Here is a 461,373-nt window from a genome sequence, read left to right as displayed (position 1 = left end):
CCAGCGCGGTTTCGTCAATATGGGCGGCTTCGCGCTGGACCCGAACCGGCATCCGCTGATCGAGCACCCCAACCGCGGCAAGCGAAGCGTGGGCATCGACGTCTCCACGGCCGGCGGCCAGGAGGTGCTGTACGAGATCGCCAAGTCCGCCGACGTGTTCCTGACCAACTACCTGCCTGCCCAGCGGCAGAAGAACAAATTCGACGTCGAGCACATCCGCGCGGCGAACCCGAACATCATCTATGCGCGCGGCAGCGCGTACGGAGACAAGGGCGACGAACGCGACACCGGGGGTTTCGACGGAACCGCGTTCTGGACCCGAAGCGGTGTCGGGCACGCGTTGACACCGGAAGAGCTGGGCGGTGCGCTCCCGCAGGGCATCCCGGCGTTCGGGGATTCCATCGGCGGGATGAACATCGCGGGCGGCATTTCGGCGGCCCTGTTCCACCGGGAACGCACCGGCGAGGCGCTGGAGATCGACGTCTCGCTGCTGAGCACCGCGTGGTGGGCCGCGGGCGCCAGCGTGACCCAGGGCATGGAGACCGGGGAGACCATGCGATCGCTGATGCCAGGGGCGACCGCGTCGGTCAACCCGTTCATGGCCAACTACCAGACCTCCGACGGCGGCACCATCAACCTCTGCATCGTCAGCCCGACCGGCTACATCCGCGATGCCTTCGAGCATCTGGGCCTGCCCGAACTGGCCGACGATCCGCGGTTCCGCGATGTGCTGCCGCTGATCGAAAATGCCGAAGCCGGCGTGGAACTCATCGCCGCGGCGATCCGCAGCAAGCCATTCGAATACTGGCGTCAGCATCTCAAGACGATGAAGGGCCAGTGGGCGCCGTTCCAGAGCCTGGTCGATCTGGGTACCGACGAACAGGCCATCGCCAACGACATGATCACCGAGGTCGAAGGTGCCGACGGCAAGCCGTTCAAGGTGGTGCGTGGCCCGGTGCAGTTCAACCACGAACCGCTGCAGACCACGCGGGCGCCGCAGGCCTCCGAGCACACCGAACTGGTGCTGATGGAAATCGGCCTGGACTGGGACCGCATCGAGGAACTGAAGGACTCCGGCGCGATAGCCTGAGCCGGTCTCAGAACGGGATGGGCGTGTCGTCGAGGATGGCTTGTTCGTAGAGGTGGTCTTCGAGTTGCCAGGCCAGTACCCGGCGTTCGGCTCGTCGTTGGTTGATCCGTTCTCGATTGATGCCGCGTTCCTCGGCTACGCGCCGACTGTGCTCGGCGGTGCGAGTGTGTTTGCGGCGCGGCATCTTCAGACTACGTAGCGGGTTCGGTGCGGCGGCCTCATTGATGGCGGGCCTCCCTGTCGGAGTGCCCAGGCCGGGAAACCAATGTGCGCCCTCGGGTTTCGTGGTGTGCACTTCTCCGGTGGGCGTGCGCCACGCCACGGCGCCGTCGGGATGCTGGGTATCGTCCCAACCGTCGTGGAAAGTTTTGAGCAGATGATGAGACCTGCACAGGCACTTCAAGTTTGACGGATGGGTCGGCCCGGCGGGCCACGGTACGGTGTGGTCGATATCGCAGAACTCGGCGCGCACCCCGCAGCCGGGGAACCGGCACGTCAGATCCCGGGTCCGGACGAACTGCGCCAATGCCACCGACGGCCGATAACCCGGTTCGGCCACGGGCGCCGGGATGCTGACTTCTTTGACCGCGGCCCCCGCCGTGACCAGCTCGGTGACCTGATCGGCGGCCAGCAATCCCAACCCTGGGAGCAGTCCCGGCGCATGCGAGTCGCCGGCGAGGGTGGCCGGGGTGGCGATCACCTGGATCACGAAACGCCCCGCGGTGCGGGGCCGGGCCGGATCAGCGGCCGGGCATGCCGGATCGCCACATTGGCACATCAGTGCGGTCCCGGTGCCGATGGCCAGAATCGCATCGGAGCGGCGTTGGTCTTTCGTGCGCGGATCGTCGGCGCACACACTGTCGGCCATGGCGTCGAGCAGCGTGTCGAATGCGGCGCCTGCAGCGGCATCGACCCGGGCCCAGATATCGGACATCCCGCACGGTGCGGGTTCCACATCCACCCGCCGCTTGTCGCGGGCCTCTCTAGTGGTCCGCACCCCGACCGGATCGGCCCGGGCGATGACCTCATCGATCCGCTGCTCCTGCACCGGCCCCGACAATCGCATCCATGCGACGATCTGGGCGGCGATCCGAGCATCGACCATCGCCAACCGGTCTGGATCGTCGACCAGATCGGTGCGGTTGATCACCGTGGTGATCAACCGGTAGTCCACCTCCCCGGACGAATACACCACCGCCACCGCCGGCAGCCGGTCACGGAGCGCGACCGCCACCTTCAGCTGCGCATCGGCCCGCGCCGCGACACTCCCAAACCCACCGCGACCTCGGCGGCCATGCCGGCATACCCGTCGATCACCCAGTTCAGGCGCTCGGCGTCATCCCCGGGAGCACGGATTTCATACAGATCGGCGATCGCCTCCAACCGGCGCGCCCCCGCTGCGTTCTCCTCCCGTGCGGCGACCGACATCCGGTCCAATGCCTCACCCGCCGCGGACCGCTCCAGCGCAGATTCGAACATGTGTGCGATTTTACGGCGCCGGTCTGACACCCCGCGGCGGCAGAACCTGGCTCCCAGCCTCGGCGCTTAGGCAAGCTAGAAAGTAGCTCCACTAAGCGTCGAGGCGAGCACTGCGCCCGTCGGCCACTCGTGGCACCTTGTCGGCGACGGCGGTGTCCAGCACCAGCTCGGCCACCCGGTCGCGGTGCGCCTCGGCACTGCCGAGCAGGGCGGCATCGGTGGCCGCCCGCTTGAAGTACAGATGCGCCTGGTGTTCCCAGGTGAACCCGATCCCACCGTGCACCTGGATGGTGTCGGTGGCGATCCGGGTCAGCGCCGCCGAGGCCAGCGCCTGGGCGATACTGACCGCCAGCGCCGGATCGTCGGAGCCGTCGGTCAGCGCCCACGCCGCGTGGTACACCGCCGAGCGGGCATGTTCGAGGTCGACGAGTCCGTCGGCGAGCCGGTGCTTCACCGCCTGGAAGGACCCGATGGGCCGGCCGAACTGCAGCCGGGACTTGGCGTATTCCACCGAGAGATCGAGCAGATGCTGTGCGGCGCCGACCTGCTCGGCGGCCAACAACGCCGATCCGGCCTGCAGCGCATGGGTGATGACGCGGGCCGCGGTGTCCGGGCCGGCGATCAACCGGCCGGTCGCGGCATCGAGGGTGACGGTGGCCTGCGGCCGAGTGAGGTCCAGGGTCACCAGCGGCTCGCGGTGCACGCTCTCGGATGCCACCGCGTACAGCGCCACCCCGTCCGAACCCTTTGCCGCAACCAGGAATTCGTCCGCGTCGCCGTCGACGACGCGCTCGATACGGCCGGACAGTGCGTCGGTCCCGGTCACCGTCAGAGCGTCCGGATCGAACGCGCCTGCGCGCGACGGCACGGCGAACGCCGCGGTACGGGTACCCGCCACCAGCGCACCGAGCAGCTCGTCGCGTGCCGAACCGGGTTCGGCGGCCACCAGGGCCGGAATGGACAGGAAAACGGTGCCGAACAGCGGACCCGTCGCCAGGGCCGCGCCCAGTTCCTCCACCGCGATCGCCTGATCGACGAGGGTGCCACCGGCACCGCCGTCGGTCTCGGGAACGGACAGGGCGAGGACGCCCAGTTCAGAACCCAGGCGCTGCCACACCCTGCGGTCGAACCGCGGTTCGGACGCCATCAGGGTGCGGGCCGGCTGCTCCCCGAAGTTCTCGGCGCTGAATTTGCGTACCGCGGAACGTAACTGAGCCTGCTCGGAACTGAACTCGAATTCAGCCACGCGGGATCTCCTTCCACGCCATACCGGCATCGGCCCGCAGATCTCCGGGCAGTCCGAGGATCCGCTCGGCCAGGATGTTGCGCATCACCTCGGAGGTGCCGCCCTCGATGGTGTTGGCCTTGCTGCGCAGGAACCGCTGCTGAATCGGCCCGCGCCAATCCTCGGGATCGTCGCTCTCGTGCAGTCCGTAACCGTGATACAGAATGCCTTCGGGCCCAAGCAGATCCATGCACCACTGATAGATGTGCTGATTCAACTCGGCGCCCACCAGCTTGCCGATCGACCCCTCCGGCCCCGGGCCGCCGACGGTCGCGGTGGCCCGCGAGCGTGCGGCGGTCAGCCGCTGGGCCTCCGAACGCAGCCACAACTGGGTCAGCCGGTCGCGCAGCACCGGCGTGCGCAGGTCCGGCCGCGACGCCCACAGCGCGACGGCGTCGGCGATGGTGCCCGACCCCCGCCGGCTGCCGCTACCGCCCAGAGCGCTGCGTTCGTTCATCAGCGTGGTCATCGCGACGTTCCAGCCGCTGCCGACCGCACCGAGCCGGTGCGCGTCCGGGATGCGGGCGTCGGTGATGTACACCTCGTTGAACTCCGCCTGCCCCGTCAACTGGCGCAGCGGCCGGGTCTCGACGCCCGCGGCATGCATGTCCAGCACGAAGTAGGTCAGGCCCTTGTGCTTGGCCACATCGGGATCGGTTCGGGCCAGCAGCAGGCCCCATCTGGCCCGGTGCGCCAGCGACGTCCACACCTTCTGACCGTTGACCACCCACTCGTCCCCGTCGGGAACCGCGGAGGTGGCCAGCCCGGCCAGATCAGATCCCGCGCCGGGTTCGGAGAACAGCTGGCACCAGATGTCCTCGGTGGCGGCCAGCGGCCGCAACCAGGACCGCTTGAGTTCGTCGGACTGCGCGTGCTCGCGGATGGTCGGTGCCGCCATGCCGTACCCCATCGGGTTCAGGCCAAGGGGAATCGGGCCGCCCGCGCCCTGCAGGATGCCGTCCGCGACGGCCTGCAGTCCACGGGAGACGCCCAGGCCGCCGAGTCCCTCCGGGAAGTGCACCCAGGCCAGGCCGGCGTCGTAACACGCGGTGAGGAACTGCGGAATCGGTACCCGGGCCGGATCGTGCTCGGCCACCACCCGGTGGGCCAGCTCGGCGACCCGGTCCGCATCGGCGTTCGCGCTCATCAAGCCACCATAGGGAGCAGTGACCGACGTCACGGATGGGGGTGCCGCTTCGGCAATGGCAGGATGAGGCCATGCAGGTCACATCGAGCGCAACCGTCGCCACCCCGATCGAAACGGTGTGGGCCACGCTGACCGATCACGCGGGCATGGCGTCCTGGGCGCCGGGAATCACCGTCAGCCTGGGCCGGCCGGGCACCCCCGAACCCAACGGGCTCGGCGCCGTCCGCCGGATCAGCACCCCCGGGCCCGGGCCGGACATCGTCGAAGAGGTCACCGCCTTCGAGGCGCCGCACGTGTTCGGCTACAAGGCGCTGTCGGGTACGCCCTTCCCCGGCTACACCGGTGAGGTGCGGCTGACACCGTCGGGCACCGGGACGCGTATCGACTACACCATCGGTTCCACCGCGTCGTTCGGACTCGTCAAGATTCCGCTCGCGGGGATCGGCCAGGTGCTGCTGCGCCTGCTGGTGCGCGCCGCCGCTAAGGCGTGACCGGAAACTCCCTGTTGATGCTGTCCAGCAGGGCCGGATAGCGCTTCGCCTCGGGGTGACCGCTGGGTTTCCCACTGCTGACGACGGCCACCGCCAGGGCACGATCGGGGTCGGCCCACACCGCGATATCGGTCAGCCCGGTATGCCCGAACGCGCCCGCCGCGCCCCGGCCGAACGGGCCGAATCGCTTGGATCCGAGCATGTAGCCGGTGCCCCAGCGCATCGGCGCCAACCCGGTGGCAAGGTCGGGACGCAGCCGGCGCGCTTGCCGCGCCGCGTCGCGCAGTGTCTCGGGTTTCATGATGCGCACCCCGTCGAGTTCGCCGCCACGGCGCAGGATCTCGGCGAACCGGGACAACTCGTCGGCGGTGGACACGGTGTTCGACGACGGCACGACACCGGTGAGGAACTCGGGCGTGTTCGACAGCGGGATGATCTGCTGCGGCGTCCCGCCGACCGCGAGCTTGAACGCCCTGGCGATCGGCGCCGGGAGCGGCTTGCCGGTCACATGACTCGGCGCCACCAGCGAAACATCTTGGGCGGCAACACCGTAATTCGTCCACCGGAAGCGCAGCGGCGCGAGGATCTCGTCGTGCAGGATGTCCCGGATGCTGCGCCCGGTGGCCGCCGAGATGATCTCGCGCATCAGCGGGCCCCACGTCAATCCGTGGTAGATGTGCACCAGACCCGGCCGGTATACCGGCTTCATCTTGCTCAGCATCTCGCGGGCGTACTCGCTGTCGTCCATCCGCCGCAGATCGGGTTTCGGGCCGGTGGCGAACGGTATTCCCGCACTGTGGGTGATGACGTGCCGGATGGTGGTGCGGTCCTTGCCATGGCTGGTGTAGCCGGGCAGGTAGTCGCACACCCGATCCTCCAACGCGAAGCTGCCCCGCTCCACCAGCATGTGGGCGACGGTGACGGTGATCGCCTTGGCGGCCGAGTAGACGCAGAACGGGGTGTCGGTGCGGACCGGAATGCGTTCGCCGTCAACCGGATCCTCCGGGCCGTTGCCCCAGGCGTGGCCGATGGCACGGTTCAGCACCACGTTGCCCCGGTGCCGCACGCATACCTGGATCGCCGGGTGCATCCCGGCCTGATACCAGTGCCGTGCCTGATCCCAGATCCGTTCCACCGCTTGGGCATCGATACCGGAATGGTCTTCGGGGGCGCGGTCGGTGATCTCGTCCAGATCGCCCGGTACTTGGATGCGCCCCTCCCGCTTGGTCGCCGTGGTCATGATTGCCTCCGCAGGGTTGCCGAAAGATGGTGCTGCAAGGGCTGGCCCACCGCACCCATCCGCACGGTGTAGGTCAGTTCGTCGCCGTCCAGGTGGAACGAACGAGCAAGGGCCGTCACCTCTTTGGCCGATGCCGACCGGCCGATGGTCGTCGCGGTCAGCTCCATGTGCAGCGGCTCGGTGGTCAACGTGCCTTCCAGGACTTCCGCGATGCCGGTCGGATGGGCCAGCAGCCATTCGACCCGGCCGGGTTCGGGAACGCGGACGTAGCCGCTCTCGGCGTGCAGCGGACGGCCGTCGTCGGCGGCCTTGGTGCGCTGCGCATAGGTCAGGAACGGCTTACCGACATGGCCGAAGGTCACCGATTCCAGATAGTCGAACGAAGTGATGGTCGGGTATTCACCCGCACCGGGCCCGGACCAGGTGCCGAGCAGGGGAGCCAGAACGGCGATTCCGGGATGAAGGTCGGGCACCCTTGCCAGCGTACGGGCTGGTGTATCAATGCCTGTGTGAACAACCACGACGTCGCGCTCGTCGGTGACGCGGTGCGCCCGCATCCCGCCCGCCTGTCCAAGGCGCTCTATCCGGTGACGGGCGTGGCCATCGCCAGGTACGGCGATATGGATGCCAACGGGCACCTCAACAATCTGGCGCTCGAATCACTGCACGAGAACGCCCGGGCGGAGTTCAACGAGCGGGTGTTTCCCGGCCTCTACCGACCCGACACCCGCACCATGCGGCTGGTGACCGTCAACAACGTGGTGCACTTCCTGGCCGAGGTGCACTGGCCGGTGACCATCGAGACCGGGCTGGGTATCGGGCGGATCGGCCGAACATCGTTCGTGTCCTGCACGGCGCTGTTCGTCGGCGATTCCTGCGTCGGCCTGTGCGACACCGTCCTGGTGATGCTCGATGACGACGGCCCGACGCCGATCCCGAACGCGGCGCGCGACCTTCTGACCGCGAACCTGCTCTGAGGCCGCGGCCGCCGTTCGGGCGCAGAGGTTAGAGCGCGGCGTCGGCCACATCCAGCGCGGCGTCCAGGATCGCCAGGCCCGCGCGGACCTCGTCTTCGGTGACGTTGCACGGCGGCACCACGTGGATGCGGTTGAAGTTGGCGAACGGCAACAGGCCACCGGCCTTGCACGCCGCGATGACCGCGTTCATTGCCGGGCTGGAGCCGCCGTAGGGGGCCAGCGGCTCGCGGGTCTGCTGGTCGGCGACCAGTTCGACGGCCCAGAACACCCCGGCGCCCCGCACCTCACCGATGCTGGGGTGCTTGGCGGCCAGCTCGGCCAGACCCGGGGCGATGACCTCGGCCCCGATCCGGGCGGCGTTCTCCACCATGCCCTCCTCGGCCATGGCGTTGATGGTCGCCACCGCGGCCGCGGTCGCCAGCGGATGACCGGAGTAGGTCAACCCACCCGGGTAGGCGCGATGGGCGAACGTCTCGTAGATGGCCGGGTTGATCGCCACACCACCGAGCGGGACGTAACCGGAGTTGACGCCCTTGGCGAACGTCAGCAAGTCCGGCACCACGTCGAAGTGGTTGATGGAGAACCACTTTCCGCTGCGCCCGAAGCCGGCCATCACCTCGTCGGCGATGAACACGATGCCGTGCCGGTCGCAGAGTTCGCGCACCCCGGCGATGTAGCCCGGCGGCGGCACCATGATGCCTGCGGTGCCCGGGATCGACTCCAGGATGATCGCGGCGATGGTGGACGGACCCTCCAGCGCGATGAGCTGTTCGAGGTAGTCCAGGGCCCGCTGGGATTCCTCGGCTTCGGTGGTGGCATGGAACTGCGAGCGGTACAGGAACGGGCCGAAGAAGTGCACCACCCCGGCGTTGCCGTGGTCGTTGGGCCAGCGCCGGGGGTCACCGGTCAGGTTGATCGCGGTCTCGGTGCCGCCGTGGTACGCCCGGTACCGGGAGAGCACCTTGTAGCGGCCGGTGTGCAGCCGGGCCATCCGCACCGCGTGCTCGACGGCGTCGGCGCCGCCGTTGGTGAAGAAGATTCTGTCCAGCTCACCGGGGGTGCGCTCGGCGATCAGCCGGGCCGCCTCCGAGCGCGCCGCGTTGGCGTGCTGCGGCGCGACCGTACAGAGCTTGGCGGCCTGTGCGGCAATGGCGGCAACGACTTTCGGGTGCTGATGCCCGATATTGGTGTTCACCAACTGGCTGGAAAAGTCCAGCAGCCGGTTGCCGTCACCATCCCAGACATAGGAGCCCTGGGAGGCGGTGATCGTCATCGGGGCGATCTCGGCCTGGGCCGACCAGGAGTGGAACACATGTTTGCGATCCAGCTCGTAAGCGCGGGCGGCTTCGGCGCGGGCGTCCTGCACGGTGAGCCCGTTGGGCAGCGCGGTGGACTCTTCAATGATGGTCATATCGAGATTTTCTCACTTGCCCGATCGATTAGTTGGTGGGGAAGCCGAGGTTGATGCCGCCGTGGGAGGGATCGAGCCAACGGCTGGTGATGGCTTTGGCGCGGGTGAAGAAGTTGACGCCTTCGGTGCCGTGGGCGTGGCTGTCACCGAACAGGGAGGCCTTCCAGCCGCCGAAGCTGTAGTAGGCCATGGGGACCGGGATCGGCACGTTGATGCCGACCATGCCGACCTCGACCTCGTTCTGGAAGCGCCGGGCCGCGCCGCCGTCGTTGGTGAAGATGGCGGTGCCGTTGCCGTACGGGTTGGAATTGATCAGTTCCAGGGCTTGGTCGTAGGTGTCCACGCGCAGGACGGACAGCACGGGCCCGAAGATCTCGTCGGTGTAGACGCTCATCTCGGGGGTGACGTGGTCGAGCAGGGTGGGGCCCAGCCAGAAGCCGTCGGGGCCACCGTCGGCGGTGACGGTGCGTCCGTCGACGACGACTTTGGCGCCGTCGTTCTCGCCGGCGTCGATGTAGGAGGCGACCTTGTCGCGGTGGGCCTTGGTGACCAGCGGGCCCATGTCGGAGTCCTTGGTGCCGTCACCGATTTTGAGGCCGGTGGTGCGTTCGGTGATCTTGGCGACCAGATCGTCGGCGATCGGGCCGACGGCCACACACGCCGAGATCGCCATGCAGCGTTCGCCTGCGGAGCCGAAGCCGGCGTTGACCATGGCGTCGGCGGCCAGGTCGAGGTCGGCGTCGGGCAGGATGACGGCGTGGTTCTTGGCGCCGCCGAGGGCCTGGACGCGCTTACCCGCGGCGGTGCCGGTGGCATAGACGTACTGGGCGATCGGGGTGGACCCGACGAAGCTGATCGACTTGATCTTGGGGTTGGTCAGCAGTTCGTCGACGGCGGTCTTGTCGCCTTGCAGGACGTTGAACACGCCTTCCGGCAGGCCGGCCTCGGCCCACAGCTGGGCCATCCACAGTGCGGCGGAGGGGTCTTTCTCCGAGGGCTTGAGCACGACGGTGTTGCCTGTGGCGATGGCGAGGGGGAAGAACCACATCGGCACCATGGCCGGGAAGTTGAACGGGGAGATGATGGCGACCGGGCCCAGGGGCTGGCGGATGGAGTAGACGTCGACTTTGGTGGAGGCGTTTTCGGTGTAGCCGCCTTTGAGCAGGTGCGGGATGCCGCAGGCGAATTCGACGACCTCCAGGCCGCGGGACACCTCGCCGAGGGCGTCGGAGACGACCTTGCCGTGCTCGCTGGTGATGATTTCGGCGAGCTCACCTTTGCGGGCGTTGAGCAGTTCCCTGAAATTGAAGAGGAGTTGAGTCCGTTTCGCCAGTGAGGTGTCGCGCCAGGCCGGGAACGCGGCGGCGGCGGCATCGATGACGGCCTGCGCATCCTGGACGCTGGCCAGGGCGACCTGGCCGGTGACCTGACCGCTGGCCGGGTTGGTCACCGGCGCCGTCGCACCCGAGGTGCCTTCGAAGAACTTGCCGTCACGCCAGTGCTGAATGGTCGCAGTCATCGCGGGTGCGCTCACTTCCTGTTGAGGTTGCATCCAGTCTGTGGCCGGTCCGCCACCGTTCGTCGTTACAAAATGTCTCTCATATCGGCTACGCCGATACACTGTGTAAATGATCATCACGGTGGCCGACGTCGTCGGGCTACCGGTGTTGCAGCGCGGCCAGCCCGAGATTCTGAGTTCGCGCCGGTTCGACGAACCCATCCGCTGGGTGCACGTCAGCGATATGGCCGACCTGTCCGCCCTGGTCCAGGGCGGCGAACTGGTGCTGACCACCGGTGCCGCCCTGCGGGCGGACCCGCGCCGCTATCTGCACGGAATGGCGACCGCGGGAGTGCTCGGGGTGGTCGTCGAACTCGGCGGTGCCAACGTGGCGCCCGGGGTGGGCGAGATCGCCGAGGAGTTCGATCTCGCACTGGTGGCGCTGCACCGGCAGGTGCGTTTCGTCGAGGTGACCGAGACGGTGCACCGGATGATCGTCACCGATCAGTTCGACCGGGTGGACTTCGACCGCCGCGTGCACGAGACCTTCACCGACCTGAGCATGAAGCGCGCCTCGATGAGCGGCATCGTCGACGCCGCCGCGGCCATCCTGGACGAACCGGTGGTGCTGGAGGACCTGGCCCACCGGGTGCTGGCGGTCGCCGCGCGCGGGCACGCCGCCGAACTACTGCGGGACTGGGAGCGACGGTCGCGGCGCAGCGCCGGCATCGAGCACTGGGCCGTGACCGCGGTGGGGCCACGCACCGAGGAGTGGGGCCGGCTCATCGTGCCCCGGCGCCCCGGCGACGCGGCACGCACCCAGATGGTGCTGGAGCGCGCCGGGGTCGCGCTGGCCCTGCACCGGATGATCGAGCGTGACCGCTCCGGGTTGGCGCACCAGGCGCAGAGCGGACTCATCGACGACGTGCTGCGCAGCCGGATCACCGACGAACAGGAGGCCGCGGCCCGCGCGCATGCCCTGGGTCTGCGCTCGGCGACCCGCTATGTTCCCGCGACGGTGCGGGTGCAGCGACCCCTCGCCGCCGATCCCGTTGCCGGGCAACGGCGCAACGTCTCGTTGCTGGATACCGTCACGCATGCCGTCAACGCATCCGGGCACACCGGCCTGTTCTCGGTCCGGCGCGACGGTGAGATCGGGCTTGTGTTGTCGCTCAGTGTCACTCGTTCGACGGACACGGCACTGACAGCGCTCGGCACCGACCTCCGCCGTGAAATACGGCGGGTGGAAGGCATTTCCGGCATGGCGCTGGGAGTGGGGGAGCCCGTGGAGCGGGTCATCGATGCGGTCCACGGATTGGCCGAGGCCTCCCATATCGCCGACGTAGCGCTGTCCATGGGGGAGAAGCCGCGCCCGTTCTACCGGGCCGCCGACGTCCGGCTGCGGGGGCTGATCTCGTTGCTGCGCAGCGACCATCGGGTGCAGGCCTTCGCCGAAACCGAACTCCGCGGCCTGCTGACCGGTGATCCGTCGAACGTCGAGGTGCTGCGCGAGTACCTGCGGTCGGCCGGAAACAAGGCCGCGGTGGCCCAGCGCCTGCACATCAGCCGCCCGGCGCTCTACAAGCGGTTGGCCGCGATCGGCGACGCGCTCGGGGTCGAGCTCGACGACGGTGAATCGCGCACCTCCCTGCACGTCGCGTTGATGGTGCTGGACGCGCAGAAGCTCAGCCGCCCGGTGGGTTCCACCGTCGAGCCGATGCGCGCGGAGATCATCGATCCGTATACGTGAGGCCCGGGGTGCCGTTACGTTCGAGTCGTGACCGCGCTGAACCGGATCGTGACCTTCCGCATGACCGTCGCCGAATGGGTCGGCACTGCACTGCTGCTCGCGGCCCCTTACGTCGCCATCGGTGTGCTGTGGTCGATGTGGCACCTGGACCAGCTGTCGGCGTTGACCTTCGTGCGGTCGACGGTGACATGGCCGATCCTGTTGTTCGGCAACGGTTGTGCGTCATGACCAATCGCATCGTCATTCACCGGCGCGCCGGGCGCTGGGATCCGGCCGGTGCGGTGAGCATCGGCGACGCGATGGATTTCTGGGGATTCGCGGCCGGTGCGGCCAACGTGATCATGCAGCTGTCCTGGCCGGAGGTCGGCCATGGCGTGCTGGAGAGCACCGTCGACTCGGGCAACCTCCTCAAGCATCCGTGGAAACGGGCCCGCACCACTGCGAGCTACCTCGCGGTGGCGGTGTTCGGGACCGATGCCGACCGGGAGTCGTTCCGCACCGCCGTCGACGGTGCGCACCAGCGGGTCCGGTCCGGGCCGGGCAGCCCGGTCCGTTACCACGCGTTCGACCGCGATCTGCAGATGTGGGTCGCCGCATGCCTGTTCGTCGGGCTCGAGGACGTCTATCAACTGCTGCGCGGTGACATGACCCCGGACCAGGCCGAACAGTTCTACCGTTCGGCCTGGACGCTGGGCACCACGCTGCAGGTCACCGAGGCACAGTGGCCGGCCACCCGGGCGGCCTTCGACGAGTATTGGGCGCAGGCCTGCGAGCGTGTCGTCATCGACCCGCAGGTACGTGCCTATCTGCTCGACATGGTGCATCTGCGGATGATCAATCCGTTGCTGCGGTTGCCGTTTCGGCCGCTGTTGACGTTCCTCACGGCCGGTTTTCTGGCGCCGGTGTTCCGCGAGGCGATGGGATTGGGCTGGGGGCGCGGGCGGCAGGCGCTGTTCGAGACACTCTTCCGGCTGGTGGCGTTCGTCAACCGGTTCATCCCGCCGTTCCTGCGTCAAGGCGGCAGCCATCTGTTGCTGGCCGATGTGCGCCGGCGGGTCCGCGCCCGACGGCCGTTGATCTGAGGATGACGATGCAGCGAGTTCGTCAGGAGCTGGCCCGCCCGATCAGTGTCGGAGCGATGATCGAGACATTGATGTGGCTGGCGCTGCCCTATGTGGTCATCGGCCTGGTGGTGACGATCGCGCATCCCGACTATGTCCGTGCGCGGGAAACCCAGTTGCAGACCTGGTTTCCGGCGGGCTCGGATGTGCTCGCGTTCGGTGAGACGACGGTATGGTGGCCGCTAGTGCTGGTATCCGGTACGGGAGAGGACCACTGCGGTGCCCAATGACGATCTCGCCGATTTCGAACACTCCGACTTCACTCACGACGGCACCACCCGCACGATCTTCCGGAAGGGCACCGGGCCCGCCGTCATCGTGATCGCCGAGATCCCGGGCATCACGCCACGTGTGCTCGACTTCGCCCGCAAGGTCGCCGATATCGGCTGTACCGCGGTGCTGCCGCACCTGTTCGGTGAACCGGGGTTCGATCCCAATCAGAGCAGGCTGGCAGGCCTCACGGGTGCCGTGCGGGCGATGGTGCCCGCCTGCATCAGCAAGGAGTTCGTCGTCCTTGCCACCGGGCGCACGTCGCCGGTCATCAGCTGGCTGCGGGCGCTGGCCCGCGCCGAGCACGCCCGGTGCGGCGGCCCCGGCGTCGGGGCGGTCGGCATGTGCTTCACCGGCGGGTACGCGCTGGCGATGGCCGCCGACGATGTGCTGCTGGCGCCAGTGCTGTCCCAGCCGTCGATGCCGGCCGCGCTGACCGCGCGGCAGAAGCGATCCATCGACATTTCGCCCGAAGACCTGGCCGTGGTCAAACAGCGTTGCGCGGCGGGGCTGACGGTATTGGGCCTGCGCTTCAAATCCGACCGGCTGGTGCCGGCGGAACGGTTCGATTTCTTGCGCGAGCAGCTCGGGGATGCCTTCGTCGCCGTCGAACTCGAGGACGCCGACGCCAACCCGGATGCGCTGCTGGCACCGCACTCGGTGCTCACCGAACATCTCATCGACGAACCGGGCCAGCCCACCAGGGCCGCCTTGGACCAGGTGCTCGAACTGTTCCGGAGCCGGCTCCTGACGGTGTGACGATTGCGCCCGGCAGGAATCGCCGGGCGGCTTGGGCTGTTGTCGCCTATATGAATCACTGCGCTGGTGTGACGAGGGGCCGGGAGTCCGGGCACCGAGTGTGCTCACTCACAAATACCTTGTCAGGCGCATTGCTTAGGAGGACTATCTAGCCATGCTAACTGTTAAGCGATACGTGGAAGCGACGTTGCTGTCCTTGGTCGCGCTGGTGGCGATCGCAACCCCGACCGTGATCCTGCTGCAAGACGGATCGCACGCTCCGGTGCAGATCGTCTTCAACGACCCGCTGCCGGCCGGCGCCCGCTGAGCGAGTTGATGACATGCGCGCAATGCGAAGGTTTGCGGTATCAGTCTGTGCGGCAGCGGCTTTGGCCGCTCCGGCGGCCGTACTGAGCGGCGCAGGCGCAGCCGTGCCGACCGTGATGGCTGCACCGTCGGGTCACGGCGGTCCGGACGGGCACGGTGGCGGCGGAGGCTGCAGTGGCGGGCCCGGCTGGCATGGATGCGGCGGCTGGAACCCGCAACAAGGCGGTTTCGGTAGTGGCTGCTTCAACGGCATCTGTGGTGGCTGGGACGGCACCCGCGGCTGGGGCGGCTGACCGCTCAGGCCGACCGGCCGATATCCGGGTGCTGCTCATCCGGGTCGTCGTGCACCGTCGCCAGCCGCGGCGATTCCAGCAGGCAGATCTGATTGCCGCCGGCCTTACGCGCCTCGTACATGGCGTTGGTGGCGATGGTCACCAGTTCGTCGAGCACATCGTGCGAGGTGTACCGCGCCAGCGGACGCAGCGGCGTGCTGACCACACCCAGACTCGCCGTCAACCGGAACGGTGCGGACTTGATGGTCCCCAGGATGCGATCGGCCAGCGGGGACGGATCCTCGTGGGTGAACACATCGGCGATCAGGTATTCACAGTCCCCGAGGTGGCCGATCACCGCATCGCCGCGGACGGTCTCGCGCAGCCGTTGCCCGATGGCCACGCGGGCCCGGTTCCCGCCGGCCTTACCCGACATGGCCGTCAGCAGCGAGAAGCTGTCCAGGTTGGCGACGATGAGTACGAAGTACCGGTCGTCGTGCCGGCTGCGTGAGCCGATCAGGGTGGCCACCTCGTCGTAGAACGTCTGCCGGTTCAGCAGGCCGGTCAGCGGCTCGATACCACGGTGGCTCATCTCCGAACCCGCGATCTTGAGCGCCAGCTCGCAGGCGAAACCCACCGACAAGTTGATCGTCAACACCAAGGCGACGGACGAGACCGCCATGACGGGGTCCTCGACGAACAGGCGCCATCCCAGGGTGGCCAGGGTCGCCAGCTGCACGGCCCAGATGAAGGCAAGCAGCTGCCGTGAATGGAAGAAGGCCGTGTACGCGGTGGTCACCACGAACGCGGTCGAACCCACGAGCGCCAGTACCGGATTCGGCAGCGTCAGACATGCGGTCGCGATCAGCAGCGTCCCCAGCGTCACGCAGAACACCGACTGCCGCCAGGTGGGCCACTCCGACCGCAACCAGATGGCGGCCATCGTGCCGCAGCACAGGATGACCGCGGCCACCGCGGCCGGCCCGTATGCCACATGGTGTCTCGTGGTGGACACCGTCACGGGCATGGCGATGATGCCGAGACCGATGATGCTCCACGCCACCACCCGGCACGTCAGCGTCTGCAGATCCCGCGCGGCCAGAAACGCCGTCAGCCATTGGTAGTGATCGCCGCGATGTCGCCAGCGTCCAGGGGTGCGCATCAGACGCCGGACCGTGCCGGGCCGCAACACTGTGGCATCAGCGAACGGTACCAGCCCAGGGGGTCTGCGGACACCTCCGTTCGCACCTGAAATAGCCGGTTAGCCTCGCACTATGACAACGCAGTGGACGCCGGCACGGCTGGGCGATCTGACCGGTAAACGCATCATCGTGACGGGTGCGACCAATGGTGTGGGATTGGCGACGGCGACCACCTTGGCCCGTGCCGGAGCCCGGGTGATCCTGGCCGTGCGCAACACCGCACTCGGTGCGCAACGGGCCGCCGAGATGGGCGACAACGCCGCGGTGGCCGAGCTGAATCTGGCCGACCTGTCGTCGGTGCGAGCCTTCCCCGGCCGGCTCGACGACCTCGGTGTGGCTGAGATCGACATCCTGATCAACAACGCCGGCACCCTCACCCGGCAGCGGACCGACACCGTCGACGGTTTCGAGGCCACCCTCGCCACCAACCTGCTCGGGCCGTTCGCCTTGACCAATCTGCTGCTGGCCCGGGTGCGCAAGCAGATCATCAACGTGGGGTCCGAAGCGCACAAGTCGGCCGCCCTGCACCTGGACGAACTGCATCTGCGCAGCCGCCGATGGACGGTGATGGGCTCGTACGCGGCCTCGAAACTCGCGGTCATGCTGTGGGGCCTGGAACTCGATCGCAGGTTGCGCGCCGCCGGATCGCCCGTCGTCACGCACCTCACCCACCCCGGCTGGGTCGACTCGAACCTGCCCCAGGTGGCCGGCGGCCCGCTGATGGGCGTCGTGCAACGCGGGGTCAAACTGGTCGCCGGTGCGCTCGCCAACGACAAGGACGCCGGCGCGGCCACCACGCTGTACTGCATCAGCGAGCCGATCCCACCGGGCAGCTACGTCGGTGTGGACGGCCGTCTGGGCCTGCGTGGTGGTCCGGTGCTGACCGGCCGGTCGGCGCTGGCCTGCGACTACGCGGTCGCGGGCCGCATCGTGCAGTTCGCCGAACAGGAAACGGGCACCGAACTGGTGACCGCCGGCACGCGCTGATTGTTCGCCGGGGCATCACGACGCCGTCATATCCGCGTGTCATGGTGCCGACGTGACCGTGAAACCGGCACCCGGCCGACTCGTCGAACGGTTTCACCGATTCTGTGAGCGCGCCGTCGCGCGCCTGCCGCTCGGGCTCGACGGGGTGGTCGCCCCCACCTTCCTCGGCTTCGCGCTGATCAACGGTTTCACCTTCGGGTTGGATCTGGTGATTCTCACGGTGCTGCACAGCGGGTTCGGCGCACCGCTGCCGATCGCCCTGACCATCGGCTATGTGTCCGCGTTTGCGCTGAGCTACCTGTTGAATCGGACGCTGAACTTTCGTTCGCACGCCGTGGTGGGACCGCAGCTGGCCATCTACGTCGCGGTGGTCGCCGTCAACTACGGGGCTTTCATCGTCGCGCTGCCCACCGCGCTGGCGTCGTTCGGGCTCGAGTATCACCTGGCCCGGATCCTCGCAGGCGCCGGCGAGGCCGTGTTCATGTACTGCGCGATGCGGTGGTTGGTATTCCGCCGCTGAGGTGGCCCTCGGTTCTTTACGCTCGTCAGCATCTGGTCCCACCGCCGAGGAGATCGTTCATGACCACACACCACAACGCCGTCGGGCGCCGCCAGATGCTGGCCGGTGCGGGAATCGCCATGGGAGCCACCGCGATTGCGGCCTGCTCGGGCCACGCGGACAAGGCGGCCACCCCCGCGGCGGATGCGCCGGCGGGAACGTCGGCAGCGGACGGTCCTGCCGGGCCGCTCGCGAAGACGTCCCAGGTCCCGGTCGGCTCGGGGCTGATCGTGGACGGAGTGGTCCTGACCCAACCCACGGCCGGGGTGTTCAAAGGGCTCTCGTCGGTGTGCACGCACGCCGGTTGCGCGGTATCCGCCGTCGCCGACGGGAGGATCACCTGCCCGTGCCACGGCAGTGCGTTCGATCTGGACGGAGCCGTCCTCAAGGGCCCGGCGACCAAGCCGCTGGCCCCGGTCGCCGTGGCCGTGCACGGTCAGGACATCGTCAAGGGATAGTCACTACCGGGAACCCGATAGTCCCTGATTACGATCACCGCCTGTGGGAGACGACGAGGGAGTCACACAGCCGTGGTACGAGGAATCGTGGGCGGTGTACGCGGCAGGCGCAGGTGCGCTGGCGGTGATCGTCGTCCTGGTGTTCGCGGTGGTGCAGACCTCGCACAGTGCGATGAATCCGGGCCGCCCGCCCGAACCCCCGAGCGTCGACGCACCGGCGACTGCGCGGACCACCACCACGACGACCACCACCCGCACCCGCTCGACGACACCGTCGACCGCCGATATCAACCCGTCGGACTCCAGCACCGAGTCCACCACCACGACGACCACCGATGACTGGGTGCCCGGATTTCCCGAACTGACCGGTGGCACGTCGACTACGACGACCGACCCCTACGCGCCGAGCAGTACCCCGCCGCGGGCCGGGGCGATCTGACGGATCAGGACAGCGCGCTGCCCTTGCGCCACTGATCCCACGGCACGCTCCAGTCACCGTTCTGCGCCAGCAGTTGTTGCGGCGGACCGCCGGTGTGCTGGATCTCGACCACATCGCCGGGTACCGAGAAGTTGTAGAACCATTCGGCATTCTCGGAGCTCAGGTTCAGGCAGCCATGCGAGGTGTTGGTGTTGCCCTGCGCCCACACCGTGGCATTGAGCTGGTGCAGATAGATGCCGTCACCGCTGATCCGGGTGGCCCACGGGATGGTTTCGCGATAGCCCAGCCGGGAGTTGACCGGCAATCCGTAGGACGACGAGTCCATGATCACCGGGTTGGCCTTGTCCAGCACGGTGTACACCCCTGGCGGGGTCCAGAAGCTCAGCGTGGTGCCGCCGACGGTTTCGGTGCCGCCCCGGCCCATCGAGGTGGGCATGGTGCGCACCAGCTTGCCGTTGTCGAACACGCTGACCTGTTTGGTGTTGTCGTCGGCGACCGACACGTGCGCGTCGCCGATCTTGAACGACACCTTCTCGTCGTCCTGCCCGTAGACACCGTCGCCCAGCGGCACCCCGTAGATGTTGGCGTCGACGGTCACCGTGGTCCCCGGTGCGTAATAACGCTCGGGGCGCCAGTGCGCGGTCTGCTCGTCGACCCAGTTCCACGACCCCCGCACCGGTGGCGACGTGGTCACCACCATCTGGCGTTCGGCACGGGCGTGGTCGGTGATCGGCTCGTCGAACCGCGCGACGACGACGGTGCCGATCCCGTAGGTAGCACCGTCTTTCAGCGACGCATATCCGGTGGTGTTCAGGTAGACCGACGTCTGATAGCTGGGGGAGACCGTGGTGAAACTCGACGTTTCCGCGGCCGGCATCCCGGCGGGACCCCGGGAATGCACCGTCATGGTGTAGGTCCGGCCGTAACCGAGCTGGACCGCCGGCTTCCACGCGGTGCGGTCCGGGGTGAGGATGCCGGGCACCGCGGTGCCGTTCTCGTTGACCATCGACACCTCGGTGAGGGTGCCGGTGAGCGCGGTGACCCGAACCGGCCCCACCGGCAGCACGTCCGCCGCGCCCGCGGACGGCTCCACCCGGACCGTCGCCGGAACCGGTGCCGGCGGTGCGGCCGCCTCCGCCGCCAAGTCGTGCCCGGCGGCCAGGGTGCGGCAGCCGGCCTGGCATTCGGCGATCCGCGAGCTCTGCGTCACCCCGAGACCGGTGGCGACGATAAGGAACGCCGCAAACATCGCGGCGCGCACTCGGTGACGATCAAGACGCACGGGCTCTCCGGGGCAGAGGACGGAAGGGTCCGGGGTGCTGCACTGCACCGGCCGGAAGAAGCTCTCATACTAGAGGGCCCGGGCCCCCGATCACGCCCGACCGCTGATCTCCATGCTGTCCGTGTCGCGCGCCGCGAAGTTGATGCTCGTGTAACCGTTCGCCGGATTGCGTACGTAGTCGAGATATGGCTTGGCGTCGGCCATTTCGGTGTTGTCGGCGATCACCAGCGCGCCAGCGGACAACTTCGGCTCCAGCACCCGCAGCACCGGGAGGTAGAGCTCTTTCCAGCCGTCCATGAGTACGAGATCGACCGGACCGGCCACCTCGGCCAGCGTGCTGACCGCGTCGCCCTCCAGGACGGTGATGAGATCCGACAATCCCGTCTCGTCGAAGGTGCGCGACGCGGCGGCGATCTTGGCCGCGCTGAGTTCGGTGGTGATGACGCGCCCGGTGCCGTTGTCGCGTACCGCGGCCGCCAGGTGCACCGTCGACAGGCCGAAGGACATCCCGAATTCCACGATCGTGGCGGGCCGGGCGGCGCGCACCAAGGTGTAGAGCAGCCGGCCGGCGTCCGGGGTGATGGGCATGTAGATATCGCTGACCGCGTCGGCGCGTTCCTGGGCGGTGGCCTGCGGGTCGATCGCGCGGAAGCGGGCGTGGATACCGGCCCGCTGCGCGTCGGATTCGGCATACATCCGCTCCAATGCGGAGGTGACCCGGGCATCGTGCAATGTCGTCATGCCGGCGAACCTACGCGCGGCAACTGTGCGCTGGATTAGACCGACACCCGACGGTCTGCCACAATTGCAGGTGAGGGGAGTACTCCTACGCTGCGGTGTCGTCATCACGTCGTCTGTCATCAGAGGACCGGTGCCGTGGGTTGTGCCTTGACCGGCACGGCGGAAGAGACCTCGGCCGTTGAACGACGACCGGAGGCTCTTTTTTCATGAATGTGTCTGCACTCGAGTGGACCATCACGCTCAGCGTGACCATCGCGATCCTGCTCTTCGACGTGATCGTGATCGGGCGGCGCCCGCACGAACCGTCCAAGCGCGAGACGGCGACCTACCTGACCGTCTACGTCAGCCTTGCCGTGGCGTTCGGGCTGTGGACCTGGTTCTTCCACGGCAGCCAGTACGGCGTGGAGTTCTTCGCCGGCTGGCTCACCGAATACAGCCTGTCGGTGGACAACCTGTTCATCTTCTTGATCATCATGGCCAGCTTCAAGGTGCCAAGGATCTATCAACAGCAGGCGCTGCTCGTCGGCATCATCCTGGCGCTCATCTTCCGTGGCATCTTCATCGCGCTCGGCGCGGTGGCCATCGAACAGTTCTCCTGGGTGTTCTACCTCTTCGGCGCGTTCCTGGTGTACACGGCGATCAAACTGGTCCGCGACACCGAGCACGATGACGATGCCGACAACGGCGTGGTCCGGTTTGCGCAGAAGCACCTGAAGTTCACCGACAAGTGGGATGGCCTGCGCTTGTGGGTGAAAGACAACGGCAGCCGCCTGATGACCCCGATGTTCCTGGTGATCGTCGCGCTGGGCACCACCGACCTGTTGTTCGCCCTGGACTCCATCCCGGCGATCTACGGGCTGACCCGTGAGCCGTACCTGGTGTTCACCGCGAACGTGTTCGCGCTGATGGGTCTGCGCCAGCTGTACTTCCTGCTGGGCGATCTGCTCAAGCGGCTGGTGTACCTGTCTCAGGGCTTGGCGTTCATCCTGGGCTTCATCGGCGTGAAACTGCTGTTGCATGCCCTGCACGAGAACGAGGTGCCGTTCATCAACGGCGGTGAGTCGGTGCACGTGCCGGAGATCCCGACGCTGGCCAGCCTCGGCGTCATCGTCGTCACCCTGGTGATCACCACCGTGGCCAGCCTGTACAAGACGCGGTCCGACGCGAAGAAGGCCGCACCGGTCGCCGAATAGCTCAGTCCCGCACGAACCGGACGTTCTCGGTCAGCGGATTGCGGCCCACCCGCAAGTCGTTGGCCGGGAACGCCGGGTCCGGGTAGCCGATGGCCAACCCGCACAACACCCGCATCTCCTCCGGCAACCCGAGTTGTTCGCGCAGCACCTCGGGATAACCGGCGATGGACACCTGCACACATGACCCCAGGCCGCGGGCGGTCAGCGCCAGCAGCAGCGTCTGCAGGAACATCCCGACCCCCAAGCTGTCGACCAAACCCAGGTCGTGGTGCATGCACACGATGCCGGCCAGCGGGGCGCGGAAGAACTCCCAGTTGCGCAGCACGGCCAGGTGACGGGCTTCGGCGTCGTGACGGGCGATGCCCATCGATCCGTACACCAGGCCGCCGAGGTCGCGGCGGTAGTGCTCGAACTCCTCGGGCAGCTTGGGCACCTTGGGCGCCGACGACCGCGCCTGGGCGAGCAGTGCCTCGACCAGGCGGTCGCGCGCCGGCCCGGAGACGAACACCACCTGCCATGGCTGCACGTTGGAGTTGGACGGGGCGCGTATCGCCAGCGCAAGGGCCTCCTCGATCAGCTCCTGCGGTACGGGCTTGTCCCGCAGGAAAAGCCGGCTGGACCGGCGTCCGGTGATGGCGTCTTCGAGGTCGTGCATGGGGTCGATCCTGCACCGTCGAAGCCGTTTCCCGGGCAGATGACATCAAGAAAATCGCCGGCGCTCAGACGGTGGTGTTGACATAGCCGCCGTCGATGCGGACGTCGGCGCCGGTGATGTTGGCCGAACGGTCACTCGCCAGGAACAGCGCCAGGTCGGCCACCTCTTGAGCGGTGGTGGCCCGGCCGGTTGCGGCACGGGACACCACCGACTGCAGTACCTCTTGGGCCGATACGCCGCTGTCGCCGCTGAACTGCTCGCCGACGCCGCCCTCGGCCAGCCACAGCGGGGTCGACACCGGGCCGGGGCTGATGACGTTCACCCGGACACCTCGGGGACCGAACTCGGCCGACAGACCCTTGGCGAGATTCGCCAGCGCGGCCTTGGTGGCGCTGTAGTCGAGGATGGGGGAGTCGGGCTGCACCGCGTTGACCGAACCGATCATCACGATCGACCCGCCGTGCGCGAGCAGGTGCGGCAGCGCCGCACGGGTCACCCGAACCGCCGAGAGCAGGTTCACCTCGATGCTGGCCTGCCAATCCTGGTCGCTGACGGTGAGGAAGCCGCCCATGTGCGGGGTCACCGCGCCGGTGTTGTTCACCAGGATGTCGATGCCGCCCCGGTCGGCGGCCGCGGCCACGATCGCCTCGGCGCCTTCCGGGGTGGCCAGATCCGCCGCGACGAAGGTCGCCGATCCGGCGGCTTCGAGCGCCTGCAGTTCGGCGGAGTTGTGCCGGGCGCCGGCGATGACGTGCGCGCCGGCGTCGGCGAACGCCTGGCTGATGGCCAGGCCGATGCCCTTGCCGGCACCGGTGACGACGGCGATCTTGTTGTGCAGGTGCATGTCCATGCCCATAGCGTGCCCTGGCCGGCGCGGTGCTGCGTGAAACCGGTGATTAACACCACCCCAGCAAACTGACTGCGATACCATTTCGCCGGGTTCGGACGGCCGGACCGGATAGAGGTGGGTCGATGGCGAATTCCCGGTCCCGGCATCGCGCCCGGACGACGTCTCTGCTTGGCGGGGTGATCGGCTCGGCAGGCGTGGCTCTGGCCGGCGCCGCGCTGCTGAGCATCGCCCCGGCGGTGTCCACCGGACCCGCGCTGCTGGCAAACTCATCGGTGTACTACCTGCAGGGCACCAAGATCGGCGACACCACCAGCCATCCGGCGCCGTATGTCTTCACCACCGAGATGATGTCCGGTGCCGGTGAGACGGCACCGGATCCGGCCGACTTCCACTTCGTGGACTACCCGGCCACCATCGGGCCGTTCTCCAACGGCGGTTTCCGCGATCCGTCCTGGGGTGTCTCGGTGGGCCGGGGCATCGCCGCTCTCGGTGAGCAACCGCACAGCGGGGATACCGTGTTCGGCTTCTCGCAGGGCGCCGTCGTCGCCACCGCGTACAAGCGGGACCACTTGGCCAACGGCGTCAACTACGTGCTGGTGGAAAATCCGGCCCGGCCCAACGGCGGCATCTTCGAACGGTTCCACGGGCTCTACGTGCCGCTGCTCGACATCAACTTCAGCGGTGCGACCCCGGTGGTGCGCGAACCCGCCGACGGCAGCGGCACCACGGTGGACATCGCCCGGCAGTACGACGGGTGGGCCGACTTCCCCAAATATCCGCTGAACGTGGTGGCCACCGCGAACGCGGTGCTCGGGATCATCTATCTGCACGGCGGCACCCAGGACCTCGACGAGGACGCCGTCAAAGACATCGACAAGACCGACTCCAGGTACTACCAGCAGCACGGTGACACCACCTACTACCTGATCCCGACCAGGCAACTGCCACTGCTGATGCCGCTGAACGGCCTGCTCCCCAAATCGGTGCTGGCCAAACTGGACGCCCCGCTACGTGCGTTGGTGGAACTCGGTTACGACAGAAGCGATTACAGCAAGAGCACCCCGGCCCAACTGCTGCCGCCGATCGGCCACAGCACCGCGGCCGCCGCTGAGGCAGCAGTGCCCGCGCCGAAGCGATCGGCGGACCCGAAGCCGGCACCCGAGGCCACCGACGACACGCCGAAACCGGCCAGGACGTCGTTGCCGTCCAGGATCCGGCAATCGGGCGCGGCCATCACGGCCAGGCTGCGGTCACTCACCGGCAAGAAACCGGCCCCCGGAGCCAAGAAGCCCGAGCCGGCCACACCGGAAACCGGTGCCACGCATCCCGATCCGCCGGCATCCCAGCCCAAGACGCATGAGACGACGGCGTCGGATCCGGGCACGGACAAACCGGACGCCGCGTGAACTATCCGGCGCCGCAGCGGGATTGGACCCGCCGTTAAGCGTGTCGCCTAATCGGTAAAGGGCCCGTCTCGGTCCGTGCCTGATTACCGTGGGTCGGCATGTCCATCGCTGTACGCAAGGCCGTCGTCGGCGCCTCGATCGGCAACGCCGTCGAATGGTTCGATTTCGCGATCTACGGTTTTCTGGCCACTTTCATCGCCGCGCACTTCTTCCCGGCCGGCGACGACACCGCGGCCCTGCTCAACACTTTCGCCATCTTCGCCGCCGCCTTCTTCATGCGTCCGCTGGGTGGCTTGGTGTTCGGCCCGCTCGGCGACCGCGTCGGCAGGCAGAAGGTGCTGGCGGTCGTCATCCTGTTGATGTCCGGCGCGACGCTGCTGATCGGCCTGCTGCCGACCTACACCTCGATCGGGGTGGCCGCCCCGCTGTTGCTGCTCGGGCTGCGCTGCCTGCAGGGTTTCTCGGCCGGGGGCGAATACGGCGGCGGCGCGGTCTATCTCGCCGAGTACGCCGACCCGGCGCGCCGCGGTCTGACCGTGACGTTCATGGCCTGGTCCGGAGTGCTGGGATTTCTGCTCGGTTCCGTCACCGTCACCGTGTTGCAGGCGACGCTGCCGGCGGCCGCCATGGACAGCTACGGCTGGCGCATCCCGTTCCTGCTCGCGGCGCCGCTGGGCCTGGTCGGCCTGTACATCCGGTTGCGCTTGGACGACACCCCGGAGTTCACCGAACTCAGCGGCCGCGACGGCGTCTCGGGCCGGCCGCTGCGCGAGGCGCTCACCACGTCCTGGCGGCCGATCCTGCAAGTGATCGGCCTGTTCCTGATCTTCAATGTCGGCTACTACGTGGTGTTCACTTTTCTGCCGAGCTATCTCATCAAGACTCTGCACCACAGCAGGACGGCATCGTTCGTATCGATCACCCTGGCCAGTCTGGTGGCGCTGATCTTGATCCTGCCGCTGGCCGCGCTGTCGGACCGGATCGGGCGGCGTCCGCTGCTGATCGCCGGATCGTCGGCGTTCATCGTGCTGGCGTATCCGCTTTTCCTGCTGCTGAATTCGGGGTCGGTGGTCGCGGCGATCGGCGCGCATTGTGCCCTGGCCGCCATCGAGTCGGTGTATGTGTCGACGGCGGTGACCGCGGGGGTGGAACTGTTCGCCACCCGGGTGCGCTACAGCGGTTTCTCGGTGGGCTACAACGTGTGCGTGGCCCTGTTCGGCGGCACCACGCCCTACGTCGTGACGTGGCTGACCGCCGACGTCGGCAGCGTGCTCGCCCCGGCGGCCTATTTGATGGTCGCGGCGGCGCTGTCCCTGGGCGCGGTCCTCACGCTGCGCAGATAACCGCGCGATCGCCGGGCGGCCTGCCATGATGGGCCGATGGGTGTGCGGGCCAGGCCGACGGGGCCGTCCAAATCGGCACGGCCGACCAAAGCCGACGTCGCGCGACTGGCCAAGGTCTCGCCGGCGACGGTCAGCTATGTGCTCAACGACGTCAAAGGCCAGACCATCTCGGCGCAGACCCGGGCCGCCGTGCACGATGCGGCCCGCCAGCTCGGCTACCGGCCCAACCTCGCGGCCCGCAACCTGGCCCGCGGCGGCAGCGGGGTGGTGCTCTACGTGGTGCCACGGTTCTCTCTGGGTGAACTCCTGCTGGAGGTCGGCAGCCGGCTGACCACTGAACTGGGCCGGCACGGCATCGTGCTGTCGTTGCAATTCGAGACCGACGACGGCCGCAATGTCGTCGATGCCGTCGCCGATCTGAATCCGATCGCCGTCACCAGTGTCTTCCCGCTGAGCGGGGCGGCATTGGAAGCCGTTGTCGCAGCGGGTATTCCGCAGATCCACCTGGGTAGTACGCAGTTGCACGCAATGGGCGACCTGCATCTGAGCATCGGCCGGATGCGGGTGGCACACCTGGTGTCGCGCGGGCACCGCAAGCTGGCGTTCGCCTACGCCGAGGCCGCGGCGCTGCGCCCACTGGGCGACTACTGGCTGGCCGGGTTGCGGGTGGCCGCCACCGAGTTGCCCGACATCGAGATCGGTGCCGTCGCCGCCGACGGCAGCGACGCGGCGGCCGTGGTGCGCGGCTGGGTAGCGGCCGGGGTGACGGCGGTCTGCGCGCAGAGCGACGAGACCGCACTGGTGGTGTTGCACGGCATCAGGGAGGCCGGGCTGCGCTGCCCGCAGGACCTCGCCGTCATCGGCGTCGACGCGATCCCGCTGGGCGCGGTGAGCGGGCCGCCGCTGACCTCGGTGGGTCTGGACGCCAGGACGATCGTCCAGGTGTCGGTGGCGGCGATGATGTCCGAGCTCGGGTATCCCAGCGGGCGGGAGCCCAGCAGCGACGACGTCGCGCACCTGATCCAGCGGGCCTCCACCTGACCTTCATGCTTGCCCCGGGGTGCCGACCCGCGTAACTTACGCGAGTAAGTAACCGGCAGCCTCCGGAGAAGGTGAGTTATTTCAGTGACGGTCGACGCAAGCAAAGACGTGTACTTCGACCCGTACAACGTCGAGATCAACGCCAACCCGTACCCGGCGTTCGCCCGGCTGCGGGAGGAGGCGCCGCTGTACTACAACGAAGAGTTCGACTTCTACGCGCTGAGCCGGTTCGCCGATGTGAACAAGGCACTCATCGACCACGAGACGTTCAGCTCGGCCCGCGGCGCGATCATCGAACTCATCAAAGCTGATATCGAAATCCCCTCGGGTGCATTGATTTTCGAGGATCCGCCGATCCACACCACGCACCGCAAACTGCTCGCCAGGATGTTCACCCCGCGCAAGATCGCCGCCCTGGAACCTAAGATCCGGGAATTCTGCGCGCAGGCGCTCGACCCCCTGGTCGGCGCGGGCAAGCTCGATTTCATCACCGACTTCGGCGCCATCATGCCGATGCGGGTGATCAGCACCCTGCTCGGCATCCCCGAGGACGACCAGGAGATGATCCGCGACCACGGCAACGACCAGATGCGCACCGAGGCCGGTAAGCCGATGAAGGCCGCCAGCGAAGGGTTGATCGACGGATCGATCTTCGAGACCTATATCGACTGGCGTAAGGACAACCCGTCCGACGACATCATGACCGACCTGCTCAACGTCGAGTTCACCGATGAGCAGGGCGTGACCCGCAAGCTCACCCGCGAAGAGCTGCTGATCTACATCAACGTGGTCGCCGGCGCAGGCAACGAGACCACCACCCGGCTCATCGGCTGGGCGGCCAAGGTGCTCGCCGAGCATCCCGACCAGCGCCGCCAGTTGGTCGAGAACCCCGGCCTCATCCCGCAGGCGATCGAGGAACTGCTGCGCTTCGAACCGCCGGCGCCGCACGTGGCGCGGTACGTGACGCGCGACGTCGAGTACTACGGCCAGACGGTGCCCCAGGGTGCCGCGATGATGATGCTGATCGGCTCGGCCGTCCGCGACAGCCGCCAGTTCCCACCCGACGGTGAGATTTTCGACATCCACCGCGAACAGCGCCAGCATCTGGCGTTCAGTGTCGGCACCCACTTCTGCCTGGGCTCGGCATTGGCGCGCCTGGAAGGCCGGATCGCACTCGAGGAGATGCTCAAGCGTTTCCCGGAGTGGGAGGTCGACCTGCCGAACGCCAAGCTGTCGCCGACCTCCACGGTCCGCGGCTGGGATTCGATGCCGGTCCACATCCCGTGATGGCCGGTGCACCGGTTCGATCGGTCGGGTGACCGACGCCGAACCGAGCGCCTGACCGCGCTCTTAGGCGCGCGGCCCGCCGACCCCATAGGGTTGTGACGTGCTTGGCCATGCCCTGGTGGTGCTGTTCGCCTTGTGCGCCGCGATCTTCGCCGCCGTCGGCATCGTGGTGCGCCAGCGCGCCACCCTCGACGTCCCCCCGGAACACGGGGTGAGCACTGCCATGATCGCCACGTTGATGCGCCGTCCACTGTGGTGGGCCGGTACCGCCGCCGCTGTGGCGGGTTTCGTCTTCCAGGCGCTGGCGCTGGCGAACGGTTCGTTGTTGGTGGTGCAGCCGCTGCTGGTGTCGGCGCTGCTGTTCGCGCTGCCGCTGAGTGCACGGCTGGCGCACCGCAGGGTCACCCGCGGCGAGTGGTTGTGGGCGATCCTGCTGACGTTGGCACTGGCGGTGTTCATCCTGCTGGCGCATCCGCGCGCCAACGAGCCGCTCGCACCGGCCGGCCAGATCACGGTGGTGGTGGCGATCAGCCTGCTTCTCGTCGTCGGTTGTGTGGCGATCGCCGTGCGCAGGCCGGGCTGGCAACGCGCGGTGCTGTTGGCGGTCGGGGTCGGGGTGCTGTTCGGCATGGTCGCGGTGATGACCAAGGTGCTCACGCATCTGCTGGCCCGCGACAGCGTCGCCCAGGTGCTCGCCACCCCGGTGCCCTACGTCCTGGTGGCCCTGGGCGTGGTGGCCACGCTGCTGCAGCAGTCGGCGTTCCACGCCGGTTCCCTGCAGACCTCGGTGCCCACCATGATCGTGATCGAACCGCTGGCCGCCGTGCTGCTGGGTGCCTTCATCCTGGGTGAGACGCTCGATGCCAACGGCTGGGAGTCCATTGTGCTGACCGCCGCGGTGGTCGCGATGACCGCGGCGACCATTGCGCTCGGCCGTGACGAAGGGGCCTACGAGGCCCAGTTGGAAGCGCACAAGGCGCCCGTACGCAGTTAGCTGGGACTTTCCCGGCCATCGGCTGTCAAGTTCCTGGAAGCCAGGTCGCGGGCACCGCGGCGGTGTTCTTGCTCACAACCCCCTGGTAGCCGCCACGAGCGGGCATATCTTTAGTTTTGCTAACGTTGTTTGAGGCGCGGGTCGAAGAGCCCGGCAGACAACACCAAAATTAGCCACTGATCGAGAACATTCGGGGGTTCACCTATGACCAACGACTTGAGCGACGAGCGCTTCGAGCGCCGCCTGAGCCACCTTTCCGAGACCGACCCGCAGTTCGCGGCCGCCGCGCCCAGCGCGGAGGTGATCGCCGCCGTCGACAAGCCGGGGCTGCGCCTGCCCGCGGTCGTCAAGACCGTGTTGCAGGGCTACGGCGATCGTCCCGCGCTCGGCCAGCGCGCCGTCGAGTTCGTCACCGATCCGGTGACCGGGCGGACGACCGCCACGCTGCTCCCGCGCTTCGAGACCATCAGCCACCGGCAGCTCTGGGACCGCGTCCAAGCGGTCGCCAACGCGTGGCACGACCAGCCGGTCCGCGCCGGCGACCGGGTCGCCATCCTGGGCTTCACCAGCGTCGACTACACCACCGTGGACACCGCGCTGACCCAGTTGGGTGCCGTTTCCGTGCCGCTGCAGACCAGCGCGCAATTCGCGCAGTTGCAACCGATCGTTGCCGAGACCGAACCCGTCCTGATCGCGACGAGCATCGACTACCTCGCCGACGCCGTCGAACTCGCCGAGAGCGCCGCGACCACGCACCTGGTGGTCTTCGACTACCACCCCGAGGTAGACGATCAGCGTGAGGCCGTCGAGGCCGCGCGGGTCCGGCTGGGCGGACGGGTCGCGGTCGAGACGTTCGCCGACGTGCTGGACCGTGGTGCGGCCCTGCCCGATATCGAGGGTGTGGTCGCCGACACCGCGCCGGACGCCGACCCGCTGAGCCTGTTGATCTACACCTCCGGCAGCACCGGCGCCCCCAAGGGCGCGATGTACCTCGAGAGCAAGGTCGCCAACATCTGGCGCCCTGCCGCCAATGCGCACTGGGACGACAGCCAGGGCAAGGTGCCCTCGATCGTGCTGAGCTTCATGCCGATGAGCCACGTGATGGGCCGCGGCATCCTGTACGGCGCGCTGGCTTCCGGTGGCACCGTCAACTTCGCCGCCCGCGCCGACCTGTCCACCTTCCTGGACGACCTCGCGCTGACCCGCCCCACTCAGCTGAATTTCGTGCCGCGCATCTGGGACATGCTGTTCCAGGAATTCCAGAGCCGGATGAGCCACGGCGCCGACGAGGACACGGTACTGGCCGATATGCGGGAGAACCTGCTCGGCGGCCGCTATATCAGTGCCCTCACCGGCTCGGCGCCCATCTCGCCGGAACTGAAGGCCTGGGTCGAACGCCTGCTGGAGCAGCACCTGCTGGAGGGCTACGGTTCGACGGAGGCCGGCTCGGTCTTCGTGGACGGCCGGATCACCCGTCCGCCGGTGCTGGAGTACAAACTGGTCGACGTGCCCGAACTCGGGTACCGGCTCTCCGACGTCCCGCATCCGCGCGGCGAGCTGTTGGTGAAGTCCACCCAGCTGTTCCCCGGCTACTACAAGCGCCCGGAGATCACGGCGCAGATGTTCGACGAGGACGGTTTCTACCGCACCGGCGACATCGTCGCCGAGCTCGGCCCCGACGAGGTCCGCTACGTGGACCGCCGCAACAATGTGCTCAAGCTGGCCCAGGGCGAGTTCGTCACCGTCTCCAAGCTGGAGGCCGCGTTCAACAACAGCCCGCTGGTGCAGCAGATCTACATCTACGGCAACAGCTCGCGGCCCTACCTGCTGGCCGTGGTGGTACCCACCGATCCGAACGCGACCAAAGCGGCCATCGCCGCATCGCTTACGGACACTGCCAAGTCCGCCGACCTGCAGAGCTACGAGGTTCCCCGGGACTTCCTCATCGAGACAACGCCTTTCACCGTCGAGAACGGTCTGCTGACCGGTATCCGCAAGCTGGCCTGGCCCAAGCTCAAGGAGCGCTACGGAGCCGAGCTGGAGGAGCTGTACACCGAGTTGGCCGACGGCCAGGCCAACGAACTGCAGGCCTTGCGTCAGCACGGCGCCGACGCGCCGGTGCTCGAGACGGTCAGCCGGGCCGCGGTCGCGCTGTTGGGTGCGGCGAGCAGTGACGTCGCCGCAGATGCGCACTTCACCGATCTGGGTGGGGATTCGTTGTCGGCGTTGACCTTCGGCAATCTGTTGCAGGAGATCTTCGGTGTGGAGGTGCCGGTGTCGGTGATCGTCAGCCCGGCCTCGGATCTGCAGACGGTCGCCGATCACATCGAGACCCAGCGTGCCGGTGGCACCGGACGGCCCACCTTCGCGTCCATCCACGGTGCCGGAGCGAAGGAGGTGCACGCCGCCGATCTCACCCTGGACAAGTTCCTGGACGAGGCCACCCTCGCCGTTGCGCCGTCACTTCCCGGTCCGGCCAACGAGATTCGCACGGTGTTGCTGACCGGGTCGACCGGGTTCCTGGGCCGGTATCTGGCCCTGGAGTGGCTGGAGCGGATGGACCTGGTGGACGGCAAGCTGATCTGCCTGGTGCGGGCACGTAGTAATGAGGAGGCGAGGAGGCGTCTCGACAAGACCTTCGACACCGGTGACCCGAAGCTGCTCGCGCACTACCGGGAACTGGCCGCCGACCACCTAGAGGTCATCGCCGGCGACAAGGGCGAGGCGAATCTCGGCCTCGATCAAGATGTTTGGCAGCGGTTGGCCGACACCGTGGACCTCATCGTCGATCCGGCCGCGCTGGTCAACCACGTGCTGCCCTACAGCGAGCTGTTCGGTCCCAACGCACTGGGCACCGCCGAACTGATCCGCATCGCGCTGACCACCAAGATCAAGCCGTTCGCCTACGTGTCCACCATCGGCGTCGGCTGGGGTATCGAACCCGGCAAGTTCGTCGAGGACGCCGACATCCGGACCATCAGCGCCACCCGGATCGTCGACGAGACCTACGCCAACGGGTACGGCACCAGCAAGTGGGCCGGTGAAGTATTGCTGCGCGAAGCCCATGATCTGGCCGGGTTGCCGGTGTCGGTGTTCCGCTGCGACATGATCCTGGCCGACACCACCTACGCCGGCCAGCTGAACCTGCCGGACATGTTCACCCGGATGATGTTCAGCCTGGTGGCCACCGGCGTCGCACCGAAGTCGTTCAATCAGCTTGATGCTCAAGGGAATCGGCAACGCGCTCATTACGACGGACTGCCCGTGGAGTTCATCGCCGAAGCGATCTCCACCCTCGGTGCGCATATCGACGACGGGTTCGCGACGTATCACGTGATGAACCCCTACGACGACGGCATCAGCATGGACACCTTCGTCGACTGGCTGATCGAGGCCGGGTACAAGATCGAGCGGGTCGGTGACTACACCGACTGGCTGGACCGTTTCGAGACCACCCTGCGTGGCCTGCCGGACAAGCAGCGCCAAGCCTCGCTGCTGCCACTGCTGCACAACTACCAGCAGCCCGGCGTCCCGGTGAATGGGGCGATGGCCCCGACCGAGGTGTTCCGTGCGGCGGTGCAAGAGGCGAAAATCGGCCCGGACAAAGATATTCCGCATGTCACCGCGCCGGTGATCGTGAAGTACATCACCGATCTGCAGCTGCTCGGCCTGCTCTGAGGACAACAGCCTGGTCACCATGCACCCCCGTGGTGGCCAGGCTTTTCTCAGCGCATTGACAGCCACGGGCGGGAATTCGACGGCCCGCCCGCTCGTCGTTCTTAGTAGAGCCCAACGCCGCGCTCGCCCTGATTTGTATTGAAATACCACACGTTTTAGAGGTTTTGTGATGCCGAACGATACCCAAGACGAACGGCTCGAACGCCGCATCGCCGACTTGATCGCCAATGATCCGCAGTTCGCCGCGGCGCGCCCCGACCCGGCCGTCGGCAGGGCCGCGGAAGCCCCCGGGATCAGGCTCCCGCAGATCGTGCAGAGCGTGCTGACCGGCTACGCCGACAGGCCCGCCCTCGGGCAGCGCGCCGTCGAGTTCGTCACCGACCCGGCCACCGGCCGGACCGCCGCAGCGCTGCTTGCGCGCTTTGACACCGTCACCTACGGCGAACTGTGGGACCGGGTCCGCGCGGCGTCCGCCGCCCTGCATGCCGTCGGCCTGGAAGCCGGCGACCGGGTGGCCATCCTCGGATTCACCAGCGCCGACTACACCGTCATCGACACCGCGCTGGGCCAGATCGGTGCAGTTTCGGTTCCCCTGCAGTCCAGTTCGGCCGCGTCCGCACTGGCGCCGATCCTGGTGGAGACGGAGCCGCGCGTCATCGCCGCCAGCATCTCCTATCTCGACGAGGCCGTTGAGCTGGCACTCACCGGGCACGCACCCGAACGCGTCGTCGTGTTCGATTACCACCCCGAGGTCGACGACCAGCGCGAGGCGCTGGCTGCGGCCGCCGGGGCACTGATCCCGGCCGCGGTGACCATCGAGACCCTGTCCGAAGTGCTGGCACGAGGCGCCGATCTGCCGCAGGCGCCGGCGCCGAGCGCCGAGGACCCGAATCCGCTGGCGTTGCTCATCTACACCTCCGGCAGCACCGGCGCCCCCAAGGGCGCGATGTATCTGGAGAGCCAGGTCGCCTCCTTCTGGCAGCGCTCGAGCGAGTCCTGGTTCGGGCCGAGCGTCGCGTCCATCAACCTCAATTTCATGCCGATGAGCCACGTGATGGGTCGCGGCATCCTGTACAGCACCCTGGCCGCCGGTGGCACCTGCTACTTCGCTGCCCGGGCCGACCTGTCCACATTGCTGGACGATCTGGCGCTGTCCCGCCCCACCGAGCTGAACTTCGTGCCCAGGGTCTGGGAGATGCTCTACCAAGAGTTCCAGAGCCGCACCAGCCACGGAGCGGATGAGCAGACGGTGCTGGCCGATATGCGGGAGAACCTGCTCGGCGGCCGCTACGTGGACGCGATGACCGGCTCGGCGCCGATCACCGACGCCCTGAAGGCGTGGGTGGAGGACTTCCTCGGTATTCACCTGCGCGAGGGTTACGGCTCCACCGAGGCCGGCATGGTGTTCTTCGACGGCCGGGTGCAGCGCCCGCCGACCATCGACTACAAGCTGGTCGACGTCCCCGACCTCGGCTATTACCGCACCGACCAACCGCATCCGCGGGGCGAGCTTCTGGTCAAGACGGTCAACCTGTTCCCCGGCTACTACAAGCGGCCCGAAGTCACCGCGGGCGTGTTCGACGAGGACGGTTTCTACCGCACCGGCGATATCGTCGCCGAGCTCGGACCCGACCAGATCCGCTATGTGGACCGGCGCAACAACGTGCTGAAGCTGGCGCAGGGCGAATTCGTCACGCTGGCCAAGCTGGAAGCCGCATTCAGCAACAACAGCCCGCTGGTCCGCCAGATCTACGTCTACGGCAACAGCGCCCAGCCGTACCTGCTCGCCGTGGTGGTGCCGACCCCGGAAGCGTTGTCGCGCTTGGACACCGATGGCCTCAAACGGGCCATCGCCGAGTCGCTGCAGGATGTCGCCAAGACGCAGGATCTGCAGTCCTACGAGGTCCCGCGTGATTTCCTCATCGAGACCACCCCGTTCACGGTGGAGAACGGTCTGCTGACCGGTATCCGCAAGCTGGCCTGGCCCAAGCTCAAGGCACAGTACGGGCCCGCGCTGGAGGAGCTGTACACCGAGCTGGCCGACGTACAGGCCCGCGAACTGCGCGCGTTGCGGGCCGAGGGCGCCGACGCACCGGTGCTCGAGACGGTCAGCCGCGCCGCAGCCGCCCTTCTCGGCGCGTCGACCTCGGATGTGGCCCCGGACGCGCACTTCACCGATCTGGGTGGGGATTCGTTGTCGGCGTTGACCTTCGGCAATCTGTTGCAGGAGATCTTCGGTGTGGAGGTGCCGGTGTCGGTGATCGTCAGCCCGGCCTCGGATCTGCAGACGGTCGCCGATCACATCGAGACCCAGCGTGCCGGTGGGACCGGACGGCCCACCTTCGCCTCCGTGCATGGCCGGCACGCCGCCGAGGTCACCGCGAGCGAGCTCACCCTGGACAAGTTCCTGGACGCCGCGACTCTGGCTGCCGCCCCGGCACTTCCGAAGGTGAGCACCGAGATCCGTACGGTGTTGCTGACCGGTGCGACCGGGTTCCTGGGCCGGTATCTGGCCCTGGAGTGGCTGGAGCGGATGGACCTGGTGGACGGCAAGCTGATCTGCCTGGTGCGGGCACGTAGTAATGAGGAGGCGAGGAGGCGTCTCGACAAGACCTTCGACACCGGTGACCCGAAGCTGCTCGCGCACTACCGGGAACTGGCCGCCGACCACCTGGAGGTCATCGCCGGCGACAAGGGCGAGGCGGACCTGGGACTGGAGCGGGCCACCTGGCAGCGGCTGGCCGACACCGTGGACCTCATCGTCGATCCGGCCGCGCTGGTCAACCACGTGCTGCCCTACAGCGAGCTGTTCGGTCCCAACGCACTGGGCACCGCCGAACTGATCCGCATCGCGCTGACCACCAAGATCAAGCCGTTCATCTACGTCTCCACCATCGGCGTGGGCGACCAGATCGAACCCGGCAAGTTCGTCGAAGATGCCGACGTCCGGGTGATGAGCGCGGTGCGCGCGATCAACGACAACTACGCCAACGGGTACGGCACCAGCAAGTGGGCCGGTGAGGTGTTGCTGCGCGAAGCCCATGATCTGGCCGGGTTGCCGGTGTCGGTGTTCCGCTGCGACATGATCCTGGCCGACACCACCTACGCCGGTCAGCTGAACCTGCCGGACATGTTCACCCGGATGATGTTCAGCCTGGTGGCCACCGGGATCGCGCCGGAATCCTTCTACGCACTGGACGCCGACGGTGGTCGCCGGCAGTCGCACTACGACGGACTGCCCGTGGAGTTCATCGCCGAAGCCATCTCGACCCTCGGCGCGCATGTGCAGAGTGGCTTCGAGACCTACCACGTGATGAACCCCTACGACGACGGCATCAGCATGGACACCTTCGTCGACTGGCTGATCGACGCCGGGTACAAGATCGAGCGGGTCGGCGATTACCCGAACTGGTTGGCGCGCTTCGAGAGCACCCTGCGTGGCCTGCCGGACAAGCAGCGCCAAGCCTCGCTACTGCCACTGCTGCACAACTACCAGCACCCCGAGACCCCGGTGAACGGCTCTATCGCCCCGACCGAGGTGTTCCGTGCGGCGGTACAAGAGGCGAAAATCGGCCCGGACAAAGACATTCCGCATGTCACCGCGCCGGTGATCGAGAAGTACATCACCGATCTGCAGCTGCTCGGCCTGCTCTAGGCGTGCCAGGACGACCATCGGCTGACGTCGACGGTCACCACCGGACCGTCCAGCGCGATGCGCTCGTACTGCCGATACTTGACCCGCAACAACGCATAACCGATCGCCATCTGGTCACCGTGGGCATGGATCTCGGCGGTACCGTCGGCGCGCACCCACCACAGCTGTGCCCAGTCGTCGGCGTAATGGTCGACCAGCAGACTCACCCGCGGGTTGGCCTCGATATTGGCCAGCCGCCGCAACCGCTGGGTGGATTTACGTTTCGCGTCCACGGCGGTGTACACCGTGTCACCGCTGACCGCGAAAACCACCGGCACCAGGTGCGGGACGCCGTCGGAGACGGTGGCCAACACCGCGACGGGCGCCGCGGCGAACAACCCGGCCGGTTCGGTCATCGGGGCGACCGGGGCTGCGGCGCAACACTGATCGGCGATCGGGTGACGTTGATCCTGGGCTTGGAGGACGGCTCCGGCTCACTGCGCTGCCGGGGCGCCGGGGCGGACTCCGCCGGCGCAGGGGGCGGCGGCGGCGGGGGCGGTGGAGGCGGCGGTGGTGGTTCGGGGGCAGGCACCGACGTGGTGGTGGTCGTGGGCGTGGCGGACGGTGACGGGTCGACCTGGTCCGGGGCGTCCTGATCACCCGAGCCCGAGAACACCAGCAGCACGACCGACACCACGATGGCGATGGCCGCGGCGCCGACGGCGAGCAGGGCCAGCGTCGCCTTCTGGGTGCGATACCAGGGCGCCGGTGGAGGTTTGAATGTCCACGTTCCCGCATTGAATGCGTCGAACGGCCCGGGCTCGGGCTCGTGGCGGGCGGCTACCGGTTCGAATAGCCGCGGGTCGTCCCACACGCTGGCGTTATGTCCCACCCAGCTGGGGTGGTCGGCGCCGATCGCGCCGCCGGCATCGACCGGATCGGCGCCCTCGTCCACCCGGGAGTGTGCACCCCCTGGGGCCTCGCGTTCAGCCACACCCCAGATAGTAGGCGCCGACCTGCACAAACACCGAGTCCGGCCCGATCGGCACGCCGGGTCACCCGCCCGGGATGGGGCGTCCGGACATTCGGTGAAGGCCCGTCGCGGCCGCGAAAGCGCCGGTAGGGTCGGTGTGCGTTCATCGCGGCTTCATCGCGGCGAGCAGGTGCTGTCATCGTCACGTCACCGACCGGAAGTCTGTTCCACGGAGGGTTCGCGCATGAAGAAATCTGGTCTCCTGGCGACCACGGCCGCCACGTTCCTGACCGTCGCGCTGGTCGCCTCCTGCGCGCCGCCGGAGAACAAGGACGAGCACGGCGGTAACAAGGCGAGCAGCGCGACGTCGGCGGCCGATTTCGGTGGCATGGACGGCTTGATCGAGGCCGCCAAGAAGGAAGGCGAACTCAACGTCATCGCGCTACCGCCGGACTGGGCCAACTACGGCGCCATCATCGACGCGTTCACCGCCAAGTACGGCATCAAGGTGAACTCCGCGCAGCCGGGCGCCAACAGCCAGGAAGAGATCAATGCCGCCCAGCAACAGAAGGGCCGCAGCACCGCGCCCGACGTGTTCGACCTGGGGCAGTCGGTGGCCCTGGCCAACACCGGGGTGTTCGCGCCGTACAAGGTCGAGCACTTCGCCGAGATCTCGGATGACTTCAAGGACCCGAACGGGCAGTGGGTCAACGACTATGGCGGATACATGTCCATCGGATACGACTCCGCCAAGGTGGGTGTGATCGCCGGTGTGGACGACCTGCTCAAGCCGGAGCTCAAGGGCAAGGTGGCACTCAACGGAGACCCGACGCAGGCCGGCGCCGCGTTCTCCGGGGTGATGATGGTGTCCGTCTCGCAGGGCGGTTCACCGGACGACATCGCCCCCGGCGTCGAGTTCTTCGGCAAGCTGAACCAGGCGGGTAACTTCCTGCCCGTCGATCCCACCCCGGCGACCATCGCCGCCGGACAGACGCCGGTGGTGATCGATTGGGATTACCTGAACGTCGCGCAGTCCAAGAAGATGCCCTCCTGGAAGGTGATCATCCCGCACAACGCGGCCGTGGCCGGGTACTACTTCCAGGCCATCAACTCCGACGCTCCGCATCCGGCGGCGGCCCGCCTGTGGCAGGAATTCCTGTACAGCGACCAAGGGCAGAACCTCTACCTGGCCGGCGGTGCCCGGCCGGTGCGGGCGGACTCGATGGTCACCAAGGGCAGCATCGATCGGGCCGTCTACGGCACCCTGCCGCCGGTCGACGGCGCGGCCACCTTCGTCTCCGTGGACCAGAACAAGAAGGCCACCGAGTATCTGAAAGCCAACTGGGCCAAGGCGGTCGGCTGATCGACATGCGCCGCGTCCGCGAGGCGCTCCCGTTGCTGCCCTTCCTGGCGGTGGTGGGCGTGTTCCTGATCATCCCGACGGTGACGGTCCTGGTGAATGCCGTGGTCGTGGACGGCCGCTTCTCGCTGGCCCGGATCGCGACGCTGTTCACCGAGGCGCCGCTGGCGGCGTTGGGCCGCAGCCTGGTGTTGTCCGCCAGCACCGCGCTGATCGGCGCTGTCCTCGGGGCGGTGCTGGCCTGGCTGATCGTCGGCAGCGCGCAGAATTCGCTGCTGCGCAGGGCGGTCTTGTCGCTGTGCAGCGTGCTGGCCCAGTTCGGCGGTGTGGCACTGGCTTTCGCATTCCTGGCCACCATCGGTCTGAACGGCGTGCTGACGGTCTGGGCGCAGCAGATGTTCGGCTGGGATCTGGCAGGGTCGGGCTGGCTTTACGGGGTGCCCGGATTGATCCTGGTGTACTGCTATTTCCAGATCCCGTTGATGGTCATCGTGTTCCTGCCCGCGCTGGAAGGGTTGCGCGTGCAATGGCGGGAGGCCGCCGTCAGCCTCGGCGCCGGCCCGTGGCAGTACTGGCGGGAGGTGGGCATCCCGCTGCTCACCCCGGCCTTTCTCGGATCGGCGCTGTTGTTGTTCGCCAACGCGTTTGCCGCCTATGCCACCGCCGCCGCGCTGGTCAGCCAGGGCAGCCCCATCGTGCCGCTGCTGATCCGGGCGGCCCTGACCAGTGAGATCGTGCTGGGCCAATCCGGATTCGCCTACGCTCTGGCGCTGGAGATGATCGTCGTCGTCGCGGTGGTGATGGTGGCCTACAACGCCCTGGTACGTCGCACCGCGAGGTGGCTGCGATGACCAACAGGCTTGTGCGCGGCGGACTCTGGACACTGTTCGCGCTGTTCTTCCTCATCCCGCTGTACGCGATGGCGGATTTCTCCACCAGAGACCCCGGCGGTGGCGCACGCACGCTGCAAGCATGGCGCAGCCTGGTCACCGACGACGAACTGGTCACCGCGATCCTCACCTCGCTGCTGCTGGCGGTGCTGACGGTGGCGGCCATGCTCGCGCTGTTGGTGCCGACGATGATCTGGGTGCGGTTACGCACCCCGTGGGCCAGTGCACCGATCGGCTTCCTGTGCCTGCTGCCTTTGACGATTCCCGCGCTGGTGGTCGTCGTGGGTCTGCGCAACGTGTACCTGTGGGTGACCTACCTGCTGGGCGAATCCGCGTTGACGCTGACGTTCGTCTATATCGTGCTGGTGCTGCCGTTCGCATACCGCGCACTGGATGCGGCGCTGGCCGCGATCGACCTGACGACGCTCGCCGAGGCGGCCCGGTCACTGGGTGCCGGCTGGACCACCACCATCCTGCGGGTCATCGTGCCCAATGTGTGGTCGGGCATCGTCGCGGCGGCGTTCATCTCGATTGCCGTGGTGCTCGGTGAATACACGGTGGCGTCGCTTTCGGGCTACATGACGCTACCGGTGCAGATCGTGACGATCGGCAAGGCCGACGGACCGACATCGGTGGCTGCCTCGCTGGCCACCCTGATGTTCGGATTCGTTCTGCTGCTGATGCTTTCGCTGGTGACCAGAAGGGGGCGCCGAAGATGACGGCCGGTGTTGCGGTGGAACTACGTGAGCTGACCCGCCACTACGGGCAGGTGCGGGCGCTGGACGGGCTCACCTTGCGCATGGAGCCCGGTGAGCTCGTCGCGCTGCTCGGGCCGTCCGGGTGCGGGAAAACCACCGCGCTGCGGATCCTGGCCGGCCTCGACGAGGCGAGCGCGGGCACCGTGTGGGTGGACGGCCACGATATCAGCCGTGTTCCGGCCAACAGGCGCGATATGGGCATGGTGTTCCAGGCGTACAGCCTGTTTCCGCATCTGACGGTGCGGGACAACGTGGCTTTCGGGATGAAGATGCGCGGGGTGGCCAAACGGGACAGGGAGATCCGTGCCATGGAGTCGCTCGAACTGGTAGGGCTTTCGACGCAGTCCGGTCGGTATGCCACGGAGCTCTCCGGTGGTCAGCAGCAGCGGGTGGCCCTGGCGCGGGCCCTTGCGGTCCGGCCCAGGATGCTGTTGCTCGACGAGCCGCTGTCGGCGCTGGACGCCAAGGTGCGTACCCAGCTGCGCGACGAGATCCGCCGGGTGCAACAGGAAGTCGGCATCACCACACTGTTCGTCACCCACGATCAGGAGGAGGCCCTCGCCGTCGCCGACCGGGTCGGCGTGATTAATGCGGGGCGACTGGAGCAGCTGGCCGCGCCGGCCGAGCTGTACACCGCGCCGGCCACCCGGTTCGTCGCCGAGTTCGTCGGCCTGAGCAACCGCATTCCCGCGCAGGTGGCCGATGGGCAGGTGCGATTGTGGGACCGAAGCGTACCGGCACTGCCGGGTTCGGTCGCCGGCCCAGGAACGGCTCTGGTGCGGCCGGAGGCGGTGCGGCTCGCCGTGGACCCGGCGGGCCCGGCGACGGTGCAGTCGGTGTCCTTCCTCGGCGCGCTCTCAAGGGTTTTCGTCACCTTCGATGATGCTGCGGACGGGCCACCGCTCTACGCGCAGGTCGGCGGCGGGCCGTCGTTCGCAGTGGGGGAGCGGGTCCGGGTCGGAATCGAGTCGGCCGGGGTACTGGTGGTCTAGTTCAGGCTTGGGCCGGCGGTTCCCCGGTGATCTCGGCGATGGCCTCGTTGAGCCGATCCTGGTCCACCGCAATGGACTCGCTGGCCACCTCGGTGGCGTTGTGCAAGGCCTCGTTGAGCCGGTGCGACACCGTGTCGGCACCGAGCCGCAGCACGCCGTCGGCCAGATGGACGTCAACCAGATGGTGGTGACCATTGAGGGTGACCTCGACGGTATCGGATCCATCTGCGGCCGTGAATGATTCGTTCGCCATCTTCTGCAGCTGACCGTCCATCAGATCCTGCAGCCGGCCGGCCTGGCGAAGCACCGCGGCCACCTGCGGGTGCATATCGTCGGGCGGTTGCAGGCTCACTTGCTCTCCTTGTCCGGGGTATCGCGGCGCCGGCGCGCACCGATCACGGGCTCGGTCCACGGCCGGTCCTCGGTGTAGAGCTCCTCGTCGGGAGCGAGATTGGGATCGCGCTTCTTCTCCTTGCCCTGCTGGGCGCCGCCGTGCCCCATGCCGCCCATCCCGCCGCCCATGCCGCCCATCCCGGCACCCATGGCCGACGCCGGAATCCCGCCGGTTCCACCGCCGCGCGCGCCGCCGGGGGCGGGTGCCACGGTTTCGGCGCCGACGCTGGGCTGCAACGGCATCCCCCGCCCACCACCGGCGCCGGCACCGCCACCGGAGCCGCCGCCACCGGTACCGCCGGCGCTGCCCGTCGACGCCGGGCTGACACCCGGATCGTCGAGCCCCAGGTCGGGCATGCCCCCGGGTAACCCACCGCTCGGCAACCCACCTGCGCTCTGCCCGCCCTCGGCCGGGGATCCGCCACCGGCCGACGGGGTGCCGCCACCCTTGCCGGCCGGGCTGCCCCCGGAAGCCGGTGCGCCGCCGCCCAATCCGGACGGCGACTGGCCGCCCGACGTCGGATCCGAGCCCTGCGGGGCGGCGGGGGTGGACAGCGGTTGGGGCGCCCCGGCCGGTTGCCCGCCACCGCCGCCGCCCGGATTGCCGCCGCCACCGCCGGAGCCACTCGATGTGGTGCCACCCCCACCGCGTGACGCGAATTCCGGGTCGCGGACCTTCACCTGATCGAACGTCGCGTGCCCGGCGTAGTCCTGCCGCACCTCGTCGGACTTCTGCTGCAGCTTCACCATCTCGGCCTGAATCGCCTGCGCCTGCGCTTGCGCCCCCTTGGCGAGCAAGTCCGCGAGTATCTGCTTGGCGGCCTGGTACTTGGCGTAGACCACGGTGTGCTCGGTCACGGCAGTCTGATGCGCTCGGGCGACCTTCTCGGCCGCTTCGGCCAGCCTGCGCCAGGCCGCACCGAGGTCGGTGCACCACTGGCCGTAATCGTTGAGCCGCTGGTGGGCGGCATCGGCGGCGTCGCCTTCCCAGTTGTTGGTGTCCTGCTGCGGCCGGCCACCCTCGGCACTGTCGGCGGCCAGGCCCCATTGCACCGCAGCCACCCGCAACGCGGCCTCGCTGCCGCTGAGCAGCAGCGCATGGGTCTGTTCGATATCGCTGTATCCGCTGGCGTCCAGCGACTGGGGCACGGGCGGCGTATCCGGTAACGGCGGCAGCGGAGTCGACGGTGGGCGCACGGTGATGGCCTCGACCATCGCGTGCCGCTGCGGATCGTCGAGGGCGTCCTTGTACCGTTCGTCGACTTCGTCGTACGCGGTGGCGGCGGAATCCAGCATCTCACCGAGCCGCTGCCCCTCCGCCTCGGCGATCTTCTGATACTGCTGCAGCGCAGCGGCATTCGCGTTCAGGTTCGCGGCGGCCGCGATGGCCAGCGGCAGCTGATCCGGCGGCTCGGCCGCGACGTCGGGCTGGTACCAGAAGACGCCGCGCAGGGCGCCCGCCAGACCTCGCAGTTCGGAGGTGACGACCCTCGCTTCGGCTGTCATGCCGTCGCCTTCATGCGCCCTCCAGGGCCATCTGGTACCGGCTCTCCTCACGGGGATTGATCAGCCGGATGGGCAACTGCCGGTGCCGCGGGGTGCCGATGAAGTTGCTGCGCAGCACCACTCGCCCGACACCGGGATGCGGGCCGAGGTAGGTGGTGGCAGTCGGCCAGGTGACCTTGGCCTCCTTCCCGATCCGGGCGTTGATGAAGCCGGCGAATTCGCGGAACTGTGGGCCCAGTGTCACCACGCCGCCGGCGGCGGCGCTGCGGATCACGAACTGGGTGAACAACCGGGCGTCACCCAGATTGATGCTGACGTCCACGTCGTCGAACGGCATGTACACCGGGTAGCGGTCCGCGGTCTCGCCCACCAGGACGCCGGCGGATCCGATCGGCAGTTCATAGTGCCGGTCGGAGACCGGGCTCTTGCCCAGCAGCGCGGCCCGCTGACCACCGAACAGGCAGGAGAAGCCGCGTGGGGTGCTCGGATTGGCCAGCGTGGTGAGCAGCACCGTGGTGGTGGGTGCGGCGCCCGGCCGGATCCGCACCCGGGTGATGGTGTGATCGGCGCGGGCCGACCACCATGTGTTCGGGCCGCCCGGTGCCACGTATGCCGCGGTGAAGGTGCTGCGGCCCTTGATCGATGACCAGGATTCGCGCTCGAAGCTGATCTCGGTGGCGCGGTCGAAATCATCGAAGCTGCGCCCGCACCGGGCATCGATTCCGTGGCCGGCCAGCTGATCGGCGATCCGGGTGGTGGAGGCCACCAGGTAGCGGGCCAGTCCGGCGACCCCGGACTCGCGGCGTTGGGCGGGTCTGCGGGTGAGCTCGGGGTCGGCGCGCAACACAATCCAGGTTCGCCGGTTCGCCGGCGCGGGGTAGGGGCCCACCACCTGCTCGTAGAGCGCCACCAGACTGGCGGGTGCGCTCTTGCCCACCCGGTAGCCCGCCGACACGACATCGGCCTCCAATTCGGGACAGTGCGCCGCGACGAGTTGTTCGACCAGCCTGGTGTCCACCACATCGTCGGTGAAGGCCTGCCCTGCGACCAGCACGGTCGGCGTGAAAGCCCGGGGCACCAGTTCGATGGTCGCGATCAGTTCGTCGCCCTCCCACCGCACCGCGACGTGGTCGCCGGGTAGCACCGTCGCCCCGACATCGGGTTCCGACGGTGCCGGCGGCGCCACGGTGTGCCGCCGGCGCCAGGAGAACAACGCGGCGATCCATCCGGTGAGGCGACGGCCGCGGAGGGTGAGAGTGGTCGCGATCGACATCAGTGCGCCGAGGGTGATCCCGAGCCACAACAGGTTCATCGGGATCGACACCACGACGACGGCCGGTATCAGCACCGCCGCCCACACCAGGTGGCCGGTGCTGAACCGGAATCCGAACTGGCCGAAGAACTCCTTCATCGGCGCCTCAGCGCTCGGCGGGCCAGGGCGCCGATCCCGAGGATCAGCGCCACCGCGGTGCCGGTCAGCACCACGATGGTGATGGGTCTGCGGTCCGGCGGGGCGATGTAGACCGGCGGCGGCAGCTGCTTGACCCGGTAGGGCACCGCGTTGGGGCCGGCCGGGACGTCCCAGGTGAGCGCCGCGACCGGGTCGATGACGCCCGCGCCGACATAGTTGTCCACCCCACCACCGGGATGCCGGGCGGTCGCGGTGATCCGGTTCATGATCTGCGCCGGGGTGAGGTCGGGGAACCGCTGCCGCAACAGGGCCGCCAACCCGGACACATAGGCGGCCGCAAAGGAGGTGCCGGCGATCGGGATGGGCCCGTCCGCGCCGGCCAGCGCGTTGACCGGATTGCCGTCATAACCGAGCGCGGTGATGTTCTCCGCCGGTGCCGCGGCATCCAGCCACGGACCGGACACCGAGAAGCTGCTGGGTTGTCCGGTCTCGCCGATGCCGCCGACGGTGAGCACCAGCGGCGAGTACCAGGCGGGCGACACGATGGTCTGGACTTGTTTCCAGCCGCGCGGGTCGTCGGGCTGGTCGGCTTCCGGGGGCGGGTTCTGGGAGCAATCCTGGCCGGTGTTGCCCGCGGCGACCACGATCACCGCGCCCTTAATGTTGACGGCGTAGTTGATGGCCGCGCCCACACCGGATTCGTTGATCGGCCGGGTGACCTTGTAGCAGGCCGCCTCGCTGATGTTGATCACCTGCGCGCCCAGATTGGCCGCGTGCACGATGGACCGGGCCAGGCTGCGCAGCGAGCCCGCCGTCTGGGTGCTGTTCGGATCGTTGGGGTCGGTCCGGGAGCCGACCGGCTGGAAGTTGTCCGAGGTCTGGCGCAGCGACAGGATGCGGGCATCGGGTGCGATGCCGACGAATCCGTCGGTGGGAGCGCCCCTGCCGGCGATGATCGAGGCCGTCAGGGTGCCGTGCGAATCGCAGTCGGACATCCCGTTGCCGGCCTTGTCGACGAAGTCACCGCCCGGTTCGGCGGGCACCCGCGGTGAACCGTTGACCCCGGTGTCGATGACGGCCACCGTGATACCCGCCCCGGTGGCGAACTTCTGGGCGTCGGCGATCCGCAGATACTCGTTCGCCCACGGCTTGTCGGTGAAGTTCGGGTTCGGGAAGGTGATCGGCGCCGAGCACACGCGCCGCTGCTCGGTGGGCTGATCGGGCCCGGTCTCGTCGGGTGGCACCGCAGCCGGGTCGATCATCGGCGGCTCCACGGCGCCGGCCGGCGGAGCGGTGCCCACCAGCAGCGCGCAGGCGGCCAGCAGCGCGGCGATACGTCGCACGTTCCCACTCCCCCTTGCGATCCCCGGATGCGGATGTGCAGGCACAACCGCAGCAAAGCGAAGGCCCCGTGTAGGCGGCGTGTTCGCGCAACGTCAGCCTGCCAGACGAGTCCCGCGGGCGGCGTCAGAGCAATATTACGGGGGCGAAGAAGGGGTCAGCAGCGCTTTCTTGGCATGCCGTGAGGGCGCGTCAGGCGTCGAGATCCTGGGCGACCAGGTCCGCCACGGATGCCAGTGCCGCCGCATCGTCGGAGCTCACGGTCACCTGCGCGCCGTTGCCAGCGCCGAGGGTCATGATCATCAGGGCCGAGCCCGCGTCCACCGGCTCACCCCCGTCGACGGCGAGGGTGACCGGGACGCCGGCGTTGACGACGGCCTCGGCGATGATCGCGGCGGGCCGGGCATGCAGGCCGATGGCGGATCCGACGGTGACGGTCTTGCTGGGCATAACTGTTCTCCTTCTGGTGGGTGCGGGTCGATCAGGCGGAAACGGGGGTCTTGGCGAACTGTTTGGCGACCACGACGGCCACTGCGGCGATGGCGGTTCCGGCGGCCAGCGCGACCAGGAACCACACCAGGTGGCCGATCGCGAAGAACACGAAGATGCCGCCGTGCGGTGCCTTCAGGGTGACGTCGAAGGCCATGATGAGTGCTCCGGTGACGGCGCCGCCGGCCATCATCGACGGGATGACCCGCAGCGGATCGGCGGCAGCGAAGGGAATGGCGCCCTCGCTGATGAACGCGGCGCCGAGGAACCATGCGGCATTGCCGTTCTCCCGTTCCGGCTCGCTGAACAGCCCGGGCCGCAGGCGGGTGGCCAGCGCCATGGCCAGCGGGGGCACCATACCGGCGGCCATCACCGCGGCCATGATGCGCAACGATGCGACATCGGTGACGTTGAGGCCCGCGGTGGCGAAGGCGTAGGCGGCCTTGTTGACCGGCCCGCCCAGGTCGAAGCACATCATCAGGCCGAGGATCACCCCGAGCAGGATGACCGACGCGCCGGTCAAGCCGTTGAGCCAGTTGGTCAGTCCGGAGGTGATCGCGGCCAGCGGCCGGCCGAGCAGCATGAACATCAGCAGGCCGACGATCAGCGAGGCGAACAGCGGGATGATGACCACCGGCATCAGACCCCGGAACACCTGCGGCACATTGATCTTGCTGATCCACAGTGCCGCGAACCCGGCGATCAGGCCGCCGACGATGCCGCCGATGAAACCGCCGCCGACGAACACCGCGACCGCCCCTGCGGTGAATCCGGGTGCGATACCGGGCCGGTCGGCGATGGCGAAGCTGATGTAGCCGGCCAGCGCGGGAACCAGGAACATGAAGGCCAGGCCGCCGAGGGTGAACAACACCGCGCCGAGATACTGGGCGAACCCGCCGGCCGGCAGGCTGGCCAACGAGTTCTCGGTCGCGATGTGCGCGCCCAGCGAGTTCATCCCGAAGGACAACCCCTTCGCCCCGTCGGGGGCGTTCGCGATGTCGTAGCCGGCGAACAGGAAGCCCAGCGCGATCAGCAGACCGCCGGCGGCCACGAACGGGATCATGTAACTCACGCCGGTGAGCAGGATCTGGCGCAACCGGGTACCCCAGCCCAGACCGCCGGTCGACGAACCGGCGGCGGCGTCGGCCGCGGTGCCGGCGACCCGTGCGGCGTTGGGATCGGTTGCCGCCGAGACGGCTTCGGCGATCATCTTGTCGGGTTCGTTGATGGCCCGTTTCACACCCGATGCGATGACGGGTTTCCCGGCGAAGCGCGACTTGTCCTTGACCCCGACATCGGTGGCGAAGATGACGGCGTCGGCTGCCGCGATGGTGGCGGCCGACAGCGCGGTGCCACCCGAGGAGCCCTGGGTCTCGACGGCGAGCGTGATATCGGCCCGCTCGGCGGCTAATTTGAGGGCGTCGGCGGCCATATAGGTGTGCGCGATACCGGTGGGGCACGCGGTGACCGCGACGATGGAGGTGGACTTGGCGGGTACGGGCGGAACGGAGGCGGCGGCGGGACTGCCGGCGGGGGCCGGGTTCACCACGCCGTCGACGAGGGCCACCAGGTCACCCGCCGTCTTCGCCGCCCGCAGGGATTCCACGAACTCCTTGCGGACCAGCGCCCGGGCCAGGCTGGAGAGCAGTTTGAGATGCTCGGCGCCGCCGGAGTCCGGTGCGGCGATGAGGAAGACCAGGTCGGAGGGCCCGTCGGGGGCGCCGAAGTCGACCGCGGGGGAAAGCCGGGCGAACCCGATGGTGGGGGTGTCGACGAAGGCCGAGCGGCAATGCGGGATGGCGATCCCGCCGGGCAGGCCGGTGGCCGACTGACCCTCACGGGCCATGGCGGCGGTGACCAGGCCGTCGACATCGCTGGTGCGCCCGGCGCCGGCCAGCAGCGCGGCGATCCGGCTGATCACGGACTGGTTGCTGGTGCCGGCGTCGGTGTCCAACAGAACCAGATCGGTGGTGATGACCGGGGTTCCGGTATCGGTGGATGACATGAGGTGACCTTCTTGTGGTGGGGTTCAGGATCCGGCGATGGATGGTGAGAGCGTCTTCACTGCGACGGCGTCCAGGTTCAGCTGCGACGGCGTGGGCAGTGCGGAGCCGGGCAGCGCGGCCGCGGCACTGCCGTAGGCGACGGCCATCTGCAACCGCTGGGCCGGCGGCGCATCGGCGAGTGCGGCCCGCACATAGCCGGCCAGTGCGGAATCCCCTGCGCCGACCGTGCTGCGCGGGGTGGTCGGTGGCGGGGTGGCCAGCCAGCTGCCGTTCCCGTCGACCAGCACGGCTCCCGATGCGCCCAGGGTGACCAGGATGGCGGCCGCGCCGCGGTCGACGAGCTGGCGGGCGGCGGCCACTACCGGGCCGGTGTCGCCTTGGGCCACAGCATTTTCCAGTTCCTCGCCGGAGTATCCGGTGAGGCCGGCGAGCTCCTCGGCGTTCGGCTTTATCACGTCGGGCGCGGCGGTGCCGAAACCTTCGGCGAGTGCGGCCAGCGGTGCGTCGGAGGTGTCCACGGCGACCCGGCAGCCGTACCCGGACAACGCCGCCACCACGTCGGCGTACCAGTGGGTCGGAATGCCCGGGGGAAGCGAGCCCGACAGCACCACCCAGCTGGCCTCCTGGGCGGCTTGCAGGACGGTGTGGGTCAGCTGCTGCAGCGCACCGGCCTCGACGAGCGCGCCGGGCTCGTTGAGTTTGGTTGTGGTGCCGTCATTTTCGGTGATGGCGAGGTTGGTTCGCACCGCGCCGGTGATCGGCACGTTGCGGAACGGCACGCCCGCGGCCCGCAGCGCGGTGAGCATGGGATCGGCGTCGGAGGCCGGCAGTACGGCGATGGCAGCCACGCCGGCCAGGCCGAGGGCGCGGGCCACGTTGACACCCTTGCCGCCGGGTTCATCGGTGACCGACCCGACCCGGTGTACCGCGCCGCGGGTGAGCGGAGTGGAGAGCGTGACCGTGCGGTCGATGCTCGGATTGGGAGTGACGGTGACGATCACGGCGGGTCTCCTGCGAGGACGATCTCGATGCCGAGGCCGGCCAGTTCGGCGCGGTCGGCTTCGGCGATCTCGGTATCGGTGACCAGCGCGTCGACGCTGGCCAGGGGGGCAAAACTGACCAGCTCTTCACGTCCGATCTTGGACGAATCTGCAGCCACCACAACATAATTGGCGCTGCGGACCATTGCACGTTTGACCGCGGCCTCGTCGGGGTCCGGGGTGGACAGCCCGTGCCGGGCGCTGATGCCGTTGGTGCCGATGAACGCGATGTCCACCCGCAGGTTGTCCAGCACGTGCAGGGCGGGCTCACCCACCGCGGCCTGGGTGAGGCCGCGGACCCGCCCGCCGAGCAGTTGCAGCGTGACCGACGGGACGGCCGACAGCCGGGCGGCGACCGGTATCGAGTTGGTGACCACCACCAGCGCGCGATCGGTCGGGATGGCCGCGGCGATCCGGCTGGTGGTGGTGCCGGCGTCGAGCAGCACGCTCGATCCGGACAGTGGAAAGAACTCGGCGGCGGCCGTGGCGATCGCGTCCTTGTGGTCGGCCCTGGTGGTGTCGCGCTCGGTGACGTCCTGCTCGACGAGGTGCAGCGACCGTGCCGGCACCGCACCCCCGTGCACCCGCCGCACCAGACCGGCCTTGTCCAGGGCGGCCAGGTCGCGCCGGACGGTCTCGGTGGTGACGTCGTAGGCCTGCGCCAGCTCGGCCACGGACGCGCGGCCCTGCCGGATCACCAGGGTGGCGATCGCCTGCTGACGTTCTTCGGCGTACATGGCTCCGGTCTCGGTAGCTCGAGGTCTGCGTTCGGGTGGGTTATCCGGGTGCGACTCGGTGGGCAAATGTTGGTATGTGTTGTTTTACGCTTGTTTGTGTTGACTTGTCAACGATTTCTTGTAACCTGGCTCACATGAGTTCTTCATCTGTGACGGACACCGGTGTGAGAGTCCTGACCGGTGTCCCGGTAGTACCCGGCGTCGCGTACGCCCCGGTGATCCGTCCCGGCCGTAAACCCGTGATCGACCTCGGGGCCGATGCGCTGGGCGACGACGAGCGTCCGGCCGAGGCCGCCCGCTTCAGCGCCGCGGCGGCCGCCGTGGCCGACCGATTACGGGATCGGGCGGGGCGCGCGACCGGTGCGGCCGCCGAGGTGCTCGCCACCACAGCCGGGCTGGCGCAGGACCGAGCGTGGCTGGCCGCGGCCGAGAAACGCATCGCCGAGGGCATCCCCGCGGTACGTGCGGTGGCGGCGGCCGTCGACCAGTTCGTCGGGATGTTCACCCAGATCGGCGGGATGATGGCCGAGCGGGTCACCGATCTGCGAGATATCGGGGACCGGGTGATCGCCGAACTGGTGGGCCTGCCCGAGCCGGGGGTACCGCAACCCGACGTGCCGTCGATCCTGCTCGCCGAAGACCTCGCGCCGGCCGACACCGCCGGCCTGGATCCGTCCCTGGTGTTGGCGCTGGCCACCACGCTGGGCGGGCCCACCAGCCATACCGCCATCATCGCCCGCCAGCTCGGCATCCCCTGCATCGTCGCGATCCCCGGCCTCGACGATGTGCCCGCCGGAGTGCTGGTCCTCGTCGACGGGACCCGCGGCACCATCACGGTCTCGCCGGACGAAGCCACCGCCCGTGCCGAAGTGGCCCAGGCGCAGCGCGCCGCCGCGACCGCCGCCAACTGGTCCGGTCCCGGCGCCACCGCGGACGGCCACGCCGTCGCCGTGCTGGCCAACGTCCAGGACGGCGCCGCCGCGCGTGCGGCCCGGCAGACACCCGCCGAGGGTGTCGGGCTGTTCCGCACCGAGATGTGCTTTCTCAACACCGATTCCGAGCCGACCGTGGACGAGCAGGCGGCCATCTACGCCGAGGTGCTCGAGGCCTTCGCCGGCCACAAGGTCGTGGTCCGGACGCTGGATGCCGGATCGGACAAGCCGCTGAAATTCGCCGGGCATCCCGACGAGGCCAACCCCGCGCTCGGCGTGCGCGGCATCCGCATCGCCACCGGCAACCCCGGACTGCTGGAGCGCCAGCTGGCGGCCGTCGCCGCCGCGGCGCAGCGGACCGGCAACCCGCCCTGGGTGATGGCGCCGATGATCGCCACCGCCGAGGAGGCGAAGAGCTTCGCCGACAAGGCCCGCGCACACGGCCTGACGCCGGGAGTGATGATCGAGATCCCCGCCGCGGCGCTGCTGGCCGACCGGATCCTGGAGCATGTCGACTTCCTGTCGATCGGCACCAACGACCTGGCGCAGTACACGATGGCCGCCGACCGGATGTCGGCCGACCTGGCCACGCTCACCGACCCGTGGCAACCGGCGGTGCTTGCGCTGGTGGCGATGACGGTGAAAGCCGGTGCCGCCGCGGGTAAGCCGGTCGGTGTCTGCGGGGAAGCCGCGGCCGACCCGCTGCTGGCGTGTGTGCTCGCCGGCTTCGGCGTGACATCGCTGTCGGCGGCGGCGGCCGCCGTGCAGGGGGTGGGCGCCAAGCTGGGGCAGGTGACGCTGCAGCAGTGCCGGGCGGCCGCCGATGCGGTGCTGGGCACCGCCAGCGCCGCGCAAGCCCGCGCGGCGGCACTGGCCGTACTGGGTTAGACCGTCCCGGGGAATGAATCGGACTACAGTCCGGTTAATTGAAACATGCCTGCCATCACAGCCGATACGCTGACCTTGCCCCGGATCGCGGGGCCCAGTCCGACCGATACCGAGCGCCCGGTGCGCTCCGTCACCACCGGCCCCCGCGGGTTCGAGGGTGAGGGCTTCCCCGTCGTGCGCGCGTTCGCCGGGGTGAGCGCCGCCGACCTCGATCCGTTCATCCACATGGATCAGATGGGCGAGATCGAATACCAGCCCGGCGAACCCCGGGGCACCGACTGGCACCCGCACCGCGGCTTCGAGACCGTGACCTACATGATCGACGGTCGCTTCGCCCACCAGGATTCGCACGGCGGGGGTGGGTTGATCACCGACGGTGCGACCCAGTGGATGACCGCCGGCTCGGGCATCCTGCACATCGAGACGCCGCCGGCCGAACTCGTCGAGAGTGGCGGTGTCTTCCACGGCATCCAGCTGTGGGTGAATCTGCCCCGCGCGGACAAGTTCGCCACGCCGAAATACCAGGCCATCGAGGGTCGCGAGGTCAAGCTGTTGTCTTCGGCCGACGGCGGCGCGCTGCTGCGTGTCATCGCCGGTGAGGTCGACGGTCAGGCCGGCCCTGGTGGCACGCACACCCCGATCACGTTGGCACACGCCACCATTGCGCCCGGCGCCCGGCTGGATCTGCCCTGGGACCGGGGCTTCAACGCCTTGGTCTATGTGCTGTCCGGTCGCGGCACGGTGGGGCCGGTGAACCATCCGATCCAGCAGGGTCAGCTGACCGTGCTCGGGCCGGGCGACCGGATCACGGTGGCCGCGGACGGTACCCAGGATTCGAATCGCCCGGCCATGGAGGTTTTGCTGTTGGGCGGCAAGCCGATTCGCGAGCCGGTCTTCCACTACGGGCCGTTCGTGATGAACTCCAAGTCCGAGGTGATCGAGGCGCTGGAGGACTTCAATGCGGGCCGGTTCGGCACCGTGCCGCCCGACGCGCTGATGCCCTACCGGGCGGTCAGGGACGAGTGACGGGCCGGGCTGCGGGTTCGGGGTAGAGCAGCTCCAGCTCACCCAGATTGGCGGCCACGGCGACCAGCGGCAGCGCCGCGGACACCGCCAGCTCGCCGTCACCGGCTCCGGCCCGCAGCGCCCGCACGAAGTCATCACTGATCGGCGCCCCGAACGTCACCGACTCGACGCCGCGGAACCGTTCGCAGAGTGCGTCGCAGTGGGATTCGAGCACCGTGCGGACGTCCGGGTAGGCCTGCAGCGGAGGGGGCACCACGTCCGCGATCAGCTCGGCGGCCCCACGCAGCCGGGTGGCGCGGTTGGCCGACCGGATCACCGGAGCTCGCTGGTCGGTCAAGCCGCCGCTCTCCGAAAGATAGTGGCGCACTGTGTCATCCACGGTGCGTCCGGCGGAGAGCGCGGCGAATCCGAGGGTGCTGATCCGGTCGTCGGCCTCCTCGGAGGCGCCTCGTGTCACCCTCAACACCGCGGCTCTCATGTAGGCGACGCCCGCTTGGCGCGCGGCATCCAGGGACCTGGCCACCGCCGGGGCTGCGCCGCGCGGCCACAACAGCAGCGACACCACCACGCCGACCAGGGCGCCGATGATCACGTCCTCGACCCGGATCAGTCCGACCCGCCAGCCGATCGGGTGGATCAGATTGAAGATGATCACCACCATCATGGTGAATGCGGCCTGGCCGGCGATGAAGGACGCCACTTCCGGGACGAACGCCGATCCGAACGCCACCACCGGCAATGTCAGCCACATGACCAACGGATCCACCCCCATCAGGGCGATGAAGGCCGCGCCGAGGCCGAACCCGATCACCGTCCCGGTGACCGCGCGTACCACCCGGGTGCCGGTGGTCAGTGCGCTGCTGCGCAGCACCGACATTGCGCCCAGCACCACCCACAGCCCGTTCTGCAACGGGAACAGGTGCGTCACCCCGACCGCCAGCGCCAGGCCCAGTCCGGTGCGAACGCTGTTGCGTACCACCACCGCCCGGGTGGCGACGAACCCGGACGGAATGACGGCGATGGCCTCGGATTCCGAAAGTACCCGGGCGGCCGCCCCGGAATCCGGTAGTCGCCGGCCCAGCACGCGGGCCCAGACCGGCCGGGCGTCGGCATCGGCCGCCAGTCCGATCACCCGGCCGGTCGCCGACACGCATGCCGATATGGTCCTGCGCGTCAACAACTTCCGGCCGATCAGTACGGCGGCCGCGTCATCGGGTTCGCCGAGGATCTCCAGAATGTCCTCGCGGTAGCGGCTCTGCGCGATGAGCCGCTGCATGGCCAGCGCATGCGCCAGTGCGGCGCGGTGCGTTTCGCGTTCCGGCCCGCCGGTCTCCAGCACGGCGGCGGATTCGCGCAGTACCGCCACGATCGGTTCGCGCAGTTCGGCGAGCAGGACACCGGAGGATCCCTTGACCAGGTCGGACAGCCATTGCAGGTCGTCGATCACCCGGACCAGTGCGCGGCTGCCCGCGGTGAGCCCGACGGGGCGGAAGTCGGCGCCCAGAAAAATGGTGCGCAGCTTGTCCATCGCTTCTGTCACGTCGTCAGCGGAGGCGTCTCGATCCAGCCGGTCGGCCAGCGTGGCGCAGACCCGCGCCGCGTAGAGCCGCAATTCGTTGTGGTGGCGCGGCGGGAACAGGAACAGCGCGGCCGGCACGCACAATGCGAGCGCGATCACCCAGCCAAGCAGCCGGTCCGGGATGGGGCCCGGGGGCAGGCACAACGCCGGGACGAAGGTGAGCAGGGTCGAGCGCTGGCCCGCCGCCACGATCTCGCTGAGCACGCCGGCGAACATCACCGCCACGGCGACCACGAACATCACCGTCACGGCCAGCCATGGCACCGGCGCCACCACGGTGCCCAGGGTGATCAGGATGGCCCCGTTGACACCGAGGCCGGCGTAGGCCAGCGCGCGGGCGGGCCGGTTACCGGGGAAGTCCGCCAGGATCAGCAGGGCGACCGCACCGAGGATGGCGAACAGCGGTGTCTGCACGCCGCCGAAGCTGAACCCGGCCGCGGCGACCACCGGCAACATCAGCCCGGCGCGGACCGCCCGGCGCATCGCGTCGTACTCGGGGTCACGGGCATGCACCCGCTGCCACAGCGCGGCCGGGGTGAGCATGCCCGAGGATGTTAGACGGTCACGGGCGGTCGGGGATGCTGCCGAACATGCCTGAGTCCAGCCCATCGAGCAGTTTGTCCGACAGCCAGCGCAGGTTGTCGAAATCGCGGGGCAGCGAGGTTTGTTCGTAGCCGGTGAGCAGGTACACCGCGGCGATCGCGAACACGTGGGCCTGACGTTCGTGCGCCAGGATCTCCAGTGCCGATTCCTTCATGATGTCGAAACGCTGCTGGTCGACGGCCGCCTGAACCTCACCCACGGCCGGATCGATCGAGCTCCACACCCGGATTGCGGCCTCGGCGCCGTGCGGCAGGGCGAGCGCCTGCGCGACCAGGTTGTCGATTCTGCGCCGGGGGTCGCGTTCACCACGCGCGGCTTCGATGATCTGCGTGGTCGTCACCTGCATCCAGTGCCCGACGAGCGCTCGCGTGAAGGACGACCAGCTGGTGAAGTAGTGGTAGAACGAACCCGTCGTCACACCGAGCCGCTGGCACACCTCGGCGAGCTTGAGGCCGCCGTAACCGAGATCGGACAGGATGTCGATACCGGCCTCGAAATAGGAATCCCTCGACGCGACGCCTGCCATGGTTGGACACCTTAGTTCGCGCTGCCCTCCGATTTCGTCGAGATGCCCGGTCGCAGTGTCCTGAGCTACCGGCACCAACGTTTGCTGAATGTGGATTGTAGATAACCTCGGCGGGACGATGGTAGTAGTGAAGTGGGTAATCTGTGGCACAATTTGACTGTGCCGCATATAGCCAGCAGAGGACCGGGCCGCCCGCCTGCAGCAAAAGCTGCAGATACCCGCGAGCGAATCCTGCAGGCCGCCCGCGCGGTCTTCAGCGAACTCGGCTACGACGCGGCGACCTTTCAGGCGATCGCCATTCGCTCGGATCTCACCAGGCCCGCGATCAATCACTACTTCGAGAGCAAACGCGTTCTCTATCGTGAGGTGATCGAGCAGACCAACGCGATGGTGGTCGAGGCCGGGTTCGAGCGGGCGAAGGCTCAGCCTACGCTTCTGGCCAGGTTGTCGACGTTTTTCTCGGTGGTCATGCAGGCCGACAGCAAGGATCGTTCGGTGGCGGCCTTCCTGGTGACGTCGGTGCTGGAGTCTCAGCGCCATCCCGAACTCGCCCAGGAGCCGCACGACTCGCTGACCAGCTCCCGGGCCTTCGTGTCCTGGGCGGTCCAAGACGCGATCGACACTGGTGAGCTAACCACCGACGCCGACGTGGAGACGCTCGTCGAACTGCTCGTCGCGGTGATGTGGGGGATGGGCTTCTACGCCGGATACGTCGGCTCATACGAAGATCTGGAACGCGTCATGGAGAAGTTCGAACTACTTCTGGCAAACAAATTATGGGAGTTGCCGGAGTAACTACCGGCTGCGCCAGCACATAGCTAATCTAACTTGTTCGGTATCATGGCGGGGGACCGATCGCCCACCTCTGCTCGACCGAACGGAAGCCCCATGAGCTCACTGCGCACGCACGACGACAGCTGGGACATCGCCACCAGCGTCGGGACCACCGCCGTGATGGTGGCGGCGGCGCGCGCCGCCGAAACCGATCGTGACGATCCGCTGATCCGCGACCCCTACGCCAGGATGCTGGTGGACGGCACCGGCGGCGACGGGGTGTGGAACTTCATGCTCGACAAGGAGTTCGTCGCCAAGGCCGCCGAGATCGACGCCGAGGCGGCCGCGATCTTCGACCACATGGGCAGCTACCAGGCCGTCCGCACGAAGTTCTTCGACGAATTCTTTTCGGGGGCGGTGAGTGGGGGGGTGCGCCAGGTGGTGATCCTGGCGTCGGGACTGGACTCCCGCGCGTACCGGCTGGACTGGCCCGCCGGCACCACGGTGTTCGAGATCGACCAGCCGAAGGTCCTGGAGTACAAGGCCGAGGTGCTGGCCGACCACGGCGTGCAGCCGTCGGCGCAGCGCCATGCGGTGCCCGTCGACCTGCGCCATGACTGGCCGGCGGCACTGATCGGTGCGGGGTTCGATGTCACCGCACCGACGGCCTGGCTGGCCGAGGGGCTGCTGATGTATCTGCCCGCCGAGGCTCAGGACCGGCTGTTCACCCAGGTCACCGAGCTCAGTGCGGCGGGTAGCCGGATCGCCGCGGAGACGGCCCCAAACCAGGCCCAGGAGCGCCGCGCCGAGATGAAGGCGCGTTTCGATGCCATCAGGGAGAAGTTCGGCATGGCCGACACCCTCGATGTGGCCGAGTTGATGTACAACGACCCAGACCGCGCCGACGTCGCGGTCTGGCTGGCCGGGCACGGCTGGGACAGCTCGGCGGTGAAATCGGCCGATGAGATGCGCCGACTGGGCCGCTGGGCGCTGCCGAGCGGTCCCGACACCCCCAGCGATGACGCGTTTTCCTACTTCGTCACCGCGGTTCGCCGGTAAACGGGCGCGGCGGGGTCTTCTGACCGCCCAACCAAGTGGTTAGTATTCGGGGCATCCCTTAGGTGGAAGGACGCCCGCCCCGTGACCAGTACTGATACGACGCCGGAGACGCCGGTGGCGGCACCCGATATCCCGGCGATCGTCGCCGATGTCCGCAAGGCCTTCGCCACCGGCCGAACCCGCGATGTGCGCTGGCGCCAACAACAGCTGCTGGCCCTGCAGAGACTGGTGATCGACAACGAGCCGGCCATCGCCGCCGCGCTCGACGAGGACCTCGGCCGCCAGCCGTTCGAGGCATGGTTGGCCGATGTCGCCAGCGTGGCCGCCGAGGCCGGCGACGCCGCCAAGCACGTCGCCAAATGGACCCGCCGCAAACACCGCAGGCTGGAGTTCTCGCAGTTGCCGGGCCGCGGCTGGATCGAATACGAGCCGTTCGGCACGGTGTTGGTGATCGGGGCGTGGAACTTCCCGTTCGCCCTGACGCTGGGCCCGGCGGTGGGCGCGATCGCGGCGGGCAACGCCGTGGTGCTCAAACCTTCGGAGCTGGCACCGGCGTCGTCGGCGCTGATGGCCGAGTTGGTGCCGCGCTACCTGGACCCGCAAGCCGTGGTCGTCGTCGAGGGCGACGGTGCGGTCAGTCAGGCACTCATCGAGCAGGGCTTCGACAAGCTGTGTTTCACCGGCGGCACCGAGATCGGCCGCAAGGTGTATCAAAGTGCGGCAGCGCATCTGACGCCGGTCACCCTCGAGCTGGGCGGCAAGAGCCCGGTGATCGTCGCCGCCGACGCCGATATCGAGGTGGCCGCCAAGCGGATCGCGTGGACCAAGCTGATCAACTCCGGCCAGATCTGCATCGCCCCCGACTATGTGTTGGCCGACGCCAGCATCAAGGATCAACTGGTCGACCGGATCAAGCAGGCGGTGACGGCCTTCGAGGCCGAGGCCGGCGGTGGCAAGCGGATCGTGAACCGGCGCCACTTCGACCGGCTGGCGTCGGCGGTCGCGGTCACCACCGGTGATGTGGTGATCGGCGGGGGTTCCGACGCCGACGCGCTGGAGATCGACGCGACGGTCGTCGTCGACCCGGCGCTCGACGAGCCGCTGATGACCGACGAGATCTTCGGCCCCATCCTGCCCATCGTCACCGTCCAGAACCTGGACGAGGCAATCGATTTCGTCAACGCGCGGCCCAAACCGCTGGCGGCCTACCTGTTCACCAAGTCCAAGGCGACCCGGGAACGGGTGATCCGCGACGTGCCGGCCGGCGGCATGGTGGTCAACCACCTGATCTTCCACTTCGCCACCACCCGGCTGCCGTTCGGCGGCGTCGGGCCGTCCGGCATCGGCGCCTATCACGGGCGCTTCGGGTTCGAGGAGTTCAGCCACCGCAAGTCGGTGCTGACCAAGCCGACCCGGCCCGACCTGGCCAAGATGATCTATCCGCCCTACACCGAGAAGGCATGGAAACTGGCCCGCAGGATCTTCTGAGGCACGAAAAAGGGGGCACCCGCACGGGTGCCCCCCATTTCGGTTCGCGCTCAGTGGCTCTGATGCACGGTGGTGTCCACCTGCGGGGCCGTCGCGTGCGGCTGGATGTCGTAGATCCAGTCGTGGTGGGTGATGTCCGCCGAGGCCGGGGCGCCCAGGCCCAGCACGGCAGCCGTCAGTCCGCCGGCGATGATCGTGCCGATGCCCAGGTTCTTGATGTTCTTCATGATGGTGCTTCTCTCTTCTGGCGTCTCAGGTGCTTTTCGCGCCCTCTGATTGGTTTAAACGCACAGGTCAGCGAGGTAATCCCGATGGCGGTGATTGATCGGTGGTTGGCAGGAACCAGCGCTCGACCGACCCGGTCTATAGCGCTGGAACCGACTTCCGTATACAGAAGGTTGTCGTCCGACAGCCGGACAGAAAACCGTGGAGAGGAATCCCATGCCCGGAGTGCAGGATCGCGTCGTCGTCGTCACCGGAGCCGGTGGCGGACTGGGCCGTGAGTACGCCCTGACGTTGGCCCGTGAGGGCGCCAGCGTCGTCGTCAACGATCTCGGCGGTGCCCGGGACGGATCCGGCGCCGGACACAACATGGCCGACCAGGTCGTCGACGAGATCAAGGCTGCCGGTGGCCGTGCCGTCGCCAACTACGACAGCGTCGCCGAGCCTGAGGGCGCCGAGAACATCATCAAGACCGCCATCGATGAGTTCGGCAAGGTCGACGGTGTGGTGAGCAACGCCGGCATCCTGCGTGACGGCACCTTCCACAAGATGACCTTCGAGCAGTGGGATGCCGTGCTCAAGGTGCACCTCTACGGTGGTTACAACGTCATTCGCGCCGCATGGCCGCATTTCCGTGAGCAGAGCTTCGGCCGTGTCGTCGTCGCGACCTCGACCAGCGGTCTGTTCGGCAACTTCGGTCAGGCCAACTACGGCGCCGCCAAGCTCGGCCTGGTCGGCCTGATCAACACGCTGGCCCAGGAAGGCGCCAAGTACAACATCAAGACCAACGCGGTTGCGCCGATCGCGGCCACCCGGATGACGCAGGACATCCTGCCGCCCGAGGTGTTCGAGAAGCTGACCCCGGAATACGTCGCACCGGTGGTGGCGTACCTGATGACCGAGGAGCTGCCCGACACCGACTCGGTCTTCATCGTCGGCGGTGGCAAGGTGCAGCGCACCGCCCTGTTCCAGAACGAGGGCATCACCTTCACCGAGGTACCGTCGGTCGACGATATCGCCGCCAAGTGGGGTGAGATCACCGATCTGTCCGCAGCGCAGGCCGCGAGCTTCAAGCTCGGATGAAAGCGCTTGTCGCACAGTCTCTGACAGGTACCGACGGTCTGGCCTATATCGACGTCGCCGATCCCGGGGCTGCGGACTCGGTGATCATCGACGTCGGCGCGGCCGGCGTCTGCTTCCCGGACCTGCTGCTGTTGCGCGGCGAGTACCAGCTGCGCCTCGATCCGCCGTTCATTCCGGGGATGGAGGTGGCCGGCACCGTCCGTTCGGCGCCGGCATCGTCGGGTTTCGTTGTCGGTCAGCGGGTTTCGGCCATGTCCATGCTCGGCGGCTACGCCGAGCGGGTGGCCGTGGCGCCGTCGAGCGTGGTGCCCACCCCCGACGGTGTCGACGATGCGTCGGCGACGGCCCTGCTGGGCAACTACTACACCATGTACTTCGCTCTGCAACGCCGCGCGGCGTTGCGGGCCGGGGAGACGGTGCTGGTGCTCGGTTCGGCCGGCGGTATCGGCGTGGCGGCCATCCAGATCGCCAAGGCGCTCGGCGCCCGGGTGGTGGCGATGGTGCACCGGCCCGGTGCGCAGGATTTCGTGGCGGGCGTGGGCGCCGACGTGGTGCTGCCACTCGGCGACGGCTGGAAGCAGGCGGTGCTGGATGCCACCGACGGTCGCGGTGTCGATGTGGTGGTGGACCCGGTCGGCGGTGCGGCCTTCGATGACGCGATCCGGGTGCTGGCCCCCGAGGGGCGGCTGCTGGTCATCGGATTCGCTGCCGGACAGGGCATTCCGACGGTCAAGGTGAACAGGCTGTTGCTTCGCAACGTCAGCGTGGTCGGTGTCGGCTGGGGTGAGTTCCTACGGCACGAGCCGGCCGCGCAGGCCGAGGTCGGAGCCGGGCTGGCCGCGCTGGTGGCGGCCGGGCTGCGGCCGCCAGCTCCGGTCACCTACCCGTTGGCCGATGGTGCGACCGGTCTGCAGGCGCTGGCGGACGGCGAGATCAGGGGAAAGCTCGTCCTCGTTCCGTAGCCTGAAGCGGTGAGTACCCTCGGCGTCGTCCTGGTCGCGCTGGTGATCGCCGTGGGATTGGCCGGCATCGTGATCCCGATCCTGCCCGGCGGGCTGCTGGTGTTCGCGGCCATCCTGGTCTGGGCGGTGGTCGAACAGAGCACGGTGGGCTGGGTGACGCTGGGCATCGCCGCGGCATTGTTCGTGGCCGCGGAGGTGATCAAGTACACCTGGCCGGTGCGCCGGATGCGGCAGGCGCAGGTCGGTACGTGGAGCCTGGTGGCCGGGGCGATACTGGGCGTGATCGGGTTCTTCGTGGTGCCGGTGCTGGGTCTGGTGCTCGGCTTCATCCTCGGGGTGTATCTGGCCGAGTTGGCCAAACGCCGGGATCAGCGCCGCGCCTGGGCGTCCACCGTGCACGCCCTCAAAGGGGTGGCGCTGTCGGTCGGCGTGGAGTTCACCGGGGCGCTACTGGCCACCATCACCTGGCTCGTCGCGGTGCTCGCCTGGTGATTTCGGCTTGGGTTGGCGCCCCGATCACCCGATCAGGGCCGAGCGCAGCCTGGTGATCTGCTCCGGCGTCACCTCGGCGACATCCAGGAAGCCGGCAAGCGACCCGTACTTCTCGTCGCGTACCCGCCACGCCGCGTCCAGGTACTCCGCACGCACCCCGAGGACCTCGTCGGTCAGCCTGGCTTCGGCGAAGGTGAGCACCTCGGGCGTTTCGCCGGCACGGGCGCGCACCTGCTCGAGGATGCGTTCGCGCAGGGGGGCGATGGCGTCATTGCTGCGCAGGAAATCCGTCAGGATCGCGTCCCGGTCGACGCCGACGGCCTCCAGCACGGTCGCCACGGTGAATCCGGTGCGATCCTTGCCGGCGAAGCAGTGCGCCAGCACCGGCGCGCGGTCGGCGAGCAACGAGATCACCCGGCGTACGGCGGTCTGTGCACCCGGCAGGGCGGGGAACTCCTCGTAGACCTCGGCCATGTAGCGCTTGGCCGACTCCGCGACGTCCTCGTCGGCAGGGGACTCGGACATCACCCGCTGAAAGGTCGATTCGTGCGGGGCGTCCTGCTCGCTGTCGTCGTCGAAGTGGAACGGCAGCAGGTGGATCGACACACCGTCGGGCACATGCCCGCCACCGCGGCGCTCCACCTCACGGTGGGAGCGCAGATCGGCGACATCGGCGATGCCGAGTTCGACGAGTCGCCGGCCGCCGTCATCGGTGAGCCGGCTCAGTTCACTCGACCGGTACAGCAGGCCGGGACGGATCCCGGTCTGCTCGGCGACGTCGCGAAAGTTCCAGGCGCCCGACAGTTCCACGCCCTTACTTTGTCACAGCCGCCGCGAACGCCGATTTCTCGCGCCCGAGTTCGGCGCGGGCGATGGTGCGCATGTGCACCTCGTCGGGCCCGTCGAACAGGCGCATCGCGCGGTGCCAGGCATAGAGACGGGCCAGCGGGAAATCGTCGGACACTCCGGCGCCGCCATGCACCTGGATGGCCCGGTCGATCACGTCGCAGGCGATCTGCGGGGCCACCGACTTGATCTGCGACACCAGCACATGGGCGGCCTTGTTACCCTCCTGGTCGATCGTCCATGCCGCCTTTTCGCACAGCAGCCGGGCCTGATCGATCTCGTTGCGGGACTTGGCGATCTGCTCGCGCACCACCCCCTGCTCGGCCAGCGGCTTGCCGAACGCGATGCGCGACTGCACGCGGTCGATCATCAATGCCAACGCCCGTTCGGCCGCCCCGAGGGCACGCATGCAGTGATGGATCCGGCCCGGGCCCAACCGGGCTTGGGCGATCGCGAACCCGCTGCCCTCCTCGTGCAGCAGGTTCTCCACCGGCACGCGCACGTTGTCGAACACGATCTCGCAGTGCCCGTGCTGGTCCTGCCACCCGAACACCGGCAACGAGCGCTGGACGGTGACCCCGGCTGTATCAACGGGCACCAGGACCATCGACTGCTGCTGATGCGACGCGGCATCTGGATTGGTGCGGCCCATCACGATCAGCAGCTTGCAGCGCGGATCGGCGGCCCCGGTGATCCACCACTTGCGGCCATTGATGACGTAGTCCCCACCGTCGCGCAGCATGGTGGTCTCGATATTGCGGGCATCGCTGGAGGCCACCGCGGGCTCCGTCATCGCGAACGCGCTGCGGATCTCCCCGGCCAGCAACGGCTGCAGCCACTGCTTGCTCTGCGCCTCGGTGGCGAACAGGTGCAGGGTCTCCATGTTGCCGGTGTCCGGCGCGGCGCAGTTGAGCACCTCGGGCGCGATCTCCATGCTCCACCCGGACAGCTCGGCCAGCGGCGCGTACTCCAGGTTGGTCAAGCCCGACTCCGAGGGCAGGAACAGATTCCACAACCCGGCGGCCTTGGCCTTGACCTTGAGCTCTTCGACCACCGGCGGCACCGTGTGATCCTTGGGGCCCATCTGGTCGCGATAGGCGTGGTACGCGGCCTCGGCCGGGAAGACATTCTCGACCATGAAGTCGGAAAGCCGCTTGTGGTAATCAGCCGCCTTGGCAGACATCGCGAAGTCCATGACCGCCACGATAGGCCACTTGGTTAGACAAGTAGAAAGGAGGCATGAGCACAACGCCGCCCGGACCGCGCCCGCCGTTCCCGCCCTTCACTCCAGAAACAGCCGTGCAGAAGGTGCAGGCCGCAGAGGACGCCTGGAACACCCGCGACCCGGAGCGGGTGAGCTTGGCCTACACCCCCGACTCGCAGTGGCGTAACCGCGACCTGCACATCGTCGGTCGGGCCCAGATCGTCGAATTCCTCACCGCCAAGTGGGAGCGCGAACTCGACTACGTCTTGCGCAAGGGTCTGTGGTCGTTCAGCGAGGACCGGATCGCCGTGCGGTTCCAGTACGAGTGGCACGACACGCGCGGCCAGTGGCACCGCAGTTACGGCAACGAGTTGTGGCAGTTCGCGCCCGACGGGTTGATGGCTCGCCGGGAGGCCAGCATCAACGATGTGGCGATCGACGAATCGGAGCGCCGCTATTTCGGTCCGCGTCCGCAGTCCGAGTACAGCCAGGACTTTCCGTTGTTCTGACGGTCAGGGCGAGCAGACCCGACAGGACGGCCAACCCGATGACCGTCCCGGCCACCGCCGGCCAGCCCGCGGCGTCGAAGGCCAGGCCGCCGAGCCAGCCCAGCACGCTGGAGCCGGCGTAGTAGCAGAGGTTGTACAACGAGGACGCCTGCGCTTTGCCTTCGGCGGCGGCCGTTCCCACCCACCCGGACGCGATCGAGTGGGCCCCGAAGAAGCCGGCGGTGGCGAGCACCAGCCCGGCCAGCACGGCGAAGATGTTGTCGCTGAGGGTGATAGCGGTGCCCACGATCATGGTTGCGGTCGAGGCCAGCAGTACCGGGCGCCGGCCGAACCGGCTCGCCTCGGCACCGGCGCGTGCCGAGGCCCAGGTGCCGGCCAGGTAGGCCAGAAACACCAGGCTGACCAGGGTTTGCGGCAGGTGGAACGGTGCGGCCAGCAGCCGGAAGCCCAGGAAGTTGTACATCGCGACGAATCCACCCATCAACAGGAAGCCCTGGCCGAACAGCGCGAGCTGGCGGGGTGAACGCAGATTCGTGAGCAGTTTGCGGCCCAGATCGTGGCTGCGTGACGGCGTGAAGCCGCGGGCCCGCGGGGCCAGCCTGACGAATGCCGTTGCCGCCAAGGCGCATAACACGGCCACCGTCAGCACACCGGCCCGCCAGCCGGCGTACTGCGCGATCGGCCCGGTGATCAACCGCCCGGCCAGCCCGCCGATGGTGGTGCCGGCCACATATGTGCCCGCGGCCCGGGCGGCGTGACCGGACGCGATCTCCTCGGTCAGGTACGCGATGGCGACGGCGGGGACACCACCGAGCATCAGACCTTCGGCGAGTCTGCCGCCGAGCAGCAGTGGCGCCGACGGAGCGAACGGCACCAGCAGGCCGAGAACCGTTGCCGCGGAGACGGATACCGTCATCGCCTGGACCCGGCCGATCCGGTCGGCCAGTACCGACCACGGGATCACGCCGAGTGCCAGGCCGACGGTGGCGGCTGAGACGGTGAGTGCGGCATGCGCGGCGCCGGTGCCCAGGTCGGCGGCGATCAGCGGCAGGACGGCCTGGGGGGAGTACAGCTGCGCGAAGGTGGCGACACCGGCGCAGAACAGGGCGGCCAGCAGCCGGCGGTACTCCGCCGAGCCACGCGAATGCCCCTGCCAGGTAACGGGGTTTGCCAGCGAGGTCACTCAGACGACGGTAGGACGCCCGAACAGATGTGTCCAATGCATGAATCTAGGAGAGTTCATGACGATTCTGCATGACAAACCGGATCACCCGTTCGGCTGCCGGCGGCACCTCGCGGACTGCGCTCCAGGTGAGACCGATCTGCCGCTTGGCCGCGGGCTCGGTGAGCGGGATGTAGGCGGCGCCGGGTTCGGCGCGCTGCGCCCTGGGCACCGGGACGACCGCCACCCCGAAGCCGGCCGCCACCAGACCTTCCATGGTCGGGATCTCCATCGCCTCGAAGACGACGGACGGGTCGATGCCGGCCTGCACGCACAACTCGTCGGTGAGCTGGCGCAGCCCGAAGCCGGGCGCCAGGCCGACAAACGGTTCGGCACCCGCGTCGGACAACCGGATCCGGCTCCGCCGCGCGAAGGGGTGCGCACGGGGCACCGCCAGGCACAGCCGCTCCACGTAGAGCCCGCGCCAGGGCAATCCTTGCGGGCGGGGTGAGGTGATCGCGAGGTCGGCCTGCCCGTCGGCGAGCCGTTCGACGATCGCGTGGGCGGGGCCCTGGAACAGCTCGAACCGCACCCGCGGTGCCTCGGCCCGGAACCGCCGCAACAGATCCGGAACGAATCCGCCGGCCTGCGAATGCAGGAAAGCCAGCCGCACCAGCCCGGTTTCCGGATCCCGCAGTGCGGCGATCCGTTCGGTGGCCGAGCGTATTTCGGCAATGCTGCGGCGCGCGTGCTCCAGCAGGATGCGGCCGTAGGAGTTGAGCACCAGCCTGCGGTTGACCCGGTCGAACAGCGGTGCACCGATTCGAGACTCCAGCCTGGCCAGCGCCCGCGACAACGTCGGCTGGCTGATGCCGAGCTCGGCGGCGGCGTCGGTGACGTGTTCGGTCTCGGCCAGCACGACAAACCACGCCAGCTCGTCCACGTCCATGCGGTCGACTCTTCCGGCAACGGGAAGACAAACACGCCTTTTGGATCGGCGTGTCGAGGCTGGGACGCTGTGACAAGCTGGCTCGCATGCAGGACTCGGGACAGAAGGTCGCGGTGGTGGTCGGCGATGACCATCCGATGTTCCGGGATGGTGTGGTGCGTGCGCTGGTGGCCAGCGGATCGATCGACGTTGTCGCCGAGGCCGACGACGGTGTGGCCGCGCTGGCGGCCATCCGCACCCACAGACCCGCGGTGGCGCTGCTGGATTATCGGATGCCGCGAATGGACGGCTCCGAGGTTGCCGCTGCGGTGGTGCGCGACGAGCTGCCCACCCGGGTGCTGTTGATCTCGGCGCATGACGAATCGGCGATCGTCTACAAGGCCCTACAGGACGGCGCGGCCGGCTTCCTGTCCAAGGAATCGACCCGCAGCGAGCTGGTCAACGCGGTGCTCGAGTGCGCACGGGGGCGAGACGTCATCTCGCCGGCGCTGGCCTCGTCGCTGGCCGGCGAGATCCGCCGCCGCAACGAGCCCGACGCGCCGGCGCTGTCCGGCCGCGAGCGGGAGGTGCTGACCATGATCGCGCGCGGGCTGAGCATCCCCGCGATGGCCAAGGAGCTTTATCTGGCCCCGTCGACGGTCAAGACCCATGTGCAGCGGCTCTACGAGAAACTGGGCGTCGGTGACCGCGCCGCCGCCGTGGCGGAGGCGATGCGCCGCAAGCTGATCGACTGACGTGGCACGCATAGTCGACTTCTTCGCGGCCCAACCGGTCCGGGTGTCCGCGGTGCTGCGGCTCCCGCTGATCGCGCTCATCGCGGTGCTGGTGTGGATCTGGGAGGTCGATCACTGGCTCCCGGGCCTCTACGCGGCGGTGTTGGGCGGGTACGCGGTCGCGGCGGTGATATGGGTGCTGGCGGCGGTGCGCGGACCGCTGCCGCGCTGGGCGGACTGGGCGTCTACCGGCGTCGACGTGCTCGTCATCGTGGTGCTGTGTCTGGTGTCCGGCGGGGCGACCGCCGCACTGCTGCCGGTGTTCTTCCTGTTGCCCATCACGGTGGCGTTCCAGGACCGGCCGTGGCTGACCGGCATCATCGGAACGCTCACGGCCGCCGCATATCTGTCGGTGTGGATCGTCTACTCCAAACGCGACGACCGCATCGGCCTGCCCAACATGGTCTACACCCACTTCGGATTCCTGGTGTGGCTGGCGGTGGCCACCACCGCGTTATGTCTTGTGCTGTCCCGTCGTTCGGCCAGGGTCAAGGCGTTGCTGGAGGTGCGCCGCCAGTTGGTGTCCGAAGCGATGCAGGCCGACGAACGGCACAACCGCGAGGTGGCCGAGAGCTTGCACGACGGCCCGCTGCAGAATCTGCTGGCCGCCCGGATGGAGCTCGACGAGATCCGGGAAAGGATGCCCGATCCCGCACTTGACGCGGTACACGCCGCCCTGCAGGACACCGCAAAACAACTGCGCAACACGGTGACCGAACTGCACCCCCAGGTGCTTGCGCAGCTCGGCCTGACGGCCGGGGTGCGGGAATTGCTGCGCCAGTTCCAATCTCGTGTCCCGTGCGAGGTGCACGCAGATCTGGACGACGTCGGCAAGCCGGAATCGGAGGCGCTGATGTACCGGGCGGCCCGGGAACTGCTGGCCAACATCGGCAAGCATGCGCGCGCGAAAGTGGTCGACATCAGGCTGGCGTGTGTCGACGGCCGGGTGGTGCTGACGGTGGCCGACGACGGCGTCGGCTTCGATCCCGCCCTGGTGGCAGACCGGGTCGCTGCGGGCCATATCGGCCTGGGTTCGCTGCTGGTCCGGGTGGACGCAATGGGTGGGGTGATGGACGTCGAGTCCGCGCCGGGTCGCGGCACGACCGTCACGGTGACCTCGCCGCCAGGGCCCGGCGGGTAAACCTCTCGCTGGTGGGCGTTGCGCACCGGTAGCGTGCCTGCCATGAAGCTGCGGATCGCGCTGGGCGTCGTCATCGCGTTGGTCGCCGCGCTGCTGGTGAACTCGTACGTCGTGACCAGAACCGCACATGCTGCCGAACCCTTCGCCGGTGGACACGTGCTGGAATTGGACGGACCCGACCTCAATGTCCGAGAGTATGGTCCGCCCGGTGATCGCGCTGTCGTTCTGCTGCACGGCTATTCGGCATCCATCGAGTGGTGGCAAGCGGTGGCGCCGATGCTGGCGCACGGGCAGCGGGTGGTGGCGATTGATCTCGTCGGCCACGGTGGCTCCGAGGCGCCGATCGAAGCCGAGCCATACTCGCCGGCGGGACAGGCGCGGGCGGTCGCCAACGCCCTTGTCGCCTTGGGGGTTCGGCACGCCGTACTCATCGGCCATTCGATGGGTGGTGAGGTGGCCGCGGTGCTCGCGCAGGGGCATCCCGACCTGGTTGACCGGGTGGTGGTCTCCGACACCCCGGCGGCCGACGGCTTGGTCAGCATGCCGCTGCTGGGCAAGATGGTGTGCTGGCCGATGGTCGGGCCGGCGCTGGACAGGGCGCGCGGTGTCGACGCGATCACCGAGAGTTCGTTGCAGACCGGATTCGCTGCCGGTTATCCGGTGCCGCAGTTCGCATACCGCTCGCTGAAACGCCTGACACATGCCGGGGTCTGTGATTCGAAGGCCGGCACTCGTTCGCCGGTGTCGGAAATTCTGGCGGGCCTGGGTAAGCCGGTACTCGTGGTGTGGGGTGAGCGTGATGTGCTCACCCCGACGGCCCCCAATGTCACCCAATTCACCGCTGCAGGGTTGCCGCCGCACATCATCAGTGGATCCGGGCACAGCCCGATGGTGGAGAAACCCGACGAATTCTTCACCGCGATCAGGGAATTCGTGGCCTAGCCCGCTGCGGGGAAACTAAAGGCCGCGCGCGATGACCAAACGCTGAATCTGATTGGTGCCCTCGAAGATCTGGGTGATCTTGGCTTCGCGCATGTACCGCTCGGGACGGAAGTCACGGGTGTAGCCGACACCGCCGAACACCTGCACGGCGTCGGTGGTGACCTTCATGGCCGCATCCGTCGCGATCAGCTTGGCGACGCTGGCCTGCGTCGAATAGGGCAGCCCGAGGTCGCGCCGCCGCGCCGCATCGAGATACGTGGCGCGTGCGCTACCCACTGCGGCGGCCATATCGGCGAGCAGGAAACCCAGACCCTGGTGATCGATGATCTTGCGGCCGAACGTGGTTCGCTCTTGCGCGTACCGCACGGCCTCGTCGAGCGCGGCTTGGGCGATGCCGACGGCCACCGCGGCGATGCCGAGGCGCCCGGAATCCAGCGCCGAGAATGCGATGGACAGGCCCTGGCCTTCGGCGCCGATCAATCGGGCGGCCTCGATGCGGGCATTGTCGTAGAACGCCGAGGTGGTCGGCACCGCGTGCAGGCCCATCTTCTCCTCGGGCTTGCCGAAGCTCAGGCCGTCGAGGTCGCCGGGTACCAGAAAACACGAAATGCCTTTGCTGCCTTCACCGGTGCGGGCGAACAGCGTGTAGAAATCGGCCTTGCCGCCATGGGTGATCCACGCTTTGGAGCCGTTGAGCACGTAGTGCTCGCCGTCGCGCACGGCGGCGCACCGGAGCGCGGCGGCGTCGGAACCCGCCTGCGGCTCGGACAGGCTGTAAGCGCCGATCTGCGTTCCGGACAGCATGCCGGGCAGCCAGCGCTGCTTCTGCTCGTCCGTGCCGAACGTCAGCAGCGCGTGCGAGGACAGGCTGTGCACGCTGACGGCCACCCCGATCGCCGCCCACCGGGCCGCGATCTCTTCCAGCACCTGCAGGTACACCTCGTAGGGCTGCCCGCCGCCACCCCACTCCACCGGCTGGGGCAGGCTCAACAGCCCGGCCGCGCCGAGCTGTGCGAACACGCCCGCTGGGTAGGTCTCCGCCTTCTCGTGGCCGTCCACGAGCGGGTCGAGCACCTTGTCGGCGATCTCGCGGGTCAACGCGATGAGTTCGCGCGCTTCTTCTGAGGGCAGTAGGCGGTCGACGGGCACGGGGTCACCTCTCGAAAAATAGTACTCGGAGTGGTCCAGCAGTATCCACAAAGAGTACTGGACGGCTCCACGCAGTACCATTGGCGCATGTCCGACCTCGCTGACGGCCGTTTCGCGACCCGTCGGCGGACCAGACTGTTCGATGAACTGTTGACCCTGTTCCTCGCGGAGGGCTTCAGCCACTTCACGCTCGATGAGATCGCGTCGAGGCTGCGGTGCTCGAAATCCACCCTCTACACCCTGGCTGCCAGCAAGGACGAGCTGGTCAAGCGCGTCACCGTGCACTTTTTCAAGCGCGCCACCAACGCCGTCGAAACCGCCTTGGCGCAGAGCGGAGAACCCGGCGAACGGGTCTCGGCCTACCTCACCGCGGTCGGGGAGGAACTCGCCATCGCGTCCGACGTGTTCATGGCCGACCTGTCTGCCTTCGCGCCGGCCCGTGGCGTCTATGAAGCCAACACCGACGCGGCCGCGAAGCGGGTCCGGGAACTGATCGAGGATGGCGTCGGCGCGGGGGCGTTCCGCGCGGTGAATGCCGCATTCGCCGCCGATCTCATCGCCACGATGATGGTCCGCATCCAGCAGCGCGGTGTCGCCACGGCGACCGGCCTGCGCGATGCCGAGGCCTACACCGAGTTGGCGACCCTGCTCACCTACGGCTTACAGCGCTGACCCCCGACCGGCCGTCTGTCCGCCCGCGCTGATCACCAGAGCGGCCATCACGAAGGCGATTCCCAACATCTCTGGCACCGCCGGAACCTGGTGCAACACCAGGGCGCCGATCACGGCCGCCGTCGCCGGAAGCAGGGCGAGCAGCAGAGCGAATCTGGCTCGGCCCACCCGCGTGAGGACGACCTGATCGAAGGCATACGGCACCGCCGTCGACAGCACCCCGACGCCGAGCCCGAACAACCAGGTCCGGGGCTGCGCGAACACGGTTGCGTCGTCGAGCAGTTGGCCGCTCAGCAGCGGTACTGCCAGCACCGCCGCGGCCACCGCCATCCCGACCGCCAGCGAGTCCAGTCCGCCGCCCGCGTCGGCCACCCGCTTGCCGAGCAGGATGTAGCCGGCCCACAGCGCAGCGGCGACCAGTGCGAAGACGATCCCGAGCGGGTCGGCGCCGGTCTGGACCCCGGCCAGCAGTGCGACACCGGTAGCCACCATCGCCACCGCCAGGATGTCGCGCAGTCGCCGCGATCCCGTTGGGGCGAGCGAAGCGACGGGAGGGCGCAGCGTCGCGACCGCCACCGGCCCCAGGAACTCGACGGCCACCGCGGTGCCGAGCGGGATCCGGGCGATCGCCTCGAAGAAGGCGACATTCATCCCGACCGTCACGATGCCGAACCCGCCGGCCACCGCGATGCCGCGGCGCGTCCAGGCGTGCCGCCACGGACGGCGCCAGGCGAGGAGCACCAGCGCGGCCGCGGCGGCGCGCAGCCAGGCGACGGCCGCGGGATCGGTCGTCTCGAACAGGAAAACTCCGACCGCGGCACCGACGTACTGGGAGATGGCACCGACGATGAAGAACGCGGGCACCGACCAGGCGGGCACCCGCGTCACGGCATCACAGCGCGGCGAGGATGTCGTTCACTCGGTCTCGCGCGTCACCGAAGAGCATCTGGGTGTTGTCCCGGAAGAACAACGGGTTCTGCACGCCGGCATAGCCCGAGGCCATGGACCGCTTGAAGACGATGACGTTCTCGGCGTTCCACACCGTGAGTACCGGCATGCCGGCGATGGGGCTGCCCGGGTCCTCGGATGCGGCCGGGTTGACGGTGTCGTTGGCGCCGATGACCAGCACGACCGCGGTATCCGGGAAATCGTCGTTGATCTCGTCCATCTCCAGGACGATGTCGTAGGGCACCTTCGCCTCGGCCAGCAGCACGTTCATGTGCCCGGGCAGCCGGCCGGCGACGGGGTGAATGCCGAATCGGACGTTGACTCCGCGCTCGCGCAGCTTGCGGGTGAGGTCGGCCACGCCGTACTGAGCCTGGGCCACGGCCATGCCGTAGCCCGGGGTGATGATCACCGAGTCCGCCGAGGCGAGCAGCTCGGCCGCGCCCTCGGCGGTGATCTCGCGGTGCTCGCCGTAGTCCTTGTCCTCGGCGGGGCCCGCCTCGATCCCGAAGCCACCTGCGATCACCGAGATGAACGACCGGTTCATTGCCTTGCACATGATGTAGGACAGGTAGGCACCGGAGGAGCCCACCAGCGCACCGGTGATGATCAGCAGATCGTTGGACAGCAGGAAGCCGGATGCGGCTGCGGCCCAGCCGGAGTAGCTGTTGAGCATCGACACGACGACGGGCATATCGCCGCCGCCGATGGAGGCCACCAGGTGCCAGCCCAGCAGCAGGGCGAGCACGGTGACGACGATGAGCAGCCACAGTTGCGGCTCGATGACGAACCACACCGTCAGGGCGAAGAACAGCACGAGTGCGCCGATGTTGAGGAAGTTCTTGCCGGGCAGCATCAGCGGTGACGATTTGATCCGGGCCGACAGTTTCAGGTTGGCCACGATCGAGCCGGTGAAGGTGACCGCGCCGATGAAGACGCCGACGAACACCTCGGCGGAGTGGATGCCGAGCATGCCTTCGCCGGCCAGATGTGCGGCTTCGGCGCCCGCGGAGTCACCCTCCACATGCAGGTAGCCGTTCCAGCCGACCAGCACCGCGGCCAGACCGACGAAGCTGTGCAGCAGCGCGATCAGCTCGGGCATACCGGTCATCTCGACCACCCGGGCGCGCCACAGGCCGATCGCCGCGCCGATGGCCATGGCGCCGACCAGCAGCGCTAGACCCAGCGGCTCGATGCGGCGGTCCAGTGCCAGTGCAATGGTCGCGACCAGGGCCACGGCCATGCCGGCCATCCCGAAAGTGTTGCCCGCCTTGGATGTTTCGTGCTTGGACAACCCGGCCAACGCCAAGATGAACAGCAGGGCCGCGACGACGTAGGCCGACGTGGCAGCAGTCTCTATCGTGAACATGGAATCCATTCCGCGAGGTCTGAGGATGGTGAACTTTGCAGGCTCAGCTGCGGGAGAACATTCCGAGCATGCGACGCGTCACCGCGAAGCCACCGAAGACGTTGATGCTGGCCAGCAGAATGGCCACGCCGGCCAGCACGGTGATCGGCAGATCGCCGTGGCCGATCTGCAGCAGGGCGCCGACCACGATGATGCCCGAGATCGCGTTGGTCACCGACATCAGCGGCGTGTGCAGCGCATGGTGCACGTGGCCGATCACGTAATAGCCGATCACGATCGCCAGCGCGAACACCGTCAGGTGCACCTGCAGTGCGACCGGAGAGATCGCGATGAGGGCGAACAGCACCGCGGCCGCGGTGAAGCTCAGCCCCAGCCGGCGGCCCGTCGACATCGGGACCTTGGCCTTGGGCGCCTGTACGGGTGCGGCCGCGGCGGCAGCCGGCGCCGCGGACACCTGCACCGGTGGCGGTGGCCAGGTGATCTCACCGGCGCGCACTACGGTGACCGAGCGCTGCACCACGTCGTCCCAGTCGAGGGTGAGCCGGCCGTCCTTCTCCGGGGTCAGCAGCTTGAGCAGGTTCACCAGGTTGGTGCCGTAGAGCTGGGACGCCTGGGCCGGCAACCGGCCCGCCAGGTCGGTGTAGCCGATGATCTTCACCCCGTTGTCGGTGACGACGGCCTGATCCTTGACGGTGCCCTCGACGTTGCCGCCGTTGGCCGCGGCCATATCGACGATCACGCTGCCGGACTTCATCGCGGCCACCATGTCCGCGGTGATGATCCGCGGCGCGGGGCGGCCCGGGATCAGCGCGGTGGTGATGATGATGTCGACGTCGGCGGCCAGCTCGGCGTACAGCGCCGCCTCGCGGGCCTTGTAGTCCTCGCCCATCTCCTTGGCGTAGCCGGTGGCCGACACCTCGGACGCGGCGGGATCGACGGATACGTACTCCCCGCCCAGTGATTTGACCTGGTCGGCCACTTCCGGGCGCGGATCGGTGGCCCGCACGATCGCGCCGAGGCTGCCCGCGGCGCCGATGGCCGCCAGCCCGGCAACCCCGGCACCGACCACCAGCACCTTGGCAGGGGGCACCTTGCCCGCGGCGGTGACCTGGCCGGTGAAGAACCGGCCGAAGTTGTGTGCGGCCTCGATGACGGCGCGGTAGCCGGCGATGTTGGCCATCGACGACAGCACGTCCAGTGACTGGGCCCGGGAGATGCGCGGGACCGCATCCATGGCCAGCACGGTGATCGGGCGGGCCGACAGCTTCTCGACGAGCTCGGGGTTCAGTGCCGGCGAGATCAGGCTGACCAGTGTCGCGCCGTCGCGTAGCTCGGGGATCTCGGTGTCGCTCGGTGCGTTGACCTTCAGCACCACATCGGCGTCCCAGGGCCGGCCGATCTGCGCGCCCGCTTCGACATACGCATCGTCGGTGAAGCTGGAGGCGACTCCGGCACCGGACTCGACGACCACCGAATAGCCCAGCTTGATGATCTGCCCGACGGTTTGTGGTGTGCCGGCGACGCGCGTCTCACCCGGCGCAGACTCACGTGGAATCCCGATGATCATCGACAGTGGTCCAATCTTTGGGGGCCCAATCTCTGGGCATCCGACCTGTTGGTTGGCATGCATGAGTTTCGCATCTGCTTTGCCGTTCGGCGCGGGCCCCCCTCTGACGGTGAACGATTGTTCACAGCCAATCGCGCCTCTTGAACGATACGTACAGCGCAATCACCAAGATCACGATCAACGTGGAACTGGCGATGAAGCCGACCGTGGTGTTGATCCCCGGATACTCCACGTTCTGGCCGTAGAAGCCGGTGATGGCGGTCGGCACCGCGATGATTGCCGCCCAGCCGGTCAACTTCTTCATCACGGTGTTGAGCCGGGCGTCCTGGAGCGACAGATTGGTCTCGAACACCGTGGTGACCATGTCGCGCAGCGATTCGGTCCACTCCGAGGCCCGCAGCACGTGGTCGTACAGGTCGGCGTAGAGCGGATCCAGTTCCGGGGCGGTCTGGGAGTCCAGCCTGCGGTGCTGGATGGTGCTGACCACTTCGCGCATGGGCAGCACCACCCGGCGTAGCTGGACCAGGTCCTTGCGCATCCGGTAGGTGCGTCGCTGCAGTCCGCGCCGCGGACCGCTTGCGTCGAAGAGCTCGTCCTCCAGCGACTCGATGGCGTCGTCGAGGTCCTGTACCGCTTCGAAATGCCCGTCCACCACAACGTCGAGCAGGCCGTGCACCAGCGCGCCGACCCCGTGTTCCTGGCCGCCGAGCTCGTCGAACCGGCGTGACACCTCGTCGATGTCGAATTCGCCGGCACCGTCGGCGCCGATGGCGGGCAGCCGCACCGTGATGAGTCCGCGGGGCAGGACGAACGCGGAGATCCGCTGTTTGACGAGGGTCGCCGTGCTGTCGTCATCGGCCGCGATCGTGTCGACGGCATAGACGGTGAAGAAGGTGTGCGAGTGATAGACCGACGCCTTGGTGCGCTCCATCGGCGCGGTGGCATCCTCCACCGCCCAGATGTTCAGCCCCAGCTCGTCGGCGAGCTGGCGCAGGTCGTCGTGGTCGGGGTTGTAGATATCGGCCCATACCAGGGTGTCCTCGGCGGCCAGGCAGTCCGAGATCGCCGCGAAGGCGAACCCGTCGACGGGTTGGCCGGACCGCCAGATCCGGCCGTGCACCTCGGTCATGGCGGTCCCACCAGATTCCCGCGCCGGATGTTCTCCCGGCAGGTGGCGCGGTCCTGATGGGTTTCGGTGACGCACACCTGCACCTGCTGCTCGATACCCGGCGGGTACGTGGGGTCGGTGGCCGCGGGGGTGAGGTGCGGGACGGGGACGGTACCGGAGTAGATCGACCACATGGTGTCGCCGGTGCTGGGCAGCCGGGCGCAATAGGCCTTCTCGCCGCTGCTGTTCTGGCCCGCGGCACCCAGGGTGGCGCAGTCCGCACCGATGAGCACCACCGGCACGTTGGGCGCAGCGCTCGGATGCCCCGCCCGTTCGCGTTCACCCACCAGATACGCCGCGGCCGCCACACCCGAGGCGGCCAGCACGGCGAGGACGCCGACGGCCAGCCGGGTGCGGCCGCGACGGGGCTTGGGCTTGCGGTAGACGTGCGCGGGAACGGTGAGATCGACGGGTCCGCCGATACTGGCCCGCAGCGCCGAGGCGAATTCCGCGCAGCTGCGATAACGGTCCTCGGGCGACTTCGCCAGCGCCCGGGACAGTACCGGGTCCAGATCGGCCAGCTCGGGTCTGCGACCGGCGATCGGTGGCGGCGGGGCGGTGATGTGCTGGCTGATGACCGCCGCCGGGTTGTCCTGCAGATACGGCGGCGAGCCGGTCAGAAGCTCGAAAGCCGTTGCCGCCAAAGAATATTGATCGGCCCGGCCATCGATGTGGGTGCCCAGCAGCTGCTCGGGCGCGGCGTAGGCGACGGTGCCGACGGTCATGCTGGTCGCGGTCAGCCTGCTGGTGTCGCCCATCCGCCGCGCGATACCGAAATCGGCGAGCAGCACCCGCGGCCGCCCGGCGCCGATGTCGGTGAGCAGGATGTTCGCCGGTTTGATGTCCCGGTGTAGCAGCTTGCGCTGGTGTGCATAGTCGAGCGCCTCGGCGACGGCGCTGACGATGTGCACCACCTCGTCCGCGCTCAGATCGCCCCGCTCACGCAGCAGCTGGCCGGCGTCGGTGCCGTCCACGTACTCCATCGAGATCCACAGCTGCCCGTCGTGCTCACCACGGTCGTACACGCGGACGATCGCGGGGTGGATCAGGTCGGCGGCGTAGTCGGCCTCCCGGTCGAAGCGGGCCTGGTACTCGGTGTCGGCGCTGACGTCCTTGCGCAGCACCTTGATGGCATCGCGGCGGGGCAGTCGCGGATGTTGCGCGAGATAGACCTCGCCCATCCCCCCGGATCCGAGCAGGCGCACCACGGTGTAGCCGGCGAACTGCTCACCGGGCGCTATCGACAATGCTCGCCTCCTACCGTGCTCACCTCATTGTCGCCGAAGTGCGGCGTGCCAACACGCAGACTCCCGCAAGTCAGGCGATGCGGCTGGCCGCGGTCCTTAAAACTCTCTGTGAGCGCAGCTATTCACCCCGGGTTCACCCGACCGTATACAAGGTGCAGCGTGTTCACCGGACTGCTGTTGAGGACGCGCGCCGTCAACCCGCTTCGGTGCACAGAGAGTCCAGGTACCCCGTGTCGGTCTTCGTCGATATCACCCCGGCTGAGGTGGCCGGGCCTGCGCCGGCGCCCTCCGGTGGATCAGGGAAATGGGGCGCGGCGCTGATCCGCGTGGGCTTGCCGCTGCTGTCGGTGCTGGTGTTCTTCGGGGTGTGGCAACTGGTGGCCGCCGCCGGCATCTGGAATCAGACCTTCGTGCCGTATCCGAGCACGGTCTGGCGAGCCTTCGTCGACGTCTCCACCACCCACGACGGGACCCGCGGTTATGCCGGCTACCTGCTGTGGGAGCACCTGTACATGACGCTGCGGCGGGTGTTCGCCGGTGTGGTCATCGGGGTGGCGCTGGGCGTGCTGTTGGGCCTGCTGATGGGATCTCTCGGCTGGCTGCGCAGCGTGCTGGAACCGTGGCTGACGTTCCTGCGGGCGCTGCCGCCGCTGGCCTACTTCTTCCTGCTGGTGATCTGGCTGGGTATCGATGAGGCGCCCAAGATCACGCTGCTGGCCCTTGCCGCGCTGCCGCCGGCTGCGGTGGCCACCACGGCGGCCGTGGTGGCCGCACCGGTGGGCTTGCAGGAGGCGGCGCGAGCGCTGGGCGCCGGCCGGACCCAGGTGATCCGCGATGTGGTGGTGCCCTCGGCGCTGCCGGAGACGTTCACCGGAATCCGGCTGGCGGTGGGCATGGCCTACTCATCGGTGGTGGCCGCCGAACTGTTCAACGGCATCCCTGGAATCGGCGGATTGGTCAAGGACGCAAGCAATTACAACAACACCCCGGTCGTGCTGGTCGGGATTTTCGCCATCGGGTTCTCAGGTCTGGTCATCGATGGCGCACTGCGGGCCGCTGAGCGGCGGGCCGTTCCCTGGAGAGGAAAAATATGAGATTCACGTCGTTACTGGCGGTCGCGGCGGCCGCCGTCCTCTCGGCGGCCGGCCTTGCCGGGTGCGCGGTGGACCATTCCGGCCAGGACGCGCAGAAGCCGACCATTCGCGTTGCCTACCAGTCGTTCCCGAGTGGCGATCTGATCGTCAAGAACAGCAAGTGGCTGGAAGAGGCACTGCCCGGCTACAACATCAAGTGGACCAAGTTCGACTCGGGCGCGGACGTCAACACCGCCTTCATCGCCAAGGAAATCGATTTCGGTGCAATCGGTTCCAGCCCGGTGGCGCGCGGACTGTCCGCGCCACTGAACATTCCGTACAAGGTGGCATTCGTGCTGGACGTCGCCGGTGACAACGAGGCATTGATCGCCCGCAACGGCACCGGGGTCAACTCCATCGCCGACCTCAGGGGTAAGCGGGTGGCCACCCCGTTCGCGTCCACCGCGCACTACAGCTTGTTGGCGGCCCTGGCGCAGAACGGATTGAGCGCAGCCGATGTCCAGTTGATCGACCTGCAGCCGCAGGCCATCCTGGCGGCCTGGGACCGCGGTGACATCGCGGCCGCCTACACCTGGTTGCCCACGCTGGATCAGCTGCGCAAGACCGGGAAGGATCTGATCACCAGCCGCCAGCTGGCCAAGGACGGCAAGCCCACCCTGGACCTGGGCGTGGTGTCCGGTGAATTCGCCGCCGCCCACTCGGATGTGGTGGACGTGTGGCGCCACCAGGAGGCCCGTGCGCTCAACCTCATCAAGGATGATCCGACCGCGGCCGCGAAAGCCATCGCCTCCGAGATCGGCTTGCCCCCGGAAGATGTTGCGGGACAGTTGAAGCAGGGCGTGTACCTGACTCCGCAGGAGGTCGCCTCGCCGCAGTGGCTGGGCAGCGAAGGCAAGCCGGGCAACATCGCCGCCAACCTGGAGAGCGCGTCGGCGTTCCTGGCCGAGCAGAAGCAGATCCCGGCGGCCGCGCCGCTGAGCACGTTCTCCGACGCCATCTACACCAAGGGGTTGCCCGATGTCCTCGACAAGCAGTGACCTGGCCGGGCGGCTGCTGATCAAGAACGTCGAGCACCGCTACGGCAAGGGTTCGGGCGCCGTCACCGCGCTGGGCCCGGTGGACCTCGACGTCGATCCCGGCGCCTTCCTGGTGCTGGTGGGGGCGTCGGGTTGCGGGAAGAGCACCTTGCTGCGGCTGATCGCCGGCTTCGAATCACCCAGCGCGGGTGCGGTGCAGGTGGCCGGTGCGTCCCCGACGCCGGGGGTGACTTCCGGCGTGGTGTTCCAGCAGCCGCGGCTGTTCCCGTGGCGCACCGTCGGCGGCAACATCGATCTGGCGCTCAAGTACGCCAAGGTGCCGCGGGAGCGTCGGGCCGAGCGCCGTGCCCAACTGCTCGAACGCGTCGGGCTGGAGGGCACCGGCGACCGCAAGATCTGGGAGATCAGCGGTGGCCAGCAGCAGCGGGTGGCGATCGCCCGGGCGCTGGCCGCCGAGACGCCGCTGTTCCTGCTCGACGAGCCGTTCGCGGCGCTGGACGCGCTGACCCGCGAACGCCTGCAGGACGACGTCCGTCAGGTCAGCGCGGAATCCGGACGCACCACGGTGTTCGTCACACACAGTGCGGACGAGGCGGCGTTCCTCGGCTCGCGGATCGTGGTGCTGACCCGACGGCCCGGCAAGGTCGCGCTGGATCTGTCGTCGGAGCTGCCGCGCGCCGGCGTCGATGCGACGGAACTGCGGCGGTCACCGGAGTATCTGCGGCTTCGGACGGAAGTGAGCGATGCGGTGAAGGCTGCCGCGGCGTAGCCGCGAATCGAGCTGGAGCGGCGTAGCCGCGAATCGAGCTGGTGCGGCGTAGCCGCGAATCGAGCTGGAGCGGCCTGAACACCCAAACGAAAGAGGCACCCGCCGCGGCGGGTGCCTCTTTCGTAAGTCGGGGTCTAGACCGGCGGGTACGCCGGCGGCGGGTACACGCCGCGCAGACCCCAGGCCAGCCAGCTGAAGAAGAACTCGCCCTCGTCGCTGATGTCGTAGTCCGGATTCGGGTCCATCGGTGCCTCCCCAGCCTGGCTATTGCTTTTGCAAAGTCTAACGCGATTGGGCCAGGGTGTGAGACCCGATCCCGCCGATTGCCTAGACTGGCCAACCAGTTGATCGGTTCTCAGTTCGCCGGGTCTGCAGATAGTGAGTTGTGATGTCCACCGAGCCCACCACGGGGTCCACCACCAATGGGTCGTCCCGGCGGGAGGAGCTGCTGGCCGTCGCCGCCAAACTCTTCGCGGCCAGGGGATACCACGGCACCCGGATGGACGACGTCGCCGACGCCGTCGGCCTGAACAAGGCCACCGTGTATCACTACTACGCCAGCAAGTCGCTGATCCTCTGGGACATCTACAAGCGCACCGCGGATTTCACCGTGGACGCGCTGCACGACGACCCCAGCGCACCGGCCCGCGAGACCATCTACCACTTCACCCGGCGCCTGCTCACCGGCATCGCCAACGACCTGGAGGCGGCCGCAGTCTACTTCCAGGAGGGCCCCTACATCGGTGAATGGTTCACCGAAGAGCAAGTCGACTACATCCGCAAGGCCGAGGCGACCGTCTACGAGCATGTCCGTGACGTGATCGACCGGGGTATCGCCAGCGGCGAGTTCTACGACTGTGACTCCCATGTGCTGGCGCTGGGCTATATCGGCATGACGCTCGGGGCCTACCGGTGGCTGCGCCCGCACGGCCGCCGCACCGCCCAGGAGATCGCGGTGGAGTTCAGCACCGCGCTGCTGCGCGGGCTGATCCGTGACGAGACCGTGCGTAACGACGAGCCGCTCGGAGGTGCCAGCCATGAGTGAGCTGTTCGGGTTGGACGGCAAGGTCGCCGTGATCACCGGAGGTGGACGCGGGATCGGCGTGATGATCGCGCGCGGACTGTTGCAGGCCGGCGCCGCCAAGGTCTACCTGGCGGCGCGTAAGGCCGCCGAACTCGACGCGGTGGTGGCCGAATTGTCCCCGCTGGGCGCCGTGGAGGGCATCCCCGCCGATCTCGGCACGGCCGAGGGCGTCGCCGCGCTCGCCGATGCGGTGGCCGCCAAAGAGGACGCCGTGCACGTGCTGTTCAACAACGCGGGCGCCGCGTGGGGCGCGCCGTTTCCCGAGTTCCCCGAATCGGGTTTCGACAAGGTCTTCGACGTCAACGTCAAAGGGGTGTTTCTGCTGACCCGCGCGCTGGTGCCGCTGCTGAACGCTGCAGCCACCGAAGGGGATCCCGCGCGGGTCATCAACACCGGCAGCATCGACGGCTTTCTGGTGCCCGAGAGGGGCCGGGACAACTTCTCCTACAGCGCCAGCAAGGCCGCCGTGCACATGTTGACCAAGCACCTCGCCGGTGAGCTGGCGCCCAAGATCCTGGTGAATGCCATTGCGCCCGGCTTGTTCCCGTCCCGGATGACCAAGGTGATGCTGTCCGCCGGCGAAGAGGCTGTCGGGTCGTTGCTGCCGCTGGGCCGGGTCGGTCAACCCGACGACATGGCCGGGATCGCGGTCTTTCTGGCCAGCCGGGCCAGCGCATACATCACCGGTGCGGTCATCCCGGTCGACGGCGGCGTGAGCACCATCCGATGAAGTCGAACATTCTGTCCCGCCGGGACCTGGACTTCCTGCTCTACGAATGGCTTCGGGTCGAGGAGCTGACGGCGCGGCCGCGGTTCGCCGAGCATTCCCGCGAGACGTTCGACGGCGTGCTGGATCTGTGTGAGCAGTTGGCCGAACGGTATTTCGCCCCGCACAACAAGCTCAGCGATGCGCACGAACCGACTTTCGACGGCACCACGGTGACGGTCATCCCCGAGGTCGGTGAGGCGCTGCAGGCGTTCGCCAAGGCGGATCTGATCGGGATGGGCTTCGACGCCGAATTGGGCGGGGCGCAGCTGCCGACCACCGTGGCCCAAGCCGGGTTCGCCTGGATGTCGGCGGCCAATGTGAGCACCTCGGGTTACCTGATGCTGACCATCGCGAACGCCAACTTGATCACGAAGTTCGGTACCGCCGAACAGGTTTCGACGTGGGTCAAGCCCATGCTGGACGGCCGGTTCACCGGCACCATGGCGCTGTCGGAGACCCAGGCGGGGTCGTCGCTGGCCGATATCACCACCCGCGCCGAACCGCAGCCCGACGGCAGCTACCGGCTGTTCGGCACCAAGATGTGGATCTCCGGTGCCGAGCACGAGCTCACCGACAACATCGTCAACCTGGTGCTGGCCAAGATCCCCGGCGGACCGGCGGGTACCAAGGGCATCTCGCTGTTCATCGTGCCCAAGTTCCTGGTCGACGGCACCCGCAACGGCGTGGCGATCTCCGGGCTCAACCACAAGATGGGCCAGCGCGGGATCACCAATACGGTGCTCAATTTCGATGGCGCCGAAGGCTATCTGGTCGGCGAGCCGCACCAGGGCATCGTCTACATGTTCCACATGATGAACGAGGCCCGTCTCGGGGTTGGGATGGGTGCCGTCTCGCTCGGCTACACCGGCTACCTGAAGTCGCTGGAGTATGCGCGCGAGCGCCCACAGGGCAGGCTGGTCAAGGACCCGGCGGCGCCGCAGGTGCCGATCATCGAGCACGCCGACGTGAAGCGGATGCTGCTGGCGCAGAAGTCCTATGTGGAAGGCGCACTGGGGCTTGCGCTGTACTGCGCGAGGTTGGTCGACCTGGAGCAGACCGACCTGCTGGACATCCTCACCCCGATCGCCAAGAGCTGGCCGTCGCAATGGTGCCTGGAGGCCAACAACCTGGCCATTCAGGTGCTCGGCGGGTACGGCTACACCCGTGAGTACGACGTCGAACAGCACTACCGGGACAACCGGCTGAACCCGATCCACGAGGGCACCAACGGCATTCAGAGCCTGGACCTGTTGGGCCGTAAGGTGACCCAGCGCGGGGGTGCCGCCCTGGCGGCGCTGGGCGAACGAATCGCGGCGACGGTGGCGGCCGCCGGCGGTCATGAGTTCGGCGCCCAGCTGGACGCGGCGTGGCAGCGGTTGGTCGAGGTGACCGCGGGGATGTTCGCCTCGGATGACCTACCGGCCGCGATGGCCAACAGCGCCATCTACCTGGAGGCGTTCGGGCACATCGTGATCGCCTGGATCTGGCTGGAACAGTTCCTCGCGGCGCAGGGTAGGGACGGCGATTTCTACGACGGCAAGCGCCAGGCCGCCCGGTTCTTCTTCCGTTACGAATTGCCCAAGACCGCACCACAATTGGATCTACTGGCCAGCCTGGACCGCACCACCCTGGAGATGGCCGACACCTGGTTCTGACGGGTTGTGGCCGGCGGTCTTACGGCCGCCCACATGGGCGGGCAGACTGCTGTATCCGCGCAGATTTACCAGGCCCCGCCGTTGTGGGGGCGCGGCCAGGTGCAGATCCGGGAACGCCTCGAAGAGGGCCCGCAGCGCGGTGACTCCCTCGACACGAGCCAGCGCTGCGCCGAGGCAGGCATGAATGCCGGACGCGAACGCCAGATGGTCGCGGGCATTGGGCCGGCCGACGTCGAACCGGGTGGGGTCCGGGAACACTTCGGGGTCCCGGTTGGCGCCGCCAAGGAAGAGAGCGACCATGTCGCCCTTGGCAATTCGTCGCCCGGCGATCTCCATCTCGCATCCGGCGGTGCGCGCCGTCATCTGGACCGGGCTGTCGACCCGCAGGATCTCCTCGATCGCGGCGGGCCAGAGTTCGGGTTCGGCACGTAACCGGTTGAGCTGCTCGGGATTTTGCAGCAGCAGGACGATTCCGTTGCCGATCAGATTCACGGTCGTCTCGAAACCGGCCCCGATCAACAATGCGGCATTCGAGGTGAACTCCCGTGCGGTGAGGCTGTGGTCGGCGGCCAGTCGGGTGAAGGCGTTGTCGCCCGGGTCGCCGGCGCGTACCTGGTCGAATCGTTGGCGCAGCGTACGTTCGGCACCGGCCAGGCTGTCAATCGCATCGCGGTAGGTCTTCCACGGAATCCCGATGTCGAGCAGGGGCGCTCCGTGGTGCCCCCAGTCCAGCAGGTCGGTGTGGGTTTGCGCGGGCAGGTCGAGGATCTCGGCGATGATCTCCACCGGCAGTCTCGTCGCGAAATCCGCGATCAGGTCGGGCCGGGGCGACTTGGCGAGTCGATGGATGAGCTCGGTGGTCACCTCGAGGACCCGGGTGCTCAGCCGGTCGATGGCGCGCGGAGTGAAACTCTGCGACACCGACTGCCGGTAACGGGTGTGGTCCGGCGGATCCGCCACCACCATCGCGGGCGGCTCCACCGGGTTGGCCACGCCTGGGTCGGAGTGGGCGATCAGCGCCCTTAGCGGGCCGGGAAGTTCCATCCGGGTGGGGTCGGTGACACCAAAACGCCTGTCCCGGAGAATGTCCCGGCAAACGCCGTGATCGACGGTGGCCCACGTGAATCGCGTGCGCACCAGCGGGCCCCGAGCCCGGATCTGCTCAAGGAACGGGTAGGGATCCTGGCTGCGTCCGTGGTTGGCCAGCACTTGCGCCATCGGGTCGCCCCGGCGCGCCTGGATGGCCAGGAATGCACGTGGCACCCCGTTCAGTGCGAACCATCGTGACCACAGACCTACCCGCATCGCGACTCCTTCTCGTGAGACATGCGAGACAATGAGACGATCATTGTCTCAGTAGCTATGCTTCACCGTACGGCGCGGTGATCGCCGTGGCAAGGAGACGTAGCGTGACGACCAGCCGAACTGAAGAGTTCGTGCGCCGACTGGCCGCTCCCGACCCGGCGGTCTCCGCACTGCTGGAGAACCCGGACGACATCACCACCCGAATCTTGGCTGCCGCGCTGGAGCAGGCCGAGCTCGTCGGCATGCGCCGCTCCACCATGGAGGACGTCGCCCGGCGCAGTGGCGTCGGGCGGGCCACCGTGTACCGGAGATTCCCGACCAAGGCCGCACTCAACGACGCCATCGTGCTCTCGGAGGCCCGGCGCTTCGTGGCGGGCAACGCGCTCGCGCGTACCCAGGGCGACACCTTCGAGGAGCGCATGGTCCAGGACACCGTGTTCACCGTGACGTTCATCCGGGAGCACGCGCTGCTGAAGAAGCTGCTGCGGACCGAGCCCGAATCGATTCTGCCCAGTCTGACGGTCGACGCCGGCGCCATCGTCGATTTCGCCACGGACTTCACTGTCGAGTTGTTCCGTCGCGAGCTCTACGGCACCGGCACCATCACCAAAGCGCAGGAGCGACATCTGCGGACTGTCGCCGAATTGCAGACCCGACTCACCCTGTCGTTCATCGTCACCCCGCACACCTCGATCAAGCTCGCGACCATCGATGACACGCGCGCCTATGTGCGCGACTATCTGATGCCGATGGTGATGACGGCGCTCAAATCGGCTGAGAGTAACTAGAATTGGATGACTTGACGCACCGCCGTACCGTCGGCCAGCGCATCCATCCCGGCGTTGATCTGATCGAGTGAGATGGTCGAGGACACCAGGGCCTCCACCGGTAGCCGGCCGGCCCGCCACAACTCGACGAACCGGGGGATGTCGCGCGCCGGCACGGCCGAGCCGAGATAGCTGCCGATCAGCGAGCGACCCTGCGCCACCAATGCCAACGGCGACAGGCTGATTCGCGCATCAGGGCGGGGCAGGCCCACGGTGATGGTCTTCCCGCCCGGTGCGGTCAACGCGACCGCCGTTTCCAGCGCCGCCGGATGCCCGACGGCCTCGATCGCCACCTGAGCCGCGACGCCATGGGCCTCTTCGGGGGTGTACGTCTGGTGTGCGCCGAGTGTGCGCGCACGGTCCAACTTCTCGGGTAACCGGTCGACCGCGACGACGGTCACGTCGTCAAGCGCCAGCGCGGTGAGCATGGCCGCCATCCCGACGCCGCCCATGCCCACCACTGCCACCGTCTGGCCCGGCTTCGGCTGTCCCGCATTGAGAACCGCGCCGCCGCCGGTCAGCACCGCGCAGCCCAGCAATGCGGCCGGCACGGCCGGGACATCGGAGTCCACCGGTACCACCGAGCGGCGGTCCACCACGGCGTGCGTGGCGAACCCGGACACGCCGAGGTGGTGCAGCACGGCTTGCCCGTCGGGGCGTGCGAGCCGCACGCCTCCGCTGAGCAGGGTGCCCGCACCGTTGGCGGCGCTGCCGGGAAGGCACGGAGCCAACCCGTCCGTCGCGCAGGCAATGCAGTGTCCGCAGCGCGGCAGGAACGTCATCACCACCCGCTGGCCGATGACGAGATCAGAAGTGCCACCGATACTCTCGATGATCCCGGCCGCTTCGTGGCCGAGCAGCATCGGGACCGGGCGCACCCGATTGCCGTCCACCACCGACAGGTCCGAATGGCACAACCCGGCCGCCTCGATGCGGACCAGCAGTTCACCGTCGCCGGGGTCGGCAAGGTCGAGTTCGGTCACCTGCAGCGGTTGCGAGTCGGCGTAGGGGGCCGCGGCCCCGATGGTCTGCAGAACGGCACCACGAATCCTCATCCGTTCAGCCTGACAGACTGGCCGGCATGGAACTGACGAGTGCCGACTTTCCGGTGCACTGGCCGGTGCAGACCCGCTGGGCCGACAACGACATGTTCGGTCACCTCAACAACGCCGTGTACTACCAATTGTTCGACACGGCCATCAACGCCTGGATTGCCAAGGGCACCAGTGCAGACGCGATGGCGGCACCGTGGCTGGGCGTGGTGGCCGAGTCGAGCTGCCGGTACTTCGCCGAGCTCAAGTTTCCGGCCGATCTGGTGGTCGGGCTGGCGGTCACCAGGCTGGGCACCAGCAGCGTCACCTACCGCACCGCGTTGTTCGCCGCCGGGTCTGAATCGCGGCTCGCCGCGGTGCCCAATTCGCGGCTCGCCGCGGGGTCTGATTCGCGGCTCGCCGCGGTCGGCTCCTGGGTGCACGTCTACGTCGACCGCGATACCCGGCGGCCGATACAGATCCCCGCGGAGGTCAGGGAGCTACTCGCCAGCGCCGTAGTGTGACAGCCACTCACCGATCGCCGCGACCCCGTCGGAGAAGAAGATGCGGTAGGGGCGGTCGGCGACGTATCCCAGGTGCGGGGTGGCGATGACACCGGGCAGGGTGCGCAGCGGATGATCGGCCGGCAGCGGTTCGACGTCATACACGTCCAGACCCGCCCCGGCGATCGAACCGGAGCGCAGCGCCTCGATCAGCGCGGTCTCCTCGACTATCGGGCCTCGTGACGTGTTGACCAGCACGGCGGTCGGCTTCATGGCGGCGAGTTCGGCCGAACCGATCAGCCCACGGGTCCGGTCGCCGAGTTTCAGGTGCACCGTCAGCACGTCAGCGCAGCCGAAGAACTCGTCGCGCGGCGCATAGCGGGCGCCCGCGGCGGCCGCGGCTTCCGGTGTCATGTTCGTGCTCCACGCCACCACGTCCATGCCAAAGGCGGCCCCGATCCGCGCCACCCGTGGCCCGATACGGCCCAACCCCAGCACCCCGAGCACGCGCCCTTCGAGCTCGCGGCCCACCCCGATCTGCCAGCCGCCGTCGGCGACCGCCCGGCTCTCGGCGACCAGGTTGCGCGCCGTCGCGAGGATGAGCGCCCAGGTCAGCTCAACCGTCGAGGCCACCGATCCGCCCGTGTGGCTGACCTGGATACCCAGCTCCGCGGCCGCCGTCATGTCGATCGACGCGTTCGCGTTGCCGGTCGAGGCGATCAGCCGCAACCGGGGCAGCCGGGCCAGCACGTTGCGCGGCAAGGGGGTTCGTTCCCGCATCACGAACACCACGTCGAACGGTGCGAGCCGGTCTGCCAGCGCCCCCTCGTCGGACAGGTGGTCGTTGAAGACGGTCACCTGAGCGCGTGAGGTGACGGGCGACCAGTCGGCCATCTCCAGCGCGACGTTCTGGTAGTCGTCGAGGACGGCGACCCGGATCGGTGTGGTCATGGCCTTATAGAATCGCCCGATGCCACTTGTGAGCAAGACCATCGAGGTCACCGCCCCCGCCGACGCGATCATGGGGATCGTTGCCGACTTCGAGGCGTACCCGCAGTGGAACGAGGAGATCACCGGGTTGTGGATCCTGGCGCGTTACGAGGACGGCCGGCCCAGCCAGCTCCGGCTGGACACCAAGATCCAGGGCATGGACAGCACGTTCATCCAGGCGGTCTACTACCCCGCCGACTTCCAGATCCAGACCGTCCTGCAACAGGGCGACATCTTCGCCAAACAGGAGCAGTTGTTCGCGGCCGTCCCGATGGGTGACACCACCCTGCTCACCGTGGAGATGGACGTCGAGGTGTCGATGCCCGGTGTGCCCTCGCTCATGGTGAAGAAGATCGCCAACGATGCGCTGGACCACCTGGCCGACAACCTGAAGAAGCGCGCGGAATCGCTGGGCGCCTGACCTCGCCGAGATCGACGTTTGGCCTGTTTCCACTCGCACTAACCGGCCCGAAGGTGAGATTGGGCGAGGAGTGAGTCAGGTCCACAGCCCGAGCTCGTCGAGGCGGCCGGTCAATCGCCGTGCGCCGTCGGAGAACTGGCTGCGGGTCAGGCGCACCACCTCGTCCACGTCGCGCCGGCGCAGCGCCGTGACCAGTTCACGGTGATTGGCCACCGCGTCGGCTCCCCAGGACGGGTCGGCGGCGTAGAGATCGGGCGGCAGATAGCGTGCCGCGTGCAACAGGAACCAGGCCAGCTTGATCCGTCCCGCCGACCGGTTGAATGCGCGGTGAAAGGTGAACTCCGCCATCGAGATCGCCTCGGCATCGCCGACTCGTACGGCTTCTTCCAGCGCGTCGGTGAGAAGGGACAGCTCGTCGATGCCGGCATCGGTGATGCGACCGGCGGCGGATGCGGAGATCTCGGTCGCGATGGTGGCCTGCAGCCAGAAGATGTCGGCGATGTCGTCTCGGGTGAACGGTGACACCACATGACCGCGGTGCGGCTCCAGCTGCACCATGCCCTCACCGCGCAGGGTCCGCAACGCCTCCCGCACCGGCGTGATGCTGACCCCGAGCAGGGCGGCGGTCTCGTCCAGGCGCACGAAAGTGCCGGGACGCAGGGTGCCCAGCATGATAGCCGCCCTCAGATGGGCGGCCACTTCATCGGACAGCTGTTCGCGCCGGAGCGAACGAGGCTTGGCGGGTGCGTTCACGGTGCGGGCGAGCTGCCTTTCCAAAGTCGACGGTTTGTCCGGTGGCGGTTCTCGTCATAGTGTGACCGCGGCAACAATAGATTTGATCAAATATCACAAGCGCGCAACCCCACGACTGAAAAGGCACCCCGTTGACCCCTCAACCGCTGCCCACCGACCAGCCGTATCTCGCCCGTCAGCAGAACTGGAGCAACCAGCTGACCCGGCACGCGCTCATGCAACCGGAACAGACCGCGTTGCGCTATCTCGGCCACACCACCACCTGGGGTGAGCTGGATCGACGGGTCACGGCCCTGGCCGGCGCGCTGCAGCGGCGCGGGGTCGGCTTCGGCGACCGGGTGCTGATCCTGATGCTCAACCGCAGCGAGTTCATCGAGTCGTTTCTGGCCGCCAACCGGCTGGGCGCCATCGCGGTGCCGGTGAACTTCCGGATGACGCCGCCGGAGATCGCCTTCCTGGTCAGCGACTGCGCGGCCGCGGTGGTCATCACCGAACAGGTACTGGCACCGGTGGCCGCTGCGGTCCGTGGCCTGGACGAGACCCTGTCGACGGTGATCGTCGCGGGAGCCGGCACCGACGACGGGCTGCTGGGATACGAGGACCTCATCGATGAGCCCGGGTCGGCGCCCGACCCAGTGGACATCCCGAACGACTCGCCTGCCTTGATCATGTACACCTCGGGCACCACCGGCCGTCCCAAGGGCGCCGTGCTGACCCACACCAATATCGCCGGGCAGGCGCTGACCCACCTGTTCACCAACGGCGCCGACCTGAACAACGACATCGGGTTCATCGGTGTACCGCTGTTCCACATCGCCGGGATCGGCAACATGATCACCGGCCTGCTGCTCGGCAGGCCGACGGTGCTCTATCCGCTGGGTGCCTTCGACCCGGGCGCCCTGCTGGATGTGCTCGAGGCCGAGAAGGTTACCGGGATCTTCCTGGTCCCCGCACAGTGGCAGGCCGTCTGTGCCGCCCAGCGCGCCAAGCCGCGCAACGTGATGCTGCGCGTCTTGTCGTGGGGCGCGGCGCCGGCATCGGACACGTTGCTGCGCGACATGGCGCAGACGTTCCCCGGTACCAACATCCTGGCCGCCTTCGGGCAGACCGAGATGTCTCCGGTCACCTGTATGTTGTTGGGCCAGGACGCAATTCGAAAACTCGGCTCGGTCGGTCGAGTCATCCCCACGGTCTCGGCCCGGGTTGTCGACGAGGACATGAACGACGTCCCGCGTGGCCAGGTCGGTGAAATCGTCTACCGCGCACCGACGCTGATGGCCGGCTACTGGAACAACCCCCAAGCCACCGCGGAGGCGTTCGCGGGCGGCTGGTTCCACTCCGGTGACCTGGTACGTCAGGACGACGAGGGTTACGTATGGGTGGTAGATCGTAAAAAGGACATGATCATCTCCGGCGGCGAGAACATCTACTGCGCCGAGGTGGAGAACGTTCTGGCCGGTCACCCGGCCATTGCCGAGGTCGCCGTGATCGGCAGGCCGCATCACAAGTGGGGTGAGGTGCCCGTCGCGGTGGTGGCCCTGGACACGCTCAAGTCGGCGGCACTTTCGCTGGCCGAACTGCAGGATTTTCTCACCGAGAGGTTAGCCCGGTACAAGCACCCCAAGGCGCTGGAAATCGTCGACGCGCTGCCGCGAAACCCGTCCGGCAAAGTGCTCAAGACCGAACTGAGAACCCGGTTCGGCGCGGAAATTGCCGCGAGCGTTGATCAAACCGCCTCTGCGGCAACGATTTCTGCCCCGGCGTCGAGTTGATCGCTGGTCAGCATATGTTTGCTATCGGCTCGGGGGTCAATCCCGCGGATGCGATGCACGCCCGGTCTTTGATCGGGTACAGTCCTGTGGTCCGTCTTACTACCCGCGAGTAGGGAGATGGACATCACAGGTATGGGGACGGGGCCGGAATGGGGCAGGGAGGGGACGTGCAACACGTGATGCCGCTCCGTGGTGAGTTCGACGGGAGTACGCAACGGTGACGGCGGGCAACGGCCTGGTCGACTACGTCCGCGATCAGCTGGACAAGCCACTGGCCATGGTCGGGGGCTTCTTCAAGATGTGCGTGCTGACGGGCAAGGCGCTGCTCACCCGACCGTTCCAGTGGAAGGAATTCGTCCTTCAGAGCTGGTTCCTGATCCGGGTGGCATTCCTTCCCACCCTTGCGGTCTCCATCCCGCTGACCGTCCTCATCATCTTCACTCTCAACATCCTGCTGGCCGAGTTCGGCGCCGCCGACGTCTCCGGCGCGGGTGCGGCCCTGGGTGCGGTGACCCAGCTCGGACCGCTGGTGACCGTGCTGGTGGTCGCCGGTGCCGGTTCGACGGCCATCTGCGCCGACCTGGGCGCGCGGACCGTGCGTGAGGAGATCGACGCCATGGAGGTGCTGGGCATCGATCCGATCGAACGCCTGGTGGCACCCCGCGTGGTGGCCTCGACCTTCGTGGCCTTCCTGCTCAACGGCGCCGTCATCACCATCGGTCTGGTCGGCGGCTACTTCTTCGGTGTGTACATCCAGAACGTCAACGCCGGCGCCTACGTCTCGACGCTGACCCTGCTCACCGGTTTCCCGGAGGTGATGATCTCGGTCATCAAGGCGACCCTGTTCGGGCTGATCGCCGGACTGGTCGGCTGCTACCGAGGACTCACCGTGGCCGGTGGCTCCAAAGGTGTGGGCACCGCGGTGAACGAGACGCTGGTGCTCTGTGTGGTGGCGCTGTTCGCCGTCAACGTGGTGCTGACCACCATCGGTGTGCGATTCGGAACGACGACATGAGCACATCTGCGGTTCTGCGCACCCGGTTTCCCAGGACCTTCGGCCGCGCCACCGGATTCGCCGGTGCGCCGGGCCGGTTCCTGGACAGCATCGGGCACGTCGCCTGGTTCGTCGTCACCGCCGTCGGGCACATCCCGCACGCGTTCAAGAACTATCGCCGCGAGGCCCTGCGTCTGGTCGCTGAGATCGGGATGGGCACCGGAGCCATGGCCGTCATCGGCGGCACGGTGGCCATCATCGGTTTCGTCACCCTGTCGGCCGGCTCGCTGATCGCGATCCAGGGTTTCGCCTCCCTTGGCAACATCGGCGTCGAGGCGTTCACCGGGTTCTTCGCCGCCCTGGCCAACATCCGGGTCGTCGCACCGGTGGTCACCGGCCAGGCCATGGCCGCCACCGTGGGTGCAGGTGCCACCGCCGAACTCGGCGCCATGCGCATCAGCGAGGAGATCGACGCGCTGGAAGTCATGGGCATCAAGTCGATCTCGTATCTGGTGTCGACGCGGCTGATGGCCGGCGCGATCGTGATCATCCCGCTCTATGCCATGGCGATCCTGTTGTCGTTCCTGTCAGCGCAGTCGGTGACGACCTTGTTCTACGGCCAGTCCTCGGGCACCTACGACCATTACTTCCACACCTTCCTGCGGGTCGACGACGTCATGTGGTCGTTCCTGGAGGTCATCATCATGTCCATCATCGTCATGCTCAACCATTGCTACTTCGGCTATTTCGCCAGTGGCGGTGCGGTGGGCGTGGGCGAGGCTGTGGGGAGGTCGATGCGTACATCGCTGATCGCCATCGTGATGGTGGTGTTGCTGGCGTCGTTGGCGCTGTACGGCACCGACCCCAACTTCAACCTGACGGTGTAGCGAGATGACCGCAACCGAGAACAAGCCCAAGTCGCCGCCCTACAAGGTGGCTGGCCTCGTGCTGCTGCTCGTCGTCGCGGTGGTGCTCGGTTTGACCTGGGCGCAGTTCCGTGGGTATTTCGATGAGAAGGCCTCGCTGGTGGTGATGGCCGAGCGGGCCGGGTTGTCGATGGATCCGGGTTCGAAGGTGACGTTCAATGGGGTGCCGATCGGGCGGTTGAAGTCGGCGGGTGTGGTGACCGACGGCGAGGAGTCGCGGGCCAAGCTGCTGTTGGATGTGGAGCCGCAGTATCTGCACATGATTCCGGCGAATGTGGATGCCGAGTTGCGGGCGACGACGGTGTTCGGCAACAAGTACATTTCGTTCATTTCGCCGGCGAATCCGTCCTCGGACAAGTTGAAGCCGGGTGCGACGATCACCGCCAACAGCACCACGACCGAGTTCAATACGTTGTTCGAGACGATCATGGGGATTGCCCAGCAGTTGGATCCGGTGAAGTTGAATCAGACGTTGACCGCGGCGGCGCAGGCGTTGGACGGGTTGGGTGACAAGTTCGGTCAGTCGTTGGTCAATAGCAATGACATTTTGGGTGAGTTGAATGCGCGGATGCCGCAGATCCGTAGGGATACGCGGGGTTTGGCGGATTTGTCGACGGTGTATGCGGGTGCGGCTCCGGATTTGTTCGATGGTTTGAAGAGTGCGGTGACTACGGCGCGGACGTTGAATGCCGAGCGGGGCACGATTGATGCGGCGTTGATGTCGGCGGTGGGGTTCGGTAACAATGCCGGCGATGTGTTCGAGCGTGGTGGTCCGTATCTGGTGCGTGGTGCGCAGGATCTGCTTCCGACGAGCAAGCTGCTGGACTACTACAGCCCCGAATTGCTCTGCACCATCCGCAATTTCCACGACTCAGCGCCCAAACTGGCTGCCGCGCTTGGTGGTAACGGCTACTCGCTGCTGACCAATACCGAGCTGCTGGGCGCCGGGAACCCCTACGTGTTCCCGGACAACCTGCCCCGGATCAATGCCAGCGGCGGGCCGGAAGGCCGCCCGGGCTGCTGGCAGCCGATCACCCGGGACCTCTGGCCCATGCCGTATCTGGTGATGGACACCGGCGCCAGCATCGCGCCCTACAACCACTTCGAGCTCGGCCAGCCACTGGCCACCGAGTACGTCTGGGGCCGCCAAGTGGGGGAGAACACGATCAACCCATGAGCGACGTTTACGGAGCGAATCGACAAATGGCATGCGGGACCCGAGCCTGCGAGGGAACCGCATGAGTATCAAAGGCACGATATTCAAGCTCGGCGCGATCTCGGCGGTGCTGCTGGCCTTCACCGCGATCATCTTCGTGGTGTTCGCCCAGCTCCGATTCGACAAGACCACCGGGTACTCGGCGGTGTTCGACAACGTCAGCGGTCTGCGCACCGGCCAGTTCGTCCGTGCCTACGGTGTGGAGGTCGGCAAGGTCAAGGATGTGACGCTGATCGACGGCGGTGAGCACGTCCGCGTCGACTTCGCAGTGCAGAGTGATCTGCAGTTGTTCCAGGAGAGCACCGCCGCAATCCGCTACCTCGACCTGATCGGCAACCGGTACCTGGAACTGCGCCGCGGCGACAGTGACAAGATCCTGCCCGCGGGCGGCACCATCCCCCGCGAGCGCACCGAGCCGGCCCTTGACCTCGACGCCCTGGTCGGTGGGTTCCGCCCGCTGTTCAAATCGCTGGACCCCGACAAGGTCAACAACATCGCCAACTCGCTCATCACGATCTTCCAGGGCCAGGGCGGCACCATCAGCGACATCCTGGACCAGACAGCGGAACTGACCTCCGCACTGGCCAGCCGCGACCAGGCCATCGGTGAAGTGATCACCAATCTGAACACGGTCCTGGACACCACCGTCAAACATCAGAAGCAGTTCGACGACACGCTGAAGAACTTCGAGGCGCTCATCACCGGCCTGAAGAACCGGGCCGACCCGATCGCCTCCTCGGTCGCCGATATCAGCAATGCCGCCGGTTCTCTCGGAGATCTGCTCGCCGACAACCGGCCGCTGCTGCGCGACACGGTGGGCTATCTGGAGACCACGCAACAGCCGTTGATCGATCAGAAGGATGAGGTGAACAGCATCCTGCAGCAGATCCCCGCGTCGCTGAAGATCATCGGGCGCGCCGGTGGCCTCTACGGAGACTTCTTCAACTTCTACGTGTGTGACCTCTCGCTGAAGCTCAACGGCGCTCAGCCGGGCGGACCCGTCCGCACCGTCAAGGTGGTCACCCAGCCGTCGGGCAGGTGCACGCCGAAATGAGGACGATTCAAGGTTCGGACCGGGCCCGCAAGGGCGTGATGGGCGTGCTGATCGTCGCGCTGGTGATCGGCGTCGGCTCCAGTCTCACCAGCGTGCCGATGCTGTTTGCGGTGCCGACGTACTACGCGCAGTTCAACGACACCGGCGGGCTCAGCGTCGGGGACAAGGTGCGCATCGCCGGCGTCGACGTCGGCGATGTCACCAGCATGGACATCAAGGGCGACAAGGTCGAGATCGGCTACACCCTCGGCGGCCGGCAGATCGGTACCGAGAGCCGGGCCGCGATCCGCACCGATACCATCCTGGGCCGCAAAAACATTCAGGTGGAGCCCCGCGGCAACAAGATCCTCAAACCCCGCGGCTACCTGCCGGTGGAGCAGACTCAGACGCCGTATCAGATCTATGACGCGTTCCTCGACGTCACCCGCGCTTCGCAAGGCTGGGATACCAAGGCTGTCAAGCAGTCGCTGAACGTGCTCTCCGAAACCGTCGACCAGACCTCGCCACACCTGAAGGCGGCGCTGGAGGGCGTGCAGAAGTTCTCCGACACCCTCGGGCAACGCGATGACCAACTCAAGGCGCTGCTGGCCAATGCGGGCAAGATCGCCAGCGTGCTCGGTGACCGCAGCGGTCAGGTGAATGCCTTGCTGGTCAACGCGCAGACGCTGCTGGCGGCGGTGAACGAGCGCCGCCAGGCCGTCAGCATGTTGCTTGAGCGGATCTCGTCGGTGTCGCACCAGATCACCGGGCTGATCAACGACAACCCGAACCTCAACCACGTGCTCACCCAGCTGCAGACGGTCAGCGGCATCCTCAACGAGCGCAAGAACGACCTCGCCGACACCCTCAGCCTGGCAGGCAAGTTCATCATCTCGCTGGCCGAGGCGCTGGCCTCGGGCCCGTACTTCAAGGTGCTGCTGGCCAACCTGCTGCCGCCGACCCTGCTGCAGCCATTCGTGGACGCGGCATTCAAGAAGCGCGGTATCGATCCCGAGCAGTTCTGGCGCAACTCGGGTCTGCCGGCGTTCCGGTTCCCGGATCCCAACGGCACCAGATTCGAGAACGGTGCACCGCCGCCGGCGCCCACCCCGATCGAGGGCACCCCGGAGCATCCCGGTCCCGCGGTCGGCCCCGGATCCCCGTGCTCGTACACGCCGCCGGCCGACGGCCTGCCCCGGCCCGGCGACCCGCTGCCGTGCGCGCATCTGGACCAGGGGCCCTACGGTCCCGTTCCCGGCGGTTTCCCGCCACCCAATGTGGTGACGTCGCAGCCGAATCCGGACGGCATCGGCCCGAACCCGGGTGTCCCGTCGGCGGCCATCCCCGGCCAGGTGGCGCCCGACGTGCCGGGTACACCGGTACCGATCGCGCCGGGTCCGCCCGGTGCACGCACCGTGCCGGTGGGCCCGCCCGGACTGCCCACGGCGCCCGGCGACATTCCCGGCCGCGCCGTTCCCGCGCCGTTCTTGCCCGGACCGCCGCCGCCGGCGGGTCCCGGACCGCAGCTCTCCCCGGCGGGCACCGAGCCGCTGCCGGGTAACCCGCCGTTTCTTCCGCCCGGATCCCAGGGAGGTGCAGAGTAGATGTCGAGCGTCTTCAACATCCGAAACATCCAGTTGCCGCACCTCTCCCGGGCGGCGGTGATCCTCGGCGCCATCGTGCTGATCGTGGCCGTCGGCGCCGGTGTGGTGGGCTGGAACGTCTACAAGAAGCTCACCACCACCACGGTGACGGCGTACTTCCCCGAGGTGCTCGCGCTGTACCCCGGGGACAAGGTCCTCATCATGGGCGTGCAGGTCGGCAAGATCGATTCGATCACCACCGACGGCGACAAGATGAAGGTCGTCTTCCACCTGGCCAGCAAGTACAAGGTTCCGGAGAACGCGTCCGCATCGGTGCTGAACCCCAGCCTGGTGGCGTCCCGGGTGATCCAGCTGTCGCCGCCCTACACCGGCGGGCCGGCCATGGCCGACGGCGCGGTGATCCCGTTGGAGCGCACCCAGATTCCGGTCGAGTACGACGAATTGCGCAACCAGGTGACCCGGATCCTGGCCGACCTCGGTCCGTCCAAGGAACAGCCCAAGGGCCCGTTCGGCGACGTCATCGAGTCCTTCGCCGACGGCTTCGCAGGCAAGGGCGAGCAGTTCAACAAGACGATCCAGGGTCTGTCCGACGCCCTCAGCGCGTTGCACGAGGGTCGCGGTGACATCGTCACCGTGATCAAGAGCCTCGCGACATTCGTGAACGCGCTGTACAAGAACGATCAGCAGTTCGTCGAACTGAACAACAATCTGGCGCAGTTCACCAACTCGTTCACCAACACCGACCGTGAGGTCGCCACCGCGCTGCAGGACCTCAATCAGGTGCTGGGCACGACGCGGAAGTTCCTGGACGAGAACGCCAAACCGCTCACCACCGATATCAAGAACCTCTCGGATGTGACCACCGCGATCCTGCAACCGGAGCCGAGGAACGGTCTGGAGACCGGCCTGCACGCCTACCCGAACCTGGTGTCCAACGTGGTGAACATCGTGGCGCCCAACCAGGGTGGCATCGTGGCCGTCCCGGTGCTGCCCGGCGTCACCAACTTCTCGAACCCGCTGAACTTCATCTGCAGCACCATCCAGGCCGGCAGCCGGTTGGGCTACCAGGAGTCCGCCGAACTGTGTGCCCAGTACCTGGCACCGATCCTGGACGCCATCAAGTTCAACTTCCTGCCGTTCGGTGTGAACATGGCCAGTACCGCGATGACGCTGCCCAAGCAGATCGCGTACTCCGAACCGCGGCTGCAGCCGCCGCCGGGGTACAAGGACACCACGGTGCCCGGCATCTGGTCCCGCGACACCTTGTTCTCGCACGGCAACCATGAGCCGGGCTGGATCGTGGCCCCGGGCATGCAGGGCGTCGAGGTGCAGCCGTTCACCCAGAACATGCTGACCCCGGAGTCGTTGGGGGAGTTGATGGGTGGGCCGGACATCGTGGCGCCGCCCGCGCCGCCGGCCTTCGGGGTGCCGCCGGGCGGCAACCTGCCCGGCCCGCCGGATGCCTACAACGAGAGCTCTCCGCTACCGCCGCCGTGGTACCCGCAGCCGGGTCCGCCGCCGGTGCCCGCTCCGGGCGTGCTGCCCGGTGATCCGCTGGGGGCGATCGCGCCGGCGCCGCCGGCCGGTCCGGCCGCTGCTCCGGCTCCCGCCGGTCCGCCGCTGCCCGCCGAGGCCGGAGGGGGTCAGTAGATGAACCGCAATTGGAAACAGCTGGGCCGCCGCACGGCCACCCTGGCCGCGGCCGGGCTGGTACTGAGCTCGTGCTCGCAGTGGCGGGGCGTGGCCAACGTCGCGCTGCCCGGCGGACCCGGCACCCAGGACGGTCACTCGACCATCTACATCCAGATGCCGGAAACGTTGGCGCTCAACGCCAACAGCCGGGTCCGGGTGGCCGACGTGTTCGTCGGCCGGGTGCATGCCATCGAGCTGAAGAACTGGGTGCCCACCCTGACGGTGGACCTCGAGCCCGGTGTGAAGCTGCCGTCCAACGCGCTGGCCAAGATCGGCCAGACCAGCCTGCTGGGTTCCCAGCACGTCGAACTGGACAGCCCGCCGAACCCGTCGCCGACGCCGCTGCGCAACGGCGACATGATCCCGCTGAAGAACTCGTCGGCGTACCCGAGCATCGAGCGGACGCTGGCCAGCATCTCGGGAATCCTCACCGGCGGTGGTATCCCGAACATCGAGGTCATCCAGAACGAGGTCAACAACATCCTGACCGGCCGGGCCGATCAGATCAGGGAGTTCCTCAACCGCTTGGACACCTTCACCCAGGAGATGAACAAGCAGCGCGACGACATCACCCGCGCCATCGACTCCACCAACCGGCTGCTGACCGTCGTCGCCCAGCGCAACGACACGCTGGACCAGGTGCTGACCGAGTTCCCGCCGCTGATCCAGCATTTCGCCGACACCCGCGATCTGTTCGCCGATGCGGTGACCGCACTCGGCCGGGTCTCCGCGGCCGCCGATGACACGCTCAGCAATACGAACGCGAACCTGCACACCAACCTGCAGAACTTGCAGCGTCCGCTCAAGCAGCTGTCGAAGGCCTCGCCGTACCTGGTGGGCGCGCTGAAGCTGCTGCTGACGGTGCCGTTCAACATCGAGAACGTGCCGAAAGCCATTCGCGGCGACTACATCAACGCCTCTGCCACCATCGACCTGACGCTGTCCGCGGTGGACAACGGACTGTTGTCGGGCACCGGGGTGTCGGGCATGCTGCGGGCGCTGGAACAGGCCTGGGGCCGCGACCCGGCGACCATGATCCCGGATGTGCGCTTCACGCCGAACCCGCACAACGCGCCCGGCGGCCCGCTGGTCGAAAGGGGGGAGTGAGACATGTTGCTGACCCGCTTCATCAAGACGCAGCTGCTCGTCTTCGCCGTCCTGACCATCATCGGCCTGGTGGTGCTGTCGCTGGTCTATCTGCGTCTGCCCACCGCCGCAGGGATCGGGATGTACCGCCTCTACGCGGATCTGCCGAACTCGGCCGGTCTGTACGAGACGGCCAACGTCACCTACCGGGGCACCACCATCGGCAAGGTGCGCGACGTGCAGCCCACCCCCAAGGGCGCGCGGATCACCATGGACATCGACAACGACAAGAAGGTCCCGCTCGACGCGTCGGCCAACGTGCACTCGGTGTCGGCGGTCGGTGAACAGTTCCTGGACATCGTCTCGGAGAAGGACGAGGGCAAGTACTTCAGCACGGGGCAGACCATCACCAAGGGGTCCGTGCCTGCCGAGGTCGGACCCGCACTGGACGCCGCCGAGGCCGGCTTGGCCGCGCTGCCCAAGGAGAAGATCGGTCAGCTACTCGACGAGACCGCGAAAGCCGTTGGCGGACTGGGGCCCTCACTGCAGAGGCTGGTCGATTCCACTCAGGCACTGGCCGGTGACTTCAAGGACAACCTGCCCTCGGTGAACGATATCGTCGAGCATTCCGGGCCGATCGTCGACAGCCAGGTCAACTCCGGGGACGCGATCAACCGGTGGGCGGCCAACCTGAACACCATTACCAGTCAGACTGCAGAGCAGGACGGCGCGCTGCGCAGCGGGCTGCAGCAGGCGGCGCCGACCGCCGATCAGCTCAACGCGGTGTTCGGCGATGTGCGTGATGCGTTGCCGCAGACGCTGGCCAACCTCGAGGTCGTCATCGACATGCTCAAGCGGTACAACAAGAACGTCGAACAGGTGCTGGTGGTGCTGCCGCAGGGTGCATCCATCGCGCAGACCGCGACGATCTTCGCACCGCAGGGTCTGCTGCACTTCGGTCTCGGCATCAACTCGCCGCCGCCGTGTCTGACCGGGTTCCTGCCGGCTTCACAGTGGCGGTCACCGGCCGACACCACCACCCAGCCGATTCCGTCGGGCCTGTACTGCAAGATCCCGAAGGACGCACCGAACGCGGTGCGCGGTGCGCGTAACTATCCGTGTGCCGATGTCCCTGGCAAGCGGGCCGCGACGCCGTCCGAGTGCCGCAGCAACGAGCCGTACGTCCCGGCGGGCACCAACCCCTGGTACGGCGACCCGAACCAGATGGTCGACTGCCCGGCCCCGGCGGCACGCTGCAACCATCCGGTGAAGCCCGGCATGGTGATCCCGGCGCCGTCGATCAACAACGGGCTCAACCCGCTGGGCGCCAGTCAGTTACCGCCACCGCAGTCCACCGCCCCGACCAGTGACCCACTCACCCCGCCTGGCCAGGGCTCGGTCAGCTGCAGTGGACAGCAGCCCAACCCGTGCATCTACACTCCGGCAGCGGGACCGTCCGCGGTGTACAGCCCGTCGAGCGGCGAGGTGACCGGACCAGACGGCGTCAAGTACACCGTCAACAACTCGATGAAGCCAGGAGATAGCGGATGGAAGGAGATGCTGGCACCAGCCGGCTGAACCCCACCCCTGATGACGAAGATCCAATAGCGGAACCCGCCGAGGAGCAGCCGACACCGGTCGAGGACAGCCTTGCGACTCAGGCCCGCCCGGAACGTTTGGGCAGGGGCTGGGTGGCCGGCATCTGTGCAGGTCTGCTCGTGCTGACCGCGGGGCTGGCCGTGGTCGGCTATCTGGCGGTGCAGGCCAACGCCCGCAGCGCCGCGATCGGGCGCGACGACGCCGTCGCGCTGCAGGCCGCCAAGGACTGCGTGACCGCGACCCAGGCCCCGGACACCACCTCGATGGGCGCCAGCCAGGCCAAGATCATCGAATGCTCGACGGGGGACTTCGGCGCTCAGGCCGGCTTCTTCAGCGGCATGATGGTGGAGGCGTACCAGGCCGCCAACGTGACCGTTCAGGTGTCCGATCTGCGTGCCGCGGTGGAGCGCCACAACGACGACGGATCGGTCGACATCCTGGTGGCGGTGCGGACCAAGGTCACCAACTCGGCCGCCGCCGACCAGGAGCAGGGCTACCGGTTGCGGGTGACGATGCAGCGTGACGACGGCACGTACAAGATCGCCAACCTGGTCCAGGTGACGACGTGACGGCGGTGCTTGAGGTGAACATGGATACAGCAGGCTCCGACGGGGCGATCACCACCACGCCAGGGGCGCCGCTGGCGTCCTGGGGCAGCCGGGCCGGGGCGCTGGCGATCGATGTGCTGTTCGGGGTGGCGGTCGTCGCGGTCATGTTCGAACTTGCCTGGATCTCGCCCTGGATGAGTTGGCAGTGGTGGATCTACGCAACAGTCCTGGTGCTAGCCGGCGCGGCGGTGCTGGTGAATCGCTGGCTGTTGCCGGCCTGGACCGGCTGGTCACTGGGCCGGGCGGTCACCGGGATCCGGGTGGTCGGGCGCACCGGTGCGCGGGTGGGCACGATCCGGTTGATCGCCCGTGACCTCGCGCATCTGGTCGACACGGTCGCCGTGCTGCTCGGGTGGTTCTGGCCGCTGTGGGACCGGCGGCACCGGACCTTCGCCGATCTGCTGCTGCGCACCGAGGTTCGGCGCGTCCCCGCGCCGGCCCGGGATCTGCGCCGGCCGGTGGCGATCGGGCTGCTGGTGACGGTGCTGGTGTGCGCGGGCGCGGCCGGCCTGGGCTACGGCGCGGTGTATCGGCAGGATCGAGCGGTCGACGATGCGCGGCGGCAGATCTCCCAGGAAGGCCCGCGGATCGTCGAGCAGATGCTCAGCTATACGCCGGAGACGCTCAAGGACGATTTCGCGAGGGCACAGTCGCTGGCCACCGACGGCTACCGCGCTCAGCTTGTCGCACAGCAGAATTCGGTGCAGAAGGCGCCGATCGTGGCGAACGAGTATTGGACCGTGAACAGCGCGGTGACCCATATCGCCCCGACGACCGCCACCATGCTGATGGCAATGCAGGGTCAGCGCGGCGCCGACCCGAAGACGCTGAAGTTCATCACCGCGACGGTGCAGGTGGACTTCGACAAATCCGGCGGACAGTGGCGGGTGGCCAACCTCACCGTGATCACCCGTCCGCTACCGGGCGGCGGTGCCCGATGAGCCCGCGTCGCCAGATCGATCCCGGGGAGCCCGAATTCTTTGTGGCACCGGACAGCTCGCCGAAGCGGTGGGGCCTTCCGGTGGTCGCCGGAATCTGTGCGGTGTTGCTCGCCGCCGTCATCGGTGGGTGCACGTTCATGGTGATGGCGCACGAGTCGGACCGGCGCACCGAGGTCAGGGACGCCTCGGCGCTGGCATACGTGCGGGACTTCATGACGGTGTACACCACGATGGATCCGTTCCACGCCAACGATTACGCCGACCGGATCAAGGCCCAGGGCACCGGTGAATTCGTGAAATCGTTCACCGACAAGCAGAACGAGATCGTCATCCAGGTGGCCCGGGCCGAACCGACCACCGGGACGGTGCTGGCGGCCGGCGTGCAGCGGTGGAACGACAACGGCAGCGCCGACGTCCTGGTGGCGACGAAGATGAGCTCCAAGACACCGGACGGCAAGCAGACCATCGAGACCGGCAGCCGTTGGCTGGCAACGACTATTCAGGAAGGGCGCCAGTGGAAGATCAGCCGGCTGATTCAGGTGATCTGACCACCGGGTCGCAGGAGGGCCCGGCCGAGGTGCAGCCGACGGGCAAGGCGGCGCGGGTCGCGGCGGCCGAACCGGAATCCGCACCCGAACCCGAGGTGGACACCGACGGCGAGACCGAGCCGGACACCGGCGAGACCGGCGAACCGGTGCTGGTCGCGCACCGCACGGCGGGCCGGGCACTCAAGGCGGCGGCGGTGCTCGCCGCCGTGTTGTTCGTCGCCGCCGGTGCGTTCGCGGGCGCCACCGCGCAGCGGTATCTGTCCGACCGCGCCCTCGTGCACACCAAACTCGACATCGCGCGGACCGCGAGCAACGCCATCACCACGCTGTGGACCTACACGCCCGAGGACATGGAGTCGCTGCCCGACCGGGCCGAAAAGTACCTCGCCGGTGACTTCGCGGCCCAGTACCGCCAGTACATCGACGCGATCGTGGCGCCGAACAAACAGGCGCAGGTCTCCAACAGCACCCAGGTGCTCGGCGCGGCCATCGAGACGATCAACCCGGCGCAGGCCACCGCCCTGGTGTACACCAACTCGGTGGCGACCAGCCCGGTCACCAAGAACATCCCGTCGCTGCGGTATCTGTCCTACCGGCTCACGCTGCAGCACCGAGATTCGCAGTGGCTCATCACCGAGATGACGCCGGTCACCTCGCTGGATCTGACTCCGCGGCTATAGCCACCGGTGCGTCGCCGGTTAGCCTGGGCGACATGCCATCAGTACTTGTCACCGGCGCGGGCCGCGGGATCGGGCGCACCATCGCCGAAGATCTGGCCCGGCGCGGCTGGGATGTCACCGCCGGAGTGCGCTCTGCGGCGGACGCCGACGCCGTCCGTGCGGCGCACCCGCAGCGGATTTCGGCGGTGATCCTCGACGTCACCGACGACGACCACCTCGCCGCGCTCGATGATGCCTTGCCGCCCCGGCTGGACGCGGTGGTCAACAACGCCGGCATCGTGGTCGCCGGGCCGATGGAGAGCGTCACCACCGAACAGTGGCGAAAGCAGCTGGAAGTCAACGTGATCGGTCAGCTCGCGGTGACCAGGGCGGTGCTGCCCCGGCTGCGGCAGTCCGGTGGCCGGGTGTTGTTCATCTCCAGCGTCAACGGCCGGCTGTCCACCCCGCTCATCGGTGCCTACGCGGCGTCCAAGTTTGCCCTCGAGGCTGCCGCGGACGCACTGCGGATGGAGCTGGCGCCGTGGCGGATACCGGTGGTGCTGGTCGAGCCGGCGCAGACCGACACCGATATGTGGCGGACCGCCGACGCGATGGTGGCCGATGTGGAGGCGGAACTGTCTGTTGCACACCGTGATCTGTATGCCCGTCACGTTGCTGGAATGCGCAAGTCGGTGCCGGTTTCGCAACGGCTCGCGGTCCCCACCGAGTCGGTGGCCACGGTGGTGCACACCGCGCTGACCTCGACACGGCCCCGGGCGCGCTATGTTGTCGGGCTCGGTCCGAAGGCTCAGATCGGATTGCTGACCAATATCCCGTCCGCTTTGCGGGACCGGATCTTGCGGCTGGTCATGCGCCAACCCTGACCAAACGTCAACGCGCGCAACCCTTCGAGTGGACGAAAGTTCACCCGGCGGAAAACGGTTCCGGACCGTGATCCAGATGTTACGGTCCTGTGCGTCGGCTGGGGGCTGCGGGGGAAGGCATGCGCATGACGGGTAAACACCGCGTGGTGGGGGAGCGGGCCAAACGGCTGGCGGTGGTGGGGGCTGCCACCGCGACCGTCACCGCCCTGACGGTCGGAGCGGCCGCGCCGCAACCGCTGCCGGCCCGCCCGGAATTGCGTTTGGTGCACGACCAGCCGCTGAATCTGACGGCGTCGACAAGCTTGTTCCCGAAGCCCGGTGTGCTTCCGGATATCACTGGCGGCCTTGGTAATACGGCGTACAACTCCGCGCAGGACCTGTATGCCGCCATCGCGAAGGCACTGGTCGGGCGGGTGAGCGTGCCGGCCCTGACCGGCGGCCTGCACATCAACATCGGTGACGTGCTCAGCAAGATTCCGCTGGACCTGCTCGATCAGGTGCTGGGTGCGGTGAAGATCGATCTCGGGTCGCTGGTCGACGGCGCACTGGGACCGGTCGTCTCGGGCGCGCTGGTCGCGCTGCTGGACGCACTGAACATCACCGACGCCGGCGGCAACGTGTCGCTGAGCCGTCTGCTCGGGCTCATCGGGCTCGATGTGTCGAACATCGTCGATCTGGCAAACCTCGACATCGCCGGGGTCAACATCATCACACCGGGGCCCACCTTCGGTCTGCTGAAGATGCTTGGCGTGGATATCGGGTGGACGCCCGGCACCCCCAATGCGGTTGCCCAGGCCATCAATTCGACGCCGTACCTGGACATCAGCGGGGACAAGCTGTTCGACATCGTCTTCAAACAGGCGAGTGACGTCATCAGTGGACTCGGGCCCATCCTCGGTGCACCGCTGCAGCTGCTGGTGAACACGCTGCACGTGGTCACCGATGTGCTGCCGCTGGAGTTGCTCGACGTCACCGACGTGCGCATTCCGATCGTCGCCGGAATCGGGCTCGGTGCCTTCTCCACCGGTGCTTCGTACTCGAAGATTCTGGGCGAATTGGGATTCCAGCCGGGCGGTACGAGCTCAGGTGAGAATCCACTGGTCGGCGGTTTCACCATCCTGCCGATGGTGCTGCTGAACAACCTGGGCCGCGCCAACGGCGGTCTGTTGTCCCGGTTCTATCCGTTGGCCGACCTGCTCGGTATCGACGTACTCACCCCGGAGACGGCGGCCGTCCACAGCGGCGGAGTGCCGCTCCTCAACACCGGACTCTCGCTCGGCGGGGCGAATCTGCTGCCGATCAAGATCGATGCCACGGCCGAGTACCAGCCGTTCTCGGACTTCGCCGCCTGGCCGAATCCCTTATCGCTGGCCAACAACCTGCTGGCCGGGACGGTGGGTGCCACCTACATTCTGCGCGGCCTGACCTTGGACACCATCCTGGAACAGGTGGGTGACGAGGTCGGCAGCGTGGTGGGCAACGTCACGGCCGGAAATCCGTTGGCGCTCAACATCTATCTGACGCTACCGGCGAAGACGCTGCCGCTCCTGGAGCCGCTGTACCTGGCCGGCGACGTGCTCAACGCGGTGAGTTTCGGCACGTTGGGCACTTTGCCGATCCGGCTGGCCAACGCCCTGTCGCCGGCGCTCACGAGCCTGGTGAATCTCGGCTACACCGACGTGCAGCGCAACCCGGACGGCACGTACACCAGGACGCTGACCGATGCCGACACCCCGACGCCGTTCATGACGTTCCCGCACGTGAATCCGGGACAGGTCGTCAACGATGTGCTGAAGTCGCTGGCCACCGGATTCCAGAAGGAGTTCTTCAGCGGCCATCCGACGGCAGCGCCGCCGAACATCATCGACGAATTGGTCAAACTGGTGAAGGGAATCACCAGCGGCAGCTTCGCCAAGGAACTGACCAAGGCCGCCACCGACGCCGCGACGTCGGGATTGGCCGCGGCCGGAGCGCTGCCGACGGCCAATGCACGGACGCTGACGGTGTCGGCGACCACGGCCGACGAGGCTACCGCGAAGGGCAGCACCAAGGACGCGTCCACCGCGGTGTCCACCGGAAAGCACGCCGCGCCGGAGGAAACCCCGGTGCCAGAGGATTCCGGGACGGAGCCCCGGCACGCGTTGCCCGATGACGAAACCGCCGACAACACCGAGAAGGCTGACGACACCAAGAAGGCCGACGAGACCAAGAAGGCCGACGAGACCAAGAAGGCCGACGACACCAAGAAGGCCGACACCGCCACCAAGGCCGATGACACGAAGAAGGATGACACCACCAAGGCGGAAACACCTGCGGCGCAGGCGAATCCGAAGCCGGCGGCGAAGAAGCCGGACCCGCTGACCAAGGCGGTGCACGACATCACCCGCGCGTTCAGCCCGAAGAAGAAGCCGGCCGCGACCGCGCCGGCGGCCGGAACGCAGGCCAAGGCCGGTTCCGCCACGGCGAAGAAGGACTCCGCGGGGGAAGCGGCCTAGCGCAACGGTTTTCACCCGAACGCGAGCCACGCGGGTAACGCCCGTTCGCGCGAGTCGCACAGCACCTGATAGGTGTCGCAGGACCCCTTGGGCACACCGGCGCCGGCCCACATGCCGCCGGTGTCGCGGCGCAGCACGATGGACGACGAGCCGCCGCCGTCGAGCAGAATGGCGGTGTCACTGCCCAGCCCCCGGAACAGGTCCTGGACCTGGTCCGGGGTGTAACTGCCGCCCTGGAACACATACATCTCGTCGCGGCCGCGCGCGTACGCCAGGGCCGTGCGGGCCGCCGACGGCCCGGGATCGTTCATCTGACCGGTGTCGCCGGGGGCCAGCAGCCCCAGGCCGCTGACGGCGACGAAGCGGGTGCCCCGGCTCATCAGGTCGGTGATGACCGGCGTTGCGGCTTCGAAATCTGTTGTGGAGCCCGGACTTATCACGAACGGGATGCCCGAGACGGGCAGGATCATCGTCGACAGTGGCGTCCATATCTCGTTACCGCCGGACAGGCCCTGCTTGCCCGCGTAGGCGAGGGTGCCGGTGATGGCAGCGTTGGCCTTGCCCTGGCCACCGGTGTTGTCCACATAGGCGCCCAGTGGCGAGCTGCAGCCCGTCGTCTTCCACGATCCGCTGCGCTGCCCGCGGATGTCGAAGAAATTGGCGTTGACGACGATCGCGGGCCGGCCCAGGGCCTGCCATGCCGCGACGGGTGTATAGATTTCGGAGGCCTGCAGCAATCCTTCACCGGTGCGCGCACCGGGTGTGCGTTCGCAGCGCGACTGGTATCCGGCGTGCGAGTCGACGAGCAGCCGCGGGGTCAGCCGCTGGGAGGCCGCCTTGATGATCATCAGGTGGCCGCCGTTGCTCATCTCGTACCACTTGCCCGCGGCATCCAGCATCGGTGCCGGGAAACCGGCGCCGAAGTTGTAAACCAGGTACGAGCCACGGGTGTTGGCCACCGCGTTCGCCAACAGGGTGCGACCGTCGGCAGCCCGGGCGACCGGGGCACCTGTCGCCGTGGCAACTGCAGCGGTGACCGCCAGCGCCGCGACGACGACGGCGAACCGCAGGACACACCCGGTGGCTATCGGCACGGCGCACCCTCCTGGCAAACTTTGATGAGATGCTCAGGATAATCACAGCGGACTCACTGTCAACTTTCGTCACGGCCGGATAACGCTTCTGCCACAGCACAATCGCCGGGGAGCGTTGAAGGAGTTGCCAGTGGAATCCGGACCCGTGCGTCGAGCAGTGCTCGACGACGCTTCGTTGCTTTCAGTATATCGGGGATCCGGGCCGCTCATGAGGCCCCGATTTTTGTCCCATAATCGCTTCCCGCACCGTCGGAGATGACTGAAATGGGGGGAAGAAGTATGGCCTACACGTTGGCTCTTGGTGATGTCGACCAGACCTCGGCACCGGTTGTCGGGGCCAAGAGTGCGCGGCTGGGGGAGCTCTGTCACCTCGGGGTCCGGGTGCCGGCCGGGTTTTGCGTGACGGTCCAGGCATTCGAACGCTTCGTCAGCGCGGCGCCGTCGATCACCGACCGGCTCGACCAGCTGGCCTGCTTGGATGCCGAAGATCGCTACGGGATAAGCACTTTGAGCGCGCGTCTGCGCGAGACGCTGGAGAACGTGGACGTACCCGCCGATATCCAGGCGGCCATCGGTGCTGAACTGGACGGGCTCGGTGCGCAGCGTCCGTACGCGGTGCGCTCGAGTGCCACGGCAGAAGACCTGGCGACCTCGTCGTTCGCCGGTCAGCTCGACTCATACCTCGACGTCGTCGGTCACGCGGAGATCCTGCGCCATGTCAAGCGCTGCTGGGCGTCGATGTTCACCGAGCGGTCCATCACCTACCGACTGCGAAACGGGTTGGAGCACAAGGACAGCCAGATGGCGGTGCTCGTCCAGCAGATGGTGCCCGCGCAGGCAGCCGGCGTGCTGTTCACCGCCGACCCGGTGTCGGGCAACCGCAGGATGGCCTCGGTGGAAGCGGTGTTCGGCCTCGGCGAAGCCCTGGTCTCCGGCCGAGTGGACGCCGACCTGTACCGGGTGCGCGAACAAGAGGTGGTGGCCGAGACGATTGCCGCGCAGCCGGTCCTCACCGACGCACAGGTGCTGCGCCTCACCGAGCTGGGCCGCCGCATCGAGGCGGACCTGGGCCATCCGCAGGATATCGAATGGTGCCTTCTGGACGGGGACTTCCACATCGTCCAGACCAGGCCGATCACCACCTTGTTCCCGATCCCCGAGACCGACGATGGACGCAACCATGTCTACATCTGCGTCGGCCATCAGCAGATGATGACCGACGCGATGACACCGCTGGGTCTGTCGGTGTGGCAGTTGACAACTCGCCGGCCGATGGCAGAGGCCGGCGGCAGGCTTTTCGTCGATGTCACCGAGGCGCTGCAACGGCCCTCGACTCGTGCCGGGCTCGTCGACGGATTCCTGAGAGCGGATCCGCTGACCGGGGGTGCGCTGCAGAGCATTCTCGATCGCGGCGATTTCGTCCCGACGGTCCCCGACCACTGTCCCGGCGGCGCAATCCCGAGCGCGACCGAGTGCCCCATCGAAACCGATCCGGCCATCGTGACCGCGTTGATCCAACGCAACCAGGCCAGTGTCGAGGCCCTCGAACGCGATATCGAGCAATTGTCCGGACCGGCGCTGGTCGAATTCATCCTGTCGGACTTCACCGAACTGCAACGGGTGTTGTTCGCCCCCGAGAGCAATCAGGTGATCGTCGCCGGGATGGACGCAGCGCACTGGCTCAACGATCGATTGCAGGAATGGCTGGGCGAGAAGAACCCCGCCGACGCCCTCACCCAGTCGGTGCCGCACAACGTGACATCCGAGATGGGGCTGGCCCTGCTGGACGTGGCCGACACCATGCGGCCTCATCCCGACGTGGTGGCGCGGCTCGAGCAGTGCGAACGCGGCGACCGCGACCTGCTGGCAGCACTCGGTGATCTGCCGGGCGGACGTCAGGCGCGACAGGCGTTGCAGGATTACCTGGACCGATACGGCATGCGGTGCGTCGGCGAGATCGACATCACCAGAATGCGCTGGAGTGAACAACCGTCGGCTCTGGTGCCCGCGATTCTGGCCAACATCGACAACTTCGCACCGGGGGAGGCGCGCCGGCGCCTCGAACTGGGGCTCCGACAGGCCGAATCGAAGGAACGTGACGTGCTCGCGCGGTTGCGGACGCTGCCCGACGGGGAACGCAAAGCCGACGAGACCAAGGCGATGATCGACCGGGTGCGCACCTTCGCCGGGTACCGCGAGTATCCCAAGTACGGCATGGTCAGCCGGTACTTCATCTACAAGCGCGCCCTGCTTCGCGAGGCCGGGCGCCTGGTCGAGGCCGGGGTCCTGGGTGACCGCGACGACGTCTACTACCTGCGGCTGCAGGAATTCCACGAGGTCGTGCGCACCCACCGGGTGGACGAGGAGCTCATCGCCCAGCGGAAGGCGGCCTTCCGGTCCTACCAGTCGTTGCGTCCACCACGGGTGCTCACCTCGGACGGCGAGGGGGTCAGCGGCGCTTACCGGCGCGACGATCTGCCGCCCGGCGCGCTCGCCGGTCTGGCGGTCTCGGCCGGCACCGTGGAGGGTCGCGCCCGCGTCGTGGTGGACATCGCCTCGGCGCGGCTGGAGCCCGGTGACATCCTGGTCACCGCGTACACCGATCCCAGCTGGACGCCACTGTTCGTGGGCATCACCGCCCTGGTGACCGAGGTGGGCGGATTGATGACGCACGGCGCGGTGATCGCCCGCGAGTACGGACTACCCGCCGTGGTGGGGGTCCAGGACGCCACCACCCTGATCCGGGACGGACAACGGATCCGCGTCGCAGGCGGCGACGGATACGTCGAGCTGTTGTCCTAGCGGGACGGCCGCTACCGCGCCGGCGGTACCAAGGCCTGCCGGGCCGTGTCGAAGGGTCGTTGGTCGAGGCCGTCGGGAACGGTGACGGTCACCGGTACCAGACCGCCGGGGTGCTGCCGGCCGCACATCCGGCCAGCAGCACCGCCGCGGCGAGGCTGTGCACAACGTGGCGGCTATGCGGCCAGGCCGGCATGCATCTCCCACACCAGGATCTCGGCCTCGGTAGTGGCCGTGACCCGCTGGCCGCCGGTGGCCGTCAGCCGGACGGCGTCACCCTCGCCCAGTGCGCCCGCACCCTCCAGGGCGACCTCGCCCCGCGGTACGAACAGGTGCAGATACGGGGCCTGGGGCAGCTCGACCGATTCGCCGGGTTGCAGCCGGGCACCGTGCAGCGCCGCGAAGCGGTTCGCGATGGTGATGGCGGTGTCGTTGCGGCGCTCGGGCATGCCCGAGGCGATGGTGACCAGCCCGCCGCGCAACAGCTCGTCGTCCATCTCGAGCTGCTGATATCCCGGGGTGATGCCGGATTCGTCGGGGACCACCCACATCTGTACGAAATGCACAGGCTCGGAATGGGTTTCACCACCGGTCAGGTTCCAGGAGTCGTTCTTCTCGGAATGCAGGATGCCGCGTCCGGCCGACATCCGTTGTGCCAGTCCGGGATAGATGACACCGGAATGTCCGGTCGAGTCCTGGTGTACCAGCGAACCGCGTAGCACCCAGGTGACGATCTCCATATCGCGGTGCGGGTGGGTCTCGAATCCGGCGCCCGGCGCGACCCGGTCGTCGTTGTTGACCAGCAACAAACCGTGGTGGGTGTTGGCGGGGTCGTAGTGATCGCTGAACGAGAAGGAGTGTTTGGAATCCAGCCACGAGATCTTGGTGGCCGCGCGGTCGCCGGCGCGACGGATGTCGATGGTTGCGGTACTGCTCATCGGGTTCTCCTTGCGATTCGATGCCAGCCTAGGTGCCGGTACTGGACATCACAACTTAAATGATGTGTCATGTATTCCATGTGGCTGACGTCCGACCAGCAACGAATCTGGCGTGATTACCTGGCCATGAGCACCCGGCTGCAGGCTGCGATGAACCGCCAGCTGCAGGCCGACTGCGGGCTGTCCCTGGCCGATTACGGGGTGCTCGTCGCGCTCGACGAACAACCGGGCTGCCGGATGAACGAACTCGGTGACCGGCTCGGCTGGGAGCAGAGCCGGGTGTCCCACCAGCTGCGCCGGATGACCGACCGCGCCCTGGTGGCCCGGCACGGCGCCGACGACGATCGCCGCGGGGTCACCGTGGCGATCACCGCCGCCGGTCGCCGGGCGCTGGCCGCCGCCGCGCCGGCCCATGTCGCGCTGGTGCGCTCGGTGTTGTTCGACGGCGTCGGTGCGGCGCAGACCGCGGCCGTGGGCCGGTGGCTGGCCCGCGCCCTGGACCGCCTGGATCAGGCACACTGATCCGATGCCGTACGTCGGTGCCCTGGCCCGCGCCGAGCGGGAGACGTTCGCCGATCTGCTGGACGCACTTGCCCCCGCACAGTGGGACGCACCGAGCCTGTGCGCCGGCTGGACCGTTCGGGATGTGGTGGCCCACACCGTCGCGTACCTCGACCAGAGCCGAATGGCGCTGACCGTGAACATGTTCGCCAACCGGTGGAATATCGACCGGCTCAACGCGGACGCTGTCGCCGGCCACCGCCTGATAGCGCCGGCCCGGCTGGCCGAACTGATGCGGCAGCGGGCGCGGCCGACCGGGGTGGGCGCGTTGTACGGCGGCCGGGTGGCACTCATCGAATGCCTGATCCACCAGCAGGACATCCGCCGGCCGCTGCAGTTGCCCCGCGTCATCGACCCCGAGGCGCTGCGGGTTGCGCTCACCTACGCCAGGGTCAGCCCGGTGATCGGCGCGGCCCGCCGAACCCGCGGGGTGCGGTTGTCGGCGACCGATCTGGACTGGGCGGCAGGCCGGGGAGCGCAGGTGCGCGGCACCGCTGAGGCGCTGTTGCTGGCCATGACGGGCCGGGCCGCGCAGGTGAGCGGCGAACTGGCCGGGGACGGCGTGGCGCTGCTGCGTTGACCAGGCCTCACTGCAGGCGGACCAACTTCATCTCGGAGAGTCGCTGACGCATCGTGGCGACCCGCACGGTGAGCTCATCCCGGGTGCCGGCGCCCGCGGCGAGCAGCGCCTCGATCAGCTGCTCGTCATCCCGGGTCCCGTCGAGCAGCGGCAGCAGCAGACGGTCGGAAGCTTCGATGGGCACCGTCTCGTGCCACAGGTTGAACGTCGACGCGTCATCGGCATGCTTGGTGAGCTCGGCCGCCCGCCGCGCCGATTCGTCGATGCGCACCGCGGCGCCCACCGTCGCGTCGGGCAACACCGGATCCAGCCGGTAATGGGCCTGTCCCTGCGTGACCAGCACGCTGGTCAGGTCGTCGATGTGAGCGGCCAGATCGGCGCTCGGCGGCGTCCCCGCGGCGATGAGCCGATCGCTTACGGCCGTCACCAATTCCTCGTGGGACAACGTCCACGGCCAGCGCGCGGTCAACGCATCCAGTCCGGCCTTGATGGCCGGCGCATTGGTGAACAGCGTGGCGCCGTCGGCCTGCCGGAATTCCTGGCGCGAGGTGTCCAGCCGGGTGGGCCCGTCGATCGGCGGCACCGAGGCGGCCAGGTGCAGGCGGCGGAAGCGATCGGCGCCCGGGCTGTAGTCGATCTGCTGGGCGCGGTCGGCGGGCACGAACAGCGACTGCCGGAAGGTGCGATTGGTGACGAAGTCCAGGTACTGCTCCACCAACACCTGGGCGGTGACACCGTTGGCGGCCAGGTACTCGGCGACCCCGGGTCCGTGATTGGCCGGGATCATCACCTCCGGGCGCGCCTCGCCCAGGAAAGCCAGGCCATGTGCGTTCGAATGGGCGAGCACCTCGTAGAAGTAGCGGGGCGAGTTGAACGCCTCGAGCTCGTCGTGCAACAGGTAGGAGTCGCCGAAGCCGTCGTCGGAGGCGCGCCACTCGGCCAGGATGGCGGCCATCACCCCCGTCGGCGGCACCACTTCGGTCAGGAAGTCGGCCATCCCGCGGGCCTGGCGTACCTTCTCCGCCGGTGTCTGACTGCCACCGCTGGCCAGCATCATGGCGTCGCGCACCACCTCCTTGGACTTCCAGCCCGGATACACGTTGTAGCTGACGTAGGCGATGCCGTCGGCGGTCAGCGCGGCGCGGATCGCGGCCAGCAGCGCGTCGGCGACCTCGGCGGGCACCCAGCTGTACACCCCGTGGGCGATCACGTAGTCGAACCGGCCCAGGGCGGCGAGGTCCATCCGCGCGAGATCACCGGCGATGAGGGTCAGATTGTCGACGTCCAGCGCCTGTGCGCGGGCCCGGCCCAGGTCGATCTGCACCTGGGACAGGTCGACGCCGACCACCTCGGCGGCAGGCTGGGCGGCGGCGAACGGGATGATGTTGCCGCCTGCGGCGCAACCGATTTCGAGCACCCGGGCGGTCGCGACGGCCGGTGGCTCCAGACCGAACAGGTGCGCCACGGCCGCCAGCGTCCCCGGTGCGGACTGCGGAAAGGAATTCGAGACGTACGGCGTCCGGTCATAGTCGCCGCGAAGCGCGTCGATGGCGTCGGTCAAGGTGGCTCCTGTCTGTACCTGCGCAAAACTCCAGGCACGGTACGACGCCGAGGTGAACTCGAGGTGCTCTGGGAGGTCTGTCCCTACCCACCGGTGGATAGGGGTTAGTCTGCGCTCGTGGATATCAATGGAGCTAGTGCAATCGTCACCGGTGGCGCGTCGGGTATCGGCGCCGCCGCCGCACGTCAGCTGGCCGCCAAGGGCGCCAGGGTCGTGGTCGCCGACCTCAACGCCGAACGCGGACAGGAACTGGCGCACGAGATCGGCGGCGTCTTCGTCACCGTCGACGTCACCAACACCGACCAGATCATCGACGCCGTGAACACGGCCACCGATCTCGGCCCGCTGCGCGCCCTGGTGAACTCGGCCGGTATCGGCTGGGCCCAGCGCACCATCGGCAAGGACGGTCAGTTCGAGTCGGCGCACAACCTGGACGTGTACAAGAAGGTGCTGGCGATCAACCTGGTCGGCACGTTCGACGCCATCCGGCTGGCCGCCACCGCGATGAGCCGCAACGAGCTGACCGACACCGGCGAGCGTGGCGCGATCGTCAACCTCACCAGCGTCGCAGCCTTCGACGGGCAGATCGGCCAGGCCGCGTACTCGTCGTCCAAGGGCGGTGTCGTGGGCCTGACCCTGCCGGTCGCCCGGGACCTGTCGGCCGTCGGCATCCGCGTGAACACCGTGGCCCCCGGCTTGATCGACACCCCGATCTACGGGGAGGGTGAGGCGTCGGAAGCCTTTAAGGCCAAGCTCGGCGAGTCGGTGCTCTTCCCGCACCGCCTGGGCAAGCCGGAGGAACTGGCCTCGATGATCATCGAGCTGATCACCAACTCCTACATGAACGCCGAAGTGGTCCGTGTCGACGGCGGCATCCGGATGCCACCGAAGTAGTCACCCGCAAGCGAAAGGCCCCCGCGTTTGCGGGGGCCTTTTTGCGTGCGAGGGTTACCAGTCCGACTCGTCGAACCGGATCACGCCGCGAATGTTGTTGCCGTCCAGCATGTCCTGATAGCCGGAGTTGATGTCTTCGAGCTTGTAGGTGCGCGTGATCATGTCGTCGATGTTCAGCAGTCCCGCCTTGTACAGCGCGGTCAGTCGTGGGGTCTCCACATGGCTGCTGCCGCCGCCGAAGATGTTGCCCTTCAACGTCTTCTGCAGCATGGTGAACAGGAAGAGGTTCAGCTTCACGTCGGCGTCCATCATCGACCCCATCCCGGTGACCACACAGGTGCCGGTCTTGGCGGTCAGGATCATCGCCTCTTCGATGTACTCGCCCTTCATCTCCCCGACGGCGATGATGACCTTGTCGGCCATCAGGCCGAAGGTGGTGTCGATGACCGGTGCGATGGCCTCGGCCATGGACGGGTAGACGTGGGTGGCGCCGAATTTGATGGCCTGTTCGCGCTTCCATTCGTTCGGGTCGATCGCGATGACATGCTTGGCGCCCGAGATCACCGCGCCCTGCAGGGCGCTCATCCCGATACCGCCGACCCCGACGACGATGACGGTTTCGCCCGGCTTGACCTCGGCGACATTGGTGGCCGAACCGAATCCGGTCGGCACCGCGCAACCCATGATGGCCGCGGTCTCGAAGGGGATGTCCTTGTCGATCTTGACCACGGAATCCTTGTGCACCGTCATGTACGGGGCGAAGGTGCCCAGCAGGTTCATCGGAGACACCTCCCGCGCCCCGGCGTGGATGCGGCTGGTGCCATCGGCGATCGCCTTGCCGCCGAGCAGCAGGGCGCCGCGGTCACACAGCGAGCGGAAACCCTTCAGACACGGCGGGCAGACCCCACAGGCGGGGATGAACGCGAGGATGACGTGGTCGCCCTCCTCGATGCCGGTGACATTCTTGCCGACCTTGGTGACCACACCCGCACCTTCGTGCCCGCCCAGTGCGGGCAGACCGATCGGGGTGGCGCCGGTGGTGATGTGGTAGTCGGAGTGGCACATGCCGGCGGCATGCATCCTGATCTGGACCTCGTCGGCGACAGGGTCACCGAGGTCGATCTCGTCGATGGTGAACGGCGAATTGAGTTCCCACAGCAGGGCGCCCTTGGTCTTCATAAAATGCGATCATAGAACAGGTTCTAGATTTGTGGTCATCGACCCTGTGAACTGCACATTCATCGGCTTTACTGAATCGTTCCGGAATGTCGACGATGAATCCCGTGTGGTTCTGTGGTCTATCCGTCATGACTGAGATCAGCGCTCACATCGTGCCCAACCTCTGGTTCGACCGGCAGGCCGAGGAGGCCGCCGCGCACTACATCGCTGCCTTCGGCGGCAACGGCCGGATCGTCACCAAGATCGCCGCCCATCCGGCGTCGCCGTCCCCGCAGGACGTCCCGGTGGTGGTCGAGTTCGAACTCGCCGGTCAGCGATTCGTCGGGATCAACGGCGGACCGCAGTTCACCTTCTCCGAGGCCGTCTCGCTCGAGGTGCGGGTGACCGGCCAGGCCGAGCTCGACCGGCTGTGGGCCGCGCTCGTCGACGGTGGATCCGAACAGCCCTGCGGCTGGTTGAAGGACAAGTTCGGGCTGTCCTGGCAGATCACCCCGACCGAGTACTACGACCTGCTCGAAGAGAGTGACGCCGCATCCCAGGACCGACTGATGAACGCCGTGCTGTCGACGTTCGGCAAGTTCGACATCGCGGGGTTGCAGGCCGCCGCGCGCGGATAGCGCCCTCGAAAGTCGGGTTCAGTCACCGGATACGGCGCCGACCCTCAGAGCTGCGGGGGCAGCCCGAACGTCGCGAACAGCCGCGGCTCCATGAACGCCACCACATGAGAGATCCCGGCCGCGGTCACATCGAGGACATGCAGCTGGAACGCCTCGTGCACGCCGGTCTGCGGATTGCGCAGGTACATCGCCGCCGCGGGCTGGCCGTTGGCGGTAGTGGCGATGAATCGCATATCGCCGGCCCGCTCCGCGGGGCACTTGTGTTTCGACAGCAGGCCGATGGCCTCCGGCCCGCGGTACCAGGTGTCGAACGGAGGCATCTCCCAGATGGCCTCCTCGGTGAACAGCTGCACCAGCTTGTCGATGTCGTAGGCCTCGAACGCGGCAATATAGCGGCCGAGCTGCTCCTGCGCTTCTTGTGATTCCGGTGCCGCGAGCGTGTTGTCCTCATTGGGGCCGACCTCGTCCAGCTGAGCGCGGGCCCGCTGCAGCAGGCTGTTCACCGCGGCCGTCGATGAACCGATCGCATCGGCGACTTCGGCTGCGCGCCACTGCAACACATCGCGCAACACCAGTACCGCACGCTGCCGCGGGGACAGGTGCTGCAGTGCGGCGACGAACGCCAGCCGCACCGACTCCTTGGACTCCACCACCTCGGCGGTGTCCGGGAGCGGTTCCAGCCACGGCACCTCGTGGTGCTCGAGGATCTCGGTGGTGGGATCGGAACTGTCCGTGCCCAGCCCCGACGGCAGCGGCCGGCGCTGCTTGTTCTCGATGGCCGTCAGGCAGGTGTTGGTGGCGATGCGGTAGAGCCACGTACGGACCGAGGACTTGCCCTCGAAACCGCCATAGGACTTCCACGCCCGCAGGAAGGTCTCCTGTACCAGGTCCTCGGCGTCGTGCACCGAGCCCGTCATCCGGTAGCAGTGCGCCAGCAGCTCGCGCCGGTACTGCTGCGCGTCGGCGAGGAACGCGTCGGGGGAGTCCGCCTTCGCGGAATGGCTTCCGATTTCTGTGACGACGCTCACGACGGCGAGTTTACGCACCGGTACCGACAACGCGTCACCCCGTTACGCTCGTCGGGTGGTCACCACACGCACTGAAAGCAGTTTCGACGGCGTCGGGGGCACCCGCATCGTCTACGACGTCTGGACGCCCGACACCGGGCCGTCCGGCCCCAAAGGTCTGGTCGTGCTCTGTCACGGGTACGCCGAACACGCCCGTCGGTACAACCACGTGGCGCAGCGCTTCGGCGAAGCCGGATTGCTGACCTATGCCCTGGATCTGCGCGGGCACGGCCGCTCCGGGGGCAAACGCGTCTACCTTAAGGACATCGGCGAGTACACCGCCGATTTCCACCACCTGGTCGGGCTGGCCACCGCCGCGCACCCCGAACTCAAGCGGGTGGTGCTCGGGCACAGCATGGGCGGCGGCGTCGTCTTCTCCTACGGCGTCGAGCATCCCGACGACTACGCGGCAATGGTGCTGTCCGGTCCCGCGGTGTACGCCCAGGACGCGGTGTCCCCGGTGATGATCGCCGTTGCCAAGGTGGTCGGCAGCCTGCTGCCCGGCCTGCCGGTGGAGAACCTGCCCGCCGACGCCGTCTCGCGCGATCCGCAAGTGGTGGCGGCGTATGAGGCGGATCCGCTGGTGCACCACGGCAAGCTGCCCGCCGGTATCGCCAAGGCGCTGATCGGGGTGGGCGAGACCATGCCGCAGCGGGCATCCGCGCTGACCGCCCCGCTGCTGGTGGTACACGGCGGCCAGGACAAGCTGATCCCGGTGGCCGGCAGCGAGCGGTTGGTGGAATGTGTCGCCTCGGCCGACGTCAACCTCAAGGTGTACCCCGAGCTGTATCACGAGGTGTTCAACGAACCCGAGCGCGCCGTCGTGCTCGACGACGTGACGACCTGGATCGAGACCCGGTTGTGAGACGGCTGCTGTTGCTGGTGGCCGCACTGATGCTGGTCGCGGGTTGCTCGTCGCAGAGCAAGGCGCCGACCGGCTGGACCGACGAGGAGGTCAGCTTCGACGCCGACGGGCTGACGATCCACGGCACGTTCCGCCACCAGGGCAGCTCCGGTCCCGCCGCGCTGCTGATCTCCGAGAGCGGCCAGACCGACCGCAACGGCGACAACGCGGTGGCCGGCCCGGTGGGCAACATGCGCCAGCTCGCCGAATACCTGTCCGACCACGGCATCGCCACGCTGCGCTACGACAAGGTGGGCACCGGCAAGACCGGACTGGGCAAGTTCAAGGATCACCCGACCGAGGTGGGCAGCGCGGTCTACTCCACCGGCGCCCGCGCGGCCATCAGGTTCCTGGCCGGCCGGCCCGGCGTCGACACCGCGCGGCTGTCGGTATATGCGTTGGGCGAGGGCACCATTCACGCGATGAACCTGGCGGCGGACACCGCCCCCGATGCGCCGAAGATCCACGCTCTCGGGCTGTTCCAGCCGCTGTCGGGACGCTACCTGGACATCATCACCGGGCGGGTGCACGCCGACGTGGACGCCGCGGTCACCTCCGGTGCCAAGACCAGGGAGCAGGCCGACGCCGTCGTCGCGGCCTGGAACGCGGCGGTGGTCCAGGCCAGGACCCAGCACACCGCACCGGAGCAGCTGCCCGAGGGACTCTCGGCGATCCTCAACGCCAAGAACGTCAAGGCCGTGGTGGAGGCCGACGCCATCGACCCGATTGTGCTGGCCGGCAAGGTTCCCGCCGCCACCGCGGTGCTACTCACCTGCTCGGACGCCGACAACCAGGCCCGCTGCGGCGACGAACAGGCGCTTATCGCCGCGCTCAAACACACCGCGTTGACGGTGGTCCCGCTCACCGGCGTCAACCACGTACTGCGCGACGACCCGAGCGACAACGTCGCCAACTATGCGAAGAAGGCGCCATTATCCCACCAATTGACCGATGCGCTGAACACCTTCGTCACCAAATAGGCTGTCGGAGTGGACCGTTAACCTGGCGACCATGAGCGACAAGATGCTGGTCCGGATCGCGGCCCTGCTGCGCCAGGCCGAGGGCACCGACAACCCGCATGAAGCCGAGGCCTTCATGGCGGCCGCCCAGCGGTTGGCCACGGCGACCTCCATCGACCTGGCCCTGGCCCGCGCGCATTCCTCGGAACGCACCAGGGCGCAGATGCCCGAGCAACGCACCATCACCATCGGGCCGGCCGGCACCAAGGGCCTGCGCACCTATGTGCAACTGTTCGTGGTCATCGGTCTGGCCAACGACCTGAAATGCGATGTCGCGACCAACTCGACCTACGTGCACGCATACGGTTTCGCCGAGGACATCGACGCCACCCACGCCCTGTACGCCAGCCTGGTCACGCAGATGGTCAAGGCATCCGAGGCCTATATCGGCTCGGGTGCGCACCGCCCGACACCGACCATTACCGCGCGGCTGAATTTCCAGCTGGCCTTCGGCGCCCGGGTCGGTCAGCGGCTGGCCGAGGCCAAGGCCGACGCCGAACGCGAGGCGGATCGTCAGGACCGGCCCGGCACGGCGCTCGCCCTGCGCAACAAGGATCTTGAGCTGAAATCGTTCTACCGCGAGACGTCGTCGGCGCGCGGCACCTGGCGGGCCAGCAGCGCCTCGGCGGGTTACTCCTCGGCCGCCCGGCGGGCCGGTGACCGGGCCGGCAAGCGAGCCAGGCTGGGGCCCAGCCAGGAGTTGCCGGGCGGGCGCCGCCGACTGTCGCCGTGACCGATCGCGATACCCAGCGGGCGAAAGTGTATGCCGCCGAAGGGTTTGTCCGGACCATGTTCGACCGCGCCGCCCAGCGCGGCAGCGGTGCGGTGGACTTCTTCGGTACCGCGTTGACGTTGCCGCCCGAGGGCCGGTTCGGTTCGCTGGACGCGGTGCGCCGTTATGTCGAACAGGTGCTGGCGTTGCCCGCTGTGCGGCAGCGGTGGCCGCACGCCGGTCCGGTGGCGGTCCGGGCCCGGCGTGGACTGACCGCGGCACATTACGACGCCGACACCTCGACCATGGCCGTGCCGGAGCGCCACACCACCTGGGCGTTGCGGGAACTGGTGGTGCTGCACGAGCTCGCCCATCATCTGTGCACCGAGGGCGCACCGCACGGCAGCGAGTTCGTCACGACGTTCGGTGATCTGGCCGGTGCGGTGATGGGGCCGGAGGTGCAGCATGTACTGCGGGTGGTCTATGCGAAGGAAGGGGTGCGGTGATGGCTGATCCGGTGGCGGTCGACGCGTTGTTCGGTGAGTTGTTGCATACCGAGGACGACTCCTTGCGTGCGGCACGTGCATCCACGGTGGCGGAGTCGATGCCCGCGATCGAGGTGTCCGCGCAACACGGTCACCTGCTGGAGTTGCTGGTGCGGATCGCGGGCGCCCGGCGGGTGCTCGAAATCGGCACGCTGGCCGGTTATTCGACGATCTGTCTGGCCCGCGGCGCCGGCCCGCAGGGGCGGGTCGTCACGCTGGAATTCGACCCCAGGCACGCCGAGGTGGCACGCAGGAATCTGGACCGGGCCGGCGTGGCGGACCGGGTGCAGGTGATCGTCGGCGCGGCGCTGGACACCTTGCCAACGTTGGACGGTCCGTTCGACTTCTTCTTCATCGACGCCGACAAGGAGAACAACATCGCCTACATCGAGTGGGCACTGCAATTGGCGTCGCCCGGTGCCGTCGTCGTGGTGGACAACGTCACCAGAATGGGCCGGGTGCTGGAACCCGAACCCGGCGATGTCCAGGCGCGTGCGGTCCGCGACATGCTGGACATGATGGGACGCCATCCCCGGCTGGACACCGCTGCCATCCAGACCGTCGGCACCAAGGGCTGGGACGGGTTCGCCGTCGCCGTGGTCAAATAGACCTACTTGGCGCGCTGCGCCAGCCGGGCCGAGTCGTAGATCAGGATTGTCTTGCCCTGCAACTTGATCCAGCCGCGTTGGGCGAAATCGGACAGGGCCTTGTTCACCGTCTCGCGTGACGCGCCCACCAATTGGGCCAGCTCTTCCTGGGTGAGCTCATGGGTGACGTGCAGGACGTTGCCCTCCTGGCGGCCGAACCGCATGGCGATGTCGAGCAGCTGCTTGGCCACCCGGCCGGGCACGTCGGTGAAGATCAGGTCGGACAGCGCGCTGTTGGTGCGGCGCAGTCGCCGGGCCAGCACCCGCAGCAGTTGTTCGGCGATCTCGGGCCGGCCCAGTACCCAGGCGTGCAGCGCCTCCCGGTCCATCGTGACGGCGCGCAGCTCGGTCAGGGCGGTCACCGTGGAGGTCCGCGGACCCGGGTCGAACAGTGCGAGCTCACCGAACATGTCCGACGGGCCCATCACGGTGATCAGGCTTTCCCGGCCGTCCGCGGTGCGGCGCCCGATCTTCACCTTGCCTTCGACGATGATGTACAGCCGGTCGCCGGGCTCACCCTCGACGAACACGGCGTGCCCACGCGGGAACGAGACCTGCTGCAATTGCCCGATCAGGGCGGCGGCAGCATCGGGAGCAACGCCCTGGAAGATGCCGGACCGCGCAAGAACGTCATTCACCGAAGGCTCTTTCCGTGCATCTCAATGCTGTGTTGTTGTGGCCCATCTCTCGCTGTCACAGTACAGGAGATGCAGGCCACGCCATCGCTGGGCGCGGTGCGGCGAGCGTGCGCAAAATGCCCGCCGCCGGCGGCGTGTCGGTGTGCAGACCCGCACACTCGCGACCGGTGAGCTAACTGCAGACCGCGCCGACCGCCGCCGACCCCACCAGTTTGGTGTACTTGGCCAGCACGCCGGTCTTGTAGACCGGGGGCAGCGGCTCGAAACCGGCCTTGCGGGACTCGAATTCGGCCTCGTCGACCAACAGGTCCAAGGTGCCGTTGGCGACGTCGAGACGGATCCGGTCACCGTCGCGGACGAAGGCGATCGGCCCGCCGTCGACGGCCTCCGGCGCGATGTGCCCGACGCACAGGCCCGTCGTGCCACCGGAGAACCGCCCGTCGGTCATCAGCAGCACGTCCTTGCCCAGCCCGGCACCCTTGATGGCGCCGGTGATGGCCAGCATCTCGCGCATACCGGGACCGCCCTTGGGGCCCTCGTAACGGATGACGACGACGTCGCCGTGGGTGATGGTGCCGTCCTCGAGCGCATCCAGCGCCGCCCGCTCCCGCTCGAAAACCCGTGCGGTGCCCTCGAACACGTCGGAGTCGAAACCTGCGGACTTGACCACCGCACCCTCGGGCGCCAGCGATCCGTGCAGGATGGTGATGCCCCCGGTCGGGTGGATCGGGTTGTTCATGGCGCGGAGCACCTTGCCGTCGGGGTCCGGCGGCTCGATGTGCGCCAGGTTCTGGGCCATCGTCTCACCGGTGACGGTGAGGCAATCCCCGTGCAGCAGGCCGGCATCGAGCAGCGCGCGCATCACCACCGGCACGCCGCCGATCTCGTCGACGTGCTTCATCACGTAGGCGCCGAACGGTTTCACGTCGGCCAGGTGCGGGACCTTCTGCCCGACCCGGGTGAAGTCCGCCAGCGTCAGTTCGACCCCGGCCTCCCACGCGATGGCCAGCAGGTGCAGCACCGCGTTGGTGGAACCGCCGAACGCCATCACCACGGCGATGGCGTTCTCGAACGCCTCCTTGGTGAGGATGTCGCGGGTGGTGATCCCGCGGCGCAGCATCCCGACCACCGCTTCGCCGGAGCGGCGCGCGTACTCGTCGCGGCGCTTGTCGATGGCGACCGGAGATGCACTGCCCGGCAACGACATACCCAGTGCCTCGGCGGCCGAGGCCATGGTGTTGGCGGTGTACATGCCGCCGCAGGCGCCCTCACCCGGACAGATGGCGCGCTCGATGATGTCGACATCCGCACGCGACATCAGCCCGCGCGCACACGCCCCGACCGCCTCGAAGGCGTCGATGATGGTGACTTCCTTCTCCGAGCCGTCGGTCAGCTTGGCCAGGCCCGGCATGATCGAGCCGTTGTACAGGAAGACGCTTGCCAGGTTCAGCCGCGCAGCCGCCATCAGCATGCCGGGGATCGACTTGTCGCAGCCGGCCAGCAGCACCGATCCGTCGAGGCGCTCGGCCTGCATCACGGTCTCGACGCTGTCGGCGATGACCTCGCGGGACACCAGCGAGAAGTGCATGCCCTCGTGGCCCATCGAGATCCCGTCGGACACCGAGATGGTGCCGAACTCCAGCGGGTAGCCGCCGCCGGCGTGCACACCGGCCTTGACGGCCTGCGCCAGCCGCTGCAGGGACATGTTGCAGGGGGTGATCTCGTTCCACGACGAGCCGACACCGATCTGCGGTTTGGCCCAGTCGTCATCGCCCATCCCGACGGCGCGCAGCATGCCGCGGGCGGCGGTCTTCTCCAGGCCGTCGGTGACGTCGCGACTGCGGGGCTTGATGTCTGGGGCTGAGGACATGGGAGTAAGTATGCCTTCGGGGTCGTTACCGGCCCAAACCAAATTCGCATACCCCGCAGGGGTACCCGGTAGGGTGGTTGGCATGCGCGTTGTCCTCCCGGCGGTCCTGACCGCGGCCGCCTTGGCGCTGGGCGGCTGCGCCGGCAACGAGCCGGCCGCGCCCGCCTCGACCGGCCAGGCGCCGGTGATCACCGAGGCGCCCGCCGGCAGCAATGCCGAGGACACCGCATTCGGCACCAATCTGATGCAGCTCCAGCAGCAGGCCATCGAGCTGGCCGGGCTGGCCCCCAGCCGGGCGGCCGACGCCCGGCTGGTCACCCTGGCCGCGACCATCGCCGCCGGGCAGCAGAGCGAACGCGACACCGTCAAAGTGCTGTTGGTGCAGTGGAACGACGGTGCGGGGCCGCCCGCAGCGCCGAACCCGGCGGCGCCCGGCGCACTCGATCCGGCCACCGTCGGGCGGCTCGAGTCGCTACACGGCAAGGAGTTCGACACACTGTGGTTGCAGTCGATGCTCGGCCTGCACCGGGCCGTCATCGAGCTGGCCCAGACCGAGATCACCGGCGGGCACAACGTCGACGGCCAGACCCTGGCTCGCTCGATCGAGGCCACCCGTCAGGCACAGATACAGCAGATGCAGCAGATGGTGGGGTGACCAGTGGAAAATGTGAACGCCGGTGAGCACGGCTACTCGCCGCAGAAGGACAATTACGCCAAACGGCTGCGCCGGATCGAGGGGCAGGTCCGCGGCATCGCCAAGATGATCGATGACGACAAGTACTGCATCGACATCCTCACCCAGATCAGCGCCGTCAACAGTGCGCTGCAGTCCGTCGCCCTTGGCCTGCTGGATGAGCACCTGGGTCACTGCGTCACCCAGGCGGTCGCCGAGGGCGGGCAGCAGGCCGACGCCAAGCTCGCCGAGGCGTCGGCGGCCATCGCCCGGCTGGTCCGATCCTGAGCCAGGGCTGCGCAAACATCACAGTCGGTAACGCCGTACGCCCGGCCGGCGATTAAACCCCCAGGTCAGTGGCGTCGGCCGGGTGGAGAAGAGGGGTTCGCCCGGCCTCGCCAGGGCTAAAAGGGTCCTGGCGCTGTGCCACACTGGTCAGCAGAAATGTACTGGAGGTGACGCATGTCGCAGCGGACGAGACGTAGGCTCGCCAGCGCGATTTTGGCGACCGGAGTGGTCGCCGGATTCTGTATCGGCAGCCCGTCTGCCTGGGCGGATCCCGAGATCGCACCCGATCCCGGTGTCGTCGACGCCCCGCCCGCGCCGGCACCGCCGCCACCGCCTGATCCGTTCGCGTTCCCGCCGGCCCCGGCCGATCCGTTCGCGCCGCCACCCGTCGACCCGCTGGCCCCGCCGCCGGCCGACCCGCTGGCCGCGCCGCCCCCGGTCGACCCGTTCGCCCCGCCCGGTGTCATCCCGACGGGCACCCCGGCCGGACAGAACCCGCTGCCCTACACCGGCCAGCCGGTGTTCGCGCCGCCGACGTTCAACCCGACCAACGGATCCATCGCCGGTGCGGCCAAGCCGATCTACATCAACTTCGCCCGCCCGATCGCCGACCGCCAGATGGCGCAGGACGCGGTGCACATCTCGTCGGTGCCGCCGGTGCCCGGCCGGTTCTACTGGACCACCGACACCCAGCTGCGCTGGCGGCCGCTGGCCTTCTGGCCGGCGGGCACCGTCGTCAACATCGACGCCGGCGGCACCAAGTCCAGCTTCCGGGTGCCCGAGCAGCTCATCGCGACCGTCGACGACGCCACCCACCAGATGACCGTGACGCGTAACGGCAAGGTGGAGAAGACATTCCCGGTGTCGATGGGCCGACCCGACGGTAAGCACGAGACCAAGAACGGCACCTACTACGTGCTGGAGAAGTTCCCCGACATCATCATGGACTCCTCCACCTACGGTGTGCCGGTGAATTCGGCCGAGGGCTACAAGCTCAAGGTGCAGGATGCCGTGCGCATCGACAACAGCGGCATCTTCGTGCACAGCGCCCCGTGGTCCGTCGGTGACCAGGGCAAGCGCAACGTCAGCCACGGCTGCATCAACCTGAGCGCCGCGAACGCACAGTGGTTCTACGACAACTTCGGCAGCGGCGACCCCGTCGTGGTGAAGAACTCGAAGGGCACCTACAACGCCCCCGACGGTGCGTCCGACTGGCAGATGTTCTGACCTCTCGGCATCGCAAAATCCCCGCTTCCGGCGGGGATTTTGTGTTTTCCGGCGGGCGCCGACGGTAGGCCCAGAGGGAGTCCGGATGTCCAGAGACATTTGTGCGCGGCGGTCGACTCCGTACCGTCAATGCCCGACGCCCGCCGATGCGTTGCCGACGCCCTGATTTCCGATCGTGGTGTGCCGCAGCACCAGTCGTGGCTCCAGCACCACGTCGATGCGCTCGGTTCGGCCGCGGTCGAGCCGCTCGACCACGGCGGTGACGGCGCGCTGCGCCTGCTGCCCGGGTTCCTGACTGACCGACGTCATGTCGATGTGGGCCAGTCGTGCGAGCACGCTGTCGTCGTAGCCGGCGACGGCGATCTCGCCCGGCACATCCACGCCTGCGCGCAACAGTTGGTCGAGCAGGCCGATCGCGCTCTGGTCGTTGGCCGCGACGACCGCCGTCGGTCGCTGCGCCCGCTGGAGTAGGCCGTCGGCGGCCTGCATACCTGACCGCTCGGTGAGATCGCCCTCGATGACATCGATCTCGTCGGCAAGACCGTGCCGTTTCATGGCCCGCGTGTAACCCGTTCTGCGGTCGGCAGGGATGGTGCCGGGACCGCCGCCGAGATGACTGATTCGGCTGTGGCCCAACGCCACCAGGTGGTCGACCACCTTGCCGATACCGCGGCCGTCGGCGGTGCGCACCACGTCGACGTCCTGGCACGTCGTGCGCCGGCCCACAACGACGACCGGAGCGCGCGCGGCGAGTCCGGCCATGATCGCCTCGTCGAGTTCCGGGCCGAGCAGAATCAGGGCTTCGCACCGGAAGCTCAGCAGTGTCTCGACGACGGTCGGGGCAGCGTGGGTTGGCGTGACGGCGCCGAGCACCACCTCGTAGCCGTAACGGTCGGCTTCGGCGACGATGTGCTCGACCAGTTCGGCATGAAATGTGCTGCGAATGTTGGCCATCACGCCGATCAGATGGGTGCGTTTGGCCGTCATCATCGCGGCGGCACGGTTGACCCGGTAGCCGAGTTCATCGGCCGCGGCCAGCACCCGCGCCCGGGTGTCGGCGCTGGGACCGGCTGCATTGCGGAAGACCAAGGACACCAAGGCTTTGGAGACACCGACCCGGTCGGCGATGTCCTGCATGGTCGGGCGGTCGCTGGCGGGCACGCAATTCCTCCGGGGGCTTGACAACGCGTTGTGATGCCGCTCATAGTAACGGAACTAGACCGGTCAAATAGATCGGTTCAAAGAGTCGGATCTCCAGGAGTGAAAGCAGTGACGAAATCATCGATCGGGGTTGCCGTCATCGGCGGCGGAATGGCGGGACGCGCCCATGCCGCCGGCTACCGGACGGCGTCCACCCTCTTCGGCACCGACCGCCCGGACGTGCGACTGGTCGCCATCGCCGACACCAATCATGCCGTTGCCGACGACACGGCCACCCGATACGGCTACCAGCGCGCCGAGTATGACTGGCACGCCATCGCCGACGCACCCGACATCGACGCCGTCAGCGTCGTGGTGGCCAACCACCTGCACCGCGAGATCGTGGCGGGCCTGCTGGCGGCGGGCAAGCACGTGCTGTGCGAAAAGCCGCTGGCGCCCTCGCCGGCCGACGCCGAGGCGATGGTCGCCGACGCCCAGCGCAGCGACCGGGTGACCGCTGTCGGATACACCTACCGCCGCGCACCCGCCACCGAGCAGATCCGGCGCGAACTCGCCGCGGGTGCGCTGGGTGACCCGGTGCACTTCAACGGGCACTACTGGTGCGACTATGCCCTCGATCCCACTGCTCCGATCACCTGGCGGTTCCGCGGTGGCCCGGGCACCGGTGCCCTCGCCGACGTGGGCAGCCACCTGCTCGATCTGGCCGAGTTCGTCTGCGGACCCATCACCGAGGTCTCCGGCGCAGTGTTCAGCACGGTGATAGGGCACCGACCGGTGCCGGTCGGGGTCACCTACGGACACACCAAGGGTGAGGTCAGAGACGAACTCGCCCCGGTCGAGAACGAGGACATCGCCACCTTCACGGCACGTTTCGACAGCGGCGCGGTCGGCACCTTCTCCGCCAGTCGGGTGGCCTACGGGCTGCCGGACGGACTCGGGTTCGAATTGTTCGGCTCCGCCGGCTCCGCCGGCTCCGCCGGCTCCGCCGTCTTCGACCTCCACCGCGCCGGTGAGTACACCGTCAATGACCGCCGGGTCCTGATCGGTCCGGAGCATCCCTATATCCGCGGCGGGCTGCCGATGGATGCCGGCGGAGTCGGCCACGGCGTCGCCGATATGTTCGCGTTCCAGGCCCGCGCCTTTCTCGACCAGATCGCCGGCATCGATGTTCTGGGACCGCTGCCGGGCTTCGAGGTCGGCCTGCGGGGCCTGCGCGTCGTCGCCGCGATCGCCGAATCAGCCCGCGCCGGCGGCGAAACCGTCAAAGTCATTTAACAAGAAAGGGTTCAGCGATCATGAAGCTCGGTGTCTACACCGCCATCCTGCACGACCTACCACTGTCCGAGGCGCTGCAGGTCATCTCCTCGCTGGGTCTCACCGGTGCCGAGATCAACGCCGGCGGGTTCTTAGCCACCCCGCACCTGCCGGTCCGAGAGTTGCTCGCCGGCGAGGTGACCCCGGCCGCCTACCTCGCCGAGTTCGACGGCACCGGAGTGGACATCGCCGGCCTCAACTGCAACGGCAACCCGCTGCACCCCGACCCCGAGGTCGGCCCCGAGGATGCCGACGATCTGCGCAACGCCATCCGGGTGGCCGGACTGCTCGGGGTGAACCGGGTGGTCACCATGTCCGGCCTGCCCCAGGCGCACCCGGGTGGGCGCTGGCCGGCGTGGAACGTCAACACGTGGGACTCCGGTTACCTGGATTCGCTGGACTACCAGTGGGACGAGATCGCCGTGCCGTTCTGGTCCGAGATCGATGCCCTGGCAAGGGAGAACGGCGTCACGGTCGCCATCGAGATGCATCCGCAGAACCTGGTGTTCAACCCCCCGACCCTGCGCAGGCTGGTCGAGCGCGTCGGGGCCACGAATGTGGGCGCAGAGATGGACCCGTCACACCTGTTCTGGCAGGGCATCGACCCGGTCGCCGCGATCGAATGGCTCGGGCCCTTGGTGGTGCACGCTGCCGCAAAGGACACCCGGATCAACCCCAACTGCAGCGTCTACGGTGTCCTCGATGAGCGATTCACGCGTATACCGTTGCGTGACAACCCCACCGGCCTCGGCGGCCGGCACGTGGTGAACAAATGGCCCGAGGACTCGGCATGGGATTTCGTGGCCGTCGGGCAAGGGCACGATGCCGACTTCTGGTCGCGTTTCCTGCAGGCACTGGAGCGGGTCGACCCTGACATGTGGGTGAACATCGAACATGAGGACGTCGCGTTCGGACCGCTGGAGGGCCTGACGGTCGCCGCGGAAACCCTCAAGGCCGCCAACTCGGCGACCGTGAGCTGAGCGAAAGGATATGGCAATGAGGCCATTACGGATGTCGGTGGCGGTGTTGTTGGCGGCTGCCACGCTCGCGGCGTGCTCGGCGACCGGCGGCAAACCACGTGAGACCTCGGGTGGAATGTCGGCCGGTCGAGCCGACACTCCCCGGTTTACTGTCGCCATGGTCACCCATGGGCCGCCCGGGGACACGTTCTGGGATCTGATCCGCAAGGGTGCAGAGACGGCTGCCGAGAAAGACAACATCGAACTGAGGTACTCGGCGGAACTCCAGGGTCCTGACCAGGCCAACCTGGTCCAGAACGCGGTCGACAGCAAGGTCGACGCCATCGCGGTCACCCTGGCCCGGCCTGATGCGCTGAAATCTGCTGTGCAGCGGGCGGTCGGAGCCGGAATCCCGGTGGTGGCGCTCAACGCCGGCATCACTGCGTGGCGGGATGCCGGCGCCAAGGCGTACTTCGGCCAGGACGAGGAGATCTCCGGTGAGGCCGCGGGTAAACGGCTGGCCGAGGACGGAGCCAGAAAAGTGCTCTGCGTCATCCAGGATCAGGGCAATATCTCCCTCGAATCCCGTTGTGCGGGTGTGCGTAAGGGGTTCGGTGAGGCGGTGGAGACCCTGAACGTCAACGGCACCGACATGCCATCGGTGCAGTCGACCATCACCGCCAAGCTGCAGCAGGATCCGAGTGTGGATTACATCATGGCGCTGGGCGCCCCGATTGCGCTGACCGCCGTCGAGAGCGCTGCCAGTGCCGGTAGCACGGCCAAGATCGCCACCTTCGACACCAACGCGGCACTGGTGGACGCGATCAAAGGGGACAAGGTCCAGTGGGCCGTGGACCAACAGCCGTTTCTGCAGGGGTACCTCGCCGTCGACACACTGTGGCTGTACCTGAACAACGGCAATGTGATCGGGGGTGGGGAAGCCACCCTCACCGGGCCGGCTTTCATCGACAAGACGAACATCGACGCCGTCGCCGACTACGCGAGGAACGGGACCCGATGAAGATCGCCCTTGATCCGACGCCGTTCCACCACGACTATGACCTGCTCGAATTGCCGCGTGTGGTGGCCGAATTGGGCTTCGAGTACCTGCAGCTGACCCCGCACAAGGACTTCATCCCGTTCTACAACCATCCGCGTGCCGATGACGCCCTGGTCGCTGCGTTCGGCAAGGCCTGCGCCGACGCCGGTGTCGGGATCGCCTCGGTGCTGCCGGTGCTGCGGTGGTCCCACCCCGACCCCGACGCCCGCGAAGCGGCGGTACGCAACTGGAAGCGCGTCATCCAGATCACCGTCGACCTCGGCGTCAACGTCATCAACACCGAATTCTCGGGCCGCCCGGAAAAGGCCGAGGAATCCGAGCGCGCGTTCTTCCGGTCCATGGAGGAACTACTGCCGATCATCGAGCGCGAAGGCATCGACGTCCGCATCGACCCGCACCCCGACGATTTTGTCGAGGACGGCCTGGAAGCGGTACGGATCATCCGCGGGGTGAACTCCCCCAACATCGGGTTCGTCTTCGTCGCCAGCCACTGCTTTCATATGGGAGGCACGACGGGCTCGAACATGACCGAGATCATGCGCGCCGCCGGGGACAAGCTGCGGCTGGTGCACGTGGCCGACACCATGGACCACCACCGCAGCCATGGCCTGCGCTACATCACCAACCCGCCGGGCAACCCGGTGCGGGTGCACCAGCACCTCAAGATCGGCGACGGGGATGTCAACTGGGACGAATTCTTCGGCGGCCTGGCCGAACTCGGGTTCTACGACCGTGACGACACCGTCATGGTGTCATCGGTGTTCGCCGAGGACGAGACCGCGCACGAGGTCTCGGCCTACCAACTCAAGACCATGACCGAATACGTCGCCAAATTCCGCCGAGCGGGCTAGCTCCAGATGCGCACCCGCAGATCGGGTTCCAGGTACAGCTCGTCGGACTCGGCGACCTCGAAAGCGTCATAGAACGCATCGATGTTGCGGATGACGCCGTTGCAGCGGAACTCCGGCGGGGAATGCGGATCGGTGGCCAGCCGGCGGATCGCTTCGGCGTCGCGGGATTTCGTGCGCCACACCTGCGCCCAGCCGAACAGCACCCGCTGCACGCCGGACAGGCCGTCGATCACCGGAGCCTCCTTGCCGCCCAAGGAGAGCTCGTAGGCCAGCAACGCGATGGACAGCCCGCCCAAATCGCCGATGTTCTCGCCGACGGTGAACGCTCCGTTGACATGGTGACCGGCATCCAGCGCCCGTGGCGTGAACGACTCGTACTGCTCGATGAGAGCTTTTGTGCGCAGGCCGAATTCGGCGCGGTCGGCGTCGGTCCACCAATCCAGCAGGTTGCCGTCGCCGTCATACTTGGCGCCCTGATCGTCGAAGCCGTGCCCGATCTCATGGCCGATCACCGCGCCGATCCCGCCGTAGTTGGCGGCGTCGTCGGCGTCGGCGTCGAAGAACGGCGGTTGCAGGATGGCCGCCGGGAAGACGATCTCGTTCATGCCGGGGTTGTAGTAGGCGTTCACGGTCTGCGGGGTCATGAACCATTCGTCGCGGTCCACCGGGCCGCCCAGCTTGGCCAACTCGCGGTCGTACTCCACCGCATAGCCGCGCTGGTAGTTGCCGTACAGGTCGGCACGGTCGATGACCAGCGCCGAGTAATCCCGCCACCGGGCCGGATAGCCGATCTTCGGGGTGAACTTGTCCAGCTTGGCCAGCGCACGGTCCCGGGTCTCCGGGGTCATCCAGGCCAGATTGGTGATGCTGACCCGGTAGGCCTCCCGCAGGTTGGCCACCAGCTCATCCATCCGCGCCTTGGCGGTGGGCGGAAAGTGCTTGTCCACGTAGAGTTTTCCGACGGCATCGCCCATCAGATTCTCCACCAGGGCCACCCCGCGCTTCCACCGGTCGCGGATGGCCTCGGTGCCCGACAGCGTGCGGCCGTAGAAGTCGAAGTTCTCGGCCACCAGTGCGTCGGTCAGCAGCGAGGCCCGCGACGAGATGACCCGCCAGCGCAGCCACGCCTTCCAGTCCGCCAGCGGCTCGCCGGACCACAGTGCGGCGAACGCGGTCAAGAAGTCGGGTTGGCGCACCACCACCTCGGCCGGACTGACGCCCAGCGCACCGGCCCATCCCGGCCAGTCGAATCCCGGTGCCTCGGTTGGTAATTCGGCGAATTTGCGCAGATTGTAGGTGAGGTCGGCGTCGCGGCGCTTCACCACATCCCAATGCGCCGCGGCCACCTTCGTCTCCAGCGCGACGATGCGCGCCGCGGTGCCTGCATGGTCACCGTCCTGGTCCACCAGCGCCAGCATCCTTGCGATATGCGCGGGATAGGCGGCCAGGATCGCGGCATGCTGCGGATCCCGGTAGTACGACTCGTCGGGCAGGCTGAGCCCGGACTGCGAGAGGTGCAGCAGGTAGCGCGTCGAATCCTTGGAATCGGTGTCGACGTACACCCCGGTGCCACCGCTGACACCGGTGCGCTGCAACCCGGCCAGCACCGCCGCCAGCGAGTCCGCGTCGGCCGCGGCGTCGATCGGCGCCAGCTCGTCGAGCAGCGGGGCCAGCCCGCGCCGATCCACGGTCGCGGTGTCCATGAAGCTCGCGTACAGGTCACCTATGCGTTGCTGATCGCCGGCGCCACCGGACTCGGCGGACTCCAGGATGAGGTCGCGCACCTGCTCCTCGGCGCGGTCGGCCAGGGTGCGGAAAGCACCATCGGTGGCGCGGTCGGCGGGGATCTCGTAATCGGCCAGCCAGCGGCCGTTGACATGACCGAACAGGTCGTCCTGCGGGCGGACCTCGGTGTCGACGAAGCTGAGGTCGATGCCTGAAGAAATGGTTGACGTCACTCTCGCATCCTGCCAGAAGTCGGCCGGGCGCCTCCCGCGAAGACCGGCTGGATCAGCGGCAGCAATCGGGGCAGGTAGCCTCACGGCCATGCCTGACCAGCTCATCGAAGAGCCGCCGGCGCCGGCGCCCACCATCGGCCGCTACGGCATCGCCTCGGCGGTGCTCGCCGTGCTCGCGGTGGCAGCCGCCGTGCTGGCCGCGATGATCTGGTCGGGGCACCGCGGCGACGCCGGTGAGCTGGCGTACCGCACCCGCGTGCTGCAGACCGCCGCGGATTGGACCGGCGTGCTGGTCAACATGAACACCGACACCGTCGGCGGCAACCTGCAGAAGCTGCGCGACGGCACCGTCGGACAGCTCAACGTCGAATTCGACCAGACCGTCGAACCGTTCAAGCAGGTGGTGGCCAAGCTGCAGGCGCAGACCGTCGGGCAGGTGGAATCGGTGTCCATCGAGGCCCTGCACCACCAACCCGGCGCCGGCGACAAGCCCCCCGCCGACCAACCCGAGCTGGCGGCGGTGTCCTCGCGCACCGACACCGTGCTGGTGGTCGCGACCTCGGTCAGTCAGAACGCCGGCGGCAAACCGCAGACGGTGCGCTGGAATCTGCGCCTCGGCGTTTCCGATGTGGACGGCCGGCTGCTGATCTCCCGACTGGAGACCATCCGATGAGCAACCGGCTGCGCGTTGCGCTCTTCGACATCCTGGCCCCGCTCGCGGCCATCGCCGCGCTGCTCTATATCGGCGCCGCACTGGCGTGGCCGCTGTGGTGGGTGTCGGTGTGCTCGGTGCTGTGCGTGCTGATCGTCGAGGGTCTGGTGGTCAACGCGGTGCTGTTCCGCCGCGACGGGGTCACCCTGGGCACCGATGACGACGGCCCGGTGCTGCGGCTGGCGGTGGCCGCCGGCGCGGCGCTGACGCTGAGCGCGGCGGTCATCGTCGGCTACACCGGCTGGACGGTGCCCGACCGCAACCTGCACAACGACAGCGCAGAGGTGGTGGGCATCGCCAGCAGTGTCGCCGAGGCATCGGCGACGTTCACCCCGAGCAGCCCGAACGCGTCGATCGACCGCGCTGCGGCGTTGATGACACCGAATCGGGCCCAGTCCTACCGGACCGAGTTCGCCGCGGTGGCAAAGGATTTGACGAGCCGCAACGTCTCGGGTCAGGCCCAGACCATCTCCGCGGGCGTCGAGGCGATCGGCCCGTCCGATGCCAGCGTGGCGGTGGTGATGCGGGGCACGCAGAACGCACCAGGGAAGCCGGCCGACGTCGCGGTGCTGGCCCTGCGGGTGGTGCTGGCCAAGGATGGCGGCAAATGGCTGGTGGCCGACGTGACGCCGATCAACGCGCGCTGAGCCGCGGCGGGAACGTCAGCGGGCGTCGCGCTGGGCGCGGATCTTGGCGAACCGGTCCGAGAGCCGGCGCATCCGCACCATCATCGACGCCGTCGGGCAGTTGAGGCCGTCGAGCCATCCGGTGAACTCGTCGGCGGGTACGCCGATGCGTGACGCGAACTCGTGCGGTTTCAGTCCGGAACGCTCCAGCAAGAGCCGGACATGATGGGCCACTTCGGCGCGTTCGGTGGCCTCCAGATGGGCCCGGGCCTTGTCCAGCACCTCCGACAATGCGGCCGAAACACCGTAGGGCTGCGCGGTTTCGAGCACCTCTTCGACCTGGCGTGCGGTCCGGCCGAACGGGTCGCGTTTGATCGCGGTCGCGATGCGCTGCCACACCGACAGATCGTCGTTGTCCAGGGCGGCGCGGATCGCGGAGGTGGGCCAGAACTCCACCGGTCGGTCCCCGGTGGGCACCGATGCCTGCGTGGGCTTCGCGGCCACCGTCACCTCGTCTCCTCAAGCATCGCCACGGCGACGGACAGGCAAAGCTGCCGGACCGCGGACCAGTCGTTATCGGACGAAGTCAGTGCTTCGTCCGGGTTGTCCACCGGGCGCGGGTCGGCCAGACGCCTGATCAGCTGGGTGGCCACCCACTGCGACGGCGGGCGTGCTCCAGCGTAGTACCGGTCCATCGCGGCCAGCACCGCAGCCGCGTTCTGGGTGTCCATCGAGGTGGCCAGGCCGGCGAAATCGGCGTAGTCCTTGGCGCTGTTGCGGGTCATGATGAGGTACCCCTTGAGCCGCAACGTCTCGGCTCCGGTCGGGATCAGCAGCCGGTCACCGGTGGGCAGCGCCACGTTGGTGGTCTCCATCGGGCTGCTGCGTTCCATCTGGGACGGATTCTCCGCGGCGATGTCGAGCGCGTCCAGGGCGACGGCCAGCCGGCCCCGCCACATGGTGACCGGATGTACCGGCTTGGTCACCGACTGCGTGGTGGCGCCGGTGCCGCGGCCCGAACCCACCCCGGCGAACCGGCGTGCACCGGCGAGCTGGGCGACCCGGGGCCGGCAACCGCTGAACACCAGTGGATCGGCAACAATGATTGATTGCGGCGCAAGCGATTTGAGCTTGGCGGAGGACTTCATCACCACACGCAGATCGCCACCGGGGGTGACCAGGCCGGAGATGTCGTCCGGGATGAGCACCAGATCGCCGATGTCGATCTTGGGCAGCGGCTTCTCGAAGTCGACCGACGGCAGGATGCGGTCCAGCCACCCCGGCAGCCACCAGTTCCACTGGTCGAACATCGCCATCAGGGCGGGCACCAGCACCAGGCGCACCACCGTGGCGTCCACGGCGATGGCCGTCGCGCACGCGACGCCGAGCTGGGCCACCAACGGCATGCCCGCGAACGCGAAACCGATGAACACCGCGATCATGATCAGAGCCGCACTGGTGATGGTGCGGGCGCTGGTGCTCACGCCGTAGGCGACCGCGTCGCGGGTGTGATTGGTCTGCAGGAACCGCTCCCGGATCCGGGTGAGCAGAAAGATCTCGTAGTCCATCGACAAGCCGAAGGTCATGGCCAGCACCAGCGGCGGAATGGTGCTGTCCAGCGAGGCCAGCGGCGCGAACCCGAGGTCCTCCAGCCAGCCCCACTCGAACACCACCACCAGGCTGCCGTAGGCCGCGGCCACCGACAGCACCGTCATCAGCACGCCCTTGAAGGCCAGGAACACCGACCGGATCGAGATCAGCAGCATCACGAACGCGATGACGGCGACGAACAGGAAGACCCACGGCTGCATGGCCGACACCTGGTCGTCGAAATCCTTGATCAGGGCGGTGGGGCCGCCGACATCGACCCGCACACCGTCGGTCTGGAGCTTCGGCAATTCGGTACGCAGCCAGTCCACTGTCCGGCGCGCACCGAGATCCTCCGGGTCGACCGACAGCACCGCCGAGAGCAGGGCGTTGCGGTTGTCCTTGCCGAACACCGGCGGGGACACCGTCGCGACATCGGGTGCCTGGGTGATCCTGGTGCGGATCGCCTCCACCACGGCCGCCGACTGCGGCGCGTCGGCGTTTCCGTCCGGGAAGGTCACCAGGATCCGCACCGGACCCAGCGCCCCCGGCCCCAGCGCTTCGGCGGCTGCGTTCACGCCGCCGCGGATCTCGTGGCTCGGGTCGAACTGGCGCAACATGCTGTTGCCCAGCGACATCGCGAAAGCCGGTGCGGCCATGGTCAACAGCAGCATCGAGGCCAGCAGCGCGGACAGCCAGGGCCGGTGCATCACCCAGCCGGTCCACCTGGTCCAGAACCGGGACTGGGTGGTGGCCGGCCGGCGGGACCAGTGCAGCAGAGCCGACCGTTTGGCCGCGGCCCGGCCGAAGGTGGCCAGGACGGCGGGAGTGAGCGTCGTGGAAGTGAGCACCGCGATGGCGACCGCGAGAATCGCGCCGGTGGCCATCGAACGCAGCACCGGGGTGTTGATCAGGTAGATACCGGTGACCGAGGCGATCACGGTGAGGCCGGACAGCACCACCGCCAGACCCGAGGTGGCCATCGCGGCATCGGTGGCCTGGGCCGGATCCCGGCCGGCCCGTAGTTCCTCCCGGAACCGCATCAAGATGAACAGCGAATAGTCCACGGCCAGTGCGATACCGAACATCGACACCGTCGAGGTCACGAACACCGACATCGTCGTCACCGTCGACAACAGGAAGACGACGCCCATCGTGACCACGACGGTGCACACCGCGAGCACCATCGGCATGGCCGCGGCGGCCAGCGAGCCGAACACCGCCAGCAGCACGATGAGCACGACGGGCATGTTCCACTGCTCGGCCTGGGCGATGTCGTGTTTGGTGGCGGTCTGGGCCGCGGCGCCGAGCGCGCCCTGGCCGATGACGTACAGCCGGACCTTGCCGTCCTGAGTCTGTCCGGCCTGGTCACCGACGATGCCGACCTTGGTGCGCAGCTGTTTGGCGATGTCGACGGCGCCGCTGTTGTTGAAGTCCAGCTGCAGGGTGACCACGTAGGGGCGGTCCGGTGCGGGTGGCGGCTGGGCACCACGGGCGGCGGGTGATCCGGCCGGCGCGGCCGGCACCACCTTCACCCCGGGCACCTCGGCGCCGATGCGCTGCAATTCGGCGACGGCGGCGTTCATGTCCTCGAACGACGCATCCGCGCGCGGCACGGCGACCAGCGCCAGTGGCGACGCGCCCTGTTCGGGAAACTGCTGTTCGAGCTGGCGCTGGACATACAGCGACTGGGATCCGGAAACCTCGAAGCCGCCGCCGGTCAAATTGTCCGACTGGCTGACGGCGAGGTAGACAGAGGGCGCGAGCAACAGCAGCCACACGACAAACACTGCCCAGCGATATCTGCGCAGGCAGCCGCTCAAGCGCATCATGAACTGCTGGATGGCGAGCCTCCGCCTCTCTCCCCGCTCGTCTGGTAAGCCCGGAGCCTACCGCAGCAGCCTGTGTCCCGACCCGCCGTGAACGCAGCTGTGACCGGCCCGTGAGCATGTCGGTCTCCCGGCGCTGCCGCGCCGGCGCGGAGACGGTGACCCGACCTGCCGCATTCCGCACCAACGCTGTGACCTGGAAGTTTGCTGCGCCGATTTCTCGCGGTTCCGCGGGGATGGCATCATGGCCAGGGTTGTTTGCGGGTCGGGGACTCACCATGCTGCCGCAGGGCGGCTGAAACGGCTAACGAGCTGCCGGTCGGCACTGTCCGTCGACCGGTGCGGCGGTAGTCACCGTGAAGGAGTGACCCATGACGAGTACTTCCAGGGCGACGCGTTCGCTGCGGCGCGCATTGGCCGGCGCGTTCGCTGTAACTGCAGTCGGTGGTGCGGTGACGGTCGCATTGTGCACCCCGGCGGCTACCGCGGCGGCCGATCCGTGCGCCGCCAGCCAGATTGCCAAGACCATCGGCTCGGTGGCCAACTCGACGGGCAACTACCTCGACGCGCATCCCACCACCAACCAGGCGCTGACCACCATCGCGCAGATGCCGGCCGGGGCGCAGTCGCTGGCCGCGGCCAAGACCTATTTCGACGCCAACCCGCAAGCCGCCAAGGACATGCAGCAGCTGCAGCAGCCGCTGGTGTCGCTGTCCAGCCAGTGCCGGCTGCCGATCACGCTGCCGCAGCTGATGGGGCTCATGCAGGCGGCCCAGAACCAGGGTGCCGGCGCACTGCCGGGGCTCGCCCCTGGAGGTTTGCCGGCGGCCCCGGCGCCGGCCCAGTCCCTCGGCGCGGCCGGGACTCCGGCGGCCACCGCGCCGGTGACCGTCGCGCCGACTTCCGCGGGCGGATCGGGCACCGGACCACTGCCCGGACCCGCCACGGCGGCCACCCGCTAGCCGTTCCGGCCTCCCGATACCCCAAATTCAAGCGGTGCGACCTGCGTGTTTCCACTTTCTGAGGATTGGTTGTCAGCAAGCCGCGAAAGTCCATGGGGATTCTGCTTAGCTTCTTTGTGTCGGTAACCGTCCGCGGCTGCCGAACCCGCAGAACCTGGAGAATTCGGTAAGGAGCTTGACCATGTTGCTCTCGGCTCGTGCTGCTCGGCGCGCGGTTGCTGGCGCAGTAGGCACCGGCGCACTCGCCGGTGCAATGTTGTTCGGTGCCATCCCGTCGGCGCTTGCCGACGACCCGGCGAACAATCCGCCCAATTGCACCGCCGGCGACCTGGCTCAGGTGGCGGCGGGGGTGTCGGCAGGCACCTCGGCGTACCTGTTCACCCATCCGGACGTGAACTGGTTCTTCACCAGCCTCGAGGGCCTGCCCCGCGAAGAGGTTCGTGGCCAGGTCACCGATTACCTCGACAAGAACCCGCAGACCAAGGCGGACCTGACCGGTATCCGTCAACCGCTGGTGGATCTGAAGAACCGCTGCGGTGCGGCACCGGCGCCTGCCATACCGTAGGAAGCGTGCCTGGCGCGCTTGATTCAGTTTCCCCGGAGAGCACCGGTGGTCGCATGGTGCTCATGGTCGACGACGACCCGGACGTACGAACCTCGGTAGCCCGCGGGCTACGGCATTCGGGGTTCGACGTCCGTGTCGCGGCCAACGGCAAGGAAGCGCTGCGGCTGCTGTCCACCGAAGCGCATGACGCCCTGGTGCTGGACGTGCAGATGCCCGAACTCGACGGCGTCGCGGTCGTGACGGCGCTGCGCGCGCTGGGTAACGACATCCCGATCTGTGTGCTGTCGGCCCGCGACACGGTCAACGACCGGATCGCCGGGCTGGAGGCGGGGGCGGACGACTACCTCACCAAACCGTTCGATCTCGGCGAGCTGGTGGCGCGGCTGCACGCCTTGTTGCGCCGGGCCGGCCATTCGGACCGGCCGTCGGACACCATGACGGTGGGGCCGCTGACCATCGACACCGCGCGGCGGCTGGTCTACGTCGACGGTGACCGCGCCGATCTGACCAAGCGCGAATTCGATCTGCTGGCGGTGCTCGCCGAGAACGCCGGCGTGGTGCTGTCCCGGCAGCGGCTGTTGGAGCTGGTGTGGGGGTACGACTTCGACGTCGACACCAACGTCGCCGACGTGTTCGTCTCCTACTTGCGGCGCAAACTCGAACGGGACGGCCATCCGCGGGTGATCCACACGGTCCGCGGGATCGGTTACGTCCTGCGGGAGGAGGCGTAGCGCGTGCGGCTGCCCCGTTTCGGTCGGTCGGCATCGCTGCGCACCCGGGTGGCGGTGGCCTCCGCGGTCGCCGCCGCCGCCGTCGTCGCCGGGTTCACCATCTTGACCTCGGTGGTGCTGGCCAGTAACGACGATGCGCAACTGGACCGCCGCCTCGATTCCATCGTCGAGGCGAGCATGTTCCCCGAGCAGCTCTCCGATCCCAAACGCGGCGTGCTGACCACCGGCCGGTCGCTGTCCACCGGGCAGGTGGTGTTCCAGCGCGGCTTCCAGCTGCCGTCGCTGCCGCCGGGCACCGACACCGTGGCGGTCAACGGTGTGGACTACCGGGTGCGCACCATCAGGATGACCCAGCAGGCCGGTAATGTGCTGGTGTCCATCGGGATCCGCGCCGACAGCATCTTGCTGAACCGCGCCAGGATCCCGTTCTACACCGCGGTCGGGGTGTTCACCGTATTCGTCGCGGGCGGGCTGGGTTGGTTACTGGCCGGCCCGGCGGTGCGGCCGCTGCGCAGACTCACCGAGCAGACCACCCGCCTGGGCGGGGGCAACGAGCAGATGCCCGCGGTCACCGGCGCGCGCGAGGCCGAGGAACTCTCCGATGCGATGGCCGGGATGCTGCGCCGGCTGGACGCCGCGCAACAAGCCACCACGAATTCCCTTCAGGCGGCGCAGGATTTCGCCGCCAACGCCGCCCACGAGTTGCGTACCCCGCTGACCGCCATGCGCGCCGATCTGGACACGCTGCGCATCCACAACCTGCCCGACGAGGAGCGCGACGAGGTGGTGGCCGACCTGCTGCGGGCGCAGTTGCGGGTCGAGGCCACCATCACCGCGCTGGGTCAACTCGCGTCCGGTCAGCTGGCGCAGGCCGAGGACCGTGAGCCGATCGACGTCACCGATCTGCTCGACCGGGTGGCGCGGGAGAACATGCCCGCAGGCCGTGCCGTGCACATCGCGGTGGAGGCGGACGACGATCTGGGCACGGTGTGGGGCTGGCCGGGTGGACTGCGCTTGGCCGTGGACAATCTGGTACGCAACGCCGCAACCCACGGTGGTGCCAAACATGTTGTGCTGTCCGCACATCGCCGCGCCCACACGATGGACATCGTCGTCGACGACGACGGCGCGGGTGTGCCCGTCGATGAGCGGGACATCGTGCTGGGCCGGTTCGCCCGGGGCAGCAACGCCGCACCGGGAGGCTCGGGTCTGGGGCTGGCGCTGGTCACCCAGCAGGCCGAACTGCACGGCGGCGAACTGACTCTGTCGGACAGCCCGCTGGGCGGCCTGCGCGCCACCCTCACCATCGGCATCTCGGCGCCGGTGGACCCCGACGCCACCGTCCCGGTCAGGAGCGGGATGCAACCTTGGCGGCGGCGCGCCAGCCGAGTAGCAGGATGGCGGTCGTCAGGGATGCAACCACCACAAAGCTGACTGCGGTGCCTGCGGATGTCGCCTTGCGCAACAACATTCCGATGGCCACCGTGCACACCCAGATGACGATCCCGGTCGGTTTGATGGCGGTGGGCCGCTGCCAGCCGCGCGCCGCCAGCCAGCCGATGACGGTGCCGGTGAGGAACGGCCATGCCGTCTCGGCCACACCGTGCAGCGTCACCCCCTCGGCGTGGCTGCGCCGCCCGATGGCGCAGAACACGATGACGGCCACCGCGTCGGCCGTCGCGGCGGCCAGGACAGTGTTGCGTTTACTCACCCGGATAGTCCATCACATCGGAAACCAATGGGGCGACCCCGGTTTCGTCGCGGGGCGGGATACCGGGCCGCAGCGGCGCGGGCTTGCCGGCCATCAGCGCGTCGAAGACGTCGATGCTCGCGGTCTGGGCGGTCAGCCGGAACGAGGGAAAGACGAACGGTAGTCCGTTCGAGTGCAGCGGGTCGGGGCCGTCCATCACATGGAAATGCAGGTGCGGCGCATCGGAGTTGCCGGTATTGCCCAGGTTGCCGAGCACCTCGCCGCTCTTGAGTTGTTGTCCCGGTGCGACTTTCACGCTACCGGTCTTCAGGTGGGCATACAGTGCATAGTTTCCGTTGCCGAGGTCCTGCACCACATGGTTTCCGGCGTACTGGTCCAGCACCAGTCCGGCCGGTGCCTTGCCCGGTACCTGTTCGGGCAGCCCATCGAGGACGGCGACCACGGGCCCGTCGGCCACGGCGTGGATGTCGGCGCCGAAGTACGGGTAGCCGGCCAGTTTGGCGGGATCGCCGGCGACCAGCCGATTGCCGGCGTCGAGCCGGACGTAGTCGATGGCAAAGCGCTCGGCCGCCCACAGCTGCCCGTCGATCGGATTCAGCGCCATCCGGTGCGGGGTCATCTCGCAGCAACCGTTGGCGTCCAACCATTTCGGTCCGCGCAACGGTGGCGCGATCGCTATGGGTTTGCGGGTCTGCACCTGCACCGGGGCCACCGTCTCGGTCAACACCGCGGGCAGCAGCGGGGGGTCGGGCTGGGCGACCGTTACCGTTACGGCGTGCTCGAGTTCGGCCGGGACGTTACCGGACGCGACCGTGGCGTCGATCCACACCGCGACGGTCTGCGCCGGGCCGATGACCGTGGTCGGTTTCGCGCCTGCGCCCAGCACCCGGGTCCAGTGCGCCAGCGCGTCCGCCGACAGCGACAGCAGTGTCGCCCCGTTGCCCTGCACTTTGACCGTCTGCACCGTGGCGTCCTGGTTGAGCGTGTTGGTCAGCAGCAGTTCATAGGCCAGATGGGTGCGCCCGTCGGTGGCGGGTACCGGGACGGGCGCGGCCACCACCCGGGCCAGCAGCGGGGTGACCATCGGAGTGCCGGGCGCGGCGGCCGACGTCGGGGTGGTGACCGATCCGGTATCCCGCGACGAGCTGTCGCCGCCGGAGCAGCCGGCCGTCACCGCGATAGTGCTGAACAGGATTGCCGCCCAACGGTTCCGGTGCATCAGGCGTCCGGATGCCGCGGGTTCTCGGGATCGGATGTGAATGTCAGCTCCTGGTTCTGGCTGGGGGTGGAGTCACTGTCCGGGTCGATGTTCATCTCGGCGCGGAACATGACGAAGAAGACCACCCACCCGATCGCCGAGATGAAGATCCAGCTGACCAGGCGGTAGATCAGCATCGCCGAAATCGCCTGTGCCAGTGTCATTCCGCTGGAAACCAGACCGGGAACCAGGACCGCCTCCACCACCAGCAGCCCACCCGGCATCAGCGGGATGGAGCCGACGGCGCGGGCGGCGGCGTAGGCCACCGTCAGGCCCGCGAGCGACGGGTGACCGCCCGCGGCGTAGGCGGCGAACGCCAGGCACGCCACATCGGCGATCCAGTTGAACATCGACCAGCTGAACGCGTTGCTCAGGGCGCGGCGGCTGAGGCTGACCGACTCCAACTGGCACAACATCTTGCGCCAGCGGGCCAGGCCGGTGTCGACCGGCCGCCCGCGCACCGAGTTGAACCAGGACAACAGCCGCACGCCGATACCGTCGATCTGCTGCGGGTTGGCCGCCACCGTCTGCGCCAGCACGAGCAGCGCGATGAAGCCGCCCAGGGTGAAGATCAGCGACAGCGGGTTCCGGCTGGCGCCGAGCAGGAACGCCCCGCCCAGACCGAGCAGCGCAAGGCCCACCACCTGCAGCACCCCGGACATCACCAGCTGCCAGGACGCCACCACCGGGGACGCACCCCAGATGCGCTGCTGGCGGTAGACGAAGGTGGCCGACAGCACCGGGCCGCCGGGCAGCGTCGTCGACAATGCGTTCCCTGCGTAGAACGCGGTCTCCGAGCGCCACTGCCGGACTTCCACCCCGGCCGAGCGCAGCAGGGTGCGCTGAATTTGGGCGAAGCTGTGCATCGAGGCCATCGCCGCGGCCACGGCCGCCAGCACCCACCACCAGTTCGCCGACAGCAGGCTTTTCCAGGCTTTGGCCAGCTGATCCCACACCAGGACCAGCTCTGCGGTCAGCACCACCGCGGCGATCCCGATGACGGCCCAGCGCACCCACCAGTACTTGCCGCGGGAGCGGCCTTCCTGGTGGCGGGCGTCGTTGATCGGCGCGTCGTCGTGCGACACGCCTATCAGGGTAGTGGCCGATGTCGTGCGGAAACGCACGTTGGACGGGCGCGCCGCGCCGTTACGCTACCGGGCATGACGTTGTCGCCTGGTGCACTCACCGCAGATCCGCTCGCCGACGAGTCGGTGAGCCCGCTGATCCGCAAGGCCGCCGCCTGGTCGTGGCGGTTGCTGGTGATCGGCACGGCGGTGGTCGCGTTGCTGTGGGTGATCACCCATCTGGAGCTCATCTTCGTGCCTGTCGCGCTGGCCGCCATGCTGGCCGCGTTGCTGCTGCCCGCCGTGGACCTGCTGGTGTCACGCCGGGTGCCGCGCGGTGCAGCGGTGGCCACGGTGATCCTCGGGGCGATCGCCGTCGTCGGCGGCATCATGTCCTTCGTGGTGAGCCAATTCGTCACCGGCGCACCGGGTCTCGTCGAACAGGTGACGCGCAGCATCGACGGGCTGCGGATCTGGCTGATCGAGGGGCCCGCGCATCTGAGCAAGGATCAGATCGACCACGCCGGTGACTCGGTCATCACCGCGCTGCGGGAGAACCAGGCCAAACTGACCAGCGGGGCGCTGTCCACGGCGGGCACCATCACCGAGATCGTCACCGGCGCGCTGCTGGTGTTGTTCACCCTGATCTTCCTGCTCAACGGCGGCCGCGACATCTTCGCCTTCGTCACCAAGATCTTCCCGGTGACGGTGCGCGACCGGGTACGCGACGCCGGCCGGGCCGGATTCCGGTCCCTGATCGGCTATGTGCGCGCCACCTGCCTGGTGGCGCTCGTGGACGCGGTCGGTATCGGCACCGGTCTGGCCATCATGGGTGTGCCGCTGGCGCTCCCGCTGGCCTCACTGGTGTTCCTCGGTGCGTTCATCCCGCTGGTGGGTGCGGTGCTGACCGGCGGTATCGCGGTGATCGTCGCGCTCATCGCCAAGGGCTGGGTTTACGCCCTGATCACCCTCGGCCTGATCATCGCGGTACAGCAGCTGGAAGCCCATGTGCTGCAACCGATCGTGATGGGTCGCGCGGTGTCGGTGCATCCGCTGGCCGTGGTGTTGGCGATCGCGGGCGGAGGTGTGCTGGCCGGCATCATCGGTGCCCTGCTGGCGGTGCCCACCGTCGCGGTGCTCAACAGTGCGGTGCGGGTGCTGCTGGCGTCGGACCCGGACGCCGAGGAAGCCCTGCTCGCCGCGCAGACACCGGGAGCCGACCCCGACCCCGATTCCGGGGCCGGGGAGGAGCCTGTCTAGAGCCTGCCCTCGCGGCGCAGCAGGTCGGCGGCGCTGAGCCCGCCGCTGCGGCGGGTCGGGGCATCGTCGGTCGTGTCGCGCACCTTGGAGGTATCCAGCTTCTCGGTGGCATCGGCGTCCCGCTGCGCGGGAATGGCCGTCGTCGGCGCGTTACCGCTGGGATCGCCCATCGCGACCGTGGGCTGTGCCGACGGGCGCGGGGGCGCGCCGGCTGCCGGCGGCGTCCCTTGGCTGCCGCCACTACGCAGATCACCCAGCCATGATTCGATCTCCCGCTTGTCGCGCGGCTCGCTCCGGGAGGCACGCGGCTCCCCGCGCGGGACGCGCTCGGTCGGGTTGGCGCCGGCGTTCACCGCGTTGCGGGCGGCGTCGATGGCGACGGTGGCGGGGGAGTCGGGCTGCGCGGCGAACCGTGTCGTCGGCGGTTCCGGTGCGGGTGCCGTCGGGATCCGGGTGGTACCGGCGGCCGACGGTCCGGCCGGGCGCACCGGCGGGCGTCCACCCACCGGCGGTGCCGGGATGGCCGGATGCGTCGGATCGTGCACGGGCGGGGCGAGCATCGGCGCTCCGGCACCGACCAGGGCGGCCGGATCCGGTGCCGGACCGTCGGATTCGCGCAACGTGGGCCGCTTGCGCTCGTCGGGCAGTTCCACCTCGCCCAGGCCGATCCGTTCCTGCACCCGCTTCATCCATTGCGGTGCCCACCAGCAGTCGTCGCCCAGCAGCTTCATGATGGCGGGCACCAGGAACATCCGGATGACGGTGGCGTCCAGCAGCAGCGCGATGAGCAGGCCGAAGGCCAGGTACTTCATCACCACCAGGTCGGAGAACGCGAAGGCGGCAACCACCACCGCCAGCACCAGGGCGGCGCCGGTGATCAGGCGGCCGGTGGTGGCGGTGCCGATCCGGATGGCCTCGGCGGTGGACAGGCCGCGTTCGCGGGCCTCCACCATCCGGGACACCAGGAACACCTCGTAGTCGGTGGACAGACCCCAGATCACCGCGATGATCAGGCCGATCATCGGCGCCAAGAGCGGCTGTGGCGTGTAGTTGAACAGCCCGGAGCCGTGCCCGCCCTCGACGAACATCCAGGTCAGGATGCCCATCGTGGAACCCAACGTCAGCGCGCTCATCAACGCCGCCTTGATGGGTAGCACGATCGAACCGAACGCCAGGAACATCAGGATGGTCGTGGTGAGCACCAGGATCACCGCGATCAGCGGCAGTTTGTCGAACAGGGTCAGGATGCTGTCCTGCGCCAGCGCGGACGTGCCGCCCACCAACACCGTGGTGCCACGAGGTGGCGTCAGCGCCCGCAGTTCCTCGATCCTCTTGGGGGCGTCACCGCTGTTGACCAGCCCGTTCTGCAGTACCCGCACCGACGGGTCCTTGGACCCGCCCTCCTGCACCGAGCGTTCCTGCCACATCTTCGACGGGTTGTCGGTGCCGGAGAAACCGGACACCGTCTGGGCCTCGGCGCGGATCGCCGCGAGCTGCTGGTCGGTCACCGGTTCGCCGTTGTCGCTGCGGATCACCAGGGTGAGCGGTTCGGTACGGAAAGCGGAGAACTCCTTGTCGAACTGTTCCTGGGCACTACGGACCGGGTTGTCCGGCGGCAGGTACTTCTCACTGAGGCCGCCGAGTGCGAGCTGGCCGATGGGTATGACGAGCAACGTCATGACGATCAGGATGGGCGCGGCAAAGGCTATGGGCCGCTTCATCACCATATTGACCAGCCGGCCCCAGAAGCCTTTTTCCACCTCTTCGCGGGTCTTGGTCTTCTGGGTCTTCTCGATGAACCAGTCGATGATCTTGCGGGAGAACGGCCAGTTCGCCAGGAATGGCACCCGCAGCAGGGTGCGCACGCCGAGGGCGTCGACGTTGGTACCGAGGATCGCCAGCGTCGCGGGCAACACGCTGATCGACAGCAACGCGGCCAGTAGCACCGACGCGATGACCGCGTACGTGATGGATTTCAGGAAGCCGAGCGGGATGAGCAGTAGCGGCAGAATCGACGCCACGATGATCACCGAGGAGAACGCCACGGTGCGGCCCGACGTCATCACCGACCGTCGCACCGCGGCCTCGACGTCGTAGCCTTCGGCGAGTTCCTCCCGGAATCGGCTGACGATGAACAACCCGTAGTCGATGGCGATGCCGAAGCCCATCATCGTGACCACGGGTTGCGCGAAGTAGTGCACCGGCCCGAATTCGGCGGTGAGGCGCAGGATGCCGAGCGCGCCGCCGATGGTGAGGCCGCCGATGATGGCGGGCAGGGCCGCGGCGACGGCGCCGCCGAACACGAAGAACAGCACCACGGCCACCAGCGGGATGATGACTACCTCGGCTCGTTGCTGGTCGGTGCCGATGGTGCCGGTCAGTTCGCTGGCCAGCGGATTCAGGCCGGCGAGTTTGATATCGCCGCCATTGATCTTCTCGAGGTCGGGCTGAACGGTCTGGTAATTCTTCAGGATGGTGTCGTCGTCGTCGCCCTTGAGCGGGATGCTGACGAAGGTGTGGCGCAGATCCTGCGTCTTCATCTGGCTGACGGTCGGGTCGGTGGTGTCGGGGGCCTTCAGCCAGCCCACCCAACCGACGATCTGATCCGGGTGATCCTTGACCACCTGGTCCAGCTCGCCGACGACCTTCTTCTGCCAGTCCTTGTCGGTGACCTTCTTGTCGTCAGGCGGTGTCAGGATGGCGACCACGTGGCTGGTGCGGTCGCGGCCGTACACCTCGTCGCTGAGCAACGACGCCCGCACCGATTCGCTGCCCTCGTTGTAGAAACCGCTCTGGGTGACGTGCTGACCGAGGCTCGCCCCGAACACGCCGCCACCCAGGCACAGTGCGACCATGACACCGATCACTATGTATCGGAATCGGTACACCGTTCGACCCCACCAGGCGAACACGTCAGCTCCTTAATATGCTCTGGTCACGCTGCGCGCGCATCATCACTTCTGTTGTCTATAAGCGCGAGGTCAAAAGCGCGGACAGCGGCCGGAAGGGCTGCAGCCAAGCGCCCTGCTCGGGCAGCGAATCAAGGCCGATTCGCGGTAGCGGCTCCCGGAAGACACCTGCGATGTCCTCCAGGTCGACAAACTCCAAGGTATCCGACGCTAACGCCCAACTGGCATGTTCGCGAAATCCGAGGACTTGCACCGGCACGCCGTCGTGAGCTATCTCCTCCAGCGGTACGCGAAACGCCTGACCGTCGGCCGAGGCCACCGCCAGCCCGGCCAGTCCTTCGCTCCGGCGGAGCGCGATATGGCTGAGCATGTCGCTGTCGACATCACTGTCGTCGTCGATCTTCGGTTTGGCGAAAACCGCGAAACCCACGTTACGCAGTGCCTCCACCCATGGCCGGACGACATCGGCGCTACCAGGGGCAATGTTGGTGAAGACGGTGGCTTCGGGCACCAGCGCGATCGCCTGGTCGGCGTCCTCGACGGTCGTGGCCGAGGTGGCGGAGATGTCGGCGGTGCGCTGCAGCAGCCACCGGCCCAGGGCGTCGAACCGCGGCCGGTGCGCGGCGGTCGGCCGGCCACCGAGGATCGAACCCAGTCCCATGTCCAGGTTGGGTGCGTCCCAGACCAGTAGCACCTTGCGGATCGGCGGCGCGACGGTCTCCTCGGCGGCCACGCTGACCTCGGGCACTTCGGGAATGTCGGTGACCACGCTCATCACTGGTGTCCTTCGCTCATTCCGACGCCTTCAGGGTGCGTACCCAAATCAGCTCGGCGATATCGCGGCCCGCCTCAAGACCTTTGCCCTCGTATTTGGTCTCGGGCCGGCGGACCGAGATCGGCAACGATTCGGAGCCGTCGGCCCGGCGCAGCAGGGGCTGCGCATCCCCGACTTCGGCGATCTGCTCGGCATATTCGGCGTGGTCGGTGGCGGCGTGCAGAATGCCGCCCGGCACCAGCCGGTCGGCGATGAGCGCCACCGTCTCGGGCTGCAGCAGCCGGCGCTTGTGGTGGCGGGCCTTCGGCCACGGGTCGGGGAAGAACACCCGCACGCCGGTCAGCGACGCGGTGGGGAAGATGTGCTCGAGCACGTCCAGGCCGTCGCCGCGGATCAGCCTGATGTTCGGGACGTCATTGCGGGTGATCGCGCTCAGCAGCTGTGCCAGCCCGCGCCGGTAGACCTCCACGGCGACCACATCCAGGTGCGGCTCGTCGATCGCCATGGCCAGCGTGGAGATGCCGGTGCCGCAGCCGATCTCCAACACCACCGGTGCCTGCCTGCCGAACCACGCGCCGATGTCCCGGGTGAGCGGACGCCCGGCACCGTCGCGGGCTTCGGCGCCGAGTTCGGGCCAGCGCCGCTCCCACAGGTCCTGCTGGCTGCCGGTGAGGGTGGAACGCCGGGACCTGAAGCTGCTGACCCGCCGATGATGATGGGTGTTCTCCGGGCCGTTCTCGGGGGCGTCCGGCGAGCCGTTCGCCGCGCTCGCGCCCTGGGTGGCCGAATCCGCCGGCGGCGGACTACCGGCTTCCTGGCGCTGGGCATGCATCGGTACATCGTCGCTCATCGCGGCCCATCTACCTGCATCGTGGTGCAGATTGATACCCAACAGTTGCCTGGCGCACCGTGTGCGGAAAAACACCGTTCACGAGTACGTCGTCGCGGTGTCACCATTTGAAGTGGGCATTGGTGGCAGTGCGACGCGTGAGGTAAGGAGTCCGTCATTCTCGCCGAGGAATTGGCGGCGTTCGCCGCGCAGACCGGCGACACCCGGCTGGCCCCGGTGCTGCGCCGGCTGAACCGCCCGATCGGCGTGCGGATCGCCGGACGGCCCGGCACCGGACGCGCGACGGTGACGGCCGCGCTTCGCGCCGCCGGTGCGACGGTGACCGCCGGCCCGGCGGAGGTGACCGTGCTGGTGGTGGCCGAGACGATCAAGCCCGAGGACGTGGCCGACGGCGCAGACGCGGCGCTGATCGTGCTCAACAAGCGGGATCTGCTCGGACCGGCGGCGCCGCGGCAGCGTGCCGAGATCGCGCGGCGCACCGGTCGGCCGACGGTGTCGATGAACGCCCTGCTGGCCACCGCGGTGCTGGACGACGCGCTGGTCGGTGCCCTGCAGGCGATGGCCGCCCACCCGCCGGATCTGTCCTCGACCGACGCGGTGGCCGCGGGCCCGCACGTCGTCGATGCCTCGACCCGGGCCCGCCTGCTGGCCACCCTGGACCGGTTCGGGATCGGCCGGGTCGCCGCCGCGCTGCGTACCGGTGTCGATCCGGGCGCGCTGCCCGCACTGCTTCGCGAGCTCAGCGGTGTGGACGAGGTGCTCGCCGGCCTGGCCGCGGCGACGGCACCGGTCCGGTACCGACGCGTCGAGACCGCACTGACCGAGGTGCGCGCGCTGGCGGCGCAATCCGGCACCGACGCCCTGTGGGACTTGCTGGCCTGCGATGCGGTGGTGCTGGCGGTGATGTCGGCGGCTGCCGACGTGCTGCGCGCCGACGGACTGCCCGCCGGCAGTGTCGATGCGGTGCGGTGGAGCCGGTACGGCCGGGGGCCGCTGAACAACCTGCATCGCAGTTGCGCGCGGGCGCTGGTCCGGGGATCGCTGCGGCTGGCGGCGCGGACATGAATTCCGGGATGGCTTCGGAGGCGACGGGCGTACCGGACGGCGCCGCACCGGCGGTGATGCATCGCGACGTCGTGCTGGTCGCAGGCCCCTGGCTGGCCGGGGTGTCTGCGGTCGCCGCGGCGCTGCGGCGCGCGATGCCCGGTCGCACCTTCGCCGAACCCGCCGACCTGGCCCCCGGTCAGGCCCCCGCCGCGGTGGTGTTCGTCGTCTCCGCGGTGGCGCCGCTGACCGAGTCCGACGCCACCCTGCTGGACGGGGTCGCACGCAACACCGACCTGCTGATCGGTGTCGTGTCCAAGACCGATGTCCATCGGGACTGGCGCGACGTGCTCGACACCGACCGGGAAGTCCTGGCCGCCCGGTCGCCGCGCTATGCGCGGATGCCGTGGGTGGGCGTGGCGGCGGCGCCGGAGCAGGGTGCGCCAGCACTCGACGATCTGGTCGGCGTGTTGTCCGAGCGGCTGGCCGACGATGTACTCGATCGGCGAAATCGACTGCGCGCGTGGGAAACCCATCTGAGGGAGCGGATCGGCCGACTCGACGTCGCGGCACGGCCGGACGGCAAGACCGTCGCGCTCCGCGCCGAACGCGACGAGCTGCTGCGGTCCCGGCGGCTGGCCCGCTCCGAACAGAACATCGCCTTGCGCAGCCGGTTGCAGCAGGCGCGGGTGCAGTTGGCCTACTTCGCCCGCAATCGGTGCGCGTCGGTGCGCACCGAACTCTCCGAGGACGTCGCGGAATGGAACGGCAGGCGGGCCGACCGGTTGGTGGCCTATGTGCACCGGAGGTCTGCCGACGTCATGCAGGAGGTCGACGGGGGCATCACCGATCACCTGGCCGACGTCGCCGCCGAACTGGGGTTGTCGGTTGCCGACGTGCCGCCGCCCGATCCGGTGCCCGATCCCGGCGTGCCCGGACTGCGGTCCCGGCGTCTGGAGAACCGGCTGATGATGCTGCTGGGTGCCGGCTTCGGCCTGGGCGCCGCATTCGCGGTGAGCCGGCTGTTCGCCGGGCTGGCTCCCGGCCTGGCGGCACTCGGCGTGGTGATCGGCGCCGCGGCGGGACTGCTGCTGACGCTGTGGGTGTTCGGCATCCGTAGCGTCCTGCATGACCGTGCGGTGGTGGATCGCTGGGTCAGCGCAGTCACCGCCGGCCTGCGCGAAGCCGCCGAGCAACGTGTCGCGAGCCGGGTGCTGGTGGCCGAGGTGCAGTTCACCGGTGAGGCCGCGGCCCGGGACGAGCGGGAATCGGCGATGCTGGCCCGGCGAATCGGGGAGATCGACGCCGAACTGCGCGATTGTGCGGGCGTCGCGGCCCGGTCGGTGGCCGAAGGCCAGCGGGAACTGCCTCGGCTGCGGGCCGCGCTGGCAGCGGTTTGTGCCGATCTGAAATGTGGGTAATAGAAGACGTGCGCTTACTGGAGCATCTGAATCGTTCCTGTGAGTGATCGGACATTGTCCCGATTCACCACACGTATGTCACGCGAGTTAACCTCTCCATAGGGACGATCGTGACCTACCAGTTATCGCCGATATTACTGGCGCGTAACCTACGCAGGAGATATTAGATGACCTCAGCGACCATTCCCGGTCTGGACACTGCACCGACCAAACATCAGGGGCTGTTGGCCTGGGTTCAGGAGGTCGCGGAGCTGACTCAGCCCGACCGGGTGGTGTTCGCCGACGGCTCCGAGGAAGAGTACGAGCGTCTGGCTGCGCAGCTGGTCGAGGCCGGTACCTTCCAGAAGCTCAACCAGGAGAAGCAGCCGAACTCGTACCTGGCGCTGTCGGACCCGTCCGATGTCGCCCGCGTCGAATCCCGCACCTTCATCTGTTCCGAGCGTGAGGTCGACGCCGGTCCCACCAACAACTGGATGGATCCGGCCGAGATGCGGCCGTTGATGACCGATCTGTACCGGGGCTCGATGCGTGGTCGCACCATGTGGGTGGTGCCGTTCTGCATGGGTCCGCTGGACGCCGAAGATCCCAAGCTGGGCGTGGAGATCACCGACTCGGAGTACGTCGTCGTCTCGATGCGCACCATGACGCGGATGGGCCGGGCGGCGCTGGACAAGATCGGCGACGACGGCTTCTTCGTCAAGGCGCTGCACTCGCTCGGCGCCCCGCTGGAGGACGGCCAGCAGGATGTTCCGTGGCCGTGCAACGACACCAAATACATCACCCACTTCCCCGAGACCCGCGAGATCTGGAGCTACGGGTCCGGGTACGGCGGCAATGCGCTGCTGGGCAAGAAGTGCTATTCGCTGCGCATCGCCTCGGCGATGGCCCACGACGAGGGCTGGCTCGCCGAGCACATGCTGATCGTCAAGCTGATCTCACCGGAGAACAAGTCCTACTTCGTGGCCGCGGCGTTCCCGTCGGCCTGCGGTAAGACCAACCTGGCGATGCTGCAGCCCACCATCCCGGGCTGGCGTGCCGAGACCGTCGGCGACGATATCGCCTGGATGCGGTTCGGCAAGGACGGTCAGCTCTACGCGGTGAACCCCGAGTTCGGCTTCTTCGGCGTTGCGCCGGGCACCAACTGGGACTCCAACCCCAACGCCATGAAGACCATCGCTGCCGGCAACACCGTCTTCACCAATGTCGCCAAGACCGATGACGGCGACGTGTGGTGGGAGGGCCTGGAGGGCGAGCCCGATCACCTGATCGACTGGAAGGGTCAGGACTGGGTCCTGCGCGAGACGGAAACCAAAGCCGCGCACCCGAATTCGCGTTACTGCACGCCGATCTCGCAGTGCCCGACGCTGGCGCCGGAATGGGACGACCCGCAGGGTGTGCCGATCTCGGCGATCCTGTTCGGCGGCCGCCGCAAGACCACGGTGCCGTTGATCACCGAGGCCCGCGACTGGCAGCATGGCGTCTTCATCGGTGCCACGCTGGGTTCCGAGCAGACCGCCGCCGCCGAGGGCAAGGTCGGCACCGTGCGCCGCGACCCGATGGCGATGCTGCCCTTCCTGGGTTACAACGTCGGCGACTACTTCCAGCACTGGATCAACATCGGCAAGAACGCCGATGAGTCCAAGCTGCCGAAGGTGTTCTTCGTGAACTGGTTCCGCCGCGGCGCCGACGGCCGCTTCCTGTGGCCCGGATTCGGCGAGAACAGCCGCGTGCTGAAGTGGGCCATCGAGCGCATCGAGCACCAGGCCGACGGTAAGAGCACCCCGATCGGCATCGTCCCCACCGCGGCCGACCTCGACCTGTCCGGACTCGACGTGGATCCGGCTGACGTCGACGAGGCGCTGGCCGTGAATGCCGACGAGTGGCGGGCCGAACTGCCGCTGATCGAGGAGTGGTTCGAGTTCGTCGGCGAGAAGCTGCCGACCGGTATCAAGGACGAGTTCGACGCGCTCAAGACGCGACTGGCCGAATCGGACTGACGTACCCCAGTAGACGACACCGCCCCCGGCTCCAGAGCCGGGGGCGGTGTCGTATCGGTGGCGGCCTCAGACCGCACCGGTGACGTCACGCAACGTGGCGGCCAGGCCGGCTCGGTGCAGGGGCCGCAGCGCATACCAATAGAGCTGTCCGGCAAGGCCTTTCGGGGTGTAGACCGCTCGCTGGTGCACCCGGGTGCGATTCTCGCCGACGGGCTCCAGGCGCCACTCCAACCAGACTCCGCCCGGCGCGCGGGTCTGCGCGCGTAGTCGCAGGAACTGCGGTGCGGCCTTCTTCTCCACCCGCCACCGACCGTCGCCCGGTCCGAGGGGAAATGCGCGTGCGGCCTTGTCGATACGCTTTTCGACGGTGTTCCAGACTTCGTCGACGGGCACGGCGCACTCGGCGCTGCGCATATCGGTGTACAGCGCCCGCCCGGCCCAGCCGGGGTCCGATGGCAGCAGGTCCGACGGCGCCCCGGCCCAGGTGTTCTCGGGCTCGGCCGGGTCGGGTTGGCGCAGCGCCAGTTCCACCGCGTGCCGGTAACCGGTCGTGCCGCCGGGCGGCGCAGCGATGACCGCATCGATGTCATGTTCGCCCGCCACGGCATCGGTGCTCAGCGATTCGATGAGCGCGCGTCCGATGCCGAGCGGGACCGGTGTCACCAGACCGATCCACAGCCCCGCGAGTTTGGGTGTGAGCACCGGCAATACCAGGATGCGGCGGCGGCGCAGGCCGGCGACTTCGGCATAGATCTGCATCATCTCGCCGTAGCGCAACACATCGGGTCCGCCGATGTCATAGGTGCGGCTGTGCACGTCGGCGGTCGCGGCGCAGATCAGGTAGTGCAGCACATCGCGGACCGCGATCGGCTGGATGTGGTTGTTGACCCAGCGCGGCGTCGTCATCACCGGTAGCCGGTCGGACAGGTGCCTGATCATCTCGAAGGACGCCGACCCGGAACCGATCACCACCCCGGCCTGCAACACCACCGTGGGGACACCGGAGTCCAGCAGGATCTCCCCGACCTGGGTGCGCGACCGCAGGTGGGTGGACAGCTGCTCGGAATCGGCGTGCAGGCCACCGAGATACACGATGCGCCCCACCCCGGCGCGGGCCGCCGCGGCGGCGATATTGCGTGCGCTGCGCGCCTCTTTGTCGATGAATTCCCCGTGGCTGTCCATCGAGTGCACCAGGTAGTAGACGACGTCGACGTCGCGCATCGGCGCATCCAGGGTGTCGCGGTCGGTCAGGTCGCCCCGGAACACCTCGACATCGGCCGCCCATGGCACCGTGCTGATCTTGGCCGGATCGCGGACCAGCACCCGCACCCGGTGGCCGGCATCGACCAGGCGCGGCGCGAGCCGGCCGCCGATGTATCCGGTGGCCCCGGTGACGAGCACCCGAAGCGAGCCGTTGTCCGTCACGAGCCCTCCTGTCGGCCACCGACCGTGTCGTGCCCGTGGTGGTGCCTGAGTTCCACCGAACCTCCCAGATCAAACCGTTGCCCTGGTGATTCGGAGTCACCGGCCGGCCGGATGTCGCCGCGGCGCGACCACTGTGCGCGACGACGCGAATGTGGCAGGGACCACCACTTGACAGGTGTCAAACCCGGGGTCGTAGAGTCAGCCCATGCAGATCCGTGAAACCGCCCTCGCGACTCCTGACAAGCCGGCCGTCATCCTGTACCCGGCCGGCACCGTGGTCACATTCGGCGAGATGGAAGCGCGGGCCAACCAGCTTGCGCACTACTTCCGCCGGCACGGTCTGGTCGAGGGCGACGCGGTGGCGATCCTCATGGAGAACACCGAGCACATGCACACGATCATGTGGGCGGCACGCCGGTGCGGCCTCTACTACGTGCCGATCAGCACCCAACTGACCGCCGCCGAGGCGGCTTACATCGTCGACAACAGCGGTGCCAAGGCCATCGTCGGGTCCGCAGCGCTGCGCGGGGTGTGTGCCGGCCTGGCCGATCATCTGCCCGGTGGCCTGCCCGCGGTGCTGCTCAGTACCGCCGATGACCTGGATGGTTGGGCGCACTACCCCGACGTCGTCGCCGATCAGCCCGTGACGCCGATCGACGACGAGATCGAGGGCGACCTGTTGCAGTACTCCTCGGGCACCACCGGCCGCCCGAAAGGCATCAAGCGCGCGCTGCCGCATCTGCCGCCGTCGGAGGTGCCGGGGATGATGGCGATGCTCGTCGAATACTGGATGGGTCCGGACGCCGTCTACCTCAGCCCGGCGCCGCTGTATCACACCGCACCGTCGGTGTGGTCGCTGAACGCGCTGGCCTTCGGCCTGACGGTGGTGGTCATGGAGAAGTTCGACGCCCAGGGGGCGCTCGAGGCGATCGCCAAGCACAACGTCACGCACGGCCAGTTCGTGCCGGTGATGTTCACCCGGATGCTCAAGCTGCCCGCGTCCGTGCGGGAGTCCTACGACGTCTCCTCGCTCAAGCGCGTCATGCATGCCGCCGCGCCGTGTCCGGTGGAGATCAAGAAGCAGATGATCGACTGGTGGGGCCCGATCGTCGACGAGTACTACGCCTCGTCGGAAGCGATCGGCTCCACGCTGATCAGCGCCGAGGACTGGCTCACCCATCCCGGCTCGGTCGGCAAACCGATGCTCGGTGTCATCCACATCCTCGACGAGGACGGCAACGAGCTGCCGGCCGGGCAGGCCGGCGAGATCTACTTCGAGGGCGGCAACGACTTCGAATACCTCAACGATCCGGACAAGACGGCGTCCTCGCGCGACACCCACGGCTGGCTCACCGTCGGCGATATCGGCTACCTCGATGAGGACGGCTACCTCTACCTGACCGACCGGCGGCACCACATGATCATCTCGGGCGGGGTGAACATCTACCCGCAGGAAGCCGAGAACGTGCTCGTCACGCACCCGTTGGTGATGGATGCCGCGGTGTTCGGCATCCCCGACACCGAGATGGGCCAGAGTGTGAAGGGCGTGGTGCAGACCGTCGACCCCGAGGATGCCACCGAAGAGTTCGGACACGAGCTCCTCGAATGGCTGCGGGAGAAGCTGGCGCACTACAAGTGCCCGCGGTCGATCTCGTTCGAGGCGCAACTGCCGCGTACCGACACCGGCAAGCTCTACAAGCAGGAACTGATAAACAAATACTCGTGACCGAACTGGTACTGCCCGCAGGCATTCTCGTCGGTACCGGTGCGCCCGCGGATCATCTGGCCTTCACCCTCACCGAGCGTGCCTCCGATGACCCGCGGGTGGTCACCGTCGATTCGGTCGAGCGGGCGGTGGCCGAACTGACCGAACGCTGTGCGCGCTGGCCGCACGCGGCCGCGGTGTGCGACGACGTGCTGCGTGCCCTGGACCCCGCGGCCCCGGTCTTCGGTGGGGTGATCACCGAGTCGCTGGCGTATTCGACGCTGCAGGCGGGGCCGGAGTTCGCCCGTTGGCTCGCCGAACGCGGGCCGGCGACCCCGCCCGAGATCCCCGACCCGGTGCAGGTCGACCGCGACGGTGACACCCTGTTCGTCCGCTTCAACCGTCCGCAACGGCACAACGCGTTCACCACCGATGCGCGCGCCGGGCTGCTGGAGGCGCTCGAGGTGGCCCGGCTCGACGACGGGATCACCGAGGTGGTGCTTTCGGGCAATGGCCGATCCTTCTGCAGCGGTGGCGATCTCGCCGAGTTCGGCACGTTCGCCGATCCGGCCGGTGCGCATCTGGCCCGCACCCGGCACAGTCCCGCCCTGGCGCTCGCCGAGCTCACCGGACGGCTGGGGACGCGATGTCGTGCCGTCGTGCACGGTCAGGTACTGGGCAGCGGACTTGAGATGGCCGCCTACTGCGGGTGGGTGCGCTGCCACCGCGATGCCGTACTTGGACTGCCCGAACTCGCTTTGGGGCTGATCCCCGGTGCGGGCGGCACCGTCAGCATCACCCGGCGGATCGGCCGGTGGCGCACCGCCTACCTGGTGTTGTCCGGCCGTGTCATCGATGCCGGTACCGCGCGGGCGTGGGGGCTGGTCGACGAGGTCGACTAAACGACGTATAGGTGCGCAGTTGCGCACCTATGCGCCATACTGGGGGCATGGTCCTGCGGCATGGCGTCTTTGTGCGGCTCTACGCCGCCCAGGTGACCGCTCTCGCCGGGACCGGATTGCTGACCGTGGCGCTCGGACTGCTCGCCTTCGACCTGGCCGGTGGGGCCGCCGGTACCGTGCTGGGTACGGCGCTGGCCATCAAGATGATCGCGTATGTCGTTGCGGCGCCGGTGATGTCGGGGCTGACCGCCCGGCTGCCGCGAAAGGCGGTGCTGGTCGGCGCGGACATGGTGCGCGCGCTGGTGGCACTGCTGCTGCCGTGGGTGCACCAGGTGTGGCAGGTCTATCTGCTGGTGTTCGTGCTGCAGGCGGCGTCGGCGACGTTCACCCCGGCATTCCAGTCCGTCATCGCCGATGTGTTGACCGACGAGCGCGATTACACCCGCGCGCTGGCGCTGTCCCGGTTGGCCTATGACCTGGAGTCGCTGCTCAGCCCGCTGCTGGCCGCGGCATTGCTGACGGTGGTCGCCTATCACGGGCTCTTCGTGGGTACCGGCGCCGGTTTCCTGGTGTCGTTGACCTTGGTGTTCGGCACCGCGATCCCGCGGCAACCGACCGTCACCGCGGCCGCCCCGCTGCTCGGGCGCATCCTGGCCGGAACACGAATCATGTGGCGCACCAACGAATTACGGAGCTTGCTGGCGATGAACATGGCGGTGGCCGCGGCCACCGGGCTGGTGGTGGTGAACTCCGTGGTGTACGCCCGGGAGTTGCTCGGCGGCGGTAACGCGGATGTGGCGCTGCTGCTGGCCTGCTACGGGGCGGGCTCGATGGGACTGGCCCTGCTGATCCCGCGGCTGCTGGGCGCGCTGCCCGAGCGCACGGTGATGCTCACCGGCGCGGGGCTGGCCGCCGCCGGTCTGACGCTGACCGCCGGTGCGCTGATCAGCGGCCTGGCGGGTTGGACCGTGCTGGCCGTGTTGTGGACCGCGCTCGGCGCGGCCACGTCGATGGTCAACACCCCGGCAGGACGGGTGCTGCGGCGCAACGCCGGTGCCGATCGCACCGCGGTCTTCACCGCACAGTTCTCGCTGTCCCATGCGGGGTTCCTGATCACCTATCCGGTGGCGGGCTGGGTGGGCGCGACCGTCGATCAAGGTGCCGCCGCCGCGATTCTCGCTATCCTCGCTACATTCGCGGCGATCGCCGCCGTGCGGATCGTGCGGAAAGGCGGGACGGCCGATGGGCAGGGACCCAGTCTCGAAAGCGCCCAGCAGGTCGCCCAGTCTCGTTCATGAGGTTGCGCCCGACCGGGAACGGCTCGATGTCGCCAGCGAGACCTTCCGGATGCTGGCCGACCGCACCAGACTGCATCTGTTGTGGCTGTTGGCCGCCGGCGAGGCCGATGTCAGCGCGCTGGCGGAGGGGACCGGCGCGTCACGCACCTCGATCAGCCAGCACCTGGCCAAACTGCGGTTCGCCAGGCTGGTCGAGACGCGCAAGGACGGTCGCCGGGTGTTCTACCGGCTGCGGGACGGGCATCTGAGCCGCCTCGTGCAGGAAGGGCTCAACCACGCCGACCACCGGGTCACCGGGGAGCCCGCGCACCACTGACCTTCGTCACCCCGGCCGACCCCTAGAGTGCGAGTCGTGACTGCACACCTGCCGGGCGGCCCGTATTTCGACGACCTGCACGTGGGCCAGCTCTTCGACACCGCGCCCTCGATGACGCTGTCCGGTGGCGCGGCCGCAACACACCAGGCCATCCTGGGCGACCGGCTGCGGCTGGCCTTGGACGACGGCCTTGCCCTGGCGGTCACCGGGGAAACCGGGCCGCTGGCCCACCCCGCGCTGGTGTGCGATATCGCGATCGGTCAGTCCACCCTGGTCACCCAGCGGGTCAAAGCGAATCTGTTCTACCGCGGCTTGACCTTCCACCGCTTCCCGATGATCGGGGACACCCTGACCACCCACACCGAAGTGGTCGGCCTGCGGCAGAACACCGCCAAACCCGGGCGAGCCCCGACCGGCCTGGCCGCGCTGCGGATGACGACCGTCGACCAGACCGGCCGGTGCGTACTCGACTTCTACCGGTGCGCCATGCTGCCGTTGTCCCGCGAGGCGACCGAGACCGGACACGCCGACGACATGGCCGCCATCGGCGCCGGACAACCGGTCCCGCCGGATCCGACATCGGGCTGGGACCTGCGGGCCTTTCCCGGCACCGCATTCGACCCGGCGCTGGCGGGCACCGTCTTGACCAGCACCGCCGATGTGGTCTCCAGCGCTCCCGAGCTGGCCCGGCTGTCGCTGAACATCGCTGCCACCCACCATGATCGGCGCGTCGGAGGCCGGCGGCTGGTGTACGGCGGGCACACCATCGGCCTGGCCCTGGCACAGACCAGCCGCCTGCTGCCGGACCTGATCACCGTGCTGGGCTGGGAATCGTGTGACCACACCGGACCGGTGCACGAGGACGACACGCTGTACAGCGAGCTGCACATCGAGTCCGCCGAACCCGGCGCCGCGGGCACCCGGCTACGGCTGCGGTCGGTGGTGTTCGCGGTCGGCGAGCCGGATCGCGCGGTGCTGGACTGGCGTTTCACCGTCCTGCACGCGTGATCCGGCGCGCCGGGGCGCGGCCGCGGGGCAAGATGGCGGGATGACTCCTGTGGGCGCGCCGGCGCAGATCTGCGCACGTGCTCAGCAGCTCGCGGACCGGTTCGCGATGCGCACCGGCGTCGGCGTCGACGCCACCGAAGTGCTCACCGGCCGAGCGGCCCAGCGGGGCTGGGCGGCCGGCGGCCGAATCTCCGCCGGTGCCGCCACCCGGTTGCTGGGCGGCGCCGACGGTTGGTGCGGCCTCACCCTGGCCCGTGCGGACGATGTCGACGCGGTACCCGCACTGATCGGCGCCCAACTGGTCACCGAACCGTGGCAGGCGCTGCAGGCCTGGATCGATCGGCACGGTGTCGCCGAGGCCGTGGCGCGGGCCCGGCTGCTCGGTCTCCCGGCCGCGCTGCTCGGCGAGACCACCGCCGCGGCGCCCCGGATGCACCGGGTGGGGGAGCTTGGGATGCGGCCCTACGCCGATCTGCTGGTGGCCGACCTGTCGGCGATGTGGGCCGGCCCGCTGTGCGGGCAGCTCCTGGCGCGCGCCGGTGCCACCGTGGTCAAGGTGGAGAGCCCGCGTCGCCCGGACGGCACCCGGGCCGGGCCGGCCACATTCTACGACTGGATGAACGGCGGGAAGCTTTCCTATGCAGTGGATTTCGATGACACCGAAGCGTTGCTCGGGCTGCTGTCGGTGGCCGATGTGGTGATCGAGGCGTCCCGGCCGGCCGTACTGCGCCGGCGGGGTATCGGACCGGACACCGTCGCGGCGAGGGACGGCCGGGTGTGGCTGCGGATCACCGGGCACGGCAGTGACGGGGCGGCTGCGGACTGGGTGGCCTTCGGTGACGACGCGGCGGTTTCCGGCGCGCTGGTCGGATATGACGGCGGGGGGCCCGTTTTCATCGGTGACGCGATCGCCGATCCGCTGACGGGTTTGCAGGCCGCGGACGCGGTGACCGACTCACTGAGCCGGGGCGGGGGTGAACTCATCGACGTGTCGATGGCGGCGACGGCGGCGGCCTACGCCGGACTCGGGGGTGAGAGTCGTTGCGCTGCAGCACCACAACCCGATCTCCGCGCCGCGGAACTGGGCGCCGACAATGTCCGGGTACAGGCGATGGTGGAGGAAAGGCGGTCCGTGTCATGCTGATTCGGCGTGCAACCCTGCTGGACGGCAGTGTCGTCGACATCCGGGTCGATTCCCGGATCGATGAAGTGGCACCGGTGCTGGAACCCGCCGAAGGAGAACGAGTGCTCGACGCCGGGCTGGGACTGGTGATCCCCGGTCTGCACGACCACCACGTGCACGTGCATTCGGCTGCCGCCGCTGCGGATTCGGTGCGGGTGGGGGTCGGCGAGGTGCACGACCGCGACGATCTGGCCCGGGTGCTGACGGCGACCGAGGTGGGGGAGGACGGCTGGATCCGGGCGGTCGGCTATCACGAAGCGGTGGCCGGCTCGCTGGACCGGCACGTCCTGGACACCTTGTCGCCGCCGGTGCCCGTCCGCATCCAGCACCGGAGCGGAATTCTGTGGACGCTGAACTCCGCCGGTCTGGCCGCCGTCGGGCTGGACCACCATCCCGACGGCCGACTACGCAGTGCCGACCGGTCCTGGTCGGACTCGCTGAAACGGCGCGAGACCTCCGTCGACGATCTCAGTCGCCGGCTCAGTCGGTACGGCGTCACGGGGATCACCGATGCCACACCGGATCTCGACGTCACCGACATGGTGTTGCTGGCCGAGGTGCACCGCCGCGGCGGGCTGCGCCAGCGCATCTACCATCTGGCGCCCGGTAAGCGCATACTGCACGACGAGGACCTCGACCTGGGCGAGCTGACCGGCTGGATCGGGCGTCGGCACGACCAGGACGCGCCGGTGGCGCTGCACTGTGTGACGGCCGCCCAGCTGATCGTCAGCCTGGCCGCACTGGCCGACGCCGGTGTCCACCCGGGCGATCGGATCGAGCACGCGGCCGTGGTACCCGACGATCAACTCGAGGTGCTCGCCGCCCTCGGCGTCACCGTGGTGACCCAACCCAACTTCGTCGCCGAGCGCGGCGATCAATACCTCGCCGACATCCCGGCCGCCGAGCACCACCAGCTGTGGCGCCTGGCGTCGCTGCTGGAAGCCGGTGTGCCGGTGGCACTTTCCACCGATATGCCGTTCGGCGATGGTGATCCGTGGGCGGTGCTGCGTGCCGCGGTGCACCGCAGTACCGCCTCCGGTGCCGTGCTCGGCGCGCGGGAGCGGGTGAGTGCACGCACCGCGCTGGCGCTGTTCCTCGGCGGAGCGGACGAACCTACCCGGCCGCGCACGGTGGCTCCCGGTCAGCCCGGGGATCTGTGCGTGCTGACCGCTCCGCCCGAGGATGTGCTGCGTGATCTGGATGCAAAGCTGGTGGCGGCCACCATCATCGACGGACAGGTGGTCTACGGGAGGTGATTCTCAGCCGGTCTGGCGCTGCAGCGTGATGGAGGCGGGTTCGCCGTCGGCGCCGGCCAGCCCGCGGCCCTGGGCGGTCACCGCCAGCGCGGTGCGGTCGCCGCGGAACAGGTCGCGGGAGTACTCATACGGGGTGCCGTTCTGGTCGTGCGTCACGCGGGTGATGAGCAGCAGCGCAGCCTTGGGTTTGATGCCGAGCAGGGTGGCCTCGTCGCCGGTCGCGCTGACCGCTTCGATGCGTTCCACGGCGCGCCCGGCCGTCAGGCCGTACTGCGACTCCAGGATTTCGTAGAGTGAGCCGCGCAGCGGCTGCTCGAGCAGTCCGGGGACGGTGTCGGCCGGAAACTGGGCGTGCTCCAGCGAGATCGGAGAACCGTCGGCCAGTCGCACCCGCTGTATCTCGATGACGTAATCGGTCGGTCCCAGCTTGAGGGCGTGCTGTGTCGCGTGATCGGGCACGCCGATCTTCGTCGACAACACCCTGGTGCCCGCGACATAACCCTGGTGGGCGAGGAAGGCGGGGACCCCGACCACATCGGCGAGATTGCGCTCGACCTGGCCGTGGCTGATGAAGATGCCGCCGGCCCGGCCGATCACCCGGTGCACCAGGCCCGCCTCCTCCAGGGCGGCGAGCACCTGGCGCAGGCTGGACCGGCTGGTGCCGTACAGCTCGGCGAGGTCGCGTTCGCTGCCGAGTTTGGAGCCGGGTGTGCCGGCGTTGACGTCGGCGACGATGCGGCGCCGCAACTCTTCGCTGTGAGTTGCCACTGCGCCCCCTCGGTCAACAATCAGATCCCCGTAGACCTTATTGGTATACCCAATTCTAGCCGGAGGTATCTCAGAGTTCGGCGATCGCGAGGTGGGATTCGGGCAGAATCTGGCCGCCGTCCACCACCAGCGACTGCCCGGTGATGTAGGCCGCCTCGTCGGTCGCGAAGAACAGTGCCGCGTTGCCGATGTCGGCCGCCGAGCCGAGCCGGCCCGCGGGCACCGCAGACGCCATTTGGTCGAGGTATTCCTGGCCCATTTCGCCGAGACCGTCGGTGACGATGTTGCCGGGCAGCACCGCGTTGACGGTGATCTTCTTGGGGGCGAGCTCCATTGCAGCCGTGCGCAGGAAGCCCAGCTGGGCGGCCTTGCTGGCGCCGTAATGCGACCAGCCCGGGTAGCCGGTGATGGGTCCGGTGATCGAGGAGGTGATCACCACCCGCCCGTGTCCGCTGGCGGTCAGCGCGGCCAGGGCCGCCTGCACGATGTACACGGTGCCCTTGAAGTTCACCGCCAGTACCGCATCGATGTCCTCGGGGGTGAGGTCCTCCAGCCGGCCGGACGGGAAGATCCCGGCGTTGGCGCAGACGATGTCCACCCCGCCGTACCGCTGCACGGCCTCGGTGACCACCCGGCGGGAGTCCTCGGGAGCACAGACGTCGGCGCTGATCGCGCTGACCCGGCCCGGCGCCCCGGCCAGCGCGGCGACGGCGCGGTCCAGATCGTCCTGATTGCGGCCGGTGATCAGGACGTTGATCCCGGCGTTGGCGAGCGTTTCGGCGATTCCGCGGCCGATGCCCTTGCTGCCGCCGGTGACGATGGCGGTGCGGCCCTGTAGTGAGGTGAACATGGTGATGTGCCCTTCGTCTTCGATTCAGGCTGTCGGTTCCCGGTGTGCGTTCAGGTCACCGCGTGGCCATGTGAGCTCAGATACCGCTCGGCCAGCGCGCAGCTGCCCGCGGCGTAACTGATCGCCTTGCTGGCCGATTCGCGGGAATGGCTGTGGCTGCCCATCCACGCCAGCAGCAACAGCCGGCGCAGCAGCACGAACGAGGCGAGCATGTCCTCGTCGGCGGCCGCCAGGTCGCGGCGGGAGCGGTACCCACTCACCCACGCGTCCTGCCAGTCCGGCAATGCCGGATCATCCTCGATGAAGGACACGGCGGTGCCGAAATCGTAGAGATACCAACCGTATCCGCAGTCGTCGAAATCGATGACGGTGATCTGGTGCCCGGCCGAGGTGTCCACCAGGAGATTGGCGAGCCGCAGATCGGCGTGGATCAACCCGTACACCTGCGGCCCGGTGCCGTAGTCGGTCAGCCGTTGCCGCAGCAGGGCTTGGGCCTTGTCGAGCACGGACCGTTCGGCCGGGCCGACCCCTTCGGCGTCTTCCCAGCGGCCCCAGCGCGGTGACGCGCCCAGGCTGTGCTCCCAATCCCAGGCGAATCGGCCGAAGCTCGCGGGGCGCTGCCAGCTGCTGGCACGGTCGTGCAGCGCAGCGGTGATCCGGCCCAGGGTGTGGAAGTCTTGCCGGGTCAGAGCGCTCTCGTCGGGCTCCACCCCGCCGACCATCCCGAAACGCACGACATGGCGCGGGATTCCGTCGACCTCGACGGTGACCAGGCGGCGACCGTCCCGGGCCGGCAGCACGGTGGGCACCGTGACATCGCTGTCGGTGCGCAGTGCGGCCAGCCAGTCCAGCTCCGACTCGATCTCGTGCGGCCGGTGATAGTCCTGCCGGTGCACCCGAAGGATGGAATCGCCTGCGCGGTCGGTGACCAGATAGGTGGCGTTCTCCGACAGGTTCAGCAGCCGCAACGAAGCTTGCTCGGCGATGTCGTAGTGCGCCAGCGCGAGTTCTGCCACCGTGCGGTCATCGGCGATCACACCCATCAGCCGTGCTCCTGTCCTTCGATCCCGGCCAGCACGGCGGTGATGTGATCGCGGGCCACCGTCACATCGGCGGTCGTGCCGCCGATGTAGAGCCGGCCGGCCGCCCCGATCATCTGCACATCCACCACGGTAAGCCCGGGCGCGACCCGTTCGGCCTCGTTGGCCGCCACCGCCGCGAACAGCGCCGGGGTCATCTCATAGACCAGCAGCGACTGCCCGGGCAGGATCATCGATGCCTGCCGGTTGCGGTTCAGGATCACCGCGTGCTGGTCGGTGATGTCGGTGATGATGTCGTGGTAGAGCACCCGTGGACGGAGCTGGTCGGAGGCCTTGTTGGCGGTACCGGCCAGAATCGCCTGCCCGGCCCGGCGCACCTCGTCGAGGTCGGCCGAGTGGATCTCCAGCACACCGAATTGTCGTTCCACGTACAGGATTCCGGGTTGGATGCCGGGCACCTCACGCAGAGCCAGATCGATCACCCGCTCGATGGCCAGGGCGGGGGACACCTCGACGATGAGCGCGTGGTCCCCCGCGTAGGGCGGGTACCCGCGGGCCCTGGTCGGGGTGCCGAGGTAGGCGGCGAACTGCGGCTGCAGATCCTGCACCGGCAGATATACCCGGATCTGGGTGCGGATCCGCGTGCTCTGCTCTGCTCGGGTGGGCATGGTTACTTGCCGGCCACCGAGAAATGCGCCCCGAGCTCGTTGTGCGGACGCGGGATGACATGCAAGCTGACCAGCTCGCCGACCTGCGCGGCGGTCTCCGCGCCGGCCTCGGTGGCGGCCTTCACCGCGCCCACCTCGCCGGTGACGATGACGGCGACCAGACCGTCGCCGACCTGTTGGCGGTCGGTGATGGTGACGTTGGCAGCTTTGACCATCGCGTCGGCCGCGGCGAGTGCAGCCACGTAGCCCTTGGTTTCGATGAGTCCGATTGCATTGCTGGACATGATTTCTCTCTCCTTATTTGGTGGGGTTGGAATCGATGGAGCCGATGATGAGGGCATCGACGGGCGGTGGGGTGCCGGTGAACCAGCTCGAGGCCACCGATCCCTGGGCGATCAGGACCCGTTCGCCCACGCCGGTGCCCAGTACGTCGAAGGCGACCAAACGGGCGCCGCCGTCGACCTCGACCTCCAGGAAGGCGCCGGCCGGGATGCCGTCGACGCGGCGGGTGGACCAGACGTTGCCGGTCACGGTCGCGGTGATCATTTAGGCTCCTTCGTGATCGTGATTCCCAGTGCCCGGGCCTTCTCCCGGGCCAGCGGGGTCAGTACCGCGCGCCGGCCCAGGACGATGGTCCCGCCGTTCAGGTCGGCGATGTGGCGTTCGGTGACCGCCCCGCTGTCGACCCGGTGCACACCCGGTCCCGGTGCGGCCGGCGTTGCCGCGGCGAGCCGGAACCGCAATCTGCCGGTCTTCAGGTCCGCCCGATTCTTCGGATTCTCGAAGAGCCGCAACAGTTTCCGGACAAAACTGTCCAGGTCGGCGTCGGTGCTCAGGCGCACCGTCTCGGAGTGGATGCGGCCTTGCGCTGCACGGGGGCCGGTGGGCTGCACGCCGAGGTGTTCGGCGACCCCGGCCGGTGCGGCGGGGGCGGCGAGGCCGTTCACGGCTTCGCGTACCACCTCCCGCACCAGTGCGCGCAACTCGTCGCGGTCGATGCTCATGCCCGCGCCAAGGCATCGCGTGCCGCGTCGGCGGCTTGGCGTACGTCGGCCTCGGCGCCGGACAGGTACACCCGGCCGGTCGCGCCGATCATCCGGAAGTCGACGACCTTGATGTCGGCCGCCTTCTCGGCCTCGTTGGTGGCCAGGATCGCATACGACGCGGGTTGCACTTCGAGCACGAACAGCGATTCGCCGGTCAGCACCATCGAACCGATCTTGTTGCGGTTGATCAGGAACGCGTGCTGGTGGTCGATGCTGGAGATGATCCGGGACGCCAGAATGGTGGGCCGCACCGCGGCGCTGCCGTCCCCGCCGAGCGAGTCCAGCGCGGCTTCGGCGGCGGCCTGCACCGCACCGGTGTCGCCGTGGAACTCCAGATAGCCGAATTGCCGTTCCACCACCAGGATTCCGGCTTTGACCTCGGCGTGCTTGAGCGCCACATCGGTGACGCCCTCGATGTCCAGGCCGGGGGCCACCTCGATGATCTGGGCGGCCTGACCGGCGCGCGGCAGTGCACCTTTGATCCAGGTACCCAGGTAGGACATCGTCTGCGGTTGCAGTCGGTCGATGAAGATGAAGGAACGCAGTTCGGCCACGGAGCTACCTCTTGATCAGTTGTGCGAGTTCTTCGACGACCAGCGCGCGCAACTCGGCTCGCAGGACGTCCAGATTGGGGTCGGTCGAACGGGTGGGTGCCGGGTACGGGCGCCGGGCGGGCGGTGGCGTGCCGTCGCGGTCGTTGGACGCCCGGGGGTAGGCTGGGATCACGCCCGCCGGCGCCTGCCACGGGCTGATGCCCGTGAAATCACCCATGGCAACGCCCGGTTGGGCGTTGTAGGCGATGCGGGTCCAGTTGACCAGGTTCTTCGGCGCCAGGTTCTCTCCGATCGAACTGCGGCCCACGAAGCCGGTGCCGATGGTCATCGACGGCGCCAGGTTGGTCTCCAGTCCGGAGCTGCCGGTGCTGTTGCCGACGTTGACCGACACCCGTAGCACCGGTACCTGGGCGGCGAAATCGGTGATCACCGAGGCGTTCTCGCTGTGGATCGCCGCGGAGTGACCGGCCCCGCCGATGCGGACCACGGCCCGGGCGGCTCGGATGCCCCGCGCCGCGTCGGGGGCGGTGGTGATCCCCAGGACCGGGGACAGCTTCTCGTGGGCCAGCATCTCTTCGGCGACCACGTCGCCGAACGGGGCGATCAGCACCCGGGTCTTCGGGGTGACGCGCAGCCCGGCCTGCCCGGCGATCCAGGCGGCGTCGCGGCCGACGACATCGGTGTTGAGCCGGCCGTCGGCGAACATGTAGGCGCGCAGCCGCCGTGCACCGTCTTCGTCGAGGAGGTGGGCTCCGGCCCGGGTGAGCGCCGAGCGCAGCTTGTCGGCGATGGCGTCCTGGGCGATCAGCACGGATTCATTGGTGCACAACACCGAGTTGTCGAAGGCCTTGCTGTCGACGATGCGCTGGGCCGCCGCGGTGATGTCGGCGCTGGCCTCGACGAACACCGGCACATTGCCGGGCCCGACACCGAGGGCCGGGTTGCCCGAGGAGTACGCCGCGCGGACCACGCTGGTTCCGCCCGTGGCGACGATGACATCGGTGCGTTCATCGGCCATCAACGCCTGCACGAGTGGGATGGACGGCTCGTCGACCACCTGCACGACGCCGTCGGGTGCGCCCGCGGCGATCGCGGCCTGCGCGAGCACCCGGGCCGCGTCGGCCGAGCAGCGCTTGGCCCTCGGATGCGGGGCGATCACGACGGCGTTGCGCGTCATCAGCGCCAGGATGACCTTGAAGTACACCGTGGCAACGGGATTGGTGGTCGGTGTCAGTGCCAGCACCACCCCCGCGGGCCGGGGCAGCTCGACGATCTTGGCGGCGGTGTCGACGCGCGGTGACACGTAGTCGTCACCGCGATAATGGTCGAGAATGCCGCGGGAGCACGCCCGGTTCTTGATCACCTTGTCGGCCACCACCCCCATACCGGTCTCGGCGACCGCCTCTGCGGCGAACCGTTCGGCTTCGGCGTGGCCGGCTTCGGCCACCGCGTGGACGATGGCAGACACCGTCGCCGCGTCGTAGCCGGCGTAGGCCGCGGCGGCCCAGCGGGCGCGTTCCAGCATGTGGCCGGCCTGTGCGGTACTGGTCATCGGTTCTTCCCTCCGGTCACCGCGCGCTTGGCCCTACCCACCGCCACCTCGAGGCGGTCCAGCACGTCCTCGCACAGCTCACGGGACAGCAGCAGCCCCGGCTTGAACTGCAGCACACGAGGATCCAGTGTCGAGAAGATCGCCCACACCCCGATCTCATAGAGCTCGCGCATCACCAACTTGGCTCCTTCGGGATGATCGAACTCCAGTCCGATCACCACGCCGTTCTGCCGGATGCCGGTGAACCAGTCCGGATGGCCGGCCTGGATCCGGCGCAGGCCGTGACCGAAGAGGTCGGAAATGTAGTGCACCATCGAGCGCACCTCGGGCCGGGTGCAGATCTCCAGGGTCTTCATCGCGGCCACGCAACCGAGTTCGGCGCCACCGAAGGTGGAGATGTGACCGAAGCCATCCTGATCCAGCCACTGCGCCGCCCGGTCGCTCAGCAGTGCCGCGGTGATCGGATACATGCCACCCGACAACCCTTTTCCGGTCACCAGGATGTCGGGCTCGATACCGTGCTTGGTGATGCCCCACAGTTCACCGGTGCGCATCAGACCCGTCTGCACCTCGTCGGCGATGTACAGCGTGCCGTGTTTTTCGGCTGCGGCCTTGACCGCCTCCAGGTAACCCGGTGCCGGAAGCGGGAATCCGTAGGTCGCCGGGATGGTCTCCATGATCACCGCGGCCACGTCGCCGGGGGACAGCACCCGTTCCATCGCGTCGATGTCGTTGAACGGCACCTGCAGGAATTCGTCGGGGTTGTCGGACAGGAACAGTTTGGCGAAACGGTCGTCACCGGTGGCCACCGCGAGTCCGGTGTGGCCGTGGTAAGCCTTGACGATCGAGACGATCTTGCGGCGCTGGGTGGCGTGCCGGGCGCTCTTGAGCGCGATGTCGATCGCTTCACCGCCGCCGGACCCGAAGGCCACCTTCTTGATCGACGCGGGTGCGGTCTCCACCAGGCGCTGCGCCAGCGCCGTGCGGGCCACCGACGGGAAGTGGTGGTTGCCGACGTCGAAGTGCGCCATGCCCTCTGAGATCGCTTGTATCACTTCGGGATTGCGGTGGCCGATGTTGTAGGTCCCGCCGTTGAGATGCATGTCGATGAGCCGTCGCCCGCCCATGTCCCAGAGGAAGTACCCTTCGCGGCGGTCGATCACCAGGTCGACACCGGCGTCGGTCCAGAACTGTGTCTTGTCCGGATTCCAGAACGTCTTCGCGCGCTCGAGCACCTCGGTCTTCGACTCGAACGAGAATGTGCCGTAGTCGTACATGCGGCTCCTTCGCCGTCACTGGGAAGCTGTGACGGCGTCCACCGTAAAACGGTAGGACCAAATAAGTCAATGGATCGATTTGAGTCTTGCGTAGATCAATTGGTAGTGCCAATATACGAGGGGTTCCAGGTGTGGCGTGCGCCACACCAGCCTTGATCCGAATCGTGGAAGGTACGCCCCACTGATGACCGAAAACATCGCGCCGCCGACAAAAGCCGCAGGTAGCGGCGCTGGTGATGTCCAGCGGCTGAAACGCAACGCCGTCGGCACCATCGGCGTCATCTTCATGGCGGTGGCGACCGCCGCACCCATCACGGCAATGGTCGGCAACGTACCGATCGCCGTCGGCTTCGGAAACGGTTCACATGCGCCGGCCGGTTATATCGTCGCGACCGTCGTGCTCGGGCTGTTCGCCATCGGGTACGCGACCATGGCCAAACACATCACCGCCACCGGCGCGTTCTACGGCTACATCTCACACGGTCTCGGCCGCGTCATCGGGATGGCCAGCGGTCTGCTGATCACGATGGCCTACATCGTGTTCGAGGCCTCGCTGATCGGGATCTTCTCGTTCTTCTTCCAGAACCTGTTCGCGTCCCAGTTGCACATCCAGGTGCACTGGTTGATACCCGCCCTGCTCATGATGGTGCTGAACTGCATTCTCACCTACTTCGACGTCAACCTGACCGCCAAGGTGCTCGGGGTGTTCCTGGTGACCGAGATCGTCATGCTCGCCCTCGGTGCGCTGGCGGTTCTGTTCAAAGGCGGTGGACCCGAAGGCTTTGCGGTCGCCCAGACGCTCAATCCCATCGGTGCGTTCACTCCCGCGGCGGTAGCGGGCGCCAGCGCCGGTCTGGGTCTGTTCTTCGCCTTCTGGTCGTGGGTCGGGTTCGAATCCACCGCGATGTACGGCGAGGAATCCAAGGATCCCAAGCGCATCATCCCCCGGGCCACCATGATCAGCGTCATCGGCGTCGGTCTGTTCTATGTGTTCGTGTCGTGGATGGCCATCGCGGGCACGGGTCCGCAGCAGTCGGTGGAACTGGCGCAGAATCCGGACACCTCGTCGGAGATCTTCTTCGGGCCGGTGCGCGGTACCTACGGCGAGTGGGCCATCACGGTGTTCAACATCCTGTTGGTGACCGGATCGTTCGCGTGCGGCATGGCGTTCCACAACTGCGCGTCCCGGTATCTGTACGCGCTCGGCCGGGAAGGCCTGTCGCTGCGGCTGCAGAGGACCATCGGCGCCACGCACCCGACGCACGGATCGCCGCACGTCGCGTCGTTCGTGCAGACCGGCATCACCTTCGTGCTGATCCTGGCCTTCTTCTTCGCGGGCATGGACCCCTACGTGCACATGTACACGCTGCTGGCGATCCTGGGCACCATGGCCATCATGGTGGTGCAGTCGCTGTGCGCCTTCTCGGTCATCGCGTACTTCCACTTCCACAAGAACCACCCGTCCAGCGCGCACTGGTTCAAGACGTTCACCGCGCCACTGCTCGGTGGCATCGGGATGCTGTACGTCGTCTACCTGCTCTGGGAGCACAAGGACGCCGCGGCAGGGGCGGCGTCGGGCACGCTGCTGTTCAAGCTGACGCCGTGGATCGTGGTCGGGCTGTTCGTCCTGGGGGCGGCGCTGGCCACCTACTTCAAACTGCGCGACCCGCGTCGCTACGACCTGATCGGCCGGATCGTGTTCGAGGACAATCTCGTCCGCGATTAGCCCGAAGCGGTGAACGCCCGCCGCAGTGTCGCCACCTGGCTGTCGAAAAAGCCTTGCGACACTGCGGTTTTGGGCGCCAGTCCGTCGAAACCGTGGAACGCCCCGTCGATCACCTCGACATCCACCGGCACCCCGGCCGCGCGTAGCCGCCGGGCATACGCCAAATCCTCGTCGTGGAACAGGTCGAGGGTGCCGACGCCGATCCAGGCCGGGGGCAGGCCGGACAGGTCCGGATTGCGGGCGGGCACGGCGATCTCGGGGTCGGCCCCGCCCAGGTACGACCGCCAGCCGAAGGCGTTGCTGCCCTGGGTCCAGAGCCGGTGGCCGGGATCGTCGAACTCCGGCCCCACGGTCCGGTCGTCGAGCATGGGATACACCAGGACCTGTGCCGCCAGCGGTACCGCACCGCGGTCGCGGGCCAGCAGCGCCAGCGCCGCGGTCATCCCGCCACCCGCACTGGCGCCGCCGATGGCCACCCGCGCCGGATCGACCGTGGGCAGCTGTGCCAGCCACGCCAGCGCCGCATAGCAGTCCTCGAGGCCGGCCGGGTACGGGTTCTGCGGAGCCAGCCGGTACTGCACCGCCGCCACCGTCGCACCCAGTTCGGCGGCGAAACGCCGGCACAATCGGTCGTCCTGCGCCGGGTTGCCCAGCACGTATCCGCCGCCGTGCATCCACAGCAGCGCCGGGCCGGGCGTGCTCACGCGACGCGGACGGTGCAGCCGCACCGTGACCCCGGAGCTCAGCGTCAGCATCTCCACGCCGTCGGGCGCGGCCCGTCCCATCCGGCGGGACAGGTATTGCATCACCGGGGCGGTTCGCGACGTGACCAGCTGGCGCGGGAGGAAGCGCGCGACCCGGGCCAACTCGGGGTGGTACACGACAGCGGGTACTGGACTGGGCACCTGGCCAGTATTACGACAGATTCGTCTCGAAAGCTATCCGGTCGCCGCGATAGAGCGCGCGCACCGTTTCGATGGGCACCCCGTCGGTGTCCACGGAGCGCCGGTTGAGCAACAGCATCGGCATGGCCGTGGTGCTTTCCAGTAACGCGGCTTCGCGGGGTGAGGCCAGCGCGGTCTCGATACGTTCGGTGGCGGTGCCGAACTCCACACCGGTGGCCCGGATGGCCGCATACAGCGACGTGGCCGGGTCGAAGGTCTTACGCAGTGAGGTGAACCGTTTGGCCGGCAGATAGGTGCTCTCCAGCCCGATCCGGCGGCCGTCGGCCAGCAACACGCGTTCCAGATGCATGACGGTGCTGGCCGGGCTGATTTCCAACGCGGCCGCGAGTTCGGGCCCGGCGCGCTGGTCTGCCCAGCCCACCAGCAGACGCCCCGGCGTCCGGCCGCGTTCGGCGGCGCCCTCGGTATAGGACCGCAGCGACAGTGGCTGCACCAGTTTGGGCGCGGCCACCACGGTCCCACGGCCGCGCCGTTCGATCCGGCCCTCCACGAGCAGTTCGTGCAGCGCCTGCCGGACGGTCTCCCGGGCCACCCCGAACCGCACCGCCAATTCTCGTTCCGGTGGAACCGCATCGCCCTCGTGCAGGGACGCCAGGATCTCGTCCACACCGGTGCGCACCATGTGCGGTTTGGACGACGGGGAGGTCATCGCAGGACCACCCGCCGCGCCACCGCCAGCACATCGTCGATGGTGACACCCCGGCCGTCCGGGTCCTTGGCGGCGTCGTCGTAGCGGCGCAACCGCACCGCGTCCGGCCACCACGGATGGCGCACCAACGCGGCGTCGACGCCGGGGCCGCCTTGAACTTCCAGTGACCGCGCCGATACCAGCGACGGCGCATACGCCGGATCGGTGGCAGCCAGGTAGCGCTTGGCCGCCACGTGCGCACCGGCCAGCCAGCCGACGCGGGCGCCGAATCGCGGGGTCAGCCAGTCATGGGCCACTCGTTCGTGATCGGGCCCGCCGTCGATCAGTGGACTGTGCGCCAGGTCGTGCAGGGCCGCGGCGAGCACCAGTTCGTCGTCCGCGCCGTCATCGCGTGCCCTGGCGGCGGACTGCAGGGCATGGTCGAGCTCGTCGACCGATTCCTCGTCCCACACGCCACGCAGCGAGCGCAGCACGGTCTGCACTTCGTCGAGAACCCGCATGGCCCGAGCCTACCCTAGTTTGGTCTATACCAATTGTTCACTCAGTATTAGGCGGGCCAACATGATCAGGTCGGGCACAAGTCGTGGCGAGGGTTCATGGTCGGACACCATGCGCGTCACGATCATCGGAGGGGGCATCCTCGGCACCGCCCATGCCGTGGAAGCAATCCAGCGCGGACACACCGTCCTCCAGCTGGAGCGGGAGACCGAGGCCCGGGGCGCCACCGTGCGCAACTTCGGCCTGGTCTGGGTGTCCGGGCGGTCGACCGCCGAACTGGAGACCGCGCTGCGCTCGCGTGAATTGTGGGAAAAGCTCGGCGCCGAGATCCCCGGAATCGGATTCCGCGCGTCGGGTTCGATGACGCTGCTGCGCACCGACGCCGAAGTGCAGGTGGCCCGGGAGGCCGTCGACCGCGGCGATGCCGGCCACCGCGGGTTCACCCTGCTGGACCCCGGCCGGGTACGCGCCATGAACCCGGCGCTGCGCGGCAGCTTCCTGGGTGGCCTGCATTGCGCGCGCGATGCTGCCGTCGAATCCCGTCAGGCGTTGCCCGCCATCCGCGAATACCTCTACCGCACAGGGCGGTACACCTTCGTGGCCGGTGTCGAGGCCAGGTCGGTGGACAACCTGACGGTGCGTGACGACCGGGGTGAGCAGCACGGGGCCGATCTGGTGCTGGTGTGCACCGGCGCCGCACACGGCGGCCTGGTCCGTGAACTCGCCGGCGACCTGCCGGTGCGCCGGGTGCGATTGCAGATGATGCAGACCGACCCACTGGGGGAGCCGCTCACCACCGCCATCGCCGACGCGGACAGTTTTCGCTACTACCCCGGATTCGCCGGCCCGGCGCTGGATGCGCTGCGCCGCAATGAACCTCAGGAACCGGTGGCGGCCGGCGAACACATGCAACTGCTCTGTGTGCAGCGTCTGCACGGCGGCCTGACCATCGGCGACACCCACGAGTACGACGAACCGTTCGCCTTCGACGTGAGCGAGGCGCCGTACGCCTATCTGGCCGCGCGGGTGCAGGAATTCCTCGGGCGTCCCCTTCCCGCCATCCGGCGGCGCTGGGCCGGGGTTTACAGCCAGTGCACCGATCCGCACCAGCTGGTGTGCCGGACCTCGCCCGAGGACAACCTCTGGGTGGTCACCGGACCCGGTGGCCGTGGGATGACGCTGGGCCCCGCCATCGCCGAACAATCCGCCGATCTGATCGGTCTGTAGGGAGACGACATGTCAGACAATCCCATTCAAGTCGCCGTCCTCGACATGGCGGGCACCACCGTGGCCGACGACGGACTGGTGATCCGGGCCTTCGAGGCCGCCGCCACCGCGGCCGGGTTGCCCGCCGAGGGGGACGAACGCGACCGGGCGCGCCGGTATGTCCTGGACACCATGGGGCAGTCCAAGATCGTGGTGTTCCGCGCCCTGTTCGGCACCGAGGACCGCGCCCAGCAGGCCAACGCCGAGTTCGAACGGGCCTATGCCGAGCTGATCGACAACGGCCACGCCGCACCCATCGCCGGTGCGGCAGAGGCGATCACCGAGCTGCGGGCCGCCGGCATCAAGATCGCGTTGACGACCGGGTTCTCCGCCGCCACCCAAGCCAAGCTGCTCGCATCGCTGGGGTGGCAACAATTGGCCGACCTGACCCTGGCTCCGGGTGACGGCATCCGCAGCCGCCCCTATCCGGATCTGGTGCTGACCGCGCTGTTGCGGCTACAGGGCGACGGTGTCGACAACGTCGCGGTGCTCGGCGACACCAGCACCGACGTCGAGAGCGCCCTGCGTGCGGGTGCCGCGATCGCCGCGGGCACCCTCACCGGCGCGCACAGCGAGGAAGACCTCCGCGCCGCCGGGGCGACCCACGTGGTGGGTTCCGTCGTCGATTTCGCCGACCTGCTACTGACCACCCGCTGAAGAAGGAAACAATGAAACTCCGCAACACCTTTCGGGGCATCGCAGTCATGGTGGCCGTCACCGCCACCACGCTGACCGCTGCCTGTGGCGGCACCGGATCCGGCGGCTCCGGTGGTGGCGCCACCCTCACGGTGTACAGCGCCGACGGACTGGCCGGCTGGTACAAGGGCCGGTTCGCCGAGTTCACCAAGGACACCGGCATCGCGGTCAACCTGGTCGAGGCCGGCTCCGGTGAGGTGGTGTCCCGAGTCGAGAAGGAACAGTCCAATCCGCAGGCCGACCTGCTGGTCACGCTGCCACCATTCATCCAGAAGGCCGACAAGGCAGGGCTTCTGGTTCCGGGTGGCGTGGACACCAAAGGGATCGCCTCGGATCAGGTGGGGCCGGACGGACGCTACGTGCCGATCGTCGACAACGCACTGAGCTTCATCGTCAACCCGGGCGCCACCCCCGCGCCGACCTCCTGGGATGACCTGCTCAAGCCGGAATTCAAGGGCAAGCTGCAATATTCGACGCCCGGTCAGGCCGGCGACGGCACCGCCGTGCTGGTGTTGTTGCAGCACCTGCTCGGCAAGCCGGCCGCGCTGGACTACCTGACCAAGCTGCAGACCAACAATGTGGGACCGTCCTCGTCGACCGGCAAGCTGCAGCCCAAGGTGAGCAACGGGGAATTGTTGGTGGCCAATGGTGATGTGCAGATGAACCTCGGGTCCATCAAGGACGACGGTTCGAAGTTCACCATCTTCATCCCCGCGCACAACGGCACCCGGACCACGGTGTCACTGCCGTATGTCGCGGGTGTGGCCAAGGGTGCCCCGCACGCCGAGGACGCCAAAAAACTGCTGGCTTACCTGCTTTCCGACGAGGCGCAGAAAACCGTCGGGCCGGACGCGCTCGGGATCCCGGTGCGCGACACCGTGCGCACCGTCGCCGCGGGGACGCCCACTGATCCGAACACCCCGGCCGCGGTGCTCAAGGACGTCGAAGTCTGGGTGCCGGACTGGAATTCCGTGCTGGCCGACCTCGACGCCGACGTCGCGGCGTACCAGAAGGCGACCGGCAACTGAGATGGCCCAGACCAAGGTTGCACGGGATGCCGCCCGGCGTCAGGGGACCGCAGCCGAGGCGGGCACCCCGGCCATCGTCTTCGATCGGGTGGGGGTGAGTTACGGGCGCGGCGCCAAGGCCACCCACGCGTTGATCGACTTCAACCTGCGGGTCGCCGCCGGTGAGACGGTGGCACTGCTGGGGCCCAGCGGCTCCGGGAAGTCGACGGCGCTCAATGCGCTGGCCGGCTTCGTCCGGCCGACCTCCGGGGCGGTCCGGCTGGACGGCCGCGACGTCACCGATCTGCCGCCGGCCAAACGCGGTATCGGGGTGGTGCTGCAGTCCTATGCGCTGTTCCCGCACATGCGGGTGATCGACAACGTCGCGTTCGGGCTCAAGGCGAACCGGGTTCCGCGATCCGCGATCGGAAGCCGGGTGACCGAGGCACTGGACATGGTCGGCATGGCCGCGTACGGAAAGCGTTTGCCGCGTGAGCTTTCCGGCGGCCAGCAGCAGCGGGTCGCGATCGCCCGAGCGCTGGCGATCCGGCCCAGGGTGCTGCTGCTCGACGAACCGCTGGCCGCGCTCGACGCCCAGCTGCGCCAGTCCATGCTCGCCGAGCTGCAACAGCTCAAGGAATCGCTGCCTGATACCGCCATGCTGTACGTCACGCATGACCAGTCCGAGGCGCTGGCACTGGCCGACCGGATCGTGGTGATGAACAAGGCCCGCCTGATGGACGTCGACACCGCCGAGAATCTGTGGAAGCGGCCGCCGACCAGTTTCACCGCCGCGTTCTTGGGCGGCGCCAACCTCATTCCGTGCACGGTCGGCCGCGTCATCGGCACCTCGGCGCTGGTGACGGTGTCGCACAAAACGGTCAGTGCCGAGGCGCCGCAACCGGCCGTCGGCAAGATCGACTGGGCGCCGGGGGCGCCGGCCCTGCTGTGCATCCGCCCGCACGCCTTGCGCATCGTCTCGCTGGGGGATCAAGATGCATTGCGGGCCAGGGTGAACGCCGCGGTGTGGCGAGGCGCCACCACCCGGCTGGTGCTGGCCATCACCAGCATGCCCGACCAGCTCATCGAGATCGACGTGCCCGGGCACGCGCAATTCGCGGTGGGCACCGAAGTGGGCGTGCGGATTCCGCAGCCGGCCGGGGTGCTGGTCCGGGCCGGCTCGTGACCGCGGTTCGAGACCATGCCGTCGAGGCGCCGGCACCAGTTGCGCCGAAGCGAAGCCACGCGGCCTGGTGGGTGTTGCCGCCGCTGTCGGTGGTGCTACTGGCGGCGGTGTACCCGCTGCTGAGGGTGTTCGGCGAGTCCACCCGGGCGGGTAGCTGGCCAGAGGTGCTGGGGTCGGCACAGTTCCGGGACGCGTTGTGGCGCACGGTCGCCATCGCGGCCACCTCCACGCTGGGCTGCCTGGTGCTGGGCACCTTCCTGGCCACGGTGCTGGCGTTCGTGCCGTTCCCCGGCTCGGGTGTGGCGGGCCGGTTGATCGACACCGTGCTGTCCCTACCGTCATTCCTGATCACCTTGGCGTTCACCTTCCTCTATGGCACCGCGGGGGTGGTGAACGCGGCGCTCGGCACTTCGCTGAACTTCCTGTACACCCCCGCCGGGGTGATCGCCGCCGAGATCACTTTCTTCACCCCGTTCGTGGTGCGCCCGCTGTTGGCGGCTTTCGCGCTCATCCCGCAGGCCCAGTTGAATGTCGCGGCGAGCCTGGGTGCCACACCGTTGCGGGTGCTGCGTTCGGTGGTGCTGCCCGAGGCGTGGCCGGCGTTGATGGCCGGCGGCAGCCTGGTGCTGCTGTTGACGCTCAACGAGTTCGGCATCGTCCTGTTCACCGGCGCCAAGGGAGTCATCACGCTGCCGGTGCTGATCTACACCAGAGGCATCGTCACCTTCGACCTGCCCGGTGCCGCGGTGATCGCCACCGTGCAGGTGATGTTGTCTCTGGGCCTCTACACCGCCTATCGAATGTTCTTCGCCCGCATGACATCTCCTGGAAGGAGCGACGCCGATGCTGCTGTGGAGCCCGCGAAGTAGGGCGCTGGCGTTGACGGTGTTCGGTGTGGTGGTGCTGGTGGTGTTCGTCGCCCCGCTGGGCACCGTGTTGCTGGCCGGGCTGGCCGGCTCGTGGACCGGTGCGTTGCCCTCGAATCTGGGATTCGGCCGTTTCGGTACGGCGCTGGCGGGCGAGGATCTGGCCAGCCTGTCGGTCAGCTTGCAGACCGCATTCGTCGCCGGCGGTATCGCGTTGCTGCTCGGCACCTGGGCCGCGCTGGCGGCCCAGGATTGCCCGGGGTGGTTGCGCCGCCTCACCGATGCGGTGTTCCACCTTCCGATCGCGGTGCCGTCGGTGGCCATCGGTCTCGGCCTGCTGATCGCCTTCAACTCCCGGCCGCTGCTGCTGGGTGGGACGCGCTGGATCGTCATCCTGGCGCATGCGGTGCTGGTGCTGGCGTTCGCCTTCAGTTCGGTGTCTGCGGCCCTGGACCGGCTCGATCCGCGGTACCGGCAGGCCGCGGAATCCCTTGGCGCGGGACCGGTCCGGGTGCTGGTTGCGGTGACGCTGCCGATGCTGCTGCCCGCGCTGGGCGCGGCGGCCGGGCTGGCGGTGGCGTTGTCGATGGGCGAACTGGGCGCCACCGTCATGGTGTACCCGGCGACGTGGAAGACGTTGCCGGTGAGCATCTTCGGGCTCACCGACCGAGGTCAGGCGCTCCAGGCGGGCGCGTCGACCACCCTGCTTGCACTGGTGACGCTACTGGCGCTGCTGGTGCTCGGCCGGATCCGCGGCCGGGCCGCCGTCCGCTGACGCACCCATCACTTCAGCAGCGGGTCTCTCGGCAGGCCGAGGATGCGTTCGGCGATGGTGTTGCGGGTGATCTCCGACGTGCCGCCGGCGATCGTCATCGCCCGGTTGCCCAGATACGCCCGTGCCAGCGTGGCCTTGGCTCCCACCACGGCGGCCGGCCCGGCCAGCGCCATCCCCAGTTCCGTCAGCCGCTGGGTGTGCTCGGCCAGTAGGAGTTTGGTGACATTGCCCTCCGGACCCGGGCCGGCACCGACGATGGCACGGCTCACCCTGCGCAGATTCAGCAGCGGCAGGGTGTGTGCCTGCGCGATCACCGCGCCGGCTTCCCGCCAATACGCCGATGCCACCACCGGTGTTGCCGCATCGAGCAGTTCGACCACCTCACCGGGTGTGAAACCGGTGGGCGCCGAGGATCCGCCGCCGATCGAGATGCGCTCATTGCCCAGCGTCGCGCGCGCCACCAGCCAGCCCTTGTTCACCTCACCCACCACGTCGGCGTCGGGAACGAACACGTCGTCGAAGAACACCTCGTTGAAGTGGGCGTCTCCGGTCAGTCCCCGCAACGGGTTCACCGTCACGCCAGGAGCTTTCATATCGACGGCCATCATGGTGACACCGGCGTGCTTGGCCGCGGCGGGATCGGTCCGCACCGTCGCCAGGCCCCACTGACAGTGCTGGGCCAGGCTGGTCCACACCTTCTGGCCGGTGATCCGCCAGCCGCCGTCGACCTTTTTGGCCGACGTGCGGACCGCGGCGGCGTCGGAGCCCGCATCCGGCTCGGAGAACAGCTGGCACCACATCACTTCGCCGCGCAGCACCGGCTCCACCCAGCGTTCGCGTTGCTCGTCGGTGCCGGCCTGGGCGATGGTCAGCGTCACCCATCCGGTGATGCCCATATCGGCACGCTCGACGCCGGTGAACTCCTCTTCGATCACCAACTGCTCCAGCACGTCGGCTTGCCTGCCCCACGGTGCGGGCCAGTGCGGCACCAGGTACCCGGAGTCCACCAGGAAGTCGCGCCGCTGCTCGGGTGGCAGCGACCGCACGGTGGCGGCGGCTTCGGCTGCGGCGGGGCGGTACTGCTCGGCCTCGGGCGGCACACTGAACGACGCGGCGCGGGCAGTGCCGCTGCGTTGCGCGTCGACGATGTCGAGCAACGGGTCGGTGCCGTCGCCGAGCAGGGTGGCCAGGGTGCGGGCCCGGCGCAGATACAGATGCGCGTCGTGCTCCCAGGTGAAGCCGATACCGCCGTGCAACTGAATATTGTTCTGCGCGTTGAATATCTGCGCCCGGATCGCATGGGACGCCGCGATGGCCGCTGGGAACCAGGCGGCGTCCAGATCCTCGGTGCGGGCCGCCGCCCACGCGGCTGACGTCGTCTGCTCGGCCTCCACCAGCATGTTGGCGGCGTGGTGCTTGACGGCCTGGAAGGTGCCGATGGTGCGGCCGAACTGCTCGCGTACCTTCGCGTACTCGACGGCCATCTCCAGCGTCGCCCAGCTGGTTCCGGCGGCCTCGGCGGCGGCCAGGATGCGGAACACGGTGCGGGCCCGCCGGGCAGCGCCGCGCAGAACCCGGTCGGCGGGAATCTCGGCGCCGCGCATCGACACCGCCCCCACCGAACGCGTGGTGTCCAGGGGTTCCAGCGCGGTCACGGTCACCCCGGTGGCGACGGCGTCCACGATGACGAGGTCTTCCCCGGCGGCCAGCACCAGGATGTCGGCGTCCGGCGCGCCGAGCACCGCGGGCCATTCGGCGGTCGCGGTCTGGTTCTCGCCCATGGTGACGTTGATGTTCAGCCCGAGCGCCGCTACGAAGGTGCCGTCTGCCAGGCCGGGAACAAGTTGTGCGCGAACGGAATCGGGTGCGCAGCGGTCGATGACGACGGCGGCGGCGACGGTCGGCAGGAACGGCCCTGGCATGAGTTCGCGGCCGGCGACTTCGACCACCACGGCCAATTCGGCGAGCCCGAATCCCGATCCACCGAATTCCTCGGCCAGTGCCAGTCCATTCCAGCCCAGTTCTGCGCCCGCCGACCAGATGTCGGCGGAACGGGATCCCGGGCTTTCCAGCGTCGCGCGAGCGGCCGCCAGGCTGTGCAACCGCTGCAGCTGGCCGGCCGCGGCGGCGGCCAGATCACGATGGTCTTCGGTGATGGCCAAGGCCGACTTGCTCATGAGCAGCGAAGCTACCTGGCCGAATAGCACATAAAAAGTGACGCAGCTCACAAATTCGCATCGGTGTAGACAACTCGCTCAAGTTGTCGCTTGGGCTCGGTTGAGCGGGGGTACTCTCGCGCCATGACAGTGCCCAGCGCTCCACGGCATACCCGTCCGAGCGCGTGGAGCCGCGCCCGGTGGATGATCACCGCCAGCCCGGCCGACCGGATGCTCGCCATGACCGTGGCCTCGGCATCGATTCCGGTGGTCGGCAAGCATCTGGAGCCGTTGGGTGCACTCGCCGCGATGGGGGTGTGGGGTTTCCGGCACATGCCGGATTTCTTCGGTTCCTCGGCCAAGTCCTGGATGGCGCCGGGCAACGGCGCGATTCGCAGGTCGCAACGCGAGCAGACCAACACCATCGCCCAGGAGGCACTGCGCGGCGTGGTGCCCGCCGCCGACCTGGCCATCCAATGGCCGGCCCCGCAGCAGCTGCCTCCGCTGTGGAACACCACGGAGTACCGGCGCAGTGTGTACCGGACCTCGGTGCGGTACGGGGACAGTCCCACCCAGCTGATGGACGTGTGGCGGCCCAAGCAGTTGCCGTCCGAGCCCGCGCCGGTGCTGTTGTTCGTCCCGGGCGGGGCCTGGGTGCACGGCAGTCGGATGTTGCAGGGCTACGCCCTGATGGCGCACCTGGCCGCCCAAGGCTGGGTCTGCCTGTCCATCGACTACCGGGTAGCCCCGCATCATCGTTGGCCCCGCCACATTCACGATGTGAAGGCGGCCATCGCATGGGCGCGGGCCAACGTCGACAAGTTCGGTGGCGACCGCGACTTCGTCGCCGTCGCGGGATGCTCGGCCGGTGGACACCTGGCCGCGCTTGCCGGCCTGACGCCGAACGATCCGGAACTACAGGGCGACCTGCCCGACGGTTCGGACACCTCGGTGGACGCCGTCATCGGGATCTACGGGCGCTACGACTGGGAAGACCGGTCCACCGTCGAGCGTGACCGCTTCGTCGACTTCTTGGAACGCGTCGTGGTCAAGCGCAAGATCGACCGTCATCCCGAGATCTTCCGGCAGGCCTCCCCGATAGCGCAGATCCACCGGGACGCCCCGCCGTTCCTGGTCGTCCACGGCAGCGGCGACTCCGTCATCCCTGTCGAGCAGGCCCGCAGCTTCGTCGAGCGGCTACGCGCCGAGTCCGCCTCGCCGGTCAGCTACATCGAGCTGCCGGGCGCCGGTCACGCCTTCGATATGACCGACGGCGCCAGGACCGGGGCGGTGGCCACCGCAATCGGCTTGTTCCTCAACCAAATTCACCGAAACTCCGCGGCGCGACTGGACAAAGCAGTTATATAGACTCCTCACACGGGGAGGAACGCCGGTGAAGAGGCTCAGTGGGTGGGATGCGTTCCTGCTCTACACAGAAGCTCCGAATGTGCACATGCACACGTTGAAGATCGCGGTGATCGCGCTCGATGACCTCGGGGACCGCACATTCGGAGTCCACGACTTCCGCAACGTGCTGCACAGCAGGCTCTACAAGCTGGAGCCGTTCCGGTATCAGCTCGTCGACATCCCGTTCAAGTTCCACCACCCGATGTGGCGAGAGAACTGCGATGTCGACCTCGAGTACCACGTGCGGCCGTGGCGGGTGGCCGCCCCCGGCGGTCGACGGGAACTCGACGAGGCGATCGGGCAGATCGCCAGTACCCCCCTGGACCGCAGCCGCCCGCTGTGGGAGATGTATTTCGTCGAGGGCCTGGCGAACGGCAGGATCGCGGTGGTCGGCAAGATCCACCATGCCCTGGCCGACGGTGTCGCCTCGGCCAATCTGCTGGCCCGCGGCATGGATCTGCAGCAGGGACCGCAACGCGAACGCGACTCCTATGCCACCGACCCGGATCCGTCCCGCTCGGAACTGGTGCGCTCGGCGTTCACCGACCACCTGCGCCAGATCGGCCGGTTGCCCGGCTTGATGAAGTACACCGCCGACGGGGTCGGCCGGGTCCGGCGCAGCAGCCGCAAGCTCGGCCCGGAGTTGACCCGCCCGTTCACCCCGCCGCCCAGCTTCATGAATCACGTGCTCACCCCGGATCGCCGGTTCGCGACCGCCACGCTGGCCCTGGCCGACGTGAAGTCGACCGGAAAGGCGTTGGGTGCCACCATCAACGACATGGTGCTGGCCATGTCATCGGGTGCGTTGCGGGCGCTGCAACTGCAATACGAGGGCAAGGCCGACAGTCCCCTGCTGGCATCGGTGCCGATGAGCTTCGATTTCTCCCCGGACCGAATCTCCGGTAACCGGTTCAGCGGTGTGCTGATGGCGCTGCCGGTGGACGAGCCCGAACCCTTGGAGCGGGTGAAAAAGGCAAGTGCGGCAGCCAGACTCGCGAAAGAGGCGCACCACTTGATCGGTCCGGAGCTGGTGGCCCGCTGGGCGTCGTACATGCCGCCCGCGGCGGTCGAGGCGCTGTTCCGCAAGCTGTCGGACAAGGACGGCCAGAACAAGGTGCTCAACCTGAATATCTCCAACGTGCCCGGGCCACGGGAACGGGGCAAGGTCGGCGGCGCCACCGTCACCGAGATCTACTCGGTCGGTCCGCTCACCGCGGCCAGCGGGCTGAACATCACCGTGTGGAGCTACGTGGACCAGTTGAATATCTCGGTGCTCTCCGACACCGCGACCGTGCAGGACCCGCACGAAGTGACCGACGCCATGGTGGGCGAGTTCCGTGAGATCCGGCGTGCCGCGGGAATTTCGGCGGAGCTGACCATCATCGAGACCGCGATGGCGTGAGGCGAGACCGCCGAAACGCCGGGTATAGGCCAGAATGGCTGTCATGAAGCGGCGGACAGGGCAGTGCGTTGTGGGCGCGTCGATCGCGGCGACGCTGCTGGTGGCCGGCTGTTCGTACGGGCCGGGCAACTCCCCGCTGGCCGAGAGTTCGCCCGCCAAAGCCGATGCCAGCACCGGTCCGGCGGCGGTGTCCATCCTTCCCGGCGCCGCTCCGCTGGGAACGGCGCTGACGGCGAAGGGAGCGACCATCACGCCCCGGAGCGACAATCTGGCCGTGGTGCCGAGCCCCGGTGACGAACTGGAACTCGGCATCGAGGTGGCACTGACCGGCGTCACCGCCCCCATCGATGTCACGGGCCCGAACGGCGGTTTCCAGCTCTCGGTCAGCAGCGGCGAGCAGATTCCCACCTCGGCGCCCGCCGTGCTCACCTCACCGCCGCTGCAGTCCCCGGTGACGGCGGACGCGGACGGCTGGGTGTTCTTCCACGTCAAACCGGGGATGCTGCCGACCCAACTGCAGTTCACCGCCGCGCCGGCGGGTTACGGCCTGGTGCCACAGTCGATCGCGATCTGGATCATGCCGGCGAAGCTGCCCGGTGTGGGCCCGGCCGCGCCGCCTCCGCCGCCACCGGGTGCACCCGCTCCGCCCGACCCGGGCGGTGGGGGTGGCGGCATCCAGCCGCCCAGGCTGCCCGGGCCACCCCGACTCCCTCCGCCACCGCGGATGCCGGCACCGCCGCCGGTGCCCGCACCGCCTGCGGCGGTCTGTCGACACACGTCGCTGTGCTGACGGTGGAGCCCGCAGGCCTGCGTCGACGGGTCACGCCGTCGCGGTGACCGGGTGGTCCAGGTGTTTGGACCAGCCCGAAGCGCATCGCGCCGCGCACACCGCTGCCAGCACCCCGACCACCGTCAGCATGGCCGGGTAACTGAAATAGTGGGCCAGCACCGCCAGCACCGCGGGCAGCAGGAACCCGACGTAGGCCAGCGAGTAGTACACCCCGGAGATGCCGGCCAGCTCGTCGGGCTCGGCGATCCGCTGGATCTCCAAAAGCCCTGAGACGATGGCGATTCCATAGGCACTGCCCAGGAGCATCGCGACGAACAGCGCGATGATCGGGGATCGGGTGACCGCGGTGGCCACGGCCGCGAAGACCCCCGCGGCCATCAGCACCATGGACACCACGACCGCGCGGGCGCTGGAATGGTCGTCGAGCCGGCGTGCGATCGGCTGCACCGCCACGCCGCAAGCCAGGGTGAGCGCGGTCAGGCCCGAGGTGTACAGCAGTGCCCACGATCCGAGCCGGTCGACCACCAAAGCCGGCACGATCGCGTAGGCGATGGCCGCGGACCCGAAGATCCACGGCGCCATCGGCGCAACGACGTGCAGGAATCTGCGATGCCCCGCGGCGGGCACCCGCAGTCGTCGCAGCAGCGACGCTCCGCTGTCGTGGCGCTCGTCCCTGGTCTCCACCGTCCGGCGGGCCACCGCCCACAGCGCTGGCACGCACAGCAGGGCATGCACGATGTAGGTCAGCACCAGCGGGAGCGGGGCGAAGGCCGTCAACACCCCGGCGAACATCGGCCCGACCCCGAGCCCGAGCGACAGCCAGATGGAGGCCCGCCGTGCACCGGTGCCCGCCGCAACGGAATCATATGGTGGCCTTGATAATTCGGCGATCCACGCGGACCCGACCGCCATCGCGATACCGACCGCCAGGCCGCTGAGTAGCCGTCCGCCGAACAGGGCCGCGAACCCGGCGTGGTCACCGACGGCCAGGATGATGCTGCCCAGCGCCGAACTCACCAGTCCGGCGGCCATCACCGGCCTGCGCCCGTGTCGGTCGGACAAAGCCGAAGCCACCAGCAGTCCGGGCACCAGGCCCAGCACGTACGCGCCGAGCAGGATGTCGACGTCCACCCGGGTGTAACCGGCGTGCTGGGCGTAGGCGATCAGCAGCGGAGTGAACTGGTTGCCGCCCCACCCGATGCAGAAGACCGCCAGCGCGACAGCCGCCCACGGTTTCAGGTCGCGGCGCCTCACAGCACAACTCCGTACGTGGCCTGCAGATGGTCCTGCAGCAGCGCCTCGAAGGCGGGCAGGTCGCGCCGGCTGATGGCCTCGGCTAGCCGGCCGTGCTCGGCGATCATCCGGTCCGTGCGCGCGGCGTCGGCGCGGACGGCGTCGGCCATCATCCGGCGCTGGCGGTCGCCCAGTGAACAGTAGAACCGCTCGCCGATGGCGTTGCCGGCCGCCTCCACGATGCGGCGGTGGAAGGCATCGTCGGCGACGGCGAACCGATGCTCGTCACCCGCCGCGGCTTCCCGGCGCTGCAGCGCGATCAGGTCCGTCAGCTCGCCGAACAACGAATCGACGGCGGTCGAGGTCCGGCACAGCCTGCGCACCGCGGCAGATTCCAGCGCCAGTCGCATCTCCAGTAGGTCGATGGCCTCCCGGGGCGGCACCGGAACCACCACCGCGCCGCGACGGGGCAGCAGTTCCAGCAGGTCCTCGGCGGCCAGCCGCAGAAATGCCTCGTGCACCGGAGTGCGGCTCACTCCGAGGGCCGCGGCGACCTCGACCTCGCTGAGCAGCTGCCCACCGCGTACCGCGCCGGACAGGATCTGGTCCTTGGTGGCCTGGTAGGCACGCTGCCCGCTGGAGTCTCCGTCGCTCATGGAGAACCACGCTACCCGCCTTGCATGCAAGGTTGCATGCAAGATTGGTCACAGCGAAATCACGCCCGGGTGGCCCGGGCCCAATCCAGGAATCGCTCCACCGCCGACGCGGTGTAGTGCCCGCGTGCCGATCCGAAGATGTCGAAGGCATGCTGGGCGTACGGGATCTCCGAATAGATCACCGGCGCCTTCGACACCGCGCGCAGCTTCTCGACGAACTCGCGTGCCTCTTCGACGGGGATCAACGTGTCGTGCGTGCCGTGCAGGACGAAGAACGGCGGCGCGTCGGGACCGACATGGGCGATCGGCGAGGCGTCCAGGTACAGCTGCCGATTGTCGGTGAACGGCAGCTTGACGATCATCCGCTCCAGTACCGAGCCGAACTCCCGGCGGTCCGGGAATCCCTCGGTGACCCAGTCGTAGCGCCCGTAGATCGGCACCGCTCCGGCGACCGACGTGTCGGCGTCCTCGAAGCCCGGCTGATACGCCGGGAAGTTGGGCGTCAGCGCGGCCAGTGAGCACAGGTGTCCGCCGGCCGAACCGCCGGTGATGTAGACGGATTCCGGGTCGCCGCCGTAGTCGGCGATATTGGCCTTCACCCACGCCAGCGCCCGCTTCACGTCCACGATGTGCGCCGGCCAGGCATGCTTCGGGCTGATCCGGTAACCGATGGACACGCAGATCCAGCCGTGGTCGGCCAGTTGCGACATCAGCGGATACGCCTGCGGGCGGTTCATCCCGATCATCCACGCGCCACCGGGAACCTGCAGCAGCACCGGGGCTTTCGCGTCCCGGGGCAGATCCGGCCGCACCCAGATATCGGCGACGTTGGACCTGTATGGCCCGTAGCTCACCGTCTTCTCGACGAAGCGGCGCCGCGTCTGGCCGGTGGCGAACACGCCTCCCGGCCGGGGCGGCACCGGCGGGAACTCGGGGCCGAGCACCTCGTTCAGCGGATCCTCGAAGTACGGCCGCGACGCCGCCCCGCGGCGGTGCACCACCGTCAGCATCACCCACGAGATCACCTTGAGCAGCAACGAGATCCGCCCGCCGGCCGACCGATAGTCGCCGCGCACCGCATGCCACAGCGCGCCCAGCGCAGAACCGGCCAGCACCAGGGGAGCGTTCTCCTCGGTGGGCCAGCCGAACGCGAACACCACGATGGCCGGGAATCCGCGGCGGGTCAGGGGCTTGTAGGCATTGGTGGCATTGAGCGTTTCGGCGGCGGCGCCGAGCAGCATCGAACGTTTACCCAACGACCCGCTCCTGGAGTTCACGACGCGCGATCTTGCCGGTGTTGTTGCGTGGCAGTTCGTCGAGCAGCGTGATCTGCCGCGGCACCTTGTAGTTGGCCAGGTTTTCGCGCACGTACTGCTTGAGCTCATCGACGGTGATGGGCCCGGACGGCACCACAAAGGCGGCCAGTCGCTGCCCGTATTGCTCGTCGTCCACCCCGATCACCGCCGCTTCGGCCACCTCGGGATGGGCCACCAGGGTCTTCTCCACCTCGATCGGATACACGTTCTCCCCACCGGACACGATCATCTCGTCGTCGCGGCCGACCACGAACAGCCGGCCCGCCCGGTCCAGATACCCGATGTCGCCGGAATTCATGTAGCCGTCGTGGAAGTCCTTGGTCACACCGGAGGTGTAGCCGTCGAACTGGGTGGAATTGCGCACGTAGATGGTGCCGACCTCACCGGCGGGAAGCGGGCGCAGCTCGGGATCCAGAATGCGAATGTCGGTGCCCTCGGCCGGTTTTCCCGCGGTGTCCGGGGCGGCCCGCAGGTCGGCCGGGGTGGCGGTGGCGATCATGCCGGCCTCGGTGGCGTTGTAGTTGTTGTAGATGACATCGCCGAACTGATCCATGAACTTGGTGACGACGTCGGGGCGCATCCGGGAGCCCGATGCGGCGGCGAACCGCAGGGTCCGTGCGCTGTAGCGGTTGCGGATCTCGTCGGGCAGTTCGACGATGCGGTCGAACATCACCGGCACCACGCACAACCCGGTGGCCCGGTGGGTGTCGATCAGCGCCAGGGTGGCCTCCGGGTCGAACTTGCGCCGGGTGACGATGGTGCAGGCCATCGACGCCGCGAATGCCAGCTGGGAGAAACCCCAGGCGTGGAACATCGGCGCGACCACCACGACGGTTTCCTCGGTGCGCCACGGGGTGCGGTCCAGGATCGCCTTGAGAACTTCGGGGCCACCACCGGAATGCTTGGCGCCCTTGGGACTTCCGGTGGTCCCGGAGGTCAGCAGGATGACCTTGCTCTTCTGCTTGGCGCGCGCAGGCGTCTTGCCGACATGGTCGCGGGTCAACTTCTCCACGGTGAGGTCGGCGGCCGCGCTGTCGGTCCACGCGACGACGCGGGTGACTTCCGGTGCGTCCGCCAGGGCCCGGTCCACGGTCGGGGTGAACTCCTCGTCGTAGATGACGGCATCGACCTTTTCGCGCGTGACGACCTCGGCCATCGCCGGACCGGCGAACGAGGTGTTCAGCAGCAGCACATCGGCGCCGATCCGGTTGGCGGCGATCAGGGACTCGACGAACCCGCGGTGATTGCGGGCCATGATGCCGATCACCCCGGCAGATCCGATGGCCTGCAGGCCGGCCGCCAAAGCGTCTGCGCGCTGGTCGATTTCACGCCAGGTGAGCGCGCCGAGCTCATCGATCAGGCCCACCCGGTCCGGGCAGCGTTGCGCGGCGCCGGCGAACCCCGAGGTGATGCTCATATTCTCCCGGGCCATCGCCGCGGCGATGCGCAGGTACTTGTCCGGCCGTAGCGGGGCGATCACGCCGGCGCGGGCCATCGTGCCGAGCAGGCCGACGGTGCTGGTGACCGGATCCAGGAGTGCCACCGGGCGAGCGAAGCGACGGGGAATCTGCACGGTCAGCCGATGACCGGGAAGCGTCGTTCGGCGGCCAGGGAATCCAACGCCCGCTGCATGACGTGCCGGACGTGTGCGTCCACCTCGTCGATATCCGGGTGCTCGCCGAACTCCTTGTCGATGCGCACCGGCGGCAGCACTTCCATGACGATCTTGGACGGCAGTGGCACATTCATCGGCACCACCGCCGACAACCCGAACGGGAAGCCGAAGGACAGCGGCACGATCTTGGTGCGGGCCAACCGGGCGATCGGGCCGAGCCGCTTGGCCAGCCAGGTGCCGCGGGACAGGTACAGCTGGGTCTCCTGCCCGCCGATCCCGACCATCGGGACGATCGGCACGCCGGCGTTGATCGCCGCGCGCACGTAGCCCTGCCTACCGTCGAAGTCGATCTTGTTTGCCTCGCTGCTCGGACGGTAGACGTCGTAGTCGCCGCCGGGGAACACCACGACCACCCCGCCGGAGCGCAGCGCCTCATCGGCGTTCTCATGGCTGGCGAGGATGAAGCCCGTCTTCTTGAAGAAGTCACCGGTGGGACCGATCATCAACATGGCATGGCTGAGGGTGTACACCGGCCGGCCGTAGCCGAATCTCTCGTAGAAGTCCGCGGCAAAAATGGGCACATCCATGGGAAACATCCCGCCGGAGTGGTTGCACACCACCAGCGCGCCACCGGCCGGGAAGTTCTCCAGCCCGCGGACCTCCGACCGGTGGTAGGTCTTCAGGAACGGCCGCAGCCAACCCATCACCTTCTCGGTGAGGCCGGGGTCGAACTTGGTGATCTCCGTGGGTTCGATATCCGTCGAGCTCATCAGGATCCTCCGCTGCAGCCGATAGAAAATTAGAACGTGTTCTAGTTTTGCACGGACGTCATCCAAGGGTCAAAGACTTGCGGCGCAGATCACCCGTGGTCGTCCATGCTTCACGATAGAGAAATGACAGTGCACCCTGCCGGGTACTTGGCACGAATCGGCTTCGAAAGTTCACCCGTTCCGACACTGGACACCCTGCGCGAGATCGTGGCCGCGCACAATCGGTCCATCCCGTTCGAAAACCTCGACCCGCTGATGGGCATCCCGGTCCATGACCTGAGCGCCGAGGCGCTGACCGCCAAGCTGGTCGGGCGCCGCCGTGGCGGCTACTGCTACGAGAACAACGGCCTGCTGGGCTACGTCCTGGAGGACCTGGGTTATGGCGTGGACCGGTTGGCGGGGCGAGTGGTGTGGATGCGCCCGCCGGACGCGCCGCAGACCGGGGTCACCCACAATGTGCTGGCCGTGACCGTGCCCGGGGAGGACGGCCGATTCCTGGTCGACGTGGGGTTCGGCGGGCAGACGCTGTCCTCACCGATCCGGCTGGCGGCAGGCCCGCCGCAGCAGACCCGCCATGAGCCCTATCGGCTGGTGGACCACCCCGAAGGGTTACAGCTGCAGACCCAGATCGGCGGCGAGTGGCTGCCGCTTTACCAGTTCAGCCTGCGCCCGCAGCCGCTGATCGATCTGAGCATCGGCAGCTGGTACTCCTCGACCTTTCCGGAGGCGGTGTTCGTCGTCGGGCTGTCCGTCGCGCTGGTCACCGACGATGCGCGGTGGAATCTGCGGGGACGAAATCTGGCCATCCACGCCAACGGCGGCACCGAGAAGATCCGGCTGCAGTCCGCCGCCGAGGTGCTCGATCAGCTCACCGGCAGGTTCGGGATCGACCTGTCCGGCCTGGGTGATGTGGAGGCCCGGGTCAGCCAGGTGTTGGACAGCTGATCAGCACATCCCACGGATCGCCGGCCGACAGGACCGACCGGCCCAGGCGTCGCGCGTAGGACGCGGTGCTACCGAACTCGTCGCTCCAGCTTCGGGCACGCATGGTGGCCGACCACAATTGGTGTTCGATGGTGACACCGATGGCGCCGTGTAATTGGTGGGCGATGGTGGTCACCGGCGTGACCGCCCGCCCGACGGCCACCTTGGCCAGCGTCACCGCATAGTCGGCCGGTGGTGACCCGAAGCCGTAATCGGTCACCGCGACCACCGCAAGATCCGTTGCGGCCCTGGCTCGTTCGATCTCACCGGCCATCGCGGCAAGGGAATGCTGGACGGCCTGGAACTTGCTGAGCGGACGGCCGAACTGCACGCGTTGGCAGGTGTGCGCGACGGTGAGTTCCAGGGCTGCGTCGAACGCGCCGACGATCTGGACGCAGCGCGCCCACGCGCCGCGCCGGATCAGCTCATCACCGACGGAGCCGTCCAGTCGCCGCAGGCCGGTGCTGTCGTAACGGATGGTGGCGCGCGGTTCGCCCGCCACGTTGTGCCCGTCGGTGACGTCCGGGTCGTTCACCAGCCCCACCAGGATTCCGTCGGCGACGCGGTCGACCACCAGCACGGTCGCATCCCGGGCCCACGGCACCTCGGTCGCGGTCCCGCCGGTGCCGATCGCCACCGTCAGCGGTCCGCTGTCGGGCACGTCGATCCCGGCTTGGCCGGCCAGCCAGCCGGCCAGCAGATCGGTCTCGGCGATCGGAACGGCCGCGGCGTAGCGGGCCAGCCCGGCCAGCACCACGGCGGATTCGGCGGGGCCGGCATCCTGCTGGGTGGTCAGCCGGCTCAGGCCGGTCTCGTCCAGGTGTTGCCACAGTGCCGCATCGAAAACCTCAGGGAGTCTGCGCTTCCCGAAGTTCTCGTCGTAGGACCGGCGGCCGATGTCGTCCACCAGCTGGCGCAGTTCGTCGCTCATCGCGGTCCTCTGTTCTTCGCGCAGGCGCTCTTCACCGCACCCCCAGGCCGCGTGCGATCACACCGCGCAGCACCTCATTCGTCCCGCCGCGCAGGGTGAACATCGGCGAATGCAGCCGCGCGGTGGCCAGCACGGCCCGCAGCCCACCGGGATCGTCCACCGACTCCAGCAGGTCGGCGCACAGTTCCACCGACTCCTGCTCGAACCGGGTGCCCAGGTCCTTCACCAGGGCGGCGCGGGTGGCTGCGTCGCGTCCGGCGGCCAGGTCGCGGGCCACCGCCACCGACAGCTGGCGCAACGACATGGCCCGGCCCATCAGGTCGCCGACGGCGGCGGCGGTGCGGTCGTCGACATCGGGACCCAGCGCCCGGAGTACCCCGAAGATCAACACCGCGGTCGACAGGATCCGTTCGGGCCCACTGCGTTCGAAGCCGAGCTCGGCGGTCACCTGATGCCAGCCGTCGCCCACCTCGCCCAGCACATCACCGTCGGTGAGTGCCACATCCTCGAACGTGACCTCATTGAAGTGGTGGTGTCCGTCCAGCGTGATGATCGGGCTGATGCTCACGCCCGGCGCGTCCAGCATCACGATGAACTGGCTGAATCCGGCATGCCGGTGTTCGGGGTCCAGCGGGCTGGTGCGGGCCAGCACGATGGCGAAATGCGCGCGATGCCCGCCGCTGGTCCACACCTTCGTCCCGTTGAGCACCCAGCCATCGCCGGTGCGGGTGGCCTTGGTCGCGGTGGCCGCCAGATCCGATCCGGCACCGTGCTCACTCATACCGATCGCCGAATACAACCGGCCCGCCGCGATCTGCGGCAGCAGACGGCGGCGTTGCTCCTGCGAACCGTAGGACAGCAGCGACGGTGCCACCTGACGGTCGGCGAACCAGTGCGCGGCCACCGGAGCTCCCTGACCGAGCAGTTCCTCGGTCACCACGTAGCGGTGCAGGAAGCCACGTCCGTGTCCGCCGTATTCGGCCGGAATCGTCAGCCCCACGTAGCCGGCGTCGGCCAGTCGCGCACTGAAGCCGGCGTCCCAACTGGTCAGCCAGGAATCGATCTCGGGTTGCCAGCCATGGGTGGCCCGGTCAGAGGTGATGAACTGCCGGACCGCAGCCCGGAGCCCGGCCAGATCACCGTCGTTGGCGCACAGCGCATCGAATTCGCTCACTGGCAACGGAGTGTAGCCAACCCGGGTGCGCAGGAAATGTCATGTCGCCGGCCGGGACCGGTGAGCATACTCAGAAAGCGTGACCGCACCTGGACGAGACCGGCTTCGTGAACTGCTCGACGCGGTGGTGGACGAGGGCAATGCGGGCGTGGCGGGCATGGCCCGGGCCAGCTTCGCCTCCGAATTCCACTTCTCCCGGGAAGTCAGCCGGCTGACCGGGGAACCACCGGCGTCCATGCGCCGGCGCATCATGCTGGAACGTGCGGCGTGGCGGCTGCAGCGCGGTCAGGGGGTGGCCGCGGTCGCGGTGGACGAGGGCTGGTCCTCGCCCGAGGTGTTCTCCCGGGCGTTCCGCCGCGCGTTCGGTGTGCCACCGTCGGCGGCGGCCGAGGTCGGCTTCCGGTTGCCGGCCCCCAACGGGATGCACTTCCACCCACCCGCCTCGCTGTGGCTGGACGCCCCGGCCGGTACGGAGGCGCCCGCGGTGTCGGCGTTGATGGTCGCCCATGATGTGGCCGATACCGCCCACCTGATCACCCAAGCCGCTCGATTGACCGACGATCAATGGGCGCAACCGCTTTCGCCGGGCCAGGTGATCCTGCCGTGGGACGGCGAAGAGGACAGCGTGGGGGCGGTGCTCGGCGCGCTGGTGTGGAGCAAAGAGGTGTGGCTGGCCAGTATCGAGGGTTCCGACCTGCCTGAACGCCCCGGTCTGCGTCCCGCCGACGTGCTCGCGGCCGACCATGAAGATGTCGCCCGGCGCTGGACGGCGATGGTGCGTGACCACACCGTGCGCGGAAGTCTTGGCGACACCGTCATCGACGCGTTGTGTGATCCGCCCGAGTCCTTCCAGCTGTACGGAATCATCGCGCACGTGCTGACCTATGCGGCACACCGACGAGAACTGTTGCGTGCCATGCTCTCCCGGCTCGGGGTGAAAGCACGCACCGGTGACCCGTTGGACTGGATGAGAAGAGATTAGGGTGAAAACCGTTTACTACACCGCGTCCAGCCTGGACGGGTTCATCGTCGACGAACACGACAGCCTGGACTGGCTGATCACCCGCGACCATGACGCCGACGGTCCGTTCGGTTACCAGGCGTTCGCCAAATCCGTCGGAGCACTGGTGATGGGGTCGCAGACCTATCAGTGGATCGTGCGTAACCAGCCGGGCGACTGGATGTATGAGCAGCCGACCTGGGTGCTGACCAGCCGGCCGGGCATCGTGGTCGACGGGCATCCGGTCCGGGTGTTCGACGGCGATGTCAGCGCGCTGCACCCGCAACTTGTGGCGGCGGCCCGGGACCGCGATGTCTGGGTGGTCGGTGGCGGGGTGGTGGCCGCCCAGTTCGTCCGGGCCGGGCTGGTGGACGAGATGGTCGTGAGCTACGCCCCGTGCACCCTCGGGGCGGGCGCACCGGTGCTGCCGATGCGTTCGGAATGGCAGCTGACCGAATCCGCCGTCAACGGCGAGTTCATCTGTGCACGTTTGGTTCATCGCCGTAGCTAGCGGCCGGGCACACCGTAAACTCGCACGAATTCCCTTGACTTGATCAGGAATTCGAGCTGTTGGCCTACCTGGTGCAGTGGCTCGCCGTTGCCGGCCGACCGGCACAGCACCACCGCCCCCTCCAAGGCGGCGATGCACATCACGGCCAGCGAGGTGGCGTCGGCGGCGTCGAACCCGTCCTTGCGGAAGGTCTGAGTCAGGGAGGCTCGCCAGCGCGCGAAGATGTCCCCGGCGGCCGCGGCCAAGGCGGAGTCATCCTCGGTGGTGCTGATCGCCGCGGCCATCACCGGACAGCCCGCGGTGTAGGCGCTGCCGGAAAGTACCTGCTCCCAGAATGCGATGAACTGCCGGACCATGGCCATCCCGCCGCGGTCGGATGCGGCATCGATGACCTCGGCGATGGAGTTGCCCGCATAATCGAGCGCCTCGGTCAGCAGCTGGCTGCGGCCCTGCGGAAAGTGGTAGTACACCGAACCGCGCGGTGCGCCACTGCGCGCCAGCACCTCGTCGATGGTCACCCCGGCCGCTCCGCGCTCACGCAGCACGTCGACCGCGGTGACCAACATTGCGCGCCGGGTCGACCCGCGCTTGCGGGTCAGGCTGCCCGCGACGGACGCCACTGCACGTTTCGCGGGTCCAGGCGTGCTCGAACCCGATCGAAGGTACGGCGGGGCTCGCCCACCCGGTGCGTGAACCGGTGGCCGGCGACGTTGAGCTCGATGAGCAACATCGGATGCCTCCTATCTATGCCAATGAGCATAAAACGACCTCGGCTCCAAAATCGAGTCCTTTGTCCGATCAAATCCCTGGTGGAGTGTGAATATCAGGTGAACATACTGTCTAGACGGAAAGAGGGAACCGTTCAGGCGGGGAGGCAATTATGGTTTGCTACATAATTAGGACGCCGCCGGGCGGCGACAATTCTTCGTCCAGCACCGACCCGCGCAATTTCACGGGCGGTAGCCGCTGAGGCCGTTAGGCTCGCGATATGGGGCACTATCGGAGCAACGTGCGGGATATCGAATTCAACCTCTTCGAGGTGTACGAGCTCGAAAAGGTCTTGGCCACTGGTGAGTTCGGCGACCTGGATGGGGAGTCGGTCCGGCAGATGCTGGATGAGGCTGCCCGGCTGGCCGAAGGTCCGCTGGCCGAGGCGTTCGCCGAGACCGACCGTCACCCGCCGACCTTCGACCCGGACACGCACGTGGTCAGCATTCCCGAACCGTTCAAGAAATCCTTGCGGGCGTGGCATGCCGGCGAATGGTTCCGGATCGGCATGGAAGAAGGCATCGGCGGTATCCCCGGACCGGCCATGCTGTCCTGGGCGGTCAGCGAGTTCGCCCTGGGCGCCCAGCCTGCGGCCTTCATGTACCTCGCCGGGCCCGTGTTGGCGAACATCCTCTACAAGCTGGGCAATGAGCATCAGCGCGGCTGGGCTGTGCAGGCGATCGAACGGAGCTGGGGCGCCACCATGGTGCTCACCGAGCCCGACGCCGGCTCCGACGTGGGCGCCGGCCGGACCAAGGCCGTCCAGCAGGACGACGGCACCTGGCACCTGGACGGGGTCAAACGGTTCATCACCAACGGCGACGTCGATGACATGTTCGAGAACATCCTGCACATGGTGCTGGCCCGCCCCGTTGGCGCGGGGCCGGGCACCAAAGGCTTGTCGTTGTTCGTCGTGCCCAAGTTCTTCCCCGATGCGCAGACGGGTGCGCCGGGGGAACGCAACGGCGTGTTCGTGACCGGCCTCGAGCACAAGATGGGCCTGAAGGCGTCCGCGACCTGTGAGTTGACGTTCGGCCAGCACGGGGTGCCTGCGGTCGGCTGGCTGGTCGGTGACACCCACAGCGGTATCGCGCAGATGTTCAAGATCATCGAGTACGCCCGAATGATGGTGGGCACCAAAGCGATATCCACGTTGTCCACCGGATATCTGAACGCGCTGGACTACGCCAAGACCCGAATCCAGGGCGCCGACATGACCGACATGTCGAACAAGACCGCGCCGCGGGTGACCATCATCCATCACCCCGACGTGCGCCGGGCGTTGCTCACGCAGAAGTCCTACGCCGAGGGGCTGCGGGCGCTGTACCTGTTCACCGCCGCGCACCAGGACCCGGCCGCGGCGTCCATCGTCTCGGGTGCCGACGAGGCGATGGCAGAACGGGTCAACGACCTGTTGCTGCCGATCGTCAAAGGCGTCGGCTCCGAACGGGCCTACCAGTGTCTGACCGAATCTCTGCAGACCTTCGGTGGGTCCGGCTTCCTGCAGGACTACCCGATCGAGCAGTACATCCGCGACGCCAAGATCGACTCGCTCTACGAAGGCACCACCGCCATCCAGGCGCAGGACTTCTTCTTCCGCAAGATCGCCCGTGACCAGGGCGGAGCGCTATCCCATGTGGTCGGTCGCATGCAGGCGTTCCTGGACCGGGACACCGCCCGCCCCGAACTGGCCGCCGGTCGCGCGGCGCTGCGCGCGGCGCTGGAGAACGTGACGGCGATGGTCACCGCGATGACCGGGTATCTGATGGGCTCGCAACAGAATTCGCAAGAGCTCTATCGGGTGGGGCTGTCCTCGGTGCCTTTCCTGCTGGCCGTCGGCGACCTGGTGATCGGGTGGTTGCTGCTGGAGCACGCCGAGATCGCCTATGGCGCCGTGGATGACGCCGCCGATCGTGATCACGATTTCTATCTCGGCAAGATCGGCGCGGCGGACTTCTTCGCCCGCCACGTGCTGCCGCGGCTGGCCTCGGACCGGGCGCTCATCGAGACGATGGAGCTGGGCCCGATGGAGTTGCCCGAGGGGGCGTTTTAAGAGTTTCCGGCGTCCGGAGTGCCTCGCAGTGCCACCCACTATTGGGTGCACGGCAACATTGCGATGGGGGTGGAGATCGTGTCTGAGCCGCTGCGGGTGGATCCCGACGAGTTGGGTGTGGCCGCCGGGCAGCTGGAGGGACAGGCTGGTTCCGTCATTGCTGATCACGAGGCTGCGCACGACAAGGCTGCCGGTGTGGTGGGGCGTCCCGGTGCTCGGACTGTACTGAGTTGGTCATCCATCCGCCGGCGTATGCACAACGAATTCATGCGGCCTGGGCCGATTACAGTTCACCCATGGTGATCTCCAAGGTCATGGTTGGGACGCTGGCGACGGCAGTCCTGCTGGCGGCGTGTGCGAACGAGAACAATGGTGCCGCAACATCACCCAGCGCCACGACCGTCGCGACGTCACCCTCGCCCGTGCTCCCCGGTGTGCCCGCGTTCCTGCCGCAGCCCCCGGCCACTCGAGGGCAGCTTGATCTCATCGGTTACCTGACCGCCCCGGGGCCCGACGGCACGACCGTCGCCACGGTGTACTTCCACGCACCGGCGGTCACTGCGCAGATTCCGCCCGGAATGACCAGCCCGCCCTGCGATATCGCGCCCCGCGTCACGGGCACCGACACCGACCACGTCACCGTGGACGTCGACCTGACGTTCTCGGCGGGCTCGACCGCCGCCAACCGGATCATGGCCGACTGCTGGACCGGCGATGCGCACCAACCGGTCGTGCGCTCCTACGTGGTGGGCCCGGTGCGGGCCACCGCAAAGCTGTTCACCGGGACTCCGGCGCCGGGCATTCCGCTGCCCAGACTGACCGAACCGCCGCGCTAACCAGCGCTGTCATGGCTGCGACGACGCCGTGCGTGTTGTTCGGGACGGATGTGCGGCAATGGCCTGTGCGGTATGGCCGATCCAGAGGAAGAGCAGCAGCGGGATACCCCAGACGGTCAGGAAGCCCTGTAGTGAGACGGGGCCGGTCGGTGCGATGACCGCGGCGAGTAAGGCAACGTGCGCGGCGGCGGCGATGGCCGCGAGGTGTGCCGTCGAACGGCGCAGCACCCGATAACGATAAACCGCAATTGCGAAGCAGCCCAACGCCACTGCGGTCGGCACACCTGACATCGCGAGCAGCCCCATCGTAGCGTCGTAGAGAAGGGCGGTCACCTCGGCGCTGTGCGGCCGGTACAACATCAGGTTGAACGCGGTGAATCCGCTGAGGATCAGGGTCACCAGGCCGACGAGGCCGAGGCCGAAGCCCGTGGGCAACGTGGATGCCGTGGGCAGTCGCTGGCGCAGATGGGTCCAGACCGCGGCACCGAAGATGAGCCAGAGTCCGACGCCGATCGTATAGAGCACCTGGGTGGCCACCAGCCGATCGTGGTGGGCGCCGGCCCAGAGTGCGATGTCGGCACCGGCGGTGCCGGTCTGCGGCATGGCCCAGATGGGATAGACGGGGATGGCGGCCGCCGGGACGAGGACGCCCAGTGTGCCGGCCCACCGTGCCGCGCGTGCCGCCCCGCGATTTTGTTCGGTAGCCGTCCTGCGATCGACATCCATCGCCGTCCCCTCGCACTCGTTCCATCGGACAGATACTTACCATTGGTAAGACTGCAGCATGCGGCCGAACTTATCAATGGTCAGATGGGCCAGTAGGCTGCGCTCCCATGGCTACCGACCCGGCGAAGCGTTACCACCACGGCCAGCTGGTGCGGGCCGGCATCGATGGAGCAGTGCAAGAAGTGGAGACCGTCGGAGTCGCCGCGGTGAGCATGCGTCGCATCGCACGCCGTGCCGGGGTGTCACACGCCGCGCTGGCCTACACGTTCGGTGACAAGGCAGGCATCTTCACCGCGGTGGCCGGCGAGGGATTCCGGCTCGCGGCCCAGATGATCGGTTCCGCCGCGGACGGTCCCGATGGATTCGTGCGCGGGGGCCAGAGCTATATCGAGTTCGCGTTGAGCCACCGGGGCTACTTCGAGGTGATGTTCCGCCCCAACCTCTATCGCGGGGACGACGCCGAGCTGGTCGAAGCGAAGGCCGCGGCCTTCGGGGTGCTCTACGGCACCGCCCGGGCCAGCCTGCAGGCAGGCAATCCGAAAACCGTCACCGACGAGGAGGTGCGCGGTCTGGTGTTGGCAGGGTGGTCCGCCTCGCACGGATTTGCCACCCTCGCGTTGACCGCGAACCTCTCCGAACATCTCGATACCGATACCGAAACCCTTGCCGCACAAATACTTCACGGCATGATCACCATGGGGGAGCTGGCGCAGCGTGCGATTTCCCGGCCTCGGCCGACTTCCGGTGACGGCTAGCTGCGGTTGAGCGGATTCGCCGGTATACGAAAAGGCCTGCGTCCGAAACCACTTCGGACGCAGGCCTTTCCGCTGTTCGCCGAGTTTTACTCCGGGGTGTAGCCGAACGGCAGCAGCACGCTCTTGGCCTGGGTGTAGGCCTCGATGCCCTCCGGGCCGTTCTCCCGGCCGATACCCGAGTTCTTGTATCCGCCGAACGGTGCGCCCGGGTCGAAGGCGTACATGTTCACCGCGTAGGTACCGGTGCGGATCTGCGACGCGATCTCGATGGCCTTGGCGAAGTCGGTGGTGTACACGCTGCCGGCCAGCCCGTAGGGCGAGTCGTTGGCGATCCGGACCGCGTCCTCCTCGGTGTCGTAGGCGATGACCGCGAGCACCGGCCCGAAGATCTCCTCCTGAGCGATGGTCATCGAGTTGTCCACGTCGGCGAATACCGTCGGCTGTACGAACCAGCCCGAATCCAGGCCCTCGGGGCGCCCGCCCCCCGCGACGATCCGCGCGCCCTCCTCGACACCCTTCTTGATGTAGCCCTCGACCCGCTCGCGCTGCTTCTCACTGATCAGCGGCCCGATCATGGCGGCCGGATCATCGGGCAGACCGACCTGCATGGCACCGACGGCGGCGGCGAGTTTTTCGACGACCTCGTCGTAGCGTGACCGCGGCGCCAAGATGCGGGTCTGGCCCACGCAGGCCTGCCCGCAGTTCATCAGGCCGGAGAACACCAGCATCGGCAGGGTGGAGTCCAGGTCGGCGTCTTCCAGGATGATCGCCGCGGACTTGCCGCCGAGCTCCAGCGTGCACGGCTTCAGCTTCTCGGCGGCGATCTTGCCGATCTCCTTGCCCACGGCGCTGGACCCGGTGAAGGTGAACTTGTCCAGATCGTTGCTGTTGGTCAGCGCGCGCCCGGTCTCGGGGCCGCCGGGCACCACCGACAGCACGCCCTCGGGCAGGCCGGCCTCGGCGAACACCTCGGCGAACAGGTTGGTGGTCAGCGGAGTCTCGGCGGCCGGCTTGAGCACCACGGCGCAGCCCGCCAGTAGGGCCGGCCCCAGCTTGTTACAGGCCAGAAAGAACGGGACATTCCAGGCGATCACCGCGCCGACCACCCCGATCGGCTCCTTGACCACCAGGGTCTGGCCGTAGATGCCGTCGCGGATGTCCTTCCACGCGAACTTGTCGGCGGCACCGGCGTAGTACTGCAGCCCGGACACGCCCGCACCGAACTGCATCATGTCGATGATGGTCGGCGGTTGACCGGTTTCCAGCTTGAGCAGCTCCTTGAACTCGTCGGCCCGCTCGTTGACCAGTTCCACCGCCCTGGCGAGCACCGCCTGGCGCTCCTCGGGCGCCAGCCGCGGCCACGGGCCCTCGTCGAAAGCCTTGCGGGCGGCCGCGACGGCGGCGTTCACGTCGGCCTCGGCGGCCAGCGGAACTTGACCGACCTTCTGTCCGGTGGCGGGGGAGAAAACCTCGATGATCTCCGAGGTCGACGGTTCGACCCACTGGCCGCCGATGAACAGCTTGTCCCAGTCGGTGCGGGCCGCGGTGGAAGTGCTCTGTGTCATGGCCGTCACATTACCCAGTTCTCGGCGAAACGAGAACACGTTGCAGTTGACCTTCTCAGGACGGTCGCAACACCAGCACCAGATTGCTCACCGTGAATTCCCGCAGGACCGGCGTCGAGGTCATCCACCATGCCCATCTCGGGTGGTAGCGGGGAAATGCGGCGACCAGCGCCCCGGTCGACCGCGCCCACCTCAGCCCGTCGGCCGCCGATACCGCGAACAACGACGATCCGTAGTCGTTCTTCGGCCGGTGCCCGTGCTTGCGGGTGTAGCGACGCGCCGCCCGGGCCCCGCCCAGGTAGTGCGTCAGGCCCATCTCATGCCCACCGAACGGGCCCAGCCACACCGTGTAGGACAGCACCACCAGCCCCCCAGGCCGGGTCACCCGCAACATCTCGTTGCCCAGCCGCCACGGGTGGGCAACGTGTTCGGCCACATTGGACGACAGGCAGACATCGACGCTGTCATCGGCGAAGGGCAGGGCCATCCCGGAGGCGCGCACGAACATGCCCGCGCCCGGTTCGGCTGCCGGCCCGGCGTGCATCTCTGCCGGGTCTGGTTCCACTCCGATATAGGTCATTCCGGCGTCGTCGAACGCCGCTGAGAAGTACCCGGGCCCGCCGCCGACGTCGAGCACCGTCCGGTCCGCCGTCGGCCTATCGGTCGTGGCGGTCCACAGGTCGGCCACCATGGTCGCGGTGTCGGCGGCCAACGCGCCGTAGAACCGGGCCGGGTCGCTCTGTTCGTATCGGAACGCACCCAACAGCCGCACCGACCGTCCTAGCGTCGCCCGCCTTGCGAACCGGGTCGCAGCAGTCTGCACCCGCTCAAACTACTCACCGGTACTCTCGACACGATGTCCGTCGGTCCTGATCCAGTGTCTCGCGTGCGCAGCGTGCTGCTGCTGTGCTGGCGCGACACCGGGCATCCCCAGGGCGGCGGCAGTGAGGCCTACCTGCAGCGCATCGGCGCCCAGTTGGCGGCCGGCGGGATCGACGTCACCCTGCGCACCGCGCGCTATCCGGGCGCCCCGCGCCGCGAGACGCTCGACGGCGTGACTGTCAGCCGCGCCGGTGGCCCGTACTCGGTGTACATCTGGGCCGGACTGGCGATGGTGTTGGCGCGCGTGGGCCTCGGTCCGCTGCGCGGGTCCCGGCCCGACGTCGTCATCGACACTCAGAACGGCATCCCGTTTCTGGCACGGCTGGCCTACGGCCGGCGGTCCACCGTGCTGGTGCACCACTGCCACCGTGAGCAATGGCCGGTGGCCGGGCGCCGCACCGGCAGATTCGGCTGGTTCGTCGAGTCCCGGCTCTCACCGCGGCTGCACCGGCGCAATCAGTACGTCACGGTGTCACTGCCCTCGGCCCGCGAGCTCGTCGAACTCGGTGTGGGCAAGGAGCGGATCGCGGTGGTGCGCAACGGGCTCGACGCCGCGCCGGAGTGCACCCTCGAGCAACCGCGATCGGTGACGCCGCGGGTGGCGGTGCTGTCACGGCTGGTGCCGCACAAGCAGATCGAGGACGCCCTCGATGCCGTCGCCGCGTTGCGGACCCGCATTCCGGACCTGCACCTCGACATCGTCGGCGGCGGTTGGTGGCAGGACCGTCTCGTCGCGCACGCCGCCCGACTCGGCATCGCCGACGCGGTCACCTTTCACGGTCACGTCGGCGACGACATCAAACACCAAGTCGTCCAACAGTGTTGGGTACACCTGATGCCGTCCCGCAAAGAGGGCTGGGGGCTGGCCGTCGTCGAGGCGGCTCAGCACGGCGTCCCGACCGTCGGCTACCGGTCCTCCGGTGGGCTGACCGACTCGATCGTCGACGGTGTCACCGGCCTGCTGGTCGACGGTCCCGATGAGCTCACCGACGCCCTGGCCCGGTTGCTCACCGATCCCGTGCTGCGGATCGAGTTGGGCGCCAAGGCGCAGGTGCGCAGCACCGAATTCTCCTGGGCGCAGAGCGCGGACGCGATGCGTGCGGTGCTCGAGTCGGTGCACGCCGGCCGGTACATCAGCGGCGTGGTGTAGCCCTTACTTCGGCGAGTTGCCGGGCAGGTTACCGGGGGCGGCGGTCTGCGGGCCGGGCGCCTTCACCGTCGGGGTGAACAGGTTGCCGCCGGTCGGGCTGATGCTCTTCTCGGTGGGCCCCACCGGCGCGGTGCTCGTCGTCGGAGGAGCGGTCGTCGTCGTGGTGGTGGTGGTGGTGGTGGTGGTGCTCGGCGCGTCCTTCTCGCCGTTCGAGCACGCCACCGAGCCTGCCGCCAGCGAGGCCAGGATGACAAGGCCTGCGGTGCGGCGCAGCCAGGGGGACGTGGTGGCGTTCATTTCAAGCTCCTGTGGTGGGATCTGATAGGCGGACCGTCATCCGGTATATCGCGCAGGAACCCTAACCTGATTCCCGGCTGTATGTCGGCTGAGGATGGCCCGCCGAAAGTGATATCGCCGGCGATATCACTTTCTGGAAACGCCAGACGGATCCGGCTGCCGACGCGGTCGTAGCGCCAGTAGCCCGGCGACGATCAGCGTTCCCAGCCACACCAGATGGGCGGCGATCAGCAGAGCGCGCCCGGACGCCGCAGGTGTGTAGCCGCCCACCCGGTACAGCGTGAGATCGCGGTCCCGGTACGCCACCGGCAAATCCATTACAGCAGAACCTGTTTCGGTGACCACCCAACCCACGCCGGCATCGGCCAGTCGATCCAGGGAGGCGCCGTCGAGCAGCAGCGCCGTCACCTCGCGGCCGCGGCTGCCCTCCCCGGACACCGTCTTCCCGCCGATCATCAGGTCACCGCTGGACAACACGTCGGCGGACACCCAGCGTGGCAACGGGTCCAGCACCGGTGCCGGGCCGGCCCAGCCGAATTGCCGCATGCTGTCGGCGGGCAGCACAGCGACGGGCCGGGGATCGGCGTTGATCATCGAGGCCACGGCCGTCCATCCCGGCGGATAGCGCACGGCGTGCAGTTGCCCGCCCACACCCCACGCCAAGTCGGGCAACACCGCGATCAGCGCGGTCCCGCACACGACGGCCACCGCGCGGCCGTACCGCGCCACCCCCGCGGCGGCCAGCACGTAGCCGGGCAGCGCCAGCGCCACCCACTTCTGCCCGTCGCGCAGCACGCCGAGACCGGGCACCGTGCGCACCACCGACTCCAGCAGCGCCAAACCCGGTCCCGTAGCGAGCAATGCGGGCAGCACCACCGCGACGACGGCCAGCACCAGCAGCGGCCGGGCCGGGCGCACCCGCAGCACCGCAGGCAGACCGGCGGCCACCACCGCCAGTAGGACGGTCGTCGCCACCACCGCGAAAAGCGTTGTCCGCGAACCGGGTACCGCCTGCCCGTTCCAGATTCCGGCCATGCCGGCCAGGCTGCCGAGCGTGCCGAGGCCGGGTTCGGCACGGGCGGCGAAGGCCTGCACCCCGGTACTTGCCACCCCGGACAACGAACCCGCCACCACCGACGCCGTCAGCCAGGGCAGCGCGGTACCGGCCGACGCGACCAGCGTCACCCCGACGGCACGCCGGCTGCGCGCGCACACCAGTGCCACGATGGCGGCCAGCATCAGTCCGGTCGGGGTCAGCCCCGCCAGCGCGATCCAGAACACCGCCGCCGGCCAGCCCGGTTTCTCTCCCGTCGCTTCGTTCGCCCCGAGCCGCCACATCGCCGCCGCCACCCAGGGCAGGCAGCCGTAGCCGACCAGCAGACTCCAGTGGCCCTGCAACAACCGTTCGGCCACATAGGGGTTCCAGATCGCCAGCGTCACCGCCACACCCTGGCCGGCCCACCCCGCGTCCGGCAGCACCGCGGCCACCAGTCGCGCGGCGCCCCAGCCGGCCAGCCACAGCCCGGCCACCAGCAGCACCTTGACCAGTACGCCGCCGTCGATCACGGTCGAGGTCACGGCAATGAAGAAGTCCTGCGGAAGCGCCCGTGGTGCGGCCTCGGACAAGCCGAGGGCGGCATCGGACAGATAGGACCGCGGCGTGGACACCGCGTCGCGCAGCAGCAGATAACCGGGCCCCAGCAGCGGGCCGGCGACCACCAGGGACAACGCCAGCGCGTACGCCGGCGCCATCCAGCGCCGGGTGGTCAGGCCTGTCGGTCCGGCGGCAGGTCCGTCGGGCGCCGGGTGGGTATCTTCTCGGTCTGCGCCTCGGCGGCCGGCATCGGACCGGACTCGTCGTCACGACGACTGAAGAACCCGCGATCTGATCCGTCCAGTCCCGGGTCGATCAAGGCCGACTCGGCGCGCAGCCCGAAGGAGCCCAGCAGCACGCCGCCCACCAGCATCACCAGGCCCAGCCCGGCGAACGTGATCGGCAGGATCCGGCTCCACAGCGCCAAATTATCGGCCTCGTCGCGCGCGGCGGATACCTGCGACTCGACGGTCTCATCGGTCGAGGTGACCGTGAAGTCGGCGAACGTGACCTCGGGTTTGAGGGCGTCGCGTGCGTAGTAGTGGTAGCCGTGCTGCTTGGCCTTGACGATCGTGCCGCTCACCGGGTCCACCCAGAACGTCCGCTGTGCGGCGTAATAGCGGGTCATGGTGATCGGGTCGTACGGATCCGGGGCCTCCACGCCCCACTGTGCGGCGCGGGCGGTCACCGTGCTGTCGATGTCGTTGTCGTACAGCGATGCGTACTTGACCGGCTCGGCCAGCTTGCCGTCCGCGTCGTAGCCGACGTTCTGCGTGAACCGGAAGGTGGTCAGCCCGTTGACGTCCTCTTCGCCGTCGTAGTTGGCGTCGAAGGCCTTCTGCGCGATCGGGTCGAAGAACGGGTAGGTCTTCTTCTCGGTGTCGAACGGGAACCGGTAGGCCAGGCCCTCGTGCGGCAACGCGATGTTCGTCGGCGGATTGTCCTCGTCGATGGTGCGCGGCTTCTGCACGGCACCGCCGGGGTTGGTGTCACTGGACACCGCCTCCGCGGTGGTCCGGTTCAGCGTCACGGTGTCCACCATGGCCAGCAGCAACCCGTTGTCCTGTTGCTTGTCCGTGCGGCGCAGCGAGGTGCCGGCCTGCAGGGTGACGACGTCGGCGTTGGCCGGAGCCTCGACGCTGAGCTGCTGTTGCAGCGCCACCGGAACGTTCTTGTTGACGACGAAATGTTCCGGCTGGGACAGCGAGGCAGGATCCAATGAGGTCCCGGTGCCTTCGCTGATCAGGTCGGCTTCAAGATCCAGCGGGATCTTGGCGATCTTGCCCTTGGTGTACGTGGACAGCAGCAGCGCGGCGATGAGCAGGGCAGCACCGAGCCCCATCAGTCCGCACGCTGCAATTCGCAGGGCCACTGCGCGGTTCAACCCGTGCTCCCTTCGGTCGAGCCTGACCCTAACAGCACACGGTAAGGCCGGTGTTTATGACAAGTCGATAGCTCCCGGCACACTGGTTCGCATGACGGCACCGCCGACCCCCACGACCGGGGGGACACGAAGCTTCCTGCCCGCCGTCGAGGGAATGCGGGCCTGCGCGGCCATCGGGGTGGTCATCACCCATGTCGCCTTCCAGACCGGGCACACCGGCGGCATGGGCGGGCGCCTGCTGGGCCGGTTCGACCTCGCGGTGGCGGTGTTCTTCGCGCTGTCGGGGTTCCTGCTGTGGCGCGGTCACGCCGCCGCGGCGCGCGGCCTGCGTCGACGCCCGCCCACCGGGCACTACCTGCGGTCCCGGTTGGTGCGCATCATGCCCGGCTATCTGGTGGCCGTCGTCGTGGTGCTCAGCCTGCTGCCCGACGCCGAGGCCAATTTCACGGTGTGGCTGGCGAACCTGACGCTCACCCAGATCTACGTGCCGCTGACCCTGACCGCCGGGCTGACCCAGATGTGGAGCCTGTCGGTGGAGGTCAGTTTCTACCTGGCGCTGCCGCTGCTGGCGTTGCTGGCCCGCCGGCTGCCGGTGCGGGCCCGGATACCGGCGATCGTGGCGGTCGCGCTGGCCAGCCTGTGCTGGGGACTGCTGCCGCTGTATCCACCGGCCGGGGTCAACCCGCTGAACTGGCCGCCGGCCTTCTTCTCCTGGTTCGCCGCGGGCATGGTGCTGGCCGAACTGACCGTCGGACCCGTCGGTGTCGCGCACCGATTGGCCCGCAATCGCCTGCTGATGGCCGCGCTGGCGGCGGCGGCTTTCGTGGTGGCGGCGTCACCGCTGGCCGGGCCCGAGGGTCTGACGCCGGGCACCGTTGGCCAGTTCGTGGTCAAGGTGACGATGGGCGCGGTGGTGGCCGGGGCGCTGGTGGCGCCGCTGGTGCTGGACCGCCCCGACACGCCGCACCGGCTGCTAGGCAGCCGGCCGATGGTGACGCTGGGCCGGTGGTCCTACGGCCTGTTCATCTGGCACCTGGCGGCGCTGGCCATGGTCTTCCCGATCATCGGGCAGTTCCCGTTCGACGGGCACATGCCTGCGGTGCTGGTGTTGACGCTGGTGTTCGGGTTCGCGATCGCGGCGGTCAGCTACGCGCTGGTCGAGTCGCCGTGCCGCAACGCCCTGCGCCGGTGGGAGTACCGGCAGGCGGAGCGACGGGGTGTGGCACAGCCCCCTCCGCTGGACAGCTCGGTCACCGACGCCACCGAGCCCGCGATAGCGCGATAACGCCCGCCGGGATCGACTTTATCCGGTACCGCGGGTACCGTTCCGTCGATGGAGTTGTTGCAGACCGACACCCCGGACGGCACCGCCATTGCGTTGCACGCCCGTCCCGTGCAGTTCGACCTGAGCACCGTGCCCGCGCACTACGTATACGGACAACCGGTGGCAACCCACCTCTACAACGGGCTGAGCCTGCTGCTGCCCGCCGGTGAGGACTGGTTCATCAGCGTGCTCAAGGAGGCGCTGCCGCACATCGAGGACGAGAAGCTGCGCGAGGACGTCATCGGTTTCATGGGCCAGGAGTCCATGCACGCCAACGCCCACGTGGGGCTCAACGACTACCTGAACCGGCACGGGATCGATCCTGCGCCGATGGTGGAGCGTGCCAACTGGGTGTTCGGCACCCTGCTCGGCCCCCGCCAGACCTCCGGCGAGGAGGCACACAACTACCTGGTCGAACGCCTTGCCGTGATCGCCGCGCTCGAGCACATCTTCGCGTTCCTGGGCGACTGGGTGCTCAACGCGGACCGGCTGAACGCCACCACCGTGCACCCGGTGGTGCTGGACCTGTTGCGCTGGCACGGCGCCGAGGAAGTCGAGCACCGGATGGTGTCTCATGACGTCCTGCACTACTTCGACGGCGGCTACTTCCGCCGCGTCCGCGCGCAGGCGGTGGTCGCGCCGATCCTGCTGTATCTGATCTGGCAGGGCATCCGCTACCTGATGCGGGTCGACCCCAACGTGGCGCTGTCGCGCCGGCAGCGTAAAGCGGTGTGGCGCAGGCTGTTCGGATCTGCCCGTCGCGGGGTGACGCCACCGGTGCGGCATCTGGTCATCCGCGCCCTGCAGTACTTCTCGCCGTGGTATCACCCAGGCGACGTCGGTGACACCGCGCAGGCAGTGGCCTACCTGGCATCCTCGCCGGCCACCCGGCCGCCGGCGCAGTGAAGCACGTCCCGCCGGTCGGGGCGCCGATCGACGACCGCGCCATCAACATGATCGCCACCGCGCTGGACCGCTTCTGGCTGCGGCCGGTGACCCGCAAGGGCTACGCCGACCAGCGCGCGGTGCGCAACCCCGACGATCCGATGACCCTGGTGCTGGCCAAACGCGCCGTCGTCGCCAGCGACAACGACGTGGTGGCACTGACATTCGCCGATCCCGCGGGTGCGCAGCTGCCCGCCTGGCAGCCCGGCTGCCACCTGGATCTGCACCTGCCATCCGGGCGACGGCGGCAGTATTCGCTGTGCGGTGACCCGCAGGATCGCTCCGGTTACCGCATCGCGGTCCGCAAGATACCCAACGGGGGTGGCGGCTCGCTGGAGATGCACGCCCTCACCGAAGGCGACACCGTCACGGTGCGCGGACCGCGCAACGGCTTCCCGTTCATCCCGCATCCGCGGGTGCTGTACCTCGCCGGCGGTATCGGCATCACCCCGATCCTGCCGATGGTGCGCGCCGCCCAGCGGCTGGGCACCGACTGGCATTTCGTGTACTGCGGGCGCAGCGTCGACACCATTCCGTTCCTCGACGAGATATGGCAGTGGGACCCGGCCCGGGTCACCATCCGCCTCGACGACGAGCACGGCATCCCCACCGCGGCCGACCTGTTGGCCCACGCGCCCCGCGACGGCGCGGTCTACGTCTGTGGACCGCCACCGATGATCGAGACCGTCCGGCACGGGTTCGGCGAAACGGGTGCGACCGCACTGTATTTCGAACGGTTCAGCGCCGCCCCGGTGATCGACGGCACCGCGTTCGAGATCGAGCTGGCCAGCACCGGCGAGGTGCTGGACGTCGCGGCGGACGAAACCGTCCTGCAGGCACTGACCAGGGTGCGGCCCGACATTGCCTACTCCTGCAGGCAGGGCTTCTGCGGTACCTGCAAGATCGGGGTATTGGCAGGCACGCCCGAACACCGCGACAACCGGCTCACCGACGACGAACGTCAGACGTCGATGCTGACCTGCGTATCGCGTTCGGTCACACCGCGTCTCGTGCTGGACGCGTAGGCACTGCGGAAGCGGCCAGCATCGCCACGGCGATCAGTGCCACCAGTTGCACCCCGGCCGAATGGCCGATGTAACCGTCCACCGATCGCCACGGATAGCGCGACAGCGCCGCGCCGGCGACGATGAGCCCGACGGCGCAGGTGCCCACGGTGATCGACTGCTGTAACGCCGGACGACCGCGCAACAGGTGCCGGACGGCCAGCGCCGCCGCGACCACCGCGACCCCGGTGACTCCACTGATCACCGCGCCGGCCGCCAGCACGGCGGCGCCCGTGACGAGCGGACCGGGCCGCCAGGGCCGGACGGGTTCGCCGGCGCGCGGACGCCGGATGGGCAGCAGCGCAAGCAGAGCCAGGATGGGCAGCAGGGCCAGCCCGCCGAACAGCCCGACGCGGTAGGCGGCGTTCGACGGGAAGGTCAACGTGATGGGTCCCGAGGTGCCCGCCGGGATCACCCAGCCCTGTTGCCAGCCGTTCACGGTGATCGGGCGCAGCGCGTCACCGCCGCCGGCGTGCGCGACCCAGCCGGGATTGCGGCTCTCGGGCACCACCAGGATCCGGTCCTGAGCCGACGCATCCACGGTGACCTCGCGGCGATCCGGTCCCCATTGCCCGTGCTGCGCGGGAATCGTTGGGGCGCTGCGCAATTGATCGGCATCCGGGGTGGCCAGCTGGATTCCGTCGACGAAGAAGGACGGGCCCGGACTGACCAACAGTTCTTGCTGGCCGGCCGGCAGTGCGATCGGGCGGCCCTGGCACGGGCGGGCGGCGACGGGCTCGCCGTCGAGCAGGGCACCGACGGTGGTGGTGACCGAGCTCTGGACGAACTGCCCGGCCACGCCGATGATCGGCCCCTGCCCGCACGGCAGCGCGATGGTGCGGGCGCGGTTGGCCACACCGTCGGCCGCGGCGATGGGCCGGTGGGCTCGGTCCAGTGCGGTCACCTCGGCCAGGCCTGGCGGCTTCAACTGATCGAAACCCAGTGCGTTGCGGTCGATCACGTCGCGCCAGTCCAGGATCGACACCGTGATGGTGTCGGTCACCCGCGGTTTGAGATCGACGGTCTGGGTCTTGGTGCCCGCCAGTCGGCGCACCTGAGGACCGTCACCGAGATCGATGGCCACCATGGTCGGATGTGCGGGCAGCGCCGTGGAGCTGGGCGCCAGCATCAGCGCCGCGACCTCCGCGGGTGCGGGCAGCTTCACGGTGACGCTGGGCGCCGTCTTGAACTGCACCACGTTCTGCGGGGCCGTCCACGCGGTATGCGGGTCCCCGTCGGCGGCGGCGTAGGCCGAACCCAGCACGTCGATCGGGTCGGCGTCGCCGGTGGCGCGCGCGGTCTCGGGCATGGCGATCAGGTCGGCGAGCCGCGGACCCTGGCGGGCCCGCACCCATACCGTGGGTGTCACCGTGGTGGCCGAAGGCACTGTCAGCGTGCGGCTCAGGTTCACCGGCTCCTCGGGGGCCAACGCCATCGCCGCCGCGCACCGCACCCCGTCCGGTGCCGTCGCGCAACCGGGTTGGCCCTGCAGCTCAGAACCCAGATCCCACAGTGCGGCAGCCGAACCCGCAGGCGGGCCGGGGACTTCCACCGAATGGCGCAGGTTCACCGGATGGGCGAAACCCGATGCGTCGTACTGGGTGACCGAGAAATCCGTGATCCCGAACTGCACGCCGGGGGAGCCGTCATTGGTGCCGACCGCGGTGATCCGCATCCACGGGGTCTCGCCGTAGGGCAATGCCACCGACAGCGGCTTTCCCGGCTGATCGAATCGCAGCGTGGTGGTGCCGGTCGCGGTGGACACCTCCAGCCGGCGCACCTGCGCACCGACGGCGGTGGCACTCGGGGTGATGGTCAACGAGGCGTTGGTGATCGGATGGTCGAAGTCGACCTGCAGCCATTGACCCACCGCGGTCTGCAACGCATTGGACACCCAACTCGTCGACGAATCTCCGTCGATCGCTGCCGCCGGCCCCGTCGACGGCGAGACATTGGGCAGCGCAGTGGAATCCGCTGCGGAGCTGGATGCGGTGAGACGCCCGCCGAACCACTTGCCGTGCACCGGGTCGGTGCCCGCCGGGTAGTCCATCACCCGGTTGAAGGTGTGCCGGAGATCGTCGGGGGTGCGCACGGCCGAGGAGTGGTTGTCCACCCGGCCGTAGTCGGTCTCGCGTGCCAGCGGGGTGTCGGTGACGATGACGGACGGGGTGGTCAGCCCGGCGCGCTGCGCGTCGGCGGTCAGCAGCATCGGTCCCAGCGGCGGTTTGTTCAGCAACCTGCGCCGCTCGTCCAGGCGCAGCAGCGCTTCCGGGCCGCCGTCGACCCGGGCCATCGCGCCGGCGTCCACCAGATACGGGCCGGGGGCCGCGCCGTCTACCCGGTAGATCTCGACCGCCGGATACGGCGGTCGTAGCCCGCTGTCGGCGATGAATCCCTCCAGCAGGCCGGGCCCGACCGGTTCGCCGAACGCCGCCACCCTGGTCAGTCCGGGGGAGTGGTCGACGGCTCGATGCACCAGCAGTGGCCGCGCCGACCGGGACGTCTCCGGATCCAGGTCGTTTCGCACCACCAGGTACGAAATACCTTGCTGGGCAAGGGTATCGGCCAGCCCTGCGGACGGCCGTCCGGCGGCGAACAGGCGCTGCACCGAATCCAGCGCGCGGATGGTTTCCGGTGGTGTCAGCGGGATGGAGTCGCGCACACCCCACGGAAAGTCGGCGAGCACCTGCAGCGGTTCGTCGTGGGTGTTTCCCCACACCTGGGTGGCGAACGGTGCCCCCGGCGCCACCAGCACGCGGCCCCGATCGGTGTTGTGCTCGTCGAGCCAGCGCGCCGTGTCATGCCAGTACTGCGGGATCGCGCTGAAACTGCCGGGCGGGGTGAGCCGCCCGGTCCAGGCCAGCGACGAGCCGGCGGCCAGCGCCGCCAGCACCACGATGGCCACCGCCACCCGGCGGTCCCTCTCCGGATGCGTCCACGCGGGTAGCCAGACCCGGCGGGGCACGCTGCCGGGCAACGGAACCCGGCCCAGCAGATGGGCCAGGCCCAGCGTGAGCGGCAGCCGGATCAGTGGTTCGAGCTTGTGCACGTTGCGCAGCGGCGTACCCGAGGCGTCCAGGAACAGCTGCACCTGATGGGCGATCGGAGATCCGAGCCCGCCGGAGTATCCCGCGGCCAGCGCGACGATCCCGATCAGCAGGATGCCGATGAGCCGGCCCCGGGCCGGCATCGTGCGCAGCGCCAGGCCGGCCAGTCCGGCCGCCGCGACCAGGGTGGTGGCCAGCACGGCCACCGACCCGGTGACCAACGACGACCCGGCCGTCGCGGTCGTCGCGACATACGGGGTCCAGCTGTCGGTGCCGCGCAGCACCTCGGTCAGTGACAGCCAGCTGGTGGTGACGCCCGAGGATTCGATGTAGTCCAGGAACGGCGGACTGATCCGGCCCAGCAGTACCAGGGCGACGGCCCACCAGGTGATGGCGAGCACCGTGCACAGCGCCCACCACGCGGTGAAACGCCACCACTGCTTGTTCGGGCGGTGCGCCGCCCACCAGATCACCGCGGCCAGGCAGCCGGTCAGGGTGGCGACGGCGTTCACCGCGCCCATCAGCGCGACGGCCGCCGCCGAACGGGCGGCCAGCGTCCGGACCCTGGGGTCACCGCGCATCACCAGGATCACCGGCAGCAGCACCCACGGCGCCAGCATCATCGGCAGCGTCTCCGAAGAGATCGCGCCCAGGGTGGTCAGCACCCGCGGGGACAGGGCGAACGCCGTCGCCGCGATGATCCGGGAGGTGGGATTGCCGATCCCCAGGACCTCGGCGACCCGCAGCACACCCCAGAACCCGATGGTCAGCAGCAACGCCCACCACAGCCGCTGGGTGACCCAGCCGGGCAGTCCGATCAGGTCACCGAGCAGGAAGAAGGCGCCGTGCGGGAACAAGTAGCCGTAGGCCTGGTTCTGCGCCTGGCCGAACGGCAGGTCGCTGTTCCACAGGTTGCCCGCCCGGGCCAGGAACCGCAGCGGATTCGCGGTGAGATCGAGTTTGGTGTCGGGGGAGACCAGGCCGGGGGACTGCGCGAAGCACAGGGCCAGCGAGACGATGCCCACCAGCCACAGCCAGCGGCGGGGAAGTGGGGCGGTGGCAGACCCAGGGGCGAGCGAAGCGACGGGGTCGCATCCCTGTGTGGCGGTTGCCCCCGGGCTAGGCCCGGTCGCCGTATTCAACGCGGTTGAGCACGGATGACGCCGGGTCACCCGACTGCACCGGCGGCTTGGTGTCCTGCTGGATCATCAGCGTCACACCGAAGATCGCCGCCGCACCCAGCAAAAGGCCGACGACGATGCTGGCCGCGGCAGGCACGACGAACCGATCCATGCGGCCAACCTAGCACGGGACAATATGAGGATGACGACTGCTGAGCGGGAGTTCTGGCGTGGCGCCGGTGCCACCGTGTGGGTCGGCTACGACGACGCGGGTGCCCTGAGGTTCAGCGGGTACGACCGCGCCCACCTCGGGGGATACGAATACACCGTCACGGTGGAGCAAACCCATTTTCCGGCGCTGCGGCACGCCCTGGGAGTCTGCGGCGAGGCGGAAGTGCTCGACGCGGTGTGCGCCGCGGTGGCCGACATCATGCCCGGCGGTGAACGACGCTGGCTGACGGCGCACGGCATCGCCAGCCGTCTGCAGACCTGGTGACGGTCAGACCAGGTAGTACAGCTCTGCGTCCTCGTCGCGCTTTTCCAACCGTGCTTTCGCATACCGCACGGCCTTCAGCGTCGCCGAGAACTCCTGCTCCTCCTCCGGGAAGACCTGCTCGGCGGGGAACCACACGCCGAAGCCGATGTTGGTCAGCACCTTCCACGTGTCCGGGCGCACCCCGGCCAGCAGGACCGTCACCCCCTGCCCGTTGGTCTCGCGGACGAAATGTTCCAGCCGTTCGATGGTGACGGCGTCGGGATGGCGCACTCGTTTGAGCCGCAGCACCACGAACTCGATGTCCTCGGCCTTGATCCGGTCCCGCAGGGTGTCGAAGTAGCGGTCCAGCTCCGGTGCGGCACCGAAGAACAATTCGCCTTCCAGGTCGTAGATCACGATCGACGTATCACCCGTATCGCCTGAGACCCGTTCACGCACCACCCGCTCCGGCGTCACCGTCAGTTCGGCGGCGGTCAGTTTGGCCGCCCGCGGAACGAACAGCAGAATCGACAAGGCGATACCGAGCAGCACGGCCTTGTCCAAATCCACCAGCACACCGGTGAGTGCGGTGACGATCACCAGTCCCGCGTCGTAACGGGAGGCTTTCACCGTCGTCCACAGCCGATGGAAATCGACCAGCCGGGCCGCGGTCACCAGGAGCAGCCCGGCCAGCGCGGCCTGCGGGATGTAGTGCAGCAGTGGGGCGAACAACAGCAGCGCCACCGCGACCGCGGCCGCGGCCAGGATGCCGGAGAGCCGGGTGGCCGCGCCGGCCTGATGGTTGATCGCCGACCGGGACAGCGACCCGGACCCGGGCAGGCTCTGGAAGAACCCGCCGGTCAGGTTGGCCAGACCCTCGGCCAGGATCTGCCGGTTGTAGTCGATCTTCTGCTGGGTCTGGTGCGCGATGGCCTTCGCGATCGACAGCGCCTCGATGAGCCCGATGAACGCGATCGCCAAGGCGCCCTGGGACAGCTCGGCCAGCGAGTGCAGGTCAACGGTCGGGATGTGGAATCCGGGCAGGCTCTGCGGGACCTTCGCCGCCAGGTTCACCGCGGTCTTCCCGTGGGCATCCGGTGTTGACCATCCCGCCAGGAAGGCGATGACCCCGGCGATGATCAGGACGGTCAGCAGGTCGATCTGCGGCAGGCCGTACCGCTTGACCAGCCGGCGCAGCACGACGGCGATCACGATCGCCGAGACGCTGAGGGACACCGCTTTCAGGTTGATCTTGTCGCCGTGGAACACGGTGAGATACACGTTCTGCAGGATCGGGGTGTGCGCGTCGCCCTTGCTCTTCACGCCCAGTGCGTTGCCGATCTGGCCGAGGGCCAGGATCAGCGCCGCCGCGGCCATGAAGCCGATGATCACCGACTCGGAGATGTAGCGGGTCAGGTCGCCCAGCTTGAGCACGGCGATGAGGATCTGGATGACGCCGACCAGGATGCCGAGCAGGAACAGCGCCTCGAACAGCAGCGTGCGGTTCTCCGGGTCGATGAATGCCAGCGAGCTGAACACCAGCAATGAGATCGCACTGGTGGGCCCGTTGATCAGGTGCGAGGACGACCCGAACACCGATGCGACGGCGGTCACCACGATGGCCGAGTAGACGCCGTACTTCGGGTCTACGCCGGCGATCAGCGCGTACGCGATGCCCTGCGGCAGCGCGACGGCGGCCACCGTCAGGCCGGCGATCAGGTCACGGCGGGCCAGCGTCGAGGTATAGCTCACGAGTTGGCCGCCTTCGCCGGAGCAGAGATGGTGTCGTAGATGCCGTTGTCGCCGTAGAACTGCTGCCGCGCGTCGTTCCAGTCCTTGGCGATGGCGGTGATCGGGAACAGGGTGATGTTCGGCAGCGTGTCGGTGTGCTTGGCCGCCACGTCGGGCAGCACCGGCCGATAGCCGTACTGGGCGAACAACTCCTGGGCCGGCGGGGTGAAGAGGTACTGCAGGTAGGCCTTCGCATTGGCTTGCGTGGTGGCATCCGTGTCGTTGGCGTCCACCCACGCCACGGCTGGCTCGGCCTTGATGCTCACCGGCGGATAGACGACCTCGAACTCCCCGGAGTTGGCTGCGACCTCGCGCAGCGCCTCGTTCTCCCATGTCAGATGGACGTCACCGACCTTCTGGTCGGCGAAGGTGGCGGCCGACGTGCGGGCTCCGGCGTCGAACACCGCGACGTGTCGGTACAGCGTGCGCAGATAATCCTGGGCCTGCTCCGGGGTGCCGTCGCGGGTGGTCACCGAACCCCAGGCGGCCAGGAAGCTGAGCTGACCGTTGCCGGAGGTCTTCGGGTTCGGCGTCACCACCGAGACTCCGTCGCGCACCAGGTCGGGCCAGTCGTGGATGCCCTTCGGGTTGCCCTTGTGCACCACGAACACCACGGTGGAGGTGTAGGGCACCGAGTTGTTGGGCAGCCGCTTCTGCCAATTGTCGGCGATCAGTCCGCGCTTGTGCAATGCCTCGACATCGCTGACCAACGCCAGCGACACCACGTTGGCGCGTTCGGTGCCGTCGATGACATTGCGGGCCTGTCGCCCCGATCCGCCGTGGGACTGTTTGATCTCCAATGGGCCGCTGTGCTGCTCGATGAACTGTTTGTCCAGGGCCGCGTACACCTCTCGGGTGGGGTCGTAGGACACGTTGAGCAGTTGGTTGGGGGTGTCGTCGGGCAGGTTCTTCACCGTCACCAGGACACCGGCGAGCAGGATCGCCGCCACGCCGACGATGTTGAGCACCGGGATGCGGCCCGGCCGCTTCCCTGGCCCGTTTTCGGCCTCGCTCATTGGCAACCCCCTGATCTGCAGCGATAGGCGCCTGACGTTAGCGGCGGACGGGGCGCAGGGCACCGACCCGAATCTGTGTGATTGCAAAGCCCGGTTGTGGCCGCTCTCAGGTGTTCTCCGGAGCGGTGCTGTGCGCCGACTAAGGTCTGTGGGCATGCCGGTGACCCGCACCCTGTGTGCCCTGACAGCGTTGTCCGGACTATTGCTCGGGTGCTCGCACTCGCAACCGGCGGCGTCGCCGGCGACCAGCAGCGTGACCCCGGCGTCCACGAGCATGCCGCTGGCTCCCGCGCCGTCGCAGGCGCTGCCGCTGTGCGGGGATGTCGCCGCACTTCCGATCCGGGAGAAGTTGGCGCAGCTGCTGATGGTGGGGGTGACCGACGCCGCGGATGCCAAAGCGGTGGTGACGAACTATCACGTCGGGGGCATCTTCATCGGCAGCTGGACCGACAAGTCGATCTTCGGCGAATCGCTGAAGGGCGTCACCGACGCCGCCTCCGCGTTGCCGCTGGCGGTCAGTGTCGACGAGGAGGGCGGCCGGGTATCGCGGCTGGCCGGCCTGATCGGCGCGCAGCCCTCCCCGCGGGTGCTGGCCCAGACCAAGACGGCCGATGAGGTGTATCAGATTGCGCTGCAACGCGGTCAGGCGTTGCGCGGTCTCGGCATCACCGTCGACTTCGCGCCCGTCGTCGATGTCACCGACGAGCCCGACGACGAGGTGATCGGGGACCGGTCGTTCGGGTCGGACCCGGTCAAGGTCACCGAGTACGCAGGCGCCTACGCCCGCGGGTTGCGCGACGGCGGCGTCATGCCGGTGCTCAAGCACTTCCCGGGACACGGGCACGGCTCCGGTGATTCGCACACCGGTGGTGTCACCACCCCGCCGCTGGAACAGCTCAAGACCGACGACCTGGTGCCGTACGCGACACTGACCACCCAACCCGGAGTCGCGGTGATGGTCGGGCACCTGCAGGTGCCGGGACTGACCGGCAGTGACCCGGCCAGTCTCAGCAAGCCGGCCTACGACCTGCTGCGCTCGGGTGGGTACGGCGGTCCCGGTTTCAACGGTGTGGTGTTCACCGACGATCTGTCCAGCATGGCGGCTATCAGCGCACGGTACGGCGTGTCCGAGGCGGTGCTGCGGGCGCTGCAGGCCGGGGCCGATATCGCACTGTGGGTGACCACCGGTGAGGTGCCCGCGGTCCTGGACCATCTGGAGAAGTCGGTCAACGCGGGACAACTCGCGGTGCCCGCGGTGGATGCTTCACTTGCGCGTCTCGCCGCGATGAAATGTGGATAATCTGATGGCGTGACCACACATCGCGCAGTCCATGTCGGTGCGGCTCAGGGCCCGTTGGAACTCGTGGATGTCCCGACGTCCTCGCCGCCACCCGGGCATGTCCGCATCGACGTGGCCGCCTGCGGTGTGTGCGGCGCGGACCGTGAATTCGTCAGCGGGCACTTTCCCGGTATGACGTGGCCGCTGACCCCTGGCCACGAGATCGCCGGCACCATCGCCGAAATCGGTTCGGGTGTCGAGGGTTTCGCCGTCGGTGACCGGGTTGCGGTCGGCTGGTTCGGTGGCAACTGCAACCACTGCGGGCAGTGCCGCAAAGGCCAGTTCATCCACTGCGAGAACGGGCAGGTGCCCAGCTGGCAGTACCCGGGTGGGTACGCCCAGTCGGTCACCGCGCCGGCCACCGCGCTGGCGCGCATCCCCCAGGCCCTGTCGTTCGTCGACGCGGCGCCGATGAGTTGCGCCGGCGTCACCGTCTATCACGCGCTGCGCTCGACGCACGCGCTCGCCGGTGATCGGGTCGCCGTTCTCGGCGTCGGCGGGCTGGGACACCTCGGCATCCAATTCGCGCGTGCGATGGGCTTCGAGACCGTCGCCGTGGCACGCGGTGCCGACAAGGCCGAGGACGCCCGCCGGTTCGGCGCCCACCACTACGTCGACTCGACGGCAGGTGATGTCAGCGAGTCACTGCGCGCGCTCGGCGGTGTCGCGGTGGTGCTGGCCACCGCTGCCAACGCCGCGGCCATCGGCCAGACGGTGGGAGGGCTGAATCCGCGCGGTGAGCTGATCGTCATCGGCGTGTCCGCGGACCCGCTGCCCATCAGCCCGCTGGATCTCATCACCCCGGCGCTCACCGTCGCCGGGCACCCGTCCGGGACCGCCGCCGACGTCGAAGACACCATGAATTTCGCTGTCCTGCACAATGTTCGGGCCCAGATTCAGGAGTATCCGCTGGACCAGGCGGCCGAGGCCTACGCGGCCATGGAGCACGGACGCGCCCGGTACCGCGGGGTCATCACGATCTGAGCCCGTACACCCGGGCGGCATTGTGGACGCCGATCATGTCGACGATCCGGATCGCGTCGCCGACGGTGCAGTCGCCGCGGCTGACCCAACCGCCCAAGGCGACACCCATGGCGCGGCGCCACAGTACCGAGCCCAGCAGGTGCAGCTCTGGTGGACCGAACGCGTCCGACGAGTACAGCTGTTTGGCGAACGGTGCGGTCTCCAGGGCTTCGGCCACCAAGGCCGTCGACCGGGTCCCCAGGAAGTTGATGGCAAGTCCCACATCGAAGTTCACGTGGTCGAAAGCCTGGGCCAGGTACCCGGCCTGTCGGTGGTACGGGTAGCAGTGCAACAGGAGTACCGGCACGGGCGGCATCCTGCGCAGCAGCGGTAGCAGCAGTAATGGATCGGTGCGGTGCAGATCCAGATCGCGGTCCCCGAAACCCACGTGCACCTGCACCGGGAGCCCGCGGTCGGCGGCCTCGTGCACCCCGAACGACACCAGCACCGGGCTGTCCAGCCTGGACCGGTGCGCTCGGGCATGCTCGATCACCGCCGCATCGGACGGACGTGACCAGTCGATGTCAAACCCGGTGCGGTAGGCGCAGATCGTCTTGGCGCCCAACGTGTCCGGATCGTCGAGCGCCTGGCGCAGGGTCGCCCGGAAGGCGTCGGGGAACGCTTCCGGGGCGATGCCGTCGTTCAGTAGTTCTTCGGCGAGCCGTTCCAGCCGAAGAATCGACGATGACGGGCGGCCGCTGAGTTCGGTGAGACGCTGGGGGGTGGTGACGAGTTGGCCCTGGTATCCGGTGTCGACGATCCAGTGCGCGACGCCGGCCGCGGGCAGCAGCAGTTCGGCGAGTTGACACGGAGTCAGTTCGGCCCTGCGCCGCCAGTACGTGTCGGCGTCGGCCAGCGTGTTCAATCCCAGCAGCGGTGCACACCAACGCCGGATGGAAAGGCCCAGCGGAGAATCGAACTGGGACATGAAGGCCGGCACGGGATCCGTCGAGGCCTCGTTGAGGGCTGCTTCGAAACCGGATCGGTCGACCGGCTGGTCGAACACGCCGTGTACGTGATGGTCGATCAGTTGTATGTGGCGCAGATGATCGGCCAGGGCGGCGGGCACCTCGACACCGTCGAAAACGTCCATCCGGTCAGCAACTCCACGCCAGACGCAACGCCGCGCAGGTCTCGGCTACCGGTCGATCCCCGTAGGTTTGCTGTTCGTACCGCCGCACCGCCAGTAGTGCATTGATGACGTCGGCGGTGAGGAGATCGGCTGCGGTATGCGAGTTTTCGAGGGCATCGAGGACGGTCGCCTGCTCGGCCCGAAGCGGTTCGACCTTTCCCGCGGGATTGTCGGGAACTTCGGCCGGTAGCGGCAGATCCTCCTCGATGCCGCGCAGCGCGCTGCCCAGGAAGGCGAGCACGGCCAGGTAGGGGTTGGCGCTGGGGTCGACGATCTTCAGCTCCACGTTGGCGCCGTGGGGATTGCCCGGGGTATCGGCGATGAAGCGCACCGCCGCCTCCCGGTTCTCCAGCCCCCAGCAGCACGCCGCCCCCGCCCAGTTGCCAGGCTTGAGTCTGGTGGCCGACAACACCGAACCGGCATAGACGCCAAGCAGATCCGGCAAGCTGTCCAGGACGCCGCCGATCGCTGCCGCACCCGCGGGCCGCATCCGGTGTGGATCGGTACCGCCGGAGAAGAGCGGCCCTTGCCGGTCGGCCAGGGACATGTGCAGGTGTGCGCCGTTGCCGGCCTCGCCCTCGAACGGGACCGGAGAAAACGACACCTTCATCCCGTGCCGCGCGGCGGTCCGTCCGATCACGATTCGGGCGAGGATCACCGCGTCGGCCGCAGCGACGGGAGGCAACGGCGTCACCGAGATCTCGACCTGGTCCCGGCCGTACTCGGTGTGCACCTGGTCGATGGGTAGTCCGGCCCGTTCGGCGGCGACGACCAGATCGGTCAGGAAGGCAGCCTGTTCCAGCGATGGTCTGATGCCGTAGGGCGACCACGGGTCGACGGTGGCGTGCCCACGCTCGGGTGAGAGCAGGGTGAATTCCAGCTCGGCGCCCACCTGGGCGGTCAGGCCGTGCCGCAGCAGGGTGGCTTCCTTGGTGCGCAGCAACGACCGCACGCACAACGCCGCCGGTTCGCCTGCCTGATCACCCAGGACGGCGGGTGCCCAGGCGACCCCGTCGCCGATCAGGTGCAGGTCAACAGGATCGATACGCAATCGCTGATCACCGACCACGCCGAGACTCGGTGTGAAGGCGATGGTGCTGTCGACGCAGAACACGCTCCATGACGGCGACACACCCATCCCGGCCTGCGTGAATGCGCCCAGCCGGTCGACAGGCACGTACTTGGCCCGGGTGACGCCCGCCAGGTCGGTGAGCGAACCGGCGACGAGTCGTACGCCGTCGGCTCGCAGTTGGGTCTCATTGGTCATCGGGACTCCCGAGAATGCGTTGTCCGGCGAGATTACCGCCCGAATTCGGGAATCGCGCTGGTCATTGCATACCCTGGACGAATGGCAGGTGGAACGAAGCGGTTGCCGCGCGCGGTGCGTGAGCAGCAGATGCTCGACGCCGCCGTGCAGATGTTCTCGATCAACGGCTATCACGAGACGTCGATGGACGCCATCGCCGGACAGGCTCAGATCTCCAAGCCGATGTTGTATCTGTACTACGGCTCCAAGGAAGAACTGTTCGGGGCGTGTCTGGATCGCGAGCTGAACCGGTTCGTCGATGTGGTGCGCGGTGACATCGATTTCACGCTGAGCCCGAAAGACATGCTGCGCAACGCGGTGGGTGCGTTCCTCGGCTATATCGACAAGAACCGGTCGTCCTGGATCGTGCTCTACAGCCAGGCGACCAGTTCCCAGGCGTTCGCCCATACCGTGCGCGAAGGTCGCGAGCGGATCATCGAACTGGTCGGCAGGCTGCTGCAGTCGGGCACCCGACATCCGGAGCCGGATGCCGATTTCAACATGATGGCCGTCGCACTGGTGGGCGCCGGCGAGGCGATCGCCGACCGGGTGAGTACGGGCGACGCCGACGTCGCCGACGCCACCGAGTTGATGATCAACCTGTTCTGGCGCGGACTGAAGGGCCGGCCGTCGGAAAAATCGGCGGACTCTGCGTAGCGGTCAGAGCCCGCGCACCGTCGCGGTCAGGTGCGGGTAACCCTTCTTCAAGTGGCGCAGCGCCAGGTCCCAGCCGGCTGCGTCGCGGTTCACCCACAGCCCGGCCTTGGCCGGAAGCAGCACCGGCTTGCCGAACTTCACCGAGTAGCTCACCGCTTCCGGTAACTGACCCTCGATATTGCCCAGCACCGCCGCGGCACTGAACATTCCGTGCGCGATCACCGTCGGGAAGCCGAACAGCTTGGCGCCCAACGAGTTCGTGTGGATCGGGTTGTGGTCGCCGCCGATCGAGGCGTAGGACCGGATCTGTCCGGGTGTGATGCTCAGCACCGCATTCGGCGGTGGCAGCTTGGGCTGTGCGGCCGGTTCCGGACGGGGCTCGCCGGACAGGCTGGTGCGCTGCTGGTTCAGGAATGTCGTCACCTGATGCCAGGCCACCTCGTTGCCGATCTTGAGCTCGGTGACGATGTCGACGAGCAGACCCTTGCGATGCTCGCGCAGGTTCTCCGCGTGCACCGCCACGTCCACCACGTCGCTGACCGCGATCGGCCGGTACTGGGTGATGCGGTTCTCGATGTGCACCGAACCCATTGCGGGGAAGGGGAAATCAAATCCGGTGACCAGCGACATCACGGTCGGGAAGGTCAGTGCGAACGGATAGGTCAGCGGTACCGTGTCACCGAACTTCAGCCCCGTCACCCCGGCATACGCCGCGACGTTGGCCGCGTCGATCCGGACGTCGGGTACGTGCACGGTCCGGTCCGGCAGACCGCCGGAGAGGCCACCGCGCGGCACGAACGGCAGCGCACCGGCCACCGCTCGCGCCATGTTGAGCAGGCCGTTGGGTTGGTCGCTCATCACGCCCCCAGCAGGGCCTGGCCGCAGACCCGGATCGTGTTGCCGGTCACCGCGTTCGACGCCGGGCTGGCGAAGTAGGCGATGAGCTCGGCGACATCGACGGGCTGGCCGCCCTGGAACAGCGAGTTCAGCCGGCGGCCCACCTCACGGGTGGCCACCGGGATCGCCTCGGTCATCTTGGTCTCGATGAAACCGGGCGCCACCGCGTTGATGGTGATGCCCTTCTCGCCCAGGCTGGGCGCCAGCGTCTCGGCGATGCCGATCATGCCCGCCTTCGTCGTCGCGTAGTTGGTCTGCCCGCGGTTGCCGGCGATACCGGCCATCGAGGACAGTCCGACCACCCGGCCGCCCTCACCGAGGGCGCCCGCCGCGACCAGGCCTTCGGTGAGATTCAGCGGCGCAAGGAGATTCACCGCGACGACGGAGTCCCAGCGGGATTCGTCCATATTGGCCAGCAGCTTGTCGCGGGTGATGCCGGCGTTGTTCACCAGCACGTCGACCTTGCCGCGATGGTGCTCGGTGACGTGGGCGATGATCTTGTCCACCGCGTCGGCGGCGGTCACGTCGAGCGCCAGGGCGGTCCCGCCGACCTTGGCGGCCGTCTGCTGCAGGGCCTCTTCGGCCTGCGGGACGTCGACCGCGACGACGGCGGCGCCGTCGCGCGCGAACACCTCGGCGATGGTCGCGCCGATACCGCGGGCCGCACCGGTCACCACGGCGACCTTGCCGGCCAGCGGCTTGTCCCAGTCGGCCGGCGGCACCGAATCGGCTGCGCCGACCCGGTACACCTGGCCGTCCACGTACGCGGATTTACCGGACAGGATGAACCGCAGGGTGGATTCCAGACCGGTGGCGGCCGGTTTCGCGTCGGCGGCCAGATACACCAGCGACACCGTCGAGCCGCGCTGCAGTTCCTTGCCCAGCGAGCGGGTGAAGCCCTCCAGCGCGCGCTGCACGATGTGCTCATGGGCGGTGGCGGTCTCCGACGGGGTGGTCCCGATGACGACGACGCGACCGGACGCGCCCAGGTTGCGCAGCACCGGGGTGAAGAACTCGTAGAGCGCCTTGAGCCCGGTCGGCTCGGTGATGCCGGTCGCGTCGAACACCAGCCCGCCGAACGAGTCGGCCCAGCGGCCACCGATGTTGTTGGAGACGACGTCGTAGTCGTCGGCGAGGGCGGTGCGCAGCGGTTCCACCACCCGCCCGTCGCCGCCGATCAGCAGCGAGCCGGCCAGCGGCGGCTGGCCCGCCCGGTAACGACGCAGGGTTTCGGGCTGGGGTACGCCCAGTTGCTTGGCCAGGAACGATCCGGGCCCGGAGTTGACCACTTGGGTGAACAAATCGGAAGCCATGGGATCTAACTTACTCCAGAGTAAGAACGCCGGGTAACATTGGGATATGGCTAACACGAATTCTCGCCGCGTTGCGGTCCTCGGCGGTAACCGGATCCCCTTCGCCCGCTCGGACGGCGCCTACGCCAATGCCTCGAACCAGGATATGTTCACCGCCGCCCTGGACGGTCTGATCGATCGCTTCAACCTCAAGGGCGAACGGATCGGGATGGTCGTCGGCGGTGCGGTGCTCAAGCACAGCCGCGATTTCAACCTGGTCCGCGAGAGCGTGCTGGGTACGTCGCTGTCGCCGTACACCTCGGCGTATGACCTGCAGCAGGCCTGCGGCACCGGTCTGCAGTCGGCCATCGCGGTGGCCAACGGCATCGCCCTGGGCCAGTACGACTCCGGTATCGCCGGCGGCGTGGACACCACCTCCGATGCGCCCATCGCGTTCGGCGACAACCTGCGCCACGTGCTGCTCAACCTGCGCCGCACCAAATCCAACGTGGACCGGCTCAAGCTGGTCGGCAAGCTGCCCGCCGCCATCGGGGTCGAGATCCCGACCAACGGTGAGCCGCGCACCGGGCTGTCCATGGGTGAGCACGCCGCCATCACCGCCAAGGAGTTCGGCGTCAAACGCGTCGACCAGGATGAGCTGGCCGCGGCCAGCCACCGCAACATGGCCGCCGCCTACGACCGCGGCTTCTTCGACGATCTGGTCACCGGCTTCCTCGGCCTGTATCGGGACAACAACCTGCGTCCGGAGTCCAGCCCGGCGAAGCTGGCCAAGCTCAAGCCGGTCTTCGGCGTGCGCAACGGCGACGCCACCATGACCGCGGGTAACTCCACCCCGCTGACCGACGGCGCCTCGGTCGCCCTGCTGTCCAGCGAGGAGTGGGCCGCCGAGCGCAACCTGCCGGTGCTGGCCTACTTCGTGGACGGCGAGACCGCGGCGGTCGACTACATCAACGGGCCCGACGGCCTGCTGATGGCGCCCACCTACGCGGTGCCGCGGCTGCTGGCCCGCAACGGCCTGACCTTGCAGGACTTCGATTTCTACGAGATCCACGAGGCGTTCGCGTCGGTGGTGTTGGCGACGCTGGCCGCTTGGGAGTCCGACGAGTACTGCAAGGAACGCCTCGGCCTGGACGCTCCGCTGGGCAGCATCGACCGCAGCAAGCTCAACGTCAACGGTTCGTCGCTGGCCGCGGGCCACCCGTTCGCGGCAACCGGCGGCCGGATCGTGGCCCAACTGGCCAAGCAGCTCGCCGAGAAGAAGCAGCAGACCGGTCAGCCGGTGCGCGGCCTGATCTCGATCTGCGCGGCCGGCGGCCAGGGCGTCACGGCGATCCTGGAGGCCTGACACTCCGCCGAAACGGTATTCCGGCAGGTCGCCACTCGCACTTTCGCTGCTGGAATACCGTTTCGCCGGGAGTCGCAGAAAATCTCGAAAAAAGTTTCGCCGAACGTGTAACGCCGTCCGGAACTGCGTCGATACACCTGATAGCTCCGTGTTGCCGTCTGACCCCCCGACCCGACGGCAACACGGGGCATTTATTTTGCCCCGTCGCTTCGCTCGCCCTGGCCTACTTTTTGGGCTCCTTGGATGCCCTGATCGGTCCCGGGGCGGCCGGCGCGAACAGGCTGCCCGCCAGGCTGCCGCGTGCCGTGAGCACCGCCACCAAACCCCAGGTGCAGAGCAGCCCGACATAAGCGACCACGGCCGCCACCTTGAACGCCGGCAGCCCGGTGTGCACCGCCAGCTGCGTGGTGCCGGTGACGAAGGTGCCGACCGGGAAGGTCAGGCTCCACCAGGTCAGCGCGAACGGCATCCCGCGTCGTAGCGTGCGCACGGTCAGCGCGGTCGCCAGCGCGATCCACAGCACCGCGAAGCCCCAGACCGGGACGCCGAACAGGATCGCGAACACGCTCATCCCGGCCGCCACGTCGGCGGGTGCCGCCAGCACCGCGTTGGCGCCCAACAGCCCGGCCGCGGTGATGCCCTGCCCCAGCGGACCCAGCACGATCCACAGCGTCGGGACGCGCGCCGTCCCCGATGTTCCGTAGTGAGCCAGCCGGCTCCAGATCATGCTGATGATGATCAGCGCGGCGATCAGCGACAGCCCGAACATCGCGTAACAGCCGTACAGCATCGTCGTGCGCCCGGTGCCCGGCGCCATGTGCGGGATCAGCAGCGCCCCGGCGGCCGCCGACACCATCGGCGGCACCACCGGCATCAGCCAGCCACCGAAGGCCGCATCGGGCCCGACATCGATCTGGGTGAACATGATGAACGGGATAGTCAGGGCGGTGAACAGCCCACCCACCGTGCCCGCCGTCCACAGCATCCAGTCGATGTCGACGGCCAGCCGCTCGCCGATCAGGTCCCGGCCCACCAGAATCGCGCCGGTCCCGACGGTGAGCAGCGCCATCGGTGCGGCGCCGTAGAAGTGGGCCATCTGCGGGTTGCGCACATAACTACGGGCCACCGTGGGATGACGCACCCACTGCACCGTCACCGCGACCGCCAGCACCATCAGCAGTGCCGCGGCCACCACCCAGACGGCCTCGGCGAACCCGCGCAGCCCGGGCAGGTGAATGGGCAGGGTCGCGCCCGCGGTGGCGACGATGCCGGTCCCCATCACCGATGCGAACCAATTCGGCCCGAAGTTCCCCAGCCGTGACTGCTGCGTGGTCATGATGCGATATTCAACAGGCGGACACCCGCAACGCAAAGGAGCGCGTCATGCAGGTCAGTATCTTCGGGTCGTTGAGCGGCGGCGGATCGCCCGTGGACGGCACGGTGAAATATCTCGCGCAAGCTCGCGATGAGGGTTTCCGGCGGGTCTGGATGACCCAAATGCCTTACGAGCCGGACCTTCTCACCGTGCTGGCGGTGGCGCTGCGCGAGGTGGACGGTATCGAGGTCGGCACCGGCGTGGTACCGATCCAGAATCAGCACCCGATGCAGCTCGCTCAGCGCGCGCTGACGCTCAACCTGATCGCAGGCGGCCGGTTCATCCTCGGGCTGGGCATGACACACGCCGCCGTCACCGAGGGCATGTGGGGGATCCCGTGGGACAAACCGGTGCGCCGCCTCAACGAATACCTCGACGGGCTGCTGCCGTTGCTGGCCGGTGAGCCGGCGGCCGCGACGGGGGAGACCGTCACCACGCGGGGCGCCCTGCAGATCGCCGGTGCCCCGCGCCCGGATGTCTACATCGCCGCGCTGGGGCCGCAGCTGCTCAAGATCGCCGGACGCCGGACCGAGGGCACCATCACCTGGATGACGGGGCCCAAGACGCTCGGTGGCCACGTCGGCCCGGGGTTACGCGACGCCGCCGGGGAGCGCCCGGTGCGGGTGGTGGCCGGACTGCCGGTGGCCGTCACCGATGACGTCGACGGCGCACGGGCCCGGGCGGCCGAACAGTTCGCGATGTACGGGCAGCTGCCGTCGTATCGGGCGATGCTCGATCGCGAGGGTTATGCGAGTCCCGCAGACGCCGCCCTGATCGGTGACGAGGCCACGGTGACGGCCCGCGTCGAGGAGCTCAAGGCGGCCGGCGTCGACGAGTACGTCGGCGTGCTGTTCGACACATCACCCGAGGTCAGAGCTCGGACGCGGGCACTGCTACGGACGCTGGATTCGGACTGAAATTGCCTCTGGTGTGATCTTGATCACGGGCGTACATTCGTCTGCACGACGGGTTCGGGAAGTGACTGATCCAAAGAGCCGGAACAGAGGTGAAGATCCGGCCGCGTGCCATACCGAAAGGTAGTGAAGACGCTCCTCAAGGGTCCTTCCCGAACCCGCCCATTTTTGTGCTCATGGTGAACAGGCGCGCGCGGCGGCGCTTCGGCGGTCAGGATGCAGGCATGGGCGAGGTCATCCGCATACACCCCCGCCGGCAAGCGCCGGAACCTCTGTGGCGCGAGGTCCTGGGTCGCCGGCTGCGCGCCACGCGGCAGGCCCAAGGGCAACGGCTGGTCGACGTGGCCGAGCGGGCCGGCGTCTCACCGCAGTACCTCTCGGAGATCGAGCGGGGCCGCAAGGAACCGTCCAGCGAGATGATCGCCGCGGTGTGCGGGGCGCTGCAGACCGATCTGGTGCGCCTGCTCGGCGGTATCTCGGCGGACCTGAGCCGTCCTGCCGCCCGGCCGCTGCGTGGCCCGACGTTGTTGGCGGCCTAACCGTTGCGTTGGTCGAGCACCCGATCGGCCAGGCCGTAGGCCACCGCCGCTTCGGCGTCGAAGACCCGGTCCCGGTCGGTGTCGTGGCGTAGCTGCTCGGTGCTGCGGCCGGTGTGGCGGGCCAGGATGTTCTCCAACTGACTGCGCACCCGCGCCACCTCGTCGGCCTGCAGGATGAGGTCGGGAATGGTGCCACGGCCCTGCGCGGCCGGCTGGTGCAGCACCACCCTGGTGTGCGGCAGCACCGCTCGGCGTCCCGGTGCTCCTGCGGCAAGCAGCACCGCACCGGCCGCGACGGCCTGGCCGATGCACGTCGTGGCCACCGGCGCCTTGATGAACCGCATGGTGTCGTAGACGGCCAGCATGGCCGACAGGTCACCGCCCTCGGAATTGATGTACAGCGCGATCTCCTGCTCGGGGTTGTCGGCCTCCAGGTGCAGCAGTTGGGCGATGAGGGCATTGGCGACACCCGGATCGATGGCGGTGCCGAGGTAGACGATGCGCTCGCTGAGCAGGTGCGAGTAGACGTCCATGATGCGCTCGCCGCCCGTGGTGCGGGTGATGACGTTGGGGATCGTATAAGTACTCATGCGTTGATCCCGAAGTGCTGCTTGCGATTCGGGGCGATCTCGGCGAACTCGCCGACGATGTGGTCGATGAATCCGTACTCGCGCGCCTGGTCGGCGGTGAACCACCGGTCGTGCAGCGAATCGGCGAAGATGCGATCGATGTCCTGGCCGGTGTCGGCCGCGATCAGGCCGAGCACGGTGTCCCGGGTGTGGCGCAGGTCGTCGGCCTGGACCTCCACCTCGACGGCCGAGCCGGCGATACCCGCCGAGCCCTGATGCATCAGGATGCGTGCGTGCGGCAGCGCGAACCGTTTGCCCGGCGTCCCCGCCGAAAGCAGGAATTGCCCGGCGCTGCAAGCCAATCCGAGGGCGAGCGTGCCTACGTCGCTGGGGACCAGCCGCATCACGTCGCGGATGGCCAGCATCGCCGGAACCGATCCGCCGGGGGAGTGGATCCACAGCCAGATATCGTCGCCGGAGTCGGCGGCCAGGGTGAGGAACTGGGTCACCAGGACGGTCCCGTTGTCGTCATCGAGGGCCCCGTCGAGCACCAGGACTCGTTTACGGAACAGGTCTTCGCGTAGCTGACGGCTGAACAGCGGTGGTTTCTCGGTCATGCTTGCACCCTGCCCGCTCCGGTGCCGATCGCGCTGGCCGCGCTGCTGTGAGCAGAACGGAGCCCGGTTCACTCAGGCCAGTATCGATGCCAGTTCGGTGCGGGAGACCGACACCCGCTGCGGACCCGCGACCTCGGGCAGCCACATGCCCTGGCCGATGTAGAAGATCACCGCGTCGTCGGTGAGCGCGAAGTCCTGATACACCTTGGCGCCCAGGGTGTTGTGCGGTGCCGGGTCCAGGTAGCCGACCCAACGCTTCTCCATCTCGCGTTGCACGATCGCGTCGAGCGCGCCGACTGCGCCTGGTGTGAATGCGGTGTCGAAGGTGATCGGTGCGTGCGTGCCGGGGTCGTAGTTGAAAGCGCGGAACGACGTCACCGGGTGGGCGCCGGTGTCGCCGTACACCTCGAGCACGACGCTCGCCGTCGAGCGCGATGCGTACGAATGCGGGGTGATGCCGCGGTCATACGTGCGGTCCCGCCGCGGGATGGAACCGACGAAAGCAATGAAATCATGCTTGTCCGTGGCGATGTAGTCGGTCAGCGACTGCTGGTCGGGGTAGTCCAGCGGATAGCTGATATCGATTGCGTACGTTTCACTTTCGGCCACGATGTGGCAGGTTCGGGCGGCGTCGACGGACCCGCCCAGGTCTGCGCAACTGCGTACCGGCTGCGCAGAGGCGGGTGCGCAGAACGCGATGGCGCCGATGAGAAGCGCCGCCGATGCCGTGATGAGCCGGGTCACGGCTTGACCGGGTAAAGGCGGACGTCTTCCACGCCGCCGCCGTTGATCGGCGCACCGAGGAGTACGTCCGACCTGTTGGTGACAGGGTCGTAGGACACCAGCGAATTGCCGCCACCACAACCGACTTGGCCCACCACTATCAGTTTGTCGCCGCTGACGCCGGCCAGACCGACACTGTCGCTGACACCTGGGATATGAACGCGCTCGGTGTGCCCATCTGCGGTCAGCTTGGAGACGAAGGTGGTGCCGCATGCGCCCGCGGTGGGCAGGAAGGTGCCGTTGGCCGTTGCGAAGGCGTTCCAGTTGCCGTAGTTGCCCTCGAACCCCGGTTGGTCGTCGTGCGTGTTGACCGCTGTGAGCGCGGTGGGCTTTGCGCCGTCCAGCGGTACGGTCCACAGCTGCTCACCACCCCCGCGCTGAATTTCGCAATGGGCAAGCAGGACGTCGTCGGTCCACCACTTCACCGGTGCGCAGGTGGCGTTCGACATCGGTACCGGCAGGGTTCGGTCGATCGATCCGTCGTTGCCGACGATCACCAAGCTGTTATCCGACCTGGGCACGACCTCGTTGCCGAGGTTGGCCGTGGAGAGCACCAACTGTGTTCCGTCGGGGAACGCGAGGTAGTCGCCGCTGAACTGCCCGGCACCACCCAGATCGTCTGTCGGATAGGACATCTGCACATTACCGCTGGCATCGATACGCGTGAGGGTCCCCGGCTCGGCACCGTTGTAGCTGTTCGACACCAGGAATGCCCTGCCGTTGGGTTGCGTGTACCGCACCGTTCCGGTCACGGGGAAGGACGTGCGCTCACCGGTGTGTAGATCGAGGGAGATCGCTTGTCCATCTTGACCGTAACCCGGGGTCAGCAGCACATGGCTGCCGTCTCCGGACCAGTCGGACACGTTGGTGGCCGACTCGGCGGGCCCGAACTCGGCCATCGGGTAGTGCTCCCCGGCCGGGGAGACAAGGTAGAGAACCTGGGTGGCGGTCTCCGGGGTGGGCTCGCCGGGGACGGGCGGCGTGCCGGGGTGATGCGGAGTGACGGGGCTCCACATGGCCACCACCCAGCCCGGCCCGACCTGATCCCACGGTACGTCGGCGGCACTGTGCGCAGAACCTTTGGCTGCGATTGGCGCTGACACCGGTGTGGTCGCCTGCACGGGCGACGCAGATTGCTTATTGGTTTGTACTGCAACCGAAGTCGGCTCCGATGTGCACCCGGCAAGCATGATCGATGCGAGCGCTGCGACGCACATGGTGTGAGTGGTGAAGTGGTTCATGACGGTCTTTCAGGAGAATCGGCCGATCGCGATGCGCGCGAATCGGGTTACGGTGTCGCAGGGTTGGTAGGTTGCGGTGGCGCGGTAGATGCGGTTGTCCGTCAGCCGCGCGATCACAGTCGTGGACGGCGGTGTGGTCATCGGTTCGGTGATACAGACCGGCTCGGCGGTGGCGGGCATGGCGCCGGGTGCCAGCACTTCGGAGCTGATGCCGAGACCGGGTTGTTCGCCCGATATCGCATACCAACAGCCGGCCGGTCGTGGCGTTGCGGCGACCGGCTGTCCGAGGATGTCTGTTGCTTCTCGGGCGCTCACCCAGTCGCACGGTGTTGAAGGGTCGGCCGTCGCGGTCGGGGCGAGCGTCACCGCCGAACCGGCCAGCATCAACGCCGCAAGGAGCTTCATGACCGCGGCCGGTAGCACTTGCCGGCAGGCCAGTTCCACAGCGCACGGATGTTCTCGGGGATCGGGCACGGTGCCTGCCCGGCTGGTATCGGTCCGAAGCCGATGGCGGTCGGGATCCAGGTGGCGCCGGGGATACCCGGCTGCATGAACGACATGTAGCTGTTCTGGTCCTGGAGCTGGATCGCTGCCTCGGGATGGGTACCGTCGGTGTGCAAGGCGGCAGCGGCCCAGCGGATTCCGGTCTCCGGGTCCACGGCATAGTAGGACTGGCCTTCGCGCAGGCCGGTGAATTCCGACGCCGGCCGCCCGGTCAGCACTGCGCCGGCCTGAATCAGCTCGGCGCGCACATCCGGTGTCAGCGGTAGGTTCACCGCGTCGTCGGCGTGCGCGACCGGTGACAGCACAGTGGCGACGGCGAATGCCGCGATGGCGGTGGTGATGAGTGTGCGTGGCACGGCAGCTCCCTTTCAGTCACCCGAAATGCTGCGACCGCCGCCTTGGCACATTCTTGGGGGCGCATTCTTGGCTCGTGCATCAGTCCGAGTCGAGGCCGTCCAGCGCCCAGATCGTGAGGTAGGCCAGGCCGAAGAACACCGCGACCGCCACCGCCACGCCCGTCGATTGCACGTACGCCAGCGGTGAGCGCACCCATTCCAGCGTCCCAGCCACCACCGCGTCCGGCCGCGTGACCAGATCCCACGAGTTCCACCGCTGGAACCGCCCGATCACCACGCCGACGGCGCACAACCCCACCGACACGATGACCAGGAACCACCCGGCGGCCGCGCCGAACTGGCTCTCGACGCGATTGTGCACCAGCCGCATCGACACCACACCGAGGACGACGCCCGTCCACGCCGCGAATCCGTACTGCAGGATGTGCCGCCACAGCTCGACATCATCGCCCAGGTGCACCAGATCGGTCACCAGATAGGGCGAGTTCGGCAGGAACGCCAGCCACAGCACGCCCAGCGGCAGCAGCCAGATGCCGCGCCGCACACTGGCGAAGGCGACCGCGGCCACCATCGGGATCCACGCCAGGAACAGATTCCAGATCAGGAACCGCGAGGGATAGGACAGCGGCGCCTCGGGATCCGTCACACCCAGCACCACGGTCAGCGCGGTGGTGGCGGCCAGGGAGACGAGCAGGATGGCGCGTCGGGCATGCAGCATGACGTCAATCTTGCCGATACGCGCCGTGCCGTTCCCCCGATCGGGGGACAACCACTTCACCCGATGCATCCACCGGTCACCCGACAGATCCGGAGCGCCGTTCGGAGCATTGTTATCGCAACGGAGAAAGCAACTCACACAAAGGATTACCGAAATGATCAAGCACCTGGGACTCGGCATCGTCACCGCGGGCATCATCGGCGCGGGCGCCCTCGGCCTGGCCGGCACCGCCGCCGCGGCCACCACTGCACAGGGCCCCACCGGCCCCGGCTACTCCTACAGCCCTGAGGTCAAGGCCCACCCGGCGCCGACCATGGCGCCCGGCTGGCACCACCACCACGGCCCCGCCCGCATCGCCGTGCTGCAGAACCGCTGACACAAAAACAAGTGCCCCCGGGATCACCGGGGGCACTTGCTTATGAGGAGTGGATCAGAAGGATGCTTCGTCCAGTTCCATGACCTCGTTGTCGATACCGTCGATGACGGTGCGGGTGCTGGTCAGCAGCGGCAGGAAGTTCTTCGAGAAGAACGACGCGGCCGCGACCTTGCCTTCGAGGAAGGCCTTCTCGTCACCGGTGACACCGGCGTCGAGCTGCGCGATGGCGACGGCGGCCTCACGCTGCAGCAGCCAGCCGACCATCAGGTCGCCGACCGAGAGCAGGAAGCGCACCGAGCCCAGGCCCACCTTGTAGATGCTGGCGGCATCCTCCTGCGCGGCCATCAGGTAGCCGGTCAGGGTGGCAGCCATGGCCTGCACGTCCTCCAGGGCGGTGGCCAGCAGCGCACGCTCGGCCTTCAGACGACCGTTGCCCGACTCGTTCTTGATGAACGTGTCGATCTCGCCGGCCACGTAGGACAGCGCCTGGCCCTTGTCGCGGATGATCTTGCGGAAGAAGAAGTCCTGCGCCTGGATGGCGGTGGTGCCCTCGTAGAGCGAGTCGATCTTGGCGTCGCGGATGTACTGCTCGATCGGGTAGTCCTGCAGGAAGCCGGATCCACCGAAGGTCTGCAGCGACTCGGTGAGCTTGGCGTAGGCCTGCTCGGAGCCGTAGCCCTTCACGATGGGCAGCAGCAGATCGTTGACCCGCAGTGCCAGGTCCCCGTCCACGCCGTGCAGGGCCGAAGCGACCTCGTCGTCCTGGAAGGTGGCGGTGTACAGGTACAGCGCGCGCATACCCTCGGCGTAGGACTTCTGAGTCATCAGCGAACGACGGACGTCCGGGTGGTGCGTGATGGTGACGCGCGGGGCGGCCTTGTCGGTCATCTGGGTCAGATCGGCACCCTGCACACGCTCCTTGGCGTACTCCAGGGCGTTGAGGTAGCCGGTCGACAGGGTGGCGATGGCCTTGGTGCCCACCATCATCCGGGCCTGCTCGATGACGTCGAACATCTGCGCGATGCCGTTGTGCACCTCGCCGACCAGCCACCCCTTGGCGGGCTTGTCGTGCTGGCCGAAGGTGAGCTCACAGGTGGTCGAGACTTTCAAGCCCATCTTGTGCTCGACGTTGGTGACGTAGACGCCGTTGCGCTCGCCCAGCTCGCCGGTCTCGAAGTCGAAGTGGAACTTCGGCACGAAGAACAGCGACAGGCCCTTGGTGCCGGGGCCGGCGCCCTCGGGGCGGGCCAGCACCAGGTGGAAGATGTTCTCGAACATGTCATCGGCCTCGGCGGAGGTGATGAACCGCTTCACGCCGTCGATGTGCCAGGAGCCGTCCTCCTGCTTGATGGCCTTGGTGCGGCCGGCGCCGACGTCGGAGCCCGCGTCGGGCTCGGTCAGCACCATGGTGGCGCCCCAGTCGCGCTCAGCGGCGATCACGGCCCACTTCTTCTGCTCTTCGGTGCCGTTGTGCGCGAAGATCTGCGCGAACGCCGAACCGCCGGCGTACATCCACACGGCGGGGTTGGCGCCCAGGATGTGCTCGTTGAGCGCCCACAGCAGCGCCTTGGGGGCGGGCACGCCGCCGAGCTCCTCGTCGAGGCTGACCTTGTTCCAGCCGCCTTCGATGGTGACCTTCACCGACTTCTTGAAGGACTCGGGAAGCTTCACGGTGTGCGTCTTGGGATCGAAGATCGGCGGGTTGCGGTCGCCGTCGGCGAACGATTCGGCGACTGGACCCTCGGCCAGGCGCGCCATCTCGGAGATCATCTCCTTGGCGGTGTCGGCGTCCAGGTCGCTGTACGAGCCTGCGCCGAGCGCCTTGTCGAGACCGAGTACGTCGAACAGGGTAAAGACCTGGTCACGGACGTTGCTCTTGTAGTGGCCCACGATTTCTCCTCAATGAGATTGAAGCTGTCGGTTGGGTACTCAGGGCTAAGTTACCCACCAGTAACTGTTCAGAACTATACCGCCCGGTAACCGCATCTCAAAGGGGTCTGGAGCAAATGTGCGCCAGCGAACCAACCCGCTGGTTGATCGGGCCGTCGCACACCGCTGTTTTTGCCGTTTGACGTGCCCTTATCGGTGATCTGTGATGCTCGCCACGGAAACGCTCATCAAACCTCTAATGTGGTGCGGATGAGGCGCGTGGTGGTATGGGGAACGGGAAATATGGGCTCGACCGCGATCCGTTCGGCGGTCGCTTTTCCGGGTCTGGAGTTGTCCGGCGTCATCACGTCGTCCGCCGAGAAGGCCGGCCGGGATGCGGCCGGGTTTGCCGGGCTCCCGGAGAGCACCGGCGTCCTGGCCACCACCGACGTCGACGAGGCGCTGAGCGGGGCCGACGCGGTGGCCTACATGGCCTCCGGGGACATTCGGCCCGAGGAGGCCATCGGCGATATCGAGCGCTGCCTCAAATCCGGGGCCCACGTGGTGACGCCGTCGCTGTACTCGCTCTACGACCCACGCTCGGCACCGCCGGAATGGGTGTCCCGGCTCGCCGCGGCGGCCGCGGCCGGAGGGGCTTCGCTACTGGTCAGCGGCGTCGACCCGGGCTGGGGCAACGACGCGCTCGCGGTGCTCGCGGCCGGCTTGTGCACCCGCATCGAGACCATCCACTGCCAGGAGATCTTCGACTACTCCACCTACGACCAGCCGCACTCGGTGAAGGTGCTGTGCGGGTTCGGAGGCTCGATGGACGACACCCCGATGATGCTGCTGCCGTCCATTCCGACCATGGTCTGGGGCGGAAACGTGCGCCTGATCGGGCGCGGGCTCGGTCTGGAGATCGACGAGATCACCGAGGACGTGCAGCGCCAGGCGCTGACCGAGGACGTCGACACCGTGATGGGCACCTTCGAGGCGGGCACCCAGGGCGCGTTCCGGCTCAAGGTGATCGGCTGGGCCGGCGGTCGGCAGCGGGTGGTCATCGAGCACATCACCCGCATCCATCCGTCGGTCGCGCCGGACTGGCCCGCACCCGATCAGGGCGCCGGGGACCACCGGGTGTTCATCGACGGCGACCCGCAACTCACCATTGTGGTGCGCGCCGACGTGCCGGGCGGCACCCGCGCCGACGGCGGCAACACCACGGCGGCCAACCGTCTGCTCGGCGCCATCGAATGGCTGGCCACCCAGCCCGCCGGAATCTACGACGGGCTGGATGTGCCGTTACATCCGCCGCTTCCCGTCGGTGTGGAAGCGACGCGCTGGGCTTAGTCCGCGGGCACCGTCTCGGCGGCCTCGTCGTCGGCCGGCGGCGTCTCCGCATCCGGCAATTGCGAGACCAGATGCTCGGCCAGCTCCCCGATGGTCGGGTAGTCGAACACCGCGGTCGGGCTGATATCGAACTTGCCACCGAACTGGCCGAACAGCCGGTTGCGCAGTTCGACGGCCATCAGCGAGTCCGTACCCAGGTCCAGGAACCGGCTGGATGCGGCGGGCGGCTGTGCGAGCCGCAGGAAGCCCTGCACCTCGCGCTGCAGGAACTCGGTGACGAAGCCGGCCCGCGCTGCCACCGGGAGCTCCTGTAGCTGGCGCAGCATCTCGCTGTCGCCGGTCACCGCGCCGTCGCCGCTGGGCAGCACCTGATCCAGCAGCGGCGGACGGATCCCGCCGAGCATCTTCGCCGTCCGTTTCCAGTTGGCCTTGAGCACGGTGGCCTGCGCCGCGCCGTGCCGGATGGCCTCGCCGAGTGCGGCCAGTGCCGCCGACGGCTCCAGCGGCATCATGCCCTGGGCGCTGAGGTTGGCCACCGCGGCCTGCGAACTGGCCATACCGCCGTGACCCCACGGGCCGAAATTGATGGCGGTGGCGGGCAGGCCGTTGGCCCTGCGCTGCGCGACCAGCCCGTCCAGCAGGGCATTGGCGGTCGCGTAGTTGGCCTGCGAAGGCGAACCGAGCACCGCCGACGCTGACGAATAGACGATGAAGAAGTCCAGATCGTCATCCTTGGTCAACCGATGCAGGTGATGTGCCCCATAGGCTTTCGGTGCCAGCGTGGCGCGGAACCGGTCCAGGTCCTGCTGGGGCACCAGCGCGTCGTCGAGCACACCGGCCAGGTGGGCCACGCCCGCCAACGGCGGCAACTCGGCGCGGACCTTCGCCAGCAACCCGGCCACATCGGACTCATCGCCGACGTCGGCCGAGAAGACATGGATCCGGCAGTGGTACCGCTCGGTGATGGTGTCGATGACGTGCTGCGCCTCGGCATCCGGAACGCGGCGGCTGGTCAGCACGATGTCACCGGCGCCGAGCTGGGCCAGGTAGGACGCCGTGTGCAGGCCGAGGGCGCCCAGGCCACCGGTGACCAGATAGCTGCGGTCACCATGCGGCTGAAGCGGTTTGGGCATCTGCACCACGATCTTGCCGATATGCCGGGCCTGCTGCATGCGGCGGAACGCAGTCCTGGCCTCGGTCAGCGGGTAGACCTCGGCGGGCACCGGTGTCCACTCGCCGTTGGCCAACCCGTCGGACACCTCGGCCATCAGCCGCTGGATGTGGTCCGGATCGGTCATCATCGTCACGTCCAGTGCGACGATCTCGTAGTCGATATCGGGACGCAGCGCGCCCATCTGTTCGGCCGTCCAGATATCGCGCTTGGCGATCTCGGCGAACCGGCCCCCCTTGGCGGTGGCCCGCACCGTCGCTTCGATGAAGCCGTCGTTGGTCAGGCTGTTGAGCACCACGTCCACGCCCGCGCCATCGGTGTCCGCAAGAATCTGATCCGCGAAATCCGTTGTGCGCGAGTCATAGACGTACTGCACGCCCATCTCACGCAGGGTGGCCCGCTTGAACTTGCTCGCGGTCGCGAACACCACCGCGCCGTGCGCCCGGGCCATCTGCACCGCGGCCAGCCCCACGCCACCGCTGGCGGCATGGATGAGCACCTTGTCCCCTGGCTTGAGCTTGGCCCAGTCGAACGCCAGGCGGACCGTCAGCGCCGCAGCGGGAATGGTCGCCGCGTCGACGGCGCCGATCCCGTCCGGCACCGTTGCCAGCAATGGCGCAGGCACATTCAGCCGGCTGGCGAACGCGCCCTGCATGGAGCCGAAGACCCGCTGACCGACCTCGAATCCGGTGACCTCGGAACCCACTTCGGTGACCACACCGCACAGGTCGCCACCGATCGGGCCCGGATCGCCGGGGTAGAGGCCGAGCACGTTGAGCACGTCGCGGAAGTTGAGGCCGGCGGCTTCGATGCGGACCTGGACTTCATTGGGTTCCGGCGCGCTCACCTGCGCCTCGGTCAGGCGCAGGTTGTCGATCGCGCCGCGCTCGGTCGGTGCCAGCACGTAATCGTCGCTGCGCGGCATAGGCAGTTGCCCGCTGCGCGCCCAGTGCAGCAGCCGCGACACCAGGAAACGACCTTGGCGCACCGCCATTTCGGGTTCGGTGACCGGTGTGCCGAGCGCGCCGGCCAGCCAGTTCAGCGACTCGTCGGAGGTGTCCCCGTCGACCAGCCGGACCCGCAGCGTCGGCTGCTCGGCGATCAGGGTGCGCCCGAAGCCCCACAGCGCGGCCTGCACGGGGTCGACCGGCTCACCGGGTTCGGTGGCCACCGCCCGTTCGGTGACGATCCACAATCCGTCGGCCAGCGTGCTCTTCTGCTCAGACAGCGCGGTCTGGGTGGCGGCGAGCAGGGACGCGATCTCGTCCTCCAGGCGCGCCGCGAGGTCGGCCGTGGGTCCGTCCGTCTCGGGCTGTCCGGAACTGCGCCAGACGATCCCGGTGACCGGTGCGCCCCGCTCGGCGGCATCGGCAAACGCCTGCGGCCAACCGTCCGGATCGGTGACCGGGACGGCTCCGGGCACCTCGGCCGCCAGCTTGTCGAATCCGGCGATCAGCCAGGTGCCGGTCGCGGTCGCGGCGGCTCCGTCCGCACTGTCGACCGCGGGCAGCGCGGCCTCCTGCCAGCCCAACGTGTACAGCAGCCGGGTCGAGTCCCCGCCCAGCCCGCGCAGCAACGCCTCCCGAGGGGCACGTTTCACCGTGAACTCGCGGATGCCGCCCAGTACCCGCCCGTCGCGGTCGACGAAATCGATGTCGAAGACCTGGGTTTCACCGTTGAGGGCGTTGGCATGCCAACGTGCCCGGCAGTAGAACCGCCGCGGCATCTTCTCCAGCACCTGCACCTGCCCGTACCGCAGCGGCAGGAACAGATCGGACATGCCCTGCTCGGCGGCCAGGATCGCCGGGAAGGCCGGGAAGGCCACGCCGGTGCACAGGTCGAGCAACACCGGGTGGATCGGCTCGCTGCTCAGATGCTCGGCGAGCTCGTCACCGATGGCGATGTCACCGATCGCCTCGCCCTCACCGACCCACAACGACTTCAGCGAGGTGGACCATGTCGGTCCCCAGGCGAGTTCCATGTCGTGGAAGATGTCGAACAGTTCCTGCGGACGGGTGCGATTCATCTGCTCGATCGCCTCGTCCGGGGAGACCGCGGCTTCCTGGGCTTCCGTGTCGGGATCGGCGCCGGCCAACAGAGTGCCGTCGGAGTTCAGTGACCACTCGGCCTCCTGAACACCGTAGGCCCGGCTGTGCACCTGGAACTTCCAGCCGTCGTCGACCGGATGCAAGGTCAGCTGAACTTCACGGGAAGTCTTGTCGGGCAGGATGATCGGCTCGTAAAAGAAGACCTCCTTGACCCGCGCGGGGGCGCCGGCCGCGGCCAGCGCCATCGCGGCGTACGTCGCACCCGGAACGACGACGGTGCCGTAGATGACGTGATGTGCCAGCCATGGCTGCGTCTTGACCGAGAACACGTTGCTGTAGACGGTGTCCCCGGAGGCCAGATCTTTGGCGCTGCCCAGGATGCCCGACGTCGCGGTGCCATCGGCCCGCATCCCGGAGACCTTCGGCCAGAAGCGGCGACGCTGGAACGGGTAGGTCGGCAGTTCCAGCCGGTGTGCCGGCGTGTGGTGCTTGGCGGCGAAGTTGGGCCGATGCCCGCAGATGTAGGTGGTGGCGAGCGCTTCGGTGATCTGTCGTGCGGCGTTGGCGCCCTTGCGCAGCGACACGATGGTGCGCGGCGCATCCGAGGAGTCCGGCCAGCTCTGCAGCGCCGCAGCGGTCAGGATGGGCTGCGGCCCGATCTCCATCAACACCGAGCACCCCAGCGCCGCGATGGTGCGCACGCTCTCGGTGAACTGCACCGGCTGGCGCGAATGACGCCGCCAGTACAGCGCGTTCAGCGGTGTCTCGGCGGTCAGTACCGTCCCGGTCCGGTTGCACACCAGGGGCAGGGTCGGCACCGCGTACTCGAACTGCGAAGCGAAGGACTCGAATTCGTCGAGCACCGGATCCAGCAACTCGGAATGGAATGCGTGGCTGGTCTCCAGCCAGGTGCAGCGGGCGCCGTCCTGGCTGCAGTTGGCGACGATCTGCTCCAGATCCTCACCCGGACCGGACAGCACCGTGTTGCGGCCGTTGTAGGCGCCGACAGACACCCGCGGGAACGCCTCGGCGGCGCCCTCCACGTATTCGGGGTCGGCGAACACGGCCACCATCCGGCCGCCGGCGGGCAGGCTGCCGAACAGCCGGCCGCGCTCGGCAATCAGCCGTGCGCCGTCCTCGAGGCTGAACACCCCGGCCACGCACGCGGCCGCATATTGCCCGACGCTGTGGCCCAGCACCACGTCCGGCTCGATACCCCAGGACTGCCACAGCCGGGCCAGGCCCATCTCGACGGCGAAGATCGCCGGCTGGGCGAAGGAGGTGTGCTTCAACGTCTCGGCAGCTTCCCGGCCGGCGCCGAACAGCACCTCCAGCAGCGGGCGGGGCAGCATGCCGTCGACGGCTTGCGCGCAGCGCCGGACGGTATCCGCGAAAATCGGCTCGGTCTCGAACAATTCGCGCGCCATCCCCGGGTACTGGCTGCCCTGCCCGGGGAAGAACCATGCCGTGGTCGGCGGATCGGTGCATTCGCCGCGGACCACGCCCGGCCGCAGCCGGTTGGCCACCAGGTCGTCCAGCAGCATCTTCGCTTCGGGCACCGTGTTCGCGACCACCGCAGCACGGTGCTCGAAGTGGGCCCGTCCGGCGCCCGCGGTGAAGGCCACGTCGTCGATCGAGACGTCGGGGTGCGCGTCCAGCCAGGTGCTGTAGCGCTGCGCCAGTGCGGTCAGCCCCTGCGCGGACCGCGCGGACAGCGCCACCACACTCAGCGGTTCGCGCGGCGCCTCATCGCCGACCTCTTCGGCGGGCAGCGCCGGCGCCTCTTCGAGCAACACGTGCGCGTTGGTGCCGGTGAACCCGAACGAACTCACACCCGCGCGCCGCGGCCTGCCGTCGGTGACCCACGGCGTCGCCTCGTCGACCACCCGCACCGGCAGGGTGTCCCACGGGATGTGCGGCGACGGGTTCTGGAAGTGCAGAGTCTGCGGCAGCATCTCGTTCTGCAGCGACAGCACGACCTTGATCAGGCCGGCGACGCCCGCCGCCGACTCCAGGTGCCCGATATTGGTTTTCGCGGTGCCCATCAGCAGCGGCCGGTTCGGCTCGCGGCCGGCGCCATAGGCGGCCGCGGCGGCCTGCACCTCGATCGGATCCCCCAGCGGGGTGCCGGTGCCGTGTGCCTCCAAGTAGTCGACGTCGCCGCCGGTGAGACCGGCACGAGACAGCGCCGAGGTGATGAGGCGTTGTTGCGCACCGCCATTGGGCACGGTCAGGCCGCTGGAAGCGCCGTCCTGGTTGACCGCGCTGCTGCGGATCACCGCGCAGATGCGATCACCGTCGCGCTGGGCGTCGGACAGCCGCTTGAGTACCAGCACGCCGCAACCCTCACTGCGCACGTAACCGTCGGCGGCGGCATCGAAGGTCTTGCACCGGCCGTCCGGGGACAGCATCCGGGCTTGCGAGGCCGCGACGATGGACGCCGGGCTGAGCAGGACGTTCACCCCGCCGGCCAGCGCCAAATCGCAGTCACCGGAGTGCAGCGCCTGGCTGGCCTGATGCACGGCCACCAGTGAGGAACTGCACGCGGTGTCGACCGCCATCGCCGGGCCCTCCAGGCCCAGGGTGAAGGCGACCCGACCCGCGATCGCGTTGAGCGCGTTGCCGGTGATGAAATGCGCTTCGAGGTTGTCCACCGAATCGCCGGACAGCAGATGCGAGTACTCGTTGGCACCGACGCCGACGAACACGCCGCTTCGGCTGCCACGCAGCGACGACGGCGAGTACCCGGCCCGTTCCAGGCCCTCCCAGGCGATTTCGAGCATCAGCCGCTGCTGCGGATCGATCCAGATGGCCTCGCGCGGGGAGATACCGAAGAACTCCGGATCGAAGCCGTCCACGCTGTCGAGGTAACCGCCGTTGCGGGTGTAGATCTTGCCCGGGGTCTGCTGCTCGGGGTCGTAGAACTCGTCGACGTCGAAGCGGTCCTCCGGGATCTCGCGGATCGCGTCGACACCGCCGGCCAACAGTTCCCAGTATGCGTCGGGGTCGGGCGAACCGGGGAACCGGCACGCCACCGCGATGATGGCGATCGGCTCGTCGGTCGCCGAGGTCGCCAATGAGACGTGTTGGGCCGCAGCCTTTGCGCCGGCGCGTTCGTTGAGGTGCAGCACATCGCCGAGCAGGTAATCGGCCACGTCGGTGAGCCGCGGGTAGTCCATCGCCAGCGTCGCCGGGAGTTCCTTACCGACGCCCTGTTCCAGTCGGCGGCGCAGTTCCACGGCCATCAGCGAGTCCATGCCGAGGTCGAAGAATCCGCCCTCTTCGCGGATATCGGCGGCGTCGATCTGGGTGACCTCGGCGACGGCGTCGCGCAGGTATTCCAGCACCAGCTTCTTGCGCTGCTGCACGGGAGCGGCGGTGAGTTGTTCGACCAGACGGGTGGAGCCCGACGGTGCCGCGGCCGCGGACACCGAGTCGGGCACTTCGCGGGCCACCTCGGCCAGCAGCGCGCGCGCCCCGGTCTGCAGGTAGATGGGCAGGAAGCGGGACCAGTCGATGCGGGCCACCACACCCTGGGCGGTGGCTCCGACGATGACGTCGGCCATGCCGGCCAGTGCGTCGGCCGGCGACAGGGTGCGCACGCCGCGGCGGTCCAGTTGCGCGCGGGCATCCGGGTCGGCCATCCCGGCCGCCCAGGGACCGAAGTTGACGCTGAGACCGGGCACACCCTGCTCACGCAGGCGCCAGGTCAGGCCGTCCAGGAAGGCGTTGGCCGCGCTGTAGGCGCTCTGCCCGTAGCTGCCCCACACCGAGGAGATCGACGAGGTGGACAGGAAGAAGTCCAACTTCATGTCGGCGATCAGCTCGCTCAGATACCAAGCACCCCAGACCTTTCCGGAGAACACCCGGTCCAGTTCGGCGGCGTCCAGAGAGCTCAGTGCGGTGGTGCTGTTCTCGCCTGCGGCGTGCACGATGCCGGCCAGTGGCGGCAGATCGGCCGCCACGGTGGCGATCAGATGCGCCACATCGTGCGGATTGGCCACATCAGCGGTGATGACCCGGACCTGGGCGCCGTGTTGGGCGCCGAGGGCGTCGATGCGTTGTTGTGCGGCACTGCCGGGGGCGCGGCGGCTGGTCAGCACCAACTGCCGGGCGCCCTGAGCGGCCAGGAATTCGGCGATCTCCAGTCCGAGCGATCCCAGCCCGCCGGTCACCAGATATGTTGCGTCGGAACGCAATTCCAGCGGCGTTGGGTTGGGCTGTCCGGTCCGCCGGATCAGCCGCGGCACGTGCACGGTCTGCTCGCGCAGCGCGATCTGATCCTCCCCGCGCGGGGCTCCGACGACCTGCTTGATCAGTGCCGACCAGTCGTCACCACCCGTCACATCGGCCAGGCCACCCCAGATCTGCGGGTACTCCAGCGCGGCCGCCCGGCAGAATCCCCACAGGCTGCTCTGCTCCGGTGCCACGGCGTCGGTGTCGGTGACACGTTGCGCGCCGCGGGTCACCACCCAGATGGGTGCGCGCAATTCGGCGGCGGCAGCGGCCCGGAACAGGCGCTGGGTGCCGCCCAGGGTCCGGTGCTGCATGCGCAGCAGCGACTTCATCGACGCCGCGCCGTCGGACTCCAGGGCCGCCACATGCAGGATGCGCAGTGCCGGTTCGTCGTCCACGGCGGCGCGCAGGGCGGCTTCCAGTTGCTGCTCGTCGGCGTCGGACACCGGCAGGCCGAGCACCCGGTGCCGGTGGCCATGGGTGCTCAGCGCGTCGAGGATCGGCTGCAGCACGGCGGTGTCGTCGCCGACGACCACCCAGGCGGAGCCTTCACCGGCTTGGGTGGTGAGGGTACCGGCGAACGGCTGCCAGCGGACCTCGTACCGGGCATCCGCGATGGACTGCGCGCTGCGCTGCCGGTTGTGTTGGGCGGCAAGCTTGTTGAGCACGTCGGCGGTGCCGTCCGCGCCACCGAGCAGGGCGGCGAGTTCCTCGATGCGACCGTCTTCGAGCAGCTGGACGGCTTCGGTGCGGGCGCTGTCGGTCCTGGCCGGCGTCGTCTGCTTGTCCCGGAACCAGTAGTGCCGGTGCTGGAACGGATAGGTCGGCAGGTCCAGCTTGCGCGCCGGGCCCTGCCGGACGGCGGCGAAGTCGGGCACATGCCCGGCCACATAAGCGTGGGCCAGGGCTTCGGCGACCTGGCGATGGTCGGCGCCGTTCTGGCGCATCGACGCGATCGCCCGCGGTGCGGTGGCGGGGTCCGGCCACACCCGCATGGCCGCGGCGGTCAGCACCGGCTGCGGACCCACTTCCAGCAGTACGGCGCAGCCCAGTTCGGCCAGCGTCGCCACGCCCTTGGCGAATTCGACGGGCTGACGGGCGTGCCGGCGCCAGTAGGCGCCGTCCAGCTTGGCGGTGCGGCCCAGCGCGGTCCCGGTCCGGTTGCACACCAGAATGCGTTCGGGGGCTTTGAATTCGAACTGGTTGGCGTACGCCTCGAATTCGTCGAGAGCGGGGTCCAGCAGCGCGGAGTGGAACGCATGGCTGGTGTCCAGCCAGTCGCAGCGCACGCCGTCGGCGGTCAACTGGGCCACCGCCTGCTCCAGGTCCTCGGCGGGGCCGGACAACACGGTGTTGGCGCCGTTGTAGGCGGCCACCGACAGACTCGGGAACTCGTCGCTGAAGCGCTCGACCCGGTCCGGGTCGGCGAAGACGGCCGACATCCGGCCCCCGGCGGGCAGCTCACCGAACAGGCGGCCCCGCTCGGCGAGCAGCCGGACGCCGTCCTCCAGGCTGAACACACCGGCGACGCAGGCCGCCGAGTACTGGCCGACGCTGTGCCCGAGCACCACGTCGGGTTGCAGGCCCCAGGACTGCCAGAGGTGGGCCAGGCCCATCTCGACTGCGAAGATCGCGGGCTGGGCGTGCTGGGTTTGGCGCAGGGTTGCATCGCCGTCGGGTGCGTCGAAAAGCAGTTCCAGCAGCGGTGTTCGGAGTATCCCGGCCAGCGCTTCGGCGCACCGGGTCACGGTGGCGGCGAACACCGGTTCGGTCTCGAAGAGCTGGCGGGCCATGCCGGCGTACTGGCTGCCCTGGCCGGGAAACAGCCAGGCGGTCTTCGGCGCGTCGGCGCACTCCCCGCGCACCAGACCGGGTGCGGGGCGGTCATCGGCCAGCGCTCCGAGCAGTTCGCGCGCGGACTCCAGCGAGTTCACCACCAGGGCGGCCCGGTGCTCGAGGTGCGCCCGGCCGGCACCGGCGGTCAGGCACACATCGGCCAACGTGGCCTCCGGGTGTGCGGTCAACCAACTGCGGTAGTGCTCGGCGGTCTGTACCAGCGCGGCCGGCGTGCGCGCCGACAGCGGAAGCACCTCGAACCGCCGATCATCGGCCGCGGCGGCCATGGCGGCGGGGGGCGCCACCGGCGCCTCTTCGAGGATGACGTGCGCGTTGGTGCCGGAGAAGCCGAACGAACTCACCCCCGCGATGCGCGGCCGGTCGTTGCGTTCCCATCCGGTCGCCTCGTCGACCACCCGCACCGGGATCCGGTCCCAGGGGATGTGCGGTGACGGGTTCTGGAAGTGCAGGTGTTTGGGCAGTTCCTGATGCTCGAGCGAGAGCACCACCTTGAGCACACCGGCGATGCCGGCGGCGGCTTCCAGATGCCCGATGTTGGTCTTGGCCGATCCGATCAGCAGCGGCTGGTCGGCAGCGCGGCCCTTGCCCAGGGCCGCGGCAGCGGCCTGGACCTCGATGGGGTCACCCAGGGAGGTTCCGGTGCCGTGCGCCTCCAGGTAGTCGATCTCGGCCGGGGCGACGCCGGCGCGCTCCAGCGCCTCGGCGATGACGCGCTGCTGGGCGACGCCGTTGGGTACCGTCAGCCCGCCCGAGGCGCCGTCCTGGTTCACCGCGCTGCCGCGGATCACGGCCCGGATCCGGTCGCCGTCGCGGACGGCGTCCTCCAGGCGCTTGATGACGATGACACCGCAACCCTCACCGCGCACGTAGCCGTCGGCGGCGGCGTCGAAGGTCTTGCACTTGCCGTCGGCCGCCAGCATTCGGGACTGCGAGAAGGTGATCATGGTCGCCGGGCTGAGCAGGACGTTCGCGCCGCCCGCCAGGGCGAGGTCGCATTCGTCCAGGAGCAGCGCCTGGCAGGCCTGGTGGATGGCGACCAGCGACGAACTGCAGGCGGTGTCGACGGTGACCGCCGGGCCGTGCAGACCGAGCCGGTAACTGATCCGGCCCGCGCCTGCCGCGGATGAGGTGCCGATGGCCAGGTAGGCCTCGATCTCGGGATAGGTCAGTTCGGAAGAGGCCATGCCCAGGTAGTCGTGGGTGGACAAGCCGACGAACACGCCGGTCCGGGAGTTGGCCAAAGCCGTTGGCGCCGTGCCCGAATGTTCGACGGCGCGCCACGCGGTCTCCAGGAGCAGCCGGTGCTGCGGGTCCATCAGCCTGGCCTCGCGTGCCGACACCCCGAAGAACGGTGCGTCGAAACCGATGACGTCGTCGACGAAGCCGGCCCGGCGGGTGACGACCTTGCCGGGGGCGGATGCATCCGAGTCGAAGAACTCGTCCACGTCCCACCGGTCCTGCGGGACCTCCGAGACCGCATCGCGTCCGGACTGCAGCACCTCCCAGTACTGCTCGGCATCGGCGGCGCCGGGCAGGCGCGCGGCGTAGCCGATGATCGCGAAGCGGGTCGGCTGCTCCGTGGAACGGTTGGTTGATGCCATCAGGTTTGTGCTCTCCGCGTCAGTGAAGTTTCGATGCCATGCGGGAGACCGCGGCAAGGCCAGGATTGTCATGCGAACGGCCGCTACGCGCTCAGTCCCCCGACAGCCACGGCCGGCTTGTTTCTCGCTCGTCAGTATTGCATGTGGGTTGCTGAAACAAGTGGTTTCCAGCCTGTGGACGAAGTCCCCGGCGGCGCGTGTGCGCCCGCTTCGCAACCCGGTCCGCGAACAGTCTCAAAGCGTGTGCACAGGGACGTGTGGGCGACCTCCGCCGCGGCACGGGCTATCGTGAAGTCGCCGTCGGTGTTGCTGGACCGCAGCCGTCGCCGCTCACACCCGGGAGGGACATCTTGCAAATCGGGAAGATCACGATCGGGACGATCGATGATTGGACGCCGAGCCCTGGCGTCGTGACGTCCTGGCACCCGACAAACGCGGCTATGGAAAAGGCGCGGCAAGCGCCGGTCAGCACGGTCCCGGTCAGTTATATGCAGGGCCAGCACATTCGTGGTGTCTACGAGCAGGGCGCCGCTGGACTGGACTATTCCCGGCAAATCATTGCCACCTGCGAAGTGCCTGGTAAATGCGATATCGACGCGATGGATCACGCGCTCAACGCCTACCTGCGCCGGCACGACACCTATCGCAGCTGGTTCGAATATTCCGGTTCGGGCGACATCGTCAGACGCGCCATTGTCGACCCCGCCGATATTGAATTCGAGCCCGTCAACCAAGGCGAATTCACCGCGGAAGACGCGCGTAAACACATTGTCGACATACCCACTCCGTTGGAATGGGGCTGCTTTTCATTCGGCATTGTTCAAAGCGACGATCATTTCGATTTCTACGCGAGCATCGACCATGTGCACGGGGACGCGGCGCTCATCGGGATCACGATGCTGGAGGCGCACGGCATGTACACGTCGCTCACCACCAGCGGTCAGCCGATGCCGTTGCCCGAAGCCGGTCGCTTCGACGATTTCTGTATTCAGGAGCGCGAATCCACGGCCGATCTGACCGTCGATTCGCCCGAGGTGCGGGCCTGGATCGAGTTTGCCGAGAACAACAACGGCAGTTTGCCGGAGTTCGCCCTACCGCTGGGTAACCCGCTGGAGCCGACGGTGGCCGACATGGTCGGGGAGATGCTGCTGGACGCGGAGCAAACAGCGCGATTCGAGGCGGCCTGCACCGCGGCGGGCACCCGTTTCGTCGGTGGTTTATTTGCCTGCACCGCCATGGTCGAGCATGAACTGACCGGTGCGGCGACCTACTACGGGCTCACGCCGAGGGACACTCGCCGCACCACCGACAACTTCATGACCCAGGGCTGGTTCACCGGTCTGGTGCCGATCACCGTGCCCATCGCCGCGACGACCTTCGCCGAAGCCGCGTGGGCGGCTCAGACGTCATTCGATTCCGGCCTGAGCCTGGCGAGGGTGCCGTTTTACCGGGTGCTCGAATTGGCGCCGTGGTTGGACAAGCCGCACCCGAACTTTCCCGTTTCCAACTTCCTGCATGGTGGTGCCGCGCCACTGAACGCGGTAATCGCCGCAGCTGAGATGGGTTACTCGAACAATATCGGAATTTACTCCGACGGAAGATTCTCCTACCAGCTCACGATCTACGTATTCCGCTACGAGGTGGGCACGGCAATGTCGGTGATGTTCCCGGACAACCCGGTGGCCCAGAAGTCGGTGGCCCGCTACATAGCGACGATGAAATCCGTCTGCGAGCAGGTGGCCGACAGTGGCGATTGGGGTCGTTTTGCCTGACGCGCGGCGCGCCGCAGGATTGCGCGGCTCGATCCCGTGACGGCGAGTTTCGGGGCCACTCGATTCCAAGGACCACTGCTGGGGGCGACGTGCGACGGCTAGCTGACTTTGTCGTGCGGATGCCCTGGGCGGTGGTCGGGCTCTGGGTCGCGCTGGCGGTGGTGCTGCCGTTGACATTCCCGAGCCTGAACGAGATGGCCCAGAAGCATCCGCTGGCGATGCTGCCGGGCGACGCCCCGTCCAGCGTCGCGGCCCGGCAGATGACCGAGGCGTTCCAGGAGCCGGGCGGCGATGACCTGCTGCTGGTGGTGTTGACCGACGAGCGCGGGCTGGGACCCGCCCACGAGGCGACCTACCGCAAGCTGGTGGATGCTCTGCGCGACGATCAGCAAGACGTCGTGATGTTGCAGGATTTCGTCGGAACACCGGCTCTGCGTTCGTTTTTGACGAGCAAGGACAACAAGTCCTGGGTGTTGCCCGTGGGTCTGGCGGGCGCGTTGGGCACCCCGCAGTCCTACGCCGCCTTCACCCGGGTGGCCGACATCGTCAAGCAGAACACCGCGGGTGGCCCGCTGGAGGTCCACCTCACCGGGCCGGCGGCCACCGTCGCGGACCTGACCGTCGCCGGCGAGCGGGACCGGCTGCCGATCGAACTCGCCATCGCCGTCCTGGTGCTGCTGGTGCTGCTGGTGGTGTATCGCAATCCGATCACCATGCTGCTGCCGTTGATCGGTATCGGGATATCCCTGGTGATCGCGCAATCCGCGGTGGCCGGGTTGTCCCAGCTGACCGGTCTCGGGGTGTCGAATCAGGCCATCATCCTGCTCAGCGCGATCATCGCCGGTGCCGGAACGGATTACGCCGTCTTCCTGATCAGTCGCTATCACGACTACGTGCGGCTCGGGGAGAGCTCCGACGACGCGGTACGGCTCGCCCTGGGTTCGGTGGGGAAGGTGATCACCGCGTCGGCGGCCACCATCGGGCTCACCTTCGTCGGGATCAGCTTCGCCCGGATGGGCGTGTTCTCCACCGTCGGGGTGTCCTCGGCGATCGGTATCGCGGTGTGTTTCCTGGCCGCCCTGACGCTGTTGCCGGCCATTCTCGCGCTCGTCGGTCCGCGCGGCTGGGTCACCCCGCGGCGCGAGTTGACCACCCGGTTCTGGCGGCGGTCGGGCATCCGTATCGCCCGCAGGCCCCGGCTGCATCTGGTGGCCAGCCTGTTGGTGCTGATCTTGCTGGCCGGGTGTGTGGGCCTGGCGAAGTACAACTACGACGACCGCAAGGCGGTGCCCGGCTCGGACCCGAGCTCGGTCGGTTACGCGGCGCTGGAACGCCATTTCGATCTGAATCAATCCATCCCGTCCTATGTGCTGATCCGGTCCCCGCACGACCTGCGCACCCCGCAGTCGCTCGCGGATCTGGAGCAGCTGGCCGAACGCATCACCCAGGTGCCCGACATCGGGTTGGTCAGTGGCATCACCCGCCCGCTCGGTGTTGTGCCGCAAGAGTTCCGGGCCACCTATCAGGCGGGTCTGGTGGGTGATCGGCTGGGCACCGGCGCCGACATGATCACCGCGAACATGTCCGATCTCAATCGGCTGTCGAAGGGCGCGGGCACCCTGGCCACCGGCCTCGGCGATGTCCGCGGGCAGGTCAACCAGATCGCAGGCACCATCCAGCAGATGGTCAACGCGTTCTCGTCGATGCGTGACCAGAACGGTGGCGACAAGCTGGTCCGCAATGTCGAGGTCGGCGCCAAGCTGGTCGACAGCATCAACCAACTGGGCAACTCGATGGGTATCAGCGTCACCGCGGCCAAGGACATGTTCGGCTGGGTGGGGCCGGTGCTGGCGGCGCTGCAGGGCAACGTCACCTGCGACCTCGACGCGTCCTGCAGTGAGACTCGCGCCCACTTCTCCCGGCTGGCCCAGGCGCGCCAGGACGGCACCCTCGATGAGATCAACAACCTTGCCGGACAACTGCAGTCGATGCAGGACAGGCAATCCCTCAACGCGTCGCTGAATCAGATCGGGTCAGCCTTCACCAACCTCACCAAGTTGATGAAGACGTTGGGTCTGGATTCACCGGCCGGGGCGCAGGCGACGCTGGGCAAGCTCCGGCAGCAGGCCGACCGCTCGGCGACCGGCAGCCGGGAGGTCTCCACCGGGGTGAACCAGGTGGTCGATCAGATCCAGTTGATGCGGATGGGTCTCGACCAGGCGTCGGCCTTCCTGCTGTCGATGAAGCAGAACGCGGCCAACCCCGCGATGGCCGGCTTCAACATCCCGCCCGAGGTGCTGGACCTGCCCGACTTCAAGATGGCGTCGAAGATGTTCATCTCGCCCGACGGGCATTCGGCGCGTTACCTGGTGCTCACCAAACTCGATCCGTTCAGCGTGCAGGCGATGGATCAGGTCAACGCGATCAGTGACGCCGCCAAGGGCGCCCAGCCGAACACGACCCTGGCGGATGCGTCGATCTCGATGGGCGGGTATCCCGCCGCGCTGCGGGACACCCGCGACTACTACCAGATGGACATCCGGTTCATCATCGCCGTCACCATCATCGTGGTGCTGCTGACGCTGATGTTGCTGCTGCGGGCGGTCATCGCCCCGCTGTATCTGGTTGGCTCCGTGGTGGTTTCGTTCTTCGCCGCGCTCGGCATCGGTGTGCTGGTCTTCCAGTACGGATTTGGCCAGCAGTTGCACTGGACGGTGCCACCGCTGGCCTTCGTGGTGCTGGTCGCCGTCGGTGCCGACTACAACCTGCTCTTCGCTTCGCGGTTGCGTGACGAGTCTCCGCGCGGCACCCGGTACAGCATCATCCGGACGTTGTCCTCGACCGGCGGTGTCATCACGGCGGCGGGTTTGATTTTTGCCGCCTCGATGTGGGGCCTGTTGTTCTCCAGCATCGGTACCGTGGTGCAAGGCGGGTTCGTCATCGGTGCCGGAATCCTGCTGGACACCTTCCTGGTACGGACCGTGACCGTGCCCGCCATCGCTACGCTGGTCGGCAAGGCGAACTGGTGGCCATCTCGATTGACATCGCAGGGGAGCAAGGTATGAAGAAACTTCTCGCCGCGGTGACCGTGCTGGTGACCGTCAGCGCCACCGGTGCGTCCGGGCTGGGCGTCGCGGGCGCTGACGAGCCGGCACCCGCTCCGGGCGCCGGCGCATCTCCGGCGCCGGAGCAGCGCGGCACCCCGGGTAAGGCGTACGCGCTCGGTGGCGCGCACGTCCTCGGTATTCCCTATGACGAGTACATCCGCCGCACCGGCGCGGACTGGTTCCCCGGCCTGGATCGCCAGAACATCCAGTATCCGGCCGGTCAGGTGCAGGGGCACACCCTGGAACGGCTGTTCCCGGGGATCGGCAAGCTGGATGACGGTTTCCCGGGGCTGGGCCTGGACGGCCCGAGTATCGGCGAGTCGGTCGACGTGGGCGAGGGCAACCTCATCCGTGCCATCCAGGCCGGTGGTAGTGGCACCACCATGGGGCTATCCGAGGGCGCCATGGTGCTCAACGCGGTGAAGAACCGGCTGGCCAACGATCCGGCCGCGCCGCCGCCAGACCAGTTGTCTTTCGCGACATTCGGTGATCCTCTGACAACGAACCCGTTCGGGCAGAGCTTCCTGCGACAGAACTTCCCGGTCGGCAGCGTCGTCCCGTCGCTGGACTTCACGATGCCGCCCGAGGTCGACAGCCAATACGACACCTACCAGTTCATCTCCCCGTACGACAGCATCGCCGACTGGCCGCAGCGCCAGGACAACATCATCTCCGTCACCAACGCGATCGTCGGTCTGGCCACCGGTCACACCGCGGTGGCGTTCACCAACCCGTCGAATGTGCCGCCCCAGAACGTCGCGGTCACGTACAACTCGCGGGGCGCGAAGACGACGACGTACATGATTCCCGAGCAGCACCTTCCGCTGGTTCTCCCGTTCAAATACGCCGGGGTGGACGAGGGCACGCTGAACAAGCTCGATGGGGTGCTGAAACCCTATGTGGACGCCGGATATACGCGTAACGACAATCCGTTGACCGCTCCCATCACCGTGGACCCTGTCCGCGGCTACGACCCCGCGGTCGTCACCGCGGGGGCGAGTGAGGCCGCCTTCGGTAGCGGCGGCGTCGATCCGCTGTCACAGCTGATGGCCGGGTTCCAGTACGTGTTGGATCACAACGTGCACTGAGGCGCGCTAGGCGTCCAGGCGAACGAACTGGTCCTTGCGGTGCGCCTCGATGCATGCCGCGCGGCGGATCTTGCCGCTCGTGGTGGTCGGGATAGCCCCGGGGGCCACCAGCACGATGTCGGCCACGTGCAGTCCGTGCGCGCGCGAAATCGCCGCGACGACATCGTTTTTCACCACGGTCAGATCGCCGGTGTCGTCCGCCTTCTTCAGTTCGATGATGGTGACCAGCTTTTCGGTCTCCTCATCGGACACCGCAACGGCCGCCACCCGGCCGCGGGTGATCTGCTGCACGGTGGCCTCGATGTCCTCGGGGTAGTAGTTGCGGCCCCGCACGATCAGCATGTCCTTGATGCGTCCCACGATGAACAGGTCGCCCTCGGAGATGAAGCCCTGATCGCCGGTGCGCAGCCAACCCGTTTCGGGGTCGTCCGCGGGTACATCGGCCAACGTCGCACCGAATGCCGATCCGGTCTGCTCGGGCTTGCACCAATATCCGGCCGAGACATTCTCACCGTGCGTCCAGATTTCACCGACGGTGCCGTCCGGGCACGGCTTGCGGGTGTCGGCGTCGACGATCCGCACCAGCGGGGAGTCGGGCAACCCGTACCGCATCAGCGGGGATCCGCCCGGCGTCCGCACCGCGATGCCGTTGATCAGTTCGTCGGCGGCGAACTCGACGGCTTCCGGCGCCCGGTTGCAGTTGCCGCTGGCCACGAAGACGGTCGCCTCGGCCAGGCCGTAGGACGGCTTCATCGACTCGGGACGGAAGCCGCGGCCGGCGAAACGTTCGTTGAACTGGACCAGGGTGTGCGGGTGGATTCGCTCGGCCCCGTTGATGATCCCGACGACCCCGCTGAGGTCCACGCCGGCCATGTCGGCCTCGGTGGTGCGCCGAGCGGTCAGATCGAAGGCGAAGTTGGGTGCTGCCGACCAGGTGTACCGCGGTCGGGACATCATCTGCACCCAGCGCGGCGGGCGGGTCAGGAAGGCGATCGGGCTCATCAGGTCGGCCGGGTGCCCCGCGAGGATGGGCGCCACGATCCCCAGCATCAAACCCATGTCGTGGTAGAACGGCAGCCACGAGACCAGGTGGGCGCCGTCGGGCAGCACGCCGCCGTGGTCGGCGAAGTAGTCGGCCATCAACTGCTCGAAGTTGGCCACCAGGTTGCGGTGACTGATCATGACGCCGGCCGGCTGGCGGGTGGATCCCGAGGTGTACTGCAGATAGGCGGTGTCCGGGCCGGGCGCCGGCTCAGCCGCGGGCGGCGCGGGTGCGTCGAGGTCCAGGTTGTCCACGGCGACGACGGCGATGACGGCGGCGCCGTCGTCCACATGCTGCGTGACGACCGACGACACCGCGGCGGTGGTCAGCACCACCACCGGCGACGTGTCGGCGATGACGGCGGTGACCCGCTCGTCGTGCGAGCCGGGCACCGGAACCGAGAGTGGGACTGCGATGAAGCCGGCCTGCATGGCGCCCAGGAACGCGACGACATAAGCCAGGCCCTGCGGCGCGATGATGACTGCCCGGTCGCCGGGTGACCCGTACTGCTCGAACTCCCGCGCCGCGTTGAGCGTGCGGCGATGCAGCTGCGACCAGGTCAGCGTTTCCGCGACGCCCTCGGGGTCGACGTCGTATTCGGTGTAGGTGAAGGCCACGTCATCGGGTGTGGCGGTCGCGCGCTCCTGGAGCACAGTCAGGATGGACGCGTTGGGCATGGTGGTCAGGTTACTCAACGGTAAGGACATCACGGTGAGTGGGACTGCGGCGGTAGAAGGCGAAGATGCGGGTGTGACAACGGAGCCTATGCGGTCGACGCGGTGATCATCGACTGCAGCCCGCCGAGGTGTCCAAATTTTCGATCGTGGTAGAGGATCACGCGTGCGTCGGCGAAGCCGGCGACACGGAGTTGTTCGAGGGTGTCCCACCCGAAGTGCCGGAAGCACAGGCACCCATGGGCAGGATCGAGCGGGTCGCCGTGTATCTCGGCCGGCAGCAGGTGTTCGATATGGCCGTCGGGATGCTGGACCGCGCGGACGGTCGTCTCGTATCTGTCGACCGTGAACGGTGCAGTCATGATCAACCGGCCGCCAGGGCGCAACACCCGGGCGAACGACGCGAACGCTGCCTGCGGGTAGGGCACATGTTCCAAGACGTCGAACGTCAGAACATGACTCACGCTGTCGGTGGCGAGCGAAAGGTCCTGCACATCTTCGTGATTGATTCCCAGTAGCCGAGATCCCGACGTCCGCCCGGGAAGAATGTACTCGGACCCCCGCACATCAGGGATGTGGCCTTTCAACCACCGATATACGCGGCCGAACTGTTCGGTGACGTAGACCTTGCTGTGCGGGGTGAGGCCGAATTCCTGGATGGAAAGCTGAAGTGCCGCGCGGACACGATTGCAGAATCCACAACTCGGGCAGACCAGCGTCTCCCGCCAGTTGGTCACGATGTCGCCCGCGGCATCGATCTTCGTCACCGCCTGTCCGACCTCGAATTCCACCTCCAGGCCACAGAGCCCACAGAAGCCAGGAACGGCACCGTACGGCGTGCCTGCATCTTCGCTCGACCATTCGGCGATCTGCCGGCCGTTGGTGCTCCGCCAAGCCTGAAAATCGTCGAAGGACGTGAATTGCACTGTGCCAAGTCGGCTGTCGATCGAGGGGAACTGTCCTGTTATCGGTAGGTGCGACAGAGTGATGGCCTTCGCCTTATGCCTCAGCGCCTGGGTTTGCACCCGAATCCCAGATTTGGATCCCACCGGCAGGACCCTACGCCTGACGGCGTTTGACCGCAGACCGTTCTGATCGCATGAGACCTCGTTACCGTCGTTGTTTCTGAACGAAGCGAATTCGGCGGGAGTCTTGATCCGCAGCATCAGGAAAGCCACGGCCTGTCTTGCCGGTATTGAGACCGCTGAGTCAGATTTCAGCGAATTCTGATGCCGGGTCTGTGAGTAAACCGGCATGCCACTGGTGAGGTCTCTTGTCTCGGCCCATGATGCATCGGCCCAAAGGAGGCTAATTCGGGGCTTGTCATTCCGCTTTTCGCGGTGATGGATCGAACTCGTCGAGGAAGGATTGTTGCCAAGGCAATCGACTGGGGGCCTGTGCTGTTCGCCGGTGATGGTCTACCCCGCTGAAGTTCAGTGCTACAGGTGATTCCTGGTGCACCGACGTGGGTTTCGGCCGGGAGTCGCATACGAATGTGGCGGTCTGGACCGTCGAGAAATAGGCAATCGGTCAGATGTGAGAAAAGCTGCTCAGTCGGCGCCCCCGATGTGTATCTGTATGTAGGATCAGGTCCACCTCAAACGAGATGGCCGGCGACCACGGGGTAAAACTCAGTCGGGAGTGAACTGTGTCATTTAAATCAGCTGCAGGCCGCATCAGCTTTCTGGTCGCGCTGTCTCTCTCATTACTTGTCGCGCTTGGCGGTGGTATCGCTTCGGCGGACGACCCCTATGCCGGCCAGACCTATAAGGATGCGTCCGCCGCCGCGGCGAAGTCCGGGACCAAGGTCATCATCGAGACCGTCGTCGGAGATGTGCTTGCGACAGATGATTGCGTTGTCACGAAGTCGCAGAAGGCGTCCGGAGTCGCCAGTGACAACTTCACGCACCGGACTGGCTACCTCCTCGCTTTGAACTGCAACGCCAAACTCGCCAATGGTGGAGCGCCGGGAAACTCCGCGGCGTCGCCGATCGGTCGGCAGGCCAAGAAGAACGCGGACGCCATCAAGTGGGTGAACGACACGCCTGAAGGTACGCAGTGGTGCACGGATAATGCCGACAACTGCAAGTACCTGTGTGACCAGACCGGGTCCTGCTCAAGCGAGACGCTCGCCCTCGTGAGCTGACGACGACTCCGCCGGCGTGGGTGATCAACCCAGGATCTGGAACATGCCCGCGGTCAGCAGCACGGTTCCAACCACTGCCAGCAGGGCGGCGACTTCCCGACGGTGTCGCGCGCGAACCCAGTCGTGCAGGCGCGTCATCGCCTCGCGCGTGCGTGCAGGGGCCATCACGTAGGCCAGCAGAGGTATCTCCACGAGGGCGAAAGCCACCACGTTGAACCCGAGCAACGCTGCCAGCTGGGTGGCCGGCGGGACACCTGCTGCCGCGATGACGGTCAGCGCCGCCAGGTAATCGACGGAGGGTAGGGCCATCCCCAAACCAGCCACACCGGCGACCCACAGCGATCGGTCCTCGAGCAGGCGACTGACCCAAGCGGGCGTCGTCCGCTGCCGGCCTTTGGTCGACGTCAGGAATATTGCTGCCAGCAGGGCCAGCACGCCGATGAAGACCTGCACGTTCGGCAACGTGAAATGAGCCGAATGCGACGGCCGCAACTTGAGCACGAAAAGAACGGCCAAACCCACCGATATGCCCATCACGAATCCGCCGCACAAGAGCGAGGCCAGCTGCCACTGCGGCCGCGGACGGTTCAACATCACGACGGTGAGCCCGATCCGGAACGGTTCCAGACTGACGGCAACAGCCATCACCAGCAGTGTTATCCACATCGGAGGGTTACGCTACGCGGTCCGGAGGCACCGTCGATGGCTTGCACGGAGGCGTGCCGCTTCTGTAGGCGCTGCCCGCACGGGATGACACAAACCTGGCAGTGGACATCGTGGTCAGGCTACCGACCGGCGTCTACCGCCGAGTGCGACATCGGGCGCGAAGCCTCCGGGCCCGTCCGTATCGGCCATCTCCTAGGTGAATCCACTAGGGAAATAGATGATCCTGCAAGGAGGATCGATGTTCAGGCCAATATTCGCCCGCCATACAACTGAACCGAAAAGTATATTGAGGCCGTGGATACCATCGATCAAATCGCGGCACTGCCCGGCGATTGGCACGGTGCGGGAACGGTCAGCAACAGAACCCTGAGGGCATTGGCCGAACGGTGTCCAGGACCGTACGACTTCACCGCCGAAACCGGTACCGGGCGCTCCACATTACTGTTGTCACAACTCAGCCGGAACCACGTGGTGTTCGCCCAGGATGACTCAGGCAGCGGCGACAGCCTTCAACGAGTCCGCGCATCTCCATTGCTTCGGGCAGAGACAGTCGACTTCGTCATCGGCGCCACCCAGTTGACGCTGCCCACTTATGAATTCGGCAACGACCTAGACCTCGTCATGATTGACGGACCACATGGCTTTCCGTTCCCAGAACTCGAATATTACTATTTCTATCCGCGTCTGCGTCCCGGTGGTGTGCTCATCATTGATGACATCCAGATCCCCTCAATTCGTGCGATGTTCCAGATCCTTAAGGCCGATCAGATGTGGCAGCTGGACACGGTGGTGGATCAGACTGCTTTCTTCACCCGCACCGACGCGCCTACCTTTGATCCGGTTGGTGACGGATGGTGGCTGCAGGGTTACAACCATCCGTCGGCGCTGGACAATTTCGTGCAGAAGGCGAAATCACATGCGCCGCCGCGACTGAAAGCTGTTTACAAAGTATTGACTGGTCGTACTTGACTGCGGTCGGACCAAAATATTGTCAGGGACAAGTACTTCAAGAGAACAGCGTGGTTCGCCGCCGGTAGGCGGTCATGTCGGGTACCGATGTCAGGCGTGCACCGCGCGCACGTACTCTCCGAGGAGATCGGCGCTGGCCGTGTGGAATCCGGCTGCAGTGATCTTGGCCAGCTGCAGTGCGCTGTTCCGCGGCCTGGGCGCGACAGGCCGCGGCGCCGAGGAGAAGTACTCCGCCGTACTGACGCCGGTCACCCGGGTCGGATCGTGGCCTGCGAGTGTGAAAACCTGCCGTGCCACGTCGGCCCAGGAAGACACGGGCCCGTCCCCGGTGGCGTTGTAGATCCCGTACGGCGCCTTGGTTTCGAGCAGGTGCCGAATTGCCCTTGCCACCTCTGAGGCGAAGGTCAACCGCCCGAACTGGTCATCGACCACCGACGGATCCACCCCCCGATCAGCCAGGGAAAGCATGGTGCGCACGAAGTTTCGGCCCTCGCCGATCACCCATGACGTACGCACGACGTAGTGCCGCGGTACCGTGACCACGATTTGATCACCCGCTGCCTTGGTCTGGCCGTAGACGCCGAGCGGTGCGATGCGGTCGTCCTCGGAGTAAGGAACCTGCGAAGCACCGTCGAAAACATAGTCGCTGGATATGTGCACCAGAGTTATTCCGTAAGTCGTGGCAACACGCGCAAGCGCTGCCACCCCGGCAACGTTGGTGGCCCAGGCAGTCGAACGTCCCGCTGCCGTCTCGGCCGCATCCACGTCGGTATATGCGGCGGCATTGATGATGGTGTCGTAATCCCGCCAGTGGAACACCGTCGTGGTGTCGACGGTGGTCAGATCGCAATCCGCTCTCGCGGCGAACTCGACGTGGGGCGTGTCTGCGTATACGGCACGCAGCGCCCGACCCAGTTGGCCATTCGCACCCAGCACCAACGTCTTTCGCGGCGCCACCGGGTGTACGTCGGCAAGCCGCGGGTGACCCCGATCCTTGGCAGACAATGCCGCGCGGTCCAACGGAATCGGCCAATCGATGGCCAGGTTCTCATCGGACAGATTCACCGACGTGTACACGGCATCCGGCGAGTAATGGTCGTTCACCAGATAGGCGTATGCAGTGTCGGCCTCCAACGTCTGAAAGGAATTACCGACGCCGCGCGGCACGAAGACGGCACGCGACGGGTCGAGTTCAGCGGTGAACACAGCTCCGAACGATGGGCCGGCGCGAAGATCCACCCACGCTCCGAATACCCGCCCGGTGACCACTGACACGAACTTGTCCCATGGCTCAGCATGAATACCTCGTGTTGTGCCGGCCGTGTTGTTGAACGAGATGTTGTTCTGGACCGGCCCGAAGTCGGGCAGTCCGGCTGCCACCATCTTGTCGCGCTGCCAGTTCTCCTTGAACCACCCCCGGTGATCCCCGTGTACCGGAAGATCCCAGATGGTGAGGCCAGGGATAGGCGTACTGAAGGTGGAGAGCGGCTTCCCGTACTCAGTCACAACTGCCGGTTCCTTCGATCACTGGCCCAGGCGGGTGTAGAAGGCCTCGGTGTCGTCTTTGGCTGGCGCCCACCAAGATTCGTTGTCGCGATACCAGTCGATGGTGGCAGCCAACCCCATGCTGAAGTCTTGGTAGCGGGGCTGCCAGCCGAGTTCGCTACGCAGCTTGGTCGAGTCGATGGCATAACGCAGGTCATGGCCGGCGCGGTCGGCGACGAGGTCGTAGGCATCGGTCGGCTGATCCATGAGTGTGAGGATCAACTCGACCACCGTTCGGTTGTCCCTCTCCCCATCGGCGCCGATCAAATAGGTCTCCCCGATACAGCCCTTGTCCAGGATGGTCAGCACCGCCGACGAGTGGTCATCGGCATGAATCCAATCACGGACGTTGTGTCCCTGCCCATACAACTTGGGTCGAATCCCGCGCAGCACGTTGGTGATCTGGCGGGGGATGAACTTCTCGACATGCTGGTAGGGCCCATAGTTGTTGGAACAGTTGGAAATTGTTGCTGGTACCCCGAAAGACCGCACCCACGCACGCACCAGAAGGTCGCTGCCCGCCTTCGTTGAACTGTACGGTGACGACGGGTTGTACGGAGTTGCTTCGGTGAACCGGGCGGTGTCGTCGAGTTCCAGGTCGCCGTAGACCTCGTCCGTGGAGATGTGGTGAAACCTGGTGCCGTACTGGCGGATCGCTTCCAGCAGAGTGAATGTACCGACCAGATTGGTATGCAGGAACGGCCGGGGGTCGCGCAGGGAGTTGTCGTTGTGCGATTCCGCGGCATAGTGCACGACCGCGTCGGCGGACGACACCAACCGATCGACCAGACCGGCATCGGCGATGTCGCCGTGCACAAACGTGACGCGATCGTCGGGCAGGCCGTCCAACGAGTGCCGGTTGCCGGCGTAGGTGAGCTTGTCCAGGACGGTCACATGGTGATCCGTGTGTTCTACCACGTGGTGGACGAAGTTCGATCCGATGAAGCCGGCTCCGCCGGTGACGAGTAGGCGGGCCATCAAACGCGCCTGTCCAATAGACCCAGCAGGTAAGTGCCGTAGCCCGACTTGACCAGACTTTCGGCGCGCTCACGTAACTCATCGTCGCTGAGATAACCCTGACGCCAGGCGATCTCCTCTGGTGCACCAATTTTCAGACCCGTGCGCCGCTCCATCGTGCGGACGAAGTCGGAGGCGTCGGTCATGTGCTCGATTGTCCCGGTATCCAGCCATGCGGTGCCGCGCGGAAGCACTGTGACATGCAGGCGACCTTGCTCCAGATAGGTCCGGTTGACATCGGTGATCTCGTACTCACCGCGTGCACTCGGACTGAGGCCGCGAGCGATTGCCACGACGTCATTGCTGTAGAAGTAAAGGCCTGGAACGGCGTAGTTGCTCTTGGGGACCGCCGGCTTTTCCTCCAGCGACACCGCCAACCCGGTCCCATCGAATTCGATCACGCCGTAGGCGCCGGGGTTGGCGACCCAGTAAGCGAAGATCGCGCCGCCGTCGACGTCTTCGAAAGCTTGCAGCTGAGTGCCCACGCCGGGCCCGTATAGGAGGTTGTCGCCGAGCACCAGAGCCACGCTCTCGTTCTCGATGAAGTCTGCGCCGATGGTGAACGCCTGCGCCAGGCCGTCGGGTGAGGCCTGTTTGGCATAGCTGATCGAGACACCGAAACGAGATCCGTCGCCCAGCAGGCGCTCGAAACTCGCAGCGTCGTGAGGTGTGGTGATCACCAGGATGTCCCGGATACCGGCCAGCATCAGGGTGGACAAGGGGTAGTAGACCATCGGTTTGTCGTAGACCGGTATCAGCTGCTTGGAGACTCCGAGCGTGATGGGATGAAGTCGTGTCCCCGATCCTCCAGCGAGGATGATCCCCTTCACGCGGACATCGTGGCACACCCCGCCACGGTGAGCTAACGTTAGTGGCTCTAAAGAGCCAAACATTGGGGCCTTGATCTGCACATTCTCTATGTCTGCACGGGAAACATCTGCCGGTCGCCGACTGCAGAGCGGTTGACGATTGCGTTGAACGAGACATTCCGTATCGCTGCGTTGACCGCGGCCAGCGCCGGGACACGGGCCGTCATCGGGCATGCGATGCATGTCGAGGCTGCGCGTGTGTTGAGCGATCTCGGCGGGGACGGCAGCGCCTTTGCGGCTCGTCAGCTCACGCCGCGCATCGCAGGCGGAGCTGATCTGGTGCTTGCCATGACCACCCAGCACCGTGACGCAGTGCTGGAGATGGCACCGCGTCTCCTTTCGCGGACCTTCACTCTTGCCGAGGCGGCGTGTCTTGCGACCGCATACCAACCCGATTCCATCGGCCAGTTGGCCGCGCTGCGGCCATACCTATCGGACCACAAACCGGTCGATATCGAGGACCCGATAGGAGAGGGCCCACAGGTATTCAGATCTGTCGCCGTGCAAATCGCCGAACTCCTGCCGGCCATCCTCGAACTCTGCAAGCGGGCGGCCGGCTGCGGGGACGTCTGAAGGTCGAGATTCGATACGTCCAACCGTGAATCTCTGTACCCTCTGAACTGCCACGCCACGATATTTCCGAGTCGCCGCGCAGGACGGGGGTTTTGTGGCAGAGAATGCCGTGAAAACTCGCCCTGACCGTCGCCCTGATATTCAAGGCCTTCGCGCGGTGGCCGTCATGATGGTCGTGGTATTCCACGCCGGACTTCCGGTGCCGGGTGGTTTTGTGGGCGTCGACGTGTTCTTTGTCATCTCGGGATTCGTCATCGCGGGAATGCTGCAACGTGAGCGCCTCAGGACGGGCAGAACCGGATTCAGACGCTTTTATATCCGCCGTTTCAAACGACTCACGCCCGCTCTGGCACTGATGATCTCCGTGACGTTGATCATCTCGGCACTGGTCCTCTCTCCGCTTGGCGTGCAGCAGAACACGGCGCTGACCGGAACCGGGGCGATGGTTCTCATGGCGAACGCTGTGATCGCCTGGAAGACCGGTGGATATTTCGACATTGCCGCCCACTCCAACCCGTTGCTTCACACGTGGTCGCTATCGGTCGAAGAGCAGTTCTATCTACTCTTCCCACTGTTGATTGCGGTCAGCTGGTCGATGGCCGCGGCACGTCGGCGGGTGCGATTCATGCCCCAGGTCGTGGTGAGTGCGGTCGCTCTCGTCTCGTTCGTGCTGGCATGTCTCGGTACCGGCGTCATCGCCGATACAAGCTGGGGTTCGCACTATCTGTTGGGCCCGCACGGGAAGGTACTCGAGGCACTTTTCGGGTTCTACAGCCCGGTGACCAGGTCTTGGGAATTCGCGGTCGGCGTGCTCCTGGCGATGGCCGTACCCAAACTCACCCGCATGTCGGGCAACATGATTCATTTGTTGGCGGTCGTGGGGATCGCCATGCTGATCGCATCACTGTGGCTGATTTCAGAAGCGACACCCTTTCCGGGGGTGTGGACTCTTCTGCCGGTCGGAGGGACCCTGTTGCTGCTTGCCATCGGGGCAGGACGCCGCAACGCGGTGAGTCGCGCTCTTGCGACGAAACCGATGGTGGCAGTCGGCGACTGGTCTTATTCAATCTATTTGTGGCACTGGCCGTTCATCGTGTTCGCACGAATGCTGTGGCCGGACAGCGACGTCGCTCTTGTGGCGGCGGCGGGAGCCTCGTTTGCCCCAGCGATTGCGTCATACCGCTTTGTCGAGACGCCGATCCGAAATCTCCAAGATCTTCCGGTCCGGCGGGCGGCACAAATCGCTGCAATCACATTGCTGGTACCCGTGCTGATCTGTGTAGGCGTCGCCGCAGCCAGTCGCCACGGCTACTGGTCACCGGGGATTCGGCAGATGCAAGCGGCGGTGCTTGAACCGCACGCCGTGACCGGTTGTGTAACCGAAGATCAACCAGATGGAATCTCGCGGCCGTGCGTTTTCAACTCTGCCGCTCCAGGCGAGCCGATATTTCTGGTCGGCGACTCAACAGCTTGGCATCTGAGCGAGGCCGCCATCGGTGCCGGTGAGATCTTGAAGAGGCCGGTCAAGATACTGCCGGTCCCGAGTTGTCCCTTCAAGGACGTCTACATCAGCACACCCCATCCGCGGGCGGATCAGGCCTGCCGAATCAAGTACGAAAGCGTCATGCGCTGGCTTCGAGGTCAACACGCGGGAACCGTGATCATCTCCGACCTGAATTCGGTGTACCACTGGCCGGGGGCTGGATTCGGGCTAGATCCGGGAGAGTTTGAAACCGACGACACCTCGCGAGACCAGATGCTCGACCTCGGTCTGAAGAAGACAGTGCACGAATTGCAAGCCTCGGGGCACGGTGTGTTGTTGGTGCAGGCTTTTCCAGAGTTCGAACAGCCGACGAAGTTCGATCCCCTGACCTGCACCCTGATGAGCCTCTATTCGAACGACTGCACCGCCACGGTCACACGCCTCGATGCGGATAGCTTCCAGCAGCCCGAGCGTTCATCGCTGGAGAGGATAGCCGGAGAAACAGGGGCGACATTGTGGGATCCGCGGGACCACTTCTGCACGTCGGAAACATGTTCGACACAGCGCGACGGTGTCAACCTCTACCTCGACATGGTCCATATCTCGGCGGCCGCGAGCCGCGGCCTTGCCTCGTCCCTCGCGGGCGCACTCGAGAGAACCAACCGCCTGCCTTGACCCCACGCCGAGACGTGCGGTCAGTGAGACCGTGCGCGGCGTCGCCAAATCGCCCATACCGGGTTGAGTTACCGCTTTTGAATGGAAGCGATAGCAACGGTTCGATGTGCCTGCTGTGTTCTCGAAGAACATGACGCCCGAAGCTGAGTCACCTTCGGGAGCCCACCTCAACGATACCGTCCTTCCGTCAGCGGCTGATAAAAAGTTGTCCTCGAAAATATAATTCTCACCGACGATCAACCACAGCAACGCTACGTCCCCAATCGGCACATGGAAAGAATTTGCCTTCGAAAAAGATAGCTGGTCGTCTCATATTGGGTACAACAGCTCGCCAGGTTCTGGTAACGCCCAGGGTGGTCCTGTGTTCTTCGATTTCGGCAACTTTCATGATGCCGAAAACTGGGTGGCGGGACGGCCTTCGATCGTCTCTTTTTCCCGATCACCGCCGCGAAGTTCGAGGTTAGGCACTAACATCCATTGTGAAGACCGACTTCGGCATAGAAAGCCCCAACTGCCAAAGAGGTGGCCCTTATAGCTCGGGCCATCTTGGTTTTCCATGCGACCGCGACGAGGATGGAGTGCTTTTGCTGTCCCTCAATCACCCTGTCGTGAGAAGCGCGAGTTCGCGCGCTCTCCTGTTATCGCGCCCTCCTGAAAACTCGGCAGCCGTGGCGTCGGATTCCTACGTGCCGTCGTGTGAAAATCCGACGCAGTGGATCGAGTAGCGGTGCCGTCCGTTGCAGTAATAGGGACCCGTGGATACCCAAGCTATTACGGGGGGTTCGAGACGGCAGTCCGAAAGCTCGCGCCCTATCTGGTCGACGCCGGTTGGGACGTCACGGTCTACGGTCGACGCGGCGCAACGTGCCAGCAGGACCCGACCGTCGACCTCAGAGTGCGGACCAAGGTCACGCGGGGATCGGAAACAAGGAACCTCAGCACGTTGTCGCATGGCCTGTCTGCAGTGCTGGACACCGCGCACAACCAGCCGGATGTCGCACTGGTGATGAATGTGGCGAATGGTTTCTTCCTGCCCATTCTGCGCGCCCGCGGTATCCCCACGCTGGTCAACGTCGACGGCATCGAGTGGGAAAGGGCCAAGTGGAGTCCGCGTGCCAAACAAGTGTTCAGGAAGGGCGCGGAGCTCACGGCCAAATGGGCTGATCGACTCGTCTTCGATGCCCGTGAGATCGAGTCCTACTGGAACAGGACGTTCAACGCTGAGGGGGTTTATATCCCGTACGGAGGTGAGGTCGCAGCGGATCTTCCGGTTCCAGTCGGGCTGACTCATCGTGGCTATGTGCTGGTGGTGGCTCGCTTCGTACCGGAGAACACGGTACCCGAGTTCTTTGAGGCGATTGGTGCGGTGGCTGACCAACACCCGGTTGTCATCGTCGGAAGTTGCGGTTACGGCGGTGAATTGGAGACGACGGCGCGACGTTTGGCGCAGGAGTACTCGTCAGTGTCATGGTTGGGGCATATACACGACGACAGGTTGCTTCTTGCGCTGTGGCAGCACGCCGGCCTCTACTTCCATGGCCACAGCGTAGGGGGAACCAATCCTGCTCTGGTCCAGGCAATGTCGGCAGGTGCGCCGATCCTGGCCAGGGACACCGTATATAACCGTGAGGTTTTGGGGCCGGACGGGCGATTCGTACCCGCTGACCCGGAAGCCATCTCGAAGGCGGTGCGGCAGTTGATGGAGAACCGCGATGAGCGTGACAAGATGGGCAGGGCGAATTTGATTCGTGCGCAACGCCACTATTGTTGGGGTGACGTCTGCAGAAGTTACGACAGTGCCCTGCGGGGCTTACTCGCCTCTGGAGCCGGAAGCCTCAGACCGGTTCAGCGCGGTGTAAGGATCTGAATTGGCGGGAAGGCGCGATCGCTTCTCTCGATCTGACGCCGAGGGGTAGATGTGAAGATCCTCGTCGACGGGTATTGGTGGCGTCGCGGCCCCTACTCCAACCGGACGGTGCTGCTGGAAATCGTCAGCAACTGGAATGCACTGTTCCCGGACGATGAGCTGATCGTTGCGGCACCGGAACGGGACAGCACCGACCCCGTCCCGCCGCCGTCCCCGGGGGTGCGGATCGTCACCAGCCGGATGCGACTCCACCCGGCAATCAATCTGGTTGAGCTACCTGTCATCGGGCGTCGTGAAGGTGTCGACGCGATCCTCACTTTCAACTTCAGCGCCATGTCGAAGCGAGGGGTGTCATTCCTGCACGATGTGCTCCCACAAACCAACCCGGAGTGGTTCACTGCCGTGGAGCGCGCCTACCTGTACCCGATGCCCATGTGCGCGCCGCTGGCTCGGGCTGTCATCACGACCTCTCTCTCCGAGCGGACGCGCATCGTCGAGAACAATCCAGGGCTGAAGCGGGTGGTCCGGTGTGGGCTTGCGGTCTCCCGATCGCTCGCCGACGCGAGTCCATGTGTGCCTGACCTCGGTCTGTCGCCTGGCTCGTTCGTGGCCTGCGTGGGCAGGTTCAATATCCGGAAGAATCTCAAGCGCACGGTCGACGCCCTACTGCAGACGAATCGGCTGTCCGCGGATTTCCCGCTCGTTCTGATCGGTGAGCCGTCGGGATCTGAGGTCGACCTGAGAGATTTCGAGCCCGCAATCAGCCGGAGGGCCATAATCATCGCGTCAAGACTCACCGACGGTGAGTTGAAGTGGATCTACACCCACTGCAAGTTCTTCGTATGCCTCTCCCTGGACGAAGGTTTCGGACTGCCCGTGGTGGAAGCAGCCTCTTTCGGCGCCCCGGTGCTGGCCAGCGACATCCCGGTGTTCAGAGAGACCGTCGGAGAGCACGCGACCTTTGTGTGTCCCACCGACCGGGCGGCCATTACCGCTGCGGCCGTCACGTTGACCGACGCGCCACGAGACACCATTCCCTATGTCGAGCAACATAGTTGGCGTTCGGTGTGCGGTGCGATTCGGGGCGAATTGAGCCGTGCGGCAGGCGCGGCGGAGTGTTGATGGCGCAGACGTGGGCGCGGGGGAACGCCGGCGTGTGCATCCCACCGCTTGGACGCTCGTCGGCGCGTGGTCGCTGTACAGTACGGGTCACAGGTAGCGAAACGGTGCGCTGCTCAGCACCGTTCTTCACGTGGCACTCCGGCCGTAGTTCGATGCCGCGCGAGACAGGAGAACGACACTGAACGTCAGGTCGTGGATGCGCGCACTTGCCGATGTCGCGCTGCTGCCGCTTGTCAGCGTTTGCCTCGTGATACTGAAGATTGTGCGGCGCTTCGGTATCGACCGGCTACCGGCGACGCGTGCGGCTTGTCGTTCAATTGGTGTCTATCCGCTGCTCGACCATTACTATGAGCCGCTGTTCAATCCGAAATCTCTAGAGGTTTCCCTGCTGACGGACAGGAGCCTGGCGGCCGTCGATCTCAATGTGTCGGGGCAGCTCGATCTGCTACACAGCTTCGACTACAACGAAGAACTCCTCCGATTCCCGCAGACGCCGGAGTCTGAACTCGGTTACCACTACCAGAATGGCATGTTCGAATCCGGTGATTCGGAGTACCTCTATAGCTTGATCCGGTTGCGCAAACCGAGGCGAATGTACGAAATCGGCAGCGGTCACTCGACGCGCATCGCCGCGGCCGCGATCGAGGCCAACCGGAGTGAGGATCCGAACTCCGCTTGCCAACACGTCTGCATCGAGCCCTATGAGGCGTCCTGGCTGGAGAACTTGCGGGTGTCCGTTATTCGGACACCGGTCGAGAAGATCGATGTGTCGCTGTTCGATCAGTTGGAGTCCGGTGACATCCTGTTCATCGACTCGTCCCATATGATTCGCCCGCGGGGCGACGTCCTCTGTGAGTATCTCGATATATTGCCGAGGCTCAAGTCAGGCGTTCTCATTCACGTCCATGACATCTTCACACCACGTGACTACCCGGCCGCCTGGATCACCGACGAGGTCCGGTTCTGGAATGAGCAGTATCTGCTCGAGGCATTCTTGAGCTATAACCACGACTTCAGGATCATCGGCGCATTGAACTTCCTGCGGCACAATTATCCGGCCGAGCTCTCCAGGTGCTTTCCGGTCATCGCGTCCGAGCTGAACGAACGTGAACCCGGCTCGTTCTGGATGGAGCGCGTCTGACGTTCACGTTGTTGCCGTTACACCTTGGGCGGATCGACCATCCGCAATCGATACCCGCTGACCACGCCCGCCGCCGCCGAGCGGTACCAGCTGCGACCGATATCAGCGCGAAGTCCGATGCGTTCGCGAACGGGTGTGGCCGCCGCCATGAGCCGCAGCGTGGCCCACAATGTGGCGATGGTGGAAATCGCGACCAAGCGCTTCCGGAACAGAAGGTATGACAGCGCCACGGAACGGTAATACTGACCGGCGGAGAAGTCGCGGAACTGTCCCGTCGATCGGCCTCCGATATGAACGATCACGGCACGCGTCTCCAACACCATGACGACGCCGACCGTCAACAATTTGCGAGCCAGCGCTTCTTCCTCGTGGTAAAGATAGAAACGCTCATCGAACCCCCCGACACGCCAAAAATCGTCGGTGCGGATCGCCATGCAGGCGCCTTGCACATAAGGCACTCGGCCGCCGTGCGTGTACACCGGATCTTCTCGTGGGATGTCTCGACGGAGCGCGCCGATTTTCAGCGCTGTCGGCATGAAGATCTCAGCGATGTCAGACCAGCTGCGTGACCAGTGCCGAGCGCGTGTTTCGTCATTCCCGTGGGCATCCAGAATTCGGGGACCGACGACAGCATTGTTGCATTTCACGCTGTCGCACATGATTTTCACGCTGTCGGCTGTCTCAAAGGATGCATCGGGGTTCAGGAAGATGAGGACATCCGATGTGGCGTTGGCCGCCCCGAGATTGCATCCTGCGCCGAACCCTCTGTTCGCGCCCGCCTCTATCAGTCTGGCGTCGGGTCGACAGCGAAGGGCGACCTCGACACTGGCGTCAGACGACCGCTGGTCGACGACGATCACCTCACAGTCGCGAGGAACCGAACCCAAGCATTCGGCCACTGTGGATGCCGAATTGAACATCACGATGACCACCGTCGCCACAGGGGTGCCGTCCAGAGACGTTGGCGTGGTCATGCGTCGGCCATCCGCTCGTCCCACAGCTTGCGGCATGTCGTGATGAAGCTGTCGAGCGTGAAGTGGCCGAGTTCTCGGAGTACGGCGGAGTTGTCGCGGGGATCGCGAAGCCCAGCTGCATAGCTGGGCTCACCGAACTGAGCGCCGGAGCGTTCCCAACTTATGCAGCCGTCGGCAATCGAGGCGGGTAGACCGGAACGTGCATGCTCGGATGCCACCACCGGTTTGCCGTGCATCATGGCTTCGACCACTTTCACTTTCATCCCGCCACCGAGGTAGATCGGGGCGACCACGACGTCGACGCGTTCGTAGAAATCGAGCACATCGGCGACCGTGCCGAGAATATCGACAGACGCAACCGGCGGAAGGGATTCCGAGCCGAATCCGGCGACGATCACTCGTTCTGCGCTCGGCGCCAGTACGGGGATCCAATGTCGGACGAGGTGCTCGTATGCGTCTCGGTTCGGCGGGTAGTCGAAGTTCGCGAGCATCCCGTAGACCACGCCGGATGTCCCGACGGCTGCGCTACGAGGAGGGCGGTCGAAACCCGATTCCGAGACCGGGGTCGGCAGCCAGACCGAGCATGGCCCGAGTTGGCGTGCGTCCGTCCACGATGCGACCGATACGACGTCCGCGCATACAGATTCAGCTGTCTCGCGATGTGACCACAGTCGCGCTTGCGCCCGGCTGGTAAGGGCCGATAGAACATCAACCGTCTCGGCGTGGGTGCCGGCGATGTTGCTCCACAGATCGGGGTAGTCGATCCATGCAGGTCGGTGGCTCAATGCCCATCGGTGAGCTGCCGGCGTCAAACTTATTGTCGGTCCTCGGCGTTCGAGGCGGGCAAGTTCGGCGTCGATCGGCCGCCTGAGTTGAATGGGCAACATCCGGCGCTTGAGTTTGTGTATTCGCGACGCGGAAGTCCGGCGGGCACCCTCGATCCCGCGTGGGCCCACGCCCACGGGCTCGACTTCCAGCCGGTGAGCATCGAGGGCGCGGAGAAACGCCTGTACCCGCCTGCCGCCGCCATCGAGTCGATTGAACGACACATCGAGGCCGACCACGCTCACTGATGTCCGGCGGCCGGCACTCGCGCGGTTATTCAACTGGCATTCCTCTTAACACCGTCAGGCCTGCCTCGAGAGTGAGCGCCCGAATTCCGTGGATGGAGCTTTCCGGCGCATTCATAGTGAGTTCCGAGAACTCGGCAAGTTTAGCGCTCGTCGCCTTCGCCCAACACCGCGACGGTAAACCTGTATTCGGAACGAGGAGTATTGGTGTGATCGACGTGAGATCCATTCACGGTTATCCGCGTGACAGCGATTGACTTGGTACCTTGTGTACCTGTTTCGAGGAACCGCTCGGTGGCGCAGTCGGAAGACGATCGAAGATTGGGGCCGATGGTGGGTAGGCAACACACGGCGTCAGCGCGTGCGAACTGACTGGTGATGGCTGAAGGTGCCATGAGAGTTCTACTTCTGACGCCTTTTTCGCCGCTGGTAGCGCACGATCACGCAGGGAATGACCTCGCACTGCCACTGGTCACCTCGCTGGCGCCGTTCATGGACCTGCACGTCTATGCGCCCGGGCAACAGCTGGGCCACGCACGGAGCTGGCAGGTCGACGGCGTCACCTACCACCAGGGGGCGACGATCCAGCGAAGTCGGCTTGAACGATTGCGCACCTATCCTTACGCCGCCCGGGCATCGTGGTCGCGGAAGTCCACCGAGGAAGCTGCGGCCCTCATCCGTGCTCTTCGTCCCGACATTGCCCACGGAGAGTATTGGCAGTGCGCTGAACCGTTGTTGCAGTCCGGCGCTCGGACCCGCACGAGCATCACCCTTCATGACGTCCCCGGTGAGGTGGACCTGAGTGTGCTCCCGGACAGTTCCCGACTGGCGCGGTATCTTCACCGCTACGAGAACTGGAAGACGATCCGTGTCCGCAGGCGGATCTTGAGCGAACTCGATGCCGTTTTCACCTTGTCGGAGCTGGACGGGGCGAAGGTCGCGGAGGCGCGCGGCGTTGTCACAGTGGCGTCGGTGGGCGTGGAAGTGTCCGGGGACCCGTGGCGTGGCGATCGCCAGCACGTGGTTGCCTTCGGTGGCGCCATGTGGCGCTTGGAGAATCAAGCAGCGGCAGAGTATCTCGCGCGGCGGGTGCTGCCCCTCGTGCGGTGCACCGTCGCGGATGCCGAGCTCCGAATCTTCGGCGCTCGCCCCAATGCCGATGTGCGGGCACTATCCAGTGAACCCGGAGTCACTGTGGTGGGCGAAGTTGAGGACTACGACGATGAATTCCGTCGTGCCGGTGTGACCGTCGCCCCGGCAATGGTCAACGCCGGCGTTCTCATGAAGGCCATCCGCCCGATGGCAATGGGCTGCCCTGTCGTACTCAACGGCGCCAGCGCACGTCAGATCGCGGGTCTCGTGCCCGGTCAGCACGCACTCGTCGGTGGCGGACCCGAGGAACTTGCCGCGCACATATCGACGCTGATGCAGGACCGCAGCCGGGCGCACAGTTTGGGACAGTCGGCGAGTGCACTGGTGCTCGATGCCTACAGTTGGAGCCGGACTGCCGCCGTCTACAAAGGTGTTTTCGAGAAACTCGCGGTCGGCTGAACGGCACGGTGTCTGCCGGGCTCGGCGCCCGGATCAGATAGTTCGACGGCCGGCTCGGTGCTCATTTTCTGCGATGTCAAGAACCCGAAGGCAAGGAACCAGAGCGGAAGTGCTTCCGCGGTCATGACACCCCAACCCGTCGATGCGATCACCACCAAGCCTGGGAGTACCGCGATGAGCGTCGCAGCCCGCGTGTCGATCGATTTCTGGCGAAGCACGCGCTGCGCCGTGCGGATCAGGGTCAGGAAAATGGGAAACAGCAAAACCAGGGCCAGTCCTATGCCCAGTTCGGCAACTGCGAAGAGAAATGAGTTGTGAATCGGATACCCCATGGCGACCATAGGGTCGGACCTGCCGACGACCTCGATGAAGTAGTTCGGCCCGGTGCCGATGAGCGGCTTCGCCGAGATCTGATCGAGCCCTACGGAGAACAGATAGGACCGCATACCGCCCAGCGGATCCTCCGCCTGTCGCAGCTCGAGATTTGCCAGTACCGATGAGTTGAGGACAACGAAGGCGACTGCGACGGCAACAGTGCCTGCCCGCTTGACCATGGTGTTCATCCGGCCGCTCAACAGGATCCACAGCACAACAGTCAGGGCGATCGCGACGACGTTGGCGCGGGACAGGGTCAGAAGGGTGGCGACGGATCCGAGGGTGAGTGCAAGGTATGCAACGCGGCGCGTCAACGCAGAGCCGGATACCGACAGCGGGAGAAGGAAGCAGAACAGCAGGAATACCGTCTTGCCCAACATCGCTGGGTGGTAATAGATTCCGAGCATTCTGCCTTGTCTGATCCATTCGGCACCGCCGGCCGTGACACCGATCAGCGTGACACCCTGTGACTGGGCGACCGCCACCACGAAGTGCAGACCACACACCAGCAGGCAGGCGGTCGCCAATACAAGAGCGGTCTGCTCGGTGAGGTTTTCGCTCAGCCACCTGCCGATGCCGAACGCTGCGATGGCGCTGATGTACAGCTTGAGGCCTGCCCACTGCTCAGGCGTGTTGCCCCATTCCGTGAGCAGAAGGACGATAGCTGGTAACACGAAGCAGACGAGGATCCATCCGATTCGGACCCGCTCGCCCTGGACCCAGATGGCGAGCAGCGCGCCGACGAGCAACACGTCGCCCAGCGAAATCACCGGCGCGCCAGGCGCTATACCGTAGTGCATCGGGTTTCCCTGCATCGCGAAGAACGTCGCCGTGATACCGCCCAGGGTGAGAATGTAGCCACAGATGAGCGCTGCGGCCCATCCCGTGCGCGGAACCGCCATCAGGATGAAAACGACCGCAATCAGCGAATAGAAAATTTGGCTGGTTGACATCCGCTACCCACAATCCCGAGGCCCGTATCCATCTCCTCGTAGCAGCCTAGTGCGCCTGGTCGCCGCGAACAGGAGCTAAATGAAAAGAAGGGTGACACCGCAGAATGGAATCGATGGTGCAGCGCACCTCGCGGTTTTCCGGCGGTGTTAACCGTCCCATTTCAAGACAGCAGACAAGCACCGGGAGGCCGCGGCGGTGTCTTTTCACTTGCTCCGTCGAGCGAGCATTCGGCGTGTAACCTCCCGGATACAGGTCTCATACGGACATCCGAGAATCCCTCGGAGGACGGGGCAACGGTCGGCATGGCCATGACCGGGAAGTTGGGCCGGACTTCGAACGCAGCGTCGGCGTTCGCCAGTGGTCGGCGCCCTGATCTACAGGGCATGCGTGCGGTCGCGGTGCTCATGGTGTTCGCCAATCACCTGTTCGAATGGCCGGCAGGCGGCTTCGTGGGTGTGGATGTGTTCTTCGTCCTCAGTGGATTCTTCATCACCGGAATTCTCCTGAGAGAGCGCACAAAAAACCGCACCCTTTCTTTCCGTGGTTTCTACACCCGTCGGGTAAAGCGCATTCTCCCCTCGGCGTTGTTGGTTCTGGTGGCGACGGTCGCCGGTTCGTATGTGTTACTGCCCGCGTCGCGGGCGAGGGGCGCGTTGCTGGATGCGCTGTATGCCGCCTTGTTCGCGTCGAACATCCGCTTCCAGACGGTGGGGGCTGACTATTTTCAACGCGACCGACCGCCGTCGCCTGTACTTCATTACTGGTCGCTGTCCATCGAAGAACAGTTCTACTTCATCTGGCCGTTCTTTCTGGTGGTGATCTTCGCCCTCACTCATAAGGTGGTCCGCAGAACTGGTGGCTGGACCCGACAGTGGTCTCTGTTCGGCGCGATGGCGCTTGTCGTGTCGGCATCGTTCTCGTGGGCTCTCTACCTCTCGGCCACTGATCCCAACAGCGCATATTTCTCCACGCTGGCGCGGGTATGGGAACTGGGCATCGGCGCGCTCCTGGCAATAGCTGGGCCGTGGCTGACTCGCATTCCGTCCGGTATCAGGCCGGCCCTCGGGTACCTGGGCCTGACCGGGGTCGCGGCATCGATGTTCGTGATCGGACCCACTTCGCAGTTCCCCGCCCCATGGGCAGCCCTCCCGGTTTTGTGCACCGCACTCGTGGTGGCCTCGTTCCACGGGGTGCAGGTGCGCGGGATGCTTCCGCTCACCAATCCGGTGGCACAGTACTTCGGCGATACCAGTTACACCCTCTATCTCTGGCATTGGCCCGTTATCGTCCTACTTCTCGCCGTGTTACCCAGGGGAACCCTCTTCGAGATCGTGGCGGTGGTGTCGGCTCTCGTGCTGACTGCCGTGACCTACCGCTTCTACGAGGATCCGATACGGAAGTCCGGTTGGTTGCTGGACAGCGTCCCGGCTGAAGGACGCCGAACGCTGTCGTTCAGTCCGGCCGTGTGGGCGCTCCTCGGCGGAGTGACGGCAGCAGTGGTCCTGGTGTCGATTGTGGGCATGCAATTCGACGACAAACGGACGCACGCTGCGAAAGATCGTTCACCTGTCGCGGCACTGGCCGCGCCCCCGCCTCGCGAAACACCCTTGGACGCAGCATCTTCCACCATCGTTCCTCGTGCAGCGCCACCGCCGGGCGCCGATCCGTGCTTCGGTGCCCCGGCGATGCTGGATACGCAGTGCCCACTGCGAAATCCTGAGGTGCCGTTGCAACCGAGCATTGACGCATTCGCCAACGACGAGGGCGGCCCGACATGTTGGACCAATGCGGGGGATGCGCTGAATTCGTGCACGTTTGGATACGAGGGAGAGGATGCCACCCGGATCGCTTTGGTCGGAGATTCTCATGCGGCCCGCGTGCTCGTGGCGCTCGCCCCGTACCTGACGGACTTGAAGTGGCAGCTCACCACCTACCTCGGGTGGGGATGCGCCTGGCAGAATCCCGCGGGCAAGCAATGTGTGAAGGCAATGCCCGACATCGAAAAAGCGCTGCTGGCAAAGCCATACGACCTGGTGGTCACTACAGCCTCACGCGAATGGGGTGGGGCCGAGAACTATCTGAGCGCATGGCGTCCGGTAACTGCAGCGGGTAGTCGCATTGCGGTGCTGGCGGACAATCCGAGCGTCAGCGAGGAAGCGCTGGCCTGCCTCACCAGAAACACTTTCGATGGCGACCACACAGGAGATTGCGGCACGCCCAGAGCCGAGGCGCTAGCGCGGGTTGATCCAATGATCGCGGCTGCCGCCAGGCTCCGTGGCGCAAAGGTGATCGACCTGACGCCCTATTTCTGCAATGACGAACGTTGTCCCGTGGTGATCGGCAACGTCATCGTGTATTCCGACGCCGGGGCGCATCTGACGGCGACGTACATCAGCACGCTCGCACCAGCCCTCGTGGACGGTCTCCGCAGCGTTTTGGCGTCATGACAGTAAACCCGCGATCCCGGAGATCCTTCCCGAACCGGTGTCGCTACACCTAGCCGCTGCCCCAACTGTGTTGTCGCGCAGTGGCGACCAGTCATCGAGCAGCTGGATCCGCAGAGCCGCACCGGATGGCGGGAACCTCGCGCCCGGTGCCATTTCATTCCCTTCACGCAAGCCAGACGTCCTACACTGACACCCAATGCCACAGAACGCCAAGCAACGCGAATCACCGTCTGCGAAGAAGGCGGGGCTGGTCACCGTGGTGGGTCAGCTGGCAAAGCTCGTCATCCAATTTGTCGGTCTTGTTGCTTTCTCACGTATCCTCAGTCCGCACGATATCGGTTTGATCGCGATGCTCGCCGTCTTTCTCACCCTCGGTGAGCTGATACGGGATTTCGGGATATCTCAAGCGGCGGTCCAAACGAAGAATCTCAGCCATGGTCAGGCCAGCAATCTGTTCTGGACGAACGCGCTGATCGGACTTCTCATGACGTTGATCCTCATCGTCATGGCTCCTGTATTGGCGACGGTGTACCACGAGCCCGCGCTGCGATCGATCACTCCATGGGTGTCGGCATCTTTCGCGGTCAATGCGTTGCAAATTCAGTTTCAGGTAAGGCTCACGCGAGATCACCGTTTCACCGCACTGACGATGACTGACGCCATATCCCAATTGGTCGGGTTGGTGTTCGGTCTCGGCGCGGCTCTTGCGAGCGCCGGTTATTGGGCGATAGTCGTGCAGATGCTCTCAGCGGGCGCAACGCTGTTACTTCAGCGTGCACTGTTGGCAGGCTGGTGGCCTGGGCCACCTCGGCGGGAATCCGGCATGGCGGCGTTATATCTGTACGGACTCAATCTGGGCCTGTCGCAAATACTGAACTACGGGGCTTCCAACGCTGATTCTTTCATCATCGGTGTTCGGTGGGGTGCGAGTGCGTTGGGTATATACAGCCGGGCGTTTCAGATCTTCACCGTTCCGGCCAATCAGCTGTTGACTCCATTGACGAACGTGGCGTTACCACTGCTCTCGCGTCAGCGGCACGACGGGCAAGATTTTTATCCATCGCTACTCAAGGCGCAGACGGTTATCAGTACTTCGTTTGTCCTCGTCTGCTCGCTGACCGCTGCCCTGGCCGAACCGCTGATCACTGTCGTACTCGGCACCGCATGGCTGGATTCCGCGCCGCTGTTGGCGATCTTGTCCATCGGGGGTGCGATTCAAGTCCTCACGATCATGCAGTATTGGGCTTTCCTTGCCTCCGGAAATACCAGGCAACTCTTCCGGCAGAGCCTGGTGACCAAGCCGCTGCAGATCGGATGCATCGTTGTTGGCGCGCTCGGAGGACTCGAAGGAGTCGCGTGGGGGTATACGGGCGGGCTGTTGCTTTCCTGGCTGGTCAGCATGGCTACATTGCAGCGCTGTGATGCCATGCCTGCAAGCGTTTTCCTCCGTGCCGGCGCGCGGGTGCTGGCTTGTGGTTTTGCCGCGGGCGGGAGCGTGTGGGTTTTGATCACTTACCTTGGGTCCAGTTTGCCCTGGTATGCGCTGCTACCCGCGGGCGCCGCGGCAACTGTGGCGCTCTACCTCCCGTTGGCGTTGTGGAACCGTCAGGCTCGCATTGTTTTAGTGGATGTCTACGCTCCGATAATTGCCCGTGTGGGGGTATTTCTGCGGCGCTGGGCGTTCTGATTTGTCAGCGGGGATGCTTGCTGCAAGTCAAGATAGGAGGGAATCAGCTTGCCGGAGATCGTGCATTGGAATCCGCATCGGAGGCTGGCGGCGCGAGGCGTGCTCTGGCGGATCAAGCGTCCGGACCGTATCAACAACTTCGGGGATCTGCTGGGGCCGTGGATAGTCGGACGCATGCGAGCCGTTCTCGGCCTCGGCCGCGCCGTCTCGGATGAACAACGCCTGCTCACGGTCGGGTCGATCATCAATCCCTATGCGCGGGAGGGTGACACGGTGTGGGGATCCGGGATCCACGGTAATCGCCTGCCGTTGGAGAAGCCGATACCAGTGCTGGACGTCCGAGCCGTGCGAGGACCGTTGACTGCCCGTGTTGTGCGTGATTCCGGCAATCACGTTCCTGAGGTGTTCGGGGATCCCGGTCTGCTGATCCCGCATCTGTGGACGGACACCGAACTGGGCATCCATCGCCGTAGCGGCGGAACCGTCGTCGTTCCGAACTACCACGACCTGCCATTTGCCCCAACAGGCTCTTTGAACCCCCGCGGCAAAATGCTCGATTGCGTTCGAAGGATCGCCTCCGCCAATCGAGTGATCGCCAGTTCGCTGCACGGCGTGATCGTGGCTGAAGCCTACGGCGTGCCGGTGACGCTGGTGGCCTCAGCGACGGAGCAATTGTTCAAATACGAGGATTACTACCTGGGCACCGGTCGTGAGCTACCGACGGTGGCTCGGGGCTGGCACGAGGGACTCATGGCATCACCCACCGATCCATTGGGCAAATGGGATCCTTCGGATCTCCTGGAGTCTTTTCCGCGAGACTTGTGGCGTGCCTGATCTCGGTGTTGACCGGGCGGGAATTCGCTGCGATGAGTACGCCCGCTTGATAAGGTATCTCGTGGCTGAAATGCGTTAGTTGCGGCGTGAAGAGGCGCGTTATCGCGGCCCGACAAGCCGGTTCGACGTCCGTGTTCGTTGGCGAAGGGATGCAGCATGGCCCTGCTCGACATTCACGACAACTGCGGCTACCTCGTGCTCGACGAAACCGAATGTCGTTCCGCTGGTGCGTCATTGCACGACCAGTACGTCAATGCTCAGCCGTTTCCACACATCGTCCTGGACGACCTCATCGCCCCGCCCCTTCTGCGCAAGGTTGTCGCGGAATTCCCGAGCGCCGAGGACGTGCACGGATATGATCGATCGCAGGAAAGACTGAAATACGAGTACGGTCCACAGCTCTGGACCGGCGCGACCACTCATAATCTTTTCGCGCTCTTCAACAGTGAAGCGTTTCTGGCTTTCCTCGAAGAGATGACAGGATTCGAGGGATTGATTCCCGACCCTTACTTCTTCGGCGGTGGACTCCACGAGACGAAGCGCGGTGGACATCTGAGCGTCCATGCCGACTTCAACATTCACAACAAGCTTGGACTCATTCGCCGCCTGAATCTGCTGGTTTATCTCAACGACGACTGGGCGCCAGAGTACGGCGGTGGCCTTGAGTTGTGGGACAAGGATATGCAAGCGTGCGAAGTCGCGGTGACTCCGACGCTGGGCAAAGCGGTGGTCTTCACCACGGCGCTCGACAGCTATCACGGTCACCCGAATCCACTCGCCTGCCCGCCTGACAGATCGCGTCGCTCGATGGCGCTCTATTACTACACCTCGCCGCGGGAGGGGCTTGCCAACGTGGTGTCTCATACCACCGTGTTCCAGGTCCGACCAGGTTCGGGGGACAGAAGTGACTGGCTGGCCAGAACACGGCACAACGTCATCACCAACTGGGTGCCCCCGGGTGCACGAGCCCTACGGCGAAAGCTCCGGAGTCGGGTGAGTCGAGTTCACAATGGCCGGTCTTCCTAGTTCCCGCAAAGCCGTTCGATGCCTCATCCTCGTGGAGTAACACTCACGTTGACGTAGAGGCCCGGATTCTCTCCATCGGTGAATTGCGGGTCGAGTAGCACGCGCACGCGGCGCGGATGGTTGCGAAGAGTTCGTTTCACCGTCACGGGCAGTATCGAGGTCTCGTTGGCGACCAAGGGCGCCGGGAGGTTCGGTCCGTGCCAGTCCACCCCTTCGGCCACGTCAGCCCGGATGTTCTCCTCGGCCAGGTTGTACCAGCGTGTCGTGCTGTATTGATAGCCACTCATGTTGTCGAGGCAGTACTGAAAGGTCGCCCCCAGTGCCCACGTGCTGGGCGCACCGACCACGGATTCGACCCCGATGACCCACGTCAAGGTGTCCGCCCAACCGAAATCCATCGGATGTCCGGGCTGCGCGAGGCTGATCGGACCCTTCGCGCTCGCAGGTCGGAGGGGTCCCTGGCCGGCATTTTCCAGAGTCGACGAGGAAATGAGGATGTGCGTCTTCGAGTACTTCACGAGGCCGCCTCGTCCACGGTGACCACCGCTTGATCGACGACCACGTAGGACTCACCTGATCCGGGCTTGCCCGGAATGGCAAGCACCCCGAAATTCAATCCGCCTGCAAATGAACTCATCGGCGAACCGGCCTGCGGTACCTGGTGTGCATTCTGGCCGTCGGCCTTACGGAGATCGATCACGCGGTGGTTGATCTGGCAGGAGTGATACCCGCCCAGTCCGCCATTCGCGCCCAAGTCCACCGTCAGGCTGATCCAGTCGAAGTTGAACTTGTTCTCGTTGTCGCCCGCCAGGAACTGTGTGGCATCGGAGGAGACCGGCTTCTGCTTCTGGTCGTTGCCCATCACCCAGATCTTTCGGTTCCCGTTGTCTTCCCGCTCGACCATCAGGACGAAGAACGATCGCTGGCTGTTGTCCCAGAACTGGGTGTCGATCATGAGCCAAAAGCCGCCCAGGGACTCACTGCTCTGATCCGTGCAGTGAGCCATATAGCAGGAGAAGGTGATCAGTCCGGAATCGTAGTATCGGGAGAGGTTTTTGAACGCGGCGGCGTTGGTGCCGGATGCCCAACCATTGACGTAGTTGCTGTCCGGTGGCGCCGAGCAGCCGATCATCAACGCATGGCTCCCCGAGAACACTGGATAAGAGGTGAGCGATAACGCCGGGGCAGGACCTGTGCCGTGGTAATGGTCTCGCCATCCGTCGAAGCCGCCATCGAACGTGTCATGGATCAACACCTTGCCGCGCGGCAACGGGTCCCGTTGCGGGGTCCGCGCGGCGTTGAAGAGCGACGAGTCGGGGTGGGTCATCTGATCCTCATCCTGCGAACACGAGGAGATCGCCATTCCCGCGCCGATAGTGGCTGCAGCTGCACCGGCCACGCGTAGTGCCGACCTGCGAGAGACGTCACCGCTCATCTGTGTCCCTGCCCTGCCTGTGGAATTGAATCAATACATTTCACCGTGACGCGGTCTGCTCGTGGAGCGGACGGGCGATATTGCTGGTCCGCCCCGGCATCCGCCGCATGGACTATGGAGTGCACGCGCCGGCTGGCCAAAGCCGACTGTCCTGCAATGCCAGCTTGGGTAACAGTACTAGTCCGGAGGGCGTGCCGAGGTTGCGTATCTGGAGAATTCCGCCGCGGTATTGCCGGCCTTCGTCAGCTCAATGCGGCTGTGATGGCTCAGTGTGCATCGCAGCGAACTATATTTTGCTGCAGCGGAAAAGGCCGGATCACTCTCCGTGCGAAGGTGATCTTTCCTCATTCACGGAAAGTGCGGCTGCTCTAAGCGTCGTGACCTGCGCCGTGACTGCCGGCACATCGGCATTGCCAATTTCTTGGTGGATGGCCACTATCCCGACGCGGCCTGCCGGGTTTGAGAAGTGCAGCCGGCCCACGCTGAGCCGCTGCCATGACACCAGTTTTTTTATGGTCGTTGAAACGACGGAGCAGCATGGCGAGCGGTAGCCTTGCCTCGATCGGGCCAAGCAAACTGTTGAGTTGGCTGAGGTTCTCAGATTGGGGTGGCGGCGTTGAAGCTTCAGGACTTTCTGCGGTTGTTGCGTACTCGTTGGATCACGATATGCGCAAGTGTGGTGGTGGTACTCGCTGGTGCGGTCGCGATCACCCTGGCAACAACTCCGCTCTACGAGTCTTCGACGCGGTTGTTCGTCTCCACCTCATCCGGCGCTTCGCTTTCCGACACGTATCAGGGAAACAGGTTCTCCCAGGAACGCGTGATCTCGTATGCGGAACTCCTCATGGGGGAGACCCTCGCGCAGCGAACAGTCGACAAATTGAATCTCGACATATCCGCGCGAGAGTTGCAGAGCAGAGTTAAAGCGACTGCAGCCCCGCAAACGGTGTTGATCGACGTTCGTGTACTGGATGAGTCTCCGGTGCGGGCAAGGGATATTGCGAACACACTCTCCGACGAGTTCGTTGTCATGGCTCAGGAGTTGGAGACGCCGCAGGATGGAAAAGTCGCCGATGCGCGTGTGGTGGTCGAACAGCGCGCAACGGTAGCCGCAAACCCCGTGGTGCCGAAGAAGTTGCGTAACGTCGGGCTCGGACTCGTGCTTGGAGTTTTGCTCGGCATCGGTCTGGCGGTGATCCAGGACATCTTGGACAACACCGTGAAGTCGCACGAGGAGATCGAGAAGATCGCCGGCGTAGGCGTTGTGGGCGCGATTCCACTCGACAAACAGCGTCGTAAGACCCCGGCCATATCGTTCGGAAACGACAATTCGACCATCGCGGAAGCTTTTCGCAAGCTGCGGACCAACTTGAGTTTTCTCTCCGTCGACAACCCGCCACGGGTGATCGTCATTACCAGCTCCGTACCGACGGAGGGAAAATCCACGACGGCCATCAACATCGCGCTCGCACTGGCCGAGGCCGAGAACAACGTGGTGCTGGTCGACGGAGACATGCGGCGTCCGATGGTTCACAAGTACCTCGACCTGGTGGGGCCAACCGGATTCAGCACCGTTCTCAGCGGGGCCCTCCCGCTCAACGAAGCTCTCCAGGCGACGAAGTTCAAGGGACTGATGGTTCTGACCGCAGGCACTGCGCCGCCCAATCCGAGTGAACTCCTGGGATCGCAGACGGCCAAGAAGATCATTGCCGAACTGCGCGCCAACTTCGATTACGTGATCATCGACTCGTCGCCACTGCTCGCGGTCACCGACGCTGCCATTATTGCCGCGAATGCCGATGGAGCACTGATAATGGCGAGATATGGCCAGACGAAGCGTGACCAACTTGCCCACGCTGTGGGCAATCTCAGAGACGTCGGCGCTCCTCTCTTAGGCGCGGTGCTGACGATGATCCCGACCCGTCGAGGCGGAGCGTATAAGTATGCGTACGGCTACTACTACTACGGCTACAACGAACAGGCCAGCAAGTAAGCGATGGTTCGAAAATCGCTCTGCTGCAGCATGTTCCATTTCCTTTGACGAAGCTGGGAACGAGGTTTGTCAGTAAATGCGGCGGATCACGGTGGCATGATCCGGAAGTGGGAGAAAGTCGGGTATAGGTTCCATGAGACCGCTGGCCAGTGAGAATCTCGTCTGCCCCGAATGCAAGGCGGCGCTGCACGGACTAGGGGATGGCGTCGCCTGCAAGTCATGCCATGCGTCCTTTGCCCGGCTTGCTGGTGGATACCTCAATCTGATGCCTCCTTCATCGCCGGTGTCGATCGCCGCGGATGAGGCCTATTTGGCCGAACAGATCAACCACGGGGGTGCGCGTGCCGGCCGATGGTTGACTCGCCAAGTACATCCCCAGGACAAGAGCGCACTCGATGTCGGTTGCGGGACTGGATCGATCGTCAAATCGATTGCGGCATCGTGTCCCGACCTCGACACCTGGGGTATCGACCTCCCGGACAATCTCACAGGTTGGATCGAAGCTGGTGTGGACCCGCAACGCATCGTAGCCGGCTCGGCTTTCGACTTGCCTTTCGATACCGGACGATTCGACATTGTCTGGTCGCTGGGCGTGATAGAGCACATCGGAGAACCGGCGCCCGCCGGTGAGCGGAACGCCGACCGTGTCCGCTATTTGAGCGAGATGCTGCGGGTGACTCGGCCAGGTGGTCGTGTAATCATTCTTGCCCCGCACAAGTGGTTCCCCATCGATCCGGCGCACAACTTCTCCACCAACAGTCTCTCCAAATTGATCTATGACCGAACGAATCTGGGGGTGCACCGTACCTGGGGACCGTTCCCTTTGGTGTCCTACGGTGAACTCCGACGGTTGGCCCGTGATGCCGGTGCGGGGCGGATCCGGCCACTCAAGCTGGAGGACTACTTCAGCTTTGCGCGCACCGGTGCTGGACCACTCGCACGGGTGGTGCCGGCGGCACGCTTCTATCTGGATCATCTACCGGCGTGGTTGGGTGCAACGCCGTTCGCCCCATACCTAGCGGTAGAGCTGACGGCACCTGCCGCGGATTAAGCTGTGCCTAAACGGGATTGACGACTGGCTGATGACCTGCGGTCGAAATTGTTTCATCTCGTGGTCGGGAAGCTCGCGAACGGTACGGCGATATCGTCTCGCAATATGCCTGGAGCTGAATACAATCCGTATGCATTGTCAGTCGTGTTGACGTCGTAGCAGGACCAGGCAAGCGCGCCAAGGTGATCGGCGCGAGCGGAGACGAGCTGTTCGACCATGGTGTAGAAACCGGCTCTCGTAGCGGAAGGCTGGTCGGCGCCCTTGCCGAACTCTCCGAAAATCATCTGTTTACCGTCCGCCCACGAATTCGAGTATGTCGATGCGATGTCGGCGAGAGTCGTATCGGCGTAGATGTGGAAGTCCAGGTAGTCGCTCAGTTCAAAAAAGGGTGCGAACGGGTGCTTGCCGAAGAGTGCACCCGCCGGGGCGGGACCGGTGGGATTCCACGACCACACACTCGAATCGAAGACAGGGAAGCTGACGGTCACGGGTAGCCCTTGAGCGTGTGTCGCATCCGCGGCAGCACGGAGGATGGTCAGAAGCCAGCCGTAATCGGCTTGTTGGTATGTTCCGGGTACCGTCATGCCCCACGCCTCGTTCATCAGATCGACGCCGATCACGCCGGGGTATTGAGCAAGCATGTTCGCCCAGGTGGCGTAGTGGGACTCGACTTTCGCGCTGGACAGGGTCTGCGGCAAATCGTTCTGCAGGTCGCTGCCGGTCGGCAGCATGAACAGCCCCTTGGTGGCGCAGTAGTCCAACATCTGTTGCCAACGCGCGAAATAGACGTCCTCAGTGATGTTGCCCGCCAGGAACGTCTGCGTGCTACCCCACAGCCGAACGGCATTGCCGACTGCCGCCGCGTCGTCGATCTGCGGCTTGATCCAATTGTCCCAGTCCCACACCGTCCACATCGCCGCCCACACGGAGGTCCCGAAGTTCTTCCAGGGCTGGCCGAGAGGCTTCGCAGAGCAAGCGATGTTGGCACCTCGCAACCGCGCATGTTGCGGCAAGCGGTCCATTCGCGCGCTTGCGGGAAGGGGCTCGGCAGGGTGGGCGTCGGCCCGGGGAATGCACATCACGCCGGCGAATATCCCGGTGCCTGCGATTCGCAGCATGCTCCGGCGAGTCATCTCAGGCACTAATCCACCTCAATCCATTTAGCGAAGACGAGCTCACTGAAATTCGCCGGCATCGTGATTGCCTTCAGGTGATTATGCATGTCAGGCTGGATGTTTGTGTGAACTCGGTCATCTCAGGTGGTGGCGGTTGCACCGCGGGCCGAGATCGTTGTGACGTCACTCAATGACGTTGTGGCTCACTGTTTGTGAGCACGGTACGGTCCATTGTCGTTAGTTCGCCCTCCTGTGTCGGACCGACTCACCTGGACAACGGCTGGTGGAACCCGCCCGCTCGGAAATTCCCAGAGCGTGCCCCGGGAATTTCCACGTGCTGGGGTCTACGGCATTCGCCGGGGATCGTTCATCTGGTCGAGTATTGGTCTCGGTAATCAATGCAAACCGCGTCAACAGGATGTTTTGGGGTAATTTGATGCTGGTGATCGAGATTCCGCTGGGCTGCCAAAGCGCATCCGTACTCCTTGCTCACTCCGAGCGGTGTTAGCTCATGCGGTGGGTGTGGCGTCCGTTGATCATTGTTACGGCCGCGCTGATGGTGTTTGGGGTAGTTTTCGGCACTGATAACGCGCTGAGCCGTCTGGTCGGGTCTGCCGGCGCGGATGCCGGTGACACCCCGGTGGCAGTGCCGGGCGCCGACTTGAGTGGCACCGGTGCGGGCAGCTTGATCAGTGCGGTGTCGATGCCTTCGTTCTCGCATACCGCTACCGGCCGGCCGATGCAGGCGGCGCGGGTGCTCTATCGCTCGACGAACGGTGACACCGGCCGGCCGACCGAGGTCTCTGGCGCCGTCTTCGTTCCGACGGGTGATGCGCCCGTCGACGGCTGGCCGGTCGTCGGGTTCGCTCACGGCACCACCGGTATCAATCAGCCTTGCGCGCCGTCGTTGTCTGCCACGTTGTCCACACACGTCTACTGGGTCGACCGCCTCATCGACCTCGGAATCGCTGTTGCGCTTACTGATTACCAGGGACTGGGCAGCTCCGGTGTTCATCCCTATCTGGATGCGCGCACCGCAGGGATGAACGTCATCGACTCGGTCCGCGCATTGCGGCGCACCTTCCCCCATATCTCGTCAAGCTGGGCCGGGCTCGGCGGCTCGCAGGGCGGCGGTGCCGTATGGGCCGCTGACGAGCAGGCCGCGACCTATGCGCCAGAGTTGAGCATGGTCGGTGCGGTTGCATGGGCTCCCACGGCGGATGTAGCCGGCTTGGTCGACAAGGCTATGGCCGGGACGCTCACCCACGAGCAGGGTCCGTTGCTGCAGGCGGTGATCGAGTCGTTGGCTCGGCTGCATCCCGAGGTCAACCGCGACGACTATCGGCACGGAGCGGCGGTCGAGTACTGGGATGTCCTCTCGGCATGCTCGGGCCCGTTGGCCAAAGACCGCAGCCGTGCCGCGAGCGCGTTGGGCCCCTATGACCTGGCCGCGTCCACGCCGGCCGCCGCGGACAGGCTCCGCGGATTCCTGCAAGGTTGGGCGCTGCCGAAGGGGGTGCTGTCGGCACCGTTGTCGATCGTCTACGGAGATCGAGATGAGTACATCGACCCCGGATGGACTACTGCGGCGATCAACAGCGCGTGCGCCCTCGGTGGCAGCCTGGTGTGGCAAGAGCAGGAAGGCAAAGGCCATGGTGACGTTGCGGTCGAGGAACAGCTTGGTTGGATCGGTGACAGATTCAGCGGTCAGCCGGCTCCCAATTACTGCACTTAGTGCAATTTCGCCTTCCTTCCGGTACTGACGGACAGCCCACGTTGCCTAACCCCGAGGGCGGAGCTTGATCTGAGTGGTTCGGCGACTGATAGGCGCGGTTCCCGATACCGCAATCTCCGCGGCCCAGCGGTATGAAGTGCGTCGATTCGAGAACGGAAACGGGATCCTCCCGAGCTGGACTGGACCGATGAACCGCGTTGATGGCTAATTTATCCAATCGCCCAGATGGGTCGATGAGATTTCTCACGTCTGTCTAAAATTGCTGTGTAGCAACGCATTTTGATGACGCATCATGCGTGTGTTACACGTAAGAATCATTCTTCAGCAACCTTGATTCAGATATTCAAGATCAATCCTCACCCACGGGTGTTTTCAACGGATTCGGTAGCGGGAACGGACGACTATTTGCGCCCGAAAATATCCCGCGACCTGCACTGTTTCGTGTTGACACGGCACGCGGATTCTGGGACTCTTTATGCAGTTCCTTAACGGAAGGCCCTCGAAATGTCTGCACTGGCGACACGCTTTTCTACCGCAACCACAAAGTTTCAGGTAGGCGTGGCGGCCTGCGCTGTGGCAGCCGCCGCGACGCTCACGCCCGTGGTCGCTGCGCAGGCTGACATCGCCGCGCCCGCGCCGCTGGCCCCCATCACGCAGGTGTTGGACAACACCATCCAGGGGCCGATGAATTTCTTGGCCCAGGACAATTGGCTGCAGAACAGTCTCTGGTGGATCGGTTCCGCGAATCCCAGCCCGCCGGCCCAGACGCTCGTGTTGAAATTCGTTCCGCTTTCGCTTGTCCCCGGATTCCTGCAGGGAATCTATAAGAGCATCACGCAAAATCTGAATTTCCAGGTGTGCTTCCTCGGTGCCAGCGTGAAGATCGGCCCGTACGGAACCTTGACTTTGTCCTACGGCAGAGGTTGCTAGCGACTTACATGGTGACTCGCCGGCCGAGAAGTCGGAAGACCCGTTGATGCCGAAGGTCCATGTTCGGGGTGTGGCGTTGACGTGGGAAGTTGACTGAGTGTGGATTTTCGGGCGACGCCGACGGGGCACGACCTCCGACGCTGAGGTCGTCACGGCGGACGCCGATCCTTCGTCAAGTGATCGCCGTAGATTTGGCCGCCGAAACCGCGCAAGATTGTTGACTGCGGCGCTCGGGGCAGTCCTCATCGGTTTTCTTGTGTGGCTCGGAGTGGAGGCGTTCGAGGCAAAGAATGCTCTCGAGCAGGCGCGTGCGAATGCTCAGAGCGCCAAGGATTCGTTATCGGCTACGCAGCTTGAAGATGCCGACCGGTTCGCGGATGCTGCCAAGGTTCATGCGGAGTCGGCGACGGCCGCCACGCACTCGATTCCATGGCGTATTGCGGCTCACGTGCCATGGCTGGGAAAGCCTTTCGCGACCGGTCAACAGATTTCCGATGTGGTGCTCGGTCTGGCCAGAGACGTCTTGAAACCGTCCGCAGATGTCGGGATTGCGATCTCGCCTGACCGCATCTTGCAAGGATCGCGTCTGGACGTAGACCTACTGCGCACAAAGGAACCGACACTGCGGAAGATCTCCGAGAATGCGCGGCGGCTCGCGACCCAAGCCGACGCAATCTCAGAACCAGGGTATCTGTCGGTACTCGGAGCGGCGCGGACGCAGCTCCAGGCGCAGGCCGCGAAGATCGCAACTCTGCTGGAGAACACTTCCCTTGCTGCACGGTTGGCGCCCGCGATGATGGGTGCGGATGGACCGCGCAACTATTTCATGGGGTTTCAGACGAATGCGGAAGCACGCGGTACTGGTGGCATTCTGGGTGGATTCGGCATCCTGCACTTCGACGACGGTGCGGCCACCGTCGAAGCGTTGGGGCCGAACACAGAACTGGCGGGGCCCTTCACCCCGCTTGATCTGGGGCGGGACTTCGCCGATCAGTACGGCTTCACGAACCCCAGCACCGATTACCGCAACAGCAACCTCAGCTCACATTTTCCATATGCCGCCCAGGTGTGGAAGTCGATGTGGGCACAGCAATCTGGGCTCAACGTGGACGGCGTCATCGCCATCGACCCGGTCGCCCTGAGCTACATCCTCGGCGCGACCGGGCCGGTGACCTTGGCCGATGGCGAGGCGATCACCAAGGACAACGTGGTGGAGTTGACCGAGTCCATTGCGTATCAACGTTTTCCGACAGACCAGCCGGCCCGTAAGCAGTACCTCCAGGATATCGCCAATGCGGTCGTGAGAAAGATGACGGGAAAAGTGGAGTCGCCGCGCGGTTTGCTCGATGCAATGGGCAAAGCAGTGAGCGAGCGCCGAATCGCCGTCTGGAGTGCGTCGCCTGAGGAGCAGAAGCTGCTCGAAGAAACCCCGATCGCCCACGCAATCCCGGACGACGCGGCGCCATACGCGGAAGTCGTGATCAACAATCTGGGTGGCAACAAGATGGACTACTACCTCCGTAGGGAAATCGAGTACGCCGCAGACGGATGTTCGCAGGACCGCCGGAACACCACCGTGACGGTAAAACTCAAAAGTGTCGCCCCGGAACAGTCCTTGCCCGACTACGTCGCCGGATCGGGTGGTCTCAGGCAGGATGTGCCGATCAAGTTGCCGAGCGGATCGATGCTGACGTCGGTGCGTCTGATCGGGACGAAGGGTGCCACGATACTGAGCGCGTTCTCAAACGGCGAACGCATCCCGGTGTTTACCGGCACGGAACGGGGCCATCCGACTTTCGAGATACAGGTCGCCATCCCGCCCCGGCAGGCAGGCGAGTTGGTTTTCCGGCTGTCCGAGCCGACGGCTGCCGGCGACGCGCGTGTCCCGGTTCAGCCGCTGATCGACTCGGTCGCACCCAAAGTCAACGTGCCGAACTGCACGCACTGATCACTCCCTCCTGCGCAGGGTTCGACGGTTGCGTTCACCCTGAGCCAGACCGTGGCCACGCACCCTTGCGAAGGGAAAGATGGGGATGTGGTTTCTGTGCAGACGGCGTTACCCGTCGTCGATCTCCGCGACGATCCCGCGGTGGTGCAACAACGGTTGGGCCGGGTGGCTCACGACGTCGGATTCTTCTATCTGACCGGACACGGCGTGCCCGACGACCTGGTCGAACGGCTACTGGACCAGGCTCGGCGGCTGTTCGCCCTGCCGCAGGCGGACAAGGACGCCGTCGCCATGGTCAACAGCCCGCACTTCCGCGGCTACACCCGGCTGGGCGGTGAACTGACCGGCGGACAGGTGGACTGGCGCGAGCAGATCGACATCGGCTCCGAGCGCGCGCCCCTGCCGGACCCGACCGAGACCTATCTGCGTCTACAAGGTCCCAACCAATGGCCGGCCGCGCTGCCCGAACTGCCCGGCGTCATCGCCGAATGGGACGCCGCGCTTTCCGAGGTCGGGCGGACCCTGTTGCGGCACTGGGCCGTCGCGCTCGGTAACCCGCCGGACGTGTTCGACGCGGCGTTCGCCGGCAGCCCGGCCACGTTGATCAAGATCATCCGATATCCCGGCGCAGCGCCGTCCGGCCAGGGCGTCGGCGCCCACCGGGACGCCGGTGTGCTCACCTTGCTGCTGGCGGAACCCGGCAGCGCCGGACTGCAGGTGCGGAACGAGGGCTCATTCGTCGACGTCGAACCACTGCCCGGTGCGTTCATCGTCAACATCGGCGAAATGCTGGAGATCGCCAGCCGTGGATACCTGCGCGCCACCGAGCATCGCGTCCGGATCCAGCAGGCCGAACGGCTCTCGGTGGCCTATTTCTTCAACCCGCGCCTGGATGCGCACATGCCCGTCCTGCCGTTGCCCGACGCACTGGCAGCCCAGGCCCGCGGGGTCACCGACGACCCCGCCAATGATTGCATTTACGCTGTTTACGGGCGGAATGCATGGAAGAGCCGACTGCGTGCGCACCCTGATGTGGCCGCGGCGCACCGTTACGTGTGAAGATGGAAGTGTTATGAGCGACACAGAACTGAGCCCGGCTTCGCTACGCGAAGCATTCGGCCACTTTCCGTCCGGTGTCATCGCGATCGCCGCGGAGGTAGACGGCGTGCGCGTCGGCTTGGCGGCCAGCACCTTCGTCCCGGTGTCGCTGGACCCGCCACTGGTGGCGTTCTGCGTGCAGAACAACTCCGAAACCTGGCCCAAGCTGAAGGACCTGCCTGCGCTGGGAATCAGTGTGCTCGGCGAATCGCACGACCAGGCGGCGCGCACCCTGGCCGCCAAGACCGGCGACCGGTTCGCGGGCCTGGACACCCACTCACACGAGAGCGGTGCGGTATTCGTGCACGGCACCAGCGTGTGGCTGGAGAGCTCCATCGACAACCTGGTGCCCGCCGGTGATCACACCATCGTCGTACTGGCGGTCAAGGGCATCACGGTGCACGACGTGCCGCCGATCGTGTTCCACCGCAGCACGTTCCGCAAACTCGGTATCTAGGGTTTGGCCGCCAACTCGTCGCGGTAAAAGGCGATCCGCTGCTCCAACTCGGTCGCGTCTGCGGGCCGGCCCTCCTTGCGGGCCAGCTCCGCGCGGGCAGTCAGTTCGCGGATCGCAGTACGAATGTCGTTGACGCTGTTGGTTCTACCCAGTGTCATCGGGGCACCTCTCGTCGCCGATCGGACGTTCTTCGGTCGCCCCACCAACCGTACGCCGAGAGCGGGCGATTGTCGGCGCCGATTTCTTCGTTGCGCCGGTTTCCAGGCGTCAACACGCAGGCTTCCCCCGATTGGGGGACACCGGGATCACCCGGCGCACCCACCAGTCACCCGACAGATCCCCACGGCGATCCGCGGCATTCTTGTCTCAACAGAGAATGCCACTGACGCAAAGGATTACAGAAATGATCAAGACCTTCACACTCGGAGTTTGCGCCGCCGCCATCCTGGGGGCCGGAGCACTCGGCCTGGCCGGCACCGCCGGCGCGGCCACCCAGGCGCCGTCGGGCCCGGGCTACTCCTACAGCCCCGAGGTCAAGGCGCACCCGGCTCCGACCGCCACCCCCGGCTGGCACCACAACCACGGCCCGGACCGCATCGCGCACCTGCAGAATCAGTAACCCGAACAGCAGAGGTGCCCGCCGGGAAACCGGACGGGCACCTCTGCTGATCGGTGTGGGCTATCGCCGGAAAAGCTTGCTCCCCAGCCACACGATCGGGTCGTACTTGCGGTCGGCGACGCGTTCCTTCATCGGGATCAGCGCATTGTCGGTGATCTTGATGTGTTCGGGGCACACCTCGGTGCAGCACTTGGTGATGTTGCAGAGGCCCAGCCCGTGCTCCTCCTGGGCCATGTCCTTGCGGTCCACGGTGTCCAGCGGATGCATGTCGAGCTCCGCGATGCGCATGTGGAACCGCGGTCCCGCGAAGCTCTGCTTGTTCTCTTCGTGATCACGCACCACGTGACACACGTTCTGGCACAGGAAGCACTCGATGCACTTGCGGAACTCCTGGCTGCGATTCACATCCTCCTGCTGCATCCGGTACTCGCCGGGCTGCAGGTCCTTGGGCGGGGTGAACGACGGGATCTGGCGCGCCTTCTCGTAGTTGAAGGACACGTCGGTCACCAGGTCGCGCATCACCGGGAAGGTCCGCAGCGGCGTGATGGTGACGGTCTCGTTCTCGTCGAACGTGGACATCCGCGTCATGCACAGCAGCCGCGGCCGACCGTTGATCTCGGCCGAGCAGGAGCCGCACTTGCCGGCCTTGCAGTTCCAGCGCACCGCGAGATCCCCGGCCTGGGTGGCCTGCAGCCGGTGGACGATGTCGAGCACCACTTCGCCGTCGTTGACCTCGACGGTGTAATCCTGCAGCTCGCCGCCGGAAGGGTCGCCGCGCCAGACCCGTAGCTTCGCGTTGTAAGCAGCCATGGTCAGCCTTTCCGCTTCGGGTGTTCGGCCAGTTGGTCTTCGGTGTAGTACTTCTCGAGCTCGGAGAGCTCGAAGGTGGCCAGCAGATCGGGCCGCATCACCGGCTGCTGTTCCGCCTCGACGGTGATATCGGGAACCACCTGGTGATCACCTTCGACCGCCCGGCACACCAGCAGTTTGTTGCGCCAGTGCGAATCCATCTGCGGGAAGTCGTCGCGGGTGTGGCCGCCACGGCTCTCGGTGCGCTGCAGCGCGGCCTTGGCGACACACTCGCTGACCAACAGCATGTTGCGCATGTCGATGGCCAGATGCCAGCCCGGGTTGAAGACGCGGCCGCCCTCGACGACGACGTTCGCGTAGCGAGCCTTCAGTTCGTCGATCTTGCTCAGCACCTCTACCAGCTCACCCTCCTTGCGGATGATGCCCGCCAGGTCGTTCATCGACTGCTGTAGCTCGGAGTGCAGCGTGTACGGATTCTCCGGGTTCGGTTTGGGCTCGAACGGCGAGAGCGCCAGCGCAGTGGCCTCGGTGACCGCGGTATCGCTGACCTGCGGCCGGTCGGTGAGGGCGCGCACGTACTCGGCGGCGCCGAGCCCGGCCCGGCGACCGAACACCAGCAGATCGGACAGCGAGTTGCCGCCGAGCCGGTTGGAGCCGTGCATACCGCCGGAGCACTCGCCCGCGGCGAACAGGCCGGGGGTGGCGCCCGCGCCGCTGTCCGGATCGACCTCGATCCCGCCCATCACGTAGTGACAGGTGGGGCCGACCTCCATCTCGTCCTTGGTGATGTCGACCTCGGCCAGCTCGATGAACTGGTGGTACATCGAGGGCAGCCGGCGCTTGATCTCCTCGGCAGGCATCCGCGATGCGATGTCGAGGTACACGCCGCCGTGCGGTGTACCGCGGCCGGCCTTGACCTCTTCGTTGATGGCGCGGGCCACCTCGTCGCGGGGCAGCAGGTCAGGGGTGCGCCGGGCCGAATCGTTGTCCTTGAGCCACTGATCGGCCTCTTCTTCGGTCTCGGCGTACTGCCCCTTGAACACCTCGGGGATGTAGTCGAACATGAACCGCTTGCCCTCGGAGTTCTTCAGCACCCCGCCGTCACCGCGGACGCCTTCGGTGACGAGGATGCCCTTCACCGACAGCGGCCACACCATGCCGGTGGGGTGGAACTGGATGAACTCCATGTTGATCAGGCTGGAACCCGCCCGCAGCGCCAGGGCATGGCCGTCGCCGGTGTACTCCCACGAGTTCGACGACACCTTGAACGACTTGCCGATACCCCCGGTGGCCAGCACGATCGCGGGCGCTTCGAACAGCACGAAGTTGCCGGTCTCGCGGTAGTACCCGAATGCGCCGGCGATCCGCCCGTCGGTTTTGATCAGGTCGGTGATCGACGTTTCGTGGAACACCCTGATCCGGGCCTCGTAGTCGCCGAGTTCCTTCTTGTCTTCCTGCTGCAGCGAGACGATCTTCTGCTGCAGGGTGCGGATGATCTCCAGGCCGGTGCGGTCCCCGACGTGGGCCAACCGCGGGTAGGTGTGCCCACCGAAGTTGCGTTGGCTGATCTTGCCGTCCTTGGTGCGGTCGAACAGCGCGCCGTAGGTCTCCAGCTCCCACACCCGATCCGGGGCTTCCTGGGCGTGCAGCTCGGCCATCCGCCAGTTGTTCAGGAACTTGCCGCCACGCATGGTGTCACCGAAGTGCACCTGCCAGGAGTCCTTGGTGTTCACGTTGCGCATGGCGGCGGCGCAGCCGCCCTCGGCCATCACGGTGTGCGCCTTGCCGAACAGTGACTTGGTCACAACCGCCACCCGCAGGCCCCGTTCCCGGGCCTCGATCACCGCGCGCAACCCCGCCCCGCCGGCACCGATCACGACCACGTCGTAGGAGTGCCGTTCGAGTTCAGCCATCTATTTCAACCTCGCCTTAATCGCTATCGAATTGTGTTTCTAGCCAACAAATCTCAGGTCGCTGATGGTGCCGCTCGCGACGAGCATGACATAGAAGTCGGTCAGCATCAGGGTGCCCAGCGTGATCCACGCGTACAGCTTGTGCCGGGTGTTCAGCCGCGACACCTGGGTCCAGACCCAGTAGCGCACAGGGTGTTTGGAGAAATGCTTGAGCCGGCCGCCGGTGACGTGCCGGCAGGAGTGGCAGGACAGCGTGTACACCCACAGCATGATCACGTTGACCAGCAGGATGATGTTGCCCAGACCGAAGCCGAACCCACTGGCGGTCTTGTCCGAGTGGAACGCGATGATCGCGTCGTAGGTATTGATCACCGAGATGATCCCGGCGATGTAGAAGAAGTACCGGTGAGTGTTCTGGATGATCAGGGGCAGGCGGGTCTCGCCGGTGTACTTGGCGTGCGGTTCGGCCACGGCGCATGCGGTGGGGGACTGCCAGACCGAGCGGTAGTAGGCGCCCCGGTAGTAGTAGCAGGTGAGCCGGAACAGCAGCAGGAACGGCAGCGACAACGCCGCATACGGCAGCCACCACACGTCAGGAAGGAACTGCGGCCAGAAGTGACTGGCCTCCGGCACGCAGCCCTTACTGACGCACGGTGAGTAAAACGGTGTCAGGTAGTGGTAGGCGGGAACGTAGTAGTTGCTCTGCAGGAACGCACGCACCGTCGCGTAGATGACGAATGCGGCGAACCCGAGATCCACGATCAACGGAGACTTCCACCATGCATCGGTGCGAAGCGTGCGCGCGGAGATCTGGGCTCGTGTGGGTGAGAAGACGCCGGTGCCTTGAGGATTCGAGGTCGGTGCGCTCACGTAGTTCCCTCTTTTTCTGTTGTGAACTGGCGCGGTGTGCGCGACTGTAGGTTCCTCGCGCAAGCGCTCGTCAGCGCGTGCCGCCGAGCCCTTCGTCGTCGACATCGCGCCAGAAATCGCTGTCATAGTCGGTGTCGGGGATGGAGATCTTCTCCACCGCGTGGGGATGGTGAACCGTTCGTCCGCCGCGATCTATCTCAAGCTCGCCGGCGTCGATATCGAGGCGGTCGATATCGTTGAGCATGCGTTCGGCGTCGTTCACGATGCGTCGCATCGCGGGGCTGTCGCCATGCTTGGCTGCCAACGAGGTGACGCAACGGCGAAGGCCGCCGATCAGTTCGTGGAGTTCGGCAATTTCGGTTGTAGTGGTCAAGCGAGTGACCTCCTTGGGCTGAAGGGTGTCATGGATCACAGTACGCATTCGATGTTAGCCACAACATGGACTTCAGAGTGAGACAGATCACGTCTAAGAAACGAGAGGTAACCCAATTGTCGAATCAGGTTCTTACCGAAAAGGCCGCCGCGCTGCTGGCTCTGCACCGCCCGGGCAACCCGGGGGTGCTACCCACCGTGTGGGACGCCTGGTCGGCAAACACGGTGGTGAAGGCCGGTTTCAGCGCTCTCACCGTGGGCAGTCACCCGGTCGCGGACTCACTGGGCAAGCCCGACGGCGAAGCGATCAGCTTCGACGATCTGCTGACCCGCGTCGGCCAGATCACCGCCGCGGTGGACGTCCCGGTGTCGGTGGACATCGAGTCCGGATACGGCGAGTCGCCGGCCCGGCTGATCGAGGGTCTGCTGTCGGTCGGAGCGGTCGGGTTCAACCTGGAGGACACCGTGCACAAGGACGGGGACCGGCTGCGCACCCCTCAGGAGCACGCCGCCCTCGTCGGTGAGTTGCGCGCCGCCGCCGACGCCGCCGGGGTGCACGTGGTGATCAACGCCCGCACCGACATCTTCATCAAGAACGAGGGCTCTGACGCTGATCGCGTGCAGCGCGGGATCGACCGGCTGACCCTGGCCGCACAGGCCGGGGCCGATTCGCTGTTCCCGGCCGGGCTGCGCGACCCCGAGGGACTCGGCACCTTCGTCAAAGCGGTGCCGCTGCCCGTCAGCGTCACGGTGCAGCCCTCCAGCGACCTCGCCGAGCTGACGGCGCTGGGCGTCGGCCGGATCACCTTCGGGCCGTTCCTGCAGTGGGCGCTCACCGAGCGCACCAACGAGATCCTGGCCCGCTGGAAGTAGTTCGCCCCGCTGGTTTCCGACGTTCTGGTGGCCTGAACGCGCTCGGGGCCGCCAGAACGTCGGAATTCACGGCAAAAGGGGAGCCGACGCGGCGCCGGGTGCGTCTGAACAGATGTGCGCATACCGTTCGTAGGCAGCGCGGCGGTCGCCGAGGGGCGGCTCAGCCGGTCACAGCTGCGTACGGGCTACCGGCCCATTTACCGCGGCATCTACGTCCCGGTTCATCACGAGCCGACGCTGCGCGAGCGGATCGTCGGTGCCTCGTTGGCCACGGGCGGGGTGATCGCAGGTGTCGCGGCGTCGGCATTGCACGGCGCCAACTGGGTTGATGTGGACACCGATATCGAGGTGATTTCCGCCGGCCGTCCGCAGCCCGGCCTCGTCCTGCACGATGAACGGATCACGTCGCACGAGATCACCCGCATAGCCGGCGTGCGCGTCACCACGCCTGCCCGTACCGCCTTCGACCTCGCTCGGCGGTTACCGCGGGACAGGGCCCTCACTCGTCTCGATGCCCTGACGCACGCCAACCCGTTCGCGATGGACGACGTCGATGCGGTGACCAGGCGCAACCCGCGGGCACGCGGATTGCCGCTGCTGCGCAAAACGCTGCCGCTGGTCGACGGCGGTGCAGAGTCGCCGCGCGAAACCTGGCTGCGCCTTCTGTTCATCGATGCCGGATTGCCGGCACCGACAACGCAATTCGTCATCTACGACGACCGTCGCTACGTCCGCCGGGTCGACATGGTGTGGGCGGAGTTCAAGGTGGGGGCCGAGTATGACGGCGTCCAGCACCTCACCAGCCGTGTGCAGTATGCCAAGGATGTGTGGGCGGCCCGCGCGCTCGCGCGACTCGACTGGCACATCGTGCACGTCATCAAAGAGGACGACCCCGACGACATCGTGACCGAGGCACGCGCAGCGCTGCTCTCCCGTGGCTGGCGCCGGTGAATCCCAGGCCGGCGGGCTTACAGCGTGCCGTCGAGTTCGCCGAGCCTGTTGGTCAGGTCCATGTTCTCCGAGTAGTCGACCGGGCAGGCGATGATGGAGACACCGTCGTCGGCCAGCGCGGTGCGCAGCGTCGGCAGCAGTTCCTCGGCGGCGTTGATCCGATAGCCCTTCGCGCCGAAGCTCTCGGCGTACTTCACGATGTCCGGATTGGTGAAACCCACGTGGTAGTGCGCGCCGAGTTCGAGGTCCATCTTCCACTCGATGAGGCCGTACCCGTTGTCCTCCCAGATCAACACCACCAGCGGAATCTTCTCCCGCACAGCGGTTTCGATCTCCTGGCTGTTCATCAGGAAGGCGCCGTCGCCCATCACCGCGAGGACCTTGGCGTCCGGGCGGGCGAGCTTGACGCCGAGGGCGCCGGGTAACGCGAACGCCATGGTGGACAGCCCGTTGGAGATCAGGCAGGTGTTGCGCTCGTAGGTGGGGTAGAGCCGGGCCATCCACATCTTGGCCGCACCGGTGTCCACCAGTACGACGTCATTGCGTCCCAGCGCGGCCCGGGTGTCGGCCACCAGCCGGGCCGGCGCCAGCGGATAGCGCGCATCGTCACTGCCGCGGGCGATCTCCTCGGCGAGCAGATGAGCGCCCGGCGCCGGCTGGTCCCGGTCGTAGCGCTGCCCGGCCAGGGCCTCCCGGATCGCGTCGAGTGAGGCGCTGATATCGCCCATGATGCCGACGTCGACCGAGTAGTGCGCGTCCACCTCCGCCGGAAAACGATGTACGTGGATGATGCGTTTGTCGGATTTCGGGTTGATCCGCACCGGATCGAATTCCTGCAGTTCATAGCCGACGGCGATGATGGTGTCGGCATCGTCGAAACCGAAGTTCACGTAGTCGTGCCGCATGAAGCCGATGGTGCCCATGCCATTGGGGTGATCATCGGGCATCACGCCTTTGCCGTGGAACGTGTTGGCCACCCGGATGCCGAGTTCCTCGGACAGGCGCACCAGGGCAGCGGTCGCGTCCGCGCGGGCGGCACCGTGGCCGGCCAGGATCACCGGCCGCTTTGCCTCCTGCAATACCGTGACGGCCCGCGCGATCTGCCCGGGGGAGGGCGCCTCGGGCCGCACCACATTGCGTGGCAGCGGCTGTAACTCGTAGTCGAATTCGTCGGCGTCGATGTCCTCCGGCACGGCCAGGTAGACCGCCGCGGGACGTTCGGTTTCGGCGAGTTTGAATGCCTTGCGGAACATCTCGGGAATCGCCAGTGGGGTGGGGATGCCGTCGGACCACCGGGTGATGGGTGCGAACATCGACACCAGGTCGACGTATTGGTGGGATTCCTTGTACTCGCGGTTACGTCCGACCTGGGCCGAGATGGCCACCAGCGGAGTGCTGTTGGTGGTCGCATCGGCCACGCCCAGTTGCATGTTGATCGCCCCCGGGCCCAGCGTGCTCGACACCACGGCCGACCGGCCCGTCACCCGTCCGTACATCTCGGCCATGAACGCGGCAGCTTGCTCGTGACGGGTCAGCACGTAACGGATCGTCGAGGAGCCGGCCAGCGCCTGCACGAATCTGATGTTCTCCTCGCCTGGGATCCCGAATACCAGCGAAACCCCCTCTGCTTCAAGGCACTCGACCATCAACTGCGCCGGCGTTGGCATCGTTTGACCTCCGCATCGTTGTCCACCGCCACCGTACGCTGCCGCAGCTCAGTTACCCTTGGGCACTTCGTCGAAGCCGGGCTCACCGGCGTCGACGACCGAGTTGAACCGGTGCCGGGTGTGCAATCTGTGGCTGATCGCCTCGATCGCCTCGGCCGGAAGTTCAGTGACGTCGAAATTCTCGGCTATCCGGGCAGGGCTGACCGATGAGGTGAGGACGCCGGTGCCCCGTTGGATACCCCAGGCCAGCAGCACCTGCGCCGGCGTCTTGCGGTACTCCTGCGCAATCGAGACCACCATCGGATCGTCGAGCAACCGCGGCTCAACGGCGTGTCCGAGGGGTGCAAAAGCAAGCAGCGCAATCTCTTCGGACCGACAGTACTCGTGGAGTTCCCATTGCGGGTGGTACGGATGCGACTCGACCTCCACGACGGCGGGATTGATCCGGGCGGCGGCGACGCTCCGGCGTGTTCCCTCGACGCCGATGTCCGAGAGACCGATGGCGCGGGTCAATCCCGCGTCGACGAGCGCCTCCATCGCCGCCCAGGTTTCCTCCAGGGTGACGCCGTGGTCATAGACGACGGCACCGGACGTACCGCGAGGATCCTGATCATCTCCGGGGGCGAACGCAAACGGCGTGTGCATGAGGTATAGGTCGACCTGGGCAACGCCGAGCCTGCGCAGACTCGCCTCCAGCGCGGGCCGGACCCGCTCGGGCCGATGGTTGTTGTTCCACAGCTTGGTGGTGAGGAACAGGTCGTCGCGGCGCACCACCCCGGCCCTGAACGTGTCCGACAGCGCGGCGCCGACCTCGGCTTCGTTGCGGTAGCGCTCGGCGGCGTCGAGGTGCCGAAAGCCAGTCTCGACTGCGGTTCGGACCACCTCTCGGGTCTTCCGGCCGTCGGAGATCAACGTGCCGAATCCGAGGGCAGGCATCTCACCACCGTCGCGCAGCTTGATCCGTTGCTCGAAGAGATTCATTTCGATTCTCCTTCAATGTGTTTCACGGCTTGTTCGGTGGTCCACACCGCGCTGGCGAGAAAGCGGAAGTTCACCAGTGCCGCCAGGTACCCGTCGCCTTCGGGTAGTCGAGGACCGGCGGTCGCGTCCTTGACGACGGCGACCTCGAAGCCCTGCTCGATGAGTTCGCGCAGATGCCCCTCGACGCACAGGTTGGCGGCCATGCCGGCCAGAATCACCTGGCTGACCCCGCGTTTACGCAACTGGAGGACGAGGTCGTTGGATTCGGGCCCGACGATCTTGTGGGGCGAGGCGATGACGGTGCGCCCGTCGTGGATGTACGGGTGGTAGGCGGGCAGAAAGTCCGCACCCGACCCGGCGAATCCGTCGAGGTCGTAGGCGCCGGAGCGCTCGAACATGCCGACAGAACCCATGAACCGCTCCAGCGGATCGCCGAAGGTCCATTGCTTGTCGGTCGGGTAGAAATAGTGCGGCGACACGGCGACGGTGATGCCCGCCGATTTCGCGGCGCGCAGGAGTGCAGCGATGTGGGCGACGGTGCCGTTCTCTTCGATGCTTGCGCCGAATACCGCCCACGACACCCCGTCGGGACTGAGGAAATCGATCTGCGGATCGGTGATGACGAGCGCGGCGCACCGTAGATCGAGCGTGAATCCGGAGTCCGGCAAGGCGGTATCGACCGGCTCGGCCGATAGCGAGGGTTTGTTCATGGACCGTCCTTCGTCGCGGGATGTTCTCCACTAACATAGATGACCGGTCGTCTATAAACAAGGATCGACGGAGTGACGATGGCGACTCTGGATGGATCAGCCCAGCAGTGCCGTGAGGGTGACCGCTTCGAAACGGTCGTAAGGAACCCGGCTGCGAATGACCTTCCCGCGCAGCGCCGCTCCCTCCCAGGCCTCGATCAGCGCGGAGGCGAGTTCGTCGGCGTCGACCCCGGTCCGAATGCCCCCTTGCGCGCCCTGCCCCGACCGCACGCACGCCGCGAGTGCGTCGTCCCATCGCCGCAGAATCCGGTTGAGTTCGGTGCGGACGGGCTCGCTCGACCCGCCCAGTTCGAGTGACAAGTTGCCGACCAGGCAGCCGAGCAGGAAGTCCTGCGCCTCGTGATCGTCGGTGAGTGCCCGGAAGAATCGGATGACCCGCGTGCGTGCGGGCTCATCCGCCGCGAGGATCGGCAGCAGCCGCGCTTCGATATCGGACCAATAGTGATGCAGGATCGCTGCGCCGAATTCTTCTTTGCTGGGAAAATAGGCATAGAAGGAGCCTTTGGGTACCCCTGCGGTGTCGGTGATGTCTTTGACCCCGCTGGCGGCGAAACCCCGTGCGTGCACCAGGCGCAGGCCGGCATCGAGGAGGCGCTGACGCACCTCGGGATTCGCGGGGCGGGGCATGCCCGGATCATAGCCGACCGGTCATCTTAAAAGACCATGGCGGCGACGCACCTACTCACACGCACGTACGGGCGTCTGTGAGAACACCGTGACGGCTGCTTCACACGACGCGACATTTCGGCAATATCGACTACCTACCGTCGCGGGTATGCACTCAGCCAAGCATGTGGTCGTGGTCGGACACGGCATGGTCGGACACCGGTTCGTCGAAGCCCTGCGTTCCCGCGACGAGCACCACGAGTGGCGGGTCACCATCCTGTCCGAGGAAGCCGATGCGGCCTACGACCGTGTCGGGCTGACCGGCTACACCGAGCACTGGAACCGGGCGAACCTGGCGCTGCCCGGTAATGACTATGCAGGCGACAACGGCGTTGTCCTGCACCTCGGCTTGGCGGCCCGGGAGATCGACCGGGCCGCCAAGACCGTGACCGTCGCCGACGGCAGCGTGCTGGACTACGACGCGCTGGTCTTGGCCACCGGCTCATATGCCTTCGTGCCACCGGTGCCCGGCCACGACCTGCCGCAGGTACACGTGTACCGCACCCTCGACGATCTGGACGCCATCCGCGACGGCGCGAAGACCGCGATGGCCACCAACACGCCGGTCGGCGTGGTGATCGGTGGTGGCCTGCTCGGCCTGGAGGCGGCCAACGCCCTGCGCACGTTCGGCCTGAAGACCCACGTCCTGGAGATGTCCCCGCACTTGATGGCCAACCAGCTCGACGAGGCGGGCGGTGTGCTGCTGAGCCGGATGATCAAAGACCTGGGCATCGACGTGCACACCGCCGTGGCCACCGAGAGCATCGCGCCGGCGCAGCGGCACCGGCCCATCCGCAAATCCGCCGTCGACGACTCGGTGCGGCTGTCACTGAACGACGGCAGCACCATTGACGCCGGCGTGGTGGTTTTCGCCGCCGGTGTGCGCCCACGCGACGAGCTGGCCCGCGCCGCCGGCCTGGACATCGCCCAGCGTGGCGGCGTGCTGACCGATCTCTCCTGCGTCACAAGTGATCCCGACATCTACGCGATCGGTGAGGTGGCCGCCATCGAGGGCCGCTGCTACGGCCTGGTGGCCCCCGGCTACACCACCGCCGAGGTGGTGGCCGACCGGCTGCTCGGCGGCGCCGCCGAGTTCCCCGGTGCGGACATGTCCACCAAGCTCAAGCTGCTCGGCGTCGATGTCGCCAGTTTCGGTGATGCCCAAGGCCATACGCCGAACTGCCTGGAGGTCGTGGTCAACGACCCGGTGAAGCAGACCTACGCCAAGCTGGTGCTCTCCGATGACGCCAAGACGTTGCTCGGCGGCATCCTGGTCGGCGATGCCTCGGCCTACGGTGTGTTGCGGCCGATGGTGGCCAGCGAGCTGCCCGGTGACCCGCTGGCATTGATCGCACCGGTCTCCGACGGTGACGCACCCGCCCTCGGTGTCGGGGCACTGCCCGATATCGCCCAGATCTGCTCGTGCAACAACGTCACCAAGGGTGACCTGAAGGAAGCCATCTGCGGCGGCTGCACCGACGTCCCGGACCTGAAGAAGTGCACGCTGGCCGGCACCTCGTGCGGATCGTGTGTTCCGCTGCTCAAACAGCTGCTGGAGGCCGAGGGTGTCGAGCAGTCCAAGGCGCTGTGCGAACACTTCGGCCAGTCGCGCGCCGAGCTGTTCGAACTGATCGGCGCCACCGAGATCCGGACCTTCTCCGGCCTGATCGAGAAGTTCGGCACCGGAAAGGGTTGCGATATCTGCAAACCCACCGTCGCATCGATCCTGGCCTCGACCAGCTCGGATCATGTGCTCGACGGTGAGCAGGCCTCGCTGCAGGATTCCAACGACCACTTCCTGGCCAACATCCAGAAGAACGGCAGCTACTCGGTGGTGCCGAGGTCGCCGGGCGGGGAGATCACCCCCGAGCAACTGATCCTGATCGGTGAGATCGCAAGGGATTTCGATCTGTACACCAAGATCACCGGCGGACAGCGGATCGACATGTTCGGCGCCCGGGTGGATCAGCTGCCAGAGATCTGGCGGCGCCTGGTCGAAGGCGGGATGGAGTCCGGTCACGCGTACGGCAAATCGCTTCGTACCGTGAAGAGTTGCGTCGGCAGCACCTGGTGCCGGTACGGCCAGCAGGACTCGGTGAACATGGCCGTCGAGATCGAGAAGCGGTATCGGGGCCTGCGCGCGCCGCACAAGATCAAGATGGCGGTATCCGGCTGCGCCCGCGAATGCGCGGAGGCCCAGAGCAAGGACGTCGGCATCATCGCCACCGAAAGTGGCTGGAATCTCTACGTTTGCGGCAACGGCGGCATGTCGCCGCGGCACGCCCAGTTGCTCGCAGGCGACCTCGACGACGACACGCTGGTGCGCTACATCGACCGGTTCCTGATGTTCTACATCCGCACCGCCGACCGGCTACAGCGCACCGCGCCGTGGCTGGAGGCCATGGACGGTGGGCTGGATCACCTGCGCGACGTGGTGTGCAACGACTCACTGGGCTTGGCCGCCGAATTCGAGGCGGCCATGGAACGCCACGTCGCCGGCTACGCCTGCGAATGGAAGGGCGTGCTGGACGACCCGCAGAAGTTGTCGCGGTTCGTGTCGTTCGTCAACGCCCCCGATGTGGCGGACCCGACGATCGAGTTCACCCAGTCCTCCGGCCGCAAGGTACCGATCGGAATGCCCACGCTGCGTCCAGTACAGGAGAAGGCATGACGTTGCTCGATGACCGCAAAGACGTTGACTCCAAGGGAGATTGGGAATGGGTCGAAGCGTGCGCCTATGACCGGTTGCTGCCGTGCCGTGGTGTCGGGGTGCTGATGCCCGACGGGACCCAGGTGGCACTGTTCCGCCTGGACGACGGCTCGCTGCACGCCGTCGGCAATATCGATCCCTTTTCCGGGGCCGCGGTGATGTCTCGTGGCATCGTCGGTGACCGTGCCGGGCGGCCCTGCGTGCAGACGCCGATCAAGAAGCAGGCCTTCGCTTTTGACGACGGCACCTGCCTGGATGATCCAGAAGTGGCGCTGGCGGTGTTCCGGACCCGGGTTACGCCGGACGGTCTTGTGCAGATCGCTGCGTAGCGGCAGCGGCCCAGCACGCGTCCCGGCCCGGTCCGGGGCGCCGGACGACGTCTCCGCGGCGCTCGAGCACCGTGAGGTTGCGGTACACGGCCTCGATCACCGCGCTTTTGCCCTGTCGTTGTACGTAGTCCCGCAGCTGGGCGGTGGTCATCGTCTCATCGGTGTCTTGTAACGCCGTGAGCAGCCACTCCCGGAGCTGCGCCGTCCCCCATTGTGAAGCCATCGCAGGGATAGTAGCTGAGCGGCGCGGCGTAGCCCTAGTCGTGACGTTATGTCAACCTTACAGGTCGGGCACTTTTTGAAAAGTGCTGCGCGATTTGACAACTCCCCGCAAGCTGTCCTGTAGATGAACATCGGGTGGCCGGCTCGAGCACTTCGCTGTTCGTCGCTAGGATCGACCACGAGGTAGGGGAGGTGCCGGGCGGCATGAAGACGCGTTCGGGTGCGACGCTGTTGGGGGCGGCAGCGATATTCGGAGCTCTCGCGGCATTGTCGACGGCGGTCACCCTGGACGCCGTCGATCGCAATGGCACGCCGATCCCATGCGGTTACGGTCTCCGTCCCGACGTCGACGTCGCGGCCAAAGTGGACCGGCTCAACTTCGATCAGAACATTCTCGGCGGCCCGCAGTTCGAGACCAGCGACTACGCCGAGCAATGCGACGGTCTGATCGACACCCGACGCACCGTGGCGGCGTTCGTCGCTCTCGGCGGCGCCGCGCTGTTGGGGGTGGTGTCGGGAGCCCCGTACGTGGGCCGGTTACGCCGCGGCCGGAAGCCTGAGCACGCCGGCCCGGCGGAAGCGGCTGGCGATCAGGCGCACCATGCCCGGATGGATGCCGAGTGGATCGCCGACGATATCGGCGCCGGCGTCACGCAGCCGATCCTGGAAGAGCCCGTCGGCGAGCAGGTAGGAAGCGACCGCCACCCGTCGATCCGTGCGGTGGCGCGCAGCCTGGACCGCCTCGGCGACGGTGGGGGCCCCGGTAGCGGCGAAAGCAAGTTCTACGCGGTCTCCGGTCAGGGCCGATAGCATCGCGGCCGTCTTGCGCAGGTCCGACTGCGCACTGCGGTCCGACGTCCCCGCCGCCGCCAGGATCACCGAATCGCCTGGCCGCCAGCCTGATTCGAAGAGCCTGTCGGCCATCACCCGCACCGTGCCGTGACACGGTCCCAGCGGCTGGGTGACCGTCACCCGCCGATGCCGGCTGGCCGCCACATGCGCGGGCAGGTCGACCCGCACGTGGTACCCGCCGGCCAGGAAGGCCGGCACGACGACGGCCGGCTCGTCATCGGGCAACGAGTCGAGCACCTCGCGCGGGTTCGGTCCCAGCACGTCGACGAAGGCGACGTGCACCTCGCGATCCAGGACCGCAGCGACGCGCTGGGCCAGTTCACCGATCATGTTCACCCCGCCGGCCTTGCGGGTGCCGTGTGCCACCAGTACGTGTTTCATGCGCCCACCGGGAACTCGTCCACTGCCAGCCGATAGCCGCGTTTCACCACGGTTGCGACGATGTTCTTGTCGCCCAGCGCCGTTCGCAGCCGCAACACCGCCGTCTCGACGGCATGCGTGTCGGTGCCGCTGCCGGGCAGCGCGCTGAGCAGGTCGGTGCGCGATACCACCGCACCCGGCCGGTGGGCCAGCGCGCGGATGGTGGCCATGCTCGCCGGCGGGAGCTCCTTGACCACGTCGTCGACCAACACGCAGGTGCCGCGAATTTCCAGCACGTGCCCGGCCACCCCGATCCGGCGGGACTGCAGCAGCGGCAGCTCGTCGGTGATGTGGCGGGCCAGCGCGCCGAGGCGCATCCGCTCGGGCGCCGACGTCGGGACACCGAGGCGTACCAGCGGACGGGCGGTGACCGGGCCGACACACATCGCGTGCACGGTGGTGCGCATGGCGTGCAGCAGAGCATCCTCCACGCCGAGTTCGGACGCCCGCAACAGCATGGCCGCGACCGCGGGGGCCGAGGTGAAACTGACGGCATCGAAGCGCTGATCGGCGATGGCCATCACCAGCTGGTCGAACGTCCCGCCGCGGGGGGCGGGATGCCAGCGGTACACCCGGATGGGTACCACCTCGGCGCCGGCGGCCTCCAGTTCGTCGAGGAATTCCGGGAACGGATCCCACTCGTCGGTGGCGCCGTGCAACTGCACCGCGATCCGCATGCCGACGATGCCGCCCTCCAGCAGGTAGTGCAGAAGCTCGCGGGAGGACTCCGACTCCGGCGACCACTCCTCGGGCAGCCCGGCCGCACGCAGGGCACCGGTGGCTTTGGGGCCGCGGGACACGATGCGCGCCTTGGACAGGGCGACGGTCAGTTCATGGGCCAGACCCCAGCCGTCGGCCGCCGCGATCCAGCCGCGCAGCCCGATTCCCGTGGTGGCGATGACGATGTCCGGCGGCACCGTGATCAGGGCCTCGGTGTTGGCGCGCAGTTCGTCGTCATCGGGCAGCGGCACCATGGTGATGGCGGCCGCGCTGGTGACGTCCGCGCCGCGGCGGGTCAGCAGCGCGGCGAGTTCCTCTGACCGGCGGGCTGAGGTGACGGCAACCCGGAACCCGGTGAGCGGAGCCCAATCAGGTTCTGTCATGGCACCTGTGTATTCAGCGCATGTTTCGGGCCGGTTACCCGGCCGTTGCGCAGGTGTGTCGCCTCGGCAGGCGAGGGCTGGGGGCGGCGCATGCCGACCACGGTAAGAACGCTATGTTGCGCAATCGCTGCCGGGGATATCCCGGCCGTGAACTTCCGCTCACTCGGACCACGATACCCCTGTGAGGTTCGTGATCAGCGGTTTCACCACACGTCGCCGTCCCGCCAATCGCAGATCAGGCTACCGCCGGTATCCAGGTCCGCGGCCACCGGCCACACGTACACCGAGCCGTCGTCATCCGGGGTGCGGACGACCCCGGCCGGGCTCAACACCGACGTATCGCCCCGCCACTTGATCCAGCCCCGCGTGTCGTACAGGGTTTGGCCGGCGTCCGAGGAACTCAGCGCGCCCAATTGGTAGCCACCGCGCAGCACCTGTTCGAGCGCGTCCATGACGGCCCCGCCCAGCCCCTGCCCGCGCCAGTCCTCGCGCACGGCGACCGCTTCGACGTATCCACAGCGCAGTGCGCTGCCCTGGTGCAGCAGCCTGCGCTGGACCACGGCCCCGTGGGCGATGATCGCGCCGTGGTGGCAGACCAGTGCGTGCATGCCACCCAGGGCGTGCTCCCAGTCGGCATCGGTGAAATCGCCATCGAACGCGTCGAGCACCATCTGCCGGGCATCGACACGTGTCTCGCCGTCGAGATCGGCGGTATGGATCAGGCGTGCGGTGTGTACACCCACCCTGTCGTTCTACCAGCCGCGGCCGCTTCTGTGCGATTTCATCGGTGACATGCCGGGTGGGCCTTCACCCATCGCACAAATGCGGCCGCAAGCCGTCGAGACGCCTACTGCACCCGGCGGCGCGGGTGCGACCAGTGCAACCGGATGGTCTGGCCGGGCCGGGCCTGGCCGACTTTGTCCAGATCGGCGTCGGTGATCACACCGATCACCGGGTAGCCGCCGGTGACCGGATGATCGGGCCCCAGAATCACCGGGAAACCGTTCGGCGGCACCTGGATTGCGCCACGGGTGGCGCCCTCGCTGGGCAGCTGCCGGTCCGGCCAGCGGTACTCCAGAGGCATCCCGACCAGACGCATGCCGACCCGATCGCTGCGATTGGTGACCAGCCAGTTGGTCCGGATCAGGATGTCCGGGTCGACGAACCAGTCATCGCGCGGGCCGGGCACCACGTCCATCTCCAGGATGTCGGGTTCGATGGACGCCACCGGGGCCTGCTCCAGCTCGGGGAAGTCGGCGGTGTGCTCGCCGACCGGTAATAGATCACCGGGACACAGCGGGGCCGGGCCGATCGCGGACATCACGTCGTAACTGCGCGAGCCGAGCACCGGGGCCACGTCGATACCGCCGCGTACCGCAAGGTAACTGCGCAGCCCGGAGTGCGGGGCGCCCAGCGAGATCACCTCACCGTCGTGGGCGTAGTGGATGCTGTTGGTGCCGAACGGCTTTCCGTTGACCGAAGGGTCGGTGTCGGCGCCGGTCACGGCGATCGCGACATCGCCGCCGTGCACCCGCGCGGAGAATCCGCCGAAGGTGACCTCGACGGTGGCGGACTCACCGGGGTTGGCCACCAGCCGGTTGGCCAGCGTGTGGGCCCGCCGGTCGGCGGCACCCGAGCGGGTGACGCCCATGTGGGCCAGGCCGGGCCGGCCAAGGTCCTCCACCAGGGCCAGTGGCCCGGTACGCAGAACTTCCAGCGTGACGGTCATCATGCCTCCTGGAATCGAACGGTCATGCCGGGTACCAGCAGCGCGGGCTGGTCGCGGTGGATATCCCACATGACGGCGTCGGTGCGGCCGATCAGTTGCCATCCACCGGGGGTCTCGCGCGGATAGACGCCGCTGAATTCACCCGCCAGGCCCACCGCGCCGGCTGGGACGCGGGTCCGTGGCTCCGAACGGCGCGGCACGTGCAGGCGCGGGTCGCCACCGGTCAGATAGGCGAAACCCGGTGCGAATCCACCGAATCCGACCTGCCACAGGCTGCCGGTGTGGGCGGCGATCACCTGTGCGGCACTCAGCCCGGTGAGGTCGGCCACCTCGTCCAAATCCGCGCCGTCGTAGACGACGTCGATCACCACGTCGGGTCCCGCCGATGGTTCGGTGCCGACCTGGCCGGGCCGCAGCTTGGCCAGCCGTTGCCGGGTCGGGGCCAGATAGCGGGGGGCGGCCAGCTTCAGCAGGATGGTGCGGGAAGCGGGAACGATGTCGACGACCCCGAGCAGGTCGGCGTGGCGGATGGCAGCGGCCCAGGCCAATACCTCGGCGGTGCTGCCGAACTCGAGGAGCAGGGCCTGATCCCCGTATTCACGAACGGTGCTGAGCACCGGCGACTCCGTTGTGACTGTCATCTGCCAACGCTACCGCCGAGTAACCTCGATTTGCGGTGCTCTATGAGCTTTGCCAGAGGAGCCTTAAGGGCTGTTTAGGCAGCCAGTGCGTAGGTGGGTTCGTGGCGCTTCACGTACGCGATCACCCGGTAGGTGATCGGCAGCATGACCACCTCGACCGCGGTCTTGTAGATCCAGCCGAGTGCGGTGTAGACGGCGAGATCCTTGAAGGTGGTGATGCCGATGGCGCCGGCGGCGATGGTGCAGAACACCAGGGTGTCACCGAGCTGCCCGGCGAACGTCGACCCGACCAGCCGCGCCCACAGGTGCTTCTCCTTGGTGCGCTCCTTGATGGCCACCACGACCCAGGCGTTGATGGTCTGCCCGACGATGAAGCCGGCCAGTCCCGCGATGATCAGCTGGGTGTAGGCGTGCACGACGTTCTCCAGGTGGGCCTGGTTCTCGTAGAAATCCGCAGCCGGTAGATAGAGCGTCACCCAGAACATGACGGCGGCCAGCACGTTCATCAGGAAACCCAGCAGGATGGCCTTGCGGGCGGCCTTGAATCCGTACACCTCCGACAACACGTCACCGATGACGTAGGTCAACGGGAAGACGATGAAGCCACCGTCGGTGAGGATGGGCCCGAACGCCACGCCCTTGGTGGCGGTGACGTTGGAGATGATGACCAGCGCGGTGAACACCGCAACGAAGATCGGATAGTAGGCCGAGCCGATCTGCGCGAAACGGGTCGGTTCACGGTCCTCGGTGCTGGTCACCCGGACATCTTGTCAGGCCGTTCCGGTGCGCCCTGTGTTAGCCCACCGCGGCCGCCAGCAGCGCCGGCAGCCGATCGGCGACGACGGGCAGTGACAACGGCGACGAGAAGGCGATGGCGGCGGCCAGTTCGGGATCGGTGAACACATTGTGCTTTTTGCGTGTGGCGATCTCAGGGTCGGCCAGCAGCGCATCCCGAGCTGCATCGCTGTCGGTGGTCCACAGCAGGACGTCGGTGCCCCCGAGCTCGGCCCCGAATTTGTCGCGGGCAATCGGTGTCTGTACCGCGGGCACCGTGAAGCCGAGCTCGGTGAGGAAATCGCTGCGCCAGCCGGAGCTGACGACGATGTGGTCGTCGCTGAGCGCGCCCTCGAGAAGCACCGCCGTGCGGCCGGTGAACGCAGCGTGGTTCTTGGCGGCGGCGGTGAACTTGTTGTCCACGTCGGTGACGAGTTGGGTCATCTCGTCGTGTTTGAACACCGCCTGCCCGATGGTGGCCGCCTGGTCCTTCCACGATTCGAAGAAGGCGTCCTGCCCGGACTGCGCGACCGTCGGGGCGATCCCGGACAGTTTGGTGTAGGTGTCCTGATCCAGGCCGGCGTTGGTGGCGACGATCAGGTCCGGTTTGAGCGCGGCGATGGCGTCCGTGTCGACGCCGTCGGCCAGGTTTAACACCGTGGGCTGGGCCGCGCCGAGTTTGGCGGTGGCCCAAGGCCATACGCCGAACGGCTGGGCGCCGAACCAGTCCGTCACCGCGATGGGCACCACGCCCACCGCCAGCAGGAAGTCCTGGTCGTTGAGGCCCGCGCTGACCACCCGGGTGGGCTGGGCGGGGATCTTGGTTTCGCCGAACGCGTGCTTGACGGTCACCGAGCCGTCTTTGGCAACCGTGCCGGGCTTCTGCTGACCGCAGGCGGCCAGCAGTGTCACCCCCGCGGTCATCGCCAGGAAGCCGCGCCGGGACAGGTGTGTCGGCACGTTGCGAGAGTAGCCAATTGCGCTGGTCGCGTCTGCGTGGGAGGCGACAAATCCGATCAGGGGGTCAGCGCGAGACCGAGTGTGCGGCGCGCGGCCGCATCGTCACCGTCGATGTGCGAATCGGCAAACAGGTCGAGGCGTTTCCACAGCCCCAGGTACAGGGCGTGGGCATCGGCGGTGACGGTGGCGACGGGCTCGCCGTCACCGAGGGTCCAGGTATCCCCGGTGTCGGCGGCGACGAAGCGCACAGTTTCGGTCGCCGGCGCGGTGCGCTCCAGCCGCAGCTGGCGCGGGTAGAACATCGACACCACCTCGCCTACGCCGTCGGCGGCGAAGGCCGCGTCGAAGGCAGGCGTCGTGCCGAAGACGGATTCCAGATCGACACGGTGGATGGCATGTTCGTGGGCTTGGCGACGGATCCACCAGCCGGCCGTTCGGGGCGGTGGTCCGAAGTTCCAGCAGGGTTCCTCGGGGGCGACGGCACGGACCGCGGTGAGGAAGTCGGGAATGCCGTCGATGAAATCGGCGACGGCCGACGGGCCGGCCTCCGGCGTGGCCTGCGGTTCACGGCCGCGCAGGACCGATCGCACCCAGGTCTGCACCACCCACAGGTGGCCCAGCAGATCGGTGACCGTCCACCCGGGGCAGGTCGGTACCTGCCGGTCCAGATCGGGTCCGCCGGCCAGTGCCACCGACTGGATGGCGATCACGTCGTTTTGCAGCTGGCCCAGCAGCAGGTGGTTGTCCATCCGGGCAGATTACGGCGGGGGGAGTCCTCGCAGCAGCACGGCCAGGCCGAACTCGAACGCCTCCTCGGCGCGGCCCGCCATGTGGTCACCGGTGGCCAATGCCGCCGCGAACTCCGGTCCGACGTCCGGACTGGACCCCCACGGCGTGGCGGGGGCGGCCGCGTCCAGCGCCGAACCGAGCACGAAGTTGTCGATGAGCGTGATGATGTGCAGGGTGGCGGCCGGCCCGTACCCCGCCCTGGTCAGTGTCTGGGCCAGGGCGTTGTACATCTGCACGGCGTGCCGGCTGCTCACCGGATACGCCGTCATCAGTGGGATCAACCGCGGGTAGCGGGCGTAGCTGCGCCGGTAGGACCGCATGATGTCGGCGACCACCTCGGCCCACGGACCGTCCAGCGTGGGCAGTTCGACCTCGCTCATCATCGCCTCGCGAAGCAACTCGACGATCTGCTCACGCCCGGCGATGTGGTTGTACAGCGAGGATGGACTGACCTTCAGCTTGCGGGCCAGGTCCGGGATGGTGAATCCGCCGCTGGCGTTCACCAGATCCATTGCCGCGCGGGCGATGCGGTCGGTGGACAAGATCGGCACCGAAGGTCGGCCCATCGCAAAACCTCCCGATTTCTCCGTACCACTTGCGCAGACGTGGCTTCCATCACACAATAAACGAAACCAATTCGTTTTAGGGGATCGACATGCAGACCTTGACCGCAGGCGCACCCGAGCCGCTGTCGCGCACCACCGCCTCCGATCGGCCCCCGTTGCGGGTCGCGCTCGTCCAGCACCACTGGCGCGACGACACGGCCGAACTGGCCAAGGTGCTGCGCGACGGCATCGACCGGGCCGCGGGCGAGGGTGCCCGTGCGGTCTTCCTGCCCGAGATCACCCTGCTGCGCTATCCCGCCGACACCAAGGCCGGCCCGAACCCTGGAGCTGACGCCGAGGAGCTCACCGAGGGACCGACGTTCGCCCTGGCCGCCGAGGCCGCGCGCGACAACGGGATCTTCGTGCACGCCTCGCTCTACGAAAAGTCGCCCGCCGCAGATGGTTTGGGATTCAACACGGCAATCCTGGTGTCGCCGTCGGGAGAATTGGTCGGGCGCACCCGCAAGATGCACATCCCGATCTCGGCCGGCTACTACGAGGACACCTACTTTCGTCCGGGTCCCGCCGAGGACGCGTATCCGGTCTATGCGCCCGAGGGCCTCGGAGCGCGGCTGGGCATGCCGACCTGCTGGGATGAGTGGTTCCCCGAGGTGGCCCGGAACTACTCACTCGGCGGCGCCGAGATCGTGGTCTACCCGACGGCCATCGGTTCGGAACCGGTATTCCCGGCGTTCGACACCCAGCCGCTGTGGCAGCAGGTGATCGTGGCCAACGGCATCAACAGCGGGCTGTTCATGGTGGTGCCCAACCGCACCGGCAACGAGGGTGCGCTGTCCTTCTACGGCTCGTCGTTCATCTCCGACCCGTACGGCCGGGTGCTGGTGCAGGCGCCGCGCGACGAAGAGGCCGTCCTGGTCGCCGACCTCGATCTGGACCAGCGCCGGGACTGGCTGGAGCTCTTCCCGTTCCTACTGACCCGCCGCCCCGAGAGCTACCACGGCCTGACCGCACCCGTGGATGTCGACCGCCCGTACGGTGCGGGCCACGCCGCGACAGCCGTGGTCAAGTGACCACGTATGTGATGCCCGCCGAGGCCGCCCCACAGGACCGGGTGTGGATGGCGTTCCCCTCAGCCGGGTATTCGCTGGGTGACACCGAAGCCGAACACCACGAGGCCCGTTCCACCTGGGCGGCCGTCGCGCATGCCATCGCCGAGTTCGAACCGGTCACCATGCTGGTCGATCCCGCCGAACTGGACGTGGCCAAACACTATGTATCCCAAGACATCCAGGTTGTCGAGGCGCCGCTCAACGACGCCTGGATGCGGGATATCGGGCCGACGTTCGTGCACGCGGCGGACGGCTCGGTGGCCGCGGTGGACTGGGTGTTCAACGGTTGGGGTGCGCAGGATTGGGCACGCTGGGACCGGGACGAGAAGATCGGTGTCACCGTCGCCGAACTGGCCGGGGTGCCCATCGTGAATTCGAAGTTGGTCAACGAGGGCGGCGGCATCCAGGTGGACGGGCGCGGCACGGTGCTGGTGACCGAGACCGTCCAACTCGACCCGGGCCGCAATCCCGGACTGGACAAGGCGGACGTCGAGGCCGAACTGGCCCGCACCATCGGTGCCGGCGACGTGGTCTGGTTGCCGCGTGGGCTCACCCGCGACTCGCAGCGTTTCGGTACCAGGGGACACGTCGACATCGTCGCCGCCATCACCTCGCCGGGCCGGTTGCTGTTGCACACCCAGACCGCCGACGAGCACCCGGACACCCTGGTTTCCAAGGAGATCCGTGGCGCATTGGAGGATCGCTTCGAGATCGTCGACATGCCGGCGCCGGACACCCTCACCGACGCAGAGGGTTACGTCGACTACAGCTACATCAACCACCTGGTGGTCAATGGCGGGGTGATCGCCTGCAGCTTCGGCGACGCGCGCGATGCCGACGCCGCAGCCATCCTGGCCGAACAGTACCCGGGGCGCACCGTGGTGAGCGTCGACGCGCGGCCGTTGTTCGAGCGGGGCGGCGGTATCCACTGCATCACACAGCAGCAGCCGTCCCCGATAACCCTGCGCGCGTAGGTGTCCGGGCGTAGTGTGCCCGACGTGGCGACACTTTTTGACAACGGAACCATCTGGACCGGAACCGGGATCACCGACGCCCTGCTCGTCGCCGATGGTGTCGTGGTGGCGCTGGGATCGCAGGCCCGTGCGGCGCAGGCTGCCGAAATCGTGGATCTCAACGGTGGATTCCTCATGCCGTCCTTCGGTGACGGGCACGCCCACCCGTTGTACGGCGGGCTGGAATCGGCCGGCCCGCAGGTCCGATCCTGCGGCTCGGTCGACGAAATCGTGGCCGAAGTGGCAAGATTCGCCGCCGACAACCCAGACCAGGAATGGATCGCCGGCGCGTCGTATGACGGCAGCCTGGTTCCCGGCGGCCTGTTCGACGCGCGCTGGCTCGACGCCGCCGTACCGGACCGTCCGGTGGTGCTGCGGGCCTGGGACTACCACACGTTCTGGGTGAATTCTGTTGCCCTGCAACGGGCCGGTATTACCGACGACACCCCCGACCCCGTACTCGGTGAGATCCCGCGCCGCGATGACGGGACGGTGCTGGGCACCCTGCGGGAGTGGGGTGCCACCGACCTGGTGAGCACCGTCATGCCGGCCCAGGACGAGGCCGTGCGCATTGCGGCGCTGGGCACTGCCGCCGACTACTTCCTGGCCCGCGGTGTGACCTGGGTGCAGGACGCGTGGGTGGAGCCCGCCGACGTGGACACCTACCTCGCCGCCGCGCGCCAGGGTGCCCTGCGGTTGCGGTTCAACCTCGCGTTCTACGCCGACCCGCGCCATTTCGATTCCCAGATCACGCAATACGCCGCCGCCCGGGAGCGGGTGCGGCAGGCCGACTCGCCTTTTCTGACGGCCAATACGGTGAAGTTCTTCGCCGACGGAGTGGTGGAGAACGAGACCGGCGCGCTGCTGGCTCCGTACTGCTCGGGCCTGCACAGTCACGGAGGGCTGGGGGCACCTCCCGCTTGCGGGGGAGAGCGCAGCGACCCGGGAAATAGTTTCGGAATGCAGCTGTGGGAAGGTGATTCGCTGGCCGAAGCCGCACGCCGGGTCGATGAGCTGGGATTCCAGATCCACATCCATGCCATCGGCGACGCCGCGGTGCGCCAGGCGCTGGACGCCGTCGAGTACGTCGCGGCGCACAACGGTCCGCGGGACCGGCGCCCCGTCATCGCGCACGCCCAACTCGTCGATGACGCCGACATCGACCGGTTCGCCGCGCTCGGCGTCATCGCCAACATGCAGCCATTGTGGGCGCAGATGGATGCCCTGATGACGGTGCTGACCATCCCCAGGCTGGGTGCCGAGCGTTCGGACAAGCAATACCGTATGCGTACGCTCGAAACATCAGGAGCGGCACTGGCATTCGGCTCGGATTGGCCGGTATCCTCGGGAGCGCCGCTGGACGGGATCGCGGTCGCGGTATCTCGCCGCACCGCCGAGGGACAACCCGACGGGGGCTGGACTCCCGAGGAGATCGTGCCCATCGAGCAGGCATTGTCGTCCTACACCGCCGCGGTGGCACACCAGGCCTTCGCCGAGACGGCGTGGGGCCGCATCGCGCCGGGCGCCGGCGCCGACCTGGTCTGGTTGGAGGGCGATCCCCTCAGCACCGCCGCGCTGGACCTTCCCGGATTGCGGGTGCGGGCCACCTATCTGCAGGGCCGGCGGGTCTACGCAGCCGAACAGTGAAAGGCTCCAACATGTCTGAGACGATCGCGGAAACCGAAGGCAACCTGAAACGGGTGCTGGGGCTGCCCTCGCTGGTGCTGTTCGGTCTGGTGTACATGGTGCCGCTGACGGTGTTCACCACCTACGGCATCGTCACCGAGACCACCGGCGGCCGGTTGTCGGTGGCTTACCTGGTCACGTTGGCGGCCATGGTGTTCACCGCCCGCTCGTACGCGCGGATGGCCACCGCATACCCGGTCGCGGGATCGGCGTACACCTACACCCAGAAGTCGTTCGGCGCGCCGATCGGGTTCCTGGCCGGGTGGTCGCTGCTGCTGGACTATCTGTTCCTGCCGATGCTGAACTACCTCGTCATCGGCATCTATCTCAATGCGGCGATTCCGGCCATCCCGGCGTGGCTCATCGTCATCGTCACCATCGCGATCGTGACGGTGCTCAACATCATCGGCATCGTGTCGGTGGACCGGGCCAACTTCCTGATCATCGGGATCCAGGCGATTTTCATCGTGGTGTTCATCGTGATGGCCTCCATCGCGGTCTCGCATGCCGGCACGGTCGACGTGATGGCCCCGTTGCGGGGCGACGGATCGGCCGGCGGGTTCGACCCGATCCTGGCCGGTGCAGCCATCCTGTGCCTGTCGTTCCTCGGTTTCGACGCGGTGTCAACACTTTCCGAGGAGGCCAAGGATCCCAAGCGCAGCGTCCCGCGGGCCATCATGATCGCGACGGTCGCCTCGGGCCTGATCTTCATCGTCCTGTCCTACGTGTCGCAGTTGGTGTACCCGTCCAACCAATTCGCCGACGTCGACTCCGGTTCGTTGGAGGTGATGACGACGGCCGGTGGCCAGTTTCTGAACTCCTTCTTCACCGCCGCCTATGTCGCCGGCGCCCTCGGATCGGCAATCACCTCGCAGGCGTCGGTGGCGCGGATCCTCTACGCAATGGGCCGCGACGGCATTCTGCCGCGCAAGGTGTTCGGTCACGTCTCGGTGCGCTTCAGTACGCCGGTTTACGCCATCGGATTCGTGTCGGTCATCTCGCTGGCCGCCGTCTTCGTCGACTTGGCGCTGCTGGCGTCGGTGGTGAGTTTCGGTGCGCTGGTGGCGTTCTCGGTGGTGAACCTGTCGGTGATCAAGCACTATTTCGTCGATCTGAAACAACGCCAGGGCGTCAAGTTGCTGGACAGCCTGGTGCTGCCGTTGATCGGTTTCGTGTTGACGCTGTGGCTGTGGACCAGCCTGTCGGGTACGGCGCTGGTTGTCGGCTTGATCTGGCTGGCGATCGGCTTCGTCTGGCTGCTGGCCGTTACCCGCGGATTCTCCCGGCCGACGCCGACGCTGGTTATCGAGGAGTAAGACGGTGAATCACCGCGCGTCCCATTCCGAGGCTGACATGCCGACCGCCGGCTACGGGGATTCAGTAGCCGGCGGCGGAGTCTGGACGGGCGATCAGACCAGGGTGACGGTGACGGGGATGTTGCCCCGGGTGGCCTTGGAGTAGGGGCATACCTCGTGGGCGGCGTCGATGATCTTCTGGGCGACCTCGCGGTCGACGCCGGGGATGGCGACGTTCAGGCGGGCCTGCAGGGAAAAGGCGCCGTCGGTGTTGACGAGGTCGACTTCGGCGTCCACCGCCGTGTCGGTGGGCAGTTTCACGTCGTGTTGACCGGCGACCAGTCCCATGGCGCTGAGGTAGCACGCCGACCAGCCGGCGGCGAAGAGCTGCTCGGGGTTGGTGCCGGTACCGGTGGCGCCGGGCGGAGTGAGCTGGATGTCGAGGTTACCGTCCGAGCTGTAGGACTCGCCGGAGCGGCCGCCGGTGGTGTGGGTCTGGGCGGTGTACAGGACGGACATTGAAGACTCCTCGGCTCGGTGAACGTTGTACATGGCAGAACGGACACGATCGGTCGATCATTCCCGTCCGATTAAATCGGATCCGAGTAATTTTCGGTAGGCTGAAGTGATGACACGGGACGTCCCGAAGCTGGCCGACTTCATGTGCTTCGCGGTCTACTCGGCCAACCTCGCCTATGGCCGCGCGTACAAACCGATCCTGGACAAGCTGGGCGTCACGTACACCCAGTACATCGCCATCGTGGCGCTGTGGGAGGAAGACCACCAGACGGTCGGCCGGCTGGGCGAGAAACTCTTCCTGGAGTCCAACACCCTCACCCCGATCCTCAAGAAACTCGAGTCGGTGGGGCTCGTCACCCGGGTCCGCGATCAGCGCGACGAACGCCAGGTGGTGGTCAGTCTGACCGACGCGGGCCGGGAGTTGCGCGAGACGGGGGTGGAGATGGATCTGGTCGCCGCGACCGGCCTGTCCCTGGATGAGCTGCGCACCTTGCAACGCGGGGTGGCGACCGTGCGGGACAATCTGCGCCGGCATGTTCGAGAATCCGGCTCGTCGCCATCGAGCTGAATGCCCGCCGTCCTACGGCTGCAGACACACCTTCAGGTGTTCACCCGACCTGGACATGGCGGCCGCGTATCCGTCCACCGCGGCATCCAACGGCATTGTGGTGGTGAAGATTCCGCTGACGTCCAGACGGCCGGCTTGTAGCAGCGGGATGAGCTCGGGCCAGGTCTGCTGCACCGGGGCGGTGGTCAGCCGGATCGTCAGGCTGCGGATCAGGCAGGCCAGCGCAGGCAGCGGGTAGGGCGCCAGATCGTGGACGCCGACGATCGACACCGTCCCGCCGGTGCGCACGGTGTCCAGCGCGTCGTTGATCGAGGTGTCGGTGCCGACGGCGTCGATCACCGAGTCCGCGCCCAGGCCGTTGGTCAGTTCGCGCACCGGCTGACCTGCCGGCGGGGCGATCGGCACTGCGCCCCGCGACGCCGCCCGCTCACGTCGTGCCGGTACCGGGTCGACGGCGAAAACCGTTGCCGCACCGAGGGTGAAGGCACTCAGAAGCGCGCACATGCCGACGGCCCCCAGTCCGATCACCGCGACGGTGCCGCCGATCGGGATGTCGGCCCGTTTGGCCGCGGCCCAGCCGGTCGCCAGATTGTCGGTGAGTAGCAGTGCTTGCTCGGTGTCGATTCCTTCCGGAATGGCCAGCAATTGGAAGTCCGCGGCCGGTACGGCGAGCAGTTCGGACTGGGCACCGCCGAGCGCCCCGGAGCCGAAGATCAGCGGTCCGCCGAGACAGCGGATCGGATCTCGGGTCGCGCATCCTGCGCAATACCCGCATCCGGCCACCGAGGACACCAGTACCCGGTCGCCCACCTTGAATCCGCATACCTCCGAGCCGATTTCCACGACCTCGCCGGCCGCCTCGTGCCCGAGCGCGACAGGTTCGGCGATGGGGTAGTGGCCCTCCAAGAAATGCAGGTCGGATCCGCAGATGCCGGTCGCGCTCACCTGCACGATGGCGCCGTCCGGCGCCGGTAGCACCGGGTCCGGACGATCCGCGACGCTGATGTGGCCTGAACTGTCGACAATGACCGCACGCATGCTCATGCCTCCTGGAAGTCAGCCCAGATGGGTTCGTCGATGGCAGAGCGGTATTCGGACAATCGCCACGGGCTGACGGTGTGGATCTCGCCGTCGGCGTTCTTGAAGTACGAGTGGGTGACCGACGGGTGTGCCCACACCGTCTTGCCGATCGCCTCCTGGGACTTGGCATGCCAGGCCGCGGTGGGCTCGGGCAGCGGTTCCATCGATCGCAGGCCCGAGGTGATGAGGCGCTCGAGGCATTGGTTGATATAGCGCATCTGCAACTCGGAGTTCATGATGAGGCTGCCACCGTGTGCCAGGTGGGTACCGGGACCGTAGGTCATGAAGAAGTTGGGGAAGCCGGGCACGGTGATCCCGCGGTAGGCGAAGGGTCGGGTGCCCCATCGGGTGTGCAGGTCGGCGCCGTCGCGGCCGGTGATACTCATCGGAAATAGTACGTCGGTGGCCCGAAAACCGGTGGCGTACACGATGATATCGACGTCGTGGTGAGTGCCGTCGGTGGTGCGAACCCCGGTCGGGGAAATGCTCTCGATCGGGGTGCGGACCAGCTCCACGTTGTCGCGTTTGAGAGTGGACAACCAGCTGCCGTTGTCCTGCAGGGTGCGCTTGCCGGTGGCGGGATAGTCGGGCAGGACCTTGGCGAGCAGATCGGGATCATCACCGACCTGGGTGGTGATCCAGTCGGTGAACATGATCCGTGCGATGGCGTTGATCTCGCTGACCGCGTTGCCCTGGTCGGCATAGTCCGGGTCGACACGCGCGGCATCGAGCCCCTTGTCCGCGCCCGGCCACAGCAGTAGGAATCGGTACCAGCGGCCGTAGTACGGCAGGTGTTCCATGGCCCACCGGGCGCCATCGGGCACCCGGTCGTGATACATCGGGTTGGGGAACATCCACTGCGCGGTGCGCTGGAACACCGTCAGGTGTTCCACCTTGTCCGCGATGGCCGGAGCGATCTGAAAGCCACTGGCGCCGGCGCCGATCAGGGCGACGCGCTTACCGGTGACGTCGACGTCGTGGTCCCACTTCGCCGAGTGGAACGACGGCCCGGTGAACGTGTCAGCGCCCGGGAAGTCGGGGATCTGCGGGCGGTTGAGTTGGCCGACGGCGGTGATGATCGCGTTGGCGGTGAAGGTCCCGTTGTCGGTATCGACCGTCCAGAGGTCACCGTCCCAGTTGACGGAACGCACCTCGGTGTTGAACCGGATATGCGGTCGCAGGTCGTGGCGCTCCACCACATCTTGGAAGTACTGCCGCAATTCGGGCTGTTCGGCAAAGAAGTGGTCCCAATGATTGCTGGGTTCGAAGCTGTAACAGTAGAAATGGTTGGCCACGTCGACGCGGGCGCCGGGATAGCTGTTCTCCCACCAGGTTCCGCCCGGCCCGGCGTTCTTCTCCACGATGGTGAACCCGATACCGGCCTGTTTGAGCCGGACACCGGCCAGCACGCCGGATTCCCCGCAGCCGATGACGAGCACATGAAAGTCCTCCGCGCCGGTCAGTGCCCGGGGCCGCCGGGGATCGACGCCGTCGAGGTCGAGTTCTTCCAGCACCAGCGGCACATTGTCCTCGTCCACCGGTTCGCAGGCCGCCCAGTCCAGCATTTCCCTGACCAGGTCGGGCGCGAGTGGGTCGGGAACCGGGCACCCGCGGTCGCGGTAGTCGGCGATCAGCGGCAGTGCGATCGCCCGTGCCCGTGCCTTGTCCTCTTCGCTCATGAAGCCCTGCACTTCGTTGAGGAACAGCCCGGCCTGCTTGAAGTCCCGGATGTAGGACGGGTCGCCGGTCAGGTGCACGAGTGACAACAGCAGCGTGGGAATGCTGACGTCCTCCAGGGCCGCGGCGATCTCGGCGTCCGGGGTGTCAAACGGCTGTCCGGCGTGGAAGCTGCGCGTCACGGACAGTTACGCTACGTGGCGTAGCGTTATCGGGCAAGGGTGCGTTCGGCGCTGTAGGTTCTCAAAATAGGTGGCGACCTTCTCACAGGAATGGCGACTCGATGGCGAATTCGCCAAAAAGATGAGAAAGTACGTAGCCCGGCTAAGCTACTGTTGCGATTGAATTGTCACGTTCGATCACGCCTATCCGGCGAAGGTGACAAACTGAAGCTGCGGTGCAGCTATGTCCGACTTGGTCAGTGTTGATGTGGACTCCGCGGCCATCGCATACCGGCCAGCGGTAGGGGAAGAACGCTGTGTTCCGGCTCTGAAGGCGTCACCCACGTCTTTGTTCCGGGCGAAGCCGTGGCGCACATTCAGCTGGTACTACGGCCAGCGGCACTACTCGGGAACGTATTGGGCGAGTACCGAGCGTGACCATGTCATCTATGAATCGCGGCTAGAGCTCGCCAACCTCATCCTGGCTGATTTCGATGCAGCGGTGCATCACATCGTTGCGCAGCCATTCAAGTTGATCGTCGAAATCGATGGTCATCAACATTGGCACGTTCCCGACTACTTGTTTGAGAGCCAGCTTGGGCCGGTGGTGGTCGATGTGGTGCGGGCCGAGCGGATGGACCATCCGCGCATCGTCAGATTGTGCGGGTGGACGAAGGTAGTCGTCGAGTCGCTCGGCTGGTCATACAAGGTGGTCAACGAACCCGGCGTCGTACGTATGGTCAACGTGAGGTTCCTTGCCGGCTATCGACGTGAATGGCTTGTCGACCAGGACATTTTATCCGAGCTCCGTTGCAGGCGAGAAGAACTCGTCGGACACCCCATCGTGCGGGCTGAAGCGGTGTTGGTGGGTCGGTCGCGCCCGTTGGCCCGCGCGGCGTTGCTTGGCATGTTGTGGCGCCACGAGTTCCACGCCGATCTCGACCGCCGTCTTGACGGAACCACAGTATTGGAGCCGGGACTATGAAACAGGCTGGTGTACGCGTAGGAGTCGGCACACGGTTCGTCTACGACGGGGAGCTGTCTGAAGTTGTTGAGATGCACCTCGTTGCGGGTGTGTCTGAGGTTGTGGCGAAGCAGTTGCGGACGAACTCGGTTCGCCGGTTCACTCTCACTGAGCTGATGTTCTCTGACCGGTCGTGTGTGTTCACCGACGGTCTCGACGTCGACATCTGTGCAAGTGCTGACATTCCTACTGCAGTGAGGTGGTCGGCGGTATCGGAGTCGGCTCGACGGGAAGCGCAGGGCCGAGCTGCGCACGTACGAGAAGTATTGACCGGGTACCGATCTGGCGCCGCAGCTACGGGGTTAGCGCACGAGCCTCGCGGCGCTTACGTGTCGGCCGTGCCGAAACTAGAACGAATGGCGGCGAAAGCGAACGAACTCGGCATTGGGCGACGAACAGTTGAGCGTTGGGTCAGCCGCTATGAAGCAGAGGGCGAAGTCGGGCTGCTGCCATCAAAGGCGTCACAATCCATCTGTGGCAGCGCCCGATTTGCGCTCTTCGAGCAGACAGCATCCGACATCATGCGTGAACACACCGATGTATCGACGCCCACAAGGGATTTCATCATCAATCACACGCGGGCGAGGATAGAAGCCACTTATGGCAATGGTGTGGTCAAGTTGCCATCGCAGGCGACTGCTTACCGAATCCTGTCCCAACTCGAACAAATGCAGCCGCTGTTCTCCAAAAGCACTAAACGGGTGCGTGACGTCGCCGCTCGATCCACACGACCCTACGGCGCGTTGCTTCCTTCGCGGCCGGGTGAATATCTGCTGATGGATACCACCCCTCTGGATGTGTTTGCGATGGATCCTCAGACTCTGCAGTGGGTAGGTGTGGAACTCACTGTCGCGATGGATTGGTATTCGCGTTGCATTGTGGGTTTGGCGCTGACGCCGACGACGAAAGCCGTCGACGTCGCAGCGGTCCTTTATCAAGCATTCCGTCCCCCGCTGGCCGCCACCGACTGGCCGGCGGAGGCCGTCTGGCCACCGCACGGCGTCCCGCGCTCGGTGCTGGTGGAGGTTCAAGCGCTACATGAGGACAGCGTCATGGCGGCCACGCCCGCATTGATGCCCGAGACTCTGGTCGTCGATCATGCAAAAGTCTATGTCTCTGAACAAGTGACTAGCACCTGCCGACAGTTGGGCATTTCGATTCAGCCGGCCCGCGTCCGCACTGGGCGCGACAAGGGCCCGGTCGAACGGTTCTTCCGGACCGTCCGTCAAAGCTTTCTGCAAGAACTCCCCGGCTACAAAGGGCCAGATGTCTCCTCACGCGGTCTGGACCCCGAGCGTGACGCCTTCTTCTTCCTCGACGAGTTGGAAGCACTGTTACGTGAATGGGTTGCCTGCGTGTACCACCGACGCGCGCACGACGGCGTCGGTGAGGTTGGGCTGTGGAAGTTGAAGATGTCTCCAGCCCAGATGTTCGAACACGGGATAGCGCGTGCCGGATACATCGAAGTTCCACGAGACGCCAATCTCGCTTACGGCTTCCTCAAGGTGCAGTGGCGGACAATTCAGCACTACGGAATAGAAATCGACGGCCGCGTCTACCGAGGCCCATGGCTCACCGGCTACGCCGCAGGCGAAAAGAGTAATTTCACGGAGCACAACGGACAGTGGCCTTTTCATGTCGACCCCAACGATATTCGCTACATCTACTTTTACGACCTCAAAAACACCCGTGAATGGCAGGCGCTGACGTGGAAACTAGCCCCCATGTGCGATGGACCGTTCACCGAGGACGGACTGCACTTCGCACGCCAAGAGGTGAAGAAAAAGCATCGGTACTTCGATGACAAACTGGCCCTGACTGAGCTGCTGGAGCGCCGTCACCTCAGTCAAGGGCTCACCATGACTGAACGACGCGCCGCGCTGCGCGTAGCCCGGCAACAATCTGGCCTGTCCATCGACATTCACCGCGCAGTACGCGTACCGGAGCTGCCTACCTCACAACGCATCGTCGGAACGGCGACGACAGACGATATCGACACCGACACCGACACTTCCGCTTTCGCAGATGAACTCGATGAGGCCCCCGACGTCGACGACGGATGCTTCTACGAAGGACTGTTGGAGGACCTGTGAGCACCACGCGAGCGTCAACGATCCGCTCGTCCCACCTGGACAATATGACCCTCTCTCGCAAAGAAGGGTGGCGCGCCTACGTGCAGACACCCCCACGATCACGGCCGGATGTCATGACCAGCAGGCAGATCCGCCGCCTCAGCGACACCGCCGCCGACATCTACAACCAGCGTCGCGCCGACTGGCACAACAACCTCTTGTTCAGAACGCCCCAGCTGCAATCCGTGCACGACAACCTATGGCCGCTGCTCGACGCCAGCACCCAGGACGGTCACCACGCCAAGACCGCCATCGCCCTTGACGGCTACCCGGGACTGGGCAAAACACTCGCGGTCGAATCCTTCGCCAAGCAATTTCATGATCGCGAGATCCGCCGCCACGGCGAATACACTGAAGCCGGCGACGAACGGTGGCCGGTGTGCCGCATCGGCATGCGCGGCAACACCAGTATGAAAGATTTCAACGCCGCGCTCTGCGACTTCTATGCCCATCCCGTCAAGCGCAGCGGCACCACCGAACAACTCGGCCAACAAGCACTCGATGATGTCCTGAGCTGCGAAACACGGCTACTCATCATCGACGACCTGCACTTCCTGCACTGGCAGCACCACGGCGGCATCGAGATCAGCAACCACTTCAAATTCATTGCCAACGAATTCCCGGTCACCCTGCTCTACATCGGCATCGGGCTCACCCAACGCGGAGTCCTCATGGAAGACCTACGCTGCTCACTCGATGACGCCGACCCCAAAGATGTCGTGCTCCAGCAGACCACCAGGCGCACCATCATGCTCAACATGAAGCCTTTCGGCCTCGACACCGACCGCGAACGCCGCCAATGGCACCAGCTGCTGGCCACCATCGAAGACCACGTTCTTCTGGGCACCAAACACGCGGGGATGCTCGCCGACGACCTGGGGGAGTACCTCTATACGCGCAGCACCGGACATATCGGCTCATTGATGGAACTGATCCGCATCGGCTGCGCTCGCGCGATCTACAACGGCACCGAAACCCTCAACAAGGCGCTCTTCGACTCCTTCAAGATCGACAGCGCCGCCGAAAAAGCCCGTGCCGAACTCGCGGCGGCATTCCGCACGCGCCGCCTCAGCGCGAACATCACACAGCCCACGCGCTCCGCGTAAACACTTCAACCGCTGCAGGCACGCATGACGACCAAAGCTCCCATCAGCCGTCCACGACCTGTGCTGCCCTACACGCCGTCCTACGCGCGCACCCATGCCCACACCCGGACGCTCCCGCTGCGCATTGCACCCCTCGACGGTGAATCGCTGACATCGTGGCTGGCCACCATCGCCGCTCGACTCCAGACGCCGTACCCTGTGCTGCTCAACACCCTGGTACCCAGGGCGGTGAACGCCTCAAAGGTCCCTAGATACAACACGTTAGACGGATTCGCCCCACCGGAACTGCTCGCCGCCGTCGCAGCGGCCACGGGTGTGAATGAACGACAGGTCACTCAGATGACCGTCGCGGGTCTGGGGCTGCCGGCGGTGGTTTCTGACGTGAGTTCCCGGGGCGTCTCCACTGGGTGGGGTCGCCCGTTGGCCTTTCGCCGCTACTGCCCACCATGCCTCGAACAGACCAATGGACGCTGGTCACTGCAGTGGCGTCTGCCGTGGGTGACCGTGTGCCACGAGCACGCCTGCCTGCTTCACGACACGTGCGCGGTCTGCGGTCTCAAACAGTACGCCGCACCAGGTTGCTTCCATGACCGGCAACCACCCCGCCCTCAATTCTGCCGCTGCAGCGCGGATTTGCGACAGGCACCCGTGTTGGCCCTGCCGGCCGGCGCCGACATGATCGAGGCGCAACGCGCCATGAACGCGCTGGTGGCCAGCGACGTGATCAGCACCGGGATCTACTCCGGCGCAACGGTAACCAGCGCGCAATTCTTGGCCGACACCCGTCGCCTGGCCATGCGCATCCTCGGTTCGTCAAACCCGCGAAGTCTGTCGAGCATGGCAGGGAAGCAGGACCGGGTTCAGACATGTCGGCAGCTGACGCGGTTGTGGCGTGTCGAATCGGAGAGCCCGGGGGCGCGCATTCCCTTTAGCGCCCATGGACGTGCTGCGATTGTGTCGGTCGGCATCACGGCGGCATTACACGTCATCAGGGAACCCTCACGGGAACACGCAGCGACTGCCCTGGCAGCCCTGGCCCCGCATGATAGCCGGGCGGCCCTGATCTACGTCACGCGCAGTTATCGCGGCTATCAGCCCAGCGCCGCACTGCGCGCCGTCGAAATCCTCACGCAGGCCAAGCAATGGGCAACCTTAGAAAGGCTGCGGTTCCGCTGCTATGGCCCGATGCCACGCCGGCCGGACCCGCCGTCGTCGGTCGTGCCGATACTGCGCAGCGTTCCCACACTCATGTGGACTCCGTGGGCTGCAGCACTAGACGTGTTCGACCGGACGATGGCATGGACTACCTATCGCCAAACGTTGTCGTGGCTGATGTTAGAGGTCGGCGTCCGCCTGCCAGAACGAGCGCTGCGCGAGGGATTGCAGTCGACCGCGGAACGTAAACGAGTGAGCGCGTTCGCCGACGCCGCCAGCCTCTACCCACGCTGGACGCGTGTGGCCGAAGCGCTCACCGCGCTACACAGCTACCTGGGCGACCATCCAGCGCCGATCGACTACCAACGCCGCCGCGAACTCGACTACAGCGACCTCCTCAGCACTGAAGAATGGAAGCACTTATGGCCATATGCCAAAGCGCTGCACCCTCGACCCGCACCGATACATGTTGCCCGAATATGGATGTTCGAACGACTCAGCGGTATGCCGGCGGGCCGTCACACCGCCATCAGGCGCAATCGGTATAACGTGGACCGCTTCTTGCTGCGACTCACGCCTGACCTCAAAGACGCCCTCGACGCCCATGCTGCTCGCTTCTTGAACCGGCACGGCATCACCGACGAACCCGTCACCTGGTCACCGCCCCTGGAGATTCTCGGTGACCACCCCTTCCCGACCCGCATCGACGGTGTCAACATTGCCGAGCTCCATACGTTGCTGGGTTCTGGTCAAAGCACTGTGCCTGGCGCTGCGCGCGAACTCGACATTCCGCTGCCTCTCATTCGTCATGTCCTTGAGGAACACCCGCTGCCCCCCAAAACGAAATGGCCCAACTGGCTGCAAGAATTCGACATCGCCGTCAGCGACGAAGAACTGCGGCGGCTCTATTGCACTGACGGGCGAACCTTTGACGAGATCGGTCTGCGGTACGGCATCCCGGCACACCACGTGGCCCAGCGGGCCAGAAAATGTGGGATACCCCGTCACCGTCCCGCACGCGCCCCCATCCCGGCCGCCTGGATCCGCGAACATCACATCAAAAAAGGTCAAACGATCGGCGAGATGGCCGCCGAACTGGGTGATGACCCCAGTCGTGTGAGGTACTGGGCGCACAAACATCAGATTCCACTACACCGCTACTACCGACGTGCCGAAGACCCCGAAATACGCAAGTATGTAGCGAAATTCGGTGTCGGACCACTGCTGGAACCACTGCTGCTTGACAAGAGCGGATGGAATCGACTGCAGCGATTCGCGAGCGTGACCACACATCGCAACATTGCCGATGCTGCGGCGGCTATCGGATGCCATTCAGACACCCTTTCGCGCCAGATCGCCGGACTGGAGAAAATACTGAGTGTGCGACTCATCGAACGCACTACCTCGCGCTACACACCGATGACCATCACCGCCGAGGGCAACCGACTCGCCGTCGCCATCCTGCGCATCCAACATCACAGCGATCGCGCTCCACGACGCTCATCGAAGATATGAGGGACGGTGCGCGGGTCGCAAGGCTATGCGGTACTCGCGCGATAGAACGGCCACGGTGCTGCGGGAGACCCCAATGGCCGCCGCGATGCTTGCCAAACTTCGGCGTTCGCCCTCATACAATCGGCGGAACCGTTGCTCCGATAACGCCTGGCGTGCACGCGTTATCGCGACGCCTGCACCCCGATGGGGTGTCGTCGAGCCGCCCGGCGGGACCGGATGGTCGTTAAGGACTTCCCGTACGACGCCGATGTTGACGTCGCACAGGTGAGCAGCGGCGCGCAGTGAAAGACCCTCGTCTCTGAGCAGATTGTGAAGCCGCTCGACGGCCGTGGTGCCCCACGTCATGGCGGGCGGCGCGGCGCTGGTCGGCTCATCGAGCATCGGCCGCCACCGTACCGGTTCGTCAGTGCAGTCGTGGATCGCGAGAAATTCACGAGCCACTGCATCCAGCGCCACAACGACTTCGGGTGTGAGCGCACGCGAGAGGCCGGCCAGCGCCGCTCTGAATCGCGGTAGTGGGACAGCATGCGGAGCCCGATATCCCGGTATGCCAGTGAGGCGTTCGAACAGCCAGCATCGATAGAGCCGGATCTTAGGACCGCTACCCTCAACCGTGGAAGTCTCTTGGCACAGACGACGCCACTGTGAGTCGGTCAGTAGACCCTCGTAGGACAGTTCGCGGCGACGCTGGTAATCGATGGCACCCGACTTTGCGTCTAGGCGGGCGGCCAGCGCCGTGATTGATGAGGCAAGGTGAGCCCAGTCTGACCTGGCACGCAGTAACCGCAGGACACGGGCCACACCTTCTGGTGTGGCGATCGATCCCAGGAGTGTGCATGCGTGAGGCAGCGGGGTGTCGGTACCGGTCACCGCTACCGCGACACTGAGCACAGCCCGCAACTGATCGAATCCCACGCCGCTGGTGGTGAATCCGACCGCTGCGGTTGGCCATAGCAGCGTCGGAATCCGGCGGTGCCGCGAACGTGCCGCGGCTGATATGTGCTCGCCCGGATCGGTGCGGCGCCGTCCGAGAACGTCGATCCGGTCACGACGATTCTGGGCCCGCATCGTCAATTCGATGGTCCGCACTGTATCGGTGATGGCGCGACCGCTGATCGCCCGCGGCATCCTTGCCGCGGGGCGAATCAGAGGTAGAACTGCCCGAAGGTGTTGTGCACCTGAGACTCCCGACGAGGCCGCCAGGATTGGCATGGCGAGGCTCGCCGCTGCTGCGGATGTGGCGGCCGAGGTAGCGTCTCTGCTCACTGCCCATACCGGGCACGCGCACGGCCTCTCGGATTGAGCTTCATATATGCGCCACACACTCGGCGATACTCGTTGCTCAAGTTCAGTGCGGTCGCCGTAACGGAGAAGGTGCTCGCCCAGTGCAGCGAGATCGGCGGTGAGCACGTCGGAGGACGTGGCGCGCCGAGCATGCGCACCTGCTGACGTCGCTCCGGCAGAGATGATGCCCAGAATGCGACGTTGCAGGGTGAGTACAGGGTCATCGGCAGGTAACGGCGCGGCGTAAGCTTCGGGTAGGAGACTGCCGCAGCGCTCGGGGGTGCGTCCGCCCGCGACGCCCAGCTGGGTGCGTTGGCAGTGCGCCGGCGTCGGCACAAGGTCCATCGACGGGGCCATCATCCGCTGCCGCCGCCTGCATGTTGGGCATGCATCGACGAGCATGCAGTGGTGTCGAGGACAGGCGAAGCTCCACCGCAGGCGCCACCATAGCTGCCATCGACCACCTGTCTCGCCGAGGCAAGAGGGGCAGAACCGAGAACCAGGCAGCATGAGCGTCCGCGCGAGGTGATATCCCGGGTGCGTCGCAGGCAGTAGCGATGTCAACGCCATCGACTGAAGAGCATCTCTGGGCAGCCCGGCGGTAAAGCTCACCGAATCCAACTGGCGCTGATTCCACGTTAACGCAGGCCGCCGTGACGTCAACGGCTCGCCACGACATGTGTAGCCGGTCGCGGACAGCAGAATGGCCCACGAGACACCACACCGCGCGGCCAACGCGTCTAGCCAGGAATCCAGCGCCTCACCTGTCACCGGTGATACCCGCAGAGGAAGCGTCCGCAACCGGATGCACCGTGGCACGTCACGGTGACGTGAGAGCTGCCCGGATATCGGGGTCAGACGGCATGAAGACGACACGGATGGATGCCCTACTAGTAGGCCTCTATACAGAATGACCTACTAGTGGGGCAGACTTCTGCGCGTTGGCGGAACTTACTTGAAGATGTGCCGACGCGCCCCAGTCAAAACGACCCCAAGCGGGTCGCAGCATGGGAAAAACGTCGCCGCAAAGTCGGCACGCGCATCAACACCATCCGCCTCGAACGCGGCCTCACCCAGGAACAGCTGGCACTACTCTCAGGTGTGTCGCGCAACGTTCTCGTCGACGTAGAGCACGGCAGGCGGGGGCTTCTGCATGAGCGACTGTTCGACATCGCCAAAGCCCTGGGCGTAACAGCAGCCGACCTCGTTGAAGGAATCCGATAGGACTACCGCGCATTCCCGGTGATGCGCGGATCGTCGTCGTCTCGGATCCAGCGCGGACACGGTCGCGAGGCCCGCAGGCGCCGCGATCACGGTCCCACCTCGATTCAGGATGCGAACCAGCGCTGGTGCCAGCCGAACCTGTGTACGAGTGCCCAACGACTCGCACGCCATCCAAGTAGGAAGCAGAAGTTGCCGACTCAGCTGCGTTGGGCGGGCCCGGAAGGGCACATGGGACGACTATTCGCAGATGACTGCTACGAGCGTGGCCAGTTCGACACCCTACGGCTGGCACTTCCGAAAGCCACTTCCGGACCCGCACCACAAGCGTACTACTAGTAGTGCATAAAGCTCACAACGGAGGCACCGGAAGAACGCCTCCAGTCGATCGGCCCTGGCCTTGCCGCGCAGCTCTGAAGAGGCCCAAAGCGGATCGCCACTGCAGTGGTATTGATCGAGAACGGCAGCTCGGAATGACCAGTAAACGCGACGCCCACCACAACGCAGGCAACGAGTTCCACGGCACCGTCAACAGGCGAATGCACCCTTTTGATGCTGTGGTTGGCCCCTTCCTCGACGCCGCTGGCGCAGTGAGACAACTAGGCCTGCCCCTGCAAGCCGTTATGGATCTGGCTCACCGAAGCGACATCCTGGGCTGTCCCACCGACCAAGGTGCACTCGTGTTCCCGACATTTCAGTTCACTATCGACGGCACCGTGTTGCCCGGTCTGGCCGCGGCGCTCCAGGCCCTTGCTAGCGCAACGTCGGACACTTGGCAGGCGGCTCTGTGGATGAGAACACCAACCAACGAGCTTGCCGGTCGCACACCTTGTGAAGCGCTCCAGCAAGGAGACGAACGGGAGGTGCTCGCCGTGGCGAAACACGCCGCGGCCAGATGGAAGCGGTAGGTCCGAGCGCGTGGGACGACTGCCGATTGTCTGTTTCACCAGCGGACACATTATGCCCGCGCTTGCTGGTTGGTACCCCCTGCGGCGAAGTGCCGCCGTGGTGTCAGCGGTGGACCGTCACGAAGCAGGGCCGCTCTCGTCCGTCCCCGAGAGCCGGTACCGGGCGGGGCCGCAGTTACCTGCCTCAGCTGGTTGCGTGCGGTCCTGCGGGGCACAGTAGATGTCGTGGGCATGCCCAGACGATCAGGAACCCACGCCGGCCCGCGCTTCGGTGCGGGGGCCAGTGAAGCCCGTCACGGTGTCACGCGCGATGCCCAGTTGTCGTGCGATGGCCCGCTGCGACAAACCCTCGCTGCGGTGAAGATGCCTGATCAAGGCCCAGTCTTCCAAGGAGATCACCCATCCAATCTGATTGGATGGCCTACTTTTCAACCCCGTCGCGACTGGCCGGGTCTTCAACCGTCGTCAACAAAAGTTGTCGAATAGGAATTCGACTAGGGCGCGACCGGCCCCAGCCTCCACGGGGCGTGTCAGAATTTCAGGGGAGGAAATTTCCTCGGTAGGCCTGCAGCCCACCAGCCGGATAGGAGCCATCGAAGGCAGGATCTGATTGGTCCAATCCGAGTCGTGCGAACTCGAGGGTGACACCAGGCAACGTGCCGAACTTGACGACAGCACGCGACACGTCAGGTCGCGAGGCGCGGTAACCGCGATAGGGCGCCTCGCTGCGCACCGGAATCTTATCGGCGACAACCTACTGTGCTCACCACGCTGAGAAACGAGTAGTCGCCTACCCCAAATTCCTGCCACATTCCCCGGCTCTGCTCGAAATCGGATGCCACGGGTGAATTCTCTGCAAAGGCCCTCAACCTGCCGATCACAGTGTGTTAGGCAGTAACCGGGCCTGGATGGTCACGCGCCGCGGCTATCTGCAGCCCGAACACGAACGCCCAACAGCGTCGGGAAGGCAAGCTCATGCGCCATGCCACACAGCAGTTGTCACGAAAGCCGGAACGACTGAGCGCCGTTGACTTTCAGTCGCTCGGCGTGCGCGATCTTCTGGATGCTCGCGACCAGTTTCGCGTCCACCTCGCGCACAAACCGAACGTGTTCTCGACCGCGGTCGGACGTTATCTCGTGCGTGACACTGATCCTGACGCACACGAAACGAGCGGTGGTCGCCTCAGCTCTCGCCAACCCAAGGCCGCACCGCGCACGCTGCGAAATTCCAGCGTGAAGACGTGGTCATGGCCATGCGTCTTAGTGTTCGTGAAGCGGTGGCAAACCCTTGACGATTTGGTCAAACATCCCGAGGATGTGCTGCCCCCGTTTATCTACATGCCAGATGGGCGCATCGTTCCAGTCTGTGTCGTCCTCGCCGAGTCCGCGCATCTTCCCGCTCCCGCACTTGACCCGAGTCACCTCGCGGCCGACACACTCGGCGTCGGTTCGCCCATCTATGTCGACGCTCAGGGCATGCGTCGGATGGGCACGGTCGCATGCCTGGTTTCCGATGGCAGCGACTTCTACATCTTGACCAACACTCACCTTGCCGGCGTGGTGGGCCGGCCAGTGCGAGCCCTGCTTGACGGTGTTCCCGTCGTGGTGGGCACCACCCTCGGAACGCCTCACCTCACCGAGCGCACATTCTCGGAGGTGTACCCGAGTCTGCCCGGCAAGGATGCCGTGGTGAATATCGATGCCGCCATCGTCCGGCTCGAAGATGCCAACATCTGGGACGAGTCCGCCCTGACGCAGCCGATCGGTGACGTCAGAGATTTCGATGCGAGCACCGCCTCGCTGTCGTGGATCGGGCAGCCAGTGGTCGGGCATGGAGCCGCAAGCGGAGACATGCACGGAGAGATCAAAGCTCTGTTCTATCGATACAAGTCGGTGGGCGGACGCGACTACATCGCTGACTTCGTCATCGGTACACGATCGGATGACACGGGCCGTCCCCTGGTGACGCAGCCCGGTGATTCGGGGTCACTGTGGTGTCTGGACGGTGTCATCGCCCCTGGTGAGCGTTCACCGTTCGGACTGGAATGGGGCGGCCAACAGATCAGCGATGATCCCGCCGGAGGCCAATTCCTGCAGTTCTCGCTGGCCACGTCGATGGCGGTAGTCCTGCGGGAACTGAATCTCGATCTGCTTTCCGGGCCCACCGCAGAACGCGTGCAGTATTGGGGGCCTGTGGGGCACTTCAAGATTGGGCAGCAGGCATGCTTCCTGGTCAAAAACCCGGCGTTGCGGAAGTTCTTCACGGCCAACGTCAACAACCTCAGCTTCAGTAGCGACAAGCAACTGCAAACGGCGACTCATTTGCAGGCCAAGGACTTCGTCCCGCTCAGCGATGTGCCGGACGTGGTATGGAAGACAACGATCAACCGGGTGAAGCCGCAAGTCGCACGGGTGATGGAGAACTGGAATCACTACGCCGACATCGACCTTCCCGGAGGCGACGGCCAATCGCTGCTGGAGGCCTATCGCGCCGACGAAGACACACTCAACCACAGCAACTGGATGGACTTCTACGACGACGCACCGGTGCCCAGCGCCTCGACGGCACGGTCCAATAACCAAGGCGCGCTGCCCTTCCGGGCCTGGCAGACCTTCACCAAAATCGTAGAATACGCGCAACGCGGAGACGGCGCGCGTTTTCTCACCGCAGTCGGATGCCTGGCGCACTACGTGGGCGACGCATGCCAACCTTTGCATTCCTCCCAACACACCGACGGGTTGAACGGAGCACGGACCGGCGTGCACGCCACCTACGAGGACAACATGGTGGACGCGTATGCCGACACTATCGCGAGCGAGATCGGCGGTGCCATCAAGAATCTGAGCTTCACGCCTCGCACGATTCACAGTCCACGCGATGCGGCCAAAGCGGTCATGGATTTGATGATCTTTGCCCGGGAAACGCTGCCGCCCGAGACGATCTGCCACACCTACAATCAGGCGCGCCCAGCCGGAGTCACGAACCCCACCAAGGCACCCGCAGTTCTGGACGCGCTCTGGAACAAATGTGGAGACCAGACCGTCGACGTCATCGCAGCGGGAGCCGTCACGCTTAGCGCACTGTGGACGGCCGCATGGACACTCTCCGGCGCCTCAGATGACTCGGATTGGCTCATCACAGTTTTCGACGGCACCACAGACTTGATGCCGATCTACGAAAACAAGGATTTCCTGCGCTCGCTTCACCTCAAATATCTGGGCCAAGACGACCTTCCAGGATCCGACGCCCCACAAAATCCGCCTGCGCCTCCTAGCAGTGCTCCCGCGAAGAAAGCTGCCCGCAAGCAAGCGACCAAGCGCGCCGCGCCAGCTAAGGCTGCGAAAAAGGCGGCCCGCAAGCGATAGGAGCGGACGGCAGTCACCGCAGCCATTCCGCCCGTAGAGCACCCACTTCGAAGAGTCCTTCAACCACATACCCCTTGTGAGGAGCGCTCGATGAACATTCCGAAGACGAAGCCGGACTTGGAATGCGACGTCGTGATGAAGGGTGGGATCACCAGCGGTGTGATCTACCCCCGCGCCGTGTGCACACTCGCTGAGACCTACCGGCTGCGCTCGGTGGGCGGATCCTCCGCTGGCGCGATCGCTGCCGCAGGGGCCGCTGCAGCTGAGTTCGGCAGAGCTACTGGCGGATTCACGCTGCTCGAAACGCTTCCGACGGACATCACCGCGCAGGTGGACGGGGAATCGGTTCTGTTCCGGCTTTTTCAGCCCACCAAACAGACCCGACCGCTCTACCGTGCGTTCACTGCCGGCATGGGCAAGTCCGCGAGGAAGATCCGCATCGCCGTGGCGTTGTTCGCGGGCTATCGGTGGTGGGCGCTGCTCGGTGCGATACCGGGCATTGCGGTGACCGTCGCCTGTGCAGAGAGTCACGGGTTAGCGCTCGTCGCGGGAGCGCTCGCCGGCCTGGTCCTGGCACTAATCGGTGCGACTGTCGCAGTCGCGTGCGGTGTTGCCGGAACGCTGGGGAAAGTGTCGGCAAAGAACTTTGGATTGTGCACCGGTATGCCTGGCACCGGCGCCGGCGGGGCGCCGGCGTTGACGCCGTGGCTGCACGCGAAGTTCCAGGCGATTGCCGGGCTTTCCAGCGATGATGGACCGCTCACGTTCGGAACACTTGCCTCATCGGGCATCACGCTGCAGATGATGACCACAAACATCACTCGTCGCTAACCAATGCCGATGCCCTGGACAACACAGGAGTATTTCTTCGAACCCGACGAGATGCGCGAGCTCTTTCCCGCGGAGGTCGTCGACTGGATGGTGTCGAACGCGCCGGAAGCCGGCCCGGACGGAACCCCGCTGTCGCCCAGTGAGGTTCGCAAGCGAGATCTGTTGCGTGCACAAGCCGGATCCAAGAGGCCTTGGCCGAACGCCGCTTATCTACCGGTCATCGTGTCAACCCGAATGAGCCTGAGCTTCCCGCTCCTGATCACCGCGGTTCCGTTGTACGCGGTGAACTACTCATTGGCCGCGAACCGCTCGGCGCGTGCTGCGGCCGATGCCTGGTTGCAGGCCAACCCGCACGGAACCGCGGCGGAAGGCGCCGCGGCACTGGAAACTGCGCCAGCGGTGCAGGCAGGCTTCCGAGATACCGAAGTCCTTCGCGATCTGGCGCAGCGGCGCCTCGCCCTTACGGGCCACGGCGATGACATCAGCTCGGAACTCGGCGGGAAACGGTGTCGGCACGAGGTTGATCCTTCCAGCAAGGACGAATCCTCACAGGTCAGGAGTCAACCAAACTGGGGGCAGTCCCATATGCACTTCGTACCCTCTGGAGGTACGTTCTGCTTACTTGGAGAGCAGTGGTGGCTCGAAACCGCAGCGCTCCGACCCCACCAGCGCTGGCGCGGGTGCCCTTGAGGACCATTCGGCCGCTCGCTGTGGCGGGTCACAACAGATTCTTTATCCGAATTGCGTGAATTGCCTTGCGTGATGAATGTTAGTGAACGGGGTTTGGGAATTCTGGCCGGGCCTTCTGGCTCGGTGCGATTCAATGAACGGGCTGAGCTCAGCAAGTTGAAAAGTCTACAGGGGGTATGAGTGGAAGAGATTGCTACATTCAAATTTGCCAGTCTTCCCAAGGTCACCTTTACCGCGACTCGGACGGCGAGCATCAGTGTGGACGCGATGTCATCGGCTGCACCACAACAACATGCAGTCGGGTGGATTGAATTTCAAGCCACAGATGATGTCACCGGCACGCGAAAAATGCGCAGCGGATCGATCGGTCCGGTCACAGCCGAGGAGGCGGACACATTTTCCAACGCCGAATCCGTGGGCACATTTTTCGGTTGGGAGGCAGTGTTCCGTTTTCCATCACTGCCTGGAGTGTCGTTCTACACAGAGCGGTCGACTGAAGATGTAGACGATCGCGATGGCGGTCTTCGTCGTGCAGGTTGGGTAACAATTGTGGGGCGGCGCGATTCAGACGGTGCTTTCGTTTTCGGGTCTGGTACCAGTGGGCCAGACGGCTCCTCTAATGAGTACAGTCAACCGCCATCCAGCAAGGGCGCTGTACCCGCATTCTCATTGTCGCTTCATCCGCTCGAGACCGTCATTGCGCAGCATTTCGACTGGGGAGCGCGGAGTATCGATGAGACCGGCAAAGCATTGGTCGCCATGGGATCTCGTGATCAAGAGACCGTCGTTGCTAGTCCGGGTGACGGCGCTGATCTGATTCGACTCCCGTTCCGTGCAGCGTGGGGCGACTGTCAACCCGTGTCGTCATCCCCACGAATTGCGCTAGGCGACGGGCACGGCAACGTCAGTTTCTACAGCGAGCGCGGCTTTGAAGAAGTCAAGACGACTCGTTCCCTAGCGGAAAACCCCTGGGGTACATGGGCATACGTCGATAGATCCTGGAAGCTCGTCCTAGGAATGCGCGATTCCTATCGCCTTTGGGACCCGACCGGTGACAGCGGATTCGTCAGCGAAGTTCACGTCGGCAGCGGGGGACTTTCATGGGGTCACGCACTGCATGTGTCCTACACCAACGGTGACACATCAGAAACGGAATCTGCGTCCGTGTTAGTGGCTGGTGGTACCCGTGGCGTGAGATTCTTCGACCTGGCCTCAGGGCGCGAAGTGCCGGCGCCGACGAGTCCGGCCAGTCCCCAAGGTCCGCTGCTATGGGGAGCCGCTACAAACATCGGCGGGGTCGAGGTTGTCGCCACCGGTGGCCCTGCCAACGAGGTAACGCTATGGTGCCTAGGCATAGATGGGTTCCATCCTGTGCAGCTTTCATTGGACGGAAACGAAATCGGACAGACCGCGTGGGGAGCCTGGTGCCATATCGGCGCTGACCCAATCCTCGCAGTCGGCGGAGTAGAACCCGGTCGCGTCTGGATGTGGCATCCAGCAATGCACCCTGGACCGCAACAAGGCCTGAACCTTGGTTTGCACTGGGCCAACTGGGGACTTCATGACGGCAAGCCCGCGCTCTATGGTGACGACGGCTCGCAGGTTCGTGCATTCGAACTCACTCTAGGCGCGCCGGTAAGCGCGAAACCTGACTACCGTTCTGACGCGGTGACCTCCGGCGACAGCGCGGATGTTCTGGATCGGCGAGTCGAGGCCGCCGCGCTGGCAGAAGTCATTGCGTCTCGGACGGCTCGACCGCCCTTGTCGATCGGGATCTTCGGTCAATGGGGTGAGGGCAAAAGTCACTTCATGAATCTGCTCCATCAAGAAATTACGGATATCAGCGCACCGGCGCGCGACAACTCACTCCTCGAAGTAGGAACAGACACGCAACACCGCGACATCCGCCAGATTCGGTTCAACGCCTGGCATTACTCGGAGACTGATCTCTGGGCAAGCCTGGTGTCAGAAATCTTCAGTCAGCTCGGTGCAAGCGCTGAGGACAGCGAAGACATCCGGGGAAAACAACGTCAGCAGTCGCGCCTTCTATCTGAAATCATCGCCGAACGGCATCTGCCCGAACGCATCGCGGCCGAGAAGGCTCGCAGAGATCAGCTAAGAAGAGTTCGGTCGCACGCCGATGCCGCCACGCTGTCTAAGACGCACCCTTCGGCACTGAAGGCCTCATTAGCGGACATCGATCCGGATTTAGCAGCCGAGTTCGACGACTTCATCGGTGCTGCGGCAGGGTGGACGACCTACCGACGTCGACAGATTATGAGAGTTCTGGCCGCGATGCCATGGGTCAAGATCGGTCTGACGCTGATTGCGATACTGGCCATCGGCCTTGGGGTATGGACGTGGATGCCCAACGTCCCGGCGAAAATTCTTAGCGGGATCGTCGCATTGTCCGTGATCGGGGGTGGATACTGGACGGAAGTCCGACCAAAGTTCGAATCTCTCAAAGAGCAACTAAACGCGGCGTCCCGTGCAGTCCAAAGTTTCCGTCAGGCGTCCCAGCGCCTGATCGAATCGATGAATAAGGACATCGATCTCGCTGTGCGCGTCAGCGACTCGACCATCGAAACGCTTGAACGCGAACTTCGCGATTTGACTGCCGCGGGCCAGCTCGCTGGACTTGTCGTGGAGCGCGCCACGGATAACACCTATCGGCAATCACTGGGGCTGATGACCGAGATTCGGGAGGATTTCGAGCGTATGTCGCGGCTCCTGACCCGAAGTGAAATCGAGTACGAAGCCAATGACGTTGTAGGCGACTCTCTTCCACGAATCGATCGAATCGTGCTCTACATCGATGATCTGGACCGATGCCCGCCACGGCGGGTCGTGGAAGTCCTTGAAGCTGTCCATCTGATGCTCGCAGTGGAACTGTTCGTTGTGGTCCTTGCTGTCGACCCACGGTGGCTACGTCGCGCGGTCGCCGTCCACTACAGTGATGTCCTGTCCGAGACTACGCCGGAAGACGGACGCGGCGAGTGGGCATCAACTCCAACGCAGTACCTAGAGAAGATCTTTCAGATCGTGCTTTATATCCCGTCGTTGAGTTCATCGGGGTACGCGGCGCTGCTAGAAGACCTCGTTGTTCGCAGGCCAGTACGCGATGAACGCGAGGGGGCAAACATTGATGCAGCGGCGAGAGGAGACGAGGTCAGGGTGCAGCATCGCCCCCAAACCGGAGCGCCCGACTTGGCACCACAAATTGGGTTGCCGCCGCCGCGAGAGATGGATCGAGTCGATCCGCTCGCATTTGATGGTGACGAACTGCTGTTGCTCAAATTGCTTGGACCACCGATCATCACAACGCCACGCGCAGTTAAGAGGCTCGTCAACAGTTACGCGCTGATGACAGCAATTCGCAGGTTGAGAAGCCAACCATCGAGTGGCCACGCCTTGCGACCTGCTCTCGTACTTCTCGCGCTGCTCATCGGCTACCCAAAGGAAGGTCCGGTTATTCTCCAGCACATGTCGACCAGCCATCGATCAACGCCGGAGACGACGTGGACGGGCTTCGTCAGAGACCTGGCAGAAGCGGTGAATCGTTCAGAACAACCCCTCGACGCCATACTGTTGTCGCGAATAGCGAACTCCCTCGTTCATGTTACGGCGGAGGCGCGGCATCGCGGTGTGGCTCTGCCTGAGCAGTTGGGCACTTGGACTTCGTGGATCCCGTCGGTGGCCAGGCTCACTTTCTCGGCTGGCGCCGCCGTGAGTGGCCAGTTCCAAGCAGAATGATCTAACGCAAAGTGGAGAACTTCGGAGGCGGCGAGCACTACCACTGGTCAGGACTCGGACATCGAATGCGTTGAGCTGTGCGATAGACCACCTGCAGTCGCTTGAGCGTTGATCGAGTGCTTGAGCGTGCTCAAGTAGAGCGGGAGTCCTTCGACCACTCGTAAGCAGCCATAGCGGCCATCGGGTCCTGCCCAGCGGCTGCAATGATGTCGTCAGGCCGGACCAGGACATAGGCGGGGCGCCCGTGAATGCTACGCAGCAGCGGCGGTACGACATGTTCGCCAGGGATTCCGACCGGCCTGTCTGTCAGAATCCGCCAGCCCTGCATCGGCACGCCATTGAGATGAAGTTGATGCCGAGAGAGGCGCGTTCCCACTGGTTTTCCGTGGTGCGGCCTCAAGGCCGTCGAGGCGGGATAGCGATGGCTTCGTCCCGCGAGTTGTGCGGCGTAGTGGCGATCGAGCAGACCAGTCTGGTTGGCGATGCGCATCGCTGTGTCCCTGAGCAGGATCTGCCACCACTTGTCGAGCATCCATCCCCGCGTTTGCAGGTCGGCGTTTCGCACGATTCGTGAGGTGATGTGGTGGCGCTCGGTCTCGTAGGAGTCCAGCAGGGCGGGGTTGGCTCCGTCGATGACTTCGGCCAATTTCCATGCGAGATTGTGGACGTCGTGGATTCCCGCGTTGAGACCTTGCCCTCCTGCCGGGCTGTGGATGTGGGCCGCGTCTCCTGCTAGGAAGATCTGCTGGTCTCGATATTTTTGTGCGGTACGTGCGTGCACGTTGAAAGTCGCCGCCCATACCGGAGTGCCGATCTGCAGACCCCCGGGTCCGCGGTCATCGAGGATGGACTGCATGGCCTCGACAGTCGGCGCAGATGTTTCGGCAGTGCGCGCGACGCTGGCGAAGACCCTATGTAGGCCGTGCGGAAGTGCAACAATCACGAGCGCACCGGTTGCGTCCAGCAGAGTGGCGCCTCTCTGTGTCAAGTCGTGGTGTTGGCGTCGTTGAGTAGCTGTCGGTAGACGGTGTCAGACAGTCGCCTTTTGAGGCAGCGCATCGCTTCGCTGTGGCTCTTGCCGGTTGCGCGTTTGCGCAGGTAGTAGGTACGTCCCTGGGTGTTTCGTCGGATTGGGGTGATGGCCATGACGTGTAGGCAGTAGTTGAGTTGACGATCGCCGGCGCGGGAAAGTCGGTGTCGGACGACGTCTCCGGACGATACTTCGATCGGGGATGTGCCGGTATAGCTGGCGAACGCCGCAGGTGAGTGGAAGCGGTGGATCGAGCCGACTCTGGAGACGATTTTTGGCGGCGGTCAGAGCGCCGATGCCGTGCAGCTCGGTCAGGGTGGTGCCGCATGCTTTGACCGCGATCTCGATGTCGTGGACGGCCTTGTCGATTCTGCGGTCGAGTCCGCGCAGTTCTGAGATCAAATCGGCGGCCAGTGCGCGGAGCGTCTTGCCTGCGGTGTCTCGCGGTCGCACGGTGCGCAGGAGCTCAGCGGCCCGTTCGGCGTTGAGGTCGCGGCTGGCGCCGCCGGGAATGACGTGGGTGAGAACGGTGTGAAGTCTGTTGATGGTCTGGGTCTGGATCCGGGTCTTGACCAGGTCGTCTCGGTGCTCGACGAGTGCGCGTAAAGCCGTTGTTGCAGAGTCGATCGCGGCTGTGTTGAGAGAATTGGACGTACGAGCGGCGACGCCCACCGACACGGCATCGGCCTCATCGCTCTTTCGACCGTGCCCTGTGGAGAGGAGCCTTACTCTGGCCGCGAGTTTGGCGGGTACGTCAATCACGGTGATGCCGTCTTGACGCAGCCGAACAGTCAGTGGAGCCCCGAGACCGCTGGCGCCCTCAATCGCCCACGCGGTGTCGGGCCAGCGTCGGGCGAAGCGGAGCAGCGTTCGGTAGCCGTCTCGGCTGACCGGGACGCGGACCGTTGCCAGCGGCTGCAGCCGGGCATCAACGGCCGCGGCGGTCCACGACCGCTTGTGCGGGTCGATCGCGATCATCACCGACGGCATGGACGTGTCCGGGGTTGATGGCATGTAGTTCCTCTGCTCGAATGGATTTCGGTTGCGAGGAGGGCACACCAACTTCAGGTCGAACAAGCCTCTCTTCAGCCACTCCACGCTGTGGTGGCGACCGGCCGACAGGCCACTCTCGGAGTCAGCCCGAAGGCGACAGGTGTACGGCGAGCCAGACCGATCACCACCACAGGGAGCATCGCTGCAGGCGGCGCATCCCCACCTGAATTCAACAAGTTGGTGTACGAGTCGGACCTGATCAGTAGCGCCGGCGTGTCATAGCCGAGTGATTGAAGGTCATCGCGTCGATTCCTTTGCTCGAGAGACCGACCAAAGTCACTCGAGCAAAGGAATCGACGCGATGACCGCTGCCCACAATATCGACCTGCCCGCCGTGCTGGCAGAACGACTCACCGCCACCCACCCCGACGTCCTGCGCGAACTGCTGGCCACGTTCATCCACACCCTGATGGGCGCGGAAGCCGACGCCCTGTGCGGCGCCAGCTACGGCGAGCGTTCGGTGCAGCGCACCAACTCCCGCAACGGTTACCGGCACCGCGAATTCGACACCCGCGCAGGCACATTGGATCTCGCGATCCCAAGCTGCGCCACGGATCGTACTTCCCGGACTGGCTGCTGGAACGCCGCAAACGGGCTGAGGGGGCCCTGACCACCGTGGTCGCCACCTGCTAGCTGCTCGGGGTCTCCACGCGACGGATGGACAAGCTCGTCGAAACTCTCGGCATCACGTCGCTGTCGAAGTCGCAGGTGTCGGTGATGGCCAAGGAACTCGACACCGCCGTCGAGGCCTTCCGCACCCGACCCCTGGACGCCGGGCCGTACACGTTCGTCGCGGCCGACGCCCTGGTCCTGAGGGTCCGCGAGGGCGGCCGGGTGGTCAACGTGCACGCCCTGATCGCGGTCGGGGTGAACGCCGACGGGTACCGGGAGATCCTCGGTATCGACGTCACCACCGCCGAGGACGGAGCCGGCTGGTTGACGTTCTGGCGGTCGCTGACCGCCCGAGGCCTGTCCGGGGTCAAGCTCGTGACCAGTGACGCGCACGCCGGGTTGGTGGCCGCGATCGGGGCCACCCTGCCCGGCGCAACGTGGCAGCGCTGCAGAACGCATTACACGACCAATCTGATGGCGCTGACCCCGAAGGCGTCGTGGCGGTGGGTACGCACCCTGCTGCACTCGGTGTTCGATCAACCCGACACGGAATCCGTTGCCGCCCAATATGATCGAATCATCGAAGCGCTCGCCGACAAGTTGCCCAAGACCGCCGAGCACCTCGAATCCGCTCGTCCGGATCTACTGGCGTTCACCGCATTCCCCAAACAGATCTGGCGCCAGATCTGGTCCAACAACCCCCCAAGAGCGACTCAACAAGGAGATCCGCCGGCGCACCGACGTCGTAGGCATCTTCCCCGACCGCGACGCCCTGATCCGCCTCGTCGGCGCCGTGCTGGCCGAACAACACGACGAATGGGCCGAATCGCGGCGCTACCTCGGTCTGGACGTCCTGAGCAAATCACGCGCTGTCAACGGCACCCCGACCGAACAGGAGGCCACCCCCGCGGCACTGACCGCCTGAACCATCACATCGAAGAATCACACGACGACGTCGTACACCACGCCCCTGGACTTGACCCCGGGCGCGCGCCAGTCGAGTCGGCCACGCCGGGAAAGCTGGTGATGATCGCGTAATCGGGATGCTTCTCGAAGGACTCGGCAGCTCGCTGACCGAGGGTCTCGACGCTTGTGCAGGCGGTGTCCAGGGCCGCGAGTAGCACAAGCGTCTGGATCCCCAGGTCGGCTCATTGCCGCGGGGGTAGATCTGTCCGCAGTCCCATCTCAGGGTCCTTCAGGAAGCGTGTCGCTTCAGACAGTGTATTCAGCAACCTTTGGACTCGCAGTCGTGACTCATCGGGCAGTTTGTTGAGCTCGCGGAGGTCAGCCCAGAGAATTCCTTCAACGATCATCTGGTCCAAATCTGAGCGTAAACGTGTGACAGCGCCTTCGAGGGTGCTCGGCGCTGACCTGTTGCCTTGATCGGGCGCCACTGAGGTGGCGCGTTCATCAAAGAGTTTCTGCAGCTGTTCCAGTTCGGTTGTTGCCAAAGCCTTCAGTCGCTTTGACGCCCCGGCATTGCGTTGCCATTCGATTGCTCGCTGGTACAGGGTCCTGGCGCGCTCCATGAGTATCGTCCGCCTCTCCTCACTGTCCATCAGCGTCTGATGGACAGCGGCGCCGCTGAGGGATGCAGAAGCCTTGTGTAGGTACAGGGTAGCAACGTAGCGGTCAGCGATCGGTGGCTCAGTGGTGGCGATGTTGGTCAGCATCCGGGCAACCAGCATTTCGCCAGTGCCGCGGAATCGCAAAATGCGCAGCGCTGTAGAAGGTCCGACAATGAAACGGTGTTCGCGTGCTGCTCCCAGTAGGGAAATGACGTCGGCCCTGTCTTGTCTGACAGAAGGATCGAGATCTGGATCGAGCACTGAAAGAAGTTGTTGCGCGCACTTTTTGGTGCGTACGGCGAAATCTATGCGCCGCTGCTTCTCCCGCGCCGAAACACTGGACTCTGTAGTGGGGGAGGCGTAGGCGATGATGTACATCGCTAGCCGTGCCGCAATCGCCATAAGCTTCGCGCTCGGCAAGGCGTTGGCGGGTGGCCCACTAGCGGACAGATGCAGCACATCGTCACGTAAGCCGAATGCGCGGATACCGGTGAGGGTGTTGAGCAGGTTTTCGGTTGCCTGTATCTCACCCTCCGCCGCCGATATTGCGCTTCTAGCCATCAACGCTTCGGTGTGGTCGATGTTGTACTGAACCATCGCTCGGCCAGCCTCTGTTCGGACAGCTTTCGTGAGGTCAGAGTCTTTATATCTAAGCGCCAGCAGCAGAGCCAGTTCAGGAAACTGCCGTTCGGCGACGCGCGACAGTAAGCGCCGAGCATCCACAGTCGAGTCGATGATGGCTGCGCAATTTCGTTGCACTTGCGGGGAGAGCTCGGCCCGCCGGGGCCATACCAAATCGTCAATCACACGCTCGGCGACCTCGCAGATTTGTCCCGCGTTCTCAATTGCTTCTTCACGTTGGAGCGCAGAGCCTCCCACCGTCAGCAGCGAGTTGGAGATCAGCTTGGAGTGGAGACGTTTGGTGTAGATCCGCGCTGCGGTTGTGACGGTAAGCAGATCCGATGGCGTGGTAGCAGCCTCGATAATTTTAAGGAGCTGGTCGCTATCGGTAAGTTTGAGCTCCGAGAGCTCCAGGTCGTCGTTGTCTCGTCTGGTGTTAGCGCGCCACAGCTGGTAGCGAGAGTGATTCTTGCGCAGGGTATCTGGCGGTTCGGGGTCGGTTCCCGGCAGGTAGTCCTCCATAGCCATGTAGCACAACGCCATCCAGGGGCTTCCCGCGCATTCTTCAGCTTTGAAGTACGCGCCGAGAGTGTTCCGGGACCCGATACCGATTTCACTGAGCGCGCGCAGAGAAAGTTCTTCGTCGGCGCGGTCATGATCGGCGAAAATCCACTCTTTGAATCCCCGCACGATTCGGGCGCGGTTGCGCTCCTGGGTCTCAGTAGACAGGGGGTATGGTACGAGCGCCTGAGCCTTTTTGGCGTTGCCATCGTTGGGCACCTCGGGCTCGCGCTTGATCATGATTGGTGAATCTAGACGTCACCGATGCAGATTTCGCGCTGGCCCACCAGATTTTGGGCCAACCAAAGTTTAATCGCTGGGCCGTTATGGGCCACGCTGCCCAGGTGTGCACCATAACTGCTGATCAGTGGCGCTTTCGCGCAGAGTCAGACACACTCATGGGTGGCCCTGGAAGCGATTCTGAGGCTGTGGTGCCGGGTGGAGTGCCCTAGGAAAGCAAATCTCCAACCCGGCCCACTACCGAAACAACCCCGGATACCGGGGCCGTCAGGCGACTATACCCCCTGACGGCCCCGAATCCCCAATTTGAAGGGATTTGCTGTCGTGAGAACGAACGCCTACGACGGTCATGATGACCCCACGTCCGATCCGTTGTCCTCGCCCCGCGCCCAGCTCGCGAAGTGGGTGCAAACCTTTCCCGGGCAGCCGGGGGGCGGAGTTCCCGGAGATCCAGTACGGCCACTCGGCGCGGTGAGTGATTTCGCCTGCATGGAGATGGCGGCCCGTATCGACGCCGTCGACGCGCAGGACATCAGCCCAGAAGCCTTCTTCGACGAGGTTGAGCAGCTGGTGGAGACCTTGCCGCCGGAATGGATCGACACTTTTGTCAGCCATCCAGGCAGCCTGTCCTCACGGATTGCCGCGCTGGACCTGATGATGATCGAACGCAGCCTCTCCGTCGTGCACGGTGGGCCGACCCAGGAATACCGCGCTCGACGGAGTCAGTCATTGCTCCTGCGCACCTTGCGGCGATTGGCTCGTGCACAGAAACGACCGCTCTATCTGGCATGGATCGACATCGCCAACTGGCACCCGGTGCACGACCCGAGGACATTCGTTAGTAAGGGCATTGCCCAGGACCAGGAGATCCTTCTGTACGGGATTCAGCACGGCATCGAGCGGACCTTCCAGCACGTCGTGGTGGAATGGCCGATCGAGTACATGGGCCCGAAGGTCGCCGAAGAGATGGCAGCCAACCTCGACGCCGCAGTCCAGGCGATGCTGCATCTACGTAAGGTGCGCCAGCACGGTGAATTCGACCGACTGAATCGCTTCCTCACTCCCAATGGCGAGGCGCACGGTCATGCGACGGGATCGTTCTCGGCCTGGACGATGCTCGCCGGGTTCGTCTTGACCGGGCACCTGCCCAAGCGACTGGTGCTCGAGGAAAATCGAGCAGCCTACGATCCGGATGCCCGGCCGTTCATCGATGCAGCTGTCACCGGGGAAATCACCCCGCTCCCGCGGATGCGCGGCGCGGATCGCGACGGCGGAGATATCGAACGCTTGGCAAAGCACTGCGTTCGGCAGTTCGGCCACTTCCTGGAGATCCATCGAGGTGCTGTCCGCGCTCAGGCGCCGGCCGCGCTGACCGAGCAGGCGCCGTCCGATCCTGAGGTCACCAACCTGCAGTCCTTCGACGAGATTATCTCCAGCACGAAGGGCTTCATCTTTCATCCGCCTACTGAAAGCTCCGAGGGCGGTAAGGACGGCGCCGCCAGTGGGGAGGGCAGCGTCGCCTGAACGTAAGGCTCGCCCTGGGCCGGCGTTGTCAGCAGGTCGAGCGTCTTCACACCGAGCGGGGCCTCTGGTTGTCACGACAACCAGAGGCCCAGCTTTTTGGGTTATCGCTGGAGGGGCTGACCCACCTGAGCCAGGATCTGATCAGCCTTGTTCTTCTACAAACGAGGCAGCCTCGTGAAGTTAGGGTTAAAAGCGTGCAGTCGGGAGGAACGGTGCGGGAGTGGCACACCGAGGAAGGGTGGGGCGTCATCGATTGTTCCGACACCCCGGGGGCTGCTGGGTACACTTCAGTCACCTCTTCCACGAAAACCTCCCTCCACCCGGTCCCGATGAAGTCCTCCACGTCTCTGGCGGATTTCGTGAGGCCTTCGGAGGCGAAGCCGCGGACTTCGACAGGGGACCGGCTTCTCAAGACGGTTATTCCTTTCGCGCCATCACCGTGTGGCCCCGCGGGCGGGAGGCTCCCCACCGCGTCATCCGTTACCACAAAGCTGGCGACAGCCTTTATCTCTCTGAGTAGCTCACGAGTACGGAACGGGCGCGACGAACTGTCCAATAGGTATCCCGGTGGGTGCGCAGCGATGAGCCGCCTGCAACTGAGCTTTTCCATCGGCAGAAACCGTGAACCGGTCATCTGACGAAGGAATCGATCCTCCAGGTTCTCTCTACGTGGTTCCTGTCGAAGAGGTACTCGACGAGCAGCCCGCCGAGCTGGTCGCGTCTGACGTGAACCTGGACCTGGGGGTGTTGTTGGATGTAACCGGTACGGCCCTGAGAGCTCATCGCGGTGGCGGCGCCAAAGTGTGGGGCTTGACCAGCACCAAATCTAGATCGTTGCGGCCTGTTGTTCTCCGGTCATACCACTCCGACTAGATGTGAGCGACAATCACAAGATGCCGAATCCAGCTGATCAACGATGGTTCTGGACCGAGGGTTGGCAGCAGCGTGAGCGTGAGGTGGACGCCCATGTGGCTGCCGGTGAGATTCTGGTGCACCGCGATGGTAATGCACTGCTGGAACACCTCGATCAACTCGGCGTCACTACGGAGCAGTAACGGGCTCGCCACAACCTGCGCAGTCCCGCAGGAGCAGGGCGCCCCACGCACATACCGTAACTGGAAGACCGCCGAACCCTCGGGCCGTACGGTGACCGACGCGCAGCTCACCGACGCGCTGCTGGCCACCGTCGGCACGCCAGAGGGCATGTACGGGCGCGCAAGATGACGGCCTACCGGCGCCGGCAAGGACACTAAGTCGCCCGGTGCACAGTTGATCGGCTGATGCGCGATGAAGGCCTTTCCGGGATCACCCGCGGGCGCCGGCATCGCACGACGATCCCCGGAAAGGTTTCAGCTCGGCCGGTGGATCTGCTGGACCGAGACTTCACCGCCACCGCGCCCAACCACAAGTGGGTCACCGACTTCACCTACGTGCCGACCTGGTCGGGGTTGGTCTACGTGGCGCTGGTGATCGACTGTTTCTCCCGGGCGATCGTGGGCTGGCAGGTGTCGAGGGTCAAGGACACCGCGATGGTCACCACAGCCCTGAAGATGGCACTGTGACGCCGTGATCATCACGGCCACACGGTGGGCGAGGGGTTGATCCACTGCAGCGACGCGGGCAGTCAGTACACGTCCGTCGCCTTCGCGGAAACCCTTGTCCTGGAAGGGATTGCCGCTTCAATCGGCAGCGTCGGGGACGCTTACGACAACGCGTTGGCCGAGACCGCGATCGGGTTGTTCAAGACCGAGGCTATCGGTGCCGGCCGCCCCTTCCGGCCCGGCCCGTTGCGGACCCTCGACGACGTCGAATACGCGACGATGGAATGGGTCGACTGGTACAACAACCGCCGCCTGCACAGCGTTTTGGACTACGTCCCACCCGAGGAATACGAGACCACTTACTACGCTCAACCCCGGATGTCCAGCCGGCGATGTCTCAAACATGAAGCTGGCATCAAACCCGGAACGGCTCATACATCACAGCGCAGTGAGATTAGCGGCCCGCTGCTCCGCCGTTTCGATCGACTCGACTCCGAGCGCGGGTTGAAGATCGTGGCGATTCGCCCAAGTGCTGGGAGCTGCGATTCTGTGTACGACGTCCCCGGGAAGTGTGTTTGCGGCCAGGCATTCGGAAGGCCGGGAGAAGGCCCACACCCTGCGGAGGCGGCGGGCTGCGGCGACAGCCTCCGCTGTTTGCCTCTTGCATCGCGTGCCTCGCACGCAGCTGAGCCGTGACCCTGCGTGTCAGGATGTCACTCTCTAGACCGTCCCAGAAGGGAAGAGTATGACGAACGGCGGCGCCGCACCGGAATTCGACTGCCCGATATGGCAGCAATTCGACTTCTCGGTGGCAGCAGGCCTGTTTTCGCAGTTGGCCGGTGTTCTCGCGGGCTTCGCCTTCGTCGGGATAACTCTGAAGCTGAACAGTCAGACTGGGCAGAACGGGGACAGCAGTGAAGTCGACAACGAGCGATTCTTGACAGGCTTAGGTTGCGCGTTCGTGGGGCTCATCGCTGCCGCAGCTCTCTATGCGACTATTTCTGCTTCGAAGGGTTGCGCCATCGTGACCGGTACCGGAGCCTCATTGGAGGTGCTCGCAGGCGTCGCGTTCGGCCTGTCCGTGTACACGCTGTTGTTCGCCACGGTTCAGCTGGCCTCGAAAGGTCCTCTTGGAGCGCATCTCCGCGGCCTTGTCGCCGTCGCTGTCCCACCGATCACGATGCTACTTGTAGCCTCCAGTTTGGGTGATCTTGCGTTGTCGCAGGCAGACCCACCGTCATCTCGCGGGGACAGTGCAGATGATTCACGGTTGCCTCGCGAAGCAATAACGCCCCAGTGGAACAATGAAGAAGGGTTCTACAACTTCTCTCGCTGGGCCACGCTCTGGCTAACAATCACTGTCTTCTTGATATGCCTGATCCTGTGGCTCTATGGACGGAAAATACGTCGGGCCGAAGGCGGAGCGGTGACTTCATTTGCCGTAAGGATAGATTCGTTGGTGTCGAGATGTCTGACCGGTGTGCCTTATGCGAGCGTCGTCATGGTTGTCTATGCAGTCGGCCGCAGTGTCACTTTCTCAACGCTCGAACCCGCCGCGCACATGCCGGCGTGGGAGGCGACCACCGCAGTCCTCGGAGCAGCAATGATCTTATGCCTCAACAGCGTCTCCCTGTCGCTGGTCCGTGGCTCGGAAGCACCCATAAGCCGAGCCCCGCTGAATTAGAGATCGCAGCCTCTCTTGATGGACGACCGCCGCGCCAGCGCCCAAGACAATCCCCAGCGCGCGATCAACCGTTCACGCGTGCCCACTTACCACCGAGAAGCCATGTGGAGCCCGGTCATATCGACGACTCGTAGGAAATGCAGCGCTCCGTGAGACGCATGGGCGTGAACCGCCATGAGACAGCAGGGAAAACTGCAGGTCAGGCGAACGCCGTAGGAAGCGCGTGTTGAGAACCTACAGTTGCTGTAGGTTCTCAAAGTAGGCGTCATCTTTCTCACAGAAATGTCATGTGAATGTCGCATATGACATGAACTTGAGAAAGTCGTTAGTCGAGCAATGTAATTGCCATCTACTGCCTTGCGTGCCGCTTCGCCACCGGATCAGCTGGCAGGGGGCAGTTTTGAGGGTTGTGGCCGACTGGGCCATGCACTGGTTACGGGCGACTTTCGAAAGCTCGTGAGTTCAGGCCCAACGTCCTCGCCGGCATGGTCACGCGGCGGCCGGTCCCGGCGCTCGTGCAGTCGGGGTCCGTCGAGGACCTGGGGAACTACTTCGAGGTCACATGGAACGTCGGCGATCTGCGGCCGCGACAAATGGTTCCACGACTTCAAGGTCGCGGGTGGTCGCTCTACCGGATGCACCCGAGCAGATCGGTATGGAGCTCGCGGCCCGCGCCATGGACCGCCGCGGAGTCCGCAAGCCGGTGGAACAGCTCACCGTTAGTTCGGATGCGTGGACAGTTGACGACTTCTACGCGGCGGACCCCGCATAACCGGCGGCGGCATGGTTTAACGGCTCATGCCGCGCGTCGTCCTGCAGCTTAGCGGCGGTTAGCTGCACTAACTATTCGGCGATCGCGAAGCCTCGACGAAATACCTACGGCCGCAGGGTCATAATTCAATGCGGATGGAAACGACCATCCGCTCAACGATGTTACGCAAGGGGGATAGTCGTGGGAGCCCTAACGCAGCCGCTGGCTACTCTGCTGGCAGGTTCAGTAGTTGCCGTTGCCGCTCTGGTGACCTTCGCAAGTGCCGCATTAGGACGCCGCCAAACCCAACGCCATTTCGCCGCTCAGCACGACGCGGACCGCGAGCGTGATCTTCGGGACCGCTATACCGCAGCGGCGACACAAATCGGCAACAAGGAGTCCGCTGCGGTGCGGCTAGCAGGCGTATACGGCCTCGCCGCACTCGCCAACGATTGGCTTCTACGGCACAACCGGATCAACGCTCAGATGACCGTCGATCTCCTGCGTGGCTACCTGCGCGTAGTGCCTACTGGGGAGGACCAGGTCCAAGAGCACGAGGTACGTAAGACGATCCTGCTGGAGCTGAAAAGCCGCACTAACTGGTGGGCGGACAGCGCCGAGGCCCGGCATCCAAACCCACCTGAGCGACGTCGAGAACCACCAAAGTCACTCTTGCAGAGGATGCTTCAGCGGCTCAGAGCCGTCGTCAGTGCTCTCCAGGAGAGGCGCGGGCGAGGCGCGCGCAATCGTTCCGGCGATCCGCGGCACGCGCTGTTTCCCAAATCGGGCGCGTGGCAGGGTCTGAACACCGACCTCGCTCGGGCCTGGCTAGTGGGAGCTGACCTGCGGCACATTCAAATCGCGGGCGCCTACCTTGCCGACGCGAACATGAGGTCGACGGACCTTACGTCAGCGGACCTAGAGTTGGTGTGCATGTCGCGAGCGTCCCTCGTCGATGCGCGCCTAGTAGGCGTGTACGCGCGCGGAGCGCTACTCGATCATGCCGATCTCAGTGGTGCCGACCTTCGGAACGCCACCTTCGGAGAAGTCGACTTGGAGCACGCCCGCCTCATCGGCGCGGACTTAACCGGCGCCATGTTCGGCACTGGGACGAATCTTCGGGGAGCGAACTTCACAGGTGCAATCCTTGATGAGCACAATCTTGAGGCACTCGCGGCCGAAGGCGCAATCTTGGACGATCCCGACTGGCGTTGCTCATGCGTTTCACATGGGTAGTTGCGCTTTGGCTGTCCGCACCGAACGTGCACCTGCGAAGAAAGGGACTGCCCCCAGTTTGGTTGACTCCATGCAACCCAGGGCACATCAAGTCAACTGAACTCGGGGCAGTCCCGTTCGTTCGGAACGAGACGTGCGGCGGGCAGCGGGTCTCGGTTTCTGTCTTGAATGAAATGTGGGCGGTGCTGACGCTACCCTTTACAGGCTGCCTGTCGCTTGCATGTCGGCGGTGGCATGTGGCACGCGGTTTGGCCTTCAGCGCCGGCGCGCTCTGGTTTTGCCGTGCCGAGATGATCAGAGCGACGCGGGTTCGGCGTTCATCATGGTGTTTGTGGAGATCATGAACTCAGCCTTTGTTGGGGAGCGGAGCGATTCTGTGTGGCTGATGTGCGCTGTTGGAGGTGAGTCGCCGCGGTGGGTTCAAGCCGGGTGCCTGCTTCAGCCAGATCCCGCAAATTGAGGAGTTGGCGGCGCATCATAAGCAGGTCGAGCCACGCAAGGAACCACTGGCGTGGCCATCCAAACCCGCGAGCCCGTGGAAGTGTGAGTTTTGCGATCAGTCGGGTGCGTCCGTTCGTGTCTTCGCGGACGACGTAGCTGATGATCAGTTCGCCGAACATGCACCGTCCGAGCCAATTGACCCGGATGGTGACATGCTCGTTGACTACGAAACTCACCAATTTAAAGGCGGTGATGAAGCGCTGGCCGATCGCCAACGCATCGGCGCCAGGGGTTAAAGTTCGCGGGCTTGTGCGGCCAAGATTGTTCAGCAAGTCGTAACTGTAAGGTGCGACTTTGAGCTGGCAGAGCCACCGAAACACCACCGCGGAGGGCGCTTTGACATCGACTGCGCGGTAAGCCTCCATGACCGGATGAGGGAAAGTGCCATCACTGGGGTAGCTCGCAGTGAGCTCCGATTCCGTCGCGCCCCAGACGAGCGGCCACTTCGCCACATCCGTCTCCTTTCTCAAATCCGGCGTTGCACCCGTTGGTGCGTGGGGCAGTTGCGGTGTGTCGTGGTGCCACGTTGGCCGCGGTGACTTTCGTCGGTGTTACAGCGGATGTAAGCGCCGATGCGTCCGCAGCCGAGGCGGGCCTACCGTGAAGCTCGGGCGGTCTTCATGGGGGTCTTGCGCAGTCCTGAGTCGGTCTTACGCGACGTGTAACCAGTCTGTAAGTGCTGGGCGCTTTCGTCTTTCCCGGGGCGGCGGTTCCGCACGTCCATGGATCACCAAACTATAGAGGAGCCGGGATGTCTCAGCCGACAAAGCAGAGCGCACTCGACACTGTCTTGGACTACCACCGCGCGTGGACCAGCGGTGACGTCGACGGTGCGCTGAAGCATGTGACCGATGATGTCGTGTGTCATGCACCAGGGGTCGACTTGACCGGCAAGGACTCCTACCGCGCTTTCCTTGGTGGTTTCGCACCCACCCTGATCGGGCTGACCGACGTCGCCGCATTCGGCGATGATGACCGCGTTGCCCTCTTCTACTACCCCCACACCGAGCAGACCAGCACCGCACCCGCTGCCGAGCTGTTCACCCTCAAAGACGGAAAGATCGCCGAGAGCATCCTGTTGTTCGACAGGCTTTCGTTTCTTCCACCGCAAGCTTGAGCCAAGCTTGCGTTCTGCTGCACAGTCCCGGCACCGCTCACTTGAGCGGTGCCGGTTTTGTCTGCTCTTGTAAGCCAGTTCAGCTTAAAGGCGTTTATTCAGAAGGCATTACACTCTCCGGACGATGGCCGGACGGGCCGGCCACTATGACAGTCAACTGCCACGGCGCGCGGGCCATCGCCGGCCTTCTGCTGGCTGAGCATGCCGGCTTCGAGGGTGGAAAGGGATGGTTCGAGAGGTCTCTTCGTGCCGGCAGAGTCTCTAGGTCGGAGCGCGGTCGGCGCTCCATGACGTGTGGTCGAGTTTTCATTTGTGGCGCACGCGGCTCAGCTCCATCTAGTGCTTGACTATTAGTGCCTGTGCTTGAGAAACTCAAGCCATGAGAAAGCCTCTTGTTCTTCTCGCTCTCACGCTGACGGCCTTCATCATCAGCGTCGAGATCCTTATCGTGAACGTGGCACTGCCGGCGCTCATGGAGGAACTCGGCGCCAGCACTTCGCAGCTGCAGTGGATCGTCGACGCCTATAGCTTGGCGTTCGCCGCGGCCGTGCTGGCCGGCGGAAGTCTCGGCGATCGGCAGGGCCGCAAAGGTGTCTTGCTCATCGGCCTGGCCGTGTTCGGCGCGTCCTGCCTGTGGGCGGCGTGCATCGACACTCCGGGGCAACTGATCGCTGCACGGGCCATCATGGGGGTGGGGGCAGCGCTGATGTTTCCGGCGACGCTGTCGATCCTGGTGAATGTGTTCACCGAGCGGTCCGAGCGCGCCGGTGCGATTGGGCTGTGGGGAACTGTCACCGGTTTCGGCGTGGCGACCGGGCCGATCGTGGGAGGCTGGCTGCTGGCGAATCACTGGTGGGGCAGCATTTTCGTCTTCATGGCGATCGTCGCCGCGGCCGTTGGGGTCCTGATATGCCTGGCTGTCCCGACATCGAAGGATCCATCGACACCGCCGGTGGACTGGCTGGGCCTGGCTCTGTCCAGCGCCGGCGTGGCGGTCCTGGTCTTGGGCGTCATCGAGGCTCCCGGATGGGGCTGGGGTTCGGTGCGCACCGTGGGCAGCCTGGCGGCCGGTCTGGCGCTGATCCTGGTGTTCATCGCCGTCGAGCGCAGGACCCAGCATCCCCTGCTGGATGTCTCTTTGTTCGCCAACCCGCGGTTCAGCGCGGCGAGCGGTGCCATCGCGATCTCATTCTTCGCTCTGCAAGGGTTCATCTTTGTGATCACCCAGTATCTGCAACTGGTGAAGCTCTACACGCCGTTCTCGATGGGAGTTCGCCTGCTTCCGATGGCATTTGCCGTGGCGTTGTCTTCGATCGTGGGAACCAAGCTCGCGGTGAAGGTTGGGAACAAGATTGTTGTCGTGAGCGGGTTGGTGCTGTTCGCTGTCGGGCTTTTGTGGACCGCGGCGAACACCGGAGCAACCCCGTACAGCATGATCGCGGGGGAGATGCTGCTATTGGGCATCGGTGTGGGCTTGGCCAGTGCCCCCGCCACCGAGGCGATCATGGGTGCAGTCTCCGAGGACAAAGCAGGCGTCGGCGCGGCGGTCAATGATGCCACCCGGCTCTTCGGTGGCACACTCGGCGTGGCCGTCATCGGCAGCACCGCCTCGTCGTTGTACCAGCATCGGCTGGAGTCGACCCTGCCTCCGATTCCCGGGGCCGAACAGGCCGCCGCGGGGGCTTCACAGTCGTTCGGGGCGGCGATTCAGATCTCGCATTCGCTCACGGCCCACGGTGTCACCGAAGGGCCTCGCCTACTCGAAGCCGCCACGTCGGCCTACCTTCACAGCATGTCCGGCGCGGCACTGGTCGCAGCCGGGGTGTCGGTTCTTGGCGCGATCTTGGCGGCTGCGCTGCTGCCGGCTCGTCCCCGCGCCAATGCCGGCGACGACTCGGCGAATGTACTGGCGAGGGATATGTCCGGTGCGCTCGCCGGCGCACTCATCGCCGACGCTCTTGTAGCCCGCCGTAACCGCGCCCGCGCGAAAAGCGTCGAGGCCTCCGCCGCTCTGGAGTAGACAGGTCACCGCTACCGAACCCGCCACCGCCGCGCCCGCATTGCATCCGCGGGTGCGGCGGTGGGCGTTCGGCCTCCTCATCCAGACCTGTTGTGCCACAGGAGGGAATCAGATCTGACGCTATGTGCGCTCCTGGCGTTTGCACTTCCGTGCCGAGAATCTTGCCGTTGAAGGCAGGGCACCGAGGGTTTGAGCCTGCTACCGAGCCCCTCGGACACGATCGCCGCTGCAGCAAGCTTCCAAGGGTGGTAAGTGTGCGGTAATCACCTCCTCTACCGTCGGTGGATAGAACGAGGCGCAACACCTAGCGAGGAATGTAGGGCAATGATGCAGCGGGACAACACTTCCTACGGCGCCTCTCGCGAGTTATGCACTCGTTCCCCCCTTCGCCACGACGTTCTGGAGACAGCCTCATGACCATGCAGGAACCGACCGTTGCTACAGAATCCGCGTTCGACGTCGTCATTATGGGCGGCGGAGCGGCGGGGCTCACCTTGGCGACGCAGCTGCGGAAGGCTCGTCCGGCGACCTCGATTGCGGTCGTCGAGAAGACCACCCGGGCACCCGAGGCCGCGCACAAGGTCGGCGAATCCACCGTCGATATCGCTGCGCACTACATGCGCAATGTGCTTGAGGTGGAACCGCACATCACCGGTCAGCAGCTTGACAAGTTCGGGCTGCGGTTCTTCTTCACGCAGGCGGACAATCGCGAGATCGCCCGCCGCGTCGAACTCGGTCACGCGCGCCGCCCGCACTTGGGTGCGACCTACCAACTCGACCGCGGGCGGTTCGAGAACTACCTGAGCGACGAACTGGGCGCCGCTGGGGTCAGCATGTGGCTAGGCCATGCGGTGCGGGGCGTCGAACTGGCCGACAACGGCGGCCCCCACCGCGTGAGTGTGACGACACCCGACGGCCAGCCGCGCGTCATCTCTGCCCCGTGGGTGATCGACGCTTCCGGGCGGTCGTCGATCCTGAAACGTAAACTGGATCTGGCAAAACCCAACGGCCACAACGTGAACGCTGCGTGGTTTCGGATCGACTTTCCGATCGACATCGAAGAGTGGTCCAGCCAGCAGCAATGGCGTGAACGCATCACCGACGGGCGCCGTCACCTCTCCACCAATCATCTGATGGGTGAGGGATATTGGGTATGGCTGATCCCTCTGGCATCGAACTCGATCAGTGTCGGCATCGTGACGGACGCCGAGCTGCACCCCTTCTCCGAGATCAATCGCTTCGACAAAGCGTTGGCCTGGTTGCACAAATTCGAGCCGCAGTGCGCCGAGGCGGTAGAGGCACATCGAGACAAGCTGCTCGACTTCAAAGTCCTGCGGAACTACTCCTACGGCTGCCAACAGATGTACTCCGAACAGGGCTGGTGTCTGACCGGAGAAGCCGGAATTTTCCTGGACCCGTTGTACTCACCAGGATTTGACGTCATCTCCTTGAGTAACGGGCTCATCACCGACCTGGTGACCCGCTCCCTCGACGGGCACGACGTCAGTGAACTTGCCGCCATCCATAACACCGTGTTCTTCCTCATCACCGACGGATGGCTGCCCATCTACGAAGGGCAGTACGCCATCATGGGCAACGCGCGCGTCATGAGCGCGAAGATCATCTGGGACACCGGTGTGTACTGGGCAATTCCGGCCCTGCTGTACTACCACGACGTGTTCCACCGTCTGGCAGATCACCCTGGGCTGATGATGCAGCTAGCCCGGATGTCCTCGATCACCGGGCCGGTTCAACAGTTCTTCCGGCAGTGGTACGACATCGAGCCGAAGACGCACGCCGACGGAATCGTCACCTATTACGACTTTGACTTCATGACTCGGTTCCACGAGGGAATGACCGCCGGTCTATCCGACACCCAATTGCGGGATCAACTGGCCGCCAATTTCGACGAATTGGAGCTGATCGCCGGCGAACTCGTCACCCAAGTGCTCACCGAGTGTGAGGCCGCGGACAACGACGCCGCACGTGCGCAGCTCGTCCGCTGGCGCGCCGACAAAGCCCTGATGCGCCTGGTCGATATTTATCAACGATCCGGCGCGACCGGCACAGCCTGGGTGATGGCCGCCCACGCTGAAGGCCCCCTCGACGGCGGCCAGGGATTCTCGATCATCGGTGACGGCGCCCACAACGGGCACGCCACGATCGAGCCGGGCTACCGCGACACGGCCGCCCTGGCTCCCGAGTACTCCGCATGAACGCGGGGTTGGCGCGGGCCCGCCGCGTCGTCATGGGCGTACCCGAGCGACAGATTCTCGCCTTCAAAGGTGGCGACACACCAAACTGGCAACACCTCGAAAAGGCAGTACGTGCAGCGATCGGCGGCTACCACGCCGTGGTGGACGGAGGAGACCTCACCGCCGTCATGGATCGCATCGCCGGCATACCGGGTCCCTTGGCCGGGTACGCCCACGAAGGGGTCGCGATGGGACTGACCGGGCTTGACAGTGTGATGCCGGGCAAAAGATCCCGCTTCCGGGAATTCCTGGCCGGGCCCGGAGACGCTCATGCGTACATGGTGCACATCGGCGCCGGCGAGGCTCTGGCTCGCCTGCGACGCCACCCCGAGCCATTCCTGGCCCGCCTCGACGACCATGCGCTGCGCTGGCTGGTACTAGACGGATACGGGTTTCACCAAGGATTCTTCGCCCGGCGCAAATTCGTTGAGCGCCAGATCATTCCCACGTTCCTGTCGCCGTATGCCCGACGGGTCTTCGATCAGGGTGTGGGGCGCAGCATCTGGTTTTCCACTGGCGCCGCCATCGACCAGATCGCGGCACACATCGCTGCCTTCACCCCCGATCGCCACGGTGACCTCTGGCTAGGCGTCGGTGTGGCCTGCAGCTACGTCGGAGGCGTATCGCGCGAAGACATCGAGCGGCTGCAGGAGGTCAGCGGCTCCCACCTTGCACGCGTGGCCACGGGGGCAGCGTTCGCCGCACGGGGTCGTCACCGCGCTGGCAACCCCCAGCCTGACACCGATCTCGCGTGCCAGCTGCTCTGTGGGGTCGACAGCCACAACGCCTCCCAGGTCGTCGAAGCCGCCTTCGCAAGCCTGCCGGTACACCCAGACCGGCCCGGATACGAACTAGTCCAGATTGAGCTGGCCAGCGTGTTCGGCCAGCCGAACCTGCCGATAGGAAGCCGAGCCCGATGACCGATCTGTTGCCCTCTACCGGCCACCCCGCCGCTGTGCCCGTGGGCCGACTTCGTGGACTCGCCGGACACCTCCTCGGAAGCGTGTTCGCCGTATCGGCGGCAACGCTGAAACCGCCCTCGGTCGATGACGAGGCGACCAGCGCACGCCTCAAACAGGTCGTATTCACCGTCACAGAGTGCTGTCAGATCACGGTGCTGGACCCCAACTTCGACCGTCTGGTGTCCCGGCTGCACGAATACGACGAGGAACTTCTTGGATTCGCCTATGAAGGCGCCGGAATCGGACTGGCCGCACTGGACACCCTGAATCCCACGAAACGGCGCACCCGGGATTTCGCCGCCGGCCCGGGCGCGCCTTACATCTACGGCATCTATCTCGGTGCCGGGATGGGCCTGGCCCGTATGCGACTCAACCCCGAGCGCTTCCGCCGTCGGCTGGAGGACCCACTGTTCAGCTGGGTTGTCCTGGACGGCTACGGATTTCACCAAGGGTTTTTTGCGCATCAGCGCTACGTCATCGAGCAGCGCATGCCCCGGCAACTGAAGGGCTACGCGCTTCGCGCATTCGATCACGGCATGGGCCGCAGCATCTGGTTTTCGGGGGGCGCCGACGTCGCCCGCGTCGCCGCGATCATCGCGAGCTTCACCGCGTCACGGCACCCCGATCTGTGGCAGGGCGTAGGACTGGCGTGCGGCTACACCGGCGGGGTCGATCGCCCCACCGTGGTGGATCTGCGCGCGGCTGCCGGTGGGCACGCCGGCCACCTGGCCGTCGGCGCTGCCATGTCGGCCAGCATCCGACACCAAGTGGGAAATACAGCCGACCACAACGATTTCGCGAGCGAGGTGCTGTGCGGGGTGTCCTCAGCCGAGGCAGCAGCCACCGTAGACGCTCTGCGCGCAGACCTGCCTGCCGATCCCGGTGTGCCCGCGTACGCGCTGTGGCGAGAGCGCATCCTCCGCCACTTCACGTAAGTCCACATGATGATGTCTACCCGGTGCAGCCTGCGCGGCCGCCATCCGGCGCGCCGCCGGGCTGCGCTCTAAAAGCGGGGAGCCCACCTTGATCACGTTAAGCAGATTCCTCAAACCGTTGCTGCGCCTCTCCGCTGACAAATTCCCCACCATCGCGGCCAAAGAGTTCGGCATCGGCGACGAGATGACCGGAGTCTGGCCGCATTTCGCCCCGGTCGCCCACACCCTTGTCGATAGTTTCTGGCAGACCATCGACCATCCGCAGCCCACTGCGATCATCCCCAGACTTGAAGCCACCGACTCTGACGTGCGCGGTGTCGCCTACGAAGGCGTCGGGATGGGATTGGCGATGCTCGACTGCCTGTGGCCCACCCGACCACGTCTTGCAGAATTTATCGCCGGCCCGGGACATGCCTACAAACCGCTGCTCTACATCGGCGCGGGACTGGCCCTGCCGCGTATGCACGTCAACCCCTTGCACGTCCTGACGCGCCATCCCGATGACGAACGCTGGCTCATCATGGACGGGTACGGCTTCTATCACGGCTTCTTCACACCAAAGGAGAGCTTGCAACGCATGATCAGGCCCCGACACGCCACCGGCTACGCAGGCCAGGTGTTTGACCGTGGGCTAGGCCGCAGTCTCTGGTTCACCAGTGCAGCCAACACCGATCGCATCGCCACCACCACCGCCCGGTTCCCCGAGGATCGCCGCGGTGATCTGTGGAGCGGGGTCGGCTTCGCGTGCGCCTACGCCGCTCGCGTCGTCGATCAGGCTGCGATAGGCCAGCTTGTCAGCGCCGCGGGGGCCGACGCCGAGCACTTCGCCGTGGGTGTCGCGGCCGCCGCGGAGATCCGTCACACCACCTGCCCACGCGCCCTGCACACCGATCTGGCCTGCGCCGCCACCTGGGGGTCCGATGGCGCGACGGTGGCAGGCATCGCCGCCGCCGAAAGGACCCCCGAGACGCCGGAGCAGAATCCGCCGCACTACGAGACCTGGCGCGACCGGGTCCGCTCACACTGGCGGAGCCGACAGCACAACCCAATCCGAGCAGCGAGGACTACACCATGACCGCACTGGGCACCGCCCGCCGACGGCTTTTCGGCATCCCGCACCCCCGCAAGGTCTTCAGCCGGCCGGGATTCGCCCGCGAAGCATGGCAACGGTTCGCCCCGGTCGCGGAGTCCCTGGCCCTGGGGTACAACGCCACCTTGGAAGACAGCGGCGCCTCGGCACTGGCGGTCCGGCTGCAGACGGTCGACAGCCAGTTCGCCGGATTCGCCTACGAAGGTGCTGGAATGGGCCTAGGGGCACTGGACCTCATGACGCCCTGGGCAAAGCGGCTCAACACTTTCGTCGACGGGCCGGGCAACCGCCACATCTACACCGTCTACGTCGGATTGGGTCTCGCCCTCGCGCGGATGCGGCGGCGCCCCGAACGGTACCTAGGCCACCTGGACCCTCTGCTCGGGATGGCCATTGTGGACGGCTACGGCTTCCACGGCGGGTTCTTCGAGCGCCGGCGCTACATCGAGGCCAAAGCACGACCAGAGCACCTCTCACGTCCGTGCCAGCACCTATTCGACCAAGGCCTGGGACGCGCTATCTGGTTTTCTGGCGGTGCGGTGGTCGAGACGATCATCGACACCGTCGCCACTTTTCAGCCCGACCGTCACCCCGACTTGTGGAACGGCGTCGCGATGGCCTGTGCCTACGGTGGCGGCGCCAACGAGGCCGGCCTGGACCGGCTGCGCCAAGCCGCCGACGAGCATCGGTCACGGCTGGCCTGGGGTGCCGCCACCGCGGCGTGGACACGACACCTGGCAGGAAATGTTAGCGCGCACACCGACCTCGCCTGCGCCGCGTTCAGCGGCATACCCAGCGCAGACGCCGCCGGACTACTCGAGCAAGGGCGCCGCGAGGTCATCAGTTCGACAGCCCCAACAACGATCCGCACATGGCGCGAGCACTTCACCGCCAATCTCGCCCACGCGTGACTAGTGTTGGATTCCAGAACGACTCACCACCACGCGACGTGAAGAGATGGCCGCGATGGCGCTTCCTGCGATCTGGCACCAGCCGCCGAGACGACCGCAGCGGCGCCCGGCTCCGGGCACCCCCGCCGACGAAGGACCGCTGCAAACGGTGAGCGTGCGAACTGTCCGCACCGCCGCGGTGCGCCTCCATCCCGGTCGCCCGTGGCGTGCCATCGTTGTTCAGGTGGTCATCAATGTCCTATGACGTGGAGTTGGCCGACCGGATCCGGGCCGGACTGTCCACTCTGAGGGTCGTACGTGAAGTGGCAATGTTCGGCGGCCTGGGATTCATGATCAACAACAAACTCGCGGTGTTCGCGCACAGCGACGGTGGCCTGTGGCTCCGCGCCGCCCCGCAGCGACAGGGCGAGCTCGAAGCCCGCGGGGCGCAACCCGCCGATATGGGGGCCGGCCGCGCAATGGGCCCGGGCTGGCTGAAGGTCGGCGCCGACACCGTGACCACGCAGAAGCGCCTGATGTTCTGGTTAGATGTGGCGGTCGACTACAACCGCGTCCTCACCGAGCGCGCGCGCCGGTGAAACTTGCCGCGATGCGGCTGATCTAGGTACGCCCATCAGTGTTCACCATGCGTCCGTCAGTGATCGTGGGAAGACTTTCGATGAAAGGGGTTCCCGATCAGCCGTTCTCGTCACCGCCGAGATGCGCCCATAACGCAACCACCGAACGCCATACCCCGCCCAGCCTTAGCTTGAATGACTCCATACGGTGCGTGCCGTGGCACACTCGGGTGAGGAGTCGGCGTGTGGATACACCTCTCAAGGTTTCGAGGATCGGGCCGCAGGCATGACTTTCGACGTTGTGGCCTAGGGAGGCGAGATGGCGCAGCAGGTGCCAGCGATGACCCGTCGCGAACGGCGACGGTTGCAGACCTTCGATGAAATCGTGCAGGCTTCGCGCGGGCTCCTGCGCAGCGGCCACGACGTGTCGTTGCGGGCAGTCGCTGCGGAGATGGGTATGACCGCGCCGGCGCTCTACCGCTATATCGACAGTATTGATGAGTTGCATGTCCTTGTGGCACGGGATATTTGCGGTGACGTGATCGCAGCGATGGCTCAGGCCTGCGATCATTACCGCCACGACGATCCCGCTGCCAGACTCGCGGCTTCGGCCACCACGCTGCGGTGCTGGGCACTGGCCAATCGAGCCGAATTCCAAATGGCGTTTGCCAACCCGATGCTCGCACTGACTCCACGCCCCGTGCGCGACAGGGCGTTGGAACTGCTGCCCACCGAACCCGAGGACGTCGTCTCGAATCCGTTCGCAGCGCACTTCGCTGAACTGTTCGTGGCGCTGCATACCCTCGGGCTGATCGCCACGCCCCCAAGCACCGACCTGGACCCTGGACTGCGCGACATCATCGAAAAGAATGCCAGCAGGGGAGATGACCCCATCGCGGCTGCCCTGGGCGCCGAGGGGATGGGCACCCTATGGCTGTTCAAGCTGGCATGGATCAGGCTGTACGGCATTCTCATGGTAGAAGCGTTCGGCCAGGCCGACGACGAACTCGTCGGAAGCGACGTGGTTTTCAATACGCTGATGCGTGAAACGTTCGCCAGCCTTGGACTCGATGACAGCTGGGACCGCCTCATCAAGGTCAGCCGTGAAACCTCCTCGCGCGTTGGCGCTCTCGTCACGCTGGACCGGTAACGCAAACCGGATGCCTTGCCGGGCATAGCGATCATTCTGTCCACGGCCAATATCCCCGGGCATCAACAATTGGTGTGGCTAATCCCATGTCGACACGACCCGCGTTGGAGAACACACCGCGAATAGTCAAGTCACGCTTGCATCGCGCGTAAGCGGAGCGTAACTGCGACGGCCAGGATTAGCCGATGTTGGCAGTTGCCCGCAACGCCACCGCCGACACCTCGTGAACTTCCGCCGACGGGTCCATTCCGTCTGCAGCGTGCGCAGCTCACGTCTATGCCTCCGGGCGACAGGGCGTGAGCGTCGACGGCATTGGCCGATGACAACGGCGCGCTTGCGAGGGCTAACCCGAACTGGAGGTAGCGATGGACGCGGATCCGCAAGTACTCAACGGCGAGGACACGTGTGCCGCACCACCGCACCCTGGAGCCACGCGATGTAACGAACCGGACGGTTCGCCGGCCCCACAGCAAAGCGGTGCGGACGCTGAGGAACTCGGCCATCAGACAGCCCCGCCAACCCCCCAGAAACTCAGCGGTCCTGCTAGCCGTCAGACCGCTCGCACGATCCTCCTCATCGCGATCAGCATGGCTCTCATCGCGGCGATGACGGGCTTATTCATCATCGGTTGGAGTCACGCCTATGTGGGCTGATCCGTCTTACACCGCACGGCCGCGACGTCGTGCCCGCGCGATGCCACCGCCATCACGACTCTGATCCCCGTCCACGCCACGCCGGGCCGACCCCCGGCCCGGCGACACCGCTGAATTCGAGGAGATGCAATGCCAACCCTGCTGCAAATCACCACCCACCTTTTTCTGCAAATGCTCGTGATCCTGGTGACCTACCGGTTGATCTGGCCACTGTTCCGCAAGCTGGCACAGGTCCAAGTGGTGGCCGTGATGGTCGCCGGATTCGTCTTAGGCCCCTCGGTGCTGGGTCTGGTATGGCCCGCCGCCCAGCACTGGCTGTTCCCGACGACCATCAAGATCGGTGAGGCATCAGTCATGCACCCAAATCTGACCCTCATCTACGCCCTAGGCCAACTCGGGCTCGTGCTCTACATGTTCATGGTCGGGGCATCGTTCAAGCTCGACATCCTCGGCGCCCACGTGCGACAAGCCGGGACAACGTCAGCGTTCGGGGTGGGAGTACCCATGCTCCTCGGTGGTCTCCTGGGATGGCTGATGGCCTCGCACAGTGAGTATTTCACTGCGAAGGTGAGCCACTGGCAGGGAGCGTTATTCGTTGCCGCGGCCGTAGCCATCACCGCGTTTCCGATGCTCGCTTGGATTGTCTATGACTCCGGGCTGTCGAACACTCGCCTCGGCACGATGTCGCTGGCGTGCGCGGCCGTCGACGATGCATGCTCGTGGATCCTGCTCGCGGTCGTGGTCTCCACGACCAACGGCACCATGCACGGTGCGCTGATCGCCATGGCCGGCAGCATCGGCTTTATCCTCTTCATGGTGTTTGTTGCGCGCCGACTCCTGGCGCGTCTCAACAGCTGGGCGCCACGCGGAGACAACGCGCTCTCCGGCGGCATCCCCATCGCTCACCTGACAATCGTGTTGGTGGTCATCCTGGCCAGCGCCTCATTCACCGATTTCATCGGCCTGTACTCAGTATTCGGCGCGTTCATCGCCGGCACCGTGATGCCCAGAGGCCAACTGCTCGACACAATCCGGGATCGCTTCGAGCCCCTGGTCGCCTACCTGCTGCTGCCGGCCTTCTTCATCTACTCCGGCTTGAACACCCAACTCTCCCTGGTCTTGAAGCCCTCCATCCTGGCGATGGCGGCTCTCGTGCTGGTCATCTCGTTCCTCGGGAAGTTCGTCGCGGTCGGGCTCGCTGCGCGGTGGCAGGGAATGGGTTGGCGCGAAGCGGGATCGATGGGAGCACTGGCGAACGCGCGCGGACTCATGGAACTCATTCTGCTCAACATCGGTCTATCGGCCGGCGTGGTCACCAACGAGCTCTACACGATCCTGGCGCTGATGACGATCATCACGACATTCGCTGCTACACCGATCCAACGGATCTTCGAGCGCCGAGCGTGGAAGAACGGGTTCGTGTTTGGCCGCATGGGCGAGGAGCCGCGGACACAACCGGCGGCGGCCCCCGCGGCGGTACTCGATCCGGCCTGAACCATGGAGACCCCGATGGTCGGCGGGTCGCGGGCAGCGAGGGCTCAGACGGCGAGCCATAGGCCGGCGGACGGATGGAGCTGCGCCCGAGGGCAGGGGCGCGCGACGAGAACATCGGCACCGTTCATCACGGCGGACTCTCTTCCTCGACGATATCGACTGAGACATAGCAGTCTTCGTAGACTGGCCGCACCTCGAATAGCCAAAGCTGTTCTCTGGCAGTTACCAGGAGGATCTGTCACCCCAGCCAACCCAGGAAGGCCTCTCGATCAGGCATATCTTGCCGCTGAGGCCTCGCGGGAACTGTTGGAAGAGGACGGTATTGACCGACGTCCTGAGACACTCACATTACGGGCACTCAGTTGCGGAGAACATCAGAACATGGGTGTGTGTTTCCTCGCAGCCACCGCCGACTCTGACGACGTCGCTGCCGTGCAAGGATTCATCGAGTAAACCAGGACGCAGAATTCAGCGAGGTCGCCAATGTGAGCTGCACTGCAGACGCGGCTGAACTTGGTCAGAATGTTGACTACCTGCCGGCGTGGGTCAATCTGTTCTTCGACGCTGCCTAGCACGGACAATGCAGTCCCCAACAAAACTGAGTTGGGTTGGACGGAGGTCGGCGTTGATGATCTACCGCATGCGGATTTACCAGGCGGTCCCGGACAACCTGGAGATTTTCCACGACTTCTTCCGTACCCACTTGTTGCCGGTGCAACTGCGTCATGGCGCTCGCCTGGTTGGTCGGTGGGAGACCGAGGACGGCCGGGTTGTGGCGGTGTGGGAGTACGACGACCGTGAGTCCTACAAGCGCGTGCAGTCTGCGGTGGTCGCTGACCCTGCGACTCGCCGGGCACAGAAAGTGCGCCAAGGGCTGCCCGTACTGTTCACCGAGAAAGACGAGGTGTTCATGAGGTCAACTCCCAAACTTTGATCGCGGTCGGCCACCATATTGCGGGAAGGGCAAACGACAAGCGGTCTGCCGTGTGGATGTCTCGTTTCTAGAGAACTAAGACGACTCGGATCCCGTCGCGTTGGTCGAGAAGCCGGCATTGCGTTGCGAATCATTCGATGAGGTCGTCGGCTGGAGGCCGTAAGCCGCCGTTGGTGAAGGCGGGAAGCACATCGGTGAAGGCGGGCATTAGTTTCATCGGATCGCCGTCCCAGGGGAGCGCCAACAGTTGCCCGACGCTGCGTCGACCACCGAAGGAACGCAGGGCCTCAAAATCCGAGACTTCGAGTGCGACGTGACCGCGCGCAGTGTGTGGGTCACCGAGTTGCACGGATCCGATGGCGGGAGTGCTCAACCACAGAGCCGGCATTTGCGCTTGCCGGATGAACTGGTCACCCATCGTCGTCACGAACCCCAGGGCCGCCCTGAACGCGAGATCGCCTGCGCGAGAACCTGGCTCCCTCAGCGCGCCGCGAATGTCGTGCTCATGGGTCAGGGTGTCGAATACGAGCTGGCATACCCCAGCAGCTGACGCAAAGGCGAGGTTCGCTCGCACTTCGTCGAGCGATTGCCGCCACAGGTCGAGCAGGTCGTCGATGCCGTGTCCGCCGAGGCGCGCGACCTGCGCGTCCGCCCACGGGCTAGTGCCCTTCTCTTCCAGATTCAGCGCAACGATGTCCTGGGCAACGCCAGCGAGGTGCGCAACCACCTGTCGGATGTTCCAGCCGGGGCACGCCGGCACCGCCAAATCGGCGATCCCGGCGCGCCCGCGAACCAGCGCATCGACACGTTCGACGATCATGATCGCGCTCGCCGAAAATCCTCAACTGTGCTCGCTGAAATTCCCCACCTGTGAGCATCGGTCAGTGTAGTGGTTGGCGGGTTCCGGTGGCGGCTCGGCGGAGGGTGTCGGCGGCGGCGTGGTGGTCGCGTAGCCGGTAGGACTCGCCGTCGAGGTTGATGACCACGGATCGGTGCAGGAGGCGGTCGAGCATGGCGGCGGCGACGGTGGTGTCGCCGAGGATTTCACCCCAGGCGCCTACCCCGCGGTTGGTGGTGATGACGATGCTGGTCTTTAAATAGCGTTGGGAGACAACTTGAAACAACGCGGAGGCTGCCTCGGCGGGTAGCGGAAGGTAGCCGAGTTCATCGATCACGAGCAGTGTGGGTCCGGCGTAGAACCGCATGGTGGTGGCCCAGCGTCCTTCGATGGCGGCGCGGTGACATCGTGCGGCCAGATCGGCAGCGGTGGTGAAGTAGGTACGATAACCGGCGTGGGCTGCGGCCCTTGCCAATCCGACTGACAGGTGCGTCTTGCCTGTCCCGGGTGGCCCGATGAGCAGAACGTTGGTCGCCGACTCCAGATAGCGGCAGGTGCCGAGCTCGTCGATCAGGGCGCGGTCGATGCCGGCGGCGGCATCGACATCGAAATCAGCCAGCGTCGCGGGGGTGGGCAGGCTGGCGAACCGCAACCGCCCCGCCAGCCGCCTGGCGGTGCTGGCATCGACCTCAACGGCGAGCAGCCGTTCCAGGGCCACTGTCAGTGACAGTCCCTCGGCGGTGGCCGCGTCGAGCACCGACGGCAATGCCTCGGCAGCGGCGGTGAGTTTGAGCTCGGCCAGATGGGAACGCAGCTGCTGATAGCGGCTGGCCGCGGCCGTCGGTGTCTGCGTGTCGGTGGTGCGGGCGGTGGCTTTCGGGGTGCGGGTGGTGGGGGTCATTGCAAGGTCCTTTTCTGAGCGGCCCGCTCGTAGGCGGACAAATCGATGACAGTGGAATCGGTTGATGGCATTGCGGATTCGGTGATACCGGTACCCGCGTCGCGGAGTGCAAGGAGTTGTGCGGCAGCTGTTTTAGCGGCCGGTCCGGCTGGGATGCGTTCCTTGCGGCGGTGTGGCCGGCCTGCGGTCGCGGTGGCCATCGCAGCGGTGTCAAGGGCGACGACGTGCCCGCTGTCCCGGGCCATCACCCCCAATCCGTCGGCGGCCATCCGGTGCCGAGCGATCACGATCCCGCTCGTGGTGGCGACGTCGAGGTACTCACCACCAATCGGATGACTGACCCTCACCTCGGCAGCGGCCAGCTCCGGAGGCACCGAGTACCGGTTGCCGCGGTAGGACACCAAAGCCTGCCGCGAAGCGGTCCGGGCCTCGGAGACAATCACCGGATACGGCACCGCCGGCACCGGCCTGAGCGGCTCAGCCTTGGCCACCACCGCCACCGAGGACCGCCCGTCGGCGGTCAAGCGCATCCTGGTGTCGCCACGGACTCGGGCGAAGCGATCCACACTGGCTTGGGCCGCCTCGACGGTCATGTCGTCAGCCAGGGTGCGCCACCAACGTTGCGCCGCGGTGTGATTGACCTTCTCCACGACACCTTTGCGGTTGCCGCGTCGCGGGGGGCAGATCGCCACCGAGACCCCGTAGTGCTTGGCGACCCCGGCGAACGAGGCGGTCACCCGCCCCGAGCCTGGATCGCAGACCGTGGCCATCCGGTCGAACCGCCACACCCGGGTCAGGCCGCCCAGGCCGCGGCAGATCGTGTCGATGGCCGCGACCAGGTGCGGTTGATCCATCGATGGTGACAGCACCGCCCGCCACTTCCCAGAGTGCGCCAGGGATCCGACCAACAGGAAGGCTTTCTTGCCCCAGCCCCACGATGCTGGTGGATCGGGCAATTCCAGCCAGTCCCACTGTGTTTCATCACCCGGTGGATGCGGGATGATCGCGTTGGGCCGGTCGGTGGCGGTGCGGCAGGCTTCGCAGTCCGGGCGCAAACTACGGGTGCGGATGTTGCGGGTCAGGCTCTGATACGACAGCCCGAAACCCAGGTCTTCGAGTTCGTCGTAGAGGGTGCGGGCCCACAGATGCGGGTCCTCGACCAGTCGCGCCGACACGTAGTCGACGAACGGGTCAAACGGATCCGGGCCCGGCCGCGCCCGCACCCCGGGCTCGGCGCCGCCGGCCAGATACTTGCGGACCGTTTTGCGGTCGAAGCCGGTGTGGCGGGCGATCGCAGAGATCGACCAACCGCGTTTTCGTAGGGCGTGTACTTCCATGTCGTCCTCCCATGTGAGCATGAGAAAGCGGGCCTCCTTCGACGGAGCTACTGGCGTCAGACACCAGCAGCATCGAGGGAGGCCCGCCCTTCTCGGCGGAGCCACACGGGTGGGGAATTTCGATGAGCGTCAGTGGGGAATTTCAGCGAGCGCGGTCAATCAGTCGGTATGCCGCGCTCGCGTCGCTGACCGGCAAGAGCAGAGGCACCTGGCCGCGTTGCACCCAGTCGTCGCCGTCGCCATTACTTGGGTCCATGCGCAACGACCTTACACAGAAAATAAGAAGAATAAGAGAAACGTAAGGTAACGGTAAGACTCATGGGTTGGTTAGGCCCATACCTCACGCCGTCCGCGCCGTCGATCCCTTTTCTCTTCGAGCCGTTCGTCGTCCTCGCGATAGCGCTCGCTGTCCGAGAGACCTGGCCGCTGTTTCGACCGCGTGACGGGATGTCAGCCTTGCGTGCCGGTGGAATGCCTGGCGCGCGATTGACCATCTTGGGCTTAATGTGCCGACCCGCCTGCGGCAAAGGACGTTACTGCGGTGCATTGATGCCGTTGCGGGTCGATCACTTCCCTGGCGCGGCCGCCCGGTGCGTCGAAATCGATGCCGGGTTCAATCGGCTGTGTTCTTGCTCGCCAAAGCCGACATCAATTCGGTGCGCGCTTCGATCGCCGCGCGCAGCGAGCGTTCCGCACGTCGGCGCGTGTCGCCGAGACCCACCATCAAGTTGATCGCCAACGGGCCCATTACGTCCTGAAGTCCTCGGAAATCGATGAACCTGCTCATGGTCAGCAACACGAATCCATGAGTGGCACTCAAGATCTGGGTAGCGGCAGGAGCGGGCTCCTGAGGTCGGATCCGGCCGGTTTCGATCACCCGCTCGACCGCGGAGACCAGCACCGACAGTGCGTCAACCCCTTCGGTGAGATCCCAAGGCGTGGCGGCATTGACTGAGAGCTTGTGGACTCCGACAAGGTCGGAAAGTCCGAACAGCCAGCGGTACAGCTGCGGGCTCTGCATCGCGAACTCGCCGTAGGCTAGTCCACCGGCGATCAAATCGGCCACGGGGTCCTCGGTGTGGGGTACGCCGCGAATGTGCTCGGCGAAGCGGGCAAATCCCTCTCGCAGCATCGCTTCGATGAGCGTGGGCATTCCCCCGAACTGGGTGTACACCGCCATCGTGGACACCCCGATCTCGCGCGTCAGTGTTCGCGCTTGAATCGCCGCCGGCCCGTCCCTTTCCAGCACGATCAACGCGGCAGTCAACAAGCGGTCGCGAGTGCTCAACGAAGTGTCCGCCGAAGTCGTCATTGACATGATGTTATAACCATTGTTATCTTGCTGACTAGGAATAACAGTGGTTATTGTCCGCCGAACGCGGGTCGCCCGCCTCGATTACCCCGGAGGACCGACATGGCTGCAAAAACGCCCACCCACCTACGGCTGATCGCCGGCGCGTGCGGAGTGCTTTTGATAGCGTCGCTGTTTCTGCCGTGGGCAGACGCCGCAGGCGATCGGCAAAGCGGCTGGCAGTTCAACACCGTGCTCGCCGTATATCTAGCGGTAGCAGGAGTGTTTGGGATCGCGACAGCGATCACTGGCGGTCAATACGGCATTGGTCGCGCTGATGTATCACTTATCGGTGCAACTGACTTACTCAACACCACGGCCATCGTGCTGCTCGCCTTGCTCATTTTCGATTTTCCCGAGGACGCGACCCGTCAGGCCGGCGTCTACGGCGCCCTGGTCCTAGTAACGATCACAGGCCTCGCCGTGGCCGATTACCGCCCTCTGCACGGGGCGCCCTGGTTCGCACCCATCGGAGCCGCAGAACCGGCCCCGGCGAACATCGCGGAATAGCCTCCGACGAAGCTGCAGATCGCTCGTCTCGTTTCTAGGGACGAGCGATCTGATTAAGAGTCAAGTGTGTTTCGCGTCGGGGCTGCTTGGGCAGGTTCGCGTTTGAGTGTGGTGCGGGCGATCTGAGAGGGCTGGTGGTCAGCCTGGGCAATTAGCGTCGACTTTGCTGACCAGATCGCCGAGTGGCCTGCGGTGGTGAGATAACCTGCGCCGGTTGGCCCGGCGAAGCTGGCCATGGCCACCGGAGCGTGGCAGGTCGCTGCGATGTTGCGTGCACGGCGTTGTTGTTCAGCAAGTTCCCATTCGTGATGAACGACGCCGCAGGCGTAGAGGTCTACGCCGAGTTGTGCTGTGCCGTTGATGTGTTCGTCGATCCCAGTGTCGCGGCATATTCCCAGACCGATGCGCCATCCGTCGAGGTTGATCGTTTGCGGCCCCGGTCCTGGGCAGAACCGCGCTTGTTCGTCGGCACCGAGATAGGTCTTGCGGTAGACCACGCTGGGACCGGTGGAATCGACCAGCACGGTCGCGATGTAGTGGTGTCCGTTGGATACCACGGGTGCGCCTACCAACGCGGCGGAACCCCTTGCCGCGCAGCTTGATACCAGCGGTTCCATGACATCACTGGCGACGTCGATCGGCGGTGTATCCAGCTGGTAACCAGTCAGGGATAGCTCTGGAAACACCACCAGACGTGCGTGGGCTTGATCAATCAGCGCGACGTGGGCATCGACGTTGGCGGCTACTTCGCCCGTAGCGATGTGTGGCTGAGCCACAGCGATAGAGAACTCGATACCCACCGGCCCATTATCGCTGCTCGCGAGCGCATCGGTGCGGTCGTCTGCGGGCGCTATCCTCCTGTAAGCGCCGGACGGTGAACTGGGCGGTGCGAGTTAGGTCGTGGGTTCGAAGAATTGCCGATTGGTGGCCACCGAGGATAGCCACTGTTCGGGCACGTCGTCATCCTTGTAGATCGCTTCGACTGGGCACACTGCTTCGCACGCACCGCAGTCGATACAGGCCATCGGATCGATGAACACTTGCTCGAAGCGATCGAAGTCAGATCCGCTGGGGTCGGGCTGGATGGCGTCGACTGGGCATACCTCAAAGCATGACGCGTCTTTGTTGCCGATGCATGGTTCGGTCACGACGAAAGGCATGAAGATCTCCTGCGTTCGGGTTGGGCGGGATTGGCCGGCGTCGGGCGCCGGGATGGACATGTGCCGCGACTGGGCACAGGTCATGCGCCAGGATCTGCGTGGGACGGGGAGGCCAGAGCCTCGATGTCCTCGGTGGAGTGGGGGTTGAGCTCTTCGAGGAGCGCGAGAAGTTCCTCGGGGGCCGCGTCGGCCAGCATCGCCTCCAGGTCGTCCAAGTCAGTCGCATCATTGTCTGTGGACTCCGCGTTGGTGTCTTGCGGCTCTGGTTGCCCCAGGGGGAGCCTGGGGACGAATCCTTCTGCTAGGGCAGCGATTGTGTTGCCCTGCAGCAGATCGAGAACGGAGACGTCGATCGTGAGTGCGGCCTCGATCCGGTGCTTCATCTCGATGGCCATCATCGAATCCAACCCGAGAGCGCTGAGGGTCTCTTCGGTGCTGACCTGGTCGGGTTCCAGTCCTAAAACCCGTGCGGTGATTTTGCGCAGATGATCGCTGAGTATCGCGATGCGCTCAATCCCGCCGGACGCACGCAGTGCAGCGAGCAGCGCTTGAGAGTCGGCGTCGCCCCCATCGGATCGCTCGCTGTCCTCGCGGGCCTCCAACTGCGAGAACATCGGTGGCATGTGTCCGGTCAGGGAGGTCTCGCGCGCGGTCGCCCAGTCGACGGTGATGGCCACCAGATGGGCGGGCTGGTGTTGAAGTACCCGTCCCAGGATTTGTGCGCCGGCGTCGGGACTGATCAGTTCGATACCACGGCGGGCGTACATCTGTTCTAGGTGCAGGTGTTCGACCATGCCGACCGACCACGGGCCCCATCCGATGCTGACTGCGGGCAGACCGAGCTGACGGCGGTAGTGGGCCAAAGCGTCGAGGAAAGCGTTGCCGGCGGCGTAGTTGCCTTGCCCTGGTGAGGCGATGACCGATCCGGTGGATGAGAACAGGGCGAAGAAGTCCAGGTCCGCGTCGGCGAACATACGGTGCAGCAGCCATCCGCCGATGATCTTGGGGCGCAGCACTTTCTCGAATTTCGCGGCGTCCATCCGTACGAGCAGCTCGTCGTCGACAACCCCGGCGGTGTGCACCAGCCCGGCGACCGGGGGCAGCCCCTGCTGGAGGTGGGTGTGCTGCCATTGCTGGAGCGAGTCGGGATCGGTGACGTCGGCGGCGGCGAGATGGATTTTGGCGCCGCCTGATTCGAGTTCGCGGATCTGACTGATGAGGTGATACTGCGGGTGGTCTGCCGGTTGCTCGTCCCAGGTCGAACGCGGAGCAAGGGGAGTACGTCCCATTAGGATGACGTGGCGAGCTCCGCGGTCGATGAGGAACCGCGCGACCAGTATCCCGAGTGCACCAAGGCCGCCTGTGACGAGGTAGCTTGCGGTGCTGCGCATTCGGACCGGGAAGGGCGCGGTGAGCCGTGGACTTCGGACGAGCCGGGCGACGTAGCGCTGGTCGCCTCTAAACGCCACCTGATCCTCGGCAGTCGCGGCGCGGATCTCGTCGATGAGCCTGCGGGCCTGCTCTGCGCTGCCGGCGTGGGGGTCCAGGTCGCACAGACCGCCCCACAGGGTGGCGAACTCCTGGTGGCCGATGACGCGGCCCAATCCCCACAGCGGTGCTTGCGCGAGGGCCGGTAGGTTCGGGGTGTCGCCGACCGGCTGTGCCCCGCGGGTGACCAGCCACACCTTGGGTATCTGCGTCAGTTCACCCGATAGGGCCTGCATCAGCCACATGACCGACAACGATCCGTACTTCTGTGTGGCGGCGAGGGCGTCCACCGACGCGTCGTGGTGGCATTCGGCGTCGATGCCCCACAGGTGCACCACGGTGCTGATCGTGCGGTCACGCAGCAGCTCCAAAAGGTGGCCGTAATGCGCGGGGTCGCCGGCGTCGATCGTGTAGCTGTCGCCGCCGTCGTGGCGCAGGTTGGACTCTTGGCCGTGCCGTACGCAGTGGACACGGTGCCCGCCGGCGCGCAGGGTGGCAGCGACCTCGGCACCCACCCCGCTGGCATCGGTGAACAGCAGCCAATCCGCAGGGCCTTCGTCTGGTGTCTGGTTCGTCCCGATGGTTTCTGCGGGCACCGTTTCCGGGTCGGCGGGCTGATCGGGGCAGGGCCGGCCAGATTCTTGCCACTGCACTTCGTAGAGGCCGTTGTCGATGCTGCCCAACGAGAGACTGGCGGCGGTTTCCAATGATTGGGCCTGGAATCCGTCTATCGTGACCAACACCCGTCCCTCGGTGTCGCACAAGGTGAGGTCGCTGACAATTCGAGAGCGGTCGGCGGTGCGCACTTCGGCGATGACGATCATGTCGTGCTGCGGGGGCGCCAGTACTCGCACCCGCTCGATCGCGACAGGCAAGTACGGGGTGACGCGTGCCTGGTTGGCGTCCGGCGGTGTGGCGGCGATGAGCAGGACTTGGAATGCCGCGTCGATGAGGCACGGGTGAAACAGGTATTCCCCCATCTCGGTGGCGATCTGGTCGGGAATAGCGATGCGGCCCACCGCGATCCGAGTTCCGGTGTTGACCTCGCGCACACCCTGAAAGGTGGGCCCGTATTGGAATCCCATCGCCTCTGTTTGGGCGTAGAACTGCTCGCGGGACACGTACTGGTCGCAGGACTCGTTGAGCGTCGCGAGGTCTCGGTGGGTGGGTGTGCCGGCGTTGACGGCGAGTTGGGCGGTCGCATGGACCGTCCATTGCCGTTCTCCGCTGGGCAATGCCAGGAAGCTGGCCATCTCGACCACAGCGCGGTCTTGGTAGAGGGTGGTGCGCAGTCGCGCGTCCGAAGTGGCGCCTAGAGACAGCGCCTTGTGCAGCTTGAGATCGTCGACGCTGTAGTTGCCGGCGCCGTAGACCTGGTGGGCGGCGGCCAGCGCCATCTCGATGAGCGCGGCGCCGGGCAGCAGCGTGGTGTGTTGGATTCGATGATCGGCCAGGTAGCTGCTCTGGCCGGCGTCGATCTCCAGCTCCCAGGTGGGGTGTGCGGCGTTCATTCGCTGCCCGAGCAGGGGGTGCACGGGTTGATAGTGGCGGTCTTCGCGGGCCTCCTGGGATTCGTTCCAGTACGACTTCAGCTGCCAGGAGTAGCTGGGCAGTTTGACGTATCTGGCATCGGCGCGGTACCCGCGTTTCCAGTTCACCGGGTGGCCGTGGCAATGCAGCGCGCCCAGTGTGGTGAGCAGCGTTTCGTGGTCGTCTTCGTGGCGCCGCAAGGTGGGCACGACCAGGCTGTCTCGGTCGGATCCGGCGAGAAGTTCGCGCATCGAACTTGCCAGTACCGGATGCGGGGCGATCTCCACGAAGTGCGTGTAACCGTCGTCGATCATTTCGTTGAACGCCGCGGCGAAAAGCACCGATGATCGCACGTTCTGCCACCAGTAGCTGCCGCCGGCCCCACTGCCGTCGATCCGGCTTCCGGTGACTATTGAGTACAGGGGCACTACCGCTGAGCGGGGCGCGAGGTCGTGCAGGCCGGCTTCGAGCTCGTCGCGAAGCGGATCCATGTAGTGGCTGTGGTAGGGCACCTTGACCGGCAGGAAGCGGTGGAAGACGCCGAAGGTTTCCAGCTGCGCGGCCATGCCTTCCAAGATTGCCGGGTCACCGGAGAGGGTCACGGCGCTGGGGCTGTTGATCGCGGCGATCGAGACAGCCGGGCCGGCGTCGGCCACGGCCTGGTTGAGCGTCTCCGGTGTCATGCCCACGGCCAGCATGCGACCCGTTCCCGAGGTGCGTTGCTGCAAGGTGCTGCGGTAATAGATCACCTGTGTCGCCTCGGCCAGGGTGAGCACTCCGGCCACATGCTGCGCGGCGACTTCACCGGCGCTGTGCCCGATGATCGCGGCGGGCTCAATACCCCAGGACTGCAACAGTTTTGCAAGGCCGACTTGAATCGCGAAATTCGCCGGTTGGGCAACCTCTGTCTCGTCCATCCGAGACTGCTGTTCGTCGGCGAGCATCTCGTCCATCAGCGACCAGCCGGTACGTTTGGCTAGTTCGGTATCGCAGTCCTGGACGGCCGCGCGGAACACAGGCTCGCAGGTCAACAGCTGGCGACCCATCGCCCACCACTGCGGTCCCATCCCGGAGAACACGAACGCGACTTTCGGTGTGTCGCTGCTCGTGCGGCCGGTGACGACGCCCGCTGCCTGGCGGCCGTCGAGGTGGGCACGGAGCTGCGCCCGGGCGGTTTCGGTGTCGCGGGCAACGACGGTCAGTCGGTGGTCGAGTTGCGTGCGCCGTGCGCTGCAGGAGTAGGCCACGTCGGCGAGGCGGTGGGGGCTCTCTTCGAGGAATCGGCACATCGTTTCGGCCTGGTCACGCAGCGCCTCGGCGCTGCGTGCTGAGAGCGTGATGGCCGTGGCGGGTCGATCTGGGTCGGCGGACTGGTGCGATGGGGCGGGTTGGACGGGCGGCCCTTGTAGCACGGCGTGGGCGTTGGTGCCGCCGAATCCGAACGAGTTCACCCCGGCAAGGCGGGGTCCCGCTGTGGCGGGCCAGTCGCGCAGCTGAGTCGGGATGCGCAACCTGAATTCGTCAAACGGGATGTCGGGGTTGGGTTCTGTGAGGTGCAGGTGTGCCGGGATGCGGCCGTGTTTGAGTGCCAGTGCTGTCTTGATCACACCCGCCACGCCGGCGGCGGCCTCCAGGTGGCCGATGTTGGTTTTCACCGAGCCGATCAGGATGTCGCTGTCGGTGCGGCCGGTCGAGAGCACTCGCCCGATTGCTGCTGCTTCGATGGGGTCACCGACCGGCGTGCCGGTGCCATGTGCTTCGACGTACTGGACGTCGCTGGGCGCGACCCCGGCCCGGGCGTAGGCGGTGCGCATTGCGGCCTCCTGCGAGGCGCCGTTGGGGACGGTGATGCCGTTGGTGTGGCCGTCCTGGGTGACCGCGGTGCCGCGCACGAGGGCATAGATGGGGTCGCCGTCTCTTTGGGCGTGAGACAGCGGCTTGAGTACGACGATGCCCGCACCTTCGCCGCGGGCGTACCCGTTGGCTGAAGAGTCGAAGGTTTTGCATCGTCCGTCCGGGCTCAGGAAGCCGCCCTTGGATTCGGCGATGGTCATGTTCGGTGCCAGCATCACGTTGACGCCGCCGGCCAGTGCCAGCGTGCAGTCTCCGTTCCAGAGTGCTTGTGCGGCAAGGTGGAGGGCGACCAGTGAGCCCGAGCAGGCGGTGTCGATCGTCATGCTGGGGCCGCGGAAGTCAAAGGAGTGCGACAGCCGGTTGGACAGCATCGTCATCATCATGCCGGTGGCTGAGTGTGCCTGAAGTTCGTAGCGGCTGTGCACCCCGTAGTTCTGCAGGAGTTGGTAGTCGAGGGTGAAGCCGCCGATGAACACGCCGGTGTCACTGCCGGCCAGGTGTGCCATGTCCTGGCCCGCGTCTTCGAGGGCCTCCCATGCCACCCGTAGCAGCAGGCGTTGTTGGGGGTCCAGCCAAATCGCCTCGCGCGGGGAGATCCCGAAGAATTGCGGGTCGAACTCGTCGACCCGGTCGAGGAACCCGCCGCGGAAAGTGCTCATCTTGCCGAGCTTGGCGGGGTCGGGATCGTAGAACTTGCGGGTCTCCCAGCGATCGGGGGGCAGGTCGCGGGTCGCATCGACACCGTTGCAGAGCAGTTCCCAGTAGTCCTGGGCGTTGGCGACGCCGCCGGGGAATTGGCATCCGATGCCGGTGATCGCGATCGGTTCACGATCGAGGTGGGCGTGGTGGTCAGTGTTCATGCCGGTACATCCCCTTCGGTAGCGGTGATGGTCGTCAGTGCGGCGCTCAGCTGGTGCAGCAGTAGATCGCGAGCGTCGTGGATGAAAAGGTGTGATCCGGGCAGCATGGTGAGCTGGAAGCCGTTGCCCGCCTGCGTTTCCCATTGTTGGAGGTCGCTTTTGCCGACCCGTACGTCGTGTTGGCCGCCGAAGATCGACATAGGGATCCCCAGAGGTGCTTCGGCGTGGTATTCGTAGGTGTCGCAGAGTTCGAAGTCGGCGCGCAACGTGGGCAGAAGCGCCCGCATGAGTTCCTCACTGTTCAAGACCTCTTTGGGGGTGCCTTCTTTGGCGAGGACTGTCTTGATGACTTCGTCGGGCAGGTGGTGGATCCGGATGTTGGGGTTGGGTAGCTGCGGTGCGCGGAACGCGGCGAGCAGCAGGTGCACCGGCTGGGGCCCGCCGCGGCGGCGAAGGCGGCGCACCAACTCGAAGCCCAGCAGCGCCCCCATGCTGTGCCCGAAGATGGCGAAGGGCCGGTCCAGCAGTGGAAGCAACGCCTGATGCAGGTCCGCGATGAGCGGGTCGAGTCGCCGGTAGGGGCGTTCGCCCAGGCGGGAGTCGCGCCCTGGAAGCTGCACGGCGCATACCTGGATCCAGGAAGGCAACAGCTCAGTCCATCCGCGGAACACCGCGGCGCTTCCGCCGGCGTAGGGCAGGCAGAACAGGCGCAGCGCCGGGTCGGCGCTGCCCTGAAAGGTGAACCGGTCCGGTTCCGCCGGCACGGGCGCGTGCCGGCGCCGTAACCGCTCGGCGAGTTCCGCCCGACGGTGCGGGGGCAGCAGCGCCAACTGTGCGCGAAGGTGCTGTGGGGTCTGCGGTGGCCGGGTCACGCTTGCCCCGCGGTAACGGTGGGGCTGTTCGGGGTGATCGGCCCAGGGTGTGGAGAGGGCGTCATGGTCGGTGTCCTCAGGTCCTAGGCCATTGAGGGGCTTTGGCGCCCCAGGGTGACCCACGCGTTGTCGATCGGGTTGGCATCCTGGTTGGGTGCGTAGCCCGCGAGCAACTCGGCGAGCAATTTGTCGGATCGCCACGCGTCGATCTGTGCGGCCGCGGCGGCTCCGGCGTCGGCGTGCAGCAACTCGATCACCGTCGATACAAGTTGTCCGGCAACATGTTCCATCAATGCGACATTGCTGGCGAATTGCGCGTCGAGTTGGTCATCGGGCAGGCTGGCCGCCATGCCTTCGTGCAGATCAACGATGAAGGGCATCAGGGTGTAGGGGTCGGCGAACACTCCCTCGGCTGGCCGGTCATCGATGCTGTGCCATTCCCGGAGGAATTGTTGTACGCGGGTGTGCACGTTCCAGACACGGAACAGATTTGCCAACGCATTCGGGCTCTCGCCCAATCGGGGAAACCTGCCGTGGAAGAACAGTAGGCCGGGCACCGACCAGTACATGATGGTGTCCCAGATGACTTTTGCGACCATCACCTGCGGATTGCCCATCAGTGGGAGTTGTTTCTCGTAGGCCACCAGCCAGATTTCGCTGAGTACTAGGTAGAGCTGATTGTGGGCGATGGCCTTCTCGGTGATGTCCTCGCCGGCGAGGTCCCGTTGAATCAGATCGGTGATCAGGCCGTTGCTGATGCCCATCAGGTCGCCTCCCGATGAGTACAGGGGGTCGATCGACACCCCGGCCTCGCCGGTCAGGCACCACCGTTGGTCGGAGTAGACCTGTTTGCAGCTGTATGCGTAGTCCCGCATGCATCGGAAGTCCTGGACGAGGTCAAGGTGTGCCTCGATGGCTGCGGCGCACTGCGGCTCGTGGATGCGCAACCAGGACAGGGCACGTTCCAGAGTGTTGAATTCTTCGTGCGGGTGGAGCTCGGCGTCGGCGACGATGCCGATGCTGGTGGATCCTGAGGCCAGGGGGATGACCCAAACCCAGTAGCCGATGCCCATCAGATGATTAGTTGACAGCCGCCGTGCACCGCCCGGGCGGCCGTAGGGTCCGCGCTCCACCTCAGTCCGTGCGTGCCATGTTTGGTCGTCTGACCACGATCCCACATCGATGGGGTGGGCCACCCGAAGCCAGGACGAGTTCGCGTGATGGGACACTGCTTTCGCGAGTCCGAGTTGGCGTTTGAGCAGTCCGGCCCGTCCGGAGGCGTCGATTACCCAGCGCGCCCGGATGGTGTGAGCGGTGCCGGCGGTGCTCACCTCGATCGTGTGCGGCTCTTCACCGCTGCGCAGATCGATTCGCCGAACGGCGCTGTGGTCGAGAAACCGCACGCCCATCTTGGTGGCGCGTGTGCCCAGGTGGTTCTCCAATCGACCCCGGTCGAGCTGATAGGTCGGCAGGGGCGCTTCCTCGATCTGACCGAACTCGACCCGCCGGGCGATGTCGTCATTGCCGTCGCACGGGAAGAACATCCGCAGGCCGAATTTGCGTAGATGTTGGCTTTCGAGATGGTCTTTGAGGCCGAGAACGTCGCGTAAGTAGTGCGCTTGCATCTCCACACTGGACTCGCCGACCTTGTGGGCGGCTTCTGCAACGGGATGAGATTGGCGTTCGACCACGGTGACGGTCAGCTCAGGCAGGGCTTGTTTGAGCTGCAGCGCCAAAGTGAGCCCCGCGATGCCGCCGCCCATGATCGCGACGTCGACGCTTTCTTCGTGGTGGTCGACCGGCGGTGTGTCCTGATGGTTCATCGTGCGCCTCCGGATGTTTCGATGAGCAAGGTGTGGTTGGCAGCGGTGTCGGACGTGTTGGGCCGTGGTGTGGGCTGCGCAGGTGGTGGCGATGCAGTCGGTGCTGTGGTGCCGATGGTGATCCATTCGCGGCTCGTCGGGGCCCGGTGCCGGTCGCTGCGGTAAATGGACAGCAGGTCGGCGATGATCGGATCCCGTTGCCAGGACTGAATGGTCGCCACGATAGCGTCGTTGTCGGTGCGTTCGGCGAAGGCGGTGATCACGGTGTTGACGAGCTGGCCTGCGAGTTGGCCGAACAGGCGGGTGTTCTCGGTGAACCGCGTCTCGAATTCAGCGCTCGACAGTTCATCAGCCATCCCGGTGTGTAGGCGGACCATGAAGTTCAGCGGGGCATACAGGTCAACGAACTGCGGATGCAGGTCGGAGTCGTCGATGGCCGACCATTCCCGGAAGAACTGTTGGACGCGATTGCTGATCTGGGTGAGGCGACCGAGGTTGGCGGCGATCGATGGGGTCGTGGCTGCGGTCTGAAATTTCTCCTGGAAGAACAGCAGCCCGAACACACCCCAGTAGAAAGCGGTGTCCCAGATGACTTTCGAGGACATCACCTGAGCATTGCCCATCAGACTGTACTGCTTTTCGTAGATGGCCAACCAGATGTCGGTGACGCTGCGGAACAGGGTGTCGTGGATGCCGGCCAGTACCGTGACGTCCTCACCCGCCAGTGAGCGGGTCACCAGGTCGACAACGAGTCCGTTGCCGATCGCGATGAGGTCCAACCCTGGCGAGTACAGCGGGTCGAGGAACACCCCGGATTCGCCGGTGAGGCACCATCGGTCGTGGCCGGAGAACACCTGATCGCAACTGTAGGAGTAGTCACGGATCACCCGGAAGTCCTGGATGTCTCCAGCGTGCGCATCGATGACTGCGGCGCATTGCGGCTCACGTCGGCGCAACCAGTCCCGCGCCTTATCGAGGGTGTTGAAGTCGCTGAACGCATGGGTGGCATCGTCGGCGACGATGCCGACGCTCGTCGACCCGGACGGCAGTCTGATGAGCCACACCCAATAACCCTCACCCATCAAGTGATTCGTCGACATCGCGCGCTCGCCCTCCACGATTCGGCGCTGCCAGCTGACATCGTCGGTCCAGTTGGCGACGTCGATGGGATGGGCCACCCGGAACCACGCAGCGTTGGCCTTGTGCCCGACGCCTTTACGCAGACGCTGATGGTGGCGCTGCAGCTGTTGGCTGCGCCCTGAGGCGTCGATCACCCATCGCGCGCTCACGCTGTGGTCGCCGGCGGGTCCGCTCACGCGCACCGTGTGCAGCGGTTCATCGGGCCGCAGTTGGATGTCGATGGCTTTGGAGTCGTTGAGGAACTCCACGCCCGCTAGCTCACACCGCACCCCGAGCTCGTTTTCCAGGCGCCCGCGGTCGACCTGGTAGGTGCACAGGGGCGGAAATATTGAGCTTCCCAGCTCGACGCGACGGGTGATGTCGGTGTTGTCATGATTGCTGAAGAACATGCGTAGACCGAACTTTCGAATCTGGCGAGTCTCCAGGTGGTCGGCCAGACCCAAGGTGTCGCGCAGGTAGTGCGCGGCGATCTCGACCGTTGATTCGCCAACCTTGTGGGTGGTTTCGGGCACGGGATGGCGCAGCTTCTCCACGACCACCACCCGTATCGATGGGCGCGCCCGCTTGAGCTGGAGGGCGAGGGTTAGCCCCGCCGCTCCGCCGCCCAAGACGATGACGTCGTAGTGCCCCGACGCGGTCGGGGCGGATGCAATGCGCGTCCGCACCGATCGTGCGAGCATTGCCCGCTGCTCATTCGACAATCCCGCCAGCCGCTGCCGCACCGGTTCAGTCATATTTCCTCCTCGTGAAAGCATGTTCGCGGCAGCTACTTTCGCTGCGCTTACGTCGAGTGAAAGGCCAGCGAAAGTGCCGAGACGTTCGATAGGCTGGCAAGTCTGGGGAGTCGACGATCTGGTTCGCCCGGTCGGTTGGTCCTTCGATCGGCCGGTTGGATCCTGGAATCTCGAAACGCCGCGCGGCGTGGCGAGCCCGGAGTCGCGAAAACAGCAGCGGCGACCGACCGCTTAATGCTGTTCACTAGGGGGACTATGCTGAACTCGCTTGCTGGGGAAGGGGTCGGTGTTCTCCGCGGCCTCACGCCGGGCGCGGTGGAACGACCGTTTCGTGCCTGCTTCTTCGGACCGTTTCGGGTGTCGCGCGACAACGTGGCGGTCGACGCCGCGTCAGGGGGTGGGCGTGCGAGCGCCCGCACGCTTCTCAAATGGTTCTTATTGAATCCGAATGTCCACGTTGATTCTTCTGTCCTGCACGCACTTCTGTGGCCAGACCGCCGGTCCGGCAGCAACCCGAATCGACTGCACGTGACGTTGCACTACTTGCGCCATCAGTTGGAGCCCGAGTTGGCTGCTCGACATCCCTCCAGCTTTATCCACTCGGATCGGGCAGGACGATACTGGTTTGACTTCGCTGACCGCTGGGACACCGACGTCGCAGAAGTAGAAACCCTCTATTCAGCGGGCAAGCGGGCAGAGGCCAAGGGTGACATCGGTTTTGCGATCCGCGCATATGAGCAGCTGTTGGAGTACTTTGACCGAACGTTTCTCCCGGAGAACCTGTTTGACGAGGCGTTTGACTCGGCCCGCACGGTCCAGGAGGTGACGCACCGCGAGGCCGAGTGCCGGCTGCTGCAACTGTATCTGCTCGGGGGTTTGGCGCATCGCGCCCTCCCGATGGCCTTATCGATGCTGGATCGAGATCCCTACTCGGAGGCCGCATCGATGGCCATCGCGGAGGTTAGTCTTTTTCAGGGCAATGTGTTGGCGGCGCGTGCCCAGCTGGAGGGCTACCTGGACTATGTGCGCCGCGAGCTGGGCGCCGCGCCAAGCGAATCGATTTTGCAACTGCGTGAGCGTATCCGTCAGGCGGGATGAGCCTGGCACTGACCTATGCGGAATGCCGTGCACCACAATGCTATTCTCTGGCATTTGCAGGTGAAGGCCGCGATAGCCGCGGCCTCCACGCCCGGCTTGTAGGCGGTAATGGCGCGTGTGCCAGGGGAGCCGCCACCCTACGGACTTACCGCGCCACGGCGCGCTCACGACTTCTGTGGGTGCACAGTGCATTTCGAGATGTTCACCGGTCCGCAGCCTAATGTGGGCGTCGGGTGGGTGCTCACGCACGGCTGAGGCATAGATGCCTCTGTTCGCCGTGCGTGGCGGGCCCTGGCGATCAGCTCGATGATTCGCCGAGTCCGCGCGACCAGGTCTGGATTGCCTCGCTCATCTCGTCGGCGGCGTCGGACTGCACGAAGTGGCCGGCGCCATGGACGATCACCGTGCTGTGGTTGGGGAACTTCTTCTCCAGCCGCTTACGGTCGCCGTCTCCGAATGCCATGTCGGCATCGGCCCACACGATCAGGGTGGGCAGCTGGTGGATGGCCGGCAGGCCGTCTTGGACTTCGGCGAGGAATTTGCGGCTGCCGGTGATCGCTCCGGGCAGGATGGCGCAGGCGTTGCGGCGCTCGCGTGTTCCGAGTGCCTGCCGGTAGTGCGTCATCTCGGCGTCGGAGACCTTGCGCCGGCGATGCCCGGCGGGGATCAACGCGTTGACGAACAGGTTGAACTGCCTGATGAGCTCACGTCCGATCAATCCGCCGAACAGGTGCGATGCCATTTCGGCGCGCAGCTGCCCGTTGACCGGCCATGCCCAGGTATTGGCCACTACGAGGGCCTTGAACGCATTGGGCCGCTGCTCGGCCGCATACAGGCCGATGGGGCCGCCCCAGTCGTGGGCGACGAGTGTCGCGTCGGATAGCCCGAGTTGATCGATGAAGGAAACCACCACGCCGGCGTGATCGATGGGCTGATAGCCGTAGCCCTCCCCGGCCACCGACAGGCCGAAGCCTGGATAATCCAACGCGACGCAGCGGAAATCGTGGTGAAGGGCGGTGATGATGTCGCGATAGACAAACGACCACGTCGGGTTGCCGTGCAACATCAGCAGCAGCGGGCCGGATCCTTCGTCGATGTAGTGCACGGTGTGCCCGTTGAGCTCGACGAACCGGCTCTCGAACGGGTACAAGTCCGGATCAACCCATGCTGGGCGGGTACCGGCAGATTCCTGAGTCGACACTATGTTGAACCCCCTAGGACTGGTCGGATATACTCAAGTCATCACAAGAAAGTCAAGCACGTCATGACCGGGAGGGCAATGCCAATGCGGTCTTACGGCCAATACTGCGGACTGGCGCGAGCGCTGGACGTCGTCGGTGCCCGGTGGAGCCTCCTGATCATCCGTGAACTGCTTATCGGCCCAGCTCGATACAGCCAACTGCTGGAGGGGTTGCCGGGGATCGCGACTAATCTGCTCACCGAACGCCTGCGGGAGTTCGAACAAGTGGGCATTGTGGAGCGCATACTCGACGAGGGCAGCAACGGCGTCGCCTACACCCTGACCCCGTGGGGTGCCCAATTGCGCGAACCGATTTCGGCGCTGGTCAGGTGGAGCACCCCGCTGATGATCTCAGGCCCGCAAGGCGACAGTTTCCACACGAATTGGCTGGCGGTCGCCCTCGACGCGCTGTTAGCCGACGAGCGCACGGCCACACCGGTGAAAGTCGGACTGGCCGTCGACGACACCATCGTCACCGTGCACATGAGTGAGAACGGAACGTACGTGGAGTTCGATGCCGAGCAGGCACCCGACACGGTGTTCCGCGCAGATCCTGCCCTGGTGCTCGGATTGGCCTCAGGAATGCTCACCGTCGAGCAGGCCGTGGCCGCCGGCGGCGAGCTGCAAGGCACCGAAGCCGACCTGGTCGCCGCCTTCGGACCTGGCCAACGGCTGCCGCTGTAGAAAGTGTCGCGGTCCCCTTCTGGCGCTGCGGCGCGCCCACCCGCGCTCAGGTGACGGGTTCGCTGTGTCACGGCTCTGTGTCGAAGAGTTCAGGCACCTTCAACGCCAGCGTCATATCCCCTTCCACTTTCATCTTGCCCGCCATGAACGCCCGCATGGCGTCTTGTCGCCCCTCGGCGACCGCAAGCCAGATATCACTGGTGGTGGTGAACGTCGTATCCGGGTCAGCAACGCCGCCGGGAATGAGGCGCGCATGCCCATCTTTGATCTCGACGGCCCAGACGCCACTGTCAAGATCGGTGAGTTGCCATTGCAACGTGCGTTCCAGGCCAGCCGCTTCCTCGGTGCGCAGCCGGCTGGGCAGTTCCTCGAAAAGCTCGCTGATCGTTAAGGACACGGAATCACGCTCCTGTTAGATGCCTGCACGGGGCCGGTGACGGTGGGAAGCTCGCCGACGGTTGCACTCCGACTGTCTGCTATCGAACTTCCGCTGCCGTTACCGCGCGTGTAAGTCCACGATCCGCAGCGGCGTCGCGGCGCTCTGGAGCGCATCGGCGAGTCGATGTCGGAGTTCGACGAACTCCGACGGTGGCTGCACCCCGAGATCGCGCTGCACCGCCTCACAGAACACCTGAAGCCGGCGGGCTGCCTTGCCGCGGTTGCCACTTCGCAACGATGAGTCGATGATCGCTTTGATCGCCATCTGGTTGTAGGAGTCCAGGCGAAGCATCAAATACGCCGCTTCCAACAGCTCTTCATCGGCGTCACACGCCGCGTCAATCTGCATCAAACGCGTCAGTGCTTGGGTACACATCAACTTGTACTTGTGCCGATAGCGTTCAAGCCACGGACCCTTCTCCCCGTCCAGCAGCGGGCCCTGCGAGACATAGCCGGCCACCCGTCGGTAGTAGAACCGGGCCCGGGTGTGATCACCGGCGATGTCACTGGCGTGGCCACGGCGGTACAGCAATTCCAGGTCCGCAACGTCGGTCCACCACTGCTGAGTCGATTCGAAGCTGTACACCCGATTCGTATGGTGGGTGATGAAGGACGACCGTTGGCGTGGGCCAAGCTCTGGCTCCAGCAGTCGCTTGAGCGCATGCATATTGACATCAAACAGGCTGATTGCCTTGTCGGGTTCGGCGTCGGGCCAAAGTATGTCGACGAATTGGTCTGCCGAACAGGGCTTTCCGGGGTTCAAGAGGAACCAGAGCAGAATGTGCAGACCTTTTCGGCGGCCTGCCTCCAGCTCAACTCGGTGATCGCCCCGATACATCCGCAGATATCCGAACAGGTAGGCCCGGTGGCGCGCATGGCGTTCGAGTTCCCGCGGATGCTCAAGATCGTTGTCGTCGCTGCGACTATCTAGTGCCCATGCCCCCATAGGATCCCCCTCCATGGTGAGTCGGGCAAACACATGTCAACCCGGCCCGGCCCAACAGTTAACGGACTTCACGGACGATACAGGGGGTTGCGCAACTTGGTGCGGGAAATTTGCCAGGTTTGCGTGATTTTTACAAGCAAGCTGGATTTTTGTAAACCGCCCGAATCGCTTCGCCGCGTGCTATGCACCCACGGTGGCGCGTCGGGACGTCGAAGATGGCGACGAATGGCCATGACGGCTGCACCGACCGAGGCATGCCCAGGTTCACGAGAAGCTTTTTATCGCAAGCAGTTCCCTCACCTGTAGGCGCGATAGGTATTGCGTCACCGGAGTGACCACGGTCAGCGCTGCAGTGCCGTCCTGGGTACGTGCTTCAGCCCACCGCCCAGCTTGGGCATATCGACGTGCTCCGGCCGTGACCCGTCGACTTCGTTTACGAGGGGCAGCGCGTGCTCCTCAACGTTGCCTGCCGGATCGCGTTCGGGGGACAATCCCACTCGATCGAGCACCGCATAAGCCGTCTCGGTGACTCGCAGTGCAGGATTCTCAGGCACCGGCAGCGACAACCACAGCTGGGTGCGCCCGCGCTCCAGAATCAGCTGACACGCGCCGTCACCGCCATAGAATCCCTCACGGGCGAAGCCATCTGTCACCGCGGCTTCCCGGGTGAGATAAATTCGGCCGTGCAACGGGCCACTGCACCACTCCGGCGGGCAAGGATGGATCAAAGCGTCCAGCCACGAATCTATGTACAACGCGAATGCGCTGGTCGCTTCACCCTTCGCCCACTCCTGGACTTCGCTCACACGAAAATCGGCGACAAAAATGGTGGGGTCGGATCGCAGCGGTATGGGCAGTCGAAGCGGAAACGCCGAACCATCGACGTTCGCAGCGCTGATGACTTCTGCGAGGACATCCAGGTCTGAGGGATGATCGACGTATGCGATTTGTTCAGCGAGAACAGGATTGACACCGAACTCGACCGCGCCCCTGTACACGTTCGCCGGACCAGGCCCGCCAAAGGAGCCTGGTATCGCATGGTCGATACCCACCCAGCTGCCAGATCGCCCATCGTGGGCAAGCATCAGTGGCACACGAATACCAGACCGATCGATGAACGCATCGAGAGGCAAGACGGACATCGCTAAAACGTCGGCCTCGACCCGGCCGGTGATCAACCGATCAACCCGAAATTCGTTATCAGCGACAAACTGTGCGATGTCAGCCACGTTGACCACGAGAACCCGGCTGGTCAGATCGTCGGCGGGATGCCCAACCTCCTGCGCCCGCGCCATCCACGCCGACAGTGTCGCCGCTGGTATACCCGCCTGGTTCGCGGTCTGAGCGACGGGTTGCCCGTGACGATCCCGCAGCAGGGCGGCAAGCGCCCCGAGGGCGAGTCCGTCCCGCTCGGCTTCTGCCAGGGCACACTGGTGGCGGCGCGCCGAGGTGTTCACCGCTTCATTGAGCGCCGACTTCGCGTCGCGTGCATCCATGGCGAGCATTCTCACGCGCATGGCGCCGCGAATCAACGACGCAAACTCGATCGCCGGACGCGGATTCTCAGAAGTCGCCCTTCGACGGGCGCGGTGTTCGGGTGCTGACCATCCGCTCAGTGGCAGTGCTCGCTTGCACTGATCGTCCGCAATGCGCCGGCCATCCCGACTCAGACTTGCATTTATTTGTCGGTGACTACGGAAGTTTCACTCAATGCGTCGAGCTCGGCGGCCACCGCCTGCATCCACTTCCCGTCCAAAGCGCGCTTAGCGATGCCGTAATCCAGCACCGCCCGCGAAAAAAACTGCGCGTCGACGCGAGAGGTCGTGTCTGCGCGCGGGAGCGAGTCGCGAATCTTCTCCAGACGTTCGACGTCGTGTCGGGCTTCCCGTGCGCCGTCGAGAAGAAGCTGTCTGGATTCGCCTGCGGGGACAGCGCCGAGTAAGAACATCCGCAACAACATCGCACTGCGGGTGTCCAGGTCTTGATCGGGACTGCGTATCCACTGCACGAGCACCTCGCGCCCAGCGCTCGTCACACGGTATTCTTTGCGGCCGCGGCCGCCCCTTCCGCAAATTTCGATCAACTTCTGGTCGGCCAGCTTGTTGAGCTCTGTGTAAAGCTGGCTTTGGGTCGCTGGCCACACGTTCGCCAACGTTTCTTCGAACCGGCGCATGAGGTCATAACCGCTGCCCGAGCCCGCTGCCAATAGCCCCAAGATCGCGACCCTCAGACTCACGGCCTAGCCACGCAGGCACTCATTTGCCCACTTCCTCTCCCCGCACGTGCCGCATCGGTCACAGATCGGGCAGCCGTCTCGCACAGCGCTGCCCACCTGCACAGCAAATCGTAGGACCACGATGGGTCTCACGAAAATCCAGACGCGGGCTGTCGCCTATTCCGTCCCCTGCGGTAGCCGTGGGACCGACAGTTGGTCGCCGCTGGTGGGGTCTGGGTTGAACGAGTACCCGCGGTCCGCGTCGCGCAGCGATGGGAACACTCGGTGGGTTTCAGCCACCGACCTACACGACGGTGATTCGGGTGTAGTTCGTGGCGCCCAGAGTAGGCACCCCCGAAACGATGCTTGGTGGCGGCACGGCGAGTACCCGATGATTTCTCGCGCTTTAGCTCTGCCCCAGGGCGCGACGGAGGACTCCTGGGTGGCGGATCAATTTGGGGCCAAGGATTAACGCGGAGGCGAAGAGGCCAAGAAGCGGCCTCACGTGGGGTGTGACTCGACGGATACGGCCATCGCCGTCCTGTTCGATCAGCATCGCGTCGTGCACGCGGACGCCAGCCAGTCGCGTATCGGCAATGGCGATGGTGGCGCCGGCGCCGTTTGGTCCGAACCGGCTCCGCCACTGCAGATTTGCTGCTAGCGCGGGTAAGAGCGCGTCGAATACGACACGCAGGTCACTGTGCCCACGGATCACAGCTCGGCCTGAGAGTGGGGTAATCATCTGAGCGTCGGGTGCCATCGTGTCGATGACCGCGTCCGTGTCGCCGGCCGCCACAGCGGCAAGGAACCTGCTCACCACATCGCGTGCGGCCGATGAGTCGTCCACGACGGCGCCGATAGTACGATTGCCCTCAGCCATGAGTTAGGGTCCATTCTCTTTCGCGGAGGCACCCAGCGGTGGCACCTCTCGAGCCGGTCGCAAGCTGACTGTTCCGGCAGCCCTCGCCTGGCGGCAAGGCGCTTCTTGCTCAACTGTCGTGATGGCCGCCCTGAGGCTCGGCACGTCGGTAGTCGACCTGCCTTCGAGCACGCTAAGTATCGCCGACGCGATTACGGCTCACTTACATCGTGTGCAAGTAGAACTCCCGCTAAGTCCTAATAGCTGCTCACTCCTAACGTGTGATCCGCCGTTTCGGACTGCGTTGGCACGGCGGCGGTAGTCGCACTGATAGGTGGGCAACGGGTTACGCACCCCCAGCCTCGCTGAACTTCTCACCAGGCCGGATACTTCGACGTGTTTGTCGGATTGCACTGCGATGATGGGCAGATGCGTCCAGAAGTCTGGCAAGTGATCACGCGCACCGGGCCGGTCGTGCTCATCACCGGTGACTCTGGAACTGGGAAGTCCTCGGTACTCCAAGCCACGGTGGCGGAATATCCCTCGTCGATAATCGCCCCGCCTGTGGCTATGTGCTTGTTCGACAGCGGTGCACTGCAAACCGCGCTGTTCGATGTCCTGGCGACAGTGCTCGCCACTGCTGGCCCGGGCCAACAGGGATGGAAGGATCTCGCCAAGCGGCTGCGGCACGCCACGAGGGAAGCAGCCCTCGAAGTCGGCAAGGCGGTGGCTGATGCCGTCATCGAGGAGGTCGTGGAGCTCGCCAAGGCCAAACTTGGCGAGAACGTAGGTCAGGGCTTGTTGAAGTTCTGGAAGGGGTTGAAGAAAGACACCAGCCGAGATTTGGCGCGTAGCCTTCGGGCGCAGTCGGACGTGAATGTCGCCCGGTTGCTGGTGCGCTTGGGCAACGAAGTGGCCGCAACGGTCGGTCGAGACATCGTGATCACCTTGGACGAAGGTAACCGACTCGGCGACGACGATCAGCGCGTCCTGGCCTCCCTCGCCGCACAGCCTGCCGAGCGTGTCCGCGTCGTGATCGCTTGGTCGACTGCACAGGACGAATCCCTTCCTGGCTTAACGCGGCTCCGCCGATTGGGCCTTGCAGAGGTTGAGGTTGCCGGGTTGAGCGACGGCGAAGTTGCACGCTGGCTGGCAGATGCCGGCATGCCCGAGCGCGCCGACGAAGTCTACGCACTTACCGCGGGATTTCCACTCCTCGTCGAGGGCCTTATCGCGCATCTTCGCAGTGGCGGCCAGCTCCATCACTACTCGGCGCCAACACTTTTCAGTGACGTGCTGGCCGACGCGCTATCGCGGCTTCCTACTGATGCTCAGCATGCGGCGCGAAGGCTATCGGCCTTCACTTACCCCCTGCCAGACGGCGAGATCCTCGGACTCCTCGGCGTAGACGCGATCTCCTGGGGTGTCATGCGTACCGCCCTCGAACATGAACGCGTGTTCTCCGTGCGCTACCCGGACGGCCTCTGGTTCCATGAAGCGCGGCGCGCCTACCTGTGGGACGTGGTGCTTGCCGAAGCCGAGCGTGAGCAAGTCGGGCAGGCGGCCTACACCACGTTGCTCGAGCACCAGCGTCGCGCAGTCGATACACACGCACCTGGTGCGTTTCGCCAAATCGCAGCCCTCGCGCCATACGCCCACGCGAGTCTGGCTGACAATCCGGCGCTGGTGGCGGTCATCGGTTTGGACGTTGACCAGCTTGGTGTTCTCGCGGCTGCCATTGAGTTGCAGAATGTCGGGCTTGGTTCACCCACGCCGGCGGATCAGGTTGTGATTCATGCGCATACGGCTTACGGCGTCGACCGCGGGGTCGCAATCGATGCCATGACCGTCCTCGGCTCGTGCGGGCTCATTGAGCTGGGCGAGGTGCCGCGTCGCGACGTCGGCCGGTCAGAATCGATTGTCGATCTGCGCCTCGATTACGAATGCGACGTGGTCGCGCGTGGACGAATACAAACCGTCCTGGGAAAGGCGGCGGTGCCCCATCTGGCCAATCATGTGGTTCGCACTCATCTCGAACGTGTCCGCTTGGAGTCGTCCAGGATCATCACCCAGGCTGGTCACGCCGACGCTCTAGCCGTTATTGCGAATGCGAATATGGTTCGCGCACCTGCGTCATTTCAGCGGGTCGGTGACCCTGCTTTGGGTGTATGGCTGCATTACGGCGATCAGCCCGTGACCGTGGTCGCCGTGTTTAACACCAAGGCAGACCGGGCGGCCGCTGAGCATGAAATTAGACACTTGACGGGTGTGTCCTTCGGGCGGCGCGTCGTGGTCGACCGCACCTTTTTGGATCCAACACACACCGTCCCGTCGCTGCGTTTCATGCGGGCGGTCTACTTTGCTACAGGACTCGCCGTTCACTCCGACGGCAAAGAGTACTTCCTGGATCACCCGCCAGCTCTGCCCATGTTGGAGTTCGCTCAACGGCAGGTCGACCTGCTTGCGTTATTGGCCTCGGAGACAGGTGATCTCGAACGCGAGGTCTACGACCTCACCCAACCTTGCGGTGTGGCAATTGCACGTAAGGACAAGTCGGAGTACCGACTCGACGTGCGCGGTGCAGCACACGTGTACGCGATCGACTTTGACCAGATCGCGGCAATACTGGAGCAGGGATCGCTGGTATCGGCCCGGATGGAGCTGGCCATGGATCTGCCCGCGGCGATCACGACCAAACATCTGACTACTCAGGTGTGGACGAATGAACGGACTCAGGACCCTGTGGTTGAGCTCCTGGGTACGCTTCGCAAGCAAGCCGAGAGGTTCAATGCCCGGCAGCCGCGAACCCTTGTTCGTCTCGAAAAACGAAACCTGCAAGCACAATTGGCTGCTGCCCATGTTCGTGATCAACAGCTCGCCCGCAAGCTCTCGGAGAATATAACCATCGCAGGGGAGCGCGGACTCCGGCCCACAAGGGCTCTGAAGCTCGCGATCCACACCCACGGCAAACCCAACCGGCCTACTCAACGGGTCGCAGTCTGCGCCTGGCCCCCGGGCGAGCCCACCGACGTGGAAATCCGCTACGTCTCCGAAGAAACAATCGAGAGCGCAGAAGCACTGTATGCAGCTGCTTTCGGAGCCGAAGCCGACTCCACGGATCTCTATGCTGACATGCTGCCGAAAGTTTTGGCGTCACTCTTAGGCTTCGAAGTCAATGAAATTGAAGTTACCGGTTGACGAGCACCTAGTGTCGATTGGCATGGGGGACAACGCCAGGCCAGTGTTCTGCGATGCCCGCACGCAGGATCCGCCGGAGTCGGCGATCTGACCATCGACCACCCCGCTGCGCGGTGTCCGCCGAAACGAGATTGTTGAGGAAATGACACGAATTTGAGAAAAAGTCGACGACATCGAAATGAGAAAGTTGGCAAAATCGCAGGCCAGCCGACCACCGAATGAAAAGGGAATTGAGAACCTACAGGCGCTGCGCCAGCAGATGACGGAGTCTTGTTGCATGTCGGTGTCACCGGAGAGGGGCCAGATGTCGTGGTTCTGTCCGGTGGGCCGGGCTGTGTCCACCACCTGGAGCATGACGATCTGGCACCTCGCGGGATGCGGGCGTGGTTCCCGGAGCCCAGAGGTGTCGGACGATCTCAGGGCGAGCGACACGGCCAGCTCCATCACTGCTTGCAACGTGGAGAGCCATTCGACGAAGGTAAGGCGTTTCAGCCACCGATCAGCGCCGCCGCGTAGATCTGTGTCGAGGACACCGTCGCGATCAACTCAGCCGAAAGGGCCGGGGAGCAGCACAATGGAGCGGTGGATGCGGGGTTGTCTGTCGCGGTGGCCCAGCCACTCATTACTGCGGGCGCCGTGGCCGCGAACGTGGATGCCCACGCTGAGCTGATTGTCCAATCCCACGCCCGTCTGGTGGTCTTTCCAGAACTGTCCCTAACTGGCTACCAGCTCGATGCGTCGCCGATCGATATCGCCGGTGCCGTCATGGAATCGCTCACTGCAGCGTGCGCGGCAACGGGTTCCACCGCCTTGGTGGGCGCGCCGGTGGAGTCCTACGGACGCCGCTACATTGCGACCGTGCTGGTCGACGCCAACGGGCCTGTCGTCGTCTACCGCAAGACCCATCTGGGCGCCGACGAGGAGGCGTCGTTCTGGCCGGGACCGGGGCCGCAAGCGATCTGCCTCGACGGGTGGCGCATCGGTCTGGGGATATGTCGCGATACTGGGATCGACGAACATATAAGCAGGACAGCACAACTCGGTGTGGACCTCTATGCCTGTGGCGTCGCGCACCACGATTGGGAGCTCGCCGAACAGGAGCGCCGCGCACGAAACATCGCTGCGACCTGCCGTGCACCGGTGGCCATGGCCAGCTTCGCCGGCCCGACGGGGGGAGGCTTCGTGACCACCGCTGGCCATTCGGCGATCTGGTCAGCAACCTCAACACTCATCGCCCGGGCCGGCAGTGGGCCCTCTCAGATCGCCCGCGCCGTGCTCAGGCGCGGACCCTCGCCAGACGCCACTTCAGGACTCACGCTTGACACTTAGCACCATCGGAGGTCTGTAACGAACCGCGCTGATTGGGGAGGTTGAGCAGGTCGAGTCGTTGAAGACATGTGCAAGCCGGAGCGCCGGCCGGCTGTTCCTTGGTGTACGTGTAACCCACGGCGCTGTTGACGCTGCGTGCAGTCTCGTTGCCCACCGTCGCCAAGATTCGGGACAGTCAGTGCGAGACGAGAAACGAAACGACCCAGAGGCACCCCGGCTTGGGACAATGGACCAAGGAACTGGTCGCCGATGGGCTGACTCTTTTCTTTTGATGTGAGACAGGCAGTTGCGGCGTTACCGGGCGGGAGTCTCGGCGGAAATCGGTTGTTCGTGGTGGAGCGTTGTGTCACGCTGCCGCGGTGGAGATGCATCCCGATCAGCTGACGGTCTCGCCGCGCGCGGTCGGGGAACTCATTGCTGAACAGTTCCCGCAGTGGTCGGACCTCCCCATCCAGTCGATATCGGGTGCAGGCACGGTCAACGCCATATACCGGGTCGGCGAACAGGTTGTAGCCCGGTTCCCGCTGGAACCCAGCGATGACATCGAGGCGGTGCGCCATGAACTTCAGCTTGAGGCGGCCGCAGCAAAGGAACTGAGTGGGCGCACCCCTGTTGCGACTTCGGTCCCTCTCGGAATTGGCGAACCCGGCGCTGGGTATCCGCTGCCGTGGTCGGTCTTCACTTGGCTACCAGGTGATCCCGCTACTGCCGATAGCTACTCTCAATCCGATTTCTTCGCAACAGATCTGGGCGAATTCATTCTGGCAGTGCGCGCCATCGACACCCACGGCCGAACCTACGACGGCAACGGGATCGTGATGGTGTGGCCGACGAAGTGATCATGATCAACGGTTTGCCTGGTGCGGGAAAGACCACAGTCGGTGCGTCGTTGGCGAGTGAGATGTCAGCTCACTTTCTCTCGAAGGACGTTCTCAAAGAGGCTCTCGCCCAAGAAAACAAAGGGGCACCTTCGTCACGTCTCGGCGTCGTCGCATCGGAACTCATGTGGTCCCGAGCCGCCGCTCAGCGGGGGGTGGTCATAGTCGAATCGTGGTGGTACAGAACGCGTGACGCGCAGTTCGCGGCCGATGCGTTGTTGAGGTCTGGTGCCGATCGCGCTGTCGAGGTGTGGTGCACTGCCCCAGTCGAGGTCATCCGGGAACGCTATCGCGGTCGCTCGCGTAGCCCGCTGCATCGTGATCTGGAGCGGCTGGAGACCGACTGGGAAAACTGGGCGCGGAATGCCGAACCGCTGGGTCTCACGCCCGTCATCACGCTAAGCACCGTTACACCGGTTGACACCCCCGCACTCATCGCGGCTGTGCGCGCGATGCTTCCCACGTCATCAGTGTTTCGAAGCGGCGTCACGAAGAACGCTCAATGATGGTGGCAAGCCGCCGCGGTGGCCATGGGCTTGACGACGGAGAATTCGCGGCCGTCGCGTAGGCCGGGATCGTGCCCGTAAAGTGCTGCAGCCAGCGATTTCACACTCAGGTGCGATGTTGAATCCGAGACAGCCGCGGACGGCGTGCGTGTCTCTGCCTGTCATATTGCATCCAGCAGGAGGCGTACGGCGATGTCATCAACCGCAACCGCAACCGCGGCATTGGCCAAGACAACTACCGCTGCCGCGTTGCTCATGTCGAGAGCCAGCATGCTGGCGAAGCCTCCCGTCGCACCGTTGTGCCAGGTGATGTCTACGTCGGCGACTCGATCAGTGAACCAGGCGTAACCCACTCGACTCTCGTTGTCGGCGCGCCATCGGGGTGTGAGCGCTTCAAGGCCCGGCACTTCACGATCGAGCAGAGCTTGGGCGTAGCGAGCCATGTCGGCCGGTGTGGAGCGCACCCCACCGGCGGGGGCGTAGGCGCCCAACGTCCACGCCTGCTCACGCTTGCCGCGCGCGCTGCGCCCCGTGGGTGCTCCTGCGGGCAGATCACGGCTGGACAACGGGGTGGTTGAATGCTTCATCCCGAGGTGAGCGAACAGTTCGCGGTCCAGTAATTCGGGATACCTGATCCCCGCGTAGACGGCGAGCGCCTGGCCGAGCAGAGCAGCACCAAGGTTGGAATACGAAAAGTGTCCCTTACCAAGGATGGTGGCCGCCCGTGCTTGAGCGAGCAGCGTGGGAAGGTCGGCGGTGTACGGGTTGCGGTGCCGCAGCACGGCGGCATACGCCTTCACGTGATCGCTGGCTCGGGTAGCGACTCGCGGCAGGCCGGACCGGTGACTGGCAAGTTCTGCCAGTGAAACGCCCGCGGCGGGGCTGTCGCCAAGATCGAGCAGGCTCCCAAGAGTCGTGTCGGCTCGCAGCACGCCCGACTCAAGGGCTTGTGCAAAGACCAGCGAAGTCATGGTTTTTGTGATGGACCCGACTTCGTAGACCATGTCGGGTCCGGCGCCGAAATGTGCACTCCGGCACGCGCGGTCCCGGATGTGAACGACACTGACGCGGTCGCCGAGGCCAGCGGCCCGCACGACAGGTTCGATCCGCGCGATCAGATCTGTGTCACCGCTGGCAGGTCCAAGCCTGGGTAACCGTTGTGCTGCGCCGCTCATGTCAGATCCCCACACCCACGCCTATGCGGGACGTGATCGCCACTCGTACCCCCTGCATCAGCTCTCCCGCACTGTTCCACATGCCCTATAACTGTCCATGGCCCCCTGTGGCATCAGAGATCAGCGTGTCGGTTCCTGCGGTGAGTCCCTACGCGCCATCCTCGCCGATCGCAGTATGTGTTGGTCAAGTTGCGGCTGGGCCGATTGAGGAACCCGCCGGCGAAGAGCTCGTACTGGGGGTGCGACCCGGCGATGTCTCCTTCCACGTGATTCTTGCAGTCAAGGGCGTGGTGTTGCGGTCCTCGGCGTGTCACCGATCTACACCAGCCGACCTCGAATTCCAAAGGCTTAGGTCATGTCCACGAGGCCGCGAATTTGGCCCCGCGGGGCGGTGACATTGAGGACCCCAGCGTGCTGGGTCCGCGCAGTAGGGCCGACGGCCGGCCGCGTGTTGTTCTACTATTCGGACTTAGTGGTTCCGATTTTCTGTTCCGCTATTCGCGCAGCGTAGTAGTCATGGCGAAAGCGCGAGTTAACATAATCGGGTTCGGGGGGGCCTGTTGCGCGATACGTGGTCGGTCGAGTGCATTGAATGGCGATTGAAAGCTGCCAGTTCGCTGCGAAGTTGCTGTGACTGTTGTCTGCTGGGCATTGGCCAGGGATCAGTCGATGCCAGTGCTGCCTTCTGGTCATTTGGGGTGGCCGCGTAGTGGCGTCAAGTGGGCCCATCGCGCAAACTGCATTCACAGTTGGTAGGTCTGCTGAGATGGGCGCTCTGGCAATCCCGTTGGCCAAGTTGGTGGGTGACTTGCGGGCAGTGGACGCCTCGTCCTTGTCGGGAGTATCGCAGTCGACGCTCTCTCGGCTGTGGGACAACCCTCGCTGGATCGAGCGGGTCGAGGGTGGCACCTTGTCCAAGCTCATGGCAGTCTCGCCATCGATCGCGAGGTACGTCCAAAAGTGGGGTGAGAACCAACGATTGGACGCCGCGGTGCAGTCCACTCATGCGGCTGGAGCGAGTATTCGCGAAGCAGCGCTTGGCGCGCTTATCCGCTCGGCCCCGGTGTCCACCGTGATTACGCTCCTGTCGGGGGTCGCTGAGATGTTGCACGGGCGATCCGATAATGCCAGTCGGCTGTTCTCTGCCGGATGGGGTCAACGAACCAACGGGGTCGCAGACATGTTTTTTGCGAGTGGGCCAGCCGGGATCTTCGAGAACCACGATTCGGTACTCAAATCAGCTGATGAATTCGTATCCGATCCACCCGGCTTTGCCGACGTTGCCCAGATCGTGGGATACGGGATCGTGGAGCATAAGTTGATAAAAGCCGGTGTTTTGCAACCACGGCACGTTCAAGACACGTCGTGCGCGTTGACTTTTCTGACAAGAAGTACGGTAATAGCACGGTTGCTTGCAGAGGACGACTTATCTTTCGTCGAGTGGTATCAAGACCGCGTCGGCACGGAGCAGGGCCTTGCAGCGATGGAGCTATGGTCGCACGCAACGTATGCCGGTGACATGACGCTAGGTCGCCGACGCCTACCGAAAAACACCTCGCTGGCTTTGACGGCGGCGATGACGGCCTCTGACATGCGAACTCAAAACAATGCGTACGTGTACTACCTTGTGCGCATTGCCCTTCCGCTCCTGCTGGCGGCTGATCCGGGGATGACAGGACGCTGCCCGGCCGTCGTTTCAGCTCTGAAATCGGTAGCCGAAGAACGCAACGACGATCGTTTGCAAGCTGCAGCGCACACGCTCCATTGCCAGATTGATCCGCAGCGGTAAGGGGATGATCCGAAGTGCAGACCAGTCACGATGACGGCACAGCCAACGGTCCGATCCAGCGCAGCTACGAGCTCAATGCCGAGTACTGGATCAAAATTGTTCGGGAAGGTCGGGATCGCTACCAAACGAAGGTCACTGACCCTGCGCTCCTGGCTGCGATCGGCGACCCGTCAGGGCTTGAATTCCTCGACGCTGGCTGTGGGGAGGGGCTGTTTGCCCGGTTACTCCTTAAACGTGGCGCCAACCACGTGCGCGGCGTAGATATTTCCCCTGCGCTCATCGCCGCCGCCACAGCTCACCCGGCGGCGGACCCCAAGACCTCGACCTTCTGCCAGGGTGACGTCGATAATCTACCGTTGCCCGACGACTGCGTCGATGTCGTGTACGCCAACCGATTGCCGCACGCCCTCGCCGAACCCGGCAGGCGTTTCGCTGAATTCGCGCGGGTGCTACGTCCAGGTGGTCGGTTCTATTACCTCAGCCTGCATCCGTGCTTCTACGTGCCAAGAGCGCAGAGGGTTGCTGGACCGGATCAATGGGCAGGCGGTATTTCATCGCGGGAGTACTTCGCGGGCCGCACTATCGTGCAGAGGTTCAACGTTGACGGATTGGTGTCGCCCGAGCCGTCGGTGCAACGCTTCTACTCACTCGAAACGCATTGCCGCCTCGTGTTAGAAGCCGGGTTCGATATCACCGGCATTGCTGAACCTCGACCCGTTGCTAGCAGCGATGCTTCGGATGAATCTTGGCCTGAGTGGTTCCCGACGCCACTCTTCTTGCTGTTGAGTTGCAAGCGGCGGGACTAGCACGTCGAAGCGGGTACTGCAAGCCAACTTTCACCCAAAAAAGTGTGATTGCCGCCGACTCCCGCTGCGGAGACGATGATCGCGTGGCGTCCGCTTAGAGCGCCATGACATCGAAATTTCACGAGGGGAAATCTATGTATACGAAACGCATTCGTTACACCGCTGGCGCGTTGCTGGCGGCCACCGCAGCGATGGCGGTGTCTGCGGGCCCGCTGGCTCAGGCCGCTCCGGTCGTGGTCGCACCGGCGCCGGCGGTCGCCGATTCGGCTCTCAGCGCCAGTATCGACCCGTCGGTCATCGCCATGCAGCCGCAAAGCCTCGCCGACATGGCTCAGCACGCGTTGGATGCCGGCGTCGCGGGTGCAGCGGGTGCCTTGGCGGCGCGAGCCACTGGCTTCAGAACGAAGGCGGCCTCCTCAGGCAGTGTCGCCAGCAGCCCTTCGGGCACCGCTGACGTCAGGTTCGACGCGCCGACCAACTGATCGCATCTGGCCACAGGCGGTGGGTCGGGGCGCGCCAGGGGGAGTGTCGTGTCCCGACCCACCGCTCACGTCGACAATGAAAGGCGTTGCCGTGAGTAGCAGCATCGATTCAACGCGCCCCACGTCGCATCCGATCCACATCCGCATCCTGTTCTGTGTCGTCGTCGGAGCAGTGGGCGTATTTGGGTTGTGCACTCTGCTCTACAACTTTCCAGATTCCACCGTGAAGTCTCGGATCGATCCCGTTGTGAACACGGTGGTGCAGCCGTGGTTCGAACAAGACTGGCACCTGTTCGCACCCACGCCGTCGACGACCAATACCCATCTGATGGTCACCGCACGGATTCAGTTGAGCAATGGCTCGATTGGTGAGCCACCGGCATTCGATGTCCAGTACCCGATCGAAGATCTTGTGAAGTCGAGTCACGTGCTACCTACCAAATTGCCTGGTGTCACCCTTGCTGCGCAACAACGGATGGCCGATTACGCGATGGAGCTCGCGGCCATCTCGCACGCGCCCGCGGCAGAACAGCCCAGCCAGCACGCCGACCTCGACAGGCGCTACCAACCGATGCTCGATGCACTCGGGCGGTTCATGTCACGATGCGCACAGGACCGCTTTGGGTCGGCACACATACTGGCGGTGCGTGGAACCTTCACCAGCACCCCGATGACACCCTTCTCAGCACGCGACGCCGAAAATCCGCCCACGCTACCCACCAAGACAATCATCACCACCAGCTGGGACCCCTTCGTCCCCGACGTAGCGAAGTGAGTAGACCGTGACATTGAACAGCACCGCCGCCGCACGTCTGGACACCTGGATCACGAGAGCGACGGCCGGCTTCGACCGCCTCATCGGTATCGCGATACTGCGGCTCATTCTCGGAATCGCCGCTGTGCACTTCTACGTCTCAGACTACGGACACCGCGAATACCTATGGGGGCCAAACAGCTACAACTCCTTTGCCGATGCATCACAACAACTCCACGGCGGCCACTTCTCGCTCTACTTCGTCGATAGTTCGGACGCCTGGTTCAATCTTGTGTTCCATGCCGGGCTGTTGGTGGCCATACTGTTCACCATCTTCGGCGGCCGGTGGCTGACGTTGCTGCACGCGGTGTTCCTTTGGTCGATCTATCTACGCAACCAAGACATCCTGGAAGGCGGTGACAACCTCGCCCGGATTCTGTTGGTGTTCATGATCTTCACGGTGTCCAATGCCTACTTCGCGCCCGGTGCGAAGCAGCGCCGCGATGCGTTGATAGCCAACCCCGAGGGAAGTCTGGTAGCTCGGCTGCTGCACAACGTCGCCGCATTAGCGATGCTCATTCAGATCGCGGTATTGTACTTCGTAGCCGGTTACCTCAAAGCTACGGCCGAGATCTGGACCAACGGCACCGCCATGTACTACATCAGCCAAATCCACCAGTTCTCCATGTTCTCGTGGTACCCGCAGGCAATGAGCAACGTCTACCTCGGATGGGTGATCAACTACTTCACGATCGTCGCCGAAGTCGCTGTACCGTTTGTCATCTGGAGCAAGCGCGCCGCGGCCCGCAAGATCGTCACGGTATCGCTGGAGGGTATGCACCTCGGCATCATGGTTTGCATGGGCCTTGTCGCCTTCGGACTCATCATGATTGGAGCAGACTCGATGATCCTGACCGACCATGACTATCAATCCGTCGCAGCACGTGCGCGCAAAGCTGTCGGCGGTCTCAGAAGCAGGTTCACGAATACAACGGTCCGTTCCACCGTGCTGGCGGAGGACACAACGCCCATGACGGCGGACCCGGCGCCAACGCGGCCCGCTGACGAACGAGTCGGAGTCTGATGAGATCAGTGAGATGGCATCAGATGTGGGCAGCGATCTGGTGCGTGGTCGTGGTCTTCAGCGTGATCGACGGAGTGACCACCGGTAGTCGCGAATCGTGGACAGGCACTCTCTTCACACTGGTGTTCTTCACCGTCATGTCCTGGCGGTTCCTGTTGCCCTCGTTGTCGATCTCACCATCGCCACTGGCCGCGCTGACCGCGCTCGGCGCCGGCGCCGTCGCCTTGCACGGACTGTGGATAGACGAACCGCTCTTCGATGGGTTCACCAGCTTCCATTCCTGGACGAGCCTGGTGCTGGCGTTGGCCGCCAGCTGTGCGGCGATCGTGGCGCCCCACACCGGCGCACATGCTCCGATGACGGGCGAGCTGATCTTTCCTCTGCGCGATGGTCGATGGCGAGTGGTCGCAGGACAAGGACGCATCCTCAACCACCACTGGGTCGCACCAGAGCAACGCGAAGCGCTAGATCTCGTGCGCGTCCACTGGACTGGACGATCACGGCGCGGCCTCCTGGGCAGCACCGATCAGGACTTCTATGCATTGGGCACTGAGCTCGTCGCCCCGTGCGCGGGAACGGTCATCCACGCCGAAGACGGTCGCCCCGACGGTGTTGCCGACGAATACCAGGCCGTGGGTAACCACGTCGTCATCGATAACGGCCACGAACACATCGTGTTGGCCCATCTGCGCTTAGGTACCGTTTCCGTGGTGACAGGGGATTCTGTCCAACCCGGCGACCGTCTCGGCGAAGTCGGCAATTCCGGAAACTCCACCGAACCTCATCTGCACATCCACGTCGAGCACAACGGACAGCCGCGTCGGATCCGCTTCATCGATGTGAGTGGCCGCTTCGGCAAAGGGCGAGTTGTCTCTACAGCTGCTTCGGCGAGGGTATGAGCGTCGACAGCTGCCTGGTTGGACGAGCATGACTGCTCTGCAGTCTGCGTTACGCCATCCAAGACCAATGCAGCGCCAGGTGCGCTCAGCGTTCACATCCGATGCGGCCCCGTCACGGTCTAGCTTGGACTGGCAGTCGGGCGAGTCCGACGGAATGTTGCAGAGGTCAGAGTCGCTCACCAAGGAGTATCTGGAAGGACGCCGCGAGGCTTTGGCCATGGAGTCTGTCACCGCGAAAGACATTGCCGCAGACGATTTCAGGGCTGTCGACGAGTGTGTTACGGCGCTATCGGTAATCGGGACGGTTCATCCTTCTCACGGGAATGTCATGTGAATGTCTGCCACTCACGCCGCGTAGACGACGTCGGAGCCGTCGAGTGGATCCATCGACGAGGATTCACCCGTGATGGAGACGAGGTCCTCCATGCGGGCGAGCCATGTCCCACAAGTTGCCGCGGGGCGTGCGATCCGCGACGCGTTGGCGGGCGTCGCGGGGATCCCACGCCATCGACGCCGGCGTCACAGAGGGATCGACGTGGTGCTTGCGATGATGGCCATGGCGTCCCCCGCTTCGTTGCGTCCCGTCCGAGTGTCGGGGCTCGAACGTACGCACGAAATGTGGTTGTGGTCATCACAAAAGCCGAATAGGCATCTGCGCGCGCCCTCATACTCATTCGAGAAACAGGAGATTCTCATTCAGAATCCGGAGAAAGTGACTGGTGATCGAGCAGGATGGCACCCGGTACCCCACGCGGCGGTGACCATTTCGTGCCGGATTCTCACTTGAGACCTCGCAGTGTTTACACCCGAGTGCTGTCGGCGCAGACGACGTTCAGTTAGGTTGCGACGGGTGATGTCAGAGGAGCCCTGCACAACAGTTCGCCCGTGTCGAGATTACGGCCGGGGTCGACTGTCCTTCGCCAGGTCCTTGGCCAGTCTCGAGCTTCTTTGAGCCATGTGGTGTCCTTGGCATTCATACCGCTGTACTGGGCGACCAGCGATGTAACGCCGAATCGGCGATCTAGCCGATAGCGTGAGCGCCGGCCCGCACACCCACCGACGACTGCCGCGCCACGGAGTCGCAATGGCCGCGTGGGGTTGGCCTTGCCCGTAGCCGATTGAGGTGCGGTTCAAGGGCAAGATCAGATTGATGTGGCCGACAGAGAAAGGCAAAAGCGCGTGAGGTTCGATGAATACCGTTCATACGACGCGACTGGACTGGCCAAACTGGTCGCCGACAAAGAGGTATCGGCGGCCGAATTGCTGGAGCTGGCCCAGGACCGCGCCGCCGCGGTGAATCCGAGAATCAACGCAATCGTGCGCGAGGTGCCCGCGTCGCCATCGGATCATTTGCGGGGCCCGTTCGCCGGAGTTCCCTTTCTCATCAAGGACATTGGGCAGGACTACGCAGGATTGCCAACCTCGCAGGGCTCCCGCTCGCTGAAGTCAACACCGGTCAGTGAGCACTCGACCATCGTCCAGCGCTGGATCGATGCCGGCCTGGTCATATTCGGCAAGACCAACCTGCCCGAGTTCGGCGCCAAGGGAATCTGTGAACCAGAGGCGTGGGGACCCGCCCGCAACCCTTGGGATCTGCAACGCACGCCAGGTGGGTCCTCGGGCGGCTCGGCAGCGGCGGTCGCCGCAGGAATCGTGCCGTGTGCCGGTGCCAATGACGGTGGCGGCTCGATCCGCATCCCAGCGGCATGCTGCGGCCTGGTCGGCCTTAAACCGGGGCGCGGACTCACCCCATTCGGACCGGGGTCCAGCGAATACATGCACGGCGCTGCTGTGCAGGGAGTGGTTTCACGCACCGTGCGGGATACCGCAGCGATGTTCGACGTCATCACCGGCGGTGAACCGTTCGGCCCATATGTGCCCGCGATGCCGACATCGTCACTGGCGTCATGCGTGGGTCAGGATCCCGGTACGTTGAAGATCGGCGTACGGGTCCCCTCCGCGATCAACCCGACGCCGCACCCAGAAGCGTTTGCGGCGGTGGAAGCGACCATCCGCGTGCTCAACGACCTGGGCCACATCGTCGAGGAGCTGCCAGCCGCACCGTTCGACGATGCCGCCCTCGCCTGAGACTTCCTCCTCACCTGGTTCGTCTACGTGGCCTGGGAGGTTCAGGAAGCCAAGCGGCGCAGTGGAGCACCAGACGAAGCCTTCGAGCGTGACACCCTCGTCATGGCGGCACTGGGCCGCGCAACCACCAGCGTCGACTACGTGTCCGCAGTCGAGCGCCGCCATGAACACACACGCCGCCTCAGCAGCTTCTTCGACTCCTACGACCTCCTGCTCACCCCGACCTTGGCAACACCGCCGCCGAGAATCGGGGAGTTCGACATGCCTGCTGCTGTGCAGCGCGCCGCCGACCTTCTCATCAAGACCCGGACCGCCGGGCTACTGCGATACACCAACATCGTCGACGACATGGTGGCCAAGAACCTCAGCTGGGTTCCGTACACCCAACTCGCGAATCTGACGGGCAGACCGGCTATTTCGGTACCCATGCACATGACCGCAGACGGCCTTCCGCTCGGCGTCCAGTTCGTGTCTCCTCTAGCAGGCGAGTCATTGCTGGTTCGGCTCGCTGCCCAACTGGAGCAGGCAGCCCCATGGTCGGAACGGACCGCGACCAGCTGAACCGCAGTGTTGGCAGTCAAAGTCAGACCATAGGAGTGGAAGCGCTCCACGAGACAGGCTGCGGGAGCGGCCGCCACGAGACGGTCCGCGCACGCCGCGGTCACCAGAACTCGCATGTGCAACACAGCGGGAGAACCCCGCAGAACTGCGCTGCTCTAGTGCAGATATCACGAATGGGATTGTAGAGCAACGATATTCGCTATATGACGGTGAATCGACGCGCTACCTCGGGCTTTCACTCTGCTGGGGCGGCTACTGTCGCAGTCGGCTCGAGACCGCGCGTTGGTACAACCGCAAGGGTGTGGGCCTTCGATCTCGTCGAGCGAGGCGAGCGCGCCGCTCGTCAGGTCGTCGGTGCAGACAGCCGATCCTAGATTCGACGCACCGAGGTGCCGCGTAGATGAAGTCGGCGCTGCCGGCCAGCACACGAAACTCTCAATTGCGGTGGGCGGCGACCCACCGTCATCGATGGTCGACGCCACTAGGCGGCCGAGATCCTTTGACGGACCTCAAAGTCCATCCCCACGGCCTCGGCCACGTAGATATCTTGCGACATTTGGTTGCCGCGCATGGTGACCTCGCCTCGCGGGCTGAAATAGGTCAGGTTTTCTGCCGCGGCGCTGAGCTCGGGAATGCCGAGCGATCCAGCGCGTGTGGCCAGTGTGATCAGTAAGGTCAGTGCCTCATAACATGATTCACCGATGCTGTTCAGCGCCGGTGCGGCCGGTCCGAAGTGGGCGTAGTAGCGCTCGGCGAAGTTCATGCTCGCGGTGGTGTTGAGAGCTTCGAAGTAGCCTGCGGAAGCGAACAGGCCGTCGTTGCTCTCGGAACCGCTGGCCATCAGCATGTTCTCTTCTACGTGCGGGCTGAGTCGGGGAACCGCGGCGGCCATGCCTGCGGCTGCGAACTGCCGGTTGAACTCAACCCCGTCGCCGCCGACCAACAGAAGCAGCACCCCTGACGCGGCGGTGGTCTCGACGTGCCGGATGGCTCTGCTGAAGTCGGAGGTGCCCAAGGGCAGGTATAGCTCGCCGACCAATGGGCGCCCGCGGGCCCGGGCGTGTGTGCGCGCTGCCGTGCCCGTCTCGCGCGGCCAGACGTAATCGTTCCCGATGACGACCCAGCGGTCGACGCCGAACTCCGTGTTCATCCAGTCCATCGCGGGCAGGAGTTGACGCGAGGGGGTCTCGCCGGTGAGGAACAGTCCGGGGGTGCGCTCGCCGCCCTCGTAGAGCGGGCCGTATACGTAGGGCACCCTGTTGGCGGTGACTCTCGCGACAGCTTGCCGCACCGGCGAGATGTGCCACCCGGTGACGGCGTCGATGGCATCCAGTTCGAGCAGCGCGGCGATCTCAGCTGCCACGGCCGCTGGTGCCCTGCTGCCGTCCACGGGGATCAGTCGGATGCGGTGTCCGAGCAGTCCCGCGCGGGCGTTCACATCGGCGATCGCCAGTTCTGCGCACGCCGCGCACGACGGCCCGTAGATACCAGCGGACCCACTATCCGGAATCACAAGCGCGATGTCGAGAGTTTCTCGCGGTGGGCCGATGGTCGATTTGCCGTACACGTCCATCTCCGTCCACTCGTGCGTGAACCGATCGTGAATGCCCCCGATTACCGTGGCATTTCTAGGGTGTTCGCGGCGTGAAAAGTCGCGATCAGCCCCCGGTTAGCGACCGGGAACCAGCAGGTCTGGCACCCGTGCCAGCGTGCGTAGAAGTTGAACGGCCGTGGTCTCGCCAAACTCCTCGACCAAGACTGCCTTCATTGACGCCTCCTGGCGTACCAGCTTGCGTACCTTCGTCTTCCCCTTCTGTGACAGGTACACCAACACGCGGCGGCGGTCCATTGCATCGACGCGGCGCACGACGAACCCACCGTCGACCAACTTGTCCACGATGCGCGTCAATGTCGGCGGGGCAACCGACATTCCGGCGGCGATGTCGCTCATGGTGAAGCCATCACCGCCGCGTAGCACTCCGAGTACCCGCCAGCCCTCGACGCTGCTCACCTCGGCGTCGAGCAAGCCGGTTGAGAACACCTCGGTCCACCAGCGTCCAACTCGGAACAGAACTTCGGAGACGCTGTCCATGCTCGTGGTGCTGGGCACGGCCCCTCCTCCTGATACGGTTGTCGTCTCCGAATTATGTTTTCGGCCAGCATATCCGGCGTTGGTACGGGATGCAGCATTCACGCGGGTTGTCCGGAGTCGAACATGCGGACGCCCCACCACTTGGCGATCACGGACGCTCCCCACTCCGACGCGATCCCGAACGCCGCACCCACCAACGAAGTGACGGCCGCGATGAGCGCCGGGTTGGACACCCCAGCGGTGAGGATGCCGTTGCCGGTGGCGGCGATCGTGCCTACCGTCATGGCGAAGCCGAAGACGATCGCCGGGGTGGCAGACAGCCACGGAAGGCGGGAGACTTGAACCATTGTCAGACTGCCGATTCCGACCGCAACCGCCAACAGGATGGCACTCGACGTGGCGCTGACCGCCAGCAACGTGCCCGTGGCGATGAGGATGCCCGCCCAGTTGCACGCGACGGACTTCACCAGGCCGGATGAACCCGATCCGACGAAGAAGAACGACGCCCACGCCAGGAACAGCACCCAGACTGGAAGCAACCAGACGGTCGCCGTCAGCCAGGTGGACAGGGCGCCCAAGATTCCGACGCTGACGGAAAGCGCTGTGGCCTTGCTCATGGCGGTGCTCCTAATGGTGATGCGGGTGGTCGTGGTCGTCGTGCGCGAGCAACGCTGCCTCGGTCACGGTCCGCTCGTCGAGCGCCGTCGCGTCGAAGAACTGCTTGGTGGCCGCCAGTCGGCAGAATGCCTCACCGAACTGTCGGTAGTACACCGCCGGATCGCAGACATCGGTCAGTCCCGACTCGTCGATCACCGCGATCAGATGTTCCTTGAACTCGTCCCACTCGAAGGCGCCCGCCGAGCAGAGGTGTACGACGAGACCGAACAGTCGGCCCTGCCATGGCGCGTCGAAGACCAGTTCGCCATTGGACCTTGGGAGGGCAGAGGCGCCGTCCCAGTCGTCGAAGCCGGTGAGGTCGACCGTGGCGGTGGTCATCTAGGCCCCCGTCCCGACCAGTGCGGTGCCGACCATGGAGTCGCGGCTGATCAGCGACATCAGGTCCTCGACAGTCATGCCGTCGGTGCCCGCGGGGCGTTGGGGGATCACCAGGTACCGGATCTCGGCGCTGCTGTCCCACACGTCGATCTTGACGTCGGCGGGCAGTTCGACGCCGAATTCGGCCAGGACGCTGCGGGGTTCCTTGACCACCCGGGCGCGGTACTGGGGGTATTTGAACCACGCCGGCGGAATGCCGAGCAGGGTCCAGGGGTAGCAGGAACACAGCGTGCAGACCACGACGTTGTGTCGCTCGGCGGTGTTCTCTACGGCCACCATGTGTTCGGTCTGCAGTCCGGTGAACCCCATGTCGGCGATGGCGGCGGTGGCGTCGCGCAGCAGCCATTCCTTGTATTGCGGGTCGGTCCACGCCCTGGCCACGACCTTGGCTCCGTTGACGGGCCCCATGTCGTTTTCGAACGAGGCGACGACCGCGTCGACCGCTTCGTGTTCGGCCAAGCCTTTCTCGACCATCAGTGACTCCAACGCGTTCACCCGCGCTTCGACGTCGGTTAGCGAAAGCCAGTCCATCGTCAGATCTCCTTGTCTCGGTGAGTGTTTGTGTTAGGTGGTGGGTTCGAGGTAGTCCTCGAACAGGTCGGCGTACAGGTCGAACTCCTCAAGGGCGTCGTCGCCCCACAACTCGGTCGAGGTGAACCGGACCATGTAGAGCTGGTGCGGCACGTCGGTCTGCTGATGCGCGCTGGCCGCCGGGTCGTGGAAGGCGCCGTACTGCTTGGCGATCACGCCGGTGGCACGGTTGAGGTACCCGGGAAGTCGGTTGTGGTTGGTGTCGTGGATGTTTCGCACCCGAACGGTCGCTCCGACGTCGTAGACCGGCGGAGCCTCGGCGGGCAGGTCGTGCGGGGTGCCTTTCCACAGCACGTCGACCATCTTCTCGGCGAACGGGGAGAGGGTCGCCGGCTTTTCGGGGTGTGGCGTCATGCTCGGAGCTCCGAGTTCGGCCATCCGCGTGTCGATCTCGTCGTGGGTGATGTACCCCTTGTCGTTGAGCAGCTTCTCCACCGAGAACAGCCAGTGGGCGTAGTAGGTGGAGTCGGTGTAGTCGCTCCACCGCATCAGCTCGATGCCATGGCGCTGCTCGTCGAGGTTGAATGCGCCCTTGGCGATGGCCATCGCGGTGACCGCGTGCATCCGCCCTTCGAACGGGTAGCGCCAGTCCGGGATGCCGGGCTGGAGGAACTCGGTGGCGATGGGGCCGAGACCGTCGCGGCCCCCGACGTCGTGTGGACCGTGCATGCCGGTCATCTCCGATCTTTAGTTCAGCGAGAGAATACTTCCACCACGGAACTAACCGCATCCCGCGGTCGTGCGCAAACTCTACGGCCCGGTGGTAACGCAAGATTTACAGAAGTTGTTGGCCGTTGTTAAGAACACATTTCGAGGCTGCTGACGTGGCCGATTTCGGGTTGACGCGGATCCAGCGCTGACTCAGACTCGCTGCTGAGCACAATAGTTGTTCAATGAAACTAATATCTCAGGAGGAAACCCAACGATGACTGCTTCCCACGAGTCGGTAGTACGCTGGAGCGGCGCCGTCGAGACCCCGGACAGCACGGTGGTCGGCACGGCGCTATGGCTGACCGGAACGACCGTGCTCGCCTTGATCGCCTACTACTTCCTCGGCTATGACCAGGGCGCGGTGTCGGTGTTCGGTGCCGACACCCATGTCCACGAATTCGTCCACGACGCCCGCCATCTGCTGGGCTTCCCCTGCCACTGACCGGGATTCGACATGGAGAAGAAGTACATCGGAATAGGCGTGGTGTCGGGTCTGGTCGCCGGACTCGCGTCGTTCGCCTACGCCCGCCTTGAAATCTCGCCGCTGATCGACCAGGCCATCGACTACGAGGAGGGCCGCTCCCATGCCGAGGCGGCCCTGACCGGTGAACACGGCCACGAGCACGAGGTCTTCACCAGGGCGCTGCAGGAGAACGTCGGCGCGGGCGTGGGCACCCTGGTGTTCGGCCTGGTGATGGGCGCGTTGTTCGCGGTGGCCTTCAGCGTCGTGATGGCAGTGCTGCACCGGCGCGGGATGCGGGTCGACGCCCGGGCCGCTGCGGCACTGCTCGCCGTCGCAGCGTTCGTGTCCACCACGGTGATCCCGTCGTTGGCCTACCCGCCGAACCCGCCCGGAGTCGGCGTCGAGGACACCATCGGCGACCGGACCACCGCATACCTGGTGGTGGTCGTCGTCTCGGTGGTGCTGGCGGCGACAGCCGCGGCCGTCGCGCTGCGGTTGGCTCCCCGGCTCGGTGGGTGGCAGTCCGGAATCGCCGCGACGGCAGGGTACTTGGCGGCGACGGCGACGGTGACGGCACTGATGCCGTCGTTCCACGAGGTGCCCGCACCGATGGCGGGACCCGACGGCGAGATCGTGTTCCCCGGGTTCCCGGCAGAGGTGTTGAGCGACTTCAGGATCGACTCTCTACTGACACAGGCGATCCTGTGGTTCGTCATTGCCGCCGGCTTCGTGTCCATACTGACCCGCAGTGCACGCGCAGGTTCGGCTCAACCGTTCGTAGGAGCAATGCATGGCCATCGTTGAATTCACGCCGACGCCCGAGCAGTACGTCTGGACGTTCGGGGGAGCCGACCCGGTGATGGAGGTGGCGCCGGGGACGGTGCTCAAGCTGTGGACCGAGGACGCCTTCGCCGGACGCGTCACCTCCAGCACCGACAAGCCCAGCGAGGTGCTCAACCCAAAGGAGCTCAACCCCCAGACCGGTCCGTTCTACGTCACGGGTGCCGAGCCGGGCGACACCCTGGCCCTGCACATTGTGGCGTTGGAACCGGCGCGTGACTGGGCGGCGTCCACCACCATCCCGCTGTTCGGTGCGCTGACCGGGACCGACCGGACCGCCGGCTTGCAAGCACCGCTGCCCGAGCTGACGTGGATCTACCAGATCGACAGGGCCGCCCGCCAAGCCACGTTCGTCGCCCACGAATCCGACTTCACCATGACGATGCCGCTGGCGCCCATGCTGGGAACCGTGGGCGTCGCACCGGCGCTACGTGAGGTTCGCACCACGCTGGTGCCGGACTACTTCGGCGGCAACATGGACACCCCCGAATTGCGGGCCGGTACCACGGTCTACCTCGGCGTCAACGTCGACGGCGCGTTGTTCTCCGTCGGCGACGGCCACTACCGGCAGGGAGAAGGCGAGACGTGCGGTACCGCGCTCGAGGGTGCGATGAACGTGACGATCGTCGTCGACCTGATCAAGGGCGGCGCGCCGGCGTGGCCCCGCCTTGAGCACGACGACGCCCTGCTGACCGTCGGCTCCGCGCGTCCACTCGAAGATGCCTGGCGCTGTTCGCAAGTCGAGATGGTGCGGTGGTTGACCGAGCTGTACGGCCTCGGCCCGATGGACGCCTACCAAGTGTGTAGCCAGCTGTGCCAGTCTCCGTTGGCCAACGTCGTCGATGTCAACTACAGCGCAGTGACCAAGATCGCCAAGTCGCTACTTCCCCAATCCGACCCGTACGAGGGAACACACAACAGGCTACGGACCGCCGGGCAGGCGCTGGGATGAGCGATGCGACACCACTGACGAAGTCGAATTGCAGGTAGCCATCTCGAGGCGTCGTTGCACCCCAGGGTGTGACAACGAGTTGGGGTGGGAGGTCAACGTGGGGGGCCAAGAATGATCTGGCCGAATTCCCTGGCCCCTTCCGCCATCTTCGCGGGCGTGATCTCGAAGTCTTCCGGTCGCGCCGTCGCCCTATCGCGTCCGGAGTGCCGGAACATGCCCTCGATTCCTGCTGGAGTGTTGATCATCAGCAAGTCCGCCGTCTTCGACGTAATGCGGTATGCGTGCGGAATGTTCTTGGGCAAGAACACGATTCCGCCTTCCGATAGCTCCATCTCCTGGTCGTCCACCCACACCAATGCCGTTCCCTTGATCAACATGAACACTTCGTCCTCGCGGGTGTGCTTGTGGTATGGCGGCGCTTCACCTTCGCTGACGTCAAAGCGTCCGACCATCAGTTGTCCGTCAGTTGCCTTGCCGTCAAGCAAGATCGCCAGTGTGCCGCCGTCGAGCCACTCCAGTTTCTGCTGCTGCTCGGGTTGAGCCAGGTATGCCATGCTCATATCGGGTCACCTTTCGTGCGAGGTGCAGCAGCTGCGTCGTTGCGGGTGCGGCGACGCTCAACGCGGACGAAATATTCCGCTTAAGGGAAGAGTAGGTCGCTTACCGGTGTTCGGCAAGGCGAACTCCGCAGCCGACGACCCACCGGCGCCAGGGCGCGGATCCGGAGTTGACGTGCCGACGATGCGCGTCTGCTGGCCGATTCGGGCGCTGTGTGACACTCGACAGATGACCGTCGAACCGTCACCGCAGCAGCGTCGCCGCGCGGTGCGGCGCGACGCGCTCGTCAACCGGGAGAAGATCCTGCGTGCCGCGGCCGACGCGATGGCCCAGCACGGCCTCAACGTTCCGCTCGCCGACATCGCCAAGGCCGCAGGCGTCGGTGTAGGCACCTTCTATCGCGGGTTTCCAGACCGTACCGCGCTGCTGCACGCCCTGGAGTACCGCTCCTACGACATGCTCATCGACATCCTCGATCGGATTGAGGAATCCGGGCAGACCGGAGCCGACGCGATCGAGACCTACCTCCTCGAAAGCCTGGACCTCGGCCACCAACTCGTACTCCCGCTGCGCGGAGCGCCACCGCTGACCTCGCAGGACGCCGTCGCCGCCCGTCGTCGCATCAACGACTCCCTCGAACGATTTCTCGCCGACGGTCGCACCGCCGGCACTGTACACACCGACGTCAACGCCACAGACGTCATCATCTGCGCAGCCATGACCGGACAGCCCCTACCCCACGGCCCCGCGTGGCCCGCCATCGGCCGCCGCCACCTCAGCTTGTTCGTCCGCGGCATGCGCTCACCCGACGAGAAGCCGCTCCCGGGGCCACCCGTCACCCGCGACGACCTCGAGACCCAGTTCTCCGCCAACGCAGACTGAGGGCAGTGCCGCCGCGCATTCTGACGACCCCCGGCGGGTCTGGGAAGGCGCAAACAGGAACTTTCCAGAATGCCTTATGTCAGAAGGTGTTACGTCTGCATGAACGGCGAGCAGGCGACAGGAGACCGCTTCGCGTCGCGACCCGTGGGTTGAAACTGCCGGGTGCATCGGGTGGTGCGTCGTCAGCTGCGGTCAATCGGCCGGACCCGCCTCCTCAGACTGGGTGAGCCTGCTCGGCGCGGCCTGCCGCCAGGAGTCGAGCAGAATGTCGCACAACTCCCCGCAATCATCGAGCGCGTCTAACCGGACCCGCACCCACGCGGAGGCCGCCTCGTGCGGCGCTACCCAGAACTTGTCGGGTTCGGCGGCGACCAGCTCCTCCCGGTCAAATCTGGGGCAGCGCACCGCAAACGACGTCTGGTCATCGGGCAGGGTGACAAACATCTTGCCTGCCACGTCGAATGTCGGGTGGCCCCAACGCTCTTTCTCCGTCGTCTCGGGGAAGGACAGTGCGATGCGGCGCACGTCGTCGTCATCAGGCACAGGGCGCATGAGCTTCATTATTCGGTGAACTGCGGACCGAGGTGACCATTCCCGGAGTGGCGCGGCATGCCGGACTGGCGGACAGTCGACGAATCGAAGCTCCGGTGGGCGGCGCCAAGCTACCGCGACAGCTGTGCACCCAGGAAGTCCGCCAGGTCCGTTTGCAGCATGCGCGAGTCGTCAAGCACGCCATCCATCCACCAGAAGCCGTGAATCATCCCCGGATAGCACTTTGCGTGGACGTCGACCCCGGCATCACGAAGGTGTTCGGCGTACGCCTGCGCCTCATCGCGCAGCACGTCATGGCCTGCGGTCGCCACGAAGGTGGCCGGCAATCCAGCGAAATCGCCGGCGCGCAACGGAGAAACGCGTGGATCGGCGCCCGCGTCGTGGTCGGCGTAGTGGTTCCAGAACCAGGCCATGTCGACGGCGTCGAGGCCGAATCCATGCGCGAAGTTGGTATAGGAAGGTGTCGTCATCCGCCGATCCAACGCCGGGTAGAGCAGCCCCTGGGCAGCCACCCGCACGTCGGTTCCGGCCAGCGCGGCGGTGGTGGCAGCGGCCAGGTTGCCGCCCGCACTGTCGCCGACAATGGCCAACCGGCCGGGTTCCACACCAAGCTCACCGGCGTGGGCGTGCACCCAGCGGACGGCGGCGATGCAATCCTGCAGCGGCACTGGGAAGCGATGTTCAGGTGCCTTCTGGTAGTTGACGGCGAGCACGACGTACCCGGTGTCCCGGGCCAGCACCCGAGCGGGCTCATCCACCAGATCCAGGTTGCCGATGACCCATCCGCTGCCGTGCAGCACCACGATGACGGGCCGCGGTTCGGATGCGGATGTCGGTCGGTAGATGCGGATGGGAAGGTCCGCCGTGGGCCCGGGGATGAAGCGGTGTTCCACCGCAGCCATCATCGGCGCCGGACGCTGGAGACCCAGGTAGGCCAGCGCCGCGACGCGCGCTTCGGGTACCGACAGTGTGGCGATACCCGGTGCGCTCGCCGAGGCGGCCAGGTGGGCGCGCGCTTGCGGGTGCAAGCCAGCTGCGTCGTTCACTCGGGCTCCCCATGATTGTTCGTGAACACCAGCACGGTGCCGATCAGCGCCATCGCTGCGCCCACCCACACCGGCGAACGCCAGCCCAATCCCAGCGCGATGGTCGCGGCCCCGATCGCCGAGGCGATCGCGTTGCCCAGATTGAATGCCGCGATGTTGGCCGCTGACGCCATGGTGGGGGCGTCCTGGGCGTAGCGCATGACGCGCAGTTGCAGGGCCGGCGTCGCAGCGAACCCGACGAGGCCCATGAACACCAGCAGCAGTGCGACGGGTATCCGCCATGCTGCGAGCAGCCCGTACGCGATGAGCACGACTGGCAGCAACACGGAAAGCACGCGCAGGGTCCAGGTGAGGTTGCGGTCAGCGGCCCAGCCGCCGATGAAGTTGCCCGCGAACAGTCCGATTCCGAAGAGGACCAGCAGCCAGGGCACCGCGCCGTCGCTGTACCCGGTCACCCGTGTCACTAGCGGTTGGACGTAGATGAATGCACCGAAGACGCCACCGAACACCATCATCGTCAACAGGATCGACACCATGACCTGGCGGCGGAACAGGACGGCGAATTGGTTGCCGCCCAACGGCGGCGGCGCGAGCCGAGGCACCAGGGCAGCTACGCCGACGATGGCGAGCACACCCAGGGCGCTGATGATCCAGAACGCGCTGCGCCACCCCAGGTGCTGACCGATGAAGGTGCCGAACGGCACGCCGAGCACGTTGGACAGGGTCAGACCACCGAACATGATCGCGATGGCCGACGCCTTGCGATCGGGTGTCACCAGGTCCCCGGCGACCACGGCTCCGATGCCGAAGAATCCGCCGTGGCACAGTGCGGTGATGATCCGGCCGAGCATCGCGACACCGAAACCCGGTGCCAGCGCAGTCAATGCGTTGCCGGCGACGAACAGGGCCAGCAGCACCAGCAGCGCCCCTTTCGGTGGGCGACGCGACAAAACGGCGGTCACGGTGAACGCACCCACCACCACTGCCAGGGCGTAGCCCCAGATGAGTGCGCCGGCGGCAGGCACCGTGACCCGCAGTGCGTCGGCCACGTCGGTGAGCAACCCGGCGATGACGAATTCGGTCAGCCCGATGCCGAACCCGCCGAGGGCCAGCGCCAGCAGGCCGGGATGCAGTCGTCGTGCCGTTGCGGCGGAACTGTTTTTGGGCAGGGTGGAACTATCCATGGACGATCTCCTTGGAGTCGGTGGTGAGTGCTGCGGAGCAGAAGTCGCAGCGCGCTATGCGGTGATGGTGGTGCTGGCGAGCAGGCGCAGCGCGGCCTCGCTGCTGGATCCGGGTTCCGCGTGATGCAGCAGCAACCGGTGGCCGTCGTCCTCGGGGAGGTGAAGGATCTGGAAATGCAGATCGAGCCGACCGACCACAGGATGGTGGTAGCGCTTGACACCGTTGGTGCACAGCGCGACGGGCTGCGCGGCCCACAACTGGGCGAAGTCCTCGCTGGCCAAACTCAAGTTGCCGACCAGCCCAGCGAGGTCGGCCTCAGCCGCGAAGACGGCGCTCACATAGCGCAGCGAGGCGACCGCCAAGGTGGCTTCGGCCTCCCATTCGCGATGGAGGCTGCGGGCGTGCGCATCGGTGAACATCATTGCGACCTTGTTGGGCGGCTCGGTGTCGTACGGCGCCGACGGCTTGAGGTGTGGTGCAAGGAGCGCATGCCCCAGCCGATTCCAGGCGATGATGTCCTGTAACGGAGACAACGCGACGGCGGCGATGTCGGGCATCGCATCCAGCAGCGTGACGATGTCGGGGCGCAGCTGAGTCTGCCCCTGCCGCACCCGGTTATCCGTCGCCGAGGCCAGCCGTTGCAAGTGAGCCCGCTCGACCTCATCGAGTCCGAGCGTGCGGGCCAGCGCATCCAATACCTGAGTTGACGGATTCGTCGCCAGTCCCTGCTCCAGCCGCGTGTAATACGTCACGGACACCCCGGCTGCCTCGGCCAACTCTTCGCGGCGCAACCCGGGCACTCGGCGACGTCCCAACCCGACCAGCCCCGGCAGGGCCGAGGTGTCGGCCGCTGCACGCCGGCTGCGCAGAAAACTCGCCAGCTGCTGGCCATCAGAACCGCGTGTGCTTGTCACGCCTCCATCGTGCGTGATCGGAGGGCGACGCGCCTGTCCCTGTCAGTGACAGGCAGGAGTCCGGCTGTCCCGCCGGCAGCCGCCACGGCGATGCACTGAACACGACAAGTCCCGATGAGTTGCTCACCACCGAGGCCCACGTACTCCAAGGGCATCTCCCAGGCGAGCTGCGGCCGCCGAGATGACTCAAGACACCACGAACGTGGCAAACAGTAGTAAGCCTTACGGCATATCTTGTCGGGTCGCCTGCGCAGTGGGCGAGCGACGGGCAGTGGCAATACGAGGGAACCCATGGATCAGGGCCCAGGTGACGAGCCATTTGAAGATGCCGTCGGCCCGGTTGCGCCGGTGAGGACAGTCACGCGCAGATATTTGCCCACGCGTAGGGACTGGTCACCGGACGAGTGGGTCGTTGAACGCAATCAATTGCTACTGTGGAAAACTCAGGTGTGACCACTGCGATCTCTGACTACGCCGATCATTTGCCAGCGGTTACGGTGTCGTCGTTCAGGTTGGTGGCAGGAAAGTGTTGTTGGATCCGTTCGGGGTTCAGTCGAGTGGCGTGAACCTGACGTGGCCGAGCTGCCACCGACAACGAGAGGCCCTGACATTTGCGTACCGTGATCCTGGTTCCCTACCGATCAGATGGCGGTCGCCGGGACCGGCTGTGGGAGTTCACCCGCAGTTGGTTGCAGCAACACCACCGGGACTATCCCATCTATGTCGGCACATCGCCGGACGGACCGTTCAACCGCAGTGCGGCCATCAATGACGCCGCACGTGCGGCTGGTGGTTGGGACGTGGCAGTCATCTGTGACTCCGACACCGTGGTGCCGCCGATCCAGTTCGAAAAGGCGATCTGTGATGCACACGAGACAGGTCGGTTGGCCTCGGCCCTGACCAAGGTGGTCGAACTGTCACGTAAATCCACCGACCGACTGCTTGCCGACAAAGAGACCGAAATCCGTACCCTTGGCCGAGTGCGCACCCGCAGAAAAGAGGACCTGACCCAGTCTTCGATTCTTGCTGTGCCACGGACGCTTTGGGATGCCATTGGCGGCTTCGATGAGGAGTTCTGCGGCTGGGGATGCGAGGACAACGCATTCTGGATCGCCGCCACCCTACTGGGCGCGGCGCGCGACGGTGGGAACGCCCGCGGTGAACCGTTGCGGGTCCACGGCGCCGCGTATCACCTGTGGCACGAAAAGGCATCGAAGATCAAGTTGTTCGACCCGGTCTTCCGCACCAACTTCAGGCGCCTCCAGGACTACAAAAAGGCCAAGACTCCCCAAGCGCTGGCTCGGCTCTGCGACCGATGACGACTTGCTCCGTGGCGGTCAATCCGTTTATGCCGCCGACGCCTTCTCGTTAGGATGCGCTGACGAATACCGCTCATGCTCGTCGCTGACATCCTGAGGAGGGCGCGTGCCCAGACTTCTTTCGGTGAACGTGGGCATGCCCAAAGATGTGCGCTGGGGCGACAAGACGGTGCACACCGGGATTTGGAAGTCTCCCGTCAGCGGCCCGATCATGGTGCGGCGCCTCAACATCGACGGCGACGGCCAGGGTGACCGGGCGGGGCACGGTGGCGAGCAGCGCGCGGTCATGGTGTATCAGCAGGAGTCCTACGACTTCTGGGCGAACTACCTGAGCCGCAGCGATCTGACGGCGGGCAGCTTCGGCGAGAACTTCACCGTAACCGGCCTGGCCGATGACGAGGTGTGTATCGGCGACCGTTATCGGATAGGAACCGCCGTACTCGAGGTGACTCAGCCTCGCGTGACGTGTTTCCGGGTAGGCCTTCGACTCGACGAGCCGCGGATGCCCAATCTTCTTGTTGCACAACATCGACCGGGGTTCTATTTGCGGGTGATCACCGAGGGCGAAGTGCAGGCCGGCGACGACATCACCCTGGTGCGGCAAGGCCGACACCAACTCAGTGTCGACGAGGTCGACGCACTGCTGTACCTGCCGAACCGGGACATCGGGCAGTTGCGCAAGGCAGTCGACGTGCCGGCGCTGAGCCCCGGCTGGCAGCAGTCCTTTCGTGAACTTCTGACGGCCCACGACGACGGCGCACCCTCGGTGGGTCCACCGATCGGCTCCGAGCCGGGCTGGGACGGGTTCCGTGCACTCGAAATCGCCGCGGTCGAGCCGGAATCTCCGAACGTCCTGTCGATCACGCTCATAGCGAAGGACGGCGCGTCGTTACCCACACCGTTGCCCGGCCAGTACCTGACGATGCGGATCGCCGGCGCGGGCCAGCCCGCGCCGTTGCGCAGTTACTCGCTGTCGGGAAACCCCGACGACGGCCGGTACCGCATCAGCGTCAAGAAGGAGACGCCCGGATGGGTCAGCGGTTGGCTGCATGCCCATGCCGAAGTGGGGGGCACGGTCGAGGCCGCCGCACCGCGTGGCTCCTTCCATCTCACCGATTCACCGAGCCCGGTCGTGCTGATCTCTGCGGGCGTGGGCATCACCCCGGTGTTGGCCATGCTGCATTCACTTTCACACCACCAGAGCGGCCGCGACATCTGGTGGCTGCACACCGCTCGCAACTCGCAGACCGACGCGTTCGAGGCCGAAGCCCGAGCTCTGGTCGCGTCCCTGCCCCGGGTGCACTGCCACATCTTCCACACCGAAGCCCGAACCCGCCTGGATGCATCGGCCATCGCCGCACTCGGTCTTCCCGCTGATGCCGACGCGTATGTCTGCGGACCTTCACAATTCATGTCCGACGTGGGTGCTGCCCTCGCCGCTGCCGGACTGAACCCGGCGCACATCCACAGTGAGCTGTTCGGTGCCCTGCCGTCCATCCGCCCCGGCGTGGTGGATGACGCGACGGTCCGCACTCCGCATGCCCCGCCGGGGCCGACCGGCAACGGGCCGACGGTCACGTTTGCGCGCAGTAATCTCGCCGCGTCGTGGAACGAGGACTACGCCAGCATTCTGGACTTCGCGGAAGCGTGCGATGTCCCGACGCGCTTCTCCTGCCGCAGCGGTGTGTGCCACATGTGTGAGACGGGCGTCATCTCGGGCGCGGTGCAATACACCCAGCCGCCGCTTGAACTGCCCCCGCAGGGCAGCACCCTGATCTGCTCGGCAACACCAGCTGAGGATGTGGTGCTGGATCTCTAATCCGGCCCGGTCAGCGCAGCGTGCCGGTAGGCGGTCGGGGTGGTGCCGAACCAGCGCTTGCATGATCGGGTCAGCACGCTTTGCTCGGAGTAGCCGAGTCGGCGCCCTATCTGACTCAGGCTCAGATCGGTGTCGCGCAGGAGCCCGTGTGCGGTGTCGCGGCGGATCTGGTCGACCAGGTGGGCGAAGCTCGTGTCCTCTGCGGCCAGTCGGCGGCGCAGTGTCTTGGGATGCAGCCCGAACTGGCGGGCGGCCAGCTCGGCGGTGAGTTCTCCGGTGGGCATCAGTTGGCGGATGACGCTGCGCATGGTGTCCGCGAGACCACGGGTGTGCCGACCAGCGGTACTGGCCAGGTAGTCCAGGGCGACCTGGTGCGCCAGCGTGTCGTGGGTGAGCGGTTCCGTCAGATCTGTTGCGCGCAGTGTGAATCCGGCCGTCGGTTCGCTGAAATGAGGCCGACAGCCGAAATAGCGGCGGTAGTCGGCCTTGATCCCCAACGCGGGGTGGGGCAGGTGCACGGCGACGGGCCGGTATGCGGTGCCCAGAAACAGGTGCAGGACGCGCACCGTCACGCCGAGGGCCAGTTCGACGGCCTGGGCTTGCGGTGCCGGCGGGTTGAGCAAGAAAGCGAATTCGAACTGGGCCAGTTCCGGATCGGGATGGTGGCCGATGCGGATGGCGATACCGGGACTGTAGGCACTCATGTAGGTGTCCAGGATGGTGAACGCATCGGCGACGGTGGCCGCCGTGCGAGCCGCCACTCCGACCGGACCGAGAATGTCGATGCTCTGCCGCAACGCCAGCCGTCGGCCGAAATCGCCCATGTTCAGCACCGCTGCGGCGTCCTCCACGGCGACGATGGCGTTGCGCAGCGGGACGAACCGATCACGGCGGCCGGCATCATCCGGATCGATGTTGGCCAGCTGCAGAAGTACCTCGGGATCTCCACCCTGCGTGCCGACGAGGTCGGCAAATCCCGTCAGCGACGAACCCCGGATCAACAGCATGTCCAATACGGTCAAGAAATTGTCCATGAATGTCAAGACACCGGTGCGGACGTGCGACAAGGATGCTGATGGCCGCGCTGACGTGCAGGCCCGAACGTACGAAGGGGTCCAGCTTGAAGCGCTCCGGTTCTTGGCGGCGTTGGTCGACGGTGATTGCGGTGGTCGCCGCGTCGGCAGCGATGACCGCCTGCACCGCGAACAAGGGATCCGGCGGTCGAGAAGAGGTCAGCATGGACGAGGTCCGGGAGATCGCGAAACAGGCGTACCTGTATGGCTTTCCGATGGTGGACAACTACCGCATCCAGTACTCCTACTTCGTCGACCAGAACGACCCGAACTACAAGGGTGGATGGAATCAGATCCACAACCTGGCCCGGGTAGCCACACCCGCCGACACCGCGATCCAGACACCGAACTCCGACACGCCCTACTCCTTCGTCGGCGCGGACCTGCGGACCGAGCCGCTGGTGCTCACCGTCCCGCCCATCGAGGCGGGCCGCTACTTCTCCGTGCAGTTCATCGATGCCTACACCTACAACTTCGCCTACGTGGGCAGCCGTGCCACGGGCAACGGCGGCGGTAAGTACCTGCTTGCCGGACCGAGCTGGCATGGCGACACACCCGCAGGCATCGCCGAGGTCATCCGGTCCGACACCGACTTCGCGTTCATCGCCTACCGCACGCAGCTGTTCAGTCCGGCGGACCTCGACAACGTCAAGAAGATCCAGGACGGCTACCGCGTGCAACCGTTGTCGGCGTTCCTGAATCAGCCGCCGCCGGCCGCACCGCCCCTGATCGACTTCGTCAAACCGCTGACGCCCGCACAGGAGAAGACGTCGCCGGAGTTCTTTAACATCATGAACTTCACGCTGCGCTACGCCCCGGTGCTGCCGTCGGAGAAAGACCTGCGGGCACGGTTCGCCACCATCGGCATCGGACCCGATGCCACCTTCAACCCCGACACGCTGTCACCCGACAAGCGCGCTGCCATCGAGGGCGGAATGGCCGACGCCTGGGCCGAGTTCGACGCGCTGCAGAAGGACAAGATCAACACCGGGCAGGTGACCACGGCGGATCTGTTCGGCAGCAGGCAGGAACTCGGCGACAACTACCTCTACCGGATGGCCGCCGCGGTGCTCGGAATCTACGGCAACACCAAGCAGGAGGCGATCTACCCGTTCCTGCCCGTAGACTCCACCGGGTCGCCGCTCACCGGCGCCGACAACTACACCTTCCGCTTCCCGCCGGGGCAGCTGCCGCCCGTCAACGCATTCTGGTCGCTGACAATGTACAAATTGCCCGAAAGCCTGTTGGTGGCCAATCCGATTGACCGGTACCTGATCAACTCACCGATGCTGCCGAGCCTCAAAGCCGACGCAGATGGGGGCTACACGCTGTACATCCAGCACACCTCGCCGGGACCGGAGAAGGAATCGAACTGGCTGCCCGCCCCACAGGGCCCGTTCCAGCTGCTGCTGCGGTTGTACTGGCCCAAAGATCAAGCGCTGGACGGTCAATGGAAAGCGCCGCAGCCGCACAAAGTCTAGGTTCGCGTCGACCGCACCGAACAGTGGCCGCCAAGGCGCCTCCACGTGGGCGCGCTCAGATCAGTTCGATCGCCTCCGCGATGGACGGCAGGACCCGCCCGGGGCGGAACGGAAAGTTGTCGATATCCGATTCGGCGGTGGACCCTGTGAGCACCAGTATGGTGTCCAGGCCGGCTTCGATACCGGCGACCACGTCGGTGTCCATGCGGTCGCCGACCATCACGGTGTTCTCCGAGTGGGCCGAGATCTGGTTGAGTGCGCTGCGGAACATCATCGGGTTCGGCTTGCCGACGAAATAGGGTTCGCGCCCGGTCGCCTTGGTGATCATCGCCGCGACCGAACCGGTAGCGGGCAGCGGACCTTGTGCCGAAGGCCCGGTCACGTCGGGATTGGTGGCGATGAATCGGGCGCCGTCTCCAATGAGCCGAACGGCTTTCGTGATCGCCTCGAACGAGTAGGTCCGGGTTTCACCGAGTACGACGAAGTCGGGTTCGGTGTCGTTGAGGGTGTAGCCGATCTCATGCAAGGCGGTGGTCAGGCCGGCCTCACCGATGACGTACGCGGAGCCACCGGGAAGTTGGTCGTCGAGGAACGTGGCGGTGGCCAGCGCCGAAGTCCAGATCGATTCCTCGGGCACGATCAACCCGGACCGCTTGAGTCGCGCGGCCAGATCGCGCGGCGTGAAGATCGAGTTGTTGGTCAGCACGAGGAACGGCCGCTCTTTCTCGGTGAGGCGGGCCAGGAACTCGGCGGCACCGGGCAGTGCGTGCTCCTCGCGGACCAGCACACCGTCCATATCGGTCAGCCAGCACTGCGGTGTCGTGTTCACGCGGGTTCGGATGACGCTCGGCATGAGAACTCGCCTCCTCTCGGCATGGCTGAATGCGAATGCACAGCTGCCCTCAGCGCGGTGTTGCCGAGTGTACGTCGCGCTATCAACTGTCCGGTGGGTCTAAACGCAGCACGGCACGCAACCATTGGATTTGTTTGGCGACCGTCCAGAGCGCTTGTGGAGTGCCAGTCCGCAGAGCGTAAACGTGTTCACCGCGCTGCTGTTCGATATACGTGACGGGAACACCGCAGGCGCGCAGGGCGTCGCGAAGCCGTCGGACATCATGAAGGAAGAAGTCCTCGGTGCCCACGTTGAGATGCACCGGAGGCAGTCCGGCGACCGATGCGTTGATCGGTGAGAGTGTCGAATCCTTGAACGACATACCGTTGGCATACAGCTTGAAAGCCCACCAGAAACTTTTCATCACGAGTGATGCCCGCGGCCTCGGTGGCTGCGACCGTATCCGGGTGTGCTAACTCCATGTCGACCAACGGCGCCGTCAGCAACAGCCCGGCAGGCATCGGGCCATTCGAGTCGCGAAGCTGTTGCGCCGCACTCAACGCGAGCTGACCTCCGGCACTATCACCGGCCAGCATCCAATGACCCTCGCGCAACTCGCCGTCGGCATGCAGAGAACGGATGGAGGTGAGCACGTCGTCGAGGGCCGCAGGGTGAGGGTCGTGGGGCGGCCTGCGGTAGAGCAGCATCCCCGCAGCAAGTCCTGTCTGGCGATGAATCTCGGCAAGCAACTTCCACTGGAGGTGGACAGGCCCGGCAAGGTAGGCGCCGCCGTGTAAGTAGATGATGACGTCTGCATCCCTATAGCGGCCCAGCCACGTGATCCGGACACCTCCGACCGTTTGCTCGGTGACGGATATACCCGCCGCTATTCTCCGTGAGGGCCGGGCCTGGCGAGACGCGCGTAACACATGCGGGCGCAGGCGAAGTGGTAAACGGTTGACCGCAGCGATACCGACTTTCTCGATGAGCTGGGCGAATGGACTGTTGGGTACGACGCGTGATGCCGCGATACCGCCGCCGTCAACAGCGGCAGCCTCGTCGTCTTTCATCACAGCTTCCTTCGGGTGAACGACCAACTGTCACCTTTGATCAACTTCGCTTGCATCGCAACCAATGCGGCCGACTACGGCATCGGCAGCGGGATCCGCGAGTAGCCTTTCACGTGGCTGTTTGTGCGGGGTGGGGGAATGGCATGGCGGTATCGCCAGTCGAACTGTTGATGCGGGTCATCGATCGCTCATGGAGCGTCGTGCGCCATCTCGTCAGCGGTCACGTCCTGATTTATCGCGCCAGCGGCGGCCGCCTCGGCCAACATGTGCCGGGCGTTCCCCCGATGCTCCTAATCGACCATGTCGGGGCGAAGAGCGGACGACCCCGAACGACGCCACTGGTCTATATGCGTGACGGAGATCGGTACATCATCGTCGCCGCCAAAGGCGGACACCCCCACAATCCGGCGTGGCTGTACAACCTGCGCGCGCACCCGTCGGTCACCGTTCAAATCGGTACGCGCCGCCTGGACATGGTCGCCAGGGAGTTGGGCCCCGTGGAACACCAAACGCTATGGCCGTGTGCGCTCGCGTACACCAGCCATTGGCGCCGATACGCCCGGCGGGTCCCGCCGTCTCGGACGATTCCGTTGGTTGCCTTGGAACTGCCTAGCTGATCACACGTTGACATCGAAACCTAGATCGATGTCGCAGGCAGCTTGACCGCCGCGAATGCCCCAATTCTGCAAAGGGCTTTCCCGTACGACGATGGTGATGTGATTGGCTGGAATGCCCAGTTGTCCAAGCCGATTCGTGATCTCACGGTACAGGTCACGCTTGGCCTGTATCGATCGTCCGGCAAAGCAGTCGATGGCGACGAAGGTGTACAGATGCGGTGCGGCCAAGTCTGGCGAATGAGAGAACCGGTGCGGCTCGTGGACGACCAGCCGGACGTGCTTGTCGGCGGCGGGAATGCCGAAGGCGGCGACCAGCGCGTCGTGCACCGCGTCGATGATCGCGACCTCCTCGGACTCCGGGTAGCAGCGGCGTACCTCGATCGTGGTGCTGGGCATGGCCGAGATCGTGACACAGGAAGGTCGTGCAGTCATCTGATTTTGCGGATGTAGGTCGACTGTCCACAAGTACGAACACTCCGAGGTGGTCTGCGGGTGGCATTCGCTCGACCTGCGGACCGCCTCGGAGGTTTCGCGATTACCTCAGTGCGGCAGGCAAGGCGCCAACGGCGGACATGGGGCACCCGGTGCGCCCATGCCAGGACCCGGTCCACCCATGCCCGGACCCGGTGCGCCCATGCCAGGACCTGGCCCAGGGCCGCCGGGGAGGCAGGGGGCGCCGGGTGGGCACGGAGGCGGTGGCTCGGCACTGGCCACCCCTTGGCTCGCAAGGGCGGCTAGGGCGAGACCGCCGGTAAACACCGCGGTGCCGACGAGCTTTCGATATCGAGTCATGATGTGGCCAAGTGCCCTTCTGGTTGACAGCGGTTGTACTCCAACAAGTTTGCGGCGACGTGATGGGAAGAACCTGTGCGACGTATATGTGTTGGGTATCGCTTGTGAACAATCGAGATGCGAAACCGTATTGCCACCAGAATATTTCGGGATCGGAACCCTCATGCGCTCGCCCTTCCGGGAGTCTCCCGTGGGGCGTCAGGACGGCTGGTTTACGGCTCGGCATGAGGCCCCAACGTCATCCGGCGGCCTGCGACGCGCAAATGAAATATGCAGTGGCATAGCTTGTTCCGACCTTTCGCAAAGCTCGCGAACAACGCGCACATAGTTCGGAAGATTCTGGCCGCGATGCGCGACGACGGGTGCTCTTCCTCCTGCTTTCTCGTCTACACTTCGGGAAATTGTTCGCCGCATCCGAGGTGAGGACTGTCCATGGCCAACTTGATTCGTCGCTTCGCGGTGACCGCGCTGGCTGCCGTTGTACCGCTGGGTGGCGTCTCCCTCGTCACCGCGGCATCGAGTTCGGCGGACTGCGACGCCGGCCAAACAAACTTCAGTGGCAATTGCGTGTCATCCACCTGCAAACGGAGTGAGGTGCGCGACGCCAACAGCGGTGACTGCCGCAGTGCGCTGTCCGCGGCACTGGGCAAGGCTCAGGCCCCCGCAGTGTCGCAAGTGAGCCAAAAGCAGTGGAGTGACGCCTACAACGTGCTGCAGCAGTCCGGTAGTGTCCCATCGGGTGTCGGCGCTGCAAAGGACGTCTTCAGCGTGGTCAACTCCGCCATCGATATACCGACCAGCATCGCCTCCGCTGCCGGCGACACCGCCGACGCGCTCTATTACCTGAGCAAGCTGACCGGCACGTCGAGCGGGTCGTCGTCCTCGAATGCTGTCTCCAGCACGGCGAAGTCGCTGACGTCTGCGGTCTCCGGTTCGGTGGCAACGGTCAGTGGCGCCACTCATTCGGTACCGAAGATCGGTCTTCCCAAACTCAGCTTGTTCGGGGCTTGTCTGCCGGTGAAGTTCGCCTTCTTTCGGCCGTGCATCTGATCTCAGTGTGTTCGGTGATCCCCGGCATGCTGACGATCGGACGACTTGACACCAAAGTTACTGCCGTGCCTGATTACTGAGGTGGCGCGTAGGTGAATGCGGCCGGCCCGTCTCTGGTACGGCATTGCGGCTGCTGTCGTTCAGGTTCCGGCGCGCAACAGGGCGACGTCGGACACCATGCGGATGTGGTCGGCCATGGCACGGCTGGCCGCAGCCGGATCTTGGCGGCGCACTGCGTCGGCAATCTTGCGATGGCCCTCCAAAGACGCTCTCGGCCTGTCGGATTGGGACAGCGACTCTATGCGCGTTTCACGTACCAGCTCAGCGATCTCACCCATCAGACGCGCGAGTAGGGGGGAGTGGGCGGCCGCGGTGATGGCAGCGTGGAAAAGTTCGTCTCCAGAGACCCCACGCTCCCCGCCGGTGACTTCCTTCTCCATGATGGTCAGCGCGTCGTCGATGGCGGCCATCTCCGACTCGCTGCGTCGCTCCGCCGCGAGCTCGGCAAGCTTCACCTCCAGGGCCTCCCGCGCTTCGATCACCTCGGGGAGTCGATCGGCGTGTTCGCGCAAGGCACGGATCGCGGCATCGCCCACGGGGCGGCGGATGAGGACCGCGCCGTCGCCGTGCCGAACGGACAGGATGCCCTGCACCTCCAGGGCCACCAGCGCTTGGCTCAACGAGGCGCGGCTGACGCCGAGTTGGGCGGCCAGTTCGCGCTCGGGTGGCAGGCGCTCGCCGGCCTGCATGTCGCGGTCGGCCATGTGCTTGCACAGCTGTTCGACGATGACCTCATAGAGCCGCGGTCGAGCTACCGGGCGAATTTGCTCAGCCACTGAGTCACTCACTCTCCGTTCCTTCAAGCCAACAATAGCCGCCATGAAAGCATGATCCCGAGCACATGCTGGGGTTGACAGTGACCTGTCTCACGGGCTTTACTGCCTAGTGACTTAGTGGCTAGGCCAATTAGCCACCTCTCGAAGAGCGGAGTGCCCGATGCCCATAGAAGTCATTCCGATCCTGGCGTTGGTCGTCATGTTCGTCGCCGCGACGGTGCTGCCGGTCAACATGGGCGCTCTCGGCTTCGTCGCGGCTTTCTTCGTCGGCACCCTGGCAGTGGGGATGAAGGCCGACCAGATCATCGGCGGATTCCCCAGCAGCCTGTTCCTGACCTTGGTCGGCATCACCTACCTGTTCGCGATCGCGCAGAACAACGGCACCGTCGACCTGCTGGTGCGGGCGGCGGTCCGGCTGGTCCGTGGCAGGGTCGCGCTGATTCCCTGGGTGATGTTCGGTGTTACCGGGATTCTCACCTCGATCGGCGCGCTGGGGCCCGCCGCGGTGGCCATCGTGGCCCCGATCGCCCTCGGCTTCGCCGCGCGGTACCGGATCAAACCCCTATTGATGGGCATGATGGTCGTCCACGGCGCCCAAGCCGGCGGGTTCTCGCCGATCAGCATCTACGGCGTCACGGTCAACAACATCGCCACCAAGGCGGGGCTGGAGAACAGTCCTCTCACGCTGTTCCTGGGCAGCTTGTTCTTCAACGCCGCGATCGGGGTCCTGCTCTTCGCGTTCCTGGGCGGGCGTGAACTCATCGGGCGCAGCGTGCACGACGACGACGAGACGCGACCCGAGGATGACACCGGCGCGGTCGGTGGTGGGAGGTCGCCTGCCACCGTGATGCGCGGTTTCGGTACGACCACGACCAAGGCCCGCTCGCAGGCCGTCACTGCCGAGAACGCGCCGCCGTTGGCCATCGCGGTCAAGGCCATCACCTTCGAGCAGATCCTCACACTTGTCGGACTTGCCTCGCTGGCGGTGTTCTCGTTGATTCTCGACCTGGACGTCGGGTTCGTGTCGATGACCGTCGCGGTGATCCTGGCGCTGGCCTCGCCCAAGGCTCAGAAAGGCGCGATCAACCAAATCAGTTGGTCGACAGTGCTGCTCATCGGGGGAGTCCTGACCTTCGTCGGCGTCCTGCAAGAGGCCGGCACCGTCGAATGGGTCGGCAACGGGGTCGCCGCACTCGGCTTGCCCCTACTGGTGGCGCTGCTGCTCTGCTATATCGGCGCCATCGTGTCGGCCTTCGCGTCCTCGACCGCGATCCTCGGTGCCACCATCCCGCTGGCCGTCCCCTTCCTGATGGCCGGCGAGGTGGGCGCGGTCGGCGTGATCGTCGCCCTGTCGATCGCGTCGACCATCGTGGACGTCAGCCCGTTCTCGACCAATGGCGCGCTCGTCCTGGCGAACGCTCAGGGCATCGATCGGGATGCGTTCTACAAGCAGATCCTCAAGTACAGCGCGGTGGTCGTCGCGGTCGGCCCGTTGATCGCCTGGGCCGTTCTGGTCCTGCCCGGTTGGCTGTAGCGGCCGAAAACCTTGTGCATCTGAGCGGCGGTACGTGAGCACACGTACCGCCGCTCAGTGTGCTTCCGGCCCGTGCCGATTGCAGCGCTGAGCTGCGTCGATGCCATTGACAAAGGCGAGTCGTCGTTGTTTCAATAGATTGGCTAGGCCAATAGGTCACTAGGTCAATAATCCAAGGGGGTACCCACGATGTCGGTGCAGCTGAACACGACAGGCAGAACCGGCCCACTGCAGGGCGCCGTCGTCATCGACCTGACCAGGGCGCTCGCCGGACCGCACGCGGCGATGATGCTGGGCGATCTGGGCGCCGACGTCATCAAGGTCGAGAGCCCCAAAGGCGGCGACGACACGCGCACCTGGGGCCCGCCGTTCGTTGAACCCGCCGATGCCGAACGGGAATCCACCTACTTCCTGTCGGCGAACCGGAACAAGCGGTCAATCGCGCTCGACCTCAAGACCGAAGACGGTCGCCATGCGCTCGAGGACATGGTCAAGAAGGCGGATGTCCTGCTGGAGAACTTCCGGACCGGTGTGCTGGACCGGCTGGGCTTTTCGCCGCAGCGGCTGGCCGAGGTCAATCCCCGGCTGGTGGTCCTGTCGATCAGCGGATTCGGACACGATGGCCCCGAGGGCGGCCGGGCCGGATACGACCAGATTGCCCAGGGCGAGGCGGGTTTGATGTCGGTCACCGGATCCGGTCCCGACGACGTAGAGCGTGTCGGTGTCCCGATCGCGGATCTGCTTGCCGGCATGTACGGGGCGTTCGGTGTGCTGGCCGCGTTGCGCGAGCGCGATCGCACCGGCAAGGGCACCGTCGTCCGCACGTCCCTGTTGGCCAGTGTCGTAGGCGTGCACGCCTTCCAGGGCACCAAATGGACGGTCGCAGGCGAGGTCGGTCAAGCCCAGGGCAACCATCATCCGTCCATCTGCCCATACGGCCTCTTCCCGACCGCTGACGGCGCCGTGCAGATCTCAGTGGGCAGCGAAGGGCTGTGGCACCGCTTCTGCGAGGGCTTCGACATCGATCCCGATACCGAAGGCATGGCCACCAACCCGCAACGGGTCGCCAATCGAGACGACGTCATCGCCCTTGTCTCCCAGGTGTTCTCGGCCCACGACACGACGTCGTTGCTGGAGCTTCTGGACGATATGGGCGTGCCTGCAGGCAAAGTGCGCAACCTCCAGGAGGTCTACGAATGGGAGCAGACCAGGTCACAGGGGCTGCTCGTCGACGTCGAGCACGCCACGCTGGGGACAGTCACCCTGCCGGGGCCACCGCTGCGCTTCTTCGAGCCCGACGGCACCGAGCTCACCGAGACCCGCCACCTCGCCCCTCCGGTCCTCGGGGCCGACGAGGAGCTGGTGCGCGCCTGGCTTAAGGAAGCGGTCTGATGCGCCGGTTGTCAGCGCATGAGGTGCTCGACGTCATCGCCGATGCGAACAGTTTCGAATGCTGGGATACACCCGTGGTCGAGCACGCCGTCGACGCCGAGTACGCCGAGGAACTCGCCGCGGCCAGGGCCAAGACCGGTCTGGACGAATCGGTCACCACCGGCACGATCAGCATTCGTACGCGCCGGGTCGCAGTCCTGGTGAGTGACTTTTCGTTTCTGGCTGGTTCCATCGGCGTGGCGGCGGGCGAACGGTTGACCACCGCGATCTGCCGGGCCACCGCCGAAGGGTTGCCGTTGCTTGCCTTGCCGACGTCGGGCGGCACGCGGATGCAGGAAGGAACCGTGGCGTTCCTGCAGATGGTCAAGATCACCGCGGCGATCGTCGCCCACAAAGCGGCACACCTGCCCTACCTGGTGTACCTGCGGCACCCGACGACCGGAGGGGTGTTCGCCTCCTGGGGCTCACTGGGGCATCTGACCGTTGCCGAACCGGGGGCGCTCGTCGGCTTCCTCGGCCCACGCGTGTACGACGCGCTCTACGGCGACCGATTCCCTTCGGGTGTACAGACTTCGGAGAATCTGCAAACGCATGGGCTGATCGACGCGATTCGTCCACCCGAACAGCTCGGCGAGATTGTGGATCGGGCGTTGCGCATCATGACCGACGCCCCGCGCCGGTGCGCCCAGATAGTCGATACACCGGACTGGGCGGTCGATGACATTCCAGCGTGGACGTCGGTGCTGGCGTCCCGCCGACGCGATCGCCCCGGCGTCCGAGAGCTGTTATTCCACGCGGCCGCCGACGTTTTGCCGCTCAACGGCACGGGGCAGGGGGAGTCGGACCCGGGTCTGATCCTCGCACTGGTGCGATTCGGTGACATGCCGTGCGTGCTGCTCGGGCAGGACCGCAGTGGTCAGACCCTGCTCACCCCACTCGGCCCGGCCGCGCTGCGCGAGGCCCGGCGCGGTATGCGCCTGGCCAAGGATCTTCGCCTTCCGCTGGTCACCGTGATCGATACTGCCGGGGCCGCGCTGTCCAAGGACGCCGAGGAAGGTGGGCTTGCCGGAGAGATCGCTCGCTGCATCGCCGACATGGTCGACCTCGACACCCCGACGGTGTCGCTGCTCCTTGGTCAAGGCACCGGCGGCGGGGCGCTGGCCCTGGTCCCCGCCGACCGGGTGCTGGCGGCTCAGCATGGGTGGCTGTCACCGCTGCCGCCCGAAGGCGCCAGTGCGATCGTGCACCGCGACGTCGACCACGCCCCGCAAATGGCTGTGCGCCAGGGCATCCGGTCTCTCGATCTCCTCCGCGCCGGGATCGTGGATCTCATCATCCCGGAGTGGCCCGACGGTGCAGAGGAACCGCGGCAGTTCTGCGAGCGCGTCGGTACCGCCCTTCACCGCGCGCTGAGCGAGATCATCGCGCAGGACGCCGACATGCGGCGCATCGCTCGGGGGAAGCGGTTCAACCGGGTGGGGACGGTGGAGCTACTCCAGAACCTCTAGTGCCAGTCCCAGACGGTCATGTCGCCTGCTGGGTAGTTCATGCAGATGTCGGTGGTGTGGGCGGCGACGCCTTTGTTGTTGAAGAACAGTTTGGCCCAGTTGGGCCAGCGCCAGGACATTTGTTCGTAGAAGGCGTTGGTGGCGGTGTCTTCGGAGTATTGGCGTCGGCCGGCGTAGTCCATGGAGAAGAACCAGTGGATGCGGTCTTGGGTGCCTTGTTGGTCGCCGGCGGGTTTGTTGTTGTAGTCGATCATGTAGCGCTCGTAGTAGACGGGTTCGACGTCGCGGGCGGCGGCCATGATCTGTTCGGCGGTGCAGGGGGTTTTGAGGATGCGGTTGGGGATGGGGTAGTCGTCGGTGGCGTCTGCGGAAGAGACTGCGGAGGTGGCGATGCCTGTGGTGATGGCGCCGGCCAGGGCGGCGGCGGCGATACCGGTGCGCAGTGCGTTGCGGATCATGATTTCTCCGTTCAGTGCCGTTGGTCGGCGGCGACCTGGTCGAGGATGACGCGTTTGTCGGGGCAGTAGTAGTTCAGTGCGGAGCCCAGGAATTGCCAGTTTTGGGCGGTGCTGTTGTGCCGGTCGAGGTTGGCGCCGATGAATTTGGCGGAGTCGAAGGCGTTGTGGTCGACGTTGTTGGTCAGGCGTTTGCAGACCAGTTTGCCGATCCAGGCGTTGAAGTCCTTCTGCCCGTAGATGCCGTAGGTGTGCAACTCGTGGGCGAAGTTGGTGTCGGGATCCCGGTCATACGCCGGATCCGCGGCCGCAGGGGCCGCCAATCCCAGTGCTGCACCGACGATCACGGCTGTGACGACAGACTTCACGACGAAACCTCCTCAGACTCCTTTTGGACGGGCGTTGGCCACGGTGCCGGCAACGGACGCTGTCGCACCGATACCGGCCACCAGAACCACTTGCCCAGCAGCGCGGCGATCGACGGCGTCATGAACGACCGCACGATCAACGTGTCGAACAACAGACCCAGACCGATCGTGGTACCGATCTGCCCGAGCACCACCAGATCGCTGAAGATGAACGACGCCATCGTCGCCGAGAACACCAACCCGGCGGCAGTGACGACGCGGCCGGTACCGGCCATGGACCGGATGATGCCGGTGTTCAGCCCGGCGTGGATCTCCTCCTTGAACCGCGACACCAACAACAAGTTGTAGTCCGCGCCGACGGCCAGCAGCAGGATGATGGCCAGCGGCACCACGATCCAATACAGATGGATTCCCAATATGTACTGCCACAGCAGAACCGACAACCCAACCGATGCGCCCAGTGACAGTAGGACGGTGCCCACGATGACGACCGCGGCGACGATGCTGCGGGTGACGAACATCATGATCAGTAGGATGAGCGCCAGTGCGGCCACTGCGGAGATCAGCAGGTCGTACTTCATCCCTTCCTGAATGTCCTTGTTAGTGGAGCCGATTCCGGCGACGTAGATCTTGGCGTCGGACATCGGCGTCGCCTTGAGTGCGTCGAACACCGCGTCCTTCATCGCGTCGATGTGCGGGATGGACTCCGGGTCGGCCGGATTGCCCTGATGGGTGACGATGAACCTGGCAGCCTTACCGTCCGGCGAGAGGAACAGTTTCAGACCGCGCTTGAAATCGGCGTTGTCGAAGGCCTCCGGGGGCAGGTAGAACGAGTCGTCGTTCTTGGCGTCGTCGAAGGCCTGTCCCATGGCGGTGGCGTTCTTCAAAGCTTCGTCGCTCTGAGCGTTGGTGCCGCCGGTGGTCGCGTAATTGGACAGGGTGAGCTCGCGGTTGCGTTCCTGGATCGCGATCTGCGGCGGCAGCAGCGCTACCAATTGCGGTTGCAGCGCATCCAGTTTGTCCAGGCTTGCCGTGATGGTGCCGAACTTGTCGGACAGTTCGGAGATCCCGTCCAGGGAGTCGAACACCGAGCGCAACGCCGAGCACATGGGAATGTCGAAGCAGTGCGGTTCCCAGTAGAAGTAATTGCGTAACGGCCGGAACTGGTCGTCGAAGTTGGCGAGTTTGTCGCGCAGGTCGTTGACCGTCTCGACGGTGTCGTGGAACGCCTGCGTCTGCTCATGGGTGGCCGCGGCACTCGCCTTCTGCAGGGCGAGTTGCTGGTGCAGGACGTCGATCGTGTTGGTGATCTCGTTGGCCTGCTTCAGCAGATCGTCGGCCCGGTCTTTCTGGTAGCCCAGATTCATGATTTGGCTGGCGCTTGACGCGCTGATCTGGAACGGGATGGAGCTGTGCGTGATCGGCGTGCCCAGGGGCCGCGTGATCGACTGCACCAGAGCGATTCCCGGCGTGTGCAGGACCGCTTTGGCGGCACGCTCGAGGATCAGCATGTCCGCCGGGTTACGCATGTCGTGATCGGTTTCGATCATCAGCAGTTCCGGATTGATCCGCGCCTCGGTGAAATGCCGCTCGGCGGCTTCCATTCCGATCACGCCGGGGGCAGTGCTCGGAATATAGGGCCGATTGTCGTAGCTGGTCTGATAGCCGGGCAGCGCGAAGACTCCGATGAGCGCGATCCCGCACGTCACCACCAGGATGGGGCCTGGCCAGCGCACGATCGCGGCGCCGATTCGGCGCCAACCACGGGCGCGCAGTGAGCCTTTGGGCTCCAGCAGTCCGAATCGGCTGGCGATCAACAACACCGCGGGCCCCAACGTCAGCGCCGCCGCCAACGTCACGAGCACCCCGAGCGCAGCCGGGATACCGAGCGTCTGGAAGTAGGGCAGCCGGGTGAAGGCCATGCACGCGACTGCGCCGGCGATGGTCAATCCCGACCCGACGATGACGTGCACGGTGCCGCGGTACATGTCGTAGTAGGCCGGTATCCGCTCCAGGCCGTTACTGCGCGCCTCCTGGTAGCGGCCGACCACGAAGATCGCGTAGTCGGTGCCCGCCGCGATCGCCAGCAGCGTCAACAGGTTCGTCGAGTAGGTGGACAGTCCGATGACGCCGGAATGGGCGAGAACGGCAACCACGCCGCGGGCCGCCGCGAGTTCGATGGCCACCGTCAGCAGCACGATGACCATGGTCACCAGCGAGCGGTAGACGAACAGCAGCATGATCCCGATGACCAGGAAGGTGATCGCGGTGACCTGGTTGGTGCCTTCGCTGCCCACCTCGAAATTGTCGGTCACCAGCGGTGATGCGCCGGTGACATAGGCTTTGATGCCAGGAGGCGGCGGTGTGTTGGCAACGATCTTGCGGATCGAATCGACGGACTCGTTCGACTGGGCCTCGCCCTGGTTTCCGCGCAGGTACACCTGCGTCAGGGCGGCTTTGCCGTCCTTGCTCTGCGAGCCGCCGGCCGTCAGCGGGTCTCCCCAGAAGTCCTGGACGTGCTCGACGTGCTCGGTGTCGTCCTGGAGCTTCTTCACCAGGCCGTCATAGAACTTGTGCGCCTCTTCGCCCAGTGGCTGGTCGCCCTCGATGACCACCATTGCCGCACTGTCGGAATCGAATTCGTGGAAAACCTGCCCGATGTGACGCATCGCCATGATCGACGGCGAGTCGGGCGCATTGAGTCCCACCGAGCGTTCCGCGCCGACGACTTCGAGCTGGGGAGCGATGATGTTGGACAGCGCGGCGATGGCGATCCACACGAACAGGATCGGTACCGACAGCGTCCGGATGAACCGCGCCGTGCGGGAACCTTCGATCGGGGCGTCCACGCTATGAATGCCGCTCATGCCGTCTTGTCCAGGCAGGCGATGTAACCGTTCACGTTGTCGGTGGACCTTTCGTCCTTCACGATGCCATTGACGGTGATGCGGCAACCGATGGTCCCGCCGTCACCTTGGGCCCGCAGATCGGCGTACATCGTCGGGTCGTCGGTGGTCAGGTTCTGTGACCACGGCAGCGGGACGTTGTCGACGTGCTGCGGCTGGGCGTGAATATCGAGGTAGTTGATGGTGGCGACGGATCCAGGCGAACCGAACACCTCGAACAGCACCTGTTTGGGGTTGTACCCGGTGTTCTCCAGGGCGTCCGAGCCCGGCCGCGATATCTCGTTGTTGGAGCCGAAGATGCCGTGCAGCCGGTCGACGGTGAACACGACGAGGGCGACCACGAGGATCGCCACGATCCATGTCCATTGCCGGCGCGCTAGTTTGCTCACCGAAAACTTGCTCAACCGAAGCCTCCCGACGCCCCCGTCGACGATCGCGCGAGGCGAAACCGTCATGTAGAAGGAGAACGGTACGGTACCGTACGATCGGCCGCAACTGCTTGACGTGCGGATAAATGACTGCTCTCCACGTGTTTCACGGGCGCAGCCGGTGGCATACCGAGGACGACAGAAGAAAGGAGTCTGGTGATCGCCGATCAGCCGGACGATGCGTCGAATTGCCCCTGGAGTGAGCGTGAGGGCGAACTCCTGGCGATCACGCTCGAACTGCTGCAGGAGCACGGATATGACCGGCTCAGTGTGGAAGCGGTGGCGACCAGGGCCAAGGCCAGCAAGGCCACGATGTACCGGCGCTGGCCCTCGAAGGCCGACCTGGTGCTGGCCGCCTTCATCGAGGGCACCCGCAATTCGGCCGTGCCACCGCACACCGGCTCGCTGCGCGGCGACCTGCTGGAGATCGGCCGCGCGACGTGCGCCCAGGGCCGGGAACACATGCGCACCATGCGCGCGGTGCTCAACGAGATGTCGCACAGTCCCGCGCTGCAGGAGGCGATGCAGGAGAAGTTCGTGCTTCAGCGCAAGCTGGTGATCGATGGTGTGCTCGCCGAAGCGGTCGAACGCGGTGAGATCGACGCCTCGGCCATCGATGAAGAGATCTATGACCTGTTGCCCGGATACCTGGTGTTCCGCAGCCTGGTCTCCGACCGGCCGCCGACCGATGAGACGGTCCGGGCGCTGGTCGACCGGGTGTTGTTGCCCAGCCTGAAGACCGGCCAAGGTCAGTAGCTTTCTTTCGAGCCGGATCGAAACCAGGCAAAAGGTGTCCGCAGCCTGGGATCGGATCCGATGACGCGCGGTCTGAGCTGCGCCCCATCGGCTCGGCAGTGTGCAGTGCTTCCCACAACCTTCGACTAGGTCGGGTTGTTTAACCGGCGGCGTCGCGCAATCTTTATTACTCTGCCGCCATGAAGTCGGTCCTGGCATCGTGCGCGGCGTTGTTGGTTGCGGCGGCGTGCTCGGCATGTGGCACGTCGTACGGCACGGCCCAATCGGCGGAGCCGAGTCTGGCGGCCTATCCCGCCGAAACGCAGGGCGGTGCTCCGGTCACGCTGGGCGCGGCCACCGTGGCGGCACAGGGAATCGTCGACCAGTTCACTGCCGGCGACTACTCGACGGTCTGGGAGCGGATGACCGAGGACGTTCGCGGTGGCATCTCACGGGCGGACTTCGTCGCGTTCTACCAAACCTGCAAGAAGCCCGGACCACGTCTCTCGGTCTCGGGCGTACGCCTGGAGCCCGATGGCCAAGCGATCGTCCGGATGACGAACAACACCGTAGAGGGCTTTCGGTTCATGATCTACGAGGACGGTATCTGGAACATGCGGGCCACCGACGACTTCGCGTCGCACCTGGGTCAGCCCCTGCACCAGATCGTCGGTGAAGAGAAAGCGGCGGGACTCTGCGACAGCTGAGGTTTGCGACGGCTCACGCTGGGAATCATGTGCAGTATGCGACGGATGTGGTTGGCTGCGCCCGGCCGTCGCGAGGTGAATTCGAGACAGGGTCGCAGCTGCGTTAAGAAGTAGCGGGACCAAGAATTCACCGCCCCGGTCAACAATCACCGGACTGCCGGCCAAAATGGTTGCGCTCCAGATAAGTTCCGACGCCTGAGTTTGCCACCTCCCGTGCGCTACACTTGCGGTGGAACCTCCGGCTGACGGGCATTTGAGGCAAACAGTGCGCCAAAGGGGCGTTGCGGTCCAAAACCGAACATTCCTACGCGCTCCGAAGGGCATGTCATGCCTAGAAAATTTGCCGATGCGCCCCGCATGATCCGGGGCAGCTGAAGATGGTTGACCGTCGTCTGAAAGGCAGTCGCCTCGGCGCTGTCAGCTATGAGAGTGGCCGCAACCTCGAACTCCCGGCCCGTCAGATCGCGCGCTATCGCACCACGAACGGCAAGGAATTCGAAATTCCCTTCGCCTGCGACGCCGACATTCCCGACACGTGGTCATGCCGCAACGGCATGGAGGGCATGCTGCTCGACGGCGACGCACCCAAGCCGAAGAAGATCAAGCCGGTGCGTACGCACTGGGACATGGTGCTGGAGCGCCGCTCTGTCGAGGAGCTCGAGGTGCTGTTTCGCGAGCGCCTCAAGATCATCGAAACGCTTCGCCGTGGCCGCTGACCCGACACCTGCCTGAAGCCGGCTGCGATGAGTCAGAAGATCTGCGTAGATTGCTTTCATTCGTTGTTCCCCGACACGCCCATTCGAAAGATCACGCTGGGCCGCCAGTGCGCCGTGTGCCGCGCCACCACGGACCGGGGCGAGCAGATGGTCTCCGTCGAGGGTGAAGACCTACAGCCGGCCGACAAGGTCGAAGCGCTCTAATCGGCGATAGCCGGGCTACGGCAGGGCGTAATCCATCGGCGGGCCATTGAGGTCGGCGGCATCGCGTGCGGCGATGACCGTGGCCACGTCGGCGCCATCCCGCGTCACGCCGACAATGGCAACCTCGTCGTTCACGGCGAAAGTGCTTGCGGCGTCACCCATCTGGCTGCCCGCGGTGGTGATCTTGTTGGTCTGCGCGTCGACGATGTAGGTGCGTGCCACACCGTCAAAACCCTGGGCGGTCAACGAGTTCGGGGATACCGCGATGAGTCGGCCCACCTGGGTGACCGGCCGTCCGGCACCGGCGCTGGGGGCGGTCGCGGGCTGATCGAGCGGCGGTGCGGCCGCCCCGGAATCAGCCACCCGCATGATGACGGCGGCGGCTACCCCAGCGAATGCGACTGCAAAGGAGATCGTGACGCAGATCGTCGCGGCCCGCGACGGCTTGCGCGCGTGCTTCCCGTGTCCGGTGACCGTGTGGCACCACCTCTCGTCGGCTCAGAACCTGATACCCGACGGCTCCCTCTGGGAAACCCGGTGCTCGCCGTCGCATTGCGGCGCACCGACGCTCCAAGATTATTCCAAGGCCGGCGACGACGATCATCGACATGACAACACCTCAGCCCCAGTACGACCCCAGCGTTGCGCCCCAGCCCACCCCCGGCTACCCGCCGCAGCCCGCCTACCCGGGAACCAACCCGCAGAATGTCGGGCCGCTTTCCGACAAGAGCAAGGTGACGGCCGGCCTGCTGGGCATCTTGCTCGGCAGTTTCGGGCTCGGACGGTTCTATCTCGGATACACCAAGGTGGCGGTCGCTCAGATCGCGGTGACCTGGCTGACGTTGGGAATCGGCGGTATCTGGCCCTTCGTCGACGGCATACTTATCCTGCTCGGCAAGGTGCCCGACGCCGAGGGCCGCGCCCTGCGTGGTTGAGCGCTTCGGACCCTTCGTCAGTAGAGGACTCACATGACACGACTGCTCACCCTCTGTATCGGCGCGACGATGATGTCGGCCCTGTTCGCCGGCTGTTCGACGGGTCCCGACACCGTCAACAAGGACGACGTCGTCAAGCAGATCGGCGACAAGATGACCGACGCCGCGGGCAACAAGCCCGAGACGGTGACCTGCCCGGATGAACTCGCCGCCAAGGTGGGGGCGGAGGTGAACTGCGATATGAAGGTGAAGGGCAAACCCTTCGTCGTCAATGTCAAGGTCACGAGCATCGACGGCTCCAGCGTGAAGTTCGACATGGTCGAAACCGTCGACAAATCGGCCATCGCGAGCGAACTCAGCGACCAGCTCACCGAACAAGTTGGGCGCAAACCCGATTCGGTGACGTGCCCGGACAACCTGAAAGGTGTCGAGGGTGCGAAGCTCGATTGCGAGCTGGTCGACGGCTCCGAAACCTACACGGTGACGGTCACCGTGACCGGAGTCGACGCGGGCGATGTCCAGTACTCCTTCAAGGTGGCCGATCACCCGAAGTAGTCCTGTGGGACAACGGATTCGCGATCCGCAAGACGTAGACCCGGTCTACGTCTTGCGGATCGGTTCCGACGTCGCACCGCGACCGGGTCCGGCCGCCTAGGCCCGTCGCTATGCTTGCGCCCGAGTCACAGAAACGGGGGTGGTCATGGCTCGAGATGTCGAAGGCGATCGTGTTGCGGCGGGATCCGGCGTCGAGCCGCCGGTCGCCCCGCAGGTGCGCAGGCGGTTCGCGCTGCAAGAACGGTTCGCGCCGGGCTGGGGGGCCAGGCGAGCCATCGAATTGTGGTGCACTCCGCCCGAGGTTGAGATGAGCCTCCGGATGCCCCCGGGAGTCCCTCCGAGCAAGCCTATCGAGGCGGCGTGGGACGGGCACCGGATAGCCGGCGAGACGTGGGGCGAGGGTCCGCCGGTGTTCTTGGTGCACGGGTGGGGCGGGTGTCGCGCGCACCTCGGGGTGTTCGTCAAACCTCTCGTCGAGGCCGGCCATCAGGTCATCGCGTTCGACCTGCCCAGCCACAACGACTCCGACCCCGGCGCACTCGTCCCGGGCCGCACCACGATCGTGGAGTGCGCCGAAGCGGTGCGTGCCATCGTCGGCGAGCACGGTCCGGCACACGCCATCGTCGCGCACTCGCTCGGCGCCAAGGCCACGGCTCTGGCCGTGTCGCGCGGGGCGGCTGCCCAGCGCCTTGTCTTCGTGGCGCCGATGGGTGACTTTGCCTGGTATCTGGATGTTTTCGCCGATCGTCACGGCTTCGGCCCGCGGATCCGGAGCAGGCTGCACCGTCGCCTCGATCGACGAATCGGCATGCCCCTGTTCGACACGGACATCGCCGCGGTCGCCGCCAGATCCGATAATCCGCCGCTGTTGGTCATCCATGACCCCGACGACCCCGACAGCCCCTACGAGCACAGTCGGCAGATCACCTCGGCGTGGCCCAACTCCAGCCTGTTCACCACGCAAGGTTTGGGAAGGCTGGCGCACTATCGGGTGTTGCGGCATCGCCCCGCGTTACAGGCCGCCGTCGGGTTCATTGCCGACCCCGCGCAGCGCTGACTACCGCTTGATGGCGCTGACCAGCCGGTTCGACCTCACCATGACGTCCGACTGGGACCCCAGTGGATCGGCTCTGCGCGCCTCCAGGGCTCGGGCGGCGGCGACGAACAGTGCCGTCGAACCTACGCTGGTGGTGATGTCCCAGGTGTCGTTGTCGCTGCGCATGCGGGCGCGGGTACCCGCGGATGCTGGGACGGTCCCCAACGCGAAAGTGGCACGTACGGATCGCGATTCACGCCGAGCCCAGGCCCGTCAGGAAAACCTCCAGTAGTTGGCCAAGCGTGGCCTCGAAGTCGTTCACGAACGGATCCGACGAAGCCGAGGGCGGTGTGCTCCACGCGAAACCGGTGCCGACGAAAGCGTGAATCGCGGCCGCCAGCAGCGCCAGTTGGTTGTCAGACAGCGTCAGGTGCGGCCCCAGGACGGCGCCGAGGCGCTTTTGGATGTCGAGACCCTGAGCGCGCACCGCGTTTTGTTCGTCTGGGGACAGCCGGCCCAGCAGCACCGGGGATGAACTGATCAGATCGCACAGCACCGGTCGAGCGGCCAGGGTTCGCGCCAGCACACGTCCCGGACGGCGTGCATTCTGTTCGAATGCCTCGCGCACCGAGTCGACCCAGGCCAGGTGTTCGTCGTACATGACCTGCAGCAGCAGCGCTTCCAATGACCCCGCGTAGCGCAGCACGCCCGACTTGGCCAGCCCCGCGGCATCGCCGATCTGTCGCAGGGTCAATGTCACCGCGGCTGACTCGGTCAGCAGCGCCCGGGTGGTTTCGAGCAGGTGAGCGGCGCGATCCCGTCGTTGATCGGCGCTGCGGGCGCGCAGGAACGGCAACGGACCGGGCTGTGTCATCGCACTGAACGTACCGTTCTCCCCTTAACGGAACAATGTTCTATTACGATATGGGGATGACCCACCATTTCGAGTACGCAATTGTGCGGCGGACCCGGGCGACACCGCAGACGCTGTTCGCGATCGTGTCGGACGGCTCGAAGTGGTCGAGGTGGGCGCGACCGTTGATTCCGTACTCCCGCTGGGAGACGTTGGGTCCCGACGGGGATGGTGGGGTCGGCGCCATCCGGGCCGTGGGCACCCGGCGGCGGCCCAATCGTGAGATGACCGAAATCCACGAGCCGGGCGTGCGGCACGGCTACACCATCCTGAGCACCGGCCGCGCCGTCCGTGACTATCACGCCGTCGTCACCTTCGACGCCGAGCAGGCGGGCACCCGAGTCGAATGGCGCGGACGTTTCGACACCGATTCGCGCATCGTCGGACATGGGTATCGGCTTGTGGTGCTTGCGATTATCCGCACATTGAGCAAGAAACTGGTCGCGGCCGCCGAGCGCCAGGACACCTGACGAAACGCGGATAGAAGGGGTATTGCGCGATCTCCGGATAGCGCTAACCTGGCTCGATGGGCGAGCAGCGAATCCCCGGCGGCGTGGTGCATGAACTCCCTGGCGACTTACGCCGGGCGCTGACCGCCAACGGCACCGCTCTAGGCGCCTGGAAAGACATCACACCCCTGGCCCGCAACGAGTTCATCTGCTGGGTCGAGGACGCCAAGCAGGAATCCACGCGTGAGCGGCGCATTCGCCGGACTCAGGAGGAGCTGGAGGAAGGCAAGCGCAGGCCCTGTTGCTGGCCCGGCTGTAAGCACCGCGAGCGCACGGGGACGTAGCCGGTGTCTGAGTTTCGGCCCACGGGGTAGTCCTCGGGGTAACGACTCATTTCTAGGAGCTGCCATGCCTACCGGAACGGCCATCGCTTTGATCTTCTTTGGTATCGCGGCGATCGTGTTTCTGGTGCTCCTGTGGGCCGCGCTGGGGAGGCGCAGGCAGCAGCGCCGCGACGCGCGGGACGCGAAATCCACGAATCCCTGACAGCGATCGATCACCTTCGATCGAACAGACCTACTGGCGGGTGTGCAGTTTCGGAGTCGGATCCGGTTGACGCCTCAAGACGTCGCCATCCAGACACCCAGCGCCACCATGATGACCGCGATGACGCCGTCCAGGACGCGCCAGGTCAGCGGGGTGGCGAACAAACCTGCCAGCCGCTTGGCGCCCAGCCCCAGCCCGGTGAACCACAGGGCACTCGCCAACACGGCCCCGGCGCCGAAAAGCCAACGCTGGTCCCGATTTTCGTTGGCGATCGAGCCCAGTAGCACTACCGTGTCGAGATATACGTGGGGGTTCAGCCAGGTCAGTGCCGCACAGGTGAGCAGCACCTCGGCCAACCGCGCCGGATTCTTCTCGGACGGGTTCAGCACGGTCGGCCGGAACGCCCGCCGGGCGGCCAGTGCGCCGTAGCCGAGCAGGAAAACCGCGCCGCCGAGCTTGGCGGCGGTCACCGCGTCCGGGTGCGCGGTGACCAGCGCGCCAACGCCGGCGATCCCCGCTGCGATGAGGATCAGGTCTGACACCGTGCACAGCGCGATCACCGGGATGACATGTTCACCGCGGATACCCTGACGCAGCACGAACGCGTTCTGCGCGCCGATGGCGGCGATCAGCGCCATGGTGGTCAGGAAGCCGAGAAGTACGGGCGAACTCATAACGCTGACGGTAGGGGCGGCCAGCAGGCTGAGTCCAGCTAATGATTCTGCAGCTACATTAGCAATTCTTAAGTGTGGGCACGGCCGTGGTAGACGCGATCACGGCGTCGTAGCCGCTAAGGGGCGAGCTGCTGGTGTCCGATGACGGAGAGCAGTTCGAGTTTCGTGTGGCTTTCGGTGCCCGGCTGAGTGGTCAGTACGACCAGAGCCTGGGCGCGGTTGTCGGTGTACAGGATCTGGGCGTCGACATCGATGCGGCCGAGTTCTGGATGCATGATCGTCTTGCAGTCACCGTAGCGCTGAGCGACCTCCTGAAGTTCCCACATCCGCACGAACTCCGGGCTGTGCGCCGTGAGTTCGGCGAGTATTCGGGCGGCCCGAGCGGTATCGCTGCCGGATGTCAGCGCTGCCCGCAGACGCGCCGCATGGGCGCGGCCGTGGCTTTCGTGGGCTTCCTCGGGAAACCACAGGCGTTCGGCGGGGTCCATGAACCACCGGTAGAAGCCGCTGCGGGCCAGCCCGGTGTGGCGGGTCTGGTCGCCGAGCAGCGCCACCGCCAGCGGGTTCATCGCGAGGGTGTCGATCAGGTCGCTGTGCACCATGGCCGGAGTGTCGTGCAGGCGGTCCAAGACCCGCAACAGTGCCGGGCTGACATGTTCGAACGGTTGAAAGCGGGCTGGGGCGTTATGTCCGATGAGGGCGAACAGATGGTCGCTTTCATCCAGCGTCAGCCGCAGCGCCCGGGCCAAGGCAGCGGTGATCTGGACTGAGGGCTGCGGAGCGCGCTGCTGTTCCAGCCGCGCGTAGTAGTCGGTGGACATCCCGGCCAGTTGTGCGACTTCCTCGCGGCGTAGCCCCTGGGTACGCCTGCGTGGCCCCTCAACCAGGCCGACGTCACGGGGGCGCAACATTTCACGCCGGTGACGCAGGAATGCCGCCAGTGCCTTGTGGTCCACGCTCTCATCGTGGACGCATTCCGCCCGGCTAGCCAGAGACCGCCGATCCATGGCTGTGCAGGACCGGTCAGTATTCGCTGAGCATGGCGAGGACATTGTCGTAGGAACCGTTGGCGGGCGCGTCGCGGAGGAACTTGGCGCGCTCGACGACGAGCTCCCTTGCCTCGGGATCCGCCCGAAGCAGGTCGAGGGTCTCGGTGAGGAAGTCGTCCAACGGCATGGCCTGGTCGTCGTCCTGTTGATCGAGCAGGGTCGTGCGCACACTCGGCGGGACGACCTCGATCACCTGGACACCGGCGTCGGCACCGGCGAGCTGGATACGCAGGCTCTCGGAGAACGAGTGCAGGGCGGCTTTGGTGGCGTTGTACGTCGGGGTGATCGGGAACGGTACGAACGCCAACGACGAGGTGACGTTCAGCACGACCGCGTCGTCCTTACCCACCAACAGCGGCAGGAAGGCGTACGTCATCCGGATCGTGCCGAGCAGATTGGTCGTGATCTCACCCTCGGCGACCGGGAGGCTGGCCGGGTCGAGCAGGTTCTCCTTGAGCATGATGCCGGCGTTGTTGATCAAGCCGTTGAGCCCCGGGTGGCTCGTGGCCACGGTCTCACTGGCCCGCGCGATCGAGTCGGGGTCCGCGACATCCAGGACCAGCGTGTCGATGCCCGGGTGCTCAGCCGCGATGTCGTCGAGGAGCTGCTTGCGCCGTCCGGCGACGATCACCTTGTTGCCGGCCTCGTGCAGGCGCACGGCCAGACCGAGCCCGATGCCCGAGGTTGCGCCAGTGATCAGGATCGTGTTGCCGGTCAGCTTCATGGGTTTCTGCTCCTCGAGGTGACGGGCGTGAGTGCCCGGAGTCTCGAATGTATGGCCGACCGCCGCTGAGCGGGTAGGAAGGTTTATCCATGGATCGGCGGTCTCTGTTTCCGTGATCTGAAATATGTTGTTGTACATCATCGTTTGCACAGAACGGATGTGCCCGGTCGGGCTTCGAAGATCGAACCCAATCGGGGCCGTGCACGAGAGTGAGCATTTCAACGTCGTCGGCGACATGCCGGGATTCAACTGCGTGTGAAACCACCCAACAGGGAGCGTGTGATGACGAACGACCAACCCATGTTCGGCATTGCCGCGGCGGTGACAGCGAATACCCTCGCGCCCAATGTGCTGGGAAGTTGGTTGGAAACCAATGGTTTTGAATCGCTGTGGTTCGGTGAACATACCCACATTCCGGTAGACCTCAGGTCCGAGCGCAAGAGCTACTCAGAGATTCCTGAAGCGTTCAAAGAACTGTATGACCCGTTGCTTTCGCTCATGAGCGTCGCGGCGGCGAGCACCACGCTGAGGTTGGGAACATCGGTATTACTCGTCGCAGAACATCATCCGATCCGGCTGGCGAAGATGCTCTCGACACTGGATCGAATGTCCGGCGGGCGTGTCCTGGTGGGAGTCGGCGGCGGGTGGAGCGCCGAGGAGATGGCGGACTACGGCGTGACGTTCAAGGACCGATGGAAGGTGGTGCGGGAGACTGTGCTGGCGATGCGCGAAATCTGGGGCAACGAAGTAGCGGCCTTTGAGGGCGACTTCATCCATTTCCCGCCGATGTGGTGCGGCCCCAAGCCGATCACCGGTGCTCGCCTCCCCATCATGATTGGTGCTTCAGGCCCGTTCGCGTTCCGTCGCATCGCCGAATACGGCGACGGTTGGCTGCCGGTGGATCAAGGCGAGGCCATGCCAGGACTGGTGGAGGGCCTGCGCGCTCACATGGCAGCCAAGGGCCGGTCGCTCGATGATCTGGATCGTACGGTCATCACACATCCCTTGGCCGACTACGACAGTGCAAGTGACAGCGACGCACTCAAGCGCCGCATCGACGAGCTCTATGCGATGGGCTTCCGCCGCGTACTGCTGACACTTCCCTCAGTAGCCCCAGACATCCAGTGGAAGATGCTGGAGAGCCTTCGCAAGGTTGTGCAAGTTTTCGGCTAGGGCGAGCGCCTTGTGTACCGGTCGATGCCCGTTCTGTACCCACGCGCCGCCATCCTGGGAAACGTGGAGGTATACGGGGCGATCGATGCGCACGCATTCGAACAGGCCACCGACTGGAGGTCGAGGTGAGCCGCCGGTCGCCGCCGGCATGTCGGGCAATGGAAATTGTCGTTGCCTAGGCAAGTCGAACGAGATGGACTACGGGTCAGGGAGTGTCACTTCGTCGCGCAGCCCGCGGAACGACACCGCCGGTGCCGGACGCGCCGGTCAGGATCACGTCCAGCAGCCCGTCGAAACGGGTCCCGGGCTCATCGCTTGTCATGTCGGTCAACACATTCAGCAACAGGGCGCCGATGAGCGCGGTGGCGATTACGCCGAGTTCGGCATCGGCACGAACCTCCCCTGCCTCGGCAGCACGGCCCAGACGTGTCATCAATCCGGCGTGCTGCGGGGCACTCAAGCGTTCGTAGAGAGCGTTCTTGTCGGACGGATTCGACGCCGCCGCAGCGATGAGTGCTCGGATCAGAGCAGCGTTCGACGGTTCGGCGATGAAGTCGGCATGTTCGGTCAGCCATGACTGCAAGTCGGCGCGAATGTCTCCGGTGTCGGGAACGGTGAATGATCCGTCCCGCCCATACGCATTCAGCACCGCTTCGGCCACCAACGACGCTTTGGACGGCCATCGGCGGTAGAGCGTTTTCTTGCCCACCTGTGCGCGAACGGCGACGCTTTCCATGGACAGAGATGCGTAGCTGTCGACAGCGAGAAGTTCCCGGGCGGCCTCCAGGATGGCCTGGTCCAACTGGGCGTCTCGCGGCCTACCGCCGCGCTCGTCGGGCATCCGCCGAGCTTAGGCGGGATCGCCTCAAGTCGGTGAATACGATAACTTGACAGTTACGACACGCTGCGTGTCGTAACCTAGACGACACGTGCGTCGCGAAGAAAGGGGTCGTCGATGACCACGCCCGCATTACAGGTGCCCGCGAGCTGGGGCGAACTCACGCCGGCCTGGATGTCGACGGCGCTGGCGGAGCGCCATCCCGGTGCCACTGTCGACAACGTGACAGTCGAGCTGCGCGACGACGGCACGAACCGGCGTGCCCGGTTGGGCTTGACGTATTCGGCGGGCACCGGCCCGGCAACGGTGTTCGTGAAAGCCGCCGACCCTGCACACAAGGAGCTCATCCGCATGACCAGCGGCATGTTCCACGAGCCGCGACTGTTCAATTCGGGTGTCATTCTGCCGCTGGAACATCCGATGGTCTACACCGCGCTGATCGACGAAGACACGTATGACTTCTTCATGGTCATGGAGGACCTGAACGCACGGCACGCCGACCCGCGTGACTCCACCCGGCCGTTGTCCGTGGAACAGGCGGCATCGGGTATCCGCGGTCTGGGTCGCCTGCATGGCCGGTATTGGGGGCAGCGCGTCCTTGAGAATCCGGCACTCGGCTGGCTCGAACCGTTTGTACCGTGGGATGGAATGCAGTACGCACCGCTGCCGTCGGCCCTTGAGCGGCTCGGCGACGACGCTCCTGAGGACGTCATGGCGTTGAGCATCGGTGACCTCATCGAGTCGATCTGGAAGCCCTACATCACGACGTTGACCGCATCTCCCCAGACGCTGCTGCACGGCGACCCGCACATCGGCAACACCTATGTCCTTCCCGGCGGCGAGGTCGGATTCCTTGACTGGCAGGTCGCCCGGCGAGGCAGCTTTTCACTCGACGTGGGCTATTTCCTGCAGGGAGCCTTGACGATTGCGGATCGCCGCGCGCACGAACGCGACCTACTCGCCGAGTATCGCGACGCACTGGCGTTGCCCGCTGATGAGATGCCGACGATGGACGAGGTCTGGTTGCGCTATCGCGCCTCGGTGGCGCACGGTCTGACGCTGTGGCTGTGTACGGCCAGTGCCGATGGCGGCCTGTGGCAGAGCGCCGAGGTCGCAGTCACGTTGGCCCAGCGCTACGCGGCCGCGTACGCCGACCTGGACACCAAGTCCGCGCTCGCCGCGATCACCGCCTAGACGTTCTCACCCGTCCGTGATGATCGGCCCGGGCGAGGACCGTCAGGAACGGGTGGCAAAGAGCAACACCAGTTCACCGACGGCGAGTAGTCCCAGTACGCCGGCGGGTGCGACATTGGCGAAATCGCGCACTCGAAGGTGGGAGATCACGGCGCCGACAAAGTAGAGGACGACGCCGATGGCGGCGGCGACACCGATTGGCCACCAGGCGAATCCGGCGATCAAACCGACGGCACCGGCAATCTCCGCCGCCGCGAGGAGCGGAAGCGCTTTTTGCGGGACGCCCACGGTGGACATGGATTCCAGGATGGGCGCGGCCTTGGCGAGTTTGGCGACGGCAGATCCGAGCAGGACGATCGCAAGGAGTGCGGAAAGGATGATGAGGGCGATGTGCATGAGATCTCCGGTCGGCTGGACAGCGATACTAACCGGACTGTAGTCCCATTAGCGGCCGGTGGTCCAGTGCCCAGGGATGCGGTGACCTTCCCTCATAGCGGCACGATCTCGACATACTCGAAGGCCATCAGGCCGTTCGCGACGAAAGGCAGGCGCCCCAGATTGGTCCGGACATCGGCAAGGTTGGCGCCCTGCACGATGCCCACCAGGCCCAGTCCGTCGGTCCGTAGGTACGCCGAGACCACTACGCCTTCAGCACGCAGCTCCTTGAGGATCCGAGACTCCTCATCCCGGAGATCTGTTCCGCTGTCGGGATCGTTCATCGTGGCGGTGACGAAAAAGTACATGCTGACTCCTGTCGTCCAAGTGGGGGATCGCGATTGTCTTCTGGTTCAGCCGGCGAGCCGATTGAGTTTGCGCATCTGCTGGTCGAAGGCGCCTTCGGGCATGAAGCGGCGCAGCTTGCTGACCAGCCGGGCGCGCGAGCCCGCGGGATATCGCAGTTTCGGCTTCTTGTCGGTGGCAGCGGTGACGATGGCACGGGCGACGACGGCAGGGTCTGCACCCTTGTTGACTCCGTCGGCGATCACCTGTTGGGCGACTTTGCGTCCCGCGTCGTAGGCACTGACGGGGCGGTCTGGCTGAATGCTGTTGGCGTCGAAACCCGTTTTGGTCCAAGGAGGTTCGACCAGCAAGACGCGTATTCCATATTCGCGGACCTCGTGATCGAGCGACCAGGAGTAGCCCTCGATCGCGTGTTTGGAGGCCGCGTAGATGGCCATGTAGGGCAGCGGGATGAAGCCCACCACCGAGGACACGTTGACGATGCGCCCACCGCCCTGGGTGCGCATGTGAGGCAGGACCGCCTTGATCATCCGGATGGTGCCGAAGACGTTGATGTTGAAGGCGTCTTGATCCTGCGCCACGGAGCTGTCTTCGGCGGCGCCGGTGGATCCCACACCGGCGTTGTTCACCAGTAGGTCGATCCGCCCGAACCGCTGAATGACCTCGGCGACTGCCGCGGCGACCGAGTCGTCACGGGCCACATCGAGGTTGATGAACGTCACCCTGTCGGAGGGTGCCTGACTGGACGTCTTGCGGCTGGTGCCGATCACTTGGTAACCGGCGTCGGCAAGCGCAAGTGCGGTGGCGTTGCCGATTCCCGTGGCGGCGCCCGTGACGAGGGCGACCCGTTGTTCGGATGTCATGTCGGTACCTCCGATGGTCGTTGAAATGATGCTTCACTGTATCTAATAACGCGTAAACTGCAACATTGATGTAGTTGTTAATGTTCCATTGCTGACATCTGGGTAGCATTTCGGCAGCTGGGAACCTGAATCGATGGGAGTGGCATGGCGCGCGCGCTACGGGCAGACGCCGAGCGCAGTGTGCGCGCGATTCTGGAAGCGGCTGAGCGCGTGCTCGCCGAGGACGCGAATGCCTCGATGGAGCGGATCGCCGAGGCGGCAGGCCTCACCAGAATCACCGTGCACCGCCGGTTCGCCAACCGGCAGGCGCTACTGGAGGCGCTGTCGGTCTCTGCCATGCAGCAGCTTCTCGAGGCGATCGAGGAAGGCCGGCCCAACTCGGCGCCCGCCCTGATCGCGCTCTACCGGGTGACGGCGAACGTTCTGCGGGTCAAGAGCGCGTGGCGGTTCACCCTCACCCATCACACGTCTCTCAGCGATGCCGCCGCCACCATCTGGGCCGACATCGACGCGCACACCGTCGAACTACTGGCCCGCGCGCAACGTGAGGGCCTGCTGGCCGACTCCGCCGACCTGGGTTGGTTGCGGCAGGTGTATTACGCCTTGCTCGGCGAAGCAATCGTCAAAAGCGCTGGAGGAGAACAAGATACCGATCCCCTCGCCACGCTGGTGATCGACACACTGCTGTACGGCGGCGGGCCGCACCGTTGAGCCTTCAGCCGTCGTTGGGACGGTCACGGCTGCCGCGTCACCGAGCTACCGCAAGACAGGATCTCCACCCGCACAGAACCGGTCGACGTCGTCGAGCGTGGGGCTTGATTCCCAGTCGCCCGGGGTCATGCACAGCATGGCCCCGCAGGCGTTGGCCCGGCGCAGCCGTTGCGGCACGGTCAGCCCCTGCAGCAGTCCGCTGAGGTAACCCGCGACGAAAGCATCACCGGCGCCGACGGTATCGACCACGTCGACGGTGAATCCGGCACTGTGCAGATGATCGTCCGGCAGGTAGGCGGCTGCGCCTTCGGCGCCCAGCTTCAGCACCACCTCACCCCGGCCGGATTGCACCAGCCGCTGCGCGGCTTCCGCCGCGCTGGAATCCGGGTGCAGCAACTGCAGTTCCTCGGGCCCGCCGAACACGATATCGGCCTGCTCGGCGAACTTGCGCAGCAGCGGCCCGGCGACATCGGCCGGTGCCAAGCTGGCGCGGTAGTTCACGTCGAAACTGACGCGCACACCGGCCGTGCGCGCGTGGTCGAGTGCGGCCTGCATGCATTCCCGCGCACTGTCGGACAGTAATGCGGTGATACCCGAGACGTGCAGCACCGACGCTCGCTCGACCCAGCCCGGCGGTAGATCCTCGGGCCGCAGTCGCGAGCCCGCGGAGCCGCTGCGGTAGTAGAGCACCGCGGTGGAACTCGTCGTCGGGCGTTCCTTGAGCATCAGCCCCGTCGGAGCGTCGCGGTCGACGACTCCGTGCACCGCGACCCCTTCGGCCCGGATCTCCCGGGCGACCCGCTCGCCCAGGGGGTCATCACCGACACGGCCGAGCCACTGCGCGTCCACACCCAAGCGCTGCAGCCCGATTGCCACGTTGCTCTCCGCGCCGCCGATACCCAGAATCAGGTCCGAGACGTGCCGCAGGGAACCGATATCGCGGGTGCGCATGAGCGCCATCGTCTCGCCGAGGGTGGCGACCCGCGGCGTCACGGCGCCGCCGATCCGCACGCCGTGACGAAGGCCACCGCGCGCTCGCGCAGTGCACCGAGGTCGCCGCCGCGCACCGCATCGCCGAGCAGCGGGCCGCCCACGCTGACCGCTGCGGCCCCGGCCGCCAGCCACGCCACGGCGTTGTCCAGGTCGACACCGCCCGATGGCACCACGGCGATGTCGGGGAACGGGCCGCGCAGGTCCTTGACGTAGCCGGCGCCGACCAGGTTGGCCGGGAAGATCTTCACCGCCGCCGCCCCTGCCTGCCACGCGGCGAACAGCTCGGTCGGGGTCAGCCCGCCCGGCACGATCGGCACTCCGGCGCGGTGCGCACCCGCCACCAGGGCGGCGTCGGTGATCGGAGTCACCAGATAGTGCGCGCCGGCCTCGACGGCGGCCGCCAGCTGCTCGCGGTCGGTGACGGTACCCACGCCGATGTCCGCGGCGTCGCCGAAACGGTCCAACAGATAGGGCAACCGCTCCAGGGTGCCCGGCGTCGTCAGCGTCAACTCGACACTGCCGATCCCGGCGCCGACGAGGACGTCGAGGACGCGGTCGTAATCGGCGGCATCGGGTGCGCGCACCACGACGATCAGTTTGGTGGCCGCCGTGCGCGCCGGAATGGTCAAGCGCGTCAACGTGTCACCAGTCATGAACCGTCCCGTC

The 461,373-nt window shown here is 66.1% G+C and carries 417 protein-coding genes and 6 pseudogenes (2 of these 423 only partly in view); 225 read left to right on the top strand and 198 right to left on the bottom strand.

What is annotated here, in order from left to right; genetic code table 11:
* Nucleotides 1-1,090, top strand: the 3' portion of a protein-coding gene (locus tag ACXPWS_RS30775; RefSeq protein ID WP_458710275.1) for a CaiB/BaiF CoA transferase family protein. Its footprint begins 131 nt before the window's first position; 1,090 of the gene's 1,221 nt are visible here — the last part of the coding sequence; the start codon falls outside the window, past its left edge; its stop codon occupies nt 1,088-1,090.
* A 7-nt stretch (nt 1,091-1,097) separates the two neighbouring features.
* Here ACXPWS_RS30775 and ACXPWS_RS30770 read toward each other — a convergent pair whose 3' ends face one another.
* The 4 genes from ACXPWS_RS30770 to ACXPWS_RS30755 all read right to left on the bottom strand — a co-directional run bounded on the left by ACXPWS_RS30770 (nt 1,098) and on the right by ACXPWS_RS30755 (nt 5,001).
* The gene (locus tag ACXPWS_RS30770) at nt 1,098-2,324 is read right to left on the bottom strand and encodes an HNH endonuclease signature motif containing protein (protein ID WP_458710274.1); all 1,227 of its coding nucleotides are present in this window, start codon (nt 2,322-2,324) and stop codon (nt 1,098-1,100) included.
* A 2-nt stretch (nt 2,325-2,326) separates the two neighbouring features.
* Nucleotides 2,327-2,569, bottom strand: a complete 243-nt coding sequence (locus tag ACXPWS_RS30765) for a hypothetical protein (protein WP_458710273.1) — start codon at nt 2,567-2,569, stop codon at nt 2,327-2,329.
* Nucleotides 2,570-2,660: 91 nt separating this feature from the next.
* Nucleotides 2,661-3,845: an acyl-CoA dehydrogenase family protein gene (locus ACXPWS_RS30760; RefSeq protein ID WP_458710272.1), complete on the bottom strand. Its 1,185-nt coding sequence runs from the start codon at nt 3,843-3,845 to the stop codon at nt 2,661-2,663.
* On the bottom strand, nt 3,808-5,001 hold the full coding sequence (locus ACXPWS_RS30755; protein WP_458710271.1) for an acyl-CoA dehydrogenase family protein: 1,194 nt from the start codon (nt 4,999-5,001) through the stop codon (nt 3,808-3,810). The genes ACXPWS_RS30760 and ACXPWS_RS30755 overlap by 38 nt, the downstream gene beginning before the upstream one ends.
* A gap of 71 nt (nt 5,002-5,072) precedes the next feature.
* On the opposite strand from ACXPWS_RS30755, the gene ACXPWS_RS30750 reads away from it, so the two are divergent.
* Nucleotides 5,073-5,492: an SRPBCC family protein gene (locus ACXPWS_RS30750; protein WP_458710270.1), complete on the top strand. Its 420-nt coding sequence runs from the start codon at nt 5,073-5,075 to the stop codon at nt 5,490-5,492.
* On the opposite strand, the gene lipE is transcribed toward ACXPWS_RS30750, so the two are convergent.
* Both lipE and ACXPWS_RS30740 read right to left on the bottom strand, forming a co-directional pair.
* Nucleotides 5,482-6,732: a lipase LipE gene (gene lipE / locus ACXPWS_RS30745; protein ID WP_458710269.1), complete on the bottom strand. Its 1,251-nt coding sequence runs from the start codon at nt 6,730-6,732 to the stop codon at nt 5,482-5,484. The two genes, ACXPWS_RS30750 and lipE, sit on opposite strands and share 11 nt — an antisense overlap.
* Nucleotides 6,729-7,205, bottom strand: a complete 477-nt coding sequence (locus ACXPWS_RS30740; RefSeq protein WP_458710268.1) for a peroxynitrite isomerase — start codon at nt 7,203-7,205, stop codon at nt 6,729-6,731. Before ACXPWS_RS30740 ends, lipE begins: the two co-directional genes overlap by 4 nt.
* A 36-nt stretch (nt 7,206-7,241) precedes the next feature.
* Here ACXPWS_RS30740 and ACXPWS_RS30735 point away from each other — a divergent pair, with 36 nt between their 5' ends.
* Complete coding sequence (locus ACXPWS_RS30735) at nt 7,242-7,709, top strand: acyl-CoA thioesterase (protein ID WP_458710267.1); 468 nt, start codon at nt 7,242-7,244, stop codon at nt 7,707-7,709.
* Nucleotides 7,710-7,737: 28 nt separating this feature from the next.
* On the opposite strand, the gene ACXPWS_RS30730 is transcribed toward ACXPWS_RS30735, so the two are convergent.
* Nucleotides 7,738-9,120: an aminotransferase class III-fold pyridoxal phosphate-dependent enzyme gene (locus ACXPWS_RS30730; RefSeq protein WP_458710266.1), complete on the bottom strand. Its 1,383-nt coding sequence runs from the start codon at nt 9,118-9,120 to the stop codon at nt 7,738-7,740.
* 28 nt (nt 9,121-9,148) lie between these two features.
* Nucleotides 9,149-10,639, bottom strand: coding sequence for a CoA-acylating methylmalonate-semialdehyde dehydrogenase (locus ACXPWS_RS30725; RefSeq protein WP_458710265.1), 1,491 nt, complete (start codon nt 10,637-10,639; stop codon nt 9,149-9,151).
* A 109-nt stretch (nt 10,640-10,748) separates the two neighbouring features.
* Here ACXPWS_RS30725 and ACXPWS_RS30720 point away from each other — a divergent pair, with 109 nt between their 5' ends.
* The 7 genes from ACXPWS_RS30720 (at nt 10,749) to ACXPWS_RS30690 (ending at nt 15,117) form a co-directional block, all read left to right on the top strand.
* Nucleotides 10,749-12,368, top strand: coding sequence for a PucR family transcriptional regulator (locus ACXPWS_RS30720; RefSeq protein ID WP_458710264.1), 1,620 nt, complete (start codon nt 10,749-10,751; stop codon nt 12,366-12,368).
* A gap of 27 nt (nt 12,369-12,395) precedes the next feature.
* Nucleotides 12,396-12,596, top strand: a complete 201-nt coding sequence (locus ACXPWS_RS30715; RefSeq protein WP_458710263.1) for a hypothetical protein — start codon at nt 12,396-12,398, stop codon at nt 12,594-12,596.
* The gene (locus tag ACXPWS_RS30710; RefSeq protein ID WP_458710262.1) at nt 12,593-13,450 is read left to right on the top strand and encodes an oxygenase MpaB family protein; all 858 of its coding nucleotides are present in this window, start codon (nt 12,593-12,595) and stop codon (nt 13,448-13,450) included. The genes ACXPWS_RS30715 and ACXPWS_RS30710 overlap by 4 nt, the downstream gene beginning before the upstream one ends.
* 8 nt (nt 13,451-13,458) lie before the next feature.
* Complete coding sequence (locus ACXPWS_RS30705; RefSeq protein ID WP_458710261.1) at nt 13,459-13,719, top strand: hypothetical protein; 261 nt, start codon at nt 13,459-13,461, stop codon at nt 13,717-13,719.
* Nucleotides 13,709-14,518 (top strand): dienelactone hydrolase family protein, encoded by an 810-nt coding sequence (locus ACXPWS_RS30700; RefSeq protein WP_458710260.1) that lies wholly within the window; start codon nt 13,709-13,711, stop codon nt 14,516-14,518. The genes ACXPWS_RS30705 and ACXPWS_RS30700 overlap by 11 nt, the downstream gene beginning before the upstream one ends.
* Before the next feature lie 154 nt (nt 14,519-14,672).
* Complete coding sequence (locus tag ACXPWS_RS30695) at nt 14,673-14,825, top strand: hypothetical protein (RefSeq protein ID WP_458710259.1); 153 nt, start codon at nt 14,673-14,675, stop codon at nt 14,823-14,825.
* Between the two features lie 22 nt (nt 14,826-14,847).
* Entirely contained in the window at nt 14,848-15,117 is a 270-nt protein-coding gene (locus tag ACXPWS_RS30690; RefSeq protein WP_458710258.1) for a hypothetical protein, read from the top strand.
* Between the two features lie 4 nt (nt 15,118-15,121).
* On the opposite strand, the gene ACXPWS_RS30685 is transcribed toward ACXPWS_RS30690, so the two are convergent.
* Nucleotides 15,122-16,258: a GGDEF domain-containing protein gene (locus ACXPWS_RS30685; RefSeq protein ID WP_458710257.1), complete on the bottom strand. Its 1,137-nt coding sequence runs from the start codon at nt 16,256-16,258 to the stop codon at nt 15,122-15,124.
* Nucleotides 16,259-16,370: 112 nt separating this feature from the next.
* On the opposite strand from ACXPWS_RS30685, the gene ACXPWS_RS30680 reads away from it, so the two are divergent.
* The 4 genes from ACXPWS_RS30680 to ACXPWS_RS30665 are packed head-to-tail and all read left to right on the top strand — an operon-like array spanning nt 16,371 to nt 18,741.
* Nucleotides 16,371-17,285: an SDR family NAD(P)-dependent oxidoreductase gene (locus ACXPWS_RS30680; RefSeq protein WP_458710256.1), complete on the top strand. Its 915-nt coding sequence runs from the start codon at nt 16,371-16,373 to the stop codon at nt 17,283-17,285.
* Between the two features lie 52 nt (nt 17,286-17,337).
* Nucleotides 17,338-17,805: a GtrA family protein gene (locus ACXPWS_RS30675; RefSeq protein WP_458710255.1), complete on the top strand. Its 468-nt coding sequence runs from the start codon at nt 17,338-17,340 to the stop codon at nt 17,803-17,805.
* Between the two features lie 59 nt (nt 17,806-17,864).
* Nucleotides 17,865-18,302, top strand: coding sequence for a Rieske (2Fe-2S) protein (locus ACXPWS_RS30670; RefSeq protein ID WP_458710254.1), 438 nt, complete (start codon nt 17,865-17,867; stop codon nt 18,300-18,302).
* A gap of 43 nt (nt 18,303-18,345) precedes the next feature.
* On the top strand, nt 18,346-18,741 hold the full coding sequence (locus tag ACXPWS_RS30665) for a hypothetical protein (RefSeq protein WP_458710253.1): 396 nt from the start codon (nt 18,346-18,348) through the stop codon (nt 18,739-18,741).
* A 4-nt stretch (nt 18,742-18,745) separates the two neighbouring features.
* On the opposite strand, the gene ACXPWS_RS30660 is transcribed toward ACXPWS_RS30665, so the two are convergent.
* Together ACXPWS_RS30660 and ACXPWS_RS30655 are read right to left on the bottom strand one after the other, a co-directional pair.
* Complete coding sequence (locus ACXPWS_RS30660; RefSeq protein WP_458713760.1) at nt 18,746-19,990, bottom strand: L,D-transpeptidase; 1,245 nt, start codon at nt 19,988-19,990, stop codon at nt 18,746-18,748.
* Between the two features lie 123 nt (nt 19,991-20,113).
* Nucleotides 20,114-20,764, bottom strand: a complete 651-nt coding sequence (locus tag ACXPWS_RS30655; protein ID WP_458710252.1) for an O-methyltransferase — start codon at nt 20,762-20,764, stop codon at nt 20,114-20,116.
* Nucleotides 20,765-20,970: 206 nt separating this feature from the next.
* On the opposite strand from ACXPWS_RS30655, the gene ACXPWS_RS30650 reads away from it, so the two are divergent.
* Nucleotides 20,971-21,957 (top strand): TerC family protein, encoded by a 987-nt coding sequence (locus ACXPWS_RS30650; protein WP_458710251.1) that lies wholly within the window; start codon nt 20,971-20,973, stop codon nt 21,955-21,957.
* Between the two features lies 1 nt (nt 21,958).
* On the opposite strand, the gene ACXPWS_RS30645 is transcribed toward ACXPWS_RS30650, so the two are convergent.
* Together ACXPWS_RS30645 and ACXPWS_RS30640 are read right to left on the bottom strand one after the other, a co-directional pair.
* Nucleotides 21,959-22,612, bottom strand: coding sequence for a nitroreductase (locus tag ACXPWS_RS30645; RefSeq protein ID WP_458710250.1), 654 nt, complete (start codon nt 22,610-22,612; stop codon nt 21,959-21,961).
* A 64-nt stretch (nt 22,613-22,676) separates the two neighbouring features.
* Nucleotides 22,677-23,462 (bottom strand): SDR family NAD(P)-dependent oxidoreductase, encoded by a 786-nt coding sequence (locus ACXPWS_RS30640; RefSeq protein WP_458710249.1) that lies wholly within the window; start codon nt 23,460-23,462, stop codon nt 22,677-22,679.
* Between the two features lie 122 nt (nt 23,463-23,584).
* Between ACXPWS_RS30640 and ACXPWS_RS30635 the strand changes: the two genes are divergently transcribed.
* The 7 genes from ACXPWS_RS30635 (at nt 23,585) to car (ACXPWS_RS30605) (ending at nt 36,866) form a co-directional block, all read left to right on the top strand.
* A complete protein-coding gene (locus ACXPWS_RS30635; RefSeq protein ID WP_458710248.1) occupies nt 23,585-24,868 on the top strand; it encodes a PE-PPE domain-containing protein in 1,284 nt (427 codons plus the stop codon).
* A gap of 98 nt (nt 24,869-24,966) precedes the next feature.
* Nucleotides 24,967-26,211 (top strand): MFS transporter, encoded by a 1,245-nt coding sequence (locus ACXPWS_RS30630; RefSeq protein ID WP_458710247.1) that lies wholly within the window; start codon nt 24,967-24,969, stop codon nt 26,209-26,211.
* A 36-nt stretch (nt 26,212-26,247) separates the two neighbouring features.
* Nucleotides 26,248-27,252: a LacI family DNA-binding transcriptional regulator gene (locus ACXPWS_RS30625; protein ID WP_458710246.1), complete on the top strand. Its 1,005-nt coding sequence runs from the start codon at nt 26,248-26,250 to the stop codon at nt 27,250-27,252.
* Nucleotides 27,253-27,336: 84 nt separating this feature from the next.
* Nucleotides 27,337-28,539 (top strand): cytochrome P450, encoded by a 1,203-nt coding sequence (locus ACXPWS_RS30620; RefSeq protein WP_458710245.1) that lies wholly within the window; start codon nt 27,337-27,339, stop codon nt 28,537-28,539.
* A 100-nt stretch (nt 28,540-28,639) separates the two neighbouring features.
* Complete coding sequence (locus tag ACXPWS_RS30615) at nt 28,640-29,533, top strand: DMT family transporter (RefSeq protein WP_458710244.1); 894 nt, start codon at nt 28,640-28,642, stop codon at nt 29,531-29,533.
* A 204-nt stretch (nt 29,534-29,737) separates the two neighbouring features.
* A complete protein-coding gene (car, locus tag ACXPWS_RS30610) occupies nt 29,738-33,211 on the top strand; it encodes a carboxylic acid reductase (protein WP_458710243.1) in 3,474 nt (1,157 codons plus the stop codon).
* Between the two features lie 169 nt (nt 33,212-33,380).
* Nucleotides 33,381-36,866, top strand: a complete 3,486-nt coding sequence (car, locus tag ACXPWS_RS30605) for a carboxylic acid reductase (protein ID WP_458710242.1) — start codon at nt 33,381-33,383, stop codon at nt 36,864-36,866.
* Here the strand turns inward: car (ACXPWS_RS30605) and ACXPWS_RS30600 are convergent.
* Both ACXPWS_RS30600 and ACXPWS_RS30595 read right to left on the bottom strand, forming a co-directional pair.
* Entirely contained in the window at nt 36,863-37,261 is a 399-nt protein-coding gene (locus ACXPWS_RS30600) for a TIGR03668 family PPOX class F420-dependent oxidoreductase (RefSeq protein ID WP_458710241.1), read from the bottom strand. The two genes, car (ACXPWS_RS30605) and ACXPWS_RS30600, sit on opposite strands and share 4 nt — an antisense overlap.
* Complete coding sequence (locus ACXPWS_RS30595; RefSeq protein ID WP_458710240.1) at nt 37,258-37,839, bottom strand: hypothetical protein; 582 nt, start codon at nt 37,837-37,839, stop codon at nt 37,258-37,260. The genes ACXPWS_RS30600 and ACXPWS_RS30595 overlap by 4 nt, the downstream gene beginning before the upstream one ends.
* A 223-nt stretch (nt 37,840-38,062) precedes the next feature.
* Between ACXPWS_RS30595 and ACXPWS_RS30590 the strand changes: the two genes are divergently transcribed.
* From ACXPWS_RS30590 to ACXPWS_RS30575, 4 genes are read left to right on the top strand one after another with little or no spacing between them, the layout of a single operon-like run.
* On the top strand, nt 38,063-39,181 hold the full coding sequence (locus ACXPWS_RS30590; RefSeq protein WP_458710239.1) for an ABC transporter substrate-binding protein: 1,119 nt from the start codon (nt 38,063-38,065) through the stop codon (nt 39,179-39,181).
* A gap of 5 nt (nt 39,182-39,186) precedes the next feature.
* A complete protein-coding gene (locus tag ACXPWS_RS30585; RefSeq protein WP_458710238.1) occupies nt 39,187-40,029 on the top strand; it encodes an ABC transporter permease in 843 nt (280 codons plus the stop codon).
* A complete protein-coding gene (locus tag ACXPWS_RS30580; RefSeq protein WP_458710237.1) occupies nt 40,026-40,787 on the top strand; it encodes an ABC transporter permease in 762 nt (253 codons plus the stop codon). The genes ACXPWS_RS30585 and ACXPWS_RS30580 overlap by 4 nt, the downstream gene beginning before the upstream one ends.
* Nucleotides 40,784-41,818 (top strand): ABC transporter ATP-binding protein, encoded by a 1,035-nt coding sequence (locus ACXPWS_RS30575; RefSeq protein WP_458710236.1) that lies wholly within the window; start codon nt 40,784-40,786, stop codon nt 41,816-41,818. Before ACXPWS_RS30580 ends, ACXPWS_RS30575 begins: the two co-directional genes overlap by 4 nt.
* Before the next feature lies 1 nt (nt 41,819).
* Here the strand turns inward: ACXPWS_RS30575 and ACXPWS_RS30570 are convergent, their stop codons facing one another.
* From ACXPWS_RS30570 to ACXPWS_RS30535, 8 genes are all read right to left on the bottom strand, one after another.
* Nucleotides 41,820-42,146: a YbaB/EbfC family nucleoid-associated protein gene (locus ACXPWS_RS30570; RefSeq protein WP_458713759.1), complete on the bottom strand. Its 327-nt coding sequence runs from the start codon at nt 42,144-42,146 to the stop codon at nt 41,820-41,822.
* A 20-nt stretch (nt 42,147-42,166) separates the two neighbouring features.
* Nucleotides 42,167-43,717 carry a PPE domain-containing protein gene (locus tag ACXPWS_RS30565; RefSeq protein ID WP_458710235.1) on the bottom strand — a complete coding sequence of 517 codons (1,551 nt, stop codon included), beginning with the start codon at nt 43,715-43,717 and terminating at the stop codon, nt 42,167-42,169.
* A gap of 10 nt (nt 43,718-43,727) precedes the next feature.
* The gene (eccE, locus tag ACXPWS_RS30560; RefSeq protein ID WP_458710234.1) at nt 43,728-45,128 is read right to left on the bottom strand and encodes a type VII secretion protein EccE; all 1,401 of its coding nucleotides are present in this window, start codon (nt 45,126-45,128) and stop codon (nt 43,728-43,730) included.
* Entirely contained in the window at nt 45,125-46,471 is a 1,347-nt protein-coding gene (gene mycP, locus ACXPWS_RS30555; protein ID WP_458710233.1) for a type VII secretion-associated serine protease mycosin, read from the bottom strand. Before mycP ends, eccE begins: the two co-directional genes overlap by 4 nt.
* Nucleotides 46,472-46,661: 190 nt before the next feature.
* On the bottom strand, nt 46,662-46,919 hold the full coding sequence (locus tag ACXPWS_RS30550; protein ID WP_458710232.1) for an HPr family phosphocarrier protein: 258 nt from the start codon (nt 46,917-46,919) through the stop codon (nt 46,662-46,664).
* Nucleotides 46,920-46,950: 31 nt separating this feature from the next.
* The gene (locus ACXPWS_RS30545; protein ID WP_458710231.1) at nt 46,951-48,963 is read right to left on the bottom strand and encodes a PTS fructose transporter subunit IIABC; all 2,013 of its coding nucleotides are present in this window, start codon (nt 48,961-48,963) and stop codon (nt 46,951-46,953) included.
* A 24-nt stretch (nt 48,964-48,987) separates the two neighbouring features.
* Nucleotides 48,988-49,965, bottom strand: a complete 978-nt coding sequence (locus ACXPWS_RS30540; protein WP_458710230.1) for a 1-phosphofructokinase family hexose kinase — start codon at nt 49,963-49,965, stop codon at nt 48,988-48,990.
* Nucleotides 49,962-50,741, bottom strand: a complete 780-nt coding sequence (locus ACXPWS_RS30535) for a DeoR/GlpR family DNA-binding transcription regulator (RefSeq protein WP_458710229.1) — start codon at nt 50,739-50,741, stop codon at nt 49,962-49,964. The genes ACXPWS_RS30540 and ACXPWS_RS30535 overlap by 4 nt, the downstream gene beginning before the upstream one ends.
* Nucleotides 50,742-50,875: 134 nt before the next feature.
* Here ACXPWS_RS30535 and ptsP point away from each other — a divergent pair, with 134 nt between their 5' ends.
* Together ptsP and ACXPWS_RS30525 are read left to right on the top strand one after the other, a co-directional pair.
* Nucleotides 50,876-52,561 carry a phosphoenolpyruvate--protein phosphotransferase gene (ptsP, locus tag ACXPWS_RS30530; RefSeq protein WP_458710228.1) on the top strand — a complete coding sequence of 562 codons (1,686 nt, stop codon included), beginning with the start codon at nt 50,876-50,878 and terminating at the stop codon, nt 52,559-52,561.
* Between the two features lie 45 nt (nt 52,562-52,606).
* Entirely contained in the window at nt 52,607-53,587 is a 981-nt protein-coding gene (locus ACXPWS_RS30525; RefSeq protein WP_458710227.1) for a pirin family protein, read from the top strand.
* On the opposite strand, the gene ACXPWS_RS30520 is transcribed toward ACXPWS_RS30525, so the two are convergent.
* The gene (locus tag ACXPWS_RS30520; protein ID WP_458710226.1) at nt 53,574-55,709 is read right to left on the bottom strand and encodes an FUSC family protein; all 2,136 of its coding nucleotides are present in this window, start codon (nt 55,707-55,709) and stop codon (nt 53,574-53,576) included. The genes ACXPWS_RS30525 and ACXPWS_RS30520 overlap by 14 nt on opposite strands.
* Before the next feature lie 19 nt (nt 55,710-55,728).
* Entirely contained in the window at nt 55,729-56,295 is a 567-nt protein-coding gene (locus ACXPWS_RS30515; protein WP_458710225.1) for a TetR/AcrR family transcriptional regulator, read from the bottom strand.
* Nucleotides 56,296-56,454: 159 nt separating this feature from the next.
* On the opposite strand from ACXPWS_RS30515, the gene ACXPWS_RS30510 reads away from it, so the two are divergent.
* The 3 genes from ACXPWS_RS30510 to ACXPWS_RS30500 all read left to right on the top strand — a co-directional run bounded on the left by ACXPWS_RS30510 (nt 56,455) and on the right by ACXPWS_RS30500 (nt 59,616).
* A complete protein-coding gene (locus tag ACXPWS_RS30510; RefSeq protein ID WP_458713758.1) occupies nt 56,455-57,090 on the top strand; it encodes a TetR/AcrR family transcriptional regulator in 636 nt (211 codons plus the stop codon).
* Nucleotides 57,091-57,183: 93 nt separating this feature from the next.
* Nucleotides 57,184-58,128, top strand: coding sequence for a class I SAM-dependent methyltransferase (locus ACXPWS_RS30505; RefSeq protein ID WP_458710224.1), 945 nt, complete (start codon nt 57,184-57,186; stop codon nt 58,126-58,128).
* Between the two features lie 81 nt (nt 58,129-58,209).
* Nucleotides 58,210-59,616, top strand: a complete 1,407-nt coding sequence (locus ACXPWS_RS30500; RefSeq protein WP_458710223.1) for an aldehyde dehydrogenase family protein — start codon at nt 58,210-58,212, stop codon at nt 59,614-59,616.
* 50 nt (nt 59,617-59,666) lie between these two features.
* Here the strand turns inward: ACXPWS_RS30500 and ACXPWS_RS30495 are convergent, their stop codons facing one another.
* Nucleotides 59,667-59,843 carry a hypothetical protein gene (locus tag ACXPWS_RS30495; protein WP_458713788.1) on the bottom strand — a complete coding sequence of 59 codons (177 nt, stop codon included), beginning with the start codon at nt 59,841-59,843 and terminating at the stop codon, nt 59,667-59,669.
* A 214-nt stretch (nt 59,844-60,057) separates the two neighbouring features.
* Here ACXPWS_RS30495 and ACXPWS_RS30490 point away from each other — a divergent pair, with 214 nt between their 5' ends.
* From ACXPWS_RS30490 to ACXPWS_RS30480, 3 genes are read left to right on the top strand one after another with little or no spacing between them, the layout of a single operon-like run.
* A complete protein-coding gene (locus ACXPWS_RS30490) occupies nt 60,058-60,921 on the top strand; it encodes an SDR family oxidoreductase (protein ID WP_458710222.1) in 864 nt (287 codons plus the stop codon).
* Entirely contained in the window at nt 60,918-61,883 is a 966-nt protein-coding gene (locus tag ACXPWS_RS30485) for an NADPH:quinone oxidoreductase family protein (RefSeq protein WP_458710221.1), read from the top strand. The genes ACXPWS_RS30490 and ACXPWS_RS30485 overlap by 4 nt, the downstream gene beginning before the upstream one ends.
* 9 nt (nt 61,884-61,892) lie before the next feature.
* Entirely contained in the window at nt 61,893-62,375 is a 483-nt protein-coding gene (locus tag ACXPWS_RS30480) for a DUF456 domain-containing protein (RefSeq protein ID WP_458710220.1), read from the top strand.
* Between the two features lie 24 nt (nt 62,376-62,399).
* Here the strand turns inward: ACXPWS_RS30480 and ACXPWS_RS30475 are convergent, their stop codons facing one another.
* Nucleotides 62,400-63,185, bottom strand: a complete 786-nt coding sequence (locus tag ACXPWS_RS30475; RefSeq protein WP_458710219.1) for a tyrosine-protein phosphatase — start codon at nt 63,183-63,185, stop codon at nt 62,400-62,402.
* Nucleotides 63,186-63,189: 4 nt separating this feature from the next.
* Nucleotides 63,190-64,404: an acyl-CoA dehydrogenase family protein gene (locus ACXPWS_RS30470; protein ID WP_458713757.1), complete on the bottom strand. Its 1,215-nt coding sequence runs from the start codon at nt 64,402-64,404 to the stop codon at nt 63,190-63,192.
* 56 nt (nt 64,405-64,460) lie between these two features.
* Here ACXPWS_RS30470 and ACXPWS_RS30465 point away from each other — a divergent pair, with 56 nt between their 5' ends.
* On the top strand, nt 64,461-64,934 hold the full coding sequence (locus ACXPWS_RS30465) for a nuclear transport factor 2 family protein (protein ID WP_458710218.1): 474 nt from the start codon (nt 64,461-64,463) through the stop codon (nt 64,932-64,934).
* Here ACXPWS_RS30465 and ACXPWS_RS30460 read toward each other — a convergent pair.
* Both ACXPWS_RS30460 and ACXPWS_RS30455 read right to left on the bottom strand, forming a co-directional pair.
* Entirely contained in the window at nt 64,846-66,117 is a 1,272-nt protein-coding gene (locus ACXPWS_RS30460) for an MFS transporter (RefSeq protein ID WP_458710217.1), read from the bottom strand. The two genes, ACXPWS_RS30465 and ACXPWS_RS30460, sit on opposite strands and share 89 nt — an antisense overlap.
* A gap of 46 nt (nt 66,118-66,163) precedes the next feature.
* Nucleotides 66,164-67,045 carry a LysR family transcriptional regulator gene (locus ACXPWS_RS30455; protein ID WP_458710216.1) on the bottom strand — a complete coding sequence of 294 codons (882 nt, stop codon included), beginning with the start codon at nt 67,043-67,045 and terminating at the stop codon, nt 66,164-66,166.
* 86 nt (nt 67,046-67,131) lie between these two features.
* On the opposite strand from ACXPWS_RS30455, the gene ACXPWS_RS30450 reads away from it, so the two are divergent.
* Genes ACXPWS_RS30450 through ACXPWS_RS30440 form a run of 3 tightly spaced genes read left to right on the top strand, consistent with a single transcriptional unit; the run spans nt 67,132 to nt 69,901 of the window.
* Nucleotides 67,132-67,779: a response regulator gene (locus ACXPWS_RS30450; RefSeq protein ID WP_458710215.1), complete on the top strand. Its 648-nt coding sequence runs from the start codon at nt 67,132-67,134 to the stop codon at nt 67,777-67,779.
* A gap of 1 nt (nt 67,780) precedes the next feature.
* On the top strand, nt 67,781-68,959 hold the full coding sequence (locus ACXPWS_RS30445; protein ID WP_458710214.1) for a sensor histidine kinase: 1,179 nt from the start codon (nt 67,781-67,783) through the stop codon (nt 68,957-68,959).
* A 42-nt stretch (nt 68,960-69,001) separates the two neighbouring features.
* Nucleotides 69,002-69,901: an alpha/beta fold hydrolase gene (locus ACXPWS_RS30440; RefSeq protein WP_458710213.1), complete on the top strand. Its 900-nt coding sequence runs from the start codon at nt 69,002-69,004 to the stop codon at nt 69,899-69,901.
* A gap of 15 nt (nt 69,902-69,916) precedes the next feature.
* Here ACXPWS_RS30440 and ACXPWS_RS30435 read toward each other — a convergent pair whose 3' ends face one another.
* The gene (locus tag ACXPWS_RS30435) at nt 69,917-71,050 is read right to left on the bottom strand and encodes an acyl-CoA dehydrogenase family protein (RefSeq protein WP_458710212.1); all 1,134 of its coding nucleotides are present in this window, start codon (nt 71,048-71,050) and stop codon (nt 69,917-69,919) included.
* Nucleotides 71,051-71,137: 87 nt separating this feature from the next.
* Between ACXPWS_RS30435 and ACXPWS_RS30430 the strand changes: the two genes are divergently transcribed.
* Entirely contained in the window at nt 71,138-71,722 is a 585-nt protein-coding gene (locus tag ACXPWS_RS30430) for a TetR/AcrR family transcriptional regulator (RefSeq protein ID WP_458710211.1), read from the top strand.
* On the opposite strand, the gene ACXPWS_RS30425 is transcribed toward ACXPWS_RS30430, so the two are convergent.
* The 5 genes from ACXPWS_RS30425 to ACXPWS_RS30405 form a co-directional block, all read right to left on the bottom strand.
* Nucleotides 71,711-72,610 (bottom strand): EamA family transporter, encoded by a 900-nt coding sequence (locus ACXPWS_RS30425; RefSeq protein WP_458710210.1) that lies wholly within the window; start codon nt 72,608-72,610, stop codon nt 71,711-71,713. The two genes, ACXPWS_RS30430 and ACXPWS_RS30425, sit on opposite strands and share 12 nt — an antisense overlap.
* A gap of 4 nt (nt 72,611-72,614) precedes the next feature.
* On the bottom strand, nt 72,615-74,036 hold the full coding sequence (pntB, locus tag ACXPWS_RS30420) for a Re/Si-specific NAD(P)(+) transhydrogenase subunit beta (protein ID WP_458710209.1): 1,422 nt from the start codon (nt 74,034-74,036) through the stop codon (nt 72,615-72,617).
* Nucleotides 74,037-74,079: 43 nt separating this feature from the next.
* Nucleotides 74,080-75,603: a Re/Si-specific NAD(P)(+) transhydrogenase subunit alpha gene (locus tag ACXPWS_RS30415; protein ID WP_458710208.1), complete on the bottom strand. Its 1,524-nt coding sequence runs from the start codon at nt 75,601-75,603 to the stop codon at nt 74,080-74,082.
* 121 nt (nt 75,604-75,724) lie between these two features.
* A complete protein-coding gene (locus tag ACXPWS_RS30410; protein WP_458710207.1) occupies nt 75,725-76,732 on the bottom strand; it encodes a magnesium transporter CorA family protein in 1,008 nt (335 codons plus the stop codon).
* Nucleotides 76,729-78,018: a serine/threonine-protein kinase gene (locus ACXPWS_RS30405; RefSeq protein ID WP_458710206.1), complete on the bottom strand. Its 1,290-nt coding sequence runs from the start codon at nt 78,016-78,018 to the stop codon at nt 76,729-76,731. The genes ACXPWS_RS30410 and ACXPWS_RS30405 overlap by 4 nt, the downstream gene beginning before the upstream one ends.
* 230 nt (nt 78,019-78,248) lie before the next feature.
* Here ACXPWS_RS30405 and ACXPWS_RS30400 point away from each other — a divergent pair, with 230 nt between their 5' ends.
* From ACXPWS_RS30400 to ACXPWS_RS30390, 3 genes are read left to right on the top strand one after another with little or no spacing between them, the layout of a single operon-like run.
* Entirely contained in the window at nt 78,249-79,112 is an 864-nt protein-coding gene (locus ACXPWS_RS30400) for an ABC transporter permease (RefSeq protein WP_458710205.1), read from the top strand.
* Nucleotides 79,109-80,149, top strand: coding sequence for a taurine ABC transporter substrate-binding protein (locus tag ACXPWS_RS30395; protein WP_458710204.1), 1,041 nt, complete (start codon nt 79,109-79,111; stop codon nt 80,147-80,149). The genes ACXPWS_RS30400 and ACXPWS_RS30395 overlap by 4 nt, the downstream gene beginning before the upstream one ends.
* A complete protein-coding gene (locus ACXPWS_RS30390; protein WP_458710203.1) occupies nt 80,130-80,918 on the top strand; it encodes an ABC transporter ATP-binding protein in 789 nt (262 codons plus the stop codon). Before ACXPWS_RS30395 ends, ACXPWS_RS30390 begins: the two co-directional genes overlap by 20 nt.
* 134 nt (nt 80,919-81,052) lie before the next feature.
* Here ACXPWS_RS30390 and ACXPWS_RS30385 read toward each other — a convergent pair whose 3' ends face one another.
* On the bottom strand, nt 81,053-81,163 hold the full coding sequence (locus ACXPWS_RS30385) for a hypothetical protein (RefSeq protein ID WP_019514171.1): 111 nt from the start codon (nt 81,161-81,163) through the stop codon (nt 81,053-81,055).
* A gap of 143 nt (nt 81,164-81,306) precedes the next feature.
* On the opposite strand from ACXPWS_RS30385, the gene ACXPWS_RS30380 reads away from it, so the two are divergent.
* The 3 genes from ACXPWS_RS30380 to ACXPWS_RS30370 are packed head-to-tail and all read left to right on the top strand — an operon-like array spanning nt 81,307 to nt 84,426.
* Entirely contained in the window at nt 81,307-81,963 is a 657-nt protein-coding gene (locus ACXPWS_RS30380; RefSeq protein ID WP_458710202.1) for a TetR/AcrR family transcriptional regulator, read from the top strand.
* Complete coding sequence (locus ACXPWS_RS30375; protein ID WP_458710201.1) at nt 81,956-82,732, top strand: SDR family oxidoreductase; 777 nt, start codon at nt 81,956-81,958, stop codon at nt 82,730-82,732. The genes ACXPWS_RS30380 and ACXPWS_RS30375 overlap by 8 nt, the downstream gene beginning before the upstream one ends.
* Nucleotides 82,729-84,426: an acyl-CoA dehydrogenase gene (locus tag ACXPWS_RS30370; protein WP_458710200.1), complete on the top strand. Its 1,698-nt coding sequence runs from the start codon at nt 82,729-82,731 to the stop codon at nt 84,424-84,426. Before ACXPWS_RS30375 ends, ACXPWS_RS30370 begins: the two co-directional genes overlap by 4 nt.
* On the opposite strand, the gene ACXPWS_RS30365 is transcribed toward ACXPWS_RS30370, so the two are convergent.
* Nucleotides 84,373-85,731 carry a cytochrome P450 gene (locus tag ACXPWS_RS30365; protein ID WP_458710199.1) on the bottom strand — a complete coding sequence of 453 codons (1,359 nt, stop codon included), beginning with the start codon at nt 85,729-85,731 and terminating at the stop codon, nt 84,373-84,375. The two genes, ACXPWS_RS30370 and ACXPWS_RS30365, sit on opposite strands and share 54 nt — an antisense overlap.
* Before the next feature lie 104 nt (nt 85,732-85,835).
* On the opposite strand from ACXPWS_RS30365, the gene ACXPWS_RS30360 reads away from it, so the two are divergent.
* Nucleotides 85,836-86,519, top strand: coding sequence for a TetR/AcrR family transcriptional regulator (locus tag ACXPWS_RS30360; protein WP_458710198.1), 684 nt, complete (start codon nt 85,836-85,838; stop codon nt 86,517-86,519).
* Here the strand turns inward: ACXPWS_RS30360 and ACXPWS_RS30355 are convergent.
* Complete coding sequence (locus ACXPWS_RS30355; protein WP_458710197.1) at nt 86,516-87,613, bottom strand: alcohol dehydrogenase catalytic domain-containing protein; 1,098 nt, start codon at nt 87,611-87,613, stop codon at nt 86,516-86,518. The genes ACXPWS_RS30360 and ACXPWS_RS30355 overlap by 4 nt on opposite strands.
* 26 nt (nt 87,614-87,639) lie before the next feature.
* On the opposite strand from ACXPWS_RS30355, the gene ACXPWS_RS30350 reads away from it, so the two are divergent.
* Entirely contained in the window at nt 87,640-88,113 is a 474-nt protein-coding gene (locus ACXPWS_RS30350; RefSeq protein ID WP_458710196.1) for an acyl-CoA thioesterase, read from the top strand.
* Here the strand turns inward: ACXPWS_RS30350 and ACXPWS_RS30345 are convergent.
* Nucleotides 88,090-89,043 (bottom strand): D-2-hydroxyacid dehydrogenase family protein, encoded by a 954-nt coding sequence (locus ACXPWS_RS30345; RefSeq protein ID WP_458710195.1) that lies wholly within the window; start codon nt 89,041-89,043, stop codon nt 88,090-88,092. The two genes, ACXPWS_RS30350 and ACXPWS_RS30345, sit on opposite strands and share 24 nt — an antisense overlap.
* 19 nt (nt 89,044-89,062) lie before the next feature.
* On the opposite strand from ACXPWS_RS30345, the gene ACXPWS_RS30340 reads away from it, so the two are divergent.
* A complete protein-coding gene (locus ACXPWS_RS30340; protein ID WP_458710194.1) occupies nt 89,063-89,503 on the top strand; it encodes an SRPBCC family protein in 441 nt (146 codons plus the stop codon).
* 75 nt (nt 89,504-89,578) lie between these two features.
* Here the strand turns inward: ACXPWS_RS30340 and ACXPWS_RS30335 are convergent, their stop codons facing one another.
* Entirely contained in the window at nt 89,579-90,256 is a 678-nt protein-coding gene (locus ACXPWS_RS30335) for a GntR family transcriptional regulator (protein WP_458713756.1), read from the bottom strand.
* 131 nt (nt 90,257-90,387) lie between these two features.
* Here ACXPWS_RS30335 and fadD5 point away from each other — a divergent pair, with 131 nt between their 5' ends.
* The 15 genes from fadD5 (at nt 90,388) to ACXPWS_RS30260 (ending at nt 108,313) form a co-directional block, all read left to right on the top strand.
* The gene (gene fadD5, locus ACXPWS_RS30330; RefSeq protein WP_458710193.1) at nt 90,388-92,028 is read left to right on the top strand and encodes a fatty-acid--CoA ligase FadD5; all 1,641 of its coding nucleotides are present in this window, start codon (nt 90,388-90,390) and stop codon (nt 92,026-92,028) included.
* A 277-nt stretch (nt 92,029-92,305) separates the two neighbouring features.
* Entirely contained in the window at nt 92,306-93,043 is a 738-nt protein-coding gene (locus tag ACXPWS_RS30325; RefSeq protein WP_193585081.1) for an MlaE family ABC transporter permease, read from the top strand.
* Nucleotides 93,040-93,909, top strand: coding sequence for an MlaE family ABC transporter permease (locus ACXPWS_RS30320; RefSeq protein WP_458710192.1), 870 nt, complete (start codon nt 93,040-93,042; stop codon nt 93,907-93,909). Before ACXPWS_RS30325 ends, ACXPWS_RS30320 begins: the two co-directional genes overlap by 4 nt.
* A 4-nt stretch (nt 93,910-93,913) precedes the next feature.
* Entirely contained in the window at nt 93,914-95,125 is a 1,212-nt protein-coding gene (locus ACXPWS_RS30315; protein ID WP_458710191.1) for an MCE family protein, read from the top strand.
* Nucleotides 95,126-95,186: 61 nt separating this feature from the next.
* Nucleotides 95,187-96,218, top strand: coding sequence for an MCE family protein (locus ACXPWS_RS30310; RefSeq protein WP_458710190.1), 1,032 nt, complete (start codon nt 95,187-95,189; stop codon nt 96,216-96,218).
* A complete protein-coding gene (locus ACXPWS_RS30305; protein ID WP_458710189.1) occupies nt 96,215-97,801 on the top strand; it encodes an MCE family protein in 1,587 nt (528 codons plus the stop codon). Before ACXPWS_RS30310 ends, ACXPWS_RS30305 begins: the two co-directional genes overlap by 4 nt.
* Entirely contained in the window at nt 97,802-99,451 is a 1,650-nt protein-coding gene (locus tag ACXPWS_RS30300) for a virulence factor Mce family protein (protein WP_458710188.1), read from the top strand. It begins immediately after the preceding gene.
* Entirely contained in the window at nt 99,452-100,600 is a 1,149-nt protein-coding gene (locus tag ACXPWS_RS30295) for a virulence factor Mce family protein (RefSeq protein WP_458710187.1), read from the top strand.
* A gap of 6 nt (nt 100,601-100,606) precedes the next feature.
* Nucleotides 100,607-102,157, top strand: a complete 1,551-nt coding sequence (locus ACXPWS_RS30290) for a virulence factor Mce family protein (RefSeq protein ID WP_458713755.1) — start codon at nt 100,607-100,609, stop codon at nt 102,155-102,157.
* Nucleotides 102,127-102,747 (top strand): hypothetical protein, encoded by a 621-nt coding sequence (locus ACXPWS_RS30285; RefSeq protein WP_458710186.1) that lies wholly within the window; start codon nt 102,127-102,129, stop codon nt 102,745-102,747. The genes ACXPWS_RS30290 and ACXPWS_RS30285 overlap by 31 nt, the downstream gene beginning before the upstream one ends.
* Nucleotides 102,744-103,727 (top strand): RDD family protein, encoded by a 984-nt coding sequence (locus ACXPWS_RS30280; protein WP_458710185.1) that lies wholly within the window; start codon nt 102,744-102,746, stop codon nt 103,725-103,727. The genes ACXPWS_RS30285 and ACXPWS_RS30280 overlap by 4 nt, the downstream gene beginning before the upstream one ends.
* Nucleotides 103,724-104,275, top strand: a complete 552-nt coding sequence (locus ACXPWS_RS30275; protein ID WP_458710184.1) for a mammalian cell entry protein — start codon at nt 103,724-103,726, stop codon at nt 104,273-104,275. The genes ACXPWS_RS30280 and ACXPWS_RS30275 overlap by 4 nt, the downstream gene beginning before the upstream one ends.
* Entirely contained in the window at nt 104,242-104,955 is a 714-nt protein-coding gene (locus ACXPWS_RS30270) for a mammalian cell entry protein (RefSeq protein WP_458710183.1), read from the top strand. Before ACXPWS_RS30275 ends, ACXPWS_RS30270 begins: the two co-directional genes overlap by 34 nt.
* 32 nt (nt 104,956-104,987) lie before the next feature.
* On the top strand, nt 104,988-105,818 hold the full coding sequence (locus tag ACXPWS_RS30265; RefSeq protein WP_458710182.1) for an SDR family NAD(P)-dependent oxidoreductase: 831 nt from the start codon (nt 104,988-104,990) through the stop codon (nt 105,816-105,818).
* A gap of 125 nt (nt 105,819-105,943) precedes the next feature.
* On the top strand, nt 105,944-108,313 hold the full coding sequence (locus ACXPWS_RS30260; protein WP_458710181.1) for an alpha/beta hydrolase family protein: 2,370 nt from the start codon (nt 105,944-105,946) through the stop codon (nt 108,311-108,313).
* Between the two features lie 11 nt (nt 108,314-108,324).
* Here ACXPWS_RS30260 and ACXPWS_RS30255 read toward each other — a convergent pair whose 3' ends face one another.
* Complete coding sequence (locus ACXPWS_RS30255; RefSeq protein WP_458710180.1) at nt 108,325-109,407, bottom strand: phosphodiester glycosidase family protein; 1,083 nt, start codon at nt 109,405-109,407, stop codon at nt 108,325-108,327.
* 279 nt (nt 109,408-109,686) lie between these two features.
* Between ACXPWS_RS30255 and rph the strand changes: the two genes are divergently transcribed.
* Entirely contained in the window at nt 109,687-112,209 is a 2,523-nt protein-coding gene (gene rph / locus ACXPWS_RS30250; protein ID WP_458710179.1) for a rifamycin-inactivating phosphotransferase, read from the top strand.
* A gap of 173 nt (nt 112,210-112,382) precedes the next feature.
* Here the strand turns inward: rph and ACXPWS_RS30245 are convergent, their stop codons facing one another.
* On the bottom strand, nt 112,383-113,144 hold the full coding sequence (locus ACXPWS_RS30245) for a pirin family protein (RefSeq protein WP_458710178.1): 762 nt from the start codon (nt 113,142-113,144) through the stop codon (nt 112,383-112,385).
* Between the two features lie 69 nt (nt 113,145-113,213).
* Between ACXPWS_RS30245 and ACXPWS_RS30240 the strand changes: the two genes are divergently transcribed.
* Both ACXPWS_RS30240 and ACXPWS_RS30235 read left to right on the top strand, forming a co-directional pair.
* Nucleotides 113,214-113,666, top strand: a complete 453-nt coding sequence (locus ACXPWS_RS30240) for a MarR family winged helix-turn-helix transcriptional regulator (protein ID WP_458710177.1) — start codon at nt 113,214-113,216, stop codon at nt 113,664-113,666.
* A gap of 4 nt (nt 113,667-113,670) precedes the next feature.
* Nucleotides 113,671-114,285: a maleylpyruvate isomerase family mycothiol-dependent enzyme gene (locus ACXPWS_RS30235; protein WP_458710176.1), complete on the top strand. Its 615-nt coding sequence runs from the start codon at nt 113,671-113,673 to the stop codon at nt 114,283-114,285.
* A gap of 7 nt (nt 114,286-114,292) precedes the next feature.
* Here the strand turns inward: ACXPWS_RS30235 and ACXPWS_RS30230 are convergent, their stop codons facing one another.
* On the bottom strand, nt 114,293-115,846 hold the full coding sequence (locus ACXPWS_RS30230; RefSeq protein WP_458710175.1) for a methyltransferase regulatory domain-containing protein: 1,554 nt from the start codon (nt 115,844-115,846) through the stop codon (nt 114,293-114,295).
* A gap of 117 nt (nt 115,847-115,963) precedes the next feature.
* Between ACXPWS_RS30230 and ACXPWS_RS30225 the strand changes: the two genes are divergently transcribed.
* Complete coding sequence (locus ACXPWS_RS30225; protein ID WP_458710174.1) at nt 115,964-116,740, top strand: SDR family NAD(P)-dependent oxidoreductase; 777 nt, start codon at nt 115,964-115,966, stop codon at nt 116,738-116,740.
* A 54-nt stretch (nt 116,741-116,794) separates the two neighbouring features.
* Here the strand turns inward: ACXPWS_RS30225 and ACXPWS_RS30220 are convergent, their stop codons facing one another.
* On the bottom strand, nt 116,795-117,919 hold the full coding sequence (locus ACXPWS_RS30220) for an NDMA-dependent alcohol dehydrogenase (protein ID WP_458710173.1): 1,125 nt from the start codon (nt 117,917-117,919) through the stop codon (nt 116,795-116,797).
* Between the two features lie 128 nt (nt 117,920-118,047).
* Here ACXPWS_RS30220 and ACXPWS_RS30215 point away from each other — a divergent pair, with 128 nt between their 5' ends.
* Complete coding sequence (locus ACXPWS_RS30215) at nt 118,048-118,536, top strand: VOC family protein (protein ID WP_458710172.1); 489 nt, start codon at nt 118,048-118,050, stop codon at nt 118,534-118,536.
* Nucleotides 118,537-118,580: 44 nt separating this feature from the next.
* Here ACXPWS_RS30215 and ACXPWS_RS30210 read toward each other — a convergent pair whose 3' ends face one another.
* Nucleotides 118,581-119,594 carry a sigma-70 family RNA polymerase sigma factor gene (locus ACXPWS_RS30210; RefSeq protein ID WP_458710171.1) on the bottom strand — a complete coding sequence of 338 codons (1,014 nt, stop codon included), beginning with the start codon at nt 119,592-119,594 and terminating at the stop codon, nt 118,581-118,583.
* A gap of 25 nt (nt 119,595-119,619) precedes the next feature.
* On the opposite strand from ACXPWS_RS30210, the gene ACXPWS_RS30205 reads away from it, so the two are divergent.
* The 5 genes from ACXPWS_RS30205 to ACXPWS_RS30185 are packed head-to-tail and all read left to right on the top strand — an operon-like array spanning nt 119,620 to nt 123,391.
* Nucleotides 119,620-120,468: a lysophospholipase gene (locus ACXPWS_RS30205; protein ID WP_458710170.1), complete on the top strand. Its 849-nt coding sequence runs from the start codon at nt 119,620-119,622 to the stop codon at nt 120,466-120,468.
* A gap of 29 nt (nt 120,469-120,497) precedes the next feature.
* Complete coding sequence (locus ACXPWS_RS30200) at nt 120,498-121,487, top strand: alpha/beta hydrolase family protein (protein ID WP_458713754.1); 990 nt, start codon at nt 120,498-120,500, stop codon at nt 121,485-121,487.
* A 31-nt stretch (nt 121,488-121,518) separates the two neighbouring features.
* The gene (locus ACXPWS_RS30195) at nt 121,519-122,259 is read left to right on the top strand and encodes a DUF2786 domain-containing protein (protein WP_458710169.1); all 741 of its coding nucleotides are present in this window, start codon (nt 121,519-121,521) and stop codon (nt 122,257-122,259) included.
* 56 nt (nt 122,260-122,315) lie between these two features.
* Complete coding sequence (locus ACXPWS_RS30190; protein ID WP_458713753.1) at nt 122,316-122,744, top strand: TIGR04338 family metallohydrolase; 429 nt, start codon at nt 122,316-122,318, stop codon at nt 122,742-122,744.
* On the top strand, nt 122,744-123,391 hold the full coding sequence (locus ACXPWS_RS30185; protein WP_458710168.1) for an O-methyltransferase: 648 nt from the start codon (nt 122,744-122,746) through the stop codon (nt 123,389-123,391). The genes ACXPWS_RS30190 and ACXPWS_RS30185 overlap by 1 nt, the downstream gene beginning before the upstream one ends.
* 2 nt (nt 123,392-123,393) lie before the next feature.
* On the opposite strand, the gene ACXPWS_RS30180 is transcribed toward ACXPWS_RS30185, so the two are convergent.
* Both ACXPWS_RS30180 and ilvD read right to left on the bottom strand, forming a co-directional pair.
* Complete coding sequence (locus ACXPWS_RS30180; protein ID WP_458710167.1) at nt 123,394-124,068, bottom strand: Crp/Fnr family transcriptional regulator; 675 nt, start codon at nt 124,066-124,068, stop codon at nt 123,394-123,396.
* A 172-nt stretch (nt 124,069-124,240) separates the two neighbouring features.
* On the bottom strand, nt 124,241-125,938 hold the full coding sequence (gene ilvD / locus ACXPWS_RS30175; RefSeq protein WP_458710166.1) for a dihydroxy-acid dehydratase: 1,698 nt from the start codon (nt 125,936-125,938) through the stop codon (nt 124,241-124,243).
* A gap of 82 nt (nt 125,939-126,020) precedes the next feature.
* Here ilvD and ACXPWS_RS30170 point away from each other — a divergent pair, with 82 nt between their 5' ends.
* The 3 genes from ACXPWS_RS30170 (at nt 126,021) to ACXPWS_RS30160 (ending at nt 128,126) form a co-directional block, all read left to right on the top strand.
* Entirely contained in the window at nt 126,021-126,593 is a 573-nt protein-coding gene (locus ACXPWS_RS30170) for a DUF305 domain-containing protein (protein WP_458710165.1), read from the top strand.
* A 12-nt stretch (nt 126,594-126,605) separates the two neighbouring features.
* Nucleotides 126,606-126,899, top strand: coding sequence for a copper-sensing transcriptional repressor RicR (gene ricR / locus ACXPWS_RS30165; RefSeq protein WP_458713752.1), 294 nt, complete (start codon nt 126,606-126,608; stop codon nt 126,897-126,899).
* A 174-nt stretch (nt 126,900-127,073) separates the two neighbouring features.
* Nucleotides 127,074-128,126: a L,D-transpeptidase gene (locus ACXPWS_RS30160; RefSeq protein WP_458710164.1), complete on the top strand. Its 1,053-nt coding sequence runs from the start codon at nt 127,074-127,076 to the stop codon at nt 128,124-128,126.
* Nucleotides 128,127-128,252: 126 nt separating this feature from the next.
* Here ACXPWS_RS30160 and ACXPWS_RS30155 read toward each other — a convergent pair whose 3' ends face one another.
* The gene (locus ACXPWS_RS30155; protein WP_458713751.1) at nt 128,253-129,263 is read right to left on the bottom strand and encodes a LacI family DNA-binding transcriptional regulator; all 1,011 of its coding nucleotides are present in this window, start codon (nt 129,261-129,263) and stop codon (nt 128,253-128,255) included.
* 132 nt (nt 129,264-129,395) lie between these two features.
* On the opposite strand from ACXPWS_RS30155, the gene ACXPWS_RS30150 reads away from it, so the two are divergent.
* Genes ACXPWS_RS30150 through ACXPWS_RS30135 form a run of 4 tightly spaced genes read left to right on the top strand, consistent with a single transcriptional unit; the run spans nt 129,396 to nt 133,471 of the window.
* Nucleotides 129,396-130,562, top strand: a complete 1,167-nt coding sequence (locus ACXPWS_RS30150) for a Gfo/Idh/MocA family protein (RefSeq protein WP_458710163.1) — start codon at nt 129,396-129,398, stop codon at nt 130,560-130,562.
* Between the two features lie 20 nt (nt 130,563-130,582).
* On the top strand, nt 130,583-131,581 hold the full coding sequence (locus tag ACXPWS_RS30145) for a sugar phosphate isomerase/epimerase family protein (RefSeq protein WP_458710162.1): 999 nt from the start codon (nt 130,583-130,585) through the stop codon (nt 131,579-131,581).
* A 16-nt stretch (nt 131,582-131,597) separates the two neighbouring features.
* Complete coding sequence (locus ACXPWS_RS30140) at nt 131,598-132,581, top strand: sugar ABC transporter substrate-binding protein (protein WP_458710161.1); 984 nt, start codon at nt 131,598-131,600, stop codon at nt 132,579-132,581.
* Entirely contained in the window at nt 132,578-133,471 is an 894-nt protein-coding gene (locus ACXPWS_RS30135) for a sugar phosphate isomerase/epimerase family protein (protein ID WP_458710160.1), read from the top strand. The genes ACXPWS_RS30140 and ACXPWS_RS30135 overlap by 4 nt, the downstream gene beginning before the upstream one ends.
* Here ACXPWS_RS30135 and ACXPWS_RS30130 read toward each other — a convergent pair.
* The gene (locus tag ACXPWS_RS30130; RefSeq protein ID WP_458710159.1) at nt 133,468-135,429 is read right to left on the bottom strand and encodes a M13 family metallopeptidase; all 1,962 of its coding nucleotides are present in this window, start codon (nt 135,427-135,429) and stop codon (nt 133,468-133,470) included. The two genes, ACXPWS_RS30135 and ACXPWS_RS30130, sit on opposite strands and share 4 nt — an antisense overlap.
* A gap of 88 nt (nt 135,430-135,517) precedes the next feature.
* Between ACXPWS_RS30130 and ACXPWS_RS30125 the strand changes: the two genes are divergently transcribed.
* Together ACXPWS_RS30125 and ACXPWS_RS30120 are read left to right on the top strand one after the other, a co-directional pair.
* The gene (locus ACXPWS_RS30125; protein ID WP_458710158.1) at nt 135,518-136,102 is read left to right on the top strand and encodes a hypothetical protein; all 585 of its coding nucleotides are present in this window, start codon (nt 135,518-135,520) and stop codon (nt 136,100-136,102) included.
* On the top strand, nt 136,099-136,788 hold the full coding sequence (locus tag ACXPWS_RS30120) for a hypothetical protein (protein WP_458710157.1): 690 nt from the start codon (nt 136,099-136,101) through the stop codon (nt 136,786-136,788). The genes ACXPWS_RS30125 and ACXPWS_RS30120 overlap by 4 nt, the downstream gene beginning before the upstream one ends.
* A 15-nt stretch (nt 136,789-136,803) precedes the next feature.
* On the opposite strand, the gene ACXPWS_RS30115 is transcribed toward ACXPWS_RS30120, so the two are convergent.
* Together ACXPWS_RS30115 and ACXPWS_RS30110 are read right to left on the bottom strand one after the other, a co-directional pair.
* Nucleotides 136,804-137,277, bottom strand: coding sequence for an XRE family transcriptional regulator (locus ACXPWS_RS30115; protein WP_458710156.1), 474 nt, complete (start codon nt 137,275-137,277; stop codon nt 136,804-136,806).
* Nucleotides 137,274-140,186: an MMPL family transporter gene (locus ACXPWS_RS30110; protein WP_458710155.1), complete on the bottom strand. Its 2,913-nt coding sequence runs from the start codon at nt 140,184-140,186 to the stop codon at nt 137,274-137,276. Before ACXPWS_RS30110 ends, ACXPWS_RS30115 begins: the two co-directional genes overlap by 4 nt.
* A 368-nt stretch (nt 140,187-140,554) precedes the next feature.
* On the opposite strand from ACXPWS_RS30110, the gene ACXPWS_RS30105 reads away from it, so the two are divergent.
* The 4 genes from ACXPWS_RS30105 to ACXPWS_RS30090 all read left to right on the top strand — a co-directional run bounded on the left by ACXPWS_RS30105 (nt 140,555) and on the right by ACXPWS_RS30090 (nt 143,875).
* Nucleotides 140,555-141,145 (top strand): hemophore, encoded by a 591-nt coding sequence (locus tag ACXPWS_RS30105; protein ID WP_458710154.1) that lies wholly within the window; start codon nt 140,555-140,557, stop codon nt 141,143-141,145.
* 181 nt (nt 141,146-141,326) lie between these two features.
* Nucleotides 141,327-141,710, top strand: coding sequence for a heme-binding protein (locus ACXPWS_RS30100; protein WP_458710153.1), 384 nt, complete (start codon nt 141,327-141,329; stop codon nt 141,708-141,710).
* A 53-nt stretch (nt 141,711-141,763) separates the two neighbouring features.
* Entirely contained in the window at nt 141,764-142,441 is a 678-nt protein-coding gene (locus ACXPWS_RS30095; RefSeq protein WP_458710152.1) for a response regulator transcription factor, read from the top strand.
* A gap of 3 nt (nt 142,442-142,444) precedes the next feature.
* The gene (locus ACXPWS_RS30090; RefSeq protein WP_458710151.1) at nt 142,445-143,875 is read left to right on the top strand and encodes a sensor histidine kinase; all 1,431 of its coding nucleotides are present in this window, start codon (nt 142,445-142,447) and stop codon (nt 143,873-143,875) included.
* Here ACXPWS_RS30090 and ACXPWS_RS30085 read toward each other — a convergent pair.
* The 3 genes from ACXPWS_RS30085 to ACXPWS_RS30075 are packed head-to-tail and all read right to left on the bottom strand — an operon-like array spanning nt 143,790 to nt 146,495.
* Complete coding sequence (locus ACXPWS_RS30085) at nt 143,790-144,152, bottom strand: DUF3054 domain-containing protein (protein ID WP_458710150.1); 363 nt, start codon at nt 144,150-144,152, stop codon at nt 143,790-143,792. The genes ACXPWS_RS30090 and ACXPWS_RS30085 overlap by 86 nt on opposite strands.
* Nucleotides 144,145-145,371, bottom strand: coding sequence for a M23 family metallopeptidase (locus tag ACXPWS_RS30080; protein WP_458710149.1), 1,227 nt, complete (start codon nt 145,369-145,371; stop codon nt 144,145-144,147). Before ACXPWS_RS30080 ends, ACXPWS_RS30085 begins: the two co-directional genes overlap by 8 nt.
* The gene (locus ACXPWS_RS30075; protein ID WP_458710148.1) at nt 145,371-146,495 is read right to left on the bottom strand and encodes a lysylphosphatidylglycerol synthase transmembrane domain-containing protein; all 1,125 of its coding nucleotides are present in this window, start codon (nt 146,493-146,495) and stop codon (nt 145,371-145,373) included. Before ACXPWS_RS30075 ends, ACXPWS_RS30080 begins: the two co-directional genes overlap by 1 nt.
* Nucleotides 146,496-146,570: 75 nt before the next feature.
* Here ACXPWS_RS30075 and ACXPWS_RS30070 point away from each other — a divergent pair, with 75 nt between their 5' ends.
* Nucleotides 146,571-147,734 carry an AI-2E family transporter gene (locus ACXPWS_RS30070; protein WP_458710147.1) on the top strand — a complete coding sequence of 388 codons (1,164 nt, stop codon included), beginning with the start codon at nt 146,571-146,573 and terminating at the stop codon, nt 147,732-147,734.
* Here ACXPWS_RS30070 and mmpL3 read toward each other — a convergent pair.
* Genes mmpL3 through trmB form a run of 3 tightly spaced genes read right to left on the bottom strand, consistent with a single transcriptional unit; the run spans nt 147,731 to nt 152,268 of the window.
* Entirely contained in the window at nt 147,731-150,646 is a 2,916-nt protein-coding gene (gene mmpL3, locus ACXPWS_RS30065; protein ID WP_458710146.1) for a trehalose monomycolate exporter MmpL3, read from the bottom strand. The genes ACXPWS_RS30070 and mmpL3 overlap by 4 nt on opposite strands.
* Nucleotides 150,647-150,701: 55 nt before the next feature.
* On the bottom strand, nt 150,702-151,418 hold the full coding sequence (locus ACXPWS_RS30060) for an NYN domain-containing protein (RefSeq protein ID WP_458710145.1): 717 nt from the start codon (nt 151,416-151,418) through the stop codon (nt 150,702-150,704).
* 16 nt (nt 151,419-151,434) lie between these two features.
* A complete protein-coding gene (trmB, locus tag ACXPWS_RS30055) occupies nt 151,435-152,268 on the bottom strand; it encodes a tRNA (guanosine(46)-N7)-methyltransferase TrmB (protein ID WP_458710144.1) in 834 nt (277 codons plus the stop codon).
* A gap of 171 nt (nt 152,269-152,439) precedes the next feature.
* Between trmB and ACXPWS_RS30050 the strand changes: the two genes are divergently transcribed.
* The 3 genes from ACXPWS_RS30050 (at nt 152,440) to ACXPWS_RS30040 (ending at nt 156,730) form a co-directional block, all read left to right on the top strand.
* Nucleotides 152,440-153,333: a hypothetical protein gene (locus ACXPWS_RS30050; RefSeq protein WP_458710143.1), complete on the top strand. Its 894-nt coding sequence runs from the start codon at nt 152,440-152,442 to the stop codon at nt 153,331-153,333.
* Between the two features lie 8 nt (nt 153,334-153,341).
* The gene (locus ACXPWS_RS30045) at nt 153,342-154,733 is read left to right on the top strand and encodes a hypothetical protein (protein WP_458710142.1); all 1,392 of its coding nucleotides are present in this window, start codon (nt 153,342-153,344) and stop codon (nt 154,731-154,733) included.
* A gap of 167 nt (nt 154,734-154,900) precedes the next feature.
* On the top strand, nt 154,901-156,730 hold the full coding sequence (locus ACXPWS_RS30040) for a phosphoenolpyruvate carboxykinase (GTP) (protein WP_458710141.1): 1,830 nt from the start codon (nt 154,901-154,903) through the stop codon (nt 156,728-156,730).
* A 66-nt stretch (nt 156,731-156,796) separates the two neighbouring features.
* Here the strand turns inward: ACXPWS_RS30040 and ACXPWS_RS30035 are convergent, their stop codons facing one another.
* Nucleotides 156,797-158,155, bottom strand: coding sequence for a DUF2867 domain-containing protein (locus tag ACXPWS_RS30035; protein WP_458710140.1), 1,359 nt, complete (start codon nt 158,153-158,155; stop codon nt 156,797-156,799).
* Nucleotides 158,156-158,360: 205 nt separating this feature from the next.
* Here ACXPWS_RS30035 and fadD4 point away from each other — a divergent pair, with 205 nt between their 5' ends.
* From fadD4 to ACXPWS_RS30000, 7 genes are all read left to right on the top strand, one after another.
* Nucleotides 158,361-159,881 carry a fatty-acid--CoA ligase FadD4 gene (gene fadD4, locus ACXPWS_RS30030; protein WP_458710139.1) on the top strand — a complete coding sequence of 507 codons (1,521 nt, stop codon included), beginning with the start codon at nt 158,361-158,363 and terminating at the stop codon, nt 159,879-159,881.
* 5 nt (nt 159,882-159,886) lie between these two features.
* Nucleotides 159,887-160,762: an enoyl-CoA hydratase/isomerase family protein gene (locus ACXPWS_RS30025; protein WP_458713750.1), complete on the top strand. Its 876-nt coding sequence runs from the start codon at nt 159,887-159,889 to the stop codon at nt 160,760-160,762.
* A 47-nt stretch (nt 160,763-160,809) separates the two neighbouring features.
* A complete protein-coding gene (locus ACXPWS_RS30020; RefSeq protein WP_458710138.1) occupies nt 160,810-162,060 on the top strand; it encodes an MFS transporter in 1,251 nt (416 codons plus the stop codon).
* Nucleotides 162,005-162,376: an ArsR/SmtB family transcription factor gene (locus ACXPWS_RS30015; RefSeq protein ID WP_458710137.1), complete on the top strand. Its 372-nt coding sequence runs from the start codon at nt 162,005-162,007 to the stop codon at nt 162,374-162,376. Before ACXPWS_RS30020 ends, ACXPWS_RS30015 begins: the two co-directional genes overlap by 56 nt.
* Before the next feature lie 111 nt (nt 162,377-162,487).
* On the top strand, nt 162,488-163,384 hold the full coding sequence (locus tag ACXPWS_RS30010) for a hotdog family protein (RefSeq protein WP_458713749.1): 897 nt from the start codon (nt 162,488-162,490) through the stop codon (nt 163,382-163,384).
* Between the two features lie 40 nt (nt 163,385-163,424).
* On the top strand, nt 163,425-164,528 hold the full coding sequence (locus ACXPWS_RS30005) for a CoA transferase (protein WP_458710136.1): 1,104 nt from the start codon (nt 163,425-163,427) through the stop codon (nt 164,526-164,528).
* A complete protein-coding gene (locus ACXPWS_RS30000) occupies nt 164,522-165,823 on the top strand; it encodes an amidohydrolase family protein (RefSeq protein WP_458710135.1) in 1,302 nt (433 codons plus the stop codon). Before ACXPWS_RS30005 ends, ACXPWS_RS30000 begins: the two co-directional genes overlap by 7 nt.
* Nucleotides 165,824-165,826: 3 nt before the next feature.
* Here ACXPWS_RS30000 and ACXPWS_RS29995 read toward each other — a convergent pair whose 3' ends face one another.
* The 10 genes from ACXPWS_RS29995 to ACXPWS_RS29950 all read right to left on the bottom strand — a co-directional run bounded on the left by ACXPWS_RS29995 (nt 165,827) and on the right by ACXPWS_RS29950 (nt 173,578).
* Nucleotides 165,827-166,591: a GntR family transcriptional regulator gene (locus ACXPWS_RS29995; protein WP_458710134.1), complete on the bottom strand. Its 765-nt coding sequence runs from the start codon at nt 166,589-166,591 to the stop codon at nt 165,827-165,829.
* Nucleotides 166,592-166,661: 70 nt separating this feature from the next.
* Nucleotides 166,662-167,441: a 3-oxoacyl-ACP reductase FabG gene (gene fabG, locus ACXPWS_RS29990; protein WP_458710133.1), complete on the bottom strand. Its 780-nt coding sequence runs from the start codon at nt 167,439-167,441 to the stop codon at nt 166,662-166,664.
* Between the two features lie 50 nt (nt 167,442-167,491).
* Nucleotides 167,492-168,484, bottom strand: coding sequence for a phosphotransferase enzyme family protein (locus ACXPWS_RS29985; protein WP_458710132.1), 993 nt, complete (start codon nt 168,482-168,484; stop codon nt 167,492-167,494).
* Nucleotides 168,484-169,149 (bottom strand): microcompartment protein, encoded by a 666-nt coding sequence (locus tag ACXPWS_RS29980; protein ID WP_458710131.1) that lies wholly within the window; start codon nt 169,147-169,149, stop codon nt 168,484-168,486. Before ACXPWS_RS29980 ends, ACXPWS_RS29985 begins: the two co-directional genes overlap by 1 nt.
* A gap of 2 nt (nt 169,150-169,151) precedes the next feature.
* Nucleotides 169,152-169,433 carry a BMC domain-containing protein gene (locus ACXPWS_RS29975; RefSeq protein WP_458710130.1) on the bottom strand — a complete coding sequence of 94 codons (282 nt, stop codon included), beginning with the start codon at nt 169,431-169,433 and terminating at the stop codon, nt 169,152-169,154.
* Nucleotides 169,434-169,446: 13 nt separating this feature from the next.
* Complete coding sequence (locus ACXPWS_RS29970) at nt 169,447-169,695, bottom strand: EutN/CcmL family microcompartment protein (RefSeq protein ID WP_458710129.1); 249 nt, start codon at nt 169,693-169,695, stop codon at nt 169,447-169,449.
* Complete coding sequence (locus ACXPWS_RS29965) at nt 169,692-170,153, bottom strand: hypothetical protein (protein WP_458710128.1); 462 nt, start codon at nt 170,151-170,153, stop codon at nt 169,692-169,694. Before ACXPWS_RS29965 ends, ACXPWS_RS29970 begins: the two co-directional genes overlap by 4 nt.
* On the bottom strand, nt 170,150-170,749 hold the full coding sequence (locus tag ACXPWS_RS29960) for a BMC domain-containing protein (RefSeq protein WP_458710127.1): 600 nt from the start codon (nt 170,747-170,749) through the stop codon (nt 170,150-170,152). Before ACXPWS_RS29960 ends, ACXPWS_RS29965 begins: the two co-directional genes overlap by 4 nt.
* A 4-nt stretch (nt 170,750-170,753) precedes the next feature.
* Entirely contained in the window at nt 170,754-172,301 is a 1,548-nt protein-coding gene (locus tag ACXPWS_RS29955) for an aldehyde dehydrogenase family protein (protein ID WP_458710126.1), read from the bottom strand.
* A complete protein-coding gene (locus ACXPWS_RS29950; RefSeq protein ID WP_458710125.1) occupies nt 172,298-173,578 on the bottom strand; it encodes a class-III pyridoxal-phosphate-dependent aminotransferase in 1,281 nt (426 codons plus the stop codon). The genes ACXPWS_RS29955 and ACXPWS_RS29950 overlap by 4 nt, the downstream gene beginning before the upstream one ends.
* Nucleotides 173,579-173,762: 184 nt before the next feature.
* On the opposite strand from ACXPWS_RS29950, the gene ACXPWS_RS29945 reads away from it, so the two are divergent.
* On the top strand, nt 173,763-175,304 hold the full coding sequence (locus ACXPWS_RS29945) for an APC family permease (protein WP_458710124.1): 1,542 nt from the start codon (nt 173,763-173,765) through the stop codon (nt 175,302-175,304).
* Here the strand turns inward: ACXPWS_RS29945 and ACXPWS_RS29940 are convergent.
* The 3 genes from ACXPWS_RS29940 to ACXPWS_RS29930 are packed head-to-tail and all read right to left on the bottom strand — an operon-like array spanning nt 175,301 to nt 177,418.
* Nucleotides 175,301-176,209 carry an alpha/beta hydrolase gene (locus ACXPWS_RS29940; protein WP_458710123.1) on the bottom strand — a complete coding sequence of 303 codons (909 nt, stop codon included), beginning with the start codon at nt 176,207-176,209 and terminating at the stop codon, nt 175,301-175,303. The two genes, ACXPWS_RS29945 and ACXPWS_RS29940, sit on opposite strands and share 4 nt — an antisense overlap.
* 10 nt (nt 176,210-176,219) lie before the next feature.
* Nucleotides 176,220-176,918: a GntR family transcriptional regulator gene (locus ACXPWS_RS29935; protein WP_458710122.1), complete on the bottom strand. Its 699-nt coding sequence runs from the start codon at nt 176,916-176,918 to the stop codon at nt 176,220-176,222.
* A complete protein-coding gene (locus ACXPWS_RS29930; protein WP_458710121.1) occupies nt 176,915-177,418 on the bottom strand; it encodes an HD domain-containing protein in 504 nt (167 codons plus the stop codon). Before ACXPWS_RS29930 ends, ACXPWS_RS29935 begins: the two co-directional genes overlap by 4 nt.
* 109 nt (nt 177,419-177,527) lie before the next feature.
* Here ACXPWS_RS29930 and ACXPWS_RS29925 point away from each other — a divergent pair, with 109 nt between their 5' ends.
* Genes ACXPWS_RS29925 through ACXPWS_RS29900 form a run of 6 tightly spaced genes read left to right on the top strand, consistent with a single transcriptional unit; the run spans nt 177,528 to nt 183,212 of the window.
* Nucleotides 177,528-178,643, top strand: a complete 1,116-nt coding sequence (locus tag ACXPWS_RS29925; RefSeq protein ID WP_458710120.1) for a TIGR03364 family FAD-dependent oxidoreductase — start codon at nt 177,528-177,530, stop codon at nt 178,641-178,643.
* A 9-nt stretch (nt 178,644-178,652) separates the two neighbouring features.
* The gene (locus tag ACXPWS_RS29920; protein WP_458710119.1) at nt 178,653-179,339 is read left to right on the top strand and encodes a phosphonatase-like hydrolase; all 687 of its coding nucleotides are present in this window, start codon (nt 178,653-178,655) and stop codon (nt 179,337-179,339) included.
* Nucleotides 179,340-179,350: 11 nt separating this feature from the next.
* Nucleotides 179,351-180,406 carry a 2-aminoethylphosphonate ABC transporter substrate-binding protein gene (locus ACXPWS_RS29915; protein WP_458710118.1) on the top strand — a complete coding sequence of 352 codons (1,056 nt, stop codon included), beginning with the start codon at nt 179,351-179,353 and terminating at the stop codon, nt 180,404-180,406.
* Nucleotide 180,407: 1 nt separating this feature from the next.
* Entirely contained in the window at nt 180,408-181,571 is a 1,164-nt protein-coding gene (locus tag ACXPWS_RS29910; protein WP_458710117.1) for an ABC transporter ATP-binding protein, read from the top strand.
* Nucleotides 181,568-182,440 carry a 2-aminoethylphosphonate ABC transporter permease subunit gene (locus ACXPWS_RS29905; RefSeq protein WP_458710116.1) on the top strand — a complete coding sequence of 291 codons (873 nt, stop codon included), beginning with the start codon at nt 181,568-181,570 and terminating at the stop codon, nt 182,438-182,440. Before ACXPWS_RS29910 ends, ACXPWS_RS29905 begins: the two co-directional genes overlap by 4 nt.
* The gene (locus ACXPWS_RS29900) at nt 182,415-183,212 is read left to right on the top strand and encodes an ABC transporter permease (protein WP_458710115.1); all 798 of its coding nucleotides are present in this window, start codon (nt 182,415-182,417) and stop codon (nt 183,210-183,212) included. The genes ACXPWS_RS29905 and ACXPWS_RS29900 overlap by 26 nt, the downstream gene beginning before the upstream one ends.
* Before the next feature lie 8 nt (nt 183,213-183,220).
* Here the strand turns inward: ACXPWS_RS29900 and ACXPWS_RS29895 are convergent, their stop codons facing one another.
* On the bottom strand, nt 183,221-185,389 hold the full coding sequence (locus ACXPWS_RS29895) for an acyl-CoA dehydrogenase (protein ID WP_458710114.1): 2,169 nt from the start codon (nt 185,387-185,389) through the stop codon (nt 183,221-183,223).
* Between the two features lie 123 nt (nt 185,390-185,512).
* Here ACXPWS_RS29895 and ACXPWS_RS29890 point away from each other — a divergent pair, with 123 nt between their 5' ends.
* Genes ACXPWS_RS29890 through ACXPWS_RS29880 form a run of 3 tightly spaced genes read left to right on the top strand, consistent with a single transcriptional unit; the run spans nt 185,513 to nt 188,967 of the window.
* On the top strand, nt 185,513-186,736 hold the full coding sequence (locus ACXPWS_RS29890; RefSeq protein WP_458710113.1) for an alpha/beta hydrolase fold domain-containing protein: 1,224 nt from the start codon (nt 185,513-185,515) through the stop codon (nt 186,734-186,736).
* 25 nt (nt 186,737-186,761) lie between these two features.
* Nucleotides 186,762-188,177 carry a WS/DGAT/MGAT family O-acyltransferase gene (locus tag ACXPWS_RS29885; protein WP_458710112.1) on the top strand — a complete coding sequence of 472 codons (1,416 nt, stop codon included), beginning with the start codon at nt 186,762-186,764 and terminating at the stop codon, nt 188,175-188,177.
* A gap of 43 nt (nt 188,178-188,220) precedes the next feature.
* The gene (locus tag ACXPWS_RS29880; protein ID WP_458710111.1) at nt 188,221-188,967 is read left to right on the top strand and encodes a hypothetical protein; all 747 of its coding nucleotides are present in this window, start codon (nt 188,221-188,223) and stop codon (nt 188,965-188,967) included.
* 30 nt (nt 188,968-188,997) lie between these two features.
* On the opposite strand, the gene ACXPWS_RS29875 is transcribed toward ACXPWS_RS29880, so the two are convergent.
* The 5 genes from ACXPWS_RS29875 to ACXPWS_RS29855 all read right to left on the bottom strand — a co-directional run bounded on the left by ACXPWS_RS29875 (nt 188,998) and on the right by ACXPWS_RS29855 (nt 194,557).
* A complete protein-coding gene (locus ACXPWS_RS29875; protein WP_458710110.1) occupies nt 188,998-190,221 on the bottom strand; it encodes an MFS transporter in 1,224 nt (407 codons plus the stop codon).
* Complete coding sequence (locus tag ACXPWS_RS29870) at nt 190,218-190,856, bottom strand: GntR family transcriptional regulator (RefSeq protein WP_458710109.1); 639 nt, start codon at nt 190,854-190,856, stop codon at nt 190,218-190,220. Before ACXPWS_RS29870 ends, ACXPWS_RS29875 begins: the two co-directional genes overlap by 4 nt.
* Before the next feature lie 59 nt (nt 190,857-190,915).
* Nucleotides 190,916-192,097, bottom strand: a complete 1,182-nt coding sequence (locus ACXPWS_RS29865; protein WP_458713748.1) for an alpha/beta hydrolase — start codon at nt 192,095-192,097, stop codon at nt 190,916-190,918.
* A gap of 7 nt (nt 192,098-192,104) precedes the next feature.
* Entirely contained in the window at nt 192,105-193,667 is a 1,563-nt protein-coding gene (gene fadD12 / locus ACXPWS_RS29860) for an acyl-CoA ligase FadD12 (protein ID WP_458713747.1), read from the bottom strand.
* An 80-nt stretch (nt 193,668-193,747) separates the two neighbouring features.
* Nucleotides 193,748-194,557, bottom strand: a complete 810-nt coding sequence (locus ACXPWS_RS29855; RefSeq protein WP_458710108.1) for a 1-acyl-sn-glycerol-3-phosphate acyltransferase — start codon at nt 194,555-194,557, stop codon at nt 193,748-193,750.
* Between the two features lie 123 nt (nt 194,558-194,680).
* On the opposite strand from ACXPWS_RS29855, the gene ACXPWS_RS29850 reads away from it, so the two are divergent.
* Nucleotides 194,681-195,502, top strand: coding sequence for an arylamine N-acetyltransferase family protein (locus ACXPWS_RS29850; RefSeq protein WP_458710107.1), 822 nt, complete (start codon nt 194,681-194,683; stop codon nt 195,500-195,502).
* Here ACXPWS_RS29850 and ACXPWS_RS29845 read toward each other — a convergent pair.
* Nucleotides 195,480-196,472, bottom strand: a complete 993-nt coding sequence (locus ACXPWS_RS29845; protein ID WP_458710106.1) for an acyl-CoA dehydrogenase family protein — start codon at nt 196,470-196,472, stop codon at nt 195,480-195,482. The two genes, ACXPWS_RS29850 and ACXPWS_RS29845, sit on opposite strands and share 23 nt — an antisense overlap.
* Nucleotides 196,473-196,503: 31 nt before the next feature.
* Nucleotides 196,504-197,646 carry an acyl-CoA dehydrogenase family protein gene (locus ACXPWS_RS29840; RefSeq protein ID WP_458710105.1) on the bottom strand — a complete coding sequence of 381 codons (1,143 nt, stop codon included), beginning with the start codon at nt 197,644-197,646 and terminating at the stop codon, nt 196,504-196,506.
* 79 nt (nt 197,647-197,725) lie between these two features.
* Here ACXPWS_RS29840 and ACXPWS_RS29835 point away from each other — a divergent pair, with 79 nt between their 5' ends.
* Together ACXPWS_RS29835 and ACXPWS_RS29830 are read left to right on the top strand one after the other, a co-directional pair.
* Nucleotides 197,726-198,628, top strand: a complete 903-nt coding sequence (locus ACXPWS_RS29835) for a helix-turn-helix domain-containing protein (RefSeq protein ID WP_458710104.1) — start codon at nt 197,726-197,728, stop codon at nt 198,626-198,628.
* A 1-nt stretch (nt 198,629) separates the two neighbouring features.
* A complete protein-coding gene (locus tag ACXPWS_RS29830; RefSeq protein WP_458710103.1) occupies nt 198,630-199,157 on the top strand; it encodes a dihydrofolate reductase family protein in 528 nt (175 codons plus the stop codon).
* Here ACXPWS_RS29830 and ACXPWS_RS29825 read toward each other — a convergent pair.
* Nucleotides 199,154-199,723 carry a TetR/AcrR family transcriptional regulator gene (locus ACXPWS_RS29825; RefSeq protein WP_458713746.1) on the bottom strand — a complete coding sequence of 190 codons (570 nt, stop codon included), beginning with the start codon at nt 199,721-199,723 and terminating at the stop codon, nt 199,154-199,156. The two genes, ACXPWS_RS29830 and ACXPWS_RS29825, sit on opposite strands and share 4 nt — an antisense overlap.
* 422 nt (nt 199,724-200,145) lie before the next feature.
* On the opposite strand from ACXPWS_RS29825, the gene ACXPWS_RS29820 reads away from it, so the two are divergent.
* Together ACXPWS_RS29820 and ACXPWS_RS29815 are read left to right on the top strand one after the other, a co-directional pair.
* On the top strand, nt 200,146-201,978 hold the full coding sequence (locus ACXPWS_RS29820) for an acyl-CoA dehydrogenase (protein ID WP_458710102.1): 1,833 nt from the start codon (nt 200,146-200,148) through the stop codon (nt 201,976-201,978).
* A 296-nt stretch (nt 201,979-202,274) separates the two neighbouring features.
* A complete protein-coding gene (locus ACXPWS_RS29815) occupies nt 202,275-202,814 on the top strand; it encodes a hypothetical protein (RefSeq protein WP_458710101.1) in 540 nt (179 codons plus the stop codon).
* Between the two features lie 9 nt (nt 202,815-202,823).
* Here ACXPWS_RS29815 and ACXPWS_RS29810 read toward each other — a convergent pair whose 3' ends face one another.
* Nucleotides 202,824-203,540: a hypothetical protein gene (locus ACXPWS_RS29810; RefSeq protein ID WP_458710100.1), complete on the bottom strand. Its 717-nt coding sequence runs from the start codon at nt 203,538-203,540 to the stop codon at nt 202,824-202,826.
* Nucleotides 203,541-203,647: 107 nt separating this feature from the next.
* On the opposite strand from ACXPWS_RS29810, the gene ACXPWS_RS29805 reads away from it, so the two are divergent.
* Nucleotides 203,648-204,295: a TetR/AcrR family transcriptional regulator gene (locus ACXPWS_RS29805; RefSeq protein WP_458710099.1), complete on the top strand. Its 648-nt coding sequence runs from the start codon at nt 203,648-203,650 to the stop codon at nt 204,293-204,295.
* An 86-nt stretch (nt 204,296-204,381) separates the two neighbouring features.
* Here ACXPWS_RS29805 and ACXPWS_RS29800 read toward each other — a convergent pair whose 3' ends face one another.
* Nucleotides 204,382-205,860, bottom strand: a complete 1,479-nt coding sequence (locus ACXPWS_RS29800) for an aldehyde dehydrogenase (RefSeq protein WP_458710098.1) — start codon at nt 205,858-205,860, stop codon at nt 204,382-204,384.
* 55 nt (nt 205,861-205,915) lie between these two features.
* Nucleotides 205,916-206,683: a class I SAM-dependent methyltransferase gene (locus tag ACXPWS_RS29795; protein WP_458710097.1), complete on the bottom strand. Its 768-nt coding sequence runs from the start codon at nt 206,681-206,683 to the stop codon at nt 205,916-205,918.
* Nucleotides 206,684-206,737: 54 nt separating this feature from the next.
* On the opposite strand from ACXPWS_RS29795, the gene ACXPWS_RS29790 reads away from it, so the two are divergent.
* Nucleotides 206,738-207,892, top strand: a complete 1,155-nt coding sequence (locus tag ACXPWS_RS29790; protein WP_458713745.1) for a glycosyltransferase family 4 protein — start codon at nt 206,738-206,740, stop codon at nt 207,890-207,892.
* 3 nt (nt 207,893-207,895) lie between these two features.
* Here the strand turns inward: ACXPWS_RS29790 and ACXPWS_RS29785 are convergent, their stop codons facing one another.
* The 3 genes from ACXPWS_RS29785 to ACXPWS_RS29775 all read right to left on the bottom strand — a co-directional run bounded on the left by ACXPWS_RS29785 (nt 207,896) and on the right by ACXPWS_RS29775 (nt 211,167).
* Nucleotides 207,896-208,189, bottom strand: coding sequence for a hypothetical protein (locus ACXPWS_RS29785; protein WP_458710096.1), 294 nt, complete (start codon nt 208,187-208,189; stop codon nt 207,896-207,898).
* Nucleotides 208,190-208,315: 126 nt separating this feature from the next.
* Complete coding sequence (locus ACXPWS_RS29780) at nt 208,316-209,941, bottom strand: hypothetical protein (protein WP_458710095.1); 1,626 nt, start codon at nt 209,939-209,941, stop codon at nt 208,316-208,318.
* Nucleotides 209,942-209,955: 14 nt separating this feature from the next.
* Nucleotides 209,956-211,167, bottom strand: coding sequence for a DUF3068 domain-containing protein (locus ACXPWS_RS29775; RefSeq protein ID WP_458710094.1), 1,212 nt, complete (start codon nt 211,165-211,167; stop codon nt 209,956-209,958).
* Between the two features lie 91 nt (nt 211,168-211,258).
* Here ACXPWS_RS29775 and ACXPWS_RS29770 point away from each other — a divergent pair, with 91 nt between their 5' ends.
* From ACXPWS_RS29770 to ACXPWS_RS29760, 3 genes are read left to right on the top strand one after another with little or no spacing between them, the layout of a single operon-like run.
* Entirely contained in the window at nt 211,259-212,452 is a 1,194-nt protein-coding gene (locus ACXPWS_RS29770; protein ID WP_458710093.1) for an acyltransferase family protein, read from the top strand.
* A 48-nt stretch (nt 212,453-212,500) separates the two neighbouring features.
* Nucleotides 212,501-213,397 carry a metal-dependent hydrolase gene (locus ACXPWS_RS29765; protein WP_458710092.1) on the top strand — a complete coding sequence of 299 codons (897 nt, stop codon included), beginning with the start codon at nt 212,501-212,503 and terminating at the stop codon, nt 213,395-213,397.
* A gap of 47 nt (nt 213,398-213,444) precedes the next feature.
* Entirely contained in the window at nt 213,445-214,461 is a 1,017-nt protein-coding gene (locus tag ACXPWS_RS29760; protein ID WP_458713744.1) for a PDR/VanB family oxidoreductase, read from the top strand.
* On the opposite strand, the gene ACXPWS_RS29755 is transcribed toward ACXPWS_RS29760, so the two are convergent.
* Both ACXPWS_RS29755 and ACXPWS_RS29750 read right to left on the bottom strand, forming a co-directional pair.
* Nucleotides 214,433-218,572, bottom strand: a complete 4,140-nt coding sequence (locus ACXPWS_RS29755; RefSeq protein ID WP_458710091.1) for an alpha-(1->3)-arabinofuranosyltransferase — start codon at nt 218,570-218,572, stop codon at nt 214,433-214,435. The genes ACXPWS_RS29760 and ACXPWS_RS29755 overlap by 29 nt on opposite strands.
* A 94-nt stretch (nt 218,573-218,666) precedes the next feature.
* A complete protein-coding gene (locus ACXPWS_RS29750) occupies nt 218,667-218,840 on the bottom strand; it encodes a DUF2613 domain-containing protein (protein WP_064961435.1) in 174 nt (57 codons plus the stop codon).
* Between the two features lie 30 nt (nt 218,841-218,870).
* On the opposite strand from ACXPWS_RS29750, the gene ACXPWS_RS29745 reads away from it, so the two are divergent.
* Nucleotides 218,871-219,164, top strand: coding sequence for a hypothetical protein (locus ACXPWS_RS29745; RefSeq protein ID WP_458710090.1), 294 nt, complete (start codon nt 218,871-218,873; stop codon nt 219,162-219,164).
* 3 nt (nt 219,165-219,167) lie between these two features.
* On the opposite strand, the gene ACXPWS_RS29740 is transcribed toward ACXPWS_RS29745, so the two are convergent.
* Nucleotides 219,168-220,895 (bottom strand): SulP family inorganic anion transporter, encoded by a 1,728-nt coding sequence (locus ACXPWS_RS29740; RefSeq protein WP_458710089.1) that lies wholly within the window; start codon nt 220,893-220,895, stop codon nt 219,168-219,170.
* Nucleotides 220,892-221,950 (bottom strand): sulfate ABC transporter substrate-binding protein, encoded by a 1,059-nt coding sequence (locus ACXPWS_RS29735; RefSeq protein ID WP_458710088.1) that lies wholly within the window; start codon nt 221,948-221,950, stop codon nt 220,892-220,894. The genes ACXPWS_RS29740 and ACXPWS_RS29735 overlap by 4 nt, the downstream gene beginning before the upstream one ends.
* Nucleotides 221,951-222,104: 154 nt before the next feature.
* Between ACXPWS_RS29735 and ACXPWS_RS29730 the strand changes: the two genes are divergently transcribed.
* Both ACXPWS_RS29730 and ACXPWS_RS29725 read left to right on the top strand, forming a co-directional pair.
* Complete coding sequence (locus ACXPWS_RS29730) at nt 222,105-223,250, top strand: glycoside hydrolase family 3 N-terminal domain-containing protein (RefSeq protein ID WP_458710087.1); 1,146 nt, start codon at nt 222,105-222,107, stop codon at nt 223,248-223,250.
* Nucleotides 223,251-223,259: 9 nt separating this feature from the next.
* Entirely contained in the window at nt 223,260-224,273 is a 1,014-nt protein-coding gene (locus ACXPWS_RS29725) for an alcohol dehydrogenase catalytic domain-containing protein (RefSeq protein ID WP_458710086.1), read from the top strand.
* Here ACXPWS_RS29725 and ACXPWS_RS29720 read toward each other — a convergent pair.
* Together ACXPWS_RS29720 and ACXPWS_RS29715 are read right to left on the bottom strand one after the other, a co-directional pair.
* Nucleotides 224,263-225,405: an amidohydrolase family protein gene (locus ACXPWS_RS29720; protein ID WP_458710085.1), complete on the bottom strand. Its 1,143-nt coding sequence runs from the start codon at nt 225,403-225,405 to the stop codon at nt 224,263-224,265. The genes ACXPWS_RS29725 and ACXPWS_RS29720 overlap by 11 nt on opposite strands.
* Before the next feature lie 4 nt (nt 225,406-225,409).
* The gene (locus ACXPWS_RS29715) at nt 225,410-226,711 is read right to left on the bottom strand and encodes a type I glutamate--ammonia ligase (protein ID WP_458710084.1); all 1,302 of its coding nucleotides are present in this window, start codon (nt 226,709-226,711) and stop codon (nt 225,410-225,412) included.
* Nucleotides 226,712-226,792: 81 nt separating this feature from the next.
* Between ACXPWS_RS29715 and ACXPWS_RS29710 the strand changes: the two genes are divergently transcribed.
* Nucleotides 226,793-227,407, top strand: coding sequence for a TetR/AcrR family transcriptional regulator (locus ACXPWS_RS29710; protein ID WP_458710083.1), 615 nt, complete (start codon nt 226,793-226,795; stop codon nt 227,405-227,407).
* Between the two features lie 3 nt (nt 227,408-227,410).
* Here ACXPWS_RS29710 and ACXPWS_RS29705 read toward each other — a convergent pair whose 3' ends face one another.
* Together ACXPWS_RS29705 and ACXPWS_RS29700 are read right to left on the bottom strand one after the other, a co-directional pair.
* Entirely contained in the window at nt 227,411-228,265 is an 855-nt protein-coding gene (locus ACXPWS_RS29705; RefSeq protein WP_458710082.1) for a MaoC/PaaZ C-terminal domain-containing protein, read from the bottom strand.
* The gene (locus ACXPWS_RS29700; RefSeq protein ID WP_458710081.1) at nt 228,265-229,617 is read right to left on the bottom strand and encodes a 3-oxoacyl-ACP reductase; all 1,353 of its coding nucleotides are present in this window, start codon (nt 229,615-229,617) and stop codon (nt 228,265-228,267) included. The genes ACXPWS_RS29705 and ACXPWS_RS29700 overlap by 1 nt, the downstream gene beginning before the upstream one ends.
* Before the next feature lie 46 nt (nt 229,618-229,663).
* Between ACXPWS_RS29700 and ACXPWS_RS29695 the strand changes: the two genes are divergently transcribed.
* Nucleotides 229,664-230,962 carry an acetyl-CoA C-acetyltransferase gene (locus ACXPWS_RS29695; protein WP_458710080.1) on the top strand — a complete coding sequence of 433 codons (1,299 nt, stop codon included), beginning with the start codon at nt 229,664-229,666 and terminating at the stop codon, nt 230,960-230,962.
* A gap of 223 nt (nt 230,963-231,185) precedes the next feature.
* Here the strand turns inward: ACXPWS_RS29695 and ACXPWS_RS29690 are convergent, their stop codons facing one another.
* Nucleotides 231,186-232,298: a TDT family transporter gene (locus ACXPWS_RS29690; RefSeq protein ID WP_458710079.1), complete on the bottom strand. Its 1,113-nt coding sequence runs from the start codon at nt 232,296-232,298 to the stop codon at nt 231,186-231,188.
* 47 nt (nt 232,299-232,345) lie between these two features.
* Between ACXPWS_RS29690 and ACXPWS_RS29685 the strand changes: the two genes are divergently transcribed.
* Both ACXPWS_RS29685 and ACXPWS_RS29680 read left to right on the top strand, forming a co-directional pair.
* Complete coding sequence (locus ACXPWS_RS29685; protein ID WP_458710078.1) at nt 232,346-233,254, top strand: TIGR03564 family F420-dependent LLM class oxidoreductase; 909 nt, start codon at nt 232,346-232,348, stop codon at nt 233,252-233,254.
* Between the two features lie 221 nt (nt 233,255-233,475).
* Nucleotides 233,476-233,790 carry a helix-turn-helix domain-containing protein gene (locus ACXPWS_RS29680; RefSeq protein ID WP_458710077.1) on the top strand — a complete coding sequence of 105 codons (315 nt, stop codon included), beginning with the start codon at nt 233,476-233,478 and terminating at the stop codon, nt 233,788-233,790.
* Here ACXPWS_RS29680 and ACXPWS_RS29675 read toward each other — a convergent pair.
* The 7 genes from ACXPWS_RS29675 to ACXPWS_RS29645 form a co-directional block, all read right to left on the bottom strand.
* On the bottom strand, nt 233,787-234,380 hold the full coding sequence (locus ACXPWS_RS29675; protein ID WP_458710076.1) for a ClpP family protease: 594 nt from the start codon (nt 234,378-234,380) through the stop codon (nt 233,787-233,789). The genes ACXPWS_RS29680 and ACXPWS_RS29675 overlap by 4 nt on opposite strands.
* Nucleotides 234,377-234,976 (bottom strand): ClpP family protease, encoded by a 600-nt coding sequence (locus tag ACXPWS_RS29670; protein WP_458710075.1) that lies wholly within the window; start codon nt 234,974-234,976, stop codon nt 234,377-234,379. Before ACXPWS_RS29670 ends, ACXPWS_RS29675 begins: the two co-directional genes overlap by 4 nt.
* A 72-nt stretch (nt 234,977-235,048) precedes the next feature.
* The gene (locus tag ACXPWS_RS29665) at nt 235,049-235,720 is read right to left on the bottom strand and encodes an RsiV family protein (protein ID WP_458710074.1); all 672 of its coding nucleotides are present in this window, start codon (nt 235,718-235,720) and stop codon (nt 235,049-235,051) included.
* Nucleotides 235,717-236,862, bottom strand: coding sequence for a hypothetical protein (locus tag ACXPWS_RS29660; RefSeq protein WP_458710073.1), 1,146 nt, complete (start codon nt 236,860-236,862; stop codon nt 235,717-235,719). Before ACXPWS_RS29660 ends, ACXPWS_RS29665 begins: the two co-directional genes overlap by 4 nt.
* 147 nt (nt 236,863-237,009) lie before the next feature.
* Nucleotides 237,010-237,405: a hypothetical protein gene (locus tag ACXPWS_RS29655; protein WP_458710072.1), complete on the bottom strand. Its 396-nt coding sequence runs from the start codon at nt 237,403-237,405 to the stop codon at nt 237,010-237,012.
* Nucleotides 237,402-237,860 carry a hypothetical protein gene (locus tag ACXPWS_RS29650; protein WP_167155700.1) on the bottom strand — a complete coding sequence of 153 codons (459 nt, stop codon included), beginning with the start codon at nt 237,858-237,860 and terminating at the stop codon, nt 237,402-237,404. The genes ACXPWS_RS29655 and ACXPWS_RS29650 overlap by 4 nt, the downstream gene beginning before the upstream one ends.
* A 79-nt stretch (nt 237,861-237,939) precedes the next feature.
* On the bottom strand, nt 237,940-238,578 hold the full coding sequence (locus tag ACXPWS_RS29645; protein ID WP_458710071.1) for a DUF1361 domain-containing protein: 639 nt from the start codon (nt 238,576-238,578) through the stop codon (nt 237,940-237,942).
* A 154-nt stretch (nt 238,579-238,732) separates the two neighbouring features.
* On the opposite strand from ACXPWS_RS29645, the gene ACXPWS_RS29640 reads away from it, so the two are divergent.
* Nucleotides 238,733-238,954 (top strand): hypothetical protein, encoded by a 222-nt coding sequence (locus tag ACXPWS_RS29640; RefSeq protein ID WP_458710070.1) that lies wholly within the window; start codon nt 238,733-238,735, stop codon nt 238,952-238,954.
* Nucleotides 238,955-239,008: 54 nt separating this feature from the next.
* Here the strand turns inward: ACXPWS_RS29640 and ACXPWS_RS29635 are convergent, their stop codons facing one another.
* Nucleotides 239,009-240,844 (bottom strand): acyl-CoA dehydrogenase, encoded by a 1,836-nt coding sequence (locus ACXPWS_RS29635; RefSeq protein WP_458710069.1) that lies wholly within the window; start codon nt 240,842-240,844, stop codon nt 239,009-239,011.
* Between the two features lie 249 nt (nt 240,845-241,093).
* On the opposite strand from ACXPWS_RS29635, the gene ACXPWS_RS29630 reads away from it, so the two are divergent.
* The gene (locus ACXPWS_RS29630; RefSeq protein ID WP_458710068.1) at nt 241,094-242,173 is read left to right on the top strand and encodes an NAD(P)H-dependent amine dehydrogenase family protein; all 1,080 of its coding nucleotides are present in this window, start codon (nt 241,094-241,096) and stop codon (nt 242,171-242,173) included.
* Here ACXPWS_RS29630 and ACXPWS_RS29625 read toward each other — a convergent pair.
* Nucleotides 242,170-253,086, bottom strand: coding sequence for a type I polyketide synthase (locus ACXPWS_RS29625; RefSeq protein WP_458710067.1), 10,917 nt, complete (start codon nt 253,084-253,086; stop codon nt 242,170-242,172). The two genes, ACXPWS_RS29630 and ACXPWS_RS29625, sit on opposite strands and share 4 nt — an antisense overlap.
* Before the next feature lie 350 nt (nt 253,087-253,436).
* Here ACXPWS_RS29625 and ACXPWS_RS29620 point away from each other — a divergent pair, with 350 nt between their 5' ends.
* From ACXPWS_RS29620 to pe, 3 genes are all read left to right on the top strand, one after another.
* Nucleotides 253,437-254,858, top strand: a complete 1,422-nt coding sequence (locus tag ACXPWS_RS29620) for a condensation domain-containing protein (RefSeq protein WP_458713743.1) — start codon at nt 253,437-253,439, stop codon at nt 254,856-254,858.
* Nucleotides 254,859-254,947: 89 nt separating this feature from the next.
* Nucleotides 254,948-257,923 carry an MMPL/RND family transporter gene (locus ACXPWS_RS29615; protein WP_458710066.1) on the top strand — a complete coding sequence of 992 codons (2,976 nt, stop codon included), beginning with the start codon at nt 254,948-254,950 and terminating at the stop codon, nt 257,921-257,923.
* Nucleotides 257,920-259,053 carry an acyltransferase PE gene (gene pe, locus ACXPWS_RS29610; protein ID WP_458710065.1) on the top strand — a complete coding sequence of 378 codons (1,134 nt, stop codon included), beginning with the start codon at nt 257,920-257,922 and terminating at the stop codon, nt 259,051-259,053. Before ACXPWS_RS29615 ends, pe begins: the two co-directional genes overlap by 4 nt.
* Nucleotides 259,054-259,059: 6 nt before the next feature.
* Here pe and ACXPWS_RS29605 read toward each other — a convergent pair whose 3' ends face one another.
* Nucleotides 259,060-260,772, bottom strand: a complete 1,713-nt coding sequence (locus ACXPWS_RS29605) for an AMP-binding protein (protein WP_458710064.1) — start codon at nt 260,770-260,772, stop codon at nt 259,060-259,062.
* Nucleotides 260,773-260,858: 86 nt separating this feature from the next.
* Entirely contained in the window at nt 260,859-261,947 is a 1,089-nt protein-coding gene (locus ACXPWS_RS29600) for a class I SAM-dependent methyltransferase (protein ID WP_458710063.1), read from the bottom strand.
* Between the two features lie 470 nt (nt 261,948-262,417).
* Between ACXPWS_RS29600 and ACXPWS_RS29595 the strand changes: the two genes are divergently transcribed.
* A complete protein-coding gene (locus tag ACXPWS_RS29595; protein ID WP_458710062.1) occupies nt 262,418-262,915 on the top strand; it encodes a hypothetical protein in 498 nt (165 codons plus the stop codon).
* 24 nt (nt 262,916-262,939) lie between these two features.
* On the opposite strand, the gene ACXPWS_RS29590 is transcribed toward ACXPWS_RS29595, so the two are convergent.
* Complete coding sequence (locus ACXPWS_RS29590) at nt 262,940-263,581, bottom strand: GAP family protein (protein ID WP_458710061.1); 642 nt, start codon at nt 263,579-263,581, stop codon at nt 262,940-262,942.
* A gap of 294 nt (nt 263,582-263,875) precedes the next feature.
* On the opposite strand from ACXPWS_RS29590, the gene ACXPWS_RS29585 reads away from it, so the two are divergent.
* The gene (locus ACXPWS_RS29585; RefSeq protein ID WP_458710060.1) at nt 263,876-264,550 is read left to right on the top strand and encodes a class I SAM-dependent methyltransferase; all 675 of its coding nucleotides are present in this window, start codon (nt 263,876-263,878) and stop codon (nt 264,548-264,550) included.
* 90 nt (nt 264,551-264,640) lie between these two features.
* On the opposite strand, the gene ACXPWS_RS29580 is transcribed toward ACXPWS_RS29585, so the two are convergent.
* Genes ACXPWS_RS29580 through rfbA form a run of 3 tightly spaced genes read right to left on the bottom strand, consistent with a single transcriptional unit; the run spans nt 264,641 to nt 267,942 of the window.
* Nucleotides 264,641-266,056, bottom strand: coding sequence for a sugar nucleotide-binding protein (locus tag ACXPWS_RS29580; protein WP_458710059.1), 1,416 nt, complete (start codon nt 266,054-266,056; stop codon nt 264,641-264,643).
* Nucleotides 266,057-266,074: 18 nt separating this feature from the next.
* A complete protein-coding gene (gene rfbB, locus ACXPWS_RS29575) occupies nt 266,075-267,073 on the bottom strand; it encodes a dTDP-glucose 4,6-dehydratase (protein ID WP_458710058.1) in 999 nt (332 codons plus the stop codon).
* A complete protein-coding gene (rfbA, locus tag ACXPWS_RS29570; RefSeq protein WP_458713742.1) occupies nt 267,073-267,942 on the bottom strand; it encodes a glucose-1-phosphate thymidylyltransferase RfbA in 870 nt (289 codons plus the stop codon). The genes rfbB and rfbA overlap by 1 nt, the downstream gene beginning before the upstream one ends.
* A 132-nt stretch (nt 267,943-268,074) precedes the next feature.
* Here rfbA and ACXPWS_RS29565 point away from each other — a divergent pair, with 132 nt between their 5' ends.
* From ACXPWS_RS29565 to ACXPWS_RS29545, 5 genes are all read left to right on the top strand, one after another.
* Nucleotides 268,075-268,554, top strand: a complete 480-nt coding sequence (locus tag ACXPWS_RS29565) for an arsenate reductase/protein-tyrosine-phosphatase family protein (RefSeq protein ID WP_458710057.1) — start codon at nt 268,075-268,077, stop codon at nt 268,552-268,554.
* A 94-nt stretch (nt 268,555-268,648) separates the two neighbouring features.
* Complete coding sequence (locus ACXPWS_RS29560; RefSeq protein ID WP_458710056.1) at nt 268,649-270,712, top strand: acyltransferase family protein; 2,064 nt, start codon at nt 268,649-268,651, stop codon at nt 270,710-270,712.
* Nucleotides 270,713-271,424: 712 nt separating this feature from the next.
* Nucleotides 271,425-272,579, top strand: a complete 1,155-nt coding sequence (locus ACXPWS_RS29555) for a DUF1972 domain-containing protein (protein WP_458710055.1) — start codon at nt 271,425-271,427, stop codon at nt 272,577-272,579.
* Nucleotides 272,580-272,630: 51 nt separating this feature from the next.
* The gene (locus tag ACXPWS_RS29550; protein ID WP_458710054.1) at nt 272,631-273,701 is read left to right on the top strand and encodes a glycosyltransferase family 4 protein; all 1,071 of its coding nucleotides are present in this window, start codon (nt 272,631-272,633) and stop codon (nt 273,699-273,701) included.
* A 196-nt stretch (nt 273,702-273,897) separates the two neighbouring features.
* Nucleotides 273,898-274,842 (top strand): class I SAM-dependent methyltransferase, encoded by a 945-nt coding sequence (locus ACXPWS_RS29545; RefSeq protein ID WP_458710053.1) that lies wholly within the window; start codon nt 273,898-273,900, stop codon nt 274,840-274,842.
* A gap of 17 nt (nt 274,843-274,859) precedes the next feature.
* On the opposite strand, the gene ACXPWS_RS29540 is transcribed toward ACXPWS_RS29545, so the two are convergent.
* Together ACXPWS_RS29540 and ACXPWS_RS29535 are read right to left on the bottom strand one after the other, a co-directional pair.
* Entirely contained in the window at nt 274,860-275,816 is a 957-nt protein-coding gene (locus ACXPWS_RS29540) for a glycosyltransferase (RefSeq protein WP_458710052.1), read from the bottom strand.
* Complete coding sequence (locus ACXPWS_RS29535; protein ID WP_458710051.1) at nt 275,813-276,886, bottom strand: glycosyltransferase; 1,074 nt, start codon at nt 276,884-276,886, stop codon at nt 275,813-275,815. The genes ACXPWS_RS29540 and ACXPWS_RS29535 overlap by 4 nt, the downstream gene beginning before the upstream one ends.
* A gap of 393 nt (nt 276,887-277,279) precedes the next feature.
* On the opposite strand from ACXPWS_RS29535, the gene ACXPWS_RS29530 reads away from it, so the two are divergent.
* On the top strand, nt 277,280-278,437 hold the full coding sequence (locus tag ACXPWS_RS29530; protein ID WP_458710050.1) for a glycosyltransferase: 1,158 nt from the start codon (nt 277,280-277,282) through the stop codon (nt 278,435-278,437).
* Here ACXPWS_RS29530 and ACXPWS_RS29525 read toward each other — a convergent pair.
* Nucleotides 278,401-279,765, bottom strand: coding sequence for an O-antigen ligase family protein (locus tag ACXPWS_RS29525; protein WP_458710049.1), 1,365 nt, complete (start codon nt 279,763-279,765; stop codon nt 278,401-278,403). The two genes, ACXPWS_RS29530 and ACXPWS_RS29525, sit on opposite strands and share 37 nt — an antisense overlap.
* 384 nt (nt 279,766-280,149) lie before the next feature.
* Between ACXPWS_RS29525 and ACXPWS_RS29520 the strand changes: the two genes are divergently transcribed.
* The 4 genes from ACXPWS_RS29520 to ACXPWS_RS29505 all read left to right on the top strand — a co-directional run bounded on the left by ACXPWS_RS29520 (nt 280,150) and on the right by ACXPWS_RS29505 (nt 285,760).
* Nucleotides 280,150-282,213, top strand: coding sequence for an acyltransferase family protein (locus ACXPWS_RS29520; RefSeq protein WP_458710048.1), 2,064 nt, complete (start codon nt 280,150-280,152; stop codon nt 282,211-282,213).
* A 196-nt stretch (nt 282,214-282,409) separates the two neighbouring features.
* Nucleotides 282,410-283,900 carry a lipopolysaccharide biosynthesis protein gene (locus ACXPWS_RS29515; protein ID WP_458710047.1) on the top strand — a complete coding sequence of 497 codons (1,491 nt, stop codon included), beginning with the start codon at nt 282,410-282,412 and terminating at the stop codon, nt 283,898-283,900.
* 48 nt (nt 283,901-283,948) lie between these two features.
* Nucleotides 283,949-284,734: a polysaccharide pyruvyl transferase family protein gene (locus tag ACXPWS_RS29510; protein ID WP_458710046.1), complete on the top strand. Its 786-nt coding sequence runs from the start codon at nt 283,949-283,951 to the stop codon at nt 284,732-284,734.
* 156 nt (nt 284,735-284,890) lie between these two features.
* The gene (locus ACXPWS_RS29505; protein WP_458710045.1) at nt 284,891-285,760 is read left to right on the top strand and encodes a 2OG-Fe(II) oxygenase; all 870 of its coding nucleotides are present in this window, start codon (nt 284,891-284,893) and stop codon (nt 285,758-285,760) included.
* 23 nt (nt 285,761-285,783) lie between these two features.
* Here the strand turns inward: ACXPWS_RS29505 and ACXPWS_RS29500 are convergent, their stop codons facing one another.
* Both ACXPWS_RS29500 and ACXPWS_RS29495 read right to left on the bottom strand, forming a co-directional pair.
* A complete protein-coding gene (locus tag ACXPWS_RS29500; protein ID WP_458710044.1) occupies nt 285,784-286,278 on the bottom strand; it encodes a hypothetical protein in 495 nt (164 codons plus the stop codon).
* Nucleotides 286,275-287,195: a hypothetical protein gene (locus ACXPWS_RS29495; RefSeq protein WP_458710043.1), complete on the bottom strand. Its 921-nt coding sequence runs from the start codon at nt 287,193-287,195 to the stop codon at nt 286,275-286,277. Before ACXPWS_RS29495 ends, ACXPWS_RS29500 begins: the two co-directional genes overlap by 4 nt.
* A 616-nt stretch (nt 287,196-287,811) precedes the next feature.
* Here ACXPWS_RS29495 and ACXPWS_RS29490 point away from each other — a divergent pair.
* Nucleotides 287,812-289,188, top strand: coding sequence for a tyrosine-protein kinase domain-containing protein (locus ACXPWS_RS29490; protein WP_458713741.1), 1,377 nt, complete (start codon nt 287,812-287,814; stop codon nt 289,186-289,188).
* Nucleotides 289,189-289,321: 133 nt separating this feature from the next.
* Nucleotides 289,322-290,239 (top strand): class I SAM-dependent methyltransferase, encoded by a 918-nt coding sequence (locus ACXPWS_RS29485; RefSeq protein ID WP_458710042.1) that lies wholly within the window; start codon nt 289,322-289,324, stop codon nt 290,237-290,239.
* A gap of 53 nt (nt 290,240-290,292) precedes the next feature.
* Here ACXPWS_RS29485 and ACXPWS_RS29480 read toward each other — a convergent pair whose 3' ends face one another.
* Nucleotides 290,293-291,381 (bottom strand): glycoside hydrolase 5 family protein, encoded by a 1,089-nt coding sequence (locus tag ACXPWS_RS29480; RefSeq protein ID WP_458710041.1) that lies wholly within the window; start codon nt 291,379-291,381, stop codon nt 290,293-290,295.
* 529 nt (nt 291,382-291,910) lie between these two features.
* Here ACXPWS_RS29480 and ACXPWS_RS29475 point away from each other — a divergent pair.
* The 5 genes from ACXPWS_RS29475 (at nt 291,911) to ACXPWS_RS29455 (ending at nt 297,522) form a co-directional block, all read left to right on the top strand.
* Nucleotides 291,911-293,089 (top strand): lipase family protein, encoded by a 1,179-nt coding sequence (locus ACXPWS_RS29475; protein ID WP_458710040.1) that lies wholly within the window; start codon nt 291,911-291,913, stop codon nt 293,087-293,089.
* Nucleotides 293,090-293,593: 504 nt separating this feature from the next.
* Nucleotides 293,594-294,019, top strand: coding sequence for a hypothetical protein (locus tag ACXPWS_RS29470; protein ID WP_458710039.1), 426 nt, complete (start codon nt 293,594-293,596; stop codon nt 294,017-294,019).
* A 268-nt stretch (nt 294,020-294,287) separates the two neighbouring features.
* On the top strand, nt 294,288-295,967 hold the full coding sequence (locus tag ACXPWS_RS29465; RefSeq protein ID WP_458710038.1) for a DUF4012 domain-containing protein: 1,680 nt from the start codon (nt 294,288-294,290) through the stop codon (nt 295,965-295,967).
* A gap of 87 nt (nt 295,968-296,054) precedes the next feature.
* Complete coding sequence (locus tag ACXPWS_RS29460) at nt 296,055-297,026, top strand: isopenicillin N synthase family dioxygenase (protein ID WP_458710037.1); 972 nt, start codon at nt 296,055-296,057, stop codon at nt 297,024-297,026.
* A gap of 13 nt (nt 297,027-297,039) precedes the next feature.
* The gene (locus tag ACXPWS_RS29455; protein ID WP_458710036.1) at nt 297,040-297,522 is read left to right on the top strand and encodes a flavin reductase family protein; all 483 of its coding nucleotides are present in this window, start codon (nt 297,040-297,042) and stop codon (nt 297,520-297,522) included.
* Here ACXPWS_RS29455 and ACXPWS_RS29450 read toward each other — a convergent pair.
* On the bottom strand, nt 297,519-297,680 hold the full coding sequence (locus ACXPWS_RS29450) for a hypothetical protein (RefSeq protein WP_458710035.1): 162 nt from the start codon (nt 297,678-297,680) through the stop codon (nt 297,519-297,521). The genes ACXPWS_RS29455 and ACXPWS_RS29450 overlap by 4 nt on opposite strands.
* A gap of 245 nt (nt 297,681-297,925) precedes the next feature.
* Here ACXPWS_RS29450 and ACXPWS_RS29445 point away from each other — a divergent pair, with 245 nt between their 5' ends.
* Complete coding sequence (locus ACXPWS_RS29445) at nt 297,926-298,141, top strand: hypothetical protein (RefSeq protein WP_458710034.1); 216 nt, start codon at nt 297,926-297,928, stop codon at nt 298,139-298,141.
* 60 nt (nt 298,142-298,201) lie between these two features.
* Here ACXPWS_RS29445 and ACXPWS_RS29440 read toward each other — a convergent pair whose 3' ends face one another.
* From ACXPWS_RS29440 to ACXPWS_RS29425, 4 genes are all read right to left on the bottom strand, one after another.
* A complete protein-coding gene (locus ACXPWS_RS29440; protein WP_458710033.1) occupies nt 298,202-298,951 on the bottom strand; it encodes a succinate dehydrogenase/fumarate reductase iron-sulfur subunit in 750 nt (249 codons plus the stop codon).
* 2 nt (nt 298,952-298,953) lie between these two features.
* Nucleotides 298,954-300,864: a fumarate reductase/succinate dehydrogenase flavoprotein subunit gene (locus ACXPWS_RS29435; protein ID WP_458710032.1), complete on the bottom strand. Its 1,911-nt coding sequence runs from the start codon at nt 300,862-300,864 to the stop codon at nt 298,954-298,956.
* 39 nt (nt 300,865-300,903) lie between these two features.
* Nucleotides 300,904-301,734: a hypothetical protein gene (locus tag ACXPWS_RS29430; RefSeq protein WP_458710031.1), complete on the bottom strand. Its 831-nt coding sequence runs from the start codon at nt 301,732-301,734 to the stop codon at nt 300,904-300,906.
* A gap of 70 nt (nt 301,735-301,804) precedes the next feature.
* Nucleotides 301,805-302,107, bottom strand: a complete 303-nt coding sequence (locus tag ACXPWS_RS29425) for a hypothetical protein (protein ID WP_458713740.1) — start codon at nt 302,105-302,107, stop codon at nt 301,805-301,807.
* 116 nt (nt 302,108-302,223) lie between these two features.
* Between ACXPWS_RS29425 and ACXPWS_RS29420 the strand changes: the two genes are divergently transcribed.
* Both ACXPWS_RS29420 and ACXPWS_RS29415 read left to right on the top strand, forming a co-directional pair.
* A complete protein-coding gene (locus tag ACXPWS_RS29420) occupies nt 302,224-302,979 on the top strand; it encodes an isocitrate lyase/PEP mutase family protein (RefSeq protein ID WP_458710030.1) in 756 nt (251 codons plus the stop codon).
* A gap of 114 nt (nt 302,980-303,093) precedes the next feature.
* Nucleotides 303,094-303,930, top strand: coding sequence for a hypothetical protein (locus tag ACXPWS_RS29415; protein WP_458710029.1), 837 nt, complete (start codon nt 303,094-303,096; stop codon nt 303,928-303,930).
* 17 nt (nt 303,931-303,947) lie between these two features.
* Here the strand turns inward: ACXPWS_RS29415 and ACXPWS_RS29410 are convergent, their stop codons facing one another.
* The 4 genes from ACXPWS_RS29410 to ACXPWS_RS29395 form a co-directional block, all read right to left on the bottom strand.
* The gene (locus tag ACXPWS_RS29410; protein WP_458713739.1) at nt 303,948-305,576 is read right to left on the bottom strand and encodes an acetolactate synthase large subunit; all 1,629 of its coding nucleotides are present in this window, start codon (nt 305,574-305,576) and stop codon (nt 303,948-303,950) included.
* A gap of 69 nt (nt 305,577-305,645) precedes the next feature.
* Nucleotides 305,646-306,578 (bottom strand): aldo/keto reductase, encoded by a 933-nt coding sequence (locus ACXPWS_RS29405; protein ID WP_458710028.1) that lies wholly within the window; start codon nt 306,576-306,578, stop codon nt 305,646-305,648.
* Entirely contained in the window at nt 306,575-307,288 is a 714-nt protein-coding gene (locus ACXPWS_RS29400; protein WP_458710027.1) for a cysteine hydrolase family protein, read from the bottom strand. The genes ACXPWS_RS29405 and ACXPWS_RS29400 overlap by 4 nt, the downstream gene beginning before the upstream one ends.
* A gap of 96 nt (nt 307,289-307,384) precedes the next feature.
* The gene (locus ACXPWS_RS29395) at nt 307,385-307,975 is read right to left on the bottom strand and encodes a TetR/AcrR family transcriptional regulator (protein ID WP_458710026.1); all 591 of its coding nucleotides are present in this window, start codon (nt 307,973-307,975) and stop codon (nt 307,385-307,387) included.
* Nucleotides 307,976-308,123: 148 nt separating this feature from the next.
* On the opposite strand from ACXPWS_RS29395, the gene nirB reads away from it, so the two are divergent.
* On the top strand, nt 308,124-310,685 hold the full coding sequence (gene nirB / locus ACXPWS_RS29390; RefSeq protein WP_458710025.1) for a nitrite reductase large subunit NirB: 2,562 nt from the start codon (nt 308,124-308,126) through the stop codon (nt 310,683-310,685).
* Nucleotides 310,682-311,053 carry a nitrite reductase small subunit NirD gene (gene nirD, locus ACXPWS_RS29385; protein ID WP_458710024.1) on the top strand — a complete coding sequence of 124 codons (372 nt, stop codon included), beginning with the start codon at nt 310,682-310,684 and terminating at the stop codon, nt 311,051-311,053. Before nirB ends, nirD begins: the two co-directional genes overlap by 4 nt.
* Here the strand turns inward: nirD and ACXPWS_RS29380 are convergent.
* The 10 genes from ACXPWS_RS29380 to ACXPWS_RS29335 all read right to left on the bottom strand — a co-directional run bounded on the left by ACXPWS_RS29380 (nt 311,019) and on the right by ACXPWS_RS29335 (nt 319,109).
* The gene (locus ACXPWS_RS29380) at nt 311,019-311,276 is read right to left on the bottom strand and encodes a Fur family transcriptional regulator (protein WP_458710023.1); all 258 of its coding nucleotides are present in this window, start codon (nt 311,274-311,276) and stop codon (nt 311,019-311,021) included. The genes nirD and ACXPWS_RS29380 overlap by 35 nt on opposite strands.
* Nucleotides 311,277-311,812: 536 nt before the next feature.
* Entirely contained in the window at nt 311,813-312,508 is a 696-nt protein-coding gene (locus ACXPWS_RS29375; protein ID WP_458710022.1) for a sirohydrochlorin chelatase, read from the bottom strand.
* Nucleotides 312,505-313,650 carry a uroporphyrinogen-III synthase gene (locus ACXPWS_RS29370; protein ID WP_458710021.1) on the bottom strand — a complete coding sequence of 382 codons (1,146 nt, stop codon included), beginning with the start codon at nt 313,648-313,650 and terminating at the stop codon, nt 312,505-312,507. The genes ACXPWS_RS29375 and ACXPWS_RS29370 overlap by 4 nt, the downstream gene beginning before the upstream one ends.
* A 203-nt stretch (nt 313,651-313,853) precedes the next feature.
* Nucleotides 313,854-314,393, bottom strand: a complete 540-nt coding sequence (locus tag ACXPWS_RS29365) for a GNAT family N-acetyltransferase (RefSeq protein ID WP_458710020.1) — start codon at nt 314,391-314,393, stop codon at nt 313,854-313,856.
* Nucleotides 314,394-314,497: 104 nt separating this feature from the next.
* Complete coding sequence (locus ACXPWS_RS29360; RefSeq protein ID WP_458710019.1) at nt 314,498-315,379, bottom strand: 5-oxoprolinase/urea amidolyase family protein; 882 nt, start codon at nt 315,377-315,379, stop codon at nt 314,498-314,500.
* The gene (locus tag ACXPWS_RS29355; protein WP_458710018.1) at nt 315,379-316,020 is read right to left on the bottom strand and encodes a 5-oxoprolinase subunit B family protein; all 642 of its coding nucleotides are present in this window, start codon (nt 316,018-316,020) and stop codon (nt 315,379-315,381) included. The genes ACXPWS_RS29360 and ACXPWS_RS29355 overlap by 1 nt, the downstream gene beginning before the upstream one ends.
* 74 nt (nt 316,021-316,094) lie before the next feature.
* Entirely contained in the window at nt 316,095-316,778 is a 684-nt protein-coding gene (locus ACXPWS_RS29350) for a queuosine precursor transporter (protein WP_458710017.1), read from the bottom strand.
* A gap of 37 nt (nt 316,779-316,815) precedes the next feature.
* Nucleotides 316,816-317,754 carry an ABC transporter substrate-binding protein gene (locus ACXPWS_RS29345; RefSeq protein WP_458710016.1) on the bottom strand — a complete coding sequence of 313 codons (939 nt, stop codon included), beginning with the start codon at nt 317,752-317,754 and terminating at the stop codon, nt 316,816-316,818.
* Nucleotides 317,755-317,810: 56 nt separating this feature from the next.
* Entirely contained in the window at nt 317,811-318,503 is a 693-nt protein-coding gene (locus ACXPWS_RS29340; protein WP_458710015.1) for a maleylpyruvate isomerase family mycothiol-dependent enzyme, read from the bottom strand.
* A gap of 9 nt (nt 318,504-318,512) precedes the next feature.
* A complete protein-coding gene (locus ACXPWS_RS29335) occupies nt 318,513-319,109 on the bottom strand; it encodes a TetR/AcrR family transcriptional regulator C-terminal domain-containing protein (RefSeq protein ID WP_458710014.1) in 597 nt (198 codons plus the stop codon).
* 89 nt (nt 319,110-319,198) lie between these two features.
* On the opposite strand from ACXPWS_RS29335, the gene ACXPWS_RS29330 reads away from it, so the two are divergent.
* Genes ACXPWS_RS29330 through ACXPWS_RS29315 form a run of 4 tightly spaced genes read left to right on the top strand, consistent with a single transcriptional unit; the run spans nt 319,199 to nt 324,233 of the window.
* A complete protein-coding gene (locus ACXPWS_RS29330; protein ID WP_458710013.1) occupies nt 319,199-320,179 on the top strand; it encodes a nitrilase-related carbon-nitrogen hydrolase in 981 nt (326 codons plus the stop codon).
* Between the two features lie 11 nt (nt 320,180-320,190).
* Nucleotides 320,191-321,192, top strand: coding sequence for an agmatine deiminase family protein (locus tag ACXPWS_RS29325; protein ID WP_458713738.1), 1,002 nt, complete (start codon nt 320,191-320,193; stop codon nt 321,190-321,192).
* A 24-nt stretch (nt 321,193-321,216) separates the two neighbouring features.
* Nucleotides 321,217-322,878 (top strand): amidohydrolase, encoded by a 1,662-nt coding sequence (locus ACXPWS_RS29320; protein ID WP_458710012.1) that lies wholly within the window; start codon nt 321,217-321,219, stop codon nt 322,876-322,878.
* Nucleotides 322,879-322,889: 11 nt separating this feature from the next.
* Nucleotides 322,890-324,233 carry an APC family permease gene (locus ACXPWS_RS29315; RefSeq protein ID WP_458710011.1) on the top strand — a complete coding sequence of 448 codons (1,344 nt, stop codon included), beginning with the start codon at nt 322,890-322,892 and terminating at the stop codon, nt 324,231-324,233.
* Nucleotides 324,234-324,326: 93 nt separating this feature from the next.
* Here the strand turns inward: ACXPWS_RS29315 and ACXPWS_RS29310 are convergent, their stop codons facing one another.
* Nucleotides 324,327-324,731 (bottom strand): organic hydroperoxide resistance protein, encoded by a 405-nt coding sequence (locus ACXPWS_RS29310; RefSeq protein WP_458710010.1) that lies wholly within the window; start codon nt 324,729-324,731, stop codon nt 324,327-324,329.
* 109 nt (nt 324,732-324,840) lie between these two features.
* Between ACXPWS_RS29310 and ACXPWS_RS29305 the strand changes: the two genes are divergently transcribed.
* A complete protein-coding gene (locus ACXPWS_RS29305) occupies nt 324,841-325,299 on the top strand; it encodes a MarR family winged helix-turn-helix transcriptional regulator (protein WP_458710009.1) in 459 nt (152 codons plus the stop codon).
* A 12-nt stretch (nt 325,300-325,311) separates the two neighbouring features.
* On the opposite strand, the gene ACXPWS_RS29300 is transcribed toward ACXPWS_RS29305, so the two are convergent.
* Both ACXPWS_RS29300 and ACXPWS_RS29295 read right to left on the bottom strand, forming a co-directional pair.
* The gene (locus ACXPWS_RS29300) at nt 325,312-326,337 is read right to left on the bottom strand and encodes an alcohol dehydrogenase catalytic domain-containing protein (protein ID WP_458710008.1); all 1,026 of its coding nucleotides are present in this window, start codon (nt 326,335-326,337) and stop codon (nt 325,312-325,314) included.
* Nucleotides 326,338-326,339: 2 nt separating this feature from the next.
* Nucleotides 326,340-328,238, bottom strand: coding sequence for a flavin-containing monooxygenase (locus tag ACXPWS_RS29295; protein ID WP_458710007.1), 1,899 nt, complete (start codon nt 328,236-328,238; stop codon nt 326,340-326,342).
* Between the two features lie 223 nt (nt 328,239-328,461).
* Between ACXPWS_RS29295 and ACXPWS_RS29290 the strand changes: the two genes are divergently transcribed.
* Genes ACXPWS_RS29290 through ACXPWS_RS29275 form a run of 4 tightly spaced genes read left to right on the top strand, consistent with a single transcriptional unit; the run spans nt 328,462 to nt 335,149 of the window.
* On the top strand, nt 328,462-329,202 hold the full coding sequence (locus tag ACXPWS_RS29290; protein WP_458710006.1) for a TnsA-like heteromeric transposase endonuclease subunit: 741 nt from the start codon (nt 328,462-328,464) through the stop codon (nt 329,200-329,202).
* Nucleotides 329,199-331,334: a helix-turn-helix domain-containing protein gene (locus ACXPWS_RS29285; RefSeq protein WP_458710005.1), complete on the top strand. Its 2,136-nt coding sequence runs from the start codon at nt 329,199-329,201 to the stop codon at nt 331,332-331,334. Before ACXPWS_RS29290 ends, ACXPWS_RS29285 begins: the two co-directional genes overlap by 4 nt.
* A 44-nt stretch (nt 331,335-331,378) precedes the next feature.
* Entirely contained in the window at nt 331,379-332,479 is a 1,101-nt protein-coding gene (locus ACXPWS_RS29280; RefSeq protein WP_458713737.1) for an AAA family ATPase, read from the top strand.
* A gap of 24 nt (nt 332,480-332,503) precedes the next feature.
* Complete coding sequence (locus tag ACXPWS_RS29275) at nt 332,504-335,149, top strand: TniQ family protein (protein WP_458710004.1); 2,646 nt, start codon at nt 332,504-332,506, stop codon at nt 335,147-335,149.
* Here the strand turns inward: ACXPWS_RS29275 and ACXPWS_RS29270 are convergent.
* Both ACXPWS_RS29270 and ACXPWS_RS29265 read right to left on the bottom strand, forming a co-directional pair.
* A complete protein-coding gene (locus ACXPWS_RS29270) occupies nt 335,135-336,238 on the bottom strand; it encodes a hypothetical protein (RefSeq protein WP_458713787.1) in 1,104 nt (367 codons plus the stop codon). The genes ACXPWS_RS29275 and ACXPWS_RS29270 overlap by 15 nt on opposite strands.
* A gap of 651 nt (nt 336,239-336,889) precedes the next feature.
* A pseudogene (locus tag ACXPWS_RS29265) lies at nt 336,890-337,204 on the bottom strand (TniQ family protein); the annotation flags it as partial.
* A gap of 192 nt (nt 337,205-337,396) precedes the next feature.
* Here ACXPWS_RS29265 and ACXPWS_RS29260 point away from each other — a divergent pair.
* The 4 genes from ACXPWS_RS29260 to ACXPWS_RS29245 all read left to right on the top strand — a co-directional run bounded on the left by ACXPWS_RS29260 (nt 337,397) and on the right by ACXPWS_RS29245 (nt 342,759).
* The gene (locus ACXPWS_RS29260; protein WP_458713736.1) at nt 337,397-337,657 is read left to right on the top strand and encodes a helix-turn-helix domain-containing protein; all 261 of its coding nucleotides are present in this window, start codon (nt 337,397-337,399) and stop codon (nt 337,655-337,657) included.
* A 470-nt stretch (nt 337,658-338,127) separates the two neighbouring features.
* Complete coding sequence (locus ACXPWS_RS29255) at nt 338,128-338,562, top strand: hypothetical protein (RefSeq protein ID WP_458710003.1); 435 nt, start codon at nt 338,128-338,130, stop codon at nt 338,560-338,562.
* A 975-nt stretch (nt 338,563-339,537) separates the two neighbouring features.
* A complete protein-coding gene (locus ACXPWS_RS29250; RefSeq protein ID WP_458710002.1) occupies nt 339,538-341,928 on the top strand; it encodes a Nal1-like putative serine protease in 2,391 nt (796 codons plus the stop codon).
* Nucleotides 341,929-342,018: 90 nt separating this feature from the next.
* Nucleotides 342,019-342,759, top strand: coding sequence for a hypothetical protein (locus ACXPWS_RS29245; RefSeq protein WP_458710001.1), 741 nt, complete (start codon nt 342,019-342,021; stop codon nt 342,757-342,759).
* Nucleotides 342,760-343,152: 393 nt separating this feature from the next.
* Here ACXPWS_RS29245 and ACXPWS_RS29240 read toward each other — a convergent pair.
* Nucleotides 343,153-343,275, bottom strand: a pseudogene (locus ACXPWS_RS29240) (transposase); the annotation flags it as partial.
* Nucleotides 343,276-343,629: 354 nt separating this feature from the next.
* Here ACXPWS_RS29240 and ACXPWS_RS29235 point away from each other — a divergent pair.
* Entirely contained in the window at nt 343,630-347,202 is a 3,573-nt protein-coding gene (locus tag ACXPWS_RS29235; protein ID WP_458710000.1) for a KAP family P-loop NTPase fold protein, read from the top strand.
* A 130-nt stretch (nt 347,203-347,332) separates the two neighbouring features.
* On the opposite strand, the gene ACXPWS_RS29230 is transcribed toward ACXPWS_RS29235, so the two are convergent.
* Together ACXPWS_RS29230 and ACXPWS_RS29225 are read right to left on the bottom strand one after the other, a co-directional pair.
* Nucleotides 347,333-348,058 (bottom strand): FAD-dependent monooxygenase, encoded by a 726-nt coding sequence (locus tag ACXPWS_RS29230; protein ID WP_458709999.1) that lies wholly within the window; start codon nt 348,056-348,058, stop codon nt 347,333-347,335.
* 128 nt (nt 348,059-348,186) lie between these two features.
* Nucleotides 348,187-349,246 (bottom strand): annotated as a pseudogene (locus ACXPWS_RS29225) (IS110 family RNA-guided transposase).
* A gap of 340 nt (nt 349,247-349,586) precedes the next feature.
* Here ACXPWS_RS29225 and ACXPWS_RS29220 point away from each other — a divergent pair.
* Nucleotides 349,587-350,822, top strand: a pseudogene (locus ACXPWS_RS29220) (IS256 family transposase).
* 223 nt (nt 350,823-351,045) lie between these two features.
* On the opposite strand, the gene ACXPWS_RS29215 reads toward ACXPWS_RS29220, so the two are convergent.
* A complete protein-coding gene (locus ACXPWS_RS29215) occupies nt 351,046-352,887 on the bottom strand; it encodes a hypothetical protein (protein ID WP_458709998.1) in 1,842 nt (613 codons plus the stop codon).
* 471 nt (nt 352,888-353,358) lie between these two features.
* Here ACXPWS_RS29215 and ACXPWS_RS29210 point away from each other — a divergent pair, with 471 nt between their 5' ends.
* The 7 genes from ACXPWS_RS29210 (at nt 353,359) to ACXPWS_RS29180 (ending at nt 359,623) form a co-directional block, all read left to right on the top strand.
* Nucleotides 353,359-354,411, top strand: a complete 1,053-nt coding sequence (locus tag ACXPWS_RS29210; RefSeq protein ID WP_458709997.1) for a hypothetical protein — start codon at nt 353,359-353,361, stop codon at nt 354,409-354,411.
* A gap of 893 nt (nt 354,412-355,304) precedes the next feature.
* Nucleotides 355,305-355,466, top strand: coding sequence for a hypothetical protein (locus tag ACXPWS_RS29205; protein ID WP_458709996.1), 162 nt, complete (start codon nt 355,305-355,307; stop codon nt 355,464-355,466).
* Nucleotides 355,467-355,691: 225 nt separating this feature from the next.
* Nucleotides 355,692-355,973: a DDE-type integrase/transposase/recombinase gene (locus ACXPWS_RS29200; RefSeq protein WP_458709995.1), complete on the top strand. Its 282-nt coding sequence runs from the start codon at nt 355,692-355,694 to the stop codon at nt 355,971-355,973.
* 24 nt (nt 355,974-355,997) lie between these two features.
* Complete coding sequence (locus ACXPWS_RS29195; protein WP_458709994.1) at nt 355,998-356,648, top strand: integrase core domain-containing protein; 651 nt, start codon at nt 355,998-356,000, stop codon at nt 356,646-356,648.
* A gap of 49 nt (nt 356,649-356,697) precedes the next feature.
* The gene (locus ACXPWS_RS29190) at nt 356,698-357,636 is read left to right on the top strand and encodes a hypothetical protein (protein ID WP_458709993.1); all 939 of its coding nucleotides are present in this window, start codon (nt 356,698-356,700) and stop codon (nt 357,634-357,636) included.
* Nucleotides 357,637-358,255: 619 nt separating this feature from the next.
* Nucleotides 358,256-358,408, top strand: coding sequence for a hypothetical protein (locus tag ACXPWS_RS29185; protein ID WP_458709992.1), 153 nt, complete (start codon nt 358,256-358,258; stop codon nt 358,406-358,408).
* Nucleotides 358,409-358,588: 180 nt separating this feature from the next.
* On the top strand, nt 358,589-359,623 hold the full coding sequence (locus tag ACXPWS_RS29180; RefSeq protein ID WP_458709991.1) for a pentapeptide repeat-containing protein: 1,035 nt from the start codon (nt 358,589-358,591) through the stop codon (nt 359,621-359,623).
* A gap of 338 nt (nt 359,624-359,961) precedes the next feature.
* Here ACXPWS_RS29180 and ACXPWS_RS29175 read toward each other — a convergent pair whose 3' ends face one another.
* A complete protein-coding gene (locus ACXPWS_RS29175) occupies nt 359,962-360,576 on the bottom strand; it encodes a hypothetical protein (protein WP_458709990.1) in 615 nt (204 codons plus the stop codon).
* A 299-nt stretch (nt 360,577-360,875) separates the two neighbouring features.
* On the opposite strand from ACXPWS_RS29175, the gene ACXPWS_RS29170 reads away from it, so the two are divergent.
* The 11 genes from ACXPWS_RS29170 to ACXPWS_RS29120 all read left to right on the top strand — a co-directional run bounded on the left by ACXPWS_RS29170 (nt 360,876) and on the right by ACXPWS_RS29120 (nt 374,202).
* Nucleotides 360,876-361,241 (top strand): nuclear transport factor 2 family protein, encoded by a 366-nt coding sequence (locus ACXPWS_RS29170; protein WP_458709989.1) that lies wholly within the window; start codon nt 360,876-360,878, stop codon nt 361,239-361,241.
* A gap of 379 nt (nt 361,242-361,620) precedes the next feature.
* Complete coding sequence (locus tag ACXPWS_RS29165) at nt 361,621-363,261, top strand: MFS transporter (RefSeq protein WP_458709988.1); 1,641 nt, start codon at nt 361,621-361,623, stop codon at nt 363,259-363,261.
* 419 nt (nt 363,262-363,680) lie between these two features.
* The gene (locus tag ACXPWS_RS29160; protein ID WP_458709987.1) at nt 363,681-365,477 is read left to right on the top strand and encodes an NAD(P)/FAD-dependent oxidoreductase; all 1,797 of its coding nucleotides are present in this window, start codon (nt 363,681-363,683) and stop codon (nt 365,475-365,477) included.
* Nucleotides 365,474-366,436, top strand: a complete 963-nt coding sequence (locus ACXPWS_RS29155; protein WP_458709986.1) for a DUF1702 family protein — start codon at nt 365,474-365,476, stop codon at nt 366,434-366,436. Before ACXPWS_RS29160 ends, ACXPWS_RS29155 begins: the two co-directional genes overlap by 4 nt.
* Entirely contained in the window at nt 366,433-367,413 is a 981-nt protein-coding gene (locus ACXPWS_RS29150; protein WP_458709985.1) for a DUF1702 family protein, read from the top strand. Before ACXPWS_RS29155 ends, ACXPWS_RS29150 begins: the two co-directional genes overlap by 4 nt.
* A gap of 88 nt (nt 367,414-367,501) precedes the next feature.
* Nucleotides 367,502-368,488, top strand: coding sequence for a DUF1702 family protein (locus ACXPWS_RS29145; protein ID WP_458709984.1), 987 nt, complete (start codon nt 367,502-367,504; stop codon nt 368,486-368,488).
* Entirely contained in the window at nt 368,485-369,414 is a 930-nt protein-coding gene (locus ACXPWS_RS29140; protein WP_458709983.1) for a DUF1702 family protein, read from the top strand. Before ACXPWS_RS29145 ends, ACXPWS_RS29140 begins: the two co-directional genes overlap by 4 nt.
* 233 nt (nt 369,415-369,647) lie before the next feature.
* Complete coding sequence (locus ACXPWS_RS29135; RefSeq protein WP_458709982.1) at nt 369,648-369,992, top strand: TfoX/Sxy family protein; 345 nt, start codon at nt 369,648-369,650, stop codon at nt 369,990-369,992.
* 298 nt (nt 369,993-370,290) lie between these two features.
* Nucleotides 370,291-371,121 carry a TetR/AcrR family transcriptional regulator gene (locus ACXPWS_RS29130; protein ID WP_458709981.1) on the top strand — a complete coding sequence of 277 codons (831 nt, stop codon included), beginning with the start codon at nt 370,291-370,293 and terminating at the stop codon, nt 371,119-371,121.
* A 782-nt stretch (nt 371,122-371,903) separates the two neighbouring features.
* Nucleotides 371,904-373,268: a cation:proton antiporter gene (locus tag ACXPWS_RS29125; RefSeq protein ID WP_458709980.1), complete on the top strand. Its 1,365-nt coding sequence runs from the start codon at nt 371,904-371,906 to the stop codon at nt 373,266-373,268.
* A 628-nt stretch (nt 373,269-373,896) separates the two neighbouring features.
* Complete coding sequence (locus ACXPWS_RS29120; RefSeq protein WP_458709979.1) at nt 373,897-374,202, top strand: NIPSNAP family protein; 306 nt, start codon at nt 373,897-373,899, stop codon at nt 374,200-374,202.
* A 130-nt stretch (nt 374,203-374,332) separates the two neighbouring features.
* On the opposite strand, the gene ACXPWS_RS29115 is transcribed toward ACXPWS_RS29120, so the two are convergent.
* The 4 genes from ACXPWS_RS29115 to ACXPWS_RS29100 all read right to left on the bottom strand — a co-directional run bounded on the left by ACXPWS_RS29115 (nt 374,333) and on the right by ACXPWS_RS29100 (nt 378,590).
* Nucleotides 374,333-375,022: a maleylpyruvate isomerase family mycothiol-dependent enzyme gene (locus ACXPWS_RS29115; protein WP_458709978.1), complete on the bottom strand. Its 690-nt coding sequence runs from the start codon at nt 375,020-375,022 to the stop codon at nt 374,333-374,335.
* Nucleotides 375,023-375,083: 61 nt separating this feature from the next.
* Nucleotides 375,084-375,941 (bottom strand): IS21-like element helper ATPase IstB, encoded by an 858-nt coding sequence (gene istB / locus ACXPWS_RS29110; RefSeq protein WP_458708836.1) that lies wholly within the window; start codon nt 375,939-375,941, stop codon nt 375,084-375,086.
* A complete protein-coding gene (locus tag ACXPWS_RS29105; protein ID WP_458708835.1) occupies nt 375,938-377,299 on the bottom strand; it encodes an IS21/IS408/IS1162 family transposase in 1,362 nt (453 codons plus the stop codon). The genes istB and ACXPWS_RS29105 overlap by 4 nt, the downstream gene beginning before the upstream one ends.
* Nucleotides 377,300-377,891: 592 nt before the next feature.
* Nucleotides 377,892-378,590, bottom strand: a complete 699-nt coding sequence (locus ACXPWS_RS29100) for a TetR/AcrR family transcriptional regulator (protein WP_458709977.1) — start codon at nt 378,588-378,590, stop codon at nt 377,892-377,894.
* Between the two features lie 102 nt (nt 378,591-378,692).
* Here ACXPWS_RS29100 and ACXPWS_RS29095 point away from each other — a divergent pair, with 102 nt between their 5' ends.
* Entirely contained in the window at nt 378,693-379,139 is a 447-nt protein-coding gene (locus ACXPWS_RS29095; protein WP_458709976.1) for a hypothetical protein, read from the top strand.
* A gap of 53 nt (nt 379,140-379,192) precedes the next feature.
* Here ACXPWS_RS29095 and ACXPWS_RS29090 read toward each other — a convergent pair whose 3' ends face one another.
* From ACXPWS_RS29090 to ACXPWS_RS29065, 6 genes are all read right to left on the bottom strand, one after another.
* Nucleotides 379,193-379,939: a carbon-nitrogen hydrolase family protein gene (locus ACXPWS_RS29090; RefSeq protein WP_458709975.1), complete on the bottom strand. Its 747-nt coding sequence runs from the start codon at nt 379,937-379,939 to the stop codon at nt 379,193-379,195.
* A gap of 93 nt (nt 379,940-380,032) precedes the next feature.
* Nucleotides 380,033-380,299, bottom strand: coding sequence for a 4Fe-4S dicluster domain-containing protein (locus ACXPWS_RS29085; protein WP_458709974.1), 267 nt, complete (start codon nt 380,297-380,299; stop codon nt 380,033-380,035).
* 80 nt (nt 380,300-380,379) lie between these two features.
* Nucleotides 380,380-386,031 carry a type I polyketide synthase gene (locus tag ACXPWS_RS29080; RefSeq protein ID WP_458709973.1) on the bottom strand — a complete coding sequence of 1,884 codons (5,652 nt, stop codon included), beginning with the start codon at nt 386,029-386,031 and terminating at the stop codon, nt 380,380-380,382.
* Complete coding sequence (locus ACXPWS_RS29075) at nt 386,028-386,903, bottom strand: thioesterase II family protein (RefSeq protein ID WP_458709972.1); 876 nt, start codon at nt 386,901-386,903, stop codon at nt 386,028-386,030. Before ACXPWS_RS29075 ends, ACXPWS_RS29080 begins: the two co-directional genes overlap by 4 nt.
* An 83-nt stretch (nt 386,904-386,986) precedes the next feature.
* On the bottom strand, nt 386,987-388,726 hold the full coding sequence (locus ACXPWS_RS29070) for an NAD(P)/FAD-dependent oxidoreductase (protein ID WP_458709971.1): 1,740 nt from the start codon (nt 388,724-388,726) through the stop codon (nt 386,987-386,989).
* Complete coding sequence (locus ACXPWS_RS29065; protein ID WP_458709970.1) at nt 388,723-390,600, bottom strand: NAD(P)/FAD-dependent oxidoreductase; 1,878 nt, start codon at nt 390,598-390,600, stop codon at nt 388,723-388,725. The genes ACXPWS_RS29070 and ACXPWS_RS29065 overlap by 4 nt, the downstream gene beginning before the upstream one ends.
* 255 nt (nt 390,601-390,855) lie before the next feature.
* On the opposite strand from ACXPWS_RS29065, the gene ACXPWS_RS29060 reads away from it, so the two are divergent.
* On the top strand, nt 390,856-391,698 hold the full coding sequence (locus tag ACXPWS_RS29060; protein WP_458709969.1) for an AfsR/SARP family transcriptional regulator: 843 nt from the start codon (nt 390,856-390,858) through the stop codon (nt 391,696-391,698).
* A 298-nt stretch (nt 391,699-391,996) separates the two neighbouring features.
* On the opposite strand, the gene ACXPWS_RS29055 is transcribed toward ACXPWS_RS29060, so the two are convergent.
* On the bottom strand, nt 391,997-392,899 hold the full coding sequence (locus tag ACXPWS_RS29055; RefSeq protein ID WP_458709968.1) for an alpha/beta fold hydrolase: 903 nt from the start codon (nt 392,897-392,899) through the stop codon (nt 391,997-391,999).
* Nucleotides 392,900-392,977: 78 nt separating this feature from the next.
* Here ACXPWS_RS29055 and ACXPWS_RS29050 point away from each other — a divergent pair, with 78 nt between their 5' ends.
* Nucleotides 392,978-393,622, top strand: a complete 645-nt coding sequence (locus ACXPWS_RS29050; RefSeq protein ID WP_458709967.1) for a winged helix-turn-helix transcriptional regulator — start codon at nt 392,978-392,980, stop codon at nt 393,620-393,622.
* A gap of 67 nt (nt 393,623-393,689) precedes the next feature.
* Here ACXPWS_RS29050 and ACXPWS_RS29045 read toward each other — a convergent pair whose 3' ends face one another.
* The 5 genes from ACXPWS_RS29045 to ACXPWS_RS29025 all read right to left on the bottom strand — a co-directional run bounded on the left by ACXPWS_RS29045 (nt 393,690) and on the right by ACXPWS_RS29025 (nt 398,101).
* Nucleotides 393,690-394,019, bottom strand: coding sequence for an SCP2 sterol-binding domain-containing protein (locus ACXPWS_RS29045; RefSeq protein WP_458709966.1), 330 nt, complete (start codon nt 394,017-394,019; stop codon nt 393,690-393,692).
* Between the two features lie 99 nt (nt 394,020-394,118).
* Complete coding sequence (locus tag ACXPWS_RS29040; protein ID WP_458709965.1) at nt 394,119-395,006, bottom strand: AfsR/SARP family transcriptional regulator; 888 nt, start codon at nt 395,004-395,006, stop codon at nt 394,119-394,121.
* Nucleotides 395,007-395,347: 341 nt separating this feature from the next.
* Complete coding sequence (locus ACXPWS_RS29035; protein WP_458709964.1) at nt 395,348-396,502, bottom strand: hypothetical protein; 1,155 nt, start codon at nt 396,500-396,502, stop codon at nt 395,348-395,350.
* Between the two features lie 182 nt (nt 396,503-396,684).
* A complete protein-coding gene (locus ACXPWS_RS29030; RefSeq protein ID WP_458709963.1) occupies nt 396,685-397,242 on the bottom strand; it encodes a PadR family transcriptional regulator in 558 nt (185 codons plus the stop codon).
* Nucleotides 397,243-397,627: 385 nt separating this feature from the next.
* A complete protein-coding gene (locus ACXPWS_RS29025; RefSeq protein ID WP_458709962.1) occupies nt 397,628-398,101 on the bottom strand; it encodes a nuclear transport factor 2 family protein in 474 nt (157 codons plus the stop codon).
* 375 nt (nt 398,102-398,476) lie between these two features.
* Between ACXPWS_RS29025 and ACXPWS_RS29020 the strand changes: the two genes are divergently transcribed.
* Nucleotides 398,477-401,278 carry a hypothetical protein gene (locus tag ACXPWS_RS29020; protein ID WP_458709961.1) on the top strand — a complete coding sequence of 934 codons (2,802 nt, stop codon included), beginning with the start codon at nt 398,477-398,479 and terminating at the stop codon, nt 401,276-401,278.
* Here ACXPWS_RS29020 and ACXPWS_RS29015 read toward each other — a convergent pair.
* Nucleotides 401,240-401,632 (bottom strand): hypothetical protein, encoded by a 393-nt coding sequence (locus ACXPWS_RS29015; RefSeq protein ID WP_458709960.1) that lies wholly within the window; start codon nt 401,630-401,632, stop codon nt 401,240-401,242. The two genes, ACXPWS_RS29020 and ACXPWS_RS29015, sit on opposite strands and share 39 nt — an antisense overlap.
* 228 nt (nt 401,633-401,860) lie before the next feature.
* Between ACXPWS_RS29015 and ACXPWS_RS29010 the strand changes: the two genes are divergently transcribed.
* The 3 genes from ACXPWS_RS29010 (at nt 401,861) to ACXPWS_RS29000 (ending at nt 403,991) form a co-directional block, all read left to right on the top strand.
* On the top strand, nt 401,861-402,607 hold the full coding sequence (locus ACXPWS_RS29010) for a carbon-nitrogen hydrolase family protein (protein ID WP_458709959.1): 747 nt from the start codon (nt 401,861-401,863) through the stop codon (nt 402,605-402,607).
* A 365-nt stretch (nt 402,608-402,972) separates the two neighbouring features.
* Nucleotides 402,973-403,446, top strand: a complete 474-nt coding sequence (locus ACXPWS_RS29005) for a phosphotransferase (RefSeq protein WP_458713735.1) — start codon at nt 402,973-402,975, stop codon at nt 403,444-403,446.
* Nucleotides 403,431-403,991, top strand: coding sequence for an AAA family ATPase (locus tag ACXPWS_RS29000; protein WP_458709958.1), 561 nt, complete (start codon nt 403,431-403,433; stop codon nt 403,989-403,991). The genes ACXPWS_RS29005 and ACXPWS_RS29000 overlap by 16 nt, the downstream gene beginning before the upstream one ends.
* Before the next feature lie 161 nt (nt 403,992-404,152).
* Here ACXPWS_RS29000 and ACXPWS_RS28995 read toward each other — a convergent pair whose 3' ends face one another.
* Nucleotides 404,153-405,166: a serine hydrolase domain-containing protein gene (locus ACXPWS_RS28995; protein WP_458709957.1), complete on the bottom strand. Its 1,014-nt coding sequence runs from the start codon at nt 405,164-405,166 to the stop codon at nt 404,153-404,155.
* A gap of 766 nt (nt 405,167-405,932) precedes the next feature.
* Between ACXPWS_RS28995 and ACXPWS_RS28990 the strand changes: the two genes are divergently transcribed.
* From ACXPWS_RS28990 to ACXPWS_RS28960, 7 genes and pseudogenes are all read left to right on the top strand, one after another.
* A complete protein-coding gene (locus ACXPWS_RS28990) occupies nt 405,933-406,955 on the top strand; it encodes a hypothetical protein (protein ID WP_458709956.1) in 1,023 nt (340 codons plus the stop codon).
* Between the two features lie 14 nt (nt 406,956-406,969).
* Complete coding sequence (locus ACXPWS_RS28985) at nt 406,970-407,761, top strand: class I SAM-dependent methyltransferase (RefSeq protein WP_458709955.1); 792 nt, start codon at nt 406,970-406,972, stop codon at nt 407,759-407,761.
* A gap of 134 nt (nt 407,762-407,895) precedes the next feature.
* Nucleotides 407,896-408,243, top strand: a complete 348-nt coding sequence (locus ACXPWS_RS28980; RefSeq protein ID WP_458709954.1) for a hypothetical protein — start codon at nt 407,896-407,898, stop codon at nt 408,241-408,243.
* Nucleotides 408,244-408,334: 91 nt separating this feature from the next.
* On the top strand, nt 408,335-409,018 hold the full coding sequence (locus ACXPWS_RS28975; RefSeq protein ID WP_458709953.1) for a DUF5819 family protein: 684 nt from the start codon (nt 408,335-408,337) through the stop codon (nt 409,016-409,018).
* Nucleotides 409,019-409,025: 7 nt separating this feature from the next.
* Entirely contained in the window at nt 409,026-410,081 is a 1,056-nt protein-coding gene (locus ACXPWS_RS28970) for a hypothetical protein (protein ID WP_458709952.1), read from the top strand.
* Nucleotides 410,082-410,104: 23 nt separating this feature from the next.
* Nucleotides 410,105-410,980, top strand: a complete 876-nt coding sequence (locus ACXPWS_RS28965; RefSeq protein WP_458709951.1) for a M23 family metallopeptidase — start codon at nt 410,105-410,107, stop codon at nt 410,978-410,980.
* 1,179 nt (nt 410,981-412,159) lie between these two features.
* Nucleotides 412,160-413,629 (top strand): annotated as a pseudogene (locus tag ACXPWS_RS28960) (amidase).
* A gap of 481 nt (nt 413,630-414,110) precedes the next feature.
* Here the strand turns inward: ACXPWS_RS28960 and ACXPWS_RS28955 are convergent.
* The 6 genes from ACXPWS_RS28955 to nthB all read right to left on the bottom strand — a co-directional run bounded on the left by ACXPWS_RS28955 (nt 414,111) and on the right by nthB (nt 418,046).
* Nucleotides 414,111-415,196: a substrate-binding domain-containing protein gene (locus tag ACXPWS_RS28955; RefSeq protein ID WP_458709950.1), complete on the bottom strand. Its 1,086-nt coding sequence runs from the start codon at nt 415,194-415,196 to the stop codon at nt 414,111-414,113.
* Between the two features lie 102 nt (nt 415,197-415,298).
* Nucleotides 415,299-415,739, bottom strand: a complete 441-nt coding sequence (locus ACXPWS_RS28950; protein WP_458709949.1) for a MarR family winged helix-turn-helix transcriptional regulator — start codon at nt 415,737-415,739, stop codon at nt 415,299-415,301.
* Between the two features lie 80 nt (nt 415,740-415,819).
* Nucleotides 415,820-416,338, bottom strand: coding sequence for a DUF1097 domain-containing protein (locus ACXPWS_RS28945; protein ID WP_458709948.1), 519 nt, complete (start codon nt 416,336-416,338; stop codon nt 415,820-415,822).
* 10 nt (nt 416,339-416,348) lie between these two features.
* The gene (locus ACXPWS_RS28940) at nt 416,349-416,717 is read right to left on the bottom strand and encodes a nitrile hydratase accessory protein (RefSeq protein ID WP_458709947.1); all 369 of its coding nucleotides are present in this window, start codon (nt 416,715-416,717) and stop codon (nt 416,349-416,351) included.
* Entirely contained in the window at nt 416,718-417,308 is a 591-nt protein-coding gene (gene nthA, locus ACXPWS_RS28935) for a nitrile hydratase subunit alpha (RefSeq protein ID WP_458709946.1), read from the bottom strand. It abuts the gene before it with no gap.
* 33 nt (nt 417,309-417,341) lie between these two features.
* The gene (nthB, locus tag ACXPWS_RS28930; RefSeq protein WP_458709945.1) at nt 417,342-418,046 is read right to left on the bottom strand and encodes a nitrile hydratase subunit beta; all 705 of its coding nucleotides are present in this window, start codon (nt 418,044-418,046) and stop codon (nt 417,342-417,344) included.
* A gap of 247 nt (nt 418,047-418,293) precedes the next feature.
* Here nthB and ACXPWS_RS28925 point away from each other — a divergent pair, with 247 nt between their 5' ends.
* The 3 genes from ACXPWS_RS28925 to ACXPWS_RS28915 are packed head-to-tail and all read left to right on the top strand — an operon-like array spanning nt 418,294 to nt 420,334.
* Nucleotides 418,294-418,521 carry a CbtB domain-containing protein gene (locus ACXPWS_RS28925; protein WP_458709944.1) on the top strand — a complete coding sequence of 76 codons (228 nt, stop codon included), beginning with the start codon at nt 418,294-418,296 and terminating at the stop codon, nt 418,519-418,521.
* A gap of 12 nt (nt 418,522-418,533) precedes the next feature.
* Entirely contained in the window at nt 418,534-419,346 is an 813-nt protein-coding gene (locus tag ACXPWS_RS28920; protein ID WP_458709943.1) for a CbtA family protein, read from the top strand.
* Nucleotides 419,333-420,334, top strand: a complete 1,002-nt coding sequence (locus ACXPWS_RS28915; RefSeq protein ID WP_458709942.1) for an acetamidase/formamidase family protein — start codon at nt 419,333-419,335, stop codon at nt 420,332-420,334. The genes ACXPWS_RS28920 and ACXPWS_RS28915 overlap by 14 nt, the downstream gene beginning before the upstream one ends.
* A 92-nt stretch (nt 420,335-420,426) precedes the next feature.
* Here the strand turns inward: ACXPWS_RS28915 and ACXPWS_RS28910 are convergent, their stop codons facing one another.
* Entirely contained in the window at nt 420,427-420,894 is a 468-nt protein-coding gene (locus tag ACXPWS_RS28910) for a cupin domain-containing protein (protein WP_458709941.1), read from the bottom strand.
* Between the two features lie 226 nt (nt 420,895-421,120).
* On the opposite strand from ACXPWS_RS28910, the gene ACXPWS_RS28905 reads away from it, so the two are divergent.
* Nucleotides 421,121-421,774 (top strand): TetR/AcrR family transcriptional regulator, encoded by a 654-nt coding sequence (locus ACXPWS_RS28905; RefSeq protein ID WP_458709940.1) that lies wholly within the window; start codon nt 421,121-421,123, stop codon nt 421,772-421,774.
* 192 nt (nt 421,775-421,966) lie between these two features.
* Here ACXPWS_RS28905 and ACXPWS_RS28900 read toward each other — a convergent pair whose 3' ends face one another.
* The 4 genes from ACXPWS_RS28900 to ACXPWS_RS28885 form a co-directional block, all read right to left on the bottom strand.
* On the bottom strand, nt 421,967-422,326 hold the full coding sequence (locus ACXPWS_RS28900; protein WP_458709939.1) for an MmcQ/YjbR family DNA-binding protein: 360 nt from the start codon (nt 422,324-422,326) through the stop codon (nt 421,967-421,969).
* A 110-nt stretch (nt 422,327-422,436) separates the two neighbouring features.
* Nucleotides 422,437-423,372 carry an alpha/beta hydrolase gene (locus tag ACXPWS_RS28895; RefSeq protein ID WP_458709938.1) on the bottom strand — a complete coding sequence of 312 codons (936 nt, stop codon included), beginning with the start codon at nt 423,370-423,372 and terminating at the stop codon, nt 422,437-422,439.
* Nucleotides 423,369-424,556, bottom strand: coding sequence for an MFS transporter (locus ACXPWS_RS28890; protein WP_458709937.1), 1,188 nt, complete (start codon nt 424,554-424,556; stop codon nt 423,369-423,371). Before ACXPWS_RS28890 ends, ACXPWS_RS28895 begins: the two co-directional genes overlap by 4 nt.
* Before the next feature lie 54 nt (nt 424,557-424,610).
* Complete coding sequence (locus ACXPWS_RS28885; protein ID WP_458709936.1) at nt 424,611-425,471, bottom strand: helix-turn-helix transcriptional regulator; 861 nt, start codon at nt 425,469-425,471, stop codon at nt 424,611-424,613.
* A gap of 689 nt (nt 425,472-426,160) precedes the next feature.
* Here ACXPWS_RS28885 and ACXPWS_RS28880 point away from each other — a divergent pair.
* Together ACXPWS_RS28880 and ACXPWS_RS28875 are read left to right on the top strand one after the other, a co-directional pair.
* Nucleotides 426,161-426,790, top strand: a complete 630-nt coding sequence (locus tag ACXPWS_RS28880) for a galactosyltransferase-related protein (protein WP_458709935.1) — start codon at nt 426,161-426,163, stop codon at nt 426,788-426,790.
* A 106-nt stretch (nt 426,791-426,896) separates the two neighbouring features.
* Complete coding sequence (locus tag ACXPWS_RS28875) at nt 426,897-428,609, top strand: MOSC domain-containing protein (protein ID WP_458709934.1); 1,713 nt, start codon at nt 426,897-426,899, stop codon at nt 428,607-428,609.
* Here ACXPWS_RS28875 and ACXPWS_RS28870 read toward each other — a convergent pair.
* Nucleotides 428,606-429,616 carry an AraC family transcriptional regulator gene (locus ACXPWS_RS28870; protein ID WP_458713734.1) on the bottom strand — a complete coding sequence of 337 codons (1,011 nt, stop codon included), beginning with the start codon at nt 429,614-429,616 and terminating at the stop codon, nt 428,606-428,608. The genes ACXPWS_RS28875 and ACXPWS_RS28870 overlap by 4 nt on opposite strands.
* A gap of 179 nt (nt 429,617-429,795) precedes the next feature.
* Between ACXPWS_RS28870 and ACXPWS_RS28865 the strand changes: the two genes are divergently transcribed.
* Nucleotides 429,796-431,163: a DUF1254 domain-containing protein gene (locus tag ACXPWS_RS28865; protein WP_458713733.1), complete on the top strand. Its 1,368-nt coding sequence runs from the start codon at nt 429,796-429,798 to the stop codon at nt 431,161-431,163.
* Nucleotides 431,164-431,218: 55 nt separating this feature from the next.
* Here ACXPWS_RS28865 and ACXPWS_RS28860 read toward each other — a convergent pair whose 3' ends face one another.
* The 3 genes from ACXPWS_RS28860 to ACXPWS_RS28850 form a co-directional block, all read right to left on the bottom strand.
* Nucleotides 431,219-431,959 carry an HAD-IIA family hydrolase gene (locus tag ACXPWS_RS28860; protein WP_458713732.1) on the bottom strand — a complete coding sequence of 247 codons (741 nt, stop codon included), beginning with the start codon at nt 431,957-431,959 and terminating at the stop codon, nt 431,219-431,221.
* Nucleotides 431,960-432,098: 139 nt separating this feature from the next.
* The gene (locus ACXPWS_RS28855; protein ID WP_458709933.1) at nt 432,099-432,377 is read right to left on the bottom strand and encodes an alpha/beta hydrolase; all 279 of its coding nucleotides are present in this window, start codon (nt 432,375-432,377) and stop codon (nt 432,099-432,101) included.
* Nucleotides 432,277-433,065, bottom strand: a complete 789-nt coding sequence (locus ACXPWS_RS28850; protein WP_458709932.1) for an alpha/beta hydrolase — start codon at nt 433,063-433,065, stop codon at nt 432,277-432,279. The genes ACXPWS_RS28855 and ACXPWS_RS28850 overlap by 101 nt, the downstream gene beginning before the upstream one ends.
* Nucleotides 433,066-433,208: 143 nt before the next feature.
* On the opposite strand from ACXPWS_RS28850, the gene ACXPWS_RS28845 reads away from it, so the two are divergent.
* Nucleotides 433,209-433,682: a nitroreductase family deazaflavin-dependent oxidoreductase gene (locus tag ACXPWS_RS28845; RefSeq protein WP_458709931.1), complete on the top strand. Its 474-nt coding sequence runs from the start codon at nt 433,209-433,211 to the stop codon at nt 433,680-433,682.
* Here ACXPWS_RS28845 and ACXPWS_RS28840 read toward each other — a convergent pair whose 3' ends face one another.
* On the bottom strand, nt 433,683-434,078 hold the full coding sequence (locus tag ACXPWS_RS28840) for a tautomerase family protein (protein WP_458709930.1): 396 nt from the start codon (nt 434,076-434,078) through the stop codon (nt 433,683-433,685). It abuts the gene before it with no gap.
* Nucleotides 434,079-434,906: 828 nt separating this feature from the next.
* Between ACXPWS_RS28840 and ACXPWS_RS28835 the strand changes: the two genes are divergently transcribed.
* On the top strand, nt 434,907-435,524 hold the full coding sequence (locus tag ACXPWS_RS28835) for a hypothetical protein (RefSeq protein ID WP_458709929.1): 618 nt from the start codon (nt 434,907-434,909) through the stop codon (nt 435,522-435,524).
* A 140-nt stretch (nt 435,525-435,664) separates the two neighbouring features.
* Here the strand turns inward: ACXPWS_RS28835 and ACXPWS_RS28830 are convergent, their stop codons facing one another.
* Nucleotides 435,665-436,360, bottom strand: coding sequence for a FadR/GntR family transcriptional regulator (locus ACXPWS_RS28830; RefSeq protein WP_458713731.1), 696 nt, complete (start codon nt 436,358-436,360; stop codon nt 435,665-435,667).
* 160 nt (nt 436,361-436,520) lie between these two features.
* Between ACXPWS_RS28830 and ACXPWS_RS28825 the strand changes: the two genes are divergently transcribed.
* The 3 genes from ACXPWS_RS28825 to ACXPWS_RS28815 all read left to right on the top strand — a co-directional run bounded on the left by ACXPWS_RS28825 (nt 436,521) and on the right by ACXPWS_RS28815 (nt 440,794).
* Nucleotides 436,521-437,894, top strand: a complete 1,374-nt coding sequence (locus ACXPWS_RS28825) for an SLC13 family permease (protein ID WP_458709928.1) — start codon at nt 436,521-436,523, stop codon at nt 437,892-437,894.
* A gap of 189 nt (nt 437,895-438,083) precedes the next feature.
* Nucleotides 438,084-439,286 carry a CaiB/BaiF CoA transferase family protein gene (locus tag ACXPWS_RS28820; protein WP_458709927.1) on the top strand — a complete coding sequence of 401 codons (1,203 nt, stop codon included), beginning with the start codon at nt 438,084-438,086 and terminating at the stop codon, nt 439,284-439,286.
* On the top strand, nt 439,286-440,794 hold the full coding sequence (locus ACXPWS_RS28815) for a carboxyl transferase domain-containing protein (RefSeq protein ID WP_458709926.1): 1,509 nt from the start codon (nt 439,286-439,288) through the stop codon (nt 440,792-440,794). Before ACXPWS_RS28820 ends, ACXPWS_RS28815 begins: the two co-directional genes overlap by 1 nt.
* Here ACXPWS_RS28815 and ACXPWS_RS28810 read toward each other — a convergent pair.
* From ACXPWS_RS28810 to ACXPWS_RS28795, 4 genes are read right to left on the bottom strand one after another with little or no spacing between them, the layout of a single operon-like run.
* Nucleotides 440,791-441,252, bottom strand: coding sequence for a DUF5078 domain-containing protein (locus tag ACXPWS_RS28810; protein WP_458709925.1), 462 nt, complete (start codon nt 441,250-441,252; stop codon nt 440,791-440,793). The two genes, ACXPWS_RS28815 and ACXPWS_RS28810, sit on opposite strands and share 4 nt — an antisense overlap.
* A gap of 11 nt (nt 441,253-441,263) precedes the next feature.
* Nucleotides 441,264-441,617: a DUF732 domain-containing protein gene (locus tag ACXPWS_RS28805; protein WP_458709924.1), complete on the bottom strand. Its 354-nt coding sequence runs from the start codon at nt 441,615-441,617 to the stop codon at nt 441,264-441,266.
* On the bottom strand, nt 441,614-444,484 hold the full coding sequence (locus ACXPWS_RS28800) for an MMPL/RND family transporter (RefSeq protein ID WP_458709923.1): 2,871 nt from the start codon (nt 444,482-444,484) through the stop codon (nt 441,614-441,616). Before ACXPWS_RS28800 ends, ACXPWS_RS28805 begins: the two co-directional genes overlap by 4 nt.
* Nucleotides 444,481-444,912 carry an MmpS family transport accessory protein gene (locus ACXPWS_RS28795; protein WP_458709922.1) on the bottom strand — a complete coding sequence of 144 codons (432 nt, stop codon included), beginning with the start codon at nt 444,910-444,912 and terminating at the stop codon, nt 444,481-444,483. The genes ACXPWS_RS28800 and ACXPWS_RS28795 overlap by 4 nt, the downstream gene beginning before the upstream one ends.
* 195 nt (nt 444,913-445,107) lie before the next feature.
* Between ACXPWS_RS28795 and ACXPWS_RS28790 the strand changes: the two genes are divergently transcribed.
* From ACXPWS_RS28790 to ACXPWS_RS28775, 4 genes are all read left to right on the top strand, one after another.
* On the top strand, nt 445,108-445,707 hold the full coding sequence (locus tag ACXPWS_RS28790; protein ID WP_458709921.1) for a TetR/AcrR family transcriptional regulator: 600 nt from the start codon (nt 445,108-445,110) through the stop codon (nt 445,705-445,707).
* A gap of 179 nt (nt 445,708-445,886) precedes the next feature.
* Nucleotides 445,887-446,393, top strand: a complete 507-nt coding sequence (locus ACXPWS_RS28785; RefSeq protein WP_458709920.1) for a hypothetical protein — start codon at nt 445,887-445,889, stop codon at nt 446,391-446,393.
* A gap of 377 nt (nt 446,394-446,770) precedes the next feature.
* Nucleotides 446,771-447,109, top strand: coding sequence for an RNA polymerase-binding protein RbpA (locus tag ACXPWS_RS28780; RefSeq protein WP_458709919.1), 339 nt, complete (start codon nt 446,771-446,773; stop codon nt 447,107-447,109).
* Between the two features lie 27 nt (nt 447,110-447,136).
* Entirely contained in the window at nt 447,137-447,313 is a 177-nt protein-coding gene (locus ACXPWS_RS28775) for a hypothetical protein (protein WP_458709918.1), read from the top strand.
* A gap of 15 nt (nt 447,314-447,328) precedes the next feature.
* Here the strand turns inward: ACXPWS_RS28775 and ACXPWS_RS28770 are convergent, their stop codons facing one another.
* Nucleotides 447,329-447,676, bottom strand: a complete 348-nt coding sequence (locus ACXPWS_RS28770) for a hypothetical protein (RefSeq protein WP_458709917.1) — start codon at nt 447,674-447,676, stop codon at nt 447,329-447,331.
* A gap of 245 nt (nt 447,677-447,921) precedes the next feature.
* Here ACXPWS_RS28770 and ACXPWS_RS28765 point away from each other — a divergent pair, with 245 nt between their 5' ends.
* The 3 genes from ACXPWS_RS28765 (at nt 447,922) to ACXPWS_RS28755 (ending at nt 449,860) form a co-directional block, all read left to right on the top strand.
* Nucleotides 447,922-448,248 (top strand): TM2 domain-containing protein, encoded by a 327-nt coding sequence (locus ACXPWS_RS28765; protein ID WP_458709916.1) that lies wholly within the window; start codon nt 447,922-447,924, stop codon nt 448,246-448,248.
* Nucleotides 448,249-448,281: 33 nt separating this feature from the next.
* Complete coding sequence (locus ACXPWS_RS28760; protein ID WP_458709915.1) at nt 448,282-448,803, top strand: DUF4333 domain-containing protein; 522 nt, start codon at nt 448,282-448,284, stop codon at nt 448,801-448,803.
* 145 nt (nt 448,804-448,948) lie between these two features.
* Entirely contained in the window at nt 448,949-449,860 is a 912-nt protein-coding gene (locus ACXPWS_RS28755) for an alpha/beta fold hydrolase (protein ID WP_458709914.1), read from the top strand.
* A 60-nt stretch (nt 449,861-449,920) separates the two neighbouring features.
* Here the strand turns inward: ACXPWS_RS28755 and ACXPWS_RS28750 are convergent.
* Nucleotides 449,921-450,025 (bottom strand): annotated as a pseudogene (locus ACXPWS_RS28750) (SAM-dependent methyltransferase); the annotation flags it as partial.
* Nucleotides 450,026-450,092: 67 nt separating this feature from the next.
* Nucleotides 450,093-450,695 carry a TetR/AcrR family transcriptional regulator gene (locus tag ACXPWS_RS28745; protein ID WP_458709913.1) on the bottom strand — a complete coding sequence of 201 codons (603 nt, stop codon included), beginning with the start codon at nt 450,693-450,695 and terminating at the stop codon, nt 450,093-450,095.
* 74 nt (nt 450,696-450,769) lie between these two features.
* Between ACXPWS_RS28745 and ACXPWS_RS28740 the strand changes: the two genes are divergently transcribed.
* The 3 genes from ACXPWS_RS28740 to ACXPWS_RS28730 all read left to right on the top strand — a co-directional run bounded on the left by ACXPWS_RS28740 (nt 450,770) and on the right by ACXPWS_RS28730 (nt 451,747).
* Nucleotides 450,770-451,222, top strand: coding sequence for an SRPBCC family protein (locus ACXPWS_RS28740; RefSeq protein ID WP_458709912.1), 453 nt, complete (start codon nt 450,770-450,772; stop codon nt 451,220-451,222).
* Nucleotides 451,223-451,278: 56 nt separating this feature from the next.
* Nucleotides 451,279-451,545, top strand: a complete 267-nt coding sequence (locus ACXPWS_RS28735; protein WP_458709911.1) for a YdeI/OmpD-associated family protein — start codon at nt 451,279-451,281, stop codon at nt 451,543-451,545.
* A gap of 64 nt (nt 451,546-451,609) precedes the next feature.
* On the top strand, nt 451,610-451,747 hold the full coding sequence (locus ACXPWS_RS28730; protein WP_458709910.1) for a hypothetical protein: 138 nt from the start codon (nt 451,610-451,612) through the stop codon (nt 451,745-451,747).
* Between the two features lie 74 nt (nt 451,748-451,821).
* Here ACXPWS_RS28730 and ACXPWS_RS28725 read toward each other — a convergent pair whose 3' ends face one another.
* The 3 genes from ACXPWS_RS28725 to ACXPWS_RS28715 form a co-directional block, all read right to left on the bottom strand.
* A complete protein-coding gene (locus ACXPWS_RS28725; RefSeq protein WP_458709909.1) occupies nt 451,822-452,421 on the bottom strand; it encodes a LysE/ArgO family amino acid transporter in 600 nt (199 codons plus the stop codon).
* Between the two features lie 116 nt (nt 452,422-452,537).
* The gene (locus tag ACXPWS_RS28720; protein WP_458709908.1) at nt 452,538-453,377 is read right to left on the bottom strand and encodes a helix-turn-helix transcriptional regulator; all 840 of its coding nucleotides are present in this window, start codon (nt 453,375-453,377) and stop codon (nt 452,538-452,540) included.
* A gap of 67 nt (nt 453,378-453,444) precedes the next feature.
* Nucleotides 453,445-454,194 carry an SDR family oxidoreductase gene (locus ACXPWS_RS28715; RefSeq protein WP_458709907.1) on the bottom strand — a complete coding sequence of 250 codons (750 nt, stop codon included), beginning with the start codon at nt 454,192-454,194 and terminating at the stop codon, nt 453,445-453,447.
* Nucleotides 454,195-454,476: 282 nt separating this feature from the next.
* Here ACXPWS_RS28715 and ACXPWS_RS28710 point away from each other — a divergent pair, with 282 nt between their 5' ends.
* Nucleotides 454,477-455,367 carry a TIGR03619 family F420-dependent LLM class oxidoreductase gene (locus ACXPWS_RS28710; protein ID WP_458709906.1) on the top strand — a complete coding sequence of 297 codons (891 nt, stop codon included), beginning with the start codon at nt 454,477-454,479 and terminating at the stop codon, nt 455,365-455,367.
* A 205-nt stretch (nt 455,368-455,572) separates the two neighbouring features.
* Here ACXPWS_RS28710 and ACXPWS_RS28705 read toward each other — a convergent pair whose 3' ends face one another.
* Nucleotides 455,573-456,208: a TetR/AcrR family transcriptional regulator gene (locus ACXPWS_RS28705; protein ID WP_458709905.1), complete on the bottom strand. Its 636-nt coding sequence runs from the start codon at nt 456,206-456,208 to the stop codon at nt 455,573-455,575.
* A 114-nt stretch (nt 456,209-456,322) separates the two neighbouring features.
* On the opposite strand from ACXPWS_RS28705, the gene ACXPWS_RS28700 reads away from it, so the two are divergent.
* Nucleotides 456,323-457,399, top strand: coding sequence for a phosphotransferase (locus ACXPWS_RS28700; RefSeq protein ID WP_458709904.1), 1,077 nt, complete (start codon nt 456,323-456,325; stop codon nt 457,397-457,399).
* A 42-nt stretch (nt 457,400-457,441) separates the two neighbouring features.
* Here ACXPWS_RS28700 and ACXPWS_RS28695 read toward each other — a convergent pair whose 3' ends face one another.
* The 3 genes from ACXPWS_RS28695 to ACXPWS_RS28685 form a co-directional block, all read right to left on the bottom strand.
* Nucleotides 457,442-457,795 (bottom strand): DoxX family protein, encoded by a 354-nt coding sequence (locus ACXPWS_RS28695; RefSeq protein ID WP_458709903.1) that lies wholly within the window; start codon nt 457,793-457,795, stop codon nt 457,442-457,444.
* 92 nt (nt 457,796-457,887) lie between these two features.
* Nucleotides 457,888-458,142 carry a hypothetical protein gene (locus ACXPWS_RS28690; RefSeq protein ID WP_458709902.1) on the bottom strand — a complete coding sequence of 85 codons (255 nt, stop codon included), beginning with the start codon at nt 458,140-458,142 and terminating at the stop codon, nt 457,888-457,890.
* A gap of 45 nt (nt 458,143-458,187) precedes the next feature.
* Nucleotides 458,188-459,003: an oxidoreductase gene (locus ACXPWS_RS28685; protein WP_458709901.1), complete on the bottom strand. Its 816-nt coding sequence runs from the start codon at nt 459,001-459,003 to the stop codon at nt 458,188-458,190.
* Between the two features lie 144 nt (nt 459,004-459,147).
* Here ACXPWS_RS28685 and ACXPWS_RS28680 point away from each other — a divergent pair, with 144 nt between their 5' ends.
* The gene (locus tag ACXPWS_RS28680) at nt 459,148-459,714 is read left to right on the top strand and encodes a TetR/AcrR family transcriptional regulator (protein ID WP_458709900.1); all 567 of its coding nucleotides are present in this window, start codon (nt 459,148-459,150) and stop codon (nt 459,712-459,714) included.
* 45 nt (nt 459,715-459,759) lie between these two features.
* On the opposite strand, the gene ACXPWS_RS28675 is transcribed toward ACXPWS_RS28680, so the two are convergent.
* The 3 genes in view from ACXPWS_RS28675 to manD are tightly spaced (each overlapping or abutting the next) and all read right to left on the bottom strand, a layout consistent with a single transcriptional unit that may run on beyond the window.
* The gene (locus tag ACXPWS_RS28675) at nt 459,760-460,725 is read right to left on the bottom strand and encodes a sugar kinase (protein ID WP_458709899.1); all 966 of its coding nucleotides are present in this window, start codon (nt 460,723-460,725) and stop codon (nt 459,760-459,762) included.
* Entirely contained in the window at nt 460,704-461,360 is a 657-nt protein-coding gene (locus ACXPWS_RS28670; protein WP_458709898.1) for a bifunctional 4-hydroxy-2-oxoglutarate aldolase/2-dehydro-3-deoxy-phosphogluconate aldolase, read from the bottom strand. Before ACXPWS_RS28670 ends, ACXPWS_RS28675 begins: the two co-directional genes overlap by 22 nt.
* A protein-coding gene (manD, locus tag ACXPWS_RS28665) for a D-mannonate dehydratase ManD (RefSeq protein ID WP_458709897.1) crosses the window boundary here: on the bottom strand, nt 461,350-461,373 show its 3' portion. 1,218 nt of this gene lie beyond the right edge of the window; the window shows 24 of its 1,242 coding nt (coding positions 1,219-1,242); its start codon lies beyond the right edge, outside the window — the gene reads right to left on this strand; its stop codon occupies nt 461,350-461,352. The genes ACXPWS_RS28670 and manD overlap by 11 nt, the downstream gene beginning before the upstream one ends.

This window comes from Mycobacterium sp. BMJ-28 (assembly GCF_054404835.1).
The sequence above is the reverse complement of the archived record's forward strand: the minus strand, read 5'-3'. Positions and strand labels throughout refer to the sequence as shown.

Coding starts and splice junctions, on each gene's coding strand:
- ACXPWS_RS29920 (WP_458710119.1), top strand. CDS start 178,653: ATGTCAGACAATCCCATTCAAGTCGCCGTCCTCGACATGGCGGGCACC.
- ACXPWS_RS29930 (WP_458710121.1), bottom strand. CDS start 177,418: ATGCGGGTTCTCGACGAAGTGCAGACCGTGCTGCGCTCGCTGCGTGGC.
- ACXPWS_RS30200 (WP_458713754.1), top strand. CDS start 120,498: ATGCTGGTCGCGGGTTGCTCGTCGCAGAGCAAGGCGCCGACCGGCTGG.
- ACXPWS_RS29605 (WP_458710064.1), bottom strand. CDS start 260,772: ATGCCCAACGCGTCCATCCTGACTGTGCTCCAGGAGCGCGCGACCGCC.
- ACXPWS_RS29870 (WP_458710109.1), bottom strand. CDS start 190,856: ATGAGCGACGGAGACTCCAGCGGGCAGCGTGCCTACCAGGCCACCAAG.
- ACXPWS_RS30385 (WP_019514171.1), bottom strand. CDS start 81,163: ATGGACCCGAATCCGGACTACGACATCAGCGACGAGGGCGAGTTCTTC.
- ACXPWS_RS29495 (WP_458710043.1), bottom strand. CDS start 287,195: ATGAGCGGTGACGTCTCTCGCAGGTCGGCACTACGCGTGGCCGGTGCA.
- ACXPWS_RS29080 (WP_458709973.1), bottom strand. CDS start 386,031: ATGAACACTGACCACCACGCCCACCTCGATCGTGAACCGATCGCGATC.
- ACXPWS_RS30310 (WP_458710190.1), top strand. CDS start 95,187: ATGAGTATCAAAGGCACGATATTCAAGCTCGGCGCGATCTCGGCGGTG.
- ACXPWS_RS29955 (WP_458710126.1), bottom strand. CDS start 172,301: ATGACCAGTACCGCACAGGCCGGCCACATGCTGGAACGCGCCCGCTGG.
- ACXPWS_RS30600 (WP_458710241.1), bottom strand. CDS start 37,261: ATGACCGAACCGGCCGGGTTGTTCGCCGCGGCGCCCGTCGCGGTGTTG.
- ACXPWS_RS30105 (WP_458710154.1), top strand. CDS start 140,555: ATGACGAGTACTTCCAGGGCGACGCGTTCGCTGCGGCGCGCATTGGCC.
- ACXPWS_RS30040 (WP_458710141.1), top strand. CDS start 154,901: ATGACCTCAGCGACCATTCCCGGTCTGGACACTGCACCGACCAAACAT.
- ACXPWS_RS30660 (WP_458713760.1), bottom strand. CDS start 19,990: ATGTTTGCGGCGTTCCTTATCGTCGCCACCGGTCTCGGGGTGACGCAG.
- ACXPWS_RS30355 (WP_458710197.1), bottom strand. CDS start 87,613: ATGAGGATTCGTGGTGCCGTTCTGCAGACCATCGGGGCCGCGGCCCCC.
- ACXPWS_RS28755 (WP_458709914.1), top strand. CDS start 448,949: ATGGCTCGAGATGTCGAAGGCGATCGTGTTGCGGCGGGATCCGGCGTC.
- ACXPWS_RS28840 (WP_458709930.1), bottom strand. CDS start 434,078: ATGCCCAGCACCACGATCGAGGTACGCCGCTGCTACCCGGAGTCCGAG.
- ACXPWS_RS30220 (WP_458710173.1), bottom strand. CDS start 117,919: ATGAAGACCAAGGGCGCCCTGCTGTGGGAACTCAATTCGCCGTTCACC.
- ACXPWS_RS28810 (WP_458709925.1), bottom strand. CDS start 441,252: ATGATCCGCAACGCACTGCGCACCGGTATCGCCGCCGCCGCCCTGGCC.
- ACXPWS_RS30535 (WP_458710229.1), bottom strand. CDS start 50,741: ATGTACGCCGAAGAACGTCAGCAGGCGATCGCCACCCTGGTGATCCGG.
- ACXPWS_RS30635 (WP_458710248.1), top strand. CDS start 23,585: ATGGCGAATTCCCGGTCCCGGCATCGCGCCCGGACGACGTCTCTGCTT.
- ACXPWS_RS30320 (WP_458710192.1), top strand. CDS start 93,040: ATGAGCACATCTGCGGTTCTGCGCACCCGGTTTCCCAGGACCTTCGGC.
- ACXPWS_RS30005 (WP_458710136.1), top strand. CDS start 163,425: ATGACTCCTGTGGGCGCGCCGGCGCAGATCTGCGCACGTGCTCAGCAG.
- ACXPWS_RS30430 (WP_458710211.1), top strand. CDS start 71,138: ATGTCCGACCTCGCTGACGGCCGTTTCGCGACCCGTCGGCGGACCAGA.
- ACXPWS_RS30045 (WP_458710142.1), top strand. CDS start 153,342: ATGGCTTCGGAGGCGACGGGCGTACCGGACGGCGCCGCACCGGCGGTG.
- ACXPWS_RS29470 (WP_458710039.1), top strand. CDS start 293,594: ATGTCTGCACTGGCGACACGCTTTTCTACCGCAACCACAAAGTTTCAG.
- fabG (WP_458710133.1), bottom strand. CDS start 167,441: ATGTTCACCTCACTACAGGGCCGCACCGCCATCGTCACCGGCGGCAGC.
- ACXPWS_RS28710 (WP_458709906.1), top strand. CDS start 454,477: ATGACGAACGACCAACCCATGTTCGGCATTGCCGCGGCGGTGACAGCG.
- pntB (WP_458710209.1), bottom strand. CDS start 74,036: ATGTTCACGATAGAGACTGCTGCCACGTCGGCCTACGTCGTCGCGGCC.
- ACXPWS_RS29630 (WP_458710068.1), top strand. CDS start 241,094: ATGAGGCGCGTGGTGGTATGGGGAACGGGAAATATGGGCTCGACCGCG.
- ACXPWS_RS28965 (WP_458709951.1), top strand. CDS start 410,105: ATGTGGGCAGCGATCTGGTGCGTGGTCGTGGTCTTCAGCGTGATCGAC.
- ACXPWS_RS30110 (WP_458710155.1), bottom strand. CDS start 140,186: ATGATGCGCTTGAGCGGCTGCCTGCGCAGATATCGCTGGGCAGTGTTT.
- ACXPWS_RS30010 (WP_458713749.1), top strand. CDS start 162,488: ATGACGCTGTCCGGTGGCGCGGCCGCAACACACCAGGCCATCCTGGGC.
- ACXPWS_RS30495 (WP_458713788.1), bottom strand. CDS start 59,843: ATGAAGAACATCAAGAACCTGGGCATCGGCACGATCATCGCCGGCGGA.
- ACXPWS_RS28685 (WP_458709901.1), bottom strand. CDS start 459,003: ATGACATCCGAACAACGGGTCGCCCTCGTCACGGGCGCCGCCACGGGA.
- ACXPWS_RS29515 (WP_458710047.1), top strand. CDS start 282,410: ATGCCACAGAACGCCAAGCAACGCGAATCACCGTCTGCGAAGAAGGCG.
- ACXPWS_RS28700 (WP_458709904.1), top strand. CDS start 456,323: ATGACCACGCCCGCATTACAGGTGCCCGCGAGCTGGGGCGAACTCACG.
- ACXPWS_RS29370 (WP_458710021.1), bottom strand. CDS start 313,650: ATGACAGAACCTGATTGGGCTCCGCTCACCGGGTTCCGGGTTGCCGTC.
- ACXPWS_RS30060 (WP_458710145.1), bottom strand. CDS start 151,418: ATGAGCGTGGTCACCGACATTCCCGAAGTGCCCGAGGTCAGCGTGGCC.
- ACXPWS_RS30000 (WP_458710135.1), top strand. CDS start 164,522: ATGCTGATTCGGCGTGCAACCCTGCTGGACGGCAGTGTCGTCGACATC.
- ACXPWS_RS30185 (WP_458710168.1), top strand. CDS start 122,744: ATGGCTGATCCGGTGGCGGTCGACGCGTTGTTCGGTGAGTTGTTGCAT.
- ACXPWS_RS29770 (WP_458710093.1), top strand. CDS start 211,259: ATGACGGCACCGCCGACCCCCACGACCGGGGGGACACGAAGCTTCCTG.
- ACXPWS_RS29340 (WP_458710015.1), bottom strand. CDS start 318,503: ATGGACAACCACCTGCTGCTGGGCCAGCTGCAAAACGACGTGATCGCC.
- ACXPWS_RS29720 (WP_458710085.1), bottom strand. CDS start 225,405: ATGGACGTTTTCGACGGTGTCGAGGTGCCCGCCGCCCTGGCCGATCAT.
- ACXPWS_RS29855 (WP_458710108.1), bottom strand. CDS start 194,557: ATGAGCTCGACGGATATCGAACCCACGGAGATCACCAAGTTCGACCCC.
- ACXPWS_RS29785 (WP_458710096.1), bottom strand. CDS start 208,189: ATGAACGCCACCACGTCCCCCTGGCTGCGCCGCACCGCAGGCCTTGTC.
- ACXPWS_RS30015 (WP_458710137.1), top strand. CDS start 162,005: ATGGGCAGGGACCCAGTCTCGAAAGCGCCCAGCAGGTCGCCCAGTCTC.
- nirD (WP_458710024.1), top strand. CDS start 310,682: ATGACGTTGCTCGATGACCGCAAAGACGTTGACTCCAAGGGAGATTGG.
- ACXPWS_RS28780 (WP_458709919.1), top strand. CDS start 446,771: ATGGTTGACCGTCGTCTGAAAGGCAGTCGCCTCGGCGCTGTCAGCTAT.
- ptsP (WP_458710228.1), top strand. CDS start 50,876: ATGAGTTCTTCATCTGTGACGGACACCGGTGTGAGAGTCCTGACCGGT.
- ACXPWS_RS29360 (WP_458710019.1), bottom strand. CDS start 315,379: ATGACCGTCACGCTGGAAGTTCTGCGTACCGGGCCACTGGCCCTGGTG.
- ACXPWS_RS29375 (WP_458710022.1), bottom strand. CDS start 312,508: ATGAAACACGTACTGGTGGCACACGGCACCCGCAAGGCCGGCGGGGTG.
- ACXPWS_RS29245 (WP_458710001.1), top strand. CDS start 342,019: ATGAACATTCCGAAGACGAAGCCGGACTTGGAATGCGACGTCGTGATG.
- ACXPWS_RS29160 (WP_458709987.1), top strand. CDS start 363,681: ATGCAGGAACCGACCGTTGCTACAGAATCCGCGTTCGACGTCGTCATT.
- ACXPWS_RS29745 (WP_458710090.1), top strand. CDS start 218,871: ATGACGACTGCTGAGCGGGAGTTCTGGCGTGGCGCCGGTGCCACCGTG.
- ilvD (WP_458710166.1), bottom strand. CDS start 125,938: ATGTCCTCAGCCCCAGACATCAAGCCCCGCAGTCGCGACGTCACCGAC.
- ACXPWS_RS29715 (WP_458710084.1), bottom strand. CDS start 226,711: ATGACCAATGAGACCCAACTGCGAGCCGACGGCGTACGACTCGTCGCC.
- fadD12 (WP_458713747.1), bottom strand. CDS start 193,667: ATGGCCCGCGCCGGCGTGATCGCCCCGCTACGGCCGGACAAGTACCTG.
- ACXPWS_RS29215 (WP_458709998.1), bottom strand. CDS start 352,887: ATGATCAAGCGCGAGCCCGAGGTGCCCAACGATGGCAACGCCAAAAAG.
- ACXPWS_RS28860 (WP_458713732.1), bottom strand. CDS start 431,959: ATGGACGGTGTGCTGGTCCGCGAGGAGCACGCACTGCCCGGTGCCGCC.
- ACXPWS_RS30585 (WP_458710238.1), top strand. CDS start 39,187: ATGCGCCGCGTCCGCGAGGCGCTCCCGTTGCTGCCCTTCCTGGCGGTG.
- ACXPWS_RS30240 (WP_458710177.1), top strand. CDS start 113,214: ATGTATTCCATGTGGCTGACGTCCGACCAGCAACGAATCTGGCGTGAT.
- ACXPWS_RS29005 (WP_458713735.1), top strand. CDS start 402,973: ATGCATCCCGATCAGCTGACGGTCTCGCCGCGCGCGGTCGGGGAACTC.
- ACXPWS_RS28820 (WP_458709927.1), top strand. CDS start 438,084: ATGTCGGTGCAGCTGAACACGACAGGCAGAACCGGCCCACTGCAGGGC.
- ACXPWS_RS29670 (WP_458710075.1), bottom strand. CDS start 234,976: ATGACCGAGAAACCACCGCTGTTCAGCCGTCAGCTACGCGAAGACCTG.
- ACXPWS_RS28850 (WP_458709932.1), bottom strand. CDS start 433,065: ATGAAAGACGACGAGGCTGCCGCTGTTGACGGCGGCGGTATCGCGGCA.
- ACXPWS_RS30345 (WP_458710195.1), bottom strand. CDS start 89,043: ATGACCACACCGATCCGGGTCGCCGTCCTCGACGACTACCAGAACGTC.
- ACXPWS_RS30020 (WP_458710138.1), top strand. CDS start 160,810: ATGGTCCTGCGGCATGGCGTCTTTGTGCGGCTCTACGCCGCCCAGGTG.
- ACXPWS_RS29845 (WP_458710106.1), bottom strand. CDS start 196,472: ATGAGCGACGAACTGCGCCAGCTGGTGGACGACATCGGCCGCCGGTCC.
- ACXPWS_RS30260 (WP_458710181.1), top strand. CDS start 105,944: ATGACGGGTAAACACCGCGTGGTGGGGGAGCGGGCCAAACGGCTGGCG.
- ACXPWS_RS29700 (WP_458710081.1), bottom strand. CDS start 229,617: ATGGCTTCCGATTTGTTCACCCAAGTGGTCAACTCCGGGCCCGGATCG.
- ACXPWS_RS30655 (WP_458710252.1), bottom strand. CDS start 20,764: ATGACGACATTGCACGATGCCCGGGTCACCTCCGCATTGGAGCGGATG.
- ACXPWS_RS29085 (WP_458709974.1), bottom strand. CDS start 380,299: ATGCCTTTCGTCGTGACCGAACCATGCATCGGCAACAAAGACGCGTCA.
- ACXPWS_RS29440 (WP_458710033.1), bottom strand. CDS start 298,951: ATGGCTGCTTACAACGCGAAGCTACGGGTCTGGCGCGGCGACCCTTCC.
- istB (WP_458708836.1), bottom strand. CDS start 375,941: ATGACCCCCACCACCCGCACCCCGAAAGCCACCGCCCGCACCACCGAC.
- ACXPWS_RS29850 (WP_458710107.1), top strand. CDS start 194,681: ATGACAGTGCACCCTGCCGGGTACTTGGCACGAATCGGCTTCGAAAGT.
- ACXPWS_RS29285 (WP_458710005.1), top strand. CDS start 329,199: ATGAAACAGGCTGGTGTACGCGTAGGAGTCGGCACACGGTTCGTCTAC.
- ACXPWS_RS29325 (WP_458713738.1), top strand. CDS start 320,191: ATGCCCGCCGAGGCCGCCCCACAGGACCGGGTGTGGATGGCGTTCCCC.
- ACXPWS_RS29950 (WP_458710125.1), bottom strand. CDS start 173,578: ATGTACGACTACGGCACATTCTCGTTCGAGTCGAAGACCGAGGTGCTC.
- ACXPWS_RS29380 (WP_458710023.1), bottom strand. CDS start 311,276: ATGGCTTCACAATGGGGGACGGCGCAGCTCCGGGAGTGGCTGCTCACG.
- ACXPWS_RS29945 (WP_458710124.1), top strand. CDS start 173,763: ATGACCGAAAACATCGCGCCGCCGACAAAAGCCGCAGGTAGCGGCGCT.
- ACXPWS_RS30630 (WP_458710247.1), top strand. CDS start 24,967: ATGTCCATCGCTGTACGCAAGGCCGTCGTCGGCGCCTCGATCGGCAAC.
- ACXPWS_RS30520 (WP_458710226.1), bottom strand. CDS start 55,709: ATGCTCACCCCGGCCGCGCTGTGGCAGCGGGTGCATGCCCGTGACCCC.
- ACXPWS_RS30750 (WP_458710270.1), top strand. CDS start 5,073: ATGCAGGTCACATCGAGCGCAACCGTCGCCACCCCGATCGAAACGGTG.
- ACXPWS_RS30070 (WP_458710147.1), top strand. CDS start 146,571: ATGACGTTGTCGCCTGGTGCACTCACCGCAGATCCGCTCGCCGACGAG.
- ACXPWS_RS29115 (WP_458709978.1), bottom strand. CDS start 375,022: ATGATCGTCGAACGTGTCGATGCGCTGGTTCGCGGGCGCGCCGGGATC.
- ACXPWS_RS29625 (WP_458710067.1), bottom strand. CDS start 253,086: ATGGCATCAACCAACCGTTCCACGGAGCAGCCGACCCGCTTCGCGATC.
- ACXPWS_RS29590 (WP_458710061.1), bottom strand. CDS start 263,581: ATGTGGATAACACTGCTGGTGATGGCTGTTGCCGTCAGTCTGGAACCG.
- ACXPWS_RS30590 (WP_458710239.1), top strand. CDS start 38,063: ATGAAGAAATCTGGTCTCCTGGCGACCACGGCCGCCACGTTCCTGACC.
- ACXPWS_RS30305 (WP_458710189.1), top strand. CDS start 96,215: ATGAGGACGATTCAAGGTTCGGACCGGGCCCGCAAGGGCGTGATGGGC.
- ACXPWS_RS29895 (WP_458710114.1), bottom strand. CDS start 185,389: ATGAGCAAGTCGGCCTTGGCCATCACCGAAGACCATCGTGATCTGGCC.
- ACXPWS_RS29640 (WP_458710070.1), top strand. CDS start 238,733: ATGATCAAGCACCTGGGACTCGGCATCGTCACCGCGGGCATCATCGGC.
- ACXPWS_RS30300 (WP_458710188.1), top strand. CDS start 97,802: ATGTCGAGCGTCTTCAACATCCGAAACATCCAGTTGCCGCACCTCTCC.
- ACXPWS_RS29645 (WP_458710071.1), bottom strand. CDS start 238,578: ATGCTGCATGCCCGACGCGCCATCCTGCTCGTCTCCCTGGCCGCCACC.
- ACXPWS_RS29780 (WP_458710095.1), bottom strand. CDS start 209,941: ATGGCGCCGGCGTACGCGCTGGCGTTGTCCCTGGTGGTCGCCGGCCCG.
- ACXPWS_RS30190 (WP_458713753.1), top strand. CDS start 122,316: ATGTTCGACCGCGCCGCCCAGCGCGGCAGCGGTGCGGTGGACTTCTTC.
- ACXPWS_RS30100 (WP_458710153.1), top strand. CDS start 141,327: ATGTTGCTCTCGGCTCGTGCTGCTCGGCGCGCGGTTGCTGGCGCAGTA.
- ACXPWS_RS29125 (WP_458709980.1), top strand. CDS start 371,904: ATGCCAACCCTGCTGCAAATCACCACCCACCTTTTTCTGCAAATGCTC.
- ACXPWS_RS29290 (WP_458710006.1), top strand. CDS start 328,462: ATGTCCGACTTGGTCAGTGTTGATGTGGACTCCGCGGCCATCGCATAC.
- ACXPWS_RS29975 (WP_458710130.1), bottom strand. CDS start 169,433: ATGTCCAGCAATGCAATCGGACTCATCGAAACCAAGGGCTACGTGGCT.
- trmB (WP_458710144.1), bottom strand. CDS start 152,268: ATGAGCGACGATGTACCGATGCATGCCCAGCGCCAGGAAGCCGGTAGT.
- ACXPWS_RS30465 (WP_458710218.1), top strand. CDS start 64,461: ATGAGCACAACGCCGCCCGGACCGCGCCCGCCGTTCCCGCCCTTCACT.
- ACXPWS_RS29765 (WP_458710092.1), top strand. CDS start 212,501: ATGGAGTTGTTGCAGACCGACACCCCGGACGGCACCGCCATTGCGTTG.
- ACXPWS_RS30515 (WP_458710225.1), bottom strand. CDS start 56,295: ATGGCAGGCGTCGCGTCGAGGGATTCCTATTTCGAGGCCGGTATCGAC.
- ACXPWS_RS29910 (WP_458710117.1), top strand. CDS start 180,408: ATGGCCCAGACCAAGGTTGCACGGGATGCCGCCCGGCGTCAGGGGACC.
- ACXPWS_RS29405 (WP_458710028.1), bottom strand. CDS start 306,578: ATGAATCTCTTCGAGCAACGGATCAAGCTGCGCGACGGTGGTGAGATG.
- ACXPWS_RS29355 (WP_458710018.1), bottom strand. CDS start 316,020: ATGACAGTCACAACGGAGTCGCCGGTGCTCAGCACCGTTCGTGAATAC.
- ACXPWS_RS29915 (WP_458710118.1), top strand. CDS start 179,351: ATGAAACTCCGCAACACCTTTCGGGGCATCGCAGTCATGGTGGCCGTC.
- ACXPWS_RS29205 (WP_458709996.1), top strand. CDS start 355,305: ATGCCGAATCCAGCTGATCAACGATGGTTCTGGACCGAGGGTTGGCAG.
- ACXPWS_RS28855 (WP_458709933.1), bottom strand. CDS start 432,377: ATGTCGTTCAAGGATTCGACACTCTCACCGATCAACGCATCGGTCGCC.
- ACXPWS_RS30485 (WP_458710221.1), top strand. CDS start 60,918: ATGAAAGCGCTTGTCGCACAGTCTCTGACAGGTACCGACGGTCTGGCC.
- ACXPWS_RS28900 (WP_458709939.1), bottom strand. CDS start 422,326: ATGCGCCCTGTGCCTGATGACGACGACGTGCGCCGCATCGCACTGTCC.
- rph (WP_458710179.1), top strand. CDS start 109,687: ATGGCCTACACGTTGGCTCTTGGTGATGTCGACCAGACCTCGGCACCG.
- ACXPWS_RS29170 (WP_458709989.1), top strand. CDS start 360,876: ATGTCTCAGCCGACAAAGCAGAGCGCACTCGACACTGTCTTGGACTAC.
- ACXPWS_RS30275 (WP_458710184.1), top strand. CDS start 103,724: ATGAGCCCGCGTCGCCAGATCGATCCCGGGGAGCCCGAATTCTTTGTG.
- ACXPWS_RS30125 (WP_458710158.1), top strand. CDS start 135,518: ATGCCTGACCAGCTCATCGAAGAGCCGCCGGCGCCGGCGCCCACCATC.
- ACXPWS_RS28890 (WP_458709937.1), bottom strand. CDS start 424,556: ATGGATAGTTCCACCCTGCCCAAAAACAGTTCCGCCGCAACGGCACGA.
- ACXPWS_RS28690 (WP_458709902.1), bottom strand. CDS start 458,142: ATGTACTTTTTCGTCACCGCCACGATGAACGATCCCGACAGCGGAACA.
- ACXPWS_RS30365 (WP_458710199.1), bottom strand. CDS start 85,731: ATGCGGGTAGGTCTGTGGTCACGATGGTTCGCACTGAACGGGGTGCCA.
- ACXPWS_RS30450 (WP_458710215.1), top strand. CDS start 67,132: ATGCAGGACTCGGGACAGAAGGTCGCGGTGGTGGTCGGCGATGACCAT.
- ACXPWS_RS29435 (WP_458710032.1), bottom strand. CDS start 300,864: ATGGCTGAACTCGAACGGCACTCCTACGACGTGGTCGTGATCGGTGCC.
- ACXPWS_RS30640 (WP_458710249.1), bottom strand. CDS start 23,462: ATGGACATGCACCTGCACAACAAGATCGCCGTCGTCACCGGTGCCGGC.
- ACXPWS_RS29130 (WP_458709981.1), top strand. CDS start 370,291: ATGGCGCAGCAGGTGCCAGCGATGACCCGTCGCGAACGGCGACGGTTG.
- ACXPWS_RS28725 (WP_458709909.1), bottom strand. CDS start 452,421: ATGAGTTCGCCCGTACTTCTCGGCTTCCTGACCACCATGGCGCTGATC.
- ACXPWS_RS30325 (WP_193585081.1), top strand. CDS start 92,306: ATGGTCGGGGGCTTCTTCAAGATGTGCGTGCTGACGGGCAAGGCGCTG.
- ACXPWS_RS28980 (WP_458709954.1), top strand. CDS start 407,896: ATGTATACGAAACGCATTCGTTACACCGCTGGCGCGTTGCTGGCGGCC.
- ACXPWS_RS29065 (WP_458709970.1), bottom strand. CDS start 390,600: ATGACTGAACCGGTGCGGCAGCGGCTGGCGGGATTGTCGAATGAGCAG.
- ACXPWS_RS29410 (WP_458713739.1), bottom strand. CDS start 305,576: ATGGTCGAGTGCCTTGAAGCAGAGGGGGTTTCGCTGGTATTCGGGATC.
- ACXPWS_RS28815 (WP_458709926.1), top strand. CDS start 439,286: ATGCGCCGGTTGTCAGCGCATGAGGTGCTCGACGTCATCGCCGATGCG.
- ACXPWS_RS28760 (WP_458709915.1), top strand. CDS start 448,282: ATGACACGACTGCTCACCCTCTGTATCGGCGCGACGATGATGTCGGCC.
- ACXPWS_RS29800 (WP_458710098.1), bottom strand. CDS start 205,860: ATGACACAGAGCACTTCCACCGCGGCCCGCACCGACTGGGACAAGCTG.
- ACXPWS_RS29825 (WP_458713746.1), bottom strand. CDS start 199,723: ATGTTGGTCACCGCGGTCGACGTGCTGCGTGAGCGCGGAGCGGCCGGG.
- ACXPWS_RS29190 (WP_458709993.1), top strand. CDS start 356,698: ATGACGAACGGCGGCGCCGCACCGGAATTCGACTGCCCGATATGGCAG.
- ACXPWS_RS29305 (WP_458710009.1), top strand. CDS start 324,841: ATGACACGGGACGTCCCGAAGCTGGCCGACTTCATGTGCTTCGCGGTC.
- ACXPWS_RS29680 (WP_458710077.1), top strand. CDS start 233,476: ATGGGCGAGGTCATCCGCATACACCCCCGCCGGCAAGCGCCGGAACCT.
- ACXPWS_RS30625 (WP_458710246.1), top strand. CDS start 26,248: ATGGGTGTGCGGGCCAGGCCGACGGGGCCGTCCAAATCGGCACGGCCG.
- ACXPWS_RS30455 (WP_458710216.1), bottom strand. CDS start 67,045: ATGGACGTGGACGAGCTGGCGTGGTTTGTCGTGCTGGCCGAGACCGAA.
- ACXPWS_RS28740 (WP_458709912.1), top strand. CDS start 450,770: ATGACCCACCATTTCGAGTACGCAATTGTGCGGCGGACCCGGGCGACA.
- ACXPWS_RS30380 (WP_458710202.1), top strand. CDS start 81,307: ATGTCCACCGAGCCCACCACGGGGTCCACCACCAATGGGTCGTCCCGG.
- ACXPWS_RS30155 (WP_458713751.1), bottom strand. CDS start 129,263: ATGCAGGACATCGCCGACCGGGTCGGTGTCTCCAAAGCCTTGGTGTCC.
- ACXPWS_RS30350 (WP_458710196.1), top strand. CDS start 87,640: ATGGAACTGACGAGTGCCGACTTTCCGGTGCACTGGCCGGTGCAGACC.
- ACXPWS_RS30760 (WP_458710272.1), bottom strand. CDS start 3,845: ATGCCGGTATGGCGTGGAAGGAGATCCCGCGTGGCTGAATTCGAGTTC.
- ACXPWS_RS29275 (WP_458710004.1), top strand. CDS start 332,504: ATGACGACCAAAGCTCCCATCAGCCGTCCACGACCTGTGCTGCCCTAC.
- pe (WP_458710065.1), top strand. CDS start 257,920: ATGAAGAAACTTCTCGCCGCGGTGACCGTGCTGGTGACCGTCAGCGCC.
- ACXPWS_RS29155 (WP_458709986.1), top strand. CDS start 365,474: ATGAACGCGGGGTTGGCGCGGGCCCGCCGCGTCGTCATGGGCGTACCC.
- nthB (WP_458709945.1), bottom strand. CDS start 418,046: ATGACCGGCATGCACGGTCCACACGACGTCGGGGGCCGCGACGGTCTC.
- ACXPWS_RS30490 (WP_458710222.1), top strand. CDS start 60,058: ATGCCCGGAGTGCAGGATCGCGTCGTCGTCGTCACCGGAGCCGGTGGC.
- ACXPWS_RS30730 (WP_458710266.1), bottom strand. CDS start 9,120: ATGACCATCATTGAAGAGTCCACCGCGCTGCCCAACGGGCTCACCGTG.
- ACXPWS_RS29100 (WP_458709977.1), bottom strand. CDS start 378,590: ATGACGACTTCGGCGGACACTTCGTTGAGCACTCGCGACCGCTTGTTG.
- ACXPWS_RS29710 (WP_458710083.1), top strand. CDS start 226,793: ATGGCAGGTGGAACGAAGCGGTTGCCGCGCGCGGTGCGTGAGCAGCAG.
- ACXPWS_RS29505 (WP_458710045.1), top strand. CDS start 284,891: ATGGCCCTGCTCGACATTCACGACAACTGCGGCTACCTCGTGCTCGAC.
- ACXPWS_RS29280 (WP_458713737.1), top strand. CDS start 331,379: ATGACCCTCTCTCGCAAAGAAGGGTGGCGCGCCTACGTGCAGACACCC.
- ACXPWS_RS29810 (WP_458710100.1), bottom strand. CDS start 203,540: ATGGATGTCGATCGCAGGACGGCTACCGAACAAAATCGCGGGGCGGCA.
- ACXPWS_RS30525 (WP_458710227.1), top strand. CDS start 52,607: ATGCCTGCCATCACAGCCGATACGCTGACCTTGCCCCGGATCGCGGGG.
- ACXPWS_RS29965 (WP_458710128.1), bottom strand. CDS start 170,153: ATGAGCATCGACCGCGACGAGTTGCGCGCACTGGTGCGGGAGGTGGTA.
- ACXPWS_RS30080 (WP_458710149.1), bottom strand. CDS start 145,371: ATGCACCGGAACCGTTGGGCGGCAATCCTGTTCAGCACTATCGCGGTG.
- ACXPWS_RS29900 (WP_458710115.1), top strand. CDS start 182,415: ATGCTGCTGTGGAGCCCGCGAAGTAGGGCGCTGGCGTTGACGGTGTTC.
- ACXPWS_RS30295 (WP_458710187.1), top strand. CDS start 99,452: ATGAACCGCAATTGGAAACAGCTGGGCCGCCGCACGGCCACCCTGGCC.
- ACXPWS_RS29760 (WP_458713744.1), top strand. CDS start 213,445: ATGATCGCCACCGCGCTGGACCGCTTCTGGCTGCGGCCGGTGACCCGC.
- ACXPWS_RS30580 (WP_458710237.1), top strand. CDS start 40,026: ATGACCAACAGGCTTGTGCGCGGCGGACTCTGGACACTGTTCGCGCTG.
- ACXPWS_RS29985 (WP_458710132.1), bottom strand. CDS start 168,484: ATGGGTGTGATCGCCGATGACCGCACGGTGGCAGAACTCGCGCTGGCG.
- ACXPWS_RS29140 (WP_458709983.1), top strand. CDS start 368,485: ATGACCGCACTGGGCACCGCCCGCCGACGGCTTTTCGGCATCCCGCAC.
- nirB (WP_458710025.1), top strand. CDS start 308,124: ATGCACTCAGCCAAGCATGTGGTCGTGGTCGGACACGGCATGGTCGGA.
- ACXPWS_RS30765 (WP_458710273.1), bottom strand. CDS start 2,569: ATGTTCGAATCTGCGCTGGAGCGGTCCGCGGCGGGTGAGGCATTGGAC.
- ACXPWS_RS30565 (WP_458710235.1), bottom strand. CDS start 43,717: ATGACAGCCGAAGCGAGGGTCGTCACCTCCGAACTGCGAGGTCTGGCG.
- ACXPWS_RS30680 (WP_458710256.1), top strand. CDS start 16,371: ATGACAACGCAGTGGACGCCGGCACGGCTGGGCGATCTGACCGGTAAA.
- ACXPWS_RS29675 (WP_458710076.1), bottom strand. CDS start 234,380: ATGAGTACTTATACGATCCCCAACGTCATCACCCGCACCACGGGCGGC.
- ACXPWS_RS29165 (WP_458709988.1), top strand. CDS start 361,621: ATGAGAAAGCCTCTTGTTCTTCTCGCTCTCACGCTGACGGCCTTCATC.
- ACXPWS_RS29475 (WP_458710040.1), top strand. CDS start 291,911: ATGGTGTTTGGGGTAGTTTTCGGCACTGATAACGCGCTGAGCCGTCTG.
- ACXPWS_RS29095 (WP_458709976.1), top strand. CDS start 378,693: ATGGCTGCAAAAACGCCCACCCACCTACGGCTGATCGCCGGCGCGTGC.
- ACXPWS_RS29300 (WP_458710008.1), bottom strand. CDS start 326,337: ATGCGTGCGGTCATTGTCGACAGTTCAGGCCACATCAGCGTCGCGGAT.
- ACXPWS_RS30720 (WP_458710264.1), top strand. CDS start 10,749: ATGATCATCACGGTGGCCGACGTCGTCGGGCTACCGGTGTTGCAGCGC.
- ACXPWS_RS29450 (WP_458710035.1), bottom strand. CDS start 297,680: ATGACACTGGGTAGAACCAACAGCGTCAACGACATTCGTACTGCGATC.
- ACXPWS_RS29105 (WP_458708835.1), bottom strand. CDS start 377,299: ATGCTCACATGGGAGGACGACATGGAAGTACACGCCCTACGAAAACGC.
- ACXPWS_RS28945 (WP_458709948.1), bottom strand. CDS start 416,338: ATGAGCAAGGCCACAGCGCTTTCCGTCAGCGTCGGAATCTTGGGCGCC.
- ACXPWS_RS28705 (WP_458709905.1), bottom strand. CDS start 456,208: ATGCCCGACGAGCGCGGCGGTAGGCCGCGAGACGCCCAGTTGGACCAG.
- ACXPWS_RS29735 (WP_458710088.1), bottom strand. CDS start 221,950: ATGAGCGAGGCCGAAAACGGGCCAGGGAAGCGGCCGGGCCGCATCCCG.
- ACXPWS_RS30375 (WP_458710201.1), top strand. CDS start 81,956: ATGAGTGAGCTGTTCGGGTTGGACGGCAAGGTCGCCGTGATCACCGGA.
- ACXPWS_RS30395 (WP_458710204.1), top strand. CDS start 79,109: ATGAGATTCACGTCGTTACTGGCGGTCGCGGCGGCCGCCGTCCTCTCG.
- ACXPWS_RS30410 (WP_458710207.1), bottom strand. CDS start 76,732: ATGACCGAGGTGCACGGCCGGATCTGGCGGTCCGGCCAACCCGTCGAC.
- ACXPWS_RS30170 (WP_458710165.1), top strand. CDS start 126,021: ATGCGCGTTGTCCTCCCGGCGGTCCTGACCGCGGCCGCCTTGGCGCTG.
- ACXPWS_RS28680 (WP_458709900.1), top strand. CDS start 459,148: ATGGCGCGCGCGCTACGGGCAGACGCCGAGCGCAGTGTGCGCGCGATT.
- ACXPWS_RS29935 (WP_458710122.1), bottom strand. CDS start 176,918: ATGACCTCCCCGTCGTCCAAACCGCACATGGTGCGCACCGGTGTGGAC.
- ACXPWS_RS29980 (WP_458710131.1), bottom strand. CDS start 169,149: ATGCCCACCCGAGCAGAGCAGAGCACGCGGATCCGCACCCAGATCCGG.
- ACXPWS_RS29530 (WP_458710050.1), top strand. CDS start 277,280: ATGAGAGTTCTACTTCTGACGCCTTTTTCGCCGCTGGTAGCGCACGAT.
- ACXPWS_RS28730 (WP_458709910.1), top strand. CDS start 451,610: ATGCCTACCGGAACGGCCATCGCTTTGATCTTCTTTGGTATCGCGGCG.
- ACXPWS_RS29890 (WP_458710113.1), top strand. CDS start 185,513: ATGACAGTGCCCAGCGCTCCACGGCATACCCGTCCGAGCGCGTGGAGC.
- ACXPWS_RS29120 (WP_458709979.1), top strand. CDS start 373,897: ATGATCTACCGCATGCGGATTTACCAGGCGGTCCCGGACAACCTGGAG.
- ACXPWS_RS30215 (WP_458710172.1), top strand. CDS start 118,048: ATGACTGAGATCAGCGCTCACATCGTGCCCAACCTCTGGTTCGACCGG.
- ACXPWS_RS30285 (WP_458710186.1), top strand. CDS start 102,127: ATGGAAGGAGATGCTGGCACCAGCCGGCTGAACCCCACCCCTGATGAC.
- ACXPWS_RS29685 (WP_458710078.1), top strand. CDS start 232,346: ATGCAGGTCAGTATCTTCGGGTCGTTGAGCGGCGGCGGATCGCCCGTG.
- ACXPWS_RS29400 (WP_458710027.1), bottom strand. CDS start 307,288: ATGAACAAACCCTCGCTATCGGCCGAGCCGGTCGATACCGCCTTGCCG.
- ACXPWS_RS28925 (WP_458709944.1), top strand. CDS start 418,294: ATGACTGCTTCCCACGAGTCGGTAGTACGCTGGAGCGGCGCCGTCGAG.
- ACXPWS_RS30315 (WP_458710191.1), top strand. CDS start 93,914: ATGACCGCAACCGAGAACAAGCCCAAGTCGCCGCCCTACAAGGTGGCT.
- ACXPWS_RS29315 (WP_458710011.1), top strand. CDS start 322,890: ATGTCTGAGACGATCGCGGAAACCGAAGGCAACCTGAAACGGGTGCTG.
- car (WP_458710243.1), top strand. CDS start 29,738: ATGACCAACGACTTGAGCGACGAGCGCTTCGAGCGCCGCCTGAGCCAC.
- ACXPWS_RS28775 (WP_458709918.1), top strand. CDS start 447,137: ATGAGTCAGAAGATCTGCGTAGATTGCTTTCATTCGTTGTTCCCCGAC.
- ACXPWS_RS30650 (WP_458710251.1), top strand. CDS start 20,971: ATGAATGTGTCTGCACTCGAGTGGACCATCACGCTCAGCGTGACCATC.
- ACXPWS_RS30570 (WP_458713759.1), bottom strand. CDS start 42,146: ATGCACCCGCAGGTGGCCGCGGTGCTTCGCCAGGCCGGCCGGCTGCAG.
- ACXPWS_RS29335 (WP_458710014.1), bottom strand. CDS start 319,109: ATGGGCCGACCTTCGGTGCCGATCTTGTCCACCGACCGCATCGCCCGC.
- ACXPWS_RS30755 (WP_458710271.1), bottom strand. CDS start 5,001: ATGAGCGCGAACGCCGATGCGGACCGGGTCGCCGAGCTGGCCCACCGG.
- ACXPWS_RS28695 (WP_458709903.1), bottom strand. CDS start 457,795: ATGCACATCGCCCTCATCATCCTTTCCGCACTCCTTGCGATCGTCCTG.
- ACXPWS_RS29025 (WP_458709962.1), bottom strand. CDS start 398,101: ATGGCTGAGGGCAATCGTACTATCGGCGCCGTCGTGGACGACTCATCG.
- ACXPWS_RS29135 (WP_458709982.1), top strand. CDS start 369,648: ATGTCCTATGACGTGGAGTTGGCCGACCGGATCCGGGCCGGACTGTCC.
- ACXPWS_RS30415 (WP_458710208.1), bottom strand. CDS start 75,603: ATGATCATCGGGATTCCACGTGAGTCTGCGCCGGGTGAGACGCGCGTC.
- rfbB (WP_458710058.1), bottom strand. CDS start 267,073: ATGGCCCGCCTACTCGTCACCGGCGGAGCCGGCTTCATCGGATCGAAC.
- ACXPWS_RS29815 (WP_458710101.1), top strand. CDS start 202,275: ATGGTGATCTCCAAGGTCATGGTTGGGACGCTGGCGACGGCAGTCCTG.
- ACXPWS_RS28940 (WP_458709947.1), bottom strand. CDS start 416,717: ATGACCACCGCCACGGTCGACCTCACCGGCTTCGACGACTGGGACGGC.
- ACXPWS_RS28920 (WP_458709943.1), top strand. CDS start 418,534: ATGGAGAAGAAGTACATCGGAATAGGCGTGGTGTCGGGTCTGGTCGCC.
- ACXPWS_RS30140 (WP_458710161.1), top strand. CDS start 131,598: ATGAGGCCATTACGGATGTCGGTGGCGGTGTTGTTGGCGGCTGCCACG.
- ACXPWS_RS29705 (WP_458710082.1), bottom strand. CDS start 228,265: ATGAGCGACCAACCCAACGGCCTGCTCAACATGGCGCGAGCGGTGGCC.
- ACXPWS_RS30695 (WP_458710259.1), top strand. CDS start 14,673: ATGCTAACTGTTAAGCGATACGTGGAAGCGACGTTGCTGTCCTTGGTC.
- ACXPWS_RS29520 (WP_458710048.1), top strand. CDS start 280,150: ATGCGTGCGGTCGCGGTGCTCATGGTGTTCGCCAATCACCTGTTCGAA.
- ACXPWS_RS29730 (WP_458710087.1), top strand. CDS start 222,105: ATGCCGGTGACCCGCACCCTGTGTGCCCTGACAGCGTTGTCCGGACTA.
- ACXPWS_RS29395 (WP_458710026.1), bottom strand. CDS start 307,975: ATGCCCCGCCCCGCGAATCCCGAGGTGCGTCAGCGCCTCCTCGATGCC.
- ACXPWS_RS29540 (WP_458710052.1), bottom strand. CDS start 275,816: ATGACCACGCCAACGTCTCTGGACGGCACCCCTGTGGCGACGGTGGTC.
- ACXPWS_RS30265 (WP_458710182.1), top strand. CDS start 104,988: ATGCCATCAGTACTTGTCACCGGCGCGGGCCGCGGGATCGGGCGCACC.
- ACXPWS_RS29230 (WP_458709999.1), bottom strand. CDS start 348,058: ATGCAGTCCATCCTCGATGACCGCGGACCCGGGGGTCTGCAGATCGGC.
- ACXPWS_RS28995 (WP_458709957.1), bottom strand. CDS start 405,166: ATGAGCGGCGCAGCACAACGGTTACCCAGGCTTGGACCTGCCAGCGGT.
- ACXPWS_RS29330 (WP_458710013.1), top strand. CDS start 319,199: ATGCAGACCTTGACCGCAGGCGCACCCGAGCCGCTGTCGCGCACCACC.
- ACXPWS_RS30710 (WP_458710262.1), top strand. CDS start 12,593: ATGACCAATCGCATCGTCATTCACCGGCGCGCCGGGCGCTGGGATCCG.
- ACXPWS_RS30685 (WP_458710257.1), bottom strand. CDS start 16,258: ATGCGCACCCCTGGACGCTGGCGACATCGCGGCGATCACTACCAATGG.
- ACXPWS_RS28785 (WP_458709920.1), top strand. CDS start 445,887: ATGAAGTCGGTCCTGGCATCGTGCGCGGCGTTGTTGGTTGCGGCGGCG.
- ACXPWS_RS30145 (WP_458710162.1), top strand. CDS start 130,583: ATGAAGCTCGGTGTCTACACCGCCATCCTGCACGACCTACCACTGTCC.
- ACXPWS_RS29880 (WP_458710111.1), top strand. CDS start 188,221: ATGAAGCGGCGGACAGGGCAGTGCGTTGTGGGCGCGTCGATCGCGGCG.
- ACXPWS_RS30370 (WP_458710200.1), top strand. CDS start 82,729: ATGAAGTCGAACATTCTGTCCCGCCGGGACCTGGACTTCCTGCTCTAC.
- ACXPWS_RS30120 (WP_458710157.1), top strand. CDS start 136,099: ATGAGCAACCGGCTGCGCGTTGCGCTCTTCGACATCCTGGCCCCGCTC.
- ACXPWS_RS30235 (WP_458710176.1), top strand. CDS start 113,671: ATGCCGTACGTCGGTGCCCTGGCCCGCGCCGAGCGGGAGACGTTCGCC.
- ACXPWS_RS29035 (WP_458709964.1), bottom strand. CDS start 396,502: ATGGATGCACGCGACGCGAAGTCGGCGCTCAATGAAGCGGTGAACACC.
- ACXPWS_RS29750 (WP_064961435.1), bottom strand. CDS start 218,840: ATGGATCGGTTCGTCGTGCCTGCCGCGGCCAGCATCGTCGTCGGCCTT.
- ACXPWS_RS28990 (WP_458709956.1), top strand. CDS start 405,933: ATGGGCGCTCTGGCAATCCCGTTGGCCAAGTTGGTGGGTGACTTGCGG.
- ACXPWS_RS29695 (WP_458710080.1), top strand. CDS start 229,664: ATGGCTAACACGAATTCTCGCCGCGTTGCGGTCCTCGGCGGTAACCGG.
- ACXPWS_RS29485 (WP_458710042.1), top strand. CDS start 289,322: ATGAGACCGCTGGCCAGTGAGAATCTCGTCTGCCCCGAATGCAAGGCG.
- ACXPWS_RS30575 (WP_458710236.1), top strand. CDS start 40,784: ATGACGGCCGGTGTTGCGGTGGAACTACGTGAGCTGACCCGCCACTAC.
- ACXPWS_RS30505 (WP_458710224.1), top strand. CDS start 57,184: ATGAGCTCACTGCGCACGCACGACGACAGCTGGGACATCGCCACCAGC.
- ACXPWS_RS28735 (WP_458709911.1), top strand. CDS start 451,279: ATGGGCGAGCAGCGAATCCCCGGCGGCGTGGTGCATGAACTCCCTGGC.
- fadD4 (WP_458710139.1), top strand. CDS start 158,361: ATGCAGATCCGTGAAACCGCCCTCGCGACTCCTGACAAGCCGGCCGTC.
- ACXPWS_RS28915 (WP_458709942.1), top strand. CDS start 419,333: ATGGCCATCGTTGAATTCACGCCGACGCCCGAGCAGTACGTCTGGACG.
- ACXPWS_RS29925 (WP_458710120.1), top strand. CDS start 177,528: ATGCGCGTCACGATCATCGGAGGGGGCATCCTCGGCACCGCCCATGCC.
- ACXPWS_RS28910 (WP_458709941.1), bottom strand. CDS start 420,894: ATGAGCATGGCATACCTGGCTCAACCCGAGCAGCAGCAGAAACTGGAG.
- car (WP_458710242.1), top strand. CDS start 33,381: ATGCCGAACGATACCCAAGACGAACGGCTCGAACGCCGCATCGCCGAC.
- ACXPWS_RS28825 (WP_458709928.1), top strand. CDS start 436,521: ATGCCCATAGAAGTCATTCCGATCCTGGCGTTGGTCGTCATGTTCGTC.
- ACXPWS_RS29865 (WP_458713748.1), bottom strand. CDS start 192,097: ATGCTGCTCGGCGCCGCCGCCGAAACGCTCAATGCCACCAATGCCTAC.
- ACXPWS_RS28715 (WP_458709907.1), bottom strand. CDS start 454,194: ATGAAGCTGACCGGCAACACGATCCTGATCACTGGCGCAACCTCGGGC.
- ACXPWS_RS29200 (WP_458709995.1), top strand. CDS start 355,692: ATGCGCGATGAAGGCCTTTCCGGGATCACCCGCGGGCGCCGGCATCGC.
- ACXPWS_RS29690 (WP_458710079.1), bottom strand. CDS start 232,298: ATGACCACGCAGCAGTCACGGCTGGGGAACTTCGGGCCGAATTGGTTC.
- ACXPWS_RS30245 (WP_458710178.1), bottom strand. CDS start 113,144: ATGAGCAGTACCGCAACCATCGACATCCGTCGCGCCGGCGACCGCGCG.
- ACXPWS_RS30550 (WP_458710232.1), bottom strand. CDS start 46,919: ATGCCCAGCAAGACCGTCACCGTCGGATCCGCCATCGGCCTGCATGCC.
- ACXPWS_RS28905 (WP_458709940.1), top strand. CDS start 421,121: ATGACCGTCGAACCGTCACCGCAGCAGCGTCGCCGCGCGGTGCGGCGC.
- ACXPWS_RS30690 (WP_458710258.1), top strand. CDS start 14,848: ATGCGAAGGTTTGCGGTATCAGTCTGTGCGGCAGCGGCTTTGGCCGCT.
- ACXPWS_RS29250 (WP_458710002.1), top strand. CDS start 339,538: ATGCGCCATGCCACACAGCAGTTGTCACGAAAGCCGGAACGACTGAGC.
- ACXPWS_RS30390 (WP_458710203.1), top strand. CDS start 80,130: ATGTCCTCGACAAGCAGTGACCTGGCCGGGCGGCTGCTGATCAAGAAC.
- ACXPWS_RS29050 (WP_458709967.1), top strand. CDS start 392,978: ATGCCAATGCGGTCTTACGGCCAATACTGCGGACTGGCGCGAGCGCTG.
- ACXPWS_RS29545 (WP_458710053.1), top strand. CDS start 273,898: ATGCGCGCACTTGCCGATGTCGCGCTGCTGCCGCTTGTCAGCGTTTGC.
- ACXPWS_RS30645 (WP_458710250.1), bottom strand. CDS start 22,612: ATGCACGACCTCGAAGACGCCATCACCGGACGCCGGTCCAGCCGGCTT.
- ACXPWS_RS30135 (WP_458710160.1), top strand. CDS start 132,578: ATGAAGATCGCCCTTGATCCGACGCCGTTCCACCACGACTATGACCTG.
- ACXPWS_RS28800 (WP_458709923.1), bottom strand. CDS start 444,484: ATGAGCGGCATTCATAGCGTGGACGCCCCGATCGAAGGTTCCCGCACG.
- ACXPWS_RS29445 (WP_458710034.1), top strand. CDS start 297,926: ATGATCAAGACCTTCACACTCGGAGTTTGCGCCGCCGCCATCCTGGGG.
- ACXPWS_RS29820 (WP_458710102.1), top strand. CDS start 200,146: ATGGGGCACTATCGGAGCAACGTGCGGGATATCGAATTCAACCTCTTC.
- ACXPWS_RS29150 (WP_458709985.1), top strand. CDS start 366,433: ATGACCGATCTGTTGCCCTCTACCGGCCACCCCGCCGCTGTGCCCGTG.
- ACXPWS_RS29070 (WP_458709971.1), bottom strand. CDS start 388,726: ATGAACCATCAGGACACACCGCCGGTCGACCACCACGAAGAAAGCGTC.
- ACXPWS_RS29255 (WP_458710003.1), top strand. CDS start 338,128: ATGACCAGTAAACGCGACGCCCACCACAACGCAGGCAACGAGTTCCAC.
- ACXPWS_RS29015 (WP_458709960.1), bottom strand. CDS start 401,632: ATGCTCCAGGTGGTGGACACAGCCCGGCCCACCGGACAGAACCACGAC.
- ACXPWS_RS29655 (WP_458710072.1), bottom strand. CDS start 237,405: ATGAAGCTCCTTGCGGCGTTGATGCTGGCCGGTTCGGCGGTGACGCTC.
- ACXPWS_RS28865 (WP_458713733.1), top strand. CDS start 429,796: ATGACCGCCTGCACCGCGAACAAGGGATCCGGCGGTCGAGAAGAGGTC.
- ACXPWS_RS30440 (WP_458710213.1), top strand. CDS start 69,002: ATGAAGCTGCGGATCGCGCTGGGCGTCGTCATCGCGTTGGTCGCCGCG.
- ACXPWS_RS28835 (WP_458709929.1), top strand. CDS start 434,907: ATGGCCAACTTGATTCGTCGCTTCGCGGTGACCGCGCTGGCTGCCGTT.
- ACXPWS_RS29805 (WP_458710099.1), top strand. CDS start 203,648: ATGGCTACCGACCCGGCGAAGCGTTACCACCACGGCCAGCTGGTGCGG.
- ACXPWS_RS29310 (WP_458710010.1), bottom strand. CDS start 324,731: ATGTCCGTCCTGTACACCGCCCAGACCCACACCACCGGCGGCCGCTCC.
- ACXPWS_RS28870 (WP_458713734.1), bottom strand. CDS start 429,616: ATGCTGTTGATCCGGGGTTCGTCGCTGACGGGATTTGCCGACCTCGTC.
- ACXPWS_RS30195 (WP_458710169.1), top strand. CDS start 121,519: ATGAGCGACAAGATGCTGGTCCGGATCGCGGCCCTGCTGCGCCAGGCC.
- ACXPWS_RS30160 (WP_458710164.1), top strand. CDS start 127,074: ATGTCGCAGCGGACGAGACGTAGGCTCGCCAGCGCGATTTTGGCGACC.
- lipE (WP_458710269.1), bottom strand. CDS start 6,732: ATGACCACGGCGACCAAGCGGGAGGGGCGCATCCAAGTACCGGGCGAT.
- ACXPWS_RS28765 (WP_458709916.1), top strand. CDS start 447,922: ATGACAACACCTCAGCCCCAGTACGACCCCAGCGTTGCGCCCCAGCCC.
- ACXPWS_RS29970 (WP_458710129.1), bottom strand. CDS start 169,695: ATGATCACCGCGACCGTGACCGGCAACGTCTGGTCCACCCGCCGCGTC.
- ACXPWS_RS30670 (WP_458710254.1), top strand. CDS start 17,865: ATGACCACACACCACAACGCCGTCGGGCGCCGCCAGATGCTGGCCGGT.
- ACXPWS_RS29040 (WP_458709965.1), bottom strand. CDS start 395,006: ATGGGGGCATGGGCACTAGATAGTCGCAGCGACGACAACGATCTTGAG.
- ACXPWS_RS30545 (WP_458710231.1), bottom strand. CDS start 48,963: ATGTCATCCACCGATACCGGAACCCCGGTCATCACCACCGATCTGGTT.
- ACXPWS_RS30340 (WP_458710194.1), top strand. CDS start 89,063: ATGCCACTTGTGAGCAAGACCATCGAGGTCACCGCCCCCGCCGACGCG.
- ACXPWS_RS29455 (WP_458710036.1), top strand. CDS start 297,040: ATGAGCGACACAGAACTGAGCCCGGCTTCGCTACGCGAAGCATTCGGC.
- ACXPWS_RS28670 (WP_458709898.1), bottom strand. CDS start 461,360: ATGACTGGTGACACGTTGACGCGCTTGACCATTCCGGCGCGCACGGCG.
- ACXPWS_RS30705 (WP_458710261.1), top strand. CDS start 13,459: ATGCAGCGAGTTCGTCAGGAGCTGGCCCGCCCGATCAGTGTCGGAGCG.
- eccE (WP_458710234.1), bottom strand. CDS start 45,128: ATGAAGGAGTTCTTCGGCCAGTTCGGATTCCGGTTCAGCACCGGCCAC.
- ACXPWS_RS30725 (WP_458710265.1), bottom strand. CDS start 10,639: ATGACTGCGACCATTCAGCACTGGCGTGACGGCAAGTTCTTCGAAGGC.
- ACXPWS_RS30095 (WP_458710152.1), top strand. CDS start 141,764: ATGGTGCTCATGGTCGACGACGACCCGGACGTACGAACCTCGGTAGCC.
- ACXPWS_RS29060 (WP_458709969.1), top strand. CDS start 390,856: ATGCTGAACTCGCTTGCTGGGGAAGGGGTCGGTGTTCTCCGCGGCCTC.
- ACXPWS_RS28845 (WP_458709931.1), top strand. CDS start 433,209: ATGGCGGTATCGCCAGTCGAACTGTTGATGCGGGTCATCGATCGCTCA.
- ACXPWS_RS30470 (WP_458713757.1), bottom strand. CDS start 64,404: ATGTCTGCCAAGGCGGCTGATTACCACAAGCGGCTTTCCGACTTCATG.
- nthA (WP_458709946.1), bottom strand. CDS start 417,308: ATGGACTGGCTTTCGCTAACCGACGTCGAAGCGCGGGTGAACGCGTTG.
- ACXPWS_RS29525 (WP_458710049.1), bottom strand. CDS start 279,765: ATGTCAACCAGCCAAATTTTCTATTCGCTGATTGCGGTCGTTTTCATC.